The 426,919-nt window shown below is 40.0% G+C and carries 355 protein-coding genes, 4 tRNA genes, 1 pseudogene and 1 riboswitch; of the genes and pseudogenes, 186 read left to right on the forward strand and 174 right to left on the reverse strand.

What is annotated here, in order from left to right:
• Positions 1-12 precede the first annotated feature (12 nt).
• Positions 13-396 (reverse strand): ribosome silencing factor, encoded by a 384-nt coding sequence (gene rsfS, locus L2567_RS09355; protein WP_235297494.1) that lies wholly within the window; start codon positions 394-396, stop codon positions 13-15.
• Between the two features lie 102 nt (positions 397-498).
• On the opposite strand from rsfS, the gene L2567_RS09360 reads away from it, so the two are divergent.
• Positions 499-1,257, forward strand: a complete 759-nt coding sequence (locus L2567_RS09360; protein WP_235297495.1) for a biotin--[acetyl-CoA-carboxylase] ligase — start codon at positions 499-501, stop codon at positions 1,255-1,257.
• 108 nt (positions 1,258-1,365) lie between these two features.
• Here the strand turns inward: L2567_RS09360 and L2567_RS09365 are convergent, their stop codons facing one another.
• From L2567_RS09365 to L2567_RS09375, 3 genes are read right to left on the reverse strand one after another with little or no spacing between them, the layout of a single operon-like run.
• Positions 1,366-2,499: a Gfo/Idh/MocA family oxidoreductase gene (locus L2567_RS09365; protein ID WP_235297496.1), complete on the reverse strand. Its 1,134-nt coding sequence runs from the start codon at positions 2,497-2,499 to the stop codon at positions 1,366-1,368.
• Between the two features lie 11 nt (positions 2,500-2,510).
• On the reverse strand, positions 2,511-3,371 hold the full coding sequence (locus L2567_RS09370) for a sugar phosphate isomerase/epimerase family protein (RefSeq protein WP_235297497.1): 861 nt from the start codon (positions 3,369-3,371) through the stop codon (positions 2,511-2,513).
• Positions 3,372-3,375: 4 nt separating this feature from the next.
• A complete protein-coding gene (locus L2567_RS09375; RefSeq protein ID WP_235297498.1) occupies positions 3,376-6,456 on the reverse strand; it encodes a PVC-type heme-binding CxxCH protein in 3,081 nt (1,026 codons plus the stop codon).
• Between the two features lie 143 nt (positions 6,457-6,599).
• On the opposite strand from L2567_RS09375, the gene L2567_RS09380 reads away from it, so the two are divergent.
• From L2567_RS09380 to L2567_RS09400, 5 genes are read left to right on the forward strand one after another with little or no spacing between them, the layout of a single operon-like run.
• Complete coding sequence (locus tag L2567_RS09380) at positions 6,600-7,475, forward strand: AraC family transcriptional regulator (protein ID WP_235297499.1); 876 nt, start codon at positions 6,600-6,602, stop codon at positions 7,473-7,475.
• Positions 7,476-7,479: 4 nt separating this feature from the next.
• On the forward strand, positions 7,480-8,709 hold the full coding sequence (locus L2567_RS09385; protein WP_235297500.1) for a CinA family nicotinamide mononucleotide deamidase-related protein: 1,230 nt from the start codon (positions 7,480-7,482) through the stop codon (positions 8,707-8,709).
• A 39-nt stretch (positions 8,710-8,748) separates the two neighbouring features.
• Complete coding sequence (locus L2567_RS09390; protein ID WP_235297501.1) at positions 8,749-10,155, forward strand: dihydrolipoamide acetyltransferase family protein; 1,407 nt, start codon at positions 8,749-8,751, stop codon at positions 10,153-10,155.
• Positions 10,156-10,199: 44 nt separating this feature from the next.
• The gene (locus L2567_RS09395; protein WP_235297502.1) at positions 10,200-12,335 is read left to right on the forward strand and encodes an OmpA family protein; all 2,136 of its coding nucleotides are present in this window, start codon (positions 10,200-10,202) and stop codon (positions 12,333-12,335) included.
• Positions 12,325-12,894, forward strand: coding sequence for a class I SAM-dependent methyltransferase (locus L2567_RS09400; protein ID WP_235297503.1), 570 nt, complete (start codon positions 12,325-12,327; stop codon positions 12,892-12,894). The genes L2567_RS09395 and L2567_RS09400 overlap by 11 nt, the downstream gene beginning before the upstream one ends.
• Before the next feature lie 3 nt (positions 12,895-12,897).
• Here L2567_RS09400 and L2567_RS09405 read toward each other — a convergent pair whose 3' ends face one another.
• The 3 genes from L2567_RS09405 to L2567_RS09415 form a co-directional block, all read right to left on the reverse strand.
• Entirely contained in the window at positions 12,898-15,390 is a 2,493-nt protein-coding gene (locus tag L2567_RS09405; RefSeq protein ID WP_235297504.1) for a S9 family peptidase, read from the reverse strand.
• Between the two features lie 85 nt (positions 15,391-15,475).
• Positions 15,476-16,174, reverse strand: a complete 699-nt coding sequence (locus L2567_RS09410) for a LytR/AlgR family response regulator transcription factor (protein ID WP_235297505.1) — start codon at positions 16,172-16,174, stop codon at positions 15,476-15,478.
• The gene (locus tag L2567_RS09415) at positions 16,171-17,172 is read right to left on the reverse strand and encodes a sensor histidine kinase (protein WP_235297506.1); all 1,002 of its coding nucleotides are present in this window, start codon (positions 17,170-17,172) and stop codon (positions 16,171-16,173) included. The genes L2567_RS09410 and L2567_RS09415 overlap by 4 nt, the downstream gene beginning before the upstream one ends.
• Before the next feature lie 209 nt (positions 17,173-17,381).
• Here L2567_RS09415 and L2567_RS09420 point away from each other — a divergent pair, with 209 nt between their 5' ends.
• On the forward strand, positions 17,382-18,479 hold the full coding sequence (locus L2567_RS09420; RefSeq protein ID WP_235297507.1) for a serine hydrolase domain-containing protein: 1,098 nt from the start codon (positions 17,382-17,384) through the stop codon (positions 18,477-18,479).
• A 68-nt stretch (positions 18,480-18,547) separates the two neighbouring features.
• Here the strand turns inward: L2567_RS09420 and L2567_RS09425 are convergent, their stop codons facing one another.
• Complete coding sequence (locus tag L2567_RS09425; protein WP_235297508.1) at positions 18,548-19,492, reverse strand: 2-dehydro-3-deoxygalactonokinase; 945 nt, start codon at positions 19,490-19,492, stop codon at positions 18,548-18,550.
• Positions 19,493-19,654: 162 nt separating this feature from the next.
• Entirely contained in the window at positions 19,655-21,829 is a 2,175-nt protein-coding gene (locus L2567_RS09430) for a sodium-translocating pyrophosphatase (RefSeq protein ID WP_235297509.1), read from the reverse strand.
• 603 nt (positions 21,830-22,432) lie between these two features.
• Between L2567_RS09430 and L2567_RS09435 the strand changes: the two genes are divergently transcribed.
• Genes L2567_RS09435 through L2567_RS09445 form a run of 3 tightly spaced genes read left to right on the forward strand, consistent with a single transcriptional unit; the run spans position 22,433 to position 24,828 of the window.
• Positions 22,433-23,092: a metal-dependent transcriptional regulator gene (locus L2567_RS09435; protein WP_235297510.1), complete on the forward strand. Its 660-nt coding sequence runs from the start codon at positions 22,433-22,435 to the stop codon at positions 23,090-23,092.
• Positions 23,089-24,093, forward strand: coding sequence for a metal ABC transporter solute-binding protein, Zn/Mn family (locus L2567_RS09440; RefSeq protein ID WP_235297511.1), 1,005 nt, complete (start codon positions 23,089-23,091; stop codon positions 24,091-24,093). The genes L2567_RS09435 and L2567_RS09440 overlap by 4 nt, the downstream gene beginning before the upstream one ends.
• Positions 24,094-24,828 carry a metal ABC transporter ATP-binding protein gene (locus L2567_RS09445; RefSeq protein ID WP_235297512.1) on the forward strand — a complete coding sequence of 245 codons (735 nt, stop codon included), beginning with the start codon at positions 24,094-24,096 and terminating at the stop codon, positions 24,826-24,828.
• A gap of 14 nt (positions 24,829-24,842) precedes the next feature.
• Here L2567_RS09445 and L2567_RS09450 read toward each other — a convergent pair whose 3' ends face one another.
• The 10 genes from L2567_RS09450 to L2567_RS09495 all read right to left on the reverse strand — a co-directional run bounded on the left by L2567_RS09450 (position 24,843) and on the right by L2567_RS09495 (position 37,676).
• The gene (locus L2567_RS09450) at positions 24,843-25,505 is read right to left on the reverse strand and encodes a hypothetical protein (RefSeq protein WP_235297513.1); all 663 of its coding nucleotides are present in this window, start codon (positions 25,503-25,505) and stop codon (positions 24,843-24,845) included.
• 35 nt (positions 25,506-25,540) lie between these two features.
• Positions 25,541-25,861, reverse strand: a complete 321-nt coding sequence (locus L2567_RS09455) for a Dabb family protein (protein ID WP_235297514.1) — start codon at positions 25,859-25,861, stop codon at positions 25,541-25,543.
• Between the two features lie 270 nt (positions 25,862-26,131).
• Entirely contained in the window at positions 26,132-26,839 is a 708-nt protein-coding gene (locus L2567_RS09460) for a LytR/AlgR family response regulator transcription factor (RefSeq protein ID WP_235297515.1), read from the reverse strand.
• Positions 26,836-27,900, reverse strand: coding sequence for a sensor histidine kinase (locus L2567_RS09465; protein ID WP_235297516.1), 1,065 nt, complete (start codon positions 27,898-27,900; stop codon positions 26,836-26,838). Before L2567_RS09465 ends, L2567_RS09460 begins: the two co-directional genes overlap by 4 nt.
• Positions 27,897-29,636, reverse strand: coding sequence for an alpha/beta hydrolase family protein (locus L2567_RS09470; RefSeq protein WP_235297517.1), 1,740 nt, complete (start codon positions 29,634-29,636; stop codon positions 27,897-27,899). Before L2567_RS09470 ends, L2567_RS09465 begins: the two co-directional genes overlap by 4 nt.
• Before the next feature lie 97 nt (positions 29,637-29,733).
• Positions 29,734-30,909: an amidohydrolase family protein gene (locus L2567_RS09475; RefSeq protein WP_235297518.1), complete on the reverse strand. Its 1,176-nt coding sequence runs from the start codon at positions 30,907-30,909 to the stop codon at positions 29,734-29,736.
• A 1-nt stretch (position 30,910) separates the two neighbouring features.
• Entirely contained in the window at positions 30,911-32,017 is a 1,107-nt protein-coding gene (locus L2567_RS09480; RefSeq protein WP_235297519.1) for a DUF1015 family protein, read from the reverse strand.
• Between the two features lie 18 nt (positions 32,018-32,035).
• The gene (gene gcvT, locus L2567_RS09485; protein ID WP_235297520.1) at positions 32,036-33,097 is read right to left on the reverse strand and encodes a glycine cleavage system aminomethyltransferase GcvT; all 1,062 of its coding nucleotides are present in this window, start codon (positions 33,095-33,097) and stop codon (positions 32,036-32,038) included.
• A 12-nt stretch (positions 33,098-33,109) separates the two neighbouring features.
• Entirely contained in the window at positions 33,110-35,134 is a 2,025-nt protein-coding gene (locus L2567_RS09490) for a peptidylprolyl isomerase (RefSeq protein WP_235297521.1), read from the reverse strand.
• Positions 35,094-37,676: a transglycosylase domain-containing protein gene (locus tag L2567_RS09495; RefSeq protein ID WP_235297522.1), complete on the reverse strand. Its 2,583-nt coding sequence runs from the start codon at positions 37,674-37,676 to the stop codon at positions 35,094-35,096. The genes L2567_RS09490 and L2567_RS09495 overlap by 41 nt, the downstream gene beginning before the upstream one ends.
• 155 nt (positions 37,677-37,831) lie before the next feature.
• On the opposite strand from L2567_RS09495, the gene L2567_RS09500 reads away from it, so the two are divergent.
• Positions 37,832-38,185, forward strand: coding sequence for an SdpI family protein (locus L2567_RS09500; protein ID WP_235297523.1), 354 nt, complete (start codon positions 37,832-37,834; stop codon positions 38,183-38,185).
• Positions 38,186-38,256: 71 nt separating this feature from the next.
• On the opposite strand, the gene L2567_RS09505 is transcribed toward L2567_RS09500, so the two are convergent.
• From L2567_RS09505 to L2567_RS09525, 5 genes are all read right to left on the reverse strand, one after another.
• A tRNA-Asn gene (locus L2567_RS09505) sits at positions 38,257-38,330 on the reverse strand.
• A gap of 139 nt (positions 38,331-38,469) precedes the next feature.
• Positions 38,470-38,859 (reverse strand): LytR/AlgR family response regulator transcription factor, encoded by a 390-nt coding sequence (locus L2567_RS09510; protein WP_235297524.1) that lies wholly within the window; start codon positions 38,857-38,859, stop codon positions 38,470-38,472.
• 86 nt (positions 38,860-38,945) lie between these two features.
• Positions 38,946-40,223: a DUF5723 family protein gene (locus L2567_RS09515; protein ID WP_235297525.1), complete on the reverse strand. Its 1,278-nt coding sequence runs from the start codon at positions 40,221-40,223 to the stop codon at positions 38,946-38,948.
• Entirely contained in the window at positions 40,220-41,680 is a 1,461-nt protein-coding gene (locus L2567_RS09520; protein ID WP_235297526.1) for a hypothetical protein, read from the reverse strand. Before L2567_RS09520 ends, L2567_RS09515 begins: the two co-directional genes overlap by 4 nt.
• A gap of 115 nt (positions 41,681-41,795) precedes the next feature.
• The gene (locus L2567_RS09525; protein WP_235297527.1) at positions 41,796-43,208 is read right to left on the reverse strand and encodes an MBL fold metallo-hydrolase RNA specificity domain-containing protein; all 1,413 of its coding nucleotides are present in this window, start codon (positions 43,206-43,208) and stop codon (positions 41,796-41,798) included.
• Positions 43,209-43,294: 86 nt separating this feature from the next.
• On the opposite strand from L2567_RS09525, the gene L2567_RS09530 reads away from it, so the two are divergent.
• On the forward strand, positions 43,295-44,632 hold the full coding sequence (locus L2567_RS09530; RefSeq protein ID WP_235297528.1) for a Gfo/Idh/MocA family protein: 1,338 nt from the start codon (positions 43,295-43,297) through the stop codon (positions 44,630-44,632).
• Between the two features lie 69 nt (positions 44,633-44,701).
• On the opposite strand, the gene L2567_RS09535 is transcribed toward L2567_RS09530, so the two are convergent.
• From L2567_RS09535 to gltX, 7 genes are all read right to left on the reverse strand, one after another.
• Positions 44,702-45,799: a hypothetical protein gene (locus tag L2567_RS09535; RefSeq protein ID WP_235297529.1), complete on the reverse strand. Its 1,098-nt coding sequence runs from the start codon at positions 45,797-45,799 to the stop codon at positions 44,702-44,704.
• A complete protein-coding gene (locus L2567_RS09540) occupies positions 45,780-46,313 on the reverse strand; it encodes a hypothetical protein (RefSeq protein ID WP_235297530.1) in 534 nt (177 codons plus the stop codon). The genes L2567_RS09535 and L2567_RS09540 overlap by 20 nt, the downstream gene beginning before the upstream one ends.
• Positions 46,310-46,861: an RNA polymerase sigma factor gene (locus L2567_RS09545; RefSeq protein WP_235297531.1), complete on the reverse strand. Its 552-nt coding sequence runs from the start codon at positions 46,859-46,861 to the stop codon at positions 46,310-46,312. The genes L2567_RS09540 and L2567_RS09545 overlap by 4 nt, the downstream gene beginning before the upstream one ends.
• A gap of 351 nt (positions 46,862-47,212) precedes the next feature.
• A complete protein-coding gene (locus L2567_RS09550) occupies positions 47,213-48,124 on the reverse strand; it encodes a PorP/SprF family type IX secretion system membrane protein (RefSeq protein WP_235297532.1) in 912 nt (303 codons plus the stop codon).
• Position 48,125: 1 nt separating this feature from the next.
• On the reverse strand, positions 48,126-53,348 hold the full coding sequence (locus tag L2567_RS09555; RefSeq protein WP_235297533.1) for a T9SS type B sorting domain-containing protein: 5,223 nt from the start codon (positions 53,346-53,348) through the stop codon (positions 48,126-48,128).
• Positions 53,349-53,379: 31 nt separating this feature from the next.
• Positions 53,380-53,556, reverse strand: coding sequence for a hypothetical protein (locus L2567_RS09560; RefSeq protein ID WP_235297534.1), 177 nt, complete (start codon positions 53,554-53,556; stop codon positions 53,380-53,382).
• A 49-nt stretch (positions 53,557-53,605) separates the two neighbouring features.
• Positions 53,606-55,144 (reverse strand): glutamate--tRNA ligase, encoded by a 1,539-nt coding sequence (gene gltX, locus L2567_RS09565; RefSeq protein ID WP_235297535.1) that lies wholly within the window; start codon positions 55,142-55,144, stop codon positions 53,606-53,608.
• Positions 55,145-55,320: 176 nt separating this feature from the next.
• Here gltX and L2567_RS09570 point away from each other — a divergent pair, with 176 nt between their 5' ends.
• Entirely contained in the window at positions 55,321-55,941 is a 621-nt protein-coding gene (locus L2567_RS09570; protein ID WP_235297536.1) for a polysaccharide deacetylase family protein, read from the forward strand.
• Positions 55,942-56,027: 86 nt separating this feature from the next.
• Here the strand turns inward: L2567_RS09570 and L2567_RS09575 are convergent, their stop codons facing one another.
• On the reverse strand, positions 56,028-57,254 hold the full coding sequence (locus tag L2567_RS09575) for a multidrug effflux MFS transporter (RefSeq protein WP_235297537.1): 1,227 nt from the start codon (positions 57,252-57,254) through the stop codon (positions 56,028-56,030).
• Positions 57,255-57,487: 233 nt separating this feature from the next.
• On the opposite strand from L2567_RS09575, the gene L2567_RS09580 reads away from it, so the two are divergent.
• Positions 57,488-58,048, forward strand: coding sequence for a hypothetical protein (locus L2567_RS09580; protein WP_235297538.1), 561 nt, complete (start codon positions 57,488-57,490; stop codon positions 58,046-58,048).
• Between the two features lie 237 nt (positions 58,049-58,285).
• Here L2567_RS09580 and L2567_RS09585 read toward each other — a convergent pair whose 3' ends face one another.
• The 7 genes from L2567_RS09585 to L2567_RS09615 form a co-directional block, all read right to left on the reverse strand.
• Positions 58,286-58,639, reverse strand: a complete 354-nt coding sequence (locus L2567_RS09585; protein ID WP_235297539.1) for a hypothetical protein — start codon at positions 58,637-58,639, stop codon at positions 58,286-58,288.
• 154 nt (positions 58,640-58,793) lie between these two features.
• A complete protein-coding gene (gene uvrB / locus L2567_RS09590) occupies positions 58,794-60,821 on the reverse strand; it encodes an excinuclease ABC subunit UvrB (RefSeq protein ID WP_319942129.1) in 2,028 nt (675 codons plus the stop codon).
• Positions 60,811-61,266, reverse strand: coding sequence for a regulatory protein RecX (locus L2567_RS09595; protein ID WP_235297541.1), 456 nt, complete (start codon positions 61,264-61,266; stop codon positions 60,811-60,813). The genes uvrB and L2567_RS09595 overlap by 11 nt, the downstream gene beginning before the upstream one ends.
• The gene (locus L2567_RS09600) at positions 61,263-61,895 is read right to left on the reverse strand and encodes an HAD family hydrolase (RefSeq protein ID WP_235297542.1); all 633 of its coding nucleotides are present in this window, start codon (positions 61,893-61,895) and stop codon (positions 61,263-61,265) included. The genes L2567_RS09595 and L2567_RS09600 overlap by 4 nt, the downstream gene beginning before the upstream one ends.
• A 2-nt stretch (positions 61,896-61,897) precedes the next feature.
• The gene (locus L2567_RS09605; RefSeq protein ID WP_235297543.1) at positions 61,898-63,292 is read right to left on the reverse strand and encodes an NAD(P)(+) transhydrogenase (Re/Si-specific) subunit beta; all 1,395 of its coding nucleotides are present in this window, start codon (positions 63,290-63,292) and stop codon (positions 61,898-61,900) included.
• A 2-nt stretch (positions 63,293-63,294) separates the two neighbouring features.
• Positions 63,295-63,609 (reverse strand): NAD(P) transhydrogenase subunit alpha, encoded by a 315-nt coding sequence (locus tag L2567_RS09610; protein ID WP_235297544.1) that lies wholly within the window; start codon positions 63,607-63,609, stop codon positions 63,295-63,297.
• 3 nt (positions 63,610-63,612) lie between these two features.
• Complete coding sequence (locus L2567_RS09615) at positions 63,613-64,677, reverse strand: NAD(P) transhydrogenase subunit alpha (RefSeq protein WP_235297545.1); 1,065 nt, start codon at positions 64,675-64,677, stop codon at positions 63,613-63,615.
• A 283-nt stretch (positions 64,678-64,960) separates the two neighbouring features.
• Here L2567_RS09615 and L2567_RS09620 point away from each other — a divergent pair, with 283 nt between their 5' ends.
• The 3 genes from L2567_RS09620 (at position 64,961) to L2567_RS09630 (ending at position 70,071) form a co-directional block, all read left to right on the forward strand.
• The gene (locus L2567_RS09620) at positions 64,961-67,288 is read left to right on the forward strand and encodes a M43 family zinc metalloprotease (RefSeq protein WP_235297546.1); all 2,328 of its coding nucleotides are present in this window, start codon (positions 64,961-64,963) and stop codon (positions 67,286-67,288) included.
• A 122-nt stretch (positions 67,289-67,410) separates the two neighbouring features.
• Positions 67,411-69,330 (forward strand): threonine--tRNA ligase, encoded by a 1,920-nt coding sequence (thrS, locus tag L2567_RS09625; RefSeq protein WP_235297547.1) that lies wholly within the window; start codon positions 67,411-67,413, stop codon positions 69,328-69,330.
• Positions 69,331-70,071: a glycosyltransferase family 2 protein gene (locus L2567_RS09630; protein ID WP_235297548.1), complete on the forward strand. Its 741-nt coding sequence runs from the start codon at positions 69,331-69,333 to the stop codon at positions 70,069-70,071.
• A gap of 24 nt (positions 70,072-70,095) precedes the next feature.
• Here L2567_RS09630 and L2567_RS09635 read toward each other — a convergent pair whose 3' ends face one another.
• Positions 70,096-70,785: a TIGR04283 family arsenosugar biosynthesis glycosyltransferase gene (locus tag L2567_RS09635; RefSeq protein ID WP_235297549.1), complete on the reverse strand. Its 690-nt coding sequence runs from the start codon at positions 70,783-70,785 to the stop codon at positions 70,096-70,098.
• 71 nt (positions 70,786-70,856) lie between these two features.
• Here L2567_RS09635 and L2567_RS09640 point away from each other — a divergent pair, with 71 nt between their 5' ends.
• Positions 70,857-71,621, forward strand: coding sequence for a DUF547 domain-containing protein (locus L2567_RS09640; protein WP_235297550.1), 765 nt, complete (start codon positions 70,857-70,859; stop codon positions 71,619-71,621).
• On the opposite strand, the gene L2567_RS09645 is transcribed toward L2567_RS09640, so the two are convergent.
• From L2567_RS09645 to L2567_RS09655, 3 genes are all read right to left on the reverse strand, one after another.
• Entirely contained in the window at positions 71,598-72,005 is a 408-nt protein-coding gene (locus L2567_RS09645; RefSeq protein WP_235297551.1) for a hypothetical protein, read from the reverse strand. The genes L2567_RS09640 and L2567_RS09645 overlap by 24 nt on opposite strands.
• A 106-nt stretch (positions 72,006-72,111) precedes the next feature.
• Positions 72,112-73,179: a BamA/TamA family outer membrane protein gene (locus L2567_RS09650; protein ID WP_235297552.1), complete on the reverse strand. Its 1,068-nt coding sequence runs from the start codon at positions 73,177-73,179 to the stop codon at positions 72,112-72,114.
• On the reverse strand, positions 73,176-74,144 hold the full coding sequence (locus L2567_RS09655) for a GSCFA domain-containing protein (protein ID WP_235297553.1): 969 nt from the start codon (positions 74,142-74,144) through the stop codon (positions 73,176-73,178). Before L2567_RS09655 ends, L2567_RS09650 begins: the two co-directional genes overlap by 4 nt.
• A gap of 34 nt (positions 74,145-74,178) precedes the next feature.
• Here L2567_RS09655 and L2567_RS09660 point away from each other — a divergent pair, with 34 nt between their 5' ends.
• From L2567_RS09660 to L2567_RS09680, 6 genes are all read left to right on the forward strand, one after another.
• Positions 74,179-75,495, forward strand: coding sequence for a YbjN domain-containing protein (locus L2567_RS09660; RefSeq protein ID WP_235297554.1), 1,317 nt, complete (start codon positions 74,179-74,181; stop codon positions 75,493-75,495).
• The gene (locus tag L2567_RS09665; protein ID WP_235297555.1) at positions 75,479-76,561 is read left to right on the forward strand and encodes a trypsin-like peptidase domain-containing protein; all 1,083 of its coding nucleotides are present in this window, start codon (positions 75,479-75,481) and stop codon (positions 76,559-76,561) included. Before L2567_RS09660 ends, L2567_RS09665 begins: the two co-directional genes overlap by 17 nt.
• A 96-nt stretch (positions 76,562-76,657) precedes the next feature.
• The gene (locus L2567_RS09670; protein ID WP_235297556.1) at positions 76,658-77,704 is read left to right on the forward strand and encodes a PorP/SprF family type IX secretion system membrane protein; all 1,047 of its coding nucleotides are present in this window, start codon (positions 76,658-76,660) and stop codon (positions 77,702-77,704) included.
• Between the two features lie 600 nt (positions 77,705-78,304).
• Positions 78,305-78,772, forward strand: coding sequence for a bactofilin family protein (locus L2567_RS09675; RefSeq protein WP_235297557.1), 468 nt, complete (start codon positions 78,305-78,307; stop codon positions 78,770-78,772).
• A 40-nt stretch (positions 78,773-78,812) separates the two neighbouring features.
• Entirely contained in the window at positions 78,813-78,974 is a 162-nt protein-coding gene (locus L2567_RS21290; protein ID WP_406626680.1) for an AtpZ/AtpI family protein, read from the forward strand.
• 3 nt (positions 78,975-78,977) lie between these two features.
• Positions 78,978-79,355: a hypothetical protein gene (locus L2567_RS09680; RefSeq protein WP_235297558.1), complete on the forward strand. Its 378-nt coding sequence runs from the start codon at positions 78,978-78,980 to the stop codon at positions 79,353-79,355.
• A 15-nt stretch (positions 79,356-79,370) separates the two neighbouring features.
• On the opposite strand, the gene porW is transcribed toward L2567_RS09680, so the two are convergent.
• Positions 79,371-82,385, reverse strand: a complete 3,015-nt coding sequence (porW, locus tag L2567_RS09685; RefSeq protein ID WP_235297559.1) for a type IX secretion system periplasmic lipoprotein PorW/SprE — start codon at positions 82,383-82,385, stop codon at positions 79,371-79,373.
• A 169-nt stretch (positions 82,386-82,554) separates the two neighbouring features.
• Between porW and L2567_RS09690 the strand changes: the two genes are divergently transcribed.
• Both L2567_RS09690 and L2567_RS09695 read left to right on the forward strand, forming a co-directional pair.
• The gene (locus L2567_RS09690) at positions 82,555-83,388 is read left to right on the forward strand and encodes a M23 family metallopeptidase (RefSeq protein ID WP_235297560.1); all 834 of its coding nucleotides are present in this window, start codon (positions 82,555-82,557) and stop codon (positions 83,386-83,388) included.
• A 3-nt stretch (positions 83,389-83,391) separates the two neighbouring features.
• Positions 83,392-83,817, forward strand: coding sequence for an LNS2 domain-containing protein (locus L2567_RS09695; protein WP_235297561.1), 426 nt, complete (start codon positions 83,392-83,394; stop codon positions 83,815-83,817).
• A 202-nt stretch (positions 83,818-84,019) separates the two neighbouring features.
• On the opposite strand, the gene L2567_RS09700 is transcribed toward L2567_RS09695, so the two are convergent.
• Positions 84,020-84,922, reverse strand: a complete 903-nt coding sequence (locus L2567_RS09700; protein WP_235297562.1) for a TIGR01777 family oxidoreductase — start codon at positions 84,920-84,922, stop codon at positions 84,020-84,022.
• 76 nt (positions 84,923-84,998) lie between these two features.
• On the opposite strand from L2567_RS09700, the gene L2567_RS09705 reads away from it, so the two are divergent.
• Positions 84,999-86,708: an ABC transporter substrate-binding protein gene (locus tag L2567_RS09705; RefSeq protein ID WP_235297563.1), complete on the forward strand. Its 1,710-nt coding sequence runs from the start codon at positions 84,999-85,001 to the stop codon at positions 86,706-86,708.
• Positions 86,709-86,805: 97 nt separating this feature from the next.
• On the opposite strand, the gene L2567_RS09710 is transcribed toward L2567_RS09705, so the two are convergent.
• The 5 genes from L2567_RS09710 to L2567_RS09725 form a co-directional block, all read right to left on the reverse strand.
• Complete coding sequence (locus L2567_RS09710) at positions 86,806-88,239, reverse strand: DUF1501 domain-containing protein (RefSeq protein ID WP_235297564.1); 1,434 nt, start codon at positions 88,237-88,239, stop codon at positions 86,806-86,808.
• 5 nt (positions 88,240-88,244) lie between these two features.
• Positions 88,245-90,983, reverse strand: coding sequence for a PSD1 and planctomycete cytochrome C domain-containing protein (locus L2567_RS09715; protein WP_235297565.1), 2,739 nt, complete (start codon positions 90,981-90,983; stop codon positions 88,245-88,247).
• A 69-nt stretch (positions 90,984-91,052) separates the two neighbouring features.
• A complete protein-coding gene (locus tag L2567_RS21020; protein WP_262913147.1) occupies positions 91,053-91,184 on the reverse strand; it encodes a hypothetical protein in 132 nt (43 codons plus the stop codon).
• Positions 91,185-91,562: 378 nt separating this feature from the next.
• Positions 91,563-94,154 carry an outer membrane protein assembly factor BamA gene (bamA, locus tag L2567_RS09720; protein ID WP_235297566.1) on the reverse strand — a complete coding sequence of 864 codons (2,592 nt, stop codon included), beginning with the start codon at positions 94,152-94,154 and terminating at the stop codon, positions 91,563-91,565.
• A 61-nt stretch (positions 94,155-94,215) separates the two neighbouring features.
• Positions 94,216-94,956 (reverse strand): isoprenyl transferase, encoded by a 741-nt coding sequence (locus L2567_RS09725; protein ID WP_262913148.1) that lies wholly within the window; start codon positions 94,954-94,956, stop codon positions 94,216-94,218.
• 230 nt (positions 94,957-95,186) lie between these two features.
• On the opposite strand from L2567_RS09725, the gene L2567_RS09730 reads away from it, so the two are divergent.
• From L2567_RS09730 to crcB, 3 genes are read left to right on the forward strand one after another with little or no spacing between them, the layout of a single operon-like run.
• The gene (locus L2567_RS09730) at positions 95,187-95,690 is read left to right on the forward strand and encodes a DUF6565 domain-containing protein (protein ID WP_235297568.1); all 504 of its coding nucleotides are present in this window, start codon (positions 95,187-95,189) and stop codon (positions 95,688-95,690) included.
• 25 nt (positions 95,691-95,715) lie between these two features.
• On the forward strand, positions 95,716-96,780 hold the full coding sequence (locus L2567_RS09735) for a glycosyltransferase family 4 protein (RefSeq protein ID WP_235297569.1): 1,065 nt from the start codon (positions 95,716-95,718) through the stop codon (positions 96,778-96,780).
• A complete protein-coding gene (gene crcB, locus L2567_RS09740) occupies positions 96,777-97,142 on the forward strand; it encodes a fluoride efflux transporter CrcB (protein ID WP_235297570.1) in 366 nt (121 codons plus the stop codon). The genes L2567_RS09735 and crcB overlap by 4 nt, the downstream gene beginning before the upstream one ends.
• Positions 97,143-97,210: 68 nt before the next feature.
• Here crcB and L2567_RS09745 read toward each other — a convergent pair whose 3' ends face one another.
• A complete protein-coding gene (locus tag L2567_RS09745) occupies positions 97,211-99,436 on the reverse strand; it encodes an NADP-dependent isocitrate dehydrogenase (RefSeq protein WP_406626672.1) in 2,226 nt (741 codons plus the stop codon).
• A gap of 164 nt (positions 99,437-99,600) precedes the next feature.
• On the opposite strand from L2567_RS09745, the pseudogene L2567_RS21295 reads away from it, so the two are divergent.
• The 5 genes and pseudogenes from L2567_RS21295 to L2567_RS09765 form a co-directional block, all read left to right on the forward strand.
• Positions 99,601-99,696, forward strand: a pseudogene (locus L2567_RS21295) (short-chain dehydrogenase); the annotation flags it as partial.
• A gap of 40 nt (positions 99,697-99,736) precedes the next feature.
• Entirely contained in the window at positions 99,737-100,063 is a 327-nt protein-coding gene (locus tag L2567_RS09750) for a DUF4286 family protein (RefSeq protein ID WP_235297572.1), read from the forward strand.
• Complete coding sequence (locus L2567_RS09755) at positions 100,064-101,224, forward strand: acyl-CoA dehydrogenase family protein (RefSeq protein ID WP_235297573.1); 1,161 nt, start codon at positions 100,064-100,066, stop codon at positions 101,222-101,224.
• Positions 101,224-102,309: a site-2 protease family protein gene (locus L2567_RS09760; protein ID WP_235297574.1), complete on the forward strand. Its 1,086-nt coding sequence runs from the start codon at positions 101,224-101,226 to the stop codon at positions 102,307-102,309. The genes L2567_RS09755 and L2567_RS09760 overlap by 1 nt, the downstream gene beginning before the upstream one ends.
• A gap of 23 nt (positions 102,310-102,332) precedes the next feature.
• Complete coding sequence (locus tag L2567_RS09765; protein ID WP_235297575.1) at positions 102,333-105,689, forward strand: VCBS repeat-containing protein; 3,357 nt, start codon at positions 102,333-102,335, stop codon at positions 105,687-105,689.
• Here the strand turns inward: L2567_RS09765 and L2567_RS09770 are convergent.
• Together L2567_RS09770 and L2567_RS09775 are read right to left on the reverse strand one after the other, a co-directional pair.
• Positions 105,670-105,870, reverse strand: coding sequence for a dodecin family protein (locus L2567_RS09770; RefSeq protein WP_235297576.1), 201 nt, complete (start codon positions 105,868-105,870; stop codon positions 105,670-105,672). The genes L2567_RS09765 and L2567_RS09770 overlap by 20 nt on opposite strands.
• A 125-nt stretch (positions 105,871-105,995) precedes the next feature.
• A complete protein-coding gene (locus L2567_RS09775; RefSeq protein ID WP_235297577.1) occupies positions 105,996-107,006 on the reverse strand; it encodes a tetratricopeptide repeat protein in 1,011 nt (336 codons plus the stop codon).
• A 132-nt stretch (positions 107,007-107,138) separates the two neighbouring features.
• Here L2567_RS09775 and L2567_RS09780 point away from each other — a divergent pair, with 132 nt between their 5' ends.
• Together L2567_RS09780 and L2567_RS09785 are read left to right on the forward strand one after the other, a co-directional pair.
• Positions 107,139-108,269: a glucosaminidase domain-containing protein gene (locus L2567_RS09780; protein ID WP_235297578.1), complete on the forward strand. Its 1,131-nt coding sequence runs from the start codon at positions 107,139-107,141 to the stop codon at positions 108,267-108,269.
• Entirely contained in the window at positions 108,259-108,981 is a 723-nt protein-coding gene (locus L2567_RS09785) for a hypothetical protein (protein WP_235297579.1), read from the forward strand. The genes L2567_RS09780 and L2567_RS09785 overlap by 11 nt, the downstream gene beginning before the upstream one ends.
• Before the next feature lie 4 nt (positions 108,982-108,985).
• Here the strand turns inward: L2567_RS09785 and L2567_RS09790 are convergent, their stop codons facing one another.
• Complete coding sequence (locus L2567_RS09790; RefSeq protein WP_235297580.1) at positions 108,986-109,534, reverse strand: DinB family protein; 549 nt, start codon at positions 109,532-109,534, stop codon at positions 108,986-108,988.
• Positions 109,535-109,620: 86 nt separating this feature from the next.
• Between L2567_RS09790 and L2567_RS09795 the strand changes: the two genes are divergently transcribed.
• Together L2567_RS09795 and L2567_RS09800 are read left to right on the forward strand one after the other, a co-directional pair.
• Positions 109,621-111,069: a sensor histidine kinase gene (locus L2567_RS09795; RefSeq protein WP_235297581.1), complete on the forward strand. Its 1,449-nt coding sequence runs from the start codon at positions 109,621-109,623 to the stop codon at positions 111,067-111,069.
• Positions 111,070-111,122: 53 nt separating this feature from the next.
• Positions 111,123-111,821, forward strand: a complete 699-nt coding sequence (locus L2567_RS09800; protein WP_235297582.1) for a response regulator transcription factor — start codon at positions 111,123-111,125, stop codon at positions 111,819-111,821.
• A 2-nt stretch (positions 111,822-111,823) separates the two neighbouring features.
• Here the strand turns inward: L2567_RS09800 and L2567_RS09805 are convergent, their stop codons facing one another.
• Complete coding sequence (locus tag L2567_RS09805; RefSeq protein ID WP_235297583.1) at positions 111,824-113,632, reverse strand: carboxypeptidase regulatory-like domain-containing protein; 1,809 nt, start codon at positions 113,630-113,632, stop codon at positions 111,824-111,826.
• An 84-nt stretch (positions 113,633-113,716) separates the two neighbouring features.
• Here L2567_RS09805 and L2567_RS09810 point away from each other — a divergent pair, with 84 nt between their 5' ends.
• From L2567_RS09810 to yidD, 3 genes are read left to right on the forward strand one after another with little or no spacing between them, the layout of a single operon-like run.
• Positions 113,717-114,301, forward strand: coding sequence for an RNA polymerase sigma factor (locus tag L2567_RS09810; protein ID WP_235297584.1), 585 nt, complete (start codon positions 113,717-113,719; stop codon positions 114,299-114,301).
• The gene (locus L2567_RS09815; RefSeq protein WP_235297585.1) at positions 114,279-115,322 is read left to right on the forward strand and encodes a hypothetical protein; all 1,044 of its coding nucleotides are present in this window, start codon (positions 114,279-114,281) and stop codon (positions 115,320-115,322) included. The genes L2567_RS09810 and L2567_RS09815 overlap by 23 nt, the downstream gene beginning before the upstream one ends.
• Entirely contained in the window at positions 115,322-115,567 is a 246-nt protein-coding gene (yidD, locus tag L2567_RS09820) for a membrane protein insertion efficiency factor YidD (RefSeq protein ID WP_235297586.1), read from the forward strand. The genes L2567_RS09815 and yidD overlap by 1 nt, the downstream gene beginning before the upstream one ends.
• A gap of 126 nt (positions 115,568-115,693) precedes the next feature.
• On the opposite strand, the gene L2567_RS09825 is transcribed toward yidD, so the two are convergent.
• Positions 115,694-116,374, reverse strand: coding sequence for a protein-L-isoaspartate(D-aspartate) O-methyltransferase (locus L2567_RS09825; RefSeq protein WP_235297587.1), 681 nt, complete (start codon positions 116,372-116,374; stop codon positions 115,694-115,696).
• Between the two features lie 170 nt (positions 116,375-116,544).
• On the opposite strand from L2567_RS09825, the gene L2567_RS09830 reads away from it, so the two are divergent.
• From L2567_RS09830 to L2567_RS09850, 5 genes are all read left to right on the forward strand, one after another.
• Positions 116,545-117,423: a phosphohexomutase domain-containing protein gene (locus tag L2567_RS09830; RefSeq protein WP_235297588.1), complete on the forward strand. Its 879-nt coding sequence runs from the start codon at positions 116,545-116,547 to the stop codon at positions 117,421-117,423.
• A 57-nt stretch (positions 117,424-117,480) separates the two neighbouring features.
• On the forward strand, positions 117,481-119,100 hold the full coding sequence (locus L2567_RS09835; protein ID WP_235297589.1) for a S41 family peptidase: 1,620 nt from the start codon (positions 117,481-117,483) through the stop codon (positions 119,098-119,100).
• A gap of 54 nt (positions 119,101-119,154) precedes the next feature.
• Positions 119,155-119,832: a tRNA (adenosine(37)-N6)-threonylcarbamoyltransferase complex dimerization subunit type 1 TsaB gene (gene tsaB / locus L2567_RS09840; RefSeq protein WP_235297590.1), complete on the forward strand. Its 678-nt coding sequence runs from the start codon at positions 119,155-119,157 to the stop codon at positions 119,830-119,832.
• A 155-nt stretch (positions 119,833-119,987) separates the two neighbouring features.
• Entirely contained in the window at positions 119,988-120,326 is a 339-nt protein-coding gene (locus tag L2567_RS09845; RefSeq protein ID WP_235297591.1) for an ArsR/SmtB family transcription factor, read from the forward strand.
• Between the two features lie 212 nt (positions 120,327-120,538).
• Complete coding sequence (locus L2567_RS09850) at positions 120,539-120,844, forward strand: ArsR/SmtB family transcription factor (RefSeq protein ID WP_235297592.1); 306 nt, start codon at positions 120,539-120,541, stop codon at positions 120,842-120,844.
• Between the two features lie 136 nt (positions 120,845-120,980).
• Here L2567_RS09850 and L2567_RS09855 read toward each other — a convergent pair whose 3' ends face one another.
• Positions 120,981-125,228 carry a LamG-like jellyroll fold domain-containing protein gene (locus L2567_RS09855; protein WP_235297593.1) on the reverse strand — a complete coding sequence of 1,416 codons (4,248 nt, stop codon included), beginning with the start codon at positions 125,226-125,228 and terminating at the stop codon, positions 120,981-120,983.
• 283 nt (positions 125,229-125,511) lie between these two features.
• Between L2567_RS09855 and L2567_RS09860 the strand changes: the two genes are divergently transcribed.
• Positions 125,512-128,886 (forward strand): HEAT repeat domain-containing protein, encoded by a 3,375-nt coding sequence (locus tag L2567_RS09860; RefSeq protein WP_235297594.1) that lies wholly within the window; start codon positions 125,512-125,514, stop codon positions 128,884-128,886.
• 9 nt (positions 128,887-128,895) lie between these two features.
• Here L2567_RS09860 and L2567_RS09865 read toward each other — a convergent pair whose 3' ends face one another.
• Together L2567_RS09865 and L2567_RS09870 are read right to left on the reverse strand one after the other, a co-directional pair.
• Positions 128,896-130,737 (reverse strand): T9SS type B sorting domain-containing protein, encoded by a 1,842-nt coding sequence (locus L2567_RS09865; protein WP_235297595.1) that lies wholly within the window; start codon positions 130,735-130,737, stop codon positions 128,896-128,898.
• Entirely contained in the window at positions 130,730-131,413 is a 684-nt protein-coding gene (locus L2567_RS09870; protein WP_235297596.1) for a DUF2461 domain-containing protein, read from the reverse strand. Before L2567_RS09870 ends, L2567_RS09865 begins: the two co-directional genes overlap by 8 nt.
• 68 nt (positions 131,414-131,481) lie before the next feature.
• Between L2567_RS09870 and L2567_RS09875 the strand changes: the two genes are divergently transcribed.
• The gene (locus L2567_RS09875; protein WP_235297597.1) at positions 131,482-132,507 is read left to right on the forward strand and encodes a formylglycine-generating enzyme family protein; all 1,026 of its coding nucleotides are present in this window, start codon (positions 131,482-131,484) and stop codon (positions 132,505-132,507) included.
• 1 nt (position 132,508) lies between these two features.
• Here L2567_RS09875 and L2567_RS09880 read toward each other — a convergent pair whose 3' ends face one another.
• Genes L2567_RS09880 through L2567_RS09930 form a run of 11 tightly spaced genes read right to left on the reverse strand, consistent with a single transcriptional unit; the run spans position 132,509 to position 144,996 of the window.
• A complete protein-coding gene (locus L2567_RS09880) occupies positions 132,509-133,195 on the reverse strand; it encodes a DUF502 domain-containing protein (protein WP_235297598.1) in 687 nt (228 codons plus the stop codon).
• A gap of 60 nt (positions 133,196-133,255) precedes the next feature.
• A complete protein-coding gene (gene kynU / locus L2567_RS09885; RefSeq protein WP_235297599.1) occupies positions 133,256-134,578 on the reverse strand; it encodes a kynureninase in 1,323 nt (440 codons plus the stop codon).
• A complete protein-coding gene (locus tag L2567_RS09890; protein ID WP_235297600.1) occupies positions 134,579-135,385 on the reverse strand; it encodes an alpha/beta hydrolase in 807 nt (268 codons plus the stop codon). It lies immediately after the preceding gene.
• A gap of 57 nt (positions 135,386-135,442) precedes the next feature.
• Positions 135,443-136,960 carry an AMP-binding protein gene (locus L2567_RS09895; protein ID WP_235297601.1) on the reverse strand — a complete coding sequence of 506 codons (1,518 nt, stop codon included), beginning with the start codon at positions 136,958-136,960 and terminating at the stop codon, positions 135,443-135,445.
• A 5-nt stretch (positions 136,961-136,965) separates the two neighbouring features.
• Positions 136,966-137,538 (reverse strand): SRPBCC family protein, encoded by a 573-nt coding sequence (locus L2567_RS09900; protein WP_235297602.1) that lies wholly within the window; start codon positions 137,536-137,538, stop codon positions 136,966-136,968.
• Positions 137,539-137,541: 3 nt separating this feature from the next.
• Positions 137,542-138,471: a GNAT family N-acetyltransferase gene (locus tag L2567_RS09905; RefSeq protein WP_235297603.1), complete on the reverse strand. Its 930-nt coding sequence runs from the start codon at positions 138,469-138,471 to the stop codon at positions 137,542-137,544.
• A gap of 4 nt (positions 138,472-138,475) precedes the next feature.
• Entirely contained in the window at positions 138,476-139,150 is a 675-nt protein-coding gene (locus L2567_RS09910) for a diacylglycerol/polyprenol kinase family protein (protein ID WP_235297604.1), read from the reverse strand.
• Positions 139,151-139,172: 22 nt separating this feature from the next.
• Positions 139,173-140,270, reverse strand: a complete 1,098-nt coding sequence (locus L2567_RS09915) for a DUF3419 family protein (RefSeq protein WP_235297605.1) — start codon at positions 140,268-140,270, stop codon at positions 139,173-139,175.
• Positions 140,254-142,770, reverse strand: a complete 2,517-nt coding sequence (locus tag L2567_RS09920) for a PEP/pyruvate-binding domain-containing protein (RefSeq protein ID WP_235297606.1) — start codon at positions 142,768-142,770, stop codon at positions 140,254-140,256. The genes L2567_RS09915 and L2567_RS09920 overlap by 17 nt, the downstream gene beginning before the upstream one ends.
• Positions 142,767-143,726, reverse strand: a complete 960-nt coding sequence (locus tag L2567_RS09925; protein ID WP_235297607.1) for a UbiA family prenyltransferase — start codon at positions 143,724-143,726, stop codon at positions 142,767-142,769. The genes L2567_RS09920 and L2567_RS09925 overlap by 4 nt, the downstream gene beginning before the upstream one ends.
• 10 nt (positions 143,727-143,736) lie before the next feature.
• The gene (locus L2567_RS09930; RefSeq protein WP_235297608.1) at positions 143,737-144,996 is read right to left on the reverse strand and encodes a hydroxymethylglutaryl-CoA reductase; all 1,260 of its coding nucleotides are present in this window, start codon (positions 144,994-144,996) and stop codon (positions 143,737-143,739) included.
• Positions 144,997-145,111: 115 nt separating this feature from the next.
• Between L2567_RS09930 and L2567_RS09935 the strand changes: the two genes are divergently transcribed.
• From L2567_RS09935 to L2567_RS21300, 3 genes are all read left to right on the forward strand, one after another.
• Complete coding sequence (locus tag L2567_RS09935) at positions 145,112-146,695, forward strand: ArnT family glycosyltransferase (protein WP_235297609.1); 1,584 nt, start codon at positions 145,112-145,114, stop codon at positions 146,693-146,695.
• 25 nt (positions 146,696-146,720) lie between these two features.
• Positions 146,721-147,806, forward strand: a complete 1,086-nt coding sequence (locus tag L2567_RS09940) for a lectin-like domain-containing protein (protein ID WP_235297610.1) — start codon at positions 146,721-146,723, stop codon at positions 147,804-147,806.
• Positions 147,807-148,041: 235 nt separating this feature from the next.
• Complete coding sequence (locus L2567_RS21300) at positions 148,042-148,203, forward strand: four-helix bundle copper-binding protein (protein ID WP_406626681.1); 162 nt, start codon at positions 148,042-148,044, stop codon at positions 148,201-148,203.
• A gap of 3 nt (positions 148,204-148,206) precedes the next feature.
• On the opposite strand, the gene L2567_RS09945 is transcribed toward L2567_RS21300, so the two are convergent.
• The gene (locus L2567_RS09945; protein ID WP_235297611.1) at positions 148,207-150,747 is read right to left on the reverse strand and encodes a S8 family serine peptidase; all 2,541 of its coding nucleotides are present in this window, start codon (positions 150,745-150,747) and stop codon (positions 148,207-148,209) included.
• 167 nt (positions 150,748-150,914) lie between these two features.
• Between L2567_RS09945 and L2567_RS09950 the strand changes: the two genes are divergently transcribed.
• A complete protein-coding gene (locus L2567_RS09950; RefSeq protein ID WP_235297612.1) occupies positions 150,915-151,739 on the forward strand; it encodes a M57 family metalloprotease in 825 nt (274 codons plus the stop codon).
• A gap of 131 nt (positions 151,740-151,870) precedes the next feature.
• Here L2567_RS09950 and L2567_RS09955 read toward each other — a convergent pair whose 3' ends face one another.
• Together L2567_RS09955 and L2567_RS09960 are read right to left on the reverse strand one after the other, a co-directional pair.
• The gene (locus tag L2567_RS09955) at positions 151,871-152,551 is read right to left on the reverse strand and encodes a hypothetical protein (RefSeq protein ID WP_235297613.1); all 681 of its coding nucleotides are present in this window, start codon (positions 152,549-152,551) and stop codon (positions 151,871-151,873) included.
• A 169-nt stretch (positions 152,552-152,720) separates the two neighbouring features.
• On the reverse strand, positions 152,721-153,302 hold the full coding sequence (locus L2567_RS09960; RefSeq protein WP_235297614.1) for a thioredoxin family protein: 582 nt from the start codon (positions 153,300-153,302) through the stop codon (positions 152,721-152,723).
• Between the two features lie 234 nt (positions 153,303-153,536).
• Between L2567_RS09960 and L2567_RS09965 the strand changes: the two genes are divergently transcribed.
• From L2567_RS09965 to L2567_RS10020, 12 genes are all read left to right on the forward strand, one after another.
• Complete coding sequence (locus L2567_RS09965; protein ID WP_235297615.1) at positions 153,537-153,941, forward strand: HYC_CC_PP family protein; 405 nt, start codon at positions 153,537-153,539, stop codon at positions 153,939-153,941.
• A gap of 105 nt (positions 153,942-154,046) precedes the next feature.
• Positions 154,047-157,721 (forward strand): efflux RND transporter permease subunit, encoded by a 3,675-nt coding sequence (locus tag L2567_RS09970; RefSeq protein WP_235297616.1) that lies wholly within the window; start codon positions 154,047-154,049, stop codon positions 157,719-157,721.
• Positions 157,714-158,922: a TolC family protein gene (locus L2567_RS09975; protein ID WP_235297617.1), complete on the forward strand. Its 1,209-nt coding sequence runs from the start codon at positions 157,714-157,716 to the stop codon at positions 158,920-158,922. The genes L2567_RS09970 and L2567_RS09975 overlap by 8 nt, the downstream gene beginning before the upstream one ends.
• An 89-nt stretch (positions 158,923-159,011) precedes the next feature.
• Positions 159,012-160,784: an efflux RND transporter periplasmic adaptor subunit gene (locus L2567_RS09980; protein ID WP_235297618.1), complete on the forward strand. Its 1,773-nt coding sequence runs from the start codon at positions 159,012-159,014 to the stop codon at positions 160,782-160,784.
• Complete coding sequence (locus tag L2567_RS09985; protein ID WP_235297619.1) at positions 160,785-161,345, forward strand: helix-turn-helix domain-containing protein; 561 nt, start codon at positions 160,785-160,787, stop codon at positions 161,343-161,345.
• A gap of 12 nt (positions 161,346-161,357) precedes the next feature.
• On the forward strand, positions 161,358-162,581 hold the full coding sequence (locus L2567_RS09990; protein ID WP_235297620.1) for a permease: 1,224 nt from the start codon (positions 161,358-161,360) through the stop codon (positions 162,579-162,581).
• A gap of 51 nt (positions 162,582-162,632) precedes the next feature.
• On the forward strand, positions 162,633-165,125 hold the full coding sequence (locus tag L2567_RS09995) for a heavy metal translocating P-type ATPase (protein ID WP_235297621.1): 2,493 nt from the start codon (positions 162,633-162,635) through the stop codon (positions 165,123-165,125).
• A 24-nt stretch (positions 165,126-165,149) separates the two neighbouring features.
• Positions 165,150-165,389, forward strand: coding sequence for a heavy metal-binding domain-containing protein (locus L2567_RS10000; protein ID WP_235297622.1), 240 nt, complete (start codon positions 165,150-165,152; stop codon positions 165,387-165,389).
• A gap of 39 nt (positions 165,390-165,428) precedes the next feature.
• Positions 165,429-165,893 carry a DUF305 domain-containing protein gene (locus L2567_RS10005; RefSeq protein WP_235297623.1) on the forward strand — a complete coding sequence of 155 codons (465 nt, stop codon included), beginning with the start codon at positions 165,429-165,431 and terminating at the stop codon, positions 165,891-165,893.
• 204 nt (positions 165,894-166,097) lie between these two features.
• Complete coding sequence (locus L2567_RS10010) at positions 166,098-167,261, forward strand: cytochrome P450 (protein ID WP_235297624.1); 1,164 nt, start codon at positions 166,098-166,100, stop codon at positions 167,259-167,261.
• Positions 167,262-167,269: 8 nt separating this feature from the next.
• The gene (locus L2567_RS10015) at positions 167,270-167,578 is read left to right on the forward strand and encodes a 2Fe-2S iron-sulfur cluster-binding protein (protein WP_235297625.1); all 309 of its coding nucleotides are present in this window, start codon (positions 167,270-167,272) and stop codon (positions 167,576-167,578) included.
• A 5-nt stretch (positions 167,579-167,583) separates the two neighbouring features.
• Positions 167,584-168,825, forward strand: a complete 1,242-nt coding sequence (locus tag L2567_RS10020; protein ID WP_235297626.1) for an NAD(P)/FAD-dependent oxidoreductase — start codon at positions 167,584-167,586, stop codon at positions 168,823-168,825.
• Between the two features lie 434 nt (positions 168,826-169,259).
• Here the strand turns inward: L2567_RS10020 and L2567_RS10025 are convergent, their stop codons facing one another.
• From L2567_RS10025 to L2567_RS10040, 5 genes are all read right to left on the reverse strand, one after another.
• Complete coding sequence (locus tag L2567_RS10025) at positions 169,260-169,640, reverse strand: ester cyclase (RefSeq protein ID WP_235297627.1); 381 nt, start codon at positions 169,638-169,640, stop codon at positions 169,260-169,262.
• 82 nt (positions 169,641-169,722) lie between these two features.
• Entirely contained in the window at positions 169,723-170,553 is an 831-nt protein-coding gene (locus L2567_RS10030) for a helix-turn-helix domain-containing protein (protein ID WP_235297628.1), read from the reverse strand.
• A gap of 162 nt (positions 170,554-170,715) precedes the next feature.
• Positions 170,716-170,970 carry a GIY-YIG nuclease family protein gene (locus L2567_RS21305; RefSeq protein ID WP_406626673.1) on the reverse strand — a complete coding sequence of 85 codons (255 nt, stop codon included), beginning with the start codon at positions 170,968-170,970 and terminating at the stop codon, positions 170,716-170,718.
• A 601-nt stretch (positions 170,971-171,571) separates the two neighbouring features.
• Positions 171,572-171,645 (reverse strand) — tRNA-Asp (locus tag L2567_RS10035).
• Between the two features lie 617 nt (positions 171,646-172,262).
• Positions 172,263-173,090: a M48 family metallopeptidase gene (locus L2567_RS10040; protein ID WP_235297629.1), complete on the reverse strand. Its 828-nt coding sequence runs from the start codon at positions 173,088-173,090 to the stop codon at positions 172,263-172,265.
• A gap of 129 nt (positions 173,091-173,219) precedes the next feature.
• Here L2567_RS10040 and L2567_RS10045 point away from each other — a divergent pair, with 129 nt between their 5' ends.
• The 8 genes from L2567_RS10045 (at position 173,220) to L2567_RS10080 (ending at position 182,008) form a co-directional block, all read left to right on the forward strand.
• A complete protein-coding gene (locus tag L2567_RS10045) occupies positions 173,220-173,690 on the forward strand; it encodes a hypothetical protein (protein WP_235297630.1) in 471 nt (156 codons plus the stop codon).
• 61 nt (positions 173,691-173,751) lie between these two features.
• Entirely contained in the window at positions 173,752-174,216 is a 465-nt protein-coding gene (locus L2567_RS10050) for a hypothetical protein (protein WP_235297631.1), read from the forward strand.
• A gap of 447 nt (positions 174,217-174,663) precedes the next feature.
• Complete coding sequence (locus L2567_RS10055; protein WP_235297632.1) at positions 174,664-175,626, forward strand: acetyl-CoA carboxylase carboxyltransferase subunit alpha; 963 nt, start codon at positions 174,664-174,666, stop codon at positions 175,624-175,626.
• Between the two features lie 199 nt (positions 175,627-175,825).
• The gene (locus L2567_RS10060) at positions 175,826-176,350 is read left to right on the forward strand and encodes a DUF6913 domain-containing protein (RefSeq protein WP_235297633.1); all 525 of its coding nucleotides are present in this window, start codon (positions 175,826-175,828) and stop codon (positions 176,348-176,350) included.
• 68 nt (positions 176,351-176,418) lie between these two features.
• The gene (gene dapA, locus L2567_RS10065; protein ID WP_235297634.1) at positions 176,419-177,315 is read left to right on the forward strand and encodes a 4-hydroxy-tetrahydrodipicolinate synthase; all 897 of its coding nucleotides are present in this window, start codon (positions 176,419-176,421) and stop codon (positions 177,313-177,315) included.
• Positions 177,316-177,411: 96 nt separating this feature from the next.
• A riboswitch (cobalamin riboswitch) is annotated at positions 177,412-177,603 on the forward strand.
• Positions 177,604-177,640: 37 nt separating this feature from the next.
• The gene (locus L2567_RS10070) at positions 177,641-179,461 is read left to right on the forward strand and encodes a TonB-dependent receptor (RefSeq protein ID WP_235297635.1); all 1,821 of its coding nucleotides are present in this window, start codon (positions 177,641-177,643) and stop codon (positions 179,459-179,461) included.
• Between the two features lies 1 nt (position 179,462).
• Positions 179,463-180,431 (forward strand): T9SS type A sorting domain-containing protein, encoded by a 969-nt coding sequence (locus tag L2567_RS10075; protein ID WP_235297636.1) that lies wholly within the window; start codon positions 179,463-179,465, stop codon positions 180,429-180,431.
• A gap of 101 nt (positions 180,432-180,532) precedes the next feature.
• On the forward strand, positions 180,533-182,008 hold the full coding sequence (locus tag L2567_RS10080) for a S10 family peptidase (RefSeq protein WP_235297637.1): 1,476 nt from the start codon (positions 180,533-180,535) through the stop codon (positions 182,006-182,008).
• 48 nt (positions 182,009-182,056) lie between these two features.
• Here the strand turns inward: L2567_RS10080 and L2567_RS10085 are convergent, their stop codons facing one another.
• The 4 genes from L2567_RS10085 to L2567_RS10100 all read right to left on the reverse strand — a co-directional run bounded on the left by L2567_RS10085 (position 182,057) and on the right by L2567_RS10100 (position 186,467).
• Positions 182,057-182,764, reverse strand: a complete 708-nt coding sequence (locus L2567_RS10085) for a pseudouridine synthase (protein WP_235297638.1) — start codon at positions 182,762-182,764, stop codon at positions 182,057-182,059.
• 2 nt (positions 182,765-182,766) lie between these two features.
• Positions 182,767-184,290, reverse strand: a complete 1,524-nt coding sequence (gene dnaB, locus L2567_RS10090) for a replicative DNA helicase (protein ID WP_235297639.1) — start codon at positions 184,288-184,290, stop codon at positions 182,767-182,769.
• Between the two features lie 306 nt (positions 184,291-184,596).
• Positions 184,597-185,286 (reverse strand): hypothetical protein, encoded by a 690-nt coding sequence (locus L2567_RS10095; protein WP_235297640.1) that lies wholly within the window; start codon positions 185,284-185,286, stop codon positions 184,597-184,599.
• A 65-nt stretch (positions 185,287-185,351) separates the two neighbouring features.
• Positions 185,352-186,467, reverse strand: a complete 1,116-nt coding sequence (locus L2567_RS10100) for a mandelate racemase/muconate lactonizing enzyme family protein (RefSeq protein WP_235297641.1) — start codon at positions 186,465-186,467, stop codon at positions 185,352-185,354.
• 85 nt (positions 186,468-186,552) lie between these two features.
• Between L2567_RS10100 and L2567_RS10105 the strand changes: the two genes are divergently transcribed.
• Entirely contained in the window at positions 186,553-187,428 is an 876-nt protein-coding gene (locus tag L2567_RS10105) for an alpha/beta fold hydrolase (RefSeq protein WP_235297642.1), read from the forward strand.
• 3 nt (positions 187,429-187,431) lie between these two features.
• Here L2567_RS10105 and L2567_RS10110 read toward each other — a convergent pair whose 3' ends face one another.
• From L2567_RS10110 to L2567_RS10125, 4 genes are all read right to left on the reverse strand, one after another.
• On the reverse strand, positions 187,432-191,658 hold the full coding sequence (locus L2567_RS10110) for a MopE-related protein (RefSeq protein ID WP_235297643.1): 4,227 nt from the start codon (positions 191,656-191,658) through the stop codon (positions 187,432-187,434).
• Positions 191,659-192,035: 377 nt separating this feature from the next.
• The gene (lpdA, locus tag L2567_RS10115) at positions 192,036-193,442 is read right to left on the reverse strand and encodes a dihydrolipoyl dehydrogenase (protein WP_235297644.1); all 1,407 of its coding nucleotides are present in this window, start codon (positions 193,440-193,442) and stop codon (positions 192,036-192,038) included.
• 3 nt (positions 193,443-193,445) lie between these two features.
• Positions 193,446-194,756, reverse strand: coding sequence for a PSP1 domain-containing protein (locus L2567_RS10120; RefSeq protein WP_235297645.1), 1,311 nt, complete (start codon positions 194,754-194,756; stop codon positions 193,446-193,448).
• 44 nt (positions 194,757-194,800) lie between these two features.
• Positions 194,801-195,901 carry a DNA polymerase III subunit gene (locus L2567_RS10125; protein ID WP_235297646.1) on the reverse strand — a complete coding sequence of 367 codons (1,101 nt, stop codon included), beginning with the start codon at positions 195,899-195,901 and terminating at the stop codon, positions 194,801-194,803.
• Between the two features lie 237 nt (positions 195,902-196,138).
• Between L2567_RS10125 and L2567_RS10130 the strand changes: the two genes are divergently transcribed.
• Entirely contained in the window at positions 196,139-196,546 is a 408-nt protein-coding gene (locus tag L2567_RS10130; protein WP_235297647.1) for a 6-pyruvoyl trahydropterin synthase family protein, read from the forward strand.
• Here L2567_RS10130 and L2567_RS10135 read toward each other — a convergent pair.
• Positions 196,543-197,223 carry a T9SS type A sorting domain-containing protein gene (locus tag L2567_RS10135; RefSeq protein WP_235297648.1) on the reverse strand — a complete coding sequence of 227 codons (681 nt, stop codon included), beginning with the start codon at positions 197,221-197,223 and terminating at the stop codon, positions 196,543-196,545. The genes L2567_RS10130 and L2567_RS10135 overlap by 4 nt on opposite strands.
• Positions 197,224-197,510: 287 nt before the next feature.
• On the opposite strand from L2567_RS10135, the gene L2567_RS10140 reads away from it, so the two are divergent.
• Complete coding sequence (locus tag L2567_RS10140; protein WP_235297649.1) at positions 197,511-198,848, forward strand: NAD(P)/FAD-dependent oxidoreductase; 1,338 nt, start codon at positions 197,511-197,513, stop codon at positions 198,846-198,848.
• 10 nt (positions 198,849-198,858) lie between these two features.
• A complete protein-coding gene (locus tag L2567_RS10145) occupies positions 198,859-200,652 on the forward strand; it encodes a 4Fe-4S binding protein (protein ID WP_235297650.1) in 1,794 nt (597 codons plus the stop codon).
• A 95-nt stretch (positions 200,653-200,747) separates the two neighbouring features.
• Here L2567_RS10145 and L2567_RS10150 read toward each other — a convergent pair whose 3' ends face one another.
• Positions 200,748-201,200: a DUF2141 domain-containing protein gene (locus L2567_RS10150; RefSeq protein ID WP_235297651.1), complete on the reverse strand. Its 453-nt coding sequence runs from the start codon at positions 201,198-201,200 to the stop codon at positions 200,748-200,750.
• A 126-nt stretch (positions 201,201-201,326) separates the two neighbouring features.
• On the opposite strand from L2567_RS10150, the gene L2567_RS10155 reads away from it, so the two are divergent.
• The gene (locus L2567_RS10155) at positions 201,327-202,571 is read left to right on the forward strand and encodes a DEAD/DEAH box helicase (protein WP_235297652.1); all 1,245 of its coding nucleotides are present in this window, start codon (positions 201,327-201,329) and stop codon (positions 202,569-202,571) included.
• Between the two features lie 158 nt (positions 202,572-202,729).
• On the opposite strand, the gene L2567_RS10160 is transcribed toward L2567_RS10155, so the two are convergent.
• Together L2567_RS10160 and L2567_RS10165 are read right to left on the reverse strand one after the other, a co-directional pair.
• A complete protein-coding gene (locus tag L2567_RS10160) occupies positions 202,730-203,545 on the reverse strand; it encodes an Omp28-related outer membrane protein (RefSeq protein WP_235297653.1) in 816 nt (271 codons plus the stop codon).
• Positions 203,545-205,212 (reverse strand): DUF6029 family protein, encoded by a 1,668-nt coding sequence (locus L2567_RS10165; protein ID WP_235297654.1) that lies wholly within the window; start codon positions 205,210-205,212, stop codon positions 203,545-203,547. The genes L2567_RS10160 and L2567_RS10165 overlap by 1 nt, the downstream gene beginning before the upstream one ends.
• Before the next feature lie 85 nt (positions 205,213-205,297).
• Between L2567_RS10165 and L2567_RS10170 the strand changes: the two genes are divergently transcribed.
• Entirely contained in the window at positions 205,298-205,783 is a 486-nt protein-coding gene (locus tag L2567_RS10170; RefSeq protein WP_235297655.1) for a TlpA family protein disulfide reductase, read from the forward strand.
• Positions 205,784-205,796: 13 nt separating this feature from the next.
• On the opposite strand, the gene dinB is transcribed toward L2567_RS10170, so the two are convergent.
• Positions 205,797-206,867 (reverse strand): DNA polymerase IV, encoded by a 1,071-nt coding sequence (gene dinB, locus L2567_RS10175; protein WP_319942132.1) that lies wholly within the window; start codon positions 206,865-206,867, stop codon positions 205,797-205,799.
• Between the two features lie 221 nt (positions 206,868-207,088).
• Here dinB and L2567_RS10180 point away from each other — a divergent pair, with 221 nt between their 5' ends.
• Complete coding sequence (locus L2567_RS10180; RefSeq protein ID WP_235297657.1) at positions 207,089-207,355, forward strand: hypothetical protein; 267 nt, start codon at positions 207,089-207,091, stop codon at positions 207,353-207,355.
• A 39-nt stretch (positions 207,356-207,394) separates the two neighbouring features.
• Here L2567_RS10180 and L2567_RS10185 read toward each other — a convergent pair whose 3' ends face one another.
• The 3 genes from L2567_RS10185 to L2567_RS10195 are packed head-to-tail and all read right to left on the reverse strand — an operon-like array spanning position 207,395 to position 211,075.
• Positions 207,395-208,159, reverse strand: a complete 765-nt coding sequence (locus tag L2567_RS10185; RefSeq protein ID WP_235297658.1) for an alpha/beta fold hydrolase — start codon at positions 208,157-208,159, stop codon at positions 207,395-207,397.
• Positions 208,160-209,761: an L-aspartate oxidase gene (gene nadB, locus L2567_RS10190; protein WP_235297659.1), complete on the reverse strand. Its 1,602-nt coding sequence runs from the start codon at positions 209,759-209,761 to the stop codon at positions 208,160-208,162. It lies immediately after the preceding gene.
• A gap of 30 nt (positions 209,762-209,791) precedes the next feature.
• Positions 209,792-211,075 carry an MgtC/SapB family protein gene (locus L2567_RS10195; protein ID WP_235297660.1) on the reverse strand — a complete coding sequence of 428 codons (1,284 nt, stop codon included), beginning with the start codon at positions 211,073-211,075 and terminating at the stop codon, positions 209,792-209,794.
• Positions 211,076-211,174: 99 nt separating this feature from the next.
• Here L2567_RS10195 and L2567_RS10200 point away from each other — a divergent pair, with 99 nt between their 5' ends.
• Both L2567_RS10200 and L2567_RS10205 read left to right on the forward strand, forming a co-directional pair.
• On the forward strand, positions 211,175-212,290 hold the full coding sequence (locus L2567_RS10200; protein WP_235297661.1) for a tRNA-queuosine alpha-mannosyltransferase domain-containing protein: 1,116 nt from the start codon (positions 211,175-211,177) through the stop codon (positions 212,288-212,290).
• Positions 212,287-213,372: a glycosyltransferase family 4 protein gene (locus L2567_RS10205; RefSeq protein WP_235297662.1), complete on the forward strand. Its 1,086-nt coding sequence runs from the start codon at positions 212,287-212,289 to the stop codon at positions 213,370-213,372. The genes L2567_RS10200 and L2567_RS10205 overlap by 4 nt, the downstream gene beginning before the upstream one ends.
• Here the strand turns inward: L2567_RS10205 and L2567_RS10210 are convergent.
• Both L2567_RS10210 and L2567_RS10215 read right to left on the reverse strand, forming a co-directional pair.
• Complete coding sequence (locus tag L2567_RS10210) at positions 213,361-213,831, reverse strand: hypothetical protein (RefSeq protein ID WP_235297663.1); 471 nt, start codon at positions 213,829-213,831, stop codon at positions 213,361-213,363. The genes L2567_RS10205 and L2567_RS10210 overlap by 12 nt on opposite strands.
• A gap of 165 nt (positions 213,832-213,996) precedes the next feature.
• Complete coding sequence (locus L2567_RS10215; RefSeq protein ID WP_235297664.1) at positions 213,997-215,238, reverse strand: prolipoprotein diacylglyceryl transferase; 1,242 nt, start codon at positions 215,236-215,238, stop codon at positions 213,997-213,999.
• Between the two features lie 149 nt (positions 215,239-215,387).
• Between L2567_RS10215 and L2567_RS10220 the strand changes: the two genes are divergently transcribed.
• A complete protein-coding gene (locus L2567_RS10220) occupies positions 215,388-215,951 on the forward strand; it encodes an outer membrane beta-barrel protein (protein ID WP_235297665.1) in 564 nt (187 codons plus the stop codon).
• Between the two features lie 3 nt (positions 215,952-215,954).
• Here the strand turns inward: L2567_RS10220 and L2567_RS10225 are convergent, their stop codons facing one another.
• The 4 genes from L2567_RS10225 to L2567_RS10240 form a co-directional block, all read right to left on the reverse strand.
• Positions 215,955-217,208, reverse strand: a complete 1,254-nt coding sequence (locus tag L2567_RS10225; protein ID WP_235297666.1) for an NAD(P)/FAD-dependent oxidoreductase — start codon at positions 217,206-217,208, stop codon at positions 215,955-215,957.
• Positions 217,209-217,753: 545 nt separating this feature from the next.
• Complete coding sequence (locus L2567_RS10230; RefSeq protein ID WP_235297667.1) at positions 217,754-218,755, reverse strand: 4-hydroxyproline epimerase; 1,002 nt, start codon at positions 218,753-218,755, stop codon at positions 217,754-217,756.
• Complete coding sequence (locus tag L2567_RS10235; protein WP_235297668.1) at positions 218,756-220,291, reverse strand: aldehyde dehydrogenase (NADP(+)); 1,536 nt, start codon at positions 220,289-220,291, stop codon at positions 218,756-218,758.
• Positions 220,292-220,334: 43 nt separating this feature from the next.
• Positions 220,335-221,264 carry a dihydrodipicolinate synthase family protein gene (locus L2567_RS10240; protein ID WP_235297669.1) on the reverse strand — a complete coding sequence of 310 codons (930 nt, stop codon included), beginning with the start codon at positions 221,262-221,264 and terminating at the stop codon, positions 220,335-220,337.
• A 138-nt stretch (positions 221,265-221,402) separates the two neighbouring features.
• Here L2567_RS10240 and L2567_RS10245 point away from each other — a divergent pair, with 138 nt between their 5' ends.
• Entirely contained in the window at positions 221,403-222,257 is an 855-nt protein-coding gene (locus L2567_RS10245) for a helix-turn-helix domain-containing protein (protein ID WP_235297670.1), read from the forward strand.
• 7 nt (positions 222,258-222,264) lie between these two features.
• Here the strand turns inward: L2567_RS10245 and pyk are convergent, their stop codons facing one another.
• The gene (gene pyk, locus L2567_RS10250; protein WP_235297671.1) at positions 222,265-223,698 is read right to left on the reverse strand and encodes a pyruvate kinase; all 1,434 of its coding nucleotides are present in this window, start codon (positions 223,696-223,698) and stop codon (positions 222,265-222,267) included.
• A 230-nt stretch (positions 223,699-223,928) separates the two neighbouring features.
• Between pyk and L2567_RS10255 the strand changes: the two genes are divergently transcribed.
• The 4 genes from L2567_RS10255 to L2567_RS10270 all read left to right on the forward strand — a co-directional run bounded on the left by L2567_RS10255 (position 223,929) and on the right by L2567_RS10270 (position 227,489).
• Positions 223,929-224,162, forward strand: coding sequence for an acyl carrier protein (locus tag L2567_RS10255; protein ID WP_235297672.1), 234 nt, complete (start codon positions 223,929-223,931; stop codon positions 224,160-224,162).
• Between the two features lie 96 nt (positions 224,163-224,258).
• Positions 224,259-225,503: a beta-ketoacyl-ACP synthase II gene (gene fabF, locus L2567_RS10260; RefSeq protein ID WP_235297673.1), complete on the forward strand. Its 1,245-nt coding sequence runs from the start codon at positions 224,259-224,261 to the stop codon at positions 225,501-225,503.
• 6 nt (positions 225,504-225,509) lie between these two features.
• Positions 225,510-226,256 (forward strand): ribonuclease III, encoded by a 747-nt coding sequence (rnc, locus tag L2567_RS10265; RefSeq protein WP_235297674.1) that lies wholly within the window; start codon positions 225,510-225,512, stop codon positions 226,254-226,256.
• Positions 226,257-227,489, forward strand: coding sequence for a metal-dependent hydrolase (locus L2567_RS10270; protein ID WP_235297675.1), 1,233 nt, complete (start codon positions 226,257-226,259; stop codon positions 227,487-227,489). It abuts the gene before it with no gap.
• A 22-nt stretch (positions 227,490-227,511) separates the two neighbouring features.
• Here the strand turns inward: L2567_RS10270 and L2567_RS10275 are convergent, their stop codons facing one another.
• A complete protein-coding gene (locus tag L2567_RS10275) occupies positions 227,512-228,123 on the reverse strand; it encodes an IPTL-CTERM sorting domain-containing protein (protein WP_235297676.1) in 612 nt (203 codons plus the stop codon).
• A 162-nt stretch (positions 228,124-228,285) separates the two neighbouring features.
• Between L2567_RS10275 and L2567_RS10280 the strand changes: the two genes are divergently transcribed.
• The 5 genes from L2567_RS10280 (at position 228,286) to L2567_RS10300 (ending at position 232,420) form a co-directional block, all read left to right on the forward strand.
• On the forward strand, positions 228,286-229,008 hold the full coding sequence (locus L2567_RS10280; protein WP_235297677.1) for a DUF4197 domain-containing protein: 723 nt from the start codon (positions 228,286-228,288) through the stop codon (positions 229,006-229,008).
• A gap of 79 nt (positions 229,009-229,087) precedes the next feature.
• Positions 229,088-230,473: a M20/M25/M40 family metallo-hydrolase gene (locus tag L2567_RS10285; RefSeq protein WP_235297678.1), complete on the forward strand. Its 1,386-nt coding sequence runs from the start codon at positions 229,088-229,090 to the stop codon at positions 230,471-230,473.
• Entirely contained in the window at positions 230,470-230,997 is a 528-nt protein-coding gene (gene hpt / locus L2567_RS10290; RefSeq protein WP_235297679.1) for a hypoxanthine phosphoribosyltransferase, read from the forward strand. Before L2567_RS10285 ends, hpt begins: the two co-directional genes overlap by 4 nt.
• A gap of 78 nt (positions 230,998-231,075) precedes the next feature.
• Positions 231,076-231,900 carry an alpha/beta hydrolase gene (locus tag L2567_RS10295; RefSeq protein ID WP_235297680.1) on the forward strand — a complete coding sequence of 275 codons (825 nt, stop codon included), beginning with the start codon at positions 231,076-231,078 and terminating at the stop codon, positions 231,898-231,900.
• Positions 231,872-232,420: a hypothetical protein gene (locus L2567_RS10300; RefSeq protein WP_235297681.1), complete on the forward strand. Its 549-nt coding sequence runs from the start codon at positions 231,872-231,874 to the stop codon at positions 232,418-232,420. Before L2567_RS10295 ends, L2567_RS10300 begins: the two co-directional genes overlap by 29 nt.
• On the opposite strand, the gene L2567_RS10305 is transcribed toward L2567_RS10300, so the two are convergent.
• Positions 232,417-233,469, reverse strand: coding sequence for a fatty acid desaturase family protein (locus L2567_RS10305; protein WP_235297682.1), 1,053 nt, complete (start codon positions 233,467-233,469; stop codon positions 232,417-232,419). The two genes, L2567_RS10300 and L2567_RS10305, sit on opposite strands and share 4 nt — an antisense overlap.
• A gap of 279 nt (positions 233,470-233,748) precedes the next feature.
• Here L2567_RS10305 and L2567_RS10310 point away from each other — a divergent pair.
• Positions 233,749-233,820: transfer RNA gene (locus L2567_RS10310), tRNA-Gln, on the forward strand.
• Between the two features lie 412 nt (positions 233,821-234,232).
• On the opposite strand, the gene L2567_RS10315 is transcribed toward L2567_RS10310, so the two are convergent.
• Positions 234,233-235,114 carry a dioxygenase family protein gene (locus tag L2567_RS10315; protein ID WP_235297683.1) on the reverse strand — a complete coding sequence of 294 codons (882 nt, stop codon included), beginning with the start codon at positions 235,112-235,114 and terminating at the stop codon, positions 234,233-234,235.
• A 227-nt stretch (positions 235,115-235,341) separates the two neighbouring features.
• Between L2567_RS10315 and L2567_RS10320 the strand changes: the two genes are divergently transcribed.
• On the forward strand, positions 235,342-236,331 hold the full coding sequence (locus L2567_RS10320; protein WP_235297684.1) for a trypsin-like serine protease: 990 nt from the start codon (positions 235,342-235,344) through the stop codon (positions 236,329-236,331).
• Positions 236,332-236,340: 9 nt separating this feature from the next.
• A complete protein-coding gene (locus L2567_RS10325; protein WP_235297685.1) occupies positions 236,341-237,345 on the forward strand; it encodes an alpha/beta hydrolase family protein in 1,005 nt (334 codons plus the stop codon).
• Positions 237,346-237,520: 175 nt separating this feature from the next.
• Here the strand turns inward: L2567_RS10325 and L2567_RS10330 are convergent, their stop codons facing one another.
• Both L2567_RS10330 and L2567_RS10335 read right to left on the reverse strand, forming a co-directional pair.
• A complete protein-coding gene (locus L2567_RS10330) occupies positions 237,521-238,645 on the reverse strand; it encodes a ThuA domain-containing protein (protein ID WP_235297686.1) in 1,125 nt (374 codons plus the stop codon).
• A gap of 71 nt (positions 238,646-238,716) precedes the next feature.
• The gene (locus L2567_RS10335) at positions 238,717-239,985 is read right to left on the reverse strand and encodes an MFS transporter (protein ID WP_235297687.1); all 1,269 of its coding nucleotides are present in this window, start codon (positions 239,983-239,985) and stop codon (positions 238,717-238,719) included.
• Positions 239,986-240,113: 128 nt separating this feature from the next.
• Between L2567_RS10335 and L2567_RS10340 the strand changes: the two genes are divergently transcribed.
• From L2567_RS10340 to L2567_RS10350, 3 genes are all read left to right on the forward strand, one after another.
• Positions 240,114-241,838 carry a DUF885 family protein gene (locus L2567_RS10340; RefSeq protein WP_235297688.1) on the forward strand — a complete coding sequence of 575 codons (1,725 nt, stop codon included), beginning with the start codon at positions 240,114-240,116 and terminating at the stop codon, positions 241,836-241,838.
• A gap of 115 nt (positions 241,839-241,953) precedes the next feature.
• A complete protein-coding gene (locus tag L2567_RS10345; protein WP_235297689.1) occupies positions 241,954-243,582 on the forward strand; it encodes a M1 family metallopeptidase in 1,629 nt (542 codons plus the stop codon).
• A 2-nt stretch (positions 243,583-243,584) separates the two neighbouring features.
• Positions 243,585-245,300: a glycosyl hydrolase family 18 protein gene (locus L2567_RS10350; RefSeq protein WP_235297690.1), complete on the forward strand. Its 1,716-nt coding sequence runs from the start codon at positions 243,585-243,587 to the stop codon at positions 245,298-245,300.
• 13 nt (positions 245,301-245,313) lie between these two features.
• Here L2567_RS10350 and L2567_RS10355 read toward each other — a convergent pair whose 3' ends face one another.
• Positions 245,314-246,054 carry a hypothetical protein gene (locus L2567_RS10355; RefSeq protein ID WP_235297691.1) on the reverse strand — a complete coding sequence of 247 codons (741 nt, stop codon included), beginning with the start codon at positions 246,052-246,054 and terminating at the stop codon, positions 245,314-245,316.
• 76 nt (positions 246,055-246,130) lie between these two features.
• Positions 246,131-247,339 (reverse strand): metallophosphoesterase, encoded by a 1,209-nt coding sequence (locus L2567_RS10360; protein ID WP_235297692.1) that lies wholly within the window; start codon positions 247,337-247,339, stop codon positions 246,131-246,133.
• Positions 247,340-247,464: 125 nt separating this feature from the next.
• Here L2567_RS10360 and L2567_RS10365 point away from each other — a divergent pair, with 125 nt between their 5' ends.
• Together L2567_RS10365 and L2567_RS10370 are read left to right on the forward strand one after the other, a co-directional pair.
• Positions 247,465-249,006, forward strand: a complete 1,542-nt coding sequence (locus L2567_RS10365) for a glycine--tRNA ligase (RefSeq protein WP_235297693.1) — start codon at positions 247,465-247,467, stop codon at positions 249,004-249,006.
• 48 nt (positions 249,007-249,054) lie between these two features.
• The gene (locus L2567_RS10370; RefSeq protein WP_235297694.1) at positions 249,055-250,116 is read left to right on the forward strand and encodes an endonuclease/exonuclease/phosphatase family protein; all 1,062 of its coding nucleotides are present in this window, start codon (positions 249,055-249,057) and stop codon (positions 250,114-250,116) included.
• On the opposite strand, the gene L2567_RS10375 is transcribed toward L2567_RS10370, so the two are convergent.
• A complete protein-coding gene (locus L2567_RS10375; RefSeq protein WP_235297695.1) occupies positions 250,113-251,435 on the reverse strand; it encodes a hydroxymethylglutaryl-CoA reductase, degradative in 1,323 nt (440 codons plus the stop codon). The genes L2567_RS10370 and L2567_RS10375 overlap by 4 nt on opposite strands.
• Complete coding sequence (locus L2567_RS10380) at positions 251,436-252,491, reverse strand: beta/alpha barrel domain-containing protein (protein ID WP_235297696.1); 1,056 nt, start codon at positions 252,489-252,491, stop codon at positions 251,436-251,438.
• Positions 252,492-252,631: 140 nt separating this feature from the next.
• Between L2567_RS10380 and L2567_RS10385 the strand changes: the two genes are divergently transcribed.
• From L2567_RS10385 to L2567_RS10395, 3 genes are all read left to right on the forward strand, one after another.
• A complete protein-coding gene (locus tag L2567_RS10385) occupies positions 252,632-253,765 on the forward strand; it encodes a tetratricopeptide repeat protein (RefSeq protein WP_235297697.1) in 1,134 nt (377 codons plus the stop codon).
• 96 nt (positions 253,766-253,861) lie between these two features.
• The gene (locus L2567_RS10390) at positions 253,862-255,028 is read left to right on the forward strand and encodes a thioredoxin family protein (RefSeq protein WP_235297698.1); all 1,167 of its coding nucleotides are present in this window, start codon (positions 253,862-253,864) and stop codon (positions 255,026-255,028) included.
• A gap of 8 nt (positions 255,029-255,036) precedes the next feature.
• Positions 255,037-256,287 (forward strand): thioredoxin family protein, encoded by a 1,251-nt coding sequence (locus L2567_RS10395; protein ID WP_235297699.1) that lies wholly within the window; start codon positions 255,037-255,039, stop codon positions 256,285-256,287.
• A gap of 1 nt (position 256,288) precedes the next feature.
• Here L2567_RS10395 and dapA (L2567_RS10400) read toward each other — a convergent pair whose 3' ends face one another.
• Positions 256,289-257,197 (reverse strand): 4-hydroxy-tetrahydrodipicolinate synthase, encoded by a 909-nt coding sequence (gene dapA / locus L2567_RS10400; protein WP_235297700.1) that lies wholly within the window; start codon positions 257,195-257,197, stop codon positions 256,289-256,291.
• A gap of 140 nt (positions 257,198-257,337) precedes the next feature.
• Here dapA (L2567_RS10400) and L2567_RS10405 point away from each other — a divergent pair, with 140 nt between their 5' ends.
• Positions 257,338-257,946 carry a hypothetical protein gene (locus L2567_RS10405; RefSeq protein WP_235297701.1) on the forward strand — a complete coding sequence of 203 codons (609 nt, stop codon included), beginning with the start codon at positions 257,338-257,340 and terminating at the stop codon, positions 257,944-257,946.
• A 54-nt stretch (positions 257,947-258,000) separates the two neighbouring features.
• On the opposite strand, the gene L2567_RS10410 is transcribed toward L2567_RS10405, so the two are convergent.
• The 3 genes from L2567_RS10410 to L2567_RS10420 form a co-directional block, all read right to left on the reverse strand.
• Positions 258,001-258,399: a hypothetical protein gene (locus L2567_RS10410; protein WP_235297702.1), complete on the reverse strand. Its 399-nt coding sequence runs from the start codon at positions 258,397-258,399 to the stop codon at positions 258,001-258,003.
• A gap of 62 nt (positions 258,400-258,461) precedes the next feature.
• Entirely contained in the window at positions 258,462-259,421 is a 960-nt protein-coding gene (locus tag L2567_RS10415; RefSeq protein WP_235297703.1) for an endonuclease/exonuclease/phosphatase family protein, read from the reverse strand.
• Positions 259,422-259,473: 52 nt separating this feature from the next.
• Positions 259,474-261,252, reverse strand: a complete 1,779-nt coding sequence (locus L2567_RS10420; protein ID WP_235297704.1) for a T9SS type B sorting domain-containing protein — start codon at positions 261,250-261,252, stop codon at positions 259,474-259,476.
• A 125-nt stretch (positions 261,253-261,377) separates the two neighbouring features.
• Between L2567_RS10420 and L2567_RS10425 the strand changes: the two genes are divergently transcribed.
• Genes L2567_RS10425 through L2567_RS10450 form a run of 6 tightly spaced genes read left to right on the forward strand, consistent with a single transcriptional unit; the run spans position 261,378 to position 267,250 of the window.
• Positions 261,378-262,373 (forward strand): aspartate-semialdehyde dehydrogenase, encoded by a 996-nt coding sequence (locus L2567_RS10425; protein ID WP_235297705.1) that lies wholly within the window; start codon positions 261,378-261,380, stop codon positions 262,371-262,373.
• A 54-nt stretch (positions 262,374-262,427) separates the two neighbouring features.
• Positions 262,428-263,786, forward strand: a complete 1,359-nt coding sequence (locus L2567_RS10430; protein WP_235297706.1) for a hypothetical protein — start codon at positions 262,428-262,430, stop codon at positions 263,784-263,786.
• A 16-nt stretch (positions 263,787-263,802) separates the two neighbouring features.
• On the forward strand, positions 263,803-264,543 hold the full coding sequence (gene rlmB, locus L2567_RS10435) for a 23S rRNA (guanosine(2251)-2'-O)-methyltransferase RlmB (RefSeq protein WP_235297707.1): 741 nt from the start codon (positions 263,803-263,805) through the stop codon (positions 264,541-264,543).
• Position 264,544: 1 nt separating this feature from the next.
• Positions 264,545-265,495 (forward strand): TraB/GumN family protein, encoded by a 951-nt coding sequence (locus L2567_RS10440; protein WP_235297708.1) that lies wholly within the window; start codon positions 264,545-264,547, stop codon positions 265,493-265,495.
• 1 nt (position 265,496) lies between these two features.
• A complete protein-coding gene (locus tag L2567_RS10445) occupies positions 265,497-266,021 on the forward strand; it encodes a gamma carbonic anhydrase family protein (RefSeq protein ID WP_235297709.1) in 525 nt (174 codons plus the stop codon).
• The gene (locus tag L2567_RS10450; protein WP_235297710.1) at positions 266,021-267,250 is read left to right on the forward strand and encodes an NADH:flavin oxidoreductase/NADH oxidase family protein; all 1,230 of its coding nucleotides are present in this window, start codon (positions 266,021-266,023) and stop codon (positions 267,248-267,250) included. The genes L2567_RS10445 and L2567_RS10450 overlap by 1 nt, the downstream gene beginning before the upstream one ends.
• A 23-nt stretch (positions 267,251-267,273) precedes the next feature.
• Here the strand turns inward: L2567_RS10450 and L2567_RS10455 are convergent, their stop codons facing one another.
• The 7 genes from L2567_RS10455 to L2567_RS10485 all read right to left on the reverse strand — a co-directional run bounded on the left by L2567_RS10455 (position 267,274) and on the right by L2567_RS10485 (position 274,429).
• Positions 267,274-268,743 carry a sulfatase family protein gene (locus L2567_RS10455; RefSeq protein ID WP_235297711.1) on the reverse strand — a complete coding sequence of 490 codons (1,470 nt, stop codon included), beginning with the start codon at positions 268,741-268,743 and terminating at the stop codon, positions 267,274-267,276.
• A gap of 60 nt (positions 268,744-268,803) precedes the next feature.
• Complete coding sequence (thiL, locus tag L2567_RS10460) at positions 268,804-269,829, reverse strand: thiamine-phosphate kinase (RefSeq protein ID WP_235297712.1); 1,026 nt, start codon at positions 269,827-269,829, stop codon at positions 268,804-268,806.
• Positions 269,799-270,527, reverse strand: a complete 729-nt coding sequence (locus L2567_RS10465; RefSeq protein ID WP_235297713.1) for an RluA family pseudouridine synthase — start codon at positions 270,525-270,527, stop codon at positions 269,799-269,801. Before L2567_RS10465 ends, thiL begins: the two co-directional genes overlap by 31 nt.
• Positions 270,524-270,670, reverse strand: coding sequence for a hypothetical protein (locus L2567_RS10470; protein ID WP_235297714.1), 147 nt, complete (start codon positions 270,668-270,670; stop codon positions 270,524-270,526). The genes L2567_RS10465 and L2567_RS10470 overlap by 4 nt, the downstream gene beginning before the upstream one ends.
• 100 nt (positions 270,671-270,770) lie before the next feature.
• Positions 270,771-271,157, reverse strand: coding sequence for a transmembrane 220 family protein (locus L2567_RS10475; protein WP_235297715.1), 387 nt, complete (start codon positions 271,155-271,157; stop codon positions 270,771-270,773).
• 3 nt (positions 271,158-271,160) lie between these two features.
• Positions 271,161-273,380 (reverse strand): carboxypeptidase-like regulatory domain-containing protein, encoded by a 2,220-nt coding sequence (locus L2567_RS10480; protein WP_235297716.1) that lies wholly within the window; start codon positions 273,378-273,380, stop codon positions 271,161-271,163.
• Positions 273,377-274,429: a sugar phosphate isomerase/epimerase family protein gene (locus tag L2567_RS10485; protein ID WP_235297717.1), complete on the reverse strand. Its 1,053-nt coding sequence runs from the start codon at positions 274,427-274,429 to the stop codon at positions 273,377-273,379. The genes L2567_RS10480 and L2567_RS10485 overlap by 4 nt, the downstream gene beginning before the upstream one ends.
• A gap of 67 nt (positions 274,430-274,496) precedes the next feature.
• Here L2567_RS10485 and L2567_RS10490 point away from each other — a divergent pair, with 67 nt between their 5' ends.
• From L2567_RS10490 to L2567_RS10500, 3 genes are all read left to right on the forward strand, one after another.
• A complete protein-coding gene (locus L2567_RS10490; protein ID WP_235297718.1) occupies positions 274,497-275,306 on the forward strand; it encodes a sterol desaturase family protein in 810 nt (269 codons plus the stop codon).
• Positions 275,307-275,476: 170 nt separating this feature from the next.
• A complete protein-coding gene (locus L2567_RS10495; protein WP_235297719.1) occupies positions 275,477-276,259 on the forward strand; it encodes a hypothetical protein in 783 nt (260 codons plus the stop codon).
• 1 nt (position 276,260) lies between these two features.
• On the forward strand, positions 276,261-277,265 hold the full coding sequence (locus L2567_RS10500) for a S41 family peptidase (RefSeq protein ID WP_235297720.1): 1,005 nt from the start codon (positions 276,261-276,263) through the stop codon (positions 277,263-277,265).
• Here L2567_RS10500 and L2567_RS10505 read toward each other — a convergent pair.
• The gene (locus L2567_RS10505; RefSeq protein ID WP_235297721.1) at positions 277,258-278,616 is read right to left on the reverse strand and encodes an alanine/glycine:cation symporter family protein; all 1,359 of its coding nucleotides are present in this window, start codon (positions 278,614-278,616) and stop codon (positions 277,258-277,260) included. The two genes, L2567_RS10500 and L2567_RS10505, sit on opposite strands and share 8 nt — an antisense overlap.
• 75 nt (positions 278,617-278,691) lie before the next feature.
• Here L2567_RS10505 and L2567_RS10510 point away from each other — a divergent pair, with 75 nt between their 5' ends.
• From L2567_RS10510 to L2567_RS10530, 5 genes are all read left to right on the forward strand, one after another.
• A complete protein-coding gene (locus tag L2567_RS10510; protein ID WP_235297722.1) occupies positions 278,692-279,807 on the forward strand; it encodes an ABC transporter permease in 1,116 nt (371 codons plus the stop codon).
• A complete protein-coding gene (locus L2567_RS10515; protein WP_235297723.1) occupies positions 279,804-280,880 on the forward strand; it encodes an ABC transporter permease in 1,077 nt (358 codons plus the stop codon). Before L2567_RS10510 ends, L2567_RS10515 begins: the two co-directional genes overlap by 4 nt.
• 379 nt (positions 280,881-281,259) lie before the next feature.
• The gene (locus tag L2567_RS10520; protein WP_235297724.1) at positions 281,260-281,532 is read left to right on the forward strand and encodes an HU family DNA-binding protein; all 273 of its coding nucleotides are present in this window, start codon (positions 281,260-281,262) and stop codon (positions 281,530-281,532) included.
• 318 nt (positions 281,533-281,850) lie between these two features.
• Positions 281,851-282,996, forward strand: a complete 1,146-nt coding sequence (locus L2567_RS10525) for a cystathionine gamma-synthase (RefSeq protein ID WP_235297725.1) — start codon at positions 281,851-281,853, stop codon at positions 282,994-282,996.
• Positions 282,997-283,083: 87 nt separating this feature from the next.
• Positions 283,084-283,653: a carbonic anhydrase gene (locus tag L2567_RS10530; protein ID WP_235297726.1), complete on the forward strand. Its 570-nt coding sequence runs from the start codon at positions 283,084-283,086 to the stop codon at positions 283,651-283,653.
• A 102-nt stretch (positions 283,654-283,755) separates the two neighbouring features.
• On the opposite strand, the gene L2567_RS10535 is transcribed toward L2567_RS10530, so the two are convergent.
• On the reverse strand, positions 283,756-284,271 hold the full coding sequence (locus L2567_RS10535) for a hypothetical protein (protein WP_235297727.1): 516 nt from the start codon (positions 284,269-284,271) through the stop codon (positions 283,756-283,758).
• A gap of 267 nt (positions 284,272-284,538) precedes the next feature.
• On the opposite strand from L2567_RS10535, the gene L2567_RS10540 reads away from it, so the two are divergent.
• Positions 284,539-286,830 carry an ATP-dependent helicase gene (locus L2567_RS10540; protein WP_235297728.1) on the forward strand — a complete coding sequence of 764 codons (2,292 nt, stop codon included), beginning with the start codon at positions 284,539-284,541 and terminating at the stop codon, positions 286,828-286,830.
• On the forward strand, positions 286,820-287,740 hold the full coding sequence (gene queG, locus L2567_RS10545; RefSeq protein ID WP_235297729.1) for a tRNA epoxyqueuosine(34) reductase QueG: 921 nt from the start codon (positions 286,820-286,822) through the stop codon (positions 287,738-287,740). Before L2567_RS10540 ends, queG begins: the two co-directional genes overlap by 11 nt.
• 69 nt (positions 287,741-287,809) lie before the next feature.
• Here the strand turns inward: queG and L2567_RS10550 are convergent, their stop codons facing one another.
• On the reverse strand, positions 287,810-288,898 hold the full coding sequence (locus tag L2567_RS10550; protein WP_235297730.1) for a ferredoxin--NADP reductase: 1,089 nt from the start codon (positions 288,896-288,898) through the stop codon (positions 287,810-287,812).
• Positions 288,899-288,924: 26 nt separating this feature from the next.
• Here L2567_RS10550 and L2567_RS10555 point away from each other — a divergent pair, with 26 nt between their 5' ends.
• Entirely contained in the window at positions 288,925-289,965 is a 1,041-nt protein-coding gene (locus tag L2567_RS10555; RefSeq protein ID WP_235297731.1) for an alkane 1-monooxygenase, read from the forward strand.
• On the forward strand, positions 289,965-290,678 hold the full coding sequence (locus L2567_RS10560) for a glycosyltransferase family 2 protein (protein ID WP_235297732.1): 714 nt from the start codon (positions 289,965-289,967) through the stop codon (positions 290,676-290,678). Before L2567_RS10555 ends, L2567_RS10560 begins: the two co-directional genes overlap by 1 nt.
• Positions 290,679-290,719: 41 nt before the next feature.
• Here the strand turns inward: L2567_RS10560 and L2567_RS10565 are convergent, their stop codons facing one another.
• Genes L2567_RS10565 through porG form a run of 3 tightly spaced genes read right to left on the reverse strand, consistent with a single transcriptional unit; the run spans position 290,720 to position 292,578 of the window.
• Positions 290,720-291,337, reverse strand: a complete 618-nt coding sequence (locus L2567_RS10565) for a LysE family translocator (protein ID WP_235297733.1) — start codon at positions 291,335-291,337, stop codon at positions 290,720-290,722.
• Positions 291,338-291,355: 18 nt separating this feature from the next.
• Complete coding sequence (locus tag L2567_RS10570) at positions 291,356-291,766, reverse strand: secondary thiamine-phosphate synthase enzyme YjbQ (RefSeq protein ID WP_235297734.1); 411 nt, start codon at positions 291,764-291,766, stop codon at positions 291,356-291,358.
• Positions 291,760-292,578 carry a type IX secretion system protein PorG gene (porG, locus tag L2567_RS10575; RefSeq protein ID WP_235297735.1) on the reverse strand — a complete coding sequence of 273 codons (819 nt, stop codon included), beginning with the start codon at positions 292,576-292,578 and terminating at the stop codon, positions 291,760-291,762. Before porG ends, L2567_RS10570 begins: the two co-directional genes overlap by 7 nt.
• 86 nt (positions 292,579-292,664) lie before the next feature.
• Here porG and L2567_RS10580 point away from each other — a divergent pair, with 86 nt between their 5' ends.
• The 6 genes from L2567_RS10580 (at position 292,665) to L2567_RS10605 (ending at position 297,605) form a co-directional block, all read left to right on the forward strand.
• The gene (locus L2567_RS10580; protein ID WP_235297736.1) at positions 292,665-293,273 is read left to right on the forward strand and encodes an RNA polymerase sigma factor; all 609 of its coding nucleotides are present in this window, start codon (positions 292,665-292,667) and stop codon (positions 293,271-293,273) included.
• The gene (locus L2567_RS10585; protein WP_235297737.1) at positions 293,260-293,823 is read left to right on the forward strand and encodes a hypothetical protein; all 564 of its coding nucleotides are present in this window, start codon (positions 293,260-293,262) and stop codon (positions 293,821-293,823) included. The genes L2567_RS10580 and L2567_RS10585 overlap by 14 nt, the downstream gene beginning before the upstream one ends.
• A gap of 107 nt (positions 293,824-293,930) precedes the next feature.
• Entirely contained in the window at positions 293,931-295,103 is a 1,173-nt protein-coding gene (locus L2567_RS10590; RefSeq protein ID WP_235297738.1) for a S1C family serine protease, read from the forward strand.
• A gap of 139 nt (positions 295,104-295,242) precedes the next feature.
• On the forward strand, positions 295,243-295,932 hold the full coding sequence (locus tag L2567_RS10595) for a ComF family protein (protein ID WP_235297739.1): 690 nt from the start codon (positions 295,243-295,245) through the stop codon (positions 295,930-295,932).
• 2 nt (positions 295,933-295,934) lie between these two features.
• The gene (locus L2567_RS10600) at positions 295,935-297,053 is read left to right on the forward strand and encodes an MFS transporter (protein ID WP_235297740.1); all 1,119 of its coding nucleotides are present in this window, start codon (positions 295,935-295,937) and stop codon (positions 297,051-297,053) included.
• Between the two features lie 51 nt (positions 297,054-297,104).
• The gene (locus L2567_RS10605) at positions 297,105-297,605 is read left to right on the forward strand and encodes a hypothetical protein (RefSeq protein WP_235297741.1); all 501 of its coding nucleotides are present in this window, start codon (positions 297,105-297,107) and stop codon (positions 297,603-297,605) included.
• On the opposite strand, the gene L2567_RS10610 is transcribed toward L2567_RS10605, so the two are convergent.
• Both L2567_RS10610 and L2567_RS10615 read right to left on the reverse strand, forming a co-directional pair.
• The gene (locus tag L2567_RS10610; protein ID WP_235297742.1) at positions 297,586-298,011 is read right to left on the reverse strand and encodes a type II 3-dehydroquinate dehydratase; all 426 of its coding nucleotides are present in this window, start codon (positions 298,009-298,011) and stop codon (positions 297,586-297,588) included. The genes L2567_RS10605 and L2567_RS10610 overlap by 20 nt on opposite strands.
• Positions 298,012-300,210, reverse strand: a complete 2,199-nt coding sequence (locus L2567_RS10615) for a RecQ family ATP-dependent DNA helicase (RefSeq protein ID WP_235297743.1) — start codon at positions 300,208-300,210, stop codon at positions 298,012-298,014. It abuts the gene before it with no gap.
• 253 nt (positions 300,211-300,463) lie between these two features.
• Between L2567_RS10615 and L2567_RS10620 the strand changes: the two genes are divergently transcribed.
• On the forward strand, positions 300,464-301,420 hold the full coding sequence (locus L2567_RS10620; protein WP_235297744.1) for a KpsF/GutQ family sugar-phosphate isomerase: 957 nt from the start codon (positions 300,464-300,466) through the stop codon (positions 301,418-301,420).
• Positions 301,421-301,499: 79 nt separating this feature from the next.
• Here L2567_RS10620 and atpC read toward each other — a convergent pair whose 3' ends face one another.
• Together atpC and atpD are read right to left on the reverse strand one after the other, a co-directional pair.
• Positions 301,500-301,748, reverse strand: coding sequence for an ATP synthase F1 subunit epsilon (atpC, locus tag L2567_RS10625; protein WP_235297745.1), 249 nt, complete (start codon positions 301,746-301,748; stop codon positions 301,500-301,502).
• 2 nt (positions 301,749-301,750) lie between these two features.
• A complete protein-coding gene (gene atpD, locus L2567_RS10630; RefSeq protein WP_235297746.1) occupies positions 301,751-303,268 on the reverse strand; it encodes a F0F1 ATP synthase subunit beta in 1,518 nt (505 codons plus the stop codon).
• Between the two features lie 189 nt (positions 303,269-303,457).
• On the opposite strand from atpD, the gene L2567_RS10635 reads away from it, so the two are divergent.
• Positions 303,458-304,477, forward strand: a complete 1,020-nt coding sequence (locus L2567_RS10635; protein ID WP_235297747.1) for a glycosyltransferase family 2 protein — start codon at positions 303,458-303,460, stop codon at positions 304,475-304,477.
• 21 nt (positions 304,478-304,498) lie between these two features.
• Here the strand turns inward: L2567_RS10635 and L2567_RS10640 are convergent, their stop codons facing one another.
• From L2567_RS10640 to L2567_RS10655, 4 genes are all read right to left on the reverse strand, one after another.
• Positions 304,499-305,806 carry a DUF2851 family protein gene (locus L2567_RS10640; protein WP_235297748.1) on the reverse strand — a complete coding sequence of 436 codons (1,308 nt, stop codon included), beginning with the start codon at positions 305,804-305,806 and terminating at the stop codon, positions 304,499-304,501.
• A gap of 225 nt (positions 305,807-306,031) precedes the next feature.
• Positions 306,032-307,582 (reverse strand): Rne/Rng family ribonuclease, encoded by a 1,551-nt coding sequence (locus L2567_RS10645; protein WP_235297749.1) that lies wholly within the window; start codon positions 307,580-307,582, stop codon positions 306,032-306,034.
• Between the two features lie 258 nt (positions 307,583-307,840).
• Positions 307,841-308,620 carry a tetratricopeptide repeat protein gene (locus L2567_RS10650; RefSeq protein WP_235297750.1) on the reverse strand — a complete coding sequence of 260 codons (780 nt, stop codon included), beginning with the start codon at positions 308,618-308,620 and terminating at the stop codon, positions 307,841-307,843.
• A gap of 14 nt (positions 308,621-308,634) precedes the next feature.
• Entirely contained in the window at positions 308,635-308,940 is a 306-nt protein-coding gene (locus tag L2567_RS10655; protein ID WP_235297751.1) for an HU family DNA-binding protein, read from the reverse strand.
• 290 nt (positions 308,941-309,230) lie between these two features.
• Here L2567_RS10655 and L2567_RS10660 point away from each other — a divergent pair, with 290 nt between their 5' ends.
• From L2567_RS10660 to L2567_RS10680, 5 genes are all read left to right on the forward strand, one after another.
• Entirely contained in the window at positions 309,231-310,106 is an 876-nt protein-coding gene (locus L2567_RS10660; RefSeq protein ID WP_235297752.1) for a YicC/YloC family endoribonuclease, read from the forward strand.
• Between the two features lie 3 nt (positions 310,107-310,109).
• Positions 310,110-310,691, forward strand: a complete 582-nt coding sequence (gene gmk, locus L2567_RS10665) for a guanylate kinase (RefSeq protein WP_235297753.1) — start codon at positions 310,110-310,112, stop codon at positions 310,689-310,691.
• On the forward strand, positions 310,684-311,070 hold the full coding sequence (apaG, locus tag L2567_RS10670) for a Co2+/Mg2+ efflux protein ApaG (protein WP_235297754.1): 387 nt from the start codon (positions 310,684-310,686) through the stop codon (positions 311,068-311,070). The genes gmk and apaG overlap by 8 nt, the downstream gene beginning before the upstream one ends.
• A gap of 64 nt (positions 311,071-311,134) precedes the next feature.
• Positions 311,135-313,228 (forward strand): choice-of-anchor B family protein, encoded by a 2,094-nt coding sequence (locus L2567_RS10675; RefSeq protein WP_235297755.1) that lies wholly within the window; start codon positions 311,135-311,137, stop codon positions 313,226-313,228.
• Between the two features lie 12 nt (positions 313,229-313,240).
• Complete coding sequence (locus L2567_RS10680; RefSeq protein WP_235297756.1) at positions 313,241-313,819, forward strand: YdeI/OmpD-associated family protein; 579 nt, start codon at positions 313,241-313,243, stop codon at positions 313,817-313,819.
• A 159-nt stretch (positions 313,820-313,978) separates the two neighbouring features.
• On the opposite strand, the gene L2567_RS10685 is transcribed toward L2567_RS10680, so the two are convergent.
• Positions 313,979-314,051: transfer RNA gene (locus L2567_RS10685), tRNA-Phe, on the reverse strand.
• Between the two features lie 66 nt (positions 314,052-314,117).
• Here L2567_RS10685 and L2567_RS10690 point away from each other — a divergent pair.
• From L2567_RS10690 to L2567_RS10700, 3 genes are read left to right on the forward strand one after another with little or no spacing between them, the layout of a single operon-like run.
• Positions 314,118-314,942, forward strand: coding sequence for a M90 metallopeptidase family protein (locus tag L2567_RS10690; protein ID WP_235297757.1), 825 nt, complete (start codon positions 314,118-314,120; stop codon positions 314,940-314,942).
• The gene (locus tag L2567_RS10695; RefSeq protein ID WP_235297758.1) at positions 314,932-315,414 is read left to right on the forward strand and encodes a methylated-DNA--[protein]-cysteine S-methyltransferase; all 483 of its coding nucleotides are present in this window, start codon (positions 314,932-314,934) and stop codon (positions 315,412-315,414) included. Before L2567_RS10690 ends, L2567_RS10695 begins: the two co-directional genes overlap by 11 nt.
• 5 nt (positions 315,415-315,419) lie before the next feature.
• Positions 315,420-315,836, forward strand: coding sequence for a hypothetical protein (locus L2567_RS10700; RefSeq protein WP_235297759.1), 417 nt, complete (start codon positions 315,420-315,422; stop codon positions 315,834-315,836).
• 13 nt (positions 315,837-315,849) lie between these two features.
• Here the strand turns inward: L2567_RS10700 and L2567_RS10705 are convergent, their stop codons facing one another.
• From L2567_RS10705 to L2567_RS10730, 6 genes are all read right to left on the reverse strand, one after another.
• On the reverse strand, positions 315,850-316,254 hold the full coding sequence (locus L2567_RS10705; RefSeq protein ID WP_235297760.1) for a DUF1761 domain-containing protein: 405 nt from the start codon (positions 316,252-316,254) through the stop codon (positions 315,850-315,852).
• Positions 316,255-316,351: 97 nt separating this feature from the next.
• Positions 316,352-317,755, reverse strand: coding sequence for a pyridoxal phosphate-dependent decarboxylase family protein (locus tag L2567_RS10710; RefSeq protein WP_235297761.1), 1,404 nt, complete (start codon positions 317,753-317,755; stop codon positions 316,352-316,354).
• An 81-nt stretch (positions 317,756-317,836) separates the two neighbouring features.
• Positions 317,837-318,253: a molybdenum cofactor biosynthesis protein MoaE gene (locus tag L2567_RS10715; protein WP_235297762.1), complete on the reverse strand. Its 417-nt coding sequence runs from the start codon at positions 318,251-318,253 to the stop codon at positions 317,837-317,839.
• Positions 318,253-318,495, reverse strand: a complete 243-nt coding sequence (moaD, locus tag L2567_RS10720; protein WP_235297763.1) for a molybdopterin converting factor subunit 1 — start codon at positions 318,493-318,495, stop codon at positions 318,253-318,255. Before moaD ends, L2567_RS10715 begins: the two co-directional genes overlap by 1 nt.
• Positions 318,492-318,896 carry an iron-sulfur cluster assembly scaffold protein gene (locus L2567_RS10725; RefSeq protein ID WP_235297764.1) on the reverse strand — a complete coding sequence of 135 codons (405 nt, stop codon included), beginning with the start codon at positions 318,894-318,896 and terminating at the stop codon, positions 318,492-318,494. The genes moaD and L2567_RS10725 overlap by 4 nt, the downstream gene beginning before the upstream one ends.
• Complete coding sequence (locus tag L2567_RS10730; RefSeq protein WP_235297765.1) at positions 318,893-320,077, reverse strand: aminotransferase class V-fold PLP-dependent enzyme; 1,185 nt, start codon at positions 320,075-320,077, stop codon at positions 318,893-318,895. The genes L2567_RS10725 and L2567_RS10730 overlap by 4 nt, the downstream gene beginning before the upstream one ends.
• Before the next feature lie 90 nt (positions 320,078-320,167).
• On the opposite strand from L2567_RS10730, the gene moaA reads away from it, so the two are divergent.
• Positions 320,168-321,157: a GTP 3',8-cyclase MoaA gene (gene moaA / locus L2567_RS10735; RefSeq protein WP_235297766.1), complete on the forward strand. Its 990-nt coding sequence runs from the start codon at positions 320,168-320,170 to the stop codon at positions 321,155-321,157.
• Here the strand turns inward: moaA and L2567_RS10740 are convergent.
• Entirely contained in the window at positions 321,144-321,794 is a 651-nt protein-coding gene (locus L2567_RS10740) for a haloacid dehalogenase type II (protein WP_235297767.1), read from the reverse strand. The two genes, moaA and L2567_RS10740, sit on opposite strands and share 14 nt — an antisense overlap.
• Positions 321,794-325,978 carry a T9SS type A sorting domain-containing protein gene (locus L2567_RS10745; protein ID WP_235297768.1) on the reverse strand — a complete coding sequence of 1,395 codons (4,185 nt, stop codon included), beginning with the start codon at positions 325,976-325,978 and terminating at the stop codon, positions 321,794-321,796. The genes L2567_RS10740 and L2567_RS10745 overlap by 1 nt, the downstream gene beginning before the upstream one ends.
• A 230-nt stretch (positions 325,979-326,208) precedes the next feature.
• Here L2567_RS10745 and L2567_RS10750 point away from each other — a divergent pair, with 230 nt between their 5' ends.
• The 6 genes from L2567_RS10750 (at position 326,209) to L2567_RS10775 (ending at position 332,729) form a co-directional block, all read left to right on the forward strand.
• Positions 326,209-326,658, forward strand: coding sequence for a CoxG family protein (locus L2567_RS10750; protein ID WP_235297769.1), 450 nt, complete (start codon positions 326,209-326,211; stop codon positions 326,656-326,658).
• Positions 326,659-326,670: 12 nt separating this feature from the next.
• Positions 326,671-327,150, forward strand: coding sequence for a (2Fe-2S)-binding protein (locus L2567_RS10755; RefSeq protein WP_235297770.1), 480 nt, complete (start codon positions 326,671-326,673; stop codon positions 327,148-327,150).
• 31 nt (positions 327,151-327,181) lie between these two features.
• Positions 327,182-329,545, forward strand: coding sequence for a xanthine dehydrogenase family protein molybdopterin-binding subunit (locus L2567_RS10760; protein WP_235297771.1), 2,364 nt, complete (start codon positions 327,182-327,184; stop codon positions 329,543-329,545).
• A gap of 309 nt (positions 329,546-329,854) precedes the next feature.
• Complete coding sequence (locus tag L2567_RS10765) at positions 329,855-330,694, forward strand: FAD binding domain-containing protein (RefSeq protein ID WP_235297772.1); 840 nt, start codon at positions 329,855-329,857, stop codon at positions 330,692-330,694.
• A gap of 34 nt (positions 330,695-330,728) precedes the next feature.
• Complete coding sequence (locus L2567_RS10770) at positions 330,729-331,610, forward strand: AAA family ATPase (protein WP_235297773.1); 882 nt, start codon at positions 330,729-330,731, stop codon at positions 331,608-331,610.
• Positions 331,611-331,622: 12 nt separating this feature from the next.
• Entirely contained in the window at positions 331,623-332,729 is a 1,107-nt protein-coding gene (locus tag L2567_RS10775) for a vWA domain-containing protein (protein ID WP_235297774.1), read from the forward strand.
• A gap of 79 nt (positions 332,730-332,808) precedes the next feature.
• On the opposite strand, the gene L2567_RS10780 is transcribed toward L2567_RS10775, so the two are convergent.
• Both L2567_RS10780 and L2567_RS10785 read right to left on the reverse strand, forming a co-directional pair.
• Positions 332,809-334,008, reverse strand: a complete 1,200-nt coding sequence (locus tag L2567_RS10780; RefSeq protein ID WP_235297775.1) for a molybdopterin molybdotransferase MoeA — start codon at positions 334,006-334,008, stop codon at positions 332,809-332,811.
• A complete protein-coding gene (locus L2567_RS10785; RefSeq protein ID WP_235297776.1) occupies positions 334,005-334,649 on the reverse strand; it encodes a pyridoxamine 5'-phosphate oxidase family protein in 645 nt (214 codons plus the stop codon). Before L2567_RS10785 ends, L2567_RS10780 begins: the two co-directional genes overlap by 4 nt.
• A gap of 307 nt (positions 334,650-334,956) precedes the next feature.
• Between L2567_RS10785 and L2567_RS10790 the strand changes: the two genes are divergently transcribed.
• A complete protein-coding gene (locus L2567_RS10790; RefSeq protein ID WP_235297777.1) occupies positions 334,957-338,142 on the forward strand; it encodes a T9SS type A sorting domain-containing protein in 3,186 nt (1,061 codons plus the stop codon).
• A 261-nt stretch (positions 338,143-338,403) separates the two neighbouring features.
• Here the strand turns inward: L2567_RS10790 and L2567_RS10795 are convergent, their stop codons facing one another.
• From L2567_RS10795 to L2567_RS10825, 7 genes are all read right to left on the reverse strand, one after another.
• Positions 338,404-339,411 carry a M28 family peptidase gene (locus L2567_RS10795; RefSeq protein ID WP_235297778.1) on the reverse strand — a complete coding sequence of 336 codons (1,008 nt, stop codon included), beginning with the start codon at positions 339,409-339,411 and terminating at the stop codon, positions 338,404-338,406.
• Between the two features lie 129 nt (positions 339,412-339,540).
• Complete coding sequence (cysS, locus tag L2567_RS10800) at positions 339,541-341,025, reverse strand: cysteine--tRNA ligase (protein WP_235297779.1); 1,485 nt, start codon at positions 341,023-341,025, stop codon at positions 339,541-339,543.
• 77 nt (positions 341,026-341,102) lie between these two features.
• The gene (locus tag L2567_RS10805) at positions 341,103-342,155 is read right to left on the reverse strand and encodes an endonuclease/exonuclease/phosphatase family protein (RefSeq protein ID WP_235297780.1); all 1,053 of its coding nucleotides are present in this window, start codon (positions 342,153-342,155) and stop codon (positions 341,103-341,105) included.
• Positions 342,156-342,167: 12 nt separating this feature from the next.
• Positions 342,168-343,091 (reverse strand): rhomboid family intramembrane serine protease, encoded by a 924-nt coding sequence (locus L2567_RS10810; RefSeq protein ID WP_235297781.1) that lies wholly within the window; start codon positions 343,089-343,091, stop codon positions 342,168-342,170.
• A 3-nt stretch (positions 343,092-343,094) separates the two neighbouring features.
• Entirely contained in the window at positions 343,095-343,829 is a 735-nt protein-coding gene (locus L2567_RS10815) for a rhomboid family intramembrane serine protease (RefSeq protein ID WP_235297782.1), read from the reverse strand.
• An 8-nt stretch (positions 343,830-343,837) separates the two neighbouring features.
• Positions 343,838-345,643, reverse strand: a complete 1,806-nt coding sequence (gene mutL, locus L2567_RS10820) for a DNA mismatch repair endonuclease MutL (protein WP_235297783.1) — start codon at positions 345,641-345,643, stop codon at positions 343,838-343,840.
• Positions 345,644-345,654: 11 nt separating this feature from the next.
• Positions 345,655-345,969: a hypothetical protein gene (locus L2567_RS10825; protein ID WP_235297784.1), complete on the reverse strand. Its 315-nt coding sequence runs from the start codon at positions 345,967-345,969 to the stop codon at positions 345,655-345,657.
• Positions 345,970-346,236: 267 nt separating this feature from the next.
• Here L2567_RS10825 and L2567_RS10830 point away from each other — a divergent pair, with 267 nt between their 5' ends.
• Both L2567_RS10830 and L2567_RS10835 read left to right on the forward strand, forming a co-directional pair.
• Positions 346,237-348,132, forward strand: coding sequence for an amidophosphoribosyltransferase (locus tag L2567_RS10830; RefSeq protein WP_235297785.1), 1,896 nt, complete (start codon positions 346,237-346,239; stop codon positions 348,130-348,132).
• A gap of 104 nt (positions 348,133-348,236) precedes the next feature.
• Positions 348,237-349,967: a T9SS type A sorting domain-containing protein gene (locus L2567_RS10835; RefSeq protein ID WP_235297786.1), complete on the forward strand. Its 1,731-nt coding sequence runs from the start codon at positions 348,237-348,239 to the stop codon at positions 349,965-349,967.
• 2 nt (positions 349,968-349,969) lie between these two features.
• Here the strand turns inward: L2567_RS10835 and L2567_RS10840 are convergent, their stop codons facing one another.
• Positions 349,970-351,331, reverse strand: coding sequence for a hypothetical protein (locus L2567_RS10840; protein ID WP_235297787.1), 1,362 nt, complete (start codon positions 351,329-351,331; stop codon positions 349,970-349,972).
• Positions 351,332-351,337: 6 nt separating this feature from the next.
• A complete protein-coding gene (locus L2567_RS10845; protein ID WP_235297788.1) occupies positions 351,338-351,583 on the reverse strand; it encodes a hypothetical protein in 246 nt (81 codons plus the stop codon).
• Between the two features lie 136 nt (positions 351,584-351,719).
• Between L2567_RS10845 and L2567_RS10850 the strand changes: the two genes are divergently transcribed.
• Complete coding sequence (locus L2567_RS10850) at positions 351,720-352,628, forward strand: DUF6265 family protein (RefSeq protein ID WP_235297789.1); 909 nt, start codon at positions 351,720-351,722, stop codon at positions 352,626-352,628.
• Positions 352,629-352,685: 57 nt separating this feature from the next.
• Here the strand turns inward: L2567_RS10850 and mnmG are convergent, their stop codons facing one another.
• From mnmG to L2567_RS10865, 3 genes are all read right to left on the reverse strand, one after another.
• Positions 352,686-354,551, reverse strand: a complete 1,866-nt coding sequence (mnmG, locus tag L2567_RS10855) for a tRNA uridine-5-carboxymethylaminomethyl(34) synthesis enzyme MnmG (protein ID WP_406626682.1) — start codon at positions 354,549-354,551, stop codon at positions 352,686-352,688.
• A 133-nt stretch (positions 354,552-354,684) separates the two neighbouring features.
• Positions 354,685-355,338 (reverse strand): hypothetical protein, encoded by a 654-nt coding sequence (locus L2567_RS10860; protein WP_235297791.1) that lies wholly within the window; start codon positions 355,336-355,338, stop codon positions 354,685-354,687.
• A gap of 791 nt (positions 355,339-356,129) precedes the next feature.
• Positions 356,130-358,769 carry a DUF5916 domain-containing protein gene (locus tag L2567_RS10865; protein WP_235297792.1) on the reverse strand — a complete coding sequence of 880 codons (2,640 nt, stop codon included), beginning with the start codon at positions 358,767-358,769 and terminating at the stop codon, positions 356,130-356,132.
• 187 nt (positions 358,770-358,956) lie between these two features.
• Between L2567_RS10865 and L2567_RS10870 the strand changes: the two genes are divergently transcribed.
• Together L2567_RS10870 and L2567_RS10875 are read left to right on the forward strand one after the other, a co-directional pair.
• Positions 358,957-360,369, forward strand: a complete 1,413-nt coding sequence (locus L2567_RS10870; protein ID WP_235297793.1) for a BCNT domain-containing protein — start codon at positions 358,957-358,959, stop codon at positions 360,367-360,369.
• Positions 360,356-361,162 carry a M15 family metallopeptidase gene (locus L2567_RS10875; RefSeq protein WP_235297794.1) on the forward strand — a complete coding sequence of 269 codons (807 nt, stop codon included), beginning with the start codon at positions 360,356-360,358 and terminating at the stop codon, positions 361,160-361,162. Before L2567_RS10870 ends, L2567_RS10875 begins: the two co-directional genes overlap by 14 nt.
• 2 nt (positions 361,163-361,164) lie before the next feature.
• Here the strand turns inward: L2567_RS10875 and L2567_RS10880 are convergent, their stop codons facing one another.
• Positions 361,165-363,327: a xanthine dehydrogenase family protein molybdopterin-binding subunit gene (locus tag L2567_RS10880; protein WP_235297795.1), complete on the reverse strand. Its 2,163-nt coding sequence runs from the start codon at positions 363,325-363,327 to the stop codon at positions 361,165-361,167.
• On the reverse strand, positions 363,324-363,779 hold the full coding sequence (locus L2567_RS10885) for a MarR family winged helix-turn-helix transcriptional regulator (RefSeq protein WP_235297796.1): 456 nt from the start codon (positions 363,777-363,779) through the stop codon (positions 363,324-363,326). The genes L2567_RS10880 and L2567_RS10885 overlap by 4 nt, the downstream gene beginning before the upstream one ends.
• Positions 363,780-363,858: 79 nt before the next feature.
• On the opposite strand from L2567_RS10885, the gene L2567_RS10890 reads away from it, so the two are divergent.
• The 7 genes from L2567_RS10890 (at position 363,859) to rpsU (ending at position 370,587) form a co-directional block, all read left to right on the forward strand.
• Positions 363,859-365,427 carry a sulfatase family protein gene (locus L2567_RS10890; RefSeq protein WP_235297797.1) on the forward strand — a complete coding sequence of 523 codons (1,569 nt, stop codon included), beginning with the start codon at positions 363,859-363,861 and terminating at the stop codon, positions 365,425-365,427.
• Position 365,428: 1 nt separating this feature from the next.
• Positions 365,429-366,907, forward strand: coding sequence for an APC family permease (locus L2567_RS10895; protein ID WP_235297798.1), 1,479 nt, complete (start codon positions 365,429-365,431; stop codon positions 366,905-366,907).
• Complete coding sequence (locus L2567_RS10900; RefSeq protein ID WP_235297799.1) at positions 366,904-368,361, forward strand: aldo/keto reductase; 1,458 nt, start codon at positions 366,904-366,906, stop codon at positions 368,359-368,361. Before L2567_RS10895 ends, L2567_RS10900 begins: the two co-directional genes overlap by 4 nt.
• Positions 368,362-368,413: 52 nt before the next feature.
• Positions 368,414-368,881, forward strand: coding sequence for a hypothetical protein (locus L2567_RS10905; RefSeq protein WP_235297800.1), 468 nt, complete (start codon positions 368,414-368,416; stop codon positions 368,879-368,881).
• Positions 368,882-369,028: 147 nt separating this feature from the next.
• On the forward strand, positions 369,029-369,583 hold the full coding sequence (locus L2567_RS10910; RefSeq protein WP_235297801.1) for a thioredoxin family protein: 555 nt from the start codon (positions 369,029-369,031) through the stop codon (positions 369,581-369,583).
• Positions 369,584-370,318, forward strand: a complete 735-nt coding sequence (locus tag L2567_RS10915; protein WP_235297802.1) for a segregation and condensation protein A — start codon at positions 369,584-369,586, stop codon at positions 370,316-370,318.
• Positions 370,319-370,401: 83 nt separating this feature from the next.
• Positions 370,402-370,587 carry a 30S ribosomal protein S21 gene (gene rpsU / locus L2567_RS10920; protein WP_235297803.1) on the forward strand — a complete coding sequence of 62 codons (186 nt, stop codon included), beginning with the start codon at positions 370,402-370,404 and terminating at the stop codon, positions 370,585-370,587.
• A gap of 743 nt (positions 370,588-371,330) precedes the next feature.
• Here the strand turns inward: rpsU and L2567_RS21310 are convergent.
• Positions 371,331-371,432 (reverse strand): hypothetical protein, encoded by a 102-nt coding sequence (locus L2567_RS21310; RefSeq protein ID WP_406626676.1) that lies wholly within the window; start codon positions 371,430-371,432, stop codon positions 371,331-371,333.
• A 382-nt stretch (positions 371,433-371,814) separates the two neighbouring features.
• On the opposite strand from L2567_RS21310, the gene L2567_RS10925 reads away from it, so the two are divergent.
• The 12 genes from L2567_RS10925 to L2567_RS10980 all read left to right on the forward strand — a co-directional run bounded on the left by L2567_RS10925 (position 371,815) and on the right by L2567_RS10980 (position 389,069).
• Complete coding sequence (locus tag L2567_RS10925) at positions 371,815-372,870, forward strand: two-component regulator propeller domain-containing protein (protein ID WP_235297804.1); 1,056 nt, start codon at positions 371,815-371,817, stop codon at positions 372,868-372,870.
• 280 nt (positions 372,871-373,150) lie between these two features.
• Entirely contained in the window at positions 373,151-374,242 is a 1,092-nt protein-coding gene (locus L2567_RS10930; protein WP_235297805.1) for a glycoside hydrolase family 10 protein, read from the forward strand.
• Between the two features lie 139 nt (positions 374,243-374,381).
• Positions 374,382-375,110, forward strand: coding sequence for a DUF6090 family protein (locus L2567_RS10935; protein ID WP_235297806.1), 729 nt, complete (start codon positions 374,382-374,384; stop codon positions 375,108-375,110).
• Between the two features lie 156 nt (positions 375,111-375,266).
• The gene (locus tag L2567_RS10940) at positions 375,267-375,998 is read left to right on the forward strand and encodes a DUF6090 family protein (RefSeq protein ID WP_235297807.1); all 732 of its coding nucleotides are present in this window, start codon (positions 375,267-375,269) and stop codon (positions 375,996-375,998) included.
• A 139-nt stretch (positions 375,999-376,137) separates the two neighbouring features.
• Entirely contained in the window at positions 376,138-376,614 is a 477-nt protein-coding gene (locus L2567_RS10945) for a nuclear transport factor 2 family protein (protein ID WP_235297808.1), read from the forward strand.
• Between the two features lie 206 nt (positions 376,615-376,820).
• Positions 376,821-382,130, forward strand: a complete 5,310-nt coding sequence (locus tag L2567_RS10950; protein WP_235297809.1) for an ATP-binding protein — start codon at positions 376,821-376,823, stop codon at positions 382,128-382,130.
• Between the two features lie 33 nt (positions 382,131-382,163).
• The gene (locus L2567_RS10955) at positions 382,164-383,279 is read left to right on the forward strand and encodes an NAD(P)/FAD-dependent oxidoreductase (RefSeq protein ID WP_235297810.1); all 1,116 of its coding nucleotides are present in this window, start codon (positions 382,164-382,166) and stop codon (positions 383,277-383,279) included.
• A gap of 207 nt (positions 383,280-383,486) precedes the next feature.
• Complete coding sequence (locus L2567_RS10960; RefSeq protein WP_235297811.1) at positions 383,487-384,866, forward strand: metallophosphoesterase family protein; 1,380 nt, start codon at positions 383,487-383,489, stop codon at positions 384,864-384,866.
• An 11-nt stretch (positions 384,867-384,877) separates the two neighbouring features.
• Positions 384,878-386,410 (forward strand): GH3 family domain-containing protein, encoded by a 1,533-nt coding sequence (locus tag L2567_RS10965; protein ID WP_235297812.1) that lies wholly within the window; start codon positions 384,878-384,880, stop codon positions 386,408-386,410.
• The gene (locus L2567_RS10970; RefSeq protein ID WP_235297813.1) at positions 386,400-387,008 is read left to right on the forward strand and encodes a CDP-alcohol phosphatidyltransferase family protein; all 609 of its coding nucleotides are present in this window, start codon (positions 386,400-386,402) and stop codon (positions 387,006-387,008) included. The genes L2567_RS10965 and L2567_RS10970 overlap by 11 nt, the downstream gene beginning before the upstream one ends.
• 140 nt (positions 387,009-387,148) lie before the next feature.
• Positions 387,149-387,814 carry a transmembrane-type terpene cyclase gene (locus L2567_RS10975; RefSeq protein WP_235297814.1) on the forward strand — a complete coding sequence of 222 codons (666 nt, stop codon included), beginning with the start codon at positions 387,149-387,151 and terminating at the stop codon, positions 387,812-387,814.
• On the forward strand, positions 387,795-389,069 hold the full coding sequence (locus tag L2567_RS10980; RefSeq protein WP_235297815.1) for an adenylate/guanylate cyclase domain-containing protein: 1,275 nt from the start codon (positions 387,795-387,797) through the stop codon (positions 389,067-389,069). Before L2567_RS10975 ends, L2567_RS10980 begins: the two co-directional genes overlap by 20 nt.
• Before the next feature lie 89 nt (positions 389,070-389,158).
• Here L2567_RS10980 and L2567_RS10985 read toward each other — a convergent pair whose 3' ends face one another.
• Genes L2567_RS10985 through L2567_RS10995 form a run of 3 tightly spaced genes read right to left on the reverse strand, consistent with a single transcriptional unit; the run spans position 389,159 to position 393,252 of the window.
• On the reverse strand, positions 389,159-392,035 hold the full coding sequence (locus L2567_RS10985) for an ATP-binding protein (protein WP_235297816.1): 2,877 nt from the start codon (positions 392,033-392,035) through the stop codon (positions 389,159-389,161).
• Positions 392,036-392,077: 42 nt separating this feature from the next.
• Complete coding sequence (locus tag L2567_RS10990; RefSeq protein WP_235297817.1) at positions 392,078-392,812, reverse strand: DUF5602 domain-containing protein; 735 nt, start codon at positions 392,810-392,812, stop codon at positions 392,078-392,080.
• A gap of 47 nt (positions 392,813-392,859) precedes the next feature.
• Entirely contained in the window at positions 392,860-393,252 is a 393-nt protein-coding gene (locus L2567_RS10995) for a LytR/AlgR family response regulator transcription factor (protein WP_235297818.1), read from the reverse strand.
• Between the two features lie 309 nt (positions 393,253-393,561).
• On the opposite strand from L2567_RS10995, the gene L2567_RS11000 reads away from it, so the two are divergent.
• From L2567_RS11000 to L2567_RS11035, 8 genes are all read left to right on the forward strand, one after another.
• Positions 393,562-396,396, forward strand: coding sequence for a tail fiber domain-containing protein (locus L2567_RS11000; protein ID WP_235297819.1), 2,835 nt, complete (start codon positions 393,562-393,564; stop codon positions 396,394-396,396).
• A 356-nt stretch (positions 396,397-396,752) separates the two neighbouring features.
• Positions 396,753-398,144, forward strand: coding sequence for a hypothetical protein (locus L2567_RS11005; RefSeq protein WP_235297820.1), 1,392 nt, complete (start codon positions 396,753-396,755; stop codon positions 398,142-398,144).
• A 2-nt stretch (positions 398,145-398,146) separates the two neighbouring features.
• Positions 398,147-398,914 carry a hypothetical protein gene (locus L2567_RS11010; RefSeq protein ID WP_235297821.1) on the forward strand — a complete coding sequence of 256 codons (768 nt, stop codon included), beginning with the start codon at positions 398,147-398,149 and terminating at the stop codon, positions 398,912-398,914.
• A gap of 60 nt (positions 398,915-398,974) precedes the next feature.
• A complete protein-coding gene (locus L2567_RS11015; RefSeq protein WP_235297822.1) occupies positions 398,975-400,813 on the forward strand; it encodes a T9SS type A sorting domain-containing protein in 1,839 nt (612 codons plus the stop codon).
• Positions 400,814-400,910: 97 nt separating this feature from the next.
• Complete coding sequence (locus L2567_RS11020; protein WP_235297823.1) at positions 400,911-404,066, forward strand: hypothetical protein; 3,156 nt, start codon at positions 400,911-400,913, stop codon at positions 404,064-404,066.
• 47 nt (positions 404,067-404,113) lie between these two features.
• Positions 404,114-405,430: a glycine-rich domain-containing protein gene (locus L2567_RS11025; protein WP_235297824.1), complete on the forward strand. Its 1,317-nt coding sequence runs from the start codon at positions 404,114-404,116 to the stop codon at positions 405,428-405,430.
• A 96-nt stretch (positions 405,431-405,526) separates the two neighbouring features.
• Positions 405,527-406,099, forward strand: coding sequence for a c-type cytochrome (locus L2567_RS11030; protein WP_235297825.1), 573 nt, complete (start codon positions 405,527-405,529; stop codon positions 406,097-406,099).
• Positions 406,100-406,596: 497 nt separating this feature from the next.
• Positions 406,597-407,016, forward strand: coding sequence for a hypothetical protein (locus tag L2567_RS11035; RefSeq protein WP_235297826.1), 420 nt, complete (start codon positions 406,597-406,599; stop codon positions 407,014-407,016).
• 135 nt (positions 407,017-407,151) lie between these two features.
• On the opposite strand, the gene L2567_RS11040 is transcribed toward L2567_RS11035, so the two are convergent.
• The 8 genes from L2567_RS11040 to L2567_RS11075 form a co-directional block, all read right to left on the reverse strand.
• Positions 407,152-408,315, reverse strand: coding sequence for an acyltransferase family protein (locus L2567_RS11040; RefSeq protein ID WP_235297827.1), 1,164 nt, complete (start codon positions 408,313-408,315; stop codon positions 407,152-407,154).
• 2 nt (positions 408,316-408,317) lie between these two features.
• A complete protein-coding gene (locus L2567_RS11045; RefSeq protein ID WP_235297828.1) occupies positions 408,318-411,251 on the reverse strand; it encodes an ATP-binding protein in 2,934 nt (977 codons plus the stop codon).
• A gap of 312 nt (positions 411,252-411,563) precedes the next feature.
• Positions 411,564-411,923: an alpha/beta hydrolase family protein gene (locus L2567_RS11050; protein WP_235297829.1), complete on the reverse strand. Its 360-nt coding sequence runs from the start codon at positions 411,921-411,923 to the stop codon at positions 411,564-411,566.
• Positions 411,924-412,410: 487 nt separating this feature from the next.
• Positions 412,411-412,572: a hypothetical protein gene (locus L2567_RS11055; protein WP_235297830.1), complete on the reverse strand. Its 162-nt coding sequence runs from the start codon at positions 412,570-412,572 to the stop codon at positions 412,411-412,413.
• A 65-nt stretch (positions 412,573-412,637) separates the two neighbouring features.
• Positions 412,638-413,675 carry a type IX secretion system protein PorQ gene (gene porQ, locus L2567_RS11060; RefSeq protein ID WP_235297831.1) on the reverse strand — a complete coding sequence of 346 codons (1,038 nt, stop codon included), beginning with the start codon at positions 413,673-413,675 and terminating at the stop codon, positions 412,638-412,640.
• Positions 413,665-414,303: a toxin-antitoxin system YwqK family antitoxin gene (locus tag L2567_RS11065; RefSeq protein WP_235297832.1), complete on the reverse strand. Its 639-nt coding sequence runs from the start codon at positions 414,301-414,303 to the stop codon at positions 413,665-413,667. Before L2567_RS11065 ends, porQ begins: the two co-directional genes overlap by 11 nt.
• 138 nt (positions 414,304-414,441) lie before the next feature.
• Positions 414,442-416,559, reverse strand: coding sequence for a peptidylprolyl isomerase (locus tag L2567_RS11070; RefSeq protein WP_235297833.1), 2,118 nt, complete (start codon positions 416,557-416,559; stop codon positions 414,442-414,444).
• A gap of 143 nt (positions 416,560-416,702) precedes the next feature.
• Positions 416,703-417,278 (reverse strand): DUF3109 family protein, encoded by a 576-nt coding sequence (locus L2567_RS11075; protein ID WP_235297834.1) that lies wholly within the window; start codon positions 417,276-417,278, stop codon positions 416,703-416,705.
• A gap of 307 nt (positions 417,279-417,585) precedes the next feature.
• Here L2567_RS11075 and L2567_RS11080 point away from each other — a divergent pair, with 307 nt between their 5' ends.
• The 6 genes from L2567_RS11080 (at position 417,586) to L2567_RS11100 (ending at position 423,379) form a co-directional block, all read left to right on the forward strand.
• Positions 417,586-417,990, forward strand: a complete 405-nt coding sequence (locus L2567_RS11080; protein WP_235297835.1) for a hypothetical protein — start codon at positions 417,586-417,588, stop codon at positions 417,988-417,990.
• Positions 417,991-418,049: 59 nt separating this feature from the next.
• Entirely contained in the window at positions 418,050-419,357 is a 1,308-nt protein-coding gene (locus tag L2567_RS11085) for a citrate (Si)-synthase (RefSeq protein ID WP_235297836.1), read from the forward strand.
• 11 nt (positions 419,358-419,368) lie between these two features.
• The gene (gene gcvH, locus L2567_RS11090) at positions 419,369-419,758 is read left to right on the forward strand and encodes a glycine cleavage system protein GcvH (protein WP_235297837.1); all 390 of its coding nucleotides are present in this window, start codon (positions 419,369-419,371) and stop codon (positions 419,756-419,758) included.
• 114 nt (positions 419,759-419,872) lie between these two features.
• Positions 419,873-420,169, forward strand: coding sequence for a VanZ family protein (locus L2567_RS21315; protein ID WP_406626683.1), 297 nt, complete (start codon positions 419,873-419,875; stop codon positions 420,167-420,169).
• A gap of 4 nt (positions 420,170-420,173) precedes the next feature.
• A complete protein-coding gene (locus tag L2567_RS11095) occupies positions 420,174-421,100 on the forward strand; it encodes an energy transducer TonB (RefSeq protein ID WP_235297838.1) in 927 nt (308 codons plus the stop codon).
• A gap of 479 nt (positions 421,101-421,579) precedes the next feature.
• The gene (locus L2567_RS11100) at positions 421,580-423,379 is read left to right on the forward strand and encodes a tetratricopeptide repeat protein (RefSeq protein WP_235297839.1); all 1,800 of its coding nucleotides are present in this window, start codon (positions 421,580-421,582) and stop codon (positions 423,377-423,379) included.
• On the opposite strand, the gene L2567_RS11105 is transcribed toward L2567_RS11100, so the two are convergent.
• Positions 423,348-423,794 carry an SRPBCC domain-containing protein gene (locus L2567_RS11105; RefSeq protein WP_235297840.1) on the reverse strand — a complete coding sequence of 149 codons (447 nt, stop codon included), beginning with the start codon at positions 423,792-423,794 and terminating at the stop codon, positions 423,348-423,350. The genes L2567_RS11100 and L2567_RS11105 overlap by 32 nt on opposite strands.
• Positions 423,795-423,870: 76 nt before the next feature.
• On the reverse strand, positions 423,871-424,434 hold the full coding sequence (locus L2567_RS11110) for a Crp/Fnr family transcriptional regulator (protein ID WP_235297841.1): 564 nt from the start codon (positions 424,432-424,434) through the stop codon (positions 423,871-423,873).
• A 609-nt stretch (positions 424,435-425,043) separates the two neighbouring features.
• Between L2567_RS11110 and L2567_RS11115 the strand changes: the two genes are divergently transcribed.
• Positions 425,044-426,919, forward strand: a 1,876-nt coding sequence (locus tag L2567_RS11115; RefSeq protein ID WP_235297842.1) for an HYR-like domain-containing protein, incomplete at its 3' end; no start/stop codon positions are given.

A 426,919-nucleotide genomic window follows, 5' to 3' on the forward strand; every position in this document is an offset into this window, starting at 1 on the left:
AGGCTCATTTAATTACAAATTCTGAAATTCTGTAAAGTCGGCATCGCTCCAAAGGTCTTCAAGATCGTATAAAGCTCTGGTTTCCGGATAGAAAACATGAACGATTGTATCGAAATAGTCTACTAAAACCCAGGTAGAAGCTTCCTGACCTTCTCTATGTGGGATGAATCCCATTTCATCCTTAACCCTTTTGTACACATTACCCGCTATTGCTGAAACTTGTGTTGTGGAATCGCCTTCGCAAATGATAAAATAATCGGCAGGAGCCTCAGGTAAAGAGCGTAGATCAATTTTAACAATATTCTTTCCCTTGATGTCTTGTATAGAATCTATGATCAACTCATTCAGCTCGGAGGTATCCGAAACGGCCTGAGTTGCTTGCTTTGTATTATTCAAATTGTTATTTAATTATTTGTTAGGCAAAGTTTTAATCACCCTAAGTTGTTATTATCTTTACCTGTTCATTGTTACAAACAAAACTACTAAATAAATAGTTTATTGCCTACTAAATTAGACAGCCTATTCGCCGGCGCTAAGCACTATCACTTTAAGGAGACAGACTCTACTAACAAATACGCGCTTAATCTTATATCAAAAAACGCTCCAGCAGAAGGAACTGTGATTTCGGCTGACTTTCAGACATATGGTAGAGGACAATATGGCAGACAATGGATGTCAGAATCTACAAAAAACTTACTTTCATCGATAATCCTTTATCCCGAATTTCTTCCTGTTCATGAACAATTTTCATTGAGTAAGGCCATTTCACTTGCCGTGCAAAATACCCTACATTCTTTTTTGGCCTCCAAAGAAGTTAAAATTAAATGGCCTAATGATATATACTGCGGTCCCAAAAAAATAGGAGGAATACTGATTCAAAATATTATTGCTGGAAGTAGAATGAATGCCTCAGTGATCGGCTTAGGCATTAATGTCAATCAGAAGAAATTTCCTGCTGATTTGAATGCAACTTCATTAGCACTGGAGTTAGGAGTGGATTTTGATAAAAGGGAACTGCTCGACTTTTTATTGGTCGATATCAAAACAGAATACATGCTGCTTCAAAGGAATCTCCAGATCCAGGACAAAAGATACAACGATCATCTATATGCCAAGAATGAAATCCGTTTTTTCGAAGATCAGGAAAACAACCTTTTCTCTGCCAAGGTTTTATTTGTAAACCGGGAAGGCAATCTCATCGTGGAGCAAGATGGAGCTTATAAAGCCTACAGCTTTGGAGAATTGAAATGGGTCTAACAATTTATGCTATTACGGTGCTATCAACTCTTCACGCTACGGAGTTTTAAACTCTTCAAATAATATCATTTCATAGATTATTTTGAAAGTCAACAAGTATCACGAAGCTTATTTTTTTTCAAAGGTAAACTCTGGCAATTTAATGATTTCTCCACCTTTCAGAGCTGATTCATGGGCGAGAATACCAACACAAGTGATATTTGCTGACTGTCTGGCATTAGGGTAAGGTGATTTATTCTCAATTAATGCCGAAATAAATTCGTGTGCCAAATGTGGATGTGACCCACCATGTCCTGCACCTTGAGTAAATGATAAGTGTTGATGCTCATCTGAATCATACACGCCTCCTGTGGTAAAAGGTTGTATTTCTTTAGGCAGAAGTTTCGCATAGTCGGGTGCATCTACGTTTTCAGGAATTTCGGGTTCAGGTTTCTTTGCAGTATGCACTACCAGAGGATTACCTTCTTTCAATGGCCATTCCACTGACTTTTTGGACCCATAAACTTCAAAGCTTTCTCGATATTGTCGGGCAACATCAAATAATGATCGATAAACCTGAGCACTTAGGTCTGAATCTTTAAATTTAATATGTGTCGTTTGTACAGCGAAGGGCGAATCATAATGTGAAATGAGTTCTTTTCTAATCGTTCCTGAACCAAAACAAGATACATACTCTGCCTCTCCTCTAGTGAAACCCAAGACAGGACCAACGCAGTGTGTCGCATAATGCATTGGCGGCAACCCCGGCCAATAATTAGGCCATCCATCCATATCCTGCTGATGACTAGCCTTTAAAAATTGAACTTTACCAAGCTCTCCTTCTTCATACAATTCTTTCATGAAGAGAAATTCTCTAGCATAAACCACAGTTTCCATCATCATATAGGTCAAACCTGTTTCCTCTGTGAGATTGACAATCTCCTCACATTCCTTCACTGTAGTCGCCATCGGTACCGTACACGCTACATGTTTTCCGGCTTTCAATGCTTTGATAGATTGAATCCCATGATCTGGTATTGGCGTATTAATATGTACTGCGTCGATTTCAGGATCTTGAATCAGCTCATCGAATGAAGTAAATCGTTTCTCGATTTTAAACTTGTCAGCAATTTCATTCAATGATTGCTCAGATCTCTGACAAACCGCCATCATGTTGGCTTGAGGGTGTCGAAGGTAAATGGGAATAAACTCTGCACCGAATCCCAATCCCACAATTGCAATATTTATTTGACGATCTTTCATTTTCAACTCGTTTAATTTTTAAAAACTGTTTTCATGTGTGCCAATCCCTTGGAAGCGAACTCATCCTGATTCTTGGCCAGGTTTTTCCAAATACAAACTGCCGCCGCCAGTTCCTTGTTTTCAGGCGTAAAACTCTCAATAACTATTGATCCCTGGTAATTAATATCTAATAATCCTTTGGCAAATTCAGACCAGGGAGTCAGCCCTGTGCCGGGGATGCCTCTGTGGTTTTCGCTGATTTGTATATGGATCAAATGATCACCCACTGTATTGATTGCTTTGCGTATATCACTTTCCTCAATTGTCATATGAAATCCATCGAGAATGACTTTTGCGGAGGGATGATTGATGTCATTCACCAATTTAAGAACATCATCTGCCGTATTAATTAAGTCGGATTCAAATCGATTCAATGGCTCTAAAGCAATCTCTTGTCCAAACTGCTCAGCGATGAGGCAAACCTTAGACAGATTTTCAACTGCTCTGGACCACTCCCGATTCCTTTGCTCTTGAGGAACCAATCTAGCCTTCCCAACAGCAGAATACATTGGCCCCGCCACAAACTTTGTTCCCAAAACATTTCCCAGCTCAAAACATTTACGAAGGTATTTGAAGCAATTTTCATGAAGTTGTGTATCATCTGCAGTCAAGTCCTTCGTAGGTCCGAAAACCCCGCATATACTTGCTTTCAAATCATTGGCGTTCAAAGCTTCCACAACTTCATTTCCATTAATTAATTCCGGGTCCTCAACAGGTATTTCTACCAGATCAAATCCCATTTTCTTGATTTTTGGAAAAAGTGATATGGATGAAGTTTTGAAAGGAGACTCCCAAAGCCAGGTGCTTACTCCAAAATTGTAGCTTAAACTCATTTTTTTAGATTTCTTCAGAGGGTAAAACTTTCATCACCCCTTGCATCATTCTCCAGTGACCGGGGAAAGTACACACAAATGGATATAAACCGGGCTCTGGAGGTGCTGTAAACAACAGGCTTACCTTCTCTTCAGGATCAACAAGATCCGTGGCAAATAACACTTCAGGCATATTCGGAACATATCCCATGGCCTCTCCATTTGGGTCTGCCGCCAATTTATCAGCCGCCTGACCCACTTTTTCCAGTGCCCCTCTCGCTACGATGATAAGATTGTGTTGCATGAAATCGACGTTTTCGAAAACTAGTTTTACCATTTCCCCCGCATTAACCGTAAATTCTGTCATGTCGTATTTCATTTCATTTTTCACAGACTTGATCACTACTAATTTTTCTCGAATATTCGTCTCCTCATAATCGGCAATATCAATATCTAATTTCGAAATATTACTTTGCATAATAGTCGCCGCTAATTTTGAGCCATCTAGCTTAATCTTATCTTCTGAAAAGTCCGGTTGCTCATCAATATTCGCATTTGGATTATCCTGTAAATAGGCTGTCGCAAATCCCGGAGCGTGCTGGCTTGCAGCTACATAAACAGCATTGACCAACCAGTGATCTTCGCGAATCGTATTATCCTTTGTGAGTTCATATAATTTCTGACCTATAGCTTCAGAAGGGCTTTTATCTGCCAATTTTAGAATTGCAATTAAACTCACGGCTGGATCCTCATCCCTATAGATTTCCACTTCATCCATTTTTTTCAAAACCATTGGAGTCAAAGGAAGGGATTGCAACGCAGCTTTTCGCACAGCTGCAGATCTATGATCTAGCATTTTAACGATCAGCTCCTGTAGTGCATTATCATTTTGCAGCAAACCCAATCCATCAAGTGTCCATATAGCGTGAATAACTGATTTATCATTACCATTTGATAATGAGATCAGTTCTTTAATACTACTTACTTCTTCGATGTTCTCCTTTTCTACCAATAGCCTTTGCGCAGTCAGTCGCCAAAACATATTATCATTACCCAGCATCTTGATTAATTGATCTTCATTGTTCTTGTCTAGAGTAATTTGTGGTGCTGCACGATTTTTAGGTACGATTCTCCATATCCGTCCATGTGACTTATCTCTCAATGGATTGACATATGCATTCCCCTCACCATTTTCAGCGTCATAACCTCCCCACTCTTCAGAAGGAGTAGGATTATGCTGTACGATAAAATTATACCAATCTGCTACCCATAAGAATCCATCAGGACCTACTTTCGCTTCGACAGGAGAAAACCATTCATCAGCACTTGCTACAATATTTCTACCATCTTTCTCTTTATAACCTGCCCCATCCTTTTCTATTTTAGCAATATGAACCAATCCACCTGTCGGCTCACAAATAAAAGCTACATTGTTCCAATAAGCCTGAGGATAGGCCCGGGCAGTATAGAAATGATGCCCGGCGGCTGCTGTAAAGCCTCCGAACACATCCACCTGCCGTACATTTTGGGTAATGGGTTGCATTTCATAATGTCCATCTATCTTTTCACTTCCTTTAATATCAACAGGTCCTATGTCTACTAAGTGACGATTAGGTATTCCGAGATACACACTGTGTGTATTGTTTGCAGTGGACGCAAATATAGAATTGTCTTCAGTGATTCCAAGACCCCAGGTATTGTTGCTCGTATTGGTTAGAAACTCAAAAGTATCGACCTTTGGGTTAAACCTGAAGACTCCTTGGCGAAAAGCCAATTCTCTTCCGAATATTTCTCCTTTAAAGCCAGAATAACCTACTGCACCATACACTTGATTATCTATTCCGTATTGAAGATTAGAAGGCCCAGCATGAGTATCAAAAGTTCCCCATCCTTCGATCATCACTTCTCTGACATCTGCAATATCATCGCCATCTGTATCTTTTAAGAAAAGGAATTCAGGCGCCTGAGATACAATCACACCACCGTCGAAGAAAACAAAACTGGTCGGTATATTCAATTGATCAGCAAATATGATAATAGAGTCAGCTTTCCCATCACCGTCTGTGTCCTCGAGAATTTTTATGACATCATCACCTTGACCTTTTTGATCTCTGACCGTATTCGGATAATCTACGGTTTCAATCACCCAAAGTCTTCCCCGCTCATCCCAATTCATAGCGATAGGATTAATGATGTCCGGTTCAGAAGCGAATAATTCCAATTTAAAACCAGGAGGTACCTGAGTCAATTTTTTAGATTCTTGGGCAGAAAGTGGAAGCTGATATTTAGGAGCAGGATCTCTTTTTTCGTAGTTTGGTATATTAGCAGCCTCTTCATATTTTAATTCGGGGATGTCAGTCACAAATTGATCTCTATTTGATCGTACTTCTTCAGATACAGCCCATAAAATGCCATTCTTGACCAACTTTTGAAAACCGGGATGAGACCAGGTGCGTTCATCATGGCCATAAGCCGTATAAAAAACTTTGCCTTCTCCATATTCTTTAACCCAAGTCCATGGCTCGCTCTTTCCATTATCATCACGAGTCATGAGTACTTCAATGTCATCTGCTAACTTGTGATGTACATAAGTTTCATCCCAGGTGGTAAAAGACTGAAGATCAGAAATGACTGGATGTGACTGATCTGAAAAATTTGTTGTAAAAGTATCGGTGTCATGTGATTTGAATTGACCTCCTATAAGATTGACAACTTCTTCAGAATTTCTAAAACAATAGCTTGCACAGTGTATAGGTATAAATGCATGACCGGATTCAATATATTTCAACAGTGCACTTTCCTGAGGTGTTGTGATAGAATCATGGTTGGCATAAACTAATAAACCATCATATTGATTCAGGTTAGATAAATTAATATCATCAGGATCTTCAGTATAGGTAAAATTGATGCCTTCACTTGCTAAGGACGATGCCAGTATCGGCATGTATTGAGCAGAATGATGATGTTCCTGGTCATGGCCTAAGAAGAGAATTTCAATTTTTCTTGGTTCTGAATCCTTTACTTCTACTTTGCTGGATTGGCATGCTGCTATGATTATAGTGCTTAAAGTAACCCAGGTTGCAAATCTTAACCAATTGGACATCATAACTAATCATATTTTAATCCAATGTTAAGACTTTTTCCGATGAAAGAAATACTGAATTATATCAATATCTGACTTTATTTTGTCATCATTTCTCAAAATATTCTATATTCAAGATAATTTAGTATAATTATTTCTTAGAAAAATTGAAATCACCACTTCATAAGTCTCCTATCCCAGATAATCATGCCTACATCATCAAAATGCTGGAGGATGATATTTTTGACCCTACCTGGCATTACCATTCGGAATATCAACTATTTCTGGTGCTTAAAGGTAAAGGAACAAGATTCATAGGAGATCATATTAAGCCTTTTAGAGTTGGCGACATCACATTTACAGGACCTGATTTACCACATTTATGGAAAAGTGATCAAAAAGGTGGATGTGAAAATTCATCGCAGGGCGTGGTCATCTATTTTAATGAAGATTTATTCGGGGATAGCCTTCTAGAAAAAGAAGAATTTATTAAAATCAGGCAATTGCTCTTTAAAAGCCGCAGAGGAATAGATCTGCAAATACCTGTCCTGAAAAAGGTCAAAAGTATGATGATCAATCTACTTAATTGCAATGGTTTCAATGGTGTCATTAAATTGTTAGAAATACTTCACTTCCTTTCCGAAAGTGAACACTTAACAACCATCGCATCTTCAGGATACACCAACACTTTAAGAGATGGAGATACCATTCGAATGAATAAAGTTTATGATTTTGTCTTAAAGAATTTTGATCGCAAAATACATCTTGAAGAACTTTCAGAGATTACCAATATGACCACCTCTTCCTTTAGCAGATATTTTAAAATTCATGCGAATAAGACTTTTTCTGAATTCTTAAGTGAAATTAGAATAGGACATGCTTGCAAGCTGCTTATTGAAAGCAAAACCAACGTTTCAGAAGCATGTTACCGTAGTGGATTTCAAACCATATCCAACTTCAATAGGCAATTCAAAAGAATAGCTAAAAAAACTCCAAAAGCATATAAAAAAGCATTTGAATCTTCCATGTTGAGCTATATTTGACCTAATGGAAGCAAAAATTTTAACGATTGGAGATGAATTGCTTATCGGTCAGGTGATTGATTCAAACTCAGCTTGGCTTGGAGCACAGTTAGAGAAGATTAATGTCACGGTTAGCGAGATCAGATCGATACCAGATTCTGAGGATACCATCATAAAGAACTTGAAGGCATTATCCAAAGAAGCTGATTTTATCTTGATGACAGGTGGATTAGGTCCGACCAAGGATGACGTCACTAAAAAAGCGATCGCGAAATATTTAGATGTTGACCTCGTTTTCGACGAAGTCATTTTTGATCAAATGAAGAAGCTATTTGAAAAATACAACATTGACCTAAAAGAAACCCATAAGTCACAGGCTTATATTCCAAGAGGATGCACCGTTATTACGAATCATATGGGAACCGCCCAGGGAATGTGGATGGAGAAAGACGGGAAAGTGATCCTGTCGATGCCGGGGGTCCCTTATGAGATGCAATACATCATGGAGCACGGTGGATTGGATAAGATTTTACAACGAAATCTTAAACGGCGGATTTTCCATAAAACCATTATGACGGCCGGATGGGGTGAAACCATGATTGAAGAAAAGATCAGCAACATTGTGGAAACTTTTCCCAACCATCTGAAAGTCGCCTATTTGCCGAGTCTGGGTAGTGTACGGGTAAGAGTGAGCAGCCTCACCGGTGATCAAGAAGAGGTCGTTGACTATGCAAAGAGGATCACTTCTGCCCTGGGAGATATTGTCTATGGCTATGATGATGTAACCCTTTCTGAAACCATTGGCCAACAATTAAAAGACAGAAATCTAACATTAGGAACGGCTGAAAGCTGCACAGGTGGATATCTCGCCCACATGATTACCAGTACTGCGGGTTCATCGGAATACTTTCAGGGTAGTATTATAGCTTATGCCAATCACATCAAAAAGATGCAATTAGGCGTAAAGGAACAAACACTGAAAACATTTGGAGCAGTGAGTGAGCAAACTGTCAGAGAAATGGTCGCCGGAGCTATTGCTAAAATGGGCGTGAATATTGCCATTTCCACCAGTGGAATTGCAGGTCCCGGAGGAGGTAGTCCAGAAAAACCAGTGGGTACCATTTGGATTGCAGTAGGAGATAAAAGTCGTGTGATCACGAGACGCCTCCAGCTGAGCAAAAACAGGTTGAAAAATATTGAATATACTTCCATCGCAGCGTTGAATCTGTTAAGAAAATTTTTACTTGGCAGATAATTCCTGTACTTTTGTGCTACAATAAATCACTCCATAGGTATGGCAATAGTTGACTTAGTAATGCCCAAAATGGGCGAAAGTATTATGGAGGCTACGATTCTGAAATGGCTTAAAAAGGAAGGCGATTCCGTAGAGCTCGATGAATCGATACTTGAAATAGCCACAGATAAGGTAGATTCTGATATCCCTTCACCGGTAGAGGGTGTGATCTCCGAAATTCTATTTTCCGAGAATGAAGTAGTAGAAGTAGGAAAGGTAATCGCTAAGATTAAAACAGAGTCAGATGCAGAAGCAGTTCCCTCCCCGGCTGTTCCTGATGTACCGGAACAACAAATCAGTGATGTAGAGGAGTCCAGCCCGAATGGACATGCGAGTGACCAGCAACGTGAATTTAAACAAGATGCCGAAAGGGTTCATCAACCCAAAAAGGTGACTGCAGTAGAAAAAGCCAGCTACAATCCAAGTTCTACAGATCGCTTTTACTCTCCGCTGGTCAGAACCATTGCGCAGCAAGAGGCCATAAGTGTGAGTGAACTAGATCAAATAGAAGGATCAGGTGCCAATGGCAGAGTCACCAAATCTGACATCCTCAATTATGTCGATCATAAGAAATCAGGAAAAGTTTCACCACCTGTAATCGAAAAATCTCCTGTTGAGACCAGCCAGTTTGAAAAAGCGCAAGTAGAGACCTCAAGTGCTCCATCTCAAGGCAAAACCAGTGAATCCCTACCCCAGGCTGGTACAGAGATCATCGAAATGGATAGAATGCGTAAGCTCATCGCAGAGCATATGGTGCATTCTAAGCATACTTCACCACATGTTACTTCATTTGTGGAAGTTGATGTAACAGATATTGTTGAATGGCGAGAGCGTGTGAAGGTAGATTTCCAAAAGAAGTATGGTGAAAAGATTACTTATACACCCATCTTTATTGAAGCTGTGACCATGGCATTGAAAGATTACCCAATGGTCAATGTATCTCTGGAAGGTGATAAGATCATTAAGAAAAACTTCGTAAATATTGGAATGGCAGCAGCATTACCTACCGGTAATCTCATCGTGCCCGTTATCAAAGATGCCGACCACATGAATCTACTTGGCTTGACGAAGTCAGTAAATGATCTGGCTAAACGTGCTCGTGAGAACAAATTGAAGGCAGATGAAATTCAAGGAGGCACCTTCACCGTGACAAATGTGGGTACTTTTGGCAATGTGATGGGTACTCCTATTATTAATCAGCCACAAGTTGCTATATTGGCCGTCGGAGCTATTCGTAAGAAGCCCGCTGTGGTAGAAACTGAAGCAGGAGACCTTATTGCCGTACGACAAATGATGTTTCTTTCGTTAAGTTATGACCACAGAGTTGTTGATGGCTTTTTAGGAGGATCTTTTTTAAGAAAAATTGCAGACTACCTTGAAGCTTTCGATAAGACTAGAAACATTTGACGAAGTTGAAACTAAATAGCGTATACACTATTTTACTGGTGTTCATGACCACATCTTCCTTTGCCCAAGATCGATTTTTTCGTTCAGGCACTCAATTTTTTGATAAAGGTCTCTACAGGGATGCGCTAACGGAGTTTCGAAAAGATGCCAATGCTGAAAACAATCGTGATCTTATTTTGATGAGAATGATCAGCAACTTCGAGACCAACAATGTTGATGCAGCTAAATCAGATATTTCTAAATTACTTGCTTTTCGAAAAAAAGATGATCAACTGTATTTATACATCGCGAAAATCTATCATTCAGAGCTGAATTTTGAAAAAGCGGTTGAATATTACAAAGAATACTTGCGAAGAACCACACGAAAGGATCCAATGAGAGGATTTGTAATCAGTCAGATTAAGCGTTGTGCTAGTGGGATGGATCTTAAATTTTATGACCAAATTGCTTTTGTTGAAAATATGGGCCGGGAAATCAATTCCGTCAATGATGAGATTGATCCCATTCAAAGTCCTAATTATCTCAACAAATATTATTTTTCCAGCAATAGACCGATGTCCGAAGGGGGAAGGAGAAACAGCCAGGGCTTCAAAGATCCAGTGTATGGGAAATTCTTTTTGGATATGTACACGACTTCTCTGGAAAATGGGCGATGGTCTGCAGTGGAGCCACTTAACGACCTTTTGAATACCGGGAGAAATGAAAGGGTACTTGATTTCAGTGCAGATGGATCTATTCTATTCTTTCTTAAAGGAGATGGTGTGGAAAGTGGTACCATTTACGTAGATACTTTCGGAATCGAAAGAGATGAAATTTATCCACCTAAATTTGACAGTCCTCTGATAGGCGAAAAAGGAGATGTTTATTTGCAATTCTATACAGACTCTACCATTGTTTTTGCCAGTAAAAGAGCAGGTGGTTATGGTGGTTATGACCTTTATGTATGCTATAAAAGAAATACCTATTGGTCCCCTCCCAAAAATTTAGGTCCAAACATCAATACAGCCTTTGACGAAGTTTCACCATTCTTAACCAAAGATGGAATGAATTTATATTATAGTTCAAACAGCTTGGAGAGTATAGGTGGTTTCGATGTATTCAAATCACGATATTCCTATGAGTCTGGCAATTGGGCCAAGGGAGAAAATTTAAACATGGGCATCAACTCCTCATTGGACGACATGTACTATCGAGTTGCTTCAGACGGTCAGTCATCTTACTTTAGCAGCAATAGGAAAGATGGCTATGGTGGTTTTGATTTATACAGAGCATATCTTAAAAATCAGGAAATTGGACAATTGGCATATAACCCTATCCTTCCATTTGTGGCCAATGATGAGTTCATGAAAGAAATCGTTAAAAACAATCGGATCGAAGTCAGAGATCCGGGGTCTAAGGCCATCATTACCGAAACCTCACCTGAAAAGGTGAGGGAATATGTTCTGGAGCCTTTGTTTTACAATAGGGACGAAAACATGTTCACTTTAGCCAACGCCAAAATCATAAATAATCTGGTAGACATCATGACGATTTACCCTCAAACGCGCCTGGTGTTGGAGAGTCACTCTGTCAAGGAAAGTCAGGTTGCTTATGATCTGTATTTTAGTATGAAAAGAGCAGAGAAAATTGTTGACTATCTCGTGGATCAAGGCATTTCATCAAGACGATTTTTAATTCGGGGTCTGGGATCTAATTATCCTATTATTCAACAAGAAAGAGGAAGCGGCACAGAAAAATTAGCCAATAAGCTCAACAGACGGATCGAGTTGCGGTTGACAGAAACCGAAGATCTTCCATTAGAAATCACCTATGCTGATCCTGTTGTAGCTGATTACCTTAAGGATAGAAGTGCTGAATTGTATAAAACCGTTCAAAAAGGTTTAACTTACAAAGTTTTTGTGGCAAGGGTGAGTCAGATGTATCAGAATGATATATTGAATTACTACCAGGACGCAATGATTGAAAAAGGATTTGGTATGGATGATTATGTTTACACCATTGGTCTTTACACCAGTTACTATGACGCACAGGATGTACTTAAATCATTAAAAGAGGATGGAATCGAAGAGGCGAAGATCATTCCATTCATTGATGGCAAACGCATGGAAAAGGCGAAGTTGTTAGAATTTGCTAACGAATACCCTGATCTTGTGAACTACTTACAGTATAATGGACAATAATATGGGAACCATTGGATTTTTCAGGGAAAGTATTCGAAATCTGAAAACCGTTGGTACATTTACAAGAAGCTCAAAGTTTCTGTGCAAGGGCATGATTAAACATGTCGATTTTTCTACGGCAAAGGTGATTGTTGAATTGGGTGCAGGTGATGGAGTAATCACCAAGCATATTCTGAGAAGTATGGGACCTGAATGCAAACTGATGGCCTTTGAGGTCAATGAAAAGTTTATTCATATGCTGAATGACATTAATGATGATCGACTGATCGTCGTTCAGGATTCAGCTGAACATCTAACTAAGTACCTGGATCTCCACGGACTAAGCCAAGTAGACGCTGTCATTTCTGCCATCCCATTTGTCATCATACCTGAACCCACTGCTACCCATATTGTGCAGTCATGTAAGGATCACCTCATCGAAGGTGGCAACTATGTACAAGTCCATTACAGCCTTATGGCCAAAAAATTATACGAAAAAGTTTTCGGCAAAGTCAATATTAATTGGGTGCCGCTTAATCTTCCACCTGCCTTTGTATTGGTTTGTGAGAATGTGATTTAACGTTTATTTAGTTCTCGCTCTCTCATTATTCATATACTTAATATCCGTTTCATTATCAGAACTACCTAACAAGTGTTCCGCGAAATAATCTGCCATCATCCAGAAAAAGTACTCTCTCATATCTCCGTACCCGTGTCTCTGACCAGGAAATACAAAGTAATCAAAGCGTTTATTGGCTTTAATCAGCGCCTGAGCCATTCTGATGGTTCCCGCAGGATGCACATTATTATCAATATCACCAGTAGTGATCAACAACTTTCCCTTTAGATTTTTAGCTAAATCTGGATTCTTGTCAATGTCATACTTCCAGGAAATCTCACCTGAGTCGCCAATGATTTCTTTGATCCCATGGTGTTTTTCACTCCACCATCTATTGTAAATATTATTTTCATGATTCCCTGATGAAGAAACGGCCACATCGAAAAAATCCGGATATACCAACATAGCAGCGGTTGACATAAATCCACCACCGGAATGGCCAAATATTCCTACTTTATCAAGGTCAATAAAATCATGCCGATCTCCCAATTGCTCAGCCGCATACTTCTTATCTTCAAGACCATAGTCTCTTAGATTTCCATAGCCATAATTATGGTACCATTTAGATCTGGATGGATGGCCTCCCCTGTTTCCGATCGATACAACGATAAAGCCCATTTGGGCCAACCTATCAGCTCGGTCCATTCGTCCTGACCATTGCTTATTCACTGCTTCCGTTTGCGGTCCCGGATAAACATATTCTATCAATGGATAATTCAGCGTAGAATCAAAATCAAACGGTTTGTACATTACGCCGTAGAGGTCTGTGATACCATCAGCGGCCTTAACCTTATACGGTTCAGGAAATTGGTAGCCTGTTTCAAACAATCTGTCAAGATCCGCCGATTCCAGATCCATCATCAACTTTCCCTGTGTATTAAAAAGCGCAGACTTTGGAATGGTATTTACACGGCTGTAATTATCCACAAAATAGGTCATATTGTCATTCACTTCAGCGTCATGATTGTAATTTCCTGGATTGAGCAACTTTAAGCCTGAACCATCGAAATTGACTTTATATAAGTGATAGTAATATGGATCTTCCATATCCTCCCTGCCAGCAGCAGTAAAATACAACACCCTGTTTTCAGTATCAATTCCCTCTATACTTTGACTGTGAAATGGACCTTTCGTAATCTGATTTTTCAGGTTTCCTTGATTATCATATAGGTAGAAATGAGCCCAGCCATCCCGCTCCGACCAATGAATGAGTTCTTCACCTCCATTAACCAAACCCGGAGTTCTTGTATCGATGTAGGTATTCAATCTCTCTTTAATCAAAACCTTCTCCTCATTGGATTCCAAATCCACGTATCCAAAATCAACTTTCTTGAGGTCCCTGCTTGTTCTTGAAAAATAAAGTTTAGAATCATCCGGCGACAACCAGGTAGACCAGCGGCGATCCTCATCTCGATCTGTTTTCTTTGACGGAGCTCTAAGAATGCTCAAGCTTTGATCTTTAAATGTATCGATTTCAATCAATTTGCGCTGTTTGCTTGGGAAGTCAAACACATACATTTCCTCTGATCCCACTTCTTCATCCCCAGCCATGGCATATTTGTAAGTTTCCAGTCGGGGCCTGGGCTGAGCTGTATTATCCAATACCCACAAGTCCTTTACTTTCCTACTGTCATCCCTTATCAAGGCAAACTTCTGACCAGAAGGAGACCAAACTACTCTGACACTCTGACGCTTGTCCTTGTTTTCCTCTTCTTCTACATTGTCTACACCTCTGTTAGATCCTCCGAATGCATAATCCTTTTCTCCATCTTCAGTCCATTGGTGCTCCACGATGGTACTGTCTTTCTCATCTTTTTGTGCTTTTAGAAAGTTTTCCTTGTCCATCCAGTATAGATTATGATCTCTGGAAAACAAAACATAGCTTGAATCCGGAGAAATGGAAGCCCAGTCTTTGTCTTTTGGTTCTTTCTTAAAGTCTTCTACCAAAGTCAATGTCTTCGTTGTCAAGTCATACTCGAAATGCCAGACCTTTGCTACTTTTTTAGGTTTCTTTTTCTTATCTTTTGAATCTTTCTCACTCTCCATATCATCTTCTTCTTCATCCACTTCCACTAATTTAGACTTTACTTCCCACTGAAGTTTTCTTTCATCGTCAATGAATTTTAACTTGGAGATTGATAAATGCTTCGCATCGAAAGGATCACCTGTCAATCGGGACATGTCCGCAGCGATCTGAACATTGTCAAACAAAGCTTCTTTACTACCTTTAGCAGGATCAACGATATACCACGCTTTACCTTCAGAAGTCTCGTACATATACCAAAATCGTTCAGAATTCTTCAACCAATGAGGCGTTACACTCGTAGAAAACACTAATTTATCTAAATGATCAGGTGAGAATCGAGCAGCCAGATCATAATTAGGCTGTGGAGTATTTTGGGCGTTCAAGACTGCAATATTGGCACTTAGGAGTAGAGACCAAAGAAGATACTTCATAAAACTTGATTATACTTTATATTAAAAAGAGTCGGAAGATAAGCATTAGCTGTGAAAATCTATTCATGTGCGAAAGTTCAGACCATTATTTTTGAAGTCCCAGCCTGTGGAATACATATTTCTTGTAATTTTGACCAATGGGAATCTCATAGCTATCCATTTTTATTCGGTTCCCTTCCACTGAGTCGATGTTACGAATGGCAACGATATAAGATTTATGAACGCGGATAAACAGATTTTCTGAAATGTTTCGCTCCATCTCTGTCATACTCATATACGTCAATAATTTCTCATTTTTCGTGATTATCCTAATATAATTCCCTTGTGCTTCCACGAATAGGATATTAGACAGCGCTATCTTGTGGTACTTTTTATCACTTTTTACAAAAATGAAATCCTCAACATGTTCTGTCGGTGATGGATGAGTACTGGAGTCCATCACTGTCTCCAGCTTGTTGATGGCTTTCAAAAATCGATCAAAACTAAACGGTTTCAACAAATAATCTACCACATTGAGCTCAAAACCTTCCAGTGCAAATTCCTGATATGCTGAAGTCACTATTATTTTAGGTGGGTTAGACAAACTTTTCAGCATTTCAAATCCAGATAGTTTCGGCATATTAATATCCAGAAAAATCAGATCAACACGCTTATCTTTTAAAACAGTCAGTGCTTCAAAAGCATGGTAGCAATTCGCTACCTTTTTTAAGTACGAAATCTCGTTAGCAAATTCTTCAATATTGCTGTGAGCTGCTGATTCATCATCTACTATGATAAAATTCATGTACTGATCCTAAGCTTTGCGATATATTGGTTGTCGAATTGGTCTAGTTTCAAAATGTGTCTATTAGGATAAAGCAGATTCAAACTATCTTTCAGGTTTTTTAGACCGATTCCTTTCATTTTGTTTTTGCCATTTCCATCATAATTATTGGAAATTTGAAAATCTACCTGCCCATCTGTTTCCTTTAATTTGATGTCGACCACCCCACCATCGATCAATTTTTCTACGCCGTGTTTGAATGCATTTTCAAGTAAAATAATAAAAAGCAGAGGGCTGATTTTAGTTGATGTATTTTCGATCTCAGTTTGAAAATTGACATGAACATCCCTCCTAAACCTTGAGGTCTGTAATTCGATGTAATTGCTCAAATATTCCATTTCCTCTTCAAGGGTTACAAATTTCTGACCTCCTTTATAGATGGTATAACGCATCAAATCTGATAACTTGAGTACAAACCTTTGTGCCTGGACTTGATCACTCTTGATGAGAGCGTATAGATTGTTGAGGGTGTTAAAGTAAAAGTGCGGGTTGATCTGATTCTTTAAGGTCAGTAATTCAGCTTTCACACTCTCATTTTCAGTTTTCTTTTTTCTCTCCCACAAAAGATACACCGACGAAAATAAGATATAGAAAAGCAGCCCTGCCAGTAAAATTCCAAAAAAATCGACGATCCAGGCATTTCCATTGACCACAAAAAAACCATCATTATGGTGTGCGTTTTCGTACTGGGAAAAATGATTGATACCAGCAATTAATGTGAAGATGCTGGCGACATACATTAATATTCTCGAAATGCTGTGTTGATTCTGATAGTTTAATATGCCTTTTGTAAAAAGGTAAAGCAAAAGATGGTAACCTAGAAGTCCGCCAATCACCAACCTCATTAATATTTTAACATCCTGTGAAGGTGTAATCAATAGGATCACCATTGCGGCCAGGATGGCTGTAGCTGTAATCACGTTCTTAAAATTGAACGTCCATTTTGTATCAAAATTCATAGCGATAAAATTAAGCTTTTCGAATATACCGCAATGGTTTTTATGATGAATCGGGTTATTTTCTGTTTGATCGAAATAATTGCATATTCTAAACTTAGTCAGTGGCCTTCTGAAAGGGATGGAATAAGACGCAAGTTCCTTCAAATAAATTCGTTCACCAGCTGGCAGAAAGCTACTAAGTTCAATGTTTTTAATCTATAAACAATAATATGAAAGCATTGCAATCCTTATCCAAAATCCTACTCATCATTACCTCTTTTAACAACATAGCAATAACTCAATCCTTTAATTTTGAACTTGATTCAATCGTTTTAGATTTGATGAATATCCAAAAGGTTCCAGGAGTCATTCTGGCACTGATAGAAAATGGTAAGCTAATAAAAATATCTTCTTATGGTTATGCTGATTTTGATAAGAAATTGGCACTACAATCAAATCATGGTTTCAATGTTGGCAGTATCTCTAAGACTTTTACAGCCTGGGGCATCATGAAATTAGTGGAAGAGGAGAAAATAGATCTTTCCGATTCCGTTTCAAAATTTGAATTGCCTTGCCTGGGTCACATTGACCAGCAAGATTTGGATCAAATCACCATAAGAGATCTGCTGCAGCATACCGCTGGTCTGAGTGTGCATGGCTATGAAGGTTATAACCAAATGCAAGAACTACCTTCTGTTTGTGAAAGCCTTCAAGGCTTGAAAAGAAAGGAAGAAAAAGTATTTGTGGAACATCCTTCGGGTTCCACTTTCCAATATAGTGGTGGTGGATATACGATTTTGCAAATGATCATTACAAAAGTGAGTGGTATTCCATTCACCCATTTCATGGAGAAAGAATTGTTCAGGAAGTTGGACATGAAAAACACTACTTTTTTAATAGATCACAAAGTGCTGGAAAGATCTGCATCAATATACGATACTTCTTATCATCAACTGTCCTTCGAATATTTCACTGCTCAGGCTGCTGCAGGTTTACAAACTTCCATCGAAGATATGAGTAAGTTTGTTCTGGCCCACTTTACATCTAATGAGGTGATTAGTAGTGAATCCATTTCCATACTACAGGAGGGAAGCCAACAATCTAAAAACAATTATGCATCAGGGTATATGATCATGGAGCGGTTTGGATCATTTACTTTACATGGACATGGAGGTTCTAATGACGGTTGGCAAGCGGGAATGATGATAGATATGAAGCACAAATCAGGCTTTATCATGTTGACCAATGGTATGAATGGCAAAGCGGTTATTTTTCCGACATTAATGAAGTGGGGAATTGCTCGTAAAAAAAGGATGGAAGTTAAATAGTATACATTCAGGTGTCTGAATGTAGTGGTATTGAATTTTGTTATTTATGGATGGGAATCAGATATCAATTAATAATAGTGATCAAGAATGGTTTTGTGAGCGCTCAAAATGGCATTATTCATTGCACTGGCATCTAAAAATATAAGTTTTCTATCTTGGAAAAAGAGCTTCAGCCCAATTTTGTAAAGTTGGTTTAAGGGTTCATGGCAGCCCAACACGATTGTCTTTGAATTCTTTTGTAGCCCGCATAATTCACTGCCAATAAGCAATCCACTTAGCAAGTAGTAATTGTGGGAAGGCGCGAGGTTTTCAATAACATCCTTAACCCGAACGGTAAGAAGAACAGATAGCAGAGGTTGGTGAAACCCAAGCATTAGACCCTGTTTAAAAACATCTATCTTTTGCGAATCCAAGTTTGTTTTGATCACGGAGTGTGCCAATATGCTATGTTGGGAAAGTACCTCAAATAATTCACCGGTCATGTAGTTTTTCAATGTTGTGAACTGGGCGTTCTGATATTGTAAATGTTTGCTATGAGTGCCTGGCAATAATAAGCAATAATCGTCATACTCTTCCAATAAGGAAGTTAGTCCTATGGCCTGTGTTTCCTCTCCTCTCATCATTCCATCTGGGCTTTTCACACCTGAAATCAGAATGATTGTAAGTCCATGATCTGTAATCTTCTGGTGTAATAATTCGCGGCCATCATTAGAAAAAGGGAAATCTGCATATGGCATTTCTTGCATGCCAATGGATGAGGAGGCCATTCCAGAAATCACCAAAGGCAATTGATCAATATCTTGCCCAATATGCCTAAGTTCTCGCTTTAGAAAATCAATAAAGAAGGCTTTTCGTGATACGTCAGATTGCTTCAAATATTTAGCGTGTACAGCTCTCACGCCCATTGAATTTGAATGTTCACTGATTACCTCTAGAGAACTTCTATCCACCAGCTGCAGTCTAAACTTACTGGTTCCCCAATCGCAACTTACGAACTGATTCGTTTCAGGCATCATTTTTTAGAAAGCTATTACAAGTTATTTAAGATCATGATTGACTATAGACAAGATAGTACTTACAGGGTTTTTTAGATTATGACAAAGAGATTATAATGATAAAAGGCAACCTCGGTATGAGATTGCCTTTTATCAAATTATGATTTAAAATAATATTTCTTAGATGAAGGGTGCTATGACGAGTGCAACCACAGACATCAACTTCAGTAAAATATTCAATGATGGTCCGGAAGTATCCTTGAACGGGTCACCCACAGTATCTCCCACCACAGTCGCTTTGTGAGCATCACTTCCTTTGTAATACATTTTGCCATCGATTTCAACACCTTCTTCAAACATTTTCTTGGCATTGTCCCACGCACCACCGGCGTTAGATTGGAAGATGGCCATCAATACACCAGCCACAGTAACACCTGCCAGGACACCTCCCAACATTTCAGCACCACCCAGAAAACCAAACGCAACTGGAGTGGAAACTGCAATCAACCCCGGGATGACCATCTCTCTAATGGAAGCCTTTGTCGAAATGTCCACACATTTGCTGTATTGTGCTTTTCCTTCAGCTGCCTCGAAAGTTGCTACGTCAGCATCGCTCCATTCTTTTTGTGGCTTGCCCTCATTCTTTTTCATTACACTCAATGCAGCTCTCAACTCAGGTATATCTTTAAATTGTCTTCTCACCTCTTTGATCATATCCATCGCTGCTCTACCTACTGCATTCATCGATAAGGCTGAAAATAAGAAAGGTAACATTCCACCTACTAAAAGTCCTGCCATTACCTTAGGATTAGCAACGTCAATTGTTGTAATACCAGCTGTCGCCATAAAGGCTGCAAATAGTGCCAGAGCAGTCAAGGCCGCAGATCCAATTGCAAATCCTTTTCCTATCGCAGCAGTTGTATTTCCTACAGCATCCAACTTGTCTGTTCTTTGTCTAACTTCTTTGGGCAACTCTGCCATTTCTGCAATTCCACCAGCATTATCAGCAATAGGTCCATAGGCGTCAACTGCTAATTGAATACCTGTATTGGACAACATACCCACCGCAGCAATGGCAATTCCATACAATCCTGCAAAATGATGTGCACCGATAATGGCCACTGCCAATATTAAAATCGGAAACATAGTAGACATCATGCCAACACCAAGGCCTGCAATGATATTTGTTGCTGATCCTGTCAGGGACTGCTTTACGATAGACATCACAGGTCTTGTACCCGTACCAGTATAAAATTCAGTGACAATTCCGATAAGGAGACCAGCAGCCAAACCAAAAAGAACAGCATAAAATACGCCCATGTTGGTATATTCAATACCGCCAATGTTCCATCCCGATGGTAGAATCCATTTACATAAAGCAAAAGTTCCGGCAAGCATTAATGCAAAAGACAGATACTCACCGATATTCAAAGCCGTCTGGGGATTACCACCTTCTTTAACTTTGACAAAGAAGGTTCCTATGATAGAGGTAATGATTCCCAAACAGGCCAATAACAATGGAAGCAATACCGCATTCATTCCACCAAAATCATTTTCCCCTGTGAATCCAGTCACGCCTATAAAAGCTGCTCCCAAAACCATGGTACCGATAATAGAACCTACATAGGATTCGAAAAGATCCGCTCCCATTCCGGCAACATCTCCAACATTATCTCCCACATTATCAGCAATGGTTGCAGGGTTCAATGGATGATCTTCAGGGATTCCGGCTTCTACTTTACCTACCAGGTCTGCACCTACATCAGCTGCCTTTGTATAAATACCACCACCCACTCTTGCAAAAAGTGCAATGGAGGATGCTCCAAAAGAAAATCCTGTCAAAATGGTAATTACTCTGGTGACTTGATCCTGTGTTTCTACCCCATACATTTGAGAGTACAAAGCAAACAATAAACCTAATCCTAAAACACCAAGTCCTACCACACCAAGACCCATTACTGCTCCCCCGGCGAATGCCACTTCAAGGGCTTTACCGAGACCAGTTCTTGCTGCGTTAGTCGTTCTTACGTTCGCTTTTGTTGCTACTTTCATTCCAATGAATCCTGCAAGCGCGGATGAAACGGCTCCCAAAATGAATGATAGTGCAACGAGTGGCGAAGAAGCTTCTGATCGACCACTTAAAAACATTAAAACCGCAACTGCGAGTACAAATATGGAAAGTACCTTATACTCCGCTTTAAGAAATGACATTGCACCTTCTGAAATGTACTTTGCAATGTTGGCCATTTTTTCTGTTCCTACTTCCTGTTTGGAAACCCAGGATGACTTCCAAAGTGTGTAGAGTAACGCTACTACTCCAAAAACAGGAATAACGTATATTAAAGTTTGTCCCATCGTTTTTATTTAACTATTTAATGAATTCGAATTGTTTGCGCTCTTTCAAGCGGCTGCAAAAGTACATTTAATTTGGGTTTTTCCCAATATTCCTATCAGTAAATTGCTGTATATCAGGTATTGCAGCTTTGTGAATTGTGAAGGTCAGTTGAAGTGATATGTTTTATGTCAATTTTGCATTAAAAAAAGGCAGGTTAAACAATGAATAACGAATACAGCAGTTCATCCACTCATCCCTTTAAGAGCAGCTTGCGCTTCGAAGCCTGGCTCAAGCTGAAAGGGAAATGCTCACTGTGAACTCTAACACTGACTACTGAATATTGACTACTGAATACTGACTACTGACTACTGAATACAGCACCTCATCCACTCATCCCTTTAAGAGCATCCTGCGCTGCATTGCTCAGCTGAAGCTCTGAAAGGGAAATGCTGAAAACTGAATACTGAATCTCATCTCCTCATCCCTTGAAGAGCAGCCTACGCTATAAAAGCCTGACTCAAGCTCTGAAAGGGAAAAGTTAAACACCAATCTTTCAACTTCTTTAAATTATTTTTTAGACTAATCTAAATATTAATTTTATATTTGCATCAAATCATTCTATTATGACTTCCCATACAGAAGAAAATTACCTTAAAGCCATATATAAGATTGCAGAAAAAGACAAGAAACCGGCCGGCACTAATGCAATAGCCAAGGAAATGGATACTTCCGCGGCCTCAGTCACCGATATGCTTAAAAGGCTTTCAGAAAAAGGTCTGATCAATTATCAAAAGTATAAAGGAGTCTCACTTAGCACTAAAGGGTCAAAAATTGCGACCAATTTGATCCGGAAGCATCGACTTTGGGAAAGCTTTCTCGTGAAAAAGTTAGATTTCACCTGGGATAAAGTGCACGATATTGCCGAACAAATGGAGCATATTAAGTCCGAAGAATTGGTCAACAGATTAGATGAATTTCTAGGCTTTCCCAAATTTGACCCACATGGAGATCCCATTCCAAATGCCGATGGTAAATTTACGCTTCGGGTTCAGGTCCTATTATCATTATTGAGGAAAAATGATAAAGCGAAAGTCATTGGCGTCAAAGAACATGACAATGATTTTCTGAGGTATTTGAATTCTAAAAACATTCAATTGGGGTCTGAATTATACATTAGAGAAAAGAATGATTACGACAAATCGATGATCGTTGAAATTGACGGAGAAAAGGTCACCTTGACGGAGAAAGTCACTAAACAGATTTATGTAAAGAAGAGCGCATGAAAAAATTAATCGAATATTCTTTTATTCTACTTCTGACACTCATTCTCACAAATCTTTACGGACAGAAGAAAACGATTGTTGCCAGTGCCTCGATGATGGCAGATATGGCACAAAACATTGCCGGAGATCTGTTCGATGTCAAATACATCGTGCCTCGAGGCCAGGATCCACATCTTTACAAACCCACTCCTAGTGATGTAGTGATGGTAGAAAAAGCGGATTTGATTATCATAAACGGATTGACCTTCGAAGGTTGGATTTCAAAATTAATCGCTAATTCCGGAACCAGAGCAGAAACCAAGGTCATCAGTGATGGTATTCAACCCATCACGAGTGAGAAGTATAAGAATTCGTATGATCCACACGCTTGGATGGATGTCAATCTGGTGCAGAAGTACATTGACAATATATTGGAAGCATTGATCAAACTTGATCCAGAAAATAAAGAAACTTTCGAAAAAAATCACGCTGCCTATTCCCGGAAATTGACAGAATTAGATCAATACATTCTGGATAAAATCAAAGAAATTCCCGAAAGCAAAAGAATACTGATTACATCCCACGACGCGTTTGCTTATTATGGAAGAAGGTATGGTCTGCAGTTGGAAGCTATCGTCGGCATTTCTACGGAGGCTGAAGTGCAATCCTCTGATATCATCCGTGTGCATAAAGTCATTCGCGAGAGTGAAGTGCCGGCCATTTTCATGGAAAGTACAATTAATCCTAAAATCCTTCGGCAAATCGCTAAAGACAATAAGATCGTCATCGGCGGTGAGCTATTCGCAGATTCGTTAGGTGAAAAAGGTGGTCAGGCGGATACCTATCTGAAAATGCTCAAATACAATACAGATACCATCGTCAAAGGACTGACTACAAATGAGGAAGTAGATAGTGAAAAGTTGAAGGATAGCGGATCTATAGGCTATCTATCTTATTTATTCCTGGCCCTGGGTCTATTTGCTATCGTATTTTTTGTAATAAGAAAATTAAACAAAGGCTAAATGAATCCAATCAGTATTAAGGGTTTGAGTGTTTCTTACGAAAGAAAAAGAGTACTTTCTAATATCTTTCTGGAAATCAAAAAGGGTGCGATTTATGGGGTCGTTGGTCCTAATGGTGCCGGAAAGTCTACCCTATTTAAATCAATTCTTCAACTAATAGATATAAGTGCAGGTGTCATCATGGTGCTGGGTGAGGATATTGAGGAGGTCAGAAAAAGAATTGCCTATGTTCCGCAAAAGGATGATGTGGATTGGAATTTTCCTGCCTTGGTCAATGATATTGTCTTAATGGGTCGTTATCCACACAAGAAGGTGTTCCAATGGCTGAACAAAGAAGATCAACACATTGCTGATGAGGCCATGAGCGAACTGGACATTCTAGACCTTAAAAATCGCCAGATTGGAGAATTATCCGGGGGACAACAACAAAGGGTCTTCTTAGCCAGGGCTATGGCACAAGAAGCTGAAATTTTTCTTTTGGATGAACCTTTTGTTGGAGTAGATATGACGACTGAAGAAAAGATCATCAAAACACTGAAACGATTGGCTGGAACTGGCAAGACAATGCTGGTCGTACACCATGACCTTTCAACAGTAGAAGAATACTTTGATCATGTTATATTGATCAATCAGAGGCTAATAGCTGAAGGACCTACCGCACAAATGTTTACTCAGGAAAATATCAGCAAGACCTACGGGGCCAAGTTAAACCTATTGAATAAAACAACCTGGTAAAAGGAGGAGTTTGACTATTCAGGCAATGCACGGGTTGGTTTAAAGACCAATGTTCTAGTACTTTCTTCTCCAATCGGCTTAAGTTTTAGATTTTCTGCGTCGAATGTAAGTTGAAATCGCTGTTCGTTTTCAAGACGATCGTCTGAGATAAGGGTAACGATTGACCGATGAGGATGAACATAATAATATCCACTTGATCTCGCTTTATCTTTAAATTCCAAATATCTTCCATCTGGTCTAAAGAATAGAACAATCTCCTGTTGAACGTCGGTCAATTGCCAGGCACCCAGGATTTTGTCTGTATCAATGATTGGAAGTCTCTCAATTTTCTCTAAATATACTTCTACGACAGCCCCCTCTTCTTCTCTGGTCCAAAACATTGTGGAGTCTTGCACTTCGTAATTAAAGTGACCGAATGGGTCGGCAACACCTTTTGACGATATTGGTTTTAGTATGGAAGAATCAGGTTCAATATCTATTATACCTTCCGTATTTTTAGTCCATCCATTGCCTGAATGATAGACTAAATCTTGCTCTATTTTTATCCATTTTCCTTTTGGGGTCATAACCTGATCTTCGACATTTACTTTCTTTATTTCCCAAAGACCTACAATTGACTGCGATTGCGATGCATAGGTACATAGCATCATACTAAATAATAAACTGTAAACTTTCATGACTGCATAGATGCATCAAGTACCGCTTTTGGTGTTTAGATCTGCCGACTATCATAGACCAATACTTTTTCCCACAAATGTTCGCAGTTTTTTACAAACTTTTGATGAATGGGATGTTCCTGATAGATCGCTTCGTCCTTTTCATTCTCAAAGATCAACATTTCGGTGACAGAAAAACTACCGTCCACCACACCTCTTTGGGCAGTGTCTGCAGGCACTCCAATGTGTATGTTTTTCACTTCATCTATGGTTTCCAATGTTCTGATTCCTTTGATCAACTCTTGCTTGTCTTGTTCAGAATCTTTGTTTTTTAACCAAAAAAACACATGGTGTACTATTTTAAATTGACTTGCCATTTTTGAAATTTACTGAATAAATATTTTATGTCAATGTTACGAAATAAATATCTGTTGTTCACCTTCAACTGAGGTGGCTTAGGTCAATGCATTTTCCTATTGATTTGCATTGTAGGTCAGTTCGAGGTAAGACATTTGATAAAAAACTGAAGGTTAGCAAAGCTTGCAAATGGAATTACAAGTCTAAAGGCAAATGGAATTTGTCAGTCCCAGATAGGCTGTGAAGAGAGTGGGAAGTCGCGGACTGAAATCCAAGGTCTAAAGTTAAGATCATAGGCTGAACAATGTCTTAAATTCTGCACTTTGTCGTCGGGATACCATCACTTCCTCTCCAGTGACCAAAATGATCTTTAACTTCCCATTGAACCCAGTCGATATCTTATCGACAAAATGGACATTCATTATCTGCTGCCTGTTTGCCCTGAAAAATCGTTGATCATCCAAAATACCCTCCAAATAACTCAATGACTTCAACACCAAGGGTTTCTCATCATCGAAATAGATTCTGGTGTAATTTCCCACAGACTCAAACAAACGAATATCAGAAACCTTAACAAACCAGCATTTCTCACCATCCCTTACAAATATCTGTTGATCCACACTGATTTTTTCTACCCTGTCCTGTTCCGTGGGTGAGTGATTTAACTTTGAAATCGCCTTTTCAAGTCTTTCTTTGCGAATCGGTTTCATCAGATAATCAACGGCATTGTATTCAAAGGACTTGATTGCATACTCATCAAATGCGGTAGTGAATATGACAGGCGGAACAAAATCAAGCGCCTCTAACACTTCAAAACCATTCATTCCAGGCAGATGAATATCCAGAAAGATCACGTCTGGCTGCACCTTCTGAATGACATTGACAGCTTCAGCACCATCCGCCACTTCTATGAGATCACTAAAAATATTGACTTCTCGTATCATGGCCATTAACTCTTTTCTGGCCAACCTGGAATCCTCTACGATCACAGCCTTCATACTAATACCATTTTAGGGTATGATACTTCAGCAGTGACCATACCTTCACCTTCACCAAGATGTAATTTCCCCTTTGTTCCATATAACAAACGCAGGCGTTCACTTATATTTCGGAGACCAACTCCAAGTTTCTGTTGAAGATCTGAGCTTGAATTAAGGCTTCCACTGTTGGACACCCTAAGAATAATTTGATCGTCCTTAACTGAAACATTGACCTTAACAGTCCCTCCACCAGGCAATTCTGAAATTCCGTGTTTTACAGCATTTTCGACCAACAGCTGGAGCATCATTGGGGGTACTTTTTCATCCAGTAAATCCTGATCTACATGAATAGCGTAGCTCAACTTTTCTTCGAACTGTATGCTTAAAAGTTCTAAATACTTTTTGACAATCTCAATTTCATTACGCAAGGTCACCAGTGATTGATTGTTGTGAATAAGCGCATATCGAAACATGTCCGAAAAATTCAATAGCATTAGTTTGGCTTTTTCAGCATCTTCAGAAATCAAAGCTCTGATATTATTGATTGCATTGAACATGAAATGTGGATTGATCTGAGCCTTTAAATTTCCCAATTGCGCTTCTTTCATTGTGGCAACCAACTGCCATTTCTCAGACTCGGCATTTTTCCAACTGTGCAAGTAATGAATCATAAAATAGATGCTGTTCCATATTAACATCAATACTCCGAAAATGAAAAAATTTCCAAAGAATTCCAGCAAAGTAATGATTCGACCATCATGAGCAAATAATAACAATATGGCTACTAAGCCCAAAAATGCGATGGTCAGCACCAAGGTTCCGATGACAATATATCTTAAAGTAACCTTGAAATTCAACAGATTTATTGATTGACTTTTCAGATAGTACCTGTAAATGGTTGTAAGAATCAAACCCCCAAAAAATGCTACGGCAGAATTTACTATTACCCATACGATGTTATCTTGTAACTCTCCAGAATTCTTTAGGCTGAGGTACTGAACAAAGAAATTCATCGATGCGAATATACCCCAACCTATCAATTGTGCGATCCAGAAATTCCTATCTCCAGTCTTGATCATTTGCGGTCGAACTTCAAAATCCAATCGGTTACAAAGGCTATCACTTCTTCATTGAACGTTTCCTCTAATGCACCATATTCATTTGGCGATCCAGTTCCATCTTTAGAAACCTGAAAAAGGTGATTTAATCCTTCAAATTCTTTTACTGTAAAATTTTTATTACCTGCTTTCTCCAGATTTTGCATAATCCCTTCGAGATTAGATTTGGATAAAACTTGTAAGTCCAGAGATCCGTTTACCGCTAACACGGGAATACTTAATTTAGAAAGATATACCTCAGGCTCGAAAGAAATAAAATATCTAAACCAGGGATTAGATACAGATTTTACTTGACTGGCTATTTCTGCATCAACATCTCCAATTTCCTCTAAATCTTCTTCACTAAGCAGTTGAAACCTTTCTCGCAGTATCTTTTCTATACCTGATCGCAAATCCTCATCACTTAATTCCTGATTCTCCTTGATAAACGCAAAAACTTCTCTGGATGACTCTACTGAAAAATTGACTTCTTCCGGATCTCCATCACTTGCCTGGCTGATTGCTGTAATTTGTTCCAACAATAATTCATCTGAATCTATTCCAGGTCCTGCAAGCATGACAATGAAGTCTAGCGCTGTTTTATCTGCCACTATAGGTGCAATCAGGCCACCTTCACTGTGACCCATTATTCCGATTTTAACATCCTTCATTTCCTCTCGTGATCTTAAATATTCCACAGCAAATTTGGCATCCATGGCCAGATCCATAGATGTGGCACTCTCAAAATTACCGGTAGATTCTCCCACTCCTCTATCATCATATCTTAGGACAGCGACACCATTCCTGGTCAGATAATCTGAAAGGACCAGAAAGGGTTTGTGACCCAAAAGTTCTTCATTTCTGTCTTGCGGACCAGAGCCACTAACCAAAACCACCGCTTTGTCATAGTTTCCGCTTAGAGGCAAAGTTAATGTCCCTGCCAATTCATGACCACCTGCCGGATTGGTAAACTTTACGTCTTCCATTCTGTAATCAAAAACTTTGGGTTCTTGAGGCCTTTTCAGCTCTTTCTTGTCAATGGCTTCTCTTTTTAATACAATTTTTTGGTTTAAAGGACCTTGTCTAAACCTTGCATTGATGATATTGCTATCAGGAACATAGGTTCCATCCAACGTAATCCCCATATTCTTAGCAGTGATATTAATTTTATTTCCATCGATGTTTGTTTCACTTGTTTCTATGCCAAAAGCACCTTGATCCGGACTGTCCATTGTAGAACTAAAGTCTCCTTTTTCTTCAGCTATGTGGAAAATGAGCCTTAATTGTGTGCCCATGGCATCCAAGCTGGTATGCCATGAACCTGCTATAGGATGGTTACTTACTGGAAGGCGGGTATCTATTTTAGATTTTCTGGTCAATTCCAAGGGCAATTTCATGGGGCCCTGATTAAAACTTCCAGTGATCTTATCCTCAGATGCAAGATAAGTGGCCGTAGTCTCCATGGACATTTTTTTATTCTTAATGACCAATTTTCCATCCTCATAAGTGGTTTCATCCATCTCAATATCAAATGCACCTTGATTAGGGGAGTCTAGAGTACTTACATAGATACCATCTTCCTCAGTAATGTGAAATATGATTTTGAGCGTGGTACCTTGAACTTCCAAATCACCCTCCCAGTCACCAACAATCGACTGAGCTCTTAAGCCCAATACAGCTATAATTAGTAATAATAATGTCAACATTCTATCTTTCATAATATTTCATTTACATGTAACAATGGTACAAACATAGCTGTGAAAGCCCACGAAATCAAGAAAATTGTGATGGATGGTAAAATTAGATGATGATTGGTCAAATATTCAAGCGCTTGCTTTGGCTTTTTTCCAATGTAATTTCAGACGTGGGGTCAAAATTCTCAATCCAAACCACACCCGGAGATTTATCAGGTGTAAAACTACCCAGCTCTTCTTCAAACCCCAAAGCCTTGGCACCATTGATTGTCGCCCATTGCAATAAAATTTTTAACGGGATGAAACTATTATATTTTTTGATGGTCTTAACTTCTTCCCAAATCGATAATTGCCAATTGGAACTCAGACTATCCGTGCCTATTGCCATTGTAGCATTTTCTTCTAAAAAAGCCTGATAATCTGGCAGCCTATTCTCAATATAAAGATTCGCATTCGGGCAAGTCACCCAATAAATATTCGATGACCAATTCTGTGCTGCTCTGATGTCTTCCCCCTCAGTCATGGTGTTATGTACAAATAGTGTACGCTGATCGGGATCCATATGCTTCATGGCATAAAAAATAGAGCTGTTGTGTATAGGCTGAAAATCACTCAGAGGGGTACCGATTCGTTTGTAAAAATCGAAAAATGCCCCCTCACCATTTATAAACATGGAATTTTCAGCCGGTGTTTCTTGGTTATGGATACTTATAGTGTTTCCTTTACTATTCTCCCTGTTGATAGCATTAAACAAAGCTTTGGAAACGGAATATGGCGCATGTGGCACAAAGGACTTAAGGCCTGAGTGCTCATCGAAGACTTCCTTTGCCTTTTGTATCGTAGCTGAAGTCATTGTGGCATTCATCAAATCAAATAACTCTACAAAAGTATGGTATTGAATCGGTGAGTTCTTTTTGGAGGCTGCTGTATCAGCGGTATTGCTGATATCCCCTACAGCCACAATTCCACTGTCATACATGAATTGGTCAGCAATATTAATATGCTCTTCGATTACTTCAAGAGGATAATCTCTCAATTGTAAAACCTGGGAGATGAAATTTATCAATCCTGTCCCACTTGAAATGGCACCTTTTAAATGAGAAAGCTCCAAATGACAATGCGCATTAATAAATCCGGGACATAAAAGACCCTTGTAATATTCAGTGTCACCAGAATCAGAATTCCTATCAGAATAGACCAAATCTAAAATACGGCCGCTTTCCATGATGAGCATGTGATTACTTAAAAATTGACCACTAATGGCGTCAAAAATAAAGTCAGCGGTGAGTTTCCTCATCTTACAACTTCTGACCTATAATTCCACTTTTAATTCGTGGTTCGAACCAGGTGCTTTTAGGTGGTAAGTTTCTTCTTTTATTAGAAAATTTCTTCACATCATCCATCGTCGGTGCTTTTTGAAGAATACAAATAGAATTAGGATTATCTGTACTTCTTCTCATGATGCTTTTCTGGCTTTCTCTTCCGGAGAAATACGATATGCGATCATCTTTACGAAGGTCTGGTATTTTGAAAATCAATCTAAATACGATTTGATTCATAATGTAGGCGTCCAGCGCATCAGGACTGACTTCAAATTCTTTCAATATCTTCTTTCGCCACTTGCCTTTGTAGATCTCACCATTCATCAATATGATAAATTCCCGATCTTTAGAAGGGTAGGCAAATTTTGTAATTCTTCTGACACTGGCATATTCGCCTAATTCAGCAATAAATACTTCTGGTTTAATATCATCCAGTATTTCCACCATCTTCACATGGTCATAAATTTCGACCTGGTCTTCAGGGAAGTATGCTGTCAAAAGTTTACTAAAATCAGTGTCTTTGAAAACCATAGGTTTTTTCTTATGCAATCTCCTTTGGGTTTTACACCGGTGATGACCATCTGCCACATAGGCCTTTCTCACTCCAAACAGGAAAATGTTTCTCAGTGTCTCCAACTGATCTTCTTCTGTAATTTTCCAAAGTTGATGAACGCTTCCATCATCTAGTTCAAAGCTGTAGGATTTAGGTTCTTTATCAATAATGTTGGATATAAACTTCGCTAGTTTCTTATTCTTTTTATGAAATAAAAGAACCGGTTTGATCATGGCTTTTCGGTCTAATGTTGATTCCACCATGTCCTGTTCTTTGTCTGGTATGGTGTCTTCATGTAGTAAGATTTTACCACTGATCAATTCCTGAATTTCAGTATTATTTACAACTCCTCTATATTTTCTTCCTAAATACTTTATTTGATAGATAAACATTGAATCCTTAGTCGATTCTTTAAACATTCCTGCATTAAAATGCTTTGGAAACTGTTCGTTCATGGTCTCAAAAAAAGTATTGGGAGAAGCCAGGAGTGACTTGTTTGGATAGATTGCTTTGAATGGATGTACTCTCATATATTATTTAGCTGTTTTTTAGACAAATGGCGTTTTACAAATAGATGCTTTCAAATGCTTCCGCCCTGTTGAAATTAAGATATTTGTTCCTGGCCTGCTGTAGTCAATTGCAACATATCCTAGGCCAATGGGTGTGCCGAGATTTGGAGATTGTGTTCCTGAAGTGACCTTCCCAATCACTTCCTCTTTTTCATTTAAAATCTCATAATCGTGTCTTGGAACTCTTCGGTCATTTACTTTGAAACCAACCAATTTCTTAGTGATTCCTTCCTGTTTTTGTTCGATGAATATTTGCTTAGAATTGAAATCCACTTCTTTATTCAACTTAGTGATCCATCCCAGCCCGGCCTCTAGCGGTGAAGTTTCATCATTAATGTCATTTCCATATAAACAATATGCTTTCTCTAAACGCAGTGTATCTCTAGCTCCTAAACCACATGGCTTTGCTTCAATGGCTTTCCAGAGTTCTGGTAGTTTATGATCCGGAACATATAATTCGAAACCTCCTGAGCCTGTGTAACCTGTTGCTGAAATAATGGCATCATCGATACCTGCTATCGTTCCCTTTCTGAAATGATAAAACGGGATGTCATCCAGTGTAATATCTGTCAAACCTTGTAATACTTCACCTGCATTGGGACCTTGAACCGCCAGCAAACCTATGCGGTCTGATTCATTGATCATTTCTGCTTGCATGTCATTGTTAGACTGAATCCAATTCCAGTCTTTTTCAATATTGGATGCATTTACGACCAAAAAGTAGTCTTCCTCATCTAGTTTGTAGACGATCAAGTCATCAACTATTCCTCCTTTGTGATTAGGAAGACATGAATATTGGGCCTGGTTTATTTTAAGCTTCGATACATCATTACTGGTTACTTTCTGCAACAGTTCCAGCGCCTTCGGACCTTTGACTCTGAATTCTCCCATATGTGAGACGTCGAAAATACCTACATCATTTCGCACAGCCAAATGCTCATCCTGAATACTGGAATAAACGATCGGCATATTAAATCCTGCAAATTCTGCCATTTTGGCGCCCAAATCTTTATGTATCTGGGTTAAAGCTGTTTCTTTCATTTAAACGCTTTCTTAATTACTTATAGAAATTCGATTGATCTTATCACCTACTTCTATGTCATGAACAACATCCATGCCTGCGATAAGTTTGCCGAATATAGTGTATTTTCCATTTAGATGAGGCGTAGGTGAATATGTGATGAACCACTGAGTAGATTCGGTATGTGGGCCGGCACTAGCAAATCCGATATATCCTTCATCATTATAATGTACATTGTTCAGCTCTGAGCGAATCGTGAAATCAAGTGAACCATATCCATCACCATCCGGGCATCCAGCCTGTGCCACGAAATTAGGAACAACTCTATGAAAAAACTTATTATTGTAAAAGCCAGACTTAGCTAATTCTATGACATTCATCACACTTTGAGGAGCGTCTTCCTTGTATAACTGTATTTCTATTTCACCTTTAGTAGTGTTGATTCTGATTTTAGGCTGAGTTGAATATTGAGCAAACAATTCCCAATCTATAGGCTTAATGTTATCAGATATCACAGGCTGAGGCGCTGACTCCCCTTTAATTCTGGCTATTGCCCTATTGAGCGCATTGTAGGTTTCCATTTCATCCGGTAAGACCTGACGATTAAGTGCATCATCCAGAAAGTTGACATTTTCATACTGTTCATCAAATTTCAGTTCTTCGTCGGTAAAAGCTTCTGTTGCAGCTGCTACTTCACCATCTCTACCGGCTGTCAATATCATTTCCAAAAATTTGGCGATTTCCTGTCGTGCATTGGCACCACCGCCTCCTCCAAGTACTCTGTAAAAATTCTCATTTTTCAACATATTAACGATGGACTCAACGGTCTTTGTCCTGATAATAGCTGATGATGATGAATCATAATTTTCAATCAAGTAATCATAATTTCTAGGATCCTCTGATAATGCTGATATACCTGATGCTTTGACATATTCAGATGTATTATCCTCAATAATGGTTTTCAGTGAAGCGGTCGAAGCATATCTGCTTCCAGAATTGTTACCTGAATTTCTTAAAATTGCCTGATGAACTTTGATTTGAACAGAAGGATTGAGGTTGTTTTTAATCCATCCTCTATATACTGGCGCATCATAGGCATTACCGTGATTTAATAGATATTCAGCTGCACATAACCCAACTTTCACATTATCTGCGCTAAGTTCACCCAGGACCCTTTCTACCACGTTAATATATGGATAATGGTGAAGCTGACGCAGAATATTGCATTTTACCCTGTAATCAGACTCCTGGGAATAAAAATTAAATAATTCGGTTTGCAGTTCAACATCTCCCAATCTGGTCAAGGCCGTCGCTAAAGCCATGCGAATGTCAGGATCAGGATGCTCCTTCATGATTTTCAATATTTGGAACTTTGATCCTGAAAGATCCGCCTCCTCAAACCTATAAAAATACTGCGCTGCCATTTTTTTGATTGAAATCGGATAATCTCCAGTCAGATACTTGATTAAAGTTTGATCACCTTCCTGTGCAAACACATCTCTAAGTCCATATTGATAAATGGCATTCACCTGACCTTTTAGTAATAGAGTATCTGATTTCCTATAAGTACTGACTGTTGCAATAGGTTGTAGATAATTTTCCGGACCTATTTTTCCCATCGCCTCTAAGATTGCGGCATTGAATGAGTTATTGACATCTATCGAATCCTGTTGTGAGAAAGCTTGCAAAAGTGGTGTCGCGGCTCGACTTTCTCCAATTTGGCCCAATGCAAACGCAGCCGCTGTCTTGACTTCAATAAATGGATCTTTTAAGAGTGAAATCAGCGTATCCACTGCGGCCTCGGTCTGATAGGAAGCAAATGCATTAGCAGCTACATAACGATATGCAGGATTGCGAGCTCCTGTATAGCTTAATAGAGAATCCTGATCTTGCTTCACTTGCAGATCAATGATTTTCCGTATTTCCGGATCATCATAATCTATATTGACATCGTAGTACACCTCCTCTGTAGGAGGGACACAGCTTGTTATGATCAATGTCCACAATAGAAATAGGCTACCAATCTTCGCCGCCAAACTCCTCTTCCTCAAATTCATTTTGCAATTTTTTCTTTTTTCGAAGTGCTTCCTGTTCATCTTCAGGCTCTCCTTGTTTAAACCGTGTACAATCCATGTACTGATAAGCACCACTTACTTTTTCAAATCGCTTTTCATAGTTATAGCCGGAATTAGGGTCAGCTTCCAATTTCTGAATGAACTTTATGAAAAATGGCCTGGCCATGACATAGCCTTGCCCTGCATCCAATGTGAAAAATCGAACCCAATTTTCATCACCACCTACCCATGTTGCAACCACCAGATCTGGTGTAATGCCCATAAACCAGCCGTCGGTATAGTCATTTGTAGTCCCTGTTTTACCGCCCACTTCTGACTTGATTCCAAGGCCATACCTTCCTGCCACATTATTTTTTAACATATCGACCATCACCGCATTATATACTGGATTCAAGGCTTCCTGTTTTTCACCTATCTGACGATAAATAACCTTCCCATTCTTATCTTCTATTCTTGAAATAAAAATGGGCTCTGTGTAGGTTCCATTATTGGCAAAGGTAGTGTAGGCACCGGCCATTTCTTTGACCGTCAAGTCCAACGCACCCAATGAGATGGAAGGTAAATTAGGAACTACAGGTTCACCATTAGGGTGTTTTTGACTGATATCCACACCTGCATTTTCAAGCAGATTTCGAATAATTTCAACCGTTCCCATCTCTTTTACCAACCTTACAGTAATGGAATTTTTAGAATAAAGTAATCCCTGATATAAATTGTACTTGTTGCCGGTGAAAGAAGCATTGGCATTATTAGGTGTCCAAACGTCTATCAAGTCAAAATTACTTTCACCTGGGACAATCGTGTATTGTATATCATCGAATGTCTGACAAGGAGAAATATTCTGAAAGGCGATTGCAGAACTGTATACAAAAGGCTTCACAGTAGATCCAACCTGTCGTCTGGTAGTGACGTGATCATATTTGAAATATTTAAATCCAGTTCCTCCAACCCATGCCTTGATATAGCCGGTTCCAGGCTCGACCGCCAGAATACCGGTCTGTAAGTGTCTTAAATGATATTCAACGGAATCGTAGGGGCTCATCATTTTTTCTTCTTCTCCCTCCTCATTGTAAGCAAATACCGTCATATTGATCTCGGTATTAAACTCATCGTCGTATAGCTTTTCAAATGCTTTGTACTCCTCTTGCAATGCAGACCAATCCTTACTTTTCGTTAGTCTGTTATAATTCTTTTCGTCTTTTAATCCGATCAGATTGTCTTCGACTAACGCAGATGCCCGATCATACGAAATGATTAAAGGAAGTTTATACCTGGTGATGTTGACACCTTTGTAATCATCATTGATCTTTTCGACTGTCTTTCCTATGCTTCGGTTATAAAGAGAGGCATATCGATCTGAATCGTAAATCCTACGTTGCAAAGAAGCCCTTCTCAGCTGCTGTTGGCGCTTATCTGCCTGATAAATATAAGGATTCATTCCTTTCCATCGTTTCCAATATCGCTCTTGAACCTCTTTCATATGCTCACGCATGGCCTCCTCAGCATGAGCTTGATACCGCGGGTCTATCGTAGTAAAGATTTTAAGTCCATCAGTATAAATATTATACTGTGTTCCATCTGGTTTAAGTATATCTTCACTTTCAAAAAGGTCCTTTAACCATTTGGTCAATTCTGCCCTGAAATAAGGAGCCGGTCCATCGTTGTGGTCATCACGTTCAAAACCTGTCATGTCCAATTCAGTGGACATTAGACTATCCTCTGTCTCCTTCGTGATTTTATCGTATCTCTCCATTTGGGACAATACTACATTTCTCCTTTGCTTTGCCTTTTCAGGGAATCTGATGGGATTGTAAAGGGAAGGGTTTTTTAACATTCCCACGAGCACTGCAGCCTCCTCCTGCCTTAAATCTTGCTGGTTTTTTCCAAAATAGGTTTGAGCCGCTGCCTGTATACCATGAGCGCCATTGATAAATTCAAATTTATTAAGATACATCGCGACAATCTCCTCCTTCGTATAGCTTTTCTCAATACGAACTGCAGTGATCCACTCTTTGAGCTTTATCTTCAACAAAGAATAAGCTCTTCCAAGTCTGCCTTTGCTGCCCAGGTCTGGCCTGTCAAAAAGCAGTTTGGCTAGTTGTTGAGTGATGGTACTACCTCCCCCACCACTATCCTGTCCTAGTAAAATGGACTTGAATGCCACCCTTCCAAGTGCCCTAAAATCGATGCCTGTGTGCTTGCTAAACCTGATATCCTCGGTAGCGTATAAGGCCTGAGTGATATATGGTGACAATGAGTCATAAGGGACATTTTCTCGATTCTCAATGTAATATTTTCCCATTGGTGACCCATCCGATGCGTAAACGATAGAGGCCAGATCGTATCTTGGATTTTCCAAACTTTCGAAACTGGGGAGGTCGTCGTTTGCAAGAAAAATAAAGAAGCCCAAAAGAAATACTATACCACCGATAGAAAGCACCCACAGTACTTTAACGATATAGCTTAAAATTGCATTCTTGTCGGATGAACTTTCTGAGTTATTCTTCTTTAGCCTAATTGCCAATTTATTTCTAGCATTGATTCAGGCGGCAAAATAATTGAAAAAATGTTGAAAAATATGCATTACATGGTAAAGTTTGGGTTTCTGGTCTTGAAAAAGGAATATTGGTCTAAAAAACATTCCCATTTCTGGAAATACAATTAGAAATTGGCTATTTTATGTCAATGTTAAGTTTTTCTAACCCACTTTTCATTGTTCTATTGACAACCGGAGTGAGTGTATGGTTGATTGGGATCTATGTTTTGAAAAATCCACCGAAAAAAATCAATAAACTATACGGTTATAGAACCCCTAGAGCTATGAGATCACAACAAGCCTGGGATTATGCACAGATTGCGGGGACCAGACGCATGATATTTGGGGCCATGATGCTTTGTTTATTGAGTATAGGAGGGCTTTTCATCAGCTTTGGTGAAATAGTAGATTCCTTGTTGGCGATAGGAATGATCATTATCGTTCTGATGTGGTCGCTCTATAAAACGGAAGTGGAATTAAGAGAAAAGTTTCCATGATCAATAATAAAGTCCACTAAATCGATCTTAAAAAAAAGTCCTGAACATCGACTTGATGAACAGGACTCTTGCGCTTCCTCAAGGACTTGAACCTTGGACCCTCTGATTAACAGTCAGATGCTCTAACCAGCTGAGCTAAGGAAGCATTTTATATCATTGCTTTTCTTCTAAAGCGACGCAAATTTATTATTTCTATTCTTTCTATCCAATAATTTTACGCAAGAAAATACAGAATTTATAGTTTGCGGAATGATTTAACCCTTAAACTATTGACCTACAGGACCTTAATCAAACCAAATTTCTAACTTGCTTCGAAATATAGCTCTATTGCTTCTAGAGATGGGAATAGCAATGCCCCCTTCTAACACTAATTCATCCATGCGACTCTGCACTGATTCTAAAAATCTAACATTGAACACATAGGATTGGTGACATCGAAAAAACTCGGAATGGGGTAGTTTTGCATATAATGACTTTAGTGTTTGGCTACAAAAAATTTTACAACCATCCTTCATCACCACTTCGCAATAATTACTATCTGATTTGAGATAAACGATCTCTGCTTTGGGGATAATGTGAATTTTATCAGAACAGACGAGCTTCATTCTTGACTTTGAAGCTTCAATAGTGGGCAGTGAAGTCAATGGTTTTTTAAGGATTCTGGCACTTTTCATTTTGCAGGGTTGTATTCAAAGATTTTGAATCCAATATAGGGTTTAAATGCTTATCTCAACTCACCCTAAAGGGTGATTTTCAGCACCTAATTTACAGCATATTGAGATGATTTCGACTGTTCACGCTTTTGAAAAACAAGATTCATCCCTATTCTCAAATTAAGATTTTCTGCTCCAAAGGCCTTAAATGTGCCTAATATATGATCGGAAACTGCATACAACTGAACAGGACCCAGTGTAGTGTATCCACTTAATCCCAAATTTAAAGGATTAGAACCCACTACACCATATTGAAAAGCAATGGCATGCCTATTGTTCCAATGTCTTTGTATGTTGATGACCGCACCACCATTTAACCTATCGAAATTTTGATGTGCATAAATAAGCCCGCCAAGATTTACTTTTGATGTTAAAGCATAGCTGACGTTACCATAAAATTTTGCAGGTACAAAATAGCGATAGTCTGCTCTTGCATCAGTAAAATCTAGTATTGCACCTATTGTATCAATAAAATTGAAATTACCACCGATGACATCTTCCAGATCAGCACCATCGTAAACAAATGTACCCTGGGTCTCATAATTGTGAACCTGTTCCGCCCAATTGAGAAATCCAAGATCCAAAGCACTTGCTGAAATCCTAATTGGACCATTCTGGTAACTTATACCCAGATCAAAAGCCAATCCAAAGTTATTGGGAACAAAATTGAAACTCAATATCGAGGGCAATTGTAAATTTTGAAGGTTAATGGGAAATGATGAGTTAAGAAGAAAATCAGCATTTAATTCCAATTGATATATATCCTCATTGACCGATAATTCAATGGCACTTCTTTCTGTGTGTAGGTTATGGATGCCATTTAGCAATTTAACATTGGCACCAAAGGAAAAATTACCTGTATAAGCAAGTCCAAGAACGGTTTCACTATAGGTAGTCATTCCAATATTGGGTTGCAACATAACGCTTCCACCGATCACAGATGCATTGCCACCAGCGACCAATTCTACAAGCGGGTTTCCAAACTGGAAATCCGTAAAATGGCGGTAATTGTGTGCAAAATTATACCTGATTCGATCGCGTTTATAACTCAATTTGATAAGGGATACATTGGTCCCCAACATCACTTGATTGCGACGAGGACCTACCAAGTCTAATAATCTACCATTCAATGCACTTGTGATGGAGATCCCTCTTTGATGCATCACGCCATAAAATGAAGGCAGTCCCACTACAAATTGCTGTTCGACGTCGAAAGCGGGATTCAATTCAGAACTTTGGTGGAGGTTATTCAGAAAATAAGTGCCAAATTCCTGTTGGGCATTTAGTCCCAGGGTCATCAATAGCAAAATAGCAACCTTTTTCATAGCTTGAACTTTAAACCGATTCTAATATTTAATCCTTGCCTGGATTGCAGTGTTACAAAATCCTGACTAATGCTCCCGGTATCAAACTCAGAAACGGTAACCATTCTTTTAGCGAATTGCACTTTTTCCAATACGGCTGCTTCCAGGTTAATAAATCTAATATTGTGTTGATTGGGTTCAACTATTAAAGGGTCATCTACTAACAATCGTTCAATCTCATGATTATTTTCATCCAGGAAAACGAAGTAGAGTTTCATTTCCAAGGGAAATGAATTTTCGGTAATGACTTTTAATTCTGCCACTTCGACACTGGCATTGATGTTGTTTTTAAGGTCAATGGTGTCTTGAAGCACCAATTCATCAATCTTTAAATTCATAGGTAATTCTGAAACCGCTTCAACTTCGAAAAAGCTTTGATCCGTTGCATATCCTAATATATCCGGATCATCAGCAGGATTGATAATGGCTTCAATATCATAATCGACATAATGTACATTTTCACTGAAGAGTGTATTGATATTTGAATTCGACTGATCGAAATTAATCTGCGTAGTACTGACCTTTCCTACTTCTTCTATGGATGGAAAGTCCAATACACACTCTGCATTCAGCTTTTCGCCTTCCAGCATTTTTATTTTACTATCCACCGTATGGACCACCACTTCATTGGCCTTTATCGCAATAGGGAATCCATAGGTGTGTTTGATATTAAAACTGATCTTCGGATCGGCAAATTCAATTCCACCTTGCTTCCATCCATCATATACGGAAAAGGCGATAGAATCACCTTGTAGTGGAAACCTGGTTCGTTCGTAATTCCCCTCACCATAACTAAATGTCAATTGATTGAAACTCATGGCCACGAAATCCAGTTTAATCCGTTCACCCTCCGGATTCCTTGCATCGTAATTGAATGAAAGTTTGTTTTGATCAGAATTATAGACATACCCATCCAGATCTATAGAAGGTGTAAACTCTGTAAATGGTGTAGATGTCCTGGCTTTTAAGGTATGGCTAAACTCAAAAGGTACCCCATCTTTAGCAAGTTCGGGAATTCGCATAACGATCTCGACGTCCTCTTCCTCAGTATGCGTGTACCGAAACCGCATTTCATCTCCACTCAAAACAGCATTGGTTATGACGAATCTATTCAACACGGATAATGGAAAGAAACTGACCGTATCTTCAATGGGTACTTCTCCAATAGTCTGTATAGATGGTAGGAGATTATTAATGTTTTCAGACAATAAAGAAGCTTTGTATTTCAGAGTCAAATGACCTTCAGCATCGGATAAAATTTCTAAATTATCAGTTTCACCAAAGAGCGTCTCCAGGGAAATATTGGCGTTTATCAATGGAATGGCATATTCTCCATGCAGTTCAAAATCTTTAACACTGGGCAGAGAACAGCTCCACATGACAACAATACTTAAGATTATGATTTTAAAGCTTTTCATCCGAATTATAACGCATTAAAGACTTCTTTCGATCTGTGTGAATGTTTTATGTTCTGGAACAATACTTCAGTTTCTCCGGAAAACCATTGACCTAAATCCACATCTGCTCCATTTATTAGGCATAAAGTTTATACTCCTGCCCCAGTTCCGGAATTTCTACACTTGGAAAGCCATTTTCGCCGAGGTATTGTTCGAATGCCCTCTGTCTTTCAATTTCACCATGCACCAGGAAAATGGTTTGGACACTGTCCTTTTGATTGTGAATAAAATGAAGCATCTCCTTCCTGTCTGCATGTGCAGAAAATGATTCCATGACTTCAATGTTTGCAATCACTTGCTTCCACTCACCGTAGAGCTTTAACTGATCTACTCCGTCTTTCAACATTCCTCCGGGCGTATCCGGAGAACAATATCCTACAATCAAAAAAGTATTTTTCGGATTCTCAATGCCATGAAATAGGTGGTGCTTTACTCTGCCCGCATTCATCATTCCTGAGGAACTGATGATGATACAAGGTTCCTGAGATTCATTGAGCCATTTGGAAGTTTTCACATCTTTCACATACGTCAAGTCATTAAATCCAAACGGATTGTCGTCGATCAACATGTATTCGTGTACCTGATTATCAAAACATTCAGGGTGCGAACCAAAAACAATCGTCGCGTTCACTGCAAGCGGGCTATCCACGTAAACAGGCAGCTTCGGAAGAATTCCTTTCGTATTCATCTGATCCAGCATGTATACAATTTCCTGGGTTCTGCCAACACTGAATGCCGGAATGATCAACTTACCTTTATCTTCAATACAGGTCTTTTTAATGATCTCAAGAAACTTATTGGACTGAGCAGGTTTATCTTCATGTTCTTTATCACCGTAGGTAGATTCACATATCAGATAATCCACTTCCTTCATCCAGCGCGGGTCCCGAAGAATGGGTCGATCCGGCCTTCCGATATCTCCAGAAAATCCAAACATTCTTTCCTCACCATTTTCACGGACTCTCAATACCACGCTCGCGCTCCCTAAAATATGGCCGGCATCTGCAAAAAACACATCTACACCATCAGTCACATGGACCCAACGATCATAAGAACACCCCAGAAATCTATTCATAGCAGGTTGGACATCTTCACTGGTATAAAGAGGCACCCTTAATTCCTTACTCCCTTTATTTTTCTTCAACATCTTTTTGTTGTGCCACTCTACATCTCTTTCCTGAATTTTAGCACTGTCAAGTAACATGATTCCACATAGTGATCTTGTGGCATGAGTGCAAATGATATCCCCTTCAAATCCTGCTTTCACAAGTTGAGGAATTCTCCCGCAATGATCGATATGGGCATGAGAAAGAATCATTGCATCTACTGAAGCTGGATCGAACTCCCAGGAGTTGTTTAAATCCCAGACATTCCTTCCCTTTCCCTGATAAAGACCGCAATCCATCAGAATTCTGTAACCATTGTCAAGGGTCAAGAGATGGGCACTTCCCGTCACGTTTCTGGCGGCTCCACAGAATTTTATTTTCATTTGTCTTGATTTAAAGCTTGCAAGATATAAAAAGTGACTTGCTTACAGTATATTGGTGGTTCTGTATTAAGGAAATAAGTTTAGTTATGAATAAAAGAGAATTTTTAAAAAGATCAGCACTTTACACCGCGGGAGCTACCATTTTACCATCTGCATTATTGAAGTGGAGAAGAGGACATGTACTCAGAACCGCACATATAGGCGTCGGCAACATGGGGGCGGAAGATCTGAGAGACATATCATCACATGATTCAGTAGTGGTCACCGCTTTAGTGGATGTCGATTCAAAGAACCTCAAAGCGGCACAGAAATTACATCCAAAAGCTAAAATTTATAAAGACTACCGTGTCATGCTAGAGGAGATGGGCGATCAAATAGACGCTGTCATTGTATCTACCCCTGATCATACGCATGCACCAGCGTCGATGGCTGCGATGCAAATAGGTAAACCTGTATATTGCCAAAAGCCACTGACACATCATGTTTCAGAAGCAAGGGCTATGAATAAGCTAGCCAAGGAAAAAGGCTTGGTGACTCAAATGGGTATTCAAGTGCATTCATTTTATGATTATAAGTTGGCCACGATGTTGATTCAGGCTGGAATTATAGGCAAGGTTAGCACCGTGCGTGCCTGGTCTCCTAAGAATTGGGGTTATGATGGTCCGGTTCCTGAAGGAAAGGATCCTATACCATCAGATTTGGATTGGAATTTATGGCTGGGGACTTCGGCTGAAAGACCTTATAAAGATGACGTCTATCATCCAGGTAACTGGAGAAAACTTTTAGACTATGGATGTGGTACACTAGGCGATATGGGGGTACATATCTTTGACACTCCATATAATGCATTGGAACTGGATGTACCGAAAACGATAAAGAATGAGTGCAGAGCGCCGAATGGATTTAGTCATCCTTCGAAGAATACAGTTACTTACGAGTTTCCTGCCACTGCTCATACTACAGATAATTTCAAATGGGTATGGTATGATGGTCCCGGTGCGCCGGATGATCATCCTGATTTGGCATTGCCTAATGGAGATGAACTTCCTGATCAGGGTGCTATGTTTATAGGTGAAAAAGGAAGACTATTACTGCCACATTTCATGCAACTACCGAGACATATTGTAGATGGAAAGTATGTAGAATTAGACATGTCAATGGTAGATGAGGAGGCCCTGGGTGGTGTGGTCAGAAACTATGCTTCTGAAGGTCCAAAGCATTATCACCAATTTGTTGATGCTTGTTTGGGTCAAGGTGAGACGACAGCACCATTCTCATATGCAGCAAGATTAACGGAAACCATACTTTTGGGTGTAATTGCCAATAGATTTCCTGGTGAAACTTTGCATTGGGATGCTGAAAAAGCACAGTTTGCTGAAGAAAAAGCCAATAAATATCTAGATGCTCCTTACAGGACTTTTTAATAGTGTTATCCTAATAACAAATGGCTGATATAGTGTGATATATCAGCCATCTTATTTTCAACTACTATTTTACCATATCTTCAGACTTCCATGCTCCATCCGCACACTGACTTTCTTTTCTCCGTTTCCAAACTTACCTCTTAACCATGCATCTTCACTGTTTTTATTGACCTGATCTCTCATATCTCCTGGCAGTTTCAATCCCACATACTCACCTTCAAAATCCATGTCTACTCCACAATTCCCTAACCCTAATTCCACATCGGTATATTCCACGTCCAGATTGATGTCTCCCTTTTCACAAGCTACCTTATCAATGATCACAGAGCCATATTTTTGACTGATTTTTAAATCTCCCTCTAAGCTTTCTATTTCAATGGGACTATACTTTGTGTCGGCTTTGAAGTACTTCGCTTTACCAATCAACCAGGTATCGTATTTTCCCGAGTTTCTGACTTCACCGACCTGGTCGATATCATAATTGTCGTATTTAGAGTCATTTCTGAGCTTAGCTACATCTCCGATTTTATATTGCGAGTACTTTGAATTGATTTTGAATTCTTGCGTTGAACTTCCATTCAGCCTGCTATACTTTACATCTGCAATGACTTCGCCCAGATCCCCAAAGTCTAATTTGCTGTAACCCAAATCCAGATTGATAGTTCCTTCCACAGAATTCATTACTACATTACCATACTTCATGACCATGTCCAGTCCATTATTCAAGTCCGGCAAATAAACATCACCATACCTATGTGTTAGCTTTAGATGCACTGAAGCAGGCATTGAGATTTCGTAATGGATCTTGAAGTCGGTATCACTACCCCATGAAAACCAGCTACTCCAACCCTTTTCTTCTTCAATATCGGTGACTGCTGAAACATAGTTTGATGTGTTCGAAAAGTCAATATCTATTCGATCAAAAATCTCTTCAGCCTTTGATTCAGAGCTGGTTTTTACATCAATGGTAATTTTGATTTTGATTTTACCAGAATTCCCTTCTGTGACTGTAATATTTCCATACCTATTTTCTACATTCAAGGTGCCATCGTTGCTAATGTTGAATTCTTTCTCGATCACTTTATCAAGAGCTACTAAGGGTGCATTGGCTTGGAGGTTGATGGCTCCTAATAGAAGTAGAATTACACTATATGCTAATGGTCTCATCAATTGTAATTTTAGATTCATTGCTATTTTTTTTACTGATAATCCTTTCCAGGATATCTATTTTCGTTTTGTAATTATTGATCATCAGATTGATTAATATTTCTTTGTTCTCATATTCACTGGTCAACATTTCTTCTTTCAATTCTTCATAGACTTCATCTAGCTGTTTTAAGTCATTTGCAACATCTTCATCGATTCCCAACTGTTGGACTTGATCCATCTTATGATCAATGGTCGTCATGTAATAGTCACTGGCCTCCTGAAATTCTTTAAACTCAGTTTCCGATGCGAACATATCTTGACTGATGGTTTGTTGTCCCTTAGATATGCCCAGGAAATAGGCTGCGACGATAAGGACTAAAACAGATGCGGCTACACTCAACCCACTCCACAGCATTCGTCTTTTAGAACTTGGAATATGACCTTCTATTTCGTTCCAAACGTTGACAGAAGGCTCATCGATGTCCAATTCTGATCTGTGATTTCTTATGAAATCTTCAAGTCGATCGCTCATAATTCCATTTTTAAATGATCACGTGATTTAATTAATTCCCGCAGTTTAGCCTTTGCCCGGCTAAACTGAGATTTCGAAGTGGAAGTACTGATATCTAGTATTTCACTTATTTCATCGTGGCTGTATCCTTCTAACAGATATAGGTTTAAGATCGTCCTATATCCATCAGGCAATTGCTGGATAGCCTTGTGTACAGCTGCAATATCATATTGCACCTTTTCATCGTTTTCCACTGTGATTTCGGAAGCACTGTCAGGAATATCTTCGAATATGATCTTGTTCTTTCTGATTTGATTCAAACAATTGTTGATCACTATTCGCTTTATCCAGGATCCTACACTTGCTTCACCTCGATATTTCTTAAGATTCTTAAAAATGTCGATGAATGAAACTTGCAGGACATCTTCAGCATCCATCCTATTACCCATCATTCTAAGGCAGATATTAAACATCGCCTTGGAGTAAAGCTGGTAAAGTTGTTGCTGCGACCGTCTGTCTCCTCTTATACACAGCCTGACTAAGTCAGTTTGTACAGAAGTATTCTTCACTAAAGTTTGGGTTTTCTATGTCAATGTCATACTAAGATAACCGAGACACTTTAAAGACAACATGTTTTTGTTAGGGTTGCATGGGAGGATAGTTTTTTATTATAATTGACCCAACAGTGAGCCCTAGCGAGCGACCCAACAGGGAACGAATTGACCACCCCAACAAGGAACAACGCGACCGCCCTAAAAGGGAACGCAGTGACCGACCCAATAGGGAACGCAGTGACCGACCCAATAGGGAACGCAGTGACCGTCCCAACAGGGAGCAACGCGACCGCCCTAAAAGGGAACGCAGTGACCGTCCCAACAGGGAACGCAGTGACCGCCCCAACAGCGAGCCTAAGCGAGCCCCTAATAATCCCTCCTGAAAGCATAGCTCAAAAATACCTCAAAACTACCTGGAGAGACCTGATTAATTGGACTCAAAGGAACACCATAAGACAGCCCCAAAGAAAAATCCCTGTGAATAGCAAGGGCAATTAAAAAATCTATGGATTGCAAACCAAATCCATTGGTAATCTGAGAATTCAACTGAACACCAGCATCCATCTGGCCACGATAATTATAAGCGATATAATACTGTAATAGTGAATATTGGTCGCTATCAAACTGCAGATGCAAACGGTTTTTTAACGTCGACCCCCTACCAATTGGAGCATTAACAGTCACATTGGCAAACAAAGGGGTATTATTACTTACCTTGTCACTTCCAAACAAACCAATCCGATTGGCCAGTAATCTTGGCAAACTGATACCAAAACCAAATATGCCATTCCTGTAGTGCATGCCTATCCCTGTATTAAAACTGGTAAAAGAATATATGCCTTCTTCAATGACAGGATCAGATTCGAGCGGATCTATAAGCAATACATTTTGCTTGGTAAAGTCTTTTTTTCCTTGCTGGAAAGAGGCCACAAGACCAAACCTCAACCGCGCTTCATTGACTCTCAATAGATAACTATAATTCATGTCCAATGTAAATCTACTTTGAACTCCCGAAGCATTTCGAAAGATATTGGCGCCTAATTTACTGTTTTCATCTAAAGGGAACAGTGCGCCTAATACCTGCGAGCTTGGTGTGCCGACAGCACCATTCCACTGCTCTCTGTTTAGAAAAGTAAAGTGAATAACACTGTCCCGATCTACGTGCGCCGGATTGATATAATTTCCATGTAAGATAGATGAAGCATATGGAAGCTCGAGTTGCCCATTCAAACCTTGACATAGAAAGATAAAACTCAGAATCTTTATTATATTTTTCATATTAGCGTTCTATAGATATGAATCCCTGAACGACCGTGGCGTCATCGTTTTTCCGGAAAATGTAATAATATGTTCCTTCTGAGAGTGGTTCCCCATTAAAAGTCCCATCCCAGGAATTGTCATAAGGGCTTTGCTCATACACGGTATTCCCCACTTCATTTAAAATCACTAAAGAGCTATTGGGTAAGTTTTCATTTGCCACACAGGGAATGACAAACCGATCATTAGCTCCATCATTATTGGGTGTAAGAACATTATTCCCTCTGCAGGACTCTGCATTGTAAAATAAAATCACTTCACCTTCATTGCACAGTACTTCACAGGCATCATCACAAACGGTGTAGTTAAATTTAATTTCTCCTCCAATGAATTTAGGATCTGCAGTATAAGAAATTGCAACACCCGCTACGGTTGCCCTACCCCATCTGGGCTCTGAGACCTCAGTTACTTCATAGTTGTTACCAGATATGAGTATATCATTTTCCAGTGGATTAAAAGTCACTTCATTGGATTCCATCACTAATGTGTCATTCACCGGCAGTGGCTTCACTTTTTGTCGTAAAATCACAGAGTCTTTGAATACAACCCCACATTCTATGTGTTCAATGTTCCAAACCGCATATGTGGAATCTAGATCTTCCAGTACAGTTATAGTAGCCATGGGATCTTTAATATCATCCACTTCGACCCCGGCATCAACAGACCAAAAGGCAGATAGCTTGGCCGTGTTTACTTCATCTGCATTCATGATTAATTCTTGCCCAACGCAGTACAGTTGAGGCTGCCCTGCGTCAAAATCAATGTTTCGTACATTTTCGATTTCAAGCGTTAGCACTTCATCAAATTCTACTTCGCAACCATTATACACTATCTGAAGTGTCACTTCATTGAAGCCGAACCTGAAAATGGATGGATCCTGCACTTGATAGCAATTGGCACTTGACTCTCCAATGAGCATGTCACCTAAAAACCATCTGTAACGCTCTCCCTGAAGTCCTGCATTATCATCCACACAAAATTCCAGGCCAGAATCATCGTTATTACAACTGAAGATGAAGTCAGTCGATAATGAAAGTCCATCCCGCGGATCGGCAACGTCTATGTTTAAAATACCAGACCACTCAGAAGGACATCCATTTGCCAATGACCTCACTCTGTAATTTCCGGCATCAGAAGTTTGTAAGTTTAAATGAATGGTGTCGGCAGTGATTTGATTCCCATCCGGAAGTTCCCATTCTAACGTCAAGTCACCACTAAGATCTGCATATATTTTATAATCAGATTGCAAACATTGGTTACCTGTTGTTAAAATTGTAGGTACGAACGTATTCTCGTTCACAGTGATTTCTACAATCTCACTTACAGGGGATGTACACTCTCCAATAGTCACTTCCACCGCATAATTACCAGATTGCTCCGGTACTACGTCTCCCAGTTCAAGTTGATTATCATTGGTCTCCAATATTCCAGAGGGCGTATTCCAACTGTAAGTTGCACCCACACCGTAATTAGCCGTACCAAGAAAGAGAGAATCTCCAATACATGCGACTGGATCAGTATCCAAAGTTGGTTGATCCGGACTGATGATATAATTCAATCCAAAAGTAAACAGCTCAGACTCACATGCTCCATTCAGTACTTTTACACTATATACCCCGTTGTCTACTTCCTCAAAATTGTCAATGGTCAGGGATGAACTCGAAGTGTTGGCCCGAGGTCCTGTCCATTCGTAAAAAACATCTGCAGATTGGCTTAAAGTAGGAATAATGGTCACGGACGAATTAGGGTCAAGGCAAGGACCTTCTTCCGAAACATCTACCGAAAATATATCGGGTACGACGACCGTATTCATGGTAATATTATCAAAATAGGTACATCCATTTCGAGTTGTAACAGTTGCGAAATATGTACCTGATTCTATATCAACTACAGGATTAAATTCATTAGAAAAAAATCCATTTGGCCCTTCCCACTGAAACATAGACTCGGGAGGAGCAGTGGTGGTTAAGGTCACCTTCGAACCTACACATTGAGTCCTGTCTGTCGTAATATCAAATAAAAAAACCGGCTCTATATCCAGTAATAATGGCTCACTCCTTTCTGATTCACAAGGTCCCCTCTCTATACTAAGTTGCCATAGGCCATTAAAATTCATTCCTGCATTGGGAATCATCAGAGTTGGTTGATTATTTCTTATGGTGCCGCTGGGACTATGCCATATAAATACGTCTCCTACTTCTCCAATCGAACTGGTCAGGACGATGGTATCGCCAGAACAATATAATCGGTCTCCTATGATTGCTGGTTTATCCGGAGTCATATTGGTCGTAACGGAAGTAGTCAGTGTATCTGTAATACATAAATTGTCTTCAATGACCAACTTATAAACTCCCGAAAACTCTGCAGTAAAGGAATCTGTCACCATGGGCTTTTCTTCCTCAGAATAAAAATCGTTGGGCCCGAACCACCTAATGATGAATTGTTCTTCAGGATCATCTACACACAGCTCTAAAGGTCTACCAATACAGCCTTCTATTAAATTGGTACAAATAGCGCCTATTGGACTCTCTCTTATTTCAACATCAATCCGATTAGAAGGTCGTGATTCACAGAATCCGTTGGATATCACCACTGCTAGCTTATAGGTTCCGGGTGTTAAAGGCACTCTCACGAAAGAGGTGTCAGATGAAGTCAGTAAACTTCTTGTTGAACCACTAAAGACATACCAATCATACCTGATATTCACGCCGGGAATCGGATCTGTAGACAACAAATGCGGTATCGTTTCACAACCTATTTCATCAGTGACAATCACAGGCTCTTTGATATCTTCGATAAGAACTTCAATAGATGCAGTCGATTCACAACCTGTATTGACGTTTCTGATCGTTAGGGTGTACAAACCTTCATGAACTGCACTCACTTCGGGAATAAAAGGTTCGGCTAGTACACTCTTAAAACCAAGAGGGCCATTCCAATCATAAACATATTGATCTCTTTTCGGTATGTTCAGGAAGAATTTTAATGAATCTTCCGGACAGATTCCAACAGTATAGCTGATAGGAACAGGTGCATCAACAATGGTAAAAGTACTTTCACATGTGGAAACATTATTAGAGTTGTCGAAAACCAATACATTTTTAGTAAAAGTGCTTCCCAGATCGTCACACGTATAATCATTATTTTCAATGACGATGTTCCTGATTCCACAATTATCAGTGCTATTACCTGCAAGTTGAGAAGGATTGACCGAAAACTGTTCCAGCGCCACAGCGACTGCCTCAGCTTCAATATTCTCACAAATTGCAATTGGTAATTCATTATCTTCAATGCCAATGTTAAAAGAACAGCCCGATCGGTTACCAGAAAAGTCAAGGGCTTCTACATTTATTATTGAAGAGCCAATAGGAAAAATAATAGTGCTATCCAGAAGTGCGTCATAATTCCCTCTTATGAGCGCGTTCATAGCACCTTCTATTTCAACAGAAATACTAATTTCTTCATCGCAAGGATTATTTATGATTGCAATTTCACTCAGAGGAAGTGAAAACCCGCATAAACCCGGATTGGTCTCTACTTGCCTGCTAACCCCACAATTGAGCTGGGGTGACCTGCCGTCTCGAACGGTGACTCTTTGTGGACAGGTAGTTCTATTGCCAGCACAATCCTGAGCCATAAATTTTACAACATGTGGCCCTGCATTTAGGTCAACATCGATGGTTAGATCATTGATCGGTGTAAAGGTATCATCATCCAGACTAAAAAACATCTGAACCGAATCCACTTGACTTTTAATGATCTGAACCTGTCTTATTTCAGCTGAACTCGCAGAACATATATCATTTATACTTTCAGAAGGGTTAGAATTTACACTAGGGACCATTCTAAAATTGATGTATTGATCCTCTGCCCAGCGATCAACGGTCTGTTTAGAAAAAGGGCCAATTTCAAAGGAGACAGAACCACACTCTTCATCTGTATTTTGAGAAATGCCAATAGGACTGCCTGATTCATCCAAGAAAACAAAGGTTTCACCAGCATCGTTTCCGTCAAAATTATTAAGATTGACGGTAAAGTAATTTTCCTCGACAAACTCAATTTCAGGTCCATAGGGTCCAAGTCTAAAATTGACATCATTGACCACTACATCCGGATCGCCCGGTGAGGAAGAAGTAATCGTTTTGATGTCTGAAAATATGATTTCCAGATCTTCGATCCCGCAACTATCAAAACCACTAGGAACGGCATAATTTATGGTGGTGAAACAATCTGATCCATCAATATTGACGGTGATATCCGGTTCACAGTTGGTGAGCGTTGGGAAAATATCATCTTCATAGAAAAAGGAAGCTGCCTGGGCAAATGCATTCCCACAAGCGTCTACAATTACGAAATCAACCGTTTCAAATTGAATTGCGCCGTCAATTACGCCACACTCAGGAGGGTTAAGGCCTTCCGGATGCACTCCAGGGAACGTGGATGGGTCATTCAAATCATAACTCCCTGGCACTGCTGCAAAAGTTGAGGTGACCTCATTACAGGCGTCAGTGTAAGAAGCATAACCCATGTTTCTGACCCAATCATTAAAAACCAAATAAGGATTAGGCGTCATGCTACACATCACACTGATATCTCTTGGTTGAGCGACGAATGTCGGTGGCACATCGTCAATAATGGTAATTGCTTGTATTCCGGTACTGGTATTGCCACAAACATCTGATGCGATCCAGGTCCTGGTGATGGTACTGTCACATCTGACACTTTTGAATTCATCATTATAAATGGCTTGTATTCTTCCTCCACATTGGTCAACCTGATTGGTCACATTTCCAGTAATATTAAGATTATTAAGTTCACTGCAATTTACAGTGACTGGAGGTGGAACTTGAAAAACGGGCGGTATGGTATCAATGACTGTTATGGTCTGAATGTAAATAGTGGTATCAAAACAGCTGTTCATCGCACTGAACTTGCGTGTAATGATATATTCATAGAATGCACAGGTATCTGTCGCATTTGACTTCGTACTGGAATCATTGATAAAAATAAAAGGATCTCCCGGGCAGTCATCTGTGACTTCAGGAAGCTCGGGAAATGCAATGATATTCTCGCAAGTTACGGTAGTATCAGAGGGAGGATTGATAAAAGTAATCTGTCCATTAAGAAAATTAATGGAGATAAGTGTAGTAATCCAAAAAAGGCTTAGTCTTTGTTTCGTTCTCATGAAATTTTTTCATGATATTTCTTACCTGGAATTATTCTTCCTCGTCGCTTTTCAGCTTCTTATCCTCTACGTTCTTATTCAAAAATTGATTCAGTTCGTCGATTTTAAAATTGCCCTGAATTTGTCCAAATTCATTGACTTTGATATCGAAGCCGTCTAACTCTTCATGAACGATGGGTTTCCCCTTCTTTTTCATTTTCTTAGGCATGAAATATATTTTACTTAATATTTTATTCTAATATGATCAAAAACTATGCTCACTTTTCAGAAACGATGTTATTAAAACGATTAAAGGCCTCCTCAAGACGTTTTAGAACCCTCTCTTTACCAATGACTTCCATGGCTTTGAAAAGATCCGGACCTTGCATCGTTCCTGAAACTGCAAGTCTTAAAAATGGCATGATATCACCGTAACCCATCTCATTATCAGCCATATAGCTTTCAAGAGCCAATTTTATTTTGGATGCTGTAAAGTCTTTTTCTGTCAATACACCAGTGAACCTATTAAATTTTTCCGGTCGATGATCTTTCCATTTTTTTCGGATCATTTTTTCTTCATATTCCCTTACTTCCTCGAAGAAAAATTTTCCCTTTTCGTAAAAGTCACTGTATAGTTCAACTCTTTCCTTCATTAATTCAGCCACCTTCTCCAGGTAATCTAAATCCACATTTGAATACTTTTCAGCATTATACTTCTTTAAGTATTGGGCAATCTCTTTATTATCCTTATTGATAATGTATTGTTGATTGTACCACTTCGCTTTATCTATATCAAATCTCGCACCAGATTTTACAATTTGATCCAAACTGAACGCTTCAGCAAGTTCTTTCATCGAAAATATTTCCTGCTCCGTTCCCGGATTCCATCCCAGAAATGCCAGAAAATTCACCGTAGCCTCAGGATCAAACCCGTAATCCTTGAAACCTTTGAAGCTGTCTTCTTCGGACTCGCCTCGCCACGCAAGAGGAAAAACTGGAAAACCAAATTTGGCACCGTCCCTTTTACTTAGCTTTCCTTTTCCGTTAGGCTTTAAAAGCAATGAAAGGTGTGCAAATTTTGGCATGGTATCTTCCCATTTAAATGCTCTGTAGAGTAACACATGGTGTGCTGTAGAAGGTAGCCATTCTTCACCTCTTATAACATGTGTGATTTCCATAAGGTGGTCATCCACAATGTTCGCCATGTGGTAAGTTGGCATTCCATCTGCTTTCAGTAAAACCTTATCATCTAATTCTGATGAATTAAATCTGACCTCCCCTCTGATGATATCATGGACAATGATTTCTTCATTTGGTTGGACCTTGAGTCTTATAATCACATCATCGCTCTCCTTAAGTAGTTTCTTCGTTTCCGCTTCTGAAAGTGTCAGGCTGTTTCGCATGCTCATTCTACTGGAATAGTCGTATTTGGGTGCATGTTGTCCTTCCTCGCTTAACCTTTCTCTCATTTTTTCAATTTCATCGGCTGTGTCAAAAGCATAGTAGGCTTTTCCTTGCTCTACCAACTGTTTTGCATGTTTATTATAAATATCCTTCCTTTCTGATTGCCGATAAGGACCATAATCACCACCTACATGCGGCCCTTCGTCAGGTGAAATTCCACACCATTCCAATGCTTTTATGATGTATTCCTCAGCACCTGTAACATACCTGTTTTGATCCGTATCCTCAATTCTGAGCACAAATGCACCTCCTGTTTTCTTCGCGATTAAATAAGTGTACAGTGCTGTGCGCACACCTCCGATGTGTAAGGGACCTGTAGGACTTGGTGCAAATCTCACTCTAACTTTATCCATATCAGCAATTATTGTATTATATTTTTATTTAATATGTCGCAAGTAGCAACTTATTTGCTTTATCACATAATTTAAGTCTATATAAGTTACAAAAAGCATACTAAAAACGTTTTAGCTCCACATTTTTTATTAGATTTGAAATGCAAATTATTATAAACCCTTGAATACACTGCACCATGTCTATGTACCTGGCTAAAACGCCTAAGTTTTTCCAGTCACTGTTTCCAAACTTTGTCTGGCGACTGCCTACGGCTGAAAAGAAACTTCACCTGACTTTTGACGATGGCCCAGTTCCTGAGGTAACGCCCTGGGTATTGGACCAATTGGCAAAATATGACGCCAAAGCCACTTTTTTCTGCGTTGGGGATAATATTAAAAAGCATCCGGAAATATTTCTAAGGATACAGGAAGAAGGTCATGCGGTGGGCAATCATAGTTTTAACCACCTTAGTGGCTGGGCGACTGATAACATCTCATATTTTCACAATATCAGATACTGTGCATCCTTAGTAAATTCTAAATTTTTCAGACCACCTTATGGCAGAATAAAGCCCACGCAAGCTCAATTTCTGCAGCGTCATTATAAGATTATCATGTGGGATGTATTGAGTGGAGATTTTGATAATAGCATCTCAAATGAGCAATGTTATCACAATGTTATGGATAATGCGAAAAAGGGAAGTATAGTGGTTTTTCACGATAATGTGAAAGCGTTGGAAAAACTTCAATATGCGCTCCCGAAGGTTTTAGATTCCTATTCGGAAATGGGATTCACCTTCGACAAGATAAATTTATAAGAAGTAATCTTAATACTTAATTATTTCTCAGATAGTCCTACACATGAGCAGAGTGTGTAGGGCTTTTTTTATTGATATCGGACAGATTATTCTGTCGCGGGTACCGTATGCACATCTCTTCTATGTCGAATTTGTAAGTAACCTATAATAGATAGTGAAATCAAGGAACTTGCAAGGAATCCAACAAATAAAGGATAAACTGACCCCATCACGAATTTGCCAATGTACGTGCTGATGGGTACTGCCATAAGGGTAGAAATTAGTCCGGTAATCGCGGCTGCAATTCCTGCTATATGACCTACTGGCTCCATGGCCAGAGCTCTAAGATTCCCGAATAAATATCCAATTGCAAAGAATTGAACAGCAAAAAAGGAAAGCAGAACGTAAATCGCGGGGTTAGGCTCATTGTAATAAAATACAACGTAAGCCAGGGAACTGATAAAATAACTAATGGTCGCCAAATTTACCATCCTCCGCATGCCATATTTTAAGACCAGGTTGGCATTCGAGAAAATCGAAATGGCCAAGACTACCGCCAGGCCGGCAAACAAATAAGGAAATTCTTCTTTCAGTCCATATTGTTCTTCAAATACTTGCTGGGATGTACTCAGGTAAACCATAAAAGAGCCAAAAATAAAACCGGAAACAAAGGTGTATCCCATGGTGATTCTCTGATTCAATACTTGTTTAAAACCATTGGTGAATACCTTCCATCTTACGGGAATGCGATTTTTTTCCTTAAGTGTTTCAGGTTGTCGTTTCCAAAACCAAATCATGACCAATACTCCGGTCAATACTTGAATATAAAATATACTTTCCCAGTTGGCCGCATCTAATATCCACTTGCCTATTGCCGGAGCTACTATTGGTACCAGAAGAAATACTACGCTGACAAATGACATGATTCTCGCCATCTGATCACCGCTGTATTTGTCTCTTACTATGGCAATGGCGATAGTCCGTGGCGCAGATAAACCGATACCTTGAAGAATCCTCCCTGCTATCATGTATTCAAGATTGGGTGCATAAACACAGATCAAGCTCGCAATCACAAATATGCCAAATCCGAAGTAGACCACAGGCTTCCTCCCATAGGAATCGGAAAGTGGACCGAAGATCATTGGTCCTACACCTAATCCAAGGAAAATCATGGTGACCAGCAGCTGATTATCTGAAGCTTGTGTTACTCCGATTGATTCTCCGATGATGTCAAGGGCAGGTAGTAAGGCATCAATGGTCAATGCAACCATTGACATTAAAGAAGCCATTAAGGCAATGAATTCGAAATCGGATAGTCGGGATTTTACTTGCACGCGGCAAAGATAAATAACTTCAATCTAAATATGACCTTAATTATACAATACTAAGTTTTTTGGGGAAAGCTTCTCCATTAAGTTTGGACTTGAAATGAATATATTGGATTAAGTGCCCTAACTACTAGTCTGACCAGGTTTGAGTTTAAGCACTGATAAAGATTAATCTTTAGTGTTAAATGTGATCCAAGAACCAATTTGCTGCGTATATGTTAGAAATAAAATGGATTAAAATGAAAAATTACATTCTCTTCTTTGCGACTTTACTTTCTACTTTCCTTGCAGCTCAGCAAGCTACTCCTGCATTCGAAATTTCTGATGCTGATGTCAGTAGAAAATCTATTCAATTTTTTGGTGGCAGCACCATCGAAATAGACCGTAAAAATCAAGATCCAGAAAAACAGAATGGTGATATTTTACTGACAAAAAAAACTGCTTCTGGTCAGATTTTGTGGACGAAGTTTTATGGTGGTAGTGGATATGAATACATAGGTTCTTTCGATCGAACCAATGACGGGGGACTTATGATTATAGGAACCACATCTTCATATGGAAAAGGGAACAACGATCTATATCTTGTGAAAACCAACGACGAAGGTGAGATCATTTGGGAGAAGACCTACGGTGGATTTTTTAATGAATATGGGTATTACTTTAAGGAACTAAATAATGGGAACTTTGCCATCAAGGGAAAGCGACAGTTTTGCGAAGGTGAGAATGTCGGAAGTAACTGCTATGATGAGCCTTGGAATTTTATTGTGGATAAAGGAGGTAAAGTGTTGGCACAGAATTAAAAAGTTGAGCTTTAATTAAATCAGCATTTTCAATAATTTACGGACCATAAAGTTTTATCAATAACTGCAAATAAAATTTGCAAGACCTGACTATACCAACTATATTGTCAAGTACAGGTATTAACATATTTGTAGCCAATCAAATCATTGACACGCAAAATTCATGAGGCAATAAATTCAAATCGGAAAAGCAGGATCTTATTTGTAAGCGGTCATATGCAGGATTTTAAATAAAATTTAGAATGCCCACTGAGAGTAAGCTAAAATCGCAATTGCTACAACCACTCCCACTGTTCCATAAAATGAAATCGCACTGACCACAAAATCTTTTTCATGTACCTGTATAGCGGTTATAGTAGTAAAAGGAATTTTATATTGTCCGCGCTCCAGAGATAAATTAGTGCGAAGATGTAAGAATTCTTGAGCATTGTTGGAATTACTTCTTGCAAACCATTCTTTATTCAAGGGATGATCTGGTTTTAAAACAGGACTCAAGTTTCCTTCAATGTATCCATCTTTTAAGTGAGGATTTTCTATCAAATACATTTTTCCCATTTTTTCTTGAATGGTTACATATTCCTTTTGCTCCATATAAGCTGTAATAGAATCTGAGGATATTGGAAGGACATCGATCGTAGTCAAAAATGTGCAACTCTGAAATGATAATATGATGAATAGAGCTAGCATGAAAAAAACACCATTTGTGGTTTTAATTGCGAATTTAGGTTTGTGTGCATTTGTAATATCAAACACTCGCCTTCCTTTTCTTCTTCAATGCATTCAGCTCATCTCTGTATTGAGCAGCCGAAATAAAATCCAATTCCTTTGCAGCTTTCTTCATTTTAGCTTCCGTAGCCATAATCAGATCACTGAGTTGATCTTTCGACATGTAATTCACCACCGGATCAGCAGCAACAGACGCCTCTGATGGTTCGATGTATGCCTTGGATGGGACTTTACCTTTAATGTCAAGTATAGACTTAGAGGCCAAAATATCTTCGCGAGATTTAAATATGGTCTGTGGTGTGATGCCATGTTTATCATTATAAGCGATCTGCTTGGCTCTCCTCCGGTTAGTCTCATCAATGGTTTGCTGCATGGAATCTGTGATCTTATCTGCATAAAAAATCACCATGCCATTGGCATTCCGGGCGGCTCTTCCGGCCGTTTGGGTCAATGAACGTTCATTTCTCAAAAATCCTTCCTTATCCGCATCTATTATGGCAACAAGCGACACCTCCGGTAGGTCAAGCCCTTCGCGAAGTAAATTTACGCCCACCAACACATCAAACTCTCCGAGTCGCAAATCTCTTAATATCTCTACCCTGTCTAAAGTATCAATCTCTGAATGGATATATCTTGTTTTAACCTCTAATTTCGTCAGATATTTGGTTAATTCTTCCGACATTCTTTTGGTCAAAGTAGTCACTAAAACCCTTTCATTCTTTTCAATCCTCTTGCTTATTTCATCCAGCAGATCATCTATCTGATTGATCGAAGGTCTGATTTCTATCGGCGGGTCCAATAATCCCGTGGGTCTTACCACCTGCTCCACGATGACACCTCCTGTATGCTCTAATTCATGATCTCCCGGGGTAGCACTGACATATATCACTTGAGGCACCAGGCGTTCAAATTCTTCGAAAGCTAATGGCCTGTTGTCCATCGCGGAAGGCAACCGAAATCCATAGTTGACCAGATTCAACTTTCTCGCCCGATCACCGCCCCACATGCCTCTTACCTGGGGTATAGTCACATGACTCTCATCGATGACCATTAAATAGTCTTCAGGAAAGTAATCCAGCAAGCAAAAGGGCCTGGTACCCGGTTGCCGACCATCAAAGAATCGTGAATAATTCTCTATTCCATTGCAATAGCCTAACTCCCTAATCATTTCCAGATCAAAATTGACCCGCTCCTTAATTCTTTTTGCTTCTAAAAATCTGCCTTCCGCCTCAAAAAACTTCTCGTGTCGGTGTAATTCGTCTTCAATGGCTCTGATGATTTCCTGTAGCCTATCTTTATTGGCCACATACAAATTAGCGGGAAAAATCGCGGCATCATTCATACTTTCTATCCGCTTTCCAGTTTCAATTTCTAACCTGTCAATCGTTTCGATTTCGTCACCAAAAAAAGTAACCCTGTATCCATAATCCAAATAGGGCAGGTTGATGTCTACCGTATCTCCCTTGACACGAAACGTCCCTCTCTTAAATTCAATATCAGAACGGGAATAAAGGCTTCCGACCAATTTGTAGAGAAACGCATTTCTGGAAATGGTTTCACCTTGCTTAATTCTGATGATGGAACCCTCGTAATCATCGGGATTTCCCATACCATAGATACAAGACACTGATGCGACTATGATAACATCTCGGCGGCCTGACAGAAGAGATGAAGTCGCTCTCAATCTAAGCTTATCGATCTGCTCGTTAATTGAAAGATCTTTTTCAATGTAAGTATCGGAAACTGACATGTATGCCTCGGGTTGGTAGTAGTCATAATACGATACGAAATACTCAACTGCATTATCGGGAAAGAACTCCCGAAACTCGCCATAGAGCTGAGCGGTGAGTGTCTTATTATGAGTCAATACCAATGTTGGTCTGTTGACTTCTTGTATGACATTGGCAACTGTAAATGTTTTACCAGACCCTGTAACACCAAGAAGTACTTGTGCTTCTTCGTGATCGTTCAACCCTTTAACCAATTGTCTGATCGCATCCGGTTGATCTCCAGTAGGTTCATATTTTGATGTAAGATTAAATGCCATTTTCAATCGCCATTTTTACCTCTTCATATCCATATCCCTTGCCCATCATGTAATTCATTACTTTCTGTCGTTTTTTATATTCATTTTTTTCCCTGGTCTGATCCCACTTCTTTTCCCATAAACTTCTGATCATCTCATCATAGTCATCGTCATCGATCTCCTCAAATCCTTTTCTGATGCAGTAATCGGACAATCCCCTTTGCTTTAACTCCATCTGTATCTTTTTCTTTCCCCACTTGTTCTGTTTGAATTTTCCTTTTGCATAAGCCTTCGCAAAACGCTCCTCATTCAGAAAATCTTCTTCTATTAAAATAGCCATGATTTGTTCCAGTTCATCTCCATAGATATTTTCTTTCAGTAATTTAGAACGCACTTCTTTATGGCACCGATCTGTAAACAGACAGTACCTTCTCATTTTTTCAACCTTGTCGTCAAATAAATTCATTGCAAATGTGGCTCAATATAATCCTTAAATAAATCCACGATATCTTTTCCAGGATCATGACATACTGCCGACCATCCTCTTTCCTGCGCGGCTATTATGTTATCCATTCTGTCATCCACAAAAAATATCTCCTCACCTTTTAAACCCAGGCCTTCTTCTACATATTGATAGATGTCAATGTCAGGTTTGGACCTTCCGATTAAGTGAGAATAAAACACCGCATCAAAATATTTTGTTTCGAAGTCAATCTGACCGTGTTCCGTTTTCATGTGTTGATAAATTTTTGATAAATGAAGTTCGTTGATATTACTGAGTAGGTAAAGCTTATATTTTTGACCCCATTGCTTTAAGAATTCCCAACGGTTTTGAGGAAACCCTTTCAAAAGAGAGTTCCAGGCTTTAATAACGTCCAGAGCATCAATCTCACCTTCTGTATAATGTTGAAAATTCCATATAAAGGTTTCTGTATTGATTTTTCCTCGTTCATAAGCCACTATAGACCTTTGAAGTTTTTCAGGGAAACCCGGCGAAACATCAATCTTTAGTAAATCAGAAAAATTTTTGTAAAACAGGTCAAAGTCTAATTCATATAGCACATTGCCGAAATCGAAAATGACCGCTTTTATCATTCCTATCCTAAAGACTTAATTTCATCTACCAATTTATTAATACTATCCTTTGCGTCTCCAAAAAACATAGAAGAATTGTCGTTGAAGAAAAGTGGATTTTGAATACCTGCATATCCAGGGCTCATGCTTCTTTTCATTATAATCACATTCTTCGCTTCCCAGACTTTTAATACAGGCATTCCATAGACTGGACTTCCAGGATCATCTAATGCTGAGGGATTGACCACATCATTAGCACCTACGATGACGACAACATCTGTGGCAGGTAACATCGCATTCGCTTCATCCAGATCTTTCAACTTAGAATAGGGAACATCTGCCTCAGCTAACAAGACGTTCATATGTCCCGGCATACGACCAGCTACCGGATGTATGGCATAGTTAACATCGACATTATTTTCCGCCAGAAGTTCGTCCAGTTCTTTACACACCTTTTGAGCCTGGGCCACTGCTAATCCATATCCTGGTACGATCATCACCGAGGTGCTGTAATTGAGCATTACTGCCGCGTCATAGGAAGACACCTCCTTTGCTACCTTTCCATCCATAGAATCTCCGGCACTTGAACCGCTGCCGGCACTCCCAAACCCACCGATGATAACATTGAGCAATGACCGATTCATGGCCTGACACATCAGTACGGTCAAAATGGTACCTGAAGCACCTACCAAAATACCACCAATGATCATGATCTGATTACCATAAATAAATCCCGCAGTTGCAGCTGATATACCTGTCAAAGAATTCAACAAAGAAATCACCACAGGCATATCTGCTCCGCCAATAGGAGCAACAAAGGAAAATCCATAGACTAAGGAAAGAATGATCAAACCAACTAATAAAGCCTGCGATGGTGCCATCGTATAAAGCACTGCTATCACAAGTGTCGCAACAAGCAAAATCAGGTTGATATAGGTATGCCCTGGAAGAATGACATTTTTGTCTCTGACCTTACCGTCGAGTTTAAGGTAAGCCAAAATACTGCCTGTAAAAGAAACTGCTCCAACGATAAGCGTGAAAACGGAAATCGCTATGCCCAACTTGTAGTCGGCAGAAGCCTTAAACATTTCAAGTACTGCAAGTAAAACAGCACATGCACCTCCAAGTCCATTAAAGATCGAAACCAGCTGGGGCATTGCTGTCATTTGAACCCTTTTTGCAGCCATCCACCCTATGGCAGAACCGATGAGCATGCCACCGGCAATCCAGCCATAATTTACTGCTGGCGTTTCTCCACCTAGCGGGTAAATTAGAGCTATAACTATGGCACCCACCATGGCGATACCGGCTAATATGTTTCCCTTTCTGGCAGTTGCAGGTGTGCTTAATCTTCTCAGTCCGGTTATAAAAGCAATCGCAGCCAATAAAAATCCAACATCTAGTAAAGTCTTATACATATCTAGGCCTTTTTCTTTTTCTTAAACATTTCCAGCATTCTATCAGTCACTGTGAATCCGCCCACAACATTGATCATGGCCAGGATAATACCCAGTGTTCCGAAAACCAAACTGATCATATCATCAGGTTCTGCAGTTCTAATCAAAATAATTGCTCCGATAATGACTACTCCGCTGATGGCATTGGCACCTGACATCAAAGGTGTATGCAATACGGTAGGCACCTTCGATATGACCTCAAAGCCCAATAATACTGTAAAGGCAATCAGGTATATGTATATAAGATTAGCTCCTATAAACTGTGTTAATTGTTCCATTGGTTAAATTTTGCTTTTTGCTAAGATTTCGTTGTCTTCGTCATAGTGTAACTGACCATCCTTGACCATGATATTGACGAAATTGAAAATGTTATTGCTTAGGAGGATGGAGGAGTCTTGAATCATATGATCTGCAAGACTTGAATTTCCTACGACCGTCACCCCGGAATGTACGATGGTTTCTCCATCTATAGAAACTTCACAATTGCCACCTGTGGAAGAGGCCAGATCTATGATCACAGAACCTGACTTCATTTTTTCAACCGTTTCCTTCAGGACCAATTTGGGTGCAGGTCTTCCCCTTAGTTGAGCAGTAGTGATGATTATGTCAGCATTAGCCGCTCTTTTTTGAACTTCTGCCTGTTGTCTTTGAATAAACTCTTCAGATTGCTGAACTGCATACCCGCCTGCGTCCTTATCATCAGCTGCACCTTCCACCTCTACAAACTTTGCTCCCAGAGATTCCACTTCTTCTTTTGACGCTGCTCTTACATCGAAAGCCTCCACCATGGCGCCTAATCTCCTGGCTGTCGCAATGGCTTGAAGACCAGCGACCCCTGCTCCTATAACTAATACTTTCGAAGGTTTTATACTTCCTGCAGCTGTAATCATCATAGGCAAATATCTGGGGAGCATTTCTGCTGCCTTTAATACTGCTTTGTAGCCTGCCACTGATGCCATAGAACTGAGTACATCCATAGATTGGGCGAGTGTCGTTCTTGGAATCATATCCATACTGAAAGTTTTAAATGGATACTTCTCCATTTGGGCGACAACTTCAGGTTTATTGTATGGTTCCAGTAATGAAATAAAGTGTGCTTCAGGTTTGATTTGAGCCAATTCCTCCGGACTTAATGGATCTGAACTGTACACAATTTCCGAATCACTTAATATTTTGCTTCTTTCTGCGAATTCTACCCCATCGTATTTAGAGATATCAAAATGTGCCGCCTCCTGAATCCCATGTTCAGCTAAAATTTTTACACCTATCCCATCATACTTACGTATTAGATCAGGAGCAATGGGGCATTTTGCATCACTTGTCCCTTTAAGAAATCCTATGTTCATCGTTTCCAATTGTTTTCTAAAGCCAAAGTAATTACAAAAAATGACAAATTTCCTTCAGGCGCTAATAAATTCTTACCATATTGAAAAAATTAATATTTGTTATTTTAGTAATATAAACATATTTATAATTGTCCTAGTAAGATTATTTTTGTTTTTATTTTGCAAAACTGCTTTTCCGCGCCAAAATTATTTATATATTAGCGCTCCCTCCTACACTTAAGCCTTTCTTTTCAGGAACGTACACCACTTCAAATGGTGTGATTTTATCAACCAACTTTCAGAGATGAGAAGACTTCTATTCCTATTGGTCATAGTTACCCTCTGCTCTTTTAACACGAACGCCCAAAGAAATTGTGGTTCAATGGATCTTCTAGAACAACATTTACAGGAAGATCCCAAACTGCAGCAAAAAATACATCAGATCGAACAGGCTACCAAAGCTTTTTTGAATAAAGAGGCCCGACTTCGATCTACATCTTTAATCACCATTCCAGTAGTGGTGCATGTGGTGCATAAATATCCTGTCGAAAATATCAGTGATGAGCAGGTATTTTCTCAGATAAGAATTTTGAATGAGGATTTCAGGCGCATGAACAGCGATGCAGTGGATACACCAAGTGAATTTCTGCCTGTCGCATCTGATATAGAAATTGAATTTTGTCTGGCTACTGTGGACCCAAACGGGAATCCTACCAGTGGTATTACCAGAACTTTCACAAGCAAAGCTAGTTTTGGCACCAACGACGATGTGAAGTCATTTTCAAGTGGTGGAAAAGATCCATGGCCGGCAACCGAATATTTGAATGTCTGGGTCTGTGACATCGGAGATGGTGTGCTTGGCTATGCCCAATTTCCGGGTGGGTCTCCCGCAACTGATGGAATCGTTAACGACTATCGATACTTTGGGGACATTGGTACGGCAATAGCCCCATTTGACCGAGGAAGAACCATGACTCACGAAGTTGGTCACTACCTCAATCTCAGACACATTTGGGGCGACGGAAATTGCAGCAGCGACGATTTTGTTAGCGACACACCGCGGTCCAGTGGTCCCAATTATACCGGTTCACCATGTATTTATCCAGGACCGAATTCATGCAACGAAGGAGGTAATGATCAGGCCGATATGTTTCAAAACTATATGGATTATTCAGATGATGGTTGTATGAACCTTTTTACTTTAGGTCAGAAGTATAGAATGAGAGCACTTTTTGAAGTTGGTGGTGCCAGAGCTTCCTTACTAAACAGTCAGGGATGTGGCGAACCTATAGATCCAACTTGCTATGATGGAATTCAGAATGGTGAAGAGTCTGGAATTGATTGCGGCGGACCTGATTGTATCCCCTGTCCACCCGGCCCTACTTGTTCAGATGGAATTCAAAATGGTGAAGAAACAGGAATAGACTGTGGAGGGCCGCTCTGTGTTCCCTGCCCATGTGCCGGCTCAGATGTAGAAATTGTCATCATTTTAGACAACTATCCGGAAGAGACCACCTGGACATTGAATGATTCCACTGGAATTGTTGTAGCCTCGGGTGGAGACTATGGTACAGAGCCAGACGGATCAACGGTGATTACCGATCTTTTCCTGGTCAATGGCTGCTACCAATTCAATATTTTTGATGCATATGGCGATGGCATTTGCTGCAATTTCGGCGAAGGCTTCTACTATATAACAGTGGCTGATACCATAGTTGGATACGGTGGAAATTTTACAACATCTGACAGTGTCCAGTTTTGTGTAGAAAGGACCATCGCAAGTACTTGCGAAGATGATAATCAAAACGGAGATGAAACAGGAATTGACTGTGGTGGAACAGTTTGTAATCCATGTCCTCCTGATTCATGTACGATGATTGTCATTGATTCTGAAGACTTTGAACAAGGTTTTGGGATATGGAATGATGGAGGCAGTGATTGTGCCTTATATGGTAACAGTTCTTATGCCAGTTCCGGTGATCGATCCATCAGATTAAGAGACAATACAGCCCAATCCGTCTTGACCAGTGATCCCATTGATCTTAGTAGTTATGAGCAGTTGGAATTATCATTTGCTTTCTATGCGAGGAGCATGGAAAAGGATGAGGATTTTTGGTTGCAGCTAAGTACCGACGGTGGTTTGACCTTTGAAACGATTGGAGTATGGGTAAGTGGAACAGACTTTCAAAACGATGTTTTAGATACTGTAACTGTTTCGATTAAAGAGACTACCGATACGCATTCAATCTTTAGATTCAGATGTGACGCAAGTGCCAATAGTGATCAAATTTATCTGGATGACATCACTCTTATAGGTTGTCAGTCAGAAACATGGACAGAAAAGCAACATTTTACCCAGGAAGCAAGCCCATTGTCAGTATCTGATTTAAATATTTACCCAAATCCAGCCTCTGACCAACTGAATGTCCATTTTGCACTGGAAGAGCCTGGAGAGTTTCAATTGGGTCTATTTAACGCAGAAGGTAAAAATTTATATGCCGATCAGATGAGAGGAGAAAAAGGCAACAATGAACTAAACATTGACCTGAAAGAATACAAAGCAGGTGTTTATTATCTCTACATTGAACACCATGATGAACACCTTGTAAAAAAGTTTGTCATTATACAATAGGTTACCCCCCGCGTAGCCAAGGTTTTTAACACTTCAGTCAGGCAATCATAATATGTTTGCCTGACTTTTTTTATCCCATAAAAATCCTAATTTTGCTTTTTCATCTTAGAAAAAGAGATTATATGATAAATATTACCTTTCCGGATGGGAATGTCAGACAGTATGAGGAAGGGACTACTGCATTAGAGATTGCTCAATCTATCAGTGAGGGATTAGCCCGAAATGTACTTTCTGCAGAGGTCAATGGTGAAATTTGGGATGCTACCAGACCCATACCTGAAGATGCAAAAATCAAGCTTTTTACGTGGAGGGATAGGGAAGGTAAAACAACATTTTGGCATTCAAGTGCTCACTTAATGGCTGAAGCCTTGGAATCACTTTACCCCGGCACGAAGTTCGGAATTGGACCTGCAATAGAAACCGGTTTCTATTACGATGTTGACATGGGTCAAGAAACATTGACCCCTGAAGACCTTCCTCGCATTGAGCATAAAATGTTAGAATTAGCAAGAGAAAAAAATGGGTATGTTAGAACCGAAGTTCCCAAGGACGAAGCTGTAGCTTATTTTAAAGATAAAGACGACGAATATAAGTTAGAATTGATAGAAGGTCTGGAAGATGGCAAGATCACATTCTATACCCAGGGGAATTTCACCGATCTATGTAGAGGACCACATATTCCAGACACCGGACCTATTAAGGCGGTTAAATTGACCAGCCTTGCCGGTGCTTACTGGAGGGGTGATGAAACGAGAAAACAGCTAACCAGGATTTACGGTGTAACTTTTCCTAAACAGAAGGAATTAAAAGAACACTTAGCATTAATCGAAGAGGCTAAGAAAAGAGACCACCGAAAACTGGGACAGGAACTTGAATTGTTCATGTTTTCGCAGCGTGTCGGATCCGGCTTACCTATGTGGCTGCCCAAGGGTACACAGATCAGGGAGCGGTTGCAAAATTTCCTGAGACAGCAGCAAGAGAAAGCAGGTTATCAAATGGTGGTCACACCCCATATTGGACAGAAAGAGCTTTACATCACTTCAGGCCATTACGAAAAATATGGCGAAGACAGCTTTCAACCTATAAAAACCCCAAGGGAAGGTGAGGAATTTTTACTTAAACCCATGAACTGCCCTCATCATTGTGAAATTTTTGCCAATCGTCCCAGGTCCTACAAAGAATTACCATTAAGAATAGGGGAATTCGGCACAGTATATAGATATGAGCAAAGCGGTGAACTTCACGGTCTGTCCAGAGTACGAGGATTTACACAAGACGATGCCCACCTATTTTGTACAAAAGAACAAGTCAAGGGTGAGTTTTTATCCGTTTTGGCTCTCACTAAGCAAGTATTAGAGAAAATGGGTTTTGAAAACTACACAGCTCAAATTTCTCTCAGGGATCCCGACACACCGGAAAAATACATTGGCTCTGTGGAAAACTGGGATTCTGCCGAGCGCGCGATCATAGAGGCTACAAAGGAGGTGGATATGGAAACCACCACAGTATTGGGCGAAGCGGCTTTTTACGGTCCTAAACTCGATTTTATGGTAAGGGATGCCTTGGGCAGATCCTGGCAATTGGGTACCATTCAAGTTGATTATAATCTTCCTGAAAGATTCGAACTGGAATATATAGGAGCTGACAATAAACCGCACCGTCCAGTTATGATTCATCGCGCACCATTTGGATCCATGGAAAGATTTATGTCCATATTAATTGAACACACAGCAGGCAAGTTTCCACTTTGGCTTACTCCTGACCAATATGTTATCATACCAGTATCTGATGTTTTTCTACCTTATTGCAAAGAACTGGTCGAGCGACTTGCTGTTCACGATATTAGAGGTTTTATAGACGAAAGAAATGAAACCATTGGCAAAAAAATCAGGGACAACGAACTTCAAAAAATCCCCTTTCTTCTCATTATAGGGGAAACAGAGGTGGAAAGTAATACCATCGGAGTCCGAATTCAAGGAGAGGGCGATAAAGGGACCATGCCTTTTGATGAGTTTGTATCCTACTTTAATAATTTGCTGTAAATGTACAAAGGTAGGAAAGTTGTCGTTGTTTTGCCAGCCTATAATGCTGCAGCTACACTTGAAAAAACGGTGGCTGAAATTCCTTCCGATCTGGTAGATGAAGTTATTCTTTGTGACGATGCGAGTACAGATAATACGGTAGAAAAGGCCAAGGAACTGGGCATCAAACACATCATAAGTCATGAAAAAAACAAAGGGTATGGTGGCAATCAAAAGTCACTTTACAATAAGGCCCTCGACCTGGGTGGCAACATAGTAATCATGCTCCATCCCGATTATCAGTATACCCCTAAACTCATACCTTCTATGGTCAACATCATTGGCGAAGAATTGTATCCGGTCGTTTTAGGTTCGAGAATATTAGGAAAGGGGGCGTTAAAAGGAGGTATGCCTTGGTACAAATATGTTGCCAATCGACTTTTGACTTTCATCCAAAATCTGATGATCAATTACAAACTTTCAGAATACCATACTGGATACAGGGCATTTAGTGATGATGTTTTGCGTTCCATTAATTTTAATGCCAATGACGATGACTTTGTATTTGACAATGAGATGCTAAGTCAAATCATCTTTAAGGGTTTTGATATAGGTGAGGTCACTTGTCCTACCAAGTACTTCGAGGAAGCGAGTTCCATCAATATTCCACGATCCATTAAATACGGATTAGGAGTATTAAGAGTATCCGTCATACATTTGCTGAATAAAATGGGAATGATGAGGTCAGAAATTTATAAGTAGTAGCGTTCTTTCGAAGCTTTCGCATTAAAGTAGTTTTCTATTCAAGTCGATCATTCTGTCTTGAGCTTGTATGCCCTTTCTGAGGTAAAGTATAAATATGGAAAAATTGACATAATTTACTTTCCACCATGAATTTCGTTCATATTTTCTGGCAGAAACTACCAGAGGTTCCTTGATGATGGTAAATTTCAGTCCGGTCTTTTTTGCTCTTCTAAAGAAATCGAAGTCTTCCATTATTCTCCACTTTGTATTGAAACCACCTAAGTGCTGAAAATTTTGCTTTTTAATAAATAAAGATTGATCTCCTCCTCCCGCAAATAATCCATCGAATCGCGTAAAAAAAGAATTCATTTTGAGCATCCATTTCGATGAATTGAATTTATAAGAAAAAATTCCAAATTGATTTTCTGCCAAAGCTTCCTGAATTTTGACAATAAAGTTAGCAGGGGGACGCGCATCCGCATGTAGAAAATAAAGAATATTATGATCGGCATGTTGGGCTCCGTAGTTCATTTGAAAGGCTCTGGAAGCTTTAGGCGATTTGATTGCTTTTACTCCCAATTTTTCTGCTGACTTGCATCCCTTGTCTTCCGAAGTGGGGGCATCACAGATGATGATTTCAATATCTTCACCTGACCTACAAGAACGAATATGTTGAATCAAATCACATATATTGGCTTCTTCATTAAAGGTAGGGACTATGACACTTATCATCTATTCAAAAAATTAAACGAACAATCCGATTTCCTATTCATTTACGTACTTGATTAAAAAGATAGATTTCTATGAGAAAATATATTTGTACAGCAATTCTTACAGTTTTTGTTAGTTTCACAAGCTTGACTGCCCAATATGAAGACAATATGATAAAGTTATCACAAGACTTTCTAAAAGCACTGCAAGATAAAAAACCCACAGAAGAATATAAGAAGGTTTTGGCTGATATTGATCTTGATAAGCTTGCCTCCCAGATAGATACTGACAGAAAACGACTGGCTTTCTGGATTAACATCTACAATGCATATATTATGGATATACTCAAGGATGCTCCTGGCAAATATGACGATCGTGGCGAATTCTTCAAAGCAGATCAAATAAAGATTGCCGGAAAAAATGTAAGCTTTGATGATATTGAGCATGGTGTCATCAGAAGCTCGGTCCTTAAATTATCATGGGGTTATTTTAGCAAATGGTTCGTTTCAGAGTGGGAACGTAAACTCAGAACTGATCATAGAGATTATCGTATCCATTTTGCCTTGAATTGTGGTGCCAAGTCATGTCCGCCAGTGGCCATCTATGATGATCAGACCATCAATGAAGATTTAGAAGAAATAACGGAGCAATATCTTACCAGAGTAAGTGAATATAAAGAAGAAGAAGATAAGGTGATCACCACTCCGTTGATGAGTTGGTTCAGAGGAGATTTCGGCGGGAAAAGCGGTTCTAAAGAGATATTGGAAAAGTTCGACATTATCCCTAATACTGATGTAGAACTCGAATTTGGTGACTATGACTGGACCCTGGACTTATTTAATTTCACTACGATTTAAGGAAGTACTCATCTTCCATTCGATGTTGATCAGTATCAATACGATGATAATTTCTATAATGAAATAAGTATATCCGATATAGGTCAATGATGCCTTGTGAATTACAATCATGATAAGGGTTACCAAACAGTAGGATAGGTTCAGTAGCGCAATGATTTTGAGGTAAGAACTTGGATATTTTAGTTTGCTAAAATGACAGGTAAAAGAATATACGGCGAACATCAGTCCTGCCACTGCCAATAGTCTTAAAACATGAATGGGCATCCCGATATAGAATTGGAAGTATGGCAATACAACTCCGACCATTAGTGCAGTGATCAATGCACCTATTGCGTCAATCAAGAAGACATTTTCAATGTTAATTCTATTGAGTAGGAAAATCACTCACTATAAATTTCTTACTCACCAAAATACGAAATGATTCTGTAGCATAACCAATGAATAGGTATGTAGATTCAACCCAGAACGTATAAACATGATCATTCCTAATCTAAAACGCCTCACCAAAAGTAATGTACAGTCCGGAGGTGTTTTTCCCAATGGCATAATCTAAGCGAGCGTTCAATCGATCCTCCTCATTAATCATGTATCTTAATCCTAATCCTGCATTCCATTTAGTAAGTGCAGGATTGATCTTATCCAATGAAGGTCCCACATTCCCAAGGCTTCCGAAGACAACAGCTCCAAATCTTCTCCAGATCTGAAATCGATATTCTGATTGAAACATCATCAATGCATTATCGCGATAATATCCTTCATAATAGCCTCTGGCTTTCTTCGTGCCACCGTATAGAAGATATTCCTGAAAAGGCGGTGTTCCAAAGGTGGTACCTCCATATAGATTGAGGGCCAATACTTGTCCCTTTGCCAATGGTATGTACTTAATAATGTCAGACGTGATTCTGCTGAAGCTGAAATTACTTCCTAACAGCGCGCCGTTATGTTCAAAAGTGGTCGTAATAAACCAACCTTTTGTGGCGCTGAAGTTGTAATCTCTTGAATCATAGGTATGCACGAGACCCCCAAGTGAAATCAAACTTCCTTGATATCCTGGCACCTTTTGATTCAACAACGCTCCTTCCGGATCCAATTCCACAACCCTGTAGTCATCGAAATTATATTTAACACCAACAAAATGATTCCCATAAAACCGATAAAGAGCATTGATTCGAAACCTGGGGAAATTCACCGTAAATACTTCAAAGTCCTCCCGATATTCAGGCCCAATTCCGTAATAGTTAAAGAAATAGCGAAAGTATCCCACTTCTCCTTTGACCACATAGGTGTTCTTACCCCAGTTGAATTCAAATGGCAAATAGGTCAGAAGTTGATTCTGTAAGGTATAGGCACCTCCTAAAAGCATGGTTGAAGGCCTGTAGGAGCTATCTTGCAAATAAAAATTGGCATTGACCAATCCTCCAAAGCCCAATCCAGTCTCCGGTGTGTAAAAAGCAAATGGCAAAGCACTCCATTGAACTTTCTTTTCTTTTTTATCCTGACCATAGATTGAAAAGCATATGAATAATATGCAGATGAACAGCAGACTTTTTTTCTTCACTTATTGATTCTTTTCATAACCTCTTGTTTCTCTTCTTCTAAATCTACTGTCGAATGTGCCTGTAGGGTTTTTATTCTTTCTAATAATTTATTTAGAAATGCCAAATGATTTTCAGAATCCTTGAAAAATGGTCGATGAGCCAGATCACGCTTAATGTCAAATATTCTCTTTCTCAATTCAGATTCCTGAGCATTAAAACATTGACCTATAAAAAAATTAAGAATATAATCAATGGCTTTCTTCGTAGGATGTACCATATCGTCTCTGAAGTACCTGTAATCTCTTAAATCATCCAGCAACAATTCGTAAGAAGGAAAATAGGTTACCCCGTCTAGTTGTGAAGCTGCTAGCAATAGTGTCGATTTACTTAGGTTATTTTCTATCATCCCATCTCTCAAATGTCTAACTGGACTGACGGTGACAATGATATCCATCTCATTATTTAACGCTTTCATTTCTTTGATACCGCGGTGCAAAACCTCTACTACTTCATGCACAGACAGTCTTTTCTTCACAAAATTCTTTTGTGGAACTTTGTGACAGTTATTCACCGCCTCATCAGAATTTAAAAGAAAATAAGTGAATGCAGTGCCCAAACTTAGAATCAAAACATCTGGTGTGCCAAAGTTGCTGGCTTCTTTCTGTTTCAACTTTATTTTCTCTGACACCTCAGTTCTTGATAGACCTGAAAAATCAGAATGAAAATCATAATGGGCGTAAATTCCATGATTCTCAAATATATCCTCCTGTTTCACTTTAACCTGACCTAAGTAATAGTAAATACTTTCCGCCATGGAAATGGGATTATAAGTGATACCGCATGGATTCAAATAAGATTTGAACTTCATCTGAATCAGGTACCTGTGCAAATGCTCAGCAAAGCATGAACCTATACAAAGTATCTTCTTGGAATAATCAATGATCTCTTTTGATTCGTAATTTTTTAGCTCCGTTCTAAATTTCATAGGCTCTAAAGTATTAAAATCTTACTTTTGCCGAATGGGTTTTTTTGACGATTTATTCAACAGAAGCAAGGAGACCGGAAATGGTAGAGAATACTCCCTTGGAAGGTTCAGTGATGCATATAAACCAAGTTCCTATCAGGACATTTGGGAGCAATCCCTTCTTTCCTTTGAAAACGAAAAATATACAGACTCCGTCAAGCTTCTTTTAGAGTTTCTGCTGAACAACGAAAAGGACAATATCTCGTGGAAAGAGGAATCGGAAGTCATCAGATTTGAACTACTTCAGGGTTCAAAGGTAGTCACCGGCCTACTAAACGACACTCATTTTCGAGCGGAGGTGAAAATTGCCAAAACTGCAGACTTAAACATTGGATTAAGTCGAAAACTTCTGGAACGGAATTATTTACTAAAGTTCTCCCGCTTCGCACTGGACGAAAACGATCATATCTTGCTGATTTTTAATAGCTATAAGGTTGACGCAAGTCCCAATAAATTATATCAGGCACTGAAAGAAATGGCTACTCAAGCAGACAAGCTGGATGATTTGTTGATTGATGAATTTAGAGACCTTGAACCCATTAATATAGACCATATCCGTCCACGTTCTGAGGAGCAAAAAGAAAAGCAATACCAGTATTTAATTAAACAGCTGGAGCAATGTTTTGATGAGATAGATAATGGCAAATTGAATATAGATCAATTCCCGGGTGGTCTTTCATTTTTATTGCTGGCCCTAAATTATAAACTGGATTATTTACTAACTCCAGAAGGTTTTCTAATGGATACTCTAGAGCAGAATCACAGAAATTATTTCTCAAATAATCATGGAGAGTTAGGTCGAAAGAATAATATGTTTATCAAGTCCTTCCGAAAAATCCTGGATAGAGAGAAAGAAGAAATTAAAGCAGAATTTTATGATGTGGTAAGTACATTTGGTTTGCCATCGCCGACGCCACATGAGGTTTTGGTTCAACTGATAGACAAGGAACTTGGAAATATACAGTGGTATAAAGACAACAATCACGACGCTATTGCACTTGCCATTCCAGGCTATATTGTAGGGTATAGTTTATTCAGCTATGCTTTGCCTAAACCTGATATGGATCTCTTAGCGCTTTTCTACAGAATCACTGAGAAGGATTTCTTCACTAACAATGCCTTTTACAAAGCTGATAAATTGAATACAAAGAGCATCAAAAAAGAAATCGAGCAAATTGAACAAGAATATCGAAATATCCATCCGCTACTAGAAATAGATCCGGGTATTTTGGATTTTTCCAACATGGTCAATTTCTGTGAAACTTATTTGATAATGATAAAGAATATCACACTGTATGGAGAAGATCGTTGATCAGTTCAAGGATGTTGTTATTCAAATCGCTACACCTTACAGTACTGGTACAGGTTTTTATATCAGTGATTATGACGTCATCGTCACCAATGAGCATGTCGTAAGGGATAATCGAGAGGTTGCCATAAATGGTCGGATGATTGATAAGCAAATTGCTGAAGTTATTTACGTAGACCCCAAATATGACATTGCTTTTATTAAAGCTCCACAGGGTCTTGACGAGCTCAACGTTTCACTAGAGCAGTTAGCTGAACTAAGAGAAGGACATCAGGTCATTGCCATCGGTCATCCATTTGGGCTTAAATATACCGTGACCAAAGGGATCATCAGCAATATGATACATGAGCATATGGGAACCACTTATCTCCAACACGATGCAGCGATCAATCCTGGCAATAGTGGCGGACCACTTGTAAATCTGGATGGCCAAATCATCGGAATAAATACATTTATTATCAGAGACGGTAATAATATTGGCTTCTCACTTCCCGTTAGATATCTGATTGATACGCTTGATGCCTTTAAAGAGGGTCAAAACCAACCTGGAGTCAGATGTAATTCATGTCTGAATATTGTATTTGATGGAGAAGTGGATGAAGGTTACTGTCCACATTGTGGCGCTAAAATCACCATGATTAGTGACATAGATCTTTACGAACCCATAGGAATTTCTAAAATCATTGAGGAAATGTTGACCGAACTTGGCTTCGACGTAGTGCTTTCCAGAAGAGGTCCAAAAAACTGGGAAATAACTCATGGAAGTGCTAAAATCAACATAGCCTACAATGCTAAAAATGGGCTTAATATTTGTGACGCTTATTTATGCGAATTGCCATCAGAAGGTATTCATAAGATTTATAATTACTTACTACGACAAAATCATGAAATAGAAGGCTTTAGTTTCTCGATTAAAGAGCAGGATATTATACTTTCACTTTTAATCTTCGATCAATACTTGAATCAGGAAACTGGCGTTAAGTTATTTAAAGAATTATTTGATAAGGCTGACCATTACGACAACATCCTTGTAGAAGAGTATGGTGCCGTATGGAAAAAGCAAAATTAGTAGCAGAGCACATGGGGGCTTTAATTCGTTATTATGTCTCTAATATGTAATTAAATATTAATTTTGTATTACGTCGAGGCCTTAAAATTGTAGAATATGAGTTTAAAAAATTACATTTTAATTTTCTTTTCGGTACTGATGTGCGCTGGATTGGGTGCTCAAGACATCCACTTTTCTCAGTTCTACATGTCACCCCTCAATCTGAATCCCGCGATGACCGGGGTAATGAATTGTAATACTAGATTTGTTGCCAATTATAGAAATCAGTGGGCCTCTGCTCTGGGTAAATATGCCTATAATACTTATTCCGCCTCCTATGATCAGAAGGTTCCAGTAGGGAGATCTGATTACTTTGGTATCGGTGGATCGTTTTTCGGTGATGTAGCCGGATCTTCAAGATTCGGAACACAGCACGGAGGTCTTTCCCTTTCTTATTCTAAGAAAATGGGAGGTTATAGAAAAAAATCACACTATCTGGTCATTGGGGCTCAAGCTGCATTAGGAAATAGAGGAATAAGACAGGACAATTTACAGTGGGGAACCCAACATGATGGAAATGGTGGTTTTGATCCTACATTAGCAGATCAGGAGAATTTAGCAAGAACAAATTTCCTTTGGGGAGATATCAATGCAGGATTGATGTGGTTCAGCGTTTTGGATCAAAATACAAGTTATTATGTTGGAGGTGCTTTTCATCACCTAAATCAACCCAATCAGTCGTTTTACAGCGGAGTATTTGAGGCGCTAGCCAGTAGATTTACTTTTCATGCGGGTGGTACTTTCTTAGTTAGAAACCGAATTTCTTTGGTACCCAATGTAGTAATGATGTTTCAAGGACCTCACAGAGAATTTAATCTTGGTACCTCATTGAGGTTTGCAATGGGAAGAAGTCAACTAGGAGGTCAATCATGGCAGGCAGGTGCATGGGCAAGAGTTGGTCGTGAGGAAGAAGGTGGTGCGCATATGGATGCCATCATATTGGCGACCAGGTTCGACTACGAGCAGTATGGTATTGGATTCAGCTATGACATCAATGTTTCCTCATTTACAGCTGCTACCCGTGGAAATGGAGCCTTTGAATTTTCATTTATCTACACTGTTTGTGGACCTGAAAACAGAGGGGTTTATTGTCCGAAATTTTAAGTCCACTAATTTGCGAATCAGTCAATTCGCTGAATGATTAATGGCTTAGTCATTTAAGTTTACGTTTCTCTGGCTAAGGGCCAAAGTTATTACAAACAGTTTCTGGAATGTAATCAATCATTAGAGCTATTCCTTGAACATTCTTATTTTCAAAAGCAGTCACGAAATGCATTGCTCGAAGTCTATGTAGATATCCAGCTATAGAAAAACCAATGACCATCAATCTAAGATTTCAACTTCTATATAGTCATGCGTCTAAAATTTACTGATACAGTAAGCAATCGCGAACACTGCCTTTCATCCCTTAAATAGTTCCTGCGCTGCGTTGCTCTGCTGCAGCTCTTAAAGGGAAATGCACATAGAAAACAGCAAATCCCGTATAGCGAATCTCATCTTTTAATCCCTTAAAGAGCTTCCTGCACTGGATTGCTCTGCTGCAGCTCTTAAAAGGAATGCCCTACCACGACATATTACCTAAATTTTCAATATGCTTACCCATATTTTATAATTTCTCCCAAACATGTATTAATTTACAATCCCGAAGTTTTATCACGATTTCAACGAATTTTTTAAATTAAATAAGGCTAAAAACATCCTATTATGTTCGGCACTAAAGAAAATAAGAAAGATCAACCTATGCAATCTAAATCATCCTCAAGCTCATCAAGTTCAAACTCCAGTAACTCTCTTGTCGGAGGCACTCATTTAGAAGGTACCGTTAAAGCTGACAATGATTTTAGAATCGATGGCACGCTAAAAGGTAACTTGATCTGTAAAGGAAAAGTAATCATAGGACCTTCAGGATTTGTGGATGGCGAAATTGATTGCACGAATGCATTGATCGAAGGAAAATTTAATGGTGTCCTTAAAGTGAAAGAATTGCTTTCCGTGAAAGATAATGCCAAAATTACCGGTGAAATCGTCACCGATAAATTGGTCGTACAATCCGGAGCCATTTTTAATGTTAAATGCCAGATGGGAGGCCAAACACTCTCAAATGTCAGTTCTAAAAATAAACCGGACAGTCAACATGGAGGTGTCAAGAAAGATCTTGTTTTAAATGCCTGATTCTGACAAGAATAACAAACGAAACGACTTACTGAAATATATGGGAATGGCAACACAATTATTTGTGTTGCTTTTCATTTTACTGTGGCTGGGTAGGAAATTGGACGAATACCTTCAATTCGAGAAACCAATTTTCATGCTGGTTTTTATAATTATTGGCTTAGCAGCTTATCTTTATAAGGTTTACAAAGATGTAGCTTAACTTATGACCACCAACCTCTTCTTGAAATACCTTGCTGGGATAGGTATTTTCCTTCTTATTCTAACTTTGCTGCTCCACGGTAGAGGAGAAATTGGAAAATTCACAGATTTTTCCATCTATGCGATCATCGCTTTTTCACTTCTCTCTTATGTCATGTTTTACCTGGGTAAAATGGCTGCAAAAAGCTCTAATAAATATACTTTCAACAATATTATTATTGGTAACATGATATTAAAAATGTTCCTGTGTGTGATTATAATTTTAGTTTACAAAAATATCTATCAAATAGAATCCAGGGCATTCCTACTGCCTTTCCTGGTCATCTATCTTGCTTATACTATTTTTGAAACATACTTCCTAACCAAGCTTGCAAAAGGATGACTCCCTGAAAAGAGATCAAATATTTAGATATTGCTGCTCGAAGAATTGCTTATAAGCGGCTGTCGATTTCTGCTTAACGATTTCTCTATAACTCTTTTGAGTCACTGCAAATATCTCATAATCGAAATCTTGCTTGATAAATTCATCAGAATTCTTGGTGGCTTCATTATAGTAATCCATAGCAAGATCCTGATTCTGAAACTTTCGGACCAAAATAATTTGGCTGCCTTCATCTTTATTTAAAAAGATATTGGAAATTTTAAGTTTATCATCCTTAAAATTCTTCTGATTAAATGCACTGATGTCAATTTTCGACGTGGTCATGTCTTTGCTGCTTTTTGAATAGAGCACCACCAACATATAATGTAACTTGTCCGGTTCAGTCTTGAAATCTTCAACACTCTCATTGTAGAGAACTGGATTGAAAGCATTATCATCACCCTTTACAAAACGCAATATCTCCTTCGCCCTCACTTCTTCCGGTGTGTTCGGATGCTTTTTAACAACGTAATTCAAAGAAGTAATATAAGCATCCTTCCCTTCCAGATTCCCATCAACCATGGCGCTTAATAAATCAACCTTTGCCATGACATTTTCAGTTCTCGTGATGTCCATTGACTTTAACTCATCTAATAATGCTTTACTATCTTCGTATTGGCCAGCCTCAAAAAGCGCGTAGGCTTTTTCATACTTTCTTTCGACTTGCTTTGCTTCATTGAGTTGATCAGCAGCATAATTAGGATCAGTAATACTCAAAGTATATTTTGAATCAGGAAAATCTGATACCAACTTTGCTTTGTAAAAATTAGCTTTTGACTGATTGTTGAGATCCATGTAGGACAGATAAGAATAATAATAGGCTTCTTCCCTAAAATCCGTCTTCGCATTTCTGCCATACAGATCTTCAAGACTTTCTGCTGCCTTACTAAATTGTTCTAACTTTTCTCGATATAACTTCCCAAGATTAAAAAGCGCTTCCTCAATCTTTTGGTTGGCTACTTTTTTATCTTTCTCACTAAACGGAACTGCACCTAAAAATCCTTTGACTTCTTCGTCCGTCATTCTCTTAGCGATGGCTTCTTCCGATGTTCCTTCATCGATCGATGAAGACGGCTTATTTGATCTCCGCCAATTATCCTCCAGTTGCCTGGACCCCCAAACTTTTCTAAATTCATTTTGGCCTCGCCTCACCTTATTCATATCGTAAGCAAAGAAATCACTCCTGGCAGCTCCGGCTGTAGAACCCACATTGCTGACAGGTAGCGCAGTTGCCTCCAGCCCTCTTCCTCTAGAGAGTGATGATGATTTAGGTTTAGCATTTAATTCTTGCTGCTTCTTAATGGCAGCTGCAATTTCACGCTGTCTTTCTGGGCTCATTTCGCTCACTCTTAGCAAGCTGTCCTGTAATTTGATGATGTCAATGTTGGTAGCAATATCTTTCAAGTTTTCACTCAGTCTTTGCACCTCATCGTATCGTTCATCAGATTTGGGGAGATTTAATAATGTACTATCATAGTGATATTTAGCATCAGCATATTCCTCTTCTTCATAGAAGTAATTCGCCAAAACGAAATACGATTCTGCATTCTGTGTTGCATTTCCGACGTTATACTTAATGGACTTTCTAAAGTTCTCTATGGCCAGATCTCTTTCCTTCTTTTGTAAATGAATGGTTCCAATGGTAAAGTAAATCTGATCCCTGTAGGCAAAATTCTTTTCTTCATCAGCCATATTCTCTAGCCTCTTGATGGTCTTTTCTGAGGATTCCTGTCCAGACGCCCATGCTGCTTTTGACATATTTAAAGCCGCATTGAATTCCATTTCATAGTCTGGGTGCATCTTGATTACTGCATTATACGCTTCAAAAGCCTTTGCTTGTAGACCTAATTGTTGATTGAGCTGTGCTAAGATGAAGGTATATCTGGCTTTATCTTCTTTATTCTTGCTGATCTCAATTGCTTGTTCTAAGGATTGTGCAGCAGAGGCGTAATCCTTTCTCTTAAGATGATAAAATGCTCGAACAACTGGAATTTCTCTCCGTACATCCTTCGGGGTGCCTGGATCTCCCTCCACCTTATCCAAATAATATTCAGCCAATGAAAATCGCTCTCTGTGTATGTATGTTCTTGCCAACCAAAGAATGCCTTCCTGATAGACTGGTTCATGGCCAAACATATCATCCTTCTCCGCTGACTTCAAAACATCCTTTGGATTGGTGTTGGGTGGATTTGAAGATTTTGAAGAAGATCGCGTATCTGATGTGTTGTCATCATTAGCAGTTTTATCAACAGATGGTGTTTCTTCCTTCTTTACTTCTTCATTTTCAGTTTGGACATTGGTCTCCTGTTCATCATTGGTCTTTGCCGGCCGTTCTTTACTTCCAGGTTTTGCAGGTCTTTGCTTACTGCCTGGCTTAGACCTCCTTTTCTTACTTCCAGGCTTGGATCTGCTCTTTTTTCGATCTTTAGACTTGGGACTTGCCTTTGATCTTTTTTTGGTGGATGGCCTCTTTTTCTTTGTTGACGGTCGTCTTGTGGAACTACTCGCCTTTCTACTTCGCTTACTATCGTCCTTTTTTAGTCTGGACTTCCGCTTATTGAGCGGATCAAATTCTTCAACAAAAAACTCAAATGTTTTTTCAGCAGCCTCGTAGTCTTGCTTCATATATTGGGCTTGGCCCAATAAAACATAGCAATCATCCACCCAGTGACTCGGCTCGTGAATAGTTGCAACTATACTGACCTTTTCAATGGCTTTATCCAAATCAGCTGAAACAGATTTAGCATTGGGAACCGCCGTGTATGGGTAAATCGGTAATATTTTGTTATAATTCTCCTGATATTGAGCATTTAACGATGCTTCTGACTCCTGCATGATAACGTCTGCATTGAAGTACCCGTTAAATTTTGCGGTCGTATTATGATAGATCTTTCCGAGCTTCCCAACTTCACCACGCTTCTTCTGTACCGTACACCCATTGGCAATAAAAATGAGGGCCAATAGACTTACTAAAACTTGAATCTTTCTCAACCTGCCAGATTTATGTTTAATTTTCTTTCAATACCTTTGCGAATCCCGTGCATGCGTTGCAGGAATAATCTATGTTATAACAAAAATTGGGCAAATTTATTTTATTCAGCACTATTGATTTAGCTTTTAGGTCAATTTTGGGTAAGAATATTCCGTTAGTAAGGAAGAAATGGAGGAAAACGAATTATTAGAAGAGCAAAAAGATAAGCTTAAAAAGAACTATAGGCTGGTCGTCTTGGATGATGAAACGCTGCAGGAAGTGTCGACTTACAAGCTTTCATTGATAAATATCTACTTACTGATCAGCAGTATTCTACTTCTTGTAGGCCTTTTGATTGTATTAATATTTGTTTTCACGCCGATTAAAACATTGCTCCCTGGCTATGGTGATGTGGAAGCCAATAAGCAATTCATAGAATTAACCCAGAAGACCAAGGAGTTAGAGCGTGACATGTTGGCTATGAATGAATATTTAGAACGAAGCAAAAAACGTCTGGTAGGGGCTTCTGAAGGTGAGGCCAATGTGCGCATGGAGGAAAGTCAACAGTCATCTATTCCCCTGAATTTGGATCCAGAACCGGAATTGTCAGCGGCCAGGAAGCCGAAGAAGATTGTCAATAAGGCAAAATTGGGTCAATACTACCTGCTCACTCCCATTTTAGGGCAGATAAGTGCCGAGTTTGATCCCAATAAAAAGCATTATGGAGTTGATATTTTGGGGCCTAAAAATGCAGCTATACAAGCCGTCATGGATGGATATGTGATATCTTCCGACTGGACTTTGGAGTCCGGTAACACTATTGCTATCCAGCATGCCAATAATATTGTATCATTTTACAAGCATAATTCGTCATTATTAAAAAAAGCTGGTAGTTTTGTGCAAGCCGGTGAAGCTATAGCCATCATTGGCAATTCAGGAACTTTATCGGATGGGCCTCATTTACATTTTGAACTTTGGTACAATGGAACGCCTGTTAATCCGACGGAATTTATAAACTTTTAGACAATGAGCAATCACGATTTGAAAACCTTGCGGGACGAGGATGGTAAATTATTGAGTCCTATTTTAGATGAAGAGATCAAGAATTTCTTAATAGACATTGACGGGACGATTACCGACGATATACCTAATGAAGAGCCAGAGAGAATGGCAACTTGTGCACCTTATCCTGACGCATTAGAAATCATCAATAAGTGGTATGATGAAGGTCATATCATCACCTTTTTCACATCCAGAACTGAAGAACATCGAAAAATTACTGAGAAATGGTTGAAAGAGCATAAGTTCAAATACCACGGTCTTCTTATGGGTAAGCCGAGAGGAGGTAATTATCACTGGATTGACAATCATTTAGTGAGGGCGACCAGATTCAAAGGCAAGTTTACAGATTTCGTTCATAAGAATAAGAGCATCGAAGTTTTCGAGGATTGATTAGCGTTCCAAAGGAAAAATGCCAGAGGCATTTTAGCTAATCAACCGCAAGCTAACCTTGCGGATGGGAAGCCTGAAACGTTGCTTCGCAAAATTGCCAGAGGCCATTTAGTTCGTCAACCTGAAGCACACCTTCAGGATGGGAAGCCTGATTTATTGTCATCCTAAGCCAGAGGCATAGCTGCATTTCATCCACATTGGCTCAAGCCACCAGGTCCTCCAGAGCTCCCCTCACTTTCTCAAACTCAAACTTAAACCCCTTTTCCTGAATCTTTTCACTACTCACTTTGGTACTTGCCAATATAGCTGTAGACATTTCACCAAACATCACCTCTATGGCCTTCTCTGGTACTCCAAATTTCAAATAAGGGCCAGATTTTACATTTGTTAGTGCATCAATCATCTCTTTTCCATTGACAGGATTTGGAGCTACACCATTGTAGATGCCTGAAACTTGATTTTCAATCAAAAAACTGAAAATTCTGCACAGCTCTTTAATATGAATCCATGAGAAAACCTGTGAACCATCACCAAAGTAATTGGCAGTCCTTGCCTTCATAGGCAAAAGCAATTTATTAAGCACACCACCATTTGGACTAAGTACAATTCCTATCCTTACAATGGCCCATTGACCTACCACCTCCTCCAAATGCCTATGTGAATCTTCCCAGAGATGACACACCTTGACTAAAAAATTGTCCATGTCGGCTGAAACCTCATCCTCCGTTACGGCATGCTCATCCTGATTACCATAAATTCCAATAGCTGAAGCTCCAATATATCCAGGTCGGAAAGATGACTCCCTAATTTTTCTCTCCAAAAAGCGAGTTGTTTCCACCCGCGAATCAATGATGATACGTTTTCGCTGATCAGTCCAACGTTCATCTGCAATACCTGCACCAGCCAGATGAACGATGATATCCACATCCAGGGCTCCATCTTCCAATTCATCTTTTTCTACGTCCCAATGAAAAAATTTAAAATGGGGATGGTCTTTCTTGCTTCGGGATAAAATGCGCACATCATGACCCTGAAGCCGAAGCAGTTCCCGTAATTCAATTCCAATCAGTCCCGTACCACCTGTGATCAATATTTTTTTTGCCATTAGAGAATTTTAATAAGTTTTAACATATATTAAAGATCTTTATGAAGAGATATGTTTTGCGACCTAAATAAATCCTATGAAATTTCTAAGTTATTTAATGCTTATTTGCCTCATTCTTGGCTCATGTAGCTCCGAAACCACGGAACAAGAGGATTTTACGGTCAATGTCAGATTAAGCGCTGATCCAGGCAGATTAAATCCGATCGTAGGGACACCCACCACTCAAGCTACAGCTATTAATGGACTGATTTTTTTACCCCTGGCTCATTACGACCCCATCACATTTGAGTTGAGTCCACTATTGGTAAAAGAGGTGCCCGAAGCTATTGAGGGAGAAGACGGCAGTATCACCTATGAATATGAAATCGTCGAAGAAGCCGTTTGGGATGACGGATCACCTGTTACAGGTGAAGACTATGAGTTTACGTTAAAAGCCGCCTTAAATCCCGGAGTGGACGCTGCAGCTTGGAGAGGTATTCTAAGTGATGTCCGAAATGTCAATGTAGATGAAGAAAATCCGAAAAAATTTTCCGTCACTTTGGATCAATATTTTCATATTGCAAAAGAAGCATTCTGCACTTTTGAGATTGTTCCAAGCCATGTCTATGATCCGACTAACGCACTCTCTTCTTACGAGATTTCAGATATTAAAGGTGCAGCGGATACAGATTCTACTTTGTCGCGATTTGCTGAAGAATTTAATAGCATCAAATATACCCAAGAAATTGTTCAGGGTTGTGGGCCTTACAGACTAAAAGCATGGGAACTCGATCAGTACATTGTTTTAGAAAAAAAGGAGAACTATTGGGGGGAGGCTTATCCCGACAGAACCCTTCTTCATAATAATCCACAAGAAATCAATTACAGAATTATCGCAGATGAAAATGCGGCGATTACTTTATTAAAAGATGGGAGCATAGATTTGATGCTGGTCGCTGATGCTACCATGTTTGATAATCTGAAATCCTCTGCAAATTTTGAAGAGAAGTTTAATGTGGAGACCCCTTCAATGTCCAGATTCTATTACATTGGTTTGAATAATCGAAAACCAGAACTTTCCGATAAGGATGTCAGAAGAGCTCTAGCTCATTTATTAGACGTTGATAATATTATTCAGACTTTGGACAATGGTTACGGCAACCGATTGGCAGGACCGATATTTCCGAATTCACCAGTATATGAAGAGTCGCTGAAACCTATTGAATACAATCCTGAAAAAGCCATCGAGATATTGGAACAAGAAGGTTGGAAAGATAGCAATGGTAATGGAATTAGAGATAAAGTCATCGATGGAGAATTAGTAGAATTAGAAGTAGACTATCTGGCTTCACAGAGTCCGTTAGGTCAAAAAGTGGGATTACTTTTCAAAGACAATGCGAAAGAAGCCGGGGTAGAAGTCACCATGGAGATTAAAGAGGGACGCGCCATGCAAGAAGCTATTTTCGACCATCAATACGAGGCTTCTGCATCAGCTGCCGGTTTATCTCTGGCACCTTATGACCCTTATCAACGCTGGCATTCTGATAACAGTCCAGTACGCAAAGGCAATATAGCCGGATATGTCAATGAGAGAAATGATGAGCTGATAGAAATCATCAGAATATCAAAAGACCCAAAGGAAAGAACAGCAGCTTACAAAGAGTTTCAGAAGCTATTGTACGAAGAACAACCCGTCATTTTCCTTTACGCTCCTACTCAGAAGTTTGTGATCAGTAAAAAGTTTGATGGTTTATTTTCTGAAAAACGACCGGGATACTTTGTGGGAAGTTTCGAACTGGCAGATTAACAGCAGACTTTATCTCTAATTAATCTCCCTCTACTTTCTATCCTTTTTGACCTGTCAACAGTGCATCCAGAAACAATTTGTTGTTATCAAAGTCAGATCAACTCAATATACCTTTAATCAAATGTCCGTGAACATCGGTCAATCGAATGTCTCTTCCTCCAAAATGGTAGGTCTGCCTGATATGGTCAACCCCCAAAAGGTGCAACATCGTGGCATGCAAATCGTGAATAGTGGTTGGTTTGTCAATGACCCGATAGCCATATTCATCTGTGGTTCCATAGACTGTTCCTCCTTTAATACCAGCGCCTGCCAACCATATGCTAAAGGCGGAAGGATTATGATCACGACCATCCTTACCCTGCGCAAATGGAGTTCTGCCAAATTCTCCGGCAAATACAACCAATGTATCTTCTAACATCCCCCGACTCTTTAAGTCTTTTAGCAAAGCGGCAATGGGTTGGTCTACTGCATGCGCATTGGCTTCATGACCTTTTTTAAGGTTTGAATGCTGATCCCACCGATCAAATCCTGTATTCGGACAGGTCAATTCCACAAAGCGAACACCTCTTTCTACCAATCTTCTGGCCATCAGGCATTGGGTACCATACACCCTGCAGTGCTTATCTTCTGAGTCTAATCCGTATAATTTTTTTATGGCTTCTGATTCACCGGAAAGATCACTTAATTCAGGGATCGACGATTGCATTTTAAAAGCGAGTTCGTAATTGTCAATGGCTGCACTGATTTGATCTGATTGCACTACTTTCCCAAGTAGCGATTGGTCCATTCTTTCTACATGCTGTAATTTCCTGATTTGTTCTTGGGAGGTGCTTTCGTGTGGAATGATATTGGGAACTGGAACCTTTTTCGGTTTTAATATAGAAGCCTGAAAGCTAGCAGGCAAAAAGCCGTTTTTAAAGTTATCCAGACCACCAGGAGGCGTTAAGCCACCATCTAAGACAACATAACCCGGTAAATTATCATTCATGGTTCCCAGCCCGTAATTGATCCATGCTCCCATGCTAGGCCTCCCTTGGATACCACTGCCCGTATGCAAAAAATAATTGGCATTAGTGTGCTCAGGAAAATTAGAAACCATAGATCTAATGACGGCAATGTCATCTACACACTCAGCGATTTTAGGAAACAGATCGCTGACCCAGATTCCACTTTTTCCGTACTGTTTAAAATCCCAGGGGCTCTTTAAAATCTTGCCTACATTTCCAAATTGCGTGTCATCTACTTTGAATTTCTGGTAAGGATTCTCTCCATTCTCAGCAATTAATCTGGGTTTAGGATCGAAGGAATCCACTTGTGAAACACCTCCATCCATGTATAAAAAAATGACACTCTTAGCTTTTGGTAGATAATGTGGTTGTTGGCCAATGATTGAAATGGGAGCATTTGCAGCATACCTTTCAAGATTTTTGGCACAACTCCCGAAAAGTCCCATCACAGCGATTGCCCCGAATCCGTTCCTGGAAAGGGTTAACATTTCTCTTCGATTCATCTTTCTGCATTCCTGCTTCATGGGATCTATTGTAAGTGTATGAATTCTTTGGTATTAAAAATAATGTGGCAATAGTTTTTCCATTTAGTGACTGATCGTTCATCAGCATATTCATTCAAAATCACGGTGGCTTCTTCTATTTCATTTTGACTCGGAACTCGGGAGTAAGCATTTAAATAAACCAATTCAATCTTGTCATTTATAGTAAGATCCGTTCTAGCTACCAGCTTTTCAGCCCACTTCGTAGCCTGTTCGTGTACAAATGGATCATTCATCATGATGAGCGACTGTGCAGGAACATTGGTGGTATTTCTCTTTCCAAAAGTAGAAAATGGAATGGGCATGTCGAAAGTGAGCATCATGGGTGAAAGAAAATTGCGCTTGATACTTACGTATATACTTCGTCTACCCTTCCCATTTAGCGGCCCTGATTCAGGTCTTCCTCGCCCATTCATAAATTCAGTTACATGCACCGGAATGGACGGACCATACAATTGTCGATCTAGTTCGCCGCTTGAGGCCAGCAGGGCATCTCTGATTGATTCCGCTTCCAATCTCCGTAAAGGAAAACTTGCCAGATAGATGTTTTCAGGGTCAATGTTGGCATTATGCTCCGTTACCTTAGTTGATAGCTGAAACACTTCACTACGTAATATCTGTCGAATCATTTTCTTAATGGACCACCCTTCTTCTACAAACTTAATCGCCAAATAATCCAGTAACTCAGGATGACTCGGCAGACTTCCTTGCAATCCAAAATTGTCTACAGTTGAAACAATTCCTCGCCCAAATATGTGATGCCAAATGCGATTCACCATCACTCTTGACGTAAGCGGATTGTCAGGATGAAGCACTGCTTCCACCCATGCTAAGCGACTATTTGAATAATTTTCAGTCTCAAAGTTGTTTAGATCAATGGCAGAATGAAACTCATGTGGCACTTTTTCAACACTCAACTGTTTGTGACTTCCCCGAATGAAAATGGGGCTAAATATTTTCTCACCCACCTGCAAGCCCATGATAAACGATGGTTCATTGATCTTATCACATAATGCAGCCTTTTTTTCCAATAAGGTGATTGCTTGAGCATCTAAAACGATCGAATTTTTATACTCTTCCGGGCTTTCTATTCGATTATTTGTACTAAAAACAGATTGTACTTCAATGTAGGATGTCGAATCGATGTTGTACGCATGTCTTTCATAGGTCCCCGGCAAAATTTCTACATAGGCCTTATGCCCTATTAGATTACTAACATCCATCTGGTAAAGCTTCCAGCTCTCATCATTCAACGTTTTAGATAAGCTTCCGTAAAGTGGGTCCTGAATCAATTGAAAATTATCTACGATAATTCGGATGCTGGATTTCAAGCCTGTCGCATAGGCATAGATAAAAGAATCTTGAATGATGAAGTTTGGCGATCTTAACACCCCCTTTACTCCGCTGCTAAAATATCTACTTGAAGCAAACTTTCCGAACATGGGTTTTTCCCCAAAGGCAAACCCTGATGGTATCCATCCGTCGAAATCAGAATCCCTAAAATCACCAAGAACGTTTGAGCTAACCCATTGATCCTGAGGTGAATATTTTTCTACGAATTTTAATATTTCATCCTTAAGTTTGTGATTGATCTGTTCTATTTCGGGAGTTATTGACTTAATCTCATCTACTCGGTCAAATCCCACCGGACTTGCTCTCGCACTTTCGAACATGCCATACATCGCATAATAATCAGTAGTTGGAATGGGGTCAAATTTGTGATCGTGACAGCGTGCACAGCTTACCGTAAGTCCTTGAAACGTTTTAGAAGTTACATCTATGATATTATCCATCCGATCTGCCTCTTCCTGTTTGATATCAACAGGACTGTGCTTCCCTTCGCCCAGAAAGACGTAAGCAGTTCCAATGATGGATTCGTTGAATTTTTCGCTTGGATGGAGTCTTGGGGCTGTAATGACATCACCTGCCAGGTGTTCTTTAACCAGTTGACTGTAAGGCAAGTCTTGATTAAAAGCCCTGATAAGATAATCTCTGTATCTCCAGGCGCCTCCGATTTCGTAATCAAACTCATGACCCATCGTTTCAGCATACCTTACCAGATCCATCCAATGTCTTGCCCAATGTTCGCCAAAATGAGGAGAACTCAAGTAATAATCTATGATCTCATTCAATGCTGCCTGCTCAAATTTTTCCAATTCTGACAACGATGGAGGCAAACCCGTCAAAACATATGAGATTCTTCTAATGAGCGTGTGATGGTCGGCTTTGTCATTTTGATGCAATTTTTGAAGTTTTAAACTCGCCTCAATGAAATCATCAATCGTAGACTCTTGCCCCTCTCTTAAAGTTGGAGGAACCAATGCCCAATGCTTCTTCCACTCAGCTCCCTGATCAATCCACTTTGTGATCAGCTCAATTTGGTATGGAGTGAGTTGCTTCTTAGATTCGGGAGGAGGCATGATTAGCATTTGGTCGTCTGAGGTAATTCTTTGTAGAATTGAACTCCGCCGGGGGTGACCTGGTACAATCGCACGATTTCCAGATGCCAGTTTCATGGTTGCACCTTCTCTTATGTCTAGTCTTAAATTGGCCTTTCTACTTGAGGAATCAGGGCCATGACAGGTGTAGCAATTTTGAGTAAGAATCGGTCTAATGTGGTGATTAAAATCGACCATCTCGGGTAATCCAGAACTTTCCTTTTTGCATTGAGCAAATGAAAGAACCAATATAAAGGAGGCTGCCATATAAAGGTAAATCGACTTCATCGATTTAAAAATAAATAATTTGAAGACTTAAGCAGCTAATCTTGGGTTTAAATCCTCTCTTTACATGAATTATGGTTGTAGTGAAAGAATGATAACTAAAATATCTCCAGCGTGATTGCTGTGCACCGGACTGACCTGCCCATCCGCCAGGTTTGCTGGCGGTTCGTAGCCTATCACACCTCCAGCGTGATTGCTGCGCACCGGACTGACCTTCCCATCCGCCAGGTTTGCTGGCGGTTCGTAGCCTATCACGCTTCCAGCGTGATTGCTGCGCACCGGACTGACCTGCCCATCCGCCAGGTTTGCTGGCGGTTCGTAGCCTATCACGCCTCCAGCGTGATTGCTGCGCACCGGACTGACCTGCCCATCCGCCAGGTTTGCTGGCGGTTCGTAGCCTATCACGCCTCCAGCGTGATTGCTGCGCACCGGACTGGCCTGCCCATCCGCCAGGTTTGCTGGCGGTTCGTAGCCTATCACGCTTCCAGCGTGATTGCTGCGCACCGGACTGACCTTCCCATCCGCCAGATTTGCTGGCGGTTCGTAGCCTATCACGCTTCCAGCGTGATTGCTGCGCACCGGCTACTCCGGTTCGAAACCAAGTACGATATTGAACTTAGCAAAATCTGTCCAGGTACTCCCTTCCGGTAAGTCTTTATCAAATCCAAAACCATAATCAAATCCGAGTAATCCGAACATTGGCAAGAATACCCGAAGACCTGCACCCGCTGATCTTCTTAATTGAAAAGGATTATATTCATCCCAACCCAAATAAGCATTGGACCCCTGTGCAAAAAGGTGAGCGTAAATGGTAGAATTCGGATTTAAAGTAAAAGGATATCTCAACTCTACTGTATACTTGTTAAATATGGTCGCACCTCCAGCATCATTGATTTCCTGGCTTTGAATATCTGAAATCTCATAACCTCGGGTCGATATGATGTCTTTACCCGTAATCTGTACTTGCTGATTGTTCAAACCATCACCTCCCACTTCAAATCTCTCAAACGGAACCGTGCCCACGTCCTTTCTATAATATCCGAGCACCCCTATCTTAGCTTGCGCCATGATCACCAACTTATCCCAAACATTAAAGAAATGCTGTGATTCAAACTTCCATTTATGGTATTCAAGGAACTCAAATTTTCCGGCATTTTCCAAGGAAGCTATATAGGAAGTCTCCTCTGTCTCCGACATTGGATTACCCTCCCCTCTTCTCAAATTTTCTTCCATGATCAATGAAGCCGCCTCGGTGGCAGGAATGTTAAATTCTTCTTGATCTCTCCAGAAATAATATGGTGTTAATTGTAGGGTCAATGATATTTTTGATCCACTTCTGGGGAAAATAGGTTCCACTACAGAACTCCTCACAATGGTCTGTCTCAGATTATAATTCTTATAAATACCTTCTGACACCGAAAAATCTCTTTGATAATCTTCCAAAGTTAGGTTCTCTATATTCATGGTCGCACTATACACAAAATAGTCATCCGGCCATTTCAACTGCGTTCCGATTCCAGCAGATACATTTAAAATTGAAAACTTACCCTGTCCAAATGTACTGTAGTCAAAATTAGAATACACACTTCCTATGGTCAATGAATTAGGTTTTCTTCCACCTAACCAAGGTTCCGTAAATGAAAAATTATACGACTGGTAAAAATTACTATTGGACTGAGCCCTGACTGAAAGTCTTTGTCCATCACCTTGTGGTAAAGGGTTCCAAGTAGTTCTGTCCGAAATATTTCGCAATGAAAAATTATTGAATGTGACTCCCAGTGTTCCTACCAAACCCTGAAATCCACCATAACCCGCAGAAAGCTCCAATTGATCTGACGGCCTTTCTTCCAATTTATAGACAATATCCACCGTACCGTTTTGCGGGTCTACCGGCGTTCCAATATCCATATTCTCAGGGTTAAAGTAACCCAGGTTTATGATCTCTCTTTGTGATCTGATGATTTGTGAACGTGAAAACTTTGCACCAGGCTTAGTTCTTAGCATTCTTCTGACCACATGTTCATGCGTTCTGTCATTCCCGACAATCTCTACCCGATCAATGGTCGCCTGAGGTCCTTCATAAATGCGCATTTCGATATCTATGCTGTCATTCTCTATACTCACTTCCGTGGGATCTACCCGAAAGAACAAATAACCATCATCCATGTAAAGAGAACTGACATCTCTTCCATCCTGGGCAAATTGCAAACGATTGGTTAATAATTCTTCATTGTAAACATCACCCTTTTCTATCCCTAAAATACTTCCAAGGTATTCATCTGTATACAATGAATTTCCTTTCCACTCGATGTCTCTGAAATAGTATTTGTTTCCTTCATCTATGGTCATCTCTACATATAGCTTCCCTTCTTCATCTCGGTAGACAGAATCACTCACAATTTTGGCATCTCTGTAGCCAATGGTATTGTAATAGTCAATCAAAGACTCTTTGTCATCCTCATAATCTGATTCCTTGAACTTGGATTTCTTTAGCAAGGTCCATCGCTTCTTGGTGCTCTCCATCTGCTTTCGCAACTTTCTGTCCTTAACGGCCTCATTCCCATTGATCACAATATCCTGAATCCGTATCCGCTTTCCCTTGTCTATGTCAAATTCCAATCTAACGGAATTGGCCCTAATGGTGTCTTCAAATTCATTGATTTCTACTTTGGTGTCCAAAAATCCATCGCCAATAAATTTTTCCTCAATCTTCATTTTGGCCAACGCCTTCAAATCCTCAGTAACAATACCTCCTTTGCTCAATATCCCATCTACAATTTCATTTAGATCTTCGTGCTTTATCTTCTTTACACCATTGTATGAGTATCGGGCCAGTATCGGTAATTCTGTCAACTCGATTCCAAGGAAAATAATGTCATCTTCGACCCTCTCCTGAATCACTTTTACATCGCTAAATAGCTTCAGTCTCAACAAGGACTTGATGGCTTTGGGAATTTCTGTTCCCGGAACGCTGATTTTCTTACCGACGGTCAAACCTGAGATAGATATGATGGCATTGGGATCCCTGTGTTCAGGACCATAAACGTTTACCCCACCTATTTCATACTCCTTCGGGTCGTCGTAATCTATCTGATCCAATTCCTGAGCTTGTACGCCAAAACCTATGAACACCAGTAGGCTAAAAATAAATTTCTTCAAAGTATCTAAATTCATGTGATCTTCTTTTTTTAGACCTGCCGTTTAAAAACGACTAAGTCTTCTAAAGTGTTGCAGTTCAAGAAAGCTGCTCACTCGTTTTTCCAAATCTCCTCTCTCTTTGCTGATAGTCGATAATGGCTTTATATAAGTCTTCCCGCCTGAAATCAGGCCAATATATGTCTGTAAAATAAAGTTCTGAATAAGCCATTTGGTACAGTAAATAATTACTAATCCGCTTTTCACCACTCGTACGGATCATTAATTCCGGATCAGGCATGTTTCTGGTATGCAAAAAATCCGAAAAAACCTTGTCATCAATGTCTTTACTGTGTAATCGACCTGCTTCAACTTCTTCGGCAATTAATCTTGCTGCATTTTGAATTTCCCACCTTGAACTATAATTTAATGCCAGTGTTAAAGTCATTCGGTCATTACCTGACGTATTTTCAATACATTCCAACAAAGCCTCTCTACTTCGATCCGGTAATTTTGATAAATCACCGATAGAATTGAGTTTGATATTGTTTTTATTTAACGTCTCCACTTCTTTGCGTAGTGTTTCAACAAGCAATGCCATGAGCGCATTGACTTCAAATTTCGGCCGGTTCCAATTTTCCGTAGAAAAAGCGTATAAAGTCAAGTACTCTACACCCAACTCAGCGCATGATTCAGAACTTTCTCTGACTGCTTTTACACCATTTCGATGACCAAAAACTCGCGGCTTTCCATACTTTTTAGCCCAGCGACCATTTCCATCCATAATGATGGCAATGTGCCTTGGCAAAAGGTCCATGTTTATTTGCGATTTTAAGTCCATCTGGTCAGCTTCCAAAAAATTTGTGCAAAATTAATAAAAGCTAGCGGATATCCGCATTTAATTCATTAAATGAAGCTGTACCTTAAGCATTTGCATATAAGATCCGGAATCAAAATCAGACTGAAATAATTCATTGATCGACAAAAAAGCCATGCTTATCTATTATGGTTTTGCTAAAGGAACAATAAAGCGTTCATCATCATTGTTTTTATCGAATAACCTAACAACAAATGATGAATAGAATATGGATGGTCTTTGCACTGATTGTAATCATGGCAAGCGCCTGTACAATTGATCCCTGCCTGACCAAAGGACAGTTTCTTAATGCGTATAACAATTTTACAGACAAAGTATCTGATGCTCATGAAGATTTTTCAAAGCAAGAATGGGAGGAGAAAGATGAAGAGATGGATCACTTCGTGGATCAGTGTTATCAAAAGTATGAAGACAAACTTTCAGACGAAGAAAAAAAGGATTTTTGGATTAAGTATTTTAAGTATAAATACGATCGCCATGGCAGAAGTGTGCTTAGAGCTATCGAAGCAGATATGCGTGAATTTGGTTTAGAAATAGATGAAGAACTGGATCAGCTTTTCGATAACCCAGAAGAAGATTTAAAGGATATTTTCAGAGAAGTATATGGAGATGATATTGAAAAAGCACTAGATGACTTTAAAAGAGGAATAGAGGATATTTCTGAAAAGATCAAGGCATGGCTGGAGGAAAATAAATAGCTTAAAAAGTCTATATTTGCGTCGTATGTACGATGTGATATTGAGTTTTATTACGGCCTTTGCACTTACATTTCTGGCGATTCCATCGATCATCAATGTTGCAGTAAAAAAGAGGCTTTACGATGAGCCTGGGGAAAGAAGATCGCATACGATCAGTACGCCTTCCTTAGGGGGAATAGGTATTTTCGCAGGAATGATCTTTTCCATCATTATGTGGACTCCATTTAATTATTTCGGTGATTTGCAGTACATTCTATGTGCATTTATCATCATGTTTTTAATCGGTGCCAAGGATGATATTGACCCCATGAATCCGGGACGTAAGTTTTTGGGTCAAATTTTCGCAGCGGGTATTTTGGTTTTTAAGGCCAATGTCAAATTGACCAGCCTATACGGCATTTTTGGAATCTATGCCATTCCGGAATTTGTCAGCATTACACTTAGTATTTTCACTATCCTCGTCATTATAAATGCCTTCAATCTTATCGATGGCATCAATGGCCTATCAGGATCAATCGGTACGCTCATTAGCATACTTTTAGGCACCTGGTTTTTTCTGATCGACCGTGTTGAAATAGCGATCGTCGCTTTCTCCATGGCCGGAGCACTGATCGCATTTTTGAAATACAATGTTAGTCCGGCGAAAATATTCATGGGTGATACCGGATCACTTTTGTTAGGATTGGTTAGTTCTATCCTGGCGATTCAATTTATTGAACTGCATCAAGACCTGGGCAAGGATTCTTCATACTACATCAAGTCAGCACCGGCTGTTGCTATTGGTATTCTAATTCTCCCCTTGTTTGACACGCTCAGGGTTTTTACAATGAGGGCCATTAGAGGACGCTCCCCTTTTCAGCCCGATAGAAATCATATTCACCATCTTTTAATCGATTCAGGTTTAACACACATGCAAGCCACCGCAGTGCTGATCGTTGTCAATGTGTTGTTTATTTTAATGGCCGTTAACCTTCAGGGAATTGGAAACTTATATCTTCTTTTACTGATCTTTGGTATCGCAATCTTATTGACCAGTCTATTATTTATTTATGCCAGGCAGCAAAGAATTAAAAGAAAACTGAGCTCATGAAAGCGATCATCCTCGTCTTTATTGGTGGTGGTTTTGGGAGTATTTTGAGATATGGAATAGGCCAATTGATGATGGGATTTTCTCAGAAGTTTCCATACGGCACTTTGTTGGTCAATGTAGTAGCTTGCTTGATATTAGGTTACTTGATTGGAATCACTTCTAAGGGTATGCTCAGTAACGAAATGAAGCTTTTACTGATGGTGGGCCTTTGCGGTGGCTTTTCTACGTTTTCCACGTTTTCTGCAGAATCCTTTCAGTTGTATAATACAGGCGCGGTATGGTCGGCCTTATTATATATGGCTTGCAGTTTTGTGATATGTCTATTCGCGATCTATTTAGGCCTGATGATGGGCAAAGGCTAAAATAAATCATCGACCCGAAGGTCGATGATAAGCATTTAAAAACTCTCGACATACAAGCCGAGCGTCTTTTATATTTCAGCTAGTATCTTATTCAGAGTCGCACTTGGCCTCATGGCCTTATTCACTAAATCTGTTTCAGGAGAATAATAGCCACCTATATCCACCGGACTTCCCTGTGCATCTATCAATTCTTGTAATATTCGATCCTTATTTTCATTCAACTTTTTAGCTACATCCTCAAATTTCTTAGCAATGTCCTGATCCTCATTCTGCTCCGCCAAAGCTTCAGCCCAATACAATGCCAACCAAAAATGACTGCCTCTGTTGTCTAATTCATTGACTTTTCGCGATGGTGATTTGTCATTATCTAAAAACTTGGCCGTAGCCTTGTCCAACGCTTCACCTAAAACCACTGCACCTTTGTTGTCAAATGTCTTACCCAGGTGCTCTAAAGAAACCGCCAAAGCTAAAAACTCTCCCAAAGAATCCCATCTCAGGTGACCTTCTTCTACAAATTGTTGAACATGTTTAGGAGCAGATCCACCAGCGCCGGTCTCGAACAAACCACCACCATTCATCAATGGAACGATTGACAGCATTTTAGCCGAAGTACCTACCTCAAGAATGGGAAACAAATCTGTGTTGTAGTCACGAAGTACATTACCCGTGACTGAGATGGTATCCTTTCCATCTTTTATTCTCTCCAATGAAAATCGGGTGGCATCTGCGGGAGACATAATGTGAATTTCCAAGCCCGAAGTATCATGATCCTTTAAATACTGATGTACTTTTTTGATCAATTCCGCATCATGTGCTCGATCCTCATTTAACCAAAATACAATAGGTGTGGATGATTCTCTTGATCTTCTTACGGCCAACTTAACCCAGTCCTGGATGGCTGCATCCTTGACCTGACAAGCTCTCCATATATCACCCTTTTCTACTTTGTGTGACATGATGACTTGCCCTGCTGCATCCACTACCTGCATTTCTCCATCTGCCTCCATCTCAAAAGTTTTATCGTGTGACCCATACTCTTCCGCCTTTTGTGCCATCAATCCTACATTAGGAACTGAGCCCATGGTAGTGGGGTCGAAGGCTCCGTGTTCCTTACAAAAATCAATGACCTCTTGATAAATCGGAGCATAAGAACTGTCTGGAATGACTGCTTTGGTATCCTTGGTATTTCCATTTTTATCCCACATTTGACCAGAAGTCCTGATCATGGCCGGCATCGAAGCATCAATGATCACATCCGAGGGTACGTGTAAATTGGTGATGCCCTTATCAGAATTAACCATAGCCAGATCCGGACCTTCACTAAGTGCAGCTTCGATATCAGCTTCGATGGCATCTCGCTTATCCGACGGAAGCTCATCCAACTTTGACACCAGATCTCCAAAGCCATTATTGACATCTACCCCTAATTCCTTTAACGTTTCACCATGCTTTTCGAAAACAGGCTCGAAAAAGACCTTTACAGCATGACCAAAAATAATAGGATCAGATACCTTCATCATGGTAGCTTTCATATGCAAAGAGAACAAGACATCTTTCTCTTTAGCATCACGTACTTGCTCCTTCAAGAAAGAAACCAACGCCTTTTTACTCATGAAGGTCGTGTCCATGATTTCACCTTCCTGTATCTTTATGCCTTCTTTTAACACTGTCACCTCGCCTGAAGGAGCAACATGCTGGATTTTTACCGTCGTGGCTTTTTCAAATGTGTGAGACTTTTCATTAGATCTAAAATCCCCGGAAGACATGGTCGCAACATGTGATTTTGAATCACCAGACCACTTGCCCATTCTGTGTGGGTGCTTTCTGGCATATTCTTTAACAGGTTTTGGTGCACGTCGATCCGAATTACCTTCACGCAAAACCGGGTTTACCGCTGACCCTTTGACTTTGTTGTATCTTGCTCTAATTTCCTTTTCTTCATCCGTTTTTGGCTCTTCTGGGAAGTCAGGGATGGCATATCCATCAGCTTGTAATTCCGAAATGGTGGCCACCAATTGGGGAACTGAAGCACTGATATTAGGTAGTTTTATGATATTGGCCTCAGGCTTTTTAGCAAGTTCTCCTAGATAGGCCAGATCATCGCTTTTCTTTTGTTCTTCAGTCAAATAGTCGGGGAATACTGCTAAAACACGTGCTGCCAAAGAAATATCTCTGGTTTCCACCTCCACTCCTGCAGAGCCGGCATAGGCTTCAACAATAGGGAGAAAAGAATGCGTGGCTAAATAAGGAGCCTCATCCGTGATGGTATATATAATCTTCTGATCACTCATCATGCTTTGTTTTGAAATTTAAAAATAGGGCTGACAAAAATAATCAAAATTTATACATGCTGAAGACACATGTTAGAACGCTCGTTAAAATTGACGGTCTGACACATCAGTGTGAACGCCGAAGAATACCTTTAATGAGCTTTGACTAATCTGTGGAATTATCAAATCTGGTTTCCTTCCTGGCTTCTGACCATGCATCTTTCATAACTAGTAGCGAATACAACATTGATGGAGGAACCAATGTCAACCCGGTATTGGGCTAATTCCTTATATTTGCAGGCAATATGCCACGCACTAAATGATATGAGTGAACACAATATAATATACAACGTTACGATTAAGGTAGATAAAAAAGTGGAAGCCGAATGGTATGATTGGATGAAAAGTGTTCACATCCCTGATGTCATGCAAACCGGATGTTTTATCGAGAGCCGATTCAACAAAATACTGTATGTGGATGATGATGAAGGCTCCATGTACACCGTTCAATACACTTTGGAAAACCTAAGCCAACTTCAAAAATACCATGTAAACTATGCACCAAAACTACAGAAAGCGCATCAAGATAGATATCAGGATCAATGTGTTGCTTTCCGATCTGTGATGGAAATAAAAGAAAAATTTGAATAGATGATAGGGAAATTGACAGAAGAACAAAAAGCAGTACAGGAAGCTGCCAGAGAATTTGCACAGCAAGAACTGCTGCCTGGCGTTATAGAAAGAGACCGAAATATGACTTTTGCCACGGAACAGATCAAGGCTATGGGAGAGATGGGATTCATGGGCATGATGGTTTCGGAAAAATACGGTGGAGGTGGAATGGACACGCTCTCCTATGTCATTGCGATGGAAGAAATCTCCAAAGTTGACAACTCTTGCTCAGTTGCCATGTCTGTCAACAATTCGTTGGTTTGCTGGGGTTTGGAAACGTACGGCACAGAAGAACAAAAACAGAAATACCTCACTAAGCTCTCAACCGGTGAATGGATCGGTGCCTTTTGCCTCAGTGAACCTGAAGCAGGGAGTGATGCAACAAGTCAGCGAACAACTGCTGTGGACAAAGGTGATCACTATCTATTAAACGGAACTAAAAATTGGATTACCAATGGAGGCAGTTCCAGTGTGCATTTAGTTATCGCTCAGACCAACGCGGACAAAGGACATAAAGGTATCAATGCCCTAATCGTACCGACCGACATGGAAGGCGTAGAGATAGGAGCCAAAGAAGATAAATTGGGAATCAGAGGTTCCGACACCCATACCATTATGTACAATAATGTAAAAGTTCCCAAGGAAAACCGGATAGGCGATGATGGCTTTGGTTTCAAATTTGCCATGAAAGTTTTATCCGGCGGACGAATAGGTATTGCTGCGCAAGCCCTCGGAATAGCAGCTGGAGCATATGAACTGTCTGTTAAATATGCGCAGGAAAGAGAGGCATTCGGCAAACCTATCGCAAGGCACCAGGCCATCGCTTTCAAGCTAGCGGATATGGCTACTCAAATACAGGCCGCCAGACTATTGGTTTATAATGCAGCGAGATTAAAGGACCAGGGCAAGAATTACGACATGGCATCCAGTATGGCCAAATTATTTGCTGCCGAAATGGCCATGAAACAAACCGTAGAAGCTGTTCAGATTCATGGTGGTTATGGATACGTAAAGGAATACCACGTAGAAAGACTTATGAGAGATGCCAAAATCACTCAAATTTATGAGGGAACATCTGAAATTCAGAAATTAGTGATTAGTAGGAGTGTGCTTTCGGGTAAAATATATGAAGAAATATAATGTTTAGCAAGGGGTCTCTTCATCTAGGAAACTATGCCGGAATCCCTTTAAAGGTGCATTGGACCTTTATATTCATTATTTTTCTGGTCTTGGGAATTGGTATAAGTAGAGATCGTGCACCAGTCGAAGTCAGCGTCATCCTGTTGCTGGTAGGTATTTCTTTTTTCTGTGTCATACTGCATGAGTATGGCCACGCATTGATGGCCAGGAGATTTAACGTTCGGACCATCGACATTATCCTTTCACCTATTGGCGGACTGGCCAGACTTGAAAGACTCCCTTCTAAACCCATGCACGAATTTTTCATTGCCATCGCAGGACCTCTGGTAAATGTTGCTATCGCCCTCTTGATAAGCTTGATATTATTAATTGGCGGGAAACCGGTCTTGATTGACCTCAATTCAAGTGTCAGTAATTTTGATAACTGGGGGGCCTACCTCAGCATAGTCCTATACATTAATCTGTTGCTTTTTGTATTTAATCTGATACCAGCTTTTCCAATGGATGGAGGACGCATTCTAAGGTCGTTGCTCTCTATCAAACTTGGCAAGAAAAGGTCGACTGATATCGCTTCATGGATCGGCTATACCATAGCGATAGGTTTTGTGATTACAGGATTTTTCATTTCTTACTACACCTTGAGTGTCATCGGCATTTTTGTAATGTTTATGGCCCGAGGTGAGAAAATTTCTGCCCGCCAGGAAGATTTTTTGACTAAAAATCATTCAGGAATGGAAGGACTAATGACCCATCATCGATTTCATCCCGATGATATGATGTCTGATATCATCACTCACTATCGCAGCGAAAGCGCCCGAAATTTTATGGTCTTTAACGAAGATGAAGAACTGCAGGGCGTCATTACCGAACCTGCCATAAGAGCTTGTATTCAGGATCAAGCTTATTCTAGCCCTGTGAGTCAATTCACAGAGCCCAGTTTTCAAATCATCGAACCTGGAAATCTTCAGGCCGCATTGAGTTACATGAATGCATTCAGAGCAAGATATGTACTTGTAAAATTGGGAGACAACGCTTTCGGTATGTTGGAGCGTTATAAAATCGTACAAAGAATGAATGCAGGTTAAGAAGTAATTTCTATTTTAACAGTATGAACAAAAGCCATTGTATCCTATATTTTCTGATCTCTTTTTTTTATGCCAATGGTCACCTGTGGGGATTCCAAACCAGCAACCAGCCCTTATTTGAACTGATTCCTCCCGATCTGACCAATGTTGACTTCAATAATATACTCGAAGATACCGAGGAACACAACATTATGATTTATTCCAACTATTATGGTGGAGCAGGTGTAGGAATAGGCGATATCAACAATGATGGATTACCAGACCTTTATTTTGCTGGAAACCTGGTGCCTGACCAATTATATCTGAATCGAGGAAATCTGGAATTTGAAAACATCACCACCTCGGCAGGTATCCTTGACAATGGAGGTTGGTCATCTGGAGTGATTATGGCTGACGTCAATCAAGATGGTTGGCTGGACATTTATGTTACCAGAGAGCTTTACGACGACCAACCTGAATTAAGAAGGAATAAATTATACATCAATAATCAAGACAATACCTTCACGGAACAGGCAGCAGTATACAACATAGACAATGATGAAAGAACAAGACATGCGACTTTCCTCGACTATGATAAAGATGGCGATTTAGACCTTTTTCTACTCAACCAGCCACCGAATCCAGGGGATTACTCTAAGTTTTACAAAACGGAACTGATTTTACCGGAATACAAGGCCGTCCTTTACCAAAATGAGGGTTCAAACTTTACAGATGTGACGGAGGAGGCCGGATTAGGTCGTACGGGATTTCCCAATAGTGTAACTGCAAGTGACATCAACGGTGATGGTTGGACGGATTTATTTGTGGCCAATGATTTCTGGGTAGGGGATTGGTATTATATCAACAATGGTGACGGTACTTTTACGGATCATGTTTTAGAAAAGTTGCCTCATACTTCATTCAGTAGCATGGGTGTGGATGCCGCCGACATCAATAACGACGGTAGATTAGATATAGGAGTAGTGGATATGGTAGCGGAAGACAACTATCGACAAAAGGCCAATATGAGCGGCATGAATCCGGCAGCTTTCTGGAAAGTCGTGAACGATGGCGGCCATTATCAGTATATGTTTAATATGCTTCACCTCAATAAGGGAAGTGGGCACCTGGCTGATATTGCTCAACTTGCGGGCATCGCCAGCACAGATTGGAGTTGGTCTATTCTAATGGCAGACTGGGACAACGATGGCTGGAAAGATATTCATATTACTAATGGTTTAATGAGGGACATCAGAAATAAGGATGCATCTAAGACCTTACCCGATTTTCTCGAAGCAGCCTTGCATGAATTCATTCAAAAAAACCCCAATCCAGAAAACGTAGGCATTTGGGATATTGTCGACATTAATGAAGCACTTTCTTTAGTTCCTTCCGAAAAACTTCACAATTACGCGTTTCGCAATAATGGCGATTTAACATTCACAAAAATGATCGATGAGTGGGGCTTTGATCAAAAAACTTTCTCAAATGGCTCTGCTTATGCCGATCTGGATAATGATGGCGATTTAGACCTGGTGGTCAATAATATCAATGATCCCGCTTCAATTTACCGAAATACTGCGTCCGATAGAAAGCTGGCCAATTTTCTGAGGATTGTTCCAGTTGCAGATCGTGAAAATGTCGTCATTGATGGTGTAAAAGTAAAAGTGAAATGGAAAGGAAATGAGCAGTTTCAGGAAATTACAGGTGTTCGTGGTATGTATTCGACCAGTGAGAAAATAGCGCATTTCGGCCTCGGAGAATTGGATATGGTGGAAGAGGTAAAAGTGATCTGGCCGGATTCGAAAGTCAATGTTTATTCACAGGTCAAAGCGAATCAAAGGATCAAAGCATTTTATAGTAATGCTATCAATAATAATAGTAATGCTATCGTAGACGATACAAAGATTTTCAACCCGGTAAACGAAGGCCACTTGATCAATCACATCCATCAAGAGAATCCATATGATGATTATAAGACTCAGGTTTTGCTTCCCCATAAAATGTCATCTTTTGGGCCGCTTCTTTCCGCTGGCGATGTCAATGGTGATGGGGCCATGGATCTTTTCATAGGAGGTTCAGCCACTAAGAAAGCCAGTCTCTATTTACAAAGTGGCGCAGGTGAATATATACTAAGTCACCAAAAAGCCATCGAGCAGGATTCTATGCACGAAGACATCGGGTCGGTCTTTTTTGATGCAGATGGAGACGGTGATATGGACCTTTACGTGGTTAGCGGTGGAAACGAGTTTATGCCTGGTACAAAAAGGTATAGGGACAGGTTTTATCGGAATAACGGTAAGGGCAATTTTGAGGCAGCTCCATCAGCAATCCCTGATCTCAAGATAAGCGGATCTAAAGTACTTGCTGAAGATTTCGATAAGGACGGAGACATTGACTTATTTGTGGCCGGAAGGCATCAACCGTTCTCTTATCCTGAACCGGTTAGCTCATCTCTGCTTTTAAATGACGGTGAAGGAAAGTTTAGCGATTCAACTCAAGAGCTTGCTCCTGGTTTAATTAATCTGGGAATGGTAAATGACGCGAAGTGGAGCGATCAGAATGGGGATGGCTGGAAGGATTTGATCTTGGTAGGTGAATGGATGCCAGTCACTGTATTCTATAACGAAAAGGGACAATTATCCAAAGCTGATCTTCCTGCCTTGGACCAAACTGCCGGTTGGTGGTTTAGTGTGGAAACAGAAGATATGGATGGAGATGGAGATGAAGATATTATTGCTGGAAATCTGGGATTAAACTATAAGTACAAGGCCACCCAGGAGGAACCTTTTGGGGTTTATTACTATGATTTTGATGACAATAACAAAAAGGATATTGTTTTAACCTATTATAATTTTGGGATTGAATATCCTTTGAGAGGACGCCAATGCTCTTCGGAACAAGTCCCAGAAATCAAAAAGAAGTTTGAGACATATGACTTATTTGCATCGTCCGATGTTGCTGAAATCTATGGTGAAAACAAGTTGGAAAATGCACTGAGCTACGAAGCCGAAACCTTTGCCAGTATGTATTTTGAGAATCTTGGAAATGGAGGGTACAGTACACATCCCTTACCGGTGGAGGCACAGATTTCTTCTATCAATGACTTTATCATTCATGACTTTAACAGAGACGGCCATCCTGATATTCTGCTAGCTGGGAATCTTTACGATGCCGAGGTGGAGACTGCCAGAAATGATGCCGGTCATGGATTGCTTTTACTCGGAGACGGAAAAGGTCAATTCTCACCTGTAGACCAAACAGAAAGTGGCTTCTTCATTCCTGCTGATGTAAAAAGTATGAAATTGGTTGAGGTCAAAGGTCACCAATACGTTCTGATGGGGTGTAATCATGGACCACTAAAGACCTTCCATTTAAATACTACCCAACTTCAAAAGTAATCTTGACATTGCATCTGAACTTTTCGACTTTGCCATCTTTTACCGTAACACTTTGTGATTGCACGAATGTAGATCGAATTTTTTTCACAGATTTAGAAGCTTTTTTAACTGCATTTTGAGTTGCATCTTCCCAACCTTTACTAGATTCCGCAAGTACTTCGATCACTTTTAAAATTGCCATAGCTTTTTTTATTTAAAGGAAGCAATTATCGTACCTTTCTAATTATAAGGCACTTATATATAGTACTTTTATTTGATATCTACTAAATGATGGAGTGGGCGATGGTCATCCCCAAGGATTTATAATTACAGGGTCTCCAGTTCCTGCAACGCAATTCTAGCCTTTTCAAAATCATTATTGAGCCTGAGGGACTGCTTCAGATCTACCTCTGCACCACTTTTGTCTCCACCAAACATTTTGGTAATGCCTCGATAGTAATAGCCCAGATAGTTTTGAGGATCAATCTTTACCAATATATTAAAATGCTCAAAGGCCTGATCGAGAGAATCCTGATCCAAATACAAAATACCTGTATTTAAGTAGGCATCCGTGTATTGCGGATCTCTGCTATTGATCTCTTTGTAAATGGAAATCGCTTCAGGTATCCTGTTCGAGTTCTGCAGATAAAATGCTTTTGCATGATAGGCCTGTAGATTTTCAGGATCTAATCTGATGGCATTGTCATAATACCGCTCTGCGATCTTATAGTCTTTATCCGCAAATAAATCACCAAGGATGATCCAGGCGTCTATGATCTCAGGATCCAACTCTACAGCCGTTTGAAAACTGTTGATCGCTCGCTCTTTGTCATCCTGAGCGCGATAGATCATGCCAAGCATAAAGAAGGCTTCTGCATTCTGCTTATCCTGATTCATAATCTTCTGGACAGTAAAAAATGATCCATCATATTGCTTGAGAATCAATTGGAGTTCTGCAAGCTTTAATAGCGTAGGTATTCTGTTTGGAAACTTTTCAGCTGCTTTTTCCATGACATCGAGCGCTTCGCCGGACTTGTAGTAATCCAGATAAGCATCTGAAAGCAAATGATAATATACTGCTTTCGTAGAATCAATAGAAAGGGCTTTATTTAGGTCATCGATAGCAGGGTCATACAGTTCACGATCCACCAACATCTTTGCCCTTTCATAATATCCATCTGCGTTTTCGGGATCATCCGAGATGATTTGGGAAAGTCCTGTCAACACCGGATCATCAGATTGGAATTGAACTTGAGGTTCAGCGCTTTTTTCTTCAGAATGACCTCCACAAGATTGTAAAAACCAAGCTATTACTAAAAGGAATATATAATACCGCATCATTCTCTCGTTCTAATTGCGAAGATTATCAATTTTCCTTCAATAACGCTCACACTTAGCCCAAAATTTCGGAACAGTTTTTGTCATATTACAGAAATGTATAATATGAAGACTATAAAAATGAATTCGCTTATGAGCAAATCAATTGTAATACTGTTGACTTTAACATTGACCTATAACCTGAAAGCCAATGATAACAAAACCGGAACCAGAGCCTATGTTGATGCCTTCGTAGAAATTGCTGTATCAGAAATGAAACGGACGGGTATCCCAGCCAGTATTAAGCTTGCGCAGGCCATTCTCGAATCTAATTCTGGAAAGAGTGAAATGGCAATGATGGCCAATAATCACTTTGGTATAAAGTGTGGCAACGACTGGCGCGGAGCTTCCTATTATAAAATAGATGACGACAGAAACCATAGAGGACAGTTGATAGAATCTTGCTTTCGTGTTTTTAAGGATGCAGAAGAATCCTTCATTGAGCACAGCAACTTTCTTCAAAATAGAGGAAAGGCTTCACGATATGATTTCTTGTTTGAATATGATTCTAAGGACTATGTCAAATGGGCTCGTGGTCTGAAAAAAGCGGGTTATGCAACTGACCCGCACTACGCACAAAAATTAATTAACCTAATCGAAAAATATGAATTACATCGTTATGACCGTTTGGGTCATTCTGGCCGTGACCACATTGCTACTGAACCTACAGATCAAAACGTGCATCAACAAGAAGACAAAAACACAAAAATAAAACCGTCCGCTAAAGAAGAAGCTGTTGCTGGTCCGACATCGATTAAAATGCCTAGGCATAAGGTCGTTAATGAATCCAAAATGATCGTTACACAAGGTGGGGAAACCCTGAATGACATATCCAACGCATCGGGAATTCCGCTGCAATCCCTGGTCGAATTTAATGATGGAACAATAGCACCTTATGCATCATTGGCACCGAAAACTTCAGTGTTTCTCGAGAAAAAACGCCTTAGTCTCAAAGGAAAAAAGAAATTTCATCAGGTCAGAAAGGATGAAACGATGGCAGAAATAGCCCAACACTACGGCATTGATCTAGAATCCCTATACATCAGGAACAGAATCCCATTTGGCTCAGAGGTCGAAACAGGAGAAAAAGTACAACTCAAAGGCCTGATGCGAACCGGCTCCAAGCCAAAGTTATCCAAGAAAGGACAGGCCGGACTCGTAAAAAAGTCTAGATTTGTTGAAGAAACTGTTGAATATATATTTAGTCCGAAAAATGGTAATTAAATTTCAAGCATTCGTTTTTGCTGTCCTGATAAGCTTTCCGATTTTTGGGCAGAGCACCGTTTACGGAATCAAAGGTGGGCCGCTTATTGGCATTCAGAACTGGAACAACAGCCAAAGAGGGCCCTTGCTTTCAGGTCATGTTATTGTTTCAGCTGAAACATGGTCGGAAGAAGATCTGAACTCTTTATTTGCACAGTTAGGTTATCACAACCGGGGGAGTTCTATCAGACAACTTTTCATCAATCCCAATACTGGATTTAATCCACAATCCAGAGCCTTCGTTTTTAGCAACGTTGGACTAACTGTAGGAGCAAAAAGGAGAATTAGGGCTGGAACATGGAGTCCTTTCTATTCTGTCGGAATAAGAGGGGAGTATACCATTAGAACCAATCTGGATGAATTTCAGGATGATAATTTTACCGCACCGACAGCATATCCCTTAAATGAATTTGTCGAGCCATGGAATTATGGCTTGTATGCTGGCGGAGGTACGGAATTAAGACTTACCGAATATATAGGAGCTGTCTTTGAGCTTTCGGTCAACCCCGATCTGAGTCGTCAGTATTTTCAGCCACCCTTGAATAATGTGAGCATTTACAATCCGTGGACCGGCCAAACCATCACCAGTCTGCGCGAACGTACGATTCGAAATGTGACTTTGGAGTTCACGGTAGGCTTGAGATTTTTAAGGAAAGTAGTCTATATAGATTAGTTTCTCAAATTTCCTGTGTTGCAGGTAATCGCTGATACATTTGCTTTCGATGCCTTTTAAAATGCTGGTTTAGAAAATCCAACATTCCCTCCAGGGATAATCTCAGACCATTGGGATGTTTATAAACTTCTTTTTCAATATATTTTTCAGGAACTTCATTTAGAAACTGGCGAAGATCTTTGCGGATCGCCTTCCATAACTTTTCAGATTCCTGCAAACTGCCATTGGCATTAAACTCGCCCTCACGCACAGGTGCCGGCGCCTTGAACTTAAAAGGAGAAGCCAATGACCAGGTAATGAGACGAGCATTGAACCATGATCGTAGGTTTTTATTTTTCAACTTTGGATCAAAAGACAGCTTCTTCCTGCAATATGCAAGAGATAATTTTTCTGAAAGTGTCATGTGGTTCAACAGTTGGATGGGCGACCAAACCCCTTCTTCCGGACTTTTATTGAGTTGCTCATTATTGAATTTCGCCAGGTTAGCGAAAAGCTCCTCTAAAGCCTCGTCCATTTTGTCCAGTTTTGAAATTAATTTCTTTCTATAATCCATAAATTTTTAAGAAAATTTAAACATCCAAGTTAAAAGCATTTAAAAAGATAATCTAATGTCCTGTTTTTTTGTTACTTACGCAGTTTATGGGTAGAAAATCTATAGTTGCCATTATTACTTTGATGAGTGCCGCGCTCATCGGAATCATCATGATACAACTTTACTGGATCCAGGAATCGGTAGACAGAAATACAGAATCCTTTAACAGTAGGGTTTATCTGATATTGGGCAATGTACAGGAAAAAATCCAAAGTAAATCTACCGGTCCGAAAGAAGCTTATGAGTATTTTAAAAAGAGCAATCAAAACGAGCTCAAGAGTCCATTGACAAAAGAAATAGACAGCCTGTTCTCAGAGTATAGCTTATCAGAATACAGCCTGTACGACAGACAGCGACTCCGATTTGAACTGCGGGCCAACCATTCCAGCATCCGACCTTCCGTTTTACTTGAAAGCATTGATCCACAAGAGTTACAAAAGATTATAGAGGAGGAAATGGCTGATCAGGACATTGATGCGCCCTATGACTTCGGAGTCTTTTCTAGTGAACTCAAGGATTTTATCATTGTCAATGGTGTTTATACTGCTACAATCGGAGAGACGGAAAACATGAGTACGGTAGATACCGAAATGAACAAGAGTTTGTATACCTCACCCTATCAAATTCAACTTTTTGCTTCAGAATTTGACAAACCCGGCTATTTAAAGATCTCCTTTTTAAACAGAACACGTTGGCTTTGGTCTTCGGTCATGCCTTCACTGATCAGCTCCATTGTTTTCACAGGCTTGATACTGTTCTGCTTCAGTTATACAATTTATGTTATCTTACGTCAGAAGAAGGTTTCCGAGATGAAAACGGATTTCATCAACAATATGACACACGAATTTAAAACACCGATCGCTACCATATCATTGGCCGCTGATTCCATTAACAGCCCATCTATTTCATCTAATCCGGACAAGGTGAAAAGGTTTTCGAACATCATTAAGGAGGAAAACAACAGAATGCTTAGCCAGGTGGAGAAGGTACTTCAGATGGCGGTTCTGGATAAGCGCGACTTTAGTTTGAATCTCACTGAAGTAGACATTCACAGCATCATTTTACAGGCTGCAGAGCATGCCAGGCTTCAATTAGAGTCTAAAAACGGGATTATTACCACGGAATTAGAGGCAGAAGTGTCAAAAATCAAAGGTGACGAGACGCATATAAGTAATATTATTCATAACTTGTTGGACAATGCGATTAAGTATACACCTGAAAGTCCGAAAATTAACATAAGTACGTCTAATAAATCCAATGGAATCGTTATCAACGTATCTGATAATGGGATCGGAATGACAAACGATGCCAGGAAGCAGATATTTGATAAATTTTATAGAGTGCATACTGGGAACATACACGATGTAAAAGGATTTGGATTAGGGCTGAGTTATGTTAAAGCAATAGTCACGGCACACAATGGACGCATTGAAGTACAGAGTGAATTAGGCAAGGGTTCCAAATTTATTGTTTATTTACCTTACGAAAACAGGTGACTATTTGGTTTTCATTCGTCATACTAACATAAAAGAACAAAACAATTCGAAAAATGAACGCAAAAATACTACTCGTAGAAGATGACCAAAATTTCGGGGATGTATTGAGATCTTACCTTGAAATGAATGATTATGAAGTCAATCTTGCCACAGATGGTGAGAAAGGTTTTCAGGAATTTAATAAATCTGACTACGATCTATGCATTTTGGATGTCATGATGCCCAAGAAGGATGGCTTTACGCTGGCAAAAGACATTAGAGAAAAAGACAAGGAAACTCCCATCATATTTCTCACCGCAAAGACTTTAAAAGAGGATGTTTTAGAAGGATTTAAAATCGGAGCAGACGATTATATTTCCAAGCCTTTTAATTCAGAAGAACTGCTTTACAGAGTGCAGGCGATCCTAAAGCGAAGTGCCAAGGCAGAAGAAGCTGAGGATGAGACCAAAGAATTTACGCTAGGTAAATATCATTTTAACTACCCTCTGAGAATTCTCACATTTGACGGCAAAGAAAAAGAAAAGCTGTCTCCAAAAGAGGCTCACCTTTTAAGGCTTTTCTGTATTTATAAAAATGATGTATTGCCAAGGTCTATTGCCTTGACTAAAATTTGGGGTGAAGACAATTACTTCACAGCGAGATCCATGGACGTTTTTGTTACGAAACTTAGAAAATACCTCAGTAAGGACGATTCGCTCGAAATCGTTAATATTCACGGAAACGGATTCAGGTTGCTGGAAGGAGAAGAGTAGGTTTATACCCTACCGCTTTTAATGACCTTAATGCTGTATATCTTTTCATCAGTAAAGAAATTCACAACATACATTCCGTCGACATAACTTGACAGATCAATGCTCAATTCTGATTGATTACTGATCTGCTCCGAATGGACGATCATACCACTATTGGTGGTGAGACTTATTTTCGTCACTCCTCTCGGAATTTTCATCTGGACTCTATCCACTGTAGGATTAGGAAAAACTTCGATTTGGGCAAAAATAGGGTCATTGTCCTCTTGCCTTGTACAATGACCTGGATCTGTATAGTTTTTGACCAGTCTGATTAATAGCTCATTGAGTTTTTCCACTTCGAAATCTGATACTACAGGTTCTAAATGAGGGTTTCCAATGCCGCTATCATCTGTCAGGAATACGTATGTTCCGTTGGTCATGATGGCCATAAATTTCATGAGGTATTCAGTCTGTCTGTTAATGCCACTGGCTGTGATAGGTATAATCTTGATGCCCATAGCAGAAGCAAATTCAATTTGAGATTGCAGATCTGCCAAAACCTCCTCATCATGATGTGGTGGAGCGTCTAAAACCAAAAACACTATGCGTGCGATCGCGTCATGACTCCATTCCTGCATTAAAGCTTCTTCCAAGCCTTCATTCACTGCTTCAGGATAATCGCCTCCTCCACCTGCCGATTGCATTTGGATAAAGTCAAGGGTCCTTTTGGTTTTTGAAGTCAATGGAGACTGCATGGTCAGATATGCATCTGAATGATCCCGATAAAAAACAGAACCCCACTCAAATTGAACGTTAGATCTCATGGCTTCCACCTGATCTATAACATCCTTTAATTCTGATTTAAGAAATTCAATTTCGTCACCCATAGAACCGGTGGCATCCACCACAAACATAACCTCCGCCTTTAATGGTGCGGCACATTCTTCCACCAATTTTACCGGATTGACCAACTTTCCACCACGAAGCACTTTTGAAATTTCTTTATGCTGTTCCCTGGAATCTACCTCTATGGTCAAGTCTTTCATATCTTCCTCAGCCCACAATTCAGCTTTTCCTGCGTTATCGGTTTTGGAGGTCCATACAATCTGATCTTCCGATTTTAGAGTTACCACACAATCCGGAACGGGCAATTCAAATTGATTGGTAACAAAAACGGAAACGCGCTCTTTTTTTGACAGGCCCCAATATTCAGCCATTTCCTGATAATCCTTTTCTTCTATTAATTCATTCCACGCTTCCCAATTATTTAGATCATTCCATTCTCCTGCGGTCAATTGGCCAGCACTGATTTCCATTTCTTTTCGATCATCGCTTATTCCCGAGTAATCAACTTCCTCGACCCATTTGGAGACAGATGCATCCATTTTTGCTTCTACGATCCCTTTGTCACTGTGTTCGAATTCACCAGCCATGACAGGTGCTGCTGCAAGCATTTCTTTTGGTTCTATGCCTCTCTTGAAAAGTATATCACTGGAACTTCTTTCACGCTTTATAGCCAAGGTTTCATCATAAGGTATAGTTTTCAAGATGATTTTCATTTCGCGCGATTGAATCTCTATCGTTATCTGCTTGTACTTGGGGTGTGATACTGTCAATGATGGAGTGTTAACTGGGACCAACATCTCGAATATTCCTAGTGAATCTGTCTGTGTTCCTTTTTTAGTACCAGTAATGAAAACATCCGCACCGGGAACAGGCTCTCCTGATTCATTATATATTGCACCAAGAACTTTCCTGGACTCGAATGAATTGATAAACTGAGTAGTAAATGTAAGGCAAAAGAGTGTAGAGATTAATAGTACTGTTTTCATCTGGATATAAAATTTTTTATTAATTGAGGACTTTTTACCTTAGATGCACGTTTGCTTCTCATTACATAATCTTTAACGAAATTTTTGCGCGATTCTACTAAAAATATTGATCTACAGGAGGATTTGTCTGCCATCTCTAAGTATCGAAAGAGTCAGAATCAAAGAGATTTATTGCTGTTTTTCAACAAATACAAAGGATTGGTTTTCGGGGTTTGCATGAAGTATCTGAAAGATGTTGAAGCCAGTAAAGATGCTATAATGGACATCTATGAGAAACTGGTGGATAAACTTTTAAAACACGAAGTAAGCTATCCCAAGTCTTGGTTATATACATTGACCAAAAACCATTGTTACGAAATATTGAGAAATAATCGTAGGGTCATGGAAAAAGAAAATGAGGCTGCACTTATGTATTCTGAGGAAGTTTTTCATCCTAATTATGAAAATGGAAAAGAAGAGGAATTGAACATGTTAGAAAATTGCGTTGAAAAGCTAGAGAAGGAACAGCAAATGGCCGTCCGTCTATTTTATTTGGAAAAGAAAACATACCAAGAAGTGACGGAAATGATGAAGATTACATGGAGTAAAACCAGATCGCTCATCCAGAATGGCCGTAGGAACTTAAAAAACTGTATGGAAAAAAAGTATGCATCAGTCAGAGAAAAATAGATTGTTTGAAAAATATCTGAAAGGTGATCTCACTTTGGAGGAAAGGCACTTACTGGAAAAGTATGCCCTGGACGATGATTTCATATACGATGCGATGGAAGGTGTCTCTCTAGATGAAAAAAGAAGTCGCAAAGCCGTTGATCAAATCGGTTACATGCTTGAAAAACGCAAACAATCCAGGAAGCAAACGGTGATGATCTGGCTTTCATTAGCTGCTGGTGTCGCTGTATTGATTCTGGCTTTAATAGGTTTGCCCGATTCTTCACAAGAAGCGATAGCAGATGTGGTTCAAGTAGAAGAAACATCAACTCCTAAGCTCGAAGGCGTTCCTCTAGAAGAATCGGATCAAATTGCGGCAGCTAGCGTGAAGGAAACCGGCAAAATAGAAGAAGAAATGAGCCAAGCCGATGCCATCAAGAGTGAAAAACCAGTGGAGGCAGAGGCCAGGATAGAGCTTGCGCAAGAGTCGGAAACCGAATTGGAGCGACAAGAAGCAATTGAAGTTAAATCATTCAAAAAGGAGTTAATAGCTGTCGAGGAATTAGAGGATATTGAAATTGTGCCCACCTTGTCTGAAAGTAGGCCCACAATTTCTGCCGAACCGAAGAGGGATACAGAAAACGAACTGGCCGGTATGGCATTGGATCAGGAAGCAAGTGATGCAGTCACTATGGGGTCAGAGCAAGATCAATTTATGAGGAATTCCAACGGCTTTGCCCGAATGAGGGAAATGATCGCATCCGTACCCTCCGCAAAAACCAGATTGTTTGTAGAGGTGGAGAATGATGAGGCTACTACTTTATTGTTGAGCACCTATCTTCAAGATGCGATGGATTTTGATTTTAAGGGAGATTTCGTCGCTGAATTTGAAGTCCTGGAAAAAGACAAAACAGATAGTATTCGAGTGGCTCAATCCGTCGACCCACAAATCGATGAAAAAATCAGGAAGTTGATAGAAGGCTTTGGAAATTGGGAGCATTTTGGGAACAAGAAGGTGCTTATTCGGTTTAATGATCAGTAATGAAGCGAGTACAAAATTTTTTCAAGCGATTGTTTATACTGCCGGTTCGGTTTTATCAAGTAGCCATTTCACCCATTTTGGGCCCCTCCTGCCGCTATGATCCGACGTGTTCTCATTATATGATCGGCGCCATCAAGGAATGGGGTGTCTTTAAAGGTTTGTGGTTGGGAATCAAGCGTATTGCCAGTTGTCATCCATGGGGTGGTCACGGCTATGATCCGGTGCCGAAGAAGGAGAAAAAGTAGTAGTTGAAAGGAAAGGTGGAAGTGGAGCATATAATTGTGATCGATTAACAGGAGACACTTCTATAAGTAGATGAATATTAAGCTAATATCAGTACCGATGATGTAACAACGAATGATTATTCAGAATCAATTGATCCCTTTTAAAAATGGAACAAATCTGAAGTCTCCAAAATTCTCTGTTTTTACTTCATCTTCTGAGACTTTGGTAATTCGAAGCATTTTCTGAATATCGTCCCCAACTGGTATCACTAGGACACCATCCACTTTCAACTGCTGAATCAGCGCATCCGGAACATAGCTTGCACCCGCAGTCACTAAGATCTTATCAAACGGTGCAAAACGCTGCGATCCCATGTAGCCATCACCCAACAACAACCTGATGTTTCCATATCCGATTCGCGGTAGGAATTGATTGGTGATCTGATACAGTTTCTGCTGTCTTTCTATGGAATATACCTTCGCACCCATGTGAGCAAGTACACATGCCTGATAACCTGATCCTGTACCAATCTCTAAAACCTTGTCCCCTTTTTCAATATTCAGCAGACTGGTTTGAAAGGCCACCGTATAGGGCTGTGAAATCGTTTGGTTAGATTCAATGGGAAAAGGCACATCCTTGTAAGCCCATTCTTCGAAAGCCTTATCCAGAAAAAAATGCCTCGGGATATCAGCTATGGCTGCGAGTGCAGCTTTGTCTGTGATGCCTTTCTTTCGCAATTCACCTACCAACTTCATTCGCATTCCTTTATGACGGTAAGAATCTTCGAGGGTCTTTCGCTTTCGTTTCGATGTATAAGCAGCATTCATGATGGCAATATATTAAGAATTATTATAATATGATTAATAAAATGGACAGCTTTTGAACTATATAAGTTACGAAATTTTCAGATGTCAAGGAAATCAGTCAGAAAAATTTGGGCGTATACATTGTTATACAGACATTTAGTACTCCATAAATGCGTAAAGTATAAGCATCAATGAATTTACCGAAATTTAATCAGGACAGCTGGGTAGGAAGGATTGCTGACGATTTTACTACAACTACCGTCGCTATTGTGTCTAAAGCTGTTGGCCTCTGGATGCTTCAAGAAGGACTAAAATCCGTTATGATCGGCTTTGATACCAGATTTGGAGGATCAATGTTTGCACAAAAAGCTGCCGCTCAATTTGCAACGATGGGCTTGAACGTCACGCTCACAGACAAAGTCATTACCAGCCCCATCTTAGTTCTGAATATGGTGAAACACGAAGTGGATATAGGAATCATGTTCACCGCCTCCAATCTTCCGGCAGAGTACAATGGAATGAAGATGAAAGGAATTTCCTCACAGAAATCCATGGACCTCATCAATTCCTACATTGATCATGACGAAAATAATGCTTCCCAAACAAAATTTTCCGACACTGATATTCAAATTATGGACATGGAAGAGGCCTATCTTCAATATATTCGAGCGGCAATCGACCTGGATTTACTCGTAAAGTCTGAAAAAATACTGGCTTTCGATGCCATGTATGGTGCTACTCAATTTGCTTTTGAAAAATTATTGCCGGGATCCATGAAGTTGCGATGTGACTTTAATCCTATGTTTGATCATGTGGTACCCCATCCAAATCCTGAATCTCTTTCCGTTCTTTCAAATGTGGTGAAGGGCGTGGATTTTGCACTGGGAGGTTTTGGGGTCAATAGTGATGGTGAAATTTTAGCCATGTGTGATGAAAATGGCCAATTTTTTAATCCATATGACTTCTTAAGTGAGGAAGAAAATATACCTTGGAGAGATGCGCTTTTTATTTCGCTAAAAATCGCTGAAAAAGTCATCCAAAGTGGCCGAAAGCTTAGTGAGTTAATCTAGCAATTATTCGAGATCTCTTGCGTTATAAATAGTAATGATTATCAATAAGTCTGAATTATGAAGAAACTTACCATCATCGTTATCAGTGCCGTACTACTTATCGGAGCTTCGGCTTTTACCTGGAATGACCGATATTTTGAAATTCTAAAAAACATGGAGATTTACTCCAATGTGTATAAGGAGCTCAATGCCAATTACGTAGATGATATCGATCCGGGAGAACTGATGAAAATCGGCATCGATGCCATGACCAACTCACTTGATCCTTATACCAATTATATTTCAGAAGCAAGAGTGGAGAACTTTCGTTTAGCCACCGATGGTAAGTACGATGGTATAGGTGCTGTCATACGTGAAGTGGATGGTGAGGTGACTATTGTCGATGCTTTCGAAGAAAGTCCTGCATTGAAGTCAGGTATGAAGATCGGTGATGTTATTACTGCTATTAATGGATTACAAACTAAAGGCAAAAACAGCGATGATGTATTGACCCTATTCCGAGGGGTGCCCGGTACAAAATTAGAAATGACTGTAGATCGACCAGGAGTCAGAGACGGTATTAAAATACAGTTGACCAGGGAAGAAGTGAATATTCCCAATGTTCCTCATTCAGGTATGGTTTCCGATCAAGTAGCCTATGTTTCATTGACTACATTTACCGCCAATGCAGGTGAAAATATCCGAAAAAACCTCAATAAGCTTAAAAAGGAAAATCCAAAAATGAATGCGGTGATCCTGGACCTGCGCAATAATGGTGGTGGCTTATTGCGGGAGGCCATCAATGTTTCTAATCTATTCGTACCTCAGGGACTACCCGTTGTCAGTACGAAAGGCAAAGTAGCAGAAAGAGATAAAACATATTCGACCACTAAAAATGCGTGGGATACCGAAATACCATTGGCAGTGATGATTAACAAGTCGTCAGCTTCCGCATCGGAAATTGTATCCGGTGTGATCCAGGACTATGACCGAGGGGTGTTAATTGGTCAACGGTCCTTTGGAAAAGGACTCGTTCAGAACACAACTGAGGTAGGTTATAATTCACGACTCAAGTTGACCACATCTAAATATTATATACCCAGCAACAGATGCATTCAAAGTGTAGCCTATGAAGATGGTGAGCCGGTGGACATTCCGGATGAAAAACGTTCCAAGTTCAAGACCAGAAATGGCAGGGAGGTTTTAGATGGAGGTGGTGTCGCACCTGATGTCAAGTTAATGCCAAAGAAAGTCAGTGATTTTGGACAGGCATTACTGGATCAATACATTATTTTCAAGTATGTCAATAATTATGTCAACACTCGAGACAGCATAACAGGACCCATCGAATTTCAGTTTACGGACTACGATGATTTCGTAAAATTTGCAGAAACTCAGAATTTCGTTTTTGAATCCAAGGGTGAAAATTTGCTTAAACAACTGGAGGAATCAGTGGATAAAAATGATGTTGACCTTGAAGTAGAAGTCAATGCGCTGTCCAATAAAATGAAATCATTCTATGATAATAGTTTCGAGAATTACGAAAAGGAGATCATTGAGCTGATAGAAGAAGAAATAGTTGGACGTTACTTCTTCGAAGAAGGAAAAGTACAGAGAAGGTTAAACAAGGATCAGGAGGTTCAGGAAGCCATTAAGCTCCTGGGCGATCCACAAAAGTATGCAGAGATTTTAAACTGATTGTGGGTTGCATTGCTATGAAGATAGAGTCAGATGTTTTAGGTAAATGAGTGCATGGCGTATATTTTAAGTTTAGAAAGTTCTTCCAGGGTCTGCTCTGTTGCGTTAAGCAATAAGGATCAGCTTATCTATCTCAAGGAGAGCTCGGAGCCCTTCTCTCATACGAGAAAAATCACGCTGTTTATACAGGAATGTTTGCAAGAATCCGGAATCTCTGTAAATCAATTAGAGGCCATAGCGGTGAGCCATGGACCTGGTTCTTATACCGGCCTGAGGGTATCTGCTGCTACTGCAAAAGGCTTATGCTACGGCTTGCAAATTCCGCTGATTGCTGTTGATACATTAAAGGCTATTGCCTGGAAGGCTCGGGAAGAAGAGGACGCAGAAATATATATTCCTATGATTGATGCAAGACGCATGGAAGTGTACACGGCTGTTTATGATCAAAAATTGGAGAAAATCAAGCCTACTCACAATCTAATCCTTGAAAAAGAGGTGATGGATGAATTTACTAAGAAGCTCGTGGTGCTTTGTGGTACTGGAGTTGAAAAGGCAAGATCTATTTTTGAGAATAAATCCATGATTTTAATGCCTTTTGAGTTGTCTGCGAATTATATTTTCAATTTGGCATACCAACAATTTACCGAACAAAATTTTGAAAATATCGCTTCATATTCCCCAAATTATTTTAAAGCACCGCGTATCACCACATCCAAAAAGCCGTTGTTCTAGACGACTGAAACCTTTATTAAATCTTTTTTGTTCATATAATAATGCTCTATTCCAGTTGTTTACATATAATTAAAATGTTTAATGGTAATTGATGGCACAGTTTTAGTTTAAGTGTAATATGTAATTATCCGTGAACATTTTAAAATATTATTTATATGAGAAATAAGAAGAACGAAACTGTTACACTTAAGCAAGGCGACAAAGAAATTCAGCTGGATTATGCTGACCTCAGAAAAGCTGTGCTAGTATTAAGAGCTGTTAACCACAAACTTAGACAGCGTATCATTGATCTGCTTGAAGATTCAGATACGATGACGGTAACCGATATCTACATCAAATTGCGGTTAGAACAATCGGTAGCATCCCAACATTTAGCGATTTTAAGAAGAGCTGGTGTCGTCATTACTGAGAGACAAGGAAAGTTCATTTACTATTCGTTAGATAGAAATAGACTTGCACAAATATCTCAGTTAGTAGAGGATTTAGCGGGTTAGAATCATACTTTACAACAGTCAACCTAAGCCTTTGACCAAGAGAATTTTACAAAAGAACATTTTAGAGAACTACACGCTCACAGACTAAGATTTCACGGATTTTTTTATCAGCGTATTATAAATTATAATTTTTTATAATATTTATTTTGATATGAGAATTTTAATGTTCATATTTGTCTCAAGGTCGATTAAGAAATACTACAATTATAATAATGAGAAAGACTAAGGTTACTTTTGACAATGAGAAGTTGCATGTCTCATGCGAACTTATGCGTGCACTTGCACATCCTTTACGATTAAAAATTTTAGAGTTTATTGACAAGAATGATTGTATTCATGTCAATAAGATTTACAACACTCTGAAATTAGAACAATCGATAACTTCACAACATTTGAGAATCCTGCGATTAGCTGGAGTAGTGGATGCCAATAGGGATGGGAAATATATCCATTACAGCATCAATTACGATATCGTTGAGCGGGCTAAACGAGCAGTAAGTAGATACTTGGGAAAATAAAACATCTACAATTCGAAAAATTACAACAAAGAAATAAGTGTGTGTCGCGATCTAAAAACCAGATTGCGACTTTTTTTTGCCCCATCACGAAGTTGTCAGATCAATTTAAAACCTATCAATAAACTCTAGCTCAGCTCTAATTTCGAATGAAAAGCTGCTGTCTTCTTGCCGTTGTTTCTTCTACTACCACCAGAAACATACCACTGTGCAAACCGGCGATGTCTAACCTCCCGTTTTCTATATTGCTTCTTTCCAGGACTTTCTTACCCGTCATATCAAAGATCATCGCTTTTGCTCCATTCAATTTCAAATCTCGCAAATGAATCACATCTGAATTGGCCGGATTGGGATAAACAAATTGATCTTCAGCCAGACCATTGACACGTATGCGATCGATTTTTGAGTAATCTTGTTCACCATCTGCATAGGTCATTTTTACCCTGTAGTAATTCATTCCGCTTAAAGGGTTTTTATCCAAATAGTGAAAAGCCAACTGTCCTCTTTTATTGTCAATGGCTTTAATGGTTTCGAACCTTATGCCATCACCGCTTCTCTGCAATTCAGTTCTAATGAAATGATCTTCAGGATGTAAAAACCATTGGACGTCAACTTCACCGGGTTTAAGAGCGGCCAATATAAAGTAGATATCTGAGATGGCTAAAGCAGCCTGAGATTCATTATAGGAAACCAAGAACTTCCCTTCCATGTCCTGAGCTTCATCCACCTCAAAAACCACCTGATTTGAATTTTCCGGATCATAGTCCATGGCATAGGCCCGCGTGTTATTGTCCCAGTCCGGATCCGCATCGAAGCCCACCTGATGCAACTTGAAAGAATCTTTCCTCACCTCAGCAGCTTCAAGCGACTCAAAAGCACTGGATATGGTCATTGTGCCGTTGATTGCAAAATTCTCCTCTGAAAAATGATTCACAATGTAGAGATAGTCAGAGCTGTGGGTACTAGTGGCTCCGCTCACATTTCTTTGAATTTTATAAATCCCAAGGTCACTATTACAAGATATCCCGGATTCAATATTCAAGTCGACATCCACCAGATTAAAATGATGCATGCCAAAATTTTCAATCTTCTTCACCTCTGAAGTTCCTGCACCAATAGGTGCCATTGAGGCCTCAAATACGGGATTTGAAAAGAAACTGGCATGTCTGCTACCCACTATATCTGAGATTTTATCCCCTTGTTTATTGAATTGAAAGTAATGCAACAAATCAGGATGATTACCTTCTGACTTTACCAGATTCATCTGCTCCCTTATTTCTGCGGTAGTAAGGTATCTGCCAAAAATGGCCGTTTCATCAAAACAACCATTGAAGTAGTAACTAATCGAATTGGCATCTTTACCTAACAAAACCTCCTTGTCAAAATTAACTGCTGCAAAGCTGCCTTCAAACCTCCTTTCAATTCCATCCACATAAACGCTAATTTTGTTGGGACTAACACTCATGGCAATATGAGTCCATTTATCTTTTGGAATAAATAATCCGGTTTCTATTCCCTGGCCTACCTTATTCCACATAAATTTTACTTCGCCAGTTGAGAGTATAGACAGTCCTGTATTGTTGGAAAACCGTTGCATTGTGATGAGACCGGCATTGTTTTTTGTAATGCCTGTTCTTTTCACCCAAGTACTGAAAGTGATTTCATTTGTTTCAATTCCTAAGGGAGGAATAATCAGAAAATTTCCACTACTGGTCTTGACAGCACTCCCCGGCAATGATTCTACTTCACACACATCAAGAACGGAGACAAAATTCGTCTCCGTATGACTGCTTTTGGACTCGTTTTCGGTAATTTCTAAAGTGACACTATGCCCACCTAATCCCTTAAATTTAACCACTGGGTTTTCCTCGTAAGAAATTGAAGGTGTACCATTTTCGAAAGTCCATTTGAAGGACACGTGGTCTCCAAATCCAGTAGAATTATTCGAAAAGAAAAATGCGTCGTTCTCACAGAGTGCTTCAGTTTGATTCACCTGAAAAGCTACATTTTTCACTACCTTTTCATAAAGATCTGAAGCATATACTCCGCGATGCGTTGCATTGATAATCTTATCCTCCTGATAAAGAATGACCAAGCCTGTTGAATAGGTTATTGCAGGCAAACCTGTTCGAAATTCTACCCACTGTCCTGTTGATTCACTTTTATAGAAAACCGATCTTCTCGTTCCAACATATACTCCACCGAGGGTGCCATGCTGATGTACTATATTGGTAATCATTTCACCATTGAGTCCTGAATCACTGTAGTTCTGCCATGTTGCACCTCCATCTGTAGTTTTAAAAACTTGTTGACCATTGATTAAAGCATTGCTGCTAGTTTGTGGTGTTCTAGCCAACCATAGTTCATTTTCATCCGAAGCACTTACTGCAATATCCCAGGCTATCCACAACTTGTCATTTTGAAAAACAGAAGCCGCAGGTGAGACATCTTCCCAGTTCTGCCCCCCATCTGTGGTTTTAAATAATTTTTTATGGCTACTGTAATCAGGGAGATAGACTGCATAAATGTAACCTGGATTAGAAGGCGCAACTTCGATTCGAGTAACCTTACCACTTCCAAAATTTCTCAAAAGTGTAAAGTTGGATCCGTTGTCTTCTGTTTTATAGATACTTCCTCCCGAACCAAGAAAGAAAGTATTCCCATTGGTAGGGTGAAAGGCGTATTCACTCGATTCTCCTGTTTTATAGGAAGCATTGGGTTTGATGGTCAATGACTTTATGGTAGGTGTAGAAGATGCGCTACCAGGTAATGTCACCATACCGATGTCGCTGTATGTGATTCGGTTATTTTGAGGATTCACCTGCCCATGTGTATTGTCTCCGCTGTAAATAGAAAGCCAGCCATCGTAAGTGTTATTTTCTTTAACGAGTGTACCATTATGGTAGGTACCTCCTATGAGGACTTCACCGGCTTTCGCCCCTGCTCCAAATCCCCGAAAATCAGTCGCCACTATGCCCTTCATCCTTTTCAAAAAGGTGTTTCCGTTGTCGTTGGACATAAAGATTCCTCCATCTGATGCAACCCAAATCTCATTTCCGTAGATACGAATATCCTGTATGTCAGCATGTACATATTGATCACCGGCTTTACTAAAAATATAATCGGCATGATTATAAAAAGAAGATCCTCCATCCACGGATTTCCATATATTAATACCGCCGGCATAGATTTCGTCAGCATTTGTGGAGGAAACAGCCAATGCTACATCATAGTAATACTGACCACCGCTTACTTCCCCACTGGCCTGCCATGCCATGATGTTCTTGTTTGTAGAAGAGGCTGCACCACCTGGACCTATACCACAACATTTAAAGGTCCAGCTTAAACCTGCATCATCTGAAACATAAATGCCATATAAGCCCGAACCACCATTGGCCACGCCTGTTGCCAAAGCCACTACCCTATCGGGCATCGCGGGGGAAACAGCTATTTCTGTGCGCAGTTGCTCCTGACCACTTGTTACCTCAGGATAACCGTTGGTAATTCGTGTAAAACTGGTCCCTGCGTTTTCTGATCGGTAAAAAGAAGTGCCATTCCCTTCCTGCGCAATAGCATAGACCACATCAGGATCAGTAGGGTGTACTTCTATTTCCTGAAAATTCCCTGATAGTACTTGGTTCCAATCACTCCCTGAATCATCGGAGATATAGAGACCGTGATTAGTTGCTGCGTATAGAAGAGAGCCACTGGATACGATATCCAACGTTTGATGGTACTTACTTTGAAATGTAGAATTTCCTGTTTTGTACCATGATTGTCCACCATCGAAACTTTGATATATATACCCATTACCCCCGAAATAAATGGTATTTCCTACGATTTCGACTGCCTTAACTTCAGTAACCAATAAGTCATTGGTTAACGGAATCCAGGAATGACCATTATCCTGAGATTTCCAAACACCAGCAGTTGCGGTTCCTGCAACTAGGAATTCATCTTTTTCGACAGTATATACATGTGCTAATCCCGGTGTAGATCCAACTGCTGCAGAACTTAAATCAATATCAAAAGGACCAATAGCATCCCATGAAGCTGAGCCATTTCTATAAGAAACACTTTTAGCTTCATAGGAGGACTGTTGGGCCCTTAGTTGTTGAAGGTTAGACAGGTCAAAAGCTTCTCTGGACTTTCCTCGGATAAATCGCTTGTAATCTTGTGTGTATTTATTCTTCTCAAATTCATGATGCTTATAATATTCATCATATGCCTTTGTCACAGCCTCTACTGTTGCCCCTTCAGCATACATTATTCTTGCCCATTGCGGAGTTTGGGCTTCTGTAAGCATATTATTGACAAATAAAAAACATACAAAAAGGACACACTTCTTCCAGGAGACCATAGGTCTCTTCACACAGAAATTACTCATTGAAATATGGTTAACTAAAAATTTAGGCCTTCTGGCCGATACTAGTTAAGCGTAATAAAATTTTAAAAACCTGTCGATCTTTCATTCGATCAACACTCAGCGTACTGTGATCTTCACCCTGATTAGGATGTTTTAGGAATTAAGGTTGTTGTCACTAATTAAAAGACACCATTTTTTCATTTACACCCATAGAACACTAAAAAAAATTTGAAGTAATCCCCTACTTGTTATCTGATTCAACGTTTTTATTAGGTAAATTGGCAACTACATTAAAATCATAGAAATGAGAATTGTATTTTATTCACTCATCCTATTTTTATTGACTTTTTCATGTGCGAAGCAAAATGCTCCTAGTGAGGAAGACTACACCACTGTAAGGTCAATAAAGGCAGAAAACGCTCAGGCCATGGCAAAGCAGATTCGTGAATCTGTAGCCGTCCAGGTTGCTGATGGCATGGAACTTTCGCTATGGGCTTCAGACTCACTGATTCACGATCCCATTGCCATAAGTATTGACTCAGATGGAAAGATTTATTATACCAGTGCTACCAGACAGGAAAATTCAGAATTTGACATTCGCGGCCACAGAAATTGGATGACAGCTTCTATTTCTTTTGAGACTCCTGAGGACCGATTGGCCTTTTTGAAGGAAACTTTTACAGTAGGGAGTGAAGAGTCACAAAAGCACTTGAAAGATCTGAATAATGATGGCGTATTGGACTGGAGAGATTTGACGGTGGAAAAAGAAGAGATATGGTGGGTTGCCGATAAGGATGAAGATGGTGTTGCAGAATCAGCTCACTTATACATAAAGGATTTTCATGAGGCTCACACTGATGTAGCCAATGGTGTATTGGCCCATGATGGGGATGTTTATGTGGCAGTCGCACCCGATTTGATGAAGGTTAGTGATGAGGATGGCGACGGAACTGGCGATAAAATTGAATCTTTGAGTAGAGGCTATGCTGTGCATATCGGATTTAGTGGACATGGGATGTCAGGTGTCACGGTGGGGCCACAAGGGAGAATTTGGTGGGGAATAGGTGATATCGGAATGAATGTGACCGATAAGGAAGGAAATAAATGGGAATATCCACATCAAGGTGTTATTGTAAGATCTGAACCCGATGGTACTAATTTTGAAGTTTATGCCGCTGGTTTGAGAAACACCCATGAATTTGTCTTCGATAAGTACGGAAATTTAATTACGGAAGATAACGACGGAGATCATAGGGGTGAGCGAGAAAGACTGATGTATGTGGTTCATGGTTCAGATGCAGGATGGCGTGCCAATTGGCAGTATGGAAAATACACAGACCCGGATAACAATGATTATAAAGTATGGATGGATGAACGTCTGAGTGTTCCGAAATGGGAGGGCCAGGCGGCCTACATTATTCCGCCGATTCAAAACTATGTCAATGGCCCCACTGGCATGGTTTATAATCCGGGAACAGCCCTTAGTGAAAAATGGAATGAGCACTTTTTCATTGCTGAATTCAGAGGTAATCCTGCGAATTCTCCGATTCATGCATTTACCATGGAACAGGATGGAGCGGGTTTCAAATTGGGTCAAACTCAGGAAGTGGTTTCCGGATTACTGCCCACAGGTTTGGATTTTGGGCCAGACGGTGCATTATATTTCGGAGACTGGATAGACGGATGGAACACTAAGGATGAAGGGAGAATATGGAAGCTTGATGTTCCTGAATCTGAGAGAAATACAAAGCGTGAAGAAACGAAAAGACATTTACAAAGAGATTTCTCTGCGATGTCTGCAAAGAATTTGATACCCTTACTGAGTTATCCCGATATGAGGGTGAGATTAAAGGCACAAAGAACATTGGCAGACAAAGGCGACATTGCAGCTTTTCATACAGTGATTTCTGAAAACAAAAGTCAAATCAGTGTGATCCATGGCATATGGGGGGTCGCTCAAATTGCGAGAAGAGACCAGGAGGAAGCTGCATATCTGTTGCGATTAATTGATAATAAAGATGATGAAATTAAGGCTCAGGCTGTTAAAATGCTTGGCGATGTAAGATATGTGGAAGCTGCAGAAGAAATTGTTCCACTTCTGGAAGATCCTTCTCCAAGGGTTCAAATGTTTGCAGCTGAAGCGCTTGCCCGAATGAAATATGATGAAGCGAAAGAGGAATTAGTGGATCTTCTTAGAAAGAGCAACAATGAAGACGTCTATCTTAGACACATGGCGTCTTTTGCTTTATCACAAATCGGAGATGCATCATTTCTGGCTGATTTAAATACAGATCCTTCAGAAGCCGTTAGACTGGGAGCGGTCGTAGCGTTGCGAAGAATGGAAGATGAAAATGTGAAGATTTATCTGACTGATCCATCTGAACTTGTGGTCACTGAGGCTGCAAGAGCCATCAATGATGATAATTCTATTCCAGGTGCCTTGCCTCGATTAGCCGAAATACTAAATAGCTTCAAGTTTGACAATGAAGCACTTATTAGACGGGCGATCAATGCTAATTTTAGAATTGGTAACGACGCTAATGTAGATCACCTGATTACTTTTGCTTCAGATCGTTCAAATCCGGCTGCCATGAGAGCAGAAGCACTTGCCAGTCTCTCTACATGGGAAAATCCTTCTGTTTTAGATAGAGTGGATGGAAGAAACAGAGGATTGAAGCCCAGAAATGCAAGCTATGCCATTAGCCAATTGGAATCTAAAGTTGAGCAATTGGCCAATGAAAGAAATGAAGAAATCCAAATTGCAGCCATCCAAGTAATCAGCCAGTTGGGAATTAACGACAAGGCTGAATTACTCAAATCAAAGTTTGAGAATGAGCGCTCACCGGAGGTCCGTATTGAAGCATTGAAAGCGCTTTCTAATCTGGAGTATGAAGGATTAGATCAGGTTTTGGAAACTGCTCTGGCATCGACCAATGAGAACCTTCGAGCTGAAGCACTGTCTTTGATACCAGAATCTTCTTTAGAAGAAGAAGCTGCGATCAATCTGTTTACTCAGATTTTGGAAGATGGCACCATTGTCGAAAAACAATCCACTTATGCAGCACTTTCAAAGTATGAAGGAGAGGCAACAGACCGCCTGATTTCTGAGCAAATGGTAGCATTGAGAAATGGTGAAATTGAACGAGAAGTTCAACTTGATTTGTTAGAAGCAGTTGGTGACAGCATCGCCTCAGAATATCATAGTAGTAAGAATGGTGGAGCGCTAAGCGCATACGAAGAGACGCTTTATGGTGGTAATAAGGGAAAAGGCCGCAACATTTTTTACAGAAATGCAGAGGCGCAATGTGTCAGGTGTCATTCTATTTTTGAGTGGGGCGGTGATGCTGGACCAGGACTTGCAGGAATAGGAAACAAATTGACCAAAGAGCAATTACTAGAGTCATTAATTCTGCCTAGTGCGAGATTGGCCCCAGGATTTGGTGTGCTTTCAGTAGAATTAAATGATGGAAGTAACGTGGCTGGAGTAATGGAAGAAGAAACTGATGACGCCTATTTGCTAAAGGTCTCCAAAGACGAGGTAAGAAACATTTTGAAATCTGAAATCAAAGCTCAGGAATATTTACCATCCAGTATGCCTGCAATGGATAAAATTCTTGACAAAAAAGAAATTAGAGATTTGATTGCCTTTTTGAATAGTCTCCAAGGGGAAGAACAATAGCTTTATGACTTACCTCACAAGAGACAAGTCTCCACTACCGTTGATCTTTTCCCCATTGATCAGGGTGACCTGGAACATATAACTATATACTCCTTCCAGAGCAGGAACACCCTTGATTTTGCCATCCCAACCATAGGAGGCATCCATAATGTCCCTATTCCTGGTTTGGTAAACCAAGTTGCCATATCGATCAAAAACATTGAAATAATTGACCTCCTGAACAGCAAGGCTGCCTGTCATAACCATAAACCGGTCATTGATTCCATCATCATTAGGAGAAAAAATGTTTGGCTTATACAGAAGTTCATCCGGTTCTTTCACTTCAATAAAAATTTCATCAAAAGCTGCACAATTGTTTGAGTTAGTCGCGCTCAAAGTATAGTTTCCACTTTCAAAAGGACGTGTAGAATTTTCCACACATTGCTCACAGGAAAGCTCAGCCCCTGTCCATGAGCCACTCGATAAGTTATAATTGGTAGTTACTTCAAATGAATAAACCACTCCAAAGTTGATACTGGTATCCTGCCCCAGGTCTATCATGAATGCTTCTGGGTTAACAATGTCAATTTGTTCTTCATAAAAACATGAATGTCTATCCTCAACACGAAATGTATAAACGCCCTCAGATAAAGATGGTGTGGTGGTTTGTGTAGGTCTCTGGTCAATTTCATATATATAAGGCTCCAACCCATTATTGACCTCCAAAACTTCTATAAATCCTGTAGAATCACCGAAGCATAGCGGATCAGAAATATTGAAATCGATACTTATTCCGGGATCCGGAACGTGGGTAAGAAAAAGATCTACGAAACTATCACAACCAGATACTGCAAGAAAAGTCTCTTCATAAAAACCAGGATCAGAAATCATCTGGGTTCCAAATTCATAAACAACGTTCTCACAAATGGTGTCAAATATTGTAAACTCGATGGGTATGACAGTAACAGTAGCAAGATCTGATATGACTTGACACTTGCCGTTTTGAATATTAGCTTCACTTCCAGCTGTTAAATATCTGTACAAGTAAGTGCCAGGTGTAAAGTTATCATGAAAAATGACGCTATCTGTCGCTCCATTAATGTCGATCCAGGACTCTGAAAGGTCAGAATAAGATTGCCATTGGATGGAGGCGCCTTCGATGGTTTCCGCTGTAATGACTACTGGTTCGACTTCATCAGAACATACAATCGTATTCTCCGAAGCATTGGCAAAAGCACTGGGCCCACAAGGCCTAAAAGAAATATTATCAAGTGCCAGATCATTACCTATACCTCCCGGAGCATTATTTCTTAAGCTTAATTTGACACTGGTCTGCCCGATAGCTGTAGTAAAAGTAAATCCGTGTTTGTGCCATTCTTCATCCTGTGGTATAATGCCTGAGCTGTATTGTTCCACATCGTCCAGGAAAAAGGAAAGATTGGGTTCATGATGTCCTGTGACTCCTATTCTTATTAAATTGATTACATCTGCAGAAAATTCGTAAAGGGTATTTTCGCATAACCCGGTGACTTCTTCCTCATAAAAAATTCCGGGAGCAAAACTCGCATTTACGACCATCATATAGCCCTGAGGGTCAGGACTATTATCCGGAATTTTGATCCAGGTGCCATAAAGATTATCCCACGCAGCAGTCCTCATATCATTCGTAATCATATAGAATCCATCACTAGGTGGCACAACAGTGGTATAGGTGTAACCAGGGGCAATACCAGGATTGGTCTGGACAATGTTATCAGGTCCCGAACCAAAATTTCCTATGGAAAAGATGTTGTCACCAAGATTTCCAGTACAGATGTCTTGGCCCCATACCCATTGGCACCCCAATAAAAATATGATGATCCACTTATTCATATAGTGGCTCACCATTTAGATTTGTTGTTAGAATTTCACTCATATAGTTAAGAAACGGCCGAACGGTCTTAAAAGCATGATTTATTTTCTCCGCAAAATCCGGGTGCACCACCTCTTCATCGGGAAAATACTTTTGCACGATGAATTGTTTGTTCTGAAGCCATTCAATAGCGGGGTGATCCATATCATAGCCTTGAGGGGACCTGACGAGTTTGTCACCCTGAATACCTCGAGGAAATTCAGATCGAAAGTCAGCACTACGATTGATTCTTTCAAGAACAGAATGATCCTGTGCAATATGATTTCTTATCAATTTTAAATCCTTGCTATCCGGGCCCCAAAAACCTGCAGCTACAAAGGATCCACCAGGTTCTACGTGGTAATAATATCCCCCGCGCAAAAGTGGGGTATCTCTTTTTACTTTTCCGCCCCAATAAACCTTGTACGGAGTCTTGTCCTTAGAAAACCTAACATCTCGATATATTCTAAATATGCTCCGCTTCGGAGAGAGTTCAACAATGTGGTCGTGACTTGCCATAAGGCGATTTACCTCCATGGCTAATTCCTGCATTTCACCATAGGATTGCTCATAAAGATCCCGGTGTTCCTCAAACCATTCGCGGTTATTATTCTTCTCTAATCGCTCTAAAAAATCAAAAGTCTTCTTCGTTATCATTAATTCCCTTAAATTTCCGTTTTATGATCGGCAGATACAGTAAGTCTTAATATTAGTCAATATTTCATATGAAACATAATTTCGTTTTCTCAAATGTATTATTATTGTTGGTTTTAGGTCTGTCAATGTGGGGTTGCGAAAATAATGAACAGGTAGAAAAGATGGAAGGAATGGTCTTTATCCCCGGTGGAGTTTTGAATATGGGAGGGGACAATGAGCAGGCATCTGATGATGAATTTCCAAAGCATAAGATAAAGGTCGAAGGCTTTTATATGGATGAAACTGAGGTGACCAACCGGGAATTTGCAGAATTTGTTAAAGCAACAGGATATATTACTGTCGCTGAAAGAGCACTAGACTGGGAATTGCTTAAAAAAGACCTGCCTCCTGGGACCCCTAAACCGCCAGACAGCCTTATGCAGCCAGGAGCACTGGTATTCCAAAGTACGGAGCAACCTGTGCCACTTAATGATCCGTCTAGATGGTGGCGGTGGACCATCGGCGCCTCCTGGAAACATCCTCAAGGACCTGATTCTGACATAAATGATAAAATGGAACATCCGGTTGTACAGATTTCTTGGGAAGATGCAGAAGCATATGCAGAGTGGGCAGGCAAACGATTACCCACTGAAGCTGAGTGGGAATGGGCTGCCAGAGGAGGAAGCGATGGCCAAATATATCCCTGGGGAAATGGAAATGTTAATCAGGTGGGACACCAATATGCCAACTTCTGGCAAGGCCTATTTCCATATGAAAACACGGAAAAAGATGGCTATATGACCACAGCTCCGGTGAAGAGTTTTCCTCCTAATGGCTACGGTTTATATGATATGGCCGGCAATGTGTGGGAGTGGTGTGCGGATTGGTATGATGCCAATTATTATAAAAGAGAGGAGGCTACATCAGATGGGACTGATGGTCCAAATTCTAGTTTTAATCCAGTTAACCCCTATGCCCCTGCCAAAGTCATGAGAGGGGGATCCTTTCTGTGTAACGACGAGTATTGCTCAGGATATAGAAACTCTAGGAGGATGCAATCCAGTCCGGATACCGGTTTAAATCACACCGGCTTCAGATGTGCAAAAGATTTATAGATTATGCTTTCTCAGGCTCTGCCTCTTCAATACAATCAATCTGGTCTTCCCGGAACAAACAATATGAACCAGTACCCATACCGACAATTGTTCGCATTGCTTCTTCAGGAGTAGCATCGACAAAAGTAATCCTCGATGCCGGGACATGGTAAATGTTGCCGTTCGTGGGATTAGGTGCAGTTGGAACAAATACGGTATAAAGATCATCCGAAACCTGCTCTGTCACGAAACCAGTCATTAATACACCACTCTCAAAAGTATCAATCAACACTACATCTGAAAAAGGCATCTTTTTCATTCCCGTAAATTGCTGGACTAAGTCTCTGATGGTGGTATATAAGGGAATCCTTTTTAGATATTCTTTTTCAAATAAGCTAAAATAATACTTGCTTACTCTGTTTTTTGCACTAAGCCCTATTAGGTAGAAAATACCGAAAATGATGGATAATGAAATGATATGAAAAATCCAATGTGGCTTCTCTGATCCGGGCGCAATAATGGCACTAAGCGGACTCAGTAGACCGAAAATCAAATCGAAAAGAAGGGTGACTAAGAAAAGTAAAATCAAAAAGGGCAATGAATATATCGCTCCTTTCACAAGTGTCTTTAACCATGGTCTTTGGTACCAAACTAATTTTGCGCCATCTTCCGGTGTTTCATGATTGTCATCTGTAAATAATTCAGCCATCTTTTGCAATTTAAGGCAATTCCTAAAGCATGGCTTGAAGCTAAAAGTTCGATTTATAAACTAACCTCCTATTTGTAGTACTTTTTTCAAAGCTTTCACAAATTCCCAAACATCTCTGTAGCCGTTGTAAAGCGGAGCCGGAGCTACCCTGACAACACCAGGATTTCGCCAGTCTGTGATCATCCCTGCTTTGGTCAGTTCATGATGGACACTTTCATCAGCACTTTCTATAAAAATCGAAAGCTGACAGCCACGTTGTGCTTGCAATGCTGGTGTTAGAATTTTTATCCTATCTGTTTTTAATTCCTTAAGTAAGAATTCCAAATAGCCGGTCAAAAGGATGGATTTATTCCTAATGGCTTTCATGTCGGCCGCTATAAACATTTCCAGCGACGCTTTTACAGGAGCAAGGGATAGGATTGGTTGACAGCTAATTTGCCAAGACTCTATCCCTGGAGCTGGCTTGAATGCATCTCTCATTTTAAATCTGATTTCTGCATCGTGTCCCCACCAACCTTTTAACTTTGGAATACCTCTATCGTCATGATGACGTTCATGGACAAAAGCACCAGCTATACTACCCGGACCCGCATTCAAATATTTATAAGTGCACCAAACTGCAAAGTCAACATTAGCATCATGGAGTGCAAGCGGTACATTTCCTACAGCATGGGCAAGGTCAAAACCTATAATACATCCTTGCTCATGCGCCCACTGCGTGATGGCCGGAATATTTAAAAATTGACCGGTGTAATAATTGACACCTCCTATTAGTACCAGGGCAATTTCTTCACCGTTCTCTGTGAGGAAATCTTTTATGATTTTTTCATCTACTAACCCATTATGGGTAGATTTAGGAATATATATCAGGTGATCTTCTATCGATAAACCATGCCATTCCAGATGAGATTCAATGGCATATCGATCAGAGGGAAATACATCTTGCTCAATTAATATTTTATTGCGTCTGCCTTCTGGTCTGAAAAAACTGGTCAGCATCAAATGCAAGTTGACCGTCAAGGTATTCATCAAAGTTACCTCGGAAGGTAGGGCTCCGACTATTTTTGACATATTTTCCTTGAGTCCCAAATGAAAAGGTACCCATGGGTGTTCACCATTGAAATGACCTTTAACTCCATAGTCTTTCCATTGTTCAGATACCTGTTGAATGGCAGCCTGCGTCTGTTTGGATTGTAACCCCAGAGAATTGCCGCAAAGGTAGGTCATCTCAACCCCTTCTTGATTTTTAGGAAAATAGAAGTCTGCCTTGTATTGACGAAGTGGATCTTCACGATCCATCTTATCAGCAAAAGATTGATCTCGATCATACAGCATATTAGAGACATCCAGCAAATCTATATTTTTAATGAACGGGTTTGCCATTTATATTTTTTTTAACCACTTTTCTAAAAGTAAGGGCCAGGTTTCTGCAGCTTCAACGCCCTCTCTCATCCCAAAACCATGACCACCTTCAGCTAACATGTGAAAATCTACAGTTGTTTTATTCTCTTGCAATGCTTTGGCCAATACTAATGAACTGGGGGCATATTTGTCGTCAGCTGCCACGAAAATGAACATAGGTGGAGTCTGAGGAGATAATTTTATTTCCGGACTAAGGCCTCCATTTTCCCCTTTGTCTAAATAGGCAGGATAAATTAGGACTGTGAAATCCGGTTTGACGATGTCTTGATCTTTTGTATGGTTCGTGTTATTTTCAGAGGTAGAGAATCTGGCTGCCAGGTGACCGCCTGCCGAGAAGCCCAATATACCCATTTTGCTATCACTTTTGAATTCATCAAAGTGAGTAATGTCTTTGAAGGCCTTGCCGACATCCTGGAGTGCAGCATCTCTATCTTGAGGCACTGTATATTCTAAAACAACAGCGGTGTAGCCTAACGAAGTCAGATACTCAGCAATTTCTGTTCCTTCCAGATCGATGGCCAGTATTTGATAGCCTCCGCCTGGACAGATCAGTACGAAATCTCCATTATTCTTCTTTTCATCCGGTTTGAAAATTTGTAGTCTCGGCTGATGCACTTTAGTAATTCTGCTGACCCCTCCAGATCTCTTAATTTCCGGTTCCAGATACACTTCCACTGCGGGATCACTATACAGCCATTGATATTCCTGTGCAGTCATGATCGTTGTGGCAAGAATTAATTGAACAAAAATAAAGATATGTTTTCCCATAAAATTTTTATTATCATCAGCTAGAGATAACGGAAGATAGTCATTTCGAATCAAATTTCAGTTGATGATTTCTTTCAACTTGCCGTAGTCAATTTTAGAATGGTGCCGTGGGTCCCTTGGTATTTGACGCTTAAATATGATCTCTTGATAAGGTATCTTCAAGGATTTGACATGGTTTTCTATTTCTTTACGTAAATGGGATGATCGAAGGTTATTTCCATCCACTTCTAAAACGACAATTTCACCCATTAATGTTCCAAGACTTACTCTTGGAATCTGACTAATTTGATATTCAATTATAAATAAAGAATGATATGTTCCATCACGATTTAAGAGCTGACTGCAACGGCCGTTCAAATACAGTATTCCATCTATCAGGATGCCGCTGTCTCCGGTCCTATGCCAAATCCTTTCATCATCTACTATTTTATTCATGTGGAAGGCTGACTTACTGTTGTAGTACTGTTTAAGTACGTGGGGGCCCGACACAACAATTTCGCCAAAGGGTACTTCCCATTTATGCCACCCATCTTGATCAAGTCGGATGGCCTCCTCCGTAATCTTTATGATTTTTAGGTCTATGTGCTTATTTAGAGAACCAACCGCCAAACCATATTGATTCAAGCTGACTGTATTCATGGCGATCATTGATATAGGTTCTGCTTCTGTGGAGCCATATGCAACCTGGCAATTCGCGTCGGGAAATGCTTTGACCACCTTTTCAGCCAAATCTGGAAAAACTGGAGCGCCACCTGTAAAAACCTTTTGAATATCGGGGAAAATGTATTCGCTTTCCGCTAGACGCCCTACGTAAAAGGGTGAAGCGATAATTGTATTGGCCTTGTATTTCTTTAATAATTTGACCTGCTTTGGGACATTTAGAAGGTGAGGTTTTCTTTGATTAAACTGAGGAAGAATGGCACAACCGCCAGTGCCCAAAATGGACAGTAGGACAATGGGAAGTGTGACCAAACAACAATCACTTGCCTCTGTTTTCATTTCCTCTTGTAAAACGTTGAATTGAATATTCAAAAAATGATGTGTCCTATTAGCTGCTTTAGGCAGTCCGGTACTTCCTGTAGTAAAAGTTATTAAGGCCGTATCATCTTTGTCTATGCTCGCAGGACTTTGCTTGTCGACTTCGGTAAATAGTGATTTCCGCTGAACGGACATCAATTTATGATCTGAAGGTGCTACCAAACTTAGTTCAATATGCCGGAGCATTCTAAATAAATACCCCAGAAATAAATATTTCCGAGGTGCAATAACCGCGTCAACTTTTACGATTTCTAACGCTTTATCAAAACGCTTTTTATTGGCCCATTCATCTATAAATACGACTACTGCACCAATGGCCAATAAAGCCAGTACCGTTTTATAAAGTCGGATAGACATAGGAATGAAAACCAGGACTTTCGAATTTTTTCTTACGCCCTTTTCTTCATAGTACCTCGCGGTTCTGATGACGCTATCTTTCAGTTCTTGATAAGTGATTGACTTGCTCTCTGAGTGAATGGCAAAGTGATCAGGGAATTTTTTTGCGGCATCAAAGAATAGCCTGACGATGTTCTCCATGAGTCCTAAGGACGACGCTTGTATACCTCTTTTTTGATGTTTTTGAGATTCTTATCGAATATAGATTTAATCCGAAAGGCGCTGTATTTCATTTTGGCAAGATCCCAGAAACTGGGTTTATACATAAAGTCGAGGGTAAAGCTGACTTTGCATCCATAGTCGGTCTGCGAATAAATCTGCTCTGTGACCAAATCGGGAGCTCTTAACCACAAATTCTTGTAATTATAACAACTCAGCTTTCGATATTTATCTTCTATCCGTTCCAATACTTCTTCCTCCCATTGAAAACCCTCCTTTTCCCATTCCGTATAACACTTTCTCTTTGACCCTACCATGCCATCGGCAACTTTATCTTCATTGATGGTTTCTATATAAGGCACAAAACTGGACCAGTCACTTGCATTGTCTGAGTTTCCCAGGTAATCGAATGCCGCTTCACATGGCATATCAATACCCACATGTGATACAACTTTATCTTTATAAGGGCTAAAAATCCACGCCATTAGACATAAAAGCAGGAATAAAACCAACACGCCTAGAAAGACATTTCGAAGTATTGGTGTAACGTTTTTCTCCATTTTCTAATCAATTTTAAGGCACATCAGCGCATAATTTCTCATGGGATTGGCCTTAAACTTAGTGGAAATATACGTAGAAGTATTTGAATTTACCATTAATGCATGGATTCCTTTTGTAAAGCCATCGACTTTTGCGTGTTTCATGGCAAGGGCCGACAGAGCGCTTCCAATTCCCTGAAACTCCTTATCAGTGGATCTCGCCAAGGTTTTGACTACTATGGTTTCAGACGTTTTGTCCCATAAATCCTTATAACAAAAAATGAAGCCAACTAATTTGCCATCCTTTCTGGCCATGATGGTATACCTTTTCTCAATTAAAGGTAACGATGCATTCATCTTACGCTGAAAATCCACTTCGGAAATCGGGCTGTACAAAAAATTTTCAGCAAATGCTTCACTGCATAAGTAATATAAGTCTTCAAATTCAGCAGATGGGTCATCGAGATTAAAACCTTCAAAAATCACACCTTTGTTGACAAAACTTTGATGAGATTTTTCAACTTCATCCCAATGATCAATAATCTCCTCTGCATAAGAGGAGTGATATGCCGCAAGCTCGGTAAATCCGTAATGACGCATTAATTCAATATGATAATCAGGAGTATGGATATCCAGGTAAAACGGCGGTTTTTGATAAGACGTCACTACCCGATAGTCATTCCAGGTAGAACCATTTAATGGACCGATGAGCAATCGGTGACCTAGCTTTTGTACTTCCTCAACGGCCGCATCCATGAGCAACTGGAAAACGCGCGGATCATTGGCACATTGAAAATGTCCAAAGGCTATCGCTTGTAGCCCATTTATTTTGTGATATGGATTGACATAAAGTCTAAGTTCTGCCAGTGTGATTTGCTTGTCAATGACTTTAAAGCAACAGTGTAGATGCTTTTGCTCGCTCTCCAGGCAGTTGATGTTTTTTCTGACTTCCATTGACCTATATTCCAAAAAGATAAAGTACCAGAACAACGGTCAAGGGTATAACCAAATTGTCATAACCTTTTATGCTTATTGCTTCGCTTATGGTCGTCACTAATGCTACTACAATCGAACAGCATACTAACACCCAGACTTTTAATTCAGTGATAAAATACAGCCCCACTAAGGATGTGATCAATGCGACCGTAAAAAAGCCAATAGAGCCTGCTACAGTTTTCTTGTGATTGAATATTTCATATGGTCGATAATTGGTCTGCCTGCCCACAAATTCTGCCGCAGGATCAGCCAGGGCTAAAATCATGATGGGTAGAAAAAAATAGATATATCTTTCTAAATAATATTGAATAAAATAACAGATGATCACCACTACTGGATACAGTGTGCTACCCCTGGATTTTCTGTCAATAGCATTAATAGATTGCATCAAATGGAGTCTTTTACTAAGCGCTAAAGCAATAAAAAAACTTATACAAATGATAACCAGGTTTATTGGACTCGTGAAATAAAAAGGGAAAAACATCACAATAATTCCCGTCATCACATGGACAAACTTTCGGGTATAATTGACGTCAATCTTTAGCCAGTGGTAACCTATTTCTGCAATCGCAAAAAGTAAAAGAAAAATTCCAGCAAAACCCAGAATGGTTAAATAGTCTATGGCAGTGATTTGCATTACGGTCTTAAAGTTAAGAATCTCATCTCACAATCTGTTCAAGCACAAATTGCATATAAAAAAAACCCTGGTCTCTTTCTGACCATTTTTCGCGGTCTGGAAGTCTATTCATTCCATAAACTACATTCGACATCACCCTCTCCACCAAGAGATTCCAATAAGCAAACCTCGCTCCAGTATTTGCAGATTCCAACAAAGCCTGAGCGGTATACTGAAATATATCGGACGACATATATTCAAAAATATTCGAAAGGTTAAAGCGATCGAATTTTCCATATTTTACAGATGCGTCTTGCACGTAACAATGCTCCGTTTGTATCACATCCAAATTTTGCTTCACAAGTTCATAGTTGTCTTCACGAGCATAGTATGGCAGGGCATCGTCGAAATTGCCCTTTAAACAGAAGTGCAGCATTGAATTGCTCTGAGCATAGTCAGATGATAAGTGTTGACCAGCTTTTGCAAGAATTGTTTTGCTGACATGTACTTCTACCTGTCGAAGGAAAGCTCGATCTCTCCCCAAAAGCCCCATCACTTGTTTGTTAAAGAAAAATCTGAAGAACCATCTCCATTTTAAGGTATTCCATTTTTCATCATAGAATTTTCGTTGTTCTACAGATGATTTAGGCGCAAATAATTCTTGCGTTAGTTTTGCAGAATGAATCAGAGGTAAGATTTTATGGGCAAAGGTCATTAGGTATTTTTCAAACTTACCCTGATAGATGATGCCATCTTCAATGATTGACCCATGATCTTCCCAGAATGCCCTTGCCGAATTACTTAATTGATTTTTAAATCCTTTAAAGCAGTTTAACCTGTTTTCCAGAGGGGGCGTAAATCCAATAAAGGAAAGGAACTCTTCCCGCTCCAGATTTTGAATGGCAACTTTCTTTATTTCTGTTAAATAAAGTTGAGATAAATTGACATCTGCAGCAACGATCAACTCTGGCATTTGAGTAGCCAAAGCCAATGCATTGTCTCCGGCTGAAGCAATGGAAAGTACTTTGTGACCTGGCCTGATATCCAGGCCTTCAATAAGAAGAACAGGATCTTCCCAAACATTTGCATATCTGATAATGCTATGATCTACCTTTTCTAGATGTTTATTCCTCTGTGTCATGATTCAACAACTTTACAACTCCTGACCCACCGTCCATTTCCACTAAATCTCCGGTTTTGAGGCTCTCTAGTAAACCATTGATGGCTACAATACAAGGTATGCCTAATTCCCTGGCCACAATAGCAGAATGACTGAGCAGACTGCCCCTTTCAACTAAAATACCTGATGCCGTGGGGAATAGGGTAATCCATCCGGGATCGGTACTGGTTGTTACCATTATCCTTCCATTAAGATCATCGATCTGATCCGGAGAATGAACCACACATATCTCACTTTTGACCACACCAGGGCAGCAGGCAATTCCTTTTAGATCTCCATCTGTAGCCTCGAGGAGCCTATCCATGTTTGTAAATTCTAGACCTTCATTGACAGTTCCGTAGGTTGTAATTCGTTCGGGAACATAGGAATCCTTTTCATATTCAGCATATTCTTTCTTTCTCAACTTGATTATAGCTCTTAATTCTACCGAGACTGCCGTACCCTGAATGAAATCAAAAATCTCTTCTTTAGTCAAGTAGAATACATCCCGGTGATGATCAATTAATCCTCGCTTTTCAAACTGCAGGCCGATTGCAGAAAATATTTGTCTGACAATCCCAAATCCGCGGGTTCTTTCAAACCTCAGGTTTTCACGGTTACTCACCAACTCTCTGGTTTTTTTGAGAAAGTAATTAAAAATCTTATTTCTGAAAAAACGACCTTTAAGATGTTGATGAACAATCTTTTGAGCCTCGGTCTTCAGTGTTGCGCTTTTCGTTTCTTTAAGGGTTTCCAGACTTTCAGGGTTGTTGATATACGATTGTAAAATCTTGATAAACTTATGAGGTGCCTGATTATATGAAATGGTCTCAAGCTTTAGTTCCCCAAGGCATCTCTCGCCAAATTTTTTGAGGTATTTGTCAATCTTTGATTTGATCTCATACCCCTCTATAATTTCATAGACTGCTTTAGGATCACCTTTAAACCGGTCGCGAAGCTCATGGCTATCTAGTATTTCCTGAGCCAATCTCAAGCTCTGTATCATGGGTTGAGTAGATATGATGTCATTACTTGCAGCCAGTAAATCATTATGGAGGTGCGGATGGTCTTTTCCGATCCACTTTTCAATCAACTTTTGAAAAATACCAAAGTAGATCATAGCGAAAAAATCGTTGACCAGAGGTGGATTCCATCTTTCTGTGAGGATTTTTTCAAAAGTATCGTAGTGCTTTTTTAATTCTTCTGGCGTTTCAGATTTAAAGTCAATTTCCTGATATTTTTTTACCGTAACATCCAAGAAATTAAGAAATGCATCCCTCTCGCGTGGTAGTTTGCGAAATGTGAGAATGGCTTTCCAAATGGTTTTTACGGTCATCCATCTCGCCTTTGACTTACTCACTTTATATTGATCCTCCAATTCAAATCTTTCCTTCACCCCCATCATGGTTTCCATAAATCCAACATTCAAACGATAACCGGGAAGCAGTGCCAGGGCGCGATACCAACTTCGAAGATTGTAGTAGACACGACCACGCAAAAGACCCAACATGTTTTCATATACGTCTGCGTGAGCTTCTAGAACATCTTTATCTATACCTAAGAATGCACTGAATTGCTCATAAACAACCCGATACATTTCTCTGATAAATGAAAAAGTCAAAGGGGTGGTTACACCTGGATAGGATTCAATGATATTACTATTGTCCCAAATGATCCGACTTCCTTTTTGCTTATGGATATTCGTAATGGGTCTGCTTTGCAAAATGAATAGTTCCCCTTTTTGATCAAAAGCCCATTCCACATCCTGAGGACTTTTGTAAAGTGCATTGATTTTTTCCAATTCGTTGACCAATAGCGAAATCTGTGACTCCTTTAAGGAGGATTGCGTCGCCATGTCTTCTTTCACTTTTTGCAAGATTGTTCCACCACCCTTCTGATCATATACCATTTTTTGATCTTTAATGGCAATCACTTGTGAGAATACCATTCCGTTTCTGATGGTGAAATCATCCGAATTCAATGTACCTGAAACCAATCCTTCACCTACACCATATACTGATGAAATAAGCATGTCGCCTTCTTTCAGCGTGATCGGATGAAGACCAAACATCACTCCTGAAGTTTCCGCAAAAACCATTTCCTGTATGATAACAGCCATCTGAACTTCACCTTCAATGTTGTTCTGCTGTTTATAAAAGGTCACCCTTTCTGAAGATGACGATTGATATACCTTTTGAATCATTTCCAAAAGATTACCTCTCCGCACAAATAAAAAGGTTTCGAATAGCCCGGCAAAGCTATAATCAGAACCATCCTCTCCTACAGCTGATGATCTGACACTGTAAAACTTATTTTCTTCACTCCATTGACCTAAAGACTTCTCAATTTCATGTAATTCATGCTGAAACTCAGCAGGAATGACTTTAAAGTGAGGCACGTTAAATCCTTCTTCTGAAAGTCTAATTAATTGGGTCGCTTTCCCCCCAATTTTCTGCCCACTTAGAAGTAAGTAATCTTTCATGAGATAATCTTTATTATTCCGGGGACGCCTCCGAGTGTTCCGTACATCACTAAGGTCCAAACACCTGAAATTAGCTCAAGTCGCTTAGATCTTACTGTTGTAGGATGACGCAGATATTGTTGACCTAAAATTAAGCCAACCAGCAGCATCAATGCAAGAACGTAATAACTATAGATCGAAATCCCTGCGTAGTAACAAGCTGCAGCTGCTATCAAAGCAGTTACTCCCAAGATGATCATCCACAGTACCACACCACGGCGATATCCCATCATGGCGGAATAAGTCACTACACCTTCTTTTTCCTGGGAAGGAGCCTTTAGTTTTCTACCAATTTCCAAAACAATACCATTGAAATAAGATACACCGAAAAAGTAGAATAATCCAAGATGTGGCTGATCTCCGTCGAGATACCAATCTAATCCACTTGCATAGATATCAACCAGAGGTATGATCATCATATGAGAAGCAGCATAGAGCCACATGTGCTTATTTAACCAGTCATGGGCAAAAAATTCAACGGTCATCAAAGCTAGATAGGCCATTACCACCAAATAGATCACAAACATAGAAGGATGAACTAGAAGAATGGCCAGGACCTGGACAATGAGCACGATCACTCCAAGGATTCTGAGCTCTTTGAAGCTAATCAATCCCCTCGGAACGGGTAGCTCCTTTCTATATTGACGATCCGTATCTGCGTCTTTAAACTCATCTAAAATTCTAACCAGCAAGAACAGACAAAAGGTAGTCAAAAAACCTACCCACAAATCCTTAGACGCTATAAATCCTTCAACTCCGCGACAAATTCTACTATAAGAAATGGCCGAAAATGTAAACATTAAAATCAGAGGTCCATGTCCAAATATTGGAAATCGTTCTTTTTGGTATATCCACAGCCTTTTATACAAAGGCAGTTGGTTCTGATTAACAATCTTCTTTTCTGGTATATTCTTCATGGTATTTGTTCTATCTCCCTAAACGTTGATGAGCCGAAACAAAATGTCCCGATGCAATGGCTGCACAGATGCTTAATTCTCCAGCCAACGCAAGCGCACAACAGATCTCGGCAAATTTCTTGGCTTTACCTTCCCCGTAGCAGTCCATCATTTCCAAACATTCTCTTTGAGAAGGCAAAGAGGTTCCACCACCTATTGTACCGACGATCAAATTAGGCATGGTCAGACTCGCATAAAGCCCACCACTGCTGCTCACCTCCATTCTGTTAACGGCTACAGTAACTTCCGAAACACATGCTACATCCTGACCTGTTGCAATAAATAAAGCGGTTAATCCATTTGCGATGTGACCTTGCGCACCAATAGATCCCAACTGTATCACACTCATAGTTGAGGTTCGCCAGTAATCAGCCATAAGTTCCGGGGTAGATCGAAGCACATTCTCGATCACTTCACGTGAGAGATCTATTTCCGCTATGACCTTCTTACCTCTGACATTCTGAAACGACTGGTAATTGGACTTTTTATCACCAGACAAGTTGCTCTCAATATACCACCGGACGGGTTTTACCGGTGATTGCTCAATGATGTACTTACAAATTTCTGAAGTGCAAAAAGTTACCATGTTTTGTCCGGAAGCATCACCTGTGGTATATTCAAAGATCAGATTGACCTGGTTGCCTTCAATATTTGTTTTCATGTTTATAAGCTTTGCATACCGACTACATTTCCCGGTGATCGCTTCAAACTTTTCATATTGATGAACAATCCATGCTAAGAACTGACCTAATTGCACAATGGACTCAAATCTAAAGATAGGACTTCTCTGAACCGATTCAGTAATACAAATTGAACGGATACCCCCTGCAAGACTACTGGCTTTACAACCTCTATTGTAACTGGCTACCAAAGCACCTTCTGTTGTCGCCAAAGGACAATAAAATTGGCCTGAAGCCTCTGTGCCGTTTACTAAAAGTGGCCCAGCAATTCCCGTTGGGACTTTACTGAATCCAATAAAGTTTTCAATATTCCCTTTGAGCTGTTCCAGTTCTTGAATGCTGTCATTGTCGTTTAAGACATTGAATTTCTTACCCATTTTTTCTTCTAGAAAAGAAAGTCTTTTGAGCTGTCCATCTCTGTTATAATGATCCTTATTCCAAAAGTGTTCTACCACATGAACTTTATCTTGTTGGTCTATAATCCGTTGTATTCTATTGTCATCCTTGATCTCCTGCATCAGGATTTTAAGGTTCCGGTAGTCCGTACTCATATCGGGTGCTTAGTTTTTTGAATAAATTGTTATCGGAGAAGTAAAGCAAGATAATAAAAATCTTACTGTCAGATTGAATAGAGGTTGAAGGTGTTTCCCTATTTTGTGGTGCTAAATGGAAAACCGAACGATCTATTTTTACTTTGCATTGGCCTGGTTGGCCCTTTTTACCCTTCAGGCCTGGTGGACTCCACCTCATATTGATGAGCTCTACTATTGGCGATTTAGTCAATATCTGGATTGGGGTTATTTTGATCATCCTCCCATGGTTGCATTGATGATTTGGTTCTCAGATTTGATTTTTTCCGGAAATCTGGCCATTCGGGCAACAACCGTGCTAATGACCATGGTCTCTATCTATTTAGTTTGGAAGATGGTGGACCAACCTTCGAAAACTAAATCTTTCTGGTATGTCGTATTTTCCCTTCCCTTATTACACTTATATGGTTTTATTACCACACCGGATGTTCCCTTACTCTTTTTTAGCGCATTATTCTTCCTTTGCTACCAAAAAATTTTAGAAAATGATCGTTGGAAAGATTACCTATTGTGGGGCCTAATAATGGGTTTGCTTTTATATAGTAAGTATCACGGAGCTCTATTAATAATATTTACTTTATTGGCACATCCCAGATTATTTCTCAATCCAAAAACATATTTAGCTGGTCTCCTTGGTATCTTGATATGGGCGCCTCATGTTTGGTGGCAATACGAACATCAATGGATGACCTTCAACTATCATTTAAGTGAACGAGTGGGTGATTTCAAATGGTTTTATCCTTTAGAATATCTTGGAAATCTACTGGTGGTTTTCAATCCGTTTTTCATTTTATTTTTGGTCAAGGTGATAAAGAAAACCTGGAACAATCAATTTGAAAAAACCTGTTATTTTGTATTGATCGGATTTCTAGTTTTTTTTGGCTTTCATTCCTTCAGGGATCATGTCCAACCTCAGTGGTTGGTGCTTACCTATGTACCATTCATTTACTTATTGATCAAACGCTTGGATGGAAAAGGTGAAAAACGACTTCGACTGTTGTTCTTAATCAGCTCGCCTTTATTGATAGCATTGCATGTTTTTATGACTTTTGATCTATTGAAAACAGATGGAGGCATTTGGAGAAAGGATCAATTTGCTGCGATGATAGCAGAACGGGCAGGAAACCGTCCGGTCGTGTTCTTCGATTCTTATCAGGATCCATCAATTTACGAATGGTATAGACCTTCTTCGATTTCACATTCTTTTAACAGAGCCTCAAAACGTAAAAACCAATTTAATATTTGGTTACAGGATACGCTGATGAATGAATCCGAAATTTTTGTTTTCGCTCCTGATCGATTTAAAGTGCCGGATTTTCTGGTGTATCAATCTTTTGACAAATTAAAGGTGATGGTCAATAAACAAGGTTTTCTCGTAGTGCAGAATCCATATGATTATGCTTTTCAGTTAGGAGAAGGCGGCATTTCTATTGATTTATTGCTTTACAAGGACAAAAAAGTGATTGAAACAATACCGATGAATCAGTGGGCGCTTAAGGATCCAAATGACGTGATTTCAATTCGAGCTCAATCAGATACCGTTTTGAACTTCAAGACCAATCCACCACCAGATACCAAGGCTGATGAATATGGATATTCTATAAAAATGCCTCCTTGGCCTGGAGCAGCAGTGTATTATCGTTATCGGTTAGGAAATTAAAGATTCCGGTACTATCTTTAAAAGTATGAAATACTTTGCCACACTTTTGATCATATCTTTATCTTTACAATCTATTGATGCACAAGAAGTCAAGTTCAATATAAGAGATTTTGTATTGACAGGGACGGCGGCATCGGCAGGTGGAGAAGGCGTAGTGCTGACTGAAAATCAATTTTGGCAAGGTGGCGCGATGTGGTATAAAGATGACATCGATTTAACGAAACCCTTCAACATGGAGATGGAGATCTATTTTGGATGCTCGGATGCAGGTGCTGATGGTATTGTATTTATTCTTCATCCCGAGTTGTCAACTGGTTTTCGAGGAGAAGGTATGGGTTTTGGCGGATTGTATCCCTCTTTTGGGGTTGAAATGGATACTTATGAAAATTTTCATTTAAGTGATCCATACTTCGATCATGTAGCATTAATGGCTCACGGATCGCTAAGGCATCCCTTTGGGCTTACGGATCCTGTAGCTCTGGACCCCAATCGAAAAAACATTGAAGATTGTGATTATCACAAAGTAAGCGTGGACTGGACTCCAAGTTCAAATATATTCAGATTTTATTTCGATCGCAAGTTACGCGTAGAGGAGAAGGTAGATTTAGTGGGAGATTTATTTGATGGCAACCCTTTTGTTTATTGGGGATTTGGCTCCGCTACCGGTGGCAAACGAAATAAACACATGGTAAAATTGGAAAAGTTGGAATTTACCGAAAATGTCACCTTAAAATTTAAGGACAAAGAGGCCCTGCTAAAAGGTGATGCCTACACTTTAAGAAAACTTGAATTTGCCAGCGGTAGTACGCGATTGCCGGAGTCAGCTAAGCCGGAATTAGACAAATTGATTCAATTTTTCAAGCAATTTCCTGGCCACAGCATCATACTCGATGGATTTACTGACTCGTCCGGCAGTGAAAGCAGTAATCTGAGATTAAGCAAACTGAGGGTAGAGTCTATTGCTGAATATTTGAAATCGAAAGGCATACCGGAGAGCAAGCTTTTCTATTATGGCAATGGTGAAGCGAATCCTATTGACACCAATGAAACTGAGGAAGGGCGAATGAATAATCGGAGAGTCGAGGTTAGAATGAGAATTATAAAGGTCTAGAGTTTAAATGTTTGATCTCTCATCATCCGTTTTCGAACCAAATACATTTTAGTAAAGTCAGGTATGTAAAAGATTGACCATGAACATTAAATTTCTTGATTGTATAGAAGCCTGTCAAAAATGTATTGCAGATTGTAAAGATTGCCTTGTGCAAATGTCCGGAAAAGATAGCATGAATGACTGTCCTTATTGCTGTGTTCAATGCCTAGATGCTTGCCATGCCTGTCTACAATTCATGTTATCTGATAGCAAATGGGCTGCTAAGTATTGCAAACTTTGTGCGGAAGTTTGTGAATATTGTGCCGAGCAATGCGAGGCCCATGATCACGATCACTGTCAGAGATGTGCAGAATCATGTCGGGCTTGTGCAGAAGCATGCAGAAAAATGGCAGCTTAGTATTTAAAGTCCGATTACGGCTAATTTTCCCGACTGTATCCTGTCTTTTCCATTGTATATAGCGTAGAAATATATACCAGAGGAAGCACCCTCTAGTGTGATGAAGTCAAATGCAGAAAGTAATACCTGTTTCAACACTACACGACCTGTAGCATCAAAAAGATAGAAATCAAGCATTCGATATTCTCCCTGAATGACGTCAAATCCCTGGGACGGTGAAGAAATGGTAGGAAGTACAATTATTTCATTCTCAGGCACATAGAAAATTTCCAACTCCTCTGAATAGTTTTCATTATTGTTGTTTTTGAAAACCAACCGATATCTGTTTACTCCAGATGTGGGATTATGGTCGATGTAACTCTGTTCAATTTCATCTGTGGCTAGAATAGCTATTTCCTCCCACATCTCCCCACTCCACTTTTCTACCAAAACAGAATCGTAGAAGGGTAAAGCCACTATTTTAGCAAACAATTCAATAGAGGACCCTCTCTTTTCACCTGAGAATATTTCATAAAAGCAATTCAGGTTACGATTAGATAAATTGATGGTAAGACTATGTGGCCCGTAAAGATTTTCAGCAAGCTTTTTTCGAATGGCAACGAAAAGGTTATTGTCATTCGCTAAGGTGTAGTATCGGTTGACTGTTGAATCTATAACCTCAAGAACTTCACCTTTCAACTTCATGATTTGGTATAAATCACCTTCTGAATCTCCTGTCCATGCAATGCGTATCGAATCCTGACATTTCCACAAAACCTGAATTTCTGGTATTTTACTTACTGAGAAGGTTACCTCCGCCAATAGGCCATTATGAGTGATTGCGCTTCCTTCGACCTGCGCTTCTTCTTCAAGAAAAAAAAGAGTTTCGGGATAGGTATAGTCAACATTGGCTCCAAACTCCACATTGCTCACAGTATCATTAGCGAGATTATTGAAATGTAAGTATACCGGTTTTTCGGGCTCAATATTGCTTCCATCATAAGGATTTATAAATGTAAAATCCTGTGGATCTGAAAGGTAGAAAGCCAAAGAAAAAGCTTGTTGGTCTGTCTTTAACCTATTCTTAATGACTCTTATTTTGTATGATCCCGGGGCATTTAAAGAAATCATTTCAATGTTATTGATTGAGTCCCTGCCGAAACCGATTTCTTCACCGGATGTGATTTCTGAGGGCAGGTAATTTAATTGATACGGGTAATGGATCTTACCGGTCTCATCTTCCATTTCCAAATCCAAGTCATTTTGCAAGGCCCTATCTGTATCAATTTCTCCCGGTGGATCGATCCATGTCAGCACAAACCGTGCATGTTCTGCCTCAACATTGACCTCAAATTCTGCCACATCTTCCTCCTGATCTAAGGTTCCAGAAAGGTGATGAGCTCTTTCAATGATCGATAAACTCTTCAACAGATTGACTTTCCCAAAACCTGAGCGGAAATCCGGACCATTAGTGCCAATGTCATCAGCCCCAGCAATCAATATGGCCTTGAGCAGGTCTGAACGAGCCCTATGCCCCTCGCTCAACAATCCATTTCTAATGACGGCAGCACACCCACTGGTAATCGCTGCGGCATCCGACGTTCCTTTGTACCCATAAGCCACTAATTCAGGCTTAATTCGTCCGTCATGAGCTGGGCCTACGGAAGAAACTTCAATTAGGTTAGAAAAAGAATCGATCGCTCCCACAGTTAATACATTTTTCGCATGCTTAAATGTTCCTGTCAAATTGGAATACCCTTCTAATTGAGCATAATGGCTAAAAATGGCATTCTCTTCACCCTTATTTCCGGAAGAGAAAACATGAAGTAATGTAGGATACTTATAGGATTGTTCATCGTAAGCTCGTGCTTCAATTCCATAATAGTCTTCGACATTTAATCCATAAGAGTGGTTTTGGATGTGGATCCCATTTTCTACGAAAAAAGAAAGGGGATCGGGCAAAAGGTTATTAAAGTCCGTACTTAAAAGATAGCTACCTTTTGCGATACCAATGCTGGAATAAAATGTATTGCCTGTACCTGCAATGATGGTAGACATTTCAGTGGCGTGATTATCCATCTTGCCTGAACCCAAGGTAGAAGGCAAGATCTGGTTGATGAGATCGATATCACTGGGGTCAGGTTCATTCTCTTTGAGAGAAAGCGTATCGAGAAAATTAAAATACTTGGGATAAGCCAGCCTGGCAGCCTGAATGGCATTCACTTCCGGAAAATAGTCAGAGAGAAATGCTTCTGTGTGAGGCTTTTCCGATCTTAAATCAAAAGCTGAGATGTATGGACGCACATATTGCAATTTGTCTTTTGTGATGTCAATATTTATAGCATTAAATTCTTCATAAATGTGAGATTCTTCTAGATCACAGTCCAGGCGCTGTAATAGTTCCAATAATTCGGATAGATCATGGGCGATTAAGGTAACACTGAAGTCGGTCGCAAAAGTTTTCTCCAATTTGTCATGGGCAAAACCTTGTGAGAAGGCTGTATGAGTTGGTAAACCCCAGAGAATAAGGGTCAAAATGGAAAGAATTTTGTGATATCTAATCATTAATCCAAAAGAATTTTATTACTTCAATATGACATTTCGGGCAAATTAAATACCTTCCTGGACACATAAATGGTACAAAATTTGTCATTTTTTCACTTTGCAAGAATATAAAGTCAAATTATTTTATAGATTTGCGCATCTTCTAACAAATTAAACATATTTATTACATGAGAAAATCAATTTTACTACTATTCAGTCTAATGGTCATCGGCATGATCACTTATTCTTGCCAGAAGGAGACGTTAGAGACTGGAAATGAGATCCCTACAAAAGTCATTGAACAACTTACAGCCATGGGTTTTAATCCGGATGGCATTGAAAAAGTGGACGAAGGATATCGAATAGAAAGAGATATCATCATTACAGAGGAATTTTTGGAGCATGCAGGGCATGAGCATAGAGTGCCGGGAGTAGAACAGTATAGCACGAATAATTTGGTGAGTACTGGTGGGAATAGAGTAATTACAATGTATGCAGATGAAGGGAGAAGAGGATATAGTGCAGCAATGATAGCCGGTCTTGATGAGGCAATTAACAGATTCAACGCTGAGAATTTGAGCATCGCATTTCAGCGAATCTCAAATAGGAATCAGGCTGATATTGTTATGACGAGGCTTAGTAAGAGAGATGAGAGAAGGGGTGTACTTGGTTCAGCAGGATTTCCTACATCCTCAGGCGATCCTTACGGAGAAATTAAAATGAGTGGTATACTTGAATCTGCATATGGATTAAGTACGAATGGTATTGCAACGATAATAGCACACGAGATGGGTCACTGTGTAGGGTTCAGACATACCGATTATTTTGATAGAAGTATTTCATGCGGAGGTGGAACTTCTAATGAAGGAACAGCAGGGGTTGGCGCTAATCATATACCTGGCACACCTACCGGTGCTTCATTGTCTGCTAAATCGTGGATGTTATCCTGTACAGATGGAAGTGATAGACCATTTAATAATGATGATCAAATAGCGTTAGATTATCTTTATTAAAATGATATAAACTTAAGAAACAGATATTTTTATTACTAAAGGAGAGTGATCTAACCGTCGCTCTCCTTTCCTTTTATGTAAGATCGCAAAATTCTAAATCCTTTATAATACCTGCAGAATTTTAAAGATCATTAAAATACTGCCTCTTTATAATCTATTATCTCATTCTTATATTTCAAATAAAAATCCACAAGACCCCTTTTAGAGACAAAGTGATCTAGCACTGCATCAGCATTTACAAATCCGCGGAATATATGTTTTGCACCTCTATCCTTAAGTAAATAGGGATAGGTACTCCATCGATCTTCAGTCAAATTCTTGACCACCCCATGATTTACACTGTTAAAATGAATATAACAGATTAATTGTGAAAGGTGATTGTCTGAATAAATCATTGACCTTTTATAGGGAGCATGAAATAAATGTCCTTCTCTTTTATACTTTTTATTGAATGCTTGACTATAGCTGTTAAAGACTTTTGAAAATTGTCCTGAAATCAGTCGATGCACAATTCCATCTTCACCAAGTTTTTCTAGGAATTGATGCTGAGTGGTTGTAAGCTTTTTTATATCAATAGAGTTTAAATAATTCACTATTCCTTCCTCTGATCGAATCTTAATTGCAAAATGAAAATGATTCCGAAGCAACGCAATCGCATAAACATCTATAATTCCTTTTAACTTCTCCTTGCAAAGCTTAATGAAATAGTAACGATTCATTTCCTCTCTAAATAGAATTTCTGAATTGTTGGTTCTGTTAAAGACATGGTAGAACTTCCCAAATTCAAACTGTGCCTCAATGTTTTTTGCCATGATCATATTTTTTGCGTTACGAAACCTTCCTTCCACAGCCCTTTAAGAGCTTAAAGCTCTTAAAGGGCTTATCTATCTAGATTAGTGTAAGACAGTAGAATTGCGTTACCAAAAAGAGAATCTTTTTTAAATTAAAGTATAATGCCATCCAGTATCACCTGTGGATCAACTAGTCATTATCTGAATGCCATGATAGGCTTTCATCGTCAACAAACTCCCATAAATCATACAAGATCGATTGTTGGCGATCTTTCGCATACCATGAATGAAGTGGGATATTGTAGTCTTCTCCTTTTAATAATGAATCCTTAACTAATTGCTGCGCTTCCTCAGGTCTTGGACCATAAACCTTGATCACCTGGTCATTATTATCCAACTTAAGGAAGATCGGAATCGAACGACTACGACCATCCGTTAAATGAGTATCTATCAACTCTGGATTCTGATCCCTGTACACATATCTCACTTCGATCTTTCCCTCACTCTCATCTGCTAATTTTTGAAAGACGGGGATTATCTGAGATGCATCTCCGCACCAATGCTCGGTGATCACCAACCAACGCTGCACTTTAATCTTTTCGACCATTGAGCCTGCAAACCTGGTTTTTCTATGGATCCGAAGTTGTCGGGTCCAGTTTTGAGGTAAATATTGTGCGTAGAGTACTTCCTGACCCAATCTCATTTCCTTTGAGAAATTACTCAGGTAGTCTTCATATGAAATGCCTTTCTCCCAATATTCCCTATAATCCATTTTACTCATTTTCAATACCATTGATCTTTAATAAAAAATTTGAGCTTAACCCTGCTTTCAAAGAAAAGCAATTGAACCCTCTAGCAAATTAATATTTCCCTTTTTCGTCCACTTCACAACAATTCTGGCGCGAAATTAGTATTATCTTTATCATAATAGATCAAGTGAACTATTGTTGAAGATTATATCTTTGTTGTGATAATGAAAAACAATTGCACATATAGAATACTTTCTATGACACTGGCCATCCTGATGTTCAGTACATCAATGGGATTTTCTATGGACGTGCATTTCTGTCAGGGTAAATTAAAGTCTGTTGCCTTTTTTAGTGAAGCAAAGACCTGCCATGAGACCATGGTGCAATGTCCACGACATGGAATGATGAAAGTCAGTGTACCCTCCAAGGATAAAGATTGCTGTTCTAATCAAAGTGTGGAAATGGATCAATTGGATGCTGATTTCAATCTTTCTTCTTCTTTGCAACTTACAGAGGATACCGAAATCTTTATTGCCGCATTTATTCAGACTTTCTTTACAGATCTTAATTCAATTAAGGTTCCTAAAACCATCCCTCCGAACCACTATTTCGCCTTACTAGACAGGGATATCTATGCCCTGAACGAAGCATTTCTTTTATAATTTATTAAACAATATAGTCTGCAGAAATTCAGACTATTGCTCATTTTAATGAGTTGAAATTGATCGTCTTGATCACCATTTTAAAAGTTTGATAAATCTTTTACTTTGAAACATTTCGTTAAATTCTTCTTAGAAAACAAACTGGTTACCTGGCTGCTTTTGGTACTTTTAATAGGCTGGGGTCTGGCAACTGCGCCATTTGACTTTAATATCAATTGGTTACCAAATGATGCAGTTGCAGTGGATGCCATACCTGATATCGGAGAAAATCAGCAAATCGTTTTCACAGAGTGGAAAGGGCGTTCACCCCAGGACGTAGAAGATCAGATCACCTACCCGCTTACTTCTTCATTGCTTGGAATTCCCGGGGTCAAAAGCGTACGAAGCAATAGCATGTTTGGATTCTCAAGTATTTATTTGATTTTTGATGAAGACATAGAGTTCTATTGGTCACGAAGCAGAATACTTGAAAAACTAAACTCTTTGCCGGCTAATTTATTACCGGAAGGAGTAGCTCCGACGCTAGGCCCCGACGCGACAGCCTTAGGGCAAATTTACTGGTATACCCTGGAAGGCCGTGATGAAAATGGAAATGCTACTGGAGGGTGGGACCCGCAAGACTTAAGATCTATACAGGATTTCTATGTTAAATATGGCCTCTCAGCTGCCGAGGGCGTTTCAGAAGTCGCCTCAATAGGCGGTTTTGTTAAAGAATATAGAGTAGACATTGACCCACTGGCCATGAAAGCCAAGAACATCACATTAGAACAAGTGATGAAAGCCATTCGGGAATCCAATCTGGATATAGGGGCCCAGACCATCGAAATAAATAGAGCTGAATACTTTGTCAGAGGTCTGGGGTATATCGAATCCTTAGAAGACATCAGAAAAAGTGTCGTCAAAACGGTTAATTCCACAGCGGTAACCATTGATGACATTGCCAAAGTATATCAAGGTCCAGCAACCCGTAGAGGAATCTTGGACAAATCTGGAGCAGAAGCCGTGGGCGGCGTAGTAGTCGCAAGGTATGGATCTAATCCGCTCGAAGTCATCAATAATGTAAAAGAACAGATTGCAGAAATCGCTCCTGGTCTTCCTAAAAAAACACTGAGTGATGGCACGGTTTCTCAAGTCACCGTGATCCCTTTTTACGATAGAACGAAATTAATTAATGAAACCATTGGAACCCTGGAGGAAGCCTTAACGCTAGAAATTCTCATCACCATTATCGTCGTTATCCTACTCCTTTTCAACTTAAAATCCTCACTCTTGGTTGCAGGATCACTACCTATAGCTGTCCTCATGTGTTTTATTGCGATGAGGTACTTTGGAGTGGATGCAAATATAGTAGCACTTTCAGGCATTGCCATTGCCATTGGAACGATGGTCGATATGGGAATTGTATTGACAGAAAGCATCATCGATCGGAAAAATAAAGCTGACGAATCGGAAACTTTGATGACCACAGTTTATGAAGCCACAATGGAAGTTGGTTCAGCAGTTTTGACGGCAGTAGCAACCACAGTGGTTAGTTTTCTACCTGTTTTTGCTATGGAAGCAGCTGAAGGTAAATTATTCAGACCATTGGCATATACCAAAACTTTCGCACTGATCGCAGCCGTTATAGTTGCCTTGGTTTTTATACCTCCATTGGCACACAGCCTTTTCCAACTTAAGATTAACAAGAGGAGAATAGCCCTCATCATTAACGTATTCATCCTGGTGGCCTCTCTGATCGCTTTCTTCATCGTTGGTAATCCAGTCATCCTGATCATTACGATTATTGGTTTATTAGCCATCTTGCAAACATTAGCACAGAGGGTATTTCCTGACTCAAAGTATCAAATCACTGTTATTTCCAACATCATTGTGGCAGTGGTTATCGCCATCTTCCTTACAGACATATGGATGCCGCTTGGTGTCAATATATCTTTGTATACCAATAGCTTTTTCGTTGTCGCCATTGTTGCTCTATTGATCAGTTTCTTTTGGTTGGTTATCCACTATTACGAAAACATTTTAAGGTTCTTACTCAGATTTAAATTGATATTTCTATTAGTGGTAGGAGTGATTATTTATTCTGGAGTACGGGTTTACCAGAATACAGGGGAAGAATTCATGCCCGCCCTTAATGAAGGTTCTTTCCTTCTGATGCCAACAGCCATGGTCCATGCGGGAATTGCAGAAAACAGCAAAAATCTCAAACTGCTTGATATGGCTGTAACGGCTATCCCGGAAGTAGAAACAGTGGTAGGTAAAGCTGGAAGGGTTAACAGCCCTCTAGATCCTGCCCCGTTGTCGATGTATGAAAATGTCATTAATTACAAATCAGAATACAAAACGGACGAAAATGGTCACCGAATCAGATATCAATACGAAAATGGAGAGTACATTCGCGACGATGATGGTGCATTAATTCCGGATAGGAATGGAAGATATTTTCGTCAATGGCGAGATCACATTCAATCTCCCGATGATATCTGGAATGAAATTGTCAATGTAACCAAGCTACCCGGTGTCACCTCAGCACCTAAACTACAACCGATCGAAACAAGACTGGTCATGTTACAGACGGGAATGAGAGCTCCCATGGGCATCAAAGTCAAAGGACGAGATCTTAGGTCTATCGAAAAGGTCGGTTTAGAACTTGAGAAATATCTGAAAGACGTTGAAGGAGTAAAGGATGCCGCAGTTTTTGCTGATAGAATCGTTGGCAAACCTTATCTGCTTCTGGATATCAATAGAGGAACGACTGCCAGGTATGGACTTACTGTGCAGGATGTCCAGAGACAAATCCAGGCTACCATAGGAGGTATGACCATGACTACGACAGTAGAGGGTCGAGAGCGTTATCCGATCAGACTCCGATATCCACAGGATTATAGAGATAATATTTCTTCCATCGAAAACATCTATCTGGACACTCCGCAAAGTGGACAAATACCCTTAAGCGAATTTGTTGAAATTAAATACGAACAAGGGCCACATGCCATTAAAAGCGAGGATGGATTTCTGGTAGGTTATGTCCTTTTTGACAAAGAAGATGGGTACGCAGAAGTAGATGTGGTCAACAATGCGCAGGATTATTTACAAAAACTTCAGGAGGAAGGGAGCCTCGAAATTCCGACGGGAATTAACTATAGGTTTGCCGGAAATTATGAACAACAAGTAAGAGCGAATAAGCGCCTCGCCTTGCTCGTTCCTATTGCCTTGATTCTAATATTCCTCATTCTATATCTGCAGTTTCGCTCTACAGCGATATCTCTGATGGTCTTCTCGGGTGTACTTGTTGCATTTGCAGGTGGTTTCATCATGATTGGTCTTTACAACACCGATTGGTTTTTAAACTTCAATATTTTCGGTAGCTCCATGCGCGATGTTTTTCAGATTCATACCATCAACTTAAGCGTGGCGGTCTGGGTAGGTTTTCTGGCTTTGTTCGGAATTGCAACTGATGATGGGGTATTGGTTGCCACCTTCTTGCGAGATAGTTTTGCGAGAAATGAACCTACCACTAAGGAGGAGATCCGTGACGCTGTGGTCGAAGGCGGATTGAGAAGAGTCAGACCAGCAATGATGACGACAGCTACTACCATACTGGCATTGTTACCGGTATTGACCAGTACTGGTCGTGGATCAGATATTATGGTGCCGATGGCGATACCTAGCTTTGGCGGAATGGTACTACAAGTCATCACCATGTTCACTGTTCCTGTCCTTTTTTCAATCTGGAAAGAGGGCCGATTATTTTTCAACAATAAAAGAAATCAAAATGTATAAGTTTCTGCTCATTTTGCTTTTAGGTCAATGTTGGCTTCATGGCCAATCCGTAGATGTATTTATTCAAATGACTAAATCCTACGATCCAGGATTAGAAGCTATGAAATTGGAATATCAGGCTGCCTTGCAAAAAGCAGATCAGGTTGGGGATTGGCCTGATCCAACAGTTAATTTAGCACTGGGCGTCTTACCGGTGGAGACAAGGCTAGGAGCTCAAAGATTCAGAGTCGGAGTGACTCAAATGATACCCTGGAAAGGAACATTGGACGCTCAAAAAGATGTTGCGCTTGCTTCCGCTGAAGTGAAATCACAATTGGATGAAGTCAGGGAAATCACCTTGGAATTCATGATTAGAACCACGTACGCAAGATTGACTTATTTGGACGCACAAAAAATAATTATCCGCGAAAGGCTGGAAGTCTTGGAAGCGATGTTGGAATTAGCCAAGTCTGGGGTCCGATCTGGCAAGAGTCCACTTTCAAACGTTTTACTTACTGAAAGAAGGCGAGAGGCGTTAGAGGCTGATCTTAATTTGTTGGACAAGCAAATGGAGCAGCCCATCATAACTCTGAACAGATGGGCAGGACGTCCATTCAATGCCGAGATTACAATAGAAGATCGGTTAAATGCACCTATTTTCTACACTGGTATCGAGGAGGAGGTCTTGAAACAACATCCACAATTTTCTGTTTTAGACCGCCAGATTGAAGCTTCCGAAGCTGTCATTAAAAATACAGCATATCAATCCAAACCTCAAATAGGAGTAGGAATTGACTATGCGTATGTGACTAAAAGAAGGGACGTTGAAATGCCTGGAAATGGGAGAGATATTTTAATGCCAATGGGTAGTATAAAAGTCCCGATCTTTACAAAAAGATACGAGTCCATCAGAAAGGAAGAAGCGATTAAGCAAGACGTCATTGCGGCAAAAAGAAGGGACTATTTAATTGAATTTCAGGCCGAGGTAGAACTGGCTTTATCCAAAATTGAATATGCAGAGGCACAGGTCCGCAAATTTGAATCACTCAAAGTCATAACTCTGGAGACATTGGATCTGATGAGAGCGGAATATGCGGCAGAGGAGACCAGATTTGAAGAACTGCTCCGTATGGAAATGGAATTACTAGACTACGACCTTCAGATTTTGAATGCGAATTATGAAAAGGAATTGGCACAGGCAGTATTTGAAAAATACAGATAAAAGATGAGAAGGAGTATTCATAAAACCATGGGACTGGCAAATTTAATTGCCAGATTAACCCAACCAAATTTTAAAATAAACTTGAGCATATGAAAAATTACCGAATATACATTGTGGGCGCTATTTTCCTCATCACAGGTCTGGCCATTGGTTGGCTGATAAAACCAACGCCCCAGCACAACCAGGAAGAACACACTCACACTGGTTCAGAAATGTCAGCATCGAACCAGGTTTACACCTGCTCCATGCATCCTCAAATCAGACAGAACGAACCTGGCATTTGTCCGATTTGTGAAATGGATTTGGTGCCATTAGACAATTCGATGGCAAATGACAATCCCACCATTTTAAGAATGAGCGAAGAAGCTGCGAAATTGGCCCAAATCCAGACCTTTACGGTTGGAGGAGACCAGCAAAATCTGAATCAGCAGGGACAGATGGAAATATCGGTAGACGGAACAGTGGAGCTGGACGAGCGAACCATTAAGTCTCAAACCTCCCATCTACCCGGAAGAATTGAAGAAATGTCAGTCACATTTGAAGGCCAATATGTCAGCTCGGGAAGTCAAATCGCAACCTTGTATTCTACAGAATTATTGGCCGCTTCTCAGGAATTGCTGACTGCGGCTAAGTATAATAATCGGGTGCAAGGCTTGGAAAATGCTGCAAAACAAAAACTTAAAAACTGGAAAATCACAGATGCCCAGATACAAATGATTTTAACCAATGGCGTTCCGATGGAAACCATACCCATTTTTGCGGATCATTCCGGCTATGTTTTAGAGAAAAGGGTCTCGCAGGGTGATCACGTAAGGGAAGGTGAAACACTTTATACCATAGGTAACACTGGACGGCTTTGGCTGATCTTTAATGTATTTGAGTCCGATCTGGCCAACGTAAAAAAAGGTGCGCGAGTCAGTTTCACAACACCTTCTGTTCCCAACAAAACCTTTGAAGCCCGAATTTCTTACATTGAACCCCTTCTAAACTCCAATACCCGCACAGCAGTGGTCAGGGCAGAAATCAACAATACGGGTAATCAATTGAAACCTGGGATGCTGCTAGATGGCGTTATAAAACCTTCAACCACTACCGCTGATCAATCCGCTACCAGTTCATTGACCATACCAAGTTCTGCGGTTCTGTGGACAGGGGATCGCTCAGTTGTATATGTTCAAGTTCCCGATACTGAAGTTCCATCTTATGAATTTAGAGAGGTGACTGTAACCAATCGGGGTGGCGGATACCTCAGTGTTTCGGATGGACTGGCAATCGGAGAACAAGTGGTTACTGAAGGAGCATTTGCTGTAGACGCAGCAGCGCAACTCAACAACAATTTCAGTATGATGAATAGGATTGTAAAAATCAAGAAAAACATGGCACAAGATGTGGTGCCCTCATACATAGAAATGACTCCGGCAGCTTTTCAGGAACAATTGGACTTGCTTATCAACAGTTACCTGCAGTTAAAAAATGCGCTGGTTGAAACGGACGGAAGTGCTGCCAGGAAGGCTGCTGTCCAATTCGTTTCTGATTTGGAAAAAGTAGATATGACTTTACTATCGGGTGAAGCACATATGTATTGGATGCAACAATTGAAAGCTTTGGATTCACATGGGTCTATGATTTCTGAATCAGAAGAGGTGGAAGAGCAGCGCAATCAGTTTGATTTCCTGTCCCAAGCTTTGATCAATAGTGTAAAAGCTTTTGGGACCCATGAGGATACCTACTATGTTCAACATTGTCCTATGGCCAAAGGCAATGAAGGAGCAGATTGGATTTCATCTGAAAAAGCGATCAGAAATCCTTATTTTGGAGATAAGATGATGAAGTGCGGAACAGTTAAGTTAGAACTCAACTAAATGGAAATCCTATACCTCAAAAATATGGTTTGTGACCGATGTATTTCATCCGTGAAGAACATTTTTAACAAAAATGGATACTACCCGCAAACGGTATCCCTGGGTAAGATAACATTGGCCCAAAAAATAAGCCCTGAGGATAGGATAAACATTGAAAAACAACTGGAGCAGGAAGGGTTTGAGATGTTGGATGGAGAAAAACCCATATTGGTAACCAAAATCAAATCAGCTCTTGTCACACTTTACAATAGCTCTGAAATACCAGAAGATTTTAAATTATCTCGATTTTTAACGGAGCATTTTCCTTATGATTACGCCCATTTGAGCCGAACTTTTTCACAATATGAAGCAGATACACTAGAACAATATCACATTAAACTCCGTATCGAAAAAGCAAAAGAACTATTGACATACAATGAAAACAATGTGAGCGATGTAGCTTTTCATCTGGGATACGGAAATATTGCACACTTCTCCCGACAGTTTAAAAAAGTAACAGGGTTGTCACCGAGTGCATATAAAAATCATCCAATAGGCAGAAGGTCGCTCAGTGAACTTTAAGAACAAGAGCGCATGCAAGATTTTTTTGAGAAATGGGGTGAGGCTGCCTATACTTCAGCCGGATTTTTCTGGATGGCCCTCTGGGCATTTATTCTTGGTTATTTTGTAAGCAGTTGTATTCAAATCTTTGTTACCCAGGAGCGAATGCAAAAAGTCATGGGTGACGCCGCAGCCAAAGATGTGGCATTGGGTACTTTTTTTGGCTTCATCAGCAGTTCCTGCAGCTTTTCCGCATTGGCCACTACCAAGGCTTTGTTTCAAAAAGGTGCCAGTTTTGTTTCTTCTATCGCCTTTTTATTGGCCTCTACTAATTTGGTCATAGAGCTCGGTATTATTATATCCATTTTTCTGGGATGGCAATTTGTAATCGGAGAATACGTAGGTGGCAGTATGCTTATCCTGATCAGTTGGTTATTGATCAAAGTCATCAATCCCAGTAAACTCATCAAAAAGGCTCGAGAAAATCTTAATGAACAGAATAATGAAGATGATATGGCTTCACAAGCTTCCATTACACAACGTCTTAAAGATGCGGATAAATGGGCCAAGGTAGCAAAGCAATATGGCATGGAATGGAAAATGGTTTGGAAGGATGTTACACTTGGTTTTACTGTTGCAGGAATTGTTTCTGCCTTTGTTCCGGACAGTTTTTTTGAAACTTTATTCATTAACAGTGGAGCCGGCAATAATGCTTTCGGATTTTTCACATTACTGGAACACATTATCGTAGGACCCATTGCTGCTTTCTTAACTTTCATCGGATCGATGGGAAATATTCCCCTTGCAGCTCTCTTGTTTGGTAAAGGTGTAAGTTTTGCTGGTGTCATGGCTTTTATATTCAGCGACCTGGTTGTTTTTCCCGTCTTGAGGATCAATGCCAAATACTACGGCTGGAAAATGTCTTTATTTATCCTCTTTTTACTTTTTACTTCATTGATTCTGACGTCATTAGCTCTTCACTATTCTTTTGATCTTCTCCAATTATTGCCTGACCCTTCAGGAACTAAAATTACAGAAAGTGAACATTTCAAAATTGATTATACCTTTTTCTTGAATATAGGCTTTTTAATACTTTCAGGATTCCTCGTTTACTTTGGCTTTTATAAAAAGAAGGAGGTGGAGCATCATAAAGAAATGGCACCCAAAAGTCAGATCATGGAAAAGACGCTTAAAGTCATTACTTTCGTGTGTTATGCCTGGTTAATGGTTGGTCTGGTCCTCAAATTTGTCAATTAACGATCATATTTAAGCAAACTTCTGAAAATTAAAGGTGGTAATTTTACACTTATGAAACATACTTATTCGATAGAAGGAATGACTTGTAACGGATGCGCCAATAGTGTTGACAAAGCTCTAAGTGCTCATCCGAATATTGAAAAAGTACAAGTCCACCTTAAAGACGGTGAAGTAGATATTACCATGAACCAACATCTGGAAGTAGATGAATTGCAAAAACAATTGATTGCTTCGGGATTACAATATACCATTGGCCTACAAGGTGCCGTCAAAAACAAACATTCCCATCCTCCCAAAGTACCGCAAGCCACAGGAACGGGCGTCTATTACTGTCCTATGCACTGTGAGGGTGATAAGGTTTATGATGAGCCAGGAGATTGTCCGGTCTGTGGCATGGACCTGGTAGAACAACCTGCATTAAACACGCATACTCAGTACACCTGTCCCATGCACCCTGAAATAGTGAAGGATGGCCCAGGTGATTGTCCGATTTGTGGAATGGATTTGGTGCCTCTCAAACCTATAGAATCGACTGAAAATAAAACCTACACAGACCTAAGAAGAAAATTTATCATAGCAGTCATTTTCACCCTGCCCCTTTTCATATTGGCGATGGGTGATATGATTCCAGGCAATCCCATACAAAACATGGTGAGCCCGCAAATCCTTAATTGGATTCAGCTGGTTTTATCATTACCAGTCGTTTTCTACGCAGGCTGGATGTTTTTTGAAAGGGCCTGGAGGTCCATTCTGACCCGTAATCTGAATATGTTTACCCTCATTGGAATTGGAACTGGAGTCGCCTGGCTATTCAGTTTAACCGCTATTCTTTTCCCAAATTTGTTTCCGGATCAATTCAAGACCGAAGCCGGAACAGTTCACGTCTATTTTGAAGCCGCAACGGTGATTTTAACATTGGTTTTGCTAGGTCAATTGTTGGAAGCCAGAGCTCACCAAAGAACCAGTGGAGCCATTAAGGAGTTATTGGAATTAGCACCTAGTGAGGCGGTGAGAGTAGATAAGGAAGGAAATGAAGAAACGGTTTCTATTCATAGTATTATGACTGGTGACATCCTTAGAGTGAAACCGGGAAGCAAAATCCCTGTTGACGGTGTGGTGATAGAAGGTCAGAGCAACGTCGATGAATCTATGATTACGGGTGAACCGATGCCGGTCAACAAAGCCAAAGGAGATGCTGTTAGTGCGGGCACCATCAATGGACAGAAGACTTTCTTAATGAAAGCGGAAAAAGTGGGCTCAGAAACCCTTCTTTCTCAAATCATTCATATGGTCAATGAAGCTTCCAGATCCAGGGCGCCTATTCAGAAATTAGCCGATCGTATTTCCAAATATTTTGTTCCAACGGTCATCATAGTATCCCTCATTACTTTTGTGGTTTGGTACCTTTTCGGACCAGACCCGGCGCTCGTTTTTGCTTTCGTAAATGCCATTGCGGTATTGATCATCGCTTGTCCATGCGCATTGGGATTGGCTACGCCAATGTCAGTAATGGTAGGCGTTGGGAAAGGAGCACAAAATGGAGTCCTAATTAAAAATGCTGAAGCGCTAGAAAGGTTAAATGATATAGATGTTTTGATTACGGATAAAACCGGGACTATAACTGAGGGGAGGCCATCTGTGGAAACTGTGGTTGCAGTGGATGAGCAAGATCTGGAAGAGCTCATTACTTACATGTCTTCTTTAAACAGTTCAAGTGAACACCCTCTAGCTGAAGCCATAGTCAAATATGGCCAAGAAAAATCTTCTAAACTATATGAAACCAGAAATTTTGAATCCGTTACCGGTATGGGGGTCAAAGGGCAAGTAGAAGATTCCAATGTTGCCATTGGTAATCAAAAAATGATGGAAAAGGTACAGATAGATATACCACCAGAAATTGAGCAGGATGTCAACCAGCTGCAATCTAAAGGTAAAACGGTATCCTACATTGGTATCAATGGGAAAATAGCAGGTTATGTTTCTATATCTGATGCCGTTAAAGCTACAAGCAAAGAGGCACTGCAATCTTTGCAAAGACAAGGCATTGAAATCATCATGTTGACTGGAGACAATGCCAAAACTGCAGGAGCAGTGGCCGGAGAACTTGGCCTCAATCACTTTGAAGCAGAGTTCCTGCCCGCGGACAAATTGGCCTTTGTAAAAAAATTACAATCTCAAGGGAAGAAAGTGGCGATGGCTGGAGATGGAATCAATGACGCTCCGGCATTGGCACAAGCAGAAGTAGGTATTGCGATGGGTACAGGAACAGATGTAGCGATTGAATCTGCAGAAGTGACCTTGGTCAAAGGAGACCTAAAAGGAATAGAAAAAGCGGTCTATTTAGGAAAAGCAACCATGCGAAATATCAAACAGAATCTATTTTTTGCATTTGCTTACAATGTCCTTGGAGTACCGATCGCTGCTGGAGTCTTATTTCCATTCTTTGGAATCTTGTTGTCTCCGATGATCGCAGCGGCAGCAATGAGCTTTAGTTCTGTTTCGGTCATTGCAAATAGCCTGAGATTGAGAGGTGTTAAACTTTAATTATATCATATAAAATTTATAAAAATGAAGTATTTAAAAAGTCTTATTCTTTTTTTAACCGTGTCTACGATGTCATTGACCTTTTCATCCTGCAACAACAGCACTGATAAGAAAGAGCAAACGGGTAAAGAGTACACGGCAAAATACGTTTGTCCCATGCATTGCGAAGGTAGTGGAAGTGAGGAACCTGGCCAGTGCCCTGTTTGTGGAATGGACTATGTAGAAAATACAGAACATAAGAGTGACGGTCACAAACATGATTAAAAATTTGCTCTATATCTTCTCATGCAAATATAAAGTATTATGCAAAACCCAAATCAACATTCTAATTATACTGTTTTTCTCTTAATGCTCATTTCATCTGCAATAGCTATGTACATCACCATGTACTTGAATACCTACGAGATGAATCATGTCTACTTTAGTTGGACCAGGATGTACATGACCTTAATGGGTGTATCAACCATGGCGATCATCATGTTCTTGTTTATGAAAAAAATGTATAAGGATAGAGGGCGTAACTTGTTGATTATATTGGGTAGCATTATCGTTTTTGTTGCTTCACTATTCCTGGTTCGTGCGCAAAAACCAATCGAGGATGTCAAATGGATGAAGGCTATGATTCCGCATCATTCTATAGCTATATTAACCAGTAAACATGCTGAAATTTCCGATCCTGAAGTGAAAAAATTAGCAGATGAAATTATTAAAGCACAAGAAAAGGAGATTAAGGAGATGAAAAAAATGATCGAAAGATTGACAAAGTAAGACGCCTTGATCAGCTTTTGATAGGTGTCTCTTAATAATGGTTGACTTTCTGATCTGGATTAAATTGAGAGCCATGTGGATGTGATTGCGACAGTTTCTGGCCGTAGTTTTAAGCCATGAAAAGGCAATTTTGATTTTTATCCAACATCATGGCCCTGTACGGCTTTAATTATTTTCTATATTGTCATGGACAATGACGATTAAATGAAAAAAAGTGAATTTCCTGATGCTTTTCAGAAAGTCAGAGAAACAGATGGTGTGTTGGATATCGATGACCAATTCGAGAAGGTCACGATGATCCTTAGACATAAGGATGTCAGAAAGTGTGCTCATTATTACCAATCTTTTAAATCTGGCGTCCAACCTGGTAGGATAGTGGTGCCCTCTGAGGAAAAAATTCGGGAGATCAGACAAATACCCCTCGAATTAGACCCTCCGCTGCATACTCAATATCGCTCAGAAATGGAAGCATGGTTTAGAAGACCACTTCAAGAAGATTATGAGTTAAAACTTACTCAGATCACTTCTGATTTAGTCGATGAAATACTTGATAAAGCGGTGTTGGAAGTAGTAGAAGAATTTGCCTTAAAATTACAGTCACAAGCACTGACTTTATTGCTCAACGTTCCTATAGAAGAAGCTGAAATATGGATTTCCTGGGGCACCCATGTCTTTAGAAGTGAGGATAATCCACTTGATGCTGAAAAAGCGGAGATACTGTACCACTATATCGACGAGCAAATCGAAAAGGTCCTCCATCACCCGGGAGATGACCTTTATTCGGTGCTGCTTCGTTCTCAATTCGAAGGAAGAAAGTTCACAAAAGAGGAAGTGAAAGGAACGATGATACTGACTTTTGCCGGTGGCAGAGATACCATCATAAATGCGGTTACCAATATCATCGTGTATTTTGGCGATCATCCTGAATCGTTAGAAAAAATTCGGGAAGATCCAGATATTATCGGAAAGGCGGTAGAAGAGTTTATCCGATATTTCTCACCTTTAACGCACTTGGGAAGGGTGGTAGATGTTGAAACAAATGTCTGTGAATACGATTTGCACAACGATGATAAGGTCTCACTATGTTGGGCCTCGGCCAACAGAGATTCCAATGTCTTTAAAAATCCTAATGAGGTTATTTTGGATAGAAAAATGAATCCACATGTTGGGTTTGGCTTCAGTCATCACAAGTGCTTAGGCGCTACTCATGCCAGACAGTTGCTAAAAATACTGATTAAAGTGTTGGTGGAAAAGGTACACTCAATCCAACTCCTGGAATCTGAGGAAAACATTGAAACCTGGGGCAAGATTAAACGCAAAGTAGGCTTTCATCAAGTTAATGCTAAATTCAATTCGATAAAAAATTAAAGTAGATCATGGCAAAAATTACATTCATCACCAGAGATGGTGAATCTAAAACTGTGGAGGGGCATTCAGGATCCGTTATGGAATTGGCGGTGCAAAATCATATTCAGGGAATCGACGGAGATTGTGGCGGAGTCTGTTCTTGTGCTACCTGTCATGTACATTTAAGTCCGGAAGACATGGAAAAGTTAGGTCAGCCCAGTGAAATTGAAGCAGATATGTTGGAACTCGAAGACAATGTATCATCTTATAGTCGTCTGTCGTGCCAATTAGATGTAAGTGACGAATTAGATGGCATGACTTTGAAAGTCGCCAATTGATCACGATGACCAATGATGATAAAACCTGTGTGATCGTCGGAGCTAGTCATGCCGGAGTCAACTGTTCCTTCGCACTCAGAAGAGAAGGTTGGAAAGGTAATATCCTCTTAATTGATGCAGACCCCCACCTACCCTACCACCGTCCGCCTTTGTCTAAATCATTCCTGAAAAATGCTGATCACATTGACCATTACGCGCTTAAACCCTTAGAAAGTTATCAACGGGAAAATATTACGCTTCAGCTAGGTCGAAAAGTGATTCAAATCGATCGAGAAAACAGAGTAATTGTCATCGAAGGCAATGATCAAATGAAGTATGATCAACTTGTTTTGGCAACTGGTGCTTCTGCTATTATACCCTATATCCCCGGATTATTGTCCTCTGACTGTTGCTTTGCCATGAGAACTGCAGAAGATGCTTTTCATATAAAGGCCATGGTCGAAAATAAATCTCTTCCCAAAGTAGTGGTCATAGGTGGAGGTTATATCGGATTGGAAATAGCAGCTTCCCTGAAGCATCTGGGCGCTGAAATTACAGTCTTAGAAAAAGAGGATAGAATTCTGAGCAGGGTAACCAGCCCCTATATTTCTGATTTTTTCATGCAACTGCATGGTGCCAATGGTGTAAATATTGAAACCCAAAAAAATGTCATAGAAGTAGAAACTTTTGAAGGTGATTCGAATGTCAAATGCGAAGATGGATCAAGCTATGAAGCAGATGTTATCATTATCGGTGTGGGAATTCAGGTCAATGCTACCTTAGCGGAGCAGTCCGGGCTCGCATCCAGAGATGGTATAGTGGTCGACACATCTTGCAGAACAAGTGACGAACATATATATGCTGTAGGTGATTGCACTCGACACTACAACCCCTACTACAAGGAAGAGCTTCGATTAGAATGCGTTCAAAATGCGGTGGACCAAGCCAAAGTGGCAGCAGCGAATATATGTGGAATAGTGTTAAGGTATGATGCTGTTCCCTGGTTTTGGTCGGACCAATATGATGTCAAATTACAAATAGCGGGGCTTTCAAAGGGCTACGATGAAGTAATGATCAGAATGGAACAGGGAGAAAATCGCAAATGTTCCGCCTGGTATTTCAAGGATCACAGACTCCTAGCAGTTGATGCTATCAATAATGCCAAGGCTTATGTTATGGGTACAAAGGCTATTAAATCAGGACTCACTATTGACAAAGAGAAACTAAAAGATGCTACGATTCCCATTAAAGAGGCATTCAGTCGTTGATCAAAAGTTATAGCATTGAACCTCTTCTAAATTCTAATCGATTCTTACTTAAATTAGAGCATATTATCTTATCGACACCAAAGGCATTAAATAACACAAGGTAATATCACCTAATATTCAGATCATATGAATATGGAAAATATTAAGCAGGTACCTCATTGGCATAATACATCGGGATTCCCTTCTGGATATTTATAGATCGCAAATACTGCATAAGGCTACCCCCTACTTTCTCTATGAGAAAAGTAGAGGTAGCAAAATTTCATAGTGTTAATTGTTGGTTATTGCAGCTATGCAATGTGCACTGGCGCTCCTCAATTTTTGGAGCTCGTTACTCATGATTATCCAGTCATCGTTGGAGATTCCCTTTGTGACGCTAAATGACCAAACTTCCTCCCACTCGATTCTTTGACCAGTGGGTTCTGTATTTTCGTTTAGACTTCCGCCTTAATTTCTAATTGTTCCATTAAAGCCGCCTGATCTGCAATCATCCAATGATCTACGATCTTGTTACGATCAACAATGTAACCGATGGCAAATTTAAAATCGACCTCCCGATAAGTAGGAGGAATGCCATTTAATTCGCCTTCATGGCGACCTTTTAAACGAGCCAACACAACGACCCTGTTCTTTTCAGCGGTTACTTCGTCAGCATGCAACTCATATTTCGGGAAAATAGTATCAAAAAACATAATGTGCTCTTTAAGCTCATGATCATCCACATATCGATCTATGTTCTCTACAGTTTTCACTTTACCGCTAATTGCATCGAAATACTCTAATACAAGTTCTTTGTTTTGTTCTAATTTGTCCATGATTTTTTTATTGTAAAGTTATAATGGTAATCCATTGTCCATTTGTGTGGACATTTCATTTTTTTGACTCACTGTGTCAATTTTATTTTTTCTTTTTAAAATGCGATGGATTCATACCAAACTGATCTTTGAACGCTCTGGAAAAGTGGCTTTGACTTGAGAATCCAACCATTGAAATGACTTCACCTATGCTATAAGTGGTCTGTTGTAAAAGAGATCTCGCTTTTTGTAGTTTGAAGTAAATGAGATATTTGGCAGGAGACATTTTCAAAACTGGAGAAATTCTCCTATAAAGCTGGGATCTACTTATGGCCAGGTACTTGCATAAATCATCTATTTTAAAATTTTCGCTTTCCAGATTGTTTTCAAGGGCTTGATTCACTTTCTTCAGAAATAATCCATGAGCGAGGCTTTTGCGATTGGCCATTTTCTCTAAAGAGTCTACAGAAGAGAAATGCGCTTGTAGCTTTTGTTTGATTTCTGCGTAATAAGGAGGAATGTCATAATTTTTGTGAATGGTTTCATTGACTTTCTTAACCAAAGCATCCTTCTTAAAGTATAAGGCTACTAAATTATCATCTATGCACGATATGTCATAGCTCTCGAGCTGAGCATTGAATCTTTTGACTTGAGTGAAATTTGCTGTAAATTCTTTAAACATCAAACTAAACTGATGGCGATTCGAATCTTTCGGTTCTAAAATACAGAGCATTTCTTCTGGTTGTGCTGGCATACTTCGAATGAATGAAAGAAGGAGCGTCGTTTCTCTGATGAGTTGGTAAGGATCTGTATTAACAATGATGTTCTCACAAGAAATGGTGAGATGGAGTTTACCTTGCTGTTGAATTACAATGGAATTAAATGATTCAAACAAGTGAGACAAAGTGGGGACAATGTTGAAGCTTGAAATCATTCTGTGTTATTTAAGTTCGTATGGGGTAGGTTCTAAATTACGAAACTCGATGAACAGTTTAAAATTAATGGCTGTAGTATAATTATTTACGACAATCTTGAGTTTGCAAAGGAGGAGCAGTATGATTGTAAGCTCAATCCAAATTAATGATTGAAGCTTTGTTTATCTTTTATAAAAACGTCTATTCATCAAAGCTCTTCCAGATCCTGATTTAAGGTACTTCTCAAATTCCAAAGCTTGGTATTTATCCGAAAATCCAAAGAAATTTTCTAGGACGATGGGCCTTCTATCTTTGGTTGCGGGAACTGAACCTCGTTCATGACGACCTAATCTATCATTTAGATCTTGAGTATATCCAGTATAAGGTTTGTTATCTGAGCACTTGAGAATATAAACGTACCAAAAATTGTCTTTCAAGAAAGGCGGTCTTGGCCGCTGAAAATCGCTACTTATATTCCATTATTCAGAAAACTAAATATGAATATAAACAAAAATCGCCTCCGTTCTCAAGAACTTTGGCGATTGAAAGTGGTCTGGACGGGAGCGACCAGTCCGTAGGATTTGCGCTGCAGGCGCAAGAGGGAGCGAACCAGCGGCACACCCGCTGGCTGCGGCTGCAGAGTCCCGTCCTTATTTCTTGTATTCTTAAAATGCAAAAAGCTCCAACCAAATTAATGATTGAAGCTTTGATGCGGTCTGGACGGGAGCGACCAATCCGTAGGAATTGCGCTAGAGGCGCAAGAGGGAGCGAACCAGCGGCACACCCGCTGGCTGCGGCTGCAGAGTCCCGTCCTTATTTCTTGTATTCTTAAAATGCAAAAAGCTCCAACCAAATTAATGATTGAAGCTTTGATGCGGTCTGGACGGGAGCGACCAATCCGTAGGAATTGCGCTAGAGGCGCAATAGGAAGCGAACCAGCGGCACACCCGCTGGCTGCGGCTGCAGAGTCCCGTCCTTATTTCTTGTATTCTTAAAATGCAAAAAGCTCCAACCAAATTAATGATTGAAGCTTTGATGCGGTCTGGACGGGACTCGAACCCGCGACCCCCTGCGTGACAGGCAGGTATTCTAACCAACTGAACTACCAGACCTTTAGTTAGACTATTTTCTTATGCTTTTCACGTGTTGGTATTCTGAAACATTTTTCGAATACCTGGCTTGCGCGCCTCCTCGCGGTTTACGCTCGGTTCTCTCTCTAAAACGCTTCCAGCGTTTTTCCTCCGGACCATTCGTTCATCTAACCAACTGAACTACCAGACCTTTAGTTAGACTATTTTCTTATGCTTTTCATGTGCCTAGTATTCTGAAACATTTTTCGAATACCCGGCTTGCGCGCCTCCTTGCGGTTTACGCTCGGTTCTCTCTCTAAAACGCTTCCAGCGTTTTTCCTCCGGACCATTCGTTCATCTAACCAACTGAACTACCAGACCTTTAGTTAGACTATTTTCTTATGTTTTTCATGTGTTTGGTATTCTGAAACGTTTTTCGAATACCTGGCTTGCGCGCCTCCTCGCAGTTCTCTCTCTAAAACGCTTCCAGCGTTTTTCCTTCGAATCGTTCGTTCATCTACAAACTTTATTTGAAAGCGAATGCAAAACTAAAAAACGAATTTATATTTCAAACCTATTTTAATTTTTTTTTTAAAAAAAGATCACTTAAAGCCTCACACTGAAACCCTTACTCTTAAGCTAAGTTTTTAAAACCAAGTCTAATTCACTGCTTTGCTGACAAGGACTCTATTATACCCCCCGGTTTCTATCCAATTAACAAGTTCCTGCGCCCTGGCAATTGCCCACAGATTATTCCCGTATAAAAATCGCATAAATTTGTCAAACGTTCTTTCCTTAAAACCCTCGAATGCCTTTGCTTGCTCCTCTAGCTCACCAACATCAAATGTGGCCCAATAGCGCTCCGGAAGACCTGCCAACTTTGCATACAGTTTCTTGATTGCATAGACATCCTGGCAAACTAAAAGTCCACCGCGATCAGCAGTATATTCTGCCATCTGTGACCAATGAAAAAGTGCGTATTTTAACCCTGAAGATAAAACCCCACTTAATCCTAATGTCAGCGGAGATACGGCATCCATCAGTTCCGGGAAAATAAATCCTATTTCTTGGTATAGAATGTGCTGACACTTTATCTTGGCAACTTCCCGGCCGATTACAAATAATAATTCCTCTTTTGAAAGCTTGTCTACACACTCCGTTGAAATCGCAATCATTGGATTATCCACGCCTAAGGTTCTAGCCGTAAATTCATCAGATTTATGGACATATATATCCGGAATATGATCAACTCCCAAAATTTGACAAGCCCTTTCAGTAAGTTGGTATAACTCGGGAAATGATTTTGGCGATAATTTCAAACTACTACCTGTAAATTGGAGTTTGATGATGTTTTCTATACCGAGATCGTAAAATTTCCTTACGACCCTTTCAAAGCCTTTCGTTTCCCTGAGTCTCTTCATAGATTGGGCTTCCTTAGGATGCTGGAAATCTGAAATGTCAATATTCTCTAAATTCTGGAAATTCATGGGGCAATTTTAATGAAGATGAATTACAAACCGAAAAAACATACCCTTGAATTGACTGGAGTTCGGTTTTATTGTGATAATTTGTTAATAATAACATAATGTCTCTATAAACCATAAAAAATCAATCCAATGAAGTACTTTATTACCCTTCTTTTGACAATTAGTTATTTGTCAATCAATGCTCAAAGAAACCATGCAGTTTATGGTGAATTATTAGGCAATGGGTTTTTTTATTCTCTAAATTACGAATTTGCTATAGCAAAGACTGATAAGAATTGGAGAGCCAAAGTAGGAGTTTCCACATTAGCATACCCCTTTGCGATCACTCAGATCAGTTACCTTTTTGGGAAGAAAAAATACTTTATGGAAGTTGGGGCAGGAGCAAATTTTCTTCCTTTTTCAAACGATAACGAAAAATTAAGTTTACTATTGACCCCTAATGCGGCCCTCCAGTTTAGATATGAAAGCAGTGGTGGTTTACTTTTTCGAATTGGTCTGGCTCCAAGTTTCATACCTCTTTTCGATGACGAACCAGCTTTTGCAGATCCTAACAACTGGATTTGGCCAGGGGTATCCTTGGGCTACACTTTTGGGAAATAAAGTGTATCATCGAAACTATAATGATTCATTGTACATTCATTAGTAGTAAATAATTCTTATAATGAAGTATAGTTGCACAATTCTATTATTCATCATATGCTTAACCTTCACTTTTGCCCAAAAAAAACAAGCGATCTACGCTGAATTCGGTGGGAATGCATTGATTTATTCCTTAAATTATGACTTTGCGCCAATTAAAAATCATGATAACTTCAGACTAAAAGCAGGTGTGAGCTATATTGGCGACCCCGTTATCATTGGTCAGGTCAGCTACCTATTTGGCAAGGAAAAACATTTTTTTGAATTGGGTGCCGGTTTTACCACGGTTACCGAAGCAGTGACAGGAGATTCGGGTTTTCAAATCTACCCTAATGCGGCTCTGCAATATCGGTATCAACATCCGAGAGGTTTTCTTTTTAGAATCGGTTTTGCTCCTTTGTATCTTCCGATTACTGGAGACGGCTTCGAGGGATTGAACATCATATATTGGGCGTGGCCTGGAGTTTCTTTTGGGTACGGGTTTTGAAAAGGGTTAGAATGAATTCTTGCCAATGAATTGACAAGTCCCAAGGCAGTCACTAGGTATCAGATATAATGAAAACCATCAGTCAGGAAAACATGTGATATTAACACGCAGTTGGTTGCCAATGAACTGACAAGTTTCAAAGAAAATGACCAGTCCCAGAGAATTGGAAAAGTCCCTGAGAAAATGACCAGTCCCAAAGAATTGAAAAAGTCCCAGAGAATTGGACAAGTCCCAGAGAAAATGAACGGGCCGCAAGAAATTGACAGGTCTCTTAATAACCCTGAATTGACAAAATTCATCACTTGATTCTGCAGGTCAAGGCCTACGAACCATTGACCTAAATGCTGACACGGCAGTTCATCTAAAGTAGTATGCACCAATTTCCTAATTATTGTTAATTTTACCCCGCAATTATAGTCACCATAATTACAGACCTTAAAAGTTAATATGGTATTCTTAGAATTTGAAAAGCCACTCGAAAGCCTTTATGAACAGCTAGAGAAAATCAAAGCAGTCGGAGAAGAAGGAGATATCGATGTGAGTGACAAGGTGAAAGAGCTGGAAAATAAAATCAAAACCAAAACGAAGGAAATCTACGGTAATCTTACAGGTTGGCAAAAAGTCCAACTTTCCAGACATCCTGAGCGACCTTATACCCTTCACTATATAGAACACATGTGTAGTAAGTTCGTAGAGCTGCATGGGGATCGATACTATGCTGATGACAAGGCCATCGTGGGTGGAATCGGTAGACTGGACGGAATGAGTGTCATGCTTATTGGACATCAGAAAGGGGTCAACACTAAAATGCGCCAATATCGAAATTTCGGCATGGCGAACCCGGAAGGCTATAGAAAAGCACTCAGACTAATGAAGTTGGCTGAAAAATTCAACATGCCCATCGTTTGCCTGATAGACACTCCCGGCGCATTTCCCGGATTAGAAGCTGAAGAACGCGGACAGGCCGAAGCCATTGCCAGGAATTTGATTGAAATGGCTCAACTCAAGGTGCCGGTCGTTTGCTACGTTATTGGTGAAGGTGCGTCAGGTGGGGCCATAGGAATAGGTCTGGGAGACAAAGTATTTATGCTCGAAAACACCTGGTATTCTGTCATATCTCCGGAATCTTGTTCATCTATACTTTGGAGAAGTTGGGATCATAAAGAAGAAGCTGCCGAAGCACTAAAATTAACGGCGGATCACATGTTGCATTTCGGACTGATTGATGAAATCATCAAAGAACCATTGGGCGGAGCCCATACAGATCCAGAGAAAATGTCAAAACAGCTGAAATCCCACATCAAAAAAGAGATCACGGCCTTGCTTGAAATGGAGCCTGATGAGCGGGTTATGAAGCGGATAGATAAATATGCCAATATGGGCCAGTACGACATAATCGAGGAAGACTGAGATTACCCTTTGTAATTAGATATAAATATTATAACTTTGTTTAATACGACAGTACATGTTATCGTCGTACATTGAGAAAATTTTCAACTGTTGTAACCGTTTAGTCTAGTATCAGATTAAATCTGAGAGATGATCACGCTTTCTGTATCATTGATATCGAAAGGATAGAGCTGTTTTATCTTAGTGAAACCTGACGAAAATGGAAAAAATGAAAACCTGGATGTACCGTAGAAAACGCGTCCAGTTTAAGAGAGAAAATCCTCATAAAAACAAACACAATCCTTCGGATCGGATCGCCTTTCTGATTGATGGCAGAAATCCAGTGAACTTAAAAGTGATCGAAGATTATATTAACCATCTCCAACAAATCGGAAAGGATATCAGCTTGCTCTATCTCACAGATCATGCACATCCTGAACAAGTTAGCTTTCAGGCTTTTAATCAAAAATCATTTACCTGGTATTACATCCCCAAAGCCCCTGTGGTCATTGATTTTATTCAAAAAGATTTTGACCTTCTCATTAATTTTAATGATGAAAATATACCGGAACTCAATGCCATCATTGACCTATCCAATGCGAAATTTAAGATCGGAGTCATGGAAGGACATTCAGATCTGTATGACCTTGTGATCAATCCAGGTCAGGACAAATCCTGGAAAGCCTACATTCGGATTCTTGAAAATACATTGGATCAATTGAGTGTTGGAAAGTCAATGGTATAAGCATAACCTGGACACAAAGTTCATTATTCTCAATAGTTGTTTTATTTTCACACTCATAATTACAGGAAATGAAGCAATCGAAGTATCGTGGAACAGGTGTAGCCATCATCACTCCTTTTAAACATCAAAAAATAGATTTTGACGCGCTCACAGAAATTGTCAATCACGTCATCGATGGAGGTGTTGACTATATTGTAGCTCTTGGTTCTACAGGAGAAACGGCCACTCTGAATGATCAGGAAGCAAAAAATGTGCTTGATCATGTGATTAAAGTGACCGCGAAAAGAGTGCCCATTGTCGCAGGAAATTTCACGGGCAACAACACCCTCGATCTTTGTGAAAAGATAGCGCAATATGATTTTGAGGGCATAGACGCCTTGTTGATCAGCAGCCCTTCTTACGTCAAGCCTTCGCAAGAAGGGATCTATCATCATTTTATGGCCCTCCAGAGGGTTTCACCTCTTCCCATTATTTTATATAATGTGCCTGGCAGAACGCAATCTAATATGCAATGGACCACTACGGTACGGTTGGCCAGGGATAGTAAAAAATTCATTGGAATTAAAGAAGCATCCGGAGATCTCATTCAGGCAACCAGAATCATCAAGAACAGACCCGATGATTTTTTTGTGACCTCTGGTGATGATGAAGTGGCCATGGCCATGGTTGCATGTGGTGGAGAGGGTGTCATTTCAGTAATGGCCAATGCATTTCCTATGGAATTTAGCCAGATGATAGGAGCGGCGCTGGAATATGACTTCAATACTGCACAGGAAATCAATCTTGATCTTTATGATCTGCACAAGTGGCTTTATATTGAGGGCAATCCGGTAGGTATTAAGTCAGCCATGAAGGTACTGGGGTTTTGCGAGAACGAAGTGAGGTTGCCATTGCACCCACTTTCAGAAGAAAATTACAAGTATCTGAAGCAGGAAGTGACCAGAATCCAGGGCTTTATAGCATAGGTTTGCCTGACACATGGATCTTGGTATCCATACCGATAATGATAAAAGGGACTTCAATCATAGGTCCTGAAACATAATTAATCGTGGTATTTTCCTAACTTTATCCCCGTATTTGGTAACCAGCAATTTGCTGAGTTTTAAAAGGGAATCCGGTGTAAATCCGAAACTGTCCCCGCAGCTGTGAGTTTCGCTCCTACTTTTCACCTGCAATACCACTGAGCATTTGATCTCGGGAAGGTCGTGAAAAGTGAAACAAGTCAGAAGACCTGCCTTTTACATTTTTTGATGGTCGGACCTTCGGTGGAAAGGTTGAAAATCAATACTGATGAAAAAGTGGATCTTATGCTGTTTAGTATCCTTTAGTGGATTCTTCTATGTCAATGGGCAGGAGGAAATTATCGATACCATTACCATATCGATGCCCTCTCTCAGATCCAACAATTTGGGAGGAACTACCCGCTCATTTAATCTTCAAAATGCAGAATCTGTTGCTCATACGCTTCAAAATCAAAGTACCGTATTCATCAAAAACTATGGCCCTGGTTCGTTGGCTACCTCTTCTATTAGGGGCGGAAGTGCAGGGCATACCCTCGTCCTATGGAACGGACTGCCAATTCAAAATCCCTTTCTGGGCTTGTTAGACCTTTCACTTCTTGATACCTGGGCCATGGATAAAATGGAATTGCAAAAGGGAGGTCATTCTGCTATGTGGGGCTCCGGAGCTATTGGAGGCGTGATTGACCTACAACAAAAGCCTCATCTGAAAAGTAAGTTTCAAGTGGAAAACAGACTTGCCTATGGATCGTTTGGTCGTTGGGAAGAAAAGTTGAAAATTGGAATTGCCTCTAAAAAATTCCAATCTGTTTCCAGCATATCCTATTTGACAGCACAAAATGACTTTACCTATCCTTTAACCAATGGAGAATTGAGAACCCAGGAAAATGCGATGCAACGCCAACTCAATATAAATCAGGATTTCTATTGGCTGATCGATCAGAAAAACCAAATAACCGGACACTACTGGAGATCCAGAAATAACAGGGAAAATCCACCCACCACCGTACAGCGGAAAAGTGAAGCTTATCAATTCGATGGTGCAGACAGAGTGACCTTGCACTGGAATCACTATGAAGAAAATACCACACTTAAGGCCAAGGCGGGCTATTACATAGAAGATTTAAATTATTTCGATCCTCAACAAGGCATTGAATCCATCACTCATTTTGAAACATTTTTAGCAGACACAGACTATGAAATCAACTTAGGGACACACCATGATTTTAATTTTGGTTTCAGTCATTTCAGGACCGCTGTCCAATCTCCAGCTAACTATGCCAACGATGCCACTGAGGTTAAATCCGCATGGTTCGGACGATACCAGTACAAATGGTTTCAAATCAGTGGAAGGCAGGAAGTCGTCAATGGAGCATTGGTTCCATTTACTCCATCTACAGCTTTTGCGTTTCCCATCGGAGGGGGCATCTCATCGAAGGGTAAAATCAGTCGAAATTATCGCTTACCTACTCTAAACGATCGATTTTGGGTTCCAGGTGGTAAGCCTGATTTGCTTCCTGAAGCCGGATGGAGCCAGGAATTTACATTGACCTACAAAAAAGCAAAAGATCGCCTGAGCCTGCAGATCGAAAACACTGTATTCAACAGACAAATCAACAATTGGATTCAATGGACTTTGGATGGCCCATTCAATATCAATCAAGTGTGGAGTCGAGGTTTGGAATTTCAGATCAATACCAACTGGACAGCCGAGAAGTTCACCCAAAACCTTCATGCGGGTTACAACTATATCCTTTCCACAAGCAAAAAGGCTCTGCAATTTCCTAAGATCAATGCAGGCGACCAATTGTTCTATACCCCGATTCATCAGGGACACCTTCAATATCATTTCCAATTTCGCAATATTAAACTCAGCTACAGGCAGATTCTTGTAGGTAAAACAAGCGGCATTAATGACCACTTAGACGGATATACCATTGGAGATTTTGATGTCTCCTATCAGACCGGTTCTTTTGTTTTGGAAGCCCAATTGCGCAATGTATGGAACAAAAACTACCGCATTATCGAGAGAAGGCCAATGCCGGGAAGAAATTTTGAGATTGCATTAAGTTATACATTTACTAAATATTAATATGAAGATTTTAACCTTTACAATTTGTTTGCTTTTATGTCAATGGGCTCATGGGCAGATTTTAGCAGATTTTGAAAACTATAACATTGGCGTGGATTCTGCCCTTATTGATGCCGGAGAAGCTGGTGTCTTCGAATCTGGTGAGATCACTTTGAAAAATAATTTCTTTGAATCTGAATTTGGCGATTACTTTACTGATTGGGCCATTTCCTCTATGACAGATACACTGACTGAAGGTAATTCAAACTCTACCAGCGCCTTTGCAGGCAGTGGACATCAGTCTGATACTTATGCGGTTGCCAGTGCTTTTAATCCGGTAAAAATAGGATTGAATCAAAACACAAGTGCATCCGGGTTCAGTTCCCTATACCTGACCAATAGTACTTATACGGCTTTAAGTATGCTAAATGGAGACGCATTTGCCAAAAGATTTGGTGGTGAAACGGGTGAAGATCCTGATTTCTTAAAATTGACCATCAAAACCATACTTGATGGAGTCATTTCCAGTGACAGTATAGATTTTTATCTTGCAGATTACCGATTTGAAGATCATTCTTTAGACTATGTGGTCAAAGATTGGACATTCGTAGACATCAGTGCTCTCGGGCAGGCCGACAGTCTTGTCTTTTCTTTATCATCTAGTGATGTAGGAGCTTTCGGAATGAACACCCCGGCCTTTTTTTGTATGGACGATGTGGCAGTACAGATGCAATCCGCTACATTCGATGCTGAACGCCCAGATGCCATTGACCTTAAAATCTATCCTAATCCTGCCAGAGATCAAATTACCTTAAAAACAGATGTAAAGACGATCCGAAACATTCAAATTCTTGATCAGGGAGGTAAAATAGTATCAGAGATTAACGGGGAACAACAGCAAATCAATATTGATCGGTTAAAGGCAGGAGTGTATTATTTGCAAGTGATATCTGCTCAAGGTGTGGCTATTCAAAAATTGATCAAACTCTAAAATAAAACCACGATGCCAATGGTAATTTTCCCCAAACTCCTTCAATCAGGTTTTCTAATGAAATCGAATTGACTATATTCGAGGTTCTAACCAATGATCTTATGAAATTACTACTCACTTTTGTTGCCGTATGCTGTTTTGCTACTTTATCTATTGGACAAAAAAGAATGCTTGCTCCGGATTCCGTGGTCATCACAGAGCACAAGGCGACCATCAATGGTAAAACTTTTCCATATAGAGCAACCACAGGCACCCAGCCGGTCTGGAATGAAAATAATGAAATAGACGCAGCGCTTTTTTATACCTATTATGAAAGAACGGATGTAGATGACAATACCACTCGACCGCTTCTGATCTCCTTCAATGGAGGTCCCGGTTCAGCTTCAGTGTGGATGCATATTGCCTACACAGGTCCCCGAATTTTGAAAATTGATGATGAAGGCTATCCTATTCAACCTTATGGAATTAAGGAAAACCCATTCTCAGTGCTGGATGTCGCTGACATCGTATTTGTCAATCCAGTCAATACCGGATATTCTCGGCTTATCCATCCTGAAGCCAAAAAAGAAGATTATTTCGGTGTTAATCAAGACATTAAGTACCTCGCAGAATGGATCAGCACCTTTGTTACACGACACAATAGATGGACCTCACCTAAATATCTGATTGGTGAAAGTTATGGTACGACCAGGGTTTCAGGATTAGCACTTGCATTACAAAACAACGAGTGGATGTATCTCAATGGCATTGTCCTGGTATCACCAACAGGGCTGGGTATCAAAAGGGAAGGTGCTGTAGAAGCCGGTAACAGACTTCCTTACTTTGCAGCAGCAGCCTGGTATCATAATAAATTGGCTCCGGAACTGCAGAACAAACCCCTTACTGAAATGCTGGAAGAAGTCGAGGAATATGCCATCAATGATTTGATTCCCGCAATTGCCAAAGGTGGCTTTTTGGAAGATTCAAAACGTGAGGAGGTTGCAGAAAAAATGGCTTACTATTCCGGATTGTCAAAGCAAGCGATACTGGACAACAACTTAGATGTGGGAACTGGATTTTTCTGGAAGGAATTGTTAAGAGAAGAGGGGTATACCATAGGGCGGCTAGATTCCAGATACAAGGGACTGGACAAGACAGCTGCGGGAACGAGGCCGGATTTCAACTCGGAATTGACATCATGGCTTCATTCATTCACACCTGCCATCAATCATTACTTTAAGAATTATCTGAATTATGATACTGATGTGAAGTACAACATGTTTGGACCAGTGAGACCATGGGACAGATCCGGCGATCAAACGGGCGAGAATTTAAGACAGGCGATGGCTCAAAACCCATATTTACATGTGTTGACTCAATCAGGTTACTACGACGGTGCCACTACCTATTTCAATGCCAAATACAACATGTGGCAGCTCGATCCATCTGGTCGAATGAAAGATCGCCTTAGTTTCAAGGGCTATGAGAGTGGTCATATGATGTATTTAAGAAGGGAGGATCTGGAAAAAGCCAATAACGATTTGCGAGCATTTATCAAGGCGACGCTGCCTGGAGAAGGGGTACCTGCTAAATACTAATTTTCTAAAATTTACTTATTTCAGTCAGATGCGTTCAAGACTAATTGACTATACAAAATGTTTCAGCATCACCACCTCCCGATCAGTGAGATGCCGCCACCATCCTCGCTTCAAGTCCTTCTTGGTCAAACCAGCGTAATACTCTCGATCCAGTCTGACCACTGTATATCCCAAATGCTCAAAGATCCGTCTGATGATCCGGTTTCTTCCGGAATGTAGCTCAATACCGACCTGCATCCCGTCAGTATCCTTAACCATATCTACACCATCCACTTTAATGAATCCATCCTCCAGGGTCAACCCATTCCTGATTTTCAAGAGATCTTCCTGACTGATGGCTTTGTCCAAAACCGCTCTGTAAAACTTTTTAACCTCACCCGAGGGATGCGCTAATCTAGTGGCCAAATCACCATCATTGGTTAACAGCAAGAGGCCGGTTGTCATTCTGTCCAGTCGCCCTACAGGATAGATCCTCTCTCTGACTTTATCACCTATAATGTTCCTCACCGTCATTCTGCCATTTTCATCTGAAAGTGTCGTAACCGTATTTTTGGGTTTGTTCATCAGAATGTAGACCTTGTTTTCTTCCAGCGCCAGGGTCTTGCCATTGTATTTAACTTCATCACCTTCCTGAACCATATAAGAAGGGTTTTTCTCAATGGAGCCATTGACATAAACCTTACCAGCCTTAACCAGGTCGCCGGCTTTTCTACGTGAAGTTACACCACAGTGTGATATGTATTTATTCAATCGCATTTCTAGAATGGTATATCACCCAATCCGCCACTATCGTCATTCATTTTAGAAGGTCTGGTCACAATTCCGGAACTGAATGGATCTCCCATGGTCGGAAGCTCACCAAATCCCATGCTATCTGGTTCTGTAAACTTGACGAATTGAGGAATAAATTTGAGGAAGACAGAACCAAGGGATCCATTCCTATGCTTGGAAATAATAATCTCTGCCGCATCTCTTGGAACTGATGGGTCTTCCGGCTCTAAATCATAATAGGCCGACCGATAAATGAACGTCACCATATCTGCATCCTGCTCAATGGCTCCTGATTCCCTTAAATCCGATAACTGTGGTCGCTTGTTTCCACCTCTGGTTTCTACAGCCCTACTCAATTGTGAAAGTGCCATGACCGGCACATTTAATTCTTTGGCCAAACCTTTCAGCGCTCTTGAGATGGTAGAAATTTCCTGCTCCCTGTTTCCGCCGCCACCATTCGGTGCACCTGTCATCAATTGAAGGTAATCAATGATGATCATTTCGATATTATGATTTTGCTTAAGCCTTCTACACTTAGCTCTTAATTCGAAAATATTGATCCCCGGAGTATCATCTATATATATGGGCAATTCAGATAATCTTTCCACCGCAGCATGCAATCTATTCCACTCTTCTTCTGATAGATCTCCATTTCTCAGAGAACGTGAATCGACCTCCGCTTCCATGGCAATTAAACGATTCACCAACTGCAAATTGGCCATCTCTAATGAAAATACGGCCACACCTTTACCAAATTTAGCCGCATTGTGAGCCAGCGACAAAGTATAGGCAGTCTTTCCCATACCGGGTCTAGCTGCTACAATGATCAAATCTGATTTCTGCCAGCCAGAAGTCATTTTATCCAACTCTTCAAAACCTGTAGGAACGCCTGTCAAACCATCTGTTTTGGCGCTGACAGTTTCAATTTCATTCCGTGCCTTTACTGCCAAAGCCTTTAATGATTCAAATCCGGTACTAAGGTTCTGCTCTGTAATTTCATATAGGTTTCGCTCAGCTTTATCCAATAACTCGAATACATCAGTGGTATCTTCAAAAGACTCCTTCACCGTTTCTGTGGACACTCTGATTAATTCTCGCTGGATATACTTCTGAGCAACAATTCTTGCGTGATACTCAATGTTGGCAGCCGAAGCTACTCTATGGGTAAGGTCCATGAGATAATTCACGCCACCTGTTGCCTCCAATGTCCCTGATTTTTTAAGCGCTTCGTGAACTGTGAGCAAATCGATGGGTTGAGACTTTTCGAAAAGCTCCAACATGACCTCGTAGATGTTTTTGTGCTCTTCTTTGTAGAAACTTTCTTTTCTTAGAATATCGATAACCGACGTCAGTCCGTCCTTGTCGACCATGATGGCACCTAACACGGCCTCTTCCAGTGGAATGGCTTGTGGAAGTACTCTACCATATCCCAATGCAGCCGCCTCGGCTTCATTTTTATAGGCTTTCAAATTCCTGGTGGATGACAATAAGGATTTAGGTTGATCTGCCATTATCTCGTTTTAGTTTCGCGGGACAAATCTATAATAAATTGATCACTATGATTTTTGTATCCGCTAAAACTTCGTTGGTAAAATGTGGAAAACTGGGAATCAATGTGCATAACTCTTCATTTCCTAAATATTAAAACAAATGATAATAAATAAAAAATTCCATTGACATATATTTATTTTATTAAATATGTATCAATGGAATCTTACAACGCTAATTTTCAAGTCATTAGCTGGAAAAGCGAGGTTTTTTTTCTTTGTAGGCCAATGGGAACATTGAACCGCCAAAAAAAATGAAAATGTTAGAAATTACATTTTGACCTTTTTATTTTTTCCCACGTTGTTCAACTTCTCTCTTATTTCTTCGATGGCTTCTTTGTGGATTTTGATCTCAGAAGACTTGTCATCTTGTGCTCGTTCGTTTTCAACAAGTGCCTCCTGCATTTCTGTTATTTTCTTTTTTGCATCTTCAATGGTTTCCTTGTACTTCTCCTCATCTTTTTCCAATTGTCTGGCATCGCGCTCCATTTTGTCAAGCGCTCGTTCGGCATCTTTTAACTCTTCTTCGATCAATGATTTCTCTACATAAATGTCAAAATCAACCAGCATTCCCGCAGCAGCATCGTATGCTTTCTCATGATCCGTAGAATTTAGAAATCCAGTGCCGTTATCGATCCATACCATCAGTCTGGCAGCCTTATTTAAGTCTTCCATTTTAGCATAGACATCCACCTTGTCGTTTGAAACTGGCTTAAGCTCTGCCTCAGTGATATAGTATTCTGAAGCCTTTCGATTGTACTTCACTTTACCATATTCTCTAAAGTAGTCCTTAAAGAAGGATTCCAATTGTTTCTTATCCACGTTTTGTATGTCTACCACCAGAGCGTTCTTATCGCCAAGGCTCATCTGTGCTTCCATTTCGTCGACTTGCGCCCAGGAAGAAAAAGTGAAAAGTGCCAATAAAAAAGTGATCAAAAATGTAAACTTTAAATCTTTCATTATTAATAATTTAGTTCATTTGCGATAATCACAAATTCGGTTGTTTAGTTCCTAAGTTAAGCGTTTTATTTAATAGTTAACTTTTCAAACTTTTTCAGGAATTTAAGATCAAATGACGCACCGATCCCAGGGGTCTCATCGACAGTCACCTGCCAGTCCTTATGGTAGACCATTCCACCCTCAATGGGATCTTCAGACTGCATCAGTGGGGAGTCCAGATCATAGTAGATAATATTATCCCATACCATGGCAAAATGTGTAAGTGCAGATATGCCCAATCTGGTTTCCGAAAATGACCCCACCTGGCAATAAACGCCAGCCGACTGTGCAATGGCGGCAATTTTCATGGAATGTAGGATACCACCTGCTTTGCCCAACTTGATATTGATCAAGTCGGCTGCATTTTCAGTCAAGTTCAAAAAAGCATCATGATGATTAAATACAGCCTCATCAGCCATGATAGGAATAGGACTTTCCTTAACCAGGCGTCGTCTGTCTTTAATGTTGCCTGCTGGAACTGGTGCCTCGCAATGTTCGATGTTCATGTCTTCGATTCCCCGAAGTACCCTGATGGCTTCCAGGTAATTCCATCCCTGATTGGCATCAATTCTGAGCGGAATTTCCTGCCCTATGGCCACTCTGATTCCTGCAATTCTTTCAATGTCGTTCGCAGCCGGTCGATCTCCCAGTTTGACTTTCAATACTGGAAATCCATCGGCAGCGTATTTTGCAGCTTTTTCGGCCATCTTGCCCTTCTCTAATAGGCTGACCGTCATATCGGTATATATTTTCTTGTCATCCGAGCCCTGCAAGTAGCGAAATAAGGGTAGATCAACGGCTTTTGCATTCAGGTCATATAGTGCCATATCAAAAGCAGCTTTAATAGAAGCATTTCCAGCAAGGGCTCTATCCAGTTTGCTCACCAGTCTGTGGATTTCACGGGCATCTTCCCCGATCAATAATTCAGCCAGATCTTTGCCGGCGGCTACCGTTCCTTTTTGAGTTTCCCCATGAATAGTACGGTAAGGACAACACTCTCCGGTACCATAAAGCCCATTGGCATAAATAATGACAACCGTATTTCTGGCATGAGTCAGGGGTCCCTTAGAAATCACAAATGGTTCGTTGAGTTCAATCTGAATGGGTATGATTTCTATCTTTTCAATCTTCAGTTTCGACATAGAAGTTGTAGTTCTTTGTATAAATGTAGCGATGTTTCATCTAAATCAATCTTATACACGCCCGAAATAATCTATATTTCATGCTATGAAAAGTCTAATTACGTTGATTGGCGTCGTACTTTGGTTAAGTCTAAGTGCGCAGGAAATAGAAACCCATTACGAAGTTTATGGAGAAGGTTTCCCCATATTGTTAATCAATGGTGGCCCTGGCTTTAGTAGTGAAGGATTTCGAGGATTGGCTAAAAAATTAGCCGTTAAAAACAGTGTCATCATCTATGATCAAAGGGGCACAGGTCAAACACCACTTCCTGATTTAAATGAAGAAAACATTACGCTTGACTTGATGACTCAAGACATCGAAAAATTACGCCAAAACCTTGAAATAGATGAATGGGTAGTGATGGGACATTCTTTTGGAGGAATGTTAGGCAGTTACTATGTATCAAAGCATCCGGAAAAAGTGACAGGTTTAATACTGTCTTCATCCGGTGGGCTGGATTTGTCGATATTAGGAACATCGCTGATTAATGAAAGACTCACTAGTATTCAAAGGGACTCCTTAAGTTTCTGGAGTCGTAAAATAAGAGAGGGAGACACCACTGCCTTTGCCAGACTTCAAAGGGCGACCTGGTTGGCACCAGCTTATCTTGAGAAAAAGCACCATGTTCCTGTCGTCGCTGAAAGACTGACCCAGGGAGACTTGGCACTCAATAGTTTGGTGTGGAGGAATATGAGATCTATCGATTATGACCTTAAAGAAAGGATGGCCATGTTTGAAAAGCCAGTTTTAATTTTACATGGTGTTCATGATGTGGTAGATCCTGCATCGGCCAAAGAGGCACATGCTATCTTTCCCCATTCAAAATTGGTCATGATGCCTGAATGCAGTCACTATGGTTGGCTTGATCGTCCTGACCTCTATTTCCCTGCCATTTTTGATTTTCTAGATCAATTTTCTTAGTCCTTATAATTTTACCAATTTTTTGATTCCCCGGAATTCATTTTCATTGTCATAGACATGGATAAAATATAGGCCTGCTGGCCATTCTCTAATCTGAATGCGTTCTGTTGTACCATAGGCTTGAGAAAAATAAATCTGTTGACCATGGATGCTCATGATATGAACTTTTATGTCAACCTGGGGAGAAGTAATGATCACAAATTGATTCGCAGGATTGGGGAATACCTCTACATTGACCAAGAATTCCTCCTCACTTACACTACTGATCAAATCTTCTCCGTCGCAATCTTCATCTATACCGTTCCCGGCGATCTCTGGTGCTCCAGGATAAATGAGTGAGTCCTGGTCGTTGCAATCTACGGAACCATTGAAGCCATCCATATCTTCATCGGTGTAGGCAAATTCTCCATTGCAGTTTTCATCGATGTCATTGTTAGGAATTTCCATTGCGCCAGGGTTGATCAATGAATCCTGATCGTTGCAATCCTCGTCTGAATTAAAACCATCCATGTCTTCATCAATTACCTGTGCTACGCCGTCACAATCCTCATCGATATCGTTATTCGGAATTTCTTGAGCCATAGGATTAATGGCTGCATTAGAATCGTCACAATCTACGTCAGAATTGAAACCATCCATGTCCTGATCGATGACTATAACCGCGCCGTCACAATTTTCATCGATATCATTGTTGGGAATCTCAGTGGCCAATGGGTTTATTAATGAGTCCTGATCATTACAATCTTCATCAGAATTAAAACCATCCATATCTTCGTCTATGATAAGTAAAACTCCATCACAATTCTCATCGATGTCATTGTTGGGAATTTCCTCTGCTTCAGGATTGATGGCTGCATTGTTGTCATCACAGTCATCTTCAGAGTTAAAGCCATCCATATCTGCATCAAAATTCAGGACGATGCCGTCACAATTTTCATCTACCGGATTACCGGGAATTTCTTCCGCTGATGGATTGATGTCTGCATTCGAATCATCACAATCTTCATCGGAGTTAAAACCATCCATATCCTCATCAATGACGGCCACTTCACCATCACAATTTTCATCTACGTCGTTGTTGGCAATCTCATCAGCCCCCGGATTGATGTTTGGATTAGTGTCGTCACAATCTTCATCGGAGTTGAATCCATCCATGTCTTCATCGATCACATTGGCCACGCCATCGCAATCCTCATCGATGTCATTATTGAAAACTTCCTCAGCACCCGGATTGATGTTTGGATTAGAGTCATCGCAATCTTCATCGGAGTGAAAACCATCCATGTCTTCATCGATCACATTGGCCACGCCATCACAATCCTCATCGATGTCATTATTGAAAATTTCCTCAGCCTCGGGATTAATGGCTGCATTTGTATCATCGCAATCTACTCCCAGCACGAATCCGTCCATATCTTCATCCACCCCTTCGATGATCCCATCACAGTTCTCATCTATGGCATTATTTAAAATTTCTGTTTCTCCTGGATTGATGTTCGGATCATTGTCATTACAATCCTCATCTGTATGGTAGCCATCCATGTCTTCATCAGGTAAAGGGTTAATAATGAGCAAATCAGCTGCATTTGAGCTTCTTCCTACGCATACTCCTTCAATACCCAAATCTATGAGCAGACGTCCGACCCAATCCTCCGGGATGAAGGTTTCAGGGTCTACGGTAATGGTATACACTTTTCTTTGACCTTGCCTCAAAGTTCTGAAATCCGAGTCCTGCTGAATGCTTTCTATTACTCCATCCTGATCTTCCACCACATAATAGAAAGTGTTGTCAAGCTCGTTTCCTTGTTCAATACTTATCGGTGAAGAACCAGTTATAGAGACTGAAAATGTCAAGTCTTCATTTTCGAGTTTGGTGATACCTAACAAATAATCTTTACAAGGATCAAGATCGATATCTATCCATTCTCTGACCGTTGTAGTCAGCGTCCCCGGATTGTTAATGGACTCTGATACGTTGGTGCCAATGAATGAAGCACAAGGGTCATTCTCATGATATGTTTCTGCATCGTATACAATGAAGCCTGCAAAGGGTGAGGTATTGTTTCTTATTCTATAACTTCCACTCTCTGAAACATGGAAGTTTAAAAATTCAAAATTCCTTGTCACGGGGTTTCCGGAAGGAAAAACCAGTGTTTCACATTCATCAATTAAAGATAGTCGAATGAAGGGTGCCACCTGATCCGTACTTTCCAAAACAATTTCCTTTTCAAACCTGGAAATACCCGAGAAACTTTCAGCTGAACTAAAATTTAATATCTCATCTCCAATATTTGCCGTTACATCATCGATTCCACAGGTAAAATACAGCTCTGTAGGTGGGCAGTTGTTGGTACGCGAGAAAAAAGGACGTGAATAATTATAGAAAGAAAAACAATCTGAAATATGACATTCTATTTTAAAATGAAAGTCACCGTCGATGCTGAAGCCGGGAGCTACAAAATACTCCAGACCCAATTGAGTATAGGGCAAATTGGTCGCCACCGGAATCACAATATTAGGATCAGTAAGAGAAATCAGCGAAACATCTACGTTGTCGCATAAATCAGATACCCCATCATTGTTCCAGGTCAGATTTATGGTCTCACCACCAACGATGGTATCGATCAAACTGTCTATTTCAATCATCATAGGACCTGCGTCCACCACTTCCACAGTTATTTCATCACTTGTAAAATTTCCTCCTTCGGCATTGTTATCCCTAACCGTACACCTTAGTGTCAGATCCCTGGGCACTCTGGAAAGGCTTTCAAAAGGATCCTGAAAAAAGAAATTAAAGAATCTGGGGAAATCCCTCCTCGGATTATTGCTGGGAGCATAACCTCTGAACAAAGGACCTATAGCGCTATTTGCAGCATCCAGGCCTAAAAATCCAATGTTCGGCTTGCCAAGTCCGTCTTCATCAAATTGTTCCCACACATAAGTCAAATCGTCACCTTCCGGGTCACTCGCATCTGCAGTCACAGAAAATGGCGTGTTTAAAGGAATCTGAAATGATTCCTGTTCACATGGATTAACGGTCAGATCTGGTGGTGTATTTACCGTTGGAATCACTAACTGACAATCCAGTGTTTCTATATACTGGCTCATCAAATACAAACTGGAGAAATGAAAGTAGTTGTTGACAGGCTCTGCAGGCAAGACATAATCGTCTCCATCTTCACAGCGACCAGCGTAGGACATGATGGTGTTTCCACTTCCTATTTCATAGGCATTGTCCTCATGGACAGCTTCATCACAAAACTCAGAATCTGAGTTCATCGTGTGTCTTGCACCAAAAGCATGACCCAATTCATGAGTAACCAACACGGTAAAAGCATTTTCAGCAATGCCATCACTGGTAGCCCAAATCCTGGCTTTTGTAGGTCCGTTGCTTGTAGATCCAGGATCGCAAGCGGCCCGAATAATAGCTCTTCCACCACCTGGCCATCCTTCGCTATTGGCATTGAAGGTTATTCCCAGGTCATAAGAATCGAAATCAAATTCATCTTGAAAAGCTCTTGCAGATTGAATGGTTCTGCTTGAAGCACTAGTTCCGATGACTGGTGTAAATGGATCAGTCTCTTTATCAGCAAATAATTTCACCCTTCCTGTCAGGGTAAAATTAATCGAAAAGTCTCGCTCAAAAATTCGGTTGACCCCATTAAATGTTTTAATGATTTCTCCCATGACTACATTGTCATCATTACCGTGCTGCTCATAGAATTCACCTGTCGTAATGATGGCTAATCTGAAACTCTGCAATTGATCACCGTAAGTATACTTTCCAATATCTGATCGGTTCGTGAATTGTTTCATGATTTTTTTCTCCTCTGTGGTGCACTCCCAATCATTATCCGCTCCATGTTCAAGTATATAACCTCCATTCTGATGGTCAGGATAAAACGATATCATCTCCTGTTCATAGTTTAAGGTATAGTAAAAGGTCTTCGGTGTTCTGATCACAGACCCTATCATTTTTCCTTCACGATTGTAAACATCATAAACTTGAATTTTAGGAAATCGCTCCTGCAATTCCTTATCCATGATCGAAGGATTTAATTTTAAGCGATAGGGTTCTGTCTGCCCGGGAAGATGGATAGAATTAAGATCTGGTATGCCTTGGAGAAGCTCACTTACTTCTGAGCTCGAAATTTTAAGGGATCGATGCTGTGCTGAAAGAAAGGAATGAACGAAAATTGTTAAGAGAAAACAGAAGTATATTTTTTTCATTTTGCATTGCACTTAGTGGGGCCAAGATACAAGATTATCAATTACTTGGACCAGAAGTTAAAGGCCAATTTCATTTGGTCTTTTTAACAATACATAAGCCATTCATGACTCAAGAATTAGATATATTCTTAAGTACGATGTAAACGACCTACATAACCCGATAATCCGAAAACAGGTATTTTTACGTATAGAATGAATAAACTTAAAATGTATCTTTGATGGCAAGACACAATGAGCGATAAACCCCAAAAAAAGTATGGTCTTAACTTAATTTATTTATGCTAAGCTAAGACTTAGTTGCCTCTTAAAACCTAATAGGTGCTGGACTCTTTAGAGAGCCAGCGCCTTTTTATTTCCTTACTACTTTTTATTAATACCTATATATGTAGCGCGCGATCTCCCGTTGCAGCAAGTGCAGCTTCTTTGGCTGCTTCTGTATAGGTGGGATGTGGATGACAGATTCTTGCCATATCTTCAGCACTGGCTCTAAACTCCATTAGAGCTACGGCTTCCATGATGACATCAGCCACTCTGGGACCTACCATATGAACACCCAGAATTTCATCCGTTTCTTTATCTGCCAGGACCTTGATCATTCCGTCAGTATCCATGGACGCACGCGCTCTGCCCAGAGCTTTAAAAGGAAATTTTCCCGACTTATATGCTTTCCCTTCTTCCTTAAGTTGTTGCTCCGTCTTACCGACAGCGGCCACTTCAGGCCATGTATATACAACACCCGGTATGAGGTTGTAATCTATATGAGGCTTTTGACCTGCCAGCAATTCAGCTACATATACTCCTTCTTCTTCAGCTTTGTGAGCCAGCATCGCACCTGGTATCACATCACCTATGGCATAGACTCCTGGTTCTGCAGTTTCCAAATGATCATTTACCCGGACCCGTCCTCGATCGTCTACTTCAGCCTTGATGTTCTCTAAACCAAGACCATCCGTATAGGGTCTTCTTCCAATGGCAATCAGACAATAGTCTGCTTTGATGTCAAATTGTTCTTCGGAATCTCGCTTTTTCACACCAACAGTGACAGCGGTTTTATTTCCCTTGACACTTACAACCTCGTGCTTAAGGTGAAAATTGATACCCAGTTTCTTTAAAGCTCTTCTCAATTCTTTTCCACAATCTACATCCATCTCAGCGATGATAGAATCCATATATTCCACAACGTCTACTTCAGTTCCCAATCTGGCAAAAACGGAACCTAACTCCAATCCTATGACACCGGCTCCTATGATGACCATCTTTTTCGGAAGCTTATCAATATTCAGGGCTTCAGTAGAAGTAATCACCCTATTTTTATCATAATTAAAAGCTTTAGGCGTCACTGGTTTAGATCCTGTGGCGATAATGACATTCTTTGCCTCCAGATCTTGAGATTTGCCATCACTGGAAGTCACCGTAACTACCTTGGCAGATTTGAATGATCCTACTCCGGTAAAGACATCTATTTTATTCTTTTTCATTAGAAACTCAACACCTTTACAGGTTTGGTCCACAACATCATTCTTTCGCTTGATCATTTGTTTCATGTCTACAGCGAGATTGCTCAATTTGATACCATGTTCTTTAAAAGTGGTATCTGCATTGTGATAGTGTTCAGAGGAGTCCAAAAGGGCCTTTGAAGGAATGCATCCCACATTAAGGCAGGTTCCACCAAGCGTATTGTATTTTTCTATTATTGCTGTTTTAAGGCCAAGCTGAGCTGCTCTGATGGCCGCAACATATCCTCCGGGGCCACTACCTATAATCACTAAATCGTACTTACTCATAAATTATTTCTTATCTGTGGTGCTTTTATTACCACCTCTTTTTCTGTTATTTCTTCTTTTTTTCTTTCTGGGTTTTCCTTTTGTACCAGTAGCCTGATTCTGTGTGTTGTCTCCACTTTTTGACTCGTCTGATTTTGAATTCGAGCCATTCGAATGACTGCGTTGATTTGAATTTCGACCTCGACCCCGACTTCTGCCTCGTCCTCTTCTTCTTTTTTTGGTCTCAGGTAATTCTACGACGTCATCCACTTGTCCATAGCCCATGTCTTCATCTTCAGGAGCAACTTCTTTAACAGCCTGCAAACTCATCAAATCATCCGGATATTCTCCCTTCTTATTCATTTCAAGAATCTTCTTTACCTGCTCTTTATCCAGCGTTACTACAGGCCCGCGTCTTCCATCGATATTGGTTCCGTAATACATTAATCCTTTGAAAATGTCAATCTTGATCATCTGTGCTGATCCAAATTTGGTCTTAAGATAATCCGCTTTCTTAGGAAAATCACGAAGAGCGTCCATGTATGTATCTAGTTCATAATTCAGACAGCATTTTAAACGCCCACATTGGCCCGAAAGTTTAGATTGATTGATCCCTATGTATTGATAACGAGCAGCAGATGTACTGACCGTTTTAAAATCTGACAGCCAGGTTGAACAACACAATTCTCGACCACATGAACCTATACCTCCAATTCTCGCTGATTCCTGTCGAGACCCTATCTGACGCATTTCAATTTTGACCCTGAATTCCTTGGCATATTGCTTAACCAATTCTCTGAAATCAACTCTGCCATCTGCTGTATAATAGAAGGTAGCTTTTCGTTTATCACCCTGGTACTCTACATCACCTATTTTCATTTCCAGACCCAGAGTTCTGGCAATGACCCTCGCTCGAACCAGTGCCATTTTCTCTAAATTCCTGGCTTCCTGGAGCTTTTCAAGGTCGCGATGATGGGCTCTTCTAATGATATTACTAAAGATTCGGTCTTCATTGACACGTTTCTTCTTCATCTGAATACGGACCAGTTCACCTGAAAGACTTATTCTACCAACGTCATAGCCATTTCCCGTATCTACAACCACCATATCGCCGGTTACTACACGGTCACCCAACTCATTCTTAAAAAATTCTTTCCTGGCGCCATTTTTAAAGCTTACTTCCACAATATCGAAATCATTTTTATCATAAATTTCCAATTGCGAAAGCCAGTCATAGGTGTTCATCTTATTACATCGCCCACTTGTGCAATGTCCCTTGTTCTCGCATCCCATCGGACTGCCTCCAGTCCCTGAGCTGCAACTCGCACATCCCATAATTATATTTTATATATATATCAAATCTTCACGAGATGGCCTTTTCAGGCATAACGAGCCGCGTGAAATAATTCATGAATTCTTATAGAATTTTTCATGAATAACATTTTCACGCTAGCATTCCGTTCGATCATCATGAAGCTATCGTTAAGCAGTTCCTCAAGCATTTCCAATGCCTCTAAATCAATAAACTTCTTTAAATTCTGAGCAACTGTAATTTCCTTTTCTAAAAATCGCAACTGATCTTTATCAATTACGTCCAGCATTAAAAAGGATCTAAAAAACTGTAACGCGTAGGTCACAAAATATTTCTGCTGTTCTTTACTTAATTTACCGAAATCTTCGCACCAATTTACGATTTCTTCCGATTTTAATTTATAACAAGTTCTGAGCCATTCAAATAATTTTTCCGAAAAATCAATCACTTGATCATCACTCATGTTCAACGCAACCCTGTAATTCCCATCTGTCAGAAAGCTGATTTTCTTTGCCGCATCCGCTGTAATACCTGTATCTTTTACCAATTGATCGATGATTGCGCTATCACTTGGGTTAGGTACGTTGATCAACTGACACCTGGATAATATGGTGTTCAAAATTTGATCCGTATTTTCTGCAACAAAAAGAAAAATGGTATTCTCCGGCGGCTCTTCTATCAGTTTTAATAAACGGTTTCCTTCTTTACCCAGGTATTCCGGCAACCACATCAATAAGACTTTATACTCACTTTCGAAACTCTTCAAACCCAATTTTTGAATGATAGAATGACATTCTTTAGCATTAATATTCGCCTGCTTATTCTCTGCATCCAACCTGCTCATCCATTCAGTAATATTCATATAAGCATTCTCCGATAAAGCTTGCCGCCATTCTTTTAGAAAGTCATTACTGGTCGTATTACCAACAAATGGAAATGAATAGTGAATATCGGGATGAATAAACTTCTCCGCTTTCATTCTAGCGCTTTGCTGCTTCTCAGCACTGTTGCCAGGCACTTTTTGTGCTACAATTTCTGTAGCCAAAGCCAGCGCAAGTGGTAAAGCGCCGCTACCATCTCTACCCTTCAATATAATGGCATGAGGTAATTGATCTTCATTGAGAAGATGAGTAAGGGAGGTCAATATCGCAGTATGAAAAGTATTCATTATTCAGCCCACATTTTCATCATAACATCTGCAAATATAGCTTATTAGTTGGCAGTTATTGCAAAACACCAACTACTGCCTTAATAATCCCATAAAGATGATGGGAAAAAACCATTGGCCTGACACAGATCGAGATCGATCGCATCATATCTTACAGCAGCAATTTGACGCAGTACTCATCTTTATTAAAACAAAAGGAATAAAAAGCTGGTTAAATAGGGAAATAAGACAATTATAATGAGAATCGCAGTATTCCGTAAAGCCCATTTTAATGCAGCTCACCGCATGCATGTCCCTGAATGGTCAGATGAAAAGAATATAGAAGTGTTCGGCTTATGTAACAGTCCGAACTATCATGGTCATAATTATGAGCTTGAAGTCAAAGTAGTGGGAGAAGTAGATCCAGTCACTGGCTATTTAATTGACCTCAAAGTCCTTAAAGACTTAATTAAAGAGGAAATAGAAGATCGCTTTGATCATAAAAACCTAAATCTGGATACGGAAGAATTCAAGGAAGTCCCACCGAGCTGTGAAAATCTTTGCTATACCATCTGGAAAATCTTATCCGAAAAATTGGGATCAGAATATGAGGTTACCGTAAGACTTTATGAAACCCCTAGAAACTTTGCACAATATCCGGCTTAATATTTCTTAAGTTTCAAGACCTTTATAGATTCACCGAAACGATCTATTAATCTCACATAGTAGACTCCTGTATTAAGATCAGAAACGTCATAAAATCTGCCTTGCTCTGCTTTAAAGCTGGCTACTTTTTTCCCTACGACAGTAACAACATCGATATTTGAAATCAAATCTCCGGTATTGACTCTAAAGAAATCTGTGGTAGGATTAGGGAAAATAGAAAGCCCTTTAACAAATAGATTTGAGGTAGATGATGTGATAGTATTAATAGTGATGGGAACTTCAACTTTTAAACTGTCAGGATATTGAAGGTCAAAAAATTCAATATTGTAGGTTCCTTCTCCTTCTGTTTCAGAAGGTAAGGTATGAAACATCACTATGATGGATTCACCCGGAGCAATAACGTTCGGACGAGAATCAGAGCTTTCACTTTGATTAAAATTATAACAATTCTCTGTATCGCACACGTAATACTGCCATTGACCTGGCTGTGCCACCACCTCCAGTTTCCATGCAAGATATACCGTGTCAGACCCTTCATTCTTCAACTCGAAATCAGTCTGAATATTTTCTGTAGCAGCATTTGCAGTCACTTCTATCGGATTAGGAGAGTAAACGATCTGTCCTGTCGTAGAAATGGTTGCTGTCAAGAAAAAAATGTATAGTAAAAAATTACGCATAGGCAATTAGTGTTATTTCAAAGATATGAATTATAAGTTTAAGCGAGTATTAATATTTTGTTAATTATCCTTAATAAATACTAAAACAAAATCATTAACAGTCGCAAATATATTAAATAATTTTATAATATGTAATTTACTAGCTTCCATTTTATTCTGTGAATTACAATTTATTAACATCGTTCACTTTGTCGAACCCTGGACATGTAAACCACTTAAATTAGTGGTCTTGTCAAAACATCCTTTATATTCATGATGCATTTAGATCTTAAACCCACTAGTCATACATGAAGATTATAATAATTGGTAACGGAATAAGTGGAATCACTGCTGCGAGATTTATCCGAAAGCTATCTGACTATGAAATCACAGTTCTATCATATGAAACTGATTTTTTCTTTTCCAGAACAGCTTTGATGTACATCTATATGGGTCATATGAGGTATGAGGATACCAAGCCCTATGAGGACTGGTTTTGGGATAAGAACAAAATTAATTTGAAGAACGCGAGGGTAGAACATGTAGATTTTACAAAAAAAGCACTGACCCTGAGTTCTGGAGAAAAAATGTCCTATGACAAATTGATCATTGGAACCGGGTCTGCCTCCAATAAGTTTGGTTGGCCGGGCCAGGATCTTGAAAGGGTGTACGGCATGTATTCATACCAGGACCTGGAAGCTATGGAAAAATATAGTGAAGGTCTGAAAAGAGCAGTCATCGTCGGAGGCGGATTGATCGGGATAGAAATGGCTGAAATGTTTCACTCCAGACATATCCCCGTCACCTTGCTAGTGAGAGAGGAACATTATTGGAACAATGTCCTGCCATTAGAGGAATCTAAAATGGTTAGTCGGCATATCCGGGAACATGGCCTGGACCTCAGATTAGAAACTGAATTAAAGGAAATTCATGATAATGGAAAAGGAGAGGCCAATGCTGTTACGACCAATAAAGGAGAAAAAATAGAATGCGGATTCGTTGGTTTGACAGCGGGAGTTCATCCGAATGTTCAATTTTTAAAGAAAACCGATCTGGAAATAGATAAGGGTATAGTGGTCAATGAATTTTTAGAAACCAACATGCAGGATGTCTATGCCATCGGTGACTGTGCCCAATTGAAATCTCCAAAAGAAGGAAGAAGATCAATAGAGGCCATATGGTACACTGGAAAAATGATGGGTGAAACAGTAGCATATAATGTCTGTGATCGACCGGTCAAATATGATCCTGGAATTTGGTTCAATTCAGCTAAATTCCTTGATATTGAATACATGGTATATGGTGAGGTTCCTACCAAAATACCAGATACTATGGGAACATTATACTGGGAGCATCCTGATGGAAGAAAGTCAATCAGAATAAACTATGATAAGAATCATGGTCATGTTCTCGGATTTAATCTGATGGGTGTCAGATATAGACATGAAGTGTGTGAGAAATGGATCAAAGAGAAAACCAATATAGAAAATGTACTTCAACATCTGGGTTTAGCGAATTTCGATCCGGAATTTTACAAACAGTATGATAGGAAAGTAGTGGAGCTATACAATGAGCAAACCGGGAAAAATTTAGAGTTAAAAACCAAAAGAGGGCTCGCCAAAGTGCTTTCATTTCTTAATCGATAGATTTACATCAATGAATATATTCAATAAAGTAGGACTTGCTCTTTTTGTGGTGGCCCTGGCCATATTTACCCTCTCTTTGGGTCTTGATGGTTATACCTTTAAGCAAAGTAAGCTGGAAGTCGATGAAATTCATAGAAATTCCATCCTGGAAGCTATTCAGAATCAGGATATCGAAGGCAAAAAGTTTTCAAATTCATTCGACTACATCCACGCACTGCGAAAGATGTTTGAGGAGGCGACAACGATTCAAGAAGAAAAGGCCAAAACGGGTATTCCTGAAGACTTGCAGGAATGGCAATTTAATTTAAGTAAAGATAAAGTCAATAATTACGTCTTAAGTATTGTAAAATCCACTGGTGATGGCATTGTTTCTAACAATAAGGTTCTGTTTTGGTGGCTAACCATAGGTTTAGGCATTATAGGAGGCCTCATTTATATCATTCCTACTTTTTTCAAGATTCCAGGTATCAAAAATGATCATATCTACCATCGATCGATGCAGAAAGGTTTGAATTTGAGTATTCGAGGTTTTTTTCTGGGCGCGACCATCATTGGCATATTACTATATGGGGTTTTCTACATGAATAAAAACTGGTTTTGGCCAGCAGTGACTTTGGTGATTTCAGGAATCATCATTGCTCTGGTGCTGTTCAGAAGAAACGAAAAAGAACATGAGCCCACTAAGTCTGCCTCTCCACCAGATGTGACAGGCTGGCTAGGGGTGATTACCGGAATTTATCTTATCGGCTTTTACATTTTACTCTACTGGGTGCCAGAATATATTGTTCCCTGGATTCAAATTGCGGATCCCCTGAAACAATTGATAGTCGGAACGAATGCAGATCGATGGTTCTTATATGGTATGCTTTACACGGTTATAGTCCTGACCATGGGCATTCGAATGATTGCGAAATATTGGCATAATAAATACCAGATATTAAGAACCATTTCAGTGATGTTTTTCCAAACCTGCTTTGCGTTTTTAATTCCTGAGATTCTTAGCAAGTTGAATATGCCTTCAATGGATCTTAAAAACATCTGGCCACTTAATTACTCTTTCTTTTTTGATTACAACATCAGCAATTTAATTCAGAGCGGAGGCTTTGGAATTTTTCTTTTGGTATGGGGTACCTTATTAGCTTTGGTTGGGGTTCCGGTGTTTGTCTACTTCTTCGGAAAAAGATGGTATTGCTCCTGGGTTTGCGGCTGTGGAGGACTGGCAGAGACTCTGGGTGATCCATACAGACAACTTTCAGATAAGAGTTTGCGTGCCTGGAAATATGAAAGATTTATTGTACACGGTGTTCTGGCTTTTGCTGTGATTATGACCATATTGACCCTGTATACTTATTTTAGTGGAGCCAGTCGAATCATTGGTTTAGATTCCTATAGTGTTCGTACCTGGTATGGTTTTCTTATAGGATCTGCTTTTGCTGGTGTGGTGGGAACTGGCTTTTACCCGCTTATGGGAAATAGAGTTTGGTGCCGATTTGGTTGTCCACTTGCTGCTTATCTAGGCCTTGTACAGCGCTTTAAGTCTAAATTTCGAATTACCACCAATGGCAGCCAGTGTATTTCTTGCGGAAATTGTTCTACTTACTGTGAAATGGGCATAGATGTGAGGTGGTACGCTCAAAGAGGTCAGGATATCGTACGGGCTTCTTGCGTTGGGTGTGGTATTTGTTCAGCTGTATGTCCAAGGGGTGTATTACGACTAGAGAATGCATCCGGGGATATTGACGACCGGGCCGAAGAGCTAAGAGCTGTACATATAAGTGAGGATGAGGTAAGGTTGTTAAGTTAGAATGAGGTCAATATTTGAATGGTAGATCGTAAAATAAGCGAGGATAAGCACTAAAAGCACTTACCCTCTATATGTAATTGTATTCTTTCAATGGTCTACCAAACTTGCATCACAATCTCCATCTCAGTATCCTGGTCTCCTGGATGCGTAAAGGTTACTTCTTTATATCTGGGAGCTCTGTTATTAACCATAAAATTGGTTGAAAATCCAAATGGCTCTTTAGGTACACCCACCCAGTTGTAATCAAATTTACGATTACCGTTAAAATCCTGGAAAATAGCAATAGCGTAAGTACCTGCCGGTATATCTTCCAAAACTAAAACTTCTCTATCGTCTTCCACTTTCTTGATTTCATATTTGAGGACTTTTTTTACCTTTCTCCATGTTCTTCTACTATCGTATATCCCTACCAGTACTTCACCTTTGATTTCTGGTATATCGGTCACATGTACAATAACATTCCCATTGGAGTTTTCGCTTTGAATTTTGTCAAAATTTGTATTGACTCCTACAATCATTTGAATCATTAAAAGTATCGTATAAATCATAACTTTAAAATTTTGATGATGCGCCTTTCTAACTTACACACCTTTAATTTGGTTCGAATACAAAGCTTTTCGAATAATCATAAAGTGCTTTCGTTTGGTTAGATATATTATTAGCATCTTTGCATTATGAAATTTACAGAATTAGGGTTAGCAGATGAGATTATAGAATCTATAGGCTATATGGGATTTGAGGAGGCCACTCCTATTCAGGAAGAATCGATTCCCGTGATATTACGTGGTCAGGATTTAATTGCATGTGCTCAGACGGGAACCGGAAAGACTGCGGCATTTATCTTGCCTACCTTACACAGACTTTTTACAGGAGAAAAAAAAGAGGCCACAAGGGCACTTGTGATTTGCCCTACCAGGGAGCTTGCCATACAAATTGACAAGCAAATTCAAGGATTTACCTATTTTTTAGGCTTGCATTCGATTGCAGTCTATGGTGGTGGTTCAGGGGAGGATTGGGTGCAAGAAAAGGAAGCACTATCACAAGGCGCTGACATCATAGTTTCTACTCCGGGGAAATTAATATCACACCTGAATATGGGCTATGTGGACTTTAGCCAGGTGGAGTACTTTATCATGGATGAGGCAGACCGAATGTTGGACATGGGATTTAGGGCCGATATTGAAAAAATCGCCTCTTATCTACCAAAGGAAAGACAGACCTTGATGTTCTCAGCTACCATGCCAACGAAGATCAGACAATTAGCAAAAAAGACCTTAAATGACCCTCACCAAATCAACATTGCGATTTCAAAGCCAGCTGAAGGCGTTTTGCAAGCTGTTTATCTGGTGCATGAAGAGCAGAAATTAGCTTTAATCACACGTTTGATCAGGGACAAGCCGAGTTATAAGAGAATCATCATTTTCTCATCGAGAAAGAAGAAGGTTTATGACATCGTCAAGGCACTTAAAGCTGAGAAGTTCAATGTAGAGGGCGTTTCATCAGATTATGAGCAGAAAGAAAGAGAAGCGGTGATTGCCAATTTTAAGGCTACCAGAACAAGAATTGTTGTAGCTACAGATGTGCTCTCGAGGGGAATTGATATCAAGGACATCAATTTAGTAATCAACTATGATACGCCGACCAATGCTGAAGACTATGTCCACAGAGTGGGAAGGACTGCCAGAGCAGATACGACAGGTGTAGCCATCACGCTGGTGAATGAAAATGACATGTATGATTTCCATGAGATTGAACAATTGATCGAAACTGAAATCATGAAGTTACAGCCTTTTCCAGAGTTGGGTCCTGGACCAGAGTGGAATCCAAAAAGAAGGAGAAAAAGCTATGGGCGATCAAGCAAGGGAGGGAACAAGAAGAATTACAAGGGCAAGCGGGGAGGAAGAAGTAGGAAAAGATAAGCGAATTCGAGGTGGTTAAAATGCCTTTGGGACTGGCAAATTCTATTTGCCAGAAATTCAACTAATCATTAGACCCCTTGCTGGCGATGCACATTTCTCTCGTTTAACCTTGCCACTGCAGTGACAAGTCCCCAGGCCGAAAGATCAACTCTCTTTCATCAGAGCAACTTCACCAGCCCAGCCTGCAGCACTTCGCCGGAGCTACCCGCCTCATGCACAAACACTACAATTTCAAGATCCTCTATCTTCCACAGATGTTCATCTTTCGGTATAACATACTGAAATTCTTGATTGACCACCTGCCCCTCTTCCAGGCCAGAGCTAAGCTCCATCCCATCGTATGTAGTCAACATGGTTCTTAAAACATGATTATGATGAAAATCCTCGATGATATCATTGAGATCTTCTTGTGCGTCAATGATGTTATTCTCCAAAATCATCACACTCATTTTAAGGCTTTCATTGATGTTCTCCAGACCTATAACGCCCACCCTTAAAACCATCTCCCGTGATTCTACATCAATACTCGTTTCCATGACCACACTAACTCTGGGTGGTATTCTCAGTTGGTCCGCGACGTAGCCCGACCATAAATCCGGAGATTGAATCACTCTGGTCTCCCCACCCGAAGGAATCGCCCGATTAATCAAAGCCGCAGGTTTGGAAGTCCCAGGTGCCAGCGTCATTTCCAACTGCTTGGCAAAATCATTTCTAAAATCAAACTCACTTTCCTTGGTTGGCCAACTCAGAAAAAACCCATGGATACCCACAGGAATCACCTGGTCTCCATACCTCTGCTTAATCGCTTCTATTTCTGACGTTCCCTTTGGACAATTAGGGCAACTCACTCCTGTCATCTCCTCCAAAAGAACAACGCGTTGAGATTCTATCGCCTCAAATTCAGGAATTCTGACAATACTGCCCTCGCACCCCAACAAGGTGAATAAAACCGCTATGACCGCTAGGTATCTCATTAAAAAATTGAATTTACTTCGAATTTTACTCCACTGAATGCAGGCTCTAATCTACACACTCCTCCTGTACAAACCACACCTTCCACCTGTTTTACATAACGAAGACCGTAACGAGATTGTTTCCACTGATAGTAAACCCCCGCAGTGGGGTACAGGATCTTTTCTCCTGCACCTTCAGGGATGTTGGGGTTGCCGGGATTCGGAATGATATTATACATACCAGAAAGCTCAAACCGCCAATGAGGTGCCATCCCATATTCAGCCAACAAATAAAGCCAGGACCCATAGTCTTGGGCAGTGGACATGTATTGAGACTCTATCTTTAAAGAATTTCTTCTCGTGAACTTATAGAGTACATCTACAAATGGAGTCCAGGTTCTGACGATAGGTGTAATGTTTCTCGGCTTCCCCTCATATACCGATTGATTGTAAATCTGTCGTTGTATTCCGATATGGCTGTCAAGTTTTCTGTTGGGCTTATACTGTAGGTCAATGAAATATTCTCTGTATAATAATTGATTTTCTAGTGTTGTGATATTTGATACATTGACATTAAGCAGAAATGGCTTGTTAATTTTATATTTTAAATCAGCCTGAAATGCCCATTCACTGGTCAATTGTGTGGCCGGATTATATCGACTGGTTAATCTATAGGTGGTAATATGATTCATAGGTGGTAGAAAGCCAATCAATCCATTATTGAGGATCAAAGTGGGATCCACTCTAAAGTCAAAGTTCTGGGTCCGTTTACCTTCCAAAGTAATCCCAAGTCCCTGCTTGGCATAAGATAATGTCGAATAAATGACGTGTCCGGCCTCTTTGACATATTTACCCTGAGAGGTGCTTCCCGTAATTTTAGTGGTTTCATTGAATGGATCGAAAAACACTTCGGGTAGTTTGTATGCCAATTCAACATACCATGAATAAGCCTTGTAGTTCAAGCTATTGTAAATACTGTAGGCCATCGAGTGATATGAAAACTGATTGATTCTTTCCTCCTCCAAGTAGTTTCTCAAAACAGAAATCAATCGACTCACACTTCCGTCAGAGAGTTTCTTCCCTGTAAAACCAACACCTGGAGTTAGGAATATTTTTTTCTCCTTTCCCATTGACATAAACCCTTCTAATTTTGCACCATAAAGCCATCCTCCATAAGTGTCGAATAAAAACCTTTGTTGGCCTCCCCACACTGCAGCCTGCCATTGATCATTGATAGCATATTCCAATTGAACACCTTTCAACGCGTTATCCAGCAGTAATGGGCGCTCTTCATAGGCTCTGTAAATGGTACCGCTGCCAATTTGATTGTAAATGGATCCAATTCTAACATTCAAATCCTTCCATGATGTCTCGACGAACCAAATTCCAAGACCTCTGTCAGTGTAGGATGAAGAAGGGTTCAGCAAATTGGAGTTGTGAAAGAAATCAAAACGAAGACCTCCTCTCCATTTGCCAAAATCTGCATTGACATTTAACCATGAATCTGCCCCTAAGGGCATACCTTCATACTGCGGAATATTTGCTGCACCAATCCGCTCATCCTTAATAAAATAGTTCATGGTTCCCTGAAAAGCTCCATTGACCCTGGCTGTCTTCCACTCTTCCTGACCATAGAGTGTGATCGAAGCATTGATACAAAATAAAACTAATGATAAGCGGAAAAACATAAAGCCGGTTAATATTGCGTTAAATACAGCCTGGAATCGAATTTGTAGATGCTAAATTATAGTTTTACCTTTTAAATTGTACAAAATGAAAATTTTATTAGTCTTAATCACTTCTATGATGATGGCATCCTCAGGGATCAATGTAGATAATGGAAAATTTCCGGCTGCTACTTTGAAAAACTTGGATGGAGAAATGATTAAAGTAGAGGACATTACTTCTAAGCATAAAAAGACAATTATTAGTTTCTGGGCGAGTTGGTGCAAACCTTGCAAATCTGAAATGGATGCAATCGCTGAATACTATGAAGAATGGCAGGAAGATTATGATGTCGAATTCATAGCCATTACGATAGATAATGCAAGAGGTCTTGCTAAAGTGCCCGCCATTGTGACTTCTAAAGGATGGAATTATACTTTTCTGTCAGATCCCAATCAGGAATTGCAACAAGCACTTAATTTTCAGACCATCCCACAAACTTTCGTAGTGGATCGCGAAAGCAACATCATCTATGCTCATAATGGTTATACGCCAGGTGACGAGTTAGAGTTAGAGAAGGTACTGAAAGACTAAGGCCAATATAGGTTTAAAACCCGAGATCCATTTGCCGAGTCTTGGGTTCATCCTGATTATCCAGATTAGACATTCCTACGCCAAGCAATCTTACCCCTGTCACTTCCTGATCCAGATTTTGAAACAGTTCCACTGCTGTCGTTTCGATAAGCGGACCATCATTGGAAAAATCCTTGTACGTCTTGCTTCTGGTAAAAGTGGTGAAATCCGGAAGTCGTACTTTAATGTTTACTGTTCGTCCTTTGATTTCCATCTTTTGAAGCGTTTCAGCAACTTTCACAGAAAGAGATTTCAGTTCCTGAATCATTTCGTGGGTATCTGTGATATCATCCCGGAAAGTATTCTCAACCGATATGGATTTACGTTTGCGATCAGGGTCTACAGGTCGTTCGTCTATGCCTCTAACGATGTCGTAAAATTGTGCACCCATTTTTCCAAAATGCATCCCTAGTTCTGACTTCGTGTAGTTCTTTAGGTCCGCCCCTTTGAAAATTTTCATGCGCTCCATTTTCCTTGCAGTGGCTTTGCCAACACCGTGAAACTCAGTGATATCAAGGTTGTCCAAAAAGCGCTGTGCATTTTCTGGCAAGATGGCTGTTAATCCATCCGGTTTGTGATAGTCTGACGCTACTTTTGCTAAGAATTTGTTGTAAGAAATACCTGCCGAAGCGGTAAGTTGTGTCTCTGCTTTAATTATTTCTTTAATATCCCTGGCTATCTGGATCGCTGACTCTATGCCTCTCTTATTTTCTGTCACATCTAAATATGCTTCATCCAAACTAAGCGGCTCAACCAGATCGGTATATTCGTAAAAAATATCGCGGATCTGCTGTGATATTTTCTTATATACTCCAAATCTGGGTGGCACAATGATTAACCTGGGACATTTCTTTTTTGCAATCCGGGTAGACATCGCAGAGGTCACTCTATATCTTCTAGCTTCATAGCTGGCTGTAGCAATTACGCCACGCACTTTATCCTTACCCCCAACAGCCATTGGCTTTCCTCTCAATTCCGGATTATCTCTCTGTTCCACAGCTGCAAAAAAAGCATCCATGTCCACATGTATTATTTTCCGTTTTATATCGTTATAAGTTTATATTTGATAATGAAGTGAACGGTTGCAAATTAGCAGTTAAAAATTATTTAGTCAATTTATAATTTTTTTAATTCACTTCTGTGTTAACATTCGACCCTGATTTTTATTAATTGTTAAAATTATTAAACCAATAGGTGTTCATTTTGATTCACTTGTCATTAACCATACATAATATAGTGAATTGTTTAACACCTAAAACAAACCTAATGAAAACAATGGCAACCATTAAGAAACACCTGATCTCTTCTAAAGAAAGCACTCCGCTATATTCTTTAGAGAATTTAACAGATCTGCGAATGAAGTTACCTAAAGGTAACTGGCTGGGTGTACTTGAGAAAAAGATGGATAAACTAAGAGTATTGACCACTTTCGGAGAAGGGTGGATTAGTCTTGAAGATGCTTGTGAAACCAATTATTTTGACTTCAAAGTAAGGGCAGGTAGAAATGGAGAACTTAGTTATGTCGTGAGCTAAGGGTCAATTCGTTCTATTTAAAAGATCTAGTAAGTCCGCTCATTGACCTAAAAAATTCTTAACCAAATTGATCAGTTCCTCCTTCTTATCTGCATGAACCCAATGTCCAGCGTCCTCAATGGTTTCGATTCTGGCTTTCGGAAATATTCTTGTTATCTCTTTGTAATCATCAGGCATAATGTAGTTTGAAAGTGCTCCCCTAATAAACAGCGCAGGCCCGCTATATTGACTATCAGCCTTCACGGCTTTGAGAATTTCAGGATAGTTTTCAATGATCGATGGCAAGTTCATTTTCCACTGATATCCCCCTTCTTTTATTCGACCAATATTTTTAAGTAAAAACTGTCTAACCCCCCAATCTGTCAGCTTAAGGCTTAAGGCTTCATCGGCATCTGTTCTGGAATTCAATAAACTAACATCTACAGATTGTAATGCATCAAAAATATTATCATGCCCGGGCTCGTATTGCTTAGGACCTATATCCACTACAATCAGATGGTCCACAATGTCCGGAAAACTCAAGGCCATTTCCATGGCCACTTTTCCACCCATGGAATGACCCATAACTGTAGCCTGGTGGATCCAATTATCTTCCATAAAGGAAAGCACATCACCGGCCATCAAAGGAATATTCCACTCATCACTATGGGGAGATTTACCGTGGTTTCTTAAGTCAACCAGAATTACCATATAATTCTCTGCCAATACCTTGGCCACAGACTGCCAGTTGTCTAACATGCCGAAAAGACCATGTAAAATGACAATGGGATCACCTTCACCTAAAATCTTATGATTGAGCTTCATTTACATGGTTGTGGTTTCCAAATAGTTGAATTTTACAGGGTAGTCTGTATTATAATGCAGCCCTCTGCTTTCCTTCCGGCTTTGTGCCGATTTAGTGACTAAGTATCCAATGGTAATTAAATTGCGTAATTCACAAAGTTGGGGAGAAAGAATAGAAGAATTGTAAAGTTCCTCTGTCTCTTTGTATAGTAAATAAAGTCGGTCCATAGCTCGTTTGACTCTGACATCCGTCCTTACAATTCCCACATAACTAGACATGATTTCTTTAAGCTCTTTCCAACTTTGTGTGATCAAGACCATTTCTTTGGGTTCTGTGGTTCCCAATGCGTCCCATTCCGGTATTCCGACAGCATATTCCCTTGAATCAATCTCTACCACCAAATCCCGGGCAATACGATGTGCAAATACAAGTCCTTCCAATAAAGAATTTGAGGCCAATCTATTCGCACCATGAAGACCAGTACAGGTGCACTCGCCGGCTGCATAAAGATTTGAAATCGATGTTCTTCCCATTTCATCTGTTTTGATCCCACCACACATGTAGTGGCAAGCTGGGACAACCGGAATAAAGTCTTTCATAGGATCAATGCCTATGCTTCGGCATTTTTCATAAATAGTGGGAAAGTGCGCTATAAATTTTTCCTTATCCAGGTGGGTACAATCTAAAAACACATAATCATCTCCTCTGACTTTCATCTCATTATCTATGGCCCTTGCCACAATATCTCTGGGTGCTAGAGAAAGCCGATCATCATATTTTTGCATGAACTCCTTGCCATCTTTGGTTCTCAGAATAGCACCAAATCCCCTCACTGCTTCAGATACCAGAAAATCTGGGTTCTCTCCCGCAGGATTGTATAAAGCTGTTGGATGAAATTGGACGAACTCCATATTGGCAATTCTGCCTTTTGCCCTATAGAACATGGCAACACCATCTCCTGTTGCAATGGTTGGATTTGTTGTATTTCTATAAATCTGGCCGGCACCTCCTGTAGCTAAAACCGTCATCTTCGCCTGCCATGTTTCTATATCCTTATTATCCTTATCCATCAGATATGCACCATAACATTCTATATCATCATTGAGCCTGGTAATGTTCCGACCTAAATGATGTTGGGTCAATAAATTGATCGCATAATAATGCTCAAGAATTCTGATGTTGTCGTAAGAATCGGCTTTTTCATTGATCGCTCTTTGAATTTCAGCACCTGTCAAGTCCTTGTAATGAAGAATGCGATACTCCGAGTGTCCTCCTTCCATGCCCAAATCGTATTCTCCCTCTTTGTTTTTGTCAAATCTGGTCCCCCATTCAATAATCTCTTTCACTCTGACAGGCCCCTCTTCCACTACAATTCGTACGATCTCTTCATCACAAAGGCCATCCCCGGCATCCAGGGTATCTGCAATGTGTTTTTCGTAAGAATCGACTTCCAGATCCCAAACTGCCGCCACTCCTCCCTGGGCATAGCGGGTATTGCTTTCCTCCTTTATGGTTTTGGTCACCACAGTAATGGATATATCCGATCTTTGCTCCGCAATTTTAATGGCAAGTGTCATACCGGCAACCCCACCACCAATAATTAATACATCTGTTTTATACACGCACCTTTTTTAGTCAGCTAATATAAAATTTTAACCCCAAATTCCGCTCAGATTCCATGCTTCAGGCCATAGCCATATGATCAGCAATCCAGCAATAATAGATACACCGAATGAAACACAAATCCAAATAAGAAGTTTTCTGGTTCCCAAAACACCGGCAATTATCCCTTTAAACAAAAGATTAGAAAGTGATGCGAGCAGGATGAGCTTCCAACCGGTATTGGTTGATAAATCTCCGGTTTTCATCAGTTGGGATAGAGATAAAGTAATGGCATCTACATCCGTCAATCCACTGATCAGAGAAACGATATACAGGGCATTATTACCGAATTTATCCTTTGTAAAGGCCACGACCAGTAGAATAAAGGCATATAGTAGACCAAAGACCAGAGCACTTCTGAATTGAGCAGGATTATTGGGTTCGGGCATCTTATCCTCTTTTTTCTGCTCTTTGCTGATGAGGTAGAACATAACGACGCATACGCCCACCATGAATATGAATTCTACAGCAAGAGGCAACAACAACATAGGTAATTGCTGCGGAATGACCACTGCAATCTCAATAATGATTCTGACCAGAGCAATGGCAGATGCCACTGTGATGACGAAAGCGGCTATGTTCCCAATGTTCTCAGCATTGGTCGTTTTCCTGGCATAACTGACAGATGTGGCAGTGCTAGAAATTAATCCGCCTAATATTCCATTGGTGATGATACCCACTTTCTGACTCACAAACTTATAAATGAAGTAACCGATAACACTGATTCCTACGATCAATGTCACCATCATCCATATATTTCGAGGATTCAAAACGTCATAAGGCCCATAGGTTTGGTTGGGGAGAATGGGCAAGATCACCAATGAAATTCCTGCAAAAATCATGATTGCAGAAATATCTTTTTCCTTTAAGCCGTCTATAAAATGGTGAAGGTGTTCTTTAATATAAAGCAAGAACGCAAGAGATCCTCCTACCACAATTCCTACGACTCTGCTGCCTTCCACCAAATAGGCACTGATCGCAAAAATGAGCAGGGCGGCGACCTCTGTCGTCTGGCCTATATCCGCATCCTCTTGCTTTTTTAGCTTTATGTAATTGGCCATCAACAATAATCCGGTTACTGCAATAGCCATAAATGGTAATATATAATCATTCTCGAAGTCCCGCGTCAAAAAGCCTGATATTGCTCCCAGAATGGAGAGAATCGTAAAAGTTCTGACTCCAGCCATTTTACTCTCGACGCTTTCTCGCTGAACACCAACTAACAGACCCAGGCCTAATGCTATTCCTAATGTGATCAGATCGTCGTAATTCATTTATGCTTTTTGGTTGATATTTGTTAAGCTTTTTACTTGTAAGTCAAAGTAAATGTTTGATATACTTACTTATCGATAGGCTTTATATAATTTAGCTTTATGAAAATAGTGGTGGTAGAACCATTTTATACGGAAAGCCATAAGAAGTGGTTGGATGAATTGATAAAGCATTCCTCACATACGATTATACCATTGACTTTGACCGGTCTTTTTTGGAAGTGGAGAATGCATGGTGGAGCGGTGACTTTGGCCCGTACTTTTAAACAACTGGACTTAAGGCCTGACTTGATTGTATGTACGGATATGTTGGATGTCAATGTTTTCTGTGGTTTATTACGAAAAGAGTTAGAAGGTATTCCCATCGCCCTGTATTTCCATGAGAATCAAATTTCTTACCCGTGGAGTCCAGCTGATCAAGACGTGCAGTTGGGCAGAGATCGGCACTACGGCTTTATAAATTATACTTCGGCACTAGCTGTTGATCGTGTTTACTTTAATTCTCATTATCATTCAGAGACTTTTGTGAATGGCTTAGGTCAATTTTTGAATGGTTTTCCTGATCACCTTAATTTGGAAACGATGGATGAGATTGCTGGCAAATCAGAGGTGCTGAGTTTGGGAATGGATCTTAACAGCCTGGATTCAGTTGTACCTCCCGTTAAAACAAAATCAGCTATACCTATTATACTCTGGAATCACAGATGGGAATATGATAAAAATCCGGAGCAGTTTTTTAAGGCTTTGTTTAGACTCAAAGATGAAGGACACGTATTCAAATTGGTGGTGCTGGGACGCGAATATCCTAACAAACCGTCGATATTTGACCGTGCCAGGCGGAAATTAAAGGATCATATACTTCACTGGGGATATGTTGAATCTTCGGATGAGTATGCAGATTGGCTTTATAAGGCAGATATCTTACCGGTTACTTCTATCCAGGACTTCTTTGGCATTTCTGTAGTGGAAGCGATTTATTGTGGTTGTATTCCATTGCTACCAAATCGACTCGCCTACCCTGAGCATATTTCCGAGTCTGAAATGTTTTATGATACCGAAGTGGAATTCTATGAAAAATTGAAAGGGCTGGTAAACAGACACCCTTCGCACCCCAACCTTGACCTAGAAAAAATTAAAAGCTACGACTGGACTCACCAGATTCTTCTTTATGATGCTGCTTTTTCCAGGCTTTCTGCTAATTTTAGCGATAAGGAATGAGAATTGCAGTTAATACAAGAATGTTATTGAAACACAGAATGGAGGGCATCTGTCGCTACATTCACGAAACCACAAAACGGATGGTGCTGGCCCATCCTGAAGATGACTTTATTTTCTTTTTTGACCGTCCTTTTCATCCTTCATTTATTTATGGGCCTAATGTCACACCCGTCGTTTTACCACCACCTACCCGAGATCCCATTCTTTGGAAAATCTGGTTCGATTTTGTCATTCCAAGAGCGCTTAATAAGTACCAGGCTGATGTGTTTTTAAGTGGTGACACCTATATGAGTCTAAAAACCGATGTTCCAACAGTTATCGTTTCTCACGACATTGCCTACCATCATTTTCCTGAACATTTGCCTAGAAGAGTTTTGAATTATTACCGCAATTATTTTCCCGAGTTTCACAAAAAAGCTGCTCACATTATTGCTGTATCAGAATTTACCAAACAAGACATCATTAAAGCTTATGGTTTAAATCCAGAGAAAATTACTGTTGCCCACAATGCAGCACCGCAAGGATTCCGACCATTTTCAAGTGAGGAAAAAAAACTAGTCCAAAAGCAATTCAGCAGAGGTAAACCCTTTTTCATTTATGTTGGAAGCCTACACCCTCGTAAAAACATTAAAAACCTGATTCTCGGTTTCATCGAGTATAAGAGTCAGGGTGGTAAAGAAAATCTGATTCTTTTAGGAAGGAAGGCATGGAACTACTCAGAATTTGAGCAATTGATAGCTAGTAGGAATGACACTATTTGGTTGGATGGGAATCACATTGATCCCAGAGAGGTGCTTCCAGCAGCTGAAGCCCTGGTATACGTTTCGTTACATGAAGGGTTTGGTATTCCTATACTGGAAGGTATGTCAAGTGGTGTCCCTGTTATTACATCTGATGTGAGCAGTATGCCGGAGGTGGCGGGTAAAGCTGCCATTTTGGTAGACCCTTCCTCACCTCAAAGCATCCGTGATGGAATGACCAAAGTCAAATCATCGAACTTAGAAAGTGAGTCTGAAGTTCAATTGAAGCACTTTAGTTGGGATAAAAGTGCCTCTGTAATCTACAAAAGTCTAATCCTTTAATTGATCGACGATTTCTACGATTTTCTTAGTATAAGGAACCAGAAATTCTGGTAAGGCGTCCGTATCCGTATCTACCTGCCATTCATAGGTATCTGCGCCATCAAAATATTGCAGGTAGATAATATCCTGGTCGACACATCCTGGGCAGCCGAAGCTTTTGTCCATGTGGTTTTTGAGTTCTTGGGGAATTTCCTCAAAGGCAGTATATGCCAATTCATATTTAGAATCGCTTAAGGGATCCTCTTTGAAAAGTAGCTCTTCTCCGGGTACAAAGGTGGACATATTGTCTTCCAAAAGTTGAAGGTTATCAATTTTGAAAAGCGAAGTACAATTTCCCATGCAAAATCCATTGTAGATCCCAAATATCAAGTAGTCGTTTTCTTCGAGTTTGAATTCGTCTTTAGTGCAAGAGAAAAGAATCAAACTGGCGAACAATAATATGGTTATATTTTTCATCATCGATGGCATCTTCTACACTATAAGACGAATGGGAAATGAATTTCGTTGGCTGAGTCCAGTATTTTTAAATGAATAGGTGGGTTTGAATACGCTTGATATTCTGCTGGCAAATGAAAATTGCCAGTCCCAAAGCAGTTTTACTATACCCCAGAAGCACTTTAACAATCAACCTTCATCCTCTGCTTCTTTGCGCCATCCATACTTCCACAAATAAATAAGCCCTGCCACTCCAATTACAAACAATCCGAGTGCGATAAACTGCGACATTGACCACGTCACTCCTAAAATCGCGTAGTGTTCATTGACCCTGATCCCCTCTATCAAAAAGCGTTCTAATCCATTGAAAATCAAATACACAAAGAACAACATGCCCGCAATTTTCAATCGTTTTCTCAATACCCACAGCACGATGAAAATCAAGCCAGATAAAAATGCCTCATACAACGGTGTGGGATAGACAGCTTCAGCTAACCTTGTGCAATGTTCAGGGGTTCCACCATCTGCAGCAACCAGCCCGCCACAATTCGGAATGGTTTCTCCTCCATAAAAGTAATCTCCTGTCTGAGGATCTGATGTCATACTATTAATCACATTATGAGGGTAAGCATATTCCCAGGCCCAGTCCGGTAAAAAAAACCAGGCTGGTTTTGATAATTCATTGACCACACCCCAATCTCCGTCTCCTGATAAATGGCATCCTAAGCGCCCCACGGCATAGCCTATAATCAAGGAAGGTGCCACAGCATCCATCATTAAAATAGGCTTTATTCCCAGCCGTTTGACATACCAGTACACCACCATAAAAGCTAATATCAAACCACCATAAATGGTTAATCCCGAACCTCCGAAGAGTTGGCCAATAGGGTCTTGTAGAAAATCATTGAAATTCTCAAAAACAGAGAATAGCCTCGCTCCTATTATTCCGGAAACCGCGGCAACAATTGTAATATCAGGAACCCGTTCATGAGGCATGACTATTTTTTGAATCACCTTGGGTTCCGCCAGTTTTGAACGAGATAATTCGTAGTATCTCCAGGCCACAAATATGATCAGACCGACAGTCCCACCCCATAAATTTCCAGCGGTAGAAATAATAACACCAGCAGCATCCGCTTTGAACATTTCAAAATTTCCAAAGATGAAAACCAATTTGAATCCCACCAGAAACCCTATGATGGAACTTATGATCAAAGGCCTCAGCCTGGGTCCCCTGCCTATCACTTCCTTTTGTAGAATACCCTCTAATAAACCTTGATGCTCATACCGTCTGAATTCCAGATAAAGCACATATCCCGCAGCAATAACAGCCAACATTAGAAACAGGCCAAAGGTCTGTATGATGGAAAAGGCATTATCTACAGAAGTGCCAAATATGGCATTGAGGATATAGGATAAGTCTGGAAACATGAAACAAATTGATTATCTTAGATGTAAAAGTAGCAATTGCCTGACATTTGTGGCACAGATTGTGCCGCACTTATAGGTGTATTCTGAAAATTGTTCGTCCTATGTTTAGCACCTTTTCCCTAGATTGTTGTGTTAGCTAAACTGTATTTATGAAAAAAATTGTCGCTTTACTACTATTTCTTGCCAGTGCGACTTTGATGTCAGCTCAAGGGGGTGCGCAAATATTCACAGGCATTACCACACTTACCAATACCAGTACGGCAATCACCAGAAAAGGTGAATTTCATTCAGGATTTACTGTGGGTATTCAATCAAGGTTAAAAGATGGAACTTTTGTTGCCGGTCCGGGACTCAAATATACGCGGTTCAATATGGTGTCGTCCAATGAGGCTGGGTTCTACAAGAAGGAAGAAAACTACCACCTGCTCTCTGTTCCATTTAATATTGGCCTGGAGTATAGATTGACATACATTTTAAAACTTCGAATGTATACTGGTGCCGATGCGCATTATTTCTATAAGATAGATGAAAACGATCGATCGATCAACTTAGATTATGTTAATGATTACTTTTTCGGTGCACATGCAGGAATAGGCATCGATTTGTATTGGGTGACCTTTGATGCCAAATATGAATATGGACTATCTAATGCGCATAAAATGGATCGTTCTAAGTACAATGCCCTCAATTTTAACGTTGGAATTTTCTTTTAATTCCTATCGTCCTAAACGCATTAATTCCAAATCCAGATCGGTATTTTCCTGATTCACTATTTGTGCCACCAATTTACCGGTTGCCGGACCCAAACTCATTCCCATCATTCCATGCCCAGTGGCTACTACCAGATTTGCGATTGATTTCGACCTTCCTACATAAGGTACGCCGTCGAAACTCAAAGGTCTATAGCCCGTCCAAATTTCATCTACCGCAGGTTGATCTGGAACTTTCATATCAGGAAAATACTTTGGAACTGCACTTAAAAATCCATGAACTCTTTTATGGTTGATCTTAGTTGAAATACCACTAATTTCCAGCGTCCCTGTTATTCTTAAATCATCTCCCATCGGTGTGATGGCTACTTTTTCATCTGTAAGAATGGCAGGTATGGTAGGTTTTATGTCAATGCTTTTCTGGGTGATTGAATAGCCTTTTCCATCCTCAAGAAGCAGCTTTATTCCCAGCATTTTCAAAATTTTCCAGGACCATGCTCCAGCTGTTATAATAAAGTGATCCGCTAGAACAACCTTTCCATTTTTGGTCGTCAAAGCTGTGATACGATCATTAGCCATCTTTGTACCAATGACTGAATCTTTAGTAAGTTTCACCCCTCTTTTGGTCAATAGATCCATGAGGTCTCTCATGAAATGATTAGAATATAAATGTGCGTCTTCAGGAAAGTAAACGCCTCCTAATACATCAACTTTGACATCGGGGTTGAGGGATTGTACCTGAGATTGATCCAATACCTTTGCTTCTATCCCAATTTCATTAGCTTTTTGTGCGATTTCTATTTCTTCTGCCTTGCTTTTTTCACTTTTGAAAAGCATCATTAAACCACGCTGGTGGAAATCAAAATTCAAATTCTCATTTTGTGCCAATTTTGCATATTCCTGTTTACTGAGCTCATTGTATTTCCAAATCAATTCCTGGCTGCGTTCCACATTTCTGGAAGAGCATGACTTGTTGAACCTCCACAACCATTGTATCAATCGCCAATCTAGTCTGGGTTTGATGTAGAAAGGGCTTGAAGCATTGAACATCCACTTTAAACCTTTTGAAATGATACCCGGAGATGCCATGGGAATAAAATGTGAAGGGACAATCATACCGGCATTTCCATATGAAGTTCCTTCTGCACTAAAACCCGGATCGATGACTTCAATGTCATATCCAGATTGACTTAAATAATAAGCGGAACACAATCCATTGACCCCGCCACCGATGATCATCACTTTCGCTTTGTTGCTCAATTTTGATTTTTTATTGAAGTTCGCAATTCAGTTTTCGGTTTTCGCCTTTCACTGTTCGCCTTTCGCCTTTCCCTTAAAGAGCTGCAGCAAAGCCTCGCAGCGAAGGGAGCTCTTTAAGGGATAAACTAAGGAGATTCGCTTTTCGGTTTTCGGAATTCGCCTTTCGCCGTTCCCTTTAAGAGCTGCAGCAAAGCCTCGCAGCGAAGGGAGCTCTTTAAGGGATAAAATGGCAGGATTCGCTTTTCGCAATTCGCTGTTAACCTTTCGCCTTTCGCTGTTCCCTTTAAGAGCTGCAGCAAAGCCTCGCAGCGAAGGGAGCTCTTTAAGGGATAAAATGGCAAGATTCGCAATTCCTAATTCCTAATTCCTAATAATTATTTCAATACCTTATCCAAGCATCATCATCCAAAAAAAATATCACTCCCTAGCCTACAAACTAATAACTTACAACTTACTACTACCCACTAACAACTAACAACTAACAACTAACAACTAACCACTGACTACTGACAACTAACAACTGAAAACTAACCCCTTCCCTCTCCTCACAAAACTTGAAAACCATATGCATACGGGTCATCTTCATCATCGATCATTATCGTATTATATCCTGTGATCCTGGCCCATCCTTCTATACCCGGCAAAATCGCCTCAAATGGACCGCTTTGGGTCCACCCTTCAATCGTCCCAATAAACGTACTCCCTATGATGCTCTCGTGAACAAATTGATCCCCTTCTTTCAATTTACCTTTGGCAGCCCACTGTGCCATTCTTGCCGAAGTTCCCGTTCCACAGGGCGATCGATCTATAGCCTTATCTCCATAAAAAACTGCATTCCTGGCCGTCGAGGCTTTATTCAGGACCTCACCCGTCCAGAGGATGTGACTCAAACCATTGATCTTTGGATCTTCCGGATGAATAAACTGATGTTGTTCATTTAAACGAGCCCTGATCACCGGACTCCAACGGATCAAATCAGCAGCTGAGTAGTTCTGGATGCCTGCAAAATGTTGCTGACGATCTACAATCGCATAAAAGTTTCCCCCATAAGCCACATCTACCTTAAGCATACCCAAATCAGGACATTCTACTTCCAAATCTTGCTTATATAGGAATGAAGGTACATTGACCAACTTTACAGAGACCACCTTACCATTTTGCTCCACATAAGTTACTAGAACAAGACCTGCTGGCGTTTCTAGTCTTAATTCGCCTTTTTGCTTTGGAATGACCAGTCCTTCCTCAATAGCTATGGTAACCGTTCCGATTGTGCCGTGTCCACACATTGGCAAACATCCTGAAGTCTCTATAAACAATACGGCAACATCGTTGTCCGGATCAGATGGCGGATATAAAATACTCCCTGACATCATATCGTGACCTCTGGGTTCGAACATCAGTCCTTTTCTAATCCAATCATACTCCGATAAAAAATGAAGCCTCTTCTCACCCATGTTTGAACCTTCAAGGTTCGGTCCTCCTCCTGCAACCAACCTAACAGGATTACCACAAGTGTGTGCATCCACACAGAAAAACTTTTTCCTCATTTAAAATTCCTTCCTATTAATACCCAATGGATTTTCCTCTTTTAAGGCATCCGGAAGTAACTCGTCCGGAAAGTCCTGATAGCACACCGGCCGCACAAACCGATAGATGGCATTCCCTCCCACTGAAGTAAATCGCACATCTGTTGTCGCTGGAAACGGTCCACCATGATGCATGGCCTCCACCACTGCTACTCCAGTAGGAAGTCCATTGACAATAATCCTACCTGCCTTGGTCTTTACTTTGTTGATCAAATCACTGTACGCTAATAACTCATTTTTCTCGCCAATAAACGAAGCGGTCAACTGACCCTGCAGATGGTCTGCAACTGAAGCTAATTCTTCATCGTTTTCGCAGACGATCATAACGGAAAGCGGTCCGAAAACCTCTTCTGCCAATTTGGGGTTGTCTATGAAATTTTGAAAACCTACTTCAAGTAAGCATGGTAAGGCCTTTCTCGAATCTGGGTCATCATCCATCTCTGCATATTTGATCACCACTCCCTTTTGCTGAGATTGTTGATGTCTCCCTCGCTCATAGGATTGAAAAATCCCCTTATTAAGCATAGTAGCAGGAGTCAGCCTGGTAAAGGCATCGACCAACTGGTCACTAAAAGCTAGCAGGTATTCATTTCTTTTTACAATCAATAGCCCTGGATTCGTACAAAATTGACCTGCACCCAAATTCACTGAATTTGCTACCGCCTCCGCCCATTCTTCGGTCTTTGCTTCCATAGCATCAGGTAAAATAAAGACAGGATTAACACTGCCCATCTCAGAAAATACCGGTATAGGTTCATCTCTTTTTTGAGCCAAATCATACAATGCTTTTCCTCCTCCATATGAACCGGTAAAAGCTACTGCTTTAACATCAGGATGTTGGACCAAAAAGCTTCCCAATTCATTTCCGGCGCCGTTTAATGAAGAAAAGACACCGTCAGGCAATCCGCATTCTACAGCCGCACCCATGATGACTTCGGCTACAAGATTATTGGTTCCCAAATGGGACTCATGAGCTTTTATAATTACCGGACACCCAGCAGCCAATGCAGATGCTGTATCACCTCCAGCAGTCGAAAAGGCAAGTGGAAAATTACTTGCAGTGAAAACCACCACTGGCCCGATAGGTTCAAGACATTGCCTCACATCCACATCTCCCCTGTTAATGATTGCATTAACCCAGGATCCTTCTTCAACTTTATCGGCGAAAAACCTCAATTGAGCACAAGTCCGTCCTCTTTCACCCTTGACACGACCTTCTGGCAATCCACTTTCTTGCATCACCCTTTTCACCAATTGGTCACCTAACCCTTCTATTTTGTCTGCGATCGTTCGCAAGAAGTGAGCTCTCTTGCTGCCTTTGACTTTCGAATATTTCTCTGCCGCCGCTTTGGCTTTCTTCACCGCTTCTTCAGCCTCTTCATTGGTGGCCACGTGAAATTCGCCTTCCAGATCTGAAAGGTTACTTGGATCAACAGCCTTGATGATTTGATCGCTCTTCGCACTGATTTTCTTGCCTATAATATTAAATCCTTTCATTCATTATTTTTATCATTCTATAAACTGCAATTTTTTAATTGATCTAAGCAGTCTCTAATACATCCAAGGTAAGATAATCAGGCAACTTTGGTCTGGTTTTCAAACCAATTTCAATAATGTTTTTGACGCTCTTGCGCTCTGTTCCAGTAAGCGGCATTCGGGGTGGTCTCACATGCTCGCTGCCTAAACCAGTGTATTCTTCTGCCAACTTGATATTCTGCACCAATTGTGGATTGATATCGAGTTCCAGCAATGGCATAAACCATCTGTAGATTTCTAAGGCCTCCTGAATTCTTCCAGCTTTTGCCAGATAGTAGATGGCACAAGTTTCTTTTGGAAAAGCAGCAACCAGACCGGCTAGCCAGCCATCGGCACCAAGCAATATACTTTCCAGTGCAAGTGTATCCACGCCGCACAAGATTTTCAAACGGTCGCCAAATCTATTTCTTATTCTCGTTACATTGGTCGTATCTCTTGTGCTTTCCTTCACTGCTGCAATATTGTCTTGTTTAACCAGACGTTCAAAGATATCTAAGGTCACTTCAATCTTATAATCCACCGGATTATTGTAAACCAAAATGGGAAGATCCGTATTCTTAGCGATGGTTTCAAACCAAATGGTCGTCTCCTCATCAGTAGACTTGTACATCATCGGTGGTAATGCCATCAGGCCATCAGCACCGTTATCCTGAGCCAACTTAGCCAGCTTGATGGCCTGTGCAGTACTGCTTTCGGCAATATTGACAATAACAGAGATGGCACCATCTGCCGTTTTCTTTGTCTCCTGCAAAAGCTCCATTCTCTCCTCAGGAGTAATCGTGCTCGATTCTCCAAGTGATCCTCCTAAGACTAATCCATTGACACCAGCCTCAATTTGTGCTTTTGTATTTTTATTACAAGCCTCTATATCCAGACTGAGGTCTTCCTTAAATTTTGTGGTGATTGCCGGAATCACACCTTCCCATTTTACCATATTTATTCGATGTTTTGATTTTTGACAAAAGTAATACTGCAGATCCAATGCTGATATTGAAATCTTGATTGACTTTTTGCATATATTGACATTATACTACAGATTTTATGAAAAAAGAAGTCTTAATATGCAAATAATATGAAAGCACTCCCTTTTAATATACCTAAAACCGGCAATACATCTTTTGTGATTCAACAAGATAAAATGGATTTCTTCTACCCTTACCTCCATAAGCACGAAGAGATACAAATCTGTTGGATCAAAAAGGGGGAAGGTACTCTCATCGTACAGGCTGATATTTATCGCTTTAAGAAAGGAGACGTATTTATCATTGCTTCTAACAGGGCACATCTCTTTAAGAATGAAACAGATAAAAGTGTAGAGACTTTAAGCCTTTTCTTTAGTACAAATCCATTAAATAACATACTCATGAATGTTCCTGAGATGGAAGAAAGTAGAAAATATTTTAATCAGATTTCATCCTGTAATCTACTGGATCCTCAAATTCACACCTTATTGGAAAGAATTTACAAGAGCAACTACCTTCAAGGCCTCTCCCATTTTATTGAATTGCTCGAACTGATCATCCATACTTTACCTAAAGAAACAAATATCAACCTGGCCTATTCCGATAAAAGTGAAAACAAGCTTCGTAAAACCATTGAATTTACAATGGAAAATATGACCAATCCTATTCAAATTAGTGACTTGGCAAAATATACCAATTATACACCTGAAGCGTTTTGTAGGTTTTTTAAGAAAAGAACGGGAAGAACATATATTGATTATTTAAATGATCTTCGGGTCAATGTCGCCTCTCAAAAGATTCTTCAGCAGGAAGTAAGCGATATAAAAAGCATCGCATTTAGTACAGGCTTTAACAACGTCAGTCATTTTAACCGCGTTTTCAAGAAATACAAAGGATGTTCACCCCTACAATTCAAGAAAGAACAACAAATTCAGACTCCCTTCCTCAAATATCTTGAAGAATAAGTCAAAACTACACATGCGTCACCTTCAGCATATTGGTCCTACCCTTATCTCGTAGCGGCATGGTTCCTGTATTGACCAAAACATCGCCTTTCTTGACCGTTCTGCTTTTCTGCAAGATATTGGATAAATCTTCAATGGTTTCGTCTGTGGTCGTAAACTTATCATAATAGAAAGTTTTGACACCCCAAACCAGGTTTAGTGTATTCAGAATTTTCTGTTTCGCTGAAAAAATAAAAATCTTGCTGTTCGGTCTGTAGCTCGAAATTTTGAAGGCCGTATACCCCGAAATGGTTAATCCTGCAATTCCTGTTGCACCCACATCTTCAGCGACCTTTGCCGCATTAAGACAAATGGTGTCAGAAAGGAACGTTTCTGATTCTCTATTGGGCTTTGGTCTCTTGCCGGTCCACTCATAATTTTTCTCAGCCTCGGTAATGATCTGATTCATCTTTTCAACCACCAATGCCGGATGTGCCCCGACAGAAGTTTCGCCGCTAAGCATCACCGCATCAGTACCATCTAATACCGCATTGGCTACATCTAAAATTTCAGCTCGCGTAGGGTTTGGATTCTTGATCATAGAATCCATCATTTGAGTTGCTGTGATTACAGGCTTTCCTCTTTTCAGACACTTTTTGATGATCATTTTTTGCAACGCTGGCAGTTTTTCCATTTCGACTTCAATCCCCAGATCTCCTCGGGCAATCATTATCCCATCAGATGCCTTGATGATTTTATCTATATTTTCAATGGCTTCCGGTTTTTCTATCTTGGAAATCAACTTCGCCGAAAAGCCCTTTTCTTCGATGATACCCCTTAGTTGCTTAACATCTGCCGACTTTCTCACAAATGAAAGTGCGATCCAATCCACTGCATCCTGGGTACAGATGTAATCTAGATCAATCAAATCTTTTTCTGTCAGACATGGGATAGAAACGCTGGTATCCGGAAGGTTTACTCCTTTGTTCGAACTCAATCTTGATCCATACAAGACTTTCATCTTTACAGCATCTTCACCATTGGTTTCAACCACTTGCATGATGACATTGCCGTCATCTAACAAAATCTTTTCTCCCGGATTGGCATCTTTGGGAAACTCCTTATAGCTGATGGACACGCGCTCTTTATTTCCCAGCACTTCTTCATTAACGAACATGATTTCATCCCCTTTTTTGATGGGGAAACCATCATCCTCTATTTTTCCAATTCGAATCTTAGGTCCCTGAAGATCGGCCAAAATACTCACGTACACCCCGTACTTTTCCCTGATATCAACAATCCTGTCGATGACCTCTTTGTGCTGTTCGTGCGTTCCGTGTGAGAAATTTAAGCGAAAAACATCCACTCCTGCCTTTACTAAGTTTTTAAGCATAGCAGCACTGCTACATGCCGGCCCAACGGTGGCCACGATCTTAGTATTCTGATGATCTACAATTTTCATAAGTCTAGTATTAATTTGGTTCTAAGAATGCCCCAAAACCAATGAATATACAAGGGCATAATTTACTGCAATAAGCGAACAAAAATAGTTTTCTTCTTCTAAATTTATAATAAATTGGAAGAAATTGGAACTCTCATATAGTAATTCAGAGTTAAATTTCTCGAACATTTTTAGGGATTGCAGGAATAAAGCATTAATTTCGCAATTCTAAATTTAAAAGATTTTATATCATGTCAGAAATTGCAGACAAAGTACAAAAGATCATCGTTGATAAACTAGGTGTTGATGAATCTGAAGTCACACCTGAAGCTAGTTTTACTAATGACCTGGGAGCTGACTCCCTCGACACTGTAGAACTTATTATGGAATTTGAAAAAGAATTTGATGTTTCTATTCCAGATGAACAAGCTGAACAAATTCAGACTGTTGGACAAGCAGTAGAATATCTGGAATCTCAGCAGTAATACATGAGGTTTCGCCTCATTCACATATCCACAAATGTTATAGATAATGTTTGTGGATATTTTTTTTACATTATTTTTAGGCCAATTTACTAGATTATGAGAAGAGTTGTAGTCACAGGGATAGGAGCGTTGACACCTATAGGTAATACAGCAGAAGAATACAAAAAAGCATTATTTGACGGTGTAAGTGGTGCCAAACCCATAACGCATTTTGATACTGAGCATTTCAAAACTAAGTTTGCCTGCGAAGTCAAAAACTTCGATCCTGAAGATCACTTTCACAAAAGAGAAGCCAGAAGATTGGATCCTTTTACTCAATTTGCCTTGGTCGTAGCTGAAGAGGCTATGCAGGATAGCGGTTTAGATCTGGAGAAAATAGACCTGGAAAGAGCAGGCGTAATCTGGGGGAGTGGAATCGGTGGTTTCTATACCATTGAAAATGATATTACAGAAGCTGCACTTGCTGAGCCCGGACATCGGTACTCTCCTTTTCTGATTCCCAAATTGATTTCAGACATTGCTCCTGGACACATTTCCATCAAGTACGGATTAAGGGGGATCAATTATGCCACCGTATCTGCCTGTGCTTCTTCCTCTCACGCCATTGGCAATGCGACGGATTATATAAAACTTGGAAAAGCAGATATTATTATAGCCGGCGGCTCAGAAGCAGGTATTGTCAAGGCAGGTGTAGGTGGATTCTCATCTTTAAAGGCACTATCAGAAAGAAATGATAGCCCGGAGACAGCATCCAGACCTTTCGATAAGGATCGCGATGGCTTTGTATTGGGCGAAGGTGCCGGTGCACTGATATTAGAAGAGTATGAGCATGCTAAAGCCAGAGGCGCAAAGATATATGCCGAAGTAGGCGGGTCAGGCATGACTGCAGATGCTTACCACATTACCGCACCTCATCCCGATGGACTGGCGGTGACCAGGGTGATGGAATTGGCCCTTCAGGATGCAGGCGTGAGCAAAGAGGATATAGATTATATTAATGTACATGGAACCTCTACGCCATTAGGTGATATTGCTGAGATCAAAGCGATTGTCAACGTTTTCGGTGAGGCTGCTTACGATCTCAACATCAGTTCCACAAAATCTATGACAGGTCACTTATTGGGAGCAGCAGGTGCTATCGAATCTATCGCAAGCATCTTTGCCCTACAGGAGAATAAAATTCCACCCACGATCAACCATTTTACGGATGATCCGGAAATAGACCCCAAATTGAATTTAACGTTTAACAAGACACAGGAAAGAGAAGTAAATAACGTAATTTGTAACACCTTCGGATTCGGAGGTCACAATACATCTATCGTTTTTAAAAAAGTAAGCTAAAGGATTTTGGGCTACATTAGGAAGTTCTATAATTATTTTCTATCTCCTGAAAAGGAGCTTGCCCGTAAGATCAAGTCTGTCGTTGGTTTTACGCCATCGAGACTTCGTATTTTCAAATTGGCTTTCTATCATAAATCTATGAATGATAAATTGGCCGGTGATTTCAATAACGAAAGACTGGAATACCTGGGAGATGCCATCCTTTCTACCGTAGTAGCAGAATATCTTTTTAAAAAATATCCCAATAAAGCCGAAGGTTTCCTGACTAAAATGCGATCCAAAATCGTCAAGAGAAAAACTTTAAATGAGATCGCTGATAAGATGGGCATCGATATGATACTCACCGATTATTCTCAGGGAAATCTATCCAAATCTATGTTGGGCAATGCTTTAGAAGCGTTGATAGGTGCCATTTACATAGAACATGGGTACAACGACACCAGGGATTATATCATTCGAAATGTACTCAGAAAGTACCTGGATATTCATCAACTAGAGTCTACGGATGATAATTATAAGTCTCAATTACTTGAATTCTGTCAAAAAACCGGAAAGGAGGTTGATTACAAAGTCCTGTCAAAATTTAAGCACGAAAAGAGAGATCGATTCCGAATCGCAGTACTGATCGATGGTGAAGAGACTGCTGAAGCAGAAGACTTCAATAAAAAATCTGCTGAACAATCAGCTTCTAAAGTTGCCTTGAAAATCATCTCGGCTAAAGAACCAAAGGCTGAAACTTCTGTTACGTCGTAAGTGGATTCATTAACTCAAATTGTTTTAGGAGCGGCAGTCGGTGAAGTTGTGGCAGGTAAAAAGCTGGGCAATAGAGCAATGCTATGGGGCGCAGTAGCTGGTACCATACCAGATCTCGATGTCATCATAGGAGCACTTTTTATGAGTGAGCTGGACGCATTGGCATTCCATCGCGGATTTATGCATTCATTTACCTTTGCCATTTTGTTTTCGGTCCTGATCAGCTTTTTGGTGCATCGATTGTATTCATCGGGATACTACCAGCGCAAAGCTCATAAGATCGCCTCTTTTGTGGGTGCCATTTTGATGATGGTTTTCATGGCAGGTATTTTAAATTTTATTCCGGTAGTGGCCTCTGGAGGAGTTTCAGTCTGGCTTATTTTGATCAGCTTGCTTTTGGTTGGGTTTTTCTCGTATCGATTGTGGACCAATTATTATATGAAGAATCCACTGGAACATGTCAAAATGACTTTCACCCACTGGTATGTTTTCTTTTTCCTGACGATTGTTACGCATCCTATTCTGGATTGCTTTACGACCTATGGAACACAGGTTTTTCAGCCTTTTTCAGATTACAGGGTGGCGTTCAATAATATTTCGGTTTTTGATCCACTCTATACCGCACCATTTTTAATTCTTGTACTTATAGCAGCCTTTTTAAAGAAAAGCCACAAAGCCAGGTTGTGGTTGACCATTGCAGGTTTAACGATCAGTTCATTATACATGATGTGGACTTTTCGAAACAAGGCGGAGGTCAATGCGGCATTTGAAAGTTCATTAATTGACCAAAATCTCCCGTATACCGAAATTTTTACATCACCTACCATTGCCAATAACCTGCTGTGGAATTGTGTCGCCATGGGCAATGAAGTATTTTACACCGGCTTTTATTCTATCTTAGATTCACTGCCTGAAGTCAATGATATACTTACTATTCCTGTTAATAGTAATGCTATTAAAGGGCATGAGAATGATGAAGCAGTAGAAGTGCTAAGGTGGTTTAGTGATGGCTACAATACCTACGAAAAACCTGACAGTTCAACGATTATTGTCAATGATCTGCGATTCGGGCGGTTTTCATTAGACAATGATGATAGCAGCCAATTTGTATTTAGATTTACGCTGGAGAAAAACCGTGAAGGTACTTATACTTTAACAGGTGATTCTGCCGGCCCTCCAGAAAATCCAGATGGATGGTTCCGTGATCTGTGGAATCGGATGATGGGAAATTAAAACCGCCCAATCCTGACAAGTACTAGGCCTTTTCAAAAAGCTTTTTAGTCTGTGAACGACCGACTGCAACAGCAAAAATCATCGAAAACAATCCTAAAATGATTAAGCCCCATTGAGAAAGTGTGGGTACATTGAATAAAGGATCCCTTGTATAAGCGATATCATCAACGTATCCAGGTTGGTCAAGCGAGACCCTAACCCTTGTAACTCTGGTCGAAGAAATAGTAACGGTTTCAAATCCGCTTCCAGCTATCGCAAAAGATTGAACTTCCACAGATGCTCCATTTTCGTCGAAGGCTTCTACAATTAAGTTTCCTGGAGTTGCACTAAATCCTGCATTAAAGCTTATTCCACTCGTAGGTCCATCAAATAAAATATCTTCGATAGTTCCTGTAATAACAGGATTAAATTTTAATGCGTTAGGTGTGGAAAAACCCGTGATAGTAAAACTTCTGCAATCTAATACCTCTGCTCCACCAGTAAATGTAACATATCCATCAGAATAAGCATCAGCTGGGGTATTTTGATCGATAAACACTGTAGGAGCAAACATTCCGTCAAAATTTATGAAACCACTTTGAGCGTGGGAAAGTCCCAAAGTAAAAAGGCATAAAAGGGTGATTAGATTTTTCATTTTCTATCGTTGTTTTGTTTTGTTGATATCAAATATAGCAAAAACCTGTCCATTGTAGCGTATCACATCTTTGCCAACATCACATAAATTAACAAAGCTTTAATAATTAGATCAAATCAATTACAAATTCCTATCGTTCTATAAGCGGTAAAATATTTTAAAATGAGACTTTCTTTCTTGCTATTGGCAATTCTTACATTCACAATATCCAACGCCCAGATTAACCTTGGCGGCCTCATTGACAAAGGCAAAAAAGTATTGGAAGGCGAAAATCCCCTGTCTAAGGACGAAATCGCCGCTGGACTGAAGCAAGCATTGGATAAAGGGATAGACGAAGCCGTCACCAGGCTTTCAGCTGAAGATGGCTACCTTGCTTCCACTTATAAAATAGAAGTGCCGGAAGAAGCGCAGAAAGTGATCAGCAAATTGAAACTCGTTCCGGGATTCGAAAACGTAGAACAGGAACTCATCTTGAGAATGAACCGTGCAGCAGAAGTAGCGGCTAAGAAAGCCACCCCTATTTTTGTCGATGCCGTCCGTTCCATCTCCTTTGATGATGCCATGAATATTCTTAAGGGCGAAGACGACGCTGCCACCGACTACCTCAGTGCTAAAAGCAGGAAGAAATTATATGATGAGTTCATGCCTGTCATTGTTTCTGCATTGGATGAAGTCAATGCCCGTTCATATTGGAAGTCGGCCACTGATGCCTATAACAAATTGCCTTTTGTGAAAAAGGTCAACCCTGAATTGGATGATCATGTGAACACTAAAGCTTTGGATGGCTTGTTTGGATTGATTGCCGTAAAAGAAAAAGGTATCCGCAATAATATAGACCAACGCAGCACGGACCTTCTCAGAAAAGTCTTTGCACAGCAAGATTAATCGCTCAGCCTATTGTTCACTGCAATGTGGTTCTAAAAAATATAGATAAAGGTTTATCTTAGACTTTAAATTGAAGTTCATGATCAAACCGGTTTTAGTATTCCTCTTATTTTATGTCCATGTTTTCATGCTGCAAGCCCAGACATCTGATGATGCATTCGTTATTAAAAAAATATACGAAACAGCATTGGCGGAAAGCAATGCATACGAATGGTTGACGCACTTATCAGAAAATATAGGTGGTCGATTAGCGGGCTCACCCAACAGTTATAAAGCCGAAGATTACACACAACATATATTGGATTCACTGGGCGTTACCACCACATTCAGACAGGCAACTGAAACCACTTACTGGAATCGAAAGGAGGAAAGCCAGGTTTTCGCCCATCTGACCGATAATGCTAAAATACTTTTGCCTTCTACATCCCTTGGTAACACCATAGGTACAGAAGGAAAGGAAGTCAGAGCAAAGATCATCGAGGTCAACGGACTAGATGAAGTTGATCAACTGGGAGAAGAAATGATCTCCGGGAAAATAGTCTTCTACAACAGGCCCATGGATCCTACTTTAATCAACACATTTAATGCCTACGGAGGGGCTGTAGATCAAAGAGCGTTCGGTGCCTCAAGAGCTGCTAAGTACGGAGCGGTAGGAGCCATCGTGCGATCCATGACCAATAAGTTGGACGATGTACCTCATACAGGATCATCCATCTACGAAGACGGGGTAAAACGCATTCCTTCGATTGCCATCAGTACCAACGCTGCTGAAATGTTAAGTGATATGCTGAGCAGGAATCCAGACCTGGAACTGAGCTTTTCTAACGATAACGAAATCATTCCTAATCAGACGAATTATAACATTATCGGAGAATGGAAAGGATCAGAAAAGCCTGATGAGATCATCGTGGTGGGAGGTCACCTGGATTCCTGGGATCTGGGAGGTGGAGCCCATGATGATGGCGCAGGTTGTGTTCAGGCGATGGCTGTGGTAGAAATTTTTAAGAAAATGAATTATCAACCCAAACACACCATTAGAGTGGTCATGTTTGCCAACGAAGAGAATGGTTTGGCTGGTGGAAGAGAATATGCAAGGCTAGCCAAAGAAAATGGTGAGAAACATTTGTCAGCCATTGAGTCAGATGCCGGAGGTTTTACTCCCAGAGCATTCAGCACGGACGGTTTAGATTCATACTTCGATGAAAAATTCAAGAAGGTTTCCAGTTGGTTTACACTGCTTGAGCCATATGGAGTGACTTTAATAAAGGGTGGCTCAGGTGCAGATATCAGCCCATTGAAAGAACAGGGTCCACTGCTTTTTGGCTTGCGTCCTGATTCCCAACGCTACTTTGACTTTCATCACACGGCGGAAGATCATATTGAAGCCGTGAACAAGAGAGAATTGAATCTAGGAGCGGCTGCGATGACCTCATTAATATACCTCATAGACTCTTACGGCATATGATTAAGATTCACGACCTGGAATTCGAAGCTTTTATTGATCGAGATGATATCGATGATCGGGTAGGTGAAATAGGTTATGAATTGACCCGTAAATTTGAATTTGAAAATCCACTCTTTCTTGGAATGTTGAGCGGTGCCTTTGTTTTTATGGCTGACATCATCAGGGAATTCGACGGAGACTGCGAAGTGCAATTCGTTAAGTACTATTCCTACGACGGCACCAAATCTACTGATTCGCTTAATGAGGTCATCGGAGTGGACGATAGTGTCAAAGACCGTACCGTCATATTGATTGAGGACATTGTGGATTCCGGAAAAACACTACAGAAATTCTTACCTCAATTGTATTCCAAAGGACCCAAACATGTAGAAGTCGTCAGTCTGCTCACCAAACCAACAGCCTTTCAGCACGATATTCAGATTGACCATGTCGGCTTTGAGATTGAAGATGTTTTCGTAGTAGGATATGGTCTGGATTACAATGGATATGGTCGCAACTTGCAGGCCATCTATAAAAAACGATAGCATTTATCTCATTGCAAGTCTTTCAAGCCCTTAAAAAATTTTTATCTTAACCTGTAACGTAAACAGAGGCCGCCTTCTATGATATTCAAGATCCTATTCGCACTCGCACTTGTCTACTTGGGTATATTGATGTTTTTCTATGTCTTTCAGCACTACTTCTTTTTTCGTCCGGAAGTCCTTCCTCAGAATTTTCAATATAAGTATCCCTTCCCTTTTGAAGAAGTTCATTACGAAATGGAGGATGGTGGAATGATCAATGGCATCCATTTTAAAATCCCCAATGCCCTTGGCGTCGTTTTTTTCTTAAAAGGTAATTCGAAGAGTGTCAAAGGTTGGGGTAAATTTGCCAAGGACTATGTAGGAAAGGGCTATGATTTTTTCATGGTGGATTATAGAGGTTTTGGCAAAAGTAAGGGCAGGAGGACAGAAGCGGTATTGTATAGTGATGCCCAATTTCTGTACAAAAAACTATTGGAACAATACGATGAAGAAAATGTAGTCATTTTAGGCAGATCATTTGGCAGTGGGATTGCGGCACGCATTGCATCCTGGAATAATCCGAAGATGCTGATCTTGGATTCTCCTTACTACAGTTTCAATTTCAATATGAAAAGATGGGGTTTCTGGATACCTATTGACCTGCTATCCAGGTATAAAATCCCTACCAACCAGTTCTTAAAGAATGTTAATTGTCCCATCCATATTATACACGGCAACAAAGACCGATTGATCAGCTATCGGCAAGGAAAGAAGCTATACGAAGAAAACAAGGATCGGGCGACACTTTACACGATAGAAGGAGGATCGCACAATGATTTACCGGAATTTCCCGAATTCCATGAGTACCTTTACGACATACTAGTAGAACAGGTGTATGAAAAAACAGCAACAATCAGTGGTTAAAAACTTTTGGATCTGGATGCTATGTTTGGGTTTTTCCACCCTCACATTGGCACAAAAGACCTCGAAAGAATGGAAGAAATACGAAACTGCAGATTATACTATATCCTACCCCTCGACCTGGACGCTGGATGATTCCGGACAGCTTGGCACTCAATTTTTTCTTTTTAGTCCCGTTGAATCAGCCAATTCCACATTCAGGGCCAATGTCAACCTGATCATTCAGGATTTGTCCGGTTTGAAGCTAAGTTTGGAGCAATATGCTTCGCTTTCAGAGGATCAGATTAAAAATCTCATTACTGATAGTGCGATTTTAGAAAGTAAAAACCTGGGAGGAGAACCTGAAATACATCGTTTAATCTATACAGGAAGGCAAGGTGTACACGACTTAAAGTTTTACCAACACTACTTTATCGTCAAGGACAAAGCCTATGTATTGACATTTACCAGTCAGGAAGAACGATTTGAGTATTATTCAAAAGTCGCTGAAGAAATACTCACCAGTTTTTCGCTCGAAGATTAGCTTAATCGGACCTTTTCTAAACGATAGAATTCACGGAACGAAAGCATTCGCTGTAATTCCTCATCCCAAAGTTTGCTTCTCAGAATCTTAAAGGTATCCTTGATTTTCACGACAGTGACATATTCGCTGAGTATTTTATGTTCCTTTAGTGCTTTCGGCAAATTGTAGTTAGGAATGGAGGAACTCAGGTGGTGTATGTGGTGTATGCCAATGTTACCCGTTAACCATTGAAGCGGTTTTGGCAACTTATAATAGGTACTACCGCGAATGGCCGATACCAGGAAGTCCCAATTTTTCTTCCAATGCTTGTAGGAAAACTCATGTTGGTGCTGAACGTAAAAGAACCAGAATGCAATGATTCCAAAGACAAAGATCAGCATAAACTGAATGATAAAAAATTCTTTCCAGCCGATCAACCATGCCAGGCCAATGTAGACTGCGGCGATGACGAAATTGTTTTTGAATAGATTTCTAAGTTTGATTCTTCGGACCGCTTTCCATTCTACGCCGATTCTATTGGAGATCGCGAAATAGTAAATGGGTGATATGACAAACAGGACGAGTGGAGTCCGCAAGATGCGATATTTGAGTTTGCCCCACCTGGACATTTGTCTGAATTCTTCAGTTGTTTTGAAAGGCACATCTCCGATATCGCGCACTTCAAGCTGTCCGGAGTGTGCATGATGGAAATTGTGTACTTTAGCCCAATACTTAAAGGGAAGTGAACTAAAAATACTGCAAATCCAACCAATGATTTCATTGGCTTTCTTATTCGTGAAGAAAGACTGGTGACCGCAGTCGTGTTGGATGATAAAAATTCTAACCAGGAAAAATGCATTGATCAAACCCAGTCCAATGGTGATCCAGATGGACCAACTCAGGCTGAGGTACATTAAGATCCAAAGGCCGATAAATGGAGCAAAAGAAGTGATGATTTGGATCACTGCTTTTGTATTATCAGGCGTTTTGTAATTCTCTATGATTTCTTTCCAGTTCTTGAGTCTGGTTTTAATTTCTTCGTCGATGGTGCTAAAATTTGGATAATTCATTTTCTTATACTATTACCTGTATTAAGCAAAATTAGGGAAAAGGGTTCATTACAACGGTACTATATTGGGATAAATATTGGTTAATGTATGCTTAAAGTTTTAATTGGAGTATGTTTTAATGGAAGATGCGGAGGTTGAAAGCTTTGATAAAGTGTATGGTTGCTATGGGTTTGAGAGGTGTGGTGGTGCGGAAAAGAGTTTTTGGGTCTGATTGAAATTTTCATTAAGAACGGTAGGAAATTAATTTTTTTGTTATAAATTTGCCGTCCATTTAAAGGATGACCCATGGTGTAATTGGCAACACTACGGTTTTTGGTACCGTCATTCTAGGTTCGAGTCCTAGTGGGTCAACAATGAAAGAAAGCTCTGTAAATTAGATTTTGCAGGGCTTTTTGCATTCATTTAGGAAAGCTGGATGTTGTTTCTAGAACAGCAATTTTTTCGAGCATCTAAGACCTTTCTTTCAATACCATGATGCATGGAAGCTTTCTATCTTAGATCTTATGAAGCAGATAGAAAATTCTATTGCACTAATTTTGAAGTTAATGGTTATTTCTATGATACATTGAATGTGCAAACGAATGATGAAAGTTTAACTTTTCAGCAATATGTAACTGCCATACTTTATTCCAACAAACATGGACTTATTAGTTTAGTAGGTTATGTCTACAATTCCAACTACGGCTCTGGTTGGGAGCGGATTAGAGTCGAAGGTCAAATTTATCACTCCCACAAATACTGTTCAATATATATTGTTTTCTATTTAAATCTTATGCGCCTGCATTTTTGTTTCCTCCCCTTGACCATTCACTCTGAGAATATTGGCCGTCACTCCGCCATCTTCGATTAATTCAAAGGTTATGGTATTAGGATTGCTGGTTCCCGGATATACAAAGGTATTGTCTCCCACATAATTAAAACCAAGGCCAAATATTTCGTTCTTCATCCATAGCTGCCCTTCATGTTTGAAAAATTCCATTTCTCTGTCCCCTTTACTCATTTTGTATTTACCTACAATCCGATCGAGTGATTCCGGCGATACCAAAAACTTATCCTGCATCGTGACATGGTACTCCACCACACTCATTTCGCCTTCTTTCTTGACATCAACGATTCTGTTTTGGGCCGCAGCAGATGATGAGCTTGCGTCATCGTCCAGATATTCATCACCTTTAAAATAAATCTGGGTTACCAGACTTTGATAGCCAGGCGCGCTGATCAACATATGGAAATGAGCCGGTCTGTAATTGCCCGGACTGGCCTGATAAGGTACAGGCAAATGCGTCGTAAATTCATAGGCCCCATTTTCATCACACATGGTTGTTCCTCTGTATAAAAAATCATCACTGTCGTTGTCATAGATCTCATCAGGAGAACAATGCCATAATTCCACCCTTGCATCTTTAAATGGAGTAGTACAGTCCGGAAGGCGAACCATTCCTTTCAATTTAACCAACATGCCCTCCTTTCCGGGAACAACTAAATTGTTCCTCAGAGGAGCGTTAGGCCGATAAAACGGTCCCAAAATATCTGATGTGGTTTCGCAATCTGCTACATATTTACTGCCATTAAAGGCTATTTTTCCAAAGGCGGAAATGGCAATAGCTCCCAGGGAAGCGTACTTGGTGAAATCTCTTCTTTTCATTGTTTGGTTTTTTAGTGACTAGTAAGATACTGAAATTTTTAGAATATCCAGATAGAACAGGTACGGCAAACATTGAAGAGAAAAATTCAACAAAATTTGTATTTATTTGATATATCAAATATATTTGAAAAAACTTAGGATATGATGGACCTTCCAAAACACACCTTTGCTTATCACCTCTTAACAACGGTTCTGACAAATCAATACAAACCGAATAACTCATTGACATGAAACACATCATAAAAGCATTGACCTTATTACTTTCAATCTTCTATACCATAGAACTGAACTCTATCATCATTCGGCATGACATTGAAGAAAAACAGTTTATTGAATTGGCTAAAAATCTCCCTGTCATTGATGCCATCGTCAAATACAATGAAACAGATGTTGCAGGTACACTCATTACAGATCAATGGGTGCTTAGTGCAGCACATGTTGCCGAAACCATTAAAAATGATCACAAACTTATCGTCGCCGGCGATTCTGTCGGGATCCATCAGATTTTTATCCACCCTGAATGGGAGGAAGAAGACAGGCCTGATCTCGCACTCATCAAACTCAATCAACCTTTAAAGCATGTAAAACCTGTCCCATTGTACACCGAAATGAATGAAGTTGGCCAGGAAGTTATTATAGCCGGAATAGGTGACTTCGGCAACGGACTTACTGGCATTCAGGGAAAACCGGGAACCATGAGGGCCGCAACCAATCTTGTAGATGGTGTTACGGAGTATTATACCAGGGTATCTAAGTACTCCAATTGGATCGAAGAGACCATCAGTGACCATTCCGTAGAAAACTTGTTTGATTTTTGGGTTGGAGAATGGGAAGTCAGTTGGATTTCAAATGACTCAACCAGAATAGTAGGCACCAATACAGTGCTCAAAATTTTGGATGGCAAAGTCATACAAGAAAACTTCAACGATCCTTCACGGAATTTTAAAGGAACCAGTATTTCTGTTCTTAACACTGCAGACAACGCATGGCATCAAGCGTGGGCATACAATCAGGGTGGTTATTATGAGTTCGTGGGTGAACGTCAAGGTGAAGATAGAATCTTCAAAACTAAGAATGAGGATGAAAGAGGCGCAACCTACAGGATGATTTTTACCGATATTAAGCCTGATTCCTTCACATGGAAATGGCAAGGTATTAAAGAAGGTCTGGACGACTGGAAAACGGTATGGGAAATTGATTATGTCAGAATCCAATAAGAGTCACAAATGGAAAAAGAAATAAATATAACTCTACTTAAATTACTCTTCATACTCATTACTACATTGGCGTGCAGCTTCGCTGCGCATAGTCAAACGAAACAACAGCTGTATCAATCCAGTGAAGTAAGCTATCACAATGATGAAATACAAATTGCTGCTACTCTATATCAGCCTTTGCATCAGGAAAGCTTTCCTGCTGTCGTGATTGTCCACGGCTCAGGAAGCAGTTCTCGCGATAATCTGTGGACCTCAGCATATGCAGAATCACTCATCAAAAGAGGGATTGCAGTTTTATATCCAGATAAGCGTGGTAGCGGTAAGACCACTGGCAACTGGGTAACCTCAGATTTTACTGAATTATCCGAAGATGCCATAGCAGGAGTTCATTACTTAAAGGGCATCAGTGGTGTCGATACCAGCAGAATAGGTGTTATAGGGTTTAGTCAGGGCGGCCATATCGTTCCCCTTGCAGCTTCCATTTCAACCGACATCAAATTTGTAGTAAGTGTTTCAGCTTCCGTAGTCCCCATGGTAGAACAAATGATGGATGAAGTTGAACTCATGGCTGAAAAAGAAGGATTAAATCGTTTGGAGATTGAAAAAGTGAATGAAATCAATCAATTAGCCATCAATGCAGCATTAAACGACACCGATGGACAGGATTATATCGACGCATTAAACAAAGCAAAAAATGGTGCTTTAAAAGGAAAACGGGTTGTTGAAGGGTTTCCTACAGATCTTAACCAACCCGCTAAAACATTTATTAAGACCATTGGGAATTATGACCCAATGCCTTATTGGATGGAGGTCAACATACCCATACTATTCGTATATGGAGGTAAGGACGAAAATATTAGAATATCTAAAAGCATTAACCTCATTGAAAAGTCTTTGAGTCAGAGAGATTCTAATTATTCTCTCTTATTGTTTAACAAAAATGGGCATGCCTTGTACAGGGAGGATTTACTGGATTTCATGGCTCGTTGGATCTTTGACAAAGGTTCAAACTAGAGATTAATTTCAGGTATCTTTAATGTATGTCAACGGACTGAGCGAGCCTGAATTGGCATTAAATCTCAAATCTAAATTGGGTGAAAGTCCATTGGTAATGATTGGTGAGCAGCATGGGATTGTGGAAGCCGGGCATCTTAACTGATCCTATTTATGATCTCCTTAAGCTATTAGCCTACTCCTTCAGTTCGGCAATCTTAAGTCCTCTCTCCGGCCAGTAATTCTCATCTTTGAATCCGTAGGCTGAAGGATCGTAATTACCCACCAATGCTACATTGGCTTCGTCCGGGACATCCAGACCCATCGCCCAGAAAACGCCATTGACAATTAATCGCCGTACACCTTCATTTAACATGTCTGAAGAAGAACCGATCGTAGAAGTGAACGCCCTTCCACGCTGACCTCCCGGTATTTCATAAGTCCTGGTCCAGGCAATAGGCATTAAGGTATCATTGACTCGAATACCTTTGTCGTTGACTTCTGCCACTTCTGAATCCGTATCCTTCATTCCAAAGAAAATATCCTCTTCATCATACGCTCCTTCTCGATTGACAACCTGACCCAAAACAATGGGCTTGCTATCGCCAGGCAGCGGCAATCTGACCCCATAAACATCCGTGGAACCCCAGATTTCTCCTGACTCCAAGCCATTGGCCACAGGATGGCCTTCAGCATCGGGAGCGATGATTCCCCTGGTACTTTGATGCTTGTGATGCCCATGGTGATTCACCCACTTCTCTCCCAGAACCAATCTACCAAAACCATCAGTCCATCCCATCTCTCCACCGGAATAATAGTTGCTGTAATGGGGATACCTGGTCATGGTATCCTTGGCAAAATTAAAAGCATGTGTTGCTGTTCTCAAACCAACGACCGGCTTACCGGCTTTCAAGTAATCGTCAATATACTTCATCTGATCATCCGGCAAGGCTCTGAATCTCGTGAAAATGACCATTAAATCTGCCGTGGACAGCGCTTCCAGACCCGGAATATTCCTGGTATAATTGGCGTCTACATATCCCGGTCTCTCAGGATCTTGAGCATATAAAACCGTACATTTGAAACCGTGATGTTCAGATAATATTTTTGCCAATTGTGTCAAGGCCTCCTCAGAACGATACTCTTCATCTCCGGAAACCAGAACAATTTCTTTATCATTGCTCTCAGAGCCATCAAATACCAACCATTCCTTGACTTCCTCCTCCTGATCAACAGCACTGGATTGTTCTGAACTTCCACATCCCATCAAATAAAATACTACCAATAAGCTCCAAAAAGGCCTCGTCAAAGAGATTTGCATACGTATAATTTTATAAAGATAAGCGCGCATCACTAACCAAAACTCGATGCAATACGCGCTCTCATTTTAGTTTACATTTCAGTCACCGGTTCTGCTGCCTGGGCTTCAGCCGGCGTCGCTATTTTTCTATTCTTAACCCAGAAATACAAGATGGTGAATAATACAATCAAGGTACCCGGGAACAGGATCATCGTTTTCAAAGTCTCCTGGCCTGCTGCCAATTCCAATGCATCTCCAGTCAATCCCAAATCTAATGCTCTCGCTCTTGCGTTGTCAATCCAACCTCCAAAGATAGGCTGCATATTGGCAGTCATAAACATACCCACTGCACCAATAATTGACATTCCCAACGCTCCACTTTTCGGTATTTTCTCCGCCACAAAACCAATCATATTGGGCCAGAAATAACAGATTCCCATTCCGAAAATGGCCGCAGCAACGTACACCATCACGCCTGTCTGAGTACTTAATAAGAACATGCCCAGAGTTGCCAGGATAGCAGATCCCAGCAGTACTCCTGTCTGATCAAATCTATGTACAAACTCTCCACCGAAATACCTTCCTACTGCCATCACTCCCGTCATCAAAGCCAGAATCAACATCGCATTGGCACCTGATTTATCCAGAATCAATCTCACCCATTGGCCAGGAACAAACTCTGTGATAGCTGTCAAAGCCATACACACGGCAATGAAAATAAAGATCGGCTGAGCCATTCCCTTTAGATTACCCGTAAGCGTCTTCGCTTCCTGAACTCTGGGTTTTGGAAATGTTTGCCCGAAGAAGAGATATGCATAAATGATCGTTGGTACCATAATGATCCAAATACTGATCTGCCAGGGTATATTTGCCGCATTTAATCCCGTGGAAATCAAACTTCCCAGGACAATGCCTCCCGGAAACCACATATGGAATCGATTCATCAGTGTATTCATTTTCTTTCCGGTCGCACTATCTGCAATCATTGGATTACACGCAGCTTCTGTACAGCCATTGCCCAGTCCAATGAACAAAGTAGAAAAGATCAATGTCCAGTATCCGCCTGCGAATATGGTCATCAAAATCCCTAAGGTGTGAGCAAAAAAGGCGAATTGCATGATTCTTTTGGGACCTACCGTATGATATACCAGTCCTCCGATGATCATCGAAATGGGAAATCCGAAGAACCACATAGAGTTGATCACTCCAAGTTGTCCGGCAGATAGCCCGAATGTGTCCGCAAGCTGCGGTAGTACTCCAGCCCGAAGACTAAAAGAAAACGCTGTCGTGATTAGCGCAAAACAGCTGGCATAAAAAAGTCTGTTGGTGTTTACTGCCGCAGCATTGTTGGTATTTTCCATAAAGTTTTTATTAGAAGATCTAGTTTATTATGTTTCAGATTCAGTCTGAAATAAAATTTAAAATACCTATTATTTCGAAAATCAGGTAAAAATTGTGATAATTTTGGTATTCATCACAAATTATAGATATGTATAGATTCTACTTTGCGCTTTTGATTTTAATTGCACCTTGTATGGCCTGGCCTGAAACGGAAAGTCTGTCTGCACAAACAGATCCAGTGACCGGTCTTTATGACTTTATCATTAATCTACAGGAAGATGAACGTAGTTTATACAGATTTTATGCCATTAGAAATTCCCCGGAAAGAAATGAACGCTTCACAGCTTTCTACAATGACAAGCTGCAAGAACTTGAAGCCTATTCATTTCAAGATATGAATGTCGGTGGACGGGTGGAATATTTATTGACCAAAAGAGACCTTCAAGACCGGCTTTACAGGCTTCAGAGTGAAAGAGATGAATACCAACAGGTTGCGGTATATACCCATCCAGGTTTGCCACTTTATGACCTGGAAAAAGAAAGGAGGAGGGGTAAAAATTTAGATGGAAGTGAGGTTGCAAGAACGCTGGACCAGGTTTCGGAAAACTTTCATGCCGTTTCCAGGCAACTGTCTTCAGATGACATCAAATTCAAAAGATCGCTGGCAGAGCGGGCAGCAGGCATAGTAGCCGGTTACAACCAGGCATTGAAGTCTGTTTTTGAATTTTACCAGGGCTACGATCCGGAATTTACCTGGTGGGTGACACAGCCCTACGAAAACCTGACGCACCAATTGGACAGTCTGGAAATACAATTTGAAAATGCCATAGACGAATCCACATTCCCTAAGGATGATGGAAGTGGAATCATCGGTAGCCCAATAGGTCGCCAGGAAATCATTCGCAGATTGGAATTAAATATGATCCCATACACTCCGGAGGAATTGGTGGATATAGCCATGAAAGAATTTGAATGGTGTGACAGAGAGTTGCTCAAGGCAAGCAGAGAAATGGGTTTTGGAGATGACTGGAAAGCGGCTCAGGAAAAGGTCAAAATGTCATTTGTCCCACCCGGTCAGCAGCCGGAGGCCATGCTTGATCTTTACAACCAATCCGTCAGTTTTTTGAAAGAGCACGATCTTCTAACCATTCCGCCTTTGGCAGAGGAAACCTGGCGAATGCGGATGATAGAACCAGAGCGGCAAAAAATCAGTCCGTTTTTTCTGGGTGGAGAAGTATTACAGATTTCCTATCCTACAGATGAAATGGACCACGACGACAAACTCATGTCGATGAGAGGAAACAATCCTCATTTTTCCAGGGCTACTGTTCATCATGAATTGATCGCTGGTCACCATTTACAGCAATATGTCAATAATCGAAATCATCCTTATAGAAATTTCCGCACTCCTTTCTGGACAGAAGGTTGGGCATTGTACTGGGAATTACTTTTGTGGGATAAAGAATTTCCAAGAGGACCGGAAGATAAGATAGGCATGCTGTTCTGGCGAATGCACCGTTGCGCCAGAATTATCTTTTCCCTGAACTACCATTTGGGCGAATGGACACCCCAACAATGCATTGATTATCTGGTGGATAGAGTCGGTCATGAGAGGGCAAATGCTGAAGGCGAGGTTCGAAGATCCTTCACCGGGAACTACGGCCCGCTTTATCAAATAGCCTACATGGTCGGAGGACTGCAATTCAGAGCGCTCAAAGAGGAGCTGGTGGATAGTGGAAAAATGACTTTTAAGCAATTTCATGATGCTGTATTGGAAGAAAATGCCATGCCTGTGGAAATGGTAAGAGCGATCCTGACAGATCAGGAACTAAAAGAGGATTTTAAAACGCAGTGGCGTTTTTACAATAAATAAAAGCATGAGGACGGTGTTGCTCAATGGCTTTCTGCTATGCTAACAGATAGAATTACAATGAAAGAACGAAAATAAAGCCCCTTTCGTTATTTAAAAGTGAAATAATCATCTATTAATGCGAACGACTATATTATATATCATCCTAGCAATTGCTTTTTCATTCGAGTTGAATGCTCAGCAGTTTACATATCAGGATTCTTTACGAGGCATGATCACTCCTGAAAGGGAATGGTGGGATCTGACCTACTATCACTTAGACCTTAAAATTGATCCGGAACGCAAGCATTTTGATGGAAGTGTCGACATTCAGTATCGGGTGCTTGAGCCGAAGCGGGTGTTGCAAGTAGACCTTCAGCCTCCGCTTCAAATGACGAAAGTCACCGATTCAAGAGGGAATGAGCTCATGGTTCGCCACGAAGGCAATGCCCATTTCGTGACCGTAAAACAGCCGCAAAGAAAAGGGGATATTCATACCATAAGAGTACACTACAGTGGAACTCCTACCGAAGCTGCGCGACCACCTTGGGATGGGGGCATCACGTGGCAGAAAGACCAGGAAGGGAATCCTTTTATTCATTCTACCTGTCAGGGCATAGGAGCCAGTATTTGGTGGCCTTGCAAAGATCATATGTACGATGAGGTGGACAGCATGTTAATGAGCATTACTGTTCCTCAAGACCTGATGAATGTATCCAACGGCCAGCTTCGAAAGGTGGATAAGAACAATGACGGCACCAAGACCTACCACTGGTTTGTCAATAATCCATTGAACAATTACGGCGTGAATATCAACATTGCGAATTACGCTCATTTCGAAGAAGTGTATGAAGGAGAGAAAGGTTTGTTACAAATGGATTACTATGTTCTACCCTATAACCTGGAAAAGGCCAAAGTGCAATTCAAAGACGCAGTGAGAACCATGCAAGCTTTCGAATATTGGTTTGGCCCTTATCCCTTTTATGAAGATGGTTTTAAGTTAGTCGAGGTTTCCTATCCCGGGATGGAGCATCAAAGTTCCGTCACTTATGGGAATGGCTATGCCAATGGGTATGTGGGCAATGATGGAAGCGGCACCGGTCATGGATTTCTTTTTGACTTTATCATCGTTCATGAAACAGGACATGAATGGTTTGCCAATAACATTACTTATAAGGATGTTGCTGACATGTGGATTCATGAGAGCTTCACCAATTACTCAGAGAGTCTGTTTCTCGAATATCACTATGGCAAGGAGATCGGACAGGAGTATGTGAGGGGCACCCGTAAACTGATCAAAAATGATCGGCCCATTATCGGTATTTATGATGTCAATCACAGTGGTTCAGGGGACATGTATGTCAAGGGTGGAAACATGCTGAATACCATTCGAACCATTATCAGAGATGATGAAAAATGGCGAGCGATCCTTCGGGGCCTGAATGAGGAATTTTATCATCAGACGGTGTCGACCCAACAAATAGAAGATTACATGAGGGAGAAAGCTGGTATAGATTTGGCCCCAGTCTTCGACCAATATTTACGAGATATCAGGGTTCCTCAATTGGAATATTATTTTAAAGAGGGTCAATTTTATTTTAGATGGGGAAGTGTGGTCAATGGTTTTGATATGCCTATTGATGTGACTTTCGGCAATAAAACGCAACGTATATATCCAAAGGCTGGCAGCTGGAATGCGATAGATGTTCCTTCAGAAGATTTTTCCATTGATCCCAATTATTATATTGGCATCCTTCAAACTTCATAATCATGAGAATTATAATCGCACTCCTGTTGCTATTTCTTTATGCCAATGGTGAGGCGCAAAACCCAAAGCGAATTGTCGGTTATGTAATGGGATCCCGAATCGACACCACTTCTGAACGCATTGCCGTTGAAAAGCTCACCCATGTCAACTATGCCTTTGCTGATGTTGTGAATGACCAGGTCGTGGAAATCAATGATTCAGACAGCAGTCATCTGGCATACCTCAACAGTCTTAAAAAGTACAATCCGGATCTCAAACTACTCGTATCAGTAGGAGGCTGGACCAGGTCAGGAGGCTTTTCTGATGCCGTGGTGTCTGATGAATCCAGAGAAACCTTTGCCAATAGTGCCGTTGAATTCTTAATCAAACACCGATTAGATGGTATCGATTTAGACTGGGAATATCCGGGTCAGGCAGGAAATGGTAATACTTTCCGACCCGAAGACAAAGAAAATTTTACGAAGGCATTAAGGTTGCTGCGACAAAAATTGGATGCCAAAGGAAAAGAGGATCAAACCCATTATCTGCTGACGATTGCTTCAGCTGCAGGACAACGCTACCTGGATCATGTGGAAATGGCTGAAATCGCAAAAGTCCTGGACTTCATCAATATCATGACCTATGATTATTTTGGTGCCTGGAGTACCCATACTGGCAATCACTCCAGACTTTATCCAAACAGCCATGAAGCGGTTCAACAACATATTGCAGCGGGTGTACCGCGAGGTAATCTCAATCTGGGCGTCGCATTTTATGGCAGAGGATGGATAGGCGTAGAAGGCGTTGGGGAAGAAGTATCTAAAGCTTCCATCAGTATGGGTTTCGGGTCAATTTCTGATAGTCTGGATGCTGGATATACTGAATCCTGGGATACCTCCTTTATGGCTCCTTTTGCCTGGAAGGCCAGCACCAAATCGTTGATCGGATATGATAATCCAAATTCTCTTGAGGTCAAGGCGGATTATGTGGCAGACCAGGATCTCGGAGGAATCATGTTTTGGGAATATCATGGTGATGATCATGGACGGCTCTTAAATACCATTTATGCTAAGTTTCATACTATTCCGGGGCATGCTCACAATGATTATGAAAAGGAACAACCGCTTACGAAGGCTCTTGACCTGGGATTCAAATCAATAGAAGTAGATATTCATCTGATTAAAGGAGAACTATACGTTTCTCATGGAAGGCCAACCAGATTGGATTCCAGTCAAACTTTAGAGTCGATGTATTTAAAACCATTGAAATCTATACCCTTTATACAATCCCCACTTTTCCTGTTGATTGATGTCAAAACAAATGCCGATAAAACCTATGAAAGGTTAGCGGAGATATTGCCAGAATATCAATTAGAAAATGTGAAATTTATCATTAGTGGGAACCGAGCTATTGACCGTATTGCTGCAGATCGCATCATGTACTTAGATGGCCGACCTGATGATCTGAAGGGAGATTTCACCTCGGAACAGATGCCCCTCATCAGTCAAAATTACAATCAATTCTTTTCGAGTAGGAAAGTGCAAAACATTGACATAAAAGAAAAGAAAGTTTTTAAGGATTTTATTCAAAAAGCTCATTCTAAGGGAATATATGTAAGATTATGGGCTGCTCCTGATCACCCTGAAATGTGGGACTTTCTCAGGTCAATGGACGTAGACCTTATCAATACAGATCAACCTGAAGTTTTTTATGATTACTATTGGGAGAAACGCAAATAAAATCAATTTTTCACTAAAACATCATCCTCTTAATTTCGGGATTATTGTTGTCCTTGTCTTCAGATTCCAAAGCCAGGTCAAATAAGTCAGTCCAAAAAGATTGACGAATGACAATGGTCAGACCGAATTTTTGCAGATCAATTCCGGTTTGCTCCTGAAAGAACGAAGTGAGATTGACATAACCCCCTACTCCTATTCCATATAAGGTAATGCTTCCTTTCAATCTGTGTTGCAAGCGTTTGATGTTGTAGAAATCAGCCTTGTCTCTAAATCGATCACGTACTTTGATCACTTCATTGTCTTCTACATATTTCCTTCTAAAGGAACCCACCTGGATATAGGAGGGTGTATAAAATAAATGGATTTCTGCCTTTCCTATTTGCGACTCGAAACCCAGCCAGGATTCCCATGCCCACATGCGAATCTTACTCTGGTGCGTAAATATGGACTTTCTGTATTCATGCGCTGGATCTGGATCCAACATGTAAGTGGTCGTGGTACCATCTGAATCAAAAATCCATCGGTCACTGAGAAAGGTCTGACTAAAGGTATAAGCCGGGAATATCCTCAACTTGTGTTTTCCATTGTTCCATTTTTTGAGGGTAATGGGAAAACCCAAAGGAATTTCATAATTCCATGTCCCATTCACTTCATCACTATCTTCACCTACGAAGTTTCCTATATAAAGTTGACTACTGACGACATTGGTAAAGAGTAAACATACAATGACGCAAGCAATATGAATTCTATTCATTCCTTAGATTTATAAAGACAAGATAAACATTCTTTCGATATTGAATCAAGGCGGCAGATCGGTGTATTCATAAGTTTTATTCTGCAGGTTCTAATTCAAAAATGGTAATCTCAGGCCACATGAATAATCGACCAGGCCAGCCCAGGAATCCAAAACCTCGGTTGACGTATAGTTGGCGGCCATCTTCTTCATATAACCCCATCCATCGCTTATATCGATATTTCACCGGGCTCCATTTCAGCCATCTGGAATTGATCCCGAATTGCATACCATGTGTATGGCCACTTAAGGTTAGATCTATAATGGGTTTGGTTTTTAAGACCACATGATCCCAATGCGAAGGATCGTGAGACATCAATATTGATGGAGCATTAGCATCCATACCCCTTATGGCCTGGCTTAAATCACCTGTTTTTGGAAATCCTCCTGTTCCCCAATTCTCAACACCGATAATATTCAAAACAGCTCCGCTTTTATGGATCTGGACATTGGTGTTCCTTAAAAGTTTAAAACCGATTTGCTCGTGCTTTTGATCAAACTGTGACCAGTAATTACCCCTTTCTGCTTGCGGGACATTAGCCATCCCATAATAATCGTGATTTCCCAGAATAGAATATTGCCCAAATGGGGCTTTAATCTTGGCAAAGGTGGGAATAAAAGGGTCGATCTCATCTTTATGGAAGTTAACAAGATCTCCGGTAAAAAGAAAGAGGTCCGGCTTTTCGTCATTAATTTTCTGAACGCCCTTTTCCACCTGTCTGATTGAATCAAAGGTCCCTGAATGAATATCTGAGATCTGGGCGATTTTAAAGCCCCGAAAGGCCTCAGGTAGATCTTTAATTTTCATTTTGATTCGTTCGACTGAGTATCTGTATTTCCCCCAAATCGCCCCATAAAGCATAGAAATGAAAATCAGACTGACAACGATTAAAAGGACATAGGAAGGCCAAAGTGTTGGATAGCTGATCACTGCTTTATTCCACATGAAAACGGCAATAATGGCTTTGATGATATAGATGAAGAACTGTCCAACAGTGAACAGTAGCAAGCATATGAAGAGCGAAAAAGAAAAACCGATTAGAAAGTTGGATCCCGGAGTTCTAGGCCTGCCGGTAAATTGGTTTAATCCCCGGTAAATACCAAAAACGCCGATGATGACCAGGCTACCGAAAATAGATTTCATTAATACATGTCCATCAAAAACGGCATTGAGGGACAGATAAGCAATGTAGCAGAATGCAAGATAAAACGCTGAAAAAATAATAAATACGGGCAATCTGTTCATTGGCACAAAGGTATAGGATTTAAACTCTAAACAGACAACTAAGTTTCAATTAAAGTTCAAACTATTCTATATTTGCAGCTTGTTTGAAAAAAATTAGACAGCTGTCTATACCAGAACTATAAAATATGGACTTTAAAACACTAATAGGACATTGCAAAGAATATGGATTCATTTTTCAATCCAGCGAAATCTATGATGGGCTCAGCGCAGTTTATGATTATGGACCTTATGGTTCTGAATTAAAAAACAACATTAAGGAATATTGGTGGAAGTCCATGGTTCAGATGCATGAGAACATTGTGGGTATAGATGCTGCCATTTTTATGCACCCGAAAACCTGGAAAGCTTCCGGACACGTCGATGCTTTTAATGATCCTCTGATTGATAATAAAGATTCTAAAAAACGCTACAGGGCTGACGTTTTGATAGAGGAATATGCAGAGAAAATTGAGGCTAAAATCACAAAAGATGTTGACAAGGCGCGAAAGCGTTTCGGAGAAGCCTTTGATGAAAAACAATTCAGAGAGACCAATGGTCGAATTTTGGATCGGCAGGCTAAAATCGATGAAGCATTGAGTAGATTAGCCAAGGCCATGTCAGCCGGTGACATGGAAGATCTAAAAGCAATGATCGAAGAGTATGAAATAGCCTGTCCGGCCAGTGGTTCACGAAATTGGACCGAAGTCAGACAGTTCAATTTAATGTTCAACACCCAATTGGGTAATATTGCCGGAGAAGAGGGCAAATTATACCTTAGACCGGAGACCGCTCAGGGCATATTTGTCAATTTTCTGAATGTACAGAAAACAACCAGACAGAAGATTCCTTTCGGCATTGCGCAAATCGGAAAAGCTTTCAGAAATGAAATAGTGGCCAGGCAGTTCATTTTCAGAATGAGAGAATTCGAGCAAATGGAAATGCAATTCTTCATCCAGCCAGGTTCTGAAATGGAATGGTATGAATACTGGAAAGAGACACGCCTTAAATGGCATAGAGCGTTGGGAACACCTTCTGAGAAATTGAGGTATCATGATCATGAAAATCTGGCCCATTACGCGAATGCAGCTGTTGATATTCAGTTTGAATTTCCTTTTGGCTTCCGGGAATTAGAGGGCATCCACTCCAGAACGGATTTTGATTTAAGTCAACATCAGGAGCTTTCCGGAAAGAAGCTCCAATATTTTGATCCTGAGCTTAATGAAAACTATGTTCCTTATGTTTTGGAAACTTCCATTGGTTGTGATCGAATGTTTTTATCACAAATCAGCAATGCCTTACAGGAAGAGACGGTACCGGATGCAGATGGTAATGACTCTGCTAGAATAGTGATGAAGTTGCACCCGGCATTGGCCCCTGTGAAATGTGCCATCTTGCCGCTTTTGAAAAATAAGGAAGAACTCACTTCCAAAGCAACGGAAGTTTTTGAAAGCTTGAAGTACGAGTTTAATTGCCAGTATGATGAAAAAGATGCCATAGGAAGGCGGTACAGAAGGCAAGATGCTATTGGCACTCCATTCTGTGTAACCATAGATTTCGATACACTGGAAGATGATACTGTCACCATTAGAGATCGGGATACCTTAGACCAGATCCGCGTGAAGATTTCAGAAATAAAATCTGTGATTGGGGAAAAGGTGAGTATGAATAGATTGCTGGAACAACTCTAATAACGAACATATTGATCCTAATAGTCATAGTGTAAGTAACAACTGACTATGAGTCTAAAATTATTCCTGAAGATATTTGGCTTTATTGCCATTGCGTTGACCCTGATACCTATTTTCGGTGCCAATTATTGGTGGATAAGGATGTTTGATTTCCCTCACCTGCAATTAACTTTGTTGACACTCGTAGCTATTTTGGTTTATTTGATCAGGTTTGATCATTCGGATGGTTTCGATCTCTTCTTTCCCATCGTTCTTTTCGCTTGTTTCAGTTATCAGGTCAGCAAAATTTTTCCCTATACAGAGCTAGCCAAGAAAGACATTTCTGATACGGAGATGCCACAACCTGAAAACGATATTAAACTATACACGGCCAATGTTTTGCAGACCAACGAATCTTATCAGCTGGTGATCGATCAAATCAAAGCATATGATCCGGACGTTGTGCTTTTGACGGAGACCAATTGGAAGTGGCAGAAAGAAATCAATGATGCTATTTTTGACCAGTATGCCTACAACAAGCAAATGCCATTGAATAATTTTTATGGTATGCTGATGTACTCTAAGTTTGAAATGCTAGATCCAGAAGTAAAATTCTTGGTTAGTGATAGCATACCTTCGATTCACACGAAGTTGAAGATGCCTTCCGGAGATACCATACAATTTTATGCCATTCATCCTACACCTCCTATGCCTCAGCATAACCCAACTTCGACTGACAGGGATGCTGAAATGATGAAAATTGCACTCAAGGCCATGGATTCTAAGTATCCAGTCATCGTGATGGGTGATTTTAATGACGTGGCCTGGTCTAATACCACTCAGTTATTCGAGCAGGTCAGTGGATTACTCGATTTGAGAAAAGGCAGGGGCTTATACAACACATTTGATGCAGAAAACATCCTTTTGCGCTGGCCTCTTGACCATATTTTCATATCAGAAGAGTTTAGATTGATTAAAATGGACCGAGGAGGAAAAATCGATTCTGATCATTTTCCTGTTTTCACCCATGTCAATCTAGAACCGAAAAATGCCGAGGAGCAAAAAGCTGATCCGGCTTCTGCCGAGCAAATTCAAAGAGCCAGGGATATGGCCGCTAGAGTAGAGAATTAGGCACTTCTTAGTCGATCAACATACTTTCTGACTTCCGAAAAACTGATGGTATTATCTTCAAAATGCTCAGACACAGCGTCTACCTCTTCTTCACTGGCATCTAAATGATTCAATATGTTCATCAGGTGCATTTTCATATGACCCTTTTGGATTCCGGTCGTCACCAAAGATCGGACGGCTGCAAAATTCTGGGCGAGACCTGTTGCAGCAATGATCTGCATTAACTTTTCAGCAGATGGATTACCAAGTAATTCCAACGACCTCTTTGCAATCGGGTGAAGATTCGTCAATCCACCCACGGTGCCCACAGCAATCGGTAAATCCATCCAGAACCTGAATTGACCATCTTTTACTTCGCAATAGGATAAGCTTCGGTACTGTCCATCACGTGAAGCGTAGGTATGACCGCATGCCTCTATGGCACGAAAATCATTTCCTGTCGCCAATACTACAGCGTCTACCCCATTATAAATGCCCTTATTGTGCGTTGTCGCTCTGAAAGGATCTACTCTTGCAATCTGGACTGCTGTACAAAATCTGGAAGCTAATTCATTAGCCTCCACATCTCCGAAACTTCCCAATTCATCCACACTGCAAAATACTTCAGCTCTTACCAGACAGTCCGGAGTATAATTAGAAAGTATGGCCATTATCTTTTCGTAGTCTTTCTCTTCTCCAGTTAATGAATCTTCCTGTACCAAAAACCTATCTAAAATTTCAGAAGCCTTCTCTAATATGGTATTGATAAAGTTAGCTCCCATGGAGTCACATGTCTGAAACTCAATCATGAGTTGACGCACATTAGGAATCTCACTTGACAAATCTTTGAACCGAACACCAGCTATTCCTCCACCTCTTTTATTCATATTATAGGTGAGATCTTTGACTTCGTGTTTCAAATAGGATGCAAACCTTTTTTCCAGGGCGACGAGTTTCTGAAAGTCACCCTTCCATTTAAAATGCAGTTGACCAAGTTTCACAGTTCCAAGGACTTGCGTCTTGAAGCCGCCCCTACTCATCCAATATTTTGCCGCGCTGGAGGCTGCTGCCACTACAGAACTTTCCTCGATGACCATAGGTATCGTATAGGCTTCCCCATTGATGATGAAGTTAGGTGCTACACCAAATGGCATTGGAAAATTGCTTATGGTGTTCTCGCTAAAGCCGTCCAGCACTTTTTGCTTGGCCTCATTGGCATACCAAAATGACTTCAATTCATGCACCACTGCTTCCGGATCTTTGAAAAAATTCTCGGCGATCCATCGAATTTTCCCTATTTTATTCAGCTTCGAGAAGCCACTTATCGTTTTCGAATCCATCTACGATTCTTTAATCTTTAAATATGATTGTGCCAGTCGAAACCCAGATATCTGTGCTTCAATGTACTCCTGAAGTTTTTCATAGTCTTCTTTAGCATTCTTGAGGAAGGCGGATGCATGTCCATAGATAGCAGGGACATTCAGTTTCTGCGTATAGTAATATCCATCCAAAAAATCCCGAACACCTCCCGAAACAATCACTTGTTTGCACATCAGATCTTCGCCTAGTTCATCGATCACATCATTGGTCATCTTTACCATTTCATCAGCATTGTGCCCCAGGTTTGCGATTTTCATATAAGTTGACCTGATAAAAGGAGAAGCCCTATTCATTTCCAGTTTTGCAAAATTGGTCCCCCCATTTGCCGCGAAGTCAATCGCTTCGAGCGGTAATTTGAAAAGCGCTTTCAGGCTCTCGGGGCCCATTCCCTGGCCAACTTCCTTGACAATTACTTTAACATCCAGCTCTTCCAAAATGATTTTAATAATATCAATGGGCGCACTTTTAATCTGATCACCTTCTGGTTGCAACCATTCCTGTAGCGGATTAACATGTATGATCAATCCATCCGCTTCAAGCATATCTACAACTTCACGGGCTTTATATAAAGCGCCGTTATCCCATAATTCCTCCAACTGGGCTATGCCTAAATTAGCATACAAAGCCTGATCCGGCATATGCTTCCTGACATTAAAATCATCAAAGGTTTCCTTACTGTGCAGAAGCCCTCTGCAAGAACCTAATCCCATACCAAATCCATACTCTCCTGCTGCTCTGGCCAGATTTTTATTGATCTTTCCCGCATATTCTGTTCCTCCTGTCATGGATGAAACCCATAACGGAACTTTGAAGGATTTATCCAGAAAAGTTAAAGTCTTTGTTTTAGATAAATCAGGATGCCCACTTAGTAGGGGTTCATAATAAAACCTCGGGTCTATACTTTGAGTAGAAAGCTGTGCATCAAATGCCATCTGAATATGATCAGATTTTCTGGATTTAGAGGTGGGGTCAGTCGGATCATTTGCTGTAATATACTTGTTTTGGTCAGATGACATACATACTAATTAATACGCTTGAGCGACTTTTTTGGATCAAATCAGAAACAAAAATAATTTAAAAAAGTTCTTTTTCGTTACTTACTTGAAAATGCCCATCAAATTCGCTGCTTGTTTTTTTAACAAACTAAACTTTAAGAATGAAGATTACCGTAGTAGTTTTAACCCTCACCCTCTTTACTACTCTTTCTTTTTCACAGGATTCCGAACCACAAGCTTATGAGCATTTTAACCATGCCATTGAAAAATTTAAAGTCAAGGATTACCAAGGTGCCATTACCTCTTACACCAAGGCCATTCAAGTAGATCCAAACTATCAAAAAGCATACTATAACCGTGGAAATGCCAAGTTAAATGTAAAAGACTACGCTGGAGCTGTAGAAGATTTTGAGAAAGCTGCTGAATTGGATCCCAATTTCAAAAAAGCATATTTATACAAAGGGTATGCTTTAATGAAAATGGGTAAATTAGAAGCAAGTGTACCTTCTTTCACTAAAACCATTAAACTCGATCCTGAAAATGCAAGAGCATATACGAACAGGGGAACGGTTTTTATGAAACTGGAGATGTACGATGCCGCAGCAAAAGATTTGAAAAAAGCCATATTGCTCGATCCCAATCAATATACATCTGCCTATAATCTGGGAGTTTGCAATACTAAAATAGGTGAACATTTTGATGCTGTCAATGCATTTACTGCTGCTCTGGACATTAAACCGAATCAACCTAAGGCCCTTTTTAACCGTGGAAAATCTTATCTGCAGCTTGAAAAGTATGCGGAAGCTTACTCTGATTTCAACTTAGCGGTCAAATATGATCCGAGCAATGATTATGCACATTACTATAAAGGTTATTGTAAGATGATGGATGAAGATATGAACGGAGCCATCCGTGATTTTTCTAATGCCTTAGATGTCAATCCCAATCTGAGCAGTGCTAGGCATAATCGTGCCATTGCCTTATTTGAGCAAGGTAAATTTGCTGAGGCTGTAGAAGACTATAGCGAGTTGATAAAATCCTCTCCAGACAAAGCTGACCTGTATGTTAATCGGGGCATCTCCTTTATTAAAATGGAAAAAGCAAAGGCTGCTCACAAAGATTTTTCAAGAGCCATTAAGATCAACCCTGAATCTGAAATTGCCTATTACAATAGGGCCAGTGTGAATATTCAGTTGAATAATAAAAAGGAAGCTTGCACTGACATGAAAGCCGCTGCAAAACTAGGTTACAAAAGAGCCTTTGCAGCCGCTGACGATATATGTGGTTCGATGTAGGGATATTTGTTATTATTCCGTTAAAAGCAATTTCCTGGGGACATTAATGAATAGATTATTTGTTGTTATATTCGCATGTCACTTAATTCATTCAAAATGAGAAAATTATATCCTGTCCTCTTGCTGCTTTTAACCACCTCATTGGTATTTGCGCAAGGCATAGAATTCTTCGAAGGAGATTACAAAGACGCGTTCAGTGCCGCTTATGAAAAGGATAAATTGGTCTTCGTCGATGCCTATGCCGTATGGTGTGGACCATGTAAGCGAATGTCTAAACAAGTCTTTCCTCAAGCTGAAGCAGGTGATTTTTTCAATCAGAATTTTGTCAATATGAAAATTGATATGGAGAAAGGACAAGGATTAGACTTCGGTAAAATATATCCCGTTTCTGCTTTTCCCACTTTTTTCTTTATCGACGGTGAAGGAAAAGTGATCCATAAGTTTAAAGGTGCGCGTGATGTCAAAGGCCTCCTTTCTGAGGCAAGAAAAGCATTGGACAAGTTTGACAATACCGAAAAATACGCCAATCTCTATGCAGAAGGAGACCGAAGCTATGAAACAGTCTATCGATATATTAAGGCATTAAACAGATCTGGGGAATCCAGCTTAAAAATTGCCAATGAATATCTTCGAGACATCAAGGATTTTTCAAATGAAGACAATATTAGATTGCTTTTTGAAGCTACCACAGAATCTGATTCTAAGCTGTTCGAAAATTTAGTAGCGAATAAAAAACATGCTTTAAAGCACTTCAGCCGAGAGGAGTTCAATGAGAAAATCTATCAGGCAGCATGGCAAACGTTCGAAAAATCTTTAGAATTTGACGTGGCTTCACTAGAAGAAGACGCCAAAGAGGCTGTTAAGGATCATGCCAAACAAGAATTCAAAAGGTTTGAGCTTGAGTGCGAAATGCATAAGGCGAATAGAGTAAGTGATTCAAACGCTTATGTCAAAGCAGCTGGTAAGTATCATCGGCAAGTTATTCGTGATGACGAGGAATTAGAGATTGACTTAGTCAATAAATTACTCAAAGCCTATGATAAAGATCCAAAAGCGCTTGATTTGGCTTCTGAAATCGCTGAAAACGTGGCCTATAATAATATGACTCCTTATAATTGTTTATTGGCATCTCAGACTTACATTAGAAGTAGAAAATGGGATGAAGCCCTGGACTGGGCGAAGAAAGCTGAAAAGGTAGCAGGAGATGACAAACAAGCCCAATATCGTGTTAGTCAACAATTAAAATTTTTAGAGTCCAGATAGGTAGTTTTATGAAAAAATATTGGATGATGGTCGCGCTTTTGTTGATGGCAATTCCATTAACTTTTGGCCAAAAAAGTATTTCATTTTTAGAAAACTCACTAGAAGCGGCACTTTCTAGCGCTAAAGCAGAAGGTAAAGACATTTTTCTGGACAGTTATGCCATCTGGTGTAAACCTTGTAAGAAAATGGACAAAGTGTTCAGAAATCCTAAGGTTGCCCAATATTACAATGAAAACTTTATCAACCTCAAGATCAATGTTGATGATTTTGCAGGAAAAGAGATTGCAGAGCAATACGATATTATTTTCTTACCGACCATGTTGATTTTAGATGCCAATGGTTTTGTGAAGCAGCGCATAGACGGCTTGATGAGTGCGGAACAACTTCTTACCATAGGAGCTTCTGTGGTCAATGGAAATCAGGTCGCCATCGTTGAAACCAGGCCTAGAAAGGCTAAGAAATTATCAAAAAAGGTGATGGCAGAAAGTACTCCTGTGGCTGAAACCGGTGAAAAGATCCTTTTTGTACTAGATGATCCCAAAGCACAAGACGATCCGGAATATTTATTTCATGAAGCTTTCTTTAGATTCCAGCAAATGGATGGTTCTCACGACGCTATTGTTCAAAAATATCTGGCAACGCAGGAAGATTGGTCGACTGAAAAAAATGTGCGATTCATTATGAATTTTATGGACAATACAGATTCTGACATGTTTCGCTATTACGTCACTAATGAAGAGATTTTTACAGCGCATATAGGTGCTGAAAAGTATCGTCAGACACTTGAGATTCTTATCAACGACTGTTTGTACCGTAAATCACCAAGACCTAAAAAGGATGAGGTTGAGACTTTGTTCGGATATCTCTATCCCCGAAAAGCTAATAAATATACTTATGAGTATCTGCTGGGCAGGTATGAGGCTGAACAGGATTATGTCTCCTTCGTTACCTTGGGAGAGGAGTATTTAGAAACACTTTTACAACCTGATGCTCTTTTACTCTACAAACTTGGAAAGTACAAATGCGCCAATGCAAATCAGAAAGACTTAAAAGTTTGTGTTTATAGGGTAGAAGAGTCTATTCGGTTGAGTGAAGAAGTACACTATGATCAACATCTTACACTGGCAAAATTATATCTGAAGCAAGGAAAGGAGAGAGCAGCGCTTGAGGAAGCAGAAAAAGCCAGAATACACAGTCTTGGAAATACAAATGCACAGGTTGAGGTCGCTACTTTCCTGGCTGGATTAGATAATTCCTGAATTAAGCGGCATGAATTGCAGGAGACTGCAACAATCCACACCGTTCTAATTCTTTGACGAGTTCCCGTTCATTTTGCTTTTCCATTTGTACCATTGGACTTCTAAAATTGAGATCAATGAATTCCATATGATGGAGAGCGGTTTTCACAGGCATGGGATTCGATTCTATGAAATTTAGTTTCATCAAGTTATAATATTGATAGTGTAGGTTTCTTGCCAATTCGACCTCACCATTGAAAGCAGCACTGAGCATTTGTGAAAATCTTCCTGGGATTTGATTAGCCACTACTGAAATACAGCCATCGCCTCCCATCAAAACGGTATTCACTGCCAAGTCATCATCGCCGGAATAAACCCGAAACCCATCCGGCCTTTGTTGTATGAGATCCATGATGCGTCCCATACTAGACGCTGATTCTTTAATTCCAATTATGTTTCCGACAGTAATTGCTAATTCGATAATCAGATCAACAGGCATCGCTGTTCCAGTTCTTCCCGGAACATTGTACATGATCAGGGGCAAATTGGTTGAAGAAGCAACACTTGCAAAGTAGTGCTTTAATCCGTTTCTTGATGGTTTATTATAATAAGGACTGACTACCAACAATCCGTCTACTCCATTATACTCAGCAATCTGCGATTTGATGATGGCATCTTCAGTATGGTTAGATCCAGTTCCTGCCAAAACTGGAATCTGAGCGTTGACCTGTCTCACTACAAATTTGGTGATGGCATCAAATTCGTCCAGTGAAATACTTGGTGACTCACCAGTGGTTCCATTTACTAAAATTCCATTTGTCCCCTGCTTTAAATGCCATTGGATCAGGTTTTTAAGACTCCTATAGTCTATATCGCCATCAGCATTAAAAGGGGTAACCAGCGCCACGATTGATCCTTGTATACTTTTCATCATGTGAAGCTAAGACCATACAAGAAAAGAGAGAATTAATTGGTGTATTAAAACTAAAATTTAACTTTGTGTGAAATTTTTAACTATTCGTGATCACTACAGCTCAAGTCGTTGAAAAGATACTGAACAGATCTCCTTTTATGAAAGAAGCGATTCATGAAGGTCTGGTCAATGTTTCTTCACTGGCACGCAAAATCCATCCTGAGGTAGAACAAATGCTACAAAAATCAGTCCGATCTGGTGCCATTATTATGGCGATCAATAGACTACACATCGATAAAAACTTTAAATATCAAAATCGATTAAAGGCATACATTTCCAAACTTGGAGACCTGATCCTCAAAACCAATTTATTGATTTACACCTATGCCTCTACTAAATCTTTATCAAAAGCCCAGCTAGCGCTTTTTAATGCCATCGAAAGTGATTCTGAAGCCTTTTGCACGTTTTCTCAAGGCGTGTCAGAGCGAACCTTATTGGTTAACGAACACATTAGTGAACAGGTCGAAAAATACTTTAAAGAAGAAGTATTACTTTCTAAAATTGAGGACTTATCCTCCATTACGATCAAGTTAGCACAAAAAAGTACTGAAATTTCCGGGATCTATTATTACATCCTGAAACAGTTAGCATGGGAAGATATTCCTTTGGTTGAGGTTCTTTCGACCACTAACGAAATAACGTTAATTCTTGAGAATCAATACGTAGAGCAGAGTATATCGTTATTAATGGGTATGAAAAGGACATAAAAAAAGAGGCGTCACCAGTCGGTGCGCCTCAAGTGCAATTTTTAACTTCTATAATTAGTCTATATCTTCATTCTCGATTTCTCTCTCCATATTTTCGAAGAATCGCTGAGTATCTGATTTAAATTCTGCCCAGTTGTCTTTTGCATTCTGATTGAATCTCTTCATTCTAGCATCAAGATCGGCTCTCCATTCTCTCCACTCTGCTCTTGTTTCTTCAAGCTCTTCTTTAGCTTCCCCTTGTGCTTCTTCTATCTCAGCATCAAGTTCAGCAATTTCATTGTCGATTCTTTCACCCCAATTTTTCATGGTCGTTTCGAAATCATTCATTTCTCTTTCCATTTCCATAGAAATTTCAGTATCGCCTACTTCTACTTCGGCTTCCTTCTCATTATCACAAGCTGTGAAAGCGAATAAACCTAAAGTTGCTATCGCTAGTGTTTTTAAATATTTCATTTTTCTTGTTTTTCTTTCGAAACTTTGCATGATAAGCTATTGTTCGAAAAAAATTTAAATATTTAATTTTTCATAAAATCCGGTATACTGCTTTCTCTAATCTGAGCAAGTGGCTTGAGTTGGTAGGTCCCAATTATTCCAAGGTGAGTCGAGCTCGTATCGGTAATATCACCAAAACCAGTACACTCTAACCTCTTGCTAAAGAAGATATGATCATAAGGAACATCTAACAGATTTTTAGAAATATCTCGTCGACTGTTTTCTAAGTCTGCCTTTTGCCTAAAACTTATGATTTCATTAGACCAATAAACCAGATTGAAATCTCCCAGTACAATACTTGGTGCTTCTATAGACAAGATCTTTTCTGCTATGGTATTCAAATGTTTTCGGGCTCGCTCATTTAATCTTTGTCCTAGAGGTGGTAAAACATGCGCTGATATAATGTTCACCTGTTCACCATCTGCAATGTCTATATTAACCAACTGATGAGGAATTTCCTGATAGTGAAAAGTATCATATGATTTGATTGGAAGTTTCGAAAAGATTTCCATACCATAAGGATCGATTCTCACATTCCGCACATTATATGGATAGATTGTAGAAAGGTTTTCCGTTAAAAATGCATCCCAGTCAGGTGTTACCTCCTGAAATGAAATGATATCGGCATCAGAAGCCAGAACAGCGGAAAGAACGGATTCGTACCCTCCAATTGCCGAAGAAGTATTAAAGTGCGCTATGGTAACTTTCTCTTGCTGTGTTACTGCTGGGAAAGCCAATCTATCATAGGAAGATTGCTTTAAAAACAAACATAGCATCCCACAACATATAAAGCTGGTGAATAAAAGTCTTCTCTTGTCTATCGTTAAAAAGAGAAGGCCTAAAAAAAGGTAGGCCAACATCAACTGAACAGTAAAGTCCACACTAAACTGCAAAAAAGGAACTTTCAAATTAAAAATAGGAACCAGGGCCACTAAAAAAAGTAGTATCATGATGCCGTTCTGCAAGTATTTCCTCTTTCGCATATTAGGGTTTACGCGAGCAAAATTAGTTTTAGATTTGTGAAAAAGTAAAATTTTATTTCAAATAATCAGCTAAAATAACCGGCTTTTTGACAGAGATGACGTCTCCTTGCACATTGAACGCCTCTAACACCACGAAATAAATTCCTATACCTGACAATTCACCATCGTCATTAATTCCATTCCAAAGCAAAAAGCCTGTAGCTGCTAAAAGTTCATTGTTTAAGAGATTTCTGACGTGACGGCCATATTGATCATAAACATTAATGTCTACCTGGTAACCATTTTCAGGAAATTTATACTTGATGACCAGTTGATCATCAACACCATCTTGATTTGGGGAAAACGTTTTGTTTTTAAAGCTCAAAACGGCAGATTCTGAGAATGATGGATTTAAAAAGACTGAATTTTGATACCCCGGAGTCCCATATCCTACTGATGAGGATGCAGAAAACCATTTAGTATCAAAAGGACTGATTCGTTCCAAACTTACTCCATTAATATCATCTAATTCTGGGTAATGGAGGCTTTCTGAATAATTAAAACTATCGATGATGCTTGATGTTTCGGAACTGATGATGGCAACATTTCCACTGTCATTGTTAAAAGAAGGTAGATCAGAGGCTACAATATTTGCTGTATCAGGGGTGTCATAACGATTCTGCACATAAGCCACATCCTCTGTCAGACATAAATAAGTACCCGGAAGCATGGTATAGTCAGCAGAAATAGATTTTACTTCTTGCTTGTCCAGATTAGCCAATTCGATATGGTCTAAGGAAATAAATTTCTCGGAAACATTTAAGATTTCTACAAAGTCAGAGCCCCCTGTTTCTGGGTTGAAAAGTATCTCGTTGATGACTATATCCCCCGGCAATGGGTCTTCAATGACAAAAATTATATAACTGTTGCTTTCTCCCCTATTACCATTGACATCGAGCAACCCATTTACTTTTAAATCATAATATTTACCACTCTCCAACACGTCATTTAATACTAAGCGGATTCCGGTATCACCGTTGATCAACTCAATGCTTGAAATCGAGCCACTAAAACCTTCTAACGTATAATTTTCTTCAGAAAGGGCTGATTGTGCATCCAATTTTTCATTCGCTTGCACTTCCAGTGTACGTGGATCCAAAAGTTCCGCACCCAGGAGAATAGGACCTTCCATATCCGGTTCATAGTTTCTGATACCAATGTTGTCAAAGAAAAATCGATCTGTTCTGGATGCGGTGTAGTGGCATTCCAGTAAAAAGAATTGATTTCCTGTAAAATTGTATAGATCATGATTGAAAACTAACTCTTCAGAAAGCGGTACATTTTCTTGATAGGCAGTAGAGACCACCCATTCTTCCTCTGGAAACTTTCGAATACTCACCCGGGCAAAGACTGGTTCTTGGGCCACAGCTGACATTTCCCCGGAAGCAAGTAGTTCAGGAGTCCCGTCATTTAAATAGAAAAAATTTATAGCGTCATTGGCACCGTTCTCACCTATCTCTAGAAAATATCCACTGGCCACCTCGATATCTAATTGATCAATTACCAAATAAATTCTCAATCTATTGTTTGATGATGGAGAAAAATCCATTGAGATTTCGAAATCCCATTGTATGCTGTCGGGAAGGTTGATTTGAGTATAAAGTATGCTTGTGCCGGCCATGGGCGCATTAAGTTGCAACATCTGACCCTCATTGACTACAAAATGATCTTGATTGCCTTCCCATACCGGATTACTGTTCAGATCCGAATCACTAAAATCATCGAAAAATTGAGTCCAGCCATTTGAATATTGGCAAAGAATCAGTTGGAATATTAAAATATATCTAATCAATTTCCTGATCTTTGATAAGATTTAAAATCAATATATATTTGCAACCTCAGCAGTACAGAGATGTAAAAGGTAGGAAAAATAATAAATCTTTATCAAAGCATTTCAATACTTAAATTAATGTCATTATGAAAGTAGCAGTAGTAGGTGTAACTGGCATGGTAGGCCAGGTAATGTTAGAAGTGATTGAAGAATCAAGACTCCCATACGAGGAGTTATTGATGGTGGCCTCACCCAGATCGGTGGGTAAAAAAATTGAATATCGAGGCAAAGACTACACTGTCATAGGTATGCAGGAGGCTGTGGACGAGAGGCCGGACATTGCCATTTTCTCAGCAGGTGGCAGCACTTCTACGGAATGGGCACCCAGATTTGCGGCAGTAGGAACCAGGGTGGTGGACAATTCGTCCGCATGGAGAATGGATCCAAATAAAAAACTAGTGGTTCCTGAAATAAACGCACATTTGATTGATGCCAACGATCACATTATTGCCAACCCTAATTGCTCCACCATTCAAATGGTCATGGCATTGGCACCGCTTCATCAAAGATATGGCATAAAAAGACTGGTGATATCAACCTATCAATCCATTACCGGAACAGGCATGCCCGCAGTCAGACAATATAAATCCGAACTTGCGGGCGCCGAGGAAGGCTACGAAAAGGCTTATCACTACAAGATTCTCGATAACTGCATACCGCATTGTGACATTTTTCTTGAAAATGATTATACCAAAGAGGAGATGAAGCTTGTACATGAGACCAGGAAAATTCTGCAAGATGATGCGATTATGATTACTGCGACAGCTGTTAGGGTTCCTGTTCAAGGCGGTCATTCTGAATCTGTTAATGTTGAATTTCTTAAAGACTTTGATATCCAAGAAATAAAAAGCATCTTAAGGGAAACTCAGGGCGTTATTGTAATGGACGATGTCAAGAATAATATTTATCCGATGCCGTTGTATTCCAAACATAAAGACGAAGTTTTTGTTGGAAGATTAAGGCGGGATGAATCGCAGGCCAATACATTGAATATGTGGATCGTCTCAGACAATCTGCGCAAGGGCGCAGCAACGAATGCAGTACAAATTGTACAATACTTGAAAAAAGAAGGTTTCGTATAGCGTCGTCAATGCGAGCTTGCCGATCTTCTTATTACATGACATATAATTGTTGATATGAAAACGAAGATCGTAATCTGGGGAACCAATGAAAATGATGAGAAAGTCTTACTGGGCATTGACCTCATCGAAAGTGAAAACAAAGTAAATATTTATGTTTTCCCGGAGTCTGAAGCCACCGAAGTTTTCTACAATCAAATGATCAATGAATGGAGAGAAGACAATCCAGTCGTTCTTCCTGACAATCATATCCTTATTGAACGTCCGCTCTCAGTTACAGATAGTTTATTGCCGGATCACATCAAAGTGACGCGCACAGATGTAATCAATAGAGCCAAAGCGGAATGGCACTTTGTCGTTCTGTCCTCTAAATTATATGAGTTGTACAAAACGGAATTAACTGAATTGAGAGAAAAGGTCTCAAGCTTAAATTCTTATGATAAGAATATATGGGAAGAATTGAAGAACTTCTGGCAGAAAGTCCAAAAGCAGATGTATGACAAAGCGCTTTTTAGAGAACACGCAAAGGATATTCAGGAGGAAACCAATGAGCTTTTTGATAAAATGAAGGCTTTTCGGAAAAAGTGGGATGAAAAATTTAAGGAAGAATCTAAAGAAAAAGCAGCAGCGTTTCACGAAAAGTTGGATGAGATTAGAATTAAAATCAATGAAGGTCTGGGCTTACAACCTTTGTGGAATGAAATGAAAAAAATCCAGTCCCGGTTTAGAAATGAACGGTTGGCTAAACAAGACAAGAACGAGCTTTGGAATAAGATCGATAAGCTGTTTAAAGATATCAAAGAAAAAAAGTACGGACCCAATAGTGGTGGCAAGAAAAATGCGCTGGATCGCATAGAAAACCGTTACAAGGGTTTACTAGCGGCAATCAAAAAAATGGAAAACTCTATCAAATGGGATAAAAAGGACATGAAATTCCAGGAAGATCGGGCTGAAGGTACTTTCGGCCAATTAGAGCGGGAACTTCGTGGTGCAAAACTGAAAATGATAGAGGAAAGAGTCAACTCAAAAGAAGCAAAATTGGCCGATATGTTAAAGACCAAAGAAATGCTGGAGAGTAAAATAGAAGTAGAAAAAGAGAAGGCTCGAAAAGCTGAGGAAGCGGAAAAAATTAAGGCTAAAGAAGAGGAACTAAAAGCAAAGGTCAAGGAGGAAATCGCAGCCAAAAATGCTGAGCTTGATCAAAAAATGTCAAAGGTAGGGTCCACTCCGGAAGCAGTAGTAGATAAAATAGTAGAGGAAACGGTGAAGGCAGAAAATGATGGCGAAGATGACCGATCCATACCAGAAAAAGTTCAAGATATAGCAGAAGATGTGGTAGATACAGCAAAGGCTGCTGCACAAGTGATCAAGGATAGAGTCACTAAAGCAATAGATGATCTGACAGAAGAGGAATAATTGTTATTTTCGCGCCATGGCTGACAGCGATGATATAATCTTTGGTAGAAATCCAGTAATGGATGCCGTCAGAAATGGTAAAGCGATAGATAAAATCCTCTTGCTTAAAACCATCAGAGGTCCGTTTGAAAAAGAAGTACGGCATTTGTGCAAAGACTTTGATATTCCTTTACAATATGTCCCCGGACACAAATTGGATAAAATCACTCGTAAAAACCACCAGGGAATTATTGCATTCAGTTCTCTGGTTGAATACCAATCGATTGAAAACCTGGTTCCATTACTTTATGAACGAGGAGTCATACCACTCTTAATCATTTTAGATGGTGTTTCAGATGTCAGAAATTTTGGTGCAATTGTAAGATCAGCAGAGGTTTTGGGAGCTCAAGGCATCATTATAGGTGAAAAAAATTCAGCGAGGATCAATGCTGATGCTATGAAAACATCTGCAGGTGCTCTTTTAAACCTTCCCATTTGTCGGGAAAAAAGTCTAACGAACGCTGTAGAATATCTGATCGCTTCGGGTTTCAAGATCTTTGCTACCGACCTTAATACAGAACTTTACATCAGTGATATCGATTTTAATCAACCTTGTGCAGTAATCTTAGGAGCAGAAGGTGAAGGCGTAAGTCAAAATCTATTGAATCATAGTCACCAATGCTTCAAAATACCACAAGTAGGACAGACTGACTCATTGAACGTATCTGTAGCTTCAGGTGTTATCTTATACGAAATACTAAAACAAAGAACAACATAGAATGACACGAATATTATATATCACAGTCCTGGCCCTGTTCACATTTTTGACGGCCTGTAATACCACTAAAAAATCAACGACCGAAAAAGAAAGCCAGGTTGCTGAAAGTGAAAAGAATGCTTTGACCTATGAAAGGTTGGAAAATGCATTATTGTGGGAAATCACTAAGGAAGACCTTGCTGAACCTTCATACCTGTATGGCACCATTCACATTATTCCGACCGAAGACTATTTTCTTCCATCCGGAACTTTAGAGGCCATTGGGAAGTCAGATCGAATTTTCTTCGAAATCGATATGGCTGAGATGAATGACTTGGGTAAGCAAATGGGCTTATTAAGCCAGGCGTTTATGAAAGACGATCTTACATTAAAAGACTTATACACCGAAGAGGAATATGCTAAAGTGAAAAATCATTTTGATAAAATGGGGATTCCTCTATTTTTTATGGAACGTATGAAGCCTATGCTATTGACTGTTTTTGCCTCAGGTGAAATAGATCCGACAGATATTCAGTCCGGTAAGGCAAAGTCCTATGAAATGGAATTCTACGAAATGGCACAGGACTCTAAAAAAGGTACCGGAGGTCTTGAAACCATTGAGTACCAAATGAGTGTTTTCGACAGTATTCCATATGAGGAGCAAGCCGATATGCTTTTGGAAACCATCGAGCTGGGAGATGCAGGAGGTGAAACCATGAGAAAAATGGTAGATATCTATAAAGAGCAAAACATTGAAGGCATGCAAGAAATGTTTAAGGAAGAGGGATCAGACTTAGAAGGTCATGAAGATGTTTTACTTATCAATAGAAATAAAAACTGGATACCCGTCATCAGTAGAGAAATGAAAGAAGGAACCACCTTTTTTGCTGTAGGTGCCGGTCATTTGGGAGGGCCTCAGGGAGTTATCCACTTGTTAAGAGAAGCAGGATTTACGGTAAAACCCATGTTGTAGTATGTCTCAGATTGTTTCAGTACGTGGATATACACCTGAAATACCCGCAGATTGCTTTGTTGCAGATAATGCCAGAATTATTGGTGATGTCATCATGGGACCTGAATGCAGTGTCTGGTATAATGCGGTGATTCGGGGTGATGTCAATAGCATTCGCATAGGAAATAAAGTCAACATTCAAGATGGTGCGGTCATTCATTGTACTTACGAAAAAGCATCTACCACAATAGGTGATCATGTTTCTATTGGACATCAGGCAATGGTACACGGATGTCACATTAAATCCAATGTCTTAGTAGGTATGGGCGCCATCATTATGGATCATGCCGTCGTAGAAGAGCATGTTTTAATTGCAGCAGGAGCAGTGGTATTAGAAAATTCTGTTCTGGAATCTGGATGGATATACGGAGGTGTTCCGGCGAAGAAATTGAAAAAATTGGACCAGGAAAATATGAATTTTCACATTGTCAGAACTGCCAATAACTATGTGAAATATGCAGGTTGGTTCAAGGAGGAAGAGAAATAATGGCTGTACTCAATGATCCTTTTAAACTGCCTTGTGGCGTTATCATAAAAAACAGATTGGTTAAGGCTGCAATGAAAGAGCGAATGGCAGATGCTCATTTGAAACCAACACATCACCATAATCATCTCTATAAAAAGTGGGCTCAATCTGGTGCGGGACTATTAATTACAGGAAACGTAATTATAGATCACAAGCATCTTGAGTCATCAGGCAACGTCTGGTTTCAAGATGAAACTATGGTTCCTGAATTAAAGGAATGGGTTGCTTCAGGAACAGATTATAACACTCAGTTATGGGTTCAAATTTCACATGCAGGTAGACAAACTAACATCTTTAACGCCCGGCATCCAAAAGCACCATCTGCGATTAAATTAAAAAGATTAGGCTTATTCGGAACGCCGATTGCCATGAGCGTTAAAGATATTGACCAGGTAGTAGACGGCTTTGTCAGAACCGCGAGAATATCACAGCTAGCCGGTTTTACAGGCATACAAATTCACGCTGCCCATGGATATCTGCTCAGCCAATTTTTGTCACCTGTTACCAATCAGAGGACTGATCTTTATGGTGGCTCTCTTGACAATCGAAGCAGACTTTTAATACGCATTATTAGAGACATTAGAAAAAATGTAGGTCAAGAGTTTCCAATCAGTGTTAAATTGAATTCTTCAGACTTTCAAATAGGTGGATTCTCCGAAGAAGATTCATTGAATGTGATTAGAAAACTTGAGGCAGAAAAGATAGATCTGTTGGAAATTTCAGGAGGAACGTATGAAAATGTGGCTTTCTTTCTTCTAAATGATGAAAAAGATAAATTGAGAGAAAGTACGAAAATACGGGAAGCCTATTTTTTAGAATTTGCACAGAAGGTGCGAAAAGTAAGCTCCTTGCCATTAATGATTACAGGTGGGTTCCGGTCAAGGACATTTTGCAATGAAGTATTGAAAAGAGGTGAAACTGATTTCATAGGTATGGCCAGGCCATTTTTAACCAATTTAGAAGATATTCCTGCTTTTCTTGAGGGACGAAAAGATAGATTAGATAATGAAATAGTACGCACTGGTATCAGAAAGTTTGATGATGCTGCTGAAGGAGGTTATTACGCAAGGCTATTGATTAGGCTGGCAAAAGGATTAAAAAAACCGCAGCGGATGAATGCGATGTGGAGTTCTATGTTTCTCATTTTATATGAATTTAAAAAAGCTGTGTTAAGGAAAAAACTCCGATGACTATTCATATGATTGGGCAGGCTTTAATTTCTCTTTCCTCCCCCTCCTCCTAAGTATGGATATTGATCAAACCCCTTAAAATGTGGATCGCCTGCTCTGGGATCATTTGCTTTTAAAAGTTCCTTATTTAATTTTAAACGTAAATCCTTCAAGGTTTCCTGGTAAGCCGGATCAAGGGCCAGGTTGACCACCTGATCGGGGTCTTTAATAACATCATATAATTCTTCTGCAGGTCTTTTTGCAAAACATAATTCATACGATCTCCTATGATAGGGGTCTTTGTCTTTATTTTCTACAATATAATCTTTTGTGGGACCTCCATCACAATCTGCAAACCATTGATCTGGATAATTAGTAGATCCTATTTTGCCTGTTCCGGATGGCCATCTATCGGGTTCGTAGTTTTGAATATATAAGAACTTATGATTTCGATAACCTCTTGATGGATATCCGCCCATATCCGGCTTTTCCTGAGATGGAACATGTCGCTCTTTTCCAAAGATCACGTGATCTCGCAATGGCTCGCTATCATCCTCATTGTATTTGCTGTTGATTAAAGAGGCAAAGCTTCTTCCGGTCATTTCCGAGGGTACGTCTATCTGAGCCAATTCCAAAAGCGTTGGGGCGATATCTACAAATGAAGCAAATTCATTGATCTTTGACTCTGGATTGATCTTGCTTCCCCACCTGATTGCAAATGGAACCCTGACACCAGCATCATAGATATTGCTTTTACACCGGGGAAACGGCATTCCATGATCTCCTGTCATGATTATAATGGTTTCTTCCAGAATTCCCCTGTCTTCTAAATTTTTCAAGACAGATCCCACCAAACTATCCCACCTTTGAACTTCAAAATAATAGTCGGCGACATCACTTCTTACCGTTTCAACATCAGGAAAATGATCAAACATATGCACTTGAGAAAGGTCTATACCACTTTCCTCGCCTGAACCAGCCTTATATCCTCGATGAGGATCTGACGTTCCCTGCCAGAAGACGAATGGCTCATCTTGTGATACCGTTTCCAGAAATTGAGATATGGAGTCATAAGCCTGTCCTCCCGGATGCTGACCATGATGCTTTATCCAGTCCTCGGCGTTACCTGGACCCCAGGTTTTGGCTTTGCTTCGACCAGAGGCATAACCTTGGTCCATCAATAAATGAATAAAGCTTTCATGCTCTAAAGGCAAGGTACTCCATAAATTGGCCCCAGATCCCAGTTCCCAATGATGCTTTCCGGTAAGAAATGCATTTCTACTCGGTGTGCAGGACGGACTGGAAACATACATATGATTGAAAAGCGCACCCTCTCTTGCGATGCGATCGAAATGAGGGGTCTGTATCACACTATCCCCATAGGCACCCGAATGTGGCCAACCCCAATCATCTGCCAGACAAATTACAATATTAGGTCTGTTGACAATCGTTGCTTGCCCGGAACTGAAATTTAAAATGAAAAAATGGATAAAAAATAAAGCGGCATTCTTCATCAGGGAAATATTGAATTGAATACTTAATATACAAAAGCTTCTTTACAATTCAGGTTTGAATTAAAAGTGCTTCCAGCCCTGGGCTTTCAGCGTATGCATATTTCCACTGGTAGTTTTTAATTTAATTCCGTCTGCTGCCTCCGTCATTTCACCAATGATGAATAAATCGTCCATGGTTATGATTTTCCCCAGATCATCAGGATCTACCGTGAACAGTAATTCATAATCCTCACCACCATTTAATGCACATGTGACCGGATCAAGCTGAAACTTGAGTGCCATTGATTCAGTATCTGGATGGATGGGGATTTTTGACTCTTCAATCACAGCACCCGTTTTGGACTGCTTACACAGATGAAATACTTCCGAAGCCAGACCATCGGAGATATCGATCATTGCGGTAGGCTTAAAACCTCCATCTCTAATGGCTTTAACTATATCCCATCGCGCCTCTGGCTTCAGTTGGCGGCCAATGATGTATTCCTGATCTTCAAGATCGGTTTTAACAGAAGGGTCATCGAGAAAAAGCTGCTTTTCCCGTTCTAATATTTGCAATCCAATATAGGCTGCACCCAGATCTCCTGATACGCAAATGATATCTCCTGCTTTCGCTCCATCTCTGTATACAATGCTTTCTTTCGCAGCATGACCAATAGCTGTTACTGAAACGATCATACCTTTAGGAGAGGAGGTCATATCGCCGCCTATCAGGTCAACTTTATAATATTCACAGGCTGCCAACACTCCGGCATAAAACTCATCTAATGCTTCGACAGAAAACCGATTAGAAATCGCCAGTGAAATCATGATCTGGCTAGGAACAGCATTCATCGCATAAATGTCTGAAACATTAACCACCACAGATTTGTAGCCCAGATGCTTCAACGGACTATACATCAAGTCAAAATGGATACCTTCCACAAGCATGTCAGTGGAAACAACGGTTTCTAATCCCAGCGACTGGATCACTGCTGCATCATCTCCCACACTTTTCACCGTACTTTCCTGTACGTCGACAAAATATTTAGTGAGATGCTCTATCAATCCAAACTCCCCTAATTCGTTGACGTCGGTTCTTCCTTCCATAATTCAAATTTATCTTGTGATAATTCTTCATGCATCGATTTAAACGCGTTCCATACCGGATCATCAGGTAATGCAGCCTGGGCATATATTTTTTTATGGCCTAAATAAACCTGCAAACTGTATGCATGAAGGTGAATCGATCTATCTTTATTGCTTCTCCGTGCGCCGTATTTTACATCTCCTTTGATAGGTGATCCAATTGCACTCAATTGCGCTCTGATCTGATGAAATCTCCCGGTCTCTATTCGAATCTTAAGCAAAGTGTAGTGATCACTGGTCGCCAATGTTTCATATTCTAACACAGCTTCCTTAGACTTACCTGATTTAGATCCCGCCAATAAGCTCTTCCTTTGTTTTTTATCATGCAATAGGTAATGTGTCAACTTGCCGTTCGCAGGAACAGGAGGATTTTTTACTGCAGCCAGGTATTCTTTTTTAAAATCTTCGTTTTGACCTGATAAAAGATCATTTAGATATGCTGCAACTTTTTTTCGCTTGGCAAACAGCATGACACCACTGGTGGGTTTGTCTAATCGGTGAACGAGGTAAAGAGGTTTATGTACAAAATTCTCTAATCCAGCATGGATGGACTGCCCATCTGTATGGTCATCCTGTGCGCTTGACCCGGCTGGTTTGTTGACAATGAGGCATTCTGAGTCCTGATATATGATTGTTTTATCCAAAGATTGTTTAGTCATTCCAATTCTTCATAATCTGTGAACTCTTCTATCTCTTCTTTTTCTCGTTTAGGAGGAAAATTGTACTCTCGTTTAGCCTGATCCTTCAATTGATAGAATCGATAGACTATGTAGATGATGCCGATTAAAAGAATGTACTTCATACCTCAATTCTGTCTTACAAAGGTATAACTATAATTTGACAATGAAAATTCCATCACTGATGGACCATTTGGATCTGTGCGATAATGCTACCACATTGATTTAAAGAACCTCCTCTTTCTTATTGTGAAACTTAATCTCCACCAATAGTAATGAAAGAAGTGTGATCAGTGCAATCAGCAAACCCAAAAACTCACGAACCAATTCAATATAAGGGGAGCTGGCCTTCATGCTCTCAACGATGGTGGGCATGCCATCCCTTATCCAGGCAATGGTCCCTGGAAGTAGAAAGGTCATCCATATGAATGTTGCCACAATAGTAATGTAGATGTATAGCTCTTTATTTTTTTTGAAAGCAGTAGCAAAGGATAGCAAACTTACAATGAGATAGTAGAATATCCACTTTAAACCGTCCGGATCATTCCATTGAAAATAAGCAAATAGTAAAAAGAGCAATCCGACTATTGAACATCCTATTTTTCTTGCCATTTTCTAAAATTCAATTCTATATGCCAGCACTGGTATGAGTCCCAACTGATTTTGTATAAATGTTTCTCCCGTCAGATAGTCGTAGTTGGTAAATGCCGCATTTTCTACATTACTGATGTTCTGAATATCTAAAGAAATGCTTTTAGCAAACCGGCGATGATTTCCTTTCCTCAAATTATAAACAAATCGAAAATCCATTCGATAGTACGAATCTAAGAAGTTGGAAGGTGCCTGACTGAAATCATATTGAAGGCCTGACGAAAGGGTGCTTTCAGGGTCAATTGTAAATTCATTCAGTCCACCCCTTGTATGGATGGAAAAGCTGGTTACCCATTCTCTGTCCTTCGATAGCTTTCGCTGATAACTTACTAAGAGATTATAACTTTCATTAAACGAAAATGTATTGGTGGTCCATTCATCGATACCTGCTTTGTATTCACTATTGAAAAAGCTGGCATTACCACTCAGATTAAGGTTTTTGATCACGAGATCCTTGGTTGAAAATCCAAGGGCAACCCCTCTAACTCTGGCAATTCCCAAATAGCTCGGATCCACTAACTCCTGCTGGTCAACTCCTGTAAATTGGGAGTAATAGGTATTATTTTCTATTAAAATATTCCTCATGTTATGATAGAAGCCATTGACAAAAAGAGAGAGATTTTCATTTCGTATTCTGAAAAAAGCATCCAGATGATCACCAATCATTTCTTCAGGTATGAAATCATAAGTAAATTGCGAAGGTGAAATCAGCTGACTGTTTCTTCTGTAGGCGGCCTCGAAACTATATTTCTGAGATAGCTCAATGATGGCTTTAGCCGAAGGGTGCAAAATGCTTTTTTGAGTAAAAGTATTATAAGAGAGGCCGGAACCAACGGTGAAATATAGCCTATTGAAGGCTAACTTATAATTGACAAACGGAAATAGATTTGTATTGGTAAATGATTTATCCCTATTGATTACTGGGCCGTCTAAAAATAACTCGTCGCTTCTTTGATCATTGAGGTTGTGAAAATTGAATCCAAAATCAAAGTTGTTTCTGTTTAATTTAACCAAACCACTCCAAATAGATTGTGAAATCTGATTGGTGCCGAAAGGAGCAAGAATCAAAGTAGAAGAAACGCGTTGATCCCGCTTGGTTGAAAAGTTAAGCGCAGATTCTAATTTGTAGTTCTTAAATCTCTTCTCATAATTCAAACCGCTCACCAACAACCTCGAATCGTAGTCAATTGTTTGTAGATCCTTGAAACTTTCTGCTTCTGCGCGATCAGCAATAGTATCTTTATAGTTATGGTTGATGCCCAAGGTCAGGTGTCCTGTGAGCTTTTCATCTTCCTTATCTATAAGATCGAATTTGCTAAAGAGATCCTGGTAAACAATTTCCTCTCCTCCAAAATCAAGACCTAATGGACCCGTTAAAATCCCCACCGTAGAATAACGATAATTTAGTTGAACACCCGGAAACTGCTCTCCTTCATATCCATACCCAGCTTCCAGCCCAATCAGACTTAGATTTAAGTAGGTATTGTTATAATCAGAAAGTTCGATATTGGCATTTCCTGCAATGCTATTCGTAGCAGTAAGATCATAGGGTGCGCCTTGAAAGTCAAAATTACCAATCACCTGACCACTGAACATGTTGACCCCGCCTGCATTTGCGCTGCTTAAGTCTGATAGCGTACCCGCATTGCTGAGGTGGTTCGGATTGATGATCAAAGCACCATTGACATTCCAGTTGATTAGATTAGGCGCAAAACCCTTGTATAATATAGTATTGGCCTGATCGTTAGAGGTACTGAATCCGGGAGCTTTTAATAAAAGCCTGGAAGGATCTTCATAAGCACCTGGCAATATTTGAAATTCTTTACGATCAAAACTGACATCATTGCTGAGAAAAGGATTGGCAATGATGATCGGATTGACGGCAATATTAGATTCATCGACTACCAGTAAGAAAACCATGCTGGAATATTCGCTATAATCTCTCGTTATACTTCTGTAGCCCAGATAACTAACTTTTAGTTGTAGCAAATTTTCGGAGCTAGCCAAAGTAAAGGATCCATCTGTATTAGTGGTGACCAATGCGCTGTCGGACTCATAGATGGCCAACACAGATGCGCCGATTAATGGATCCAAAGTTTCTTCATCCAGCACTCTACCCCGAATCTCCTGGGCAGCTAACCATTGGCCTAAAGCCAAACACAAAACAAAAATTATATTTCTCAAATACCCATTATTTTATTCAATAAATCCTGATCTACCTCTTGTCCGGCGAAGTCATCAAATGCTCTTTTAACCGTCTGAATGATATGGCTTTCAATGAATGGAGCTCCTTCAGCAGCACCCTGTGCAGAATCTTTAATACAACATTCCCATTCTAAAACTGCCCAAGAATCATAATCATACTGGGACAATTTACTAAATATACTTCCGAAATCAACTTGTCCATCGCCAAGTGATCTGAATCTTCCGGGTCTGTCTACCCAATTTTGGTAACCACCGTAAACACCTGCACGTCCGCTGGGATTATACTCAGCATCCTTCACATGAAATGCCTTTATTCTTTCATGATATATATCTATAAAAGCAAGATAATCCATTTGCTGAAGTACAAAATGGGAAGGATCGTAATTGATATTGGCCCTTTTGTGGCCACCGCAAGCCTCTACAAACATCTCAAATGTCAATCCATCATGAAGGTCTTCACCCGGATGTAATTCATAACAGATATCAACGCCATTGTCCTCGGCTACATCAAGTATGGGTTTCCACCTTCGGGAAAGTTCTTCAAACGCAGATTCCACTAATCCTGCAGGACGTTGTGGCCAGGGATACATGGTCTGCCAAATTAGAGCACCAGAAAAGGTGACATGTGCATTAAGACCCAGGTTTTTACTGGCCTGCGTGGTCCAATTGACCTGTTGTACAGCCCAATCTGTTCTTGCTTTAGAGTTGCCGTGTACTTCCTTAGGGGCAAAGGCATTAAAAAGATCATCGTAGGCTGGATTCACTGCTACCAATTGTCCTTGAAGGTGTGAAGCTAATTCCGTTATCTCCAGACCATGATCCTTTATTTTCCCTTTGAGTTCATCACAATAACTTTTACTAGTAGCTGCCTTCTCCAGGTCCATTAACCTTGCATCCCATGTCGGAATTTGAATGCCTTTGTAACCTAAATCTGCCATGTATTTGCAAATCCCATCTAAAGAATTAAATGGTTCTTCATCTGCCATAAACTGAGCAAGGAATATCGCTGGTCCCTTTATCGTCTTCATTATTTGTATTTTAGTAGGTGAGCTGTGAATTTAGAAATATTAGCTTAAATTAGAAAAATTTTATCCGATGGAAGAGATTATACAATATTTCGAAACCATACCATCTTTGCATCGAACACTCATCTTGGTGGGAGGCATCACTTTTTTCTGGATTTTAGAAGGGATTATTCCCATCACCAGATTTTCCTATAAAAAATTCCGGCATGCAGGACCCAATCTCTTTTTTACCCTCACGACCATCATCGTAAATCTTGCATTTGCATTTTTGATTGTAAAGACAAGTGATTGGGCAACGGCATCTGAGTTTGGCGCCATTCATTTGATCTCGATGCCGATCTGGGTACAATTAATTCTGGGATTATTGATTTTGGATCTGGTAGGAGCATGGTTGATACATTGGATCGAACATCAAGTCCCTTTCATGTGGAAATTTCACGTGATTCACCATTCTGATAAGGAAGTAGATACCACCACTGCCTTACGACATCACCCCGGCGAGTCCATTTTTAGGGCAGCTTTCACCACGCTTGCTGTCTTATTAGCTGGAGCGCCTATATGGATGGTGATGCTTTACCAAAGCATCTCGGCAGTACTTAGCCAATTTAATCATGCCAACATGAAAATGCCACTTTGGTTAGATAAAGTCATTCGAACTGTGATAGTGACGCCAGGCATGCACAGAATTCACCATCATTTTCAAAGACCCCAGACCGATACGAATTATGGTAACATTTTCTCAATATGGGATCGGATTTTTGGGACCTACCATGACATGCCTTCGGAAGATATCGTTTATGGTCTCGATGTATTCGAAGGTGATTCACAGAACCTGGGAAAATTACTAAAAGTTCCTATGGAAAAAGGCAAATATAGATAGCCGAGGTAATGGTCCGACTTTTAGTGGATGATGTCTTTACTATTCTACCTATAGAAATAAAATTTCAACCTTCCTTATACCACCTTCGTCGATTTTTTTAAACCATATGTAGTTACCAGCTTTAGTGAATGCAACCTTAAATAGGATGTTTCGTCCATTAAGTAAAAAAGATGCGAAATAAAATTCTACTGCTATTACTACTATTTTCCCAAATTGCACTAACGCAACAAAGTTCCAGTATTTTCTTAAAGTCAGGTGTCGCTTTTAATACTCTACAAGATGGGAGTTTTTCTGATTTATCGTATAACGGTTTAAACATGTATTACGCTTTCAGTTTCAACCGGGAGCTACCACGCTCAGAATTTCAAGTAGAGGTCGCATACATTAATGGCCAATTGAAAAACCCATTAAAATCAGACGAAGTTTTGATTAAAAGCATTGACCGAAATTTTATCAATGCAAATATTTCATACAGGAAAAAGGTTTGTTACAAAGGGTTAGATTTGGCTATAGGTTTGTCCAATTCGACTTATTACGATCTATCTACTTATCCACTGCCAGCAAATAATCAAGTGAGCTATGAATTAACAAGCTCATTGAATGCTTTTGCGAGATTAAATATTCTCCTGACTCAGCATTTAAATTATCGGTTGACTACCAACATCCCAATGGTGAGTGCTTCGATCCGTCCACTGGATGGAGGATTATTTCACCAAAAGGATATGGAATTTGATTTAGTCGGCGCTTTAAACTCTGCCAATTTTTACCCGACCAATAAGATCTTTTTCTTGCATTTCAACCATGCTATAGGTATCAAATGGAAAGATAGGCCAATAGAAATTTACTATGATTATTTCGGAGGCTACAACAAAGTAATCGATAAGAAAGGTAGTGCCGTACAGACAATAGGTATAGCATTTCCCATCTACTCAAATTTAAAATCACATAATTAAGATGATACACACATACTTTTATAGAATCTTTATGTTCATTGGGGTCTCGACGTTATGCTTTTCATGCACAAAAACCTGGATTAGTGATGAAACAGGCAAGGAATACGAAGAGTTCTTCATAGAAATGTGGGAAGACGTCGATGATAACTACATATTTTTTGATCAAAAAGAAATAGATTGGTCCCAGGAAAAGGAAAGTGCATTAAATAAATTGGATGCCAATTTAAGCCCGGAAGAAACATTCACTGTATTTAGTAAGGCCCTAGAATCTCTGGCCGACGGACATGTAAGTTTGTATACTCCGTTTAATACATGGAAGTATCATGAGCTTTATTTGGATTTCGAAAGCAACTATGATGAGGGTGTTGTTCAGCGGAATTATTTGAATAATATCAATGAGATAGGGCCGTTCACATATGATATCATGGAAGGCAATATTGGTTATCTTCGGTACTCCTCTTTTGGTCTTGATATTGAAACATATCATCTTCAATACCTGCTGAATTATTTTGAGGAAACTAGTGGTTTGATCATTGATTTGAGAGATAACTTAGGTGGGGCCACAAGCAATATTGATCAATTAATGGGCTTGATTTCACATGATAATACTAAAGTTGGAAATATTCATGTCAGTAACAGGGGTGGAGTCACGACTTCTGACTATCGACTTACTAAGAAAGAAAATATTGAAAATTACGAACAGTCAATTGTAATTCTTACAAACCGAAAATGTTATTCTTCATGTAATGTATTTGTGGGTTTCGCTTCGCAATTCGATCAAGTACAAGTTATTGGCGATAGCACAGGCGGTGGGAGTGGAATTGCTACAGCTAAAGAGTTAGGCAACGGTTGGCAATATCGATTTTCATCTGGTAAAATAACCTTGGCAGATGGATTAGAAATTGAAAACGGAGTATCTCCGGATTTAGAAGTTTCTACTGATGCGACAGATGCTCAAGAAGGAAAAGACGCTATTCTCGACCAGGCCTTAAATTTTCTTAGGTAGATTTTAACTGATCAAAGTAAGCTTTAGCGGCTTCTTTCACCTTCGGAGCCAGCATCAGAGCACTCAGCATCGTAGGAAATGCCATTAGTGCATACATGCCATCTATAAATCCAATGATTGCACTTAATGATGCAACGGAGCCTGCTATGATCGATAGGATGTAAAACACATTAAAAATATTCTTATACTCTGCCCCAAATAGAAAACTAAAACATTTGGACCCATAATATGACAGAGAAAACATAGAGGTTAAAGAAAAGATCAAAATACATATCATAAGAATGTACTTGCCAATTACCGGGAGACCAATATCAAATGCATTCAAAGTAATATTGATACCACTGGTATCGGCGTTCTGCCAGCTGTTGGTGATGATAATGGCCAATGCAGTCATGGTACAAACGATGATGGTGTCGATAATAGGTCCCATCATGGCAATTAATCCTTCCCGGATGGGCTCATCAGTTTTAGCAGCTCCATGAGCCATCGGTGCGGTTCCAAGTCCGGCTTCATTGGAAAAGGCGGCCCGTCTGACACCAGCCACTATAATCGCTCCAACCACTCCTCCGGATACAGCATTGCCAGTAAAAGCATCCGTGAAAATTAAAGCAAAACAATCGTCAATCTGATTGAAGTTGGAAAGTATGATGTATAAAACGGTGACAGTATATAACAATACCATAGCAGGCACCATTTTAGAGGCTACTTTGCCAATTCTCTTAATACCTCCAAAAATTACCAAAGCCACAAGACCTGCTAAAATCAATCCAAAGATTAAGTTGGTCATCCAACCCTGGGCAAGGCCCAGAGGTATGAATAAACTATCATTAAAAGCTGCAGTCAGTTGATTAGCATTAAAGATCGGCAGGGGGCCAAACATACCTGCTATACTGAATAATATGGCCAGAGGTTTCCAATGTTTTCCAAGACCTTCGGTGATAAAGTACATGGGCCCTCCTTGGAGCTCACCTTTAGAGTCTCGTCCACGATACATGACTGCTAGTGTACAGGTGAAAAATTTGGTACTTACTCCAACTAATGCGCTGATCCACATCCAGAACAGAGCTCCCGGTCCGCCCATTGTTATGGCAATGGCCACACCACTTATGTTTCCCATTCCGACGGTAGCGGCCAGTGCAGTAGACAATGCTTCGAAGTGGCTGATGTCTCCCGCATCTTCCTCTTTATCGTATTTGCCTCGTAAGATATCGATGGCATGTCCTATATGGCGATAAGGTAAAAAAAGGATATAGATGCTGAAGAATAAACCTCCGCCGACCAGTACAATGAGTAGTGGCATGCCCCACATTGCATTTCCGAAACCAACCAGAATTCCTTCAAGTAAATCCATCTGAGCGATCAAGATAATAAATCTTTGTTCTTTATACTCTAATCTTTACACATTCACAGCTATCTTTATTCTGCAATGCTAAATTCCATTTTCAAAAAGCTTTTGGGAGGGCTGGTCAGTCTTCTTCTTATTTCAGTTCTGATCTTTTTGCTATCGAAGGCCGTGCCAGGCGATCCTGTAAACCTGGCTTTAGGCGTAAGTTCAGAGTCTGAGATCAATATGAACTATCAGGAAGAGTACGAACGCAAAAAAAGAGAGCTCAAACTGCATCTACCTTATTTTTATTTTTCATTCTTGCCTTATAATTTTCCTGCTAATCTGCAGATGCAAGGCAGCTTGATTGACATTAGGAATAAACGCCGAAGTTTGATGGAGGAATCTAATTTGGCCTTTCCAAAATTCCATTGGAACGGAACCGAGAACCAGTATCACAATTGGCTGTTTAGCTCATCGGTTTCCTTGCAGGATGGCAAGCCTGTTCGATATAAAATAGGTCGTGCTATTGTCTGGACTCTATTCTTAGTAGTGGTAAGTGTTTTTTTTAGTTACAGTTTGGGCATTTTAATGGGTCTTTTTCTTTCAGGTCTGTCCAATCAAAAGCTGCGTTCCTGGTTAGAAGCTATCCTTATTGCGTTATATGCCATACCGGTTTTTTGGATGGCTACCCTATTACTGGTTTTCTTCACCACCAGTGAGTATGGAACGTGGACCAACATTTTTCCTTCTGTTGGCCTGGCGCCCATTGACCTTGGAGAGCCATGGTATGTAAGAATCGGCAAGTTTGGAGCACAACTCATCTTACCATGTTTTGTCCTGGTATTACATAACCTGGCATTTTTAAGCATGTTGACCAAAAGGAATCTCGATAAAAACAAGCGCCTGGGTTTTGTAACTACATCAAAGGTCTTTGGTTTTGGTGAAAAAGAAATTATTTTTAAGGAGGTTTTGCCTCTGAGTTTAATTCCACTAATCACCTCTGTCAGTTCAGCCATACCTTCAGCTGTGGGTGGATCTTTGGTGGTAGAAATTATTTTTAATATTCCGGGGATGGGCCGATTACTTTACACTTCTATAATGACGTATGACTGGCCAGTGGTATTTCCCATCGTTCTTTTAATTGCAATCATAACCTATATATCATTTTTCCTCGCAGATATTTTATATAGAATAGCAGATCCGAGAATTAGATGAGAGGTAGAAAGATAGCGATATGGGTCATCATAGGATATCTTGCGATTGCTTTGTTCCATCCATTTATTGCCAATGACAAACCCATTGTCTGCAAAATAAATGAACGACTTTATTATCCCATTTTTGATGATCAACCGATTGATTTATCTGCTTCGGAATGGAAAGTTATGGCTTTGATACCTTACTCTGCTTCGACCATTGATACAAAAGCCAGTTTTCAGCCACCCTTTAAAAGTAATCATATATTAGGAACGGACATCTTAGGCAGAGATACGCTTGCTGGTATTTTTAAGGGCACGGAAATTGCCGTAAAGATTGGGTTTATCTCAGTTTTTTTAGCCACTTTTCTGGCTTTGATCATTGGGCTTTCTGTTTCGTATTTAAAAAGATTTCCTATTCGGCTAAGTAGAATCCAATTTGTCATTATTATATTGAGTTTTCTGTTCTTGGTGTACTATTCCTGGATATCCATGTTCAAGGGCTTTTTATTTTTTATGGTTCCGTTGCTTGGTCTTTTGATGGTCAATGGTATTCTTGCGTGGTTGATTCCGCACAAATGGAAAACGATGAATTTACCTATAGACGTTTTCTATCTAAGGTTAGTGGAAGCCATGAAAGCTATTCCCGGGCTCATTTTTGTTTTGATGTGTGTCAGCCTTTTTAATGAATTTTCGGTAAGCGGGTTGACGCTGATTCTTGCTTTTTTAATGTGGCCTTCTATTTCGCGATTTATAAGAGCTGAATCTATGAAAATACTGGTGCAGGACTACATTACTGCAGCCAGGGCTTATGGTGCTTCAGGTTTTAGGATACTGCTTCGTCATGTGCTGCCTAAGCTATTTACTTCTTTGTCCGTTATTATTGCTTTTAGCATCTCTTCGGCCATCATTATTGAGTCTACACTTTCCTTTATCGGATTAGGAGTGCCCATCGAACAGGTCAGTTGGGGATCATTGCTTAAAGAAGCCCAGCGCAACATTTCGGCCTGGTGGTTAGCTGTCTTTCCAGGTTTGGCCTTATTTATATTGATTTTGTGCTTGAATATTGTGGGAGAGAAGAAAGTGGTGGACTAATTACCCATTCTTTTACGCATTTTTTTTCCAAAAAGGCTCGAGTCTCCCCTCTTGGTGCTTAATTCGCCTTTTCGATTAGTCTTCGGTCCCATACCTTCATTTAACTCACAGCCTACCTTTGGAGAACACGCAGAAAAGGTAGCTCCTCCAAGGGTTAGGAACAAAAACATGGTAAGACAAAAGATTAATTTTTTCATCGCTTTATACAATAATAGACAGATAATTAACGCTTTACCCCATCAATATAGTGTCTTTTTTGCGCAAAAGCCCATAAATAGGGGCTTTAAAGACGAAAAAAATACTTATTTTAGTTGTATGAGGTTATTTATTATATATATTTGCCTCACTTATAGATTTATTCACCTTAAAAAAAGTTGACATGAACAAGGGAGATTTAACTAATTCAGTAGCAAGTGCTGCTGGAATTTCAAAAGCACAGGCTGCAGATGCAGTAAATGCTGTATTTGATAGCATCGAAGATGCATTGAAAAGCGGAGACAAAGCTGCTTTTGTAGGATTTGGAACATTTTCAGTTTCTAAAAGAGCTGCTAGAGATGGAAGAAACCCTGCAACTGGGAAAACAATCAAGATTCCTGCAAAGAACGTAGTAAAGTTCAAAGCTGGAAAAGCATTGGGTGACGCAGTAAACTAAGTTACTTTAGTTAACCAAAAAAACAAGGCTGCTCGAGAAATCGAGCAGCTTTTTTTTTGGCTATAGATAAAGTGCTTTATGAGGACTTTGAATTAAACTCGACTAAGAATCGAAGGGAGTCAAACTGAATGGTGAGGTCTTAACTCCTGAGCTCTGGCTTGAACCCGGATGTACTATAGTAAGGCTCAAACTAAAGTTTGCGGTCATGCTGATATCGGTAATTCCTCTTTTTCTGGAACAACTTTTGGACTGATCTTAAAACTTAATGGTTAAACAAGAGTTTAGTGATACATTTGCCGTTCATAAGAGAAAATATAAATGAAATTTAATACCAAAGTAATACACGCAGGCATCGAACCTGATCCATCAACCGGAGCCATTATGACTCCCATCTTTCAGACTTCCACCTATGTCCAGAATGCACCTGGCGATCATAAGGGTTATGAGTATGCCAGAACGCAAAATCCGACAAGGAAAGCGTTGGAAGATAATTTGGCAGCTCTGGAAAATGGAAAGGGAGCAATATGTTACAGCAGCGGCCTTGCTGCCATGGACGCTATTCTAAAGATGCTGAATCCAGGTGATGAAATCATCTCGACCAATGATTTGTACGGAGGCTCCTACCGATTGATGACCAAATTGTTTTCTAAGTACGGTATTAAGATGAAGTTTCTGGATTTGCAGGAAGCCTCAGTCATACAACAACACGTTACTGAAAAAACAAAATTGATCTGGATAGAAACCCCTACTAATCCCATGTTAAATGTAGTAGATATCAAAGCCATCTGCGACTTTGCCATTTCTAAATCAATCTGGACTTGTATAGACAATACTTTTGCTACTCCTTACTTGCAAACACCATTAGATCTGGGAGCGACGATGGTCTTGCATTCTGCCACAAAATACCTGGGAGGACATTCAGATGTCATTCATGGTTGTGTGGTGACAAGTGATGAAGGCATTTACAATGAACTGAAATTTATTCAAAATGCGGCAGGAGCAGTGCCCGGACCACAAGATTGTTTCTTAGTATTAAGAGGGATCAAAACACTCCATTTACGTGTAGAAAGGTCTTGCCAAAATGCAGAATCCATCGCACACTTTTTGAAAAACCACGAAAAAGTATCAAAAGTATATTGGCCCGGATTTGAAGACCATCCCAACCATGAAATCGCTAAAAAACAAATGAAGCATTTTGGTGGTATGGTTTCTTTCGATTTAGTCTCTAACACGGAAGAAAGTGCCAATAGGGTCATGAGCAACACTCATTTCTTCTCATTGGCTGAGTCCCTTGGAGGTGTAGAATCACTAATAGGCCATCCTGCCAGTATGACCCATGCTTCCATACCTAAAGTAGAGCGACTGAAAGTAGGACTAACAGATTCCTTGATTAGACTAAGTGTTGGTGTGGAAGATATTGCAGACTTGAAAGCCGATCTTAATAATGCATTGGAAAAAGTTTAACTGTACAAAACAATTTGCCCCCATTTTCACTTTAAAAAGTGATTAAAAAACAATATATTCAGCAACTTCACTAAAAACGATTAAAACATGATGAATAGTAACGAAGTCTTAGACAGACTTAAAGCAGGAAACGAAAGATTTGTAGTTGATAAATTAGATGCAAAATTGCAGGATAGCTCAAGAAGAAGCTCGCTCACGGGAGGTCAGGAGCCTTATGCTATAGTACTAAGCTGTGCCGACAGTAGAGTAGTACCTGAATTGGCATTTGATACCGGATTAGGTGAAATATTCGTTGTCCGTGTCGCAGGAAATATTGCCAATTCATCATCTATTGCAAGTATAGAATATGCCGTCGCTCATATCGGGTCACCTGTGATTGTGGTGCTAGGCCATGAAAGTTGTGGTGCAGTTACCGCTGCTGTTGGCGGAGGAGATAATGGCTATAATTTAAACCATCTCTTAGGACACATCACACCCGCGATTGCTGCATCTGATGATGATGCATCAGTCAATGATGTGGTAAAGAAAAATGCTCAATTAACTGCGGAAGAGTTAAAATCACGATCAGCAATCATAAGAGATGCCGTGAATAGTGGCAAGTTAAAAATTGTTCCTGCTTACTATAATCTTGGTTCCGGGAAAGTCGATTTTCTATAATTGGATTAAAATAAAAAAAGGAGTGAATGATTCACTCCTTATAATCAGCTGCAAATGCAGTCTGTGCTATGAAAACTAATATCTGCTTCAGATATTAGTTTTCTATATGCGATAGAATACAGCAACCTCACCTGTTACTGTTATGATTTGCAATATATCATAAGAGCCTACACCTCCCATAACATTCAGACTTAATCTTTTTCCCATACTGATGTCCGTTCCTACACCGAAACCATTATTGATGGTGTAATCTTTTTCAATGGTTCGGCCCGAGGATTGACCCGTGTCATAATCATATCCTTCATATTCATATTTTGAGTAGTACAGACTGTTGGATTGATAGAGATAAAGATTGGCTTTTTGATTTTCAATTATTTCGTATTTCAAAATAAGTCCGAGAGACAGATTGATATCACTCTCATATTTGATGCCACCAAATATCAATTGTACTCCCACTTTCTCCGGGAAATACTGATAAGATAAACCATATCCAGATGTTGCACCGGCTGCTAAACCGATACCATGTTTAAATTCTTTACTAGACGCTGAGGTTGTTTGAGCACTTATTCCAAGGGTAAAAGCAAATAATGCTGCGATGATTGACAATTTCGTTTTCACAACTTATTAATTTTAATTTATACCACAAATTTAAGGGCAGTCACTGCGGCGATTTTATCCAAAAAAGCTTTTTATATGCAATTTTATACTATATGTATAAAACATAATGTCGTCGTAATGGCATCCTGCCCAAGGTTGCATTGCCCAATACCTTCGAAGCAATCGGAACACATCTATCCGATATTCGCAACATTCACAAGCCCGCGAACATATATTTAAAGTAATAATCTGTACCTTTGCGGGTCAAGTTTTTCAAGCGAATTGCAAATGTCAGAGACTACTACCCAACATACATACTTAGATGAATTAAATGACATACAACGTCAGGCCGTCACTGCCATAGAAGGGCCTGTTATGGTCATCGCCGGACCAGGGTCAGGAAAAACCAGGGTTTTAACCTATAGGATTGCTCATTTAATCCAGTCTGGTGTAGCACCTTGGGAAATTCTGACATTGACCTTTACCAATAAGGCCGCAAGGGAAATGAAAGAGCGAATTGAGAAAGTGGTGGGGTCTAGGGCCAATAAAGTGTGGGCGGGTACCTTCCACTCTATATTTTCAAGAATTCTCCGATACGAAGCACATAGAATTGGTTACCCCAATGATTTTACCATTTACGACACCTCGGATACAGATAGTGTGATCTCTGAAATACTCACGCAGATGGGTCTGGACAAAAAACAGTACAATAAATCAGCTGTTCGCTCCAGAATTTCAATGGCCAAATCTAACCTCATTACGCCTAAAGCATATGCTTTAAACGAGGAACTGATGGGATATGATACCATGAACCGCCGTCCAATGATCCATATGATCTATCAAAAGTATGTCAATAAGTGTCTTCGTTCAGGAGCCATGGATTTTGACGATTTGTTGCTTCAGATGTTCAGACTGCTTTATCAAAATCCAGATGGCGTTTTGGAAAAGTATCGATCAGCTTTTCAGTACGTTCTTGTGGATGAGTTTCAGGATACCAATTACCTTCAATATCAGATCATAAAACTACTCGTTAAATACCCTGACAGTAAAGAAAACGTCTGCATTGTAGGAGATGATGCTCAATCGATCTACTCCTTCCGTGGGGCTACCATTGAAAATATTCTGCAATTTGAGAAAGATTTCCCAGAGGTAAGAACCTATAAATTGGAACAAAACTACAGATCGACACACCATATCGTCCAGGCCGCTAATCAGGTAATTTCTTATAACGACAAGCAGATAAAAAAAGAGATCTGGACGGACAAAGATGAAGGGGAAAAAATAAAGGTGTTCAAATGTATGTCCGATAACGAAGAGGGCAGAAGAGTGGCAGATGGCATCATTGAACAAAAGCACAGATACAATCTGTCCAATTCAGATATTTCTATACTCTATAGAACCAATGCCCAGTCACGAGTTTTCGAGGAACATTTAAGGCGGCACAATATCCCTTACAAAATCTACGGTGGACTGTCTTTTTACCAAAGGAAAGAGATTAAAGACATGTTATCCTATTTGAGACTCGCTGTTAATCCGAAAGACAATGAGGCCTTGAAAAGGGTAATCAATTATCCTAAGCGAGGCATTGGTAAGACATCCGTTGATAAACTAGCGGCTTTTGCCGAAGAACAGGAAATGAGTATGTTTGAGGCCATTCCTCATCTCCAGATTTCTCGAAAAGCGTACAATTTAATGAACGATTTCAGGAAATTGATCGAAAGTTTCCAGGCGAAAGCCCAAAAAATGAATGCCTACGATCTGGCAGTTCATATCTCAAAGCAGTCGGGGATTTTAATGCACTTGAAATCAGATGATTCCATGGAAGGTATGGGAAGATTGGAAAACCTTACGTCGCTACTGGATGGGATTAATGAATTTATCAATGATGATGAATTAGCAGAAGGAGAGGATGCAAATCAAGATAAATCTATTGCTTCCTATTTACAAAGCATTGCGCTAATTACGGATTTTGACAATGAAGGAGATGAGGAGGACTTTGTTACATTAATGTCTGCTCATGCGGCGAAGGGACTGGAATTCAAATCTGTTTTTGTAGTAGGATTGGAAGAAAATTTATTTCCTTCTTTTATGTCAATGTCTGACCCCACACAGATCGATGAAGAAAGAAGGTTGTTTTACGTAGCCATTACCCGGGCAGAACAATATTTAACCTTGAGTTACGCCAATAGCAGATATCAATTTGGCAATATGAGGTTTAACGATCCCTCACGCTTCCTGGAAGAAATTGCGGCAGATAATGTAGATTCAGCAATGCCTGCTCATAATGCCTATTCACATGAAGGTTTTGGTACACCGCGCTTGCTGGGTAATTTTAAAAAGCTTCAACCGAAAAAAGAAGCCATGTTGGCAATAGATCCTTCGACTTTCAAAGCCAGTCCGAGCCATCATATTAAGGAAGGTCATGATGTGATGCACCTTAAATTTGGGAAGGGACATGTACAGTCCATTGACGGGGAAAGAGACAACAAGGTGGCTACCATTATATTTGAGCAATTAGATAATCCGGAAAGACGCATTATGTTGCGCTTTGCTAAACTTCAGATTCTGGATGAAGCCTAGCAACACCCAACTGGTTCGAGATAAAGCCTATGAGCTGGGTTTCGAATTCGTGGGTATCGCCAAGGCTGAAAAAATGGATGAAGAGTCCCGCCAATTAGAAACATGGCTCAACAACAATTATCATGGCACCATGTCATATATGGCCAACAATTTTGAGCTAAGAACGGATCCAACGAAATTGGTCCCTGGTGCCAAGTCGGTCATTTCATTGATGTACAACTATCATACTGAGCAAGAACTGGAGGAAGATTCTTATAAAATAGCCCAATACGCCTATGGCCGGGATTATCACAAGGTCGTTCGAAAGAAATTAAAAGAATTGATGCTGTTTATTAGGGAGCAAATAGGTGAGGTCAATGGGCGGGTATTTGTGGATTCGGCACCTGTCCTGGAAAGGGACTGGGCGAAAAGATCAGGGTTAGGCTGGATCGGGAAGAACACCTTGCTTATTCATCCTAAAGCAGGTTCTTACTATTTTCTGGCGGAGATTATATGTGACTTGACGCTAGAATTTGACCATCCGATTAAAGACTACTGCGGCACCTGTACTAAATGTATTGATGCTTGTCCCACAGATGCCATTTCAGACAATGGATATATTCTGGATGGGAGCAAATGTATCTCTTATCTAACGATTGAACGCAAGGAAGCCATCCCACCTGAATTTTCTGGATTGATGGAAGATTGGATCTTTGGCTGTGATATTTGTCAGGAGGTTTGTCCCTGGAATCGATTTTCAAAACCACATCAAGAGCCAGATTTTCAACCCAAACCCGAATTACTGACCATGTCCAAGAATGACTGGCGCGAAATTACTGAGGAAGTTTTCAATTATCTGTTCGAAGGAACCCCTGTGAAACGCACGAAATACGAGGGATTGAGAAGGAATATCGAATTTAACAATTCATGAAGATTATTTAAACTTGATCAAAGCTATTGATTACTATATAATGCTACATAGAAAAGGGATGACTATAAACTATATATCATAAGTAATCTCCACTTCTTTGGTTTGCGGCCTCGCCTGACAAGTTAAAATATACCCATCTTCCACTTCATCATCATCGAGTGCAAGGCAGCTATCCATAGCCACTTCTCCACTGATCACCTTGGCCATGCATGAGGAGCAGGCACCACTGGTGCAAGAATAAGGTGGATCCAATTTTTTGTCCAATAAAGTATCCAAAATAGTTTTTGTGCCATCCATGACCATAGAATATTTCTCTTTATTCAATGTCACTTCAAGATTGATACTTCCATCTGTAGCCGTTGCTTCCTGTCCTTCTGAGCTCGTACCGACAGTGGTGAACAATTCCTTATGAATATGCTTTTTATCTGTACCGGCTTTCAATAAAGCTGCCTCGACAATCTCCACCATATTCCCAGGACCACACAGATAATAGTGACGTTCAAAATTCCTATCCTTTAATTCTTTCAAAATTTGCTTGGTCATACTATGATCGATTCTACCCGACTTCGTTTTATCCTTTCTAAATAATGAAAATCCCTTTTTGACAGGTTCATCCCTGGTATAAATATGCTCTACTTCAAATTGATCTTCATACCTGGCGCAAATCTCATCTATCGCTTCTTTGAATATGGTTGTATCGGCACTTCGGTTGCCATAAAAAAGATATACTTTGCTTAAAGGTTCTTCCTCCAGAGCCGTCTTGATGATTGAGAAGATGGGAGTAATTCCGCTTCCTGCAGCAAAAAACACCAAATCCCGACGTTTATTCCCATCCGGCTCGAAAACGAACCTACCTTCCGGATGCATCACTTCGATTTGATCTCCCACGATCACACGATCACAAATGTAATTAGAAACGATACCATCTTCTACTCGTTTTACAGTGACTCCGAAGTCATTTTCACCCGGGCTTGTAAATAAAGAATACGACCTCCGATGTTCTTCTCCATCGATATCGAACTTCAAGGTCACATATTGACCTGCCTTATACTCAAAATCATCTGTTAAATCATCAGGGATTTTGAAGAAAATACTTTTGCTATCCGCTGTTTCTTCGACAACTTTTTCCACGGTTAGCGTTCTAAATTTATTACTCATTTAATCTTTATTCTTAATTTGGAGGCGTGAAGATACAAGACTTAAAATATTTGTTAGCCTACCTGATGCCCCTTTCATCACTTTTGGCGATGGAGTGGCTAGGTTATTGGTCTTTCAGTACAGTTATCCTGGCCTTTGTCTTGCTTCCAGTGTTGGAAATGATTATCCCACCTGATACTCAAAATTTATATCCGGAAAGGGAACAACAAAGAAAGGCAAATCGTTTATTTGACGCTTTACTTTATCTCAATATTCCAATAGTTTATTTTCTACTATTTAGAACTTTATTCGTTGTTCAAGGTGATTTACACTGGGCGGAAAGGACTGGACTTTTGCTCAATTTAGGCATTGTATTAGCCACTGCAGGAATCAATGTAGCGCATGAGATCGGTCACCGTTCCGGGATTCTTAACAGAATCTCTGCAGCATTATTACTGGCGCCGTCGCTTTATGGTCATTTTACCATAGAACATAATATTGGTCATCACAAGTGGGTAGGAACACCTGATGATCCTGTCACGGCTAAATATGGACAATCGATTTATCACTATTGGGGCACTGCCGTGTATGGTGTCTTTGTAAAAGCCTGGCAATTATCATTCAGACAAATGGAAAGGCAAGGTAGACCTCGTTTTCACTATTCAAACGAGTTAATTTGGATCACTTTACTACAAATTGCGTTGATGGCCTCGTATTTCCTCGCAGGTGGACTAATGATTTTAGTATTCGGGATCGCTGCAGCAGTCATTAGCTTTACTCTACTGGAGTGCATTGATTATGTTGAGCATTATGGGCTTCAGCGGAAAAAACTACCATCGGGCAAATACGAAAGGGTGAGTGAGCGTCACTCGTGGAATTCGGATCATGAATTAGGCAGGATTTTCCTTTATGAACTCACAAGGCATACTGATCATCATTTGCATGCATTAAGAAAATATCAAACCCTCAGACACATAGAAAACAGTCCGCAACTTCCATATGGATATCCGGCCTCTATTTTAATGGCCTTATTTCCACCTGTGTGGTTTAGGGTCATGAACCCAAAGGTAAAAGCCTACAATTTTTAATGAAGCTATCTATTATCATTCCTGCTTATAACGAGGAAAAAACCATAGCCCGAATCCTGGATAAGGTGTTGGTTGTTGACTTGATCTCGGACATTTCTAAAGAGATCATCATTGTGAATGATGCCTCTACTGATCAAACCGCAGAAATTGTCCATTCATATATCGCTGAAAATTCAACTGCAAATATCTCTTTTCATTCACATGACGTCAATACCGGCAAAGGGGGTGCACTTCATACTGGCATTTCGAAGGCCACCGGAGATTTTCTCATCATTCAGGATGCAGATCTGGAATACGATCCCGAGGAGTACAATATTTTATTGCAACCTCTTCTGGATGGCTACGCGGATGTAGTCTACGGATCAAGATTTATGGGTGGAAAACCTCATAGAATTTTATTCTACTGGCACTCAATAGGGAATAAGTTTCTGACCTCTTTATCAAACATGTTCACCAATTTGAATCTGACTGATATGGAAACATGCTTCAAAATGTGGAAGCGCGAAATTGTTCAGGGTCTAGAATTAGAAGAAAAGCGTTTTGGATTTGAACCGGAAGTGACTGCAAAGGTGTCCAGAGTACCTAAAGTCAGAATATACGAGGTGGGTATATCTTATTATGGAAGATCATATGAAGACGGCAAAAAGATTGGTTGGCGTGATGGTTTTCGCGCCATTTATTGCATACTGAAATACAATCTTTGGGCAAAGTAATTCTTACCCCTCGTAAATACAACATTGGCCTAAAACTTCCCCTATACGGACCAAATGATGAGCAGGACTCCAAATACTGCCAGTGCAGCACCCGCGACCCTATTGATCCAAAGTAAATGAATTCCGCGAAGCTTTTTTCTTAAGACTTGTGCCATGAGGACTTTGAGGGAGTCCGTGATGATAATGACCAAAAGTATGCTTCCAAGGAAGAAAATACTTTCCCATCCACTGATTTCGCGAGCAAGAACATAAGTGGTAATCACTGAGATCCAAAAAACGAAGGTGAACGGATTGATAGTATTGACCAGGAAACCTTTGACAAAAAAGCCTGCGTAACTTTTAACTCCACTGATTTCGGTGGTCGTCAATTCTTTCAGCCTACTAAACAAAGAATAAATGCCAAATCCGATCAAAACAATGCCACCTAAAATACCCATGGACAACTGAAAGTAATCGCCATTAACGATGTGCGTTATCCTGTGAACAAATTCGTAGGTTAAAACGATGAAAAGAAGATCGCTGATCCATATACCTGCTCCAACTGAAAGTCCTGCCTTATATCCTTTTTCTATGCTACTTTGAGTCAGCGCGATAAATATCGGACCGACCAGTATGCTAAGCGTAAGACCAAATAAGGCACCCTCTAAAACATATTGCATGCCGAAAGATAAGTATTCCTAATGATAAATAGTGATTACTAAATATCGGCCATTGGCTCTATTTCTAAATTCGCAAAGATAAATGCCTTGCCACGTACCCAGATTAAATCTTCCGTTGGTAATCGGAATACTGATATGGGAACCTGTAATCGAGGACTTAATGTGAGCGGGCATGTCATCTGGGCCCTCTATAGTATGTGTAAGTCCAGGGAGACCTTCGTCAACAATATCATTGTAGTAGGATTCAAAATCAACCCGTACACTAGGATCTGCATTTTCATTAATGGTCAATGCTGCTGAGGTGTGCTTTATAAAAATATTGCAAATACCCGTTTCAGGAAGTTCACCTATCTGGTTTAAAACATCGTCAGTAATCAAATGAAAGCCTCTACGGCGAGCTCTTAACTGGAATTGATATTGTTTTACCATTGTGATTTGCTTCCAATATCAGGACATTCCAAGCGACCAAAGTAATAAACCATACCAAAGCCCAACATGGTATAAGTATCATTGTCACGAGAGTTCCCCCTCTGACGACCCAATTCTCCAATTTTTTCTCCTTCACTGCGATCCGATAGTTCTGCAGCAACGTCACCTCTTATGGCACGAAGTGAAGTTGGGTTAGGATAAGTTTTACTAACATCGTCGAGATAATCGGTAAAAAGTCTTTTAACAGCTATTTCGATATTGAAACTCCATTCTCTGTTCAAGTCCCATTTGAATCCACCACCGGCAACCAAACCGCCACTGATAATATTGTATTCTTCACCTACTAGCTGACCCTCAGTTCCTAAAGGTCTTAGATTATATCTTTCACCTTCATACTCCGTAGATGGATTAAAATATAAAATATTTACCCCTCCCAATAAGTAGGGCGTGAAGTAATAATCTTGCGTACCGTGTATATAGGGAAAAAAATTAAACTCCATTTGACCTGTAAAGTCCACAATATCAGATCGAAATCTCAAATTTCTGCGACGTTCGAATGAATTTGGTGAATCAGCATCATCGCCATATACGAAGGTATAATTGAGGCTCATTTTTGAACTAATTCGATTGTTCCAATTATACCTACCGATCAGACCAGCTGCCGGACCTATCTCTATAAAGTCGAAACTGGTGTTCAGGTCACCAAAATAATTACTTACTCCAATCCAGCTACCAACCTCCCAACCTTTTTGTCCATATACCTGTAGGGAAAGAAGAAATAATATCGGAAATAATATAGATTGCTTGTTCACGTCGTTAGAACGGCCACAGTAATATAAATATTACATGTTATTTATTTATATTTCGGTAACAAAATGGCGAAAGTTTACACTAATACATGAGGAGGGTTCAGTGGACGGATGATCAGATCATAAAGTACATCATGGAAGGAGGTGCTCCACGAGAAAAAGCATTGACTCACATTTATCAAAGTCAAATACTGAATCGACGCATTTTAAATCTTGTAAGATATAAAGGTGGAAGCGAAAATGACGCTAAACAAGTTTTTATAGAAAGTATTGTTTTATTGGACCGAAACATCAGAGCAGGCAAATTTAAAAAAGCTTCCAGTCTTGAAACCTATGCCTATGCCATAGCTAAATTCACATGGAGTAACTTGAGAAGAACAAGAAAATCTGAGTTTAATGATTTAGAACTCAAGGAATCGATGCAAGACATTTCGGATTATCAAAACCCTGAGCTTCAATTTATGTCGCAAGAATTAAAAGAAGGACTTGAGCGCTTGCTCAATTTATTGAGCGAAAAATGTCGTTTGATTCTGAAGATGTGGAGTAACAATGCAAAATATGAAGAAATTGCGGCCGAATTGGGAGTAGAAACAGGTGGAGCCTTAAGAAAGCAAAAATTGACATGCATGAGAAAGTTAAAACAACATCTTTTAGCAAATCCCAGTTTAATTCCCAATCAATATCATGAAGGAATCTGAAAATAAGCATGAAAAAGCAGCTGAAAATGCTGCTAATGCTGCGATGGAGTATCAGATTTCAGAAGATACCCGGGCTTTTCTAAGCCAGCTTTCCAGTCCCGATAAAGTCAATCCCAGTCGAAGACTTTTATATCTAAGCAGTGCAGCAGCAACTGTCATTGTTATGATCGCTTCTTTGATTACCATCAACCTGAGTCACAGTGATGCAGCTATTGCTTCAGAATACGGAATCAATAAGATCGTATCTCGTACAGGCGGCAATGTCAACAATTCAAATTTCACTGCAGCAGTAAGAGCCTACTATGAAAATGATTATGATAGAGCTGAAAAACTCCTGAGTGAAGTGCAATTAACCGATAATAAGGTATCTGATTACAAAGAATGGTTGTCACTTCTCATCACACTCCAGACCGCGGGAAGTAAGTCTGAAACGTTTAATAATCAAATAGAGCTGATATTAGCTGATGAAAATCATGAATTCTATTTTCAGGCTCAGAAAATGAAGGATGATATGGACATGTTTTGGAGAAATTTTGTTTTCACAAAGTAGACTGTCTATAAGGCCGTCGTTAATAATTTGTTAAATGAAATTTGTTAAGAAACAAGGCTAAAAAAGGGGCGTTTAGATTTTTGTATTCATCAAAATCAGAAATTACAATGAGGAATTTGCTTAAATATATGTTTGCCGGGATTTTGGGAGGATTGATTGTTCTAGGTGGATTTTCACTAATACAGGAGGAAGTCAGTTTTGATCAGAATTATGCCCAGCAAGTAAATTTAAGCCCTGTAACGAAATTTGCAGGAGTAGCTCCTCAACTTGATTTCATAGAAGCTTCTGAGAAATCAATGAAAGTGGTGGTACATATTTCGGCAGAGGAAAGTGAATTGTTGGCACAAAAGAGAATTCAGGAACAACGTGAAAAGAGACAATCCCCATTTGATTTTTTCAGTATAGATGATTTTTTTGGAGGTGCAATGGGCTCACCGTTTTACCAACAAAGAGGTTCTGGTTCGGGTGTAATTATTAGTGAGGATGGATACATCGTCACTAACAACCATGTGGTAGGTTTTGCTGATAATATCAAGGTTACGCTACAAGATGGTAAAGAATATAAAGCAGAAAAAATTGGCACAGATCCGAGTACTGATTTGGCTGTCATTAAGATAGAGGAAAGAGGACTTCCCATTCTGAAATTGGCGGATTCCGATCAATGTAAAGTGGGAGAGTGGGTTCTGGCAGTAGGAAACCCATTTGATTACCTGACCTCTACGGTAACCGCTGGTATTATTAGTGCCAAAGGAAGAGATATAGACATTATTAAGGGTCAAAAATCCATAGAAGAATTTATTCAGACAGATGCAGCAATTAATCCAGGAAATTCTGGAGGTGCATTGGTAAATGTAAATGGCGAATTACTTGGAATAAATACTGCTATTGCAACACCCACAGGTACTTACGCTGGTTATTCATTTGCCATTCCGGCTAACTTGGTGAAGCTGATCGTAGACGAGATCATTGCCAACGGAGATATCGAAAGAGCTAATTTGGGAGTTGCTGGCTACGATGTAGATGAAGAATTGGTAAAGGACAATGACCTAAAAGTCAATTCAGGATTTTATGTTGCGCAAGTTGTAGATGGCAGCGCAGCTCAATTTTCAGGAGTTGTTGTAGGTGATATTATTACTGAATTAGATGGAGAGAAAATTGAAAATTTTGAAGATTTAAAAGAAGCTTTGAAGTTCACAAAAGTTGGTGACAACATTAGGGTGAAGGTCAATAGAAATGGTACTGACAAGACATTTAACATTAGATTAAAGAGAGGGCTGTAACAAAATGCCTTTGAAACGTGTTATATAAATATAGAAGTTTAAGATAAAGTTGGTTTTTCGTTTTGTTTTGATGCGTCTGCTCTTCCCAGGAGCAGGCGTTTTTTTATGTGCACATCACTTATTTTGCTAACTTTCGATAATGATCAGAAAGTTAGGTGAGCTTTTCAACGCGATTTATCCCGAATTGTGCGTTGCTTGTGATGAAAGATATCCCGTCGACGGATCATGCTTTTGTTTTCATTGTCATTCCGAACTGCCATTTACCAATTTTCATCTAGAGCATGATAATGTGGTAGAAAAGTATTTTTGGGGTAGATTAATGATTGAAAAGGCTACCGCCCTGTTCTATTTTCAAAAAGGAGAGGTTGTTCAGGAGATGATGCATCGATTAAAATACAAGAATGAGGGCTTTATAGGTAAATCACTCGGGATTCATTTTGCACAAGTGCTAAATGAATCGGATTTTATGGATGAAATTGATTTGATCATACCCATCCCGATTCATCCATCCAAAAGAAAGACGAGGAACTACAATCAAAGCGCTTTAATAGCTGAAGGTATATCCCTGATAACAGGGATTCCATTCTATGAAAATATCCTTGTGAAACATCGAAAATCTCCTTCTCAGACACTAAAGTCCAGGGAAGAACGAATTTTAAACCTCATGAATACCTTGAAGGTAAATCAAAGTGATCTTATTCAGGATAGGAACGTACTAATCGTAGATGACATTCTCACTACAGGTGCCACCATAGAAGCAGCCTGTTCGCTCTTGTCAGGATACAATTGTAAATTAAGTGTGGCTGTTGTGGCTGTTGGAAAATATTAAAAATGAACTATCGCTGGGCAGTAAACCTTTTTTTTCTGGTAAACGGTTTCGGTTATGCAAGCTGGGCGGCCAGAATTCCTGCTTTGCAAGAAAAATTTGATTTAAGCAATAGCAACCTTGGAATTCTTTTACTTGCACATTCTATCGGAGCATTCATTGCCATGCCTTTGACTGGATTCTTGATTTCTAAGTATACCAGTCGAACGGTTACCATGATATCAGGACTCATTTTCCCATTATTTTTATTGGCCATTCCCTGGATGACTGGTTACTACACTTTATTGATACCCTTTCTTCTCATGGGCAGTACCACGGGAATGATGGATGTGGCCATGAACGCACAGGCAGTTGAAGTGGAGATGTTATCTAAAAAACCGATTATGACCATGTTTCATGCCATGTTTAGTATTGGAATGGTCATCGGTGGTTTGGTAGGAAGTTTTGCTATCAACATGGACCTCACCATGATTTCGCACTTCACAGCAGTGGTCATCACGTCTTTATTGGTGATTAGCATTTCTTCGATATATTTATATCCAGACCAATCTGAATTTAACCACGACGACCCCATATTTGTTTTGCCTAAAGGCCCTCTAATTATTCTGGGTGTTATTGCTTTTTGCTGCATGATGGGAGAAGGTGCAATCGCAGACTGGAGTACCATTTACATGAAGAAGATCGTCCAGTCACAAGAATTTCTTTACGCTATGGGATTAACGGCGTTCGCAGCCATGATGACAGCTGGAAGATTAGTGGGCGATAGAGGAAGGTCAATGATCGGCGATCGGCTGATGTTATTATCTGGTGGACTCATGTCTCTGCTCGGAATTGGATTGGTGCTGATCACAGACTTTCCTTACATTGTCATATTGGGCTTTGCTCTTGTAGGACTTGGCTTATCCAATATTGTTCCGATAGTTTATTCCCTTGCAGGAAAGATGAAAGGAATTAAGCCTGGTGTTGGAATTGCCATGGCCACAACAATCGGATATAGTGGATTTATGATTGGTCCACCATTAATTGGTTTTGTGGCAGATGCTACATCGCTATACTACGGTATGATGCTTTTGGCCGTTTTATTCTTAGTGATGTTCTTGCTGATTCAAATGAAAAAGTTGTAGAATATTTAAATCTAAATGATCATTCAATATCTTTATCATAAACTATCCTGTATGAAATACCTGGTACTTTTACTTTTGATGGTCTTTTGCTTTGCAGGGTCTGCACAGGTTTATCTCCAACTAGAAATCTTTAACGATCCCAAAGCATTGAAATATTCCGTTGGAGATCATATTACTTATCAAACTTACTATGATCCAGGTCAATGGAACAGAGGCGAGATCCAAGAAATTATGGTCAAGGAAAATACCATCGTGCTGGACAATGCCATTCTGAGGTTAGAGGACGCCACAGGCTTTATGCTTTACAGAAATTCGGTAAAATACCTGGGAGGCACTATGCAAACATTCGGGATTATTTGGCTTGCTCAGGGTGCCATTGCGGCAACCTTTGGTAGAAATACGAGTTGGAAAACAGTACTAGGGATAGGTGGAGGCTCGTGGGTAGGAGGATGGTTATTTCGAAAACTTTTCTACAAGATACCCATCAACTTAAATGAAAAAAACAGATTGAGAATTATTGACACCAGATTTTCTATCCCTGATAAGTCCTAAGAAACTCAATCGCCTGAGCATATCCTTCTAAACCCTGACCAACTATGGTATGCACACACCCCTGTTCTAAAAAAGAATGATGTCTGATTTTCTCTCTCTCGTAGACATTGGAAATATGAACCTCTACAACAGGAGCTTCTATCCCTTTGATGGCGTCTCCAAGTGCCAATGAAGTGTGAGTTAAAGCACCTGCATTTAAAATAATTCCACCTTCGGAAAAACCATGTTCATGCAGATAATCTAAGAGAGCCCCCTCGTGATTAGACTGAAAATAATGCAATTCATCTTCAAGATAATGTGCTTCCAGTGTTTCGAAATAATCTTCGAGACTTTGATTTCCATAGATTTCAGGTTCCCTTCTTCCCACAAGATTGAGATTCGGGCCATTGACAATGTGAATCTTCACTTAGATAGCGTTTTCAGAAAGATATTTTAATCGGACGATTTCTATTTCCTCTCTGGTGATATCCTCGTCATCAATTACTCTGATCGCTTCATCCACGTCATCTGATTCCGCCTCATCAAAATAATCTTCTATTTCTTCGACGATGTCTTCATCAATGTTCTCTTCGATGTAGTAGTCCAAGTTCAGCTTGGTACCAGAAGAAACAATAATATACATTTCCTGAAGAAGTTCGTCTATAGAAAGTTTGATCGAGTCCGCAATCTCTTCCAGATTGAATTTTTTATCAATACCCTGAATGATAGTGACTTTATCTCTGGACTTATTAGCAACTTGTTTGACCACAAAATCCTGTGGTCGCTCAATATCATTTTCCTCCACATAATCCTTAATCAGCTCAATAAACGGCGCGCCATATCTTTTGGCTTTACCTAAACTGACCCCTGAAATATTGATCATATCATCCATGGAAATAGGATAATGTGTGGCCATTTCGCTAAGAGAAGGATCAAAAAATATAACCCATGGTTTAACGCCTTGCTTCTTAGCTTCTCTTAGCCTAAGTTCTTTAAGCATCTTCAGTAACTGATTATCCAATGCCGACCCACCACTTGTATTGACTACTGTCTCATCTTCTAGCTCTTCGTAATCATGATTGATAGGAATCTTAATATCACTTGGACTGATGATAAATCTTCTTCCTTTATCTGATAGTTTCAATACGCCATATTCCTCAATTTCCTTATAGGCCAGATCATTAAGTAATGCTTGTCTGAATAGTGAGTAGATGAACAACTCATCTTTTTCCTTCAGTGCTCCGAAAAATTTACGTGTATCATAGCGGAAATCTTTCAACTCCTTTGTAGCTCTTCCTATGGCAAACTCTACGAGTAACTTAATGGTATGTTTTTCATTGAGTTCCTCAATGATTTGCAAAGCAGTCTGCATTTCTTTTTTAACCGAAACTTTTGGCTTTGGGTTTTTACAATTGTCACAAAGATCGTCACATTGATCAGCTTCGAAATCTTCACCGAAGTAATGTAATAAGAATGTTCTTCTACATGACCCTGTTTCACAGTAGGCAATGATTTCTTCAAGTAATTGCGCTCCCATTTCCCGCTCAGCAACAGGTTTGTCTCTTAAAAACTTCTCTAGCTTGTTAATATCTTTATGCGAGTAGTAAGCAATGCACTTACTCAACATGCCATCTCTACCGGCTCTTCCCGTTTCCTGATAATAATTTTCTATGCTTTTAGCGATGTCATAATGTATGACAAATCTCACATCCGGTTTATCGATGCCCATACCGAAAGCAATAGTTGCACAAATGACATCGATTTCTTCCATTAAAAAATCATCCTGGACCTGAGATCTGGTTTTAGCGTCCAAACCTGCGTGGTACGGTGCTGCTTTCACTCCATTAATGCTTAATACCTGCGCTATTTCTTCAGTCGATTTTCTGGATTGAACATAGATAATTCCGGATTGACCAGGCATACTCTTGACGGTCTGAACAATGCTTTTGATGGTCTGTTCCTTATTACTTTTAGGCCTGATCTCATAAAAGAGGTTGTCTCTATTGAATGAACTCACGTACTTATGTGGATTCTCCATTCCCAGAATCTTGACAATATCACTTTGCACTTTGGGAGTTGCCGTCGCTGTCAATGCAATAATGGGTATATTATGCCCAATCGCATCAATCATCACCTTGATTCTTCGATACTCCGGTCTGAAATCATGCCCCCATTCTGAAATACAGTGAGCCTCATCCACCGCTACAAAGGAGATATCCACATTTCTAAAAAACTCAATGTTTTCATCTTTCGTCAAGGTCTCCGGTGCAATGAATAAGAGCTTGGTATGACCATTGACAATATCCTCTTTGACCTCTTTTATCTGGGTTTTATTCAAAGAAGAATTAAGAAAATGGGCAATATTATCTTGCTGACTATACCCTCTAATCGAATCTACCTGATTTTTCATCAGGGCTATCAACGGACTGATAACTAATGCTGTTCCATCCATTATCAATGCGGGCAACTGGTAGCAAAGGGATTTACCCCCTCCAGTCGGCATGATCACAAATGTGTCTTCTTTATCTAATACGCTTTGGATGATCTCTTCCTGAGTGTCTTTAAAACCATCAAATCCAAAATATTGTTGAAGGGCACCATGGAGGTCTACACTTTGTGTTAACATAATAATTTTGTGTATGTGTTAAACATAAAAACAATTGTGATCTTGGGATCGCAGTATTATAGAAGAGAGGTTTCTTTTTATTCTCTATTATGGTTATCTACAATATACTGTTTTTTGAACATATTTAGTATGATATCCCAAACTAAAAGTGTTGGTTCGTTGCATTAATGGTTTTTTTTACTAAGCCTTGACAAGATTCTATAATTAAGACGATTATAAATACCTTTACCACATCATTTGTAGTGAAAATTTCATGAAAGAAGACATTATTTCTATTGCCCGGAAAACAATCGATGAAGAAGCGAATACACTACAACAATTATCTAAAAGCCTAGACCATCATTTTACTGAAATTGTTGAGATTCTTTATCAATGTAAGGGGCGCATCATCCTTACTGGGATAGGTAAAAGCGCACTTGTCGCCCAAAAAATTGTAGCTACATTAAACAGTACTGGTAGCCCATCCATTTATATGCATGCGGGAGATGCGGCACATGGTGATCTGGGTATGGTGATGCGGGACGACGTATTGGTCTGCTTTTCCAAAAGTGGTCAGACAGCAGAGCTTAAAGTAATCATCCCATTGGTGAAAGCGCAGGGCACCAAGGTAATAGGCATCTGCTCAGAAAAAAAATGCTACCTGACTGAAAATTGTGACCATCACTTAATCATTCCGATAGACCAGGAAGCAGCTCCTAATAATCTGATTCCTACTTCCAGCACTACGGCTCAAGCTGCCATCGGAGATGCTATTGCCGTTTGTCTACTTTCTTTGAGAGGGTTTAGCGACAGAGAGTATGCTAATTTCCACCCTGGTGGATCCATAGGCAAACAACTGTTTTTGAAGGTTGAAGATATTTATAAACAGCATGAAAAGCCGAATATAGGTCCCAATGCAACCATCAGAGAAACCATATTAGAGATGACAAGTAAAAGACTCGGAGCCACTGTTATTTCAGAAAACAATCAGATTTTAGGGATTATTACGGATGGTGATCTCCGTCGAATGCTCCAATCGGAAAAAAACTTAAGCGAACTCACGGCCAAAGATGTCATGACCAGAAATCCCATTACTATTGAGCATGGCGAATTGGCTTACCAAGCATATACCATCATGCGAGAGAAAAGCATTTCGCATATTATTGTTAGCGATGAGAACCAATATAAAGGCATTCTACATTTACATGACTTTGTAAAAGAAGGTTTTTAATAAAGGTGGGTCGAAAGGGCTGGAAATAAAAAAGGCTAAGTTATTAAAACTTAGCCTCCCATAAGATTGAGAATTTTTTCTATTCTTGATAGCCCTGAATCAACAGGGAAACTTCGTCCTTTAATACCTCTATAAATCCATTTTCGATACCAAATGACATTTCACCACCCTCAGATTTCTTAATCCGCACTTTTCCTGCTTTCAAAGAAGAGACAATGGCAGCGTGACCTTTCAGTACCTCAAATTCACCAGATGTACCGGGTACTTTTACAGAGGTAATACCACCACTATAAATCTTTTTACCCGGGGTCAATACAATTAAATTCATATCTAGTTATTCGCTTCTGCTAGTAATTTCTTTCCTTTCTCTATCGCATCATCTATGGTTCCAACCAAGTTAAATGCTGCTTCCGGATACTCATCTACTTCACCGTTCAGGATCATTTTAAATCCTCTAATGGTCTCTTCGATTGGTACGAAAACTCCCTTTAGACCTGTAAATTGTTCTGCAACATGGAATGGTTGAGATAAGAAACGCTGAACCCTTCTAGCTCTATGAACCACCTGCTTGTCCTCGTCAGATAGTTCTTCCATTCCCAGGATAGCGATGATATCCTGCAATTCATTATATCTCTGTAAGATCATTTTCACATTCTGAGCGGTATCATAGTGATCATCTCCAATAATAGCCGGATCAAGAATCCTGGACGTAGAATCCAATGGATCCACTGCCGGATAAATACCCAATGATGCAATCTTTCTATTCAATACAGTAGTCGCATCCAGGTGTGAGAATGTCGTTGCTGGAGCCGGATCTGTCAAGTCATCCGCAGGAACATAAACTGCCTGAACGGAAGTAATAGATCCTCTTTTGGTAGAAGTAATTCTTTCCTGCATTAATCCCATCTCTGTGGCCAATGTAGGTTGATATCCTACGGCTGATGGCATTCTTCCAAGAAGTGCGGATACCTCTGATCCAGCCTGCGTAAATCTAAAAATATTATCAATAAAGAATAGAATGTCTTTACCTCCGGTTGGATCATTCATATCTCCATCTCTATAATACTCAGCAAGCGTCAAACCGGATAGGGCTACTCTCGCTCTCGCACCTGGAGGCTCATTCATCTGACCAAAAACGAAAGTCGCCTTCGATGTTTTTAATTTTTCTTTATCTACTTTAGAAAGGTCCCATCCACCTTGTTCCATGGAGTGCATAAATTCTTCACCATAGTTGATGATTCCGGCTTCCAACATTTCTCTCATCAGGTCATTTCCCTCTCTCGTTCTTTCTCCCACTCCAGCGAATACTGAAATTCCATCATAACCTTTCGCAATATTGTTGATCAATTCCTGGATCAAAACCGTTTTTCCTACTCCGGCACCACCGAATAATCCAATTTTTCCACCTTTTGAATAAGGCTCGATCAGGTCGATTACCTTGATTCCAGTGAAAAGTACCTCGGATTCAGTAGATAAATCTTCGAATCTTGGTGGCTTTCTGTGAATAGGATATGAGTTTTTCTCTTTACTTACCTTACCTAGCCCATCGATAGGCTCACCAACTACATTAAATAATCGACCTTTGATTTCTTCACCTACTGGCATGGCAATTGGCTGTCCAGTATCTATCACATCCTCTCCTCTGGTCAAACCATCAGTTGCATCCATTGCGATAGCTCTTACACTATCTTCTCCCAGGTGTTTTTGACATTCTAAAACCAGATCATCTGCACCTGGTCTTTTAATGATTAATGCATTTAAAATTTCTGGTAATTTAACTCCCTCTCCATCAAAACTAACATCTACTACTGGTCCAATTACCTGACTTACTTTGCCAATATTCGCCATTTTTTAATTTCTTGTGATTTATTACTTTATAATAGGCTTCTCAAAATCGCTGCAAAGATAACGCTTTACTATAAATGGAAGCATTACAGACCTAAAAATTTTGTAGGTTTTACAGATATTTTGAGGACTGCGAACAACCAAAATTTTATTCCTAAGCTATGTTTGCATGCAAAACAAAATCAGGACATTATGGCTAAAAAGCCTAAAGTAAGTATCATCATGCCAGTTTATAATGAGGAAAAATTTCTGGACACCTGTATTTCTTCTATTGTTGAACAAAGTTTGGAGGATTGGGAACTGATATGTGTGGATGATTTTTCGACCGATGAGAGTTGGAATATTCTAGGTCAATGGAGTGATCAGGATGATCGCATCAGTATTTACAGGAACGAAGAGAAGGGGATCATTCCGGCTTTGAGGAAAGCTTTTTCTTATGTCAATGGCTTAATGATTACTCGTATGGATGCAGATGACATCATGCCTGTTAATAAATTAGCTGTGATGCAGGATGAGCTAAGTCGAAGAGAAACTGGCCATCTTGTATCGGGTAAGGTCAAGTACTTTTCTGAAGATAGATTAGGTGTGGGTTTTCGTCAATATGAAAAATGGATCAATGAACAAGATTATTACGGCTCCATTTATAAAGAATGTACACTTCCTTCAGCGTGTTGGATGGCCTATTGGTCAGATTTGATAAAGGTCAATGCCTTTCAAAAATCGGAATATCCGGAAGACTACGATTTACTTTTCAGATTTTATAAACATGAATTTAAAATATGTAGCATTGATCAAGTCCTTCATTTTTGGAGAGATCATCCTGACAGAGCTTCGAGAATTGATCCGAATTATAGTGATCAGAATTTCTTTCACTTAAAAGTGAAGTATTTTATAGAGTTAGATTGGGACCCTGAAAAGCAACTTATCATCTGGGGGGCGGGTCGAAAAGGCAAAAGCTTGGTAAAAACGTTTATTCAACAGTTTGCAGTTTCATTAGGAAGACTGCCTCATAAATTTCTGTGGATCACAGAAAATGAGAAAAAAATAGGTAAGAAAATCTACGGGATCGAACTCAAGCCTGCCGCTGTTCTGAGTCACTTATATGAAAAACAAGTCATCATTGCCATTTCAGACCAAAGTTTTACTGCTCAAAAGGCATTGAAATATAAAGAATACGGCCTAGCATCGAATGAAATCTATGAGTTTTGTTAGCTATAACTCCTTACTATTCGATCAATACATCAACCCATATACCGGAAAATCCTCTTTCAAGACCTGATGACCGATGGCGCATTGAAGGCATCGATTCTTGTCACAAAATTCTCTTTTCAAATGTATGAGCGCCTGCGAATCTGCCGCATTACCTACTTTAAATTTTAATTTCTTCCATTTCGAAATAATCTTATTTTTCTCCGGCGGAATATCTTGCATTAAGCGGATTGCTTTATCTACAAAATGTGGCTCTTGTCTTAATTTACCATAAACGAAAATGAGGGGTAAAATCGAATTGATCAACAACACATCTCTGAACGAATCTCCAATATTCTTCTCTTTTACCTCGACCTGTTTATCAAAAACATAGTGATCATACCAATATCCATGAATTTTAATTTCAAAAATCTCTGACAGCTCCCTTAAATCATTGACCTCCAACAACCTGCTGAAAAGCGATTGATTCTTAGTAATTAGGGCAGCAAATTGGGCCAATCGGATCGTAGGAAAGTTTGTTGGCCTCAGCCTGAAAAACTTCCATACTTTCGATTCTATCGGTTGAAGTTCATATTTGTGCTTTAGAAATTGATACGTTTTCTTAAGTGTAGTTGGGTATTCATCATGAAATTCTGCATTCAAAAATCCAGCCTGACCAAATAATAGCGCTTCTATTAGTTCAGAATTATGTCTGCTTTTATAAATGGTGAAAAGATTGATGCTTCGACATAAGGTTTCGAAGGCATCGGTATTTACCCGGGAACCGAAATACCTACCCATCGTCACAAATAGCGTATATTCCCAATTATAATTGCTTTGCTCCAGCAACTCATAAATACGTTTGCTCTTTTCCTCTAACCTGGCAACGAAGAGTCTCTCCAACCATAATTTTTTCTGAATTTCTCCAACTTCTGTCACCAGATTTTCGCAAGGAACCCACTGTTTGTTGGCAGTCAGGTAGTGATAACGATCGAATATTTGCTCATCGATCAGACCTTTCAGAGAAAGGCACGGTATTAATGAACCATCTTCACGAGAAATATCTACGTCATCCTCATAGACAACATGTAAGATTATATTATCGTAGGCAGGATCACTCTGATGATTGTGTTTTAACCAATCCGAAGCATTGATGTGAATTTCAATATTCCCATTCCAGATGGTTTCACCAATTTGAATCTTTCCAGCACTAAAATCCGGACCTGCGTCAAAATTGTGAAATCCAGGATGAAGAATTTGAATGGCCTCACCACGATTAGTGATTAATTTTCGAAAGTCAAAATACTGCAGCTTCCACACGTAATGAAGAAGGTCTTCCTGAAAAGAGATCATAGCTATAAATTTTATGTTTATAACTATTAGTGTAAGGATTCCTAAAAGCGCGGAGAAAAAAGGATTATTTTTTTGAAATTTTTTTTAACGATGGAAATGGTCGAGGTAATAGTACGAACAATATGTGATTATCTCGGGCCGAAGCCCAATGTCCTATTAATTAAGGTTCTAATCCTAATTGTATATGCTCGGACTAAAATCCCTGCTCCTGTGAATCCCCAGGTCTTAATCCAACCTTATTTCGTCGTTGTGCTTATCATAAAAAACATACTCATTCAACCCAAATTCAAACTCACTGATCAACTTGATCCACTTATTGTACTTGAAGTACCACTTCCGTTGTGGGCTCTTTATCCCTTTTTTAAGATAGGCATATACAAATGGGTGCACATGTAGTGTGATCTTACCCGATGGTCTGGATGTCATGATAAACTCTAAGTCCCTTTCAATATCATCGGTAATCAGTACTGTTGAGTTTACTTTTCCAGTTCCCTGGCAGGTTGGGCATAGCTCAGAAGTATCGATATTTACCTCCGGGCGAGTTCTTTGTCTGGTAATTTGCATTAATCCAAACTTACTCAACGGTAATATCGTGTGCTGTGCCCGATCATTGGCCATAAAGTCTTTCATGGCCTTATACAACTTGACTTTATGATCCTGCTTTCGCATATCTATAAAGTCAATCAGGATAATTCCACCAATATCACGCAATCTCAATTGTCTGGCAATCTCCTTTGCAGACTCCAGATTAACCTGTAAAGCCGCTGTCTCCTGATCCTTTCTATTCATTTTAGGGCCACTATTGACATCGATCACGTGCATGGCCTCCGTGTGCTCTATCACCAAGTAAGCGCCGCTACTCATGGTAGAGGTCTTGCCAAATGAAGCCTTAATTTGGCGCGAAACTCCGAAAGTATCATATATCGGCTTTTTAGAGCGATATAATGAAAGGATCTTCGCATGTTTTGGAGCCGTAGTTTCAAGGAAAGTCTTCAAATGTTCGTAGGTCTCCGTATCATTGACCACCACCTTGCTAAATGAATCATTTAAGATATCCCGAAGTATACTACTGGATTTGTCTAATTCACTGACCAGTTTAGAAGTCACTTTCGCATTGACAAGCGAATGGTACATTTGTTTCCACGTATCCATCAGCCCACTGATCTCCTCATGCAGATCTGCTACCTTCTTTCCTTCCGCAGCTGTTCTAATGATTATTCCAAAATTCTTGGGCTTGATGCTTTCTACCAATGCGTGCAGCCTCTTTCGCTCCTCAGGATTACTGATTTTCTTAGAAACCGATATATTGTTATAAAATGGGGTCAAGACCATAAATCTGCCTGGAATGGTAATTTCACAGGTCAACCGTGGCCCCTTAGTCGAAATAGGTTCCTTAAGTACCTGAACGAGCACCAAATCTCTTTTTTTCAGAACATGGTCTATCTTTCCACCTTTCTGAATATCCTTCTCTTTTTGAAAATTATCCAAAAGATGGGTGTTACGCTTTTTAGCACGACTGTCTCTTACAAACTTGTTCAAGGACTTCAACTGAGGACCCAGGTCCGTGTAGTGAAGGAAGGCATCTTTACGATGTCCTATGTCAACAAATGCAGCATTTAAACCCGGCATCGTCTTTTTGATCGACCCAAGAAAAATATCACCTACGGTGAAATTACTATCTGCTTTTTGTTTATGAAGCTCTACCAGTTTCCCTTCTTCAAGTAGGGCTATGTCCACTTTCGCTGGACTTACATCAATAATTAAATCTTTCTGCACAATACAGTTTTTAGGTGCACCAAACATTGGTACACGATATGAATGTCTAAAACCCGTGGGGCGTGTTTTTACAGAAAGATAGTTGGAATAGACGTGAAATGTAAGAAGGTCAGTGGAACTGAATCCACTGACCGAATAATTTTATTTATTCTTTTTCTTGTGTCTGTTTTTACGCAATCTCTTTTTTCTCTTGTGAGTTGCGATCTTATGTCGTTTTCTCTTTTTACCGCAAGGCATAATTTATGTTTTTAATATATTTTATAATTCGCATCGTCTGCTGAATTCTTCAGCTTTCAGATTATTTCCTATTCCATTGTAAGCATCGACTGCAAGACAAATGATCCTTTGATTTTCGGGATCTAAACTTAAAGCCTTATTGATTCGCTCGATGGCTTTATCAAATTGTCCGGTTTGTATTCCTAACCTCGCAAGCTGATAAAGAACTGAAACATTCTCAGGATTCTGCTTATTTAAATCCAAAAGCATCATAATTCCTTTCATCGGATTTTCTGCAACTGGATGTTCAGCAAAAGTAACAGCGAGATTGATTTTATGGTTCACATTAGCCGGATTAATTGAAATGGCATTTTCCAAAGCTTTCCTCGCCCGCTCCACACAAAACGATTTAACCTTCTCATTATCAGCCCTTTTTATCCCTGTAGCATAGGTAGTTCCTGCAATAGACCAGCTCAGTTCGTCCTCCTTAATCTTTGCGATTTCCTCCGCATAGTAACCAGCTATTCCATAATAACCGTTTTGATACCATGATGAAGAAAGATTTTCAAGTACTTCTATCCTGCTACTATCCGTCTCAGCCATCTCTAATCTCATATTGATGGCATCAATAACTCCCATCTCATCAGCACGCATCTCTTCTCTAGCTGTGGTCAGCAAATTCTGAATATTCGTAGTTTCAATAAAACTTGCCCGAGACTTTTCCGCAAGCAATATATCGTGGGGCTTAGTGTCAAACCCAAAATATAAAACTAAGAACAAAATCGTAAACACTCCGATAGTAAGGTAGTGGCTTTTGCCCATAGTTAACTTTTATTTTAATTAGATTCCTTTGGCAGAGAAGTCACGTTTGATTTAACGTGCTCTACAAATGCTTTTGATGGTTTAAACGAAGGAATGTAATGTTCAGGTATCTCTATAGCCTTTTGCTTTTTAATATGTCTACCTATTTTTTTTGCTCTCTTCTTAATCTTAAAAGAACCAAATCCTCTTATGAACACGTCTTCACCACTTCCCAATGATGCTTTTACTTCTTTAAAAAACATTTCCAAAGTAACCAAGACATCAACTTTAGGCACTCCTGTTTTTTCTGAAATCGACGATACTAAATCGGCTTTCCTCATTATTAATATTTGGTTTATAAATAGTTACGTAAAATGAAACCCTTTTTTCTAAGGGCATGCAAATTTCGTAAAATAATTGATTTATGAAAAAAATTGATGTTGTTTTTAAAAGATTTGTTGCAAAGTTGCCCTCTTTTGTCGTTTTATAACCCACTACGAATGAACGATTTAAGCAGAACTGCCTGAGTTTAGATCATTTATACATTGACATAATTCTAATTAAATAGCATAATCATCATATAAATTATAGTATCTACATCCAATAATTATCTTTACACAAAATTCGCGATATGGTATTATCAATGACTGGTTATGGAAGAGCTCAAGGACAATATAAGGACAGAACCATTACTGTAGAGCTAAAGTCACTTAACGGAAAAAGTACTGATATCAGATGTAAACTGCCACTGAGTTATCGCGAAAAGGAATTAGAGTTGAGAAAGTTAATTACAGATAGGGCGCTTAGAGGCAAATTCGACTTTTCTATTTCCACCGACGATAATGGTATAGAGGAAGATGCGGGTATCAATAAAAATCTTTTTATCAGTTACTACAATCAGATCAAGCAGATAGAAGAGGAAACCGGCATGCCTACTCCCGATTATGCTCAGGCCATATTAAGAATTCCGAATGTAGTGCAGGCTGAAGGGAGTGAACTTAAAGATGCTGAGTACGAGGTAATCAAAACCCTCACCTTGCAGGCAGTGGATAACTTGACAAAGTTCAGAAAAATCGAAGGAAAAGCTACCGAGGAGGACTTGCGAGAAAGAATTGCAGAAATAGAAAAGTCATTGGCACAAATTGAAGCTTACGAAAAACCTCGATTGAATAAGCTGAAGGACAGGCTGAAACAAAATGTTCAGGAGTATTCTCAAAACACCAATCTGGATCAGAATAGAATGGAGCAAGAGATCCTATATTATATGGAGAAGATGGATATCAATGAAGAAAAATCCAGATTGGCTCAACACTGCGTTTTCTTTATTGAAGAATTAGATAAGAAATCCGACCTTAAGGGACGCACACTTAATTTTATTGCACAGGAAATCGGAAGGGAGATCAATACTATGGGCGCAAAAGCCCAATTTTCGGAGATTCAAAAATTGGTTGTCAATATGAAGAATGAGTTAGAAAAAATAAAAGAACAACTGGCCAATATTGTTTAGATTATGAGTTTCAAAGGAAAAATGTTGGTTTTCACCGCTCCATCAGGTGCTGGGAAGACCACTATTGTTAGACATTTGCTTTCTGAATATGAGGCTTTGGATTTCTCAATCTCAGCTACCACCAGAGCTAGAAGAGATTACGAAAGGCATGGTCGTGATTATTACTTCATGAGTCCTGAAGAGTTCAGGTATAGGGCCGAAAATGACGAGTTTTTAGAATGGGAAGAAGTCTATGAAGATCAATTCTACGGCACACTTAAGTCAGAAGTAGATCGTTTATGGTCTATGGGCAAGCACATCGTTTTTGACATTGATGTAAGGGGAGCAACCAATATTAAAAGGCTGTACGGTGATGATTGTTTGGCTGTATTTGTTAAGCCTCCGTCTGTAGAAGTATTGATCAAAAGATTAAGAGATCGCAAAACAGAAAGCGATGCCAGTTTTGCTAAAAGAGTCAAGAGAGTCAAGCGTGAGATGCAATATGAACATGATTTTGACAAGATTTTAGTGAACGATCTGCTTGAAGTAACGTTGAAAGAAGCAGAATACTTGGTAGAAGGGTTCTTGAATATAAAAAATGAATAAATCGATCATACCCAATATTAAAATAAGTCCTAAAGCTCACTACGAGCACCAACACTCTAATGCCCATCTCAACAAATTTGTCCATTCTTACCACATTGTCATTGAAAATCAAAGCAACGAAATAGTGCAGTTGTTAAGTAGACACTGGTATATTGTCAATGCACTGGGAGAAGTCAGAGAAGTACAGGGTCTGGGTGTAATAGGTAAGCAACCAGTCATCGGTCCGGGTGAACGCTATGAATATGATTCCTGGAGTCCTCTGGACACGCCTTTGGGGAAGATGTACGGGACATTCACCATGCTGAGTCTCTCAGATGAGCAGACTTTTGAAGTGGCGATTCCTGAATTCGCTTTAAATGCTGATCATTTGTCCAATTAAAATTCTCATACGTAACATATTGAAAAAGACAAACGTTCTTGGAGGGTTATCTTACCTTTGAGTCATGAGAATTTTTTATGTCAATGTTTTTATGTTAGTGTTCGTCCACCTGGGAGCACAAGTGCCGTGTACGAATGGTTCAGCGAGTGGTTTTCCATGCGATAATGTGGATTTGATGTCTTTAACAAGTATATCTGATTTAGGAGGCACGGGAGATGCAAATGATGTTTGGGGTTGGACAGATCCTTTGACCGGAAAGGAATATGCATTATTAGGTTTAAATAATGGAACTTCTTTTATTGATGTCAGTGATGCAGTAAATCCTGTCTATATTGGTTTTTTACCTACTGAAACTTTTAATTCTTCATGGCGTGATATTAAGGTTATTGGAAACTACGCATTTATTGGAAGTGAAGCAACAGGACATGGTATTCAGTCTTTTGATTTAACAAATCTAAGAACTGTAGTTGCTCCTCCCGTGACTTTTACAGCACTTGATGTTTTTAATGAAATTGGTGTTGGCAGATCTCATAACGTTGTATCGATGGAAGATTCGAAGCATATTGTTGTAGTTGGTGCTCGAGGTACAGGTGGCTGTGAAGGAGGCTTAATCTTTGTTGATATATCTAATCCTGAAAATATGAGGTTAGACGGATGTTTTTCTGAGGATGAATATTCGCATGACGCCGTATGCTTTACATACAGAGGGCCTGATACTGAACATTATGGAAAGCAGATTTGTATTGGCTCAAATGAAGATACACAGACGATAGTAGATGTAACTGACAAACAAAATCCTGTAATACTTTCTCGTACAGGATATCCGTTGTCCAATTATACCCATCAGGGCTGGGTTACAGATGATCATAAATACTTGCTATTCGATGACGAGTTTGACGAGGTTAATTTGGGTGAGAATACGCGTACCTATGTTATGGATATTAGTGACCTTGATAATGTCGCGTATGTTGGTGCGTTTCAAAACACAACTCAGGCTCGAGATCATAATTTGTATATAAAGGGACAATATGCATACCAAGCTAATTATAGATCAGGATTCAGAATGCTAGATATCAGAAATACCTCTACAGCTAATTTTTCCGAAGTGGCATACTTTGATACTTATCCAGCAGATGACGGTGTGCAATTTACTAGTGCCTGGAGTGTCTATCCTTATTTTGAAAGTGGAAACATTCTAGTCAGTGATATTCAACAAGGATTATTCGTTCTAAGACCAACCGTTCCGTTCTTTACAATTGAAGCAAATACACCCATCCAAACGGTTATCGCTGGCGAAGACCTCGTTTTCAACATTGATTTAAAGTCTTACGGAGGTTATTCGGATGCAGTGAGCATCAGTTTAAACACTGATATCCCAGGTTCAACCGAAACTTTTTCATCTACTTCTGTTAGTGCTTCAGGAAGTACTGTGTTGACCATCAGCGACACTGAAACTTTGGCCGGACCATACCATTTAATTATCCAAGGTCGCGGACCTTCTGATAATGTGGTCCACGACTACGCTATTGCATTCAATGTGATGCCCAGAATATATGTAGATGCCGATGTGACGAGTTCAGGTGACAGCAGTAGATGGGACCAGGCTTTTCAAACATTGACATCAGCCTTATCCTCAGTGCCTGCCTCCGGAGCTGAAATATGGGTTGCAAGTGGTACGTACTTGCCCACCAGCGGAACCGATCGAAGCATATCTTTTGATATTCCTGATGGTGTAATGCTCTACGGAGGTTTCTCTGGAACCGAGTCTATGCTTTCACAAAGAGACATCACAGCCAATCCCACCATATTGAGTGGAAATATCGGTGATGTTAATTCAGATAGTGACAACTCCTTTCATGTCATCACAACAAGTGGAAGTAGGTCAGTGGTCACATTGGATGGCTTTACCATCAGTGGCGGCAATGCCAATGGAACAGGTGATACAGAAGGTGGGGGTTTACTCAGTGCTAATCTTGCAACTACTTTAAGGGACTGTATATTGACCGATAATTTTGCTTCAAAAGGAAGTGCCATTTATAATGATGGTGCGATTTTAACATTGGTAAATTGTGATGTTGTCGGTCTTGACGCAGAAATGATTTACAATAACAGTTCGAGGATCGATGTTGAAGGGGAAGTGGTATTGAGAAAGAATTAAGATACTCATTAAATGAATGAAGTAGATCAATATATTCAAAAGATCAAATCCTGGAAGGAAGAAACCATTTTATTGAGACAAATCTGCCTGGACTGTGGACTGCTCGAGGATTTTAAGTGGATGCATCCTTGCTATACATATGAAGGAAGTAATATTGTATTGATTCATGGCTTTAAAGATTACTTTGCTCTTCTGTTTCACAAAGGTGTCTTGCTAAGGGATACTCAGAATATCCTGATTCAACAAACGGAAAATGTGCAGTCTGCAAGGCAAATCAGATTTACAAGCTTGCCAGAAGTGAAAGAATTGAAAACGGTCATAAAATCCTACATAAAAGAGGCTGTGCAGGTGGAAAAAGACGGTTTAGAAGTAGAAATTAAAAAAACTTCAGAATATGATGTTCCTGAGGAATTAAAGGATGCTTTTGAACATGATTTAGACCTAAAAGATGCATTTAAAAAGTTGACACCTGGTCGTCAAAGAGGTTATTTACTTTACTTTTCACAAGCTAAGCAAGCCGAGACCCGAAAGAGCCGAATAAAGAAATATAGATCGAAGATCTTTGATGTTAAAGGATACAATGAAAGGTAAGTTTATTGGAATGAAGACCCGTTGTAGCCTTTTTCAGCAGCCGCAGCCGCTTCGCGGTACCACAAACAAAAAAAGACCCGTTGTAGCCTTTTTCAGCAGCCGCAGCCGCTTCGCGGTACCACAAACAAAAAAAGACCCGTTTGGGTCTTTTTTTGTTTGTGGTACCTCCAGGAATCGAACCAGGGACACATGGATTTTCAGTCCATTGCTCTACCAACTGAGCTAAGGTACCTCAAATTGGTCTGCAAATTTATGCTCTTTTTTGATACTCCCAAAAAAATATAAATAAATTTACAGCATGAGAGGTATCAGATTTGCTATGTTGCTCGCTCTTCCCTTTATTATCGGGGCTTTGTACACCGGAGTTAAATTAATTTACTTCGAGCAAGATGAATTTCTTTACCCTTTCCTGGCCGTCATCGCCATTGGTTTGGCGATTTTCTTTGCTAAAGAAGAGATCAATTTCTGGTATGATCAGAAATATCCTCCCAAGCTCGACGAACCCATTCGCATTTGGCTTCGCAACTTCTTTCCTTTTTACAGTGCTCTTGAAACCAAAGACCGAGAGCGATTCGAAACCAGACTTGCTTTGTATCTAAATGCACGATCATTCCAATTGATGCTCAAAGAAAGAAAAGATATTCCGGAAGATTTTAAAGCCATTATCGCTGCACATGCCATTCAAATGACCATTGGCCTGGAAGACTATTTGATCGGTGATTATGATCGCATCATATGCTATAACCATCCATTTCCTACTCCTGGTAATCAGTTTCTTCATACCGTTGAAACCCATCTGGAAGATGGAATCATCCTAATTTCCTTAGAACAATTGATGATGGGCATTCGCGAGCCTAAAAAGAATTATAATCTTGCCTATCATGCCTATGCTGAAGCTTTATTGACCATTTACCCGGAATTACAGAAAATTGAGGAATTGGACATCTCTAAAATATTACCTTATGAATTGGATCATGTCCTTAAAATCACGGGCTTTTCCAAAGAGAACATTGGCCTAAAAACACTTCAACTGGTAGCATTTTATGTCAATGGCCCAGATTTTAAAAAATCTTATCCTGAGGCATATCATCAATACGCAAACATCCTGAAATATGTACATTGACCATCTTAATTCCCCGGTAGGACTGATAGAACTGCAAGCTCAAGCTTCAGGCTTACATAAAGTATCCATCGTCAAGGAGGCAAAAGAAAATGTGAATCCCAATTCCATTACTGAGGAAGGAAAGAACCAACTCAGACAGTATTTCAATGGTGAAATCACTACATTCAATCTACCATATCTCTTAGAAAGTGGCTCTGAATTCTACCAAAAGGTTTGGAAAATTTTGCAGAATATACCGTATGGTAAAACTGTAACCTATCTCGACATTGCCAGGCAACTTGGTGATCCAAATGCTACCAGAGCAGTCGGAATGGCTAACGGGAAGAACCCCATCGCTATATGCATCCCATGTCACCGCGTTATCGGCAGTAACGGGTCTCTCACAGGTTACGCTTATGGCACCAAGATCAAAAGGCAGTTACTTTCTCTTGAAAATCCAAAGGAATATGCGATCAATGGAGAGTTGTTCTGATTGGCATGAGTGACTTTAGTATATTACTGAGAATTCAGATAGGCGTAATCCTAATATTCATTTTATTCAAAATATTTCGCTCTAGATTACTATACAACTTCCCATCTGATCACATACAAATATTCCTATATTCTTTTCCGAATTTCTGCGAAGCCATCATTGGCGTAATCTTCCTAACTGTTGCAGGATTGTATATCAATCGCAAATACCAAATCAAAGAAAAATACATCTACATCATGGCAACACTTCTAAGTGCCATTTATGTCATCACACAAGAATATAAAATTCATAACATAGGGGGCAACAATGTCGATGATATCAACGACATATGGTTTTCTCTTGGTGGATTGCTTGCGGGATTAAGCTTAATATTGACATTAAAGCCTAAAACGCGAAACTATACCGGTCATTCAACTCCTTAATCCTTACCTTACTTTATCTCCACAATCCCAATATCAAACCGGCAACAACCACAATCAACACTTGGTATACCGCATCTATAAGAAAGAGCTTGATACTTTTTCTTTGATACAAATAGTTTATTCCAATGGAAGTTGCGATGAAGAATATCCCTACCATTAATCCATGAAACATTCCGTGATGCCATGGCATGTCTTCACCATGACTCGCCACAATAGGCGCGATTCCAAAGGCCATAATAATCATTAATACAAGGCTTGTACCGAAAATAAGTGCCATATTACTGCCTTGAATGTCTTCATCCGTCATGCCGACTTCCTTTTGCCAGGCTTTTCCAAAAAGAATAGGACTATACCATAAAGATCCGATGGCCCATGCTGCTATTCCACCAGCAATGACAGCTAAATAATTAATTTCCATAAGTTAAAAGTTTAGTTAGTATAATGCCCCTGAAGGTCGAGGCTTAACTAAAATAGAAATTATCTTTGGTTAAATATTGAATCGTTCATCTTTTATTTCATAACTCAGAAGCCAAACCCTTTATCTCTTCGATCAAAGCCTTAAAATGATGAAGCTCTACTATAGGATTCATAACTGCTGATCTTAAATAAACGGTATCATCAATAACCGTTTGCACAATGTAAAATTTACCTTCTTCCAATATCCGTTGTCTAATGCTCCGGTTTAGTTCATTGGAGCCGTTATATCTATAGCAAACTATATTGGCCTGCGGTGCAAGTGCTAAAGTAAGATCCGGATCTTTCTGAATCATAGATGCAAACTCTTTGGCCATGTTATAAAGTCTATCGACCACTTCGCCAAAAACCTCTTGACCTACGAACCGAACGATGGCCATTAACTTGATGCTCATCATCAACTTAGTGCATTCAAAAGTACGCTTTCCCGAATTCCACCAATCATACTGCTCAGAAACATCGAATAAATAATCAGCTTTTTGTCTAAAGGTGGCCAAGGTATGGTCCTGGTTTTTGTATAAAACAGCTGTACATAAAGTAGGTGTCATCATCATCTTATGACAATCTATAATGACAGAGTCAGCTCTTTCAATTCCATTGACCAAATGCCGATATTGGTCAGAAAACACCACAGCTCCTCCGTGCGCTCCATCTACATGCAACCATAAATCATGTTGTTCAGCGAAATCAGCCATCGCTTCTATATCATCGTATGATCCAGTAGCTGTGGAGCAAGAACTGGCGACTATGGCAAACACTTTGATACCTTTCTGCCTGGCCTCCTTAAGCTTCAGACCCAACATGTCAATGTTTACTCTGTAGGCATCGTCCACCGGTAATTTTATAATGCCCTCCGCTCCAAGCCCCATGATTCTTACGGCTCTATCGATGCAATAATGCGCCTGTTCAGAAACCATCACACCCAGTTTTAATTCATATGATCCTTTTTCCCACACATCATCCCCAGATTTTATACTTCTGGCCGTAAGCAGAGCCGTTAAATTAGCCAATGTGCCTCCTGAAGTCATAAATCCTGCTGATTCCTTCGTATATCCAATGGCCTTGCAGATCATTTCCGTTGCCATTTTCTCTAATGGATTCGAAGAACCACCCATTTCGTAGACGGCCATTCCGTTGTTCAAGAGATCAGAAACCAATCCTCCAAATGCCGCGATGGGAGCTGGGGTGCTTACTTGGTGACCCAGATACAAAGGACTATGCACGTGTATAGATTCTTTTACTATTTTTTCAAAATATTCCTCGATTCCAGCATCAGAAGCCATGAAATCCTCCCAGGACTGCAAAGCCTTCTCCGGAGATGCGTAAGGATTGGTCTTTATTTTTCCTGTAGAAACTTGACGCAAATAATCACTCAGGAAAGAGATGAGATGTGCTCCCAATTTCTGAAATTGATCGGGATGATAAAGTTGTTGTATTCTATCCATCCTTAAAAGTATGAAAAGACTATCAAGTCAGAAAAATATTAAAGCTTTGTACGATTAAATCTAATTTCTAAGCCCAATGAATCATGGATGTGCCGCAACCCAAACCTCCCCATCTTCAAAATGCTCTTTTTTCCAGATGGGAACGGTTTCTTTGAGGCTGTCAATACAATACTCACAAGCTCGAAAGGCCGCTTTGCGATGGGCAGAGGCTACAGCAATCACCACTGGAATCTCGCCAATTTCAAGTTGGCCTACTCTGTGATGAATGACAATGTGTTTTACTTCAAACTTACTGAGTGCACGCTCGGCAATTTTGTGCATCTCCTTCTCTGCCATTGGCCCGTATGCCTCGAAATCTAAAAACAGAACTTTCTTAGAGGAAGTGTGATTTCTGACCGTACCAATAAATACAACATGACCTCCAGCCTGATCATCCTCAATCATTTTTTCACATGCTGTGACAGAAAGGGGGTCAATGGTTAATTTGACGTTGATCATCAGCCTCCGCTTACAGGTGGAATAATAGCAACCTCATCTCTTTCACTGAGAACGAAAGAGTCTTCCTGGTATTCTTGATTTACCGCAATATCAAACTTGGCCAATTTCTTAAAATCGGGATATTCTTCAGATAATTTGTGTTTCAGATCCTGGATACGCATGTCCGATTGTATGCTCATTTCGTGTTGAGCATAACCCAAAATATCTCTTGCGATTCCGAAAACCAGTAAATTAATTTTCATGATGGCAAATTTAGCAAATATTTCAGCATAGCATTCCATGACAGCTTGATGCAATCATGTCTCCCCTTAAAATGATCAGGATTTCTGAAGATGAGTAAAAGCTCTTCCTCAATTTGACCACCTCCTTCTATCCCTTTAATAAATTTTTTGATTGAATGAATGGCTTCTTCGTTGGACTTGCCTTCTAAGAACTTAATCATTAAGGATGTAGATGCCTTCGAGATGGCACAACCAAAACCATGAAAAAATATTTCTTCACCTAGGAAAAGATCATATCGATCGCCACATAATGGATTATAAGCCCTGATCGACTCTTCAATATCTATTCTCTTGTCAAAATGATAAGGATTTTTGGCTTCCACCAATAACTGCTCCTGGTACATTTTATTCAGTCTGCTCATGAAAAGAACGATTTCATTTCCTTAATGGCATGCATGATAGAATCTACTTCTTGATCTCTATTGTATATGGAGAAAGAAAACCGCACACACGCTTGAATTCCATACTTTTTCATGATCAGCTGTGTACAATGGTGACCTGCTCTCACTGCAATATTTTTCGTGTTTAAAAAACTAGCTGCATCGTGGGGGTGAATGTCCCCGAAGGTCACTGAAACTATTCCAGCTGTATCCTGCCCCTTTCCCAGACAGTCGAAACCTTCCGCTTCTAATCTAGCTCGAAGTGTCTTCGCCAGTCTGCTTACATTTTGACGACATTGACCTAAATCCACCTCAGATATAAAACGAACAGCCTCTTTTAATCCGGCAATTTGCGCTATAGGTGGTGTTCCTGCTTCGAACCTGGTCACATCCTCTTTATATTCAGATTTTAAAGTTTCCACCTCTGTCACCATTCCTCCGCCAAAATGGAAAGGTGGCAATTCATTCAGCAGCTTTTTCTTTGCCAAAAGAATGCCCACACCAGTAGGACCAAACATCTTATGACCGCCAAAAATATAGGCGTCTGCATCTGAATTTTGGATCAGGTCAATATGAATGGCACATGATTGAGCAGCATCTACTAAAAACCAGGCATTTCGATTTCCGATGATTTTTCTCACTCTTTTCAAATCGTTGATGGTGCCCAATGTGTTGGAAATATGCACCATCGAAACTATTCTAGTGCTATCGTCCATCAGCTTTTCCATCTGTTCATAGTCCAACGTTCCCTCATCCGTCATCCCTACCAATCTTAATTCAGCTCCTGTGCGCTGACACAATTCTTGCCAAGGAACCAGATTGGAATGATGCTCCATTTCAGTCACAATTATATTTGACCTACTGTCTATCTGATTTTCAAGGCTCATGGCCAATTTATTGAAACCATCTGTAGTTCCATGGGTAAATATACAGGTCTCTTTTTGGTAAAACTCGCAGATTTCTTGACGCGTATCACGATAAATTTGATCAGACTGATTTCCCAGGTCATAAACAGCCCGATGGACATTGGCATTCATTTCCCGGTAGTATTGGCTAATGGCTTCGATCACCGCTGCAGGTTTTTGTGTCGTAGATGCATTATCCGTAAAGATCAGATCAGGATGTGCTTTGAAAATTGGGAAATTATTTTTGATCGCAAACATTGTTAATGATAAATATAAACAAATAGCAAGGAATTTGTTTCCTTATCAATTCGTTGTATTTTATTTACATTTAATACTGAAAACTACTGAATGCTTATAGACCGCCATCATAGAGTCGCTGATTATTTGAGAATCGCCGTTACTGATCGCTGCAATCTCAGATGCACCTATTGTATGCCGGAACAGGGCATTCAATATGTTCCTCGAGAAGAAGTTTTGTCCTGGGAAGAGCTGCTCAGAATTTCTAGAATATTTGCTGATCTTGGTATTTCCAAAGTAAGAATCACAGGTGGTGAGCCCCTCTTAAGAAGGGATATTATGTTTTTCATCCAAGGATTGGCAGAGATTTCGGGTATAAACAAAATTAATCTTACTACCAATGGAACGGTGACTGAAAAATACCTTGATGATCTCTGGAAATATGGTGTTCGTACCATCAATTTAAGTTTGGATACCCTGGATAAGGCTAAGTTTAAGAAGATTACAAGGAGGGATGAATTTGATACCGTTATTCGATGTTTTGGTCGAATGATTAAAATGGGGTTCAGAGTGAAAATCAATTGCGTGGTGATGTCAGGTGTCAATGATGATGAAATTGAATCATTTGTCAGGTTGACTGAAAATCTACCTGTTTCGGTAAGGTTTATTGAAGAAATGCCTTTTAATGGTGAAGGTAAAGAAGAAGGTCATCTCGAATGGAGTTACATTAAAATCCTCCAACACATTAAAGACAAATTTGAAGCTGTCGAAAAGCTCGAAGATCCTCAGAATTCAACCGCCTACAACTACACGGTAAAAGATTACAAGGGATCTTTTGGAGTAATCGCTGCATACAGCAGAACATTTTGTGGAAGCTGTAATCGCATTCGATTGACTCCTCAGGGAAGCATCAAAACCTGCTTGTATGATAGTGGTATTTTTAACATCAAACAATTATTACGAGCTGGTGCGACTGATCAGGAATTAGCCTTTGCTATTCAGGAAGCAGTATCTGGAAAAGCCAAGGATGGATTTCAGGCAGAACTGCTTAGAAGCAATGGTAAGCCTGTAAGTGAAAGTATGAGTACTATAGGAGGTTAACTATTTCCTCCAAACTTTCCACTACATAATCTGGTGTATCTACCAAGGTATCGAAGATCCTTTTTTCTCTATTGACCCATACCGTTGAATAGCCAAACATGGAAGCACCTGTGATATCCCAACTATTAGAAGAAACGAAAAGAATGTTAGTAGGTCCAATATTATAATGCGAAGTCACCAGCCTATACAACTGAGGTGATACTTTAAAGCACTGTACATCAGAGGCAGAAAAAATCGCATCTATTCTTTGATCGATGTGGTTCGCTGAAACGGCATTTTGCAGCACTGCTTTCACTCCATTGGAAAGAATACAGGCTGTAAAATCATTATTTTCCAATAAATGCTTAGCATCATCAAAAAGAATGGGATGCCTGTAAATATCCATCAAAATTGGACTGACTTTTTCAGAATCAATGTCAAATGTTTGACAGGAAAACTTCAATGCCTTATTGATAATTGTATCGAAATCATGCCATTGGCTAGCCAAACTGGTTAACCATGAGTACTCCAGCAACTTTCGTCTCCAGGTATCAAAAAAATTTGTTTTTATATCACCTAGAATAGAATCTAATTCATCATTATCGACATTTAGTTTAAAAAGCGTACCGTACGCATCAAATATGACAATGGGCTTCATTATTTCAATAGCAGAAACTTTTTGGTAACAATCGAATGATCCCCTTTCAGTTTGACGACGTAAATACCGGAAGACAATTCTTCTAAGTCTGATATCACGATACTTTTACCACTTACCCGCGAACTTAAATATCGTGCTCCGTTTGAATGATATATATCTACCTGTGAGAACTTGTTTTCCGTTCCATCCCACGCTAAGGTTAAAGCATGGGTCACTGGATTGGGGTAAAGGTCTACCTCGTCAGGATTGATCAACTCATCTGTACTGGAAGACATGATGGTGAAATCAATGATTTTTTCACATCCCAAACCATCTTCAATGGTCACAAAGTGATCACCATTGTTCAAATCATTTACTGAGGAAGCCTCAATACTCCCATTGAATACTATGGTAAAGGGACCTGTTCCACCAATAATTTCAACATTGACGTCATTTCCATTAATTTGTAAATCCACTTCATATCCAATGTCTGACTCAATTTCTATGGTTCCCTGTGAACTACATCCATTGTCATCGACAATCGTTAATGTATAGGTTCCCGCTTTAGTGTAGTCTGCATTCAAGACATCTGAAGTAAATCCATCAGGGCCCACCCAGGAAAATTCACCATCAAAGGCATTCGTCTGGACATTAAATGTGGCATTGCCATCATCACAATCTATAGATCCCGGTGATAAAAGTATGTCTGGTCTTCTGATATCCAAAACCACCTGCACTGTTGAAAAGACGACGCAATTGCCGGCACTGGTCACTGTAAACGTATAGGTGCCTGCTATATCTACGGTAGGATTAGGTTCCGAAGTCTCAAAGCCATTCGGACCTTCCCATTTAATGGTTGCATCAACTGAAGAGGTAGACCCCATTAGTGTAACATTTTGATTGAGACAATTAATGGTTCCACCAGTGGCACTAATAGATGGAAGATCCGGATCTCCTAATACTTCTGTTGAATCCACTGCAAGACATCCATTATCTGCAATGACTGTAAGAAAATATTTTCCGGTAACACTGACCGTTGGGTTTTTTTCTCCAGAAAAGTAATTATCGGGACCTGTCCACTGATAAGTCACATCTTCCAAATTAGATTCTCCCATTAAAGCGATCGAATTCTCTGTACAAGTCAAAGTACCACCAGTGGCAGAGGCGGTAGGTATTTCAGTATCACTTTCAACAGTAATTTCTACTGTAGCAGAACAACCATTTTCTGCAGTTGCAGTAAGAGTATAGACCCCTGGAAGAGTAATTTCAGGAGATGAATCATTAGAAGTAAATCCATCGGGACCCGTCCAAGCATATGATGTCAGAATGGACAAGGAATTAACTGTGGGTTGAATAAAGCTTTCCTCGCAACTTAAATTGGGTGCAGAAATTTCTAAATCCGGAGGCATGGTATTGTCCAATACTTCCACTTGTGTACTTCCCGAACATCCATCCGCATTGGTACCGATCACAGAATAATTGCCTGGAGTCATCACTTGAATGGTTGCACCTTCCTGAGTAAACCCATTGGGACCAGACCATATGTAATCCAGGTTTTCTTGCGACGCGCTAACACTTAATTCGATCGAAGTATTATTGCAATCTATAGTCCCACCTTCCAGCGTTAATATCGGTGCATCCTCTCCGGAAACTACTTCAACATCCACTGTGGCAGTACATCCATTTTCTCCTGTAACTTGTAAAGTATAAGTCCCTAGAGCTACAGCCACTGGATTGGCAAAACTGGCCATGAATCCATTGGGGCCAGTCCATAGATACGATACATTAGGAGTTGTAGAAGAGCCCATCAATACTCCTCCGGGTGAATCACAAGTAAGTACCGCTCCTTCCGCACTGACATTTGGGATTTCTAAATTACTCATGATCAAAAAAGTCTCGGAACTTGTACATCCATTGTCGCCGGTCACTGTTACATTGTACGTTCCTTCATTTACCAGTTCGACTGTATTAGCTGCCGAGGTGAAACCTCCCGGACCTTCCCACAGAACATCTCCCTCTAACTCATACAGGAGTGAAGTAATTGCACAGTTCAATTCACCGTCTCCAACATTGACCACGGGTTCCTCATTATCCGCTATGACTTCTACATCTATATTGGTGACGCAACCATTGCTTCCTTCTATAGAAACTGTATAGGTTCCAGCTCCTGCTACCACTGGATTTTGTTGTGATGAATTAAAACCACTAGGACCTGTCCATGAATAGGATACACCTGAAGTTGTAGAGCTTGCCGACAATTGGACAGTGGTGTCATCGCAAGTCAATGTACCTCCATCTGCTGATCCTTGAGGTACATCATTATCGGCAGTCACAGTTGCTGTTGCACTTGCGGTACATCCTCCCGCGGTGCTGACAATTAAGGTATAGGTTCCAATGCTGGAGACCATTGGATTTTGGACATTCGAGGTAAATCCGCCGGGGCCGCTCCATGAATAGGTAACGCCTGCTGAAGTGGATGCACCCATAATCTGTACTTGGCTGGCAGAACAACTTAATGTAGCTCCTGTAGCACTGGCATTAGGCGGATCTTCGAAATTGATGGTAATGGCATCTTCAAAACAGCATCCATTCACGGTGGTCACTGTCAAAGTATAAGTACCTGAGTTGCTGATGGTAATGGATTGAGAAGTAGCACCAGTGGACCACTGATAAGACTCCCCGATATTCCCCGGATTGATATTGTAGTTGCTGCCTTCACATGCACTGACAGTGCCTCCTAAATCGAAAGAGAAATCACTTAACACAGTAACTTTCCAGCTCCCTGTTGCTTCATTGCCAAAATCGTCAGTTGCTGTCCAGGAATATTCGTGTACTTCTGCTTCAATTCCTAATCCACATCCACCCATAGAAACCGAAGATGCCGCTGTTAAGGCTGGCGAACCGTCACAATTATCAGAAACAGTCGGTGAAGGAATGGCAGGAAAGTTATCGTCACACCCAATGGTGACATTGGGCGGTATATTGGTCAAAAGTGGTGGTTGTTCGTCAACAATGGTTATTTCTGTAAAACAATTGGCGGTATTCCCATTATGATCTGACGCAATATATTCAAAAGTGTAGATATCTAATTCTGCATTGAAGTTATTACTACCTCCCTGTGTTACCATAAATGTATTGCTTGTCGGGCTTCCAAGCTGTGTGGTTTTAATAACTAATTCATCATAGTCACAATTGTCAGAAGCCGTCGGGTGATTGATATTGAAACTGGCTTCACACAAATTGTTTGCTGTATTAACTGTAAAATCAGGGGGACAGGTGCCAATGGTAGGGGGAGCATCAATTTGATTAACAGTGTTACAACCGAAGGCATTACCACTAATATTCAGAGGGGAAGGGTTGCTATTTATCACCGGTAGGAAACTACAACAATCTGAAAGATTGGGGTTATTACGTATGGTCGCTTGCTCGGAGGAAGTAATGTTGGGATGCGCGTCGTATGCTTTCAAAAGTGAATTATTAGAAACATTAAATCGATTCCATATCGTCCCAGTGGATCCTTGCGTTGGCTTGACTGTCTTCAGTGAATTAAAGCCAGTAACTTCTACCAAACCATTATTATTGTCAATGTTAAACCACCCAATATTCTCCAAACTATTAAAACCATTGATAACAGGAGAGCTTGAGCTTAAAATTTCAACCACAGGTGAAAACGTTACATTATTAAAGCCACTGTAATCCTTTATTCCAACGTCCCCAACTACGTCTAAACCTGAACCCATATATGTCAAATTGATCAGCGCATTGACTTCTGTGAGTTTTGGGCAATTGCTGATCACCAGAAAATCTTCAATCCTTTTTAAGGTAAATCTACCATTATAAATCGTGCTTAGATTTTGACAATTGGTAATATTAAATCTACCTCCTATAGTACCAATTCCATCTAATCCTTCAAGTGTAGTTAATGAATTACAATTGAGGACAGATACACTGCCAGTCACTTTTGCACCCCCATTTAATCCACCGTTAAATATGGGTTCTAGTGAAGTGATGGGAATGGTTCCATCATCATCAATAATCAAATCTCCGGTAATGGAACTGCATGAGAAGCTATTAACATCTTTTTGTGTTCTAAGCGTGATGGGCCCACATGCGGATTGAGCAGCTATAGAGTATACTGTCAACAGTAAAAGACCAATAAAAATAGATCGAAAAATAGGTGGATTCATATGGCTGTATGTTTTCATTAGGGTATCGATTGGTTAAATGTCCTAATATGCAATATAATCATTTAGCACTTTAATTGCTTGACTATATTTCACACGACATTTTCATTAAATTCCATTATCAGAACATTAACATGCCTTTTATTTCGACATTGGATTTATATTCCGTCTAATATTTTTTCAAATTATAGGTTCAACATTATAAATTTCAACTCTTTTTACTATTTTAATCTTTCCATAAAAAAAATCAGATGCAACTAAATGGAGAACATGTTTTGAAGGCGCCCAGAAAAGTGGTTTGGGATATGCTGATGGATCCGGATCAACTGGTCAAAATCACACCTGGGATTTCTGAGTTAAATAAAATAGATAAAACGAACTACGAAGCCATTTCGGAAATCAAAATCGGCCCTGTCAAGGGAAGATTTACAGGGGCCGTAGAATTAAAGGATATGATAGAACCGGAACAATTCACGATGGTAGTTTCGCAGAATAGTAAAATTGGTAATGTTAAAGCCAATGTCGATATCCATTTGGATAAAGTAGGTAATGGACAAACCAGACTAACATTTGATGGAAAAGCCCAAATGTCCGGTTTATTAGCCAGAACTGGATCCAGGGTAGTTTCTGGCGTGGCCAATTCGCTCACCAAACAATTCTTCGATTCATTCGAGAAAGAAATTGAATTAATGAATAGCTAAATAATAAAAATGATGTCTAACAGAATTACAACGACCATCAATGGTCAGTCGGTTACAAAAGAAGTGGAGGGGAGAACAACACTGTCCACCTTTCTTCGGGAAGATATGAACTTAACCGGCACGCACATCGGATGTGATACGAGTGGTTGCGGTGCCTGTACAGTACTATTAGATGGCAAAGCCGTGAAATCATGTACGATTTTAGCTGCTCAGGTTGATGGTAGCGAAGTTAAAACCATAGAAGGCCTGGCCCAAAACGGACAACTTCATCCATTGCAAGCGGCCTTTAAAGAAAAACATGGACTTCAATGTGGTTTCTGTACTCCCGGAATGATCATGCTGGCTGTTGATTTTCTGGAAAGCAATCCATCCCCTTCGGAAGATGAGATAAGGCATGCTCTGGAGGGAAATTTTTGTAGATGTACAGGATATCACAATATCGTAGAATCCATCAAACATGCTGCTGAAAATATGTCAGGAGTACCTGCATAATCATCATTTTAATCATTGAAAAAATCCAAATATGTCATTTATAGGAAAATCCATAAAGCGTGTTGAAGACAAACGCTTTATAACCGGAAAAGGAAAATATACAGACGATATCAAGCTGGTGGGAATGACTCATGCCCATATGGTCAGATCACCATACGCGCATGCTCGAGTTACCAAGATCGACACGCAGGCGGCGAAAGATCATGAAGGCGTCGTTGCTGTTTTTGTGGGGTCTGACATAGAAGGAATTGCTGGGGTTCCCACGGGATGGCAGGTAAATTTTAAAAATGGCGATACCATGAAAGAACCACCGCATCCATTGCTTATTCGCGATAATGTAAGGCATGTCGGTGATGCTATTGCTGTAGTGATCGCCGAAACAAAAGAAATTGCCCGGGATGCAGCTGATTTAGTTGAAGTAGAATATGATGTACTGGATGCCGTAAGCGACCCTAAGGAAGCGGTGAAAGAAGGAGCTCCACAGGTTCATCCTGATGCGCCGAATAACATCTGTTTTGACTGGGCTCTTGGAAATCCGGTAGAGGATGTGGATGCAGCCCTGGCTTCTGCACATCATGTCACATCATTGGATTTTGTCAATAATCGGGTCGTACCCAATGCGATGGAACCTCGAAGTGCTATTGGCCATTATGATGAAACCAGGGATCACTACACTTTATATACATCCACCCAAAACCCACACTTGATCAGATTACTGCTATGTGCTTTTGTTTTAGGTATTCCTGAGCACAAAGTAAGAATTGTCTCACATGATGTAGGCGGTGGATTCGGATCTAAAATTTTTCACTACACGGAAGAAGCTTTGATGGTTTGGGTATCAAAACAAATAAAAAGACCTGTAAAGTGGACTTCTGATCGCTCTGAAGCCTTTATGACTGACGCCCATGGGAGAGATCATGTCACCTCGGCTCAGATGGGATTTGATGAAAATGGCAAAATTGTAGCCTTAAAAGCCGATACCTATGCCAATCTTGGTGCTTATCTGGCCACTTTTGCTCCTGCTGTTCCGACCTATCTGCACGGCACATTATTACAAGGACTATACACCACTCCATTGATTAATGTCAATGTGACGGCAGTATTTACTAATACCAATTCTGTGGATGCCTATAGAGGAGCAGGTAGACCTGAAGCCACATATCTTCTGGAAAGATTAATAGATCTTGGATCCTTGGAAATGGGAATGGATCCGGCAGAAGTTAGAAGATTGAATTTCATCCCTGCTTTTGACGGGGTCAATCAACCTGGGTATCAAACCCAGGTAGCATTACAATACGATTCCGGTGATTATAAACCGGTGTTGGAAAGAGCATTGCAAATGGTGGGTTATGAAGATTTTCGTGCTGAACAAGCAAAGAGTTCTAGTAATGGAAAACTTTTGGGCATTGGTTTCAGCACTTACATAGAGGCCTGTGGCATTGCCCCGTCTGCCGTGGTCGGAGCATTAGGTGCAAGAGCAGGGCTTTTTGAATCTGCACAGGTTCGGGTTCAGCCCACAGGAAAAGTAAGTGTATATACAGGTTCTCACTCCCATGGACAAGGTCATGAAACTACATTCGTTCAAGTAGTTGCTGACAAACTGGGAATCCCTATGGAAGATGTGGATTTAGTACATGGTGATTCTGATGCTGTCGCTTTTGGTATGGGAACTTATGGTTCCAGATCTCTTGCGGTAGGTGGTTCTGCCATAGTAAAAAGTATTGATAAAATTCTGGAAAAAGGAGCAAAGATCGCTGCACATAAGTTAGAAGCGTCGGTAGATGATCTGGAATATGCAGAAGGAAAGTGGACCGTGAAGGGAACAGACAAATCCATTGCTTTTGGCGATGTATCTTTAACAGCCTATGTCCCTCATGATTATCCTGAAGGTCTGGAACCAGGATTGGATTTCAGTTCATTTTATGATCCTGCCAATTTCACCTATCCTTTCGGTTGTCATATCGCCATAGTAGAAGTTGATAAGGAAACTGGCAAAGTAAAACTAAAGAGATTTATCGCGGTAGACGATGTTGGAAATGTGATCAATCCTATGATAGTAGATGGTCAGATCCACGGAGGACTTGCGCAGGGAATTGGTCAGGCTTTGCATGAGGGAACCATTTATGATGAATCTGGCCAGTTGATCAATGGATCATATATGGATTATACTATGCCGAGAGCAGATGATCTGCCAAGCTTCGAGATAGATCGAACTGTGACGCCATGTCCTCACAACCCATTAGGTGTAAAAGGTGCAGGTGAGGCCGGATGTATTGGATCTACTCCAGCTGTGGTGAATGCGGTCATCGATGCACTTTGGAAAGGAGGCCATCAAGTAAAAGATATCAGAATGCCACTGACCAGCGAACGCGTTTGGGAGGCGATGAATAATTGATCATTGAAAGATTAGGATAGCAGTTTGCTTTAAAGAAAGATTTGCACTATAAACCGTGAGACTTGCCGGCCACTTGCAAATTCTTTTGCTTAGGAATAGTGTGGGACTAGCAAATGCTATTTGTAAGATTTTTAGAAAGTGCTCAAAGGCTAATAAAGTACTAAACATTGCATTTGTAAGTTGCACTGACTTGCCCGGAACTTGCAAACTCAATTTGCATGCTTAGCATAACGCGTTGAATGCATGCATACCAAATATCTTTAATGATCACTTAATAAAGTAAAAACAAAAATTAAAAAATACTAAATCATGATACCAGCACAATTTGAATATAAATCTGCATCCTCAGTTCAGGAGGCGCTTTCCATGCTTGGCGAAAACGACAAAATACTGGGAGGAGGTCACAGCCTTATTCCTGCAATGAAACTAAGATTAAACATGCCTGAGGCACTCATCGATATTTCTAAAATCGAAAAGCTCAAGGAAATCACTGATAATGAAGCCACTATTACGATAGGTGCAGGAGCTACGCACGCCAGCATCGCTGCTCATAAAGCACTTAAAAATCATGCTCCTATGATTGCTGAAGCAGCTGGAATGATTGGCGATATTCAGGTCAGAAACCGGGGTACCATCGGTGGCAGCATCGCACATGCCGATCCTTCTGCCGATTGGCCAGCTGTGCTTTTAGCCGCAGATGCGAAAATTGTAATTGCAAATGCCACTGGTAGCAGAGAAGTCGATGTTGATCAGTTTTTTCAGGGTTTTTACACTACAGCGCTTGAAGATAATGAAATCATAACAGCCATTCGCATTCCAAAATCTGCTGCCAACGCAAATTCCTGCTACGAAAAATTTGTTCAGCCCGCTTCCAGATTTGCAATTGTCGGTTGTGCTGCTGCTGTTGAAAAAAATGGTGATAGTGTATCCTCAGCACGAATAGCTTTTAGTGGGGTAAGTGATGCACCTTATCGTGCCAAAGAAGTAGAAACCGCTCTGAAAGGAGGCGATTTAAGCGAAGAACATCTTGATATGGCTTGTGCCGGTGTTACCTCAGATGTCAGTGTTATGAGTGATCATTTTGCATCCGAAAAATATAGAGCTCACCTGGCCACTGTTTACGCTAAAAGAGCTTTGAGGAGATTATAAGGAATGGAATTTCTTATATTGCAACAAAACTTAAATGACACTGCAAGAGGTCGAGCGACTGATTACTGACAATCACTACATTTCTGACGATCAGATTACCATGTCCGTATATCTGTCCATAACACTCAACAAACCCATATTGGTAGAAGGACCTCCCGGTGTTGGAAAAACAGAAATCGCTAAAGTCCTAGCCGCAGGTCTGGAAACCGAACTGATCAGGTTACAATGTTACGAAGGACTGGATGTCAGTCAATCCATTTATGAATGGAATTATCAACGTCAATTGCTCCACCTAAAAATGGATGATTCTGACCAAACATTGGCACAAAAAGAACAAACCATATTCAGTGAGAAATTTCTTCTTAAAAGACCGCTGCTTCAGGCCATCAGTAAGGAAAAACCACCTGTACTTCTATTAGATGAAATAGATCGCGCAGACGAGGAGTTCGAAAGCTTTTTACTGGAACTATTATCTGACTATCAAATTTCTATTCCAGAATTAGGGACGATAAAAGCAAGTTCCATCCCCCACGTCATATTGACCTCCAACCGAAACCGTGAGCTTTCTGAGGCCTTAAGAAGAAGGTGTTTATACCTCTGGATCGATTTTCCCGACTTCGAAAAAGAAAAGAAAATTGTAGAGCACAAGCTTCCACAGATCAACAAGCATCTTGCCGCACAGATCGTCTATTTCATGCAGGAACTTAGAAAACAAAGATTACAAAAATCGCCGGGCATTGCGGAGACCCTGGATTGGGCATTGGCACTTAGTAGTATGCATTTCGAGGAATTGGATAAGGATATTATCGAATCCACTTTAGGTATTGTAATTAAGGACTGGCAGGACACCCGACAGACTCAAGATTCTCTGGGAGAACTATTCGAAAAGGTAAAAGTTAAAATGAAAGTTCACTGACAGCACGAATGAATGGAAGTCCTCAAGCAAAACACCATCACCGCTCACATTATTCAATTCTGTCGTTTTCTCAGAGAAAATGGTTTTGTCCTGGGGCCTATGGAAGAAATACTGGCTTTAGAAGCGCTAAAAACCATTCCATATCATCATCCTTCCATTTTTAAATCAGCATTGAAAGCCACTTTGGTTAAAAACAAATTTCAACTTGACCAATTCGATCCTCTTTACCTTCAATATTGGGCAGAAGTAAGACAAGCTGAAAACGCCAAGCATAAAAAAGTGCAAAAAGAAAAGGATAGGCCCAAACCTACCGCCAATAAGCCTTCCCTTCACGTGATTAAAAAATGGCTATACAGCAATCACGAAACAGAAAAAATAGAAACTGCAAGTTATGATGTGGGCGATGGTATTTCTGAACAAGATTTTACCAGATTTTCACACGATAATCTAGAAGAAATACTATTGCAAACCAAGGTGCTGGTTAAAAAACTGACCAATCGGACAGGGCATAGATTTATTTCGTCTAAAAATCATGTACTCTTAGATATACGCAGATTAATGCGAAAAAATATCGGACGTTCAGATGAACTGATCGAACTGTCTTACAAGAAAAAAAAGATTGAAAAATTGAGATTAGTGTTGATCTGCGATGTAAGCAGGTCTATGGAATTCTATACTAAGTTTCTTTTACAATTTATGTATGGGCTGAATCAAGCGACAACTAAAATCGAAACGTTTGTCTTTAGTACCAGAATTCAACGTATTACCAAAAGTCTTCAAGATCGAGATTTTTCCAAAGTTCTTCAGGATCTTAAAGATGGTTTCGATGGATGGTCGGCAGGTACGAAAATAGGTGAATCACTTTGGGACTTTGTGAAAAATTACAGCGGACAATTGCTGGATCAAAAAACGAAAGTCATCATTCTAAGTGATGGTTGGGATACTGGAGATGCAGACTTGGTTGCTCAGGCAATGCAGTCGATCCGTAAGAGAAGTGCTAAAATCATATGGTTGAATCCATTAGCAGGTCATCCAACTTTTAAACCTGAAACAGCCTGTCTCCAAGCTGCCATTCCTTATGTGGATGTGATGAGCGCCATTTCTACCATTAAAGTATAATTCAGGAAATCCATCAGATTTTATTTGAGGGTGAATCTCTCTGTAAACCTGATTGAACCGCTAGAGCTCGATCTTCAACTTATTGAGGATTGATGATGTAAATGGGGTAACACTCTCCCTTTAAATATCGGTCTTTACCCCTCGGCAATTCCATAAATGCCTTCGCCTCTGTCAGATTGGCCAGGTCTCCGGAACCATTACCCTCAATGGGCTGTGCCCTCATTTTTCCGTCCTGACCGTAAATCAGACTTACTTGTACAAAATAGTTTAAATCCGGCTTAAAATGGATGTCTGAGGCCAATTCAGCAAAAAGTGGAGAAGCTTTAGCATTCAGATGTTTTAGCATCCATGTTCTAACGTATTTAATGGTACACATAAATGATGACACCGGATTTCCGGGAAGTGCAAAAATGGTTTTTCCTTCGCCTGATATGCCAAACCAAAAGGGTTTACCTGGTCTTTGTTTGACTTTATGAAACAGCTTTTTTACACCTAAGCTTTCAAGAGCATCTGGAATGTAGTCGAACTTTCCCATTGACACACCACCTGACAGGATCAATACATCATACTGATTGATCAGCTTGCTCAATTCATGCTGTATCATCTCGCGATTATCCGGAAGATGAAAAGCTTCTGCCCTAACCTGCAATGTGTGTAGAACACCGGCAATACTATAATTATTTGATTTTCTGATTTGATGTAGTTGAGGGATTTGCTCTACATCAACCAGTTCATCACCGGAAGAAATAATGGCTACTTTAGGTGTACTGTATACTTTTACAACGGACTTGCCACAGGTGGCCAATACTCCTAATTCAGGAGCATTGATCCTTTTACCGGTTTCAAGAAGTAAGTTGCCTTTTGCCCGATCTGATCCTTGAAAGTGAACATTCTGACGATGGGTTATCTCGTCTATTGTTATCAATGCCACACCATCTTTTATTTTCAAATCCTCATAGCGAATAACGGTATCTGCATTTTCGGGCATGATGGCTCCTGTCATCACTTCGATACAATGATTGGTTTGACTCAGCGTTTTTTTAGGTGCTCCTGCAGCTGCAATGGCTTCTATGGGATATGCCCTAATCCCTTCACGAAATTTGCTATAGTCGATTGCGATACCGTCCATGGTTACCCGATCAAAAGGTGGAAATGAACGATCAGCATGAATATCTTCAGCCAGGATTCTCCCCTGAGCGCGGACCAGTTCGACAGAATCTATTTGAGCACTTGGGCAATGTTCTAAAACGATTTCTAAAGCTTCTTCGACACTTATCATTTCACAATGGCTTTGACTGAATGGGGTCTTGAAATGCCTTCTTTCAGTAACGAATCATCAATGGGCTCACCATAGCTACGATGGATGGGGATTACTCCTGCCCAAATATCCAGTGCGTAATCTGCTTTTTCATCACCTGGATCGCCTTCGCGTCTCTTTGCAGATGCTTCCTGTATGTAAACTTTCAACAATTTGGTTGCCTTCAACTCCTTTGCTGAGGGCTGACGCGCTTCCTCCCATCTTCCTTTAAGGATTTGATCAGAAATAACAGCCAAGCCCTGATTTTTTTCCTCCTGGCTTGTTACCTCCTTTGCATGGCCGAATAAGACCACGGACTCATAATTCATCGATGAGTTAAATAGTGATCGTGCCAGTACTATGCCATTGACCTTAGTAACCGCAATAGAAACCGGAATTCCTTCTGCCAACGCCATCATCATTCTTGAGGTTGATGCTCCATGTAAATACAGTTCATCTCCTGACCTTCCGTAAATCGTCGGTATAATGACCGGATATCCGTCATATACAAATGCAACATGACACACGCAGTCTTTATCCAAAATCTCATAAATCTCCGAGCGATCATAAATGCCTCTTTTGGGAATTCTTTTCACCCTGACTTTGTCACTAGGTTTTTCCATCTGAAATTGATTAATTGAGCATAAAGATAAAATAATTGAAATGTCAATTAGCTTACAATTGAAATTCAATGCTTAATATATAATAAACATATATATGTACTATTCAATCTACATAATGTCTTACAAAACATCACTATATAAAATAATCTGCTTATATTACAAAAGACCAATTGTAGCACCATACTGAAGTAATATTGCCAGTCCCAGAGTGAAAAGCACCTATTTTCACCGTAGTCATTTCATTTCCTGTATGATCTATTAAGCGGCTTACACCCTAATATTTTTTAATCCAATTAAAACAAAAAAAATGAAGTTGAAAACTTTACGCTCAAGCTATTGCAGTTGGAGAAGGACAGTCCAAACACTCAGTTCTATTATGATGTTCTTCTTGCTTCTACAGCCACCTGCATCCGGACAAGTGGACCAGGAACAATTGAAAAAAGATTTGATATTCCAACAAAATGGACTCCATAAATTTAATCCAGACGATGCCAACAAACCCTTGCAAAGAGTTACTAATAGCAACAATGAAAATGAAAGAATTTCCAAAGTATTAGGCACTTTACAACCTACAGATGAAAGGTGTGGAATGGTGCAGGTAGAGCAAATGCTCAAGGAAAAGTTTCCGAACAGGCCTTCGACGGATCAATTTGAGAAATGGATGAAAAATGCAAAAAAGGTGATTTCCCAAAAAGGGATCAGTAGGGCTGTGGTAACCATACCTGTGGTAGTCCACATTATCGGAGGAGGCGATATAGAAATATCAGATGCACAGGTTTTATCACAGATGGAAGTGTTAAACGAAGATTTTAGAAGGATGAACGCCGATGCCTCTAATACACCCGACGATTTTGTTGGTATTGCCTCTGACGCAGAAATCAATTTTTGTCTTGCAAGTGTAGCTCCTGATGGGAGTCCGACAACTGGTATAGAGCGTTACGACTTTGGCAAATCCTCCTACAGCATAGGTGATATGGAACTCAATGTTAAGCCAAATACCATTTGGCACCCTGATTTTTACTTCAATATATGGTGTGCTCCTCTTCCAGGTGGACTCTTGGGATATGCGCAATTTCCCTTATCGGATTTAGAAGGCTTAGAAGGGCTAAGCGGCCCTTCCTATACTGATGGAATAGTCGTTCGAGACATTGCTTTCGGAGTAGGAGGTACTGCCGTAGAAGGTTTAGATCTAGGAAGGACTGCGACTCACGAAGTAGGTCATTTTTTCGGATTAAGACACATCGGTGGCGATGGAGATTGTAGTGCAGATGACTTTTGCGCTGACACTCCCACACAAGCGGGACAGAATAACAATTTTTTTGATGATTGTGACTATGATCCGAATGCAGCATTAGGTACATTACGGAACGATTGCGATGACGGGCCTGGTGATCTTCCGGATCAATTTATGAACTACATGGACTATAGTGATGACGCCTGTATGAACATGTTTTCTAGTGATCAAAAAGCTCGGATGGACGTGATCCTAGAGTTCAGTCCAAGAAGGGCTTCTCTTATTAATTCACAGGTTTGTAATGGTGTTGTTCCAAGTTATCCATATGATCCTTTTGCAGATGCTCCAGAAAATGACTTATGTGAGGGATCCATTCCAGTTTCATGTGAAGATGTCGTAAGTGGATCTACCTTAATGGCCTCTCCCAGAGAGCAACCTACTGCTTGTTCTCCAGAGCTAGAAGCTCCAGGTGTATGGTATTCCTTCATTGCTGATGGACGCCCTTTAACAGCAAGTTTATGCAGCGATGACACAGATTATGACACTAAAATAGGGATCTATCGAGGAACATGTAATGACCTACAGTGCGTAGGTGGCGATGATGATGGATGTGGTGGAATAGGAGTACCTTCTGAAGTCACAGTTGCCACAATAGCAGGTGAAACTTACTATATCTTTGTCACAGGTTGGAACGGATCCATCGGTAATTTCGAATTAACCATCAATTGCGATGGAACGCCACCACCCCCGCCGCCTGGGAATGATTTCTGTGAGGGTGCTGAAGTAGTTGAATGCGGTAGTGTGGTGGATGGCAAGACTGTTGGTGCTGTTCAGGATTTATCAGGGACTTGCGGAACCTCCATTTCTGCCCCCGGAGTGTGGTACAATATCGTAGGAACGGGAGAATTTATTACAGCAAGTGTATGTAACCTTGCCAATTTTGATACTAAGATCATCATCATTCAAGCAGATGATTGCAATTCAGATTTATTTTGCGTGGCTGGAAATGACGATGGTCCCGAATGTTTGGGCTTTACATCCGAAGTATCCTGGCTGGGAGAACAAGGGGTAAATTACTATATTTATGTCAATGGCTTTGATGGTGAAACAGGAGACTTTACATTACTAATTAACTGTAATGCCCCTGCAGAAAATGACCTTTGTGAGAACGCCATTTCTTTGGATTGTGTCGACAGTGTAGAAGGTAGTACCAACTTTGCGACGGATAGAGATCAGGTGGGAGACTCGGATTGCAGTGATGATGTTTTCTCTGATTTACTGAGTCCTGGAGTGTGGTATACCATAGAAGGATTAGGTAAACCCATCACCTTATCCACTTGCGGTACAGCAGATTATGATTCAAAAATTGATGTCTATACAGGTGAATGTGGCAATCTGGTATGTTATGCAGGAAATGAAGATGGTCCTGGGTGTCCGGATTTTACTTCAGAATTGACGTTTGATACAGAAGAAGGGGTCACCTATCATATATATGTGAGTGGCTTTCGAATTGTATTTTTTGGCATAGATTTCATGTCTAAGGGTGATTTTACCCTGAATATTACGATCCCTCAAGATTGTAAGACCGTCTATTATGGTTATGAACCAACTGCTTGTACTGAATTATCTGTTGACAACATTGATGGTGTAGGGCCTTATGACTATCAGTGGAGTGATGGATCATCTGGTGAAACAACCAAGGTATGTCCTTCTGAATCCACAGATTACTTTGTAACCATCACCGACGCTACAGGTTGCTTATATGTTTATGAATTTTTCGTTGACGTCATAGATGTAACTTGCGGAAACAAAGGGAACAAGGTCGAAATTTGTCATGAATCCAATGGGAAATTTAAAACGCTTTGTATTGATAGTGAAGACATCGATGATCACCTTTGCCATGGCGATGAATTAGGTGCATGCGGTACTTTGGTGATTTGTGGCGAACCTTGGACTTGTCCTGATGAGACATTAGAAGAAGAAAGTGTTACTGCCAGAAACGTTGTGAGCGATCAGTGGGCCATTGCTCCCAATCCAAGTTCAGGAAATTTCCGCATTAACTTGTCAGACTACCTGAATAAAGCCGTAAATCTGAGGATAATGGACACTGCAGGTAAAATAGTTTACAGTTATAATGTAAGCGAACTAGGAAGCAGTATACTGGAAATTAATCTTGATGACATCGCTAAAGGGATGTATTACGTGAGGTTGAACTCCGAATTATCTAGTAGTACCAAGAAAATTCTCCTGGTCAAATAAAAATATTAAAACACCTTTTACAGGTCATTCGGCGTCATGCTGGATGGCCTGTTTTTTTATGACAACCACAGTTTCGTCAACGTATAAGATTGATCATCAAAGTCCTGACCAGAAATACCAATAATTGCAATCCAATCAAAGCTAAAATAACGCCAATAGGTGTCATGATAACCGCAACAATGGCTGATAAACTACGAGCGGCTAAGAAGATCAATGACAAGACTAGAAGTAGTCCTACTAGACTCAAAATTTTCTTCACATTCATAGTCCTAAGGTACCATCTGAATGTCTGTACAAAACTGCAAGAACGACTTGCCCCACCACTTTTAAGTTTCTTGGCTCTATGATGTCAATGTCATCGTCCAGGGTATGATGATAAGTTCCGAAAGATGATTCCCGATTATCAGGCCTTGGTATGCTGATGATGTCAATGGTAGGAATACCCGCCTGATTCATGTAAAGGTGATCATCGGCTATGCCTCCAGTTCTATAATCCTGAAATAAATCGGAATAACCCATGTTCTGAGCCAGTTTCCAAACTTTATTCATCACCTCCGGCGCATAGTTCATGGAATATCCTTCTTTACCGAATCTGGCACCTTTTGCAGCAATCATATCCAACAAAATACCGAAGTCCGCATCATAATTCTTAGGGACTAAATTCTTTGCCCAGTATTGAGATCCAAGAGCCCAGGTATCGGTTTCACCATTCATATTTCCTTGATCCTCTACATCAAAAAGTATAAAATCAACACCCATATCAATTGGATTTTGGGTAACCTGTCTGGCAATTTCCAAAATAGCTGCGACACCACTCGCCCCATCGTCTGCTCCCATAATGGGATCATCCTGATTTTCTTCAACCGGATCTTTGTCAGCGATAAATCTGGTATCCCAGTGAGCCGCAATCGCTACACGCCGATCCATTTCTGGATTATGTTGGGCTATAATATTATATCCAGGCATTTTTTCACCGGTATAGATGGTCGCAGTAAAATTCTGCACCATCACCTTTAAACCGTAAGATTCAAGTTTTTCTACCAACCAATCTTTGGTTGCTTGGTGAGATTCCGTTCCCGGAACTCTGAATCCAAAATCAAGCTGCTTCTCGAGGTATGAATAGGAGGAATCAACATTAAAGGTTGGAACTGTTGCCCGGGGTCTGTTAACTGGTTCAGCCTGGGTGTCCTGACCTGAATCTGAATTACAGGAGATTAAAACCACCTGTAATACCAACCCCAAAAGTAAAAAATATTTGAATTTATTCATTTTCATTTTTATTCTAAATTGAACTCTTCTCCCACAGCTTATGAACCATCCAATAAGACTGCGAATCCTAAGATTACTAAATGTATTCTTTCGTACCCTCAAGATTTAATACGTAAGGTGAATCAAGGCTTAACTCTTAAATCCCCACTCTGTACCGTCCTTCCCGTCTTTAATCTGTATATCTAACGCCGCTAAATCGTCTCTGATTTTATCTGACACGCCCCAATTCTTCTCATCTCTTGCTCCCTGTCTGAGATCGATCACCAATTGCATCACACCATCCAAAACATCTCCCGATTCCTCCTCCGCAGCATCCTTTAGGCCTAATACCTCGAAGATGAACTCCGGAAAAGTTTTCTGTAATCGTTCTATTGTAGACTGTGAAACTTCACTTAAGTTTAATGTACCTTCCTTTAATCCGTTGATCTTATTGCACAATTCAAAGTAACGGGAAAGTGCTTTCGGAGTGTTAAAATCGTCCAACAAATCTTCCACTGCCTGATCAAGAAGGGCATTGATCTCTTGATCTAAAGCAGTTTCTACATCGCTTTTTCCATTGAGCTTATCTACAGCTTTTAGGCATTCCATGATTCTTTTATAACCTTTTTCAGCGGCCAGAATTCCCTCATCCGTCAGGTTCAACTCACTTCTATAGTGGCTTTGCAACATGAAAAATCTGATAACCATCGGATGAAAACCTTTGCTTACATGAGGACTGTCGCCACTGAAAAGTTCAGAGGGTGAAATGGTATTCCCATCACTCTTGGACATCTTTTTACCATTCATCAAAAGCATATTGGTATGCAGCCAATAATTCGCCGGGGCACAACCGCAAGCACCAACATTCTGAGCTACCTCATTCTCATGATGCGGAAATTTTAAATCATTCCCTCCCCCATGTATGTCAAAAGTTTTACCTAGATACTTCGTAGACATCGCAGAACACTCCAGGTGCCATCCCGGAAATCCTTCTCCCCAGGGAGAATTCCATCTCATCAAATGTTCGGGTGATGCATTCATCCAAATGGCAAAGTCTGAGGGATTTTTCTTCTCGCTTTGATTCTTAAGATCTCTGGTTTCAGATTGTAACTCATCGATAACCCTACCAGATAATTTGCCATACTGTCCGGTTTCTTCCGCGAATTTAATGGTATCAAAATAGACAGAACCATTCACTTCATAGCCATATCCATTGTCAATGATCTGCTGTACCATCTCGATTTGCTCGATAATATGTCCTGTAGCCCTTGGTTCAATGTTAGGTCGCTTGGCATTAAAAATATCCATCATATCATGAAAGCCATTGGCATACTTCTGTACAACTTCCATGGGTTCTAACTGATCGATCCTTGCTCCTTTCGAAATTCTATCTTCACCATCATCCAGCAAATGACCTACATCTGTAATGTTGCGCACATACCGCACTTTGTATCCCAGATGGAGCAATATCCTGTAGATGACATCAAATCGCACAAAGGTCAGGCAATTTCCCAGATGGACGTCACTGTAAACAGTCGGGCCGCAAACATACATACCCACTTTACCTTCATTGATAGGTTTGAATTCCTCCTTAGTCCTGCTGAGACTATTATACACGAACAATTTTCTTTCCATAGGGGGCAAAAATAAATTATTTAAATGAAATAGGTGTAGCGTGGCTGTTTGCTTTTCCAATTTAAAGGAAACCTGGTTTACTCCCGCAAACTTACTACCGCCTTAACCGGATAATGATCAGAGAACCCTTCGCGTAAAATCTGGTGTTCCAGAACCTTGAATTGATCACTGACCAATATATAATCGATTCTTAAGGCTGGTATTTTACCGGCAAAAGTGGTTCCCAGACCTCGTCCCTTCTCAACGAAACTATCCTGCATGTCACCTTTTATCAAATCATATAAATATGAAAGAGGGACATCATTAAAATCACCTGCTAAAATGATGGGATAAGGGCTTTCATGCATGTGAGCCCTGATTCTTTCGGCGTGACCGATTCTGACCGAAGCATTATCTCTATATCTTTGAATGATGGATTTAACGCCACTCCACGTTTCTCGATTCTGAATATTACCTTCCTTAATTACACGTTCTGCAGTCATCGTGATTTTGTTAGACTCCATGTGTAGATTATAAATCCGATAATTGCTCCCATTCACATTGACATCCACCCAAATACAAGAGTTAATCGTGGAAGTCGAAGAATGAATCTGACCCTTATTTTGTATAGGATGCTTGCTGAATATAACCGGACCTATTTCCTCAGGAGCAAACATATAAGGGTATTTGAGCTTTTTATTCCAAAGTTCAATGGACCGAATACCTAACTCCTGCGTGCAAATAAAATCCACATCTTCAAAATCCTTCATAAAGGAAAAAAACTGCTGAGCGCGTTCATCTTTATTATCTACCGCCCTATAAATATAATTGAGATTTTGTGTGTTGTAACTCAAAATCTCTAGCTGTCCAGGACTACTCATGTAACCGGTGCTGTTGAGTCCAATGAATCCTTGTATATAATTGATTCCAACAATAATTGTGATCAATGAAATGAGGGAAAAACGCAATTTATTGAAGAGCCAAAAGATGATGAATAATACATTCCCCAGTAACAACCATGGGTAAAAAACAGCTATGACACTAAGAGGCCAAAGATTTTTAGGATTAGAATAGGGTGAAAGATAAGCCAGTAAGGTGACGACCACCCACAGTATGTTCAGGTATACCACTAACTTAAGAATCTTCTTCAAATTCTGGAATATCTAGTTTTTACTTTGATTCTCCAGAAAATCTCTCTCCTCTTTACTAAGGCTTTTAATACCCTTCTCTTTGATCTTATCCAGAATTTCATCCAGTCGATCAGAGCTCGAGTATTGCCCCATCTCATCGTCAGTTCGCCTACCTGATCTTGCCTTTCTCTCATCTGCTTTAAAACTGACCTTTAACGGGCTTTTCCTTCTGGGAGATTTCCTTTCTGATCCATCAAAGATACTCACGATTTTGTTAATGGTGTTGTCTATGGGTGTAGAAAGATCATATCCATTTCTCAATCCTGAAACAACCAGGCCTCCCATGATGGCTCCCCCTATATGCGCCAGATGTCCACCCGTATTAGACATATTGGACACAGCAAGCAAATCGAGGATCAGTAATACCAATACAATGTACTTGATCCTGACTGGTCCTATTAAAATAAGATTCATTTGATAATCGGGGGCCGTAAATCCGGCAGCAACCACGATAGCCATTACAGCTGCTGAGGCTCCGTATGCAATTTGGTGTCCTGAAGAGATAAAATTGGCAGAAATCCAGAAAAATACGATCCCTGCAATAATGCCCAGAATATAAATGGGTAAAATATGCCGATCGCCCAGCAAATCACCTACAATTCTACCAAACCAGAGCAACAACAACATATTAAATAGAATGTGGAAAAATCCAAAATGCGTAAAGGCGTGTGTGACAAAGACCCAGGGATGGGTCAAATTAAACACCATCGATTCATTAATCGCAATATATCTGGTGAAAGCAGCTATTTTATCAGGATACTCAGGTCCTGTAAATATCAATCCAATCTTGACCAATATGATCGCAAGAAACATAGCCCCATTGATGATGATCAGCCGTGAAATCATGGTTCCCGACTTGAAGTAGGTCTTTAAATCTTGAAATATCGAATCAAACATGCTTTACCTTTTAAATGGGTTTCCATACCATAAACTTACGAGAATAAATCCTGCTAACGCTCCTCCCAGGTGTGCAAAATGTGCAATCCCTGTTTGTTGGCCACTAATTCCTGAAAATAAATCGATCGCGACAATTCCTGCAACTAAAAATTTGGCTTTAATGGGTATGGGCGGAAAAAGCAACATGAGTCTCATATTAGGAAAGAACATGGCAAAGGCAAGAAATACGCCATAAATTGCTCCTGATGCCCCCACCACAGGAATATTGAACACCCCATTCAATTTTTGGAAAACGATCTCAGCCTCATTTCGATTTAATCCGGTATTCTGGAAGACACCTGTGGACATAAAGTTTCGCAATTGATCCATGGTCATTCCGGAAGTGAGATCTTTTACCTGGTAAAATTGCAAGTAGTCAACACCTATATGTGCTAGCATGGCTCCGAATCCGCAAATGAGATAAAACAATAAGAACCTCTGAGAACCCATCCTTTTTTCAACATATGGACCTAGAAAAAACAAGCCCAGCATATTGAATAGCAAGTGAGAAAGCCCGCCATGCATAAACATGTGCGTAATTAATTGAATCGGTTTAAATTTTTCCGAAAGTGGTGAATACAGCATGAAATACTGAGATAAATCAATACCGGAAAGCTGTGCTGTTAATGACACCCCTGCAAATACGATCACATTGAGGATGAGTAAATTCTTTACGACATCCGTAATATTATTCATCATACCTTACATTAACTATTGAAACGCTTTTTCAGTTCATCTAGCTCCACAGTAATAAATGTCTTATTTCCGTAAGCATTGGTATAAGGATTTTCACTGGCAAACAGTCGATCGATAAGATTCTGCATTTCTTTTTCATTTAAGGTGTGATAACCTCTAACGGCGCGCTTGGTAGCAAGGCTGGCCGCAATGTTTTCTGAGACGCCCAGTTTAAAGTCAATGTTGCTTTCATACTGATCAATTAATTCTTCAACCAACTTCGTTTCATCTAGGGTGCCATCCATTCCGGAGGGTAGCGCATGAATAATAAATGAATCATTTCCAAATTCTTCGATTTCCAATCCCATACAAGCCAGGTCATCTTTCATAATCCTCATGGTCTCTGCTCTGGCGGCACTTAATTCGATGGGTTTAGGAAAGAGTTTCTTTTGAGAAAGTACTTCCTGGTTGCGAACACTTTCCAGATATTCTTCGTAGAAAATCCTTTCCATTGCTCTTTTTTGATCAATAATCAGAAATCCCGACTTAATGGGATTCACGATGTATTTACCATGCATTTGGTAGGGTTGATTACTCAATGTTTCACTTTCGATCAAATTGGACCCTGATTGCATGGCACTGGGTATTCTCATCGGCAGATCTCCCTCTTCAGAAGGTTCAATGGTAATCATTCCTTCATAGATGGACTCCCAGTTTCTCAAATTATCCCTTTGCAATTCTGACTTTTGTGGCATTCCATATCCTCCCTGATCCATTCTACTTTTCATTCTGTCGAATCCGGGATTAGAAAATGTATTTTCCTGGGAGAAATCCAGGACTGGTGTGATGTTATATTGACCTAAGGCATGCCTGACTGCAACTTTAATGTAATTATAGATCAAACGCTCTTCTTCAAACTTGATTTCTTGTTTTGTAGGATGCACATTGACATCAATCTGAGAAGGATCTATGTTTAGGAACAAAAAGTATACAGGCGTGTGATCGGATGCTATTAAATCCTCGTAGGCTGATTTAATGGCGTGGTTTATATAATTGCTTTTGATAAATCTTTGATTGACAAAAAGGTATTGATCTCCGCGGCTTTTTTTTGCAGCTTCCGGCTTGCCAATAAAGCCCGACAATACCAGATTGTCAGTATCTACCTCCACAGGGACCAGCTTATCATTAATCGATTTTCCCATAACACTCACAATTCTCTGACGCAAATTGCCTACCGGAAGGGTCATGATGTTGTTGTTATTATGGTAAAGTGTAAACTTAATTTCGGGGTATGAGAGGACAATTCTGTTGAACTCGTCTAAGGCATGCTTATATTCAGTGGGGTCGGATTTAAGAAATTTTCGCCGTGCAGGAACATTGTAGAATAAGTTTTTGATACTGATGTTCGTCCCTATCGGACCCTGGCACGCTTCCTGGCGTGTAACCTTTGTCCCTTCCACCCTTACATTGATGGCGATTTCTTTTTCAGGTGTTCTGGTCACTAAATCCACTTTCGCAACAGCCGCTATTGACGCTAAGGCCTCTCCTCGGAATCCCATGGTATGGATGGCAAAAAGATCTTCTGTGGTTCTTATTTTCGAAGTAGCGTGCCGTTCGAAACACATTCTGGCATCGGTTTCACTCATTCCTTTGCCGTTGTCTACAACCTGGATAAGCGTTTTGCCAGCATCCTTCAGGATAAGCTGTATGTCAGTAGCTCCAGCATCGATAGCATTCTCCAGTAATTCTTTTACTATAGAGGCGGGTCTTTGTACCACTTCGCCTGCTGCAATCTGATTAGCAATAGTATCCGGGAGAAGCTGAATTATATCAGCCATAAATTTTTAAATTATTCTACCAGTTTTACAATTTCAGGTAAGAAATTGGACAAAAGTAAGAAAGTTAATAGAATGAGAACAGCCATGGTGATCAACAATGTTCTATTCGACTTTCTTCTGGCAGTAGATTCATAGGTTCTGTCAATGATCCCTCTGGTTTTAAAACCGGCTTTGATTCTGGATTTCATAGCTTCTGCATCCGAGATGTTTTCAGCTTTGTTGCGTTCAATAATCTCATTTATTTTCTCTTGCCGCTCATCATAAAATCGCGGTTTGAAATTAAATTGTTTGGGCTTTTGTGATCTGAAAAATGAAAAAATTGCCATGTTGTGAAGTTAACAATTAAAAAGATGTTGACTACATCATAGATGCAGATAATTAACAAATAGAACGTATGAAAGGTAAACTTCATTATGGTTGAAAAGTTTTACAGGACAAAAGCAACAATAATTGAAGGCTGAGAATAAGTGAGGGTAGCGCTTAACTGGCATTATAACAGTTTTTTAACCAATTTGCGAAATCATTTATGTGGTATCATTGTTATAGTAAGTCTTAATATTAAATTAACTTTACGTGCTTAACTCAGTGACCTGATGAGCGATCAAATCAAACATGAGTGCGGCCTCGCTGTCGTGAGATTATTAAAACCATTAGAGTTTTATAAAAACAAGTATGGTACCTCACTGTATGGATTAGACAAGATGCAACTGCTGATGCAGAAGCAGAGGAATCGTGGTCAGGATGGAGCGGGTCTCGCTACCATTAAGCTGGACATGGGCCCGGGCCATCGTTACATCAGTCGAAAAAGAACCAATACCGCAACTTATCTGGAAGACTTATTTGGTGGAGTGTTTTCCCATTTTGACGGACTTCCTGAGGAAAAAATGCAGGATCCGCTATGGTTGAAACAAAACAAGCCTTACACGGGCGAATTGCTCCTGGGTCATCTGCGCTATGGAACTCATGGAGATAATTCCATCGAAACCTGTCATCCCTTTTTACGACAAAACAACTACATCAGTAGAAATTTAGTAGTTGCGGGAAATTTCAATTTGACCAATGTTGAAGAGCTTTTTCAGGAATTGGTAACGCTTGGTCAGTATCCAAAAGAAAAATCGGATACGGTCACCGTCATGGAAAAAATCGGTCATTTTCTGGATGATGAAGTTCAACGATTGCATTCCTGGTTCAAGCCGGAAGGCTATAACAATCAAGAAATCAATACCCTGATCTACGAACATCTGGATATTCAGAGACTGTTGCAAAGGGCATTCAGAAAGTTTGATGGTGGTTATACTATGGCCGGATTAATCGGACATGGCGACGCCTTTGTAGTCAGAGATCCGGCAGGAATCCGCCCGGCTTACTATTATCACGACGATGAGATCGCTGTCGTTGCTTCTGAACGGCCTGCAATTCAGACTGCCATTGATGTTCAATATGATGAAGTTAAAGAGCTGAAAAGAGGCCATGCTTTGATCATCAGAAAGAACGGGACGATCAGCGAGGAATTGATTAAAGACCAGGTCGAAAGAAGAGCTTGTTCATTTGAAAGGATATATTTCAGCAGAGGTACGGATAGAGACATTTACCTGGAAAGAAAAAAACTGGGAGAAATCCTTTGTGATAAAGTACTGAAGGAAATCAACTACGATTTTAAGAATACCATATTTTCATTCATTCCCAACACGGCAGAATCCGCCTTTTTCGGCATGATGCATGGACTGGAAGATGCATTGAACAAATTAAAGATCAGACAGATCAAAGAATTAGGTCCGACACCAGATACGCAAAAACTGGAAGAAATACTCTCTGTCAGACCGCGATTCGAGAAATTAGCCATTAAAGATGCCAAGCTAAGGACCTTCATAGCAGATGATAACAGTCGAGGCTTAATGGTTCCCCATGTTTACGATGTTACTTATGGCATCGTAGAGAATGATGTGGATACGATTGTTTTGATCGATGACTCCATAGTAAGAGGGACGACGCTACGCAACTCGATCTTGAGAATACTTTCCAGACTCAGACCTAAGAAGATAGTCATAGTTTCCTCTGCACCGCAAATCAGATATCCTGACTGCTATGGAATAGATATGTCGAAAATGAAAAATTTTGTGGCATTCAGAGCTTTGGTTGCGCTTCTTGAAGAGCATGGCAAAGAAAATTTATTGGAGCAAACTTATCAAAGATGTCTGGCCATGGCAGATGCCGAGGACGAAGATCTAAAGAACGAAGTTCAGCAGTTGTACGATGAATTTCCGTATGAAATGGTGAGCGATAAAATTAGTGAATTACTAACACCTCCGGACATTAAACCAGATGTCAAAATCATTTATCAAACCATAGAAGGTCTGCACGAAGCATGTCCTGATCATTCGGGAGACTGGTACTTTTCAGGAAATTTCCCAACAGCGGGAGGAATCAGAGTCGTCAATAAGGCTTTTGTCAATTATATGGAGAAAGTGGACGCCAGAGCATATGCTTAGGGTATAGTCAAACTTGAGTGATAGGGTGAGTTGGTCAAAATTCTTCCATAAGATGTTTGATATTTTATTAACTTGATATCATTATTGACCCTCACAATTGAAACATGAAAAAGAATTTTGCCCTTCTTAGCCTGATTACAATCTTATTAATTGGAGTTCAACTACAGATCACTGCTCAGTGTACGGACTTTTTGGAAGAGCCCATAGAATCCTTTGGCTCTGCTCCGATAGTCATCGCCGGTTGTCCACAGTATAATGAGATCAACGATTTTGAAGTGTATGCAGCAGAGGCCTATATCGTTGAAAATTTTGTCATGGGGCAAGAGTATGCATTTAACATTTGTAATGGTGAAAGTGCAGGAAGCTGGATTCCAGAATTTACCATTCAAGCTCCAAGTGGAGCCATAGATGCTTTTGGTGCCGGGGATGGCGATAGTTGTACCATCACCTGGACTGCTACAGAGAACGGTACCTATCTTATCATTATCAATGAAGCCGGTCAGTGTGGGGGAGGTGAAAATACCGGCTCAGATAATGGATATCCGACCCTTGAAATTATTGCGGACGCAAGCAATTGTGATACCAGTATTTGCTTACAATGGCAGGAACCTTCCGGATTTTCAGGATATTCCAACTTTAACACATCATTCGGAGGTGCGCCACTAGATTTTGGTGGTGGCTGTGATACTTTTACTGTTGAAATTGCGGTTTGGGCCGCAGAAGGTTATGCTCTTGACAATGTGCAGGTAGGGGGATCTTACGCTTTTAACATTTGTGAAGGGACAGGTGCTGGAACGTGGATTCCCGAGTTTACCATCATATCGCCCAATGGTAATATAGATGCTTTTGGTCATGGCGATGGGGATGGTTGCTCGATTTCCTGGACAGCAAGTGAAAGTGGTACATATATCATTGTGATTAATGAGGCAGGACAATGTGGAGGCGGTGAAAACACACAAACGGACAATGGCTTTCCATCTATTACTTGTACAGGTGGAGTTTTTGTAGAATGCTCCGTAGGTACAGTGGTTTCAGAAAGAGGATGGACGGTTTGTGGCGATCTTGATTCCTTTGCTGTCGAGGTAGCTAATGCTGTCATTCCAGAGGGTGGAGGGATAGGATATGGTTTTGCTCCTGGTACAGATGGTACAGGTGGCAATGGAACTGGATTTGCCATTACCAATTCCACTACAGATGTTCTTTTTGACAATGATATCAATGGCGTTCTGAGTTCAAATGGACTGGACAAGCTGCGAGGTACCTGGATGATTTCTCCATTCACTTATACTGACGCTGAGAATGCTGTCGCCTCCAGATGTGATGTAAGCACAGAAACCATTACTGTTTTCTTTAATGATAATATAGAGTTGACGGTGGAAGAAATAGGTGGAGGTCAGGCTGTAGTTAGTGCCAATGGAGGTGCCGCCCCTTATACCTTTACCTGGTCAGATCCCATGAGTCAAATGACGGATACCCTCAGTGTAGAAGCTGACGGAGAATATCAAGTGACCGTAACTGATGAATTAGGATGTACGGAGGTAGCGAGCGTTAACATCACGACCACTTCATTAGAACAAATTGTGCAGTTGGAAAAGTGGTCCATTGCACCTAATCCTACAAACGGCATATTGAACGTCTCCGTGAATTTACTGTCAGAAGAACTGACAAGTTTGCAAATCCTTGATCTTACAGGTCGGATCATTGACCATAGAAAATTTACAACATCCCAGCTATCAGAACAATTTGACATGAGTGAAAGCGCACCAGGAATGTATTTGTTAAAACTAAATGTGGATGGAAAAATCAATATTAGAAAATTCATTGTAGCGCAATAAGACTAAAATGATTCTACCAATTTAAGTTCAATGATTTCACTGGCGTCAAGATCAGAACTCAGTACTACAGTCTCTTCTTTCCCCCGAAAACTATATCTCATAGCCATGGTGTTGGGTGGTTCACTGCCTAGATTAACCGCATGTAGTAGAAGGTAGTTTTTACCTTCCGGATTCAATTTTATTCTTATTGGGTAAGGCTTGCCTTTGAGTGGAAAGTCTTCTAAAATCCAGTCTCCATTGAAGTTGACCGATACGATGTCCCCATCTATCATCTGATGATCAAAAATTTCTATTTCGAGGACCTCAGAATCTACAATTAAAACCTTGTTGGAATTAGAAATATTTCGATTTTTCAGCTTTTCAGGTAATGAAAGAATGATGGGATCAGCGCTGATTAAAGGCACATCTTCCATCCATCGATTTGGATAAATCACTTGATAAAAATGCGGTATTTCCATCAATTTAATAGATTTTGATGGGTCGATGCTTTCATTGTAAGCATTGACATAACCATTTCCATACCGATTCACATAATTCAGTAATCGTGAATTATGATAGTAGTAATATTTACCGTACAGTTTATATTCTAATGGGACGCTGCCGGATCCAATGAAATCCCTTGCACCTTCCACAAACAAGTTTAGCTTCTTGCCTTGCTCTCTCTTATCATTTTCACTCGCCGCTGCCTTTTCGAGCGCATCAAGATTTTGAGCCCAGTCATTATCCTTTTTATATCTGAGATTGTCCAACATTTGTGATGCCTTGAGGTGTACGCCTCTGAATGGATCCGCAACAATCTGATTGGATCTCATAAATTTATAAACCAATGACTTTAATTGCTTATGTTCCAGGTAAAAATCTTCGAAAAGCTGTACCCCTTTTTCTAAAATCTCATAAATTTTCTCCTGATTATCCCGTATACTTAAGTCATTTTTTTCGATGAATTGAGCTGCTTCGAAACGAATGGCATTGATGGACCGCAACTGCCTTCTCATATTTGAAGCGACGGCGTTAAGGGAAGCACTCAAACCATTTACCTCTTGTTGGGTGGCAATATCATACCATTCATAGGGAGTCGTGTCGTAAAACCAATGATCAGTATCCTCGAAAATATCACCCGGCAAATCTTTATTAGAATAAAAATTGATTTGATGGCTTTCCAGATCAACGAATTTATTGACCTCCTGATTAAAGTTTTCTAGAAGGCGATGAACGATCAGCATTCCATGGGTAGCCTCATTGTTGAAATCAATGTAATGGTTAATCGCGCTGATATCATTGTTTTGTGCCCCAATGGCATGGGTGATACATAGCATGAAAGCCTGTAGAATAATTTTGCGCAAAGTAGTTTTAGTTGTTGTCATGCAATTTTAAACAAAATCCGTGAAGTTATCCCGCGGCTTTTGAGTTCTGGCCTTTCGACGTAGAAAATCAAGACTTTTTTTATCCGTCACCCACTCCTCTGTATAGCCACAATCAATACAAGTATAGTGGTCCAAGGGCACCACTTTAAACGTAGAAATCATAATTTTATTTCCATGATTATGGTGCTTACGACCTTTAGAAACATAAATTTCAGTGGAACTGCATTTTGGGCAAGTATGGGAAAATCTCATAAAGCTAATTTATTCCTAAAGATATAAAATAGCCGCACGCGTGTTGCAGGAACTGGATCTGAGATTTTGTAGTGTGTATTTAAGCCTTCAAAATAAAAAGAAGTCTCGTTAGAATCCATTAAATTTAATAAAAAATATGAAGCTCCTCATTCTATCCATACTAATTTTTCCATGGGCAGTCAATGCACAACAAATCAGTTCAGACTTTTTTTTTTTAGAAGGCTTATGGAAACTACCTAACCGGGAGAATTTTGAACAATGGAGGATTTCAGGCGACACCTTGAGTGGAGTGGTATTTGAGGTCAATGGTGGGAAGCGTGTTGTTTCTGAAAACATGCAAATTTACAAAGAGGATGGGATAGTCAGTTTGTATGCCAATGTTCAAGGCCAAAACGAAGGAATAACCATCGCCTTTGCATTACAGCATGTAGACCAAGGGAGGTATATTTTTGAAAACAGCAGGCATGATTTTCCCAAAAAAATTATTTATAAGGATATTTCACCTGACACTCTGGGTGTGGAAGTGAGGGGAGAAGACGATAAGGGTTTTTCGTATCAGATGATCAGGCAGTCTGCACCATCATTAATCCCGTCATGGTTTTTGTCCAATATGGAAGATCATATTGGGCATTGGATTACAGATAATTCACAGTATCAAAGTGATCAGGAAGTTTACGATCATTATGGTATGACCTGGGAATGGGGAATTGGCAACACATCGACTGTTGGAAGATTATATGCCTTTAAAGATGAAGAACAGTCGCAAGATTTTTGGCAATTTCGACAGTACTGGGACAATATGGATCGGGAAGGAAAATTACAACAGTTTGGCCATGGTGGAGTCAATGGTTTAGGTACAGTCAGTCGAAATAAAGATGGAAACTTTGAGTCTATTCAGGTATTCTCATTGCCAGATGGCAGAAATTGGGTGGAAAAGCACATCACGATATTTGGTGCCGAAGGATTCACAACTACATCTTATGAACAAAACGAAGATGGGAGTTGGACGAAAAAGAGAACTTATTATTGGACAAAAAGGGAGTGAAAGCTTCCAGGACATCGGATTTTATAACTTCGGACTTTAGTCCGAGCATGAGCACCTCTACCTCCCCATATGGACCAACAGCACCGAAATATCACTCGGGCTCACCCCGCTGATCCGGCTGGCCTGCCCAATGGTCATGGGTTTCAATTTGTTTAATTTCTCCCGAGCTTCAGCAGATAGTGATTGCAAACCATCATATTCGATATGCTCGCCCAATTTAACTTCTTCCAACCTATTCATCTTGTCTGCCATCTCCTGCTCTTTGACCAGGTAGCCTTCGTACTTCAAATTGATTTCTGCCAGGTTGATACTTTCGGCATCAAAGCTTTTCAGAAAATGATCCAGATGATCCACCTTTAGTCTTAAATCGTCGAGATTGATTTGCGGTCGTGAAAGAACGCTCTTTAATTTCACCTTTTGCTTTAAAGGTGTGGTCCCATTTTCTTCAAGCAAGGCATTCAAAGCCTCCGGCGTAACACTTGCCTCTTCAAAGTATTTTTGAATGGCTGCAGCAGCTCCTGCCTTTTCATTAACCCGCATCATTCGATCTTCCATGTGTTGCATGCCTAACCTGGTGGCAATCGGAGTCAAACGAATATCAGCATTGTCCTGTCTCAATAATATTCTAAACTCCGCCCTGGATGTAAACATCCTGTATGGCTCAGTCGTCCCTTTGTTGATGAGATCATCGATTAGTACTCCAATGTAGGCATCAGATCTTTTTAAAATAAACGGTTCTTCTTCCTGTACAGCCAGGTGGGCATTTAATCCAGCCATTAATCCCTGAGAACCTGCTTCTTCATAGCCAGTAGTTCCGTTGATCTGACCGGCAAAAAATAGATTTTTGATCAATCGGGTTTCAAGATTGGCCTTCAATTGCGTCGGTGGAAAATAATCGTATTCAATAGCATATCCCGGTCTAAACATCTTAGCATTTTCAAATCCAGGTATGAGCCGCATCGCTTTGTACTGGACTTCTTCCGGGAGGGAGGAAGAAAAACCATTGACATATATCTCTACCGTTTTCCAACCCTCTGGCTCTACAAACAATTGATGTCTGTCACGCTCTGCAAAACGGTCAATTTTATCTTCGATAGATGGGCAGTATCTCGGGCCAGTTCCTCTGATCGTACCATTAAACAATGGTGAACGGTCAAAACCAGTCTTAAGAATATCATGAACCTTACTATTCGTATAAGTAATGTGACAAGGTCGTTGTTTTGTCAATGTAGGTGTGTCCGTATAGGAAAACTTTCCAGGGTCCTCATCTCCGGGTTGAACTTCCATGGCATCCCAGTTCAGGCTCCGTCCGTCGACTCTGGGAGGGGTTCCCGTTTTCATCCGTCCCGATTCAAATCCCAGTTCTTCCAATTGAGCAGTGATCCCTGTTGCCGCACGCTCTCCAGCTCTTCCACCACCAAAATTTTTATCTCCGATATGAATTAAACCATTCAGAAAAGTGCCATTGGTTAAAACTACAGATTTTGCGGGAATTTCAAGGCCAATCCCAGTTTTAACTCCAACTGCCCGTCCATCCTTCACCACCAGCCCCACGATCATTTCTTGCCAAAAGTCAATGTTTTGATTGGCTTCCAGCATCAGCCGCCATTTTTCGGCAAACATCATTCTGTCAGACTGAGCTCGCGGACTCCACATAGCCGGACCTTTGGATTTATTCAACATCCGAAACTGAATCATGGTATGGTCGGTCACGATTCCTGAATAGCCACCCAAAGCGTCAATTTCACGAACTATTTGTCCTTTAGCAACTCCACCCATAGCAGGATTGCATGACATCTGTGCGATGGTATTCATATTCATGGTGGCCAACATCACCTTGGACCCCATGTTTGCAGCGGCAACTGCGGCTTCACATCCGGCGTGCCCTGCTCCAACAACGATTACATCATATTCTGGAAACATGGCGCAAAAGTACATAATTTATTTAGATAGTAGTAGCTGTTAAGTGTTGATAATGAACTGTTATAACAAGTTCTATACCTACACAGACTATTTAAAGAATGGTATAGTTGATTAGAGGTATGATTTTCAGCATTTATTTCAAACTCCGAAGTGTTAATTTCTTACCATTTACTGAACTAAAAGCAATAATCGCGTACCTTTTTTCACCAGGTGGCACCACAAGATCTTGCACTTTGTAAGTTATCAAATTTTGCAAGAAATCTTGATTTGCACGATTGGCTCTTCGCCAGTTTCTGATTGTGATAAAAACTCCTGCGACCAGTCCCAGTGGAAAAGTTGCTGTGAAATTGTTGACTTCAATTGAAAGAGAAATCAGACCCAAGAGTAAATACCATAGGTAAGGACTCTTCTTTTGATACACGATTTCAATTGTTTCATCAGGACTAAATAAATTGATCTGTTTATTTTCTTGAAAGACAAAAGTGTTTTGGTTCATAATCAAATTGTCAGAAGAATGATTGACAATTTCAACTGCCAATACTTCCACACCCTTTTTCTCAGCAATTTTAAAATATCTCTCATTTTCAGGTGTGTAAAGGAAATTTTCTATATAGTTTAATTCATAAATTTCCTCCGATTCAGGATCCGGATAATTTAATATGGAAGGATCGAGTATGTAGTATTTCTTTGCGCAGCTATGAAAGCAAAGTACAACCAATAAAACTGAAAGTGGTTTGAGTATTGAGACAGATGTTGCAGATCCATGTTTCTTAAGTAAAGTTATCATGATGATTTTTTTAAGTTGTGATTAACATAGCATTTACTTCAAAGTTTAAGCAAAAATATTTCCAGAAATGCAATTGGAGCCGAGTGAGCTATTTTTTAATGAATAAAAATTAATGTAACCATTGTAAAAAGGCCTACTGCATCATTGCCAGACTCTGATCATTTACAAAATCATACAAGCAAATGGCTCTAATCAGGTAATATAAATTGAGCATGCGTAATTTTCTAGCATTAAGATTTTTTGTTTCGATAAACAACGCATTTCTGGTGATATTTAAATCAGTAAAGCCCATTCTGTATAGACCCCGAACCGCAAGGTTGGGCTTTTAATTGAAATATGCACAGGAAAAAGAGGCTACATAAGATAGTTTTCATTGCTTTTTATAACAACTTATTTAGTAATTTGTACAAATTGTATCAAAAGTTAATGTGCGTTTCGAAAAACATAATGAGGCTCGTTTGAATAAAAATATATTATACTTGGATTAAGTGCTGAATGGTGATTCTGTTCATCCGGACGGGTTAGGGATAGTAGTGGGCGACCGGAGGGAGCTCCCGCAGGGATGAGCTTAGCGAAACCACGAATAGCCCGGCCTGAAAGGCAACCCCCATAAAAATACACTGACCATGCATAACAACCAATAAGCTGCTCTGCTTATTTCTTATGGAAAAGACCAATTTACAATCTTTAATTCCCATGCACTTTTCGAAGATGTAGAAGAAAATTTAAATTATTATGCTACAAAATATAAATGGCAAATAAATTTGCCAGGCCAGTTGCCGGGCCATTACCTACTTATTGATCAACCGGTAGGTCAATTTCACCAAAAAGTTATTCCTGATTTTCTCTGAAAATAAATCTTCCTGGAATGAGGTCAACAGTCCCTTCTCGACATCTCCATTCACCGTAGTTCCCTGCGACCAGACCAGAAACAGCTCAGATCCCGGAATGTATTCCCAGCGAACCACCGCATTCGACCTAAACTGCATAAAATTAAAGTCGGGGTCAGAAAATGAGTAATCGACCTGACCATCATTGTTCTCGTCAACCTGAAAGGTGCCATCGCTTTCCTGAGTGATCATGTTGCTGGCATACTTTATAAAGCGATCGCCAAATTGATCCGCGAGAGGATCGGAAATGTATTTAAACTCTGAATACTCGCCCTGAGAAATGAATGGTTGGCCCCAGTATTCCAACGTCAAATTCGGCGTAAAACTATAACTCAATCTAACTGATGCAGACAAGGTTCTTTGCAAAACCCTACCCGTTACATATCGATCCTCACCGTTAAACTGTTCGAAACTTACATTTTGCAAGGCATTATTGTTGAAACTGTATTCAGGTCCCGCAGAGATGGAAAAAGCATTGTTCATCTGCCATCTGGCGAAGACTTCGACGGAATATCTGTTCACAGAATTACGCTCTGAAACGAAGGGTGTGTATTTGAAAGCAAAAGCATTGAATCTCAATCTTTTACGGGTATCCGTTCCTACGTAAGCCCAATTGTTCCATCCTCTTGTCGTCTTGAGAAGTGGACCGCCAAACAATGCCTTGTTTGATATATCTCTAAAAACAAAAGTAGTCCCGGTTCCTGCTTCCCAATAGTTTTTGAAATTACCGTGCATATTGGTATTTACAGCGCGATAAAGATTTTGCGCATCAAAGGTCCATGCCAAATAATGATTATAGTTGATCCTGGCACTTCTGAAGATACTGAAGGGTTTGGGTGCCCGATAGCCTGCCCAGAAATAGTGATTGATGGCATCGGCTGTGTTTAAAAATCCAATATCATTCAGTTCCAGCCCCGGAGACCTCCACGTAATTCCTCCCTGATAAGAAATATTGTCCTTACCTCCGTAATTTGCAAGGGAAACATCGCCTCCATGTCCGTTTAGTGTAGTTTTGGTAGGGTCTACGCTCAGATGATCCGCATCAGGCCGCTGGAAATAGTGTCTGAAGTCTCTTTGAGTGCGTTCGATGGCAGTCTGTGTTCCCGTGACCTGGCTTCCGATCAATTTAACATTGATTTGCCATGATCTATCCTCCCAGGAATGAAAGACATTGAAGCCCCCGGATGACGCTGTTTCGTGATATTGATCTTCCAGACCTGTGCCATCCAGAAATCGATACACATTGGTCAAAGTTCCTCCTATCTGAGACTCACCGCCATTGATGTCTTTGGACAATCTGCTGACAAAATAATTGGTCAACGGCTCTGCCAGAACCCGACCTCGTTCTTCATCACCCGGGACATCAAATGTGGTAAACTCACGCGAGGTAATTCCTTCGACCAGACCAATGGACCAACCCTTCCTGGTTTTTCCACTCACTTTAGACGCGCCCAAAATATTGGTGAAATCAGGAGTCCTCCTATTTTCTGCTTGTCCCGGAATTACAGGATTTCCACTTGGTCTTGCTCCGATCCTCCGAGAATAAAATAGATTATCGTTGTTGTAGGGACCGCCTGCCTCGGCGTTAGTAGCTCTAAAATCAAATAGGTTGCCATTCTCGATAAAAAATGGTCTTCTCTCCTGGAAGAAAATTTCGAAACCATCTATGTTCAGTGCAGATGGATCGGCATCGACCTGACCAAAATCAGGATTGATGGTATAATCCATAGTAATGTTATTTGTTACACCGATCTTTCCATCCAACCCAACGTTGAACCTGTTTCTGGAATTTTCACCTGTGGATCGACCTGCGACAACATAGGGTTGGGTTTCAATCTGTCGTTTTGGCTTTAAATTTTTAAATCCTTTGAGTCGTGCATAATTGCTTACCCATCCGGCTGCATTTTGAGGTATGAACTGGTAGGTACTTCTTTCATCGGCTCTGAAGTCTCTGCGCATTACATTGAATCCCCAGTCCTGGAGTTCAGCCTGGGCAAATCTCAATTGACTGAAAGGGATTTTGATTTCAGCGGCCCAGCCCTCCTCGGTGATGCCGGTGGAAACATACCATATGGGATTCCAACTTTCGTCCCAGTTGTTGCCATTTCCGGAAATGAATTCATCTCCTTTTACGCCAGAAGCTGAAACCGTGAATGAAAAGGCAGTGGCATTATCCCGATAACTGTCAAAATGTATTTCAACCCAATCGCCGGGGAAATTATCTCGCCTGCCAAGTCGTTTCTCCACCTTTTCCGGTTCTTCATCCAGGCATCGATAGGCTACATAGATGTAATTCAAGTCGTAGACGATCTTGAACATGGTCTGTCTGGTGGGTGCTTCTCCATTATTAGGTCTATGAACGGTAAAGCCTGAGGTCCATTCCACTTGATTGTAGGCGGGCTCGTCAAAAGTTGCATCCAGGGTAATTTCCTGATCCATGGGAAGCTGGGCAGTATGGTAGTTTCGTTTGGGGACAATGGTATCTTGCGCGGCGAGGAAGCCGGAGAGCAGTAAGCAAAAAGGTAAAGTTTTCAATTTCATCATTTGGGCTTTGAATAAAAAATCTCTTCATTCCTAAGTACTTGGGGTTTTTAAAAAAGTTGCAAATTAAGATGACAAATCATCAATCTTCGAAATCATTATACCAACACATCCCGTTTTTATATTAATGTACACTAGCTGTAATGCGTATTAATTTTTCATACTTTTGCATCATAAATTGCAGTGAATGGACCATCAAATTCTGAAGAATGAACAAAAAGCCCTTGAAATCAATCTCGATAATGCCATCTACGGCACCTTTGCTGAGATCGGGGCAGGCCAGGAAGTGGCCAGGATATTCTTTCAGGTAGGCGCTGCAGCTGGGACCATTGCCAAAACCATGTCCGCTTACGATAAGATTTACTCCGATCGCATCTATGGTAAGGAACCTTCCGGACGATATGTCTGCGAATCAAGAGTTTACAAAATGCTTGATCACGAGTATGACCTGATGGTCGAAAGACTGCAGGAAGAACTGCCGGACAAAACTTTCTTCGTTTTTGCAGACACCGTGGCTGCCATCAATTACTCCAAAACCATCAAAGGAGATGGCTGGCTGGGCGTCCGATTTCAACTCACCCCCAATTCTGCACCAAACGATCTGGTACTTCATGTCAAAATGAAAGATACCAACAACAAGCTCCAGCAAGAGGCGGTAGGTAAACTCGGGGTCAATATGATCTATAGCTGTTATTTCTACAAGGATAATCCAAAAGCTTTCGTGGCGTCATTATTGGACGGTCTGACTGAAAGAGTAGAGGTGGATATGATCAGACTTACCGGACCGGATTTTGAACATGTGGATAATCGATTACTGGGACTGTATTTGGTAGAACACGGATTGACAGAAGTGACAATGATCGGGCCGGATAAGCAATCGGTGCACGCCTCAGAATTTCTCTATAAACGCAGTTTGATGGTGGTCAGGGGACATTTCAGACCGCCGACCAAAGTGACCTTGGATGTGATCAAGTCCTCATTTGATCAATTCAAAAAAGAAAATGACGTCGATCCTTCGAAAGCTTTTATCGTGAGTGAGTTGACCCTGGAAAACCTGGTGAAAGACGGCCAATTGGATTATCAGGATTTTCTGGATCGGGCAGATTTGCTATGTGCGCTGGGACAGACCTTCATCATCTCAAATTGCCACAATCATCAGCGACTTATCAATTACCTGTCAGATTACAAAATTCGCAAGTTGGGACTGGTGATCGGAGTTCATGAATTGCTGGAAATCATCAATCAGAAGTATGATTTGAATAGAGATGGTCGTCTCTTGGTCGCATTCGGTGAATTGTTTACAAGAAATATATTGATCTATGCTTATCCGGCTTTGAAGTCAGAGGACAGCGATGAAATCATGGATGCCTACAATCTCCCTGTTCCGGAAGGGATTCGGTTTTTATACAAGCATTTGGTTGACAGCAAGCAAATCGTACCGGTAGAGGATTACAATGAAGAAAATCTTCATATTTTTCCCTACATGGTCTTCAATTCTATCATTGAGGATGACGGAAAGTGGGAATCCATGGTTCCCGAAAAATTGATACCCATTATTAAGGAGAATAACTTATTCAGAAAAGATCATGTGGAAGTTTAGTTTAGCTCTTATCGTTTTGATGGCCTGCAATGACAGTAAGTTAGCTTCAGAGGTTAAGGTCAATGTTGCCGATCAAGCCATCGAAAATGATTCAGAGCCACAATGGGGCGATACTTTGTATGCGGACTATGGCAAAAACATGCTATTGGGTCATTTTGATCCGGCTGAACATGAAGATTACTTACTGATTGATCCTAAGTTCGCTGATAGAGAGGGCATGTACATCCACAAAGATACTTACTCCGCTTTTCAGCGCATGCACGCTGCTGCTTTGCAAGATAGTGTCGAATTGACAATAAGATCAGCGACTCGTAATTTTGACTATCAAAAAGGTATTTGGGAGCGGAAGTGGACCGGTGAAACAAAAGTGGGAGGAGAAGATCTTTCTAAGACTATTTACGATCCAAAAACCAGGGCGCTTAAGATTCTTGAGTACAGTTCGATGCCTGGGACGTCCCGACATCATTGGGGATCAGACATTGATTTGAATAGCTTTGACAATTCATGGTTTGAAACAGGAGAAGGACGTAGATTGTGGGATTGGCTGGAAGAAAATGCCGGAGATTATGGATTTTACCGACCTTATACGGCCAAAGATGAGTTGAGACCCAATGGTTATCAGGAGGAAAGATGGCATTGGTCGTATATTCCTTTGTCTTCTTATTTTATGTCAATGGCAGAAGAACTGCACAGTGATCGTGAAATTCAAGGTTTTATGGGCGCAGAAGTCGCCGAAGAAATTGATGTAGTTGAAAAATACGTTTTCGGTGTTAGTAAGGCTTGTTGGGAGTAACGCTACCTCTTTACTGGCAAACTTCTGATTTGCTCACCTGTCAGGTTATGAATGGCATTGGTTATGGCTGGAATCGTGGATGGAAACGGTGGTTCTCCTGCGCCTGATGGAGGATCTGACGATTCAATAATATGAATATTAATTTCCGGCATGTCAACAATCCTGGCCTGGCCGTATGAATGAAAATTAGTCTGCACAGGTTTGCCATTTTTTATATTAACTCCGGTCTTCAATGTCACTGTAATGGCGTCTGAAATCGACCCTTCTATTTGAGCTTTCACACCAGCAGGATGAATGACCAGACCACAATCAAGCACTGCCGTCATTTTGCGAACTAAGTATTGATCATCTTGGATTTCAATTTCCGCTACATGGGCAGCATAGGATGTTTTGTAAAAGGCGCAAGCTATGCCGATTCCTGCTCCCGGTCTGTACTTTTCCTTCCATTCCGCTTTTTCTGCAGCGACATTGATCACCCTGCGCAGCTTTGTGAGATCACATTCTACCAGGCCTCGATAGCCCCTTAGTGGTAATTTTACTTCGGTCCGCTCTTCTTGCCCGCAGAGTTCCAGCAATAATTCATAAGGATCACGACCGAGTGCACCAGCGGCTTCGTTAATGGTGTTGTTGACCACAAAGGTATTATGAGAATGGGCAACCGATCTCCAGGAACCTATTTGCACATTGAAATCCATGGCGGAATAGCCCATTGCGATGTGGGGTATTTTAAAAGGTAAATCAGCTGCTCCCTGCACTTCGTAAATGGCACCATCACCGATGGGCTTGGTCATGAGATGATGAAACCAGGAATATAATCGGTTATTTTTCAGTCCAATATTTAAATGATGGAAAGAAATGGAGCGGAAGTAGTCGTGGAGAGAGTCATCTTCCCTCGTCCAAACAACCTGAACAGGATAACCGGAAGCTTTTGATATTTCTACCGCTTCAAGAGCATAGTCCACTGCCAGCCGCCTTCCAAAACCGCCACCTACAAGTGTGGTTTCCACCACAACATGCTCCTTGGGAACCTTGTGAATTTGTGAAATCAAATCCTGGATCAGTTGTGGTCTCTGATTCGGACCTATCAGTCGAATTTCATTTTCCTTATAATGCGCCGTGAAATTCATGGGTTCCATGCAATAATGAGCGAAAAATGGCACTTCATATTCAAAGTTTAAGATCATGTCCGCAGATGCTTCATTTGTATCAAAGTTTTCAGTGCTTCTGAGTTCCGTTTCCCAAACTTTTGATTTTAGCATTGCATATTGCTCTCGGTAGAAAACATTGTCCTCATTTTGACCTTTATTAGCAGTCCACTCCAGTTTTAATTTCTTCCTGCCCTGAATGGCTGCGAAAGAAGATTCAGCAATCACTGCAACGCCATTTTGCACTTCTGCATATGATATAGGTCGAGACCCTTTGATCACCAAAGCATCGATGACATTGTCCACCTGAAGTGCCTCCTCGAAAGAATAATTTTTCAGTTGACCTCCCCTCACCGGACTACGCTCCACAGAAGCGTATTTCATCCCTTCTAATTTTGTATCCAGGCCAAACTGAGCTTTTCCGGTAACGATGTCCAATGCATCTACACGGCCGATGGTCTGGCCTATAATTTTGGATTTGACGTCACTTCTAAGTTCTGTTTCTTGAGGAATTTCCAAAAGAGATGCTTCAGCTGCGATTTCATAATAACTTATGGATTTCCCGCTATTTTGATCCAATATCCTGCTTGAGTCCGTGGTCAAATTTCCAGGTTCGACATTCCATTTTTTAGCTGCAGCTTCGATCAACATGTGGCGTGCTAATTTGCCCACTTTTTGTAAAGCGTCATAAAATCTGGATACTCCGGTGGATCCGGCAGCAGCCATACTGCCATACTGATCTGCTGCTTTTGCCTGAATTACCCTGACGTCATTCCAATGTGCATCTAAGGCATCCGCCAGGATCATCGGCAGCGATGTTCTAACACCCTGACCCATTTCAGGAATGGGAGCGTAGATATATATCAACCCTTTGTCACTAATTTCCAGAAAGGGAGAAAATACAGCGGGATTGATGGGTTTAGGTGCCCTTTTTGAAGGTTCAAATAAGACATTGGAAACGCCCAGAAGAAAACCTCCCGTTCCGGCCAAACCCATATTGATGAAGTCTCTTCTTTTCATGATGCCAACTCCACCACTTTTTCTTCACAATTGGTCACCATCTTGGTCAATGTAGCTCCTGCATCCTCTATTTCACGGTCACTAAGTCCTTCCAGGATTAAGGCACGGTTTCGTTCTATAATCGGCAAGACCATTTTCAAAACCTCGTTCCCCATGTCCGTCACACAAATGTTGCTTCTTCTCCGATCGTTCTGATCGGTGGTTTTGGTGATGTAATCTTTTTTAATCATTGAGTCGATCATCCTTGTTATGGACGCATAGTCTTTAAAGAAGAGTTGGCCTATATCCATCTGCGTCAAATCAGGCTTATTTTTAATGATCATCAGTACCAATGCCTGATCTAGTGTGATGCCGGGAACAGCATTTTGAATCTGCTTCTGCGCAAATTTCCTGTATGACTTGATGGCTTTTTCAATTTTATAAAAAATAGTGTCCGTAGGTAAACCAATCATTGCATTTATTATTTGATATATCAAATATATAAAAAATGTATTTTATTGTAGATATTGATGAGAATTTATAAAGTCATTGATGGAACTACGACTATATTTAGCTGTATTAGGATTTAGCCTATTCATAGGATGCAGTGAATTGGCTAAAACGAGTACTCGTCCCAACATTCTTTTTGCCATTGCAGATGATGCCTCTTGGAAACACTTTGGAGCTTATGGGTGTGACTGGGTCAAAACACCAGGCTTTGACTATGTAGCTGAAAATGGTATTTTGTTCATGAATGCATACACACCGAATGCCAAGTGCGCGCCTTCCAGAGCTTGCATCCTCACTGGTCGAAACAGTTGGCAATTAGAAGAAGCCGCCAATCACTTTCCTTACTTTCCATCCAAATACAAGACTTATGTGGAAGCACTTGGCGCGCATGGTTACTGGACGGGCAGTGTAGCGAAAGGATGGTCCCCGGGTGAAGCCCTGGATGCTCAAGGCAATCCGAGGCAATTGACCGGACCCAAATTTGACGACATCAAACTCAAACCTCCTACAACAGGAATCGGTTCACATGATTATGCCCAAAATTTCTCGCAATTCATCAATGAAAAACCCGATGGTCAACCCTTTTGCTTTTGGTATGGTGGATACGAACCTCATCGTGCTTATGAATACGAAACAGGAGTCAAACTTGCGGGCAAAACATTGCAAATGATCGATGAGGTGCCTGCATTCTGGCCCGATGTTGATTCGGTCAGAAATGACATGTTGGATTATGCCTACGAGATTGAATATTTTGATTCACATCTAGTGAAAATGATTGATTTGCTTAAGGCCAATGGCGAACTGGAAAATACGATTATTGTGGTCACAGCAGATAACGGAATGCCATTCCCCAGAGTTAAAGGACAGGTTTACGAATACAGCAATCACTTGCCCCTGGCCATCATGTGGCCAAATGGCATCGTAGAAAGTGGAAGGAAGGAAGAAGCTTATGCCAATTTTATCGATTTTGCTCCCACATTTTTTGAGGTTGCGGGAATCGATCCTGCAAGTGCCGAAATGGCACCCATTACAGGAAAGAGTTTGACTGACTTTTTCAACAATAACGTGGATGAGGAAGAGCGCGATTTTGTGTTGGTCGGTAAAGAAAGGCATGATATTGGTCGACCTGATGATGTGGGATATCCTGTGAGAGGAATCATTAAGGACAGTTTTCTCTATTTACATAACTTCAAGACAGATCGTTGGCCTGTGGGGAACCCAGAAACTGGCTACTTGAATTGTGATGGCAGCCCAACAAAATCTTACATTCTCAATACCAGAAGAGTGGAAGACAACGAACACTATTGGTCAATGAATTTCGGTAAACGGGATGAGGAGGAATTATACAATATCAAGTTAGACCCTTATTGCATGGATAACCTGGCAGATCTTCAAGAAAGAGAAACATTGAGGAATACTTTGAAAGCAGAAATGATGGAGAAGCTTATAGAGCAAGGAGATCCCAGGGTACTTGGAAATGGAGAAGTGTTTGATCAATATGAATACGCTGGCAGTCATCAAGGATTCTATGCCCGGTATATGTCAGGTGAACAAATGAATACATCCTGGGTCAATGACAGTGATTTTGAAAAGAGCAGCATAGTTGAATAGCATGGATCAAAATAAGCTGGCGAGGCAGATGGGTTTGTTGACCTTGACCGCCACCGGTATCTGTTCCATGTTTGGCGCATCCATCTACATCGTCCCATTTATGATTCAACGAAATGTGCCTGGCATTGCGCAGTGGGTACTGCCTGCTTTTGCCCTAGCAGCTGTTCCTGCCATCTTAGCGGCTTTCGCATATGCGATCCTCTCTTCGGCTATGCCCAGAGCCGGCGGTAGTTACATCTATGTCAGCCGGGGATTGAACCCATACCTGGGATTTATTGCCAGCTTTTCCCAATGGTTTGGGTTATCTATAGTTATTGGTGTGATTGCCTATGTCATCGTTCCATTTATGCGGGATGTATTTTTGGGAGTAGGTTGGGTCAATGTAGCCGAAATACTTGAAAATGGGATTTGGCGAGTGGGTATCGCTTTAAGTCTAATTTGGATATTTGTTGGGATCAATATCAGAGGCATTGATACCTATGAAAAAGCCTTACTACCGATGATGTACATCATGATTTTACTGGCAAGTATCGTTATCATCGCAGGATTGGTTTTTGATCAAAATTCATTTCTGCAAGGTCTTATAGAAAGGGATGGAAGATCATTCATCCCACTTGCAAATGCCAATTTTGACTGGAAAATATTCCTGTCGGCCGCTGCTCTTATGTTTTCAAGCTTTATTGGCTTTGACTCCATTGCTCAGGCCGGAGGTGAAGCCAAAAATCCTTCCAAAAACTTACCAAGAGCCATTCTGATTGCCATTCTTGGAGTCGGGATATTTTACTTTCTTTTCGCTGCTTCGGTCTACCGGATTGTGCCCTGGAGCTTTATTGCTGAAGAGTCCCTGTTCAAAGATATAACGGCACCAGGCCTATTGATTTATGTACTACCCGGTTATTTAGGAGTGGCGATTTTACTTGGGGCTGTGATTGCATTGATTAACGATCTGCCAGCCATGCTGCTTTCAGTCTCCAGATTGATGTTCGCATGGTCAAGAGATGGCATTTTCCCAAAGCGTGTCGAAAATATTCATCCCAAATTTCAAACGCCTTATGTGGCCTTGATTGTAGCTGGATTGATTTCCAGCATAGGTGTTCTGGGTTCGCACTTTGCAAGTGATTTCTTCCTGGGTATCGACATTATGGTCACTTCCATGTTGATCAATTTCATTTTGATGAGTTTGACCTTGCTGTATATTCCAAAGGTAAACAGTAAGATCCATGCTGAAATCAAGATATTTAAGAATAGGAAGTTACAAATTGCCATTGCATCCACAGGATTACTTCTGCTTCTGGTCTTTCTGGTCATGCATACCTATAAAGACCTCTCCAAGGATTTGGATGCCTGGTATTTTCATTCTACCTATGTATGGATCATCGTCATAGTGATTGCAAGTATCATATATTTTATCAAATGGAGACAATTAAAAAACACCGGAACAAATCTTTATCATCATTTTAAAAAACTTCCGAAAGAATGAGATTAGAAAAAGAGGCTACTTTGGCTGCTAACCTTCAGATTCCGAGAATTATTACGGGCCTTTGGCAAATTGCCGATATGGAAAGAAAGGACACTATTCTCGATCCCAAAGGGACTGCCCAGCACATGGTTCCATATGTCGAAAATGGATTGTATGCTTTTGACATGGCAGATCATTATGGATCCAGTGAGTTGATTGCAGGCGAGTTTAAGCGTCATTTTGAGCAGGGAAAGAGCGCGAAACTTTTCACGAAATGGGTACCTCACCCAGGAAAGATCACTTTGCAGGACGTAGAAAAGGCCATTGACCTTTCTTACCACAGATTAAAAGAGAATAGTATTGATTTACTCCAATTTCATGCCTGGCAGTATGCTGATCCCAGTTGGATTGATGGTTTGCAATATTTGGAAAAAATCAGACAAAATGGCCAGTTCAATCATCTGGGTGTTACAAATTTTGACCACATCCATTTAAAGATGGCTCTAGACAGCGGCATCCCAATTGTCAGCAATCAGATCTGCCATTCATTACTTGATCGAAGAGCGGAAGGAAAAATGAAGGAGGTTTGCCTGGCTTCAGGATGCAAAATTCTAGCTTTCGGAACTCTTGCAGGAGGCTTTCTGACAGACAAATGGCTCGGTAAAAAAGAGCCCAATATGGAGGATTTGGAGACCTGGTCGGAAATGAAATACAAGCGATTTATTGATGCAGCAGGAGGATGGGATCTCTTTCAAAATTTGCTTCAAGCTGCTAGAAAGGTGGCCGACAAGCATTCGGTCTCTGTGGCCAATATCGCGAGTAGATTTGTACTGGAGAATGAGGCGGTAGCTGCAGTCATCATAGGCGCAAGATTGGGACAACGCAACCATATCCGCGACAATCTCAAGATTTTAGAAATAGATTTAGATCAAGAAGACATTGAACAAATAAAAGAGACACAATCGAAACTTAACCCCATTCCCGGTAATTGTGGAGATGAATACAGAAAACCTCCATTTCTGACAGCGTCTGGAGACTTAAGTCATCATCTTGAGGCTTTTCCAAAGGTGTATGAGGTCATAGCTGACGGTAGTCATGATGCCAGGATTTTTAGTGGAACTCCTTGGGAGGAATTTGCCGGATATTGCAGAGCGGTTAAATCTAGAGATCGAATTCATGTTTCTGGAACTACCGCAACACATGGTGCTCATTTAATTGGTGGCGACGATCCTGCTTCTCAGACCCATTTTATTATTGATAAAATCGAAGGGGTTCTTCTATCCTTTGGAAGTAGCCTGGAAGAAGTGGTGCGGACCAGAATTTTTGTAAAAAGAATGAAAGACTGGGAAGCTGTGGCGAGGGCACATGGATCTCGATTTAATGGAATATATCCTGCAAACACGCTGGTTCAGGCGGATTTAGTGGGGGATGACTATTTGGTTGAAATAGAAGCTGAAGCAGTGATCAGAAATTGAATTTTACACCTTGACCTGGAATGAAATGTGGTTGTCAATCGTTAATGAGGGTATGAAGACATATCCAATTTACAGCTTACTCCTGGTTTCGCTGATGCTAATCGCCTGCGTGAAGGATGAAAAACAGGCTAGCAATTCCATTGAAGGATTATGGCAAGTCAATGAGATGATCACCATTTATGCATATGACAATGGAGGCTTCTTAGATGAGGATGTTGTCGAGGAACAAGGTGATTTAGGATCATTCGATTTTGGTGAAAACATAGTCGATTATGAATTCATAAGAAACGACACCCTCTTTTCAGGACAAGAAAATTGGACTTTAAGTACGGAGCGAGTCAATGAAGGTTTTATAAGAGTGACCAAATTCACCTTGAAAGTTGGTGAGCGATTTGAGTTTGATGTAGCCTTTGGGGACCAAACTAAGAATGCAGAGAAAAATGCAACCGAGATGAGATTGATACAGATGCCTGGAGAGCAAGAAGAAGTGTATTTTCAGATGATGATGGAGAAGGAATGATCATCTTCGATTTTACTTGATGATCACTCCAATGTTCTTGATAAATTTAAAGTGTCGTTCAGAATCAAACGCAGAGAAAACCATTATCTTTGCACTTTGTTGGTTCCATGAACTAACGGCATTTATTTTTAAAACTAAACCTTTACGATGGCATTCACAGAATCCACCATGCTCGAACTCGGAACAAAAGCCCCGGATTTCTCACTTCCGGATACCATTTCAGATGAAACATTGACATACAACAACATCAAAGGTGCAAATGGTACCGTAGTGATGTTCATCTGTAACCATTGTCCATACGTCATCCATGTCAACGAACAGCTCGTTCAACTTGCGTCAGATTACAAAGAAAAGGGAATCGGTTTTGTAGCCATTTCATCGAATGATGTGGACAACTACCCACAGGATGGCCCGGAATTGATGAAAAAGCATGCACAGGAAACAGGCTATAATTTTCCTTATCTGTATGATGAATCTCAAGATGTGGCCAAGGCATATGATGCTGCATGCACGCCTGACCTTTATGTTTTTGATGAAGACGACCGGTTGTACTATCGGGGCAGAATAGATGATTCCAGGCCTAATTCCGGAAAAGAAGTGACGGGGAAAGATATTCGTCAGGCATTAGATCAAATGCTGGAAGGCGAACCTGCTCCCGACAAGCAATATCCTTCGGGAGGATGCAACATTAAGTGGAAGTAAATGAGCTATACAGTTCATCTTCAACAATTCGAGGGACCATTCGATCTGCTCCTATTTTTCATAGAACGTGATGAGCTGGATATCAATGACATACCGATTTCAAAACTCACCAAAGACTTTCTGGAATACATTCAAAATCTGGAGGAATTAGATATCGAAGTGGCCAGCGAGTTTATCCTGGTCGCAGCTACTCTAATGAGAATCAAGGCGAAAATGTTGATACCCAGGAAGGCAGTAGATGAAGAAGGCAATGAGATAGATCCCAGGACTGAATTGGTTCAGAAGCTATTGGAATACAAGCAGTTTAAGGCATTGATTCCCGAGTTTCAAAAACTTGAAAAACTGCGGGCGCAAAAGCTTTATCGCGGTAATATCTCCAAAGAGTTAAAACAGATCGCTGAAAAGGCTTTAGTGGATGAAGAGCTGGAAAATCTAACGCTTTATAATCTAATGAAAGCCTTTCAAAAAGTGCTGGACCAATTCGAAGATAAAAAGCAGCGGGCCGTACATCAGATTGTGGATTACCATTATAATATTGACGATCAACAGGATTACATTTCGGGTAAGTTTCGAGCTAAATCCCGACTTCAATTCAAGGAAATCTTTCAGAATCTTGAAAACAGGGTTCATGCGATTGTCACTTTTTTGGCTCTTTTGGAAATGTTGAATTTGCAAATGTTAGAGATCACCCAGGGCGAAGGAGTGAACAATTTTTGGTTGAAGCAGGTAGAATAGTTGCATAATTCAATATATTGTTGTACATTCGCGGCTCCAAATTAGGAAGATTTAAAAAATAAAAACTAGAATTATTTTATAACATGTTGATAATTAACGTAAAAGAAGAAGAATCAATAGACAGAGCTCTTAAAAGATATAAGAGAAAATTAAGAGATACTAAGATCATTAAGGAGCTTAGAAATCGTAAGAATTACGAAAAGCCTTCTGTTAGGAGAAGAAATGAGATTCTAGGAGCGAAATACAGACTCGAGAAATTCGGTAGCTAATCGAATTTATTGACTAAGATATAGAAGCCTTACAGTTTAAATTGTGAGGCTTTTTTCATTATATCACCTACTGAAAAGTTACATACTTAATTTGCTTAAATTCATAGTATTTAAACACGGACTTAGGGCAAAGCATGTCTTCTGGTCTAACTTGAGTTGCACATATATTCGGAGGAATGTAGGTTGTAGTTGTTTATGTTTAAAATGTATTTGCCCCTTCGGCAACCTCGTGCGCTTCGGTTCTTATAGTTCGCAATCGAATACATTACTTGGTAAGTAAAGGCATACTTTTTCGTTTATAAATTGTTTATTAAACCTTACATATTGTTAGTCTAGTTCAAAAATATTAATGGAATCGGATTTTTAATTCTGTGGCTATTTCTATTATCAATATTTCATTGACCATATTCAAATTTTGTAATCGAATTACGGCATCGCTGGACTGAAAAAGTCTGTTGATATAATTGTTGCTAACTAGACAACTGTAAAACACCTGAGATAGATCAGATTCAAAGGACTCTGGTACATTTCAACTTTTTTGAAGTGAAATATGTTTTTCAAGACGTGGTCTAATCTCATTAATCACAATACTTCTTACCAAATTGTCTCGCTCTTTATACAAGTGTATATAAGCTGAACATCCTATTATTTTCTGTTTCAGGTTCTCATTTTTCAATAGTTGTATTCTATCACTTGATGCCAGAGATCCTTCGCAACCTCATCTCTCACTATCTTATTAGCTTTCAAGTCTGATAATAAAGTTTCCAGTATGATCTTTTCTTGATCTCTGTCTCTATTACTTCATTCCAATTATTAATATTCAGTGCGATCAAAATGCCGATCACAATAAGTACGATTTCTCACATAGCGTAAAGAGCATACTTGCTAATTCTATATTTCCCATATGATCCAAAGTGATACGTGGTCCAACTAATCTAATAGCTGCCTTTCCACTATCTAGGCTAAATTTAATTTGGCTTCAGAAAATCAGACAACAGCTAAGAAGGGGCAATATAATATCCAATGGGATAAGTGCTGGTTTGGTAGCAGGTAATATTGAAGTAGAAAAAATATTATATTGTATTTAGTTTTGGACATCGACATTAATGTTGATCCACCCTGTTAACGCCGAAGAACGAAGTCCTATTACCCAAACCTCAATCCTGATGGACACTTAGAATGGGAAGAATATTGAAAGGAAAATATAAATCATTCAGAAGAAAACCAATGATGAATTTCTCTATTGCAATGTGTTTCTTATTCTTCATTCTTTATTCTACACCATTCCTTAACTTATCATGCAGTAGCCCTTCATCGAAAGCAGTGGGTCCTCAGGAAATAATGGAGGATTCCAGCTTAAGATTGAAGCAGACCAGAGGTGTTCGCGATATACTGGAGGATCAAGAAGGTAATGTTTGGGTTTCGACACCCGATTATGTGGCCAGGTCAAATGGTGATTCCATTTATTATTTTTCAGAAAGGGATGGATTAACAATTGTAGGCAATTTACATCAAGATATAGAAGGAACCATCTGGGTGGAAAATGGGCTTAGGGTTTTCAGATTTGATGGTGAACGATTCAAAGAATCATTTCTGGACAGTACTCTAGTTGCCAATCAGTTGTGGTTTCAAAGAGGATTAAATCCCAACTCTACCTTTTATGAAAAGCCAGGTGTATATCATTCTAATCTTTCAGGGACCATCTTTCTAAATTTTCCTATTTCTCAGGATGAGAGCAATAAAAACCTATATTATCCTACCACCAAGGTTCATTATGGAAAAGATAAATCCATTTGGCTAGGAACAATGGAGAAAGTATTTAATCTTAAGGATGGCACATTCACCTCTATAGGTAGAGCAGAGATGGGGAGGTTAGATGATGCTAGAAATATAGGTATAAGAGACATTTTTGTAGACATAGATGGTGATCTTTGGATGGCCGATAATGGTGCTGGAATATTCATATACGATGGGGTTAAAGTCCAGAATTTTACAAGAAAGCATAACCTCGATGTAGGACAAGGAACTTCGAGTAGACTGGACCGGGCATTTTCTATCGAGCAGGACACATCAGGCTTAATGTGGTTTGGAACCGCTTATTCCGGGATCTGGTCGTATAATCAAGTTACAGAAGAGTTTACCATATATGGCGAAGATCAAGGTGTGACGAGTGAAATTATATGGACGATATTCAAAACAAAAGATGGCCATCTACTTTTTGCCGGAGAATCACCAGGAGCGGTATTCCGCTTTGATGGAAACTCGTTTTATCAGATTTTATGATTTATATTGAAATAATTTTTGGCTAGCATTGACCTAAAAAAAACATATCCTTACAGGATTAATCAATAAGATCTCAATAAGCCTATATGAATTTTAAAATCTTCAGAGTAAATTTAAGTGCCCGAAATTTTAAGTATACTGAAATTAGATTAAAGGCCTCGATTATTAACTAACCTCATTGAACGAGCCCACATGATGTTTTTACCAAATTTTATAGAAAATGCAATCTCATTAAGAATGTCTGGCTTTCACAGACTAGGGATTAACCAAAAGCACAACGATGCTTAAAAATAGATGTCACTATATTTTACTTTTCCTTATTATAGGTCTAATTTCATTGATATCCTGTAAACAAAGACCCGATAAAACTCCTGTAATTAAAGGCATCTATGGAAATCCCACTGCTTTTTGGGATAAAGGTTTGAAGCTTAATGAACTGGGTATCAATGCTGTTTTTATCCATAGCGGGTCAGTCAATCATGAAATCATCACTCGAGCCAGATCTGAAGGCTCAAAGGTATTTGCTGAATTCGCGACTTTAAACGGCAAAGGTTATGTAAACAAGCACCCTGAAGCCTGGGCTATCAATGAAAAAGGTGAAAAAGTAAAACCTGCCTCCTGGTTCATGGGTGTATGTCCTACAGAGCCCAATTTTCGAAGTTACCGATTTAACCTCCTTCGGAATCTTTTACAAGAGTATGAACTGGATGGTGTTTGGATGGATTATGTGCATTTTCATGCCCAGTTTGAGGAGCCAGAGCCAATTCTGCCTGAAACGTGCTTTTGTGAACACTGTGTCAAGACTTTTTCGGAAAATTCCGAACTTAAAATACCAGAAGGAACCGTCTCTGAAAGGGCAGAGTGGATACTGGAAAATCATGATTTGACCTGGCGTGACTGGCGATGCAAAGTGATTCTTGATTGGGCTGTGGAGATCAAGAGCATTATCAACGAAATCAGGCCGGAGGCACTCCTTGGTCTCTACCATTGCCCTTGGGACGATCAGGAATTTGATGGCGCCAATCGTCGCCTTTTAGGTTTAGATTATGATTTATTAAAAGGAACCATCGATGTGTTTTCTCCCATGGTATACCATGCAAAGATGGGTAGAAAGCCAGATTGGGTAAGTGAAAATATAGATTGGTTAAGTAAGCGCCTTGAAATTCAAAAAGAATCTTACCCAAAAGTATGGCCAATAGTACAGGCATATGATGATCCACGAAGGATTAACAAACAGGAGTTCGAAATGGTACTGAGACATGGACTGTCAGGAGGATCTAGTGGAGTCATGATGTTTACATCCAATGCAGTGGCTAAGGATGATGGTAAGATCGCAGTCATGAAAGATGTGTATACTTTAGATAAGCAATAATAGAATACTTTAGGTCAATGTTGCTTGGATGTGTAAATCATAGCTTTAAGACATCATTGACATAGAAAAAATACTATATTCGTCCAGAGTTAGGGCATCGACATTTATGTTGAATAACCTAAAACCTAAACTCTTATTGATGCTTAAATTCTTCCGAAAACTTAGATCCAAATCCCTGGAAGACGGCAAAGTCACTCGCTACTTAAAGTACGCAATTGGCGAAATCGTTCTCGTTGTCATCGGTATACTTATCGCACTACAAATCAATAACTGGAACAATGATAACCAACAACGTAAAATCGAAGAGAAATATCTCAGGGAGATCAAAACCAATCTAGAATTCGACCTAGATGATATCCAGTTTAATATAGATTTCAATGAGAGCAAATATCGTTCAGCTGAAGTCGTAATCTATTTTGTAGAAAAGGAAATACCATATTCTGATACGCTCAAATTTCATTTTGCTAACCTTATAGGTGCCACAAGAACGCTGCCTAATACTAGTGCCTACGAAAACTTAAAGTCAAAAGGCATTGAAATCATTTCTAATGATTCATTAAGGCAAGAAATCACGAAATTGTACTCCTTTACTTTTCACAATCTGATCGATTTCGAGAAACAGGATGATCATCCATTTCAGTATTTCACTTTTATACCTGAACTATCGAAAGAAATTCGCCTCGATGAGTTTTGGAAAAGCGCTGATCTCATTGATCAGTCAAGGATATTTGAAAACCACGATTTCAATAATGCATTGAAAATGGGCATATTTTATCGAGGTCATGTGTTGAATTGGTATAAACATTTAAAAGTCAGTGTGCAGAGCTGTATCTCGCTGATCGATGAGGAGCTAAAAGGAAATTTTTAGGTCAATGTTGCCTTGTGACGCAAATCGCGGTAGTTAGCCAACAATGACATCAAAAAATCTTATATTCGTCTTAGTATAGAACATCGACCTTAAAGTCGAATAGGTATGTTCGCGCTGAAGTATGACGTCCTACAAATACAACACAAACCCCAATGAATGCTCAGATTCTTTAGAAAAATTCGTGTTAAACTGCTAGCTGAAGGACGAGCCGGCAAGTATTTAATCTATGCGATCGGTGAGATCGTGCTGGTCGTTATCGGAATTCTGATTGCACTCTGGTTGAATAATTGGAATACGGCAAGAAAAGACGGCGACAAGGAACTTTCTCTACTTGCTGAGATGAAGCAAAACTTGGTTGATGACCTGGTAGACTGCCGATATAATATCAATATTAATCAACAACTTCACAAAGGAAGTAAAGTAGTACTTCGCCACTTGGAAGAGCGTACAACCTTTCACGATTCATTGCGATTGTCATATGGAGGCCTATGGGGTGCAACTTCACAGCTCATGAATACTTCAGCCTATGACAACCTCAGTTCCATAGGTTTCGACCTTGTACAAAACGATAGTCTAAGGAGGAATATTACGAAACTATACTCTGAGCGCTATCCTTATATCGAAAGAATAGAGACTAACTTCGAAACCAAGATTCAAATGAATGAGGTATTACCGCAAGTGAATGCTAAAATTGTGATAGATACGATGTGGGTAAGCGGTTATCCCTTGGATTTGAAAGCATTACAGAGTGATTATGCTTTTCATGGTCTGCTGCGAAATATTGTGTTTTCGAAAAATTTTATGGTGGGTCGCTATCAGCAGCTTGAAAAGCAGCTTGAGGACTTGATCGAACAGATCGACACAGAATTGAAAAACAGGAATTCATGACAATCTCTGAATCACGTAGAAAATCTCTTTTTTTACTCTTAAAATCATTCAAAATAAAACCAGCAGTAGAAAATTTATATTGGGAACTTGTCTACAGTAAGTTTTAGAAATAACTGTATGGCTATTAAAACGCAAAATTATGAAACGAAACCTTCTTATTTTAAATGCATTGTTTTTTATTCTAATCAGTTGTAAGCATGATTCTATGAACACGCAGCAAGAAAAATTACACGAATTTGGTCAGCGTTATACTGAGGCATGGAACAGCCAAAATCCGGAAAATGTAGCTTCTTTCTTTTCAGAACAAGGTGCACTCATTGTAAATGAGGGTGAACCTTATACTGGAAGGAATGAAATTACGGAATTCACCAAAGGATTTATGGACGCTTTTCCAGATTTGCAATTGACAATGGATAGCTTAGTACAGGAGTCATCGTTTACAGATTATCATTGGAGTTTTATCGGGACAAACACTGGTCCCGGAGGTACAGGAAACAGCGTCGAATTTAGTGGTTTCGAAAGGTGGACTTTAGATGAGGAAGGATTGATAAAAGTTTCCATTGGGACCTTTGATGAAGATGATTATACTCGTCAAGTCAAGGGAACTACAGATTAATCCTCTTGATATTCAGATTTAAGGGCAATCTTACAAAGTCCTTATCTGTACTCTTAATAGTAGCGAACGGTTCAACGTCAGAATCCATTAGAAGAAGACAGACTACTTTCTTAAGTAATCACTATCTTACTTATCTTTTCAAACTGCTTCCTCAATAGAATAGGTGCAGAAATTTATATAAAGAATATACAGACCCTAATATATTAATGGCCATAGATAGCAGTGTAGAAACAGAAATAAAGGAATTTTTACAGAATTACTGGGATACGTATTTTGAAGGTGATCTGAAGAAATGGGGGACTTTTATAACGGACGACTATAAGAATATCGGCACCACTGAAGAGGAAATCTGGAATAGCAAAAAAGATATTCTCGATTATACCAAAGAAATGATTGATCAGATGGTGGGCAATGCCGAAGTACGGAATAAGAAAGTTCAAGTCAATTCGTACCCACCTTATTTCATGGCTCACGAGCTGGGAGATTTGTTTGTTAAGTCAGAAGATGAATGGCTATATTATGCACCCATCAGACTTTCTTCATTGATGCAGAAAAATGGAGATACGTGGATCGTCTTGCACCAGCACGGTTCATTTCCTGATTCGAAAACAGAGGAAGGAGAGGCGTTTGGTATTGATACGCTTAAAGAAGAAAATCTCAAATTACAAAAAGCAGTACAAGAGCGTACTGTAGAATTAGAGCAAAGGAATAGAGCACTAGAGATAGAGAGTGCTTTGCAACGCATTCGTGCCGAGGCTGTAGGTATGAGAGAATCGGCAGATCTCCAGGACATCGTGGTTACCATGCGAAAAGAGTTCGTCAAATTGGGTCACGAAGCGCACTATTTTTGGCATATGATGTGGCTAGATGATCGCTACGAAAAAGCGATGACATCTGGAGATGGCTCAAGAGTGGGGATGGTTATGAATTTGCCACGCGATTTTCACACTAAATATGAACAAACAGTGGCATGGGAGAAGAGTGATGAACCTGTGCATGTACTTGCAATGGGTACAGAGGTCGCTGTCGACTATATAGATAGAATGGTCTCTTTGGGCAATTTTAAAAAACTAGACCCTAATGCTCCAACCCAAGATGACATACGACATATCGGCGGATTAACGTTTGTGATGGCTCGAACGACTCATGGGGAAATTGGTTATAGTCTTCCTGGTGTAGTCGAATACCCTTCGGCTGATGCTCTCCAATTACTGGAAAGATTTGCCAGCACATTTGATTTAGCACATCGCAGATTTTTAGATCTTCAGAAGTCTGAAAGACAGGCATTTGAAGTTAAAATAGAACTAGAATTAGAGAAAGTCCGAAGCAGAGCAATGGCCATGCATCAGAGTATTGAAATTGGTGAGGTTGCAGAAGTATTGTATGAACAATTAACGGGTCTGGAAGGAGATCTTTGGGGAACTGGTTTTGCATTTTGCGAGGTTAATTCGGACTCAGATGAATTTTGGTTCGTAAATCATGGCGGAGTTTTGCCAAATTTAAAAATGCCCAATACGGTCGACCCCGCACACATTGCTATGTATCAAGGTTTTCTAGATCAATTAGAACTATTGACCATTGAAAAAGGGGGCGAAGACTTAGAAGAGCATTACCGTTATATGCTGACTGTTCCTTCTGTTCAACCTGTATTTCAAGGAATGTTGGAAGCAGGTATTGATTTCCCTAAATGGCAAAAGTGGCATGCGGCCTACTTTAAATATGGTTATCTGTTGGTCATTACGACCGAAACTTATGAAAATGAAGAGATCTTCGTTCGGTTCGCAAAGGTTTTTGAACAGGCTTACATTCGATTTTTAGATTTAAAGAAGGCTGAAGCCCAAGCAAGGGAAGCACAAATAGAACATGCGCTGGAAAAGGTTCGTGGTAGAACGATGGCCATGCAACATAGTGATGAATTAGCAGAAGTAGCATCTCTGATATACTTCCAAACTAAAGCATTGGGAATTGACACCTTTAGTAGTGGTTTTACAATATGGAGTGAAGATGAGGCCGATCTGATTTCCTGGATGTGTAATGCTGACGGCTCAGTGAACCCACCTTTTACTATGCCTATCTCAGAAAACAAGTGGCATCTGGAACAATTCCAATCCTGGAAAGATGGAAAGGAATTTATAAAAAAGGATCTCAAGGGTCAAACCATGAAATCTTATTTAAATTACCTCAGATCCTTCCCGTCATTAAATGAAGCTTTTGAAATTTCTCTTGCTGCCGGTCATCCATTGCCAGAACGCCAAGTGCATTATGTGGCAAATTTTTCTCATGGAAATTTGTTGTTTATAACATTGGAGCCAAAACAAGGTGTAGATGATATTTTTAAGCGTTTTGCAAAAGTTTTCGATCAAACTTACACTCGTTTTCTAGACCTTCAAAAAGCTGAGGTTCAAGCTAGAAAAGCTCAGATCGAGGCGGCGCTTGAGAAAGTTCGCTCGCGTTCATTGGCAGTGACTAAGTCTGATCAACTCCATGAAGTAGTGACTGTACTTTTTGAGAAATTAAAGGAATTAGATTTTCCCATAGGCTCAGTGACTCTGGCAACGTTTAAAGAAGGATCAAAGGATTGGAATGTCTTTGGATGTGGGGAAAGTGAAAATGGATTAAAAGCTATGAATTTTAATCTTCCTTATTTTAGCAATGCCTTTATTGACGATATCCTCAAAGCCAAAAGTCGCAAAGAGTCAGGCTATCATAGCAAAGTTTATTCGGAAGAAGAAAAAAATAAGTACTATGAATTTGTTTTTAACAACACTGCGTTAAAAAATTTACCTGAAGAAATTAAAGAGAGTGTATGGCAAAGCAAAACGTATGCTTTGTCAACTGCATTTGCCAGGCATTCCACAATCATGGTCAATGAGTTTAATGGAAAAGTATTGGACGGTGAGCAGGCTGAAGTATTAATGAAATTTTCCAGGTTGTTTGAGCAAGTCTACATACGTTTTATGGACTTGCAAAAAGCAGAAGAACAGGCAAGACAAGCGCAGATTGAAGTTGCTGTAGAAAGGGTAAGAGCAGAAGCCATGGCCATGCACACATCTGAGGACTTCGAAAAAGTTAATCGTGTCCTATGGGACCAGGTCAGTAATTTGGATGTAACCGGATTTGCGGGAGCAGGAATTGTACTTTTTGATGATGATGGTTATGTTACATGGTGGGATTTTTCCAGTCCTGGTAATATTGGACAACACGAAGCAAAGTTGACAAGATATAAGCATGATAAATATACCCTGCTGGGAAAAGAAATTTGGAATACTTACAAAAGCAAGAAACCATACGTCATACTTGAGTATGATTTGCCCAGATTAAAAGAAGCCGTCAAAGAATGGAAACAAATAAATCCAGCCATCGCAAAGGAATTTCAGAAAGCGATAGGTGCTGGTGAACTGACCTATCAATGGGGAGCTTGTGGCCGAATAACCAATGGTTTTCTAACTTTTGACCATTTACAAGAACCTGATAAGGATAGCAAACTCATCCTCATCAAAATGGCAAATGCATTTGATCTGGCTTATCAGAGATTTCTGGACCTTCAGAAAGCGGAAGCTCAAACACGTGAATCTCAAATCGAAGCTGCATTAGAAAGGGTACGTTCTAAGGCTATGGCCATGCGCAGCAGCAAGGATATTGGTGAGGCAACCACAGTTCTATTTAACGAGATAGAAAAATTAGGAATGGAAGCCATGCGCTGTGGTATTTTAATCATTCAGGAGAATAAAGTTATGGACGTATGGACCACATCAACCACAAACAATGATGAAATTATTAGTGTTTCCGGCCAGATTGATATGACGATTCATCCTTTATTAGAAGGGGTATTCGATGGCTGGAAAAGCGGTGTACCTCAGACCCAATATGAACTGGCAGGAAAGGACGGTGAAAGCTACTACCAGGCAATCAGGGGCGAGCTGAGTTATAAACTACCTATCTCTCATATTACTAAGCTGCGGCACTTTAACACTTGTTTCATGTTCAATGAAGGAGCTCTATTTGCTTTTACAAAAAATGAAATTTCAGATTCATCTGGTAAAATCTACAGCCGGTTTGCAAAAGTATTTGGTCTGACCTATCAACGATACAGGGAATTAATAGAGTCTGAAAAGAGAGAAAAAGAAGCGAATAAGCAGTCCTCCCTGGACAGGGTCAGAGGTGAAATCGCCAGTATGCGATCTACAGAGGACCTGAATAGAATCACCCCAATCATATGGCATGAACTGACCAATCTCGGCGTACCTTTTTTCCGCTGTGGTATTTTTATAATAGAGGAAGAAAAGCAAAATATTCAGGTCTTTCTTTCTGATCCGAGTGGGAAATCATTGGGGTTAATGAATCTAGACTTTACAACAAGTGAATTAACGAAAAATTCCGTCTCAGCTTGGCAACAAAAGGAAGTGTACAAAACACATTGGAATCGAGAAGAATTTATCCAATGGACTCTTTCACTTAAAGATCTCGGTAAAATAGAGACCAGCGAAGGATATCAAGGTAGTGATGAAGCTCCTGAATCTTTGCATCTCCATTTCGTACCATTTTCACAAGGTATGCTCTATGTGGGAAATCTAGAACCCTTAAACAAAGAACAAATTGACCTGGTTAGAAATCTTTCCGAATCTTTTTCGATTGCCTACTCTCGATATGAAGATTTCACAAAATTGGAACAAGCTTTTTCCGACCTCAAAACCACTCAGAAACAACTCATTCAATCAGAGAAAATGGCATCCCTCGGAGAACTTACAGCCGGAATTGCTCACGAAATTCAGAATCCACTCAACTTCGTCAATAATTTCAGTGAAGTGAGTAACGAGCTTATTGATGAGATGAATGAAGAAATAGAAAAAGGTGATCTGGAAGAAGCAAGATTTATAGCCAATGATATCAAGCAAAATTTAGAAAAAATTAATCATCACGGGAAGCGTGCTGATGCGATTGTAAAAGGAATGCTTCAGCACAGTCGCAAAAGTACAGCCGAAAAAGAACTAACGGATATTAATAAGCTGGCAGATGAATATCTACGTCTAGCCTATCATGGATTGCGTGCGAAAGATAAGTCCTTTAATGCAACCCTTGAAACCGATTTTGATGAAAATATGGATATGATCCATGTGATCCCTCAGGATATAGGCAGGGTAATTCTGAACTTGATTACGAATGCTTTTTACGCCTGCAATGAGCGCAAAAAGAAATCAATGGAAGCAGATCTAGCCTACGATAATACTTCGGCTTCCAAGTATAATCCAACGGTTTTCATTAGAACATTGACAGAAAAAAATAATATCAAAATTACAGTAAAAGATAATGCTGATGGTATTCCTAAAGATGTGATCGATAAAATATTTCAACCCTTTTTCACGACCAAACCAACAGGAGAAGGGACGGGACTAGGCTTAAGTTTGAGTTATGATATTGTTACAAAAGGACATGGTGGTGATCTAAAAGTACACGCCGAGGAAGGAATAGGAACCACTTTCACCATTGAGTTACCAAATAATAATTCCAAAAACTAGCCAAAATAGGACACCAAAATCAGACTATTTCATATGTACCCTAGCCATCAATTCTCTGAACCCACCATGCATGATGTCATCATAGTAGGAGCGGGACCAAGTGGTTGTTCAGCTGCTTATGATTTACAGAAATATGGGATGAAAGTCCTCCTTCTAGATAAGTGCAAATTCCCCAGAATCAAGCCTTGTGGCGGTGGACTTACACAAAAAACGATCGATGCGCTGAGATATAAAATTGAACCGGTAATTAAGTCAAAAAACCATAGAATTGTGATCGGCAAAGGCTATCAAAACTCTATGCTGTTCAAAAGTGAAAATATACTTTGCACTATGACCGTACGCTCAGAGTTCGATGAGTTTTGTCTAAACAAAGTGATTGAAAGTGGAGTCTCTTTCGAAATTATCGATACCATTGAATCTGTTTCAGAAAAAGCAACAAGCGTAGAAATCAAAACTAAAGATTGTACCTATCAGGCTAAGTACCTCATAGGGGCAGATGGTGCCAATAGCACTATCCGCAAACTAACCAATCAATTTTCATCGGTTAGTAAGGGGCTCGCAATAGAAGGTAAAGTGTATATGGAAAAGTCCAAACTGCCGGACATGGAGTTTGATTTCGGTGTAATCGACAAGGGTTATGGCTGGTTATTCCCCAAAGATAATCACGTAAATGTAGGCTTGTACTCCGGAAATCTAAAAACTAAGTTTTCAAAATCAACTGTCATAGAATATGCACAGAAAAAGCTTGGCCATGTAAAAGTAGATCATATCGTCGGACAATATGTGGGCTTGAATGGAAAGCATTATTCTCAAAATTCTGAAAGAGTATTCTTAATCGGTGATGCTGCAGGACTGGTAGATCCTTTTCTGGCCGAAGGGATTTTTAATGCTATAATCAGCGGTCAGTTAGCAGCAAAGGCTATTCATGTGGGGATGAATCAGGGACTTTCAGCGAAACAGGATTATAATGAAAGTCTGCGGCCTTTAAAGGCAGATTTAGTGAAACTTGAGCGAATTGGAATTTGGTTTTATCGCTTTCCTGGTCTTTTCTACAAAGGCTTATCTTTCATTCCAACATGGAGTTTTCTTAAAAAAAGAATCAAGCAAAGAAAGGCAAAGACTACAAATCTGCATGTTGACGAAACCTAAATTCCTTCTATCAATAGGTTTAGGATCATAAATGATCTGGTCTATTATGATGGCTGGTATTTCCTAAAACCAAATATTATATTAATATCACCATATAAATAAATTAAAAATACTATTATTACTGAATAGCCCTTGGGCAAACAGGTACAAGTTACGTCTTATCTTTCATTATAAGCTTAGCTCAGTGTACTCATCAAATCCACAGAAATGAGATACCACCTTCTAACTAATATTAAGGCTCTTTCCTCGCACATTTACAATTTTGTACATACAAGAACCATAAGCAGAGATGAATACGAATGGAGAAAAAAGTCAATGCCCAGAGAAATCTTATGGCAAAACTTAGTGGACCATGAAGACGAATTTCTTAAATACAAAGACAACACCGTTGCGACCTCAGAGTTTCATGAAGACTTAGATCATGGCTTGGCTCTTCACACACTTAATCATAGAATTCCATTGATCAGCACCCTGATACTCAGACTTTTTGGACTTCCGCAAAGTAACATTACAAAAAGTGAAATCGAGAATTGGCGAACAGATATTGATGACATGGAGATACTCGATGGTGTAGGAATGTTCATCGCTTTTGGAAAATTTGAACTGTTCGATATAGGTTGGTTAGAAGTCATTTGGAATTATATCCTGGTGCACTTAGGTCTAAAAAGATTACACTGTTTCAGAACTGAACATGTTCACAAAGACTGGACCCATGACGGGGTGTTTAGAATAAATATGGTTGCTGATTTCGGAACTGGAATTTGGAAAGATGGAACACAAAAATGGTGTCCTGCTGCTTTAATTCAAAAGCTGATGGAAGAAAATCAAGCAGAAGTTCATGTTCATCTTGGTGATATTTATTATGCTGGAACACGAAAAGAAGCAGAGAGACAATTTTTAAAGACTTGGGCACCCGGTAAGCTGGCTTCGTATAACATGAATGGCAACCACGACCTGTACAGTGGAGATATGGGATTTTTTCATACCGTATTGGCAGAGCATAGTTTTATACATCAAAAAAGAAATAGTTACTGGAGTTTTAAAGCAAAATCCTGGCTATTCATCGGTCTGGATTCAAGTTACTATAGTGATGCTTTCTTTTGTACTGAAGGACGAATTGTAGATCCTAACCAAATTTCGTTTTTACAAGAACAAACTAAAGACCATAAGGAAAATGTCGTCATCCTCACTCACCATGGTCCCGTTTCATCAGATGGTTCAGAAGAACTTGCACTTTGGACCGATGTGACCCATGCACTAGGATTTGAACCAGATCGGTGGTATTTTGGACATATCCACAACGGAATGTTCTTTAAGACAACGATATTAGGTGATGTTAAAACAAAGTTCCGGTGTATTGGATGTGGCGCTTTACCATATGGACTTGGTGCTAAATTGGAGAAGGCGAAGAACGAGGGTAGAATTGAATGGTATCCAACCAAAGCTTTAGAGAATCCGGGGCCAGGCCAGGCAAGAAGGTTGATGAACGGATATCTCGAACTTGAAATTACGGATTCAGACTATCAGGAAACCTTTTATTATCAAGATGGAAGCATTGGCTTTCAGCATCGTTTAGAAACCCAGTGACGTGATCCCTAATGAGCCTCAGATCAATCATATATCCGCCCGTAGCCAGATACGTTTACACCAATCACAAAAGGGCTTCCAAAGATATCGTAGCAAGTCAAAGATGGCAGCTTAAAAAATTATTGGACAAGGCTAAAGAAACAGAGACAGGCAGAAAATATGGCTTTAATGATATAAAAACATATGCACAGTATAAGGAACGGGTTCCTATCCATCATTATGCGCACATTAAAAGCCAGGTAGAACGATTAAGCAAAGGTGAATCTGATTTGCTTTGGCCTGGCAAACCTTTGTATTTTTCTGTTACCTCGGGTACGCAATCCGGGAAAAAATTTATTCCCATTACCCGGGAGTCCTTGAAAAGTCAAAAGATGGGTCGATTAACCACCATGGCTCATTATACCATGAAATATGGTCGTCTTAATGCACTTAAAGGACCGATGTTGTTTTTTAGTGCGCGACCTAATACTATTGAATTCGGGAATTATAAGGCCCAGCTCTTATCCTCATTGATGGCCGAAACGATTCCGGAATGGATGAAAAAATACAACCTACCGAGCAAAGAAATCAACAAGATTGAAGACTTTGAGGCGAGGATTGATTTCATGGTCACAGAAGCAGTGGCAAAAAGAAAAGAGTTGAGAGGTATAGTTGCTTTTCCTCCCTGGTTACAAATCTTCTTAAACAAATTAGAGGAAGTTACTGATCAAAGTTTTCTGGAGTTTTTCCCTAAATTCAGTTTACTTAGTACAAGTGGTATGGCCTACACCCCTTACGCTTCTATTGTAGAACAAAAAATGGGTAAACATTTTGACAGACTAGAAACCTATCCATGTTCTGAAGGTTTTATATCGTTCACAGAAACTTTGGAATATCCGGGAATGTCAATGATGCCCAAAAATGGTCTATATTATGAATTCATTGAAGCCAGGTTTCTAGATAAAGACCCTAGTCAACGAATTTGCTTGAATGATATAGAAGTAAATAAGGAGTATGCATTGCTTGTTACTTCCAATGCGGGACTTTGGAGCTATGTTGTCGGAGACACGGTCAAATTTGTTTCCAAGGATCCATGGAGGTTGGTCGTTACTGGAAGACTAGGCCAAACTATTTCATTGGTTTCTGAGCATGTCAGTGTAGCTGAAACTGATGAGTGCGTTTCAGCCACTTGCAAAAAACACGGCTTAACGCTTCTGGAATATGTTTGTTCCGGAACCATTTCGAAACAAAATCATAAACCACATTATGAATGGTTAATTGAAAGTAATATTAAACCAGAGAACTTTGAGTTATTTGTCGATGATCTGCATGCAAAATTAAAGGATCTGAATGTTCTTTACGAAGAGTATTGTGAAGATGGAATTATGCAAAAACCTAAAGTTTTCTTCGTTCCTAGTGGTTCTTTCTTGAGATATCTAAGCAACAGCAGGCCATTAAATGTACAGCATAAGATTAATCATATTTGTAAAGATTTTACGCTATTCGAAGAATACAAGCATCATTTGCTTTTTGATAATACCCAAATTTCCAAAAATGAAAAATAAACTAGTTCTACCTTACGCCCTCATAATATTTAGATTATTATGTGCTCCAGCGATGCTTATAATGGGATACTTCGGTGGTACCAATTATGCTTTCTGGATTGTTTTATTGCTATATCTGGGTTTAATCTCTGATATTTTAGACGGAATTGTAGCCAGAAATGCAGGAGTTGCCACGCCATTCCTACGACGCCTGGATAGTCAAGTAGATATGATTTTTTGGGTTTCAGCAGGGTGGACTGCCTGGGCATTACATTCTGATGTCATTCGAGAAAACTGGATCGCGATTGTAATACTATTTGCAACAGAGGCTCTTTGCTACCTGGTCAGTTTCCTCCGTTTTGGAAAAGAAACCTGCACACATGCCTGGCTTTCGAAATTCTGGGGCATTACCTTATTAGCGGGTTTCACTGAACTGATTGGTTTTGGAACTGGTGGATTCTTTTTTAAAATGGCCATCATAGTGGGCTATCTTTCACATCTTGATCGGATCCTTATAACCTTAATTATTCCTGAGTGGACCCATGATATACCAAGTACTTATCACGCCTGGCTTTTAAGAAAGGGTCAGACGTTTAAACGTTATAAGATTTTTAACTAATCTTACTTATTGTAATGATTTCAAGGAATCGTAAAAGTTAATAACGACGAAATTTTAAACTTTAATTTAAAAGAAAAGTATCTTACGTCTGACCCACCGTGTAACTTACTTTATAAGTAATACCCTTAAAACAAAGACGTATGTGGAGCATGCCCTGGTTCAATACCGCAGAATACAATACCGTAGGACTGGTAATAAATATAATAGGTTGTATCTTTTGGTTGATTGCCTATGTGATATTAGTAAGAAATATTATTGTCATTAAATTCGTAGAAATGCCTGCCTATGTCGGTGGTGCAAATTTTGGATGGGAATTCGTCTATGCCTTTCCATATCATCCTACCACTGGTCTTGCCTTTGCACTAGCTTATATCGGTGCATTCTTTTTAGACGTTTATATCTACTTCAATTTGTTTCGATATGGTCATAAGCAGCCCATTTTAAAGGAATTTAAAAAGCATTTGAAACCCTTACTCTTAGCCAATTTTACCTTATGGCTTCTTGCTTGTTATTTCTTTAAGAGACAAGGTTTAGACGACGGAATAGGTGCTACTTCAGGATATGTCATCAATATGATCATCTCTATACTATGTTTGGTAATGATGTACAGGATGAATGATCCTAGTAAATTTTCTTTGAGTTTTGCTTGGTGTAGGATGTTAGGTTCGGGACTAATTGGTGTTTCAGCTGCCATTTTTTATCCAGAGAACTATTTTGTGATGCTGTTATCCGGTATTTGTATATTGATAGATTGTACTTTTATTTCCATTCTAACAAAAAGAAAAAATGGGAAAGCGCTTGCTTAAGCTTTTAAATTCTTTAGTCTTATATTTTGTTCCCGAGGCCCACAATATGGATAACCTCGCCTTGAGAGCCAGCCGTATTCGAATATCGGTATATTTAATAGGTACGATTGCCTGGCTCCTATTTGTAAGTGTGAATTATGTCCATTTTGAGTCCATGGTTTTTGTCAATTTGGTTTCAGCAAGTCTGAGTCTGTTGGCTGCATTCTTAAATAAATTTGGTTACTCAAAATCTGTAAGTGCTCATGTTTTCTTATTAGGGAATACAATCGGAATTGCTACCAATGCCATGTTTAGTGGTGCACTCACTTCTACCATAGAGGGCCTCCTGCTTATTCCCGCAATAGCTATGTTAATAGGAACCAGAAGAACAGCATGGATTTGGCTGCTGATTTGTATTGTCTTTATTACTGTGGTTTATTTTCTTTTGGAATCGGGATATGAAATTCATAATTATATCAGTGATGAGAACATGAACAACTATCTGTTCACAGGTGTCCTGGGAATGCTCGTGGCGCTTTACTTCTGTTTATTGGTATTTAGGAATGAAAGGGTGTTAGCTTATGATGAATTAAAGGATGTCAATGTGAAATTGGATGAAGAAAGGAATCGATCTGAATCACTACTTCTTAATATTCTTCCACAAGAAGTTGCTCAGGAACTTAAGGATAAGGGATCAGCAAAGGCTCAATATTATGATGATGTCACGGTTTTATTTACAGATTTTAAGGATTTCACAAAGATAACTGAGGATATGGCTCCTCAGGAATTATTGGATACCATCAATACATGTTTTATAGCTTTCGACGAAATCATCTCAAAATATAACATTGAAAAAATCAAGACCATTGGAGATAGTTACATGTGTGTGGGAGGTTTGCCTATTCCTAATGAACAGCATGCCCAAGATATTGTATCCTCTGCGATAGAAATAAGGGATTTTATGGATAGCTATAATGCAAAAAGAAGAGATGAAGGTAAAATTCCATTTCTCATAAGAATTGGAATTCATTCTGGATCTGTTGTCGCTGGAATCGTAGGAATTAAGAAATACGCTTATGACATCTGGGGAAATACGGTCAATCTGGCAAGCCGAATTGAGAGTACCGGAATCATCGGGATGGTCAATATCAGTAGCTCCACTTATGAGTTGATAAAAGATGATTTCGAATGTCAAAAACGGGGAGTGATTAATGTAAAGGGAAAAGGAGAAATGACAACGTATAGTGTCATATCGAAAAACCATGAACCCCAATGATCAAAACCAAATCTATAAGAGGTCACATCCCATCGAAAACTTTGTAAAAAAAACCTGTTGCGTTTTACATCCATTCTTTTCGCAGGCACTTATCGATTTTCCACCTTGCTCGGCAAAACACCAAACAGCTTCTTAAAACTTTTAGTAAAATAAGGCAGGTTCGAATATCCCACCGAATAAGCTACTTCTGACACAGTGCCGGTCTTATTTTCCAACATTCTTCGAGCTTCATTCATCCGAATTTCTACGATAAGTTGATTGGCAGATTTATTGGTTATGGCTTTAAGCTTTCGATGCAATTGGGAGCGACTAAATCCCACGCATCTGGCAATATCTTCCACGCCCAACATTTCATTATCAAGATTTTCCTTAATACAATGAACCACTTCCTGTACAAATTGATCGTCAATAGACTGCAGAGACATGTCATTAATCAGTGATAGGTCGAGTGACCGAAACTGAGACCACATTTTCTTTCGAGATTCCACCATGTTATGGATTCTAATGAGTAACTCCTCTTCTTTAAAAGGTTTAGTCAGATAGGCATCTGCTCCCTGTGATAACTCTTCTATCTTATTCTCAAATCCTGCCTTTGCAGTGAGCATAATGATCGGAACATGGCTGGTTTTTTGGTTGTTTTTTAAGCTATTACAAAGTGCAAACCCATCTTTTTTAGGCATCATGACGTCAGTGATGATGACGTCCGGAATATGTTCGAATGCCATCCGCTCTCCCTGATTTCCGTCTTTTGCTAACAGTGTTCTATATCTTTTAGAGACTATAGAATGGATGTAAGTTCTTAAATCTTCATTGTCCTCCACTACAAGAACGACGTTCTTTTCCGTCCCATCTGGAATAAGGTCCTCCCTGGCTATCTCTGGTGTAGAAACGATCTCCTCTCTACTTAGATCGCCTATGATACCCTGTCTTGAATCTTCCATATTAAAAACATTCCGATTTTCCGGCAAGTCCTTTAAGAGGAAAGGCAAGTGTACTTTAAAAGTGGTTCCTTCTCCGATCGTACTATTAACATGAATCCTTCCATTATGTAATTCAACCAATTCTTTTGTCAATGCCAGCCCAATGCCTGAACCTTTTTCTTCCGACCCTTCCACCCTAAAAAATCGATCAAAAATCTTCTGCTGATCCTCTGCTTTAATTCCTTTTCCTGTATCTGAAACTTTGAATGAAAGCTGATCATTATTATTATCTACTGACACAGTCACAGTTCCATTAGGAGGAGTATACTTTATGGCATTGGTAAGCAGATTCGTAACGATTTTTTCTAGTTTATCTTTATCATAGAACCCTTCATCAATCTCTGACGGAAAATGGGTATTGAAATTAATCGATCGTCTTTCAGCCATACTTTCGAAAGAGAAAACCAAGGACTTAATAAATTCTATTATACCGCCCTTAACCAATGAAAGGTGGACATTCCCGCTTTCGAGTTTTGAAAGGTCAAGCAGTTGATCTACTAAATTCTGAAGTCTATTGGTATTTCTCTGCAATAGAGAAAAGGACATTTCATCTAAGGTGTATTTCTTGTTGTTACCCACAACTGTTTTCTTCGCTTGTCTAAGTGGCCCTTGTATAAGTGTTAAAGGAGTTCGGAATTCATGGCTGATATTCGCAAAAAACTTGGACTTGATTTCATCTAAGTCATGAATGCGCTGCATTTCTGCCACCTTCTTTTCGGATGCGAGCTTTTCATCATTGGCACGCTTCGTCAGAATTTGCCTTCTGAAAGCGATGCCAAAAGAGAAGATGACAATCTGTAATAAAATTCCCCAAGCGTAGGGATCGACCCAAACGCGAGCAATAATACCTGCTGACCATAAACTACCGACAGTAAAAAAACTTGAACCGATAATTGCTCCTATACCAAAGTAGCGAGCTAGATTGTCCTTTTGTACGGCAATGTAAATACTCAGTAAAGTACCTAAGAAAGATAGAAAAGCTAAAGCATGATAATGATATCCCAAGCCAAAAAGATGGGGTTTTATATCAGTAGTGATTGCAATTAACATCACAATTATTATCTCAACAATAATTAGGAGTGATAGTCCTAACATTAGACGATCGATGACAGGAAACTTCTCCTTTGATCTGATAAAAGAGCGTCCAAAAAACCAGAAAACGAAGTAAATGCCATTTGCAATAAACATCCACGTAACTGAAGCGTGAGGATAGAAAAAGTCGAGTAAGCCACCTATTCCCATAAACTGTGTCGCACAGCAAAATAATAGCCATATAGAAAAGAATAGAAAGGTCTTATCCTTCAAGTAGATATATTGTAAGATGTGATAAAGCAGTATTATAAAAGTCACGCCAAACATAAAAATGTTAAAGGTGTTATTTCTCTGAAAGATCTGATGGTAGTAGGGTTGAGTAGGACCCCTCAAGTCGATTCTGAAGAAGGCTGGAAACCCAAAGTCATTACCTTCAGCTCTAACAACAAGATCCACCTCCTGGTCCACCGGAAAGTAGTCCATTTTAATTCGATTCAACACCCAATTCGTAGCAATGTCGCGTTCATTTCTTTTATATCCTGGTCCAGCTTTTTTATGAAAGGCGAGTTCTCCATTGACAAAAGCGAAAAAGTCCACTTTGCCATTGCCCTTGTTCCATGCAGGTCCACCAATGTAAGTATCCCTTATGTGAAGAGTCCACCCTTTAAGTGTTTCTGAGGTTCGCAATCGTATCTTACCCCAGTAGAATTTTTCACCTCCAAATCCATGCTTTAACTCAGTTCCATTGAATGAGCTTAAAGAAGTATCAGTAAGTATTTGTATTTCATCGTACTTTCGCTCCGGATCTGAAAAGACCTTTAAGTGTGGATTCAACTCGTGAACAGGATATTGTATATCGATTACATATACTGAATCAGACTGTGCTGCAGACTCGTCATGCCAGAAAATGAGAAAAAAGGTCGCTATGAAAAGCTTTGTAATGGTACCACGCATAATAGAAAAATGCCGATCCCAAGAGAGACCGGCTGTTTAAAATTAATCAAATTTTTGAAGATTCATCAGGGTAAGAGAATGTAAATCCTCATTTGAATCATAATGAATTCTGTAAGCATTCGGATAAAATCCCTCTTCCATCCATTTTTCCGGCTGTCGTATTTCTTTCTCTACATGCTCTTTACTATCGAGGAACTCCTTCGTCACCATAGGTTCAAGGAAGTTGAGTTCTCCATTATATTTACCATATAAGAAGGTGTGTGTAAATTTCCCAGTACCCGCAATTTCCGGTGAAGTCACATCAATAATATGTGCACCCATTCTCGGAACTCCACCTGGTGTTTCGGCATACAGCGGAGCCAAATTTTCAGGTGCCAATGGCTTATTAAACTCCACGGAATCGAAAGGTGTGATCTGATCGCGTTCAGCTTCATTCATAAAGTAAAAATGGAAATCAAAATGCGGTAGATCATACACCATCATCGGAGGATGTCCGTGAGCGTTCCAGTCCATAGTAATGTGATCATAAGGTGCCACGCTAATTTCGGAAGGAAGTGCCAATGTGAATTCTGTTGGCAAAAGCCCTTCTGTAGGTAGATCATCCATCACTGCTCCATCGAACCTGATTCCAATGCTTGTTGGTGTTTGATTCGCGTCGGTCTTTACATAGGACCATGCGAATCCATCACCGATTGCGACTTTTTGACCTTCATACTCCGTAGGAAGTTCCACGATAGGATCTTCGTTTTTGGTACAGCTAAGTGTGAGTACCATCATGCTGAAAATTAAATATTTGAAATTCATATCAATTGGTATTTATGTGTTTAAATAATGGTGAAATATCTTTTTATGGCTTCCAGGGTGGCGTTTTTCTTGGCTCTGGAAATGGGTAGTGATATTGATTTTTGGAGTTCTACTTCGTTGCCAATGGCGGTCACTTTATTAATATTGATTAAGTAAGACTGATGTATTCTGATGAACGAGTGATTCAATGCTTCACCAACTGATTTTAGCGTCTTAGAAAGCAATATTCTCTGACCACCTTCCATGTAAATGTGGGTGTAATTCGCATCGGACTGGCAGTAGAGAATATCTTTCATGTCAATGATTTCTATTCTATTCTTGAGTTGTATAGCCAATTTCCTATTGCTCTTCCTCGGAACAAGATTGAGCGTATTATACTGCTTTTTGGTTGCTTTTAGTGCCAATGTTTTCATTATGAAGGAGTTTTATTTTTTAGCCAGAAAACGGTTTCTCGATTTCTTCATTCAAAGGTATGGCGATGATTAAATGTATGCTGACACATTTGTTGCAATAACTTTTTAATTTGTTGCAGAAGCCCTGTCTTTATTCATTTTGCCTTCCTATGCTACAGAATTGCCATCAATTGCGACAAGAATGAAACTGTAGCGTAATGATTCCCTCTATGTTTGTATCGAACGATAGAAATACTCCATTTAAGTGATGTGCAGGTAGGTCAATGTGAGCATTTTTGGAGAATTATGATATCCTAAGAAAATAAAAAGATGAAAGCAATCCCTCAATTCTCTAGTATACTGTTTTCAATAATATTTGCCTTGCTATGCCTTGGCCAAATGAACGGACAAGAAAAAGTGATTTTCGGCTCTGACTATGCGCCTTCTATTGGAAATACAAGCGATACCATTCTATTTTGGGGAAATGATTTAGGGTACCTTAGAGCCGGTAGGGTAATCGATTCAGATGCCTGGTCACCTGGAAATATCGGAAAGTTCTCCATGGCTTTTGGACATAACACTTTGGCTTCCGCTCTTTACACAACATCTTTTGGTGCATATAATGAATCAACAGCGCAGTACGCTACTACCTTTGGTATATACACAAAAGCTACTGCAGATGCAGCAACAGCCATGGGTTTTCAGAGTGAAGCCAATGGATTCAATAGTTTTGCTGTGGGTCGAGGCACAAAAGCACAAACTGCTTCTAGTAGTGCGCTTGGACAATATAATGTTGCATCTGGAACTCCGGGCAACTGGATTTATGCCGATCCACTATTTGAAATAGGAAATGGATTAAGTGATGGCAAAAGATCTAATGCATTGACGGTAATCAAAGATGGCAGTCTACTTTTGGGGTATCATGACTTTTTCCAAGACGGAATTTTAATTGATACCACTCTACTTTTTTTTCATAGGGAAACAGGAGCTTTCAGAGTTGGTAGATTAGGGCAATCAAATCAATGGTCAATAAACAATCTGGGGCAGAGTTCATTTTCAGCAGGTAGGGAAACAGAGGCTTCAGGCAACTATTCACAAGCATTTGGAATAGGTAGTAAAGCAATGGGTTCTGGTTCATTTGCAGCAGGAAATTTTAGTGAAGCAATCGGTAATAGCTCGTTAGCTATAGGAAGTCAAGTAAAGGCTACTGCCTCATCATCATTTGTGATCGGTCATCAAAGTGAAGCAAAAAAATTTGGAAGTGTTGTTCTTGGCTTCGATAACATTGCAGAAGAAAGCTATGATTTTGTTGCTGGTTCTCAGAATCGAACCTCTGGCGGAAATGCCACTGCTCTGGGCCTGTTAAATACAGCATCAGGTGCGGTATCAACAGCCTTGGGCATTAATTCGACAGCAAGCGGTAATTTCTCTACAGCAATCGGTTATGGTACCACTTCGAATGCTTATGGAAGTATTGCTCTAGGTAGGTATAATGAAGGAGTTGGAAATTCCTATCAATGGCTTGATACTGACCCTATTCTGGAAGTAGGAATAGGAACAGAATCCAATCCAGAGAATGCAGTTACTGTACTAAAAAATGGAAAATTTAAACTCAGAAACTATTCCTTTCCAGTAAGCGCGGGTGAAGATGGAGAATCATTAATATCTGATATTAATGGTGAATTAGATTGGGGGCTTTCCGGAATTTTTGAAATAGTCAATGATAAATTTGAAGGAGATGTAATACACACAAAATCTAAGTACACGAATTATTCAGTATTGATCGGTAGTGATAGATTACCCAATGAACTGGGACGAGATACTTTTATGTTTTTTAACAAAGCAAAGGCAGCATTCAGAGCAGGGGAAATATTAAATTCAAACTGGAATACAAATGCTACAGGATTTGGATCTGCAGCATTTGGCTTTCAAACAGTTGCCTATGCGGATTTTTCTTTTAGTGTTGGTGATTATTCACAATCTTATGGCTTGCATAGCTTCTCGATGGGATATCAGTCTACATCAGACAAAGCATATGGACTTTCTTTTGGCAATCAATCATCTTCAGCTGCTGAGTATGCTGTAGCAATTGGGAATCAAAATAGTGCAGTTGGATACGGAAGTGTTGCTATGGGAATCGAGACTTCTTCTAATGGATTAGGTTCCTTTTCAGCAGGTCGTGAAACGCGCGCAGGTGGTGATGGAAGCGTAAGTTTTGGTTCTTTCGGTTATGCGGATGGAAATAATTCCTTTAAAGCAGGATTCAACAATTTTGTTAAAGAAGATGTAGGCACCGCATTTGGTCAGGGTAACAATGTAAATGCCATAGGAGGATTTGCGGCAGGATTGACGAATGTTGTCAATGGAGCATTCAGTGCCACATTTGGTGAATCATTAATTAGTACAACCGATAATTCCTTGATAGCTGGAGCGTATAATAATTATACTGCTGGAGAGCTATTTGCAGTGGGAAACGGTACAATAAATAAAAGAAGTAATATTCTTTCAGTTACTGGTTATTCTGTAGCCATTGGGTCATCAACCCAAACAGGCCATTTAGGCGTAATAGGAAATTTAAGTCTTACTAACAACGATAATAGTCGGAGTTTTTCTGCATCTGGAGATGGAGATATAAACATGTCTGGATCTTTGGACATAAATGGTCGAATTATATTTAGTGATTTTACAAATGGTTACAATTATAGAATCGGTCTGCCCAACAAGTCGGATTTTATAGGTTCTGCAATGGCATATTCATGGAATACCTATTCAGATAAAAGAGTTAAACGTGAGGTTAAACCAATAAATTATGGCCTTCATTCTATACTCCTCCTTGAGCCTGTTCAATACCACCACCATAGCAGTAAGTTTGAAGATAAACGACTAATTGTACAAGAAGACTATGCAGAAGATATTGGATTTTTAGCGCAGGAAGTGTACGACATCATTCCGGAAATCGTGGGAAAACCCACTCATGACAATGATGGATTATGGTCTTTAAATTATGAGAAGCTGACGCCGGTATTGGTCAAGGCAATTCAGGAGCAGCAGGAGGAAATAGAAGATTTAAAAGATACCGTTCGACTTTTAGTAGAACAACAACAAGTCTTAGTAGAAAAGGTAGCGTCCATCCAGGTTAAGGATGAGAAAACAATAACTGAATGAAAACTTTGCTCATCGAGATTAAGCACAAGAAGATGCTATTGCAACAAAAGTACCAAACAATGACCCAAGAGTAAAAAAGTTGTAACGACTATGTACCGAACTTTAAACTATTGAATCATTCTATAATCCTGTTTAAAAAAACGTACAACCAATAAAAAACGCGGTTCCCTCTTTTGTGCCTATGGAGAAGCTGAAATAGTTCATGCTCAAAGACATACTCCATTAAGGTGATGTATGAGATCTTGCGAATCTTGATCTTTGGAAAATTGCAACGCAAAAAGGGCTTGTTGAAATTATACAGTATACATGAGTTCTAGGCCCAGTAAAATCTAAAATTGAAATAAAAACTAAATACGATGAAAACTAAATTTTGCTTCACGCTATTCATTTCTATCCTATTCCTAAATACACTGTTTAGTAATGATCTAAAAATACAGAATCTAGCCTTTGACGAGAATACTAGTATATTGACTTTTGACCTAGGATGGGAAAATGCCTGGAGGCTTGGAAATAAATTTAGAGATGCGGCCTATGTATTTGCAAAATACAAGGAGGCCGGAGGACAATGGAAACACGTTCGACTATCGTTAATTTCAGCGCCTGCAGATATGGAAACCTCACCTCATGATGATATGGGACACCTCGTCTTTATGCGTTTTGATGGACAAGGGTCGGTAAAACTTGCACAATATAAATTTCTTGCACAAGTATATGATCAGAACCAAAACTTGATTAATATCGGACAAAATTTTCCATTTCCTGACTTTAAGGTCTTTAGTGTTGAAATGGTCTATATACCTGAAGGACCATTTTACTGGGGTGGCTATGCTTCATCTCCTAATCATGATTTTTTTCACAGAGGCGATGATCAGCACGAGGGTGTACTCATTACTTCTGAAAGTCAGCAAATAAATTATGGAAGTGGTTCTAATGAATACAGAAGGGAGAATTCAACCACTGGACCAACAATCCTCCCGCAAAAGGTGAAAGGATATGATGAATTTTATTGTATGAAATACGAGATAACTCAACAGCAATATGCAGATTTTCTAAATACACTTACAGTTACTCAACAGCCTGGTGGCTATAATATATATCCGTTAGTTCTTAATGATACGCCGCAATTTAGAAATGGAATTATAGACCTGGGAATAACAAATGAGGGAAGGTATGAATTTGGATGTGATCTTAATGGTAATGGAATACCGGGGGAAGCAGACGATGGACAAAATATTGCCTGTAATATGATACAACCTCACAGAGTTGCTGCTTATTTAGATTGGGCAGGAATGCAACCGATAGGTGATATCATGTTGTTTAAAATTTGTCGAGGCCCGAATAAACCTGTGGATGACGAGTTTGCCTGGGGCAGTCCTTTCTACAATGAGGTGCTTGAGTCTAAGTTGACGGATATAGGTACAGGCAGTGAAAGGCAGCTAGATCCGCAAGCTTACCCGTTTGCAGAATTTCCTGTACGTGCTGGATATGCGGCAACTGCAAGCAGCAACCAGTTCTTTGCAGGCGCAACGTACTATGGTGTCATGGAAATGTCTGGTAGCCTTGGTGAAACCATTTCATATGCAAGCGGTGAAGTTTTGCCAGGAGATGGCGAACTGAGTGTAGAAGGAGAGGGCCAATTTTCAGCAATATTTAACCAAATGTGCAATCCTGATTCTAGACTGTCCGACATTTCTAGAGGAACGGAATGCCTAGTGCAAAGCACCGGGGGTAGAGGAATAGTAAGGTGATTATGAGGTATACATTCTATGCTATGTTGCTTTTTAGCCAACTTTCATTTGCTCAATTTACAGGAGGTCCTAATGATGGTTCTTCTTCTATAGGGCTACAAATAAATGATGCATTCTATGTGGGTGGTTATAGTGATGGTTCTGCTTCAGTAGGTATTCAAACTGAAGGTAGTTTTTTCGTGGGAGGAATTCACGATGGTTTTGCTTCTGCAAATTTTGCGATCGGAGATGACTTTTATATAGGCGGTTCTAATGATGGTGTGGCTACTGTGTCTTGGATAGATACGAAGGGATATTTTATGGGTGGTTCTAATGATGGTTTTGCAATTGATGCGACGATCATCAGTGGTGGTCATTATCTAGGAGGTAGTGGAGATGGTTTTTTTAGTCTTACGTTATTGAATACTTCACCATTCGTCTGGAGTGGTGCAGACGATAGGAATTGGAACAATAGCTACAATTGGAAGTATCGGATTATCCCGAATTCAGCAAGAGGAGTATTAATTCCTGCTTTAGCTGCTAATATGCCCTTGGTTACAAGTGGTGTCTTAGCAATAGGTGAAAGTGTCAATGGTGAATATTTAGGAAGATCTCTAATGATCGAAGATGGTGCTTCCCTTACCATAGGGATCAATGGTAGTTTTATGAACTACGGTACTACAATTATTGAAGGAATGTTTTTCCATAGGAACAATGTGGCAAATTCATTCCAGAATTTTAATCAGATTACTATCAAAACTGGTGGAAATCTTATCCTTCAAAACGAGTAATTACGGTAATCTCACTAGGTAAATATCAAGACTTTATGCTATGAACAAGTGCTATAAATTATGAAACATCTAAAACTTATAACACTCTCCATTTTACTAGCTACAAGTGTTTTCTCCCAAGAGAACACAGCCCTGCTTTGCGCTGATGGTATCGATAACGATGGCGATGGATTTGCCGATTGTGAAGACTTAGAATGCATCCAGCTCGGTGATAATGGCTGCGCAACTTGCTTTAATGACGCAATGTCCTTTGCAGATACTGTTATCTTTTATCAAAACACATGCGAGAATAATACACAAACCGACTCACTCAAGGCCATAGGGGTTAGCGATCATTCTAGTAGTAACATCGGGTATGTCTCACTGGGAGATGAAGGAGTGTTGATCTTACAATTTAAGGACAATGTATTGATTAACTCAGGAAATGCAGACCCAGATCTCTGGATCTTTGAGGTGGGCACTCTAGTAGAAGCCACTGACATAGAGCTACATCCTCTGACAGAGAGTTCGGAGAGCATTCTCATCAATGAGGGTATTCCAGATAATGATGGAGATGGTTATTACGAATTTGGCCAGGTTGCAGGAGCAACTGCATCCATAGATATTGATGCTAATTTAACATTAACATATGCTGCGGGTAGCTTACTATTTGATGCGGTGAAGTTAATCGATGTCCCAGGCGATTGTTCCACTAACACACCAGGAGCAGATATCGATGCAGTTTGTGCCCTCTCATCTCTATCACCTTCCCCTAGAGAAGAATTTGCAGAAGAGTGCGCAGATGGTATAGATAATGATGGAGATGGATTTATAGATTGTGAGGATACTAGCTGCCAGTCACTTCCTAATTCAGGATGTACCATTTGTAAGGATAACGGGACTTCTTTTGCAGATGAAGTGAGAAACTATTCGAATACGTGTCCGTCGAACTTATATACGAACAGTGCTTTTGCCTTAGGCGTGAGTGACTATTCTGAGAATGTCGCATCTTTTGTATCATTAGGAGAAGGTGGCTCTATTGAACTTGATTTCACAAATAATAAGTTGACAAATTCAGGAAATTCAGACGCCGATCTTTGGGTGTTCGAAGTAGGACCGCTGGTTGAATCTACTAGTGTAGCACTACTTCCATTGGATCAAGCAACTATAAACATCTTGGAAAATGAAGGATTGTTAGATTCGAATGGTGATGGCTACTATGAAATCGACACCATTCAAGGATCAACACGTTCAGTGGACATAGATCAATTCCTTGGAAATTTTTATGCTGGGGGTACGCTTGTTTTTGAGAGTGTGCAACTCACCGATGTACCAGAGGATTGCGGAAATGAAGAATCACCAGGAGCAGATATAGATGCGGTATGTGCGTTATTTAGCATTCAGACATTACCTGTAGAGCTTTCCAGGTTTTCAGTTAGGCTTAGAGGCGAAAATGAAGCCATTCTCTCTTGGAAGACAGTACAAGAAGTAGACAATAGTCATTTCGACGTGGAAAGATCAGTGGATGCTAGAAATTTTTCGAGAATTGGTCAAATTGATGGTTTAGGAACAAGTTCAAGCGGAAAATCTAATCAATTTCTGGATAGAGAACTTTCACCAGGATCTTATTACTACAGAATCAGACAAGTGGATTATTCAGGTCAATACCAGTTCAGTGATTTGGTGACAATAAATGTAGGGGAGCGTCTTAAAATATTTCCAAATCCAACTACAGAGTACATCTATATTGAAGGACTTTCAGATGCAAGTGTAGTAAAGCTTTTTAATCGTCAAGGGAAGTTATTGGTTTCTCACATAGATAAAAAGCATATTAACATGAGAACCTTTCCCTCAGGAATCTATCATGTCCAAGTTATTTCACGAAATAAAATTACAGTTCAAAAAATCGCGAAGTACTGATGAAGTTTAAACTGAAACATCATTTAAGCTCATAATAAAAAGCAGGAGCCTAAAGATATATGACCTTGACTACAACAACATTGACAAAAAATATCAAATGAGAAATATTGAAAAACAAAGTTTGCTGATAACTCTTCTTTTCTTCTGTATTATAAATACAAATTTTGCGATTTCCTGGACAGGAAATGGTCTAAATAATGATTGGTACAATGAAGCCAACTGGGATCTTTCGAGAGTACCCAATGAGAATGACATCGTAACGATTAATGGTGTTTATAATTACACCATTATCATTAGAAATACGGTAGAAGCAAAATGCAAGCAACTACGAATTTTCGGAACGCTAGATGGAATTACCATCGAACCTAAAGGTAGCTTGATTATTGATGGTCAGTTAGAGATGGGTAATGACCTTTTGTTTATTCCTGATGGCACATTATTTCGAAATGAGGGATTGCTTGAAATCAAAAATTTGAATTCGCAGACAGAGCAGGAGGCTATTGATATACAAGGATCTTTTGTAAACTCATCGAATGCGATCTGCAGGATAACCGACCTTGTGCTTAATTCGAGCAACTTTGCGACCAATACTAGCGAAGCTATAAGGATTCGATTAGGTGCCCAATTCATCAATTCTGGAACTTTAGAAATGGACCGGATAACTGGAACAGCAATTGTAAATCAAGGTGAATTTTACAATCAGACCACAGGTAAGCTTTATTTAAGAGATGAAATACAGCTCGCGGGCATCATTATAGAAAGTCCATCGTCCACATCCTATTTTTACAATTTTGGTGAAATAGATGCGAGCATAGAATATCCTACATCTAATAATATACTTTTTATCAATCAGAATTCAATCGCAAACAATAGTGGCATCATTCGAATTTCTGGTGGCTTACAGCGATCAAAGTCCATTACAATTTTAGGTGAATTCGAAAATCAGAGTAGTGGTAGCATCATCATCACCCTGGCTAATGGCATACAAGTTGGAAATTCTAGTACTCCTGGTTCATTTAATAACTACGGTACTGTAAACTTAGAGGGAGATGAAAGTTTAAGCGGAACTGGACTTTCTCTTCGATTCGCCGGTTTCTTAAGAAATTATTACAAATTAAGCGTGACGGGTTATCAGACTGGAATGGGTACGAATCCAAGTGCTAACTTTTATAACTATGATCAGGGAATTTGTGTTATTACAGATGCTAATCTAAGCGGTATTAATAACTCAGGGGATATTTTCAACTATGGACTTATAACTGTTAAAGATTGCGGGAATGAAAGCTTTAGAAATCTTAATAGAACCTCTAACTATGAAACAGGTGTTATCACCATTACAAATGCAGATGGTATAGGGCTGAGAAACCTTAAAGCTGGTGCAGAAAGCCCTGATGCCGTTTTCGAAAATGAAGGGAGGCTAAACATCTCCTTAGCGTCCGGAGATATCGCTATTTACAATTGGGGAGATTCCCAGTTTTACTGTGATGGCATTATAAATATCACATCAGATGGAGCCAATATATCCAATATTCTGCCAGCCACATTCAACTTAAGAGGTCAGGTCAACCTTCAAAACGGTACTTTAATAAGTTCGGGGTATTTTAATTTAGAACCCACCAGTAATACAATAGAAATAGATGGAAATCTAGAATTAAAAAAGCCCGGAACTTACTCAACGTTTCTTAATGCTTTGCACGTAACAGGTGACCTTAAAAGCTTCGGTACTATACATGTTGCTTTTGGCAATACAATACCAATAGCTGAAGACTATGATCTGATCATCCATGAAGGGAACAGGTCTGGATTTTTTGAATCGGTGAATGCAAATATAACCTTGACAAATCATCGAATAAGTTATGCTGATCCTAATAGAGTAAAATTTGCGTACTCGCCTTGTGGTACTTCATCTAGAATAAATGAATATGATGGACTCTCCGGCAATTGGTCGGATGGGAGTAAATGGAGTTTAGGTCGACCACCTTTACCATGTGAAGAAGTGGTACTTGCAGGAATTGATATAGGGAATCGGCCTGAGATCGTTTTTGATGTTAACAGTGCAGCAATTTCTAAACTAACGATAAATGGGAATTGCGAATTGACGATTCCATCGGGAAACGAGTTAAGAATAAATAGAGATTATAATATTGATAATGGCGCTACTGCACTTTTTATATTCCCGGGAGGCATTTTAAATAATCAAGGTGCTCTTCAGCTCCGAGATGTGCAGAGCGACGATTTTATACGGAACATAGGAACAATTAATAATGAAGGTCTCCTACATATCGACCGAGGACAAGAAGTAGGAATTCGAGGAATTTGGAACGAGGGGCAATTTGTTAATTCGACGGATGCTATTTTAAGAATTTATAACCTAGAAGGTTCTTCCGGGGTAGGTGTTAACGCAATCACTAATTCGGGGACTTTCACTGAAAATGGTATTTCGGATTTAGGCAATACCTTTAGCAATTTACAAAGTGCTACCCTCTTAGGTGGAGGCGATATCTTTACGCCTACTTTGAAAAATTCTGGAATTATTAATCCCGGAGATTCTATAGGCTCACTTACTATAACTGGAGCGTTAGATTTAGCTTCCACTTCCAGGCTACTTTTCAATATTAAAGGAGCTGAAGGCACTAATAGTCTATTAGGACATGACTTGATGACTGCAACTTTTCTTTCACAAATAGACGGTAGTATAGAAGTGCTGTTAGATGAAAACTATACCCCACCTGCTAACACCTCATATCAACTGATAAGTTTTCAGTCTGGAAGTACAAATAATTTTTCTAGCACCGCACTTCCAGTTCCTGTGCATGACTGGTCGATTGCGAAACAGGATAATGACTATTACCTCATTCTAGACCCTCTGTGCTTTACCTCTGACGTGAACTGGATCGGTCTCGCAGGTGACGGAGACTGGAGCAATAGCAAGAACTGGGATATTTCCGGTACACCACTAGAATGTCATGATGTACATTTCGATCCTCAGGAGGATGCCGTGATTAGTAGTGGTTCTCAGGTCAATGTTGCCTCGCTAAATGTTACAGCTGCCCTAATTACCATAGAGCCTAATGCAGAGATGAACTTTTATGAGGCGTGGCCATCTAAAGTTTCGATTGACATTAAGGAAGGTACACTTCTTAACAATGGCGAAATCAACTTTATGCCTTTGAATCAGACTGAAGAGGTCTCTATTTCACTAGATACCAAATCAAAATTAGTGAACAATGGAATGATATCGGTAAAAAAGTAGCAATTACATATAATACATTGACCTAAACAAAAAAGAATCACAAATCTATGCCTAGTAACATGTTAAGAAAACTGATTTTATTATCATTAATTATTTTACTTTTCGCATCTGTAAATGCCCAAAATGTAGGAATAGGAACGACTAGTCCTGATGAAAAACTAACGGTAGTAGGCACAGTAAAAGCTACTACCAATTCTAATGGCAATTCTCCTCAATTAAATATCCACGAAGCAGACTCTGAATTCGGTAGGATTATGTTTACAAACGACGCCAGTAGTCAGAATTTCACTTTAGCAGGGAATCCTCATCCTGATTCTTCATTAGCAAGATTCCACATCTTTAAAAGTAATTTTGGAAACATAGGCTCCTTCACTGGACATGGAAGGTTTGGAGTGAATACTTCTAATCCTGGTGCCACTTTTCAGTTGAACTCGTTACCTGATACAGACCCCTTAAATCTTCGAAATCAGGGACAGACTAAATTACGAATATTTGATAATAATGCTATGGTATTTGGATCTAGTTGGTCTTCTCCTATACCAGATGTTATTAGGATGGAGACTCCTAATGTCTTTATTGGCTTTGATGAAAACCATTTACCTGAAGACAGACTGGAAGTGGATGGCAATATCAAAATTACAGGTGGAATTACTGCGGGTAACACTAGCGGTTCACCCGGACAAATCCTTACCACTAATACTAATGGGAATATTTCATGGGCTGACCCTTGTAAATACAATCGATTTCTCAGCTTTTCCATAGCTGGCATTTCCACGTGGAAGGTTCCAGTAGGCGTCACTGAGATTATGGTCGAAATATGGGGTGCAGGTGGAGGAGGAGCCTTAGGTGGTGGCGGTGGATCCGGAGGGTATGCAAAGGCTGTTTTCTCTGTCACAGAAGGGGACGTAATGAATATAGCTACTGGTGCAGGTGGCTCAGGAGTGAGCAGTGGAGCTACGCAAAGTGCCTCACCTGGTGGGAATACTATCATTAGTGGTCCTAGTGTTTATGCGGCAGCGAGTGGAGGTGGTGGTGCAACCGCTATGACATTCGGAGAGAGAGGTATTTATGCCGTGGATCCCCCATTTCTAAGTGCTTCTGTCCTTCCAGGAAGTAATGGTTATGCCAATGTTACCATTCCTATTTATTCAGGCGTTAGTAAAGAAACGATGGGCAATGGAGGTAATTCTCCAAATTCATCACCAAATGGAGGTAAAGGTGATGTGGTCATCCTACAAGGGACATCTATGACCCATAATCAGGGTAGCAACGGTCTATCTCCTGGAGGAGGCGGTGGAGGTGGAAACCAATTCAGCAACAATGGTGGAGATGGGCTGGTGGTAATAAGATGGAATGAGTATTGATATGCGACAAATTTTACAAATATTGACCTAAAGGTAAAATCCTCCTGAGCTTACTCGACCTACTTTTGATTTATTCAATTATCAAAAATTTACTAAATGAAAAATATTAAAATACTTCTGGGATTATCAATAATCATAATTGCAGCTTTGATGAGTTTTTCCTTCCTCTCTAATCCGAATGCTACTAAGGATAACAATGAAAAAATCGCACACGGAAAATACCTGGTAATGACCTACGGATGCGCCCACTGCCATACTCCCAAAAGAATGACGGATCACGGACCAGTTAAAGACGAGACTCTATGGCTCTCCGGTCATAATTCGAAAGCTCCCATGCCTAAGATGAGCCCTGATATCGTTGCTCTAGGACTGATAGCTAGCAATATGGATCATACCGCTCGCTTAGGGCCATGGGGTATTTCCTACAGTGCTAATATTACCTCTGATGATACAGGAATCGGGTTGTGGACGCTGGATCACTTTAAGAGATCCATGCGAGAAGGGAAGCATAAGGGCTTAGAAAACTCCAGGATGGTCATGCCGCCTATGCCCTGGAGGGATTATGTCCATATGACCGATGAAGATGTGGAGAGTCTCTACGCCTATCTTCAGTCTACGAAGCCTGTTAAGAATGTGGTACCTGCTTTTATTCCCTTGGATAAGCTATAAAACGAGAATGCAGAAGTTCGTCGCGTCCCCTTAAAATCATCGAAATGGCAACTTCACTAGTTACGAATGAACATAGACTAATTCTCTATTAAAAGATGTATCAATACTTATTAGTTTGCTGTAGAAATATTACGAACTATGAAGTATTTTCTAGCAATGCTATCCATATCGATCTCTGTAAGCCTTTTCTGCCAGGATAAAGTGGGAATTAATACGCTCACTCCCTAAGCAACACTAGAAATTAGAGGTACTGATAACAACCTTGCCGGTGGAGAATTACTTATCGCAACTCCAGAAAGCAATTATTTCATACGTTTCTTCGGTGGTAGAAATCTGGATAGAAATCCTTTCTTGCTCTTCTCAGCTCTGTATACATTCAGGATTTCTAGCAGCTTTTCCGACTTTTCGAAATTTCCGGATCACTTTAAAGTGACTCCTGACGGATATGTGGGAGTGGGCGCTTCTACTTTACTCAGAAGCTGGAAGTATACGGCAAGGTGAAAATCGCAAATGATAGTCGATCTCCTGAAATGGGGACGATAAGATATGACCAGAATACTAAGCGGTTCGAAGGGTTCGATGGTTCAGATTGGATTCTCTTCGGCAATAATAATTATTTACTATACGATAACTTAGGTGGCCAGTTCGCTAATAGGAATGTAATTAATGACTTAGGCACTACGATCGTTATCCCTGAAGATGGCACTTATATTCTCTCTATTTCCGTACATATGAAACCTTTTCAGGAAGCGACCTATGACATTACAGATCCTGAAATTAGATACGATTGCGAGGGGGTATTAGACATCATCGTTAACGATGTATGGGAACAAAGGCTTACCAAGGTAAGGCAGAATATCGATCGATTCAGTGATCAGGTTAGTATTGCATTTGTGCCTGGTTCCAGGGCATTGTAGAAAAGCTTTACCTTCGAAGCAGGAGATGTCATTACACTCGAATACATTATGAGGTCAGTCCTTTAGGACCGATATCATTCACTTCGGATTATTTCGTATTCATCGATGAATTCTATCTTGTGAAAGTAAGGAAGGTCACCGAAATTTGTTATTCATCCACTTTCTCGCAGGTTTTTCTACAAGGTTATAGGTCAATGTGGCAGTGATAATGGTCACCAGCAGAAAGATACTCACCTCTATCCAGTTATTCAATAGTGTATCTTCTAGGGGAAAAGACTTTGTTCCTTTCATCATGCAAATCCAATTATAACATAGAAAAATCATCATGTGGCATAGATATATAGAATAAGATATATCTCCCAGAAAAGTAAATACTTGACTATTTAGCACCTTCTTCACAGAGCCTTCCATATAGGCTGAGTTCAAAATTAATACTCCGAATAAGAGCACTGCGAAAGGATCGAGGAGCTGATTCATTGACCAAAATAAAAATAAAAATAACCATACCCCCACGAATATCCATCCACTCTTCAGCCATCTCATTCCTATCCTATTCCTATATAACTGGTACGCTGAAACACCGATCAGAAAGCCACCCAAGCCTCTGAGCAAAGCTGATCCAGTAATGACATCTATGCTATTCTTTGAGTGTCCAGCGAGTGCCTGCGGAGGTAATCCTCGCTCAGCGTAGATAGTTGCAATATGATTAGGCTCGAAAATATAGGCGACAATAAATAATAATGTAAGCCCTGTAATCGCCCAGAGCCAGATTCCATGATGCTTTATTTTATGCTGAATGAGAATGATGATAGGGAATAGTAAGTATAGAAACCATTCCACGCTGATCGACCAGGAAACCGTGTTCCATGTTGCTTCTAGATGACTTCCCCATGCATGAGTAAGTGTAAGCACGAAAGGTATGGCCGTGTAATCAGTGATCATATCGAATACACCCGGAACCTGTGACATATCCACGGAGTTTCGCAGCGCCACGCCTACGATCAGTACGATTAGAAAGGTGAAGAGATGCAGCGGGTATAATCGTGCGAAACGAGCAGACATAAATTTTAGAAATTTACGCGACGATATCCTTTGCGCGAACCACGACTCATAGACATGACACATAATGAAACCGCTTAGAACGAAGAATAAATCTACCATCAGATACAATTTCGAGAACATGGTATTTCCTGGAGGTAGCAAGGGGCTCATGATCAAGTGATAGTGGAAGAGTGCAACAAGAATTGCGGCGATGCCTCTTAATGGGGTCAGGCTATGAATATGTGGAACGGGTTTCATGATTATTCAGTCTTTGTTGTGATTGGTCCTGCTACTTTACTTGGAAGGATGCCGAAATGCTTTTTGAAAGATTTTGTAAAGTACGGAAGACTAGAATACCCAACAGAATAGGCAATTTCCGACACGTTACCAGCTCGCTTTTGTAACATTCTCTTAGCCTCGTTTAATCGCATTTCTACGATTAGTTGGTTCGGGGACTTATTAATAATGGCCTTTAACTTTCGATGGAGTTGAGATCTACTGAAATTAACTTCTTGAGCGACATCATCGATAGAAAGTTGCTCGTTGTCTAGGTTTTTCTGTACTATTTCGAATACATTTTTTAAAAACTCGTCATCTGCAGATTTGAGATCAATATTTTTAAGTATCGACGTATCAAGGTCCTTCAACTTTGCCCACAGTTTCCTGCGAGCATCAATCAGATTTTTTATCCGGACCATCAATTCCTCCTGATCAAAAGGTTTCGTGAGATAGGCGTCTGCTCCTTGGTAAAGACCATCCATTTTGTTCTCTTGACCTGCCTTAGCTGTGAGTAGAATAATAGGGATATGTGAAGTTTTCGAATTATTCTTTAAGTCATGACACAATGCAAACCCGTCCTTTTTCGGCATCATAACATCGCTTATGATAATATCGGGAATGTGCTGAATGGCTTTGGTTTCTCCTTCTTCTCCATTGACCGCCTCTATCACTTTGTAATTTTCTGAAACGATATCTCTTAAAAAATGACATAAGTCTTCATTATCTTCTACGAGCAATACGGATGGTTGCGAATCTTCTTCTAATAAAATCGGTATTGATTCGGGCTCCTGTCCGAATTGGGGATTAGAAGTGTATAAGGTCACATTTTCATTTAGAATAGTTACATTCTTGGGGAGAAGATGCAACGCACAAGGGATCTTAACCTTGAAACTTGTCCCAGAGCCCAAAACACTGTTCACATGAATAAAGCCGTTGTGCAGCTCTACCAGTTCTTTAACCAAGGCCAGACCGATTCCTGAGCCTTTCTGTTCGGTTCCTTCTGCTCTGTAAAAGCGATCGAAAATTTTAGAGGTTTCACTTGATGAAATTCCTTTTCCAGTGTCTTTAACTTCCAAAGTAAAATAGTCTCGAGCTACGGATATATTTATAGAAACAGTTCCATTTTCAGGCGTGTATTTTATCGCGTTCGAAATGAGGTTGGTGATGATTTTTTCCAACTTATCTCTGTCAAAGAATACTTCTTCGATCTCTTCTCCACCAGTGATATTGAGGTGAATCTGCTTTCTTGCCGCCATATTCTCAAAACCATTGATAATGGAATGAGAAAAGGACTGAAGCCGCCCTTTTTCGAGTTTTAACTTTAAATGGGTGCCTTCTAGCTTAGATAAATCAAGCAATTGATCAACCAGGTTTTGAAGGCGCTTGGCGTTCTTTGTTATGATATCGTAAGATCTTTTCTTCAGGTTGATGTATTCTTGCGAATTATTCTCGTTCTTGCTTTTCGCTTGTTCCAGCGGACCCAAAATCAAGGATATCGGCGTTCTAAACTCGTGGCTTACGTTAGAAAAGAACTTCGTCTTTAGATTATCAAGGTCTTTAATTCTGTCCGCCTCTGCCTTCGCTTTCTCTGCGTCTACCATTCTTGACGTCTGTTCAGATGCCAATTGTTGCTGGCGAAAAGCCAGTAGAAAGGAAATAGCAATCATTAGTATGAATGTGCCGAAGTTAAAAGGAAGGAAGTTGAGTTGAATGATCCCTAAACCCCAGAGCGCACCAAGTAGGTGAAATCCAATGCCAAAAAATGAACCAATGCCAAAATATCGTGCAAGACGATCATTTTTAAATATTAAAACAGCTGAGAAAATCATACCCATGGAAGCTAAGACAGCCATCATTTTCATGTTGAAGATTACGCTCCCAAATTCTACATTGAACTTGTGGAACGCCATAAATCCGGCAACAATTAATTGAAGAAGAAAGAGGGTGAGATAGGCCATAAGAAACCTGTCCAGAAGGGGAAATTTTTCCTTTGAACGAACAAAGCTTTTACCAAAAAGCCAGAAGAAAAAAAGATTGGAAGTGGAGTTTATGATCCAGAATGTGAATCTCCATCTGATTAAATTAGAGGTTAATGGATCACTGTAATTGAGATCAAGAAGAAAGAAGTTCATCGAGATTACAAAAAGCCAAATGGAGTAAGTTAGGTAGACTCGATCTTTTAGAAAAAAGAAGAGTGCTAAGTGATATATGAGAAGGACGATTGCCGCACCTCCTAATAGAGTTTGATTACCAATGGTGGGATTTCTGAGTGGGTGATAATGAGTAAAACCTTCTTTTCGTAAGGTGACATTAAAAAAAGGATATACTGCCGCCTGGTTTTCTTCTACTCGCAGATATAGATCGACCGTTTTATTTACAGGTATGTCGAATTTGAATTTGTGCAGGTACCATTCCTTCGGAAATTCCTTTTCTTTATTTAAAACATTGGTCCCTGACATCTTGTGAAAGAGCAGCTGATCGTCAGAATAAGCATACAGGTCAACACGCCCATTTCCTCTTCCCCATGCGCCAGCATAGAAAAGGCGATCTTCGAGGTTTAGTATCCAGTCCGTGAGTGTATCCTTAGCCATGACCTGAAGTCGTCCCCAATAAACCGGGCTTGTTTCTAAAGAAGGGGCAATAACATAAGGAAGGTCAAATTCCAGCTCTGATCTCTTAAGCGGCTTCCAGGAGAGTGTGGTATCTTTGATTACTTCTTCAATATCTAGCTTGCCTTCTGGATCCGGAAGAATTTTAATGTGTTGGTCTAAAGTGTGAACTGGGTACTGAGTAAGAATGTGATAGGTGCTGTCGACTTGGGCTGAATAGGGTGCACTCTTTAGTGCAAATAAAATAAACACTAATAATGGAGCTTTCAACCCTTTGCTAGATCCCATGTATATGTTCCTATTCATGCATTTAAATTAGCATTTATTATTGACAGAGCGTCTACTCTAAAAAGCTAAAACAATCAATATGATGTATTAAAAGTAAGATGGATTTGAAAGTGAGATTTACACTTTTATTGCAAATGGTTGTAAATTAATTGCATTGCGATAGGAGTTCGGACTTTAAGTCAGAGATCTCGGGTTCAAACCCGAAGTTTGAATGTCTAGGGATAAATCTTATGGTTTTGTCTTCAAATCCCAGCTTTTGACATCTCGAGATAAATCCCAAGCTCCTGTTTTTATAAGAAAATCGAGCTCGTGTCCGGTTCGCGAACGACTTCACTCTTCTTTCAGGAAGCGCTCGAAGAAGTCAACTGTACTTTCATAAGCTCTTAACCAGCTATCATAGCTTAAATATCGATGCACTTCATCCGGAAAAACAAGTACCTCATTGTGCACGCCCAGCTTGTTAAGTTTATTTTTTAGGTCAATGGATTGTCCGAACATCTTATTCCGATCGTCATCTCCAGTGATGAATAATACAGGCGAAGTCCGATATTGCTGCTCTGAAATCGTTGAAGAGCGATAAGGCACATCCATCCACTCTTCATTTATACACCATCCACCTCCTAGGCTAAAATCTCTACCACTCCAGGCCCAGTCGTAAACACTATGAAAATCAACTCCAGCCTTAATCAAATCAGAATTTTAGCAAGTCCCATCGCAGTCAGATATCCGCTATAAGATCCACCCCACAGTCCTATCCTTTCAGGATTTAACTCCGACTAGATCTGTAAATACTTACCCGCAGCTACAATGTCCTTATACTCAGAGGCACCTCTCGGTCCTTGATCTTCTGCCTTACGAAAATCTCTACCATCCCCTATACCGTCCCGGAAATTCACAAAAAGGCATTTGCATAATATCCACTATAGTGATAGCCTAACAACACTGGCGGATATGGCCTCCGTGCATAAATATGAACGCTGGCATATCTCCACCATTATTTAATTTGGGTCTAAACAAATGGCCGTGAATTGTCAAGCCATCTAATGACTCAAAGGTCACTGCTTCCGGACGAATAAAGTGTTCTTGGGGAGAGGACTCCGAGAGCTGAACCAGGTTGTTTTTTTTGATCTCCTTTTTGAATTACTGCAGCAGTAGATTGACTATATTTTCCTTCTCTTTAGGCGATATGCTTATCAATCAAAGCTTTGACTTCAGTTTCCTGTAAAGGAAATTTTTCGATAGGAGACTTGATGGTGTTCCAGGTGTTGATTAAGTCTGAAAAAGTGGTCATTTCACTTTTAATCCAATGATAAGCATTTGAGCGTTTACATTTAGTCATTTGCTTGAAAATCTCCTTTTCGATATCAATATCGAGGAAAATTATTGAAAATTAAGCTTGATAACTTACAATCTATTTGTACGTTTGAAAGCACTCACAGAAGTTCCAAAACTTAAGGTGTGCACACTCCCAGCTAAATGATAGGTATTGAATCCATAATCTACTCGCCACTTTTTTGCCTTAATCCCGAAACCTCCACTGAAGCCCGCAATTGATATAAAATCCTGCAATCCCAATTCCCTTCTTCGAAAGTGGTTGTATCCAACACGTAGCCTTAGGGGACCTCCCTTACCAATCAAAAACTCCCCATTTAAAACGAGATGGCGGAAAAAATTGTCCAGACCTACTGCAAAACTATTGCTAAACAAGCGATTATCTTCCAAATTCGGATCGTCATAACTAATGTTCCATCTATGAAGATGGTGTGCAATTACCGAAAATCGTAAGGGTAAGTGATCTAGTTGTTTACTAAACCCAGCAACCACATCAAAGGGAAATGGCTCTCTCACTTCATCATAAGGTGAAAATTGTGTGCCCAGATTACGAATCACAAAACCAGCTGAAAACCGTTTTTCCTCCACTCTGTACATTCCTCCGATATCCAGTGCAGCCCCTGACGAACGATAGGCTTCCAGACCGGAAAACACGAATTTTAAATTGGTTCCGATCGAGTAATTTTCATTCAATTCTTTTGCCGCGCCAAGTATTAAGGACTGTTCTCCTGCCGAAAATTCCCCTGAAATCACGCCAAATTCATCTGCCAAGTCAAAATTTCCATAATCAATGTATTGAAGTCCCGCATGTAGGGTCAAACCATGATTTTCTAAATAATGTGCATAGTTGAAATAACCATTGACAATGTCTGTGAAATGAAAAGTTTGATTGAAATTAATGTGCGTGTGTGACTCAGAATTAAGCGCGGCTGGATTCAACAATGCCGCTACAGCATCGTCATCGTAAACACTAATTACATAGTCTCCAAGCGCTGAAATTCTTGCTGATGGTGCAAGGTTTAAAAACTCGTAAACGTTTCTTCCTCCTACCTGAGCTTGTCCGATATGAACCAACAAAACAAGAAAAAAGACTTGTAAACTAATCTTCATATTCTAATACTAAAGCTTTGTCACCTTCTTCAATGGTCCAGATAGTCTGACAGATGTACTCTCCTTGATATTTGCCGCATTCCATTTTTTTAACCAACTCGCCTTTCTCATTATAACTTTTAATCAGGCCAAATTCATTGTCGCCATCTTTGTATTGACCCTCCCACTTCACCTGGCCGTTCTTGAAATACTCTTTAAACGGACCATTCTCCTCATTGGCCATAAAAGTGACTTCTTCCATTAATTCTCCACTGTCGTAATATCGCTTGACCGTACCTTCCATCTTTCCGTCTACATACTGAGCTTCCAAATTGACTTGTCCATTTTTATAATAAGTCAAATACGGCCCTTCCATCCTGCCTTTCTTATAATTCTCCTCAATTTCTACCGCTCCATCCGGATAATAGATCTTTCGAATACCATGCAACTCACCATTCTTGTATTGGCTTTCTTCGAATACTGCACCCTGTTCATTGAAAGAAGTGTAAGTACCGAAGCGCAGGGAATCCTGATTTAAGTAAAATCTTTCCACTACATCACCCTTTGCATTCCGAATCTCTACTTCGTCCAGACGACGGCCGCAGGATTGAAGCATTAAAACCAACAATATAAAAGTCAGATATCTCATCCTATCAATTTTAAACGTATGTCTTGAGTTAAAACGTATTCACTTAACTGGTACGACTCATCGAAGTTCATCAAAAAAGGGCAATTACTCAACGCAATCACCCTTTATCACTTTATATTTAAGATCTAATCTGCTGAATTAGAAACCATATTTATACCTCCCATCTTCCACATCTGCATTCTTTCTAATGCCTTCTATCAGACCCTGAGCGACTCTGGTTCTGTTCTGGCGATTAGCACTACTTCTTAGAGAGGCAACATTGGTAGCACTTCCGGGCTCAGCAATAGCTATAGGCTTAACCATATAGACACCACTGTTACCAATCACAGGACCACCTACGCTATTTTCAGCCGTATTGAAGATGGTAGCTACCACCTTAGGTTCATTACCGATCGCCGGAATCAGAGTGCTGGACATGGTCACTGCAGCCAAAGTATCAACGGAAGTATTGTACTGAGATGCGATAGCCTGAAGATCTGTTCCGGAAATCTCACTCTTTATCTTTTCGCCTTTCTTTTTATTTCTGACCAATGGCATTAACTCATCTCTAACATTTTCAACTTTCTGCATGCCTTCAGGAACAATATCTTTTAATCCAACGATAACATACTGGTTTGTATAATAATCAATCGGATCGGTAAAACTGAAAAAATCAGGAGCCACATCCCCTTTTTCCGTAGAACCATCAAATGCCCATCTCACCATATCTCTGGAACTTTGGCTTGAAACCAAATTTCCAACCCTGTAGTCATTCTCATCTAATGCAGCTGATGTTCTCACAGTATAGCCATTCTCTTTGGCAGCTGCCAATGCATCATCCAATGTTCTGTAATCACTGAGAAAATCATTCACTACATCCAAAACACTGTCTTGTGTCTCTTGGCTAGGTGTAATTGTCGTATTAATGTAAGCCAGTCTGTATTTATCATCAGTGGTTCTGCGTATTACATCTGTAATTTCGATCAAAAATAACCCTTGAGGAGTCGTGGCTCTGTATAAACCTTCATTGTTTCCATCCAGAAATAGGATGTTATCCAAAACCGGAGGAAGCAAACCTTGCGTTACATAACCTAAGTCGCCGCCTTGCTGAGCAGAACCATCCTGGCTATTAACCATTGCCAATGAGTCAAATTGTGCCTCACCAGTCTCGATCAAATTTTCCAAACTGTCTAAAAAAGCAGATGCCGTCTCGACCAAGGTTGGATTTGTTGAAGCTGCCTGTCTGAAAATGACCCTCGCTTCTACTGAATCCGGAACCACTTGACGACCTACCAACTTGGCTGCTGTATATATACCGTTATCTAAAAATGGTCCATAGGTATCACCCACTTCCATCCGTTCTATGGTATCTTGCAGAGGCTCTGGCAGGTCCTCAATTGCATAATACAAACTAGGCATTCCACCTCCATTATTCACGGCATATATGGAATCCGTCGTGGTCGTTTTAAGTGTAGCTACTCTTTCCACCATGTCATTATAAACCTGGGCAGTATCCGTAGAAGTAGCTTCCACTGGAAATGAGATATACTCTAGTACTCGCGTTTCATCATCATTGGTATATTCGTAGGCTCTTTCATTCATGTACGCCTTAATATCAGCATCCGTAACTTCCACAGCATCATTTTCGACGGCATCAAATGGAATTCTGACATATGCCACTTGAGCTCTCTTGTTCTGCAACTGATTCTGCTGCTCTACCATCCACGAAGGAGTATATACTGCTTTAGATACCAGATTTCTTAATTTGTTTTGTAGTTGGTCAGCAATGACCTGATTTTCCTGTACACTCCAGAAAGCTCTGAATTCCGGGGTCAATCCTGTATTGGTATTGATTGCATTTTGGATTTGTGCCAATTGTTGTCTGTCAATCTGTCCAGTATTAGGATTATAAAAGCTTTGCTGGATGATCGGACTTAGGTTTTGACCAAACTGGAGGTCTCTCAGTTCTTCTTTAGGTACAGAAATTCCTAATTCCTCAGTTTCCTGCTCAGCAAGTGTTTTACCTACAAAGTATTCCCAAACACTTTCTCTTCTTTGATTAGCGTCTTGAGATTGTGCATTCTGAGACAAGACATTTTCAGTTCTTGAAAATTCCTGTGCATTGATATCTCTGCCATTGATCGATCCTATGGTTGGATTCATTACGTTTCCTCTATTAGCGGAGGTCATATCCATGATCACAAAGGCTGCAAGCGCTAGTCCCAGTACAATTAATACAAACCAGAAGTTTTGTCTTATTTTACCTATTAATGCCATCGGTTGTTATGTTATTTTTCGACTGCTCGTTAAAGCTTTTAGTTAGAAGTGATTCGCCATTTTTACTCGATCACTTAATTAATGATTATCAGGTACATGTCTGTGCTTTTGAAAAAGCTGTGCAAAGGTAACATTTTTTTGAATTATTGATAGATTTGTTGATATATATCGTCCAACCGCTCATAAAATTCCTCACCATACTTTCTGATCAATGCTTCTTTAGCAAATTGATAAACCGGAACTTTCAGTTCGTCCCCTAACTTGCAGGCTGCACTACAGATATCCCATTTATCATAGTTAATCAGCTCAATACCCGTATGTTGATCTTTTTTGACACGAATAGGGTAAAGGTGACAAGATACGGGTTTGCGAAAGGGTTGCTTTCCTTCGAAATACGTTTTTTCAATACCGCATTTGGCAATTCCCTTCTCGTCGGTTAGGAACACACACGCACCATCGGGGTGAATGGCAGTTCCATCGAATTTGTCCTTATCATATTTATGGTGGAATGTTTTTAGGTCAATGTATGCTTTAGAACGTTCCGGCAATGCTTCTTTAATTACATCTAGGTATTGCTCGATGGTATTTATTTCTGCACTTGTCAATGGTGCGCCAAAATCACCTTCCCAACAGCAAGCACCCTTGCACTTTTCAAGGTTGCAGACGAAGTTTTTGTCCACTACGTCGTCGCTGATTAACTTGTCGTCAATATTTATCATAGTTCTTTCGTGGTATTAGAAACGACTCTGGGGCGATCGGTAGTATGAGATGCTTAATGACTTTCTGGACTCATCCCTTTAAGAGCTAGCCTGCGCTGCTCAGCTGAGATGCAGCTCTTAAAGGGAATAGCTTAAAGCTAATTGCGAATAACGAGTACAGACTTGTCATCCCTTTAAGAGCTAGCCTGGGCTGCAGGGCTGAGCGGCAGCTCTTAAAGGGAATAGCGAAAAGCGAACCCACATATTACAATAATAAAAATATAGACCTCATACATGAATTTTATTTCTTAATCACTAATTTGGCAGCATGAAGAGAATACTAGCATTTATTGCTCTGGTTTTAGCTTTTTCAGGAGCTTTTGGACAGGAAAGTACAGTTCAAGAAGAGATGCAATTTTTTAGCAAAACATTGGCAATCGAAACAGAACAAAGAGCCCAGCTTTCAAAGATTTTGATCAGAAAACAAGCTCAACTTGATGAGATCGCTTCTATAGCACAAACCGATCAGGATTTGTACAGGGAAAAAAGAAGAAATATTCACATCGGAACTGAACATTCAATCAAGATGATGCTCGATGAAAACCAATTAAAACATTGGCATACCTACCAATCAAAATCCAGAAAGGCAAACGCAGAAAAGGTCACAGCATTAAAAAGAAGTAACGCAAGTATGCAAGATGTCCTGGATGCACAGATAGGAATTTATCATTAGTGTGAACATTTCATTATATTTTTCCTTCGAATAAAGTAGATCACTTATACAATATAACTATGGACCCATTAAAGAAGAAGTTTTTAGAAAAGTCACAGGAATTGATGCAGGAGCTGAAAACGCTCAGAAAAGAAAAAGGAGATGTAAAAGTTGGTGAAGTAAACCTGAAACAGGTACTCACCGGAATGAGGGGCGTGAAGAGTATGGTATGGGAAACTTCTCAGTTAGATGCTATGGAAGGTATACGTTTTCGAGGATACTCCATACCACAATTAAGAGAAAAATTGCCTTCCAGAAAAGGTGATAAACAGCCTTTACCTGAAGGCCTGTTTTGGTTAATGTTGGTAGATGAAATTCCTACGCAGGAAGATGTAGAATGGTTGAGCAACGAGTGGGATAAGAGATCTGAAGTTCCTGAGCATACTTTTGCAGCAATAGAAGCCTTGCCTAAAGATACGCACCCCATGACCCAGTTTACCATTGCGATTATGTCGATGCAAACGGAATCGGTATTTGCTCAGCGGTACGCAGAAGGCATGTCTAAAAATGATTATTGGGATGCCAGCTATGAGGATTCTATGAATCTGATCGCTAAACTTCCAAGAGTTGCTGCCTATATTTATAGAAGAAGTTTCCATGACGGCAATCATATCAAACCTGATCATTCTTTGGATTGGGCTGGAAATTATGCCCACATGTTGGGAATAGAAGGTGAAGATTTCAAGAGTTTGATGCGTCTTTATTTGACCATTCACGCAGATCATGAGGGAGGAAATGCATCAGCACACACCGTTCATTTGATCAATTCGACTTTGAGTGACGTTTATAATTCGTTTGCAGGAGGCATGAACTCATTGGCAGGGCCGTTACATGGACTGGCAAATCAGGAAGTCATTAAATTCATTTTTGAATTGATAGATGAATTGGGCACTTCGAAACCTTCAAAAGAACAACTGGCGGAATACGTACAGAAAACCCTGGATGAAGGAAAAGTAATTCCTGGTTACGGACATGCTGTTTTGCGTCAGCCGGACCCCAGATTTATGGCTCAAAAGACTTTTGCCGAAAATTATATCAAGGATTCAGACCACGTTCAGATCGTGTGGGATTTGTTTGATGTCGTACCGGATATTTTAAATAGTCTAGGTAAAGTTGCCAATCCATGGCCTAATGTAGATGCTCATTCAGGAGCCATTTTAGTACACTATGGTTTGGATGAATACCAATACTACACCGTATTGTTTGGTGTTTCCAGGGCACTTGGAGTTTTAGCAGCAACAACCTGGTCGAGAGCCTTAGGTTTTCCACTGGAAAGGCCTAAGTCTGTCACTTCTAAATGGATAAAAGAATTTGTAAATAACGATTAAGAATTAATACAATGAATATACCTGATGATTTAAAGTATTCGAAAGAACACGAATGGGTTAAGGTGGAAGGCAATATTGCTACCATAGGAATTACCGACTTTGCACAAGGCGAATTGGGAGATTTGGTTTACGTAGAAGTAGAGACTGTAGGAGAGGAGCTGGAAAAAGATGAAATATTCGGAACAGTTGAAGCTGTTAAAACAACATCTGACCTATTTATGCCAGTCAGTGGCAAGGTCATCGAGTTTAATGAAGAGATAGATGAAAACGAAGGAGACAATCCCTCGTTGATCAATGAAGATCCATATGGGAAAGGATGGGTCATTAAGGTGGAAATGAGCGATGAATCTGAGCTTGAAGATTTAATGGATGGAGAAGCCTACAGAGAATTAGTGGATTGACCATACACCAAAATCACACTTGATTACATCTTATCAATAAATGTTCTTTAAAAATTGGGAAAAAAGCTCTTTGCAGCGATTATATGGACTATCGCGATAGCTGTTTTATCTTTAATGCCAAGTTCCAGTGTTCCTTCTATTTCCTGGGGGTCGGGTTTGGCGCTCGATAAAATAGTTCACATATTAATATACGCCATATATACCATTTTGTTGGGTAGATACTTAAAGGAGGTCAAGCTGATAAAATGGAACGATTATGCTGTGGCAGTTGTTTTTTCAATACTTTTTGGATCATTAATGGAAGTAATGCAATATTATCTTTCACCGTCGAGATTTTTTGACATTCTAGATATTATTGCTAATATTATAGGCTCATTACTGGGTTTGATCATTTTAAAAATTAAATTTTAAGCATATGGATATCGCATTAACAGGAACAAGTGTTTTGCTAGCCATCCTTGCTTTTGTTGTCTTGACGATTGTTGTTGTACAAGTTATTAAGGCTGTTCTCAGATCTAAATCTGATGGTCGTCTTACTGAGAAGTATGAAAACAAAGAATGGTCGTCTCCGCTAGAGGCAAATAACAAGTACCCGGACGTTAACGTCTTTAACTATACGGGACCAGCTTTTAAGTACGGTGCATTAGCCGCCTTATTAGTGATGCTGTTGGCTTTCAGTTGGACTTCATACGAGGAAGAGGTTTTTATTCCGGACGATGCTCTGGAATTCGATGAGGAGATCGAGCAGATTCCTCCTAGAACCGCAGAACCACCACCACCGCCACCACCACCACCGCCACCGGTGATTGAAGAGGTGCCGGAAGAAGAAATTCTTGAAGAGGATGAGCCTGTCTTCGAAGACATGGACATCTCAGAAGAAACTATTATTGACGAGCCGGAAGTGGTTGTAGATGATACACCTCCGCCACCACCTCCGCCACCACCTCCGCCACCAGAGCCTAAGGTTGAAGAGATCTTTAAGGTAGTGGAGCAAATGCCTAGATTCCCGGGATGTGAAGATATTTCAGGAACAGATAAGGAGAAAGAAGAATGTGCGAAGGGTAAAATGCTGGAGTATATTTATAAGAACCTTAAGTATCCTGCAATTGCAAGAGAGAATGGTATCGAAGGTATGGCTGTTATTCAGTTTGTCGTTGAAAAAGATGGATCCGTTGCAGATGCAAAGATTGTGAGGAATTTGGAAGGAGGTTGTGGAGAAGCAGCATTGGATGTAGTACAGGGCATGAACAGTTTGCCACAAAAGTGGACTCCTGGTAAGCAGAGAGGACGAAATGTTAAGGTACTTTATACTTTACCGGTAAGATTCAAACTTCAGGACTAATTCGATAGAATTAGCGAAATGATAAAAAGGCTTTTCTCGAAAGGGAAAGGCCTTTTTTGATGTCCGATGGTTAAGCATGGATTGCAAAATTCCGGTATCTTTTAAAAGACACTTTTTCTAAGAAGCTATTGATTTTCGACTTAAAGAAAATTTGATGCATAGTATGATGTTCTCAACCATTTAGAGATAAAGTAAATTACTCCCGAAATTCATTGCTGTTCCAGCTTACTATATTTTACAATCCATTTTGTTGAGTTAAATCAAAAGTGAATCTATTTACTTAATGGGATGTAATGGGCACAAAATTTTGCTCTTTATATGAAGTTAAATCCCTATTCTAACTCCATCCATTGACCTAAAACACCTAAATTATTACTCATTCCCCTTTTTGTCCCGGAATATTCATAACTTTTAACCTTAGAAATGCGTTCTAGTACTAGCCCAATAGTATTTGCTTGAAACTGAGAAGCTTTTAAAATATGAGAATTTTCATCTGTACCCTTTTCCTATTTGTCAGCGTTTTCTTGTCTGCCCAGGATACCCGCCTGGCCAATCAATACTACAATACCGGGGAATACGAAAAAGCAGCTGAAATCTATAAGCAACTGTTTGAAAAATCCAAAACCAACTCCTACTACTTTAACCGATACATCAATTGCCTCCTTTCACTCGAATTGTACGATGAAAGCGAAGATGTCATCAAAAAACAGTTAAAGAAAAGACCGAATGATCTACATCTCCATGTTACGCTTGGTAACATGTATGACAGAATGCAGCAGGAGGACAAAGCTAAAGCTGAATTCGATAAAGCCATTACTAAGCTGGACGGCAATCGAAGTGTTGTCACTCAACTTGGAAATGCATTTATTGGACTTGCCAAATACGACTACGCTATCCTTGCCTATGAAAAGGGAACAAATTTGCTAACGAAAGGAGAGTCTTTCGCATATAACCTGGGAGACCTGTATCGCCGAAGCGGTAATAAGGAAAAGATGATCAAATATTACCTCTTGAGTATAGCAGAGCGACCTGAGCGAATGAAAACGGTACAGACCATTTTTCAAAGGAATCTGGATATAGAAGATCTAGATATTTTACTCAATCAGCTCTACGCTAATGTTCAGGAAAATCCGGATGTCATTGAATACACAGAATTACTGCAGTGGTCTTTTATTCAGAAAAAAGATTACAAAAGAGCTCTAAGGCAAGCCAAAGCACTGGACAAAAGGCTGAATGAAACAGGAGTTAGAATTTACAACCTGGGGCAAGTCGCCTCTAATGCCGGAGATTACCCTACAGCGATCGATGCTTTCGAATATTTGCTGGAAGAGAAAGATCAAACTTCTCCATTCTATTTTGAAGCGAAAAGGGAGAAACTTGCCAACAAGCGTCGTCTGATCACCAGTAATTTTGACTACACCAGAGATGATCTTTTAGATTTAGAAAATGAATATAAAGAGTTTATAGATAACATTGGTTTTAACACACAATCTGCCTTTTTAGTCATCGAGTTAGCAAGGCTAAAAGCTGAGTATCTGGACAATCTACCGGAAGCCATTCAGTTGCTGGATTCCTTGATTTCTTTCGAAGGTGTGAATAAATATATATTGGCCAATGCCAAATTGAATCTCGGTGATTACTACCTGATGACCGGCGATATTTGGGAGGCTTCCTTGCTTTATTCACAAGTAGATAAAGATTTCAGAGAGGACTTTCTGGGTGAAAAAGCACGTTTTAAAAATGCATTATTGAGCTATTACAACGGCGATTTCGAGTGGTCACAGACTCAATTTGACATATTGAAGGCTTCCACATCTAAACTGATCTCAAACGATGCTATAGATAGAAGCGTATTTATTCTCGATAACATGGGGACAGATTCCATTGTCAAACCATTAGAGATGTATGCTGAAACAGAACTTCTGATCTTTCAAAATAAATATGATGAGGCTTTAAATAAATTAGATTCAATCAAAAACGGTTATGTGGTTCACCCATTAAGAGATGACATTTTATATCTTGAAGCCAATATTTTTAAGCAACGGAAAGAATATGACAAGGCCATCATTGCTTATAATGCCGTGATAACCTTGCATCCTGAAGAAATCAGGTGTGATAATTCATTGTTTGAGCTGGCCGAAATGTACGAAGTCATCCTCGACCAACCTGACAAAGCAATGGAACTTTATGAAAAGCTCTTCATTGAATTTTCGAACAGTACTTATGCCGTAGAAGCTCGAAAGCGATTTAGGAAATTGCGTGGTGATGAGATTCAATAGTTTCACACCTTTGTTTTAATGCTTCATTCATAGCAATAAATCCATCTTGAGTCTCTTTTTTTAACTTCTTGCTCATCAGTCCCACTAAGATTCCAGTAAAAGCCTCACTATGAAGGAATTTACAGGTTCCATCTCCGTTGTCAATGATTTCGAACATGTGCGTTCCATCAATGATGTTTTTAACAAGAAAGCTTCCCCTCCACTTAATTACTTTCTCAGGATTCACCACTAAAATCTTTGGCTTGAAGGTCATGCTTATAATTTCAACTTTGATCTGGTTCCCTTCAGCTATCTTTCCTTGAATTTGCTTGATAAACGGATTCCACTTTGGATAAGATGCCGTGTCCATCAATACCTTCCAAATGGTAGATTTCGAAGCCTTTATTTCAATTTTTGTCTGGATTAAATGTCCCATTGTTTATGATTTAATATTAATAATATCACAAAGATGGGCCTGAAATAAATTGGTCTTCTTGATATAAATCAAGATTTTAAACTTTTGAACGAATGCGGCTTAAAGTTTCGGGCGTCATTCCAAGCATTGAGGCTAAGTAATGCAAAGGTACCTCATTAAAGAGCTCTGGCTTGTATGCAAACATTTGCTGAAATCGCTGTGCAGAATCCATTGACAAAAAAGAAAAAATACGGTCTTCCAAAGTCAAAAAGCACTTCGCTAAAAATTGCTTCTCTATTCGCTCCCAATGGGGAATAATTAAAGGTAACCTGTCATAATCCTCTTTATAAATACTGTATAACTCAACCGACTTAAGGGCCTGAATATTTCTGCGGCCAGGTTGGTCAAAGACTAAACTCGCGATATCTGTAATAAAATCACCTCGACTTGAGATCCATTGAGTAACTTCTCTTCCTTCTACGGTTTCAAAAATTCTCAAATGACCGTCTAAAATAAAACTGAGCTCATTACAATAACTTCCGGATTTAAGGAAAAAATCTCCTTTATCCAGTGTTTTGTATTTGAAATAGCTGGCTAAAGTCTCTACTTGATTTAGAGGAATTGGGAAATATGCCTGTATGAAGTTTGTAAGCTCGGTCATAGATTTTGCATAGTTACGCTAAATCTCTCTCTTTTCAAATCTACGTTCAAAACTTTAGTTCCACCTCTTATGGTGATGATATAGGAAAAGTCGATTAAACATTAGTTATAGCTCCATATATTTCCATCCAGATTAACTAATCTTCGAGAAATTTATGAATTAAAGCGTATCCTCTCGGATTTGTGTAGTTCAATACGTGAGTTAAAATTGATATATGTGATGGAATAGGGCTTAAAAGATACTTGAATCTCGATCCCATACAAAGTCAATCTTATTGTACTTTTAAAATGCGCTTTTAGTAGAATATTTAAAAAGAAAAGATTATCTTTCTTCATTATTAACCCTAAAAAAAAAATTCAATGAGCAGCAAATCTGACAAAAGTTAGCGTGGTTAGTTCTTTAACCAACGCCTAAATTTAATTTAAACAAGTCGACTTAAATTTATTATTAGCATAGTTCTGATTTACCACAGCTATAGCTATTTATATTAACCCTTAAATATCAAACATGTATTTTGTAAAAAACAAATCATGCAACGGGATTACTATGTCCCAGCATCAAATCAAATCGTCTTTAAAAACAAATCGTTTTATTTTTATATTATCATTTTTGTTTCTTTTCCTTCTGAGTCCAGATGTTAGAGCTACCCACTTCGAAGGTGGAAATCTCTCCTGGCAACAGGCTGGTGGAAATAGTATTGAGTTTTCCTTCACTGGCCAATACAGGTACGGTTTCTTTTATAATCCACTTGAAACAGCACAAATTGGCGATAGATTCAATCTAGGTGAAATTGACTTGGGTAGCCCAGGATCATCGCCTCAGATCGTAATCATACGTGGAACTGTAACAAATTTTGACAAGGCCAATGATCAGGTATATTTTTCATGGACCTTCACTCAAACCTATCCCACATCAGGGAATAGAGTTGTTACAGCCTTTTACAAGAGCAGTGCACCAAATTGCTGTCGGGATAGCGATTTGCTGGATGGAAACAATGATAGAAATTTTCAGCTACAAACCATTGTTAATGTAGGCTCCCCGTTAAATAATCCACCAGTAACCAGTCTACCTTCGGAGATTAATTTCCCTGTAAATGCATCAGCGGCTATTTTGCAAATACCAGCGTCTGATCCAGATAATGATGACATAACTTATCGGATTGCCTCTCCCAGTGAATCAGGTTTACTTCGGCCAGCACCGGGAGGTTTAACCATGTCACCGTCTGGATTAATATCAATGAATACCGTAGGAAGATTGATTGGTCAGCGATTTGCTATTCAAGTTATGATTGAAGATGGAAAAACCAAAACGCCGGTTGATTTTACAATTGCAATGGTGGGCCCTTCATTGCCTCCTAGTTTTATCGGTGATACCCCAATAGAAGGCCAGGTTTTTACAGCAACTCCTCCTGGAAATGCTGTGGATTTTATTGTGGAAGCTATTGACCCTGATGCAAACCAGACTACATCTTTATTGTCAGTAGGTCTTCCAGTAGGCGCTACTATGACTCCAAGTTTTCCTATTGTATCTGCCGTTAACGGATCCGCTCAATCCACTTTTAGTTGGACTCCGGCGGTCGATCAGGTTGGTACATATGTGATTAATTTTCTTGCTCAGGATAATGTGGGTATACAAGCCTACCGATCAGTGATAATAAATGTGCTGTGTCCTTTACAAGCAAATGTAATTGATGTCACTCATACTACTTGTAGTAATCCTAATGGCGGATCTATTACGGTTGAAATCGTGGATTATTCAGACCTGGCAACTCTGGAATATTTATGGTCCGGCCCCAATTTTAGCGCTAACTCTCTAAATATTTCAGGTCTTTCGTCTGGAATATACAACTTAAGAGTTGATGATTCTGCTACAGGATGCTTTACCAATTTGTCGATTGAGATTAGCGATCAACCTGATGAAGAATCTCCCATTCCTCCTTCGGCACCATCTGATCTTCTTTTGCTATGTGCTGACGATGTGCCGACGCCGATGACACTGACAGCCACTGATAATTGTGATGGTAACATTACTGTCTCGCCTTCTACTCAAATAACACCGGGTGGCTGCCTCAATGATTTTCTTTTGGAAAGAACTTGGACATTTACATATGAAGCTGGTAACTCGACTTTAGTGACCCAGACTATTACTGTCATAGACACTCTTAGTCCAGTCGCACCAGACGTACCTGCTGACCTCACTTTGGACTGTGCTGCAGATCTGCCGCCGCCTGTTAATCTTACTGCAACCGACAATTGTGATGGTGATATCACAGTGTCACCAGATACTCTAATATTACCTGGAAGTTGCTTGAATGATTTTACCATGGTTCGTACCTGGACATTTACAGACACTTGTGGTAATACTTCTTCAGTAAGTCAGACGATCATTGTAGAAGATAAAACAGCTCCAGTCGCACCAGCGGCTCCTGCTGATCTCACTTTGGACTGTGCTGCAGATCTACCGCCGCCTGTTAATCTCACTGCAA

Origin of the sequence: Portibacter marinus, from assembly GCF_021533195.1 — a bacterium.
Classification (GTDB): domain Bacteria; phylum Bacteroidota; class Bacteroidia; order Chitinophagales; family Saprospiraceae; genus Portibacter; species Portibacter marinus.

Excerpts from the sequence above, each read along its gene's own strand:
- L2567_RS09365 (WP_235297496.1), bottom strand. The coding sequence starts at position 2,499 with ATGAAAGATCGTCAAATAAATATTGCAATTGTGGGATTGGGATTCGGT.
- L2567_RS09370 (WP_235297497.1), bottom strand. The coding sequence starts at position 3,371 with ATGAGTTTAAGCTACAATTTTGGAGTAAGCACCTGGCTTTGGGAGTCT.
- L2567_RS09375 (WP_235297498.1), bottom strand. The coding sequence starts at position 6,456 with ATGATGTCCAATTGGTTAAGATTTGCAACCTGGGTTACTTTAAGCACT.
- L2567_RS09385 (WP_235297500.1), top strand. The coding sequence starts at position 7,480 with ATGGAAGCAAAAATTTTAACGATTGGAGATGAATTGCTTATCGGTCAG.
- L2567_RS09390 (WP_235297501.1), top strand. The coding sequence starts at position 8,749 with ATGGCAATAGTTGACTTAGTAATGCCCAAAATGGGCGAAAGTATTATG.
- L2567_RS09395 (WP_235297502.1), top strand. The coding sequence starts at position 10,200 with ATGACCACATCTTCCTTTGCCCAAGATCGATTTTTTCGTTCAGGCACT.
- L2567_RS09400 (WP_235297503.1), top strand. The coding sequence starts at position 12,325 with ATGGACAATAATATGGGAACCATTGGATTTTTCAGGGAAAGTATTCGA.
- L2567_RS09405 (WP_235297504.1), bottom strand. The coding sequence starts at position 15,390 with ATGAAGTATCTTCTTTGGTCTCTACTCCTAAGTGCCAATATTGCAGTC.
- L2567_RS09410 (WP_235297505.1), bottom strand. The coding sequence starts at position 16,174 with ATGAATTTTATCATAGTAGATGATGAATCAGCAGCTCACAGCAATATT.
- L2567_RS09415 (WP_235297506.1), bottom strand. The coding sequence starts at position 17,172 with ATGAATTTTGATACAAAATGGACGTTCAATTTTAAGAACGTGATTACA.
- L2567_RS09420 (WP_235297507.1), top strand. The coding sequence starts at position 17,382 with ATGAAAGCATTGCAATCCTTATCCAAAATCCTACTCATCATTACCTCT.
- L2567_RS09425 (WP_235297508.1), bottom strand. The coding sequence starts at position 19,492 with ATGCCTGAAACGAATCAGTTCGTAAGTTGCGATTGGGGAACCAGTAAG.
- L2567_RS09430 (WP_235297509.1), bottom strand. The coding sequence starts at position 21,829 with ATGGGACAAACTTTAATATACGTTATTCCTGTTTTTGGAGTAGTAGCG.
- L2567_RS09435 (WP_235297510.1), top strand. The coding sequence starts at position 22,433 with ATGACTTCCCATACAGAAGAAAATTACCTTAAAGCCATATATAAGATT.
- L2567_RS09440 (WP_235297511.1), top strand. The coding sequence starts at position 23,089 with ATGAAAAAATTAATCGAATATTCTTTTATTCTACTTCTGACACTCATT.
- L2567_RS09445 (WP_235297512.1), top strand. The coding sequence starts at position 24,094 with ATGAATCCAATCAGTATTAAGGGTTTGAGTGTTTCTTACGAAAGAAAA.
- L2567_RS09450 (WP_235297513.1), bottom strand. The coding sequence starts at position 25,505 with ATGAAAGTTTACAGTTTATTATTTAGTATGATGCTATGTACCTATGCA.
- L2567_RS09455 (WP_235297514.1), bottom strand. The coding sequence starts at position 25,861 with ATGGCAAGTCAATTTAAAATAGTACACCATGTGTTTTTTTGGTTAAAA.
- L2567_RS09460 (WP_235297515.1), bottom strand. The coding sequence starts at position 26,839 with ATGAAGGCTGTGATCGTAGAGGATTCCAGGTTGGCCAGAAAAGAGTTA.
- L2567_RS09465 (WP_235297516.1), bottom strand. The coding sequence starts at position 27,900 with ATGATCAAGACTGGAGATAGGAATTTCTGGATCGCACAATTGATAGGT.
- L2567_RS09470 (WP_235297517.1), bottom strand. The coding sequence starts at position 29,636 with ATGAAAGATAGAATGTTGACATTATTATTACTAATTATAGCTGTATTG.
- L2567_RS09475 (WP_235297518.1), bottom strand. The coding sequence starts at position 30,909 with ATGAGGAAACTCACCGCTGACTTTATTTTTGACGCCATTAGTGGTCAA.
- L2567_RS09480 (WP_235297519.1), bottom strand. The coding sequence starts at position 32,017 with ATGAGAGTACATCCATTCAAAGCAATCTATCCAAACAAGTCACTCCTG.
- gcvT (WP_235297520.1), bottom strand. The coding sequence starts at position 33,097 with ATGAAAGAAACAGCTTTAACCCAGATACATAAAGATTTGGGCGCCAAA.
- L2567_RS09490 (WP_235297521.1), bottom strand. The coding sequence starts at position 35,134 with ATGAATTTGAGGAAGAGGAGTTTGGCGGCGAAGATTGGTAGCCTATTT.
- L2567_RS09500 (WP_235297523.1), top strand. The coding sequence starts at position 37,832 with ATGTCAATGTTAAGTTTTTCTAACCCACTTTTCATTGTTCTATTGACA.
- L2567_RS09510 (WP_235297524.1), bottom strand. The coding sequence starts at position 38,859 with ATGAAAAGTGCCAGAATCCTTAAAAAACCATTGACTTCACTGCCCACT.
- L2567_RS09515 (WP_235297525.1), bottom strand. The coding sequence starts at position 40,223 with ATGAAAAAGGTTGCTATTTTGCTATTGATGACCCTGGGACTAAATGCC.
- L2567_RS09520 (WP_235297526.1), bottom strand. The coding sequence starts at position 41,680 with ATGAAAAGCTTTAAAATCATAATCTTAAGTATTGTTGTCATGTGGAGC.
- L2567_RS09525 (WP_235297527.1), bottom strand. The coding sequence starts at position 43,208 with ATGAAAATAAAATTCTGTGGAGCCGCCAGAAACGTGACGGGAAGTGCC.
- L2567_RS09530 (WP_235297528.1), top strand. The coding sequence starts at position 43,295 with ATGAATAAAAGAGAATTTTTAAAAAGATCAGCACTTTACACCGCGGGA.
- L2567_RS09535 (WP_235297529.1), bottom strand. The coding sequence starts at position 45,799 with ATGAGACCATTAGCATATAGTGTAATTCTACTTCTATTAGGAGCCATC.
- L2567_RS09540 (WP_235297530.1), bottom strand. The coding sequence starts at position 46,313 with ATGAGCGATCGACTTGAAGATTTCATAAGAAATCACAGATCAGAATTG.
- L2567_RS09550 (WP_235297532.1), bottom strand. The coding sequence starts at position 48,124 with ATGAAAAATATAATAAAGATTCTGAGTTTTATCTTTCTATGTCAAGGT.
- L2567_RS09555 (WP_235297533.1), bottom strand. The coding sequence starts at position 53,348 with ATGAGAACGAAACAAAGACTAAGCCTTTTTTGGATTACTACACTTATC.
- L2567_RS09560 (WP_235297534.1), bottom strand. The coding sequence starts at position 53,556 with ATGCCTAAGAAAATGAAAAAGAAGGGGAAACCCATCGTTCATGAAGAG.
- gltX (WP_235297535.1), bottom strand. The coding sequence starts at position 55,144 with ATGGATAAAGTTAGAGTGAGATTTGCACCAAGTCCTACAGGTCCCTTA.
- L2567_RS09570 (WP_235297536.1), top strand. The coding sequence starts at position 55,321 with ATGTCTATGTACCTGGCTAAAACGCCTAAGTTTTTCCAGTCACTGTTT.
- L2567_RS09580 (WP_235297538.1), top strand. The coding sequence starts at position 57,488 with ATGAAAAATTACATTCTCTTCTTTGCGACTTTACTTTCTACTTTCCTT.
- L2567_RS09585 (WP_235297539.1), bottom strand. The coding sequence starts at position 58,639 with ATGGAGCAAAAGGAATATGTAACCATTCAAGAAAAAATGGGAAAAATG.
- uvrB (WP_319942129.1), bottom strand. The coding sequence starts at position 60,821 with ATGGCATTTAATCTTACATCAAAATATGAACCTACTGGAGATCAACCG.
- L2567_RS09595 (WP_235297541.1), bottom strand. The coding sequence starts at position 61,266 with ATGAATTTATTTGACGACAAGGTTGAAAAAATGAGAAGGTACTGTCTG.
- L2567_RS09600 (WP_235297542.1), bottom strand. The coding sequence starts at position 61,895 with ATGATAAAAGCGGTCATTTTCGATTTCGGCAATGTGCTATATGAATTA.
- L2567_RS09605 (WP_235297543.1), bottom strand. The coding sequence starts at position 63,292 with ATGTATAAGACTTTACTAGATGTTGGATTTTTATTGGCTGCGATTGCT.
- L2567_RS09610 (WP_235297544.1), bottom strand. The coding sequence starts at position 63,609 with ATGGAACAATTAACACAGTTTATAGGAGCTAATCTTATATACATATAC.
- L2567_RS09615 (WP_235297545.1), bottom strand. The coding sequence starts at position 64,677 with ATGAACATAGGATTTCTTAAAGGGACAAGTGATGCAAAATGCCCCATT.
- L2567_RS09620 (WP_235297546.1), top strand. The coding sequence starts at position 64,961 with ATGAGAAGACTTCTATTCCTATTGGTCATAGTTACCCTCTGCTCTTTT.
- thrS (WP_235297547.1), top strand. The coding sequence starts at position 67,411 with ATGATAAATATTACCTTTCCGGATGGGAATGTCAGACAGTATGAGGAA.
- L2567_RS09630 (WP_235297548.1), top strand. The coding sequence starts at position 69,331 with ATGTACAAAGGTAGGAAAGTTGTCGTTGTTTTGCCAGCCTATAATGCT.
- L2567_RS09635 (WP_235297549.1), bottom strand. The coding sequence starts at position 70,785 with ATGATAAGTGTCATAGTCCCTACCTTTAATGAAGAAGCCAATATATGT.
- L2567_RS09640 (WP_235297550.1), top strand. The coding sequence starts at position 70,857 with ATGAGAAAATATATTTGTACAGCAATTCTTACAGTTTTTGTTAGTTTC.
- L2567_RS09655 (WP_235297553.1), bottom strand. The coding sequence starts at position 74,144 with ATGAAATTTAGAACGGAGCTAAAAAATTACGAATCAAAAGAGATCATT.
- L2567_RS09660 (WP_235297554.1), top strand. The coding sequence starts at position 74,179 with ATGGGTTTTTTTGACGATTTATTCAACAGAAGCAAGGAGACCGGAAAT.
- L2567_RS09665 (WP_235297555.1), top strand. The coding sequence starts at position 75,479 with ATGGAGAAGATCGTTGATCAGTTCAAGGATGTTGTTATTCAAATCGCT.
- L2567_RS09670 (WP_235297556.1), top strand. The coding sequence starts at position 76,658 with ATGAGTTTAAAAAATTACATTTTAATTTTCTTTTCGGTACTGATGTGC.
- L2567_RS09675 (WP_235297557.1), top strand. The coding sequence starts at position 78,305 with ATGTTCGGCACTAAAGAAAATAAGAAAGATCAACCTATGCAATCTAAA.
- L2567_RS21290 (WP_406626680.1), top strand. The coding sequence starts at position 78,813 with ATGGGAATGGCAACACAATTATTTGTGTTGCTTTTCATTTTACTGTGG.
- L2567_RS09680 (WP_235297558.1), top strand. The coding sequence starts at position 78,978 with ATGACCACCAACCTCTTCTTGAAATACCTTGCTGGGATAGGTATTTTC.
- L2567_RS09690 (WP_235297560.1), top strand. The coding sequence starts at position 82,555 with ATGGAGGAAAACGAATTATTAGAAGAGCAAAAAGATAAGCTTAAAAAG.
- L2567_RS09695 (WP_235297561.1), top strand. The coding sequence starts at position 83,392 with ATGAGCAATCACGATTTGAAAACCTTGCGGGACGAGGATGGTAAATTA.
- L2567_RS09700 (WP_235297562.1), bottom strand. The coding sequence starts at position 84,922 with ATGGCAAAAAAAATATTGATCACAGGTGGTACGGGACTGATTGGAATT.
- L2567_RS09705 (WP_235297563.1), top strand. The coding sequence starts at position 84,999 with ATGAAATTTCTAAGTTATTTAATGCTTATTTGCCTCATTCTTGGCTCA.
- L2567_RS09710 (WP_235297564.1), bottom strand. The coding sequence starts at position 88,239 with ATGAAGCAGGAATGCAGAAAGATGAATCGAAGAGAAATGTTAACCCTT.
- L2567_RS09715 (WP_235297565.1), bottom strand. The coding sequence starts at position 90,983 with ATGAAGTCGATTTACCTTTATATGGCAGCCTCCTTTATATTGGTTCTT.
- bamA (WP_235297566.1), bottom strand. The coding sequence starts at position 94,154 with ATGAATTTAGATACTTTGAAGAAATTTATTTTTAGCCTACTGGTGTTC.
- L2567_RS09725 (WP_262913148.1), bottom strand. The coding sequence starts at position 94,956 with ATGGACTTAAAATCGCAAATAAACATGGACCTTTTGCCAAGGCACATT.
- L2567_RS09730 (WP_235297568.1), top strand. The coding sequence starts at position 95,187 with ATGATGAATAGAATATGGATGGTCTTTGCACTGATTGTAATCATGGCA.
- L2567_RS09735 (WP_235297569.1), top strand. The coding sequence starts at position 95,716 with ATGTACGATGTGATATTGAGTTTTATTACGGCCTTTGCACTTACATTT.
- crcB (WP_235297570.1), top strand. The coding sequence starts at position 96,777 with ATGAAAGCGATCATCCTCGTCTTTATTGGTGGTGGTTTTGGGAGTATT.
- L2567_RS09745 (WP_406626672.1), bottom strand. The coding sequence starts at position 99,436 with ATGATGAGTGATCAGAAGATTATATATACCATCACGGATGAGGCTCCT.
- L2567_RS09750 (WP_235297572.1), top strand. The coding sequence starts at position 99,737 with ATGAGTGAACACAATATAATATACAACGTTACGATTAAGGTAGATAAA.
- L2567_RS09755 (WP_235297573.1), top strand. The coding sequence starts at position 100,064 with ATGATAGGGAAATTGACAGAAGAACAAAAAGCAGTACAGGAAGCTGCC.
- L2567_RS09760 (WP_235297574.1), top strand. The coding sequence starts at position 101,224 with ATGTTTAGCAAGGGGTCTCTTCATCTAGGAAACTATGCCGGAATCCCT.
- L2567_RS09765 (WP_235297575.1), top strand. The coding sequence starts at position 102,333 with ATGAACAAAAGCCATTGTATCCTATATTTTCTGATCTCTTTTTTTTAT.
- L2567_RS09770 (WP_235297576.1), bottom strand. The coding sequence starts at position 105,870 with ATGGCAATTTTAAAAGTGATCGAAGTACTTGCGGAATCTAGTAAAGGT.
- L2567_RS09775 (WP_235297577.1), bottom strand. The coding sequence starts at position 107,006 with ATGCGGTATTATATATTCCTTTTAGTAATAGCTTGGTTTTTACAATCT.
- L2567_RS09780 (WP_235297578.1), top strand. The coding sequence starts at position 107,139 with ATGAGCAAATCAATTGTAATACTGTTGACTTTAACATTGACCTATAAC.
- L2567_RS09785 (WP_235297579.1), top strand. The coding sequence starts at position 108,259 with ATGGTAATTAAATTTCAAGCATTCGTTTTTGCTGTCCTGATAAGCTTT.
- L2567_RS09790 (WP_235297580.1), bottom strand. The coding sequence starts at position 109,534 with ATGGATTATAGAAAGAAATTAATTTCAAAACTGGACAAAATGGACGAG.
- L2567_RS09795 (WP_235297581.1), top strand. The coding sequence starts at position 109,621 with ATGGGTAGAAAATCTATAGTTGCCATTATTACTTTGATGAGTGCCGCG.
- L2567_RS09800 (WP_235297582.1), top strand. The coding sequence starts at position 111,123 with ATGAACGCAAAAATACTACTCGTAGAAGATGACCAAAATTTCGGGGAT.
- L2567_RS09805 (WP_235297583.1), bottom strand. The coding sequence starts at position 113,632 with ATGAAAACAGTACTATTAATCTCTACACTCTTTTGCCTTACATTTACT.
- L2567_RS09815 (WP_235297585.1), top strand. The coding sequence starts at position 114,279 with ATGCATCAGTCAGAGAAAAATAGATTGTTTGAAAAATATCTGAAAGGT.
- yidD (WP_235297586.1), top strand. The coding sequence starts at position 115,322 with ATGAAGCGAGTACAAAATTTTTTCAAGCGATTGTTTATACTGCCGGTT.
- L2567_RS09825 (WP_235297587.1), bottom strand. The coding sequence starts at position 116,374 with ATGAATGCTGCTTATACATCGAAACGAAAGCGAAAGACCCTCGAAGAT.
- L2567_RS09830 (WP_235297588.1), top strand. The coding sequence starts at position 116,545 with ATGAATTTACCGAAATTTAATCAGGACAGCTGGGTAGGAAGGATTGCT.
- L2567_RS09835 (WP_235297589.1), top strand. The coding sequence starts at position 117,481 with ATGAAGAAACTTACCATCATCGTTATCAGTGCCGTACTACTTATCGGA.
- tsaB (WP_235297590.1), top strand. The coding sequence starts at position 119,155 with ATGGCGTATATTTTAAGTTTAGAAAGTTCTTCCAGGGTCTGCTCTGTT.
- L2567_RS09845 (WP_235297591.1), top strand. The coding sequence starts at position 119,988 with ATGAGAAATAAGAAGAACGAAACTGTTACACTTAAGCAAGGCGACAAA.
- L2567_RS09850 (WP_235297592.1), top strand. The coding sequence starts at position 120,539 with ATGAGAAAGACTAAGGTTACTTTTGACAATGAGAAGTTGCATGTCTCA.
- L2567_RS09855 (WP_235297593.1), bottom strand. The coding sequence starts at position 125,228 with ATGAGTAATTTCTGTGTGAAGAGACCTATGGTCTCCTGGAAGAAGTGT.
- L2567_RS09860 (WP_235297594.1), top strand. The coding sequence starts at position 125,512 with ATGAGAATTGTATTTTATTCACTCATCCTATTTTTATTGACTTTTTCA.
- L2567_RS09865 (WP_235297595.1), bottom strand. The coding sequence starts at position 130,737 with ATGAATAAGTGGATCATCATATTTTTATTGGGGTGCCAATGGGTATGG.
- L2567_RS09870 (WP_235297596.1), bottom strand. The coding sequence starts at position 131,413 with ATGATAACGAAGAAGACTTTTGATTTTTTAGAGCGATTAGAGAAGAAT.
- L2567_RS09875 (WP_235297597.1), top strand. The coding sequence starts at position 131,482 with ATGAAACATAATTTCGTTTTCTCAAATGTATTATTATTGTTGGTTTTA.
- L2567_RS09880 (WP_235297598.1), bottom strand. The coding sequence starts at position 133,195 with ATGGCTGAATTATTTACAGATGACAATCATGAAACACCGGAAGATGGC.
- kynU (WP_235297599.1), bottom strand. The coding sequence starts at position 134,578 with ATGGCAAACCCGTTCATTAAAAATATAGATTTGCTGGATGTCTCTAAT.
- L2567_RS09890 (WP_235297600.1), bottom strand. The coding sequence starts at position 135,385 with ATGGGAAAACATATCTTTATTTTTGTTCAATTAATTCTTGCCACAACG.
- L2567_RS09895 (WP_235297601.1), bottom strand. The coding sequence starts at position 136,960 with ATGGAGAACATCGTCAGGCTATTCTTTGATGCCGCAAAAAAATTCCCT.
- L2567_RS09900 (WP_235297602.1), bottom strand. The coding sequence starts at position 137,538 with ATGGAGAAAAACGTTACACCAATACTTCGAAATGTCTTTCTAGGCGTG.
- L2567_RS09905 (WP_235297603.1), bottom strand. The coding sequence starts at position 138,471 with ATGGAAGTCAGAAAAAACATCAACTGCCTGGAGAGCGAGCAAAAGCAT.
- L2567_RS09910 (WP_235297604.1), bottom strand. The coding sequence starts at position 139,150 with ATGCAAATCACTGCCATAGACTATTTAACCATTCTGGGTTTTGCTGGA.
- L2567_RS09915 (WP_235297605.1), bottom strand. The coding sequence starts at position 140,270 with ATGACACAGAGGAATAAACATCTAGAAAAGGTAGATCATAGCATTATC.
- L2567_RS09920 (WP_235297606.1), bottom strand. The coding sequence starts at position 142,770 with ATGAAAGATTACTTACTTCTAAGTGGGCAGAAAATTGGGGGGAAAGCG.
- L2567_RS09925 (WP_235297607.1), bottom strand. The coding sequence starts at position 143,726 with ATGAAGAATATACCAGAAAAGAAGATTGTTAATCAGAACCAACTGCCT.
- L2567_RS09930 (WP_235297608.1), bottom strand. The coding sequence starts at position 144,996 with ATGAGTACGGACTACCGGAACCTTAAAATCCTGATGCAGGAGATCAAG.
- L2567_RS09935 (WP_235297609.1), top strand. The coding sequence starts at position 145,112 with ATGGAAAACCGAACGATCTATTTTTACTTTGCATTGGCCTGGTTGGCC.
- L2567_RS09940 (WP_235297610.1), top strand. The coding sequence starts at position 146,721 with ATGAAATACTTTGCCACACTTTTGATCATATCTTTATCTTTACAATCT.
- L2567_RS21300 (WP_406626681.1), top strand. The coding sequence starts at position 148,042 with ATGTTATCTGATAGCAAATGGGCTGCTAAGTATTGCAAACTTTGTGCG.
- L2567_RS09945 (WP_235297611.1), bottom strand. The coding sequence starts at position 150,747 with ATGATTAGATATCACAAAATTCTTTCCATTTTGACCCTTATTCTCTGG.
- L2567_RS09950 (WP_235297612.1), top strand. The coding sequence starts at position 150,915 with ATGAGAAAATCAATTTTACTACTATTCAGTCTAATGGTCATCGGCATG.
- L2567_RS09955 (WP_235297613.1), bottom strand. The coding sequence starts at position 152,551 with ATGGCAAAAAACATTGAGGCACAGTTTGAATTTGGGAAGTTCTACCAT.
- L2567_RS09960 (WP_235297614.1), bottom strand. The coding sequence starts at position 153,302 with ATGGATTATAGGGAATATTGGGAGAAAGGCATTTCATATGAAGACTAC.
- L2567_RS09965 (WP_235297615.1), top strand. The coding sequence starts at position 153,537 with ATGACACTGGCCATCCTGATGTTCAGTACATCAATGGGATTTTCTATG.
- L2567_RS09975 (WP_235297617.1), top strand. The coding sequence starts at position 157,714 with ATGTATAAGTTTCTGCTCATTTTGCTTTTAGGTCAATGTTGGCTTCAT.
- L2567_RS09980 (WP_235297618.1), top strand. The coding sequence starts at position 159,012 with ATGAAAAATTACCGAATATACATTGTGGGCGCTATTTTCCTCATCACA.
- L2567_RS09985 (WP_235297619.1), top strand. The coding sequence starts at position 160,785 with ATGGAAATCCTATACCTCAAAAATATGGTTTGTGACCGATGTATTTCA.
- L2567_RS09990 (WP_235297620.1), top strand. The coding sequence starts at position 161,358 with ATGCAAGATTTTTTTGAGAAATGGGGTGAGGCTGCCTATACTTCAGCC.
- L2567_RS09995 (WP_235297621.1), top strand. The coding sequence starts at position 162,633 with ATGAAACATACTTATTCGATAGAAGGAATGACTTGTAACGGATGCGCC.
- L2567_RS10000 (WP_235297622.1), top strand. The coding sequence starts at position 165,150 with ATGAAGTATTTAAAAAGTCTTATTCTTTTTTTAACCGTGTCTACGATG.
- L2567_RS10005 (WP_235297623.1), top strand. The coding sequence starts at position 165,429 with ATGCAAAACCCAAATCAACATTCTAATTATACTGTTTTTCTCTTAATG.
- L2567_RS10010 (WP_235297624.1), top strand. The coding sequence starts at position 166,098 with ATGAAAAAAAGTGAATTTCCTGATGCTTTTCAGAAAGTCAGAGAAACA.
- L2567_RS10015 (WP_235297625.1), top strand. The coding sequence starts at position 167,270 with ATGGCAAAAATTACATTCATCACCAGAGATGGTGAATCTAAAACTGTG.
- L2567_RS10020 (WP_235297626.1), top strand. The coding sequence starts at position 167,584 with ATGACCAATGATGATAAAACCTGTGTGATCGTCGGAGCTAGTCATGCC.
- L2567_RS10025 (WP_235297627.1), bottom strand. The coding sequence starts at position 169,640 with ATGGACAAATTAGAACAAAACAAAGAACTTGTATTAGAGTATTTCGAT.
- L2567_RS10030 (WP_235297628.1), bottom strand. The coding sequence starts at position 170,553 with ATGATTTCAAGCTTCAACATTGTCCCCACTTTGTCTCACTTGTTTGAA.
- L2567_RS10040 (WP_235297629.1), bottom strand. The coding sequence starts at position 173,090 with ATGAATTTCCAGAATTTAGAGAATATTGACATTTCAGATTTCCAGCAT.
- L2567_RS10045 (WP_235297630.1), top strand. The coding sequence starts at position 173,220 with ATGAAGTACTTTATTACCCTTCTTTTGACAATTAGTTATTTGTCAATC.
- L2567_RS10050 (WP_235297631.1), top strand. The coding sequence starts at position 173,752 with ATGAAGTATAGTTGCACAATTCTATTATTCATCATATGCTTAACCTTC.
- L2567_RS10055 (WP_235297632.1), top strand. The coding sequence starts at position 174,664 with ATGGTATTCTTAGAATTTGAAAAGCCACTCGAAAGCCTTTATGAACAG.
- L2567_RS10060 (WP_235297633.1), top strand. The coding sequence starts at position 175,826 with ATGGAAAAAATGAAAACCTGGATGTACCGTAGAAAACGCGTCCAGTTT.
- dapA (WP_235297634.1), top strand. The coding sequence starts at position 176,419 with ATGAAGCAATCGAAGTATCGTGGAACAGGTGTAGCCATCATCACTCCT.
- L2567_RS10070 (WP_235297635.1), top strand. The coding sequence starts at position 177,641 with ATGAAAAAGTGGATCTTATGCTGTTTAGTATCCTTTAGTGGATTCTTC.
- L2567_RS10075 (WP_235297636.1), top strand. The coding sequence starts at position 179,463 with ATGAAGATTTTAACCTTTACAATTTGTTTGCTTTTATGTCAATGGGCT.
- L2567_RS10080 (WP_235297637.1), top strand. The coding sequence starts at position 180,533 with ATGAAATTACTACTCACTTTTGTTGCCGTATGCTGTTTTGCTACTTTA.
- L2567_RS10085 (WP_235297638.1), bottom strand. The coding sequence starts at position 182,764 with ATGCGATTGAATAAATACATATCACACTGTGGTGTAACTTCACGTAGA.
- dnaB (WP_235297639.1), bottom strand. The coding sequence starts at position 184,290 with ATGGCAGATCAACCTAAATCCTTATTGTCATCCACCAGGAATTTGAAA.
- L2567_RS10095 (WP_235297640.1), bottom strand. The coding sequence starts at position 185,286 with ATGAAAGATTTAAAGTTTACATTTTTGATCACTTTTTTATTGGCACTT.
- L2567_RS10100 (WP_235297641.1), bottom strand. The coding sequence starts at position 186,467 with ATGTCGAAACTGAAGATTGAAAAGATAGAAATCATACCCATTCAGATT.
- L2567_RS10105 (WP_235297642.1), top strand. The coding sequence starts at position 186,553 with ATGAAAAGTCTAATTACGTTGATTGGCGTCGTACTTTGGTTAAGTCTA.
- L2567_RS10110 (WP_235297643.1), bottom strand. The coding sequence starts at position 191,658 with ATGAAAAAAATATACTTCTGTTTTCTCTTAACAATTTTCGTTCATTCC.
- lpdA (WP_235297644.1), bottom strand. The coding sequence starts at position 193,442 with ATGAGTAAGTACGATTTAGTGATTATAGGTAGTGGCCCCGGAGGATAT.
- L2567_RS10120 (WP_235297645.1), bottom strand. The coding sequence starts at position 194,756 with ATGGGATGTGCGAGTTGCAGCTCAGGGACTGGAGGCAGTCCGATGGGA.
- L2567_RS10125 (WP_235297646.1), bottom strand. The coding sequence starts at position 195,901 with ATGAATACTTTTCATACTGCGATATTGACCTCCCTTACTCATCTTCTC.
- L2567_RS10130 (WP_235297647.1), top strand. The coding sequence starts at position 196,139 with ATGAGAATCGCAGTATTCCGTAAAGCCCATTTTAATGCAGCTCACCGC.
- L2567_RS10135 (WP_235297648.1), bottom strand. The coding sequence starts at position 197,223 with ATGCGTAATTTTTTACTATACATTTTTTTCTTGACAGCAACCATTTCT.
- L2567_RS10140 (WP_235297649.1), top strand. The coding sequence starts at position 197,511 with ATGAAGATTATAATAATTGGTAACGGAATAAGTGGAATCACTGCTGCG.
- L2567_RS10145 (WP_235297650.1), top strand. The coding sequence starts at position 198,859 with ATGAATATATTCAATAAAGTAGGACTTGCTCTTTTTGTGGTGGCCCTG.
- L2567_RS10150 (WP_235297651.1), bottom strand. The coding sequence starts at position 201,200 with ATGATTTATACGATACTTTTAATGATTCAAATGATTGTAGGAGTCAAT.
- L2567_RS10155 (WP_235297652.1), top strand. The coding sequence starts at position 201,327 with ATGAAATTTACAGAATTAGGGTTAGCAGATGAGATTATAGAATCTATA.
- L2567_RS10160 (WP_235297653.1), bottom strand. The coding sequence starts at position 203,545 with ATGAGATACCTAGCGGTCATAGCGGTTTTATTCACCTTGTTGGGGTGC.
- L2567_RS10165 (WP_235297654.1), bottom strand. The coding sequence starts at position 205,212 with ATGTTTTTCCGCTTATCATTAGTTTTATTTTGTATCAATGCTTCGATC.
- L2567_RS10170 (WP_235297655.1), top strand. The coding sequence starts at position 205,298 with ATGAAAATTTTATTAGTCTTAATCACTTCTATGATGATGGCATCCTCA.
- L2567_RS10180 (WP_235297657.1), top strand. The coding sequence starts at position 207,089 with ATGAAAACAATGGCAACCATTAAGAAACACCTGATCTCTTCTAAAGAA.
- L2567_RS10185 (WP_235297658.1), bottom strand. The coding sequence starts at position 208,159 with ATGAAGCTCAATCATAAGATTTTAGGTGAAGGTGATCCCATTGTCATT.
- L2567_RS10195 (WP_235297660.1), bottom strand. The coding sequence starts at position 211,075 with ATGAATTACGACGATCTGATCACATTAGGAATAGCATTAGGCCTGGGT.
- L2567_RS10200 (WP_235297661.1), top strand. The coding sequence starts at position 211,175 with ATGAAAATAGTGGTGGTAGAACCATTTTATACGGAAAGCCATAAGAAG.
- L2567_RS10205 (WP_235297662.1), top strand. The coding sequence starts at position 212,287 with ATGAGAATTGCAGTTAATACAAGAATGTTATTGAAACACAGAATGGAG.
- L2567_RS10210 (WP_235297663.1), bottom strand. The coding sequence starts at position 213,831 with ATGATGAAAAATATAACCATATTATTGTTCGCCAGTTTGATTCTTTTC.
- L2567_RS10215 (WP_235297664.1), bottom strand. The coding sequence starts at position 215,238 with ATGTTTCCAGACTTATCCTATATCCTCAATGCCATATTTGGCACTTCT.
- L2567_RS10220 (WP_235297665.1), top strand. The coding sequence starts at position 215,388 with ATGAAAAAAATTGTCGCTTTACTACTATTTCTTGCCAGTGCGACTTTG.
- L2567_RS10230 (WP_235297667.1), bottom strand. The coding sequence starts at position 218,755 with ATGAGGAAAAAGTTTTTCTGTGTGGATGCACACACTTGTGGTAATCCT.
- L2567_RS10235 (WP_235297668.1), bottom strand. The coding sequence starts at position 220,291 with ATGAAAGGATTTAATATTATAGGCAAGAAAATCAGTGCGAAGAGCGAT.
- L2567_RS10240 (WP_235297669.1), bottom strand. The coding sequence starts at position 221,264 with ATGGTAAAATGGGAAGGTGTGATTCCGGCAATCACCACAAAATTTAAG.
- L2567_RS10245 (WP_235297670.1), top strand. The coding sequence starts at position 221,403 with ATGAAAGCACTCCCTTTTAATATACCTAAAACCGGCAATACATCTTTT.
- pyk (WP_235297671.1), bottom strand. The coding sequence starts at position 223,698 with ATGAAAATTGTAGATCATCAGAATACTAAGATCGTGGCCACCGTTGGG.
- L2567_RS10255 (WP_235297672.1), top strand. The coding sequence starts at position 223,929 with ATGTCAGAAATTGCAGACAAAGTACAAAAGATCATCGTTGATAAACTA.
- fabF (WP_235297673.1), top strand. The coding sequence starts at position 224,259 with ATGAGAAGAGTTGTAGTCACAGGGATAGGAGCGTTGACACCTATAGGT.
- L2567_RS10275 (WP_235297676.1), bottom strand. The coding sequence starts at position 228,123 with ATGAAAAATCTAATCACCCTTTTATGCCTTTTTACTTTGGGACTTTCC.
- L2567_RS10280 (WP_235297677.1), top strand. The coding sequence starts at position 228,286 with ATGAGACTTTCTTTCTTGCTATTGGCAATTCTTACATTCACAATATCC.
- L2567_RS10285 (WP_235297678.1), top strand. The coding sequence starts at position 229,088 with ATGATCAAACCGGTTTTAGTATTCCTCTTATTTTATGTCCATGTTTTC.
- hpt (WP_235297679.1), top strand. The coding sequence starts at position 230,470 with ATGATTAAGATTCACGACCTGGAATTCGAAGCTTTTATTGATCGAGAT.
- L2567_RS10295 (WP_235297680.1), top strand. The coding sequence starts at position 231,076 with ATGATATTCAAGATCCTATTCGCACTCGCACTTGTCTACTTGGGTATA.
- L2567_RS10300 (WP_235297681.1), top strand. The coding sequence starts at position 231,872 with ATGAAAAAACAGCAACAATCAGTGGTTAAAAACTTTTGGATCTGGATG.
- L2567_RS10305 (WP_235297682.1), bottom strand. The coding sequence starts at position 233,469 with ATGAATTATCCAAATTTTAGCACCATCGACGAAGAAATTAAAACCAGA.
- L2567_RS10315 (WP_235297683.1), bottom strand. The coding sequence starts at position 235,114 with ATGAAAAGAAGAGATTTCACCAAGTACGCTTCCCTGGGAGCTATTGCC.
- L2567_RS10320 (WP_235297684.1), top strand. The coding sequence starts at position 235,342 with ATGAAACACATCATAAAAGCATTGACCTTATTACTTTCAATCTTCTAT.
- L2567_RS10325 (WP_235297685.1), top strand. The coding sequence starts at position 236,341 with ATGGAAAAAGAAATAAATATAACTCTACTTAAATTACTCTTCATACTC.
- L2567_RS10330 (WP_235297686.1), bottom strand. The coding sequence starts at position 238,645 with ATGCAAATCTCTTTGACGAGGCCTTTTTGGAGCTTATTGGTAGTATTT.
- L2567_RS10335 (WP_235297687.1), bottom strand. The coding sequence starts at position 239,985 with ATGGAAAATACCAACAATGCTGCGGCAGTAAACACCAACAGACTTTTT.
- L2567_RS10340 (WP_235297688.1), top strand. The coding sequence starts at position 240,114 with ATGTATAGATTCTACTTTGCGCTTTTGATTTTAATTGCACCTTGTATG.
- L2567_RS10345 (WP_235297689.1), top strand. The coding sequence starts at position 241,954 with ATGCGAACGACTATATTATATATCATCCTAGCAATTGCTTTTTCATTC.
- L2567_RS10350 (WP_235297690.1), top strand. The coding sequence starts at position 243,585 with ATGAGAATTATAATCGCACTCCTGTTGCTATTTCTTTATGCCAATGGT.
- L2567_RS10355 (WP_235297691.1), bottom strand. The coding sequence starts at position 246,054 with ATGAATAGAATTCATATTGCTTGCGTCATTGTATGTTTACTCTTTACC.
- L2567_RS10360 (WP_235297692.1), bottom strand. The coding sequence starts at position 247,339 with ATGAACAGATTGCCCGTATTTATTATTTTTTCAGCGTTTTATCTTGCA.
- L2567_RS10365 (WP_235297693.1), top strand. The coding sequence starts at position 247,465 with ATGGACTTTAAAACACTAATAGGACATTGCAAAGAATATGGATTCATT.
- L2567_RS10370 (WP_235297694.1), top strand. The coding sequence starts at position 249,055 with ATGAGTCTAAAATTATTCCTGAAGATATTTGGCTTTATTGCCATTGCG.
- L2567_RS10375 (WP_235297695.1), bottom strand. The coding sequence starts at position 251,435 with ATGGATTCGAAAACGATAAGTGGCTTCTCGAAGCTGAATAAAATAGGG.
- L2567_RS10380 (WP_235297696.1), bottom strand. The coding sequence starts at position 252,491 with ATGTCATCTGACCAAAACAAGTATATTACAGCAAATGATCCGACTGAC.
- L2567_RS10385 (WP_235297697.1), top strand. The coding sequence starts at position 252,632 with ATGAAGATTACCGTAGTAGTTTTAACCCTCACCCTCTTTACTACTCTT.
- L2567_RS10390 (WP_235297698.1), top strand. The coding sequence starts at position 253,862 with ATGAGAAAATTATATCCTGTCCTCTTGCTGCTTTTAACCACCTCATTG.
- L2567_RS10395 (WP_235297699.1), top strand. The coding sequence starts at position 255,037 with ATGAAAAAATATTGGATGATGGTCGCGCTTTTGTTGATGGCAATTCCA.
- dapA (WP_235297700.1), bottom strand. The coding sequence starts at position 257,197 with ATGAAAAGTATACAAGGATCAATCGTGGCGCTGGTTACCCCTTTTAAT.
- L2567_RS10405 (WP_235297701.1), top strand. The coding sequence starts at position 257,338 with ATGAAAGAAGCGATTCATGAAGGTCTGGTCAATGTTTCTTCACTGGCA.
- L2567_RS10410 (WP_235297702.1), bottom strand. The coding sequence starts at position 258,399 with ATGAAATATTTAAAAACACTAGCGATAGCAACTTTAGGTTTATTCGCT.
- L2567_RS10415 (WP_235297703.1), bottom strand. The coding sequence starts at position 259,421 with ATGCGAAAGAGGAAATACTTGCAGAACGGCATCATGATACTACTTTTT.
- L2567_RS10425 (WP_235297705.1), top strand. The coding sequence starts at position 261,378 with ATGAAAGTAGCAGTAGTAGGTGTAACTGGCATGGTAGGCCAGGTAATG.
- L2567_RS10430 (WP_235297706.1), top strand. The coding sequence starts at position 262,428 with ATGAAAACGAAGATCGTAATCTGGGGAACCAATGAAAATGATGAGAAA.
- rlmB (WP_235297707.1), top strand. The coding sequence starts at position 263,803 with ATGGCTGACAGCGATGATATAATCTTTGGTAGAAATCCAGTAATGGAT.
- L2567_RS10440 (WP_235297708.1), top strand. The coding sequence starts at position 264,545 with ATGACACGAATATTATATATCACAGTCCTGGCCCTGTTCACATTTTTG.
- L2567_RS10445 (WP_235297709.1), top strand. The coding sequence starts at position 265,497 with ATGTCTCAGATTGTTTCAGTACGTGGATATACACCTGAAATACCCGCA.
- L2567_RS10450 (WP_235297710.1), top strand. The coding sequence starts at position 266,021 with ATGGCTGTACTCAATGATCCTTTTAAACTGCCTTGTGGCGTTATCATA.
- L2567_RS10455 (WP_235297711.1), bottom strand. The coding sequence starts at position 268,743 with ATGAAGAATGCCGCTTTATTTTTTATCCATTTTTTCATTTTAAATTTC.
- thiL (WP_235297712.1), bottom strand. The coding sequence starts at position 269,829 with ATGGAAGGAAGAACCGACGTCAACGAATTAGGGGAGTTTGGATTGATA.
- L2567_RS10465 (WP_235297713.1), bottom strand. The coding sequence starts at position 270,527 with ATGACTAAACAATCTTTGGATAAAACAATCATATATCAGGACTCAGAA.
- L2567_RS10470 (WP_235297714.1), bottom strand. The coding sequence starts at position 270,670 with ATGAAGTACATTCTTTTAATCGGCATCATCTACATAGTCTATCGATTC.
- L2567_RS10475 (WP_235297715.1), bottom strand. The coding sequence starts at position 271,157 with ATGGCAAGAAAAATAGGATGTTCAATAGTCGGATTGCTCTTTTTACTA.
- L2567_RS10485 (WP_235297717.1), bottom strand. The coding sequence starts at position 274,429 with ATGAAGACGATAAAGGGACCAGCGATATTCCTTGCTCAGTTTATGGCA.
- L2567_RS10490 (WP_235297718.1), top strand. The coding sequence starts at position 274,497 with ATGGAAGAGATTATACAATATTTCGAAACCATACCATCTTTGCATCGA.
- L2567_RS10495 (WP_235297719.1), top strand. The coding sequence starts at position 275,477 with ATGCGAAATAAAATTCTACTGCTATTACTACTATTTTCCCAAATTGCA.
- L2567_RS10500 (WP_235297720.1), top strand. The coding sequence starts at position 276,261 with ATGATACACACATACTTTTATAGAATCTTTATGTTCATTGGGGTCTCG.
- L2567_RS10505 (WP_235297721.1), bottom strand. The coding sequence starts at position 278,616 with ATGGATTTACTTGAAGGAATTCTGGTTGGTTTCGGAAATGCAATGTGG.
- L2567_RS10510 (WP_235297722.1), top strand. The coding sequence starts at position 278,692 with ATGCTAAATTCCATTTTCAAAAAGCTTTTGGGAGGGCTGGTCAGTCTT.
- L2567_RS10515 (WP_235297723.1), top strand. The coding sequence starts at position 279,804 with ATGAGAGGTAGAAAGATAGCGATATGGGTCATCATAGGATATCTTGCG.
- L2567_RS10520 (WP_235297724.1), top strand. The coding sequence starts at position 281,260 with ATGAACAAGGGAGATTTAACTAATTCAGTAGCAAGTGCTGCTGGAATT.
- L2567_RS10525 (WP_235297725.1), top strand. The coding sequence starts at position 281,851 with ATGAAATTTAATACCAAAGTAATACACGCAGGCATCGAACCTGATCCA.
- L2567_RS10530 (WP_235297726.1), top strand. The coding sequence starts at position 283,084 with ATGATGAATAGTAACGAAGTCTTAGACAGACTTAAAGCAGGAAACGAA.
- L2567_RS10540 (WP_235297728.1), top strand. The coding sequence starts at position 284,539 with ATGTCAGAGACTACTACCCAACATACATACTTAGATGAATTAAATGAC.
- queG (WP_235297729.1), top strand. The coding sequence starts at position 286,820 with ATGAAGCCTAGCAACACCCAACTGGTTCGAGATAAAGCCTATGAGCTG.
- L2567_RS10550 (WP_235297730.1), bottom strand. The coding sequence starts at position 288,898 with ATGAGTAATAAATTTAGAACGCTAACCGTGGAAAAAGTTGTCGAAGAA.
- L2567_RS10560 (WP_235297732.1), top strand. The coding sequence starts at position 289,965 with ATGAAGCTATCTATTATCATTCCTGCTTATAACGAGGAAAAAACCATA.
- L2567_RS10565 (WP_235297733.1), bottom strand. The coding sequence starts at position 291,337 with ATGCAATATGTTTTAGAGGGTGCCTTATTTGGTCTTACGCTTAGCATA.
- L2567_RS10570 (WP_235297734.1), bottom strand. The coding sequence starts at position 291,766 with ATGGTAAAACAATATCAATTCCAGTTAAGAGCTCGCCGTAGAGGCTTT.
- L2567_RS10580 (WP_235297736.1), top strand. The coding sequence starts at position 292,665 with ATGAGGAGGGTTCAGTGGACGGATGATCAGATCATAAAGTACATCATG.
- L2567_RS10585 (WP_235297737.1), top strand. The coding sequence starts at position 293,260 with ATGAAGGAATCTGAAAATAAGCATGAAAAAGCAGCTGAAAATGCTGCT.
- L2567_RS10590 (WP_235297738.1), top strand. The coding sequence starts at position 293,931 with ATGAGGAATTTGCTTAAATATATGTTTGCCGGGATTTTGGGAGGATTG.
- L2567_RS10595 (WP_235297739.1), top strand. The coding sequence starts at position 295,243 with ATGATCAGAAAGTTAGGTGAGCTTTTCAACGCGATTTATCCCGAATTG.
- L2567_RS10600 (WP_235297740.1), top strand. The coding sequence starts at position 295,935 with ATGAACTATCGCTGGGCAGTAAACCTTTTTTTTCTGGTAAACGGTTTC.
- L2567_RS10605 (WP_235297741.1), top strand. The coding sequence starts at position 297,105 with ATGAAATACCTGGTACTTTTACTTTTGATGGTCTTTTGCTTTGCAGGG.
- L2567_RS10615 (WP_235297743.1), bottom strand. The coding sequence starts at position 300,210 with ATGTTAACACAAAGTGTAGACCTCCATGGTGCCCTTCAACAATATTTT.
- L2567_RS10620 (WP_235297744.1), top strand. The coding sequence starts at position 300,464 with ATGAAAGAAGACATTATTTCTATTGCCCGGAAAACAATCGATGAAGAA.
- atpC (WP_235297745.1), bottom strand. The coding sequence starts at position 301,748 with ATGAATTTAATTGTATTGACCCCGGGTAAAAAGATTTATAGTGGTGGT.
- atpD (WP_235297746.1), bottom strand. The coding sequence starts at position 303,268 with ATGGCGAATATTGGCAAAGTAAGTCAGGTAATTGGACCAGTAGTAGAT.
- L2567_RS10635 (WP_235297747.1), top strand. The coding sequence starts at position 303,458 with ATGGCTAAAAAGCCTAAAGTAAGTATCATCATGCCAGTTTATAATGAG.
- L2567_RS10640 (WP_235297748.1), bottom strand. The coding sequence starts at position 305,806 with ATGATCTCTTTTCAGGAAGACCTTCTTCATTACGTGTGGAAGCTGCAG.
- L2567_RS10650 (WP_235297750.1), bottom strand. The coding sequence starts at position 308,620 with ATGGGCAAAAGCCACTACCTTACTATCGGAGTGTTTACGATTTTGTTC.
- L2567_RS10655 (WP_235297751.1), bottom strand. The coding sequence starts at position 308,940 with ATGAGGAAAGCCGATTTAGTATCGTCGATTTCAGAAAAAACAGGAGTG.
- L2567_RS10660 (WP_235297752.1), top strand. The coding sequence starts at position 309,231 with ATGGTATTATCAATGACTGGTTATGGAAGAGCTCAAGGACAATATAAG.
- gmk (WP_235297753.1), top strand. The coding sequence starts at position 310,110 with ATGAGTTTCAAAGGAAAAATGTTGGTTTTCACCGCTCCATCAGGTGCT.
- apaG (WP_235297754.1), top strand. The coding sequence starts at position 310,684 with ATGAATAAATCGATCATACCCAATATTAAAATAAGTCCTAAAGCTCAC.
- L2567_RS10675 (WP_235297755.1), top strand. The coding sequence starts at position 311,135 with ATGAGAATTTTTTATGTCAATGTTTTTATGTTAGTGTTCGTCCACCTG.
- L2567_RS10680 (WP_235297756.1), top strand. The coding sequence starts at position 313,241 with ATGAATGAAGTAGATCAATATATTCAAAAGATCAAATCCTGGAAGGAA.
- L2567_RS10690 (WP_235297757.1), top strand. The coding sequence starts at position 314,118 with ATGAGAGGTATCAGATTTGCTATGTTGCTCGCTCTTCCCTTTATTATC.
- L2567_RS10695 (WP_235297758.1), top strand. The coding sequence starts at position 314,932 with ATGTACATTGACCATCTTAATTCCCCGGTAGGACTGATAGAACTGCAA.
- L2567_RS10700 (WP_235297759.1), top strand. The coding sequence starts at position 315,420 with ATGAGTGACTTTAGTATATTACTGAGAATTCAGATAGGCGTAATCCTA.
- L2567_RS10705 (WP_235297760.1), bottom strand. The coding sequence starts at position 316,254 with ATGGAAATTAATTATTTAGCTGTCATTGCTGGTGGAATAGCAGCATGG.
- L2567_RS10710 (WP_235297761.1), bottom strand. The coding sequence starts at position 317,755 with ATGGATAGAATACAACAACTTTATCATCCCGATCAATTTCAGAAATTG.
- L2567_RS10715 (WP_235297762.1), bottom strand. The coding sequence starts at position 318,253 with ATGATCAACGTCAAATTAACCATTGACCCCCTTTCTGTCACAGCATGT.
- moaD (WP_235297763.1), bottom strand. The coding sequence starts at position 318,495 with ATGAAAATTAATTTACTGGTTTTCGGAATCGCAAGAGATATTTTGGGT.
- L2567_RS10725 (WP_235297764.1), bottom strand. The coding sequence starts at position 318,896 with ATGAGCAGACTGAATAAAATGTACCAGGAGCAGTTATTGGTGGAAGCC.
- L2567_RS10730 (WP_235297765.1), bottom strand. The coding sequence starts at position 320,077 with ATGTTTGCGATCAAAAATAATTTCCCAATTTTCAAAGCACATCCTGAT.
- moaA (WP_235297766.1), top strand. The coding sequence starts at position 320,168 with ATGCTTATAGACCGCCATCATAGAGTCGCTGATTATTTGAGAATCGCC.
- L2567_RS10740 (WP_235297767.1), bottom strand. The coding sequence starts at position 321,794 with ATGAAGCCCATTGTCATATTTGATGCGTACGGTACGCTTTTTAAACTA.
- L2567_RS10745 (WP_235297768.1), bottom strand. The coding sequence starts at position 325,978 with ATGAAAACATACAGCCATATGAATCCACCTATTTTTCGATCTATTTTT.
- L2567_RS10750 (WP_235297769.1), top strand. The coding sequence starts at position 326,209 with ATGCAACTAAATGGAGAACATGTTTTGAAGGCGCCCAGAAAAGTGGTT.
- L2567_RS10755 (WP_235297770.1), top strand. The coding sequence starts at position 326,671 with ATGTCTAACAGAATTACAACGACCATCAATGGTCAGTCGGTTACAAAA.
- L2567_RS10760 (WP_235297771.1), top strand. The coding sequence starts at position 327,182 with ATGTCATTTATAGGAAAATCCATAAAGCGTGTTGAAGACAAACGCTTT.
- L2567_RS10765 (WP_235297772.1), top strand. The coding sequence starts at position 329,855 with ATGATACCAGCACAATTTGAATATAAATCTGCATCCTCAGTTCAGGAG.
- L2567_RS10770 (WP_235297773.1), top strand. The coding sequence starts at position 330,729 with ATGACACTGCAAGAGGTCGAGCGACTGATTACTGACAATCACTACATT.
- L2567_RS10775 (WP_235297774.1), top strand. The coding sequence starts at position 331,623 with ATGGAAGTCCTCAAGCAAAACACCATCACCGCTCACATTATTCAATTC.
- L2567_RS10780 (WP_235297775.1), bottom strand. The coding sequence starts at position 334,008 with ATGATAAGTGTCGAAGAAGCTTTAGAAATCGTTTTAGAACATTGCCCA.
- L2567_RS10785 (WP_235297776.1), bottom strand. The coding sequence starts at position 334,649 with ATGGAAAAACCTAGTGACAAAGTCAGGGTGAAAAGAATTCCCAAAAGA.
- L2567_RS10790 (WP_235297777.1), top strand. The coding sequence starts at position 334,957 with ATGAAGTTGAAAACTTTACGCTCAAGCTATTGCAGTTGGAGAAGGACA.
- L2567_RS10795 (WP_235297778.1), bottom strand. The coding sequence starts at position 339,411 with ATGAATAAATTCAAATATTTTTTACTTTTGGGGTTGGTATTACAGGTG.
- cysS (WP_235297779.1), bottom strand. The coding sequence starts at position 341,025 with ATGGAAAGAAAATTGTTCGTGTATAATAGTCTCAGCAGGACTAAGGAG.
- L2567_RS10810 (WP_235297781.1), bottom strand. The coding sequence starts at position 343,091 with ATGTTTGATTCGATATTTCAAGATTTAAAGACCTACTTCAAGTCGGGA.
- L2567_RS10815 (WP_235297782.1), bottom strand. The coding sequence starts at position 343,829 with ATGATGAATAATATTACGGATGTCGTAAAGAATTTACTCATCCTCAAT.
- mutL (WP_235297783.1), bottom strand. The coding sequence starts at position 345,643 with ATGGCTGATATAATTCAGCTTCTCCCGGATACTATTGCTAATCAGATT.
- L2567_RS10825 (WP_235297784.1), bottom strand. The coding sequence starts at position 345,969 with ATGGCAATTTTTTCATTTTTCAGATCACAAAAGCCCAAACAATTTAAT.
- L2567_RS10830 (WP_235297785.1), top strand. The coding sequence starts at position 346,237 with ATGAGCGATCAAATCAAACATGAGTGCGGCCTCGCTGTCGTGAGATTA.
- L2567_RS10835 (WP_235297786.1), top strand. The coding sequence starts at position 348,237 with ATGAAAAAGAATTTTGCCCTTCTTAGCCTGATTACAATCTTATTAATT.
- L2567_RS10840 (WP_235297787.1), bottom strand. The coding sequence starts at position 351,331 with ATGACAACAACTAAAACTACTTTGCGCAAAATTATTCTACAGGCTTTC.
- L2567_RS10845 (WP_235297788.1), bottom strand. The coding sequence starts at position 351,583 with ATGAGATTTTCCCATACTTGCCCAAAATGCAGTTCCACTGAAATTTAT.
- L2567_RS10850 (WP_235297789.1), top strand. The coding sequence starts at position 351,720 with ATGAAGCTCCTCATTCTATCCATACTAATTTTTCCATGGGCAGTCAAT.
- mnmG (WP_406626682.1), bottom strand. The coding sequence starts at position 354,551 with ATGTTTCCAGAATATGATGTAATCGTTGTTGGAGCAGGGCACGCCGGA.
- L2567_RS10860 (WP_235297791.1), bottom strand. The coding sequence starts at position 355,338 with ATGATAACTTTACTTAAGAAACATGGATCTGCAACATCTGTCTCAATA.
- L2567_RS10865 (WP_235297792.1), bottom strand. The coding sequence starts at position 358,769 with ATGAAATTGAAAACTTTACCTTTTTGCTTACTGCTCTCCGGCTTCCTC.
- L2567_RS10870 (WP_235297793.1), top strand. The coding sequence starts at position 358,957 with ATGGACCATCAAATTCTGAAGAATGAACAAAAAGCCCTTGAAATCAAT.
- L2567_RS10875 (WP_235297794.1), top strand. The coding sequence starts at position 360,356 with ATGTGGAAGTTTAGTTTAGCTCTTATCGTTTTGATGGCCTGCAATGAC.
- L2567_RS10880 (WP_235297795.1), bottom strand. The coding sequence starts at position 363,327 with ATGAAAAGAAGAGACTTCATCAATATGGGTTTGGCCGGAACGGGAGGT.
- L2567_RS10885 (WP_235297796.1), bottom strand. The coding sequence starts at position 363,779 with ATGATTGGTTTACCTACGGACACTATTTTTTATAAAATTGAAAAAGCC.
- L2567_RS10890 (WP_235297797.1), top strand. The coding sequence starts at position 363,859 with ATGGAACTACGACTATATTTAGCTGTATTAGGATTTAGCCTATTCATA.
- L2567_RS10895 (WP_235297798.1), top strand. The coding sequence starts at position 365,429 with ATGGATCAAAATAAGCTGGCGAGGCAGATGGGTTTGTTGACCTTGACC.
- L2567_RS10900 (WP_235297799.1), top strand. The coding sequence starts at position 366,904 with ATGAGATTAGAAAAAGAGGCTACTTTGGCTGCTAACCTTCAGATTCCG.
- L2567_RS10905 (WP_235297800.1), top strand. The coding sequence starts at position 368,414 with ATGAAGACATATCCAATTTACAGCTTACTCCTGGTTTCGCTGATGCTA.
- L2567_RS10910 (WP_235297801.1), top strand. The coding sequence starts at position 369,029 with ATGGCATTCACAGAATCCACCATGCTCGAACTCGGAACAAAAGCCCCG.
- L2567_RS10915 (WP_235297802.1), top strand. The coding sequence starts at position 369,584 with ATGAGCTATACAGTTCATCTTCAACAATTCGAGGGACCATTCGATCTG.
- rpsU (WP_235297803.1), top strand. The coding sequence starts at position 370,402 with ATGTTGATAATTAACGTAAAAGAAGAAGAATCAATAGACAGAGCTCTT.
- L2567_RS10925 (WP_235297804.1), top strand. The coding sequence starts at position 371,815 with ATGATGAATTTCTCTATTGCAATGTGTTTCTTATTCTTCATTCTTTAT.
- L2567_RS10930 (WP_235297805.1), top strand. The coding sequence starts at position 373,151 with ATGCTTAAAAATAGATGTCACTATATTTTACTTTTCCTTATTATAGGT.
- L2567_RS10935 (WP_235297806.1), top strand. The coding sequence starts at position 374,382 with ATGCTTAAATTCTTCCGAAAACTTAGATCCAAATCCCTGGAAGACGGC.
- L2567_RS10940 (WP_235297807.1), top strand. The coding sequence starts at position 375,267 with ATGCTCAGATTCTTTAGAAAAATTCGTGTTAAACTGCTAGCTGAAGGA.
- L2567_RS10945 (WP_235297808.1), top strand. The coding sequence starts at position 376,138 with ATGAAACGAAACCTTCTTATTTTAAATGCATTGTTTTTTATTCTAATC.
- L2567_RS10950 (WP_235297809.1), top strand. The coding sequence starts at position 376,821 with ATGGCCATAGATAGCAGTGTAGAAACAGAAATAAAGGAATTTTTACAG.
- L2567_RS10955 (WP_235297810.1), top strand. The coding sequence starts at position 382,164 with ATGTACCCTAGCCATCAATTCTCTGAACCCACCATGCATGATGTCATC.
- L2567_RS10960 (WP_235297811.1), top strand. The coding sequence starts at position 383,487 with ATGAGATACCACCTTCTAACTAATATTAAGGCTCTTTCCTCGCACATT.
- L2567_RS10965 (WP_235297812.1), top strand. The coding sequence starts at position 384,878 with ATGAGCCTCAGATCAATCATATATCCGCCCGTAGCCAGATACGTTTAC.
- L2567_RS10970 (WP_235297813.1), top strand. The coding sequence starts at position 386,400 with ATGAAAAATAAACTAGTTCTACCTTACGCCCTCATAATATTTAGATTA.
- L2567_RS10975 (WP_235297814.1), top strand. The coding sequence starts at position 387,149 with ATGTGGAGCATGCCCTGGTTCAATACCGCAGAATACAATACCGTAGGA.
- L2567_RS10980 (WP_235297815.1), top strand. The coding sequence starts at position 387,795 with ATGGGAAAGCGCTTGCTTAAGCTTTTAAATTCTTTAGTCTTATATTTT.
- L2567_RS10985 (WP_235297816.1), bottom strand. The coding sequence starts at position 392,035 with ATGCGTGGTACCATTACAAAGCTTTTCATAGCGACCTTTTTTCTCATT.
- L2567_RS10990 (WP_235297817.1), bottom strand. The coding sequence starts at position 392,812 with ATGATGGTACTCACACTTAGCTGTACCAAAAACGAAGATCCTATCGTG.
- L2567_RS10995 (WP_235297818.1), bottom strand. The coding sequence starts at position 393,252 with ATGAAAACATTGGCACTAAAAGCAACCAAAAAGCAGTATAATACGCTC.
- L2567_RS11000 (WP_235297819.1), top strand. The coding sequence starts at position 393,562 with ATGAAAGCAATCCCTCAATTCTCTAGTATACTGTTTTCAATAATATTT.
- L2567_RS11005 (WP_235297820.1), top strand. The coding sequence starts at position 396,753 with ATGAAAACTAAATTTTGCTTCACGCTATTCATTTCTATCCTATTCCTA.
- L2567_RS11010 (WP_235297821.1), top strand. The coding sequence starts at position 398,147 with ATGAGGTATACATTCTATGCTATGTTGCTTTTTAGCCAACTTTCATTT.
- L2567_RS11015 (WP_235297822.1), top strand. The coding sequence starts at position 398,975 with ATGAAACATCTAAAACTTATAACACTCTCCATTTTACTAGCTACAAGT.
- L2567_RS11020 (WP_235297823.1), top strand. The coding sequence starts at position 400,911 with ATGAGAAATATTGAAAAACAAAGTTTGCTGATAACTCTTCTTTTCTTC.
- L2567_RS11025 (WP_235297824.1), top strand. The coding sequence starts at position 404,114 with ATGCCTAGTAACATGTTAAGAAAACTGATTTTATTATCATTAATTATT.
- L2567_RS11030 (WP_235297825.1), top strand. The coding sequence starts at position 405,527 with ATGAAAAATATTAAAATACTTCTGGGATTATCAATAATCATAATTGCA.
- L2567_RS11040 (WP_235297827.1), bottom strand. The coding sequence starts at position 408,315 with ATGAAACCCGTTCCACATATTCATAGCCTGACCCCATTAAGAGGCATC.
- L2567_RS11045 (WP_235297828.1), bottom strand. The coding sequence starts at position 411,251 with ATGAATAGGAACATATACATGGGATCTAGCAAAGGGTTGAAAGCTCCA.
- L2567_RS11055 (WP_235297830.1), bottom strand. The coding sequence starts at position 412,572 with ATGACTAAATGTAAACGCTCAAATGCTTATCATTGGATTAAAAGTGAA.
- porQ (WP_235297831.1), bottom strand. The coding sequence starts at position 413,675 with ATGAAGATTAGTTTACAAGTCTTTTTTCTTGTTTTGTTGGTTCATATC.
- L2567_RS11065 (WP_235297832.1), bottom strand. The coding sequence starts at position 414,303 with ATGAGATATCTGACTTTTATATTGTTGGTTTTAATGCTTCAATCCTGC.
- L2567_RS11070 (WP_235297833.1), bottom strand. The coding sequence starts at position 416,559 with ATGGCATTAATAGGTAAAATAAGACAAAACTTCTGGTTTGTATTAATT.
- L2567_RS11075 (WP_235297834.1), bottom strand. The coding sequence starts at position 417,278 with ATGATAAATATTGACGACAAGTTAATCAGCGACGACGTAGTGGACAAA.
- L2567_RS11080 (WP_235297835.1), top strand. The coding sequence starts at position 417,586 with ATGAAGAGAATACTAGCATTTATTGCTCTGGTTTTAGCTTTTTCAGGA.
- L2567_RS11085 (WP_235297836.1), top strand. The coding sequence starts at position 418,050 with ATGGACCCATTAAAGAAGAAGTTTTTAGAAAAGTCACAGGAATTGATG.
- gcvH (WP_235297837.1), top strand. The coding sequence starts at position 419,369 with ATGAATATACCTGATGATTTAAAGTATTCGAAAGAACACGAATGGGTT.
- L2567_RS21315 (WP_406626683.1), top strand. The coding sequence starts at position 419,873 with ATGCCAAGTTCCAGTGTTCCTTCTATTTCCTGGGGGTCGGGTTTGGCG.
- L2567_RS11095 (WP_235297838.1), top strand. The coding sequence starts at position 420,174 with ATGGATATCGCATTAACAGGAACAAGTGTTTTGCTAGCCATCCTTGCT.
- L2567_RS11100 (WP_235297839.1), top strand. The coding sequence starts at position 421,580 with ATGAGAATTTTCATCTGTACCCTTTTCCTATTTGTCAGCGTTTTCTTG.
- L2567_RS11105 (WP_235297840.1), bottom strand. The coding sequence starts at position 423,794 with ATGGGACATTTAATCCAGACAAAAATTGAAATAAAGGCTTCGAAATCT.
- L2567_RS11110 (WP_235297841.1), bottom strand. The coding sequence starts at position 424,434 with ATGACCGAGCTTACAAACTTCATACAGGCATATTTCCCAATTCCTCTA.